Source organism: Longibacter salinarum (genome assembly GCF_002554795.1).
Lineage (GTDB): Bacteria > Bacteroidota > Rhodothermia > Rhodothermales > Salinibacteraceae > Longibacter > Longibacter salinarum.
The window spans coordinates 403,699-865,071 of record NZ_PDEQ01000001.1; the positions used below are offsets into that span (position 1 = coordinate 403,699).

The 461,373-nt window shown below is 58.4% G+C and carries 349 protein-coding genes, 8 tRNA genes and 1 pseudogene (2 of these 358 cut by a window edge); 153 read left to right on the top strand and 205 right to left on the bottom strand.

Going from position 1 to position 461,373, the window contains the following annotated elements:
* Positions 1-1,396, top strand: partial view of a hypothetical protein gene (locus CRI94_RS01690; RefSeq protein WP_245846027.1) — the final stretch only. Its footprint begins 2,315 nt before the window's first position; 1,396 of the gene's 3,711 nt are visible here — the last part of the coding sequence; its start codon lies off the left edge, out of view; it ends in the stop codon at positions 1,394-1,396.
* 74 nt (positions 1,397-1,470) lie between these two features.
* On the opposite strand, the gene murA is transcribed toward CRI94_RS01690, so the two are convergent.
* The gene (gene murA / locus CRI94_RS01695) at positions 1,471-2,778 is read right to left on the bottom strand and encodes a UDP-N-acetylglucosamine 1-carboxyvinyltransferase (RefSeq protein WP_098073922.1); all 1,308 of its coding nucleotides are present in this window, start codon (positions 2,776-2,778) and stop codon (positions 1,471-1,473) included.
* 177 nt (positions 2,779-2,955) lie between these two features.
* Between murA and CRI94_RS01700 the strand changes: the two genes are divergently transcribed.
* The 3 genes from CRI94_RS01700 (at position 2,956) to fbp (CRI94_RS01710) (ending at position 6,245) form a co-directional block, all read left to right on the top strand.
* On the top strand, positions 2,956-4,125 hold the full coding sequence (locus CRI94_RS01700) for a cysteine desulfurase family protein (protein ID WP_098073923.1): 1,170 nt from the start codon (positions 2,956-2,958) through the stop codon (positions 4,123-4,125).
* A gap of 53 nt (positions 4,126-4,178) precedes the next feature.
* Positions 4,179-4,961 carry a TIGR04282 family arsenosugar biosynthesis glycosyltransferase gene (locus CRI94_RS01705; protein WP_098073924.1) on the top strand — a complete coding sequence of 261 codons (783 nt, stop codon included), beginning with the start codon at positions 4,179-4,181 and terminating at the stop codon, positions 4,959-4,961.
* Between the two features lie 198 nt (positions 4,962-5,159).
* Positions 5,160-6,245, top strand: a complete 1,086-nt coding sequence (gene fbp / locus CRI94_RS01710) for a class 1 fructose-bisphosphatase (protein ID WP_098073925.1) — start codon at positions 5,160-5,162, stop codon at positions 6,243-6,245.
* 23 nt (positions 6,246-6,268) lie between these two features.
* On the opposite strand, the gene ptsP is transcribed toward fbp (CRI94_RS01710), so the two are convergent.
* The 7 genes from ptsP to glpK all read right to left on the bottom strand — a co-directional run bounded on the left by ptsP (position 6,269) and on the right by glpK (position 16,971).
* Positions 6,269-8,851, bottom strand: a complete 2,583-nt coding sequence (gene ptsP, locus CRI94_RS01715; RefSeq protein ID WP_098073926.1) for a phosphoenolpyruvate--protein phosphotransferase — start codon at positions 8,849-8,851, stop codon at positions 6,269-6,271.
* A 144-nt stretch (positions 8,852-8,995) separates the two neighbouring features.
* Positions 8,996-9,625: a dihydroxyacetone kinase subunit DhaL gene (dhaL, locus tag CRI94_RS01720; RefSeq protein WP_098073927.1), complete on the bottom strand. Its 630-nt coding sequence runs from the start codon at positions 9,623-9,625 to the stop codon at positions 8,996-8,998.
* A gap of 60 nt (positions 9,626-9,685) precedes the next feature.
* Positions 9,686-10,687, bottom strand: a complete 1,002-nt coding sequence (gene dhaK, locus CRI94_RS01725; RefSeq protein ID WP_098073928.1) for a dihydroxyacetone kinase subunit DhaK — start codon at positions 10,685-10,687, stop codon at positions 9,686-9,688.
* Positions 10,688-10,808: 121 nt separating this feature from the next.
* On the bottom strand, positions 10,809-11,840 hold the full coding sequence (locus CRI94_RS01730) for a DUF7973 family transport facilitator (RefSeq protein ID WP_098073929.1): 1,032 nt from the start codon (positions 11,838-11,840) through the stop codon (positions 10,809-10,811).
* Between the two features lie 139 nt (positions 11,841-11,979).
* Entirely contained in the window at positions 11,980-13,188 is a 1,209-nt protein-coding gene (locus tag CRI94_RS01735) for a hypothetical protein (protein ID WP_098073930.1), read from the bottom strand.
* 546 nt (positions 13,189-13,734) lie between these two features.
* Positions 13,735-15,333: a glycerol-3-phosphate dehydrogenase/oxidase gene (locus tag CRI94_RS01740; protein WP_098073931.1), complete on the bottom strand. Its 1,599-nt coding sequence runs from the start codon at positions 15,331-15,333 to the stop codon at positions 13,735-13,737.
* A gap of 96 nt (positions 15,334-15,429) precedes the next feature.
* A complete protein-coding gene (glpK, locus tag CRI94_RS01745) occupies positions 15,430-16,971 on the bottom strand; it encodes a glycerol kinase GlpK (protein WP_098073932.1) in 1,542 nt (513 codons plus the stop codon).
* A gap of 569 nt (positions 16,972-17,540) precedes the next feature.
* Between glpK and fbp (CRI94_RS01755) the strand changes: the two genes are divergently transcribed.
* Positions 17,541-18,599, top strand: coding sequence for a class 1 fructose-bisphosphatase (gene fbp / locus CRI94_RS01755; RefSeq protein ID WP_098073934.1), 1,059 nt, complete (start codon positions 17,541-17,543; stop codon positions 18,597-18,599).
* Between the two features lie 137 nt (positions 18,600-18,736).
* A complete protein-coding gene (locus tag CRI94_RS01760) occupies positions 18,737-19,501 on the top strand; it encodes a hypothetical protein (protein WP_143815266.1) in 765 nt (254 codons plus the stop codon).
* Between the two features lie 40 nt (positions 19,502-19,541).
* On the opposite strand, the gene CRI94_RS01765 is transcribed toward CRI94_RS01760, so the two are convergent.
* Positions 19,542-21,467, bottom strand: coding sequence for a PKD domain-containing protein (locus CRI94_RS01765; RefSeq protein WP_098073936.1), 1,926 nt, complete (start codon positions 21,465-21,467; stop codon positions 19,542-19,544).
* Between the two features lie 368 nt (positions 21,468-21,835).
* Here CRI94_RS01765 and CRI94_RS01770 point away from each other — a divergent pair, with 368 nt between their 5' ends.
* The 10 genes from CRI94_RS01770 (at position 21,836) to CRI94_RS01815 (ending at position 36,850) form a co-directional block, all read left to right on the top strand.
* Positions 21,836-22,618: an enoyl-CoA hydratase/isomerase family protein gene (locus CRI94_RS01770; protein ID WP_098073937.1), complete on the top strand. Its 783-nt coding sequence runs from the start codon at positions 21,836-21,838 to the stop codon at positions 22,616-22,618.
* Between the two features lie 357 nt (positions 22,619-22,975).
* Entirely contained in the window at positions 22,976-24,937 is a 1,962-nt protein-coding gene (locus CRI94_RS01775; RefSeq protein WP_098073938.1) for an aconitate hydratase, read from the top strand.
* 379 nt (positions 24,938-25,316) lie between these two features.
* Positions 25,317-26,150: a squalene/phytoene synthase family protein gene (locus CRI94_RS01780; protein WP_098073939.1), complete on the top strand. Its 834-nt coding sequence runs from the start codon at positions 25,317-25,319 to the stop codon at positions 26,148-26,150.
* Between the two features lie 182 nt (positions 26,151-26,332).
* Positions 26,333-27,349: a phosphoribosylformylglycinamidine cyclo-ligase gene (purM, locus tag CRI94_RS01785; RefSeq protein WP_098073940.1), complete on the top strand. Its 1,017-nt coding sequence runs from the start codon at positions 26,333-26,335 to the stop codon at positions 27,347-27,349.
* A gap of 193 nt (positions 27,350-27,542) precedes the next feature.
* Entirely contained in the window at positions 27,543-28,226 is a 684-nt protein-coding gene (gene plsY, locus CRI94_RS01790; protein WP_098073941.1) for a glycerol-3-phosphate 1-O-acyltransferase PlsY, read from the top strand.
* Positions 28,227-28,381: 155 nt separating this feature from the next.
* A complete protein-coding gene (locus CRI94_RS01795) occupies positions 28,382-29,416 on the top strand; it encodes an NAD(P)H-dependent glycerol-3-phosphate dehydrogenase (protein ID WP_098073942.1) in 1,035 nt (344 codons plus the stop codon).
* A gap of 113 nt (positions 29,417-29,529) precedes the next feature.
* On the top strand, positions 29,530-30,177 hold the full coding sequence (locus CRI94_RS01800; RefSeq protein WP_098073943.1) for an AlbA family DNA-binding domain-containing protein: 648 nt from the start codon (positions 29,530-29,532) through the stop codon (positions 30,175-30,177).
* 369 nt (positions 30,178-30,546) lie between these two features.
* The gene (locus CRI94_RS01805) at positions 30,547-32,916 is read left to right on the top strand and encodes a DNA gyrase/topoisomerase IV subunit A (RefSeq protein WP_098073944.1); all 2,370 of its coding nucleotides are present in this window, start codon (positions 30,547-30,549) and stop codon (positions 32,914-32,916) included.
* A 61-nt stretch (positions 32,917-32,977) separates the two neighbouring features.
* Positions 32,978-34,912: a DNA gyrase/topoisomerase IV subunit B gene (locus CRI94_RS01810; RefSeq protein ID WP_098073945.1), complete on the top strand. Its 1,935-nt coding sequence runs from the start codon at positions 32,978-32,980 to the stop codon at positions 34,910-34,912.
* A gap of 159 nt (positions 34,913-35,071) precedes the next feature.
* The gene (locus CRI94_RS01815) at positions 35,072-36,850 is read left to right on the top strand and encodes a dynamin family protein (RefSeq protein ID WP_098073946.1); all 1,779 of its coding nucleotides are present in this window, start codon (positions 35,072-35,074) and stop codon (positions 36,848-36,850) included.
* Between the two features lie 55 nt (positions 36,851-36,905).
* Here CRI94_RS01815 and CRI94_RS01820 read toward each other — a convergent pair whose 3' ends face one another.
* Entirely contained in the window at positions 36,906-37,784 is an 879-nt protein-coding gene (locus CRI94_RS01820) for a DMT family transporter (RefSeq protein ID WP_098073947.1), read from the bottom strand.
* A 153-nt stretch (positions 37,785-37,937) separates the two neighbouring features.
* Positions 37,938-40,670, bottom strand: coding sequence for a cation-translocating P-type ATPase (locus CRI94_RS01825; protein WP_179862112.1), 2,733 nt, complete (start codon positions 40,668-40,670; stop codon positions 37,938-37,940).
* A gap of 493 nt (positions 40,671-41,163) precedes the next feature.
* On the opposite strand from CRI94_RS01825, the gene CRI94_RS01830 reads away from it, so the two are divergent.
* The 4 genes from CRI94_RS01830 to CRI94_RS01845 all read left to right on the top strand — a co-directional run bounded on the left by CRI94_RS01830 (position 41,164) and on the right by CRI94_RS01845 (position 48,156).
* A tRNA-Pro gene (locus CRI94_RS01830) sits at positions 41,164-41,238 on the top strand.
* Between the two features lie 206 nt (positions 41,239-41,444).
* Positions 41,445-43,013 (top strand): helix-turn-helix domain-containing protein, encoded by a 1,569-nt coding sequence (locus tag CRI94_RS01835; RefSeq protein ID WP_098073949.1) that lies wholly within the window; start codon positions 41,445-41,447, stop codon positions 43,011-43,013.
* A 69-nt stretch (positions 43,014-43,082) separates the two neighbouring features.
* On the top strand, positions 43,083-45,212 hold the full coding sequence (gene ligA / locus CRI94_RS01840) for an NAD-dependent DNA ligase LigA (protein WP_098073950.1): 2,130 nt from the start codon (positions 43,083-43,085) through the stop codon (positions 45,210-45,212).
* A gap of 175 nt (positions 45,213-45,387) precedes the next feature.
* Positions 45,388-48,156, top strand: coding sequence for an HD family phosphohydrolase (locus CRI94_RS01845; protein WP_098073951.1), 2,769 nt, complete (start codon positions 45,388-45,390; stop codon positions 48,154-48,156).
* Between the two features lie 19 nt (positions 48,157-48,175).
* Here CRI94_RS01845 and CRI94_RS01850 read toward each other — a convergent pair whose 3' ends face one another.
* The 4 genes from CRI94_RS01850 to pruA all read right to left on the bottom strand — a co-directional run bounded on the left by CRI94_RS01850 (position 48,176) and on the right by pruA (position 52,867).
* Positions 48,176-49,102, bottom strand: coding sequence for a GntR family transcriptional regulator (locus CRI94_RS01850; RefSeq protein WP_098073952.1), 927 nt, complete (start codon positions 49,100-49,102; stop codon positions 48,176-48,178).
* A 331-nt stretch (positions 49,103-49,433) separates the two neighbouring features.
* Positions 49,434-49,943: a hypothetical protein gene (locus CRI94_RS01855; protein ID WP_098073953.1), complete on the bottom strand. Its 510-nt coding sequence runs from the start codon at positions 49,941-49,943 to the stop codon at positions 49,434-49,436.
* Positions 49,944-50,001: 58 nt separating this feature from the next.
* Positions 50,002-50,967: a SirB1 family protein gene (locus CRI94_RS01860; RefSeq protein WP_098073954.1), complete on the bottom strand. Its 966-nt coding sequence runs from the start codon at positions 50,965-50,967 to the stop codon at positions 50,002-50,004.
* Between the two features lie 208 nt (positions 50,968-51,175).
* Entirely contained in the window at positions 51,176-52,867 is a 1,692-nt protein-coding gene (pruA, locus tag CRI94_RS01865; protein ID WP_098074289.1) for an L-glutamate gamma-semialdehyde dehydrogenase, read from the bottom strand.
* A 266-nt stretch (positions 52,868-53,133) separates the two neighbouring features.
* Here pruA and CRI94_RS01870 point away from each other — a divergent pair, with 266 nt between their 5' ends.
* The 3 genes from CRI94_RS01870 to CRI94_RS01880 all read left to right on the top strand — a co-directional run bounded on the left by CRI94_RS01870 (position 53,134) and on the right by CRI94_RS01880 (position 56,273).
* A complete protein-coding gene (locus CRI94_RS01870) occupies positions 53,134-54,372 on the top strand; it encodes an ABC transporter permease (RefSeq protein ID WP_245846029.1) in 1,239 nt (412 codons plus the stop codon).
* Positions 54,373-54,564: 192 nt separating this feature from the next.
* Complete coding sequence (locus tag CRI94_RS01875) at positions 54,565-55,062, top strand: redoxin domain-containing protein (RefSeq protein WP_098073956.1); 498 nt, start codon at positions 54,565-54,567, stop codon at positions 55,060-55,062.
* 401 nt (positions 55,063-55,463) lie between these two features.
* Positions 55,464-56,273, top strand: coding sequence for a nitrilase-related carbon-nitrogen hydrolase (locus CRI94_RS01880; protein WP_098074290.1), 810 nt, complete (start codon positions 55,464-55,466; stop codon positions 56,271-56,273).
* Between the two features lie 36 nt (positions 56,274-56,309).
* On the opposite strand, the gene rraA is transcribed toward CRI94_RS01880, so the two are convergent.
* The 4 genes from rraA to CRI94_RS01900 form a co-directional block, all read right to left on the bottom strand.
* Positions 56,310-56,789 carry a ribonuclease E activity regulator RraA gene (gene rraA, locus CRI94_RS01885; RefSeq protein ID WP_098073957.1) on the bottom strand — a complete coding sequence of 160 codons (480 nt, stop codon included), beginning with the start codon at positions 56,787-56,789 and terminating at the stop codon, positions 56,310-56,312.
* Positions 56,790-56,845: 56 nt separating this feature from the next.
* The gene (locus CRI94_RS01890; protein WP_098073958.1) at positions 56,846-57,802 is read right to left on the bottom strand and encodes a phosphoribosylaminoimidazolesuccinocarboxamide synthase; all 957 of its coding nucleotides are present in this window, start codon (positions 57,800-57,802) and stop codon (positions 56,846-56,848) included.
* Positions 57,803-58,090: 288 nt separating this feature from the next.
* Positions 58,091-59,146, bottom strand: coding sequence for a LacI family DNA-binding transcriptional regulator (locus CRI94_RS01895; protein WP_098073959.1), 1,056 nt, complete (start codon positions 59,144-59,146; stop codon positions 58,091-58,093).
* Between the two features lie 119 nt (positions 59,147-59,265).
* Entirely contained in the window at positions 59,266-60,135 is an 870-nt protein-coding gene (locus CRI94_RS01900; protein WP_179862113.1) for a bifunctional hydroxymethylpyrimidine kinase/phosphomethylpyrimidine kinase, read from the bottom strand.
* A 487-nt stretch (positions 60,136-60,622) separates the two neighbouring features.
* Here CRI94_RS01900 and ribA point away from each other — a divergent pair, with 487 nt between their 5' ends.
* From ribA to CRI94_RS01930, 6 genes are all read left to right on the top strand, one after another.
* The gene (ribA, locus tag CRI94_RS17975) at positions 60,623-62,011 is read left to right on the top strand and encodes a GTP cyclohydrolase II (protein WP_098073961.1); all 1,389 of its coding nucleotides are present in this window, start codon (positions 60,623-60,625) and stop codon (positions 62,009-62,011) included.
* Between the two features lie 37 nt (positions 62,012-62,048).
* Positions 62,049-63,122 carry a zinc-dependent alcohol dehydrogenase gene (locus tag CRI94_RS01910; protein WP_098073962.1) on the top strand — a complete coding sequence of 358 codons (1,074 nt, stop codon included), beginning with the start codon at positions 62,049-62,051 and terminating at the stop codon, positions 63,120-63,122.
* 12 nt (positions 63,123-63,134) lie between these two features.
* Positions 63,135-63,512 (top strand): 6-pyruvoyl trahydropterin synthase family protein, encoded by a 378-nt coding sequence (locus CRI94_RS01915; RefSeq protein ID WP_098073963.1) that lies wholly within the window; start codon positions 63,135-63,137, stop codon positions 63,510-63,512.
* A 42-nt stretch (positions 63,513-63,554) separates the two neighbouring features.
* Positions 63,555-64,532: a class I SAM-dependent methyltransferase gene (locus CRI94_RS01920; RefSeq protein WP_098073964.1), complete on the top strand. Its 978-nt coding sequence runs from the start codon at positions 63,555-63,557 to the stop codon at positions 64,530-64,532.
* A gap of 11 nt (positions 64,533-64,543) precedes the next feature.
* Complete coding sequence (locus CRI94_RS18125; protein WP_179862114.1) at positions 64,544-65,032, top strand: NUMOD4 domain-containing protein; 489 nt, start codon at positions 64,544-64,546, stop codon at positions 65,030-65,032.
* A 244-nt stretch (positions 65,033-65,276) separates the two neighbouring features.
* Complete coding sequence (locus tag CRI94_RS01930) at positions 65,277-66,371, top strand: tyrosine-type recombinase/integrase (RefSeq protein ID WP_098073966.1); 1,095 nt, start codon at positions 65,277-65,279, stop codon at positions 66,369-66,371.
* Between the two features lie 65 nt (positions 66,372-66,436).
* Here CRI94_RS01930 and CRI94_RS01935 read toward each other — a convergent pair whose 3' ends face one another.
* From CRI94_RS01935 to CRI94_RS01945, 3 genes are all read right to left on the bottom strand, one after another.
* Positions 66,437-67,417 (bottom strand): tyrosine-type recombinase/integrase, encoded by a 981-nt coding sequence (locus CRI94_RS01935; protein ID WP_098073967.1) that lies wholly within the window; start codon positions 67,415-67,417, stop codon positions 66,437-66,439.
* Positions 67,418-67,626: 209 nt separating this feature from the next.
* Positions 67,627-68,835 carry a baeRF7 domain-containing protein gene (locus tag CRI94_RS01940; protein ID WP_098073968.1) on the bottom strand — a complete coding sequence of 403 codons (1,209 nt, stop codon included), beginning with the start codon at positions 68,833-68,835 and terminating at the stop codon, positions 67,627-67,629.
* A 269-nt stretch (positions 68,836-69,104) separates the two neighbouring features.
* The gene (locus CRI94_RS01945) at positions 69,105-69,740 is read right to left on the bottom strand and encodes a cyclase family protein (RefSeq protein ID WP_098073969.1); all 636 of its coding nucleotides are present in this window, start codon (positions 69,738-69,740) and stop codon (positions 69,105-69,107) included.
* Positions 69,741-70,549: 809 nt separating this feature from the next.
* Between CRI94_RS01945 and CRI94_RS01955 the strand changes: the two genes are divergently transcribed.
* The 4 genes from CRI94_RS01955 (at position 70,550) to CRI94_RS01970 (ending at position 74,825) form a co-directional block, all read left to right on the top strand.
* On the top strand, positions 70,550-72,091 hold the full coding sequence (locus CRI94_RS01955) for a phytoene desaturase family protein (RefSeq protein WP_098073971.1): 1,542 nt from the start codon (positions 70,550-70,552) through the stop codon (positions 72,089-72,091).
* A 195-nt stretch (positions 72,092-72,286) separates the two neighbouring features.
* Complete coding sequence (locus tag CRI94_RS01960) at positions 72,287-73,051, top strand: lycopene cyclase domain-containing protein (protein WP_245846033.1); 765 nt, start codon at positions 72,287-72,289, stop codon at positions 73,049-73,051.
* 65 nt (positions 73,052-73,116) lie between these two features.
* Complete coding sequence (locus CRI94_RS01965; protein ID WP_098073973.1) at positions 73,117-73,374, top strand: hypothetical protein; 258 nt, start codon at positions 73,117-73,119, stop codon at positions 73,372-73,374.
* 617 nt (positions 73,375-73,991) lie between these two features.
* On the top strand, positions 73,992-74,825 hold the full coding sequence (locus CRI94_RS01970; protein ID WP_245846034.1) for a bacteriorhodopsin: 834 nt from the start codon (positions 73,992-73,994) through the stop codon (positions 74,823-74,825).
* 335 nt (positions 74,826-75,160) lie between these two features.
* Here the strand turns inward: CRI94_RS01970 and CRI94_RS01975 are convergent, their stop codons facing one another.
* A complete protein-coding gene (locus tag CRI94_RS01975; RefSeq protein ID WP_098073975.1) occupies positions 75,161-76,483 on the bottom strand; it encodes a Na/Pi symporter in 1,323 nt (440 codons plus the stop codon).
* Between the two features lie 143 nt (positions 76,484-76,626).
* Between CRI94_RS01975 and miaA the strand changes: the two genes are divergently transcribed.
* Positions 76,627-77,577: a tRNA (adenosine(37)-N6)-dimethylallyltransferase MiaA gene (gene miaA / locus CRI94_RS01980; protein ID WP_098073976.1), complete on the top strand. Its 951-nt coding sequence runs from the start codon at positions 76,627-76,629 to the stop codon at positions 77,575-77,577.
* 37 nt (positions 77,578-77,614) lie between these two features.
* Here the strand turns inward: miaA and CRI94_RS01985 are convergent, their stop codons facing one another.
* The 7 genes from CRI94_RS01985 to CRI94_RS02020 all read right to left on the bottom strand — a co-directional run bounded on the left by CRI94_RS01985 (position 77,615) and on the right by CRI94_RS02020 (position 92,251).
* Entirely contained in the window at positions 77,615-79,567 is a 1,953-nt protein-coding gene (locus tag CRI94_RS01985) for a methyltransferase domain-containing protein (RefSeq protein WP_098073977.1), read from the bottom strand.
* A gap of 109 nt (positions 79,568-79,676) precedes the next feature.
* Positions 79,677-83,993, bottom strand: a complete 4,317-nt coding sequence (locus CRI94_RS01990) for a S8 family serine peptidase (RefSeq protein WP_179862115.1) — start codon at positions 83,991-83,993, stop codon at positions 79,677-79,679.
* A gap of 129 nt (positions 83,994-84,122) precedes the next feature.
* Complete coding sequence (locus CRI94_RS01995; protein ID WP_245846035.1) at positions 84,123-85,184, bottom strand: M24 family metallopeptidase; 1,062 nt, start codon at positions 85,182-85,184, stop codon at positions 84,123-84,125.
* A gap of 108 nt (positions 85,185-85,292) precedes the next feature.
* Positions 85,293-86,843, bottom strand: coding sequence for an IMP dehydrogenase (gene guaB, locus CRI94_RS02000; RefSeq protein WP_098073980.1), 1,551 nt, complete (start codon positions 86,841-86,843; stop codon positions 85,293-85,295).
* Positions 86,844-86,852: 9 nt separating this feature from the next.
* Positions 86,853-87,611 (bottom strand): pseudouridine synthase, encoded by a 759-nt coding sequence (locus CRI94_RS02005; RefSeq protein ID WP_098073981.1) that lies wholly within the window; start codon positions 87,609-87,611, stop codon positions 86,853-86,855.
* Positions 87,612-87,768: 157 nt separating this feature from the next.
* Entirely contained in the window at positions 87,769-88,521 is a 753-nt protein-coding gene (locus tag CRI94_RS02010; RefSeq protein WP_098073982.1) for an ABC transporter ATP-binding protein, read from the bottom strand.
* A gap of 1,360 nt (positions 88,522-89,881) precedes the next feature.
* Positions 89,882-92,251 carry an ABC transporter permease gene (locus tag CRI94_RS02020; protein WP_098073984.1) on the bottom strand — a complete coding sequence of 790 codons (2,370 nt, stop codon included), beginning with the start codon at positions 92,249-92,251 and terminating at the stop codon, positions 89,882-89,884.
* Positions 92,252-92,928: 677 nt separating this feature from the next.
* On the opposite strand from CRI94_RS02020, the pseudogene CRI94_RS17865 reads away from it, so the two are divergent.
* From CRI94_RS17865 to CRI94_RS18130, 3 genes and pseudogenes are all read left to right on the top strand, one after another.
* A pseudogene (locus CRI94_RS17865) lies at positions 92,929-93,705 on the top strand (transposase).
* A 176-nt stretch (positions 93,706-93,881) separates the two neighbouring features.
* Positions 93,882-94,166, top strand: coding sequence for a transposase (locus CRI94_RS02035; RefSeq protein ID WP_098073987.1), 285 nt, complete (start codon positions 93,882-93,884; stop codon positions 94,164-94,166).
* Positions 94,167-94,325: 159 nt separating this feature from the next.
* Entirely contained in the window at positions 94,326-94,964 is a 639-nt protein-coding gene (locus tag CRI94_RS18130) for a BACON domain-containing protein (protein ID WP_425437363.1), read from the top strand.
* A gap of 863 nt (positions 94,965-95,827) precedes the next feature.
* Here the strand turns inward: CRI94_RS18130 and scpB are convergent.
* The 15 genes from scpB to CRI94_RS02120 form a co-directional block, all read right to left on the bottom strand.
* Positions 95,828-97,027, bottom strand: coding sequence for an SMC-Scp complex subunit ScpB (gene scpB, locus CRI94_RS02050; protein WP_245846037.1), 1,200 nt, complete (start codon positions 97,025-97,027; stop codon positions 95,828-95,830).
* 49 nt (positions 97,028-97,076) lie between these two features.
* Complete coding sequence (locus CRI94_RS02055) at positions 97,077-97,946, bottom strand: segregation and condensation protein A (RefSeq protein WP_098073990.1); 870 nt, start codon at positions 97,944-97,946, stop codon at positions 97,077-97,079.
* A gap of 70 nt (positions 97,947-98,016) precedes the next feature.
* Positions 98,017-99,018 carry a UDP-glucose 4-epimerase GalE gene (galE, locus tag CRI94_RS02060; RefSeq protein ID WP_098073991.1) on the bottom strand — a complete coding sequence of 334 codons (1,002 nt, stop codon included), beginning with the start codon at positions 99,016-99,018 and terminating at the stop codon, positions 98,017-98,019.
* 204 nt (positions 99,019-99,222) lie between these two features.
* Positions 99,223-101,364, bottom strand: coding sequence for a polyribonucleotide nucleotidyltransferase (gene pnp, locus CRI94_RS02065; RefSeq protein WP_098073992.1), 2,142 nt, complete (start codon positions 101,362-101,364; stop codon positions 99,223-99,225).
* 354 nt (positions 101,365-101,718) lie between these two features.
* Complete coding sequence (gene rpsO / locus CRI94_RS02070; protein WP_098073993.1) at positions 101,719-101,985, bottom strand: 30S ribosomal protein S15; 267 nt, start codon at positions 101,983-101,985, stop codon at positions 101,719-101,721.
* A gap of 130 nt (positions 101,986-102,115) precedes the next feature.
* Positions 102,116-103,069, bottom strand: coding sequence for a bifunctional riboflavin kinase/FAD synthetase (locus tag CRI94_RS02075; protein ID WP_098073994.1), 954 nt, complete (start codon positions 103,067-103,069; stop codon positions 102,116-102,118).
* A 94-nt stretch (positions 103,070-103,163) separates the two neighbouring features.
* Positions 103,164-103,895 (bottom strand): tRNA pseudouridine(55) synthase TruB, encoded by a 732-nt coding sequence (gene truB, locus CRI94_RS02080; protein WP_245846038.1) that lies wholly within the window; start codon positions 103,893-103,895, stop codon positions 103,164-103,166.
* 59 nt (positions 103,896-103,954) lie between these two features.
* Positions 103,955-104,371: a 30S ribosome-binding factor RbfA gene (gene rbfA / locus CRI94_RS02085; protein WP_098073995.1), complete on the bottom strand. Its 417-nt coding sequence runs from the start codon at positions 104,369-104,371 to the stop codon at positions 103,955-103,957.
* A 117-nt stretch (positions 104,372-104,488) separates the two neighbouring features.
* Complete coding sequence (infB, locus tag CRI94_RS02090; RefSeq protein ID WP_098073996.1) at positions 104,489-107,725, bottom strand: translation initiation factor IF-2; 3,237 nt, start codon at positions 107,723-107,725, stop codon at positions 104,489-104,491.
* Positions 107,726-107,796: 71 nt separating this feature from the next.
* Entirely contained in the window at positions 107,797-109,677 is a 1,881-nt protein-coding gene (gene nusA, locus CRI94_RS02095; protein WP_098073997.1) for a transcription termination factor NusA, read from the bottom strand.
* Between the two features lie 72 nt (positions 109,678-109,749).
* Positions 109,750-110,226 (bottom strand): ribosome maturation factor RimP, encoded by a 477-nt coding sequence (locus tag CRI94_RS02100; protein WP_098073998.1) that lies wholly within the window; start codon positions 110,224-110,226, stop codon positions 109,750-109,752.
* 384 nt (positions 110,227-110,610) lie between these two features.
* Positions 110,611-112,200 carry an L-aspartate oxidase gene (gene nadB, locus CRI94_RS02105; protein WP_098073999.1) on the bottom strand — a complete coding sequence of 530 codons (1,590 nt, stop codon included), beginning with the start codon at positions 112,198-112,200 and terminating at the stop codon, positions 110,611-110,613.
* 372 nt (positions 112,201-112,572) lie between these two features.
* Positions 112,573-113,709, bottom strand: a complete 1,137-nt coding sequence (gene prfB / locus CRI94_RS02110) for a peptide chain release factor 2 (protein ID WP_098074000.1) — start codon at positions 113,707-113,709, stop codon at positions 112,573-112,575.
* Between the two features lie 61 nt (positions 113,710-113,770).
* Complete coding sequence (locus CRI94_RS02115) at positions 113,771-114,157, bottom strand: hypothetical protein (RefSeq protein ID WP_098074001.1); 387 nt, start codon at positions 114,155-114,157, stop codon at positions 113,771-113,773.
* A gap of 72 nt (positions 114,158-114,229) precedes the next feature.
* Positions 114,230-115,423, bottom strand: a complete 1,194-nt coding sequence (locus CRI94_RS02120; protein WP_098074002.1) for a pyridoxal phosphate-dependent aminotransferase — start codon at positions 115,421-115,423, stop codon at positions 114,230-114,232.
* 278 nt (positions 115,424-115,701) lie between these two features.
* Here CRI94_RS02120 and CRI94_RS02125 point away from each other — a divergent pair, with 278 nt between their 5' ends.
* From CRI94_RS02125 to CRI94_RS02145, 5 genes are all read left to right on the top strand, one after another.
* The gene (locus CRI94_RS02125; protein WP_143815267.1) at positions 115,702-116,502 is read left to right on the top strand and encodes a hypothetical protein; all 801 of its coding nucleotides are present in this window, start codon (positions 115,702-115,704) and stop codon (positions 116,500-116,502) included.
* 532 nt (positions 116,503-117,034) lie between these two features.
* Positions 117,035-118,522: an aldehyde dehydrogenase family protein gene (locus CRI94_RS02130; RefSeq protein ID WP_098074004.1), complete on the top strand. Its 1,488-nt coding sequence runs from the start codon at positions 117,035-117,037 to the stop codon at positions 118,520-118,522.
* A 272-nt stretch (positions 118,523-118,794) separates the two neighbouring features.
* The gene (locus CRI94_RS02135; RefSeq protein WP_098074005.1) at positions 118,795-119,787 is read left to right on the top strand and encodes a hypothetical protein; all 993 of its coding nucleotides are present in this window, start codon (positions 118,795-118,797) and stop codon (positions 119,785-119,787) included.
* 624 nt (positions 119,788-120,411) lie between these two features.
* Positions 120,412-120,843: a hypothetical protein gene (locus CRI94_RS02140; protein WP_098074006.1), complete on the top strand. Its 432-nt coding sequence runs from the start codon at positions 120,412-120,414 to the stop codon at positions 120,841-120,843.
* 382 nt (positions 120,844-121,225) lie between these two features.
* Positions 121,226-122,506: an acetyl-CoA hydrolase/transferase family protein gene (locus tag CRI94_RS02145; RefSeq protein WP_098074007.1), complete on the top strand. Its 1,281-nt coding sequence runs from the start codon at positions 121,226-121,228 to the stop codon at positions 122,504-122,506.
* A 160-nt stretch (positions 122,507-122,666) separates the two neighbouring features.
* On the opposite strand, the gene CRI94_RS02150 is transcribed toward CRI94_RS02145, so the two are convergent.
* From CRI94_RS02150 to CRI94_RS02165, 4 genes are all read right to left on the bottom strand, one after another.
* Positions 122,667-124,100, bottom strand: a complete 1,434-nt coding sequence (locus CRI94_RS02150; RefSeq protein WP_098074008.1) for an NAD-dependent malic enzyme — start codon at positions 124,098-124,100, stop codon at positions 122,667-122,669.
* 375 nt (positions 124,101-124,475) lie between these two features.
* Positions 124,476-127,067 carry a 30S ribosomal protein S1 gene (rpsA, locus tag CRI94_RS02155; protein WP_098074009.1) on the bottom strand — a complete coding sequence of 864 codons (2,592 nt, stop codon included), beginning with the start codon at positions 127,065-127,067 and terminating at the stop codon, positions 124,476-124,478.
* Between the two features lie 641 nt (positions 127,068-127,708).
* Positions 127,709-128,392 (bottom strand): (d)CMP kinase, encoded by a 684-nt coding sequence (gene cmk / locus CRI94_RS02160; RefSeq protein WP_098074010.1) that lies wholly within the window; start codon positions 128,390-128,392, stop codon positions 127,709-127,711.
* Positions 128,393-128,497: 105 nt separating this feature from the next.
* The gene (locus CRI94_RS02165) at positions 128,498-129,124 is read right to left on the bottom strand and encodes a hypothetical protein (RefSeq protein WP_098074011.1); all 627 of its coding nucleotides are present in this window, start codon (positions 129,122-129,124) and stop codon (positions 128,498-128,500) included.
* A gap of 219 nt (positions 129,125-129,343) precedes the next feature.
* Here CRI94_RS02165 and CRI94_RS02170 point away from each other — a divergent pair, with 219 nt between their 5' ends.
* The 7 genes from CRI94_RS02170 (at position 129,344) to CRI94_RS02200 (ending at position 140,385) form a co-directional block, all read left to right on the top strand.
* The gene (locus CRI94_RS02170) at positions 129,344-129,931 is read left to right on the top strand and encodes a TrmH family RNA methyltransferase (protein WP_098074012.1); all 588 of its coding nucleotides are present in this window, start codon (positions 129,344-129,346) and stop codon (positions 129,929-129,931) included.
* 186 nt (positions 129,932-130,117) lie between these two features.
* Positions 130,118-132,271 carry a methylmalonyl-CoA mutase family protein gene (locus CRI94_RS02175; RefSeq protein WP_098074013.1) on the top strand — a complete coding sequence of 718 codons (2,154 nt, stop codon included), beginning with the start codon at positions 130,118-130,120 and terminating at the stop codon, positions 132,269-132,271.
* 46 nt (positions 132,272-132,317) lie between these two features.
* On the top strand, positions 132,318-134,480 hold the full coding sequence (gene scpA, locus CRI94_RS02180; protein WP_098074014.1) for a methylmalonyl-CoA mutase: 2,163 nt from the start codon (positions 132,318-132,320) through the stop codon (positions 134,478-134,480).
* Between the two features lie 169 nt (positions 134,481-134,649).
* Positions 134,650-135,996: a hypothetical protein gene (locus CRI94_RS02185; RefSeq protein ID WP_098074015.1), complete on the top strand. Its 1,347-nt coding sequence runs from the start codon at positions 134,650-134,652 to the stop codon at positions 135,994-135,996.
* A 121-nt stretch (positions 135,997-136,117) separates the two neighbouring features.
* Complete coding sequence (gene meaB, locus CRI94_RS02190; protein ID WP_098074016.1) at positions 136,118-137,152, top strand: methylmalonyl Co-A mutase-associated GTPase MeaB; 1,035 nt, start codon at positions 136,118-136,120, stop codon at positions 137,150-137,152.
* A gap of 207 nt (positions 137,153-137,359) precedes the next feature.
* Positions 137,360-137,860: a hypothetical protein gene (locus CRI94_RS02195; protein WP_098074017.1), complete on the top strand. Its 501-nt coding sequence runs from the start codon at positions 137,360-137,362 to the stop codon at positions 137,858-137,860.
* Between the two features lie 140 nt (positions 137,861-138,000).
* A complete protein-coding gene (locus CRI94_RS02200; protein WP_098074018.1) occupies positions 138,001-140,385 on the top strand; it encodes a glutamine--tRNA ligase/YqeY domain fusion protein in 2,385 nt (794 codons plus the stop codon).
* A gap of 96 nt (positions 140,386-140,481) precedes the next feature.
* On the opposite strand, the gene gltX is transcribed toward CRI94_RS02200, so the two are convergent.
* Entirely contained in the window at positions 140,482-141,975 is a 1,494-nt protein-coding gene (gene gltX / locus CRI94_RS02205) for a glutamate--tRNA ligase (protein ID WP_098074019.1), read from the bottom strand.
* A 312-nt stretch (positions 141,976-142,287) separates the two neighbouring features.
* On the opposite strand from gltX, the gene CRI94_RS02210 reads away from it, so the two are divergent.
* The 7 genes from CRI94_RS02210 (at position 142,288) to CRI94_RS02240 (ending at position 150,785) form a co-directional block, all read left to right on the top strand.
* Positions 142,288-144,354 carry a peptidylprolyl isomerase gene (locus tag CRI94_RS02210; RefSeq protein WP_098074020.1) on the top strand — a complete coding sequence of 689 codons (2,067 nt, stop codon included), beginning with the start codon at positions 142,288-142,290 and terminating at the stop codon, positions 144,352-144,354.
* A gap of 54 nt (positions 144,355-144,408) precedes the next feature.
* On the top strand, positions 144,409-145,428 hold the full coding sequence (locus CRI94_RS02215; RefSeq protein ID WP_098074021.1) for a peptidyl-prolyl cis-trans isomerase: 1,020 nt from the start codon (positions 144,409-144,411) through the stop codon (positions 145,426-145,428).
* Between the two features lie 131 nt (positions 145,429-145,559).
* Positions 145,560-146,960 (top strand): peptidylprolyl isomerase, encoded by a 1,401-nt coding sequence (locus CRI94_RS02220; protein WP_098074022.1) that lies wholly within the window; start codon positions 145,560-145,562, stop codon positions 146,958-146,960.
* A 95-nt stretch (positions 146,961-147,055) separates the two neighbouring features.
* On the top strand, positions 147,056-148,030 hold the full coding sequence (locus tag CRI94_RS02225) for an AAA family ATPase (RefSeq protein WP_098074023.1): 975 nt from the start codon (positions 147,056-147,058) through the stop codon (positions 148,028-148,030).
* 38 nt (positions 148,031-148,068) lie between these two features.
* Complete coding sequence (locus tag CRI94_RS02230; RefSeq protein WP_098074024.1) at positions 148,069-149,271, top strand: NAD(P)/FAD-dependent oxidoreductase; 1,203 nt, start codon at positions 148,069-148,071, stop codon at positions 149,269-149,271.
* A 93-nt stretch (positions 149,272-149,364) separates the two neighbouring features.
* Complete coding sequence (locus CRI94_RS02235) at positions 149,365-150,000, top strand: CAP domain-containing protein (RefSeq protein WP_098074025.1); 636 nt, start codon at positions 149,365-149,367, stop codon at positions 149,998-150,000.
* Positions 150,001-150,017: 17 nt separating this feature from the next.
* Positions 150,018-150,785 (top strand): ferredoxin--NADP reductase, encoded by a 768-nt coding sequence (locus CRI94_RS02240; RefSeq protein ID WP_098074026.1) that lies wholly within the window; start codon positions 150,018-150,020, stop codon positions 150,783-150,785.
* Position 150,786: 1 nt separating this feature from the next.
* On the opposite strand, the gene CRI94_RS02245 is transcribed toward CRI94_RS02240, so the two are convergent.
* Positions 150,787-151,845, bottom strand: coding sequence for an NAD(P)/FAD-dependent oxidoreductase (locus CRI94_RS02245; RefSeq protein ID WP_098074027.1), 1,059 nt, complete (start codon positions 151,843-151,845; stop codon positions 150,787-150,789).
* A gap of 312 nt (positions 151,846-152,157) precedes the next feature.
* Here CRI94_RS02245 and CRI94_RS02250 point away from each other — a divergent pair, with 312 nt between their 5' ends.
* Positions 152,158-152,769 carry an FxsA family protein gene (locus CRI94_RS02250; RefSeq protein WP_098074028.1) on the top strand — a complete coding sequence of 204 codons (612 nt, stop codon included), beginning with the start codon at positions 152,158-152,160 and terminating at the stop codon, positions 152,767-152,769.
* On the opposite strand, the gene CRI94_RS02255 is transcribed toward CRI94_RS02250, so the two are convergent.
* The 3 genes from CRI94_RS02255 to CRI94_RS02265 form a co-directional block, all read right to left on the bottom strand.
* The gene (locus CRI94_RS02255; RefSeq protein WP_245846039.1) at positions 152,677-153,381 is read right to left on the bottom strand and encodes a DUF6992 family protein; all 705 of its coding nucleotides are present in this window, start codon (positions 153,379-153,381) and stop codon (positions 152,677-152,679) included. The two genes, CRI94_RS02250 and CRI94_RS02255, sit on opposite strands and share 93 nt — an antisense overlap.
* A 619-nt stretch (positions 153,382-154,000) precedes the next feature.
* On the bottom strand, positions 154,001-154,810 hold the full coding sequence (locus CRI94_RS02260) for a tellurite resistance TerB family protein (protein WP_245846040.1): 810 nt from the start codon (positions 154,808-154,810) through the stop codon (positions 154,001-154,003).
* 396 nt (positions 154,811-155,206) lie between these two features.
* Positions 155,207-155,815: a thioredoxin family protein gene (locus CRI94_RS02265; RefSeq protein ID WP_098074294.1), complete on the bottom strand. Its 609-nt coding sequence runs from the start codon at positions 155,813-155,815 to the stop codon at positions 155,207-155,209.
* Between the two features lie 256 nt (positions 155,816-156,071).
* Here CRI94_RS02265 and CRI94_RS02270 point away from each other — a divergent pair, with 256 nt between their 5' ends.
* Positions 156,072-157,475 carry an aminopeptidase P family protein gene (locus tag CRI94_RS02270; RefSeq protein WP_098074295.1) on the top strand — a complete coding sequence of 468 codons (1,404 nt, stop codon included), beginning with the start codon at positions 156,072-156,074 and terminating at the stop codon, positions 157,473-157,475.
* Between the two features lie 128 nt (positions 157,476-157,603).
* Here the strand turns inward: CRI94_RS02270 and CRI94_RS02275 are convergent, their stop codons facing one another.
* Both CRI94_RS02275 and CRI94_RS02280 read right to left on the bottom strand, forming a co-directional pair.
* The gene (locus tag CRI94_RS02275; protein WP_245846041.1) at positions 157,604-158,248 is read right to left on the bottom strand and encodes a response regulator transcription factor; all 645 of its coding nucleotides are present in this window, start codon (positions 158,246-158,248) and stop codon (positions 157,604-157,606) included.
* 75 nt (positions 158,249-158,323) lie between these two features.
* A complete protein-coding gene (locus tag CRI94_RS02280) occupies positions 158,324-159,808 on the bottom strand; it encodes a PAS domain-containing sensor histidine kinase (RefSeq protein ID WP_098074030.1) in 1,485 nt (494 codons plus the stop codon).
* Between the two features lie 606 nt (positions 159,809-160,414).
* Between CRI94_RS02280 and CRI94_RS02285 the strand changes: the two genes are divergently transcribed.
* Positions 160,415-161,518: a hypothetical protein gene (locus tag CRI94_RS02285; RefSeq protein ID WP_098074031.1), complete on the top strand. Its 1,104-nt coding sequence runs from the start codon at positions 160,415-160,417 to the stop codon at positions 161,516-161,518.
* Between the two features lie 471 nt (positions 161,519-161,989).
* Here the strand turns inward: CRI94_RS02285 and CRI94_RS02290 are convergent, their stop codons facing one another.
* Positions 161,990-162,916: a Rossmann-fold NAD(P)-binding domain-containing protein gene (locus CRI94_RS02290; protein WP_098074032.1), complete on the bottom strand. Its 927-nt coding sequence runs from the start codon at positions 162,914-162,916 to the stop codon at positions 161,990-161,992.
* A gap of 298 nt (positions 162,917-163,214) precedes the next feature.
* Here CRI94_RS02290 and CRI94_RS02295 point away from each other — a divergent pair, with 298 nt between their 5' ends.
* Together CRI94_RS02295 and CRI94_RS02300 are read left to right on the top strand one after the other, a co-directional pair.
* Positions 163,215-165,260 (top strand): NAD(+) synthase, encoded by a 2,046-nt coding sequence (locus tag CRI94_RS02295; protein WP_098074033.1) that lies wholly within the window; start codon positions 163,215-163,217, stop codon positions 165,258-165,260.
* 268 nt (positions 165,261-165,528) lie between these two features.
* Positions 165,529-165,604 (top strand) — tRNA-Lys (locus CRI94_RS02300).
* 366 nt (positions 165,605-165,970) lie between these two features.
* Here CRI94_RS02300 and CRI94_RS02305 read toward each other — a convergent pair.
* From CRI94_RS02305 to CRI94_RS02325, 5 genes are all read right to left on the bottom strand, one after another.
* The gene (locus CRI94_RS02305) at positions 165,971-167,602 is read right to left on the bottom strand and encodes a restriction endonuclease (RefSeq protein ID WP_098074034.1); all 1,632 of its coding nucleotides are present in this window, start codon (positions 167,600-167,602) and stop codon (positions 165,971-165,973) included.
* A 133-nt stretch (positions 167,603-167,735) separates the two neighbouring features.
* Entirely contained in the window at positions 167,736-169,727 is a 1,992-nt protein-coding gene (locus tag CRI94_RS02310) for a hypothetical protein (RefSeq protein ID WP_098074035.1), read from the bottom strand.
* A gap of 456 nt (positions 169,728-170,183) precedes the next feature.
* The gene (locus CRI94_RS17595) at positions 170,184-170,468 is read right to left on the bottom strand and encodes a hypothetical protein (RefSeq protein ID WP_098074036.1); all 285 of its coding nucleotides are present in this window, start codon (positions 170,466-170,468) and stop codon (positions 170,184-170,186) included.
* Between the two features lie 381 nt (positions 170,469-170,849).
* A complete protein-coding gene (locus CRI94_RS02320; protein WP_098074037.1) occupies positions 170,850-171,956 on the bottom strand; it encodes a tyrosine-type recombinase/integrase in 1,107 nt (368 codons plus the stop codon).
* Positions 171,957-172,468: 512 nt separating this feature from the next.
* Positions 172,469-173,434, bottom strand: a complete 966-nt coding sequence (locus tag CRI94_RS02325; RefSeq protein ID WP_179862117.1) for a helix-turn-helix domain-containing protein — start codon at positions 173,432-173,434, stop codon at positions 172,469-172,471.
* Between the two features lie 204 nt (positions 173,435-173,638).
* On the opposite strand from CRI94_RS02325, the gene CRI94_RS02330 reads away from it, so the two are divergent.
* The gene (locus tag CRI94_RS02330) at positions 173,639-173,944 is read left to right on the top strand and encodes a DUF4242 domain-containing protein (protein ID WP_098074039.1); all 306 of its coding nucleotides are present in this window, start codon (positions 173,639-173,641) and stop codon (positions 173,942-173,944) included.
* A 67-nt stretch (positions 173,945-174,011) separates the two neighbouring features.
* Here CRI94_RS02330 and CRI94_RS17980 read toward each other — a convergent pair whose 3' ends face one another.
* Together CRI94_RS17980 and CRI94_RS02335 are read right to left on the bottom strand one after the other, a co-directional pair.
* Positions 174,012-174,140, bottom strand: a complete 129-nt coding sequence (locus CRI94_RS17980) for a hypothetical protein (protein WP_281253278.1) — start codon at positions 174,138-174,140, stop codon at positions 174,012-174,014.
* A 24-nt stretch (positions 174,141-174,164) separates the two neighbouring features.
* On the bottom strand, positions 174,165-176,489 hold the full coding sequence (locus CRI94_RS02335) for an amino acid permease (protein ID WP_218919341.1): 2,325 nt from the start codon (positions 176,487-176,489) through the stop codon (positions 174,165-174,167).
* 1,203 nt (positions 176,490-177,692) lie between these two features.
* Between CRI94_RS02335 and CRI94_RS02340 the strand changes: the two genes are divergently transcribed.
* The 10 genes from CRI94_RS02340 to CRI94_RS02385 all read left to right on the top strand — a co-directional run bounded on the left by CRI94_RS02340 (position 177,693) and on the right by CRI94_RS02385 (position 184,677).
* The gene (locus tag CRI94_RS02340; RefSeq protein ID WP_098074040.1) at positions 177,693-178,034 is read left to right on the top strand and encodes a DUF6883 domain-containing protein; all 342 of its coding nucleotides are present in this window, start codon (positions 177,693-177,695) and stop codon (positions 178,032-178,034) included.
* Positions 178,035-178,091: 57 nt separating this feature from the next.
* Positions 178,092-178,331 carry a DUF4926 domain-containing protein gene (locus CRI94_RS02345; RefSeq protein ID WP_098074298.1) on the top strand — a complete coding sequence of 80 codons (240 nt, stop codon included), beginning with the start codon at positions 178,092-178,094 and terminating at the stop codon, positions 178,329-178,331.
* Between the two features lie 223 nt (positions 178,332-178,554).
* A complete protein-coding gene (locus CRI94_RS02350; protein WP_098074041.1) occupies positions 178,555-178,776 on the top strand; it encodes a DUF433 domain-containing protein in 222 nt (73 codons plus the stop codon).
* Positions 178,773-179,117 carry a DUF5615 family PIN-like protein gene (locus CRI94_RS02355; RefSeq protein ID WP_098074042.1) on the top strand — a complete coding sequence of 115 codons (345 nt, stop codon included), beginning with the start codon at positions 178,773-178,775 and terminating at the stop codon, positions 179,115-179,117. The genes CRI94_RS02350 and CRI94_RS02355 overlap by 4 nt, the downstream gene beginning before the upstream one ends.
* Before the next feature lie 139 nt (positions 179,118-179,256).
* On the top strand, positions 179,257-179,703 hold the full coding sequence (locus CRI94_RS02360) for a hypothetical protein (protein ID WP_098074043.1): 447 nt from the start codon (positions 179,257-179,259) through the stop codon (positions 179,701-179,703).
* Positions 179,704-180,088: 385 nt separating this feature from the next.
* Positions 180,089-180,292: a hypothetical protein gene (locus CRI94_RS02365; RefSeq protein WP_098074044.1), complete on the top strand. Its 204-nt coding sequence runs from the start codon at positions 180,089-180,091 to the stop codon at positions 180,290-180,292.
* A 223-nt stretch (positions 180,293-180,515) separates the two neighbouring features.
* The gene (locus tag CRI94_RS02370) at positions 180,516-180,731 is read left to right on the top strand and encodes a heavy-metal-associated domain-containing protein (protein ID WP_218919342.1); all 216 of its coding nucleotides are present in this window, start codon (positions 180,516-180,518) and stop codon (positions 180,729-180,731) included.
* Between the two features lie 38 nt (positions 180,732-180,769).
* On the top strand, positions 180,770-181,051 hold the full coding sequence (locus CRI94_RS02375; RefSeq protein WP_098074045.1) for a metal-sensitive transcriptional regulator: 282 nt from the start codon (positions 180,770-180,772) through the stop codon (positions 181,049-181,051).
* Positions 181,052-181,145: 94 nt separating this feature from the next.
* A complete protein-coding gene (locus tag CRI94_RS02380; RefSeq protein ID WP_098074046.1) occupies positions 181,146-183,710 on the top strand; it encodes a heavy metal translocating P-type ATPase in 2,565 nt (854 codons plus the stop codon).
* A 565-nt stretch (positions 183,711-184,275) separates the two neighbouring features.
* The gene (locus tag CRI94_RS02385) at positions 184,276-184,677 is read left to right on the top strand and encodes a hypothetical protein (RefSeq protein WP_143815269.1); all 402 of its coding nucleotides are present in this window, start codon (positions 184,276-184,278) and stop codon (positions 184,675-184,677) included.
* Here CRI94_RS02385 and CRI94_RS02390 read toward each other — a convergent pair.
* Positions 184,674-185,135, bottom strand: coding sequence for a MerR family transcriptional regulator (locus CRI94_RS02390; protein WP_245846043.1), 462 nt, complete (start codon positions 185,133-185,135; stop codon positions 184,674-184,676). The two genes, CRI94_RS02385 and CRI94_RS02390, sit on opposite strands and share 4 nt — an antisense overlap.
* A gap of 147 nt (positions 185,136-185,282) precedes the next feature.
* On the opposite strand from CRI94_RS02390, the gene CRI94_RS02395 reads away from it, so the two are divergent.
* Entirely contained in the window at positions 185,283-186,200 is a 918-nt protein-coding gene (locus tag CRI94_RS02395; RefSeq protein WP_179862118.1) for a DMT family transporter, read from the top strand.
* 135 nt (positions 186,201-186,335) lie between these two features.
* Here the strand turns inward: CRI94_RS02395 and CRI94_RS02400 are convergent, their stop codons facing one another.
* Positions 186,336-189,395: an AAA family ATPase gene (locus tag CRI94_RS02400; protein WP_098074049.1), complete on the bottom strand. Its 3,060-nt coding sequence runs from the start codon at positions 189,393-189,395 to the stop codon at positions 186,336-186,338.
* Between the two features lie 340 nt (positions 189,396-189,735).
* Here CRI94_RS02400 and CRI94_RS02405 point away from each other — a divergent pair, with 340 nt between their 5' ends.
* The gene (locus CRI94_RS02405; protein ID WP_098074050.1) at positions 189,736-190,701 is read left to right on the top strand and encodes a R2-like ligand-binding oxidase; all 966 of its coding nucleotides are present in this window, start codon (positions 189,736-189,738) and stop codon (positions 190,699-190,701) included.
* Positions 190,702-190,755: 54 nt separating this feature from the next.
* Here CRI94_RS02405 and CRI94_RS02410 read toward each other — a convergent pair whose 3' ends face one another.
* The 7 genes from CRI94_RS02410 to CRI94_RS02440 form a co-directional block, all read right to left on the bottom strand.
* On the bottom strand, positions 190,756-191,391 hold the full coding sequence (locus CRI94_RS02410; protein WP_098074051.1) for a CvpA family protein: 636 nt from the start codon (positions 191,389-191,391) through the stop codon (positions 190,756-190,758).
* Positions 191,392-191,579: 188 nt separating this feature from the next.
* Positions 191,580-192,044 carry a GatB/YqeY domain-containing protein gene (locus tag CRI94_RS02415; protein WP_098074052.1) on the bottom strand — a complete coding sequence of 155 codons (465 nt, stop codon included), beginning with the start codon at positions 192,042-192,044 and terminating at the stop codon, positions 191,580-191,582.
* Positions 192,045-192,418: 374 nt separating this feature from the next.
* Positions 192,419-192,688 carry an HPr family phosphocarrier protein gene (locus CRI94_RS02420; RefSeq protein WP_098074053.1) on the bottom strand — a complete coding sequence of 90 codons (270 nt, stop codon included), beginning with the start codon at positions 192,686-192,688 and terminating at the stop codon, positions 192,419-192,421.
* A 29-nt stretch (positions 192,689-192,717) separates the two neighbouring features.
* Positions 192,718-193,707, bottom strand: coding sequence for a polyprenyl synthetase family protein (locus tag CRI94_RS02425; protein WP_098074054.1), 990 nt, complete (start codon positions 193,705-193,707; stop codon positions 192,718-192,720).
* A 47-nt stretch (positions 193,708-193,754) separates the two neighbouring features.
* Positions 193,755-194,390, bottom strand: a complete 636-nt coding sequence (locus tag CRI94_RS02430) for an adenylate kinase (RefSeq protein ID WP_098074055.1) — start codon at positions 194,388-194,390, stop codon at positions 193,755-193,757.
* A gap of 120 nt (positions 194,391-194,510) precedes the next feature.
* The gene (locus CRI94_RS02435) at positions 194,511-195,026 is read right to left on the bottom strand and encodes a hypothetical protein (protein WP_098074056.1); all 516 of its coding nucleotides are present in this window, start codon (positions 195,024-195,026) and stop codon (positions 194,511-194,513) included.
* Positions 195,027-195,098: 72 nt separating this feature from the next.
* Complete coding sequence (locus tag CRI94_RS02440) at positions 195,099-195,620, bottom strand: phage holin family protein (protein ID WP_098074057.1); 522 nt, start codon at positions 195,618-195,620, stop codon at positions 195,099-195,101.
* A gap of 314 nt (positions 195,621-195,934) precedes the next feature.
* Between CRI94_RS02440 and CRI94_RS02445 the strand changes: the two genes are divergently transcribed.
* Complete coding sequence (locus tag CRI94_RS02445; protein WP_098074058.1) at positions 195,935-196,222, top strand: NifU N-terminal domain-containing protein; 288 nt, start codon at positions 195,935-195,937, stop codon at positions 196,220-196,222.
* A 69-nt stretch (positions 196,223-196,291) separates the two neighbouring features.
* Here CRI94_RS02445 and CRI94_RS02450 read toward each other — a convergent pair whose 3' ends face one another.
* From CRI94_RS02450 to CRI94_RS02470, 5 genes are all read right to left on the bottom strand, one after another.
* Positions 196,292-197,515, bottom strand: coding sequence for a hypothetical protein (locus CRI94_RS02450; protein WP_098074059.1), 1,224 nt, complete (start codon positions 197,513-197,515; stop codon positions 196,292-196,294).
* Between the two features lie 183 nt (positions 197,516-197,698).
* Positions 197,699-198,352: a thioredoxin family protein gene (locus tag CRI94_RS02455; RefSeq protein ID WP_098074060.1), complete on the bottom strand. Its 654-nt coding sequence runs from the start codon at positions 198,350-198,352 to the stop codon at positions 197,699-197,701.
* Between the two features lie 700 nt (positions 198,353-199,052).
* A complete protein-coding gene (locus CRI94_RS02460; RefSeq protein ID WP_098074061.1) occupies positions 199,053-200,558 on the bottom strand; it encodes a sodium-dependent transporter in 1,506 nt (501 codons plus the stop codon).
* A gap of 132 nt (positions 200,559-200,690) precedes the next feature.
* Positions 200,691-203,210 carry a penicillin acylase family protein gene (locus CRI94_RS02465; RefSeq protein ID WP_098074062.1) on the bottom strand — a complete coding sequence of 840 codons (2,520 nt, stop codon included), beginning with the start codon at positions 203,208-203,210 and terminating at the stop codon, positions 200,691-200,693.
* A 259-nt stretch (positions 203,211-203,469) separates the two neighbouring features.
* Positions 203,470-204,309, bottom strand: coding sequence for a ParA family protein (locus CRI94_RS02470; RefSeq protein WP_098074063.1), 840 nt, complete (start codon positions 204,307-204,309; stop codon positions 203,470-203,472).
* Between the two features lie 775 nt (positions 204,310-205,084).
* Here CRI94_RS02470 and lnt point away from each other — a divergent pair.
* The 3 genes from lnt (at position 205,085) to CRI94_RS02485 (ending at position 208,155) form a co-directional block, all read left to right on the top strand.
* Positions 205,085-206,620: an apolipoprotein N-acyltransferase gene (gene lnt / locus CRI94_RS02475; protein ID WP_098074064.1), complete on the top strand. Its 1,536-nt coding sequence runs from the start codon at positions 205,085-205,087 to the stop codon at positions 206,618-206,620.
* 94 nt (positions 206,621-206,714) lie between these two features.
* Complete coding sequence (locus tag CRI94_RS02480; protein WP_098074065.1) at positions 206,715-207,308, top strand: Maf family protein; 594 nt, start codon at positions 206,715-206,717, stop codon at positions 207,306-207,308.
* A gap of 61 nt (positions 207,309-207,369) precedes the next feature.
* A complete protein-coding gene (locus CRI94_RS02485; RefSeq protein WP_098074066.1) occupies positions 207,370-208,155 on the top strand; it encodes a type 1 glutamine amidotransferase in 786 nt (261 codons plus the stop codon).
* 45 nt (positions 208,156-208,200) lie between these two features.
* Here the strand turns inward: CRI94_RS02485 and folB are convergent, their stop codons facing one another.
* From folB to CRI94_RS02505, 4 genes are all read right to left on the bottom strand, one after another.
* Positions 208,201-208,644 carry a dihydroneopterin aldolase gene (folB, locus tag CRI94_RS02490; protein WP_098074067.1) on the bottom strand — a complete coding sequence of 148 codons (444 nt, stop codon included), beginning with the start codon at positions 208,642-208,644 and terminating at the stop codon, positions 208,201-208,203.
* Between the two features lie 117 nt (positions 208,645-208,761).
* Entirely contained in the window at positions 208,762-209,694 is a 933-nt protein-coding gene (locus CRI94_RS02495; protein WP_098074068.1) for a PfkB family carbohydrate kinase, read from the bottom strand.
* 127 nt (positions 209,695-209,821) lie between these two features.
* On the bottom strand, positions 209,822-210,649 hold the full coding sequence (locus tag CRI94_RS02500) for a hypothetical protein (RefSeq protein ID WP_098074069.1): 828 nt from the start codon (positions 210,647-210,649) through the stop codon (positions 209,822-209,824).
* Positions 210,650-210,701: 52 nt separating this feature from the next.
* Entirely contained in the window at positions 210,702-211,319 is a 618-nt protein-coding gene (locus CRI94_RS02505) for a hypothetical protein (RefSeq protein WP_179862119.1), read from the bottom strand.
* A 339-nt stretch (positions 211,320-211,658) separates the two neighbouring features.
* Here CRI94_RS02505 and CRI94_RS02510 point away from each other — a divergent pair, with 339 nt between their 5' ends.
* The 6 genes from CRI94_RS02510 to CRI94_RS02535 all read left to right on the top strand — a co-directional run bounded on the left by CRI94_RS02510 (position 211,659) and on the right by CRI94_RS02535 (position 219,999).
* Positions 211,659-214,715, top strand: a complete 3,057-nt coding sequence (locus CRI94_RS02510) for a tetratricopeptide repeat protein (RefSeq protein WP_098074071.1) — start codon at positions 211,659-211,661, stop codon at positions 214,713-214,715.
* Between the two features lie 59 nt (positions 214,716-214,774).
* On the top strand, positions 214,775-216,547 hold the full coding sequence (locus CRI94_RS02515; RefSeq protein WP_098074072.1) for a TonB-dependent receptor: 1,773 nt from the start codon (positions 214,775-214,777) through the stop codon (positions 216,545-216,547).
* Between the two features lie 223 nt (positions 216,548-216,770).
* Positions 216,771-216,986: an HU family DNA-binding protein gene (locus CRI94_RS02520; RefSeq protein ID WP_098074073.1), complete on the top strand. Its 216-nt coding sequence runs from the start codon at positions 216,771-216,773 to the stop codon at positions 216,984-216,986.
* A gap of 56 nt (positions 216,987-217,042) precedes the next feature.
* Entirely contained in the window at positions 217,043-218,713 is a 1,671-nt protein-coding gene (locus CRI94_RS02525; RefSeq protein WP_098074074.1) for an SPOR domain-containing protein, read from the top strand.
* A 128-nt stretch (positions 218,714-218,841) separates the two neighbouring features.
* Positions 218,842-219,534, top strand: coding sequence for a MotA/TolQ/ExbB proton channel family protein (locus CRI94_RS02530; RefSeq protein ID WP_098074075.1), 693 nt, complete (start codon positions 218,842-218,844; stop codon positions 219,532-219,534).
* 63 nt (positions 219,535-219,597) lie between these two features.
* A complete protein-coding gene (locus tag CRI94_RS02535; protein WP_098074076.1) occupies positions 219,598-219,999 on the top strand; it encodes an ExbD/TolR family protein in 402 nt (133 codons plus the stop codon).
* Between the two features lie 888 nt (positions 220,000-220,887).
* On the opposite strand, the gene CRI94_RS02540 is transcribed toward CRI94_RS02535, so the two are convergent.
* The 7 genes from CRI94_RS02540 to CRI94_RS02570 form a co-directional block, all read right to left on the bottom strand.
* A complete protein-coding gene (locus tag CRI94_RS02540) occupies positions 220,888-221,553 on the bottom strand; it encodes a hypothetical protein (protein WP_098074077.1) in 666 nt (221 codons plus the stop codon).
* Between the two features lie 46 nt (positions 221,554-221,599).
* Positions 221,600-222,625 (bottom strand): GldM family protein, encoded by a 1,026-nt coding sequence (locus CRI94_RS02545; protein ID WP_098074078.1) that lies wholly within the window; start codon positions 222,623-222,625, stop codon positions 221,600-221,602.
* Positions 222,626-222,628: 3 nt separating this feature from the next.
* Positions 222,629-223,282, bottom strand: a complete 654-nt coding sequence (locus CRI94_RS02550) for a hypothetical protein (protein ID WP_098074079.1) — start codon at positions 223,280-223,282, stop codon at positions 222,629-222,631.
* A 131-nt stretch (positions 223,283-223,413) separates the two neighbouring features.
* Positions 223,414-225,234 carry a formylglycine-generating enzyme family protein gene (locus CRI94_RS02555; RefSeq protein WP_098074080.1) on the bottom strand — a complete coding sequence of 607 codons (1,821 nt, stop codon included), beginning with the start codon at positions 225,232-225,234 and terminating at the stop codon, positions 223,414-223,416.
* Positions 225,235-225,327: 93 nt separating this feature from the next.
* On the bottom strand, positions 225,328-226,065 hold the full coding sequence (locus tag CRI94_RS02560) for a hypothetical protein (RefSeq protein ID WP_098074081.1): 738 nt from the start codon (positions 226,063-226,065) through the stop codon (positions 225,328-225,330).
* 682 nt (positions 226,066-226,747) lie between these two features.
* Positions 226,748-228,295 carry a YifB family Mg chelatase-like AAA ATPase gene (locus tag CRI94_RS02565; RefSeq protein WP_098074082.1) on the bottom strand — a complete coding sequence of 516 codons (1,548 nt, stop codon included), beginning with the start codon at positions 228,293-228,295 and terminating at the stop codon, positions 226,748-226,750.
* Positions 228,296-228,599: 304 nt separating this feature from the next.
* Positions 228,600-229,829 (bottom strand): patatin-like phospholipase family protein, encoded by a 1,230-nt coding sequence (locus CRI94_RS02570; RefSeq protein WP_218919343.1) that lies wholly within the window; start codon positions 229,827-229,829, stop codon positions 228,600-228,602.
* Between the two features lie 423 nt (positions 229,830-230,252).
* Here CRI94_RS02570 and CRI94_RS02575 point away from each other — a divergent pair, with 423 nt between their 5' ends.
* The gene (locus tag CRI94_RS02575; RefSeq protein WP_098074083.1) at positions 230,253-231,179 is read left to right on the top strand and encodes an alkaline phosphatase family protein; all 927 of its coding nucleotides are present in this window, start codon (positions 230,253-230,255) and stop codon (positions 231,177-231,179) included.
* A 44-nt stretch (positions 231,180-231,223) separates the two neighbouring features.
* On the opposite strand, the gene CRI94_RS02580 is transcribed toward CRI94_RS02575, so the two are convergent.
* The 4 genes from CRI94_RS02580 to CRI94_RS02595 all read right to left on the bottom strand — a co-directional run bounded on the left by CRI94_RS02580 (position 231,224) and on the right by CRI94_RS02595 (position 237,569).
* Positions 231,224-232,429, bottom strand: a complete 1,206-nt coding sequence (locus CRI94_RS02580) for a lactate 2-monooxygenase (RefSeq protein ID WP_098074084.1) — start codon at positions 232,427-232,429, stop codon at positions 231,224-231,226.
* 247 nt (positions 232,430-232,676) lie between these two features.
* Positions 232,677-233,009 carry an SCP2 sterol-binding domain-containing protein gene (locus CRI94_RS02585; RefSeq protein ID WP_098074085.1) on the bottom strand — a complete coding sequence of 111 codons (333 nt, stop codon included), beginning with the start codon at positions 233,007-233,009 and terminating at the stop codon, positions 232,677-232,679.
* A 51-nt stretch (positions 233,010-233,060) separates the two neighbouring features.
* The gene (locus CRI94_RS02590) at positions 233,061-235,286 is read right to left on the bottom strand and encodes a S46 family peptidase (RefSeq protein ID WP_098074086.1); all 2,226 of its coding nucleotides are present in this window, start codon (positions 235,284-235,286) and stop codon (positions 233,061-233,063) included.
* 87 nt (positions 235,287-235,373) lie between these two features.
* Positions 235,374-237,569, bottom strand: coding sequence for a S46 family peptidase (locus tag CRI94_RS02595; protein ID WP_098074087.1), 2,196 nt, complete (start codon positions 237,567-237,569; stop codon positions 235,374-235,376).
* A 293-nt stretch (positions 237,570-237,862) separates the two neighbouring features.
* Here CRI94_RS02595 and CRI94_RS02600 point away from each other — a divergent pair.
* Positions 237,863-237,949: transfer RNA gene (locus CRI94_RS02600), tRNA-Leu, on the top strand.
* 195 nt (positions 237,950-238,144) lie between these two features.
* Here CRI94_RS02600 and CRI94_RS02605 read toward each other — a convergent pair.
* Both CRI94_RS02605 and porD read right to left on the bottom strand, forming a co-directional pair.
* Positions 238,145-238,357, bottom strand: coding sequence for a type II toxin-antitoxin system Phd/YefM family antitoxin (locus CRI94_RS02605; protein ID WP_098074088.1), 213 nt, complete (start codon positions 238,355-238,357; stop codon positions 238,145-238,147).
* Between the two features lie 432 nt (positions 238,358-238,789).
* Positions 238,790-239,674 carry a type IX secretion system protein PorD gene (gene porD, locus CRI94_RS02610; RefSeq protein WP_098074302.1) on the bottom strand — a complete coding sequence of 295 codons (885 nt, stop codon included), beginning with the start codon at positions 239,672-239,674 and terminating at the stop codon, positions 238,790-238,792.
* Between the two features lie 692 nt (positions 239,675-240,366).
* Between porD and CRI94_RS02615 the strand changes: the two genes are divergently transcribed.
* The 3 genes from CRI94_RS02615 to CRI94_RS02625 all read left to right on the top strand — a co-directional run bounded on the left by CRI94_RS02615 (position 240,367) and on the right by CRI94_RS02625 (position 243,688).
* Positions 240,367-240,813 (top strand): hypothetical protein, encoded by a 447-nt coding sequence (locus CRI94_RS02615; RefSeq protein ID WP_098074089.1) that lies wholly within the window; start codon positions 240,367-240,369, stop codon positions 240,811-240,813.
* A gap of 48 nt (positions 240,814-240,861) precedes the next feature.
* Complete coding sequence (locus CRI94_RS02620) at positions 240,862-242,979, top strand: ComEA family DNA-binding protein (protein ID WP_098074090.1); 2,118 nt, start codon at positions 240,862-240,864, stop codon at positions 242,977-242,979.
* Positions 242,980-243,286: 307 nt separating this feature from the next.
* Positions 243,287-243,688, top strand: coding sequence for a response regulator (locus CRI94_RS02625; RefSeq protein WP_098074091.1), 402 nt, complete (start codon positions 243,287-243,289; stop codon positions 243,686-243,688).
* 157 nt (positions 243,689-243,845) lie between these two features.
* On the opposite strand, the gene CRI94_RS02630 is transcribed toward CRI94_RS02625, so the two are convergent.
* Together CRI94_RS02630 and CRI94_RS02635 are read right to left on the bottom strand one after the other, a co-directional pair.
* On the bottom strand, positions 243,846-244,223 hold the full coding sequence (locus tag CRI94_RS02630) for a hypothetical protein (RefSeq protein ID WP_098074092.1): 378 nt from the start codon (positions 244,221-244,223) through the stop codon (positions 243,846-243,848).
* A 174-nt stretch (positions 244,224-244,397) separates the two neighbouring features.
* Positions 244,398-247,322: a PD40 domain-containing protein gene (locus tag CRI94_RS02635; RefSeq protein ID WP_179862120.1), complete on the bottom strand. Its 2,925-nt coding sequence runs from the start codon at positions 247,320-247,322 to the stop codon at positions 244,398-244,400.
* 278 nt (positions 247,323-247,600) lie between these two features.
* Here CRI94_RS02635 and CRI94_RS02640 point away from each other — a divergent pair, with 278 nt between their 5' ends.
* From CRI94_RS02640 to CRI94_RS02650, 3 genes are all read left to right on the top strand, one after another.
* Complete coding sequence (locus tag CRI94_RS02640; RefSeq protein WP_098074094.1) at positions 247,601-248,596, top strand: cation diffusion facilitator family transporter; 996 nt, start codon at positions 247,601-247,603, stop codon at positions 248,594-248,596.
* Between the two features lie 423 nt (positions 248,597-249,019).
* Positions 249,020-251,146 carry a polyphosphate kinase 1 gene (ppk1, locus tag CRI94_RS02645; protein ID WP_098074303.1) on the top strand — a complete coding sequence of 709 codons (2,127 nt, stop codon included), beginning with the start codon at positions 249,020-249,022 and terminating at the stop codon, positions 251,144-251,146.
* Between the two features lie 388 nt (positions 251,147-251,534).
* Positions 251,535-251,623 (top strand) — tRNA-Ser (locus tag CRI94_RS02650).
* A 154-nt stretch (positions 251,624-251,777) separates the two neighbouring features.
* Here the strand turns inward: CRI94_RS02650 and CRI94_RS02655 are convergent.
* The 4 genes from CRI94_RS02655 to CRI94_RS02670 form a co-directional block, all read right to left on the bottom strand.
* Positions 251,778-252,209 carry a HEPN domain-containing protein gene (locus CRI94_RS02655; protein WP_098074095.1) on the bottom strand — a complete coding sequence of 144 codons (432 nt, stop codon included), beginning with the start codon at positions 252,207-252,209 and terminating at the stop codon, positions 251,778-251,780.
* Positions 252,206-252,535 (bottom strand): nucleotidyltransferase domain-containing protein, encoded by a 330-nt coding sequence (locus tag CRI94_RS02660; protein ID WP_245846045.1) that lies wholly within the window; start codon positions 252,533-252,535, stop codon positions 252,206-252,208. Before CRI94_RS02660 ends, CRI94_RS02655 begins: the two co-directional genes overlap by 4 nt.
* A 417-nt stretch (positions 252,536-252,952) precedes the next feature.
* Positions 252,953-255,823, bottom strand: coding sequence for an alanine--tRNA ligase (gene alaS / locus CRI94_RS02665; RefSeq protein WP_098074097.1), 2,871 nt, complete (start codon positions 255,821-255,823; stop codon positions 252,953-252,955).
* Positions 255,824-256,048: 225 nt separating this feature from the next.
* The gene (locus CRI94_RS02670) at positions 256,049-256,681 is read right to left on the bottom strand and encodes a DNA-3-methyladenine glycosylase (RefSeq protein ID WP_098074098.1); all 633 of its coding nucleotides are present in this window, start codon (positions 256,679-256,681) and stop codon (positions 256,049-256,051) included.
* A gap of 52 nt (positions 256,682-256,733) precedes the next feature.
* Between CRI94_RS02670 and CRI94_RS02675 the strand changes: the two genes are divergently transcribed.
* A complete protein-coding gene (locus CRI94_RS02675) occupies positions 256,734-257,723 on the top strand; it encodes a DUF4097 family beta strand repeat-containing protein (RefSeq protein WP_143815271.1) in 990 nt (329 codons plus the stop codon).
* Positions 257,724-257,826: 103 nt separating this feature from the next.
* On the opposite strand, the gene CRI94_RS02680 is transcribed toward CRI94_RS02675, so the two are convergent.
* The 5 genes from CRI94_RS02680 to CRI94_RS02700 all read right to left on the bottom strand — a co-directional run bounded on the left by CRI94_RS02680 (position 257,827) and on the right by CRI94_RS02700 (position 267,306).
* Complete coding sequence (locus tag CRI94_RS02680; RefSeq protein WP_098074100.1) at positions 257,827-259,014, bottom strand: thiolase family protein; 1,188 nt, start codon at positions 259,012-259,014, stop codon at positions 257,827-257,829.
* Between the two features lie 212 nt (positions 259,015-259,226).
* The gene (locus CRI94_RS02685) at positions 259,227-261,305 is read right to left on the bottom strand and encodes a thioredoxin domain-containing protein (RefSeq protein WP_098074101.1); all 2,079 of its coding nucleotides are present in this window, start codon (positions 261,303-261,305) and stop codon (positions 259,227-259,229) included.
* A gap of 194 nt (positions 261,306-261,499) precedes the next feature.
* Positions 261,500-262,897, bottom strand: a complete 1,398-nt coding sequence (locus CRI94_RS02690; protein ID WP_098074102.1) for a hypothetical protein — start codon at positions 262,895-262,897, stop codon at positions 261,500-261,502.
* Between the two features lie 238 nt (positions 262,898-263,135).
* On the bottom strand, positions 263,136-265,748 hold the full coding sequence (locus tag CRI94_RS02695; protein ID WP_245846046.1) for a M14 family metallopeptidase: 2,613 nt from the start codon (positions 265,746-265,748) through the stop codon (positions 263,136-263,138).
* A 208-nt stretch (positions 265,749-265,956) separates the two neighbouring features.
* Positions 265,957-267,306 (bottom strand): glycerate kinase type-2 family protein, encoded by a 1,350-nt coding sequence (locus tag CRI94_RS02700; RefSeq protein WP_098074104.1) that lies wholly within the window; start codon positions 267,304-267,306, stop codon positions 265,957-265,959.
* A 192-nt stretch (positions 267,307-267,498) separates the two neighbouring features.
* Between CRI94_RS02700 and thiE the strand changes: the two genes are divergently transcribed.
* Positions 267,499-268,245 carry a thiamine phosphate synthase gene (gene thiE, locus CRI94_RS02705; RefSeq protein WP_245846047.1) on the top strand — a complete coding sequence of 249 codons (747 nt, stop codon included), beginning with the start codon at positions 267,499-267,501 and terminating at the stop codon, positions 268,243-268,245.
* Here the strand turns inward: thiE and CRI94_RS02710 are convergent.
* The 3 genes from CRI94_RS02710 to hemA all read right to left on the bottom strand — a co-directional run bounded on the left by CRI94_RS02710 (position 268,242) and on the right by hemA (position 271,681).
* A complete protein-coding gene (locus CRI94_RS02710) occupies positions 268,242-268,973 on the bottom strand; it encodes a uroporphyrinogen-III synthase (protein ID WP_098074106.1) in 732 nt (243 codons plus the stop codon). The genes thiE and CRI94_RS02710 overlap by 4 nt on opposite strands.
* A gap of 59 nt (positions 268,974-269,032) precedes the next feature.
* Positions 269,033-269,998 (bottom strand): hydroxymethylbilane synthase, encoded by a 966-nt coding sequence (gene hemC, locus CRI94_RS02715; protein ID WP_098074107.1) that lies wholly within the window; start codon positions 269,996-269,998, stop codon positions 269,033-269,035.
* A 249-nt stretch (positions 269,999-270,247) separates the two neighbouring features.
* Positions 270,248-271,681 carry a glutamyl-tRNA reductase gene (hemA, locus tag CRI94_RS02720; protein WP_098074108.1) on the bottom strand — a complete coding sequence of 478 codons (1,434 nt, stop codon included), beginning with the start codon at positions 271,679-271,681 and terminating at the stop codon, positions 270,248-270,250.
* A 484-nt stretch (positions 271,682-272,165) separates the two neighbouring features.
* Here hemA and CRI94_RS02730 point away from each other — a divergent pair, with 484 nt between their 5' ends.
* The 4 genes from CRI94_RS02730 to CRI94_RS02745 all read left to right on the top strand — a co-directional run bounded on the left by CRI94_RS02730 (position 272,166) and on the right by CRI94_RS02745 (position 279,553).
* On the top strand, positions 272,166-273,380 hold the full coding sequence (locus CRI94_RS02730; protein WP_245846048.1) for a DUF819 family protein: 1,215 nt from the start codon (positions 272,166-272,168) through the stop codon (positions 273,378-273,380).
* A gap of 267 nt (positions 273,381-273,647) precedes the next feature.
* On the top strand, positions 273,648-277,523 hold the full coding sequence (locus tag CRI94_RS02735) for a PAS domain S-box protein (RefSeq protein ID WP_179862121.1): 3,876 nt from the start codon (positions 273,648-273,650) through the stop codon (positions 277,521-277,523).
* A gap of 861 nt (positions 277,524-278,384) precedes the next feature.
* Positions 278,385-278,762, top strand: a complete 378-nt coding sequence (locus tag CRI94_RS02740; protein WP_098074112.1) for a hypothetical protein — start codon at positions 278,385-278,387, stop codon at positions 278,760-278,762.
* Between the two features lie 131 nt (positions 278,763-278,893).
* Positions 278,894-279,553: a hypothetical protein gene (locus tag CRI94_RS02745; RefSeq protein ID WP_098074113.1), complete on the top strand. Its 660-nt coding sequence runs from the start codon at positions 278,894-278,896 to the stop codon at positions 279,551-279,553.
* Positions 279,554-279,656: 103 nt separating this feature from the next.
* Here CRI94_RS02745 and CRI94_RS02750 read toward each other — a convergent pair whose 3' ends face one another.
* The 9 genes from CRI94_RS02750 to CRI94_RS02790 all read right to left on the bottom strand — a co-directional run bounded on the left by CRI94_RS02750 (position 279,657) and on the right by CRI94_RS02790 (position 291,372).
* Entirely contained in the window at positions 279,657-280,595 is a 939-nt protein-coding gene (locus tag CRI94_RS02750; RefSeq protein ID WP_098074114.1) for a universal stress protein, read from the bottom strand.
* A gap of 39 nt (positions 280,596-280,634) precedes the next feature.
* Complete coding sequence (locus tag CRI94_RS02755; RefSeq protein WP_098074115.1) at positions 280,635-281,552, bottom strand: universal stress protein; 918 nt, start codon at positions 281,550-281,552, stop codon at positions 280,635-280,637.
* Between the two features lie 66 nt (positions 281,553-281,618).
* Positions 281,619-282,686, bottom strand: coding sequence for an Acg family FMN-binding oxidoreductase (locus CRI94_RS02760; RefSeq protein ID WP_179862122.1), 1,068 nt, complete (start codon positions 282,684-282,686; stop codon positions 281,619-281,621).
* Between the two features lie 201 nt (positions 282,687-282,887).
* Complete coding sequence (locus CRI94_RS02765; RefSeq protein WP_179862123.1) at positions 282,888-284,780, bottom strand: serine hydrolase domain-containing protein; 1,893 nt, start codon at positions 284,778-284,780, stop codon at positions 282,888-282,890.
* A gap of 731 nt (positions 284,781-285,511) precedes the next feature.
* Positions 285,512-286,480 (bottom strand): universal stress protein, encoded by a 969-nt coding sequence (locus tag CRI94_RS02770; protein ID WP_098074118.1) that lies wholly within the window; start codon positions 286,478-286,480, stop codon positions 285,512-285,514.
* 80 nt (positions 286,481-286,560) lie between these two features.
* Positions 286,561-287,535, bottom strand: a complete 975-nt coding sequence (locus tag CRI94_RS02775) for a universal stress protein (protein WP_098074119.1) — start codon at positions 287,533-287,535, stop codon at positions 286,561-286,563.
* Positions 287,536-287,580: 45 nt separating this feature from the next.
* On the bottom strand, positions 287,581-288,573 hold the full coding sequence (locus tag CRI94_RS02780; RefSeq protein ID WP_098074120.1) for a universal stress protein: 993 nt from the start codon (positions 288,571-288,573) through the stop codon (positions 287,581-287,583).
* 291 nt (positions 288,574-288,864) lie between these two features.
* Entirely contained in the window at positions 288,865-289,497 is a 633-nt protein-coding gene (locus CRI94_RS02785; RefSeq protein ID WP_098074121.1) for a class I SAM-dependent methyltransferase, read from the bottom strand.
* Positions 289,498-289,584: 87 nt separating this feature from the next.
* Positions 289,585-291,372 (bottom strand): M3 family oligoendopeptidase, encoded by a 1,788-nt coding sequence (locus CRI94_RS02790; RefSeq protein ID WP_098074304.1) that lies wholly within the window; start codon positions 291,370-291,372, stop codon positions 289,585-289,587.
* Positions 291,373-291,710: 338 nt separating this feature from the next.
* On the opposite strand from CRI94_RS02790, the gene hisB reads away from it, so the two are divergent.
* The 6 genes from hisB to CRI94_RS02820 all read left to right on the top strand — a co-directional run bounded on the left by hisB (position 291,711) and on the right by CRI94_RS02820 (position 296,152).
* Entirely contained in the window at positions 291,711-292,310 is a 600-nt protein-coding gene (gene hisB, locus CRI94_RS02795; RefSeq protein WP_098074122.1) for an imidazoleglycerol-phosphate dehydratase HisB, read from the top strand.
* An 84-nt stretch (positions 292,311-292,394) separates the two neighbouring features.
* The gene (proC, locus tag CRI94_RS02800; protein WP_098074123.1) at positions 292,395-293,213 is read left to right on the top strand and encodes a pyrroline-5-carboxylate reductase; all 819 of its coding nucleotides are present in this window, start codon (positions 292,395-292,397) and stop codon (positions 293,211-293,213) included.
* A 97-nt stretch (positions 293,214-293,310) separates the two neighbouring features.
* On the top strand, positions 293,311-293,937 hold the full coding sequence (gene hisH, locus CRI94_RS02805; RefSeq protein WP_098074124.1) for an imidazole glycerol phosphate synthase subunit HisH: 627 nt from the start codon (positions 293,311-293,313) through the stop codon (positions 293,935-293,937).
* A gap of 88 nt (positions 293,938-294,025) precedes the next feature.
* Positions 294,026-294,838, top strand: a complete 813-nt coding sequence (gene hisA, locus CRI94_RS02810) for a 1-(5-phosphoribosyl)-5-[(5-phosphoribosylamino)methylideneamino]imidazole-4-carboxamide isomerase (RefSeq protein WP_098074125.1) — start codon at positions 294,026-294,028, stop codon at positions 294,836-294,838.
* Positions 294,839-294,978: 140 nt separating this feature from the next.
* Complete coding sequence (hisF, locus tag CRI94_RS02815) at positions 294,979-295,788, top strand: imidazole glycerol phosphate synthase subunit HisF (RefSeq protein WP_098074126.1); 810 nt, start codon at positions 294,979-294,981, stop codon at positions 295,786-295,788.
* 31 nt (positions 295,789-295,819) lie between these two features.
* On the top strand, positions 295,820-296,152 hold the full coding sequence (locus CRI94_RS02820) for a hypothetical protein (protein WP_245846050.1): 333 nt from the start codon (positions 295,820-295,822) through the stop codon (positions 296,150-296,152).
* Between the two features lie 37 nt (positions 296,153-296,189).
* On the opposite strand, the gene CRI94_RS02825 is transcribed toward CRI94_RS02820, so the two are convergent.
* A complete protein-coding gene (locus CRI94_RS02825; protein ID WP_098074127.1) occupies positions 296,190-296,663 on the bottom strand; it encodes a putative molybdenum carrier protein in 474 nt (157 codons plus the stop codon).
* Between the two features lie 203 nt (positions 296,664-296,866).
* On the opposite strand from CRI94_RS02825, the gene thpR reads away from it, so the two are divergent.
* The 3 genes from thpR (at position 296,867) to CRI94_RS02840 (ending at position 299,431) form a co-directional block, all read left to right on the top strand.
* The gene (gene thpR / locus CRI94_RS02830) at positions 296,867-297,430 is read left to right on the top strand and encodes an RNA 2',3'-cyclic phosphodiesterase (protein ID WP_098074128.1); all 564 of its coding nucleotides are present in this window, start codon (positions 296,867-296,869) and stop codon (positions 297,428-297,430) included.
* Between the two features lie 106 nt (positions 297,431-297,536).
* A complete protein-coding gene (gene lolA1 / locus CRI94_RS02835; RefSeq protein WP_143815272.1) occupies positions 297,537-298,181 on the top strand; it encodes an outer membrane lipoprotein periplasmic chaperone LolA1 in 645 nt (214 codons plus the stop codon).
* A 50-nt stretch (positions 298,182-298,231) separates the two neighbouring features.
* On the top strand, positions 298,232-299,431 hold the full coding sequence (locus CRI94_RS02840) for a lysylphosphatidylglycerol synthase transmembrane domain-containing protein (RefSeq protein WP_098074130.1): 1,200 nt from the start codon (positions 298,232-298,234) through the stop codon (positions 299,429-299,431).
* Here the strand turns inward: CRI94_RS02840 and rlmB are convergent.
* Entirely contained in the window at positions 299,403-300,167 is a 765-nt protein-coding gene (gene rlmB / locus CRI94_RS02845; RefSeq protein WP_098074131.1) for a 23S rRNA (guanosine(2251)-2'-O)-methyltransferase RlmB, read from the bottom strand. The two genes, CRI94_RS02840 and rlmB, sit on opposite strands and share 29 nt — an antisense overlap.
* A 349-nt stretch (positions 300,168-300,516) precedes the next feature.
* Between rlmB and CRI94_RS02850 the strand changes: the two genes are divergently transcribed.
* The 5 genes from CRI94_RS02850 (at position 300,517) to CRI94_RS02870 (ending at position 306,138) form a co-directional block, all read left to right on the top strand.
* Entirely contained in the window at positions 300,517-301,830 is a 1,314-nt protein-coding gene (locus CRI94_RS02850) for an acetyl-CoA C-acyltransferase (RefSeq protein WP_245846051.1), read from the top strand.
* 49 nt (positions 301,831-301,879) lie between these two features.
* Positions 301,880-304,060: a 3-hydroxyacyl-CoA dehydrogenase NAD-binding domain-containing protein gene (locus CRI94_RS02855; protein WP_098074132.1), complete on the top strand. Its 2,181-nt coding sequence runs from the start codon at positions 301,880-301,882 to the stop codon at positions 304,058-304,060.
* A gap of 196 nt (positions 304,061-304,256) precedes the next feature.
* Positions 304,257-304,607 (top strand): bacillithiol system redox-active protein YtxJ, encoded by a 351-nt coding sequence (gene ytxJ, locus CRI94_RS02860; protein ID WP_098074133.1) that lies wholly within the window; start codon positions 304,257-304,259, stop codon positions 304,605-304,607.
* A 48-nt stretch (positions 304,608-304,655) separates the two neighbouring features.
* Entirely contained in the window at positions 304,656-305,282 is a 627-nt protein-coding gene (locus CRI94_RS02865) for a TlpA family protein disulfide reductase (protein ID WP_098074134.1), read from the top strand.
* A gap of 112 nt (positions 305,283-305,394) precedes the next feature.
* Positions 305,395-306,138, top strand: a complete 744-nt coding sequence (locus CRI94_RS02870; RefSeq protein WP_179862124.1) for a head GIN domain-containing protein — start codon at positions 305,395-305,397, stop codon at positions 306,136-306,138.
* A 311-nt stretch (positions 306,139-306,449) separates the two neighbouring features.
* Here the strand turns inward: CRI94_RS02870 and CRI94_RS02875 are convergent, their stop codons facing one another.
* Positions 306,450-306,860, bottom strand: a complete 411-nt coding sequence (locus CRI94_RS02875) for a hypothetical protein (protein WP_143815273.1) — start codon at positions 306,858-306,860, stop codon at positions 306,450-306,452.
* 225 nt (positions 306,861-307,085) lie between these two features.
* On the opposite strand from CRI94_RS02875, the gene CRI94_RS02880 reads away from it, so the two are divergent.
* Positions 307,086-307,742, top strand: a complete 657-nt coding sequence (locus tag CRI94_RS02880; protein ID WP_098074137.1) for a hypothetical protein — start codon at positions 307,086-307,088, stop codon at positions 307,740-307,742.
* A gap of 52 nt (positions 307,743-307,794) precedes the next feature.
* Here CRI94_RS02880 and CRI94_RS02885 read toward each other — a convergent pair whose 3' ends face one another.
* A complete protein-coding gene (locus CRI94_RS02885) occupies positions 307,795-308,331 on the bottom strand; it encodes a hypothetical protein (RefSeq protein WP_179862125.1) in 537 nt (178 codons plus the stop codon).
* A 166-nt stretch (positions 308,332-308,497) separates the two neighbouring features.
* On the opposite strand from CRI94_RS02885, the gene CRI94_RS02890 reads away from it, so the two are divergent.
* The 3 genes from CRI94_RS02890 (at position 308,498) to CRI94_RS02900 (ending at position 311,075) form a co-directional block, all read left to right on the top strand.
* Positions 308,498-309,550, top strand: coding sequence for a metal-dependent hydrolase (locus tag CRI94_RS02890; protein WP_179862126.1), 1,053 nt, complete (start codon positions 308,498-308,500; stop codon positions 309,548-309,550).
* Between the two features lie 109 nt (positions 309,551-309,659).
* Entirely contained in the window at positions 309,660-310,496 is an 837-nt protein-coding gene (locus CRI94_RS02895) for a mechanosensitive ion channel family protein (RefSeq protein ID WP_098074140.1), read from the top strand.
* Between the two features lie 150 nt (positions 310,497-310,646).
* Entirely contained in the window at positions 310,647-311,075 is a 429-nt protein-coding gene (locus CRI94_RS02900) for an OsmC family protein (protein WP_098074141.1), read from the top strand.
* Between the two features lie 318 nt (positions 311,076-311,393).
* Here CRI94_RS02900 and CRI94_RS02905 read toward each other — a convergent pair whose 3' ends face one another.
* The 4 genes from CRI94_RS02905 to mnmM form a co-directional block, all read right to left on the bottom strand.
* The gene (locus tag CRI94_RS02905) at positions 311,394-312,377 is read right to left on the bottom strand and encodes an NAD(P)H-quinone oxidoreductase (protein ID WP_098074142.1); all 984 of its coding nucleotides are present in this window, start codon (positions 312,375-312,377) and stop codon (positions 311,394-311,396) included.
* 73 nt (positions 312,378-312,450) lie between these two features.
* The gene (locus tag CRI94_RS02910) at positions 312,451-313,695 is read right to left on the bottom strand and encodes a bifunctional alpha/beta hydrolase/OsmC family protein (RefSeq protein WP_098074143.1); all 1,245 of its coding nucleotides are present in this window, start codon (positions 313,693-313,695) and stop codon (positions 312,451-312,453) included.
* Between the two features lie 111 nt (positions 313,696-313,806).
* The gene (locus CRI94_RS02915; protein WP_098074144.1) at positions 313,807-314,613 is read right to left on the bottom strand and encodes an NRDE family protein; all 807 of its coding nucleotides are present in this window, start codon (positions 314,611-314,613) and stop codon (positions 313,807-313,809) included.
* A 71-nt stretch (positions 314,614-314,684) separates the two neighbouring features.
* Positions 314,685-315,257 carry a tRNA 5-(aminomethyl)-2-thiouridylate-methyltransferase MnmM gene (gene mnmM, locus CRI94_RS02920; protein WP_098074145.1) on the bottom strand — a complete coding sequence of 191 codons (573 nt, stop codon included), beginning with the start codon at positions 315,255-315,257 and terminating at the stop codon, positions 314,685-314,687.
* A gap of 143 nt (positions 315,258-315,400) precedes the next feature.
* Between mnmM and aroB the strand changes: the two genes are divergently transcribed.
* From aroB to rnr, 3 genes are all read left to right on the top strand, one after another.
* Positions 315,401-316,501 (top strand): 3-dehydroquinate synthase, encoded by a 1,101-nt coding sequence (gene aroB, locus CRI94_RS02925; RefSeq protein WP_098074146.1) that lies wholly within the window; start codon positions 315,401-315,403, stop codon positions 316,499-316,501.
* A gap of 217 nt (positions 316,502-316,718) precedes the next feature.
* Positions 316,719-321,542 carry a translocation/assembly module TamB domain-containing protein gene (locus CRI94_RS02930; RefSeq protein ID WP_143815275.1) on the top strand — a complete coding sequence of 1,608 codons (4,824 nt, stop codon included), beginning with the start codon at positions 316,719-316,721 and terminating at the stop codon, positions 321,540-321,542.
* A 228-nt stretch (positions 321,543-321,770) separates the two neighbouring features.
* Entirely contained in the window at positions 321,771-323,954 is a 2,184-nt protein-coding gene (gene rnr, locus CRI94_RS02935) for a ribonuclease R (protein ID WP_098074148.1), read from the top strand.
* Between the two features lie 286 nt (positions 323,955-324,240).
* Here rnr and CRI94_RS02940 read toward each other — a convergent pair whose 3' ends face one another.
* A complete protein-coding gene (locus CRI94_RS02940) occupies positions 324,241-324,669 on the bottom strand; it encodes a universal stress protein (RefSeq protein ID WP_098074149.1) in 429 nt (142 codons plus the stop codon).
* Positions 324,670-324,815: 146 nt separating this feature from the next.
* On the bottom strand, positions 324,816-327,134 hold the full coding sequence (locus CRI94_RS02945; RefSeq protein WP_098074150.1) for an FAD-dependent oxidoreductase: 2,319 nt from the start codon (positions 327,132-327,134) through the stop codon (positions 324,816-324,818).
* A gap of 298 nt (positions 327,135-327,432) precedes the next feature.
* Between CRI94_RS02945 and CRI94_RS02950 the strand changes: the two genes are divergently transcribed.
* From CRI94_RS02950 to CRI94_RS02960, 3 genes are all read left to right on the top strand, one after another.
* On the top strand, positions 327,433-328,326 hold the full coding sequence (locus tag CRI94_RS02950) for an NAD(+)/NADH kinase (protein ID WP_098074151.1): 894 nt from the start codon (positions 327,433-327,435) through the stop codon (positions 328,324-328,326).
* A gap of 204 nt (positions 328,327-328,530) precedes the next feature.
* Positions 328,531-328,603 (top strand) — tRNA-Phe (locus CRI94_RS02955).
* 222 nt (positions 328,604-328,825) lie between these two features.
* Positions 328,826-328,898: transfer RNA gene (locus CRI94_RS02960), tRNA-Phe, on the top strand.
* Between the two features lie 98 nt (positions 328,899-328,996).
* Here CRI94_RS02960 and CRI94_RS17600 read toward each other — a convergent pair.
* Complete coding sequence (locus CRI94_RS17600; protein ID WP_179862127.1) at positions 328,997-329,155, bottom strand: hypothetical protein; 159 nt, start codon at positions 329,153-329,155, stop codon at positions 328,997-328,999.
* Positions 329,156-329,256: 101 nt separating this feature from the next.
* Here CRI94_RS17600 and CRI94_RS02965 point away from each other — a divergent pair, with 101 nt between their 5' ends.
* A complete protein-coding gene (locus tag CRI94_RS02965; RefSeq protein ID WP_098074152.1) occupies positions 329,257-330,192 on the top strand; it encodes a hypothetical protein in 936 nt (311 codons plus the stop codon).
* Positions 330,193-330,292: 100 nt separating this feature from the next.
* Here the strand turns inward: CRI94_RS02965 and CRI94_RS02970 are convergent, their stop codons facing one another.
* Complete coding sequence (locus CRI94_RS02970) at positions 330,293-330,853, bottom strand: ClpP family protease (RefSeq protein ID WP_098074153.1); 561 nt, start codon at positions 330,851-330,853, stop codon at positions 330,293-330,295.
* 167 nt (positions 330,854-331,020) lie between these two features.
* On the bottom strand, positions 331,021-332,898 hold the full coding sequence (gene acs, locus CRI94_RS02975; RefSeq protein WP_098074154.1) for an acetate--CoA ligase: 1,878 nt from the start codon (positions 332,896-332,898) through the stop codon (positions 331,021-331,023).
* 373 nt (positions 332,899-333,271) lie between these two features.
* Between acs and CRI94_RS02980 the strand changes: the two genes are divergently transcribed.
* The 4 genes from CRI94_RS02980 (at position 333,272) to CRI94_RS02995 (ending at position 339,303) form a co-directional block, all read left to right on the top strand.
* Positions 333,272-335,584 (top strand): carboxypeptidase regulatory-like domain-containing protein, encoded by a 2,313-nt coding sequence (locus tag CRI94_RS02980; RefSeq protein WP_098074155.1) that lies wholly within the window; start codon positions 333,272-333,274, stop codon positions 335,582-335,584.
* 522 nt (positions 335,585-336,106) lie between these two features.
* Positions 336,107-337,975, top strand: coding sequence for a putative nucleotidyltransferase substrate binding domain-containing protein (locus CRI94_RS02985; RefSeq protein ID WP_098074156.1), 1,869 nt, complete (start codon positions 336,107-336,109; stop codon positions 337,973-337,975).
* A gap of 68 nt (positions 337,976-338,043) precedes the next feature.
* Positions 338,044-338,709, top strand: coding sequence for a 3'-5' exonuclease (locus CRI94_RS02990; protein WP_098074157.1), 666 nt, complete (start codon positions 338,044-338,046; stop codon positions 338,707-338,709).
* Positions 338,710-338,766: 57 nt separating this feature from the next.
* On the top strand, positions 338,767-339,303 hold the full coding sequence (locus CRI94_RS02995) for a hypothetical protein (protein ID WP_143815276.1): 537 nt from the start codon (positions 338,767-338,769) through the stop codon (positions 339,301-339,303).
* Between the two features lie 87 nt (positions 339,304-339,390).
* On the opposite strand, the gene tyrS is transcribed toward CRI94_RS02995, so the two are convergent.
* From tyrS to CRI94_RS03040, 9 genes are all read right to left on the bottom strand, one after another.
* Positions 339,391-340,614 (bottom strand): tyrosine--tRNA ligase, encoded by a 1,224-nt coding sequence (gene tyrS, locus CRI94_RS03000; protein ID WP_098074159.1) that lies wholly within the window; start codon positions 340,612-340,614, stop codon positions 339,391-339,393.
* Positions 340,615-340,712: 98 nt separating this feature from the next.
* A complete protein-coding gene (gene smpB, locus CRI94_RS03005; protein WP_098074160.1) occupies positions 340,713-341,177 on the bottom strand; it encodes an SsrA-binding protein SmpB in 465 nt (154 codons plus the stop codon).
* A 46-nt stretch (positions 341,178-341,223) separates the two neighbouring features.
* Complete coding sequence (locus CRI94_RS03010; protein ID WP_098074161.1) at positions 341,224-342,138, bottom strand: MqnA/MqnD/SBP family protein; 915 nt, start codon at positions 342,136-342,138, stop codon at positions 341,224-341,226.
* Positions 342,139-342,300: 162 nt separating this feature from the next.
* Positions 342,301-342,660, bottom strand: a complete 360-nt coding sequence (gene rplS, locus CRI94_RS03015; protein WP_098074162.1) for a 50S ribosomal protein L19 — start codon at positions 342,658-342,660, stop codon at positions 342,301-342,303.
* Positions 342,661-342,762: 102 nt separating this feature from the next.
* A complete protein-coding gene (gene trmD, locus CRI94_RS03020; protein WP_098074163.1) occupies positions 342,763-343,461 on the bottom strand; it encodes a tRNA (guanosine(37)-N1)-methyltransferase TrmD in 699 nt (232 codons plus the stop codon).
* A 43-nt stretch (positions 343,462-343,504) separates the two neighbouring features.
* On the bottom strand, positions 343,505-344,143 hold the full coding sequence (rimM, locus tag CRI94_RS03025) for a ribosome maturation factor RimM (protein ID WP_098074164.1): 639 nt from the start codon (positions 344,141-344,143) through the stop codon (positions 343,505-343,507).
* Between the two features lie 48 nt (positions 344,144-344,191).
* Positions 344,192-344,815, bottom strand: a complete 624-nt coding sequence (gene rpsP / locus CRI94_RS17985) for a 30S ribosomal protein S16 (protein WP_098074165.1) — start codon at positions 344,813-344,815, stop codon at positions 344,192-344,194.
* Positions 344,816-345,178: 363 nt separating this feature from the next.
* Positions 345,179-346,561, bottom strand: a complete 1,383-nt coding sequence (gene ffh, locus CRI94_RS03035) for a signal recognition particle protein (RefSeq protein ID WP_098074166.1) — start codon at positions 346,559-346,561, stop codon at positions 345,179-345,181.
* A gap of 270 nt (positions 346,562-346,831) precedes the next feature.
* Positions 346,832-347,212, bottom strand: coding sequence for a carboxymuconolactone decarboxylase family protein (locus CRI94_RS03040; RefSeq protein ID WP_098074167.1), 381 nt, complete (start codon positions 347,210-347,212; stop codon positions 346,832-346,834).
* A gap of 321 nt (positions 347,213-347,533) precedes the next feature.
* Here CRI94_RS03040 and CRI94_RS03045 point away from each other — a divergent pair, with 321 nt between their 5' ends.
* Both CRI94_RS03045 and CRI94_RS17805 read left to right on the top strand, forming a co-directional pair.
* Complete coding sequence (locus CRI94_RS03045) at positions 347,534-348,160, top strand: 5-formyltetrahydrofolate cyclo-ligase (protein WP_098074168.1); 627 nt, start codon at positions 347,534-347,536, stop codon at positions 348,158-348,160.
* Positions 348,129-349,079 (top strand): PspC domain-containing protein, encoded by a 951-nt coding sequence (locus CRI94_RS17805; protein WP_218919344.1) that lies wholly within the window; start codon positions 348,129-348,131, stop codon positions 349,077-349,079. Before CRI94_RS03045 ends, CRI94_RS17805 begins: the two co-directional genes overlap by 32 nt.
* 108 nt (positions 349,080-349,187) lie before the next feature.
* Here CRI94_RS17805 and CRI94_RS03055 read toward each other — a convergent pair whose 3' ends face one another.
* The 3 genes from CRI94_RS03055 to polA form a co-directional block, all read right to left on the bottom strand.
* Positions 349,188-350,474 (bottom strand): M16 family metallopeptidase, encoded by a 1,287-nt coding sequence (locus tag CRI94_RS03055; RefSeq protein WP_098074169.1) that lies wholly within the window; start codon positions 350,472-350,474, stop codon positions 349,188-349,190.
* 59 nt (positions 350,475-350,533) lie between these two features.
* Complete coding sequence (locus tag CRI94_RS03060; protein ID WP_098074170.1) at positions 350,534-351,904, bottom strand: M16 family metallopeptidase; 1,371 nt, start codon at positions 351,902-351,904, stop codon at positions 350,534-350,536.
* A gap of 218 nt (positions 351,905-352,122) precedes the next feature.
* Positions 352,123-354,903, bottom strand: a complete 2,781-nt coding sequence (gene polA, locus CRI94_RS03065) for a DNA polymerase I (RefSeq protein WP_098074171.1) — start codon at positions 354,901-354,903, stop codon at positions 352,123-352,125.
* Between the two features lie 308 nt (positions 354,904-355,211).
* On the opposite strand from polA, the gene CRI94_RS03070 reads away from it, so the two are divergent.
* Positions 355,212-355,604, top strand: a complete 393-nt coding sequence (locus CRI94_RS03070; RefSeq protein WP_098074172.1) for a response regulator — start codon at positions 355,212-355,214, stop codon at positions 355,602-355,604.
* 45 nt (positions 355,605-355,649) lie between these two features.
* On the opposite strand, the gene CRI94_RS03075 is transcribed toward CRI94_RS03070, so the two are convergent.
* Positions 355,650-356,597, bottom strand: coding sequence for a calcium/sodium antiporter (locus CRI94_RS03075; protein ID WP_098074173.1), 948 nt, complete (start codon positions 356,595-356,597; stop codon positions 355,650-355,652).
* Between the two features lie 317 nt (positions 356,598-356,914).
* Entirely contained in the window at positions 356,915-357,493 is a 579-nt protein-coding gene (locus CRI94_RS03080) for a hotdog family protein (protein WP_098074174.1), read from the bottom strand.
* Between the two features lie 407 nt (positions 357,494-357,900).
* On the opposite strand from CRI94_RS03080, the gene CRI94_RS03085 reads away from it, so the two are divergent.
* The 7 genes from CRI94_RS03085 to CRI94_RS03115 all read left to right on the top strand — a co-directional run bounded on the left by CRI94_RS03085 (position 357,901) and on the right by CRI94_RS03115 (position 365,289).
* Positions 357,901-358,128, top strand: coding sequence for a hypothetical protein (locus CRI94_RS03085; RefSeq protein ID WP_143815277.1), 228 nt, complete (start codon positions 357,901-357,903; stop codon positions 358,126-358,128).
* 227 nt (positions 358,129-358,355) lie between these two features.
* Complete coding sequence (locus CRI94_RS03090) at positions 358,356-358,913, top strand: YeeE/YedE family protein (protein WP_098074176.1); 558 nt, start codon at positions 358,356-358,358, stop codon at positions 358,911-358,913.
* 49 nt (positions 358,914-358,962) lie between these two features.
* Positions 358,963-359,430: a DUF6691 family protein gene (locus CRI94_RS03095; protein ID WP_179862129.1), complete on the top strand. Its 468-nt coding sequence runs from the start codon at positions 358,963-358,965 to the stop codon at positions 359,428-359,430.
* Positions 359,431-359,792: 362 nt separating this feature from the next.
* On the top strand, positions 359,793-361,244 hold the full coding sequence (locus CRI94_RS03100) for an MBL fold metallo-hydrolase (RefSeq protein ID WP_098074178.1): 1,452 nt from the start codon (positions 359,793-359,795) through the stop codon (positions 361,242-361,244).
* A gap of 236 nt (positions 361,245-361,480) precedes the next feature.
* Complete coding sequence (locus CRI94_RS03105; protein ID WP_098074179.1) at positions 361,481-362,248, top strand: sulfite exporter TauE/SafE family protein; 768 nt, start codon at positions 361,481-361,483, stop codon at positions 362,246-362,248.
* A gap of 46 nt (positions 362,249-362,294) precedes the next feature.
* The gene (locus tag CRI94_RS03110; RefSeq protein WP_098074180.1) at positions 362,295-364,022 is read left to right on the top strand and encodes a SulP family inorganic anion transporter; all 1,728 of its coding nucleotides are present in this window, start codon (positions 362,295-362,297) and stop codon (positions 364,020-364,022) included.
* A 202-nt stretch (positions 364,023-364,224) separates the two neighbouring features.
* The gene (locus CRI94_RS03115; RefSeq protein ID WP_098074181.1) at positions 364,225-365,289 is read left to right on the top strand and encodes a porin; all 1,065 of its coding nucleotides are present in this window, start codon (positions 364,225-364,227) and stop codon (positions 365,287-365,289) included.
* A 54-nt stretch (positions 365,290-365,343) separates the two neighbouring features.
* Here the strand turns inward: CRI94_RS03115 and CRI94_RS03120 are convergent, their stop codons facing one another.
* The 4 genes from CRI94_RS03120 to CRI94_RS03135 all read right to left on the bottom strand — a co-directional run bounded on the left by CRI94_RS03120 (position 365,344) and on the right by CRI94_RS03135 (position 368,685).
* A complete protein-coding gene (locus CRI94_RS03120) occupies positions 365,344-366,081 on the bottom strand; it encodes a ZIP family metal transporter (RefSeq protein WP_098074182.1) in 738 nt (245 codons plus the stop codon).
* 56 nt (positions 366,082-366,137) lie between these two features.
* A complete protein-coding gene (locus CRI94_RS03125) occupies positions 366,138-366,665 on the bottom strand; it encodes a rhodanese-like domain-containing protein (RefSeq protein ID WP_098074183.1) in 528 nt (175 codons plus the stop codon).
* Positions 366,666-366,702: 37 nt separating this feature from the next.
* Positions 366,703-367,527, bottom strand: coding sequence for a GntR family transcriptional regulator (locus CRI94_RS03130; protein WP_098074184.1), 825 nt, complete (start codon positions 367,525-367,527; stop codon positions 366,703-366,705).
* A gap of 813 nt (positions 367,528-368,340) precedes the next feature.
* A complete protein-coding gene (locus CRI94_RS03135; RefSeq protein ID WP_098074185.1) occupies positions 368,341-368,685 on the bottom strand; it encodes a hypothetical protein in 345 nt (114 codons plus the stop codon).
* A gap of 941 nt (positions 368,686-369,626) precedes the next feature.
* Here CRI94_RS03135 and CRI94_RS03140 point away from each other — a divergent pair.
* Positions 369,627-370,859, top strand: a complete 1,233-nt coding sequence (locus CRI94_RS03140; RefSeq protein ID WP_179862130.1) for a damage-control phosphatase ARMT1 family protein — start codon at positions 369,627-369,629, stop codon at positions 370,857-370,859.
* Between the two features lie 61 nt (positions 370,860-370,920).
* Here the strand turns inward: CRI94_RS03140 and glgX are convergent, their stop codons facing one another.
* From glgX to CRI94_RS03155, 3 genes are all read right to left on the bottom strand, one after another.
* Positions 370,921-373,125, bottom strand: a complete 2,205-nt coding sequence (gene glgX / locus CRI94_RS03145) for a glycogen debranching protein GlgX (protein ID WP_098074187.1) — start codon at positions 373,123-373,125, stop codon at positions 370,921-370,923.
* 259 nt (positions 373,126-373,384) lie between these two features.
* Positions 373,385-375,763, bottom strand: coding sequence for a TIM-barrel domain-containing protein (locus CRI94_RS03150; protein WP_098074188.1), 2,379 nt, complete (start codon positions 375,761-375,763; stop codon positions 373,385-373,387).
* A 93-nt stretch (positions 375,764-375,856) separates the two neighbouring features.
* Positions 375,857-376,234, bottom strand: a complete 378-nt coding sequence (locus tag CRI94_RS03155; RefSeq protein WP_098074189.1) for a hypothetical protein — start codon at positions 376,232-376,234, stop codon at positions 375,857-375,859.
* 343 nt (positions 376,235-376,577) lie between these two features.
* Here CRI94_RS03155 and CRI94_RS03160 point away from each other — a divergent pair, with 343 nt between their 5' ends.
* Both CRI94_RS03160 and glpX read left to right on the top strand, forming a co-directional pair.
* Entirely contained in the window at positions 376,578-378,740 is a 2,163-nt protein-coding gene (locus tag CRI94_RS03160) for a SulP family inorganic anion transporter (protein WP_098074190.1), read from the top strand.
* Between the two features lie 5 nt (positions 378,741-378,745).
* Positions 378,746-379,744, top strand: a complete 999-nt coding sequence (gene glpX / locus CRI94_RS03165; RefSeq protein ID WP_098074191.1) for a class II fructose-bisphosphatase — start codon at positions 378,746-378,748, stop codon at positions 379,742-379,744.
* Positions 379,745-380,734: 990 nt separating this feature from the next.
* Here the strand turns inward: glpX and CRI94_RS03170 are convergent.
* From CRI94_RS03170 to lptC, 7 genes are all read right to left on the bottom strand, one after another.
* Complete coding sequence (locus tag CRI94_RS03170; RefSeq protein ID WP_098074192.1) at positions 380,735-380,989, bottom strand: hypothetical protein; 255 nt, start codon at positions 380,987-380,989, stop codon at positions 380,735-380,737.
* A gap of 113 nt (positions 380,990-381,102) precedes the next feature.
* Positions 381,103-383,892: an ATP-dependent helicase gene (locus CRI94_RS03175; RefSeq protein WP_179862131.1), complete on the bottom strand. Its 2,790-nt coding sequence runs from the start codon at positions 383,890-383,892 to the stop codon at positions 381,103-381,105.
* Positions 383,893-384,138: 246 nt separating this feature from the next.
* Positions 384,139-386,175 (bottom strand): serine hydrolase domain-containing protein, encoded by a 2,037-nt coding sequence (locus tag CRI94_RS03180; protein WP_098074194.1) that lies wholly within the window; start codon positions 386,173-386,175, stop codon positions 384,139-384,141.
* A gap of 221 nt (positions 386,176-386,396) precedes the next feature.
* Complete coding sequence (gene glmS / locus CRI94_RS03185) at positions 386,397-388,229, bottom strand: glutamine--fructose-6-phosphate transaminase (isomerizing) (protein WP_098074195.1); 1,833 nt, start codon at positions 388,227-388,229, stop codon at positions 386,397-386,399.
* A 285-nt stretch (positions 388,230-388,514) separates the two neighbouring features.
* Positions 388,515-389,243, bottom strand: coding sequence for an LPS export ABC transporter ATP-binding protein (gene lptB / locus CRI94_RS03190; protein ID WP_342751886.1), 729 nt, complete (start codon positions 389,241-389,243; stop codon positions 388,515-388,517).
* 88 nt (positions 389,244-389,331) lie between these two features.
* Positions 389,332-391,224: an OstA-like protein gene (locus CRI94_RS03195; RefSeq protein ID WP_098074197.1), complete on the bottom strand. Its 1,893-nt coding sequence runs from the start codon at positions 391,222-391,224 to the stop codon at positions 389,332-389,334.
* Positions 391,225-391,413: 189 nt separating this feature from the next.
* Positions 391,414-392,127, bottom strand: a complete 714-nt coding sequence (lptC, locus tag CRI94_RS03200) for an LPS export ABC transporter periplasmic protein LptC (protein WP_245846052.1) — start codon at positions 392,125-392,127, stop codon at positions 391,414-391,416.
* Between the two features lie 541 nt (positions 392,128-392,668).
* On the opposite strand from lptC, the gene CRI94_RS03205 reads away from it, so the two are divergent.
* From CRI94_RS03205 to CRI94_RS03220, 4 genes are all read left to right on the top strand, one after another.
* A complete protein-coding gene (locus tag CRI94_RS03205) occupies positions 392,669-393,007 on the top strand; it encodes an STAS domain-containing protein (protein ID WP_098074198.1) in 339 nt (112 codons plus the stop codon).
* A gap of 54 nt (positions 393,008-393,061) precedes the next feature.
* Positions 393,062-393,682, top strand: a complete 621-nt coding sequence (locus CRI94_RS03210) for an ATP-binding protein (protein ID WP_098074309.1) — start codon at positions 393,062-393,064, stop codon at positions 393,680-393,682.
* On the top strand, positions 393,661-394,773 hold the full coding sequence (locus CRI94_RS03215) for a PP2C family protein-serine/threonine phosphatase (protein WP_098074199.1): 1,113 nt from the start codon (positions 393,661-393,663) through the stop codon (positions 394,771-394,773). Before CRI94_RS03210 ends, CRI94_RS03215 begins: the two co-directional genes overlap by 22 nt.
* 159 nt (positions 394,774-394,932) lie before the next feature.
* Complete coding sequence (locus CRI94_RS03220) at positions 394,933-395,880, top strand: fasciclin domain-containing protein (protein WP_098074200.1); 948 nt, start codon at positions 394,933-394,935, stop codon at positions 395,878-395,880.
* Between the two features lie 148 nt (positions 395,881-396,028).
* Here the strand turns inward: CRI94_RS03220 and CRI94_RS03225 are convergent, their stop codons facing one another.
* From CRI94_RS03225 to menH, 5 genes are all read right to left on the bottom strand, one after another.
* A complete protein-coding gene (locus CRI94_RS03225) occupies positions 396,029-396,625 on the bottom strand; it encodes a GNAT family N-acetyltransferase (RefSeq protein WP_098074201.1) in 597 nt (198 codons plus the stop codon).
* A 306-nt stretch (positions 396,626-396,931) separates the two neighbouring features.
* Entirely contained in the window at positions 396,932-398,407 is a 1,476-nt protein-coding gene (menE, locus tag CRI94_RS03230; protein WP_179862132.1) for an o-succinylbenzoate--CoA ligase, read from the bottom strand.
* 122 nt (positions 398,408-398,529) lie between these two features.
* Positions 398,530-399,603 (bottom strand): o-succinylbenzoate synthase, encoded by a 1,074-nt coding sequence (gene menC / locus CRI94_RS03235; RefSeq protein ID WP_098074203.1) that lies wholly within the window; start codon positions 399,601-399,603, stop codon positions 398,530-398,532.
* A gap of 48 nt (positions 399,604-399,651) precedes the next feature.
* The gene (locus CRI94_RS03240; RefSeq protein ID WP_098074204.1) at positions 399,652-400,542 is read right to left on the bottom strand and encodes a 1,4-dihydroxy-2-naphthoate polyprenyltransferase; all 891 of its coding nucleotides are present in this window, start codon (positions 400,540-400,542) and stop codon (positions 399,652-399,654) included.
* Between the two features lie 11 nt (positions 400,543-400,553).
* Positions 400,554-401,333, bottom strand: coding sequence for a 2-succinyl-6-hydroxy-2,4-cyclohexadiene-1-carboxylate synthase (menH, locus tag CRI94_RS03245; protein ID WP_098074205.1), 780 nt, complete (start codon positions 401,331-401,333; stop codon positions 400,554-400,556).
* Between the two features lie 449 nt (positions 401,334-401,782).
* Between menH and CRI94_RS03250 the strand changes: the two genes are divergently transcribed.
* Positions 401,783-402,547, top strand: coding sequence for an MBL fold metallo-hydrolase (locus tag CRI94_RS03250; protein WP_179862134.1), 765 nt, complete (start codon positions 401,783-401,785; stop codon positions 402,545-402,547).
* 41 nt (positions 402,548-402,588) lie between these two features.
* On the opposite strand, the gene menD is transcribed toward CRI94_RS03250, so the two are convergent.
* From menD to CRI94_RS03270, 4 genes are all read right to left on the bottom strand, one after another.
* Positions 402,589-404,388, bottom strand: a complete 1,800-nt coding sequence (gene menD, locus CRI94_RS03255) for a 2-succinyl-5-enolpyruvyl-6-hydroxy-3-cyclohexene-1-carboxylic-acid synthase (protein WP_098074207.1) — start codon at positions 404,386-404,388, stop codon at positions 402,589-402,591.
* Positions 404,389-404,454: 66 nt separating this feature from the next.
* Positions 404,455-405,870, bottom strand: coding sequence for an isochorismate synthase (locus tag CRI94_RS03260; RefSeq protein ID WP_098074208.1), 1,416 nt, complete (start codon positions 405,868-405,870; stop codon positions 404,455-404,457).
* Between the two features lie 44 nt (positions 405,871-405,914).
* Positions 405,915-406,574: a histidine phosphatase family protein gene (locus CRI94_RS03265; RefSeq protein WP_245846053.1), complete on the bottom strand. Its 660-nt coding sequence runs from the start codon at positions 406,572-406,574 to the stop codon at positions 405,915-405,917.
* Positions 406,575-406,635: 61 nt separating this feature from the next.
* Positions 406,636-407,307 (bottom strand): hypothetical protein, encoded by a 672-nt coding sequence (locus CRI94_RS03270; RefSeq protein WP_098074209.1) that lies wholly within the window; start codon positions 407,305-407,307, stop codon positions 406,636-406,638.
* A gap of 291 nt (positions 407,308-407,598) precedes the next feature.
* On the opposite strand from CRI94_RS03270, the gene CRI94_RS03275 reads away from it, so the two are divergent.
* Positions 407,599-408,060, top strand: a complete 462-nt coding sequence (locus CRI94_RS03275; RefSeq protein ID WP_098074210.1) for a CBS domain-containing protein — start codon at positions 407,599-407,601, stop codon at positions 408,058-408,060.
* Between the two features lie 11 nt (positions 408,061-408,071).
* On the opposite strand, the gene CRI94_RS03280 is transcribed toward CRI94_RS03275, so the two are convergent.
* The 3 genes from CRI94_RS03280 to CRI94_RS03290 all read right to left on the bottom strand — a co-directional run bounded on the left by CRI94_RS03280 (position 408,072) and on the right by CRI94_RS03290 (position 410,969).
* Entirely contained in the window at positions 408,072-408,815 is a 744-nt protein-coding gene (locus CRI94_RS03280; protein WP_098074211.1) for a DUF4230 domain-containing protein, read from the bottom strand.
* Positions 408,816-408,864: 49 nt separating this feature from the next.
* Complete coding sequence (locus CRI94_RS03285) at positions 408,865-409,935, bottom strand: EamA family transporter (protein ID WP_098074212.1); 1,071 nt, start codon at positions 409,933-409,935, stop codon at positions 408,865-408,867.
* Positions 409,936-410,018: 83 nt separating this feature from the next.
* The gene (locus tag CRI94_RS03290) at positions 410,019-410,969 is read right to left on the bottom strand and encodes a CdaR family protein (RefSeq protein WP_143815278.1); all 951 of its coding nucleotides are present in this window, start codon (positions 410,967-410,969) and stop codon (positions 410,019-410,021) included.
* A 275-nt stretch (positions 410,970-411,244) separates the two neighbouring features.
* Between CRI94_RS03290 and CRI94_RS03295 the strand changes: the two genes are divergently transcribed.
* Positions 411,245-412,813, top strand: a complete 1,569-nt coding sequence (locus tag CRI94_RS03295; RefSeq protein WP_143815279.1) for a flippase — start codon at positions 411,245-411,247, stop codon at positions 412,811-412,813.
* Positions 412,814-412,872: 59 nt separating this feature from the next.
* On the opposite strand, the gene CRI94_RS03300 is transcribed toward CRI94_RS03295, so the two are convergent.
* The 9 genes from CRI94_RS03300 to CRI94_RS18135 all read right to left on the bottom strand — a co-directional run bounded on the left by CRI94_RS03300 (position 412,873) and on the right by CRI94_RS18135 (position 427,883).
* On the bottom strand, positions 412,873-413,787 hold the full coding sequence (locus tag CRI94_RS03300) for a sulfotransferase family protein (protein ID WP_098074215.1): 915 nt from the start codon (positions 413,785-413,787) through the stop codon (positions 412,873-412,875).
* 59 nt (positions 413,788-413,846) lie between these two features.
* Complete coding sequence (locus CRI94_RS03305; RefSeq protein ID WP_098074216.1) at positions 413,847-414,899, bottom strand: glycosyltransferase; 1,053 nt, start codon at positions 414,897-414,899, stop codon at positions 413,847-413,849.
* Positions 414,900-414,950: 51 nt separating this feature from the next.
* Positions 414,951-416,324, bottom strand: coding sequence for a glycosyltransferase (locus CRI94_RS03310; protein WP_179862135.1), 1,374 nt, complete (start codon positions 416,322-416,324; stop codon positions 414,951-414,953).
* Between the two features lie 52 nt (positions 416,325-416,376).
* Positions 416,377-418,959, bottom strand: a complete 2,583-nt coding sequence (locus CRI94_RS03315) for a YfhO family protein (RefSeq protein ID WP_098074218.1) — start codon at positions 418,957-418,959, stop codon at positions 416,377-416,379.
* A gap of 70 nt (positions 418,960-419,029) precedes the next feature.
* Positions 419,030-420,013 (bottom strand): hypothetical protein, encoded by a 984-nt coding sequence (locus CRI94_RS03320; RefSeq protein WP_098074219.1) that lies wholly within the window; start codon positions 420,011-420,013, stop codon positions 419,030-419,032.
* 41 nt (positions 420,014-420,054) lie between these two features.
* Positions 420,055-420,342 (bottom strand): Asp-tRNA(Asn)/Glu-tRNA(Gln) amidotransferase subunit GatC, encoded by a 288-nt coding sequence (gene gatC / locus CRI94_RS03325; protein WP_098074220.1) that lies wholly within the window; start codon positions 420,340-420,342, stop codon positions 420,055-420,057.
* Between the two features lie 237 nt (positions 420,343-420,579).
* Positions 420,580-421,407, bottom strand: coding sequence for a sugar phosphate isomerase/epimerase family protein (locus CRI94_RS03330; protein ID WP_245846054.1), 828 nt, complete (start codon positions 421,405-421,407; stop codon positions 420,580-420,582).
* Positions 421,408-421,677: 270 nt separating this feature from the next.
* Positions 421,678-427,353 (bottom strand): Calx-beta domain-containing protein, encoded by a 5,676-nt coding sequence (locus CRI94_RS03335; RefSeq protein ID WP_098074221.1) that lies wholly within the window; start codon positions 427,351-427,353, stop codon positions 421,678-421,680.
* 176 nt (positions 427,354-427,529) lie between these two features.
* Positions 427,530-427,883 carry a PID-CTERM protein-sorting domain-containing protein gene (locus CRI94_RS18135; protein ID WP_425437367.1) on the bottom strand — a complete coding sequence of 118 codons (354 nt, stop codon included), beginning with the start codon at positions 427,881-427,883 and terminating at the stop codon, positions 427,530-427,532.
* Positions 427,884-428,630: 747 nt separating this feature from the next.
* On the opposite strand from CRI94_RS18135, the gene CRI94_RS03340 reads away from it, so the two are divergent.
* Together CRI94_RS03340 and CRI94_RS03345 are read left to right on the top strand one after the other, a co-directional pair.
* Positions 428,631-429,626 (top strand): threo-3-hydroxy-L-aspartate ammonia-lyase, encoded by a 996-nt coding sequence (locus CRI94_RS03340; protein WP_098074222.1) that lies wholly within the window; start codon positions 428,631-428,633, stop codon positions 429,624-429,626.
* Between the two features lie 49 nt (positions 429,627-429,675).
* Positions 429,676-430,524, top strand: coding sequence for a TIGR02757 family protein (locus tag CRI94_RS03345; protein ID WP_098074223.1), 849 nt, complete (start codon positions 429,676-429,678; stop codon positions 430,522-430,524).
* Here CRI94_RS03345 and CRI94_RS03350 read toward each other — a convergent pair.
* From CRI94_RS03350 to CRI94_RS17605, 6 genes are all read right to left on the bottom strand, one after another.
* Positions 430,449-430,994: a flavin reductase family protein gene (locus CRI94_RS03350; RefSeq protein WP_098074224.1), complete on the bottom strand. Its 546-nt coding sequence runs from the start codon at positions 430,992-430,994 to the stop codon at positions 430,449-430,451. The genes CRI94_RS03345 and CRI94_RS03350 overlap by 76 nt on opposite strands.
* A gap of 157 nt (positions 430,995-431,151) precedes the next feature.
* Complete coding sequence (gene dnaJ / locus CRI94_RS03355; protein WP_098074225.1) at positions 431,152-432,291, bottom strand: molecular chaperone DnaJ; 1,140 nt, start codon at positions 432,289-432,291, stop codon at positions 431,152-431,154.
* 187 nt (positions 432,292-432,478) lie between these two features.
* The gene (locus tag CRI94_RS03360; protein ID WP_098074226.1) at positions 432,479-433,111 is read right to left on the bottom strand and encodes a nucleotide exchange factor GrpE; all 633 of its coding nucleotides are present in this window, start codon (positions 433,109-433,111) and stop codon (positions 432,479-432,481) included.
* Positions 433,112-433,356: 245 nt separating this feature from the next.
* Positions 433,357-434,532, bottom strand: coding sequence for a heat-inducible transcriptional repressor HrcA (gene hrcA, locus CRI94_RS03365; RefSeq protein ID WP_245846055.1), 1,176 nt, complete (start codon positions 434,530-434,532; stop codon positions 433,357-433,359).
* A gap of 267 nt (positions 434,533-434,799) precedes the next feature.
* The gene (locus CRI94_RS03370; protein WP_098074228.1) at positions 434,800-435,039 is read right to left on the bottom strand and encodes a hypothetical protein; all 240 of its coding nucleotides are present in this window, start codon (positions 435,037-435,039) and stop codon (positions 434,800-434,802) included.
* Between the two features lie 506 nt (positions 435,040-435,545).
* Entirely contained in the window at positions 435,546-435,692 is a 147-nt protein-coding gene (locus tag CRI94_RS17605; protein WP_179862136.1) for a hypothetical protein, read from the bottom strand.
* Positions 435,693-436,553: 861 nt separating this feature from the next.
* Here CRI94_RS17605 and sppA point away from each other — a divergent pair.
* Complete coding sequence (sppA, locus tag CRI94_RS03385; RefSeq protein WP_098074231.1) at positions 436,554-438,356, top strand: signal peptide peptidase SppA; 1,803 nt, start codon at positions 436,554-436,556, stop codon at positions 438,354-438,356.
* A gap of 470 nt (positions 438,357-438,826) precedes the next feature.
* Here the strand turns inward: sppA and CRI94_RS03390 are convergent, their stop codons facing one another.
* The 3 genes from CRI94_RS03390 to nth all read right to left on the bottom strand — a co-directional run bounded on the left by CRI94_RS03390 (position 438,827) and on the right by nth (position 443,706).
* Positions 438,827-441,166 (bottom strand): DUF2339 domain-containing protein, encoded by a 2,340-nt coding sequence (locus CRI94_RS03390; RefSeq protein WP_098074232.1) that lies wholly within the window; start codon positions 441,164-441,166, stop codon positions 438,827-438,829.
* A gap of 47 nt (positions 441,167-441,213) precedes the next feature.
* Positions 441,214-442,746, bottom strand: a complete 1,533-nt coding sequence (gene gpmI / locus CRI94_RS03395) for a 2,3-bisphosphoglycerate-independent phosphoglycerate mutase (protein ID WP_098074233.1) — start codon at positions 442,744-442,746, stop codon at positions 441,214-441,216.
* Positions 442,747-442,857: 111 nt separating this feature from the next.
* Positions 442,858-443,706, bottom strand: coding sequence for an endonuclease III (gene nth, locus CRI94_RS03400; protein ID WP_098074234.1), 849 nt, complete (start codon positions 443,704-443,706; stop codon positions 442,858-442,860).
* Between the two features lie 226 nt (positions 443,707-443,932).
* Between nth and CRI94_RS03405 the strand changes: the two genes are divergently transcribed.
* Complete coding sequence (locus CRI94_RS03405; RefSeq protein WP_245846056.1) at positions 443,933-445,240, top strand: Lnb N-terminal periplasmic domain-containing protein; 1,308 nt, start codon at positions 443,933-443,935, stop codon at positions 445,238-445,240.
* Between the two features lie 112 nt (positions 445,241-445,352).
* Here CRI94_RS03405 and CRI94_RS03410 read toward each other — a convergent pair whose 3' ends face one another.
* The 5 genes from CRI94_RS03410 to CRI94_RS03435 all read right to left on the bottom strand — a co-directional run bounded on the left by CRI94_RS03410 (position 445,353) and on the right by CRI94_RS03435 (position 450,082).
* Positions 445,353-447,638 carry a TonB family protein gene (locus tag CRI94_RS03410; protein ID WP_098074235.1) on the bottom strand — a complete coding sequence of 762 codons (2,286 nt, stop codon included), beginning with the start codon at positions 447,636-447,638 and terminating at the stop codon, positions 445,353-445,355.
* Between the two features lie 331 nt (positions 447,639-447,969).
* Positions 447,970-448,044 (bottom strand) — tRNA-Glu (locus CRI94_RS03415).
* 34 nt (positions 448,045-448,078) lie between these two features.
* Positions 448,079-448,152: transfer RNA gene (locus CRI94_RS03420), tRNA-His, on the bottom strand.
* Between the two features lie 486 nt (positions 448,153-448,638).
* Complete coding sequence (gene ribH / locus CRI94_RS03430) at positions 448,639-449,103, bottom strand: 6,7-dimethyl-8-ribityllumazine synthase (RefSeq protein WP_098074237.1); 465 nt, start codon at positions 449,101-449,103, stop codon at positions 448,639-448,641.
* 139 nt (positions 449,104-449,242) lie between these two features.
* Positions 449,243-450,082, bottom strand: coding sequence for a PHP domain-containing protein (locus tag CRI94_RS03435; protein WP_098074238.1), 840 nt, complete (start codon positions 450,080-450,082; stop codon positions 449,243-449,245).
* A gap of 173 nt (positions 450,083-450,255) precedes the next feature.
* Between CRI94_RS03435 and CRI94_RS03440 the strand changes: the two genes are divergently transcribed.
* Together CRI94_RS03440 and CRI94_RS03445 are read left to right on the top strand one after the other, a co-directional pair.
* Positions 450,256-450,777 (top strand): HIT family protein, encoded by a 522-nt coding sequence (locus CRI94_RS03440; protein WP_098074239.1) that lies wholly within the window; start codon positions 450,256-450,258, stop codon positions 450,775-450,777.
* Between the two features lie 55 nt (positions 450,778-450,832).
* Positions 450,833-451,909 (top strand): DUF72 domain-containing protein, encoded by a 1,077-nt coding sequence (locus tag CRI94_RS03445; protein WP_098074240.1) that lies wholly within the window; start codon positions 450,833-450,835, stop codon positions 451,907-451,909.
* A gap of 250 nt (positions 451,910-452,159) precedes the next feature.
* Here the strand turns inward: CRI94_RS03445 and ruvX are convergent, their stop codons facing one another.
* From ruvX to secY, 11 genes are all read right to left on the bottom strand, one after another.
* The gene (gene ruvX, locus CRI94_RS03450) at positions 452,160-452,588 is read right to left on the bottom strand and encodes a Holliday junction resolvase RuvX (RefSeq protein WP_098074241.1); all 429 of its coding nucleotides are present in this window, start codon (positions 452,586-452,588) and stop codon (positions 452,160-452,162) included.
* A 12-nt stretch (positions 452,589-452,600) separates the two neighbouring features.
* Positions 452,601-452,987, bottom strand: a complete 387-nt coding sequence (locus CRI94_RS03455; protein WP_098074242.1) for an HU family DNA-binding protein — start codon at positions 452,985-452,987, stop codon at positions 452,601-452,603.
* Between the two features lie 180 nt (positions 452,988-453,167).
* Positions 453,168-455,429: a RelA/SpoT family protein gene (locus CRI94_RS03460; protein ID WP_098074243.1), complete on the bottom strand. Its 2,262-nt coding sequence runs from the start codon at positions 455,427-455,429 to the stop codon at positions 453,168-453,170.
* A gap of 297 nt (positions 455,430-455,726) precedes the next feature.
* Positions 455,727-456,197, bottom strand: a complete 471-nt coding sequence (rplQ, locus tag CRI94_RS03465; RefSeq protein WP_098074244.1) for a 50S ribosomal protein L17 — start codon at positions 456,195-456,197, stop codon at positions 455,727-455,729.
* 194 nt (positions 456,198-456,391) lie between these two features.
* Positions 456,392-457,378 (bottom strand): DNA-directed RNA polymerase subunit alpha, encoded by a 987-nt coding sequence (locus CRI94_RS03470; protein WP_098074245.1) that lies wholly within the window; start codon positions 457,376-457,378, stop codon positions 456,392-456,394.
* Between the two features lie 187 nt (positions 457,379-457,565).
* Complete coding sequence (gene rpsD / locus CRI94_RS03475; RefSeq protein ID WP_098074246.1) at positions 457,566-458,168, bottom strand: 30S ribosomal protein S4; 603 nt, start codon at positions 458,166-458,168, stop codon at positions 457,566-457,568.
* Positions 458,169-458,260: 92 nt separating this feature from the next.
* On the bottom strand, positions 458,261-458,665 hold the full coding sequence (gene rpsK, locus CRI94_RS03480; RefSeq protein ID WP_098074247.1) for a 30S ribosomal protein S11: 405 nt from the start codon (positions 458,663-458,665) through the stop codon (positions 458,261-458,263).
* A 183-nt stretch (positions 458,666-458,848) separates the two neighbouring features.
* On the bottom strand, positions 458,849-459,229 hold the full coding sequence (gene rpsM, locus CRI94_RS03485; RefSeq protein ID WP_098074248.1) for a 30S ribosomal protein S13: 381 nt from the start codon (positions 459,227-459,229) through the stop codon (positions 458,849-458,851).
* A gap of 489 nt (positions 459,230-459,718) precedes the next feature.
* On the bottom strand, positions 459,719-459,937 hold the full coding sequence (gene infA / locus CRI94_RS03490) for a translation initiation factor IF-1 (RefSeq protein WP_098074249.1): 219 nt from the start codon (positions 459,935-459,937) through the stop codon (positions 459,719-459,721).
* A complete protein-coding gene (gene map, locus CRI94_RS03495; protein ID WP_098074313.1) occupies positions 459,930-460,763 on the bottom strand; it encodes a type I methionyl aminopeptidase in 834 nt (277 codons plus the stop codon). Before map ends, infA begins: the two co-directional genes overlap by 8 nt.
* Before the next feature lie 103 nt (positions 460,764-460,866).
* A protein-coding gene (gene secY / locus CRI94_RS03500; RefSeq protein ID WP_098074250.1) for a preprotein translocase subunit SecY crosses the window boundary here: on the bottom strand, positions 460,867-461,373 show its 3' end. Its footprint extends 813 nt past the window's final position; only the last 507 of its 1,320 coding nucleotides appear in the window; its start codon lies off the right edge, out of view; the stop codon is at positions 460,867-460,869.

The window sequence follows — 461,373 nt, forward strand, 5'->3', positions numbered from 1 at the left end:
TCAGCAATTCACGGCGTCCGGAAGGCCGACGGATGGCGCCTTCGCGTACACCGAGTGGGAGCCCGGCCTCACCGTGGATGCGGGGAAACTCACATTCGCAGGTCGTATTGCGTACCGATTGGAAGACGAAACGCTGTTGTTGAAAACGATCCGTGCGGCCCGGGCGACGACAGGCACGGCCTCGGCACAATGGACTCCGGACGCCCCCTACGATCTCGCTGTTCAGGGTGGGTATCGAGTGCGGCGATTTACCGAGCCGTTCGAGCGAGTGGGGGAGCGCGACACGGAGTCGCTTCTCATGAAAGTTGATATCGGAACGCAACCGTGGCGCCGTGCTGTGGATGCCCGGCTGTTCTATGATGCGAAAACCGAGCGTGAGCCGACGCTTCAAGAGGTGTATGTTCGGACGGGAGTGGATCTCGGGCAATTCGTCTGGCAGGACGCGAATGGCGACGGACTGCAGCAGGTGGACGAGTTTGTGCCGGAGACGACGCCGAACGAAGGAGCGTATGTTCAAAGCTTTGTCCCATCTGACTCGCTGGCGTCGGTTGTGAGCATCGACTCCCGGCTCCGTTTACGGCTCGAGCCGAGGCAGATCTGGAAAAGCTCCGACGAGCGATGGAAGCGCTGGCTGACCCGCGTCGAGAGTCGGTCGCTCGTCGAACTCCAGGAGACGAGCCGGTCGAACCGACTGGTTGACCTCTACGTCTTGAATCCGGATGTTCTGCGCAGGCCGGGAAGTACGATTGACGGAACGCTCCGGCTGCAACAAGAGCTCGACTTATTTCCGCAGAGTCAGACGGCCGGGTTGGATCTGGCGTGGACGCAGGCGCGAGGGCTCACGGAACGAGCCGCGGGACAAGAGCGATCTTTTTTGAACGCCTGGGAAGCAGCAACACGCTGGCGGATCGCCTCTTCGTGGACCGCGCGCCTCTCGAGTTCGGTCCAGACGGACCGGTCCCTCAGCGAAGCGTTTACGTCGTCGCGTAGCTACGACATTGATGCCTGGCAGCTCCGGCCGGAGGTCTCGTTTCGTCCGACGGAGACTTGGCAGGTGACGAGTGCTGCGGCCGTCGGGCAGAAGGAGGACGCGGTCAAAAACCGGTCCGCCCGCGTAGTCCGCTTTCCTGTGGAGGTTGCCTGGGCTCGCGCAGGACGCTTTCGGGTCAAGGTCAACGGCGAGCTCTCGGATATTCGGCTTGATGGAGACGCCGTGGGGCTCGCTCAGTTCGAGCTCACCGATGGTCGCGGGGCGGGGCGATCGTACCTCTGGGGCGCCCGCGGGCAGTACCAGGTCAGCGGCAATATCGAGGCGTCGTTTGCATACGACGGGCGGGCGCCGGCCGATGCTGAGACGATCCACACGTTCCGTGTCAACCTCACGGCTCAGTTTTAAACATGAGCACGGGAAACGCTACGAGCGACGTTCAAATCGCAAAACGATCTCGCTAGCCGCGCACCGGTAACGGCTTACTTCTGGATGCTCGGCTCGGCAAACTCATCGTACTGTTCTCGCTTGATCGTTGCACCGGCAGCGCGAAGTTTCTCTGCCAGGTTCTCGTATCCCCGATCGAGATGATAAATTCGGAGAACATCGGTTCGGCCCTCTGCAACAATTCCCGCCATGACGAGCGAGACGCTGGCACGCAGATCCGTACTCATGACCTGCGCTCCTTTGATTTTTGCGCCGCCACGTACAGTGGCAGCATTACCGTTTACGGAGACATCAATACCGAGTCGCTGGAGCTCGGGGATATGCTTAAAACGGTCGTCGTAAATCGTATCGGTCACGGTCGCTTCCCCGTCGGCCGTCGCGAGCATGACCGTCCACTGGGCCTGCAGGTCCGTGGGAAAGCCAGGATAGGTTTCCGTGCGGATCGAAACCGGCGTGAGCGACTCGGGCGGCGTGACGATGGCGCCGTCGTTGGTGTACTCGACGTTTACCCCGGTGCCGCGGAAGTAGTCCTTGAACGCCTGCCCGAGATGCTCGTGATTCCCGTTCGTGATTCTGAACGGCTTGCCGGATTCGCCGGCCATGGCCGCGAGGATCATGAACGTTCCCATCTCGATCCGGTCGGGCGTATTGCGTACGCGAATCGGGTCGAGGCCGTCAACCCCCTGAATCTCGATCGTCCGTGTCCCGAGGCCGTCGATCTGCGCCCCCATCTCTTTCAGCGCTTCGCCAAACGCGACGACATCCGGCTCCATGGCTGCATTCTCGATGCGAGATCCGCCGCGCGCTGTCACTGCACCGAGGAGAAGGTTGACGGTGGCGCCGACGCTCGACGGCTCCATGCGAAACGTGCCGCCCTCCAGCCGCCCGCCTCGGGCCTTTGCGACCACGTAGCCTTCGTCCAGCTCGATCTCGGCTCCGAACTGCTTCATTCCCTCGATGTGAAGGTCCACCGGGCGAGGTCCCCATGCGCATCCGCCGGGAAGTGAAACTCGGGCCTGACCGCAACGGCCAATGAGTGCGCCGAGCATGTAGAACGACGCCCGCATCTTCTTGACGAGCTCGTAAGGGGCCACGGGCTGGTCGACCGTCGACGCATCGATTGTGACCGTGTGATCGTCCGGTGCGACCGTAACGTCCGGTCCGGTTACGCGAATCACTTTCGAGAGCGTATGCACGTCACGCAGGTCTGGGACGTTCGTCACCGTGGTTTCACCCTCGGCCAGAATCGCGGCTGCCATCAGAGGCAGTGCGGTGTTCTTCGAGCCGCCAACTTCGAGCGAGCCTGAAAGAGTACTGGGGCCTTCGATGACGAATTTGTCCATGGATGGGGCGTGGGATGAAAGTAGGCGTCCATTCGAGCGTAACGACCGTTCATAAGCACGCTACGCGCCTTTGTTCACCGGTCGGAGGCATCAGCACTGGCATGTACAAAAAACGAACGGTTTCCCATCGCGGTCGTACAGCAAAACGAGTCGATCGATGACCAAGCCAGCTTCTGAATGGACCGCATTTACCTGGATCACGCTGCCACCACGCCCCTTGCACCGGAGGTGCTCGATGCAATGCTTCCGCACCTTCGTGAACAATACGGAAATGCCTCATCCGTGCATCAGATGGGGCGACAGGCGCGGTTTGCTGTGGAAGAGAGTAGAGAACGTGTTGCCCACTGCCTCGGTGCGGAACCCGGTGAAATTGTTTTCACGAGTGGCGGCACGGAGTCCGACAATTTTGCGATTAAAGGGGCTCTCGCGTCTCGGTCGACGGACGGGCGGACCCACCTCGTCACGTCCGCTGCGGAGCACGAGGCGGTCCTTCGTCCGGCCGAACGTCTTGAAGCGGACGGTTACGATGTCACGATTCTGACGCCGGAAGAACGTGGAGCCGTCCGGCCTCAGCACGTGGAGGAGGCGATCACGGCTGAAACCGCGCTGGTATCGCTGATGCACGCAAACAATGAGATTGGGACGCTGACGTCGATCCGCGAGATTGCGGACATCTGTCACGAACAGGACGTCTGGCTCCACTGTGATGCGGTCCAGACCGCCGGATTGCTTGGCGTCGACGTACAGGATCTCGGCATCGATCTAATGTCCGTGTCCGGCCACAAATTTTACGGACCGAAAGGCACCGGATGTCTCTACGTCCGGGGCGGCATCGACCTGGGTCCGCTGGTCGAAGGCGGGTCGCAGGAGCGTGACCGGCGAGGTGGCACGGAAAACGTGCCTGGGGTCGTAGGGTTTGCGGAAGCGCTGGAGCACGCGGTGAACGCCAGCGAAGAGCGCGTTGATCGGATCGCTACGCTGCGAGACCGATTGGTCGACGGCATCCGTGAGAAGGTGGACCCGCCGTTTGTTTTCAACACGCCGGTCGATCAGCCGGACGCGATCGCTCCGCATATCGTCAACGTCTCGTTTCCACCCGTGGATGACCGGCCACTAGATGGGGAAATGCTGATCCTGAACCTCGATATGCAGGGTTTGATGGTCTCGGCCGGGTCGGCGTGCACATCGGGCGCGATGGAGCCAAGTCACGTCCTCAGCGCGATCGGCCGCGACCGAGCGACCGCATCGGCTGCCGTGCGCTTTTCGCTGGGTCGCTCCAATACCGAAGATGAGATCGATGCCGCCGTCGATGCGCTCGCATCTACCGTAACACGCATGCGCCGGTAGGGCGGACCGTCGTACACGGCACGTTCGTTTCCAACGATCAGATTCAGCCCTAAATGTCATCCTCGCGAAGTGACAGTGCCCTTCTTGTTTTTGCAAAAGCTCCCGAACCTGGGCGGGTAAAAACCCGGCTTGCGGCTGGAGGCTCAGACCTTACGGAATCGGAGACAGCGCAGCTGTACACGGCATTTCTAAAAGACGCGCTCTATCAGTACATCCACATGGCGAAGGAGTCGGAGCCCCCCCTGGATGTTCAGCTTCACTGGGCCGGTGATATTGCGGCGGCGTCTCCGTTCGTTGATTCGCACGTATCGAGCCGAAAGAGGGCGATAGGTCACGTCGACGTGAGGGAGCAGGAGGGAGAAGGGCTGGGCGAACGGATGAAAACGGCATTCGCCCATGCGTTCGACAACGGATACGAACGGGCCGTCGTTATCGGCACGGACCATCCGACGCTACCGTCGGCGTTCATCGACGAAGCCTTTGGCGCCATACGGGAGAAGAAATCCATCTGTTTGGGGCCGAGTGCGGACGGAGGATACTATCTGCTGGGCATGAACGGCTTTTACCCGAGCGTTTTCGAGGATATGACGTACAGCCACGCTCACGTTTTCAAAAACACGCTTCGGCGGGCAGCCGAAACCGAGGCGGAAACGACCATTCTACCGGAATTCTACGACGTCGATACGTCCAACTCGCTTCGGCATATGCTGGTCGATCTGCGTGATACAAGCGTCTCGGCACCGAATACCCGGGCGGCGACCGACGAATTACAGCTCTACGACCGGTTTGACGTGAATAGGCAGAAGCAGGAGGCGTCCGCAGAAAATCATGTCTAATGCGGCTGTGCTCCTATTGTCTGGGTTGGGGACCGTCGGTCGTCATCGTCCGCGAGGTCGATACGTGTGGATGGTTTGCGAAGAGGCAGAAGTAGTGGGGGGATCGCGCCTGTAAGATTCGGTTGGCACCTTTACAGTCACTGAATCATTTCCGATTATGATGACAGCACCCGCTACTTCGGCCCAATTTGAAGTCACATGGCAAACTCCGACAGCGTCTCTAATGGAACCGCTTCCACTCGCCCGGATCTCGGCGACATCAAAACCCTGGAGCAGTTCATCTTAGAGCAACAGGACCGCTTTCCGCATTCGACGGGTGCCTTCTCGCGTCTTCTTCGAGACATCAGTCTCGCAGCGAAGATCGTGAACCGTGACATGCGAAAGGCTGGTCTGATTGATATTTACGGCTCCACCGGCGAAACGAACGTACAGGGAGAGGTGCAACAAAAGATGGACGCCCTCGCCCACAGAGAATTTGTGCTCGCGCTCCGGCGTGGCGGCGAATGCTGTCTCATCGGATCGGAAGAGCACGCCGAGGCCATCCCGCTGGACACGTCGTCGGAAGGCGATGGCAAGTACATCGTGTTGCTCGATCCGCTCGACGGCTCATCGAACATTGACGTGTGCGTTTCCGTCGGCACCATTTTCAGCATTTACCGGCTTCCCGACGAGTACGACGAGGACGAACCGGATCTTGATGCTGCCCTTCAACCGGGCACGGAGCAGATCGCGGCTGGGTATGTCGTCTATGGCTCCTCGACGATGATGGTCTACACGACTGGTAATGGGGTCAACGGCTTCACGCTCGACACCTCCATCGGGGAGTTCCTTCTTTCTCATCCCGACCTCACGACGCCGAAGACCGGACGCATCTTTTCAATCAACGCTGGCTACTACCATAGCTTCGAAGATGGACTGTGCGATTACCTCGACTGGCTGCAGGAGTATGACGAAAACGACCCGAACCGTCCTGCGAAGACGCGATACATCGGTTCGTTCGTGTCGGACTTCCACCGCAATCTGCTGAAAGGCGGAATCTACATGTATCCGGCGACGCAGAGCAGTCCAGAAGGAAAGCTTCGGCTGATGTACGAGGCCAATCCTATGGCGTGGATTGCGGAACAGGCGGGCGGACGGGCGACGGACGGACACACGCGTATCATGGAAAAATCGCCAACCAAACTCCACCAGCGGACGCCGTTGTTCATCGGCTCGGAAGACATGGTGCGACGCGCTGAAGCCTTCCTGCAGGGCGATCCAGACCGGGTCGCTGCCGGCGAGTAGTCGTCGTCAGCCTGTTGCTACGCTCATCTCGCTCGGTCTGACAGCAGGTCGTTCGCACGCGACCGGACATCTTCCGCAGAATTGCTCGTGAGGGCCTCGTCCGCGAGGCGGCGGCACGCTTCGTCGTCTAGGGAGCGGACGAGCGCCTTGACGTCCGGGATTTGATTCGGTGAGACCGAAAGCGTGGTGATCCCCAGACCGAGCAGAACAGGCACAGCGGCGCGATCCGCGGCCAGTTCGCCACAGACGCTCGTTGGAATCTCGGCGTTCGTTCCGGCGGCGACGGTACGCTGAATCAAGTGCAGCACGGCTGGATGCAGCGCGTCCGACAGCCCGTGGAGCTCGCTGTGCTCACGGTCTACAGCCATCGTGTACTGCGTGAGATCGTTGGTACCGATGGAGAAGAAGTCGACCTCTCGCGCGAGAGCATCTGCTCGGAGGGCACTCGCCGGCGTCTCGATCATCGTCCCAAGAGGGAGGGAAGCGTCTGCATACATGCCACGTTCTCGGAGGTCCGCACGGGCCTCGTCGAGAATCTCCCGCGTCTGTTGTACCTCATCAACAGTTGCTACCATCGGTAGCATCAACCGAACCCGGTGATCTTTGGCGAGCCGCAGCACAGCACGAAGCTGCGTACGAAAAAGATCAGGGGAGCGGAGAAGCACGCGGATGCCCCGTAGTCCCAGAAACGGGTTGGTTTCGTGCGGGAGTGGGAGGTAGCTAAGGGGTTTGTCACCACCGACGTCAAGCGCGCGAACCGTGACCAATTTCCCTGGAAGCGAATTGCAGATTGATCGCAGGGTTCGGACCTGTTCGTCCTCACTCGGTGCTTCGTCTGTATCGGTGAACAAAAACTCCGTTCGGAGAAGCCCGACGCCGTCGGCCCCACCGTCAGCAGCGCGTGCGGCATCTTCGCTCCGGCTCACATTTGCAGCAACCTCGATTCTCGTCCCCGATTGTGTCTTGGCAGGTTGGTGCGCAGCCGCTTGAGCCTTGCGTTGTTGCGAGGCCTGGTGTGCACGCTCGCGACGGACGGTCTCTTTTGTCGACGCGTCCGGTTCGATCCAGACGAGCCCCGCCTTCCCGTCGACGGCCACCTCGGTCCCGTTGCGTAGCGAGAGAACGTCCACTCCCGCGTCGAAAACGGCCGGGATTCCGCGACCTCGGATGAGGATGGCGCTGTGCGAAGTCGCATTTCCCTCCGCGCAAACGACCGCGCGAACCGTGTCGGCGTCTAGTTGTGGAATGTCCGACGGGCGAAATCGCCGGGTGACGAGAATGTGTGGATCGTCCGGTCCGCCAATCGGCTTCGGGGGGACATCGACGAGCACATGCAGGACACGGATGGCGACATCACGGACATCATCCGCACGCTGGGACAAGTACTCATCATCTGCACTTGCGTAGGCGTCAATCACCGTCTCCACCGCCTCCATCCACGCGAGGGGAGCGGCCTGGCCCTTCTCGAATATATTCTCGTGGGCTCGGTCGCGGAGCGCGGGATCATTGAGAAGCAACTGCTGTGCGCCGATAATATCCGCAGCATCAGTGTGTCCCTTGTCCAGAAGGCGCGACCGCTCGTATTCCATTCGTGTGCTGACGCGATCGAGAACCGTCGAAATCTCCTCCCACGTTCCCTCTGGATCATCGGTAAACTCTTCCGGCACCTCCGGCACCTCGGGTTCGTGCACGAAGACAGGTCCAACGGCAGCTCCAGCCTGAACAGCGATTCCCTTCAAGGCGGTCTCGACTTGTCTTTCGCTGTAGGGTAGGAAGGAGACGGCCTTTCCAGTTGGGCTTGTGTCTGCGAGATCTGTCTTCGATGCGGAGCCCTCATCCGGTTCCGTCGTGTCGATCTCATCGAAGCCGGACGCGACGAGTTGGGCGAGCCGTTCAACAATTGCTTGAGCTTTTTCGCCTGTCGCCTCAATCTGGAGTCGATGGCCTCGTACGGCGCCGAGTGTAGTTACAGTGGACTGGCTCGTAGCATCAACCGGTCCCTTCCCGTTCGTGAGATCGCGTACCTGTACAGATCCGTTCTGTGCCGAACCGGCATACTGAAGTGCGAGACGAACAAATTGGGCCGCCGGACGAGCATGAAGCCCGTGCTCATTCACAACATCCACCGTCGCGGATGCCTCCCACACTTTGCCGGGGGACACCTGAGATTGACCATCATCGGAACCGTCAGATTCGTCTCCCGGAATCGCGTCTGTTTTTTGTTTTAGCGCAGAGCGTGCGTCTCGGATGACGTGATCAAGACTCCCGCCGCCAGAGGCGGTTACGCTGGCGGAAATGGCTCCTTCGATGAACGGAGCATCGATCAGGCGTGTACGCTCCTTCACGTCCGGATCGACGAAGTCCAGCGCCATTTCTGCGCTGATCACGGCGCTTCCGACATCCATCAGCACGACCACGCCATCTCCGTCATCGGCGGACTCGATGGCGCGAGCAATGGCTGTTGCATCGGTACCGAATTGATCGTTGTCGTCCCCCGCGCCCGCTGCGATCTCGATTCGGACCGAAGCGCCACTCATTTCGCGAAGAAGTGGAACGAGGGACTGAGCCAGCGACTGGCTGTGCGAAACCAGGACGATTCCAACCACGAGAGGAAGAGCCGTTGCGAGGACGAGAGGAAGAGCACGGAAGAAAATCTGCGTTACCGTACACGGAAAACCAGCGGATCCGTTCGCCCGCGACAGAACTTTACAGAAAAAGGCGAGGCGCGTAGAGTCGAGGTCTACTACGTGCTATTCTGCGGACGTTTCATTGGCATCAACGGCAGCCGCAAATAGATAAAACGATGATGTCGCGCCAGGATCCTGGTGTCCCGCACTTCGATCGCCAAGGTAGCTCGCTCGCCCTTTCGTTGCTATCATTGGGGTGGTGCTCTCCATCCCGTCTTTTGCCGCAGCGGCTGCATCGCTGAGAGCGTCACTCCAGGATGCATCTTGCTCAACGGCCGATTCCAATGCTTCAACGGCTGGAGTAAGAGCATCGACCATCGTTTTTTCTCCCGTCTCTGCTTTTCCGCGGCGCTGAACGCCGTCGAGTCCTGCGCGCATCATCGCCGCCCAGTCCGAAAGTGCAATCGGTCCGTCCGGTGCTGTTTTGCCTGCTTCCATGAACAGCGTGCCATACAGCGGGCCACTTGCTCCACCGGTCTTTGAAATGATCGACATGGCGACATTTCGAAGGGTTTCGCGAGTATCGCTGTCATTCAGGCTTTGGACCGCGGCACGAAGACCGCGTACCATGTTCTGGCCGTGATCTCCATCGCCGATTGCGCTGTCCAATTTTGTCAGGTACTTCTGGTTCTCCTCAACCCGATCAAAAAAGGCCTCGATCCAGGAACGGACAAATGTAGAATCGCGGGACATGCCGGCTGCAGATGAATCCGAGAGGAGGGAAAAGACGATGGTGAAACGGGCGTCACGCGGCTACTGTCCCCAGCGCAGACCGGGCGTTTGCACGGGCGCGTCCCACAGCGCAACGAGGTCATCCGTCATTCGCATCATCGTGATCGACAATCCTGCCATCTCCAGGCTGGTGATGTAGGGTCCGACGAGGTTTCTCACCACGTTGAGGCCGTGATCTTCGGCCATCGCCGCGGCCTTCCGATAGCACAGGTACAGCTCCATCATCGGTGTTGCGCCCATTCCGTTGACGAAGAGGAGAACGTCGTCTCCGGAGTGAAAGGGCAGGTCGGACAGAATCGGCCCCATAAGGCGTTCGACAACAGCGTCGGCCGATTCGAGACTCATTCGATCGCGTCCCGGCTCGCCGTGAATGCCGATCCCGATTTCCATTTCATCATCGGCGAGTTGGAAGGTAGGCTCGCCTGCGGAGGGCACCGTGCACGAAGTCAGAGCCATCCCCATGCTGCGAACTTCACTGTTGCACCGACGGGCTAAATCGGTGATCTCCTCGAGCGAGCGGCCGTCATCCGCCGCAGCCCCGCACATTTTCTCGATAAGAACCGTTCCGCCGACGCCACGACGTCCTGCTGTGTACGTGCTATCTTCCACGGCGACATCGTCGTCGATCACGACGGATCGAACCTCGATGCCCTCATCCGCACCCATTTCTTCGGCCATCTCAAAATTCATCACGTCGCCCGTATAGTTCTTGACGAGATGAAGAACGCCGGCGCCCGCACTCACGGCTTCGGTGGCAGCGAGCATCTGATCGGGGGTCGGGCTCGTGAAGACCTCGCCCGGGCAGGCCGCATCGAGCATTCCTCGACCGACGAAGCCGTTATGCATCGGCTCGTGACCGGATCCGCCTCCCGATAAGATGCCGACCCGTCCGTCCGGTACACCATCGGAGCGGACCACGAAGGTGGGATTGAAATGAACCGAAACTAGGTCCGGATGAGCGGCAGCAAACCCTTCTAACGACTCGCGAACGACATGATCTGGATCGTTGATTAGCTTTTTCATGGTCGCCTGATCTGATTGAAACTCATCGTAACGTCCCGGACGTCGCCAACGCTATGACGTCCGGGAAGGTAGTGCGCTGCAAGCGAAACCGTCGTTCGTCAACGGCTGGGTCCAGGTGCGATCACACCGTACCCGGAACCCAGACGCCTGTACCGAGGATACCGACGAAGTACAGCAGGGCGATGACGAACGTCCCGAACACAATCGCAGCGGCGGGCGGGTCCCAGTGCGTGTCGCCGTGAGCGTAGAACACACGTTGGAAAAGCTCGCCGAAGAGCGCACAGATCAGACCGAAAGCACCGCCGATAATGAGTGCACTTTCGTTGCCGAGCCCACTCAATACGCCGCCCTCGGTCGCTGTGACGGCGAGGGCAATGGTGCTGGATGTCAGCGTCATATGGTGCGTCACGGGAATTTTCTCGACGCCGAGGTTGAGGAAAAGCAGACTCGCCGCACTGATGCCAAAAGCGAGGAACGGGCTCCCGGTCTGAAGAGCAATGAATGCTCCGAGAACACCCGTTATGGCGCCGAGGAAGGCCACGTCGCCCCATTTGTATTGGTGCGGAAGCCAGGGCTCAACCGAAAGTCGATCCGTGGCAGATTTTACCTGGTCTGAAACGGTCCCTTTTGCAGATGATCTCTTTTCCTCACGCTCGAACGGACTCATGTCGAGGATACCCGAGCCGGACACGACGCCGATCAGACTATAGCCGAACGCGAGACGATGAATCAGCGCCGACAGGACAACAGCTATAGCAATGGGGTCCCACGGAAGACTCAGGTTGGCAGAAAACTGGGTAATTACGAGGCCGAGAATGCCGAACAGGCCGCCGACAACAAGGACATCTCCTTGAGGCCCGAGGGCATACCCGATGTTTTTCGATTCGTGAAAGTCGAACCCGCTGGTCATGTAGCCCTTCTTGGCAGCATACGCAGCTGCGGCCGCACCACCGGCGAATGAGATATGCGGACCGAAGACCGGTCCGAAGGCAACGTCTCCCGTGACGCCTTGGAGGCCGCCGGCTTCACCAGCAATAACCATGATGCCGGTGAAGATAAACGCTGGGAGGGCCCCCACCGCGGCCCCAAAAGCCCCTCCAGCGAAGGCAGCGATGATCAAGAAAATCCAATCCAGCTCAAAAATAGCTTCCATGATACTGACGTAGGTTGGGTGATGGAAATTCGAGCAATCGGAACAGCAGAATCGTTCGTAGGCATGGGCGGGCCCATTCGAGCAGCCTGCGGTCCAGACCTGCTGGGCCACAGGCGCTCGATTTGGCGTATGGGCCGGGTTACAATGTCACCGACAACTCCGTCGACACCCCGTACCAGTTTTCACCGACCTGACCGGGAGAGGCAACGCCCTCATCCTGCGATACAAACTCGAATTTGAGCATCGCTTTTTCCCAGAATGAAACGCCGACGCCTCCCTGGATACGCAGGAGGGCAGTTTCGTCGTCGGGGGCCCAGTCGGAGGTGTTGTTCGCGTACGAGACGCGGCCGGCCAGAAAGAACGATGGCGTTGCGTTGATCTTGAGGGTGCCTCCAAGAAATAGCATTTTGCTATCCTCCTCGACGAGTCCCGATGCGCCTCGCGCGACGGTTGGATTGCCACCGGTGTCTGCGAAGCTGTATTTCTCTTGGGTGATGCCTCCCCAGAAGTCAGCATCCGCGATATCTGATTTGAACATCGCGTCGGCGTGCAGGACGAGCGGCTGGAATCCTGGATTGATGAGGGCGTGCGTGTAGCGATTGGGTTGGCCCGACGCCCCCGTGCCGCCCGCACCCGGAACGGAATAATTTTCACCGTCACCGACAATCCAGCTTGTGGCAACCCCGCTGCGCGGTTGGCTTGTCGCCTTCATCACTGCTGCGCCAATGCCGAACGTCTCGGTCGCAAACTTCGCCTTTCCGATCAGGGAAACACCTGTGCCCGGCGTATAGGCTTCAAAAAACGTCGGCGTGGTTGCGGTAACGTCGAACCCGAACCCGCCTTCCGTTGAGCCGAGTAGCTGGACGCCTGTCTGCGCGGTGACGAAATCGATCGGGGAGTTGCCGATGAGCGGGTTGCCCTGCGTTGCGGCTCCGTCGGAGTACCCGCGAAAGTTAAACGGGCCGGTAACGGGCGTGCCGAATCGGAGTGTGATCTCCTCGCTCAGGAGAAAATCCAAAGCCACATAGTCGACGGCGGGAGAGAAGCTGTTGCCGCCAGATCCGAAGTCATTCGGCTCGTGTCCGAAGTCGACAAAGAAGGAGATCCGCTCGTGGATGTCTGCCGAAACCTCGAAGTTGACGCGGACGCGCTGGAAACCGAACTCTGCTTCACCGGGGAGTGTATCGTCCGCATCGACGCGCACGAACTGCGCTCCTTGCATAGCTTTGACCCCGAAACTGAGCCGGTCCATTAAATCATCGCCGTCCTGGGCAACCGAGGGGCTTGCGGCCAGGAAAACGAAAAGTGCAGCGGTAAAAAACGCGGTGACTCGTTGCAACTTATTCATAGCAGGTACCGAGTTTTCGAGAGTTGAAGGAGTAACATCGCTTCAGAACCTGTTCGGTGGAAAACGTCGCAGTCGACGCGACGCCGCAGTCCGCCAAACACGTTTACATTGCACCTTCTGCACGGTGCACATTAGGACCTCATCTTTCGTCGAAGGGGAAAGAATGACCGCGGCGTGCAGGAACCACTGTCTGAGCCCGACAGCAGGAAAAGAACCTCGGTCGGTGTGCCGGCACATCCATGAGCGTCGGGGTCAGGAGTACACAGTGGCGGCTACCCACAAGGCGACTATGCACGGACTTGCATGGCAGGCCGTCTGCGTACGCCGAAACGCTTGATGCGGCCGCGGACGGGAAGGGGCAACGCGACGGGGGCTGCCTGACAACCCAAGAAAAACGAGGCGACTCGCTCAGGTCGTCAGACAGAACTCCTCAGGCTACGGAAGAGACGGTTCGCATGGAGAAAGAACAGATACCTCAGGACTCAGCCGCACACAGGCCGACTTCCTGTCGGTCAGACAGGAGAAACCTCCCCGTGTGCTGGCGCATCACGTCGTCGATTTCACCTGCGTTGTTTCAGACGTGAGAATGTAGCTCTGAGCCAGCTCGGTGAAGGCGTTGACTTGTTCATCCACCCAGTCTTGACTGTGGTCAAGCTCCTCGGCCATTAGCTGGGCAACCTCGGGTGCAATGTCGACGGCGGCTTTTGCGTTGAGGAGGAGGGAGCGGGTTCGGCGTGCAAGGATATCTTCGACCTGTCGTGCCATCTCGTGACGCGTGCCCCAGACCACCATGGCCTTCCGGATCGGGAGTCGCTTGTCGAGTTTTTCCGAAAGCTCCGGTCGGTCGCGCATCAACCCTTTCAGGCCGGGGGCATCGGAGCCATACTGCGACAGATCGCCGAACTGCTCCGGGTGCTCATGCCAGCCATGAATGTGGAGGTTCTTCGTGACAGACGGGCGTTCGTCGACGTCGGCGAGGGTCGCGGCCTGGTCGATCGTGTCTTCGGCCATCTTCCGGTAGGTTGTCCACTTGCCGCCCGAGATGGTCACAAGCCCGTTGTTAGAAATGTGGAGCACATGCTCGCGCGAGATGTCCGACGTGTCACCGGCTGGTGCATCTGGCCGGGTGACCAGAGGACGAATTCCGGCGAAGGCGCTGAGAACGTCGTCGGGGGTCGGGTCCTTCACGAGATAGCGTCCCGCGTGCTCGATCAGGAAATCCAGTTCCTCTTGCATGGGCACCGGTTCCATGGTCGGACCATCCACCTCGGTGTCGGTCGTTCCAACGACGATTCGGTTCAGCCATGGAATGGCGAAGAGCACGCGGCCATCGTCCGTCTTGGGGACCATGATCGCACTGTCGCCCGGGAGGAATGACTTATCGAGAACGATGTGCACGCCCTGACTCGGACGGAGCGTGTCCCTGACATTCGGGTCGTCCATCTTCCGGATCGAGTCCGTAAAGATTCCGGTAGCGTTGATGACAGCTTTGGCGTGCAGTCGGTACTCTTTGTCGTTCTCCTGGTCCACCGCGACGACTCCGTTTACGACACCCTCATCGCTTTTAATGAGGTCGGTCACCTTCACGTAGTTGAGTGCGATGCCTCCCTGCTCGACCACGGTTTGCGCCATGTTCACGGCGAGGCGCGCATCATCGAACTGGCCGTCGTAGTAGATCACGCCGCCACGAAGGCCCTTGGGTTCGATTGTAGGAAGGTGCTTGAGCGTTTCCTCACGCGAGAGATGCTTCGAGCGGCCGAAGTTCTGCCGGCCGGCCAGCATGTCGTATACCTTCATGCCGATCCCATAAAATGGGCCTTCCCACCAATCGTAGTTCGGAACGACGAAGGCGAGATTGTGCACGAGATGCGGCGCATTTTCCTGGAGGAGTCCACGCTCTTTGAGAGCCTCCAACACCAGGGAAATGTTACCCTGCTGCAGGTAGCGGACGCCACCGTGGACCAGTTTGGTAGAGCGACTGGACGTTGCCTTCGCAAAGTCATGCATCTCAAGCAAAAGCGTGTCGTAGCCGCGTGAGGCGGCTTCAATCGCGACGCCTAAACCGGTCGCGCCACCCCCGACGACGATAAAGTCAAATGCCCCTTCATGGTCTTCAAGGGCTCGAATACCCGTATCGCGTTGCATGTAATTGTTGGATGAAGCGAAAAAGGATGCGTGGAGCCACACGGTCACGCCCCCGCCCGACACGGGGCCAGGCGGGAGCACGAACCGGTAGATAGCTTATTCGGCGGGTACGGCGTCTTCTTGCTGCTGCTCTCGCTGGTCACCACCCAGTGGTTCTTCCCAGGCTTTGGAACGCTCAAGCGCTTTGTCCCAACCAGCTCTCAGTTCGTCGACCATCGCGTCATCCATCTTCGGTGTGAATCGACGGTCGACTTCCCATTGAGACTTGATGCTCTCAAGGTCATCCCAGTAGCCTACGGCAAGCCCGGCGAGGTACGCGGCTCCGAGCGCTGTCGTCTCAAGGGTCTGCGGCCGCACGACCGGCACACCGAGAATGTCGGACTGGAACTGGAGTAGGAGATTGTTCGCGGCAGCCCCACCGTCGACGCGGAGTTCCGGCGTTTCAATGCCGGAGTCTGCCTCCATTGCCTCCACGACATCCGCAACCTGGTAGGCAATGCTCTCGATTGCAGCGCGACAGAGATGCTCCCGGGAAACGCCGCGTGTGATGCCGGCGATGACGCCGCGAGCGTACTGATCCCAGTGGGGGGCACCAAGACCTGCGAAGGCGGGGACAACGTAGCAGCCGCCGTTATCGTCAACCTTTCTAGCCAGTTCCTCCACTTCGGACGAGTTGCGGATAATCTTTAAGCCGTCTCGCAGCCATTGGACGACCGCCCCCGCGATGAATATTGATCCTTCCAGCGCGTACGTGGTCTCACCGTCGAGCTGGTAGCCTATGGTCGTAAGGAGATTGTTTTCTGACTTGACCGCCTCAGTGCCTGTATTCTGCACCATGAAGGCGCCGGTACCATAGGTGTTTTTCCCCATGCCGGGTTCGGTACACATCTGACCGAACAGCGCAGCCTGCTGGTCACCGGCGATTCCTGCAATGGGAAGTTCGGCGGCAAAGATGTCGCCGGCTGTGGTTCCATAGACCTCACTGCACGACCGGACGTCCGGTAGCATGCTCTTCGGGATGTCGAGTATATCAAGAAGCTCGTCATCCCACTCGTTCTCATGGATGTTGTATACGAGCGTGCGAGATGCATTTGTGGCATCCGTGATATGCTTCTGTCCCCGCGTCATTCGCCAGACGAGCCACGAGTCCACCGTGCCGAAGCAGAGGTCTCCGGCCTCGGCCTTCTCACGAGCGCCATCCACATTGTCGAGAATCCATTTGATTTTGGTTCCACTAAAGTACGCATCGATAATAAGACCGGACTTTTCCTGAAATGTATCGACGTATCCTTGCTGGCGCAGGTCGTCGCAGATACCAGACGTTCGCCGATCCTGCCAGACGATGGCATTGTGGATCGGCTGGCCGGTCTTCCGATCCCAGACAATCGTAGTCTCTCGCTGGTTTGTAATTCCAATTGCGGCAACGTCGGAGGCGTCGATACCTGCACGACTGACGGCCTCCGCCGCCGTGCCGATTTGGGAGGACCATATTTCGTTGGGGTCGTGCTCGACGTGCCCTGGCTGCGGAAAGATTTGCTCGAACTCCTTCTGGGCCGTGGCCTTGATCTGACCATGGTGGTCGAACACGATGGCTCGAGAACTCGTGGTGCCTTGGTCGAGAGCGAGTATGTATTGCATGAGAGCCTTAATGGTAACGTGAGGAGAACAAGAGAGCGCCGCCGTCGGAGTCGCTGTTTTTTTCGGTTCAGTTCTAACGTTTTCCGAGATCAGGCGCGCGAAGTCGGCACGTAAGCAAGGGGAACGCTACCTATGGGGAGAGGCATCACCCGGATGAAAGACGGGAAGGAGCATTCGAAGCGCTTCCAGTCGAGTCCGCGCGTTTTCTCTATGTCCCACGTACCGGGGACCGAAGTCGCCGTCATGCCTCGTTCGGCTAATTGGCACGGCGGCCTGAAATATGTAGTATTCGTTAAGTAATGTTCGTTTCTATCATGAGAAGGTCAAGTGGTTTTGACAACATCTAGAAACAAATTACCGGTCTGATCCAGAAATCCGTCCCCCGATGAAGCAAATACGAGGGCCGTCTCTTGCCCTTCACGCGATAAAATGTGTATTTTGAATTTAGAAAATATGAAGTGGGGAAGATAGGCCCGCACCGTTTTGTTGTCGGCACCGCACCCGGTCATTGGAGATCGAATCTCCATTGCACGTCTTCCATCTGCATTCCATATCGACATCGGAAAGTTATGAGCGCATCATCCCACGAAATCCCTTCTGTGTCTGGAACGCTCGAGTCCTTTATGACGCTTGAGCAGTTTATTATCGATCATCAGGAGGAGTCGCAGCACTCGACGGGCGCGTTCTCTCGACTCATTCGAGATATCAGCGTTGCAGCAAAGATCATCAATCGGAATATTCGTCGCGCGGGATTGCTCGATGTGTTCGGGGCCAGTGGTGAGATCAACGTACAGGGCGAAGTACAGAAGAAGCTAGACGTGATTGCGGATGAGGAGATCGTACGGGCTCTCCGGAAGGGTGGCGAGTGTCGTCTAATTGGCTCTGAAGAGCAGTCCGAGACGATGTCGATCGGAGATGATCAAGCCTCCGTCGGACGGTACGCTGTCTACTTCGATCCGCTCGACGGCTCGTCCAATACCGACGTAAACGCGTCTGTCGGGTCTATATTCAGCATTTATCACCTCGGCGCACGGAACGAACGCTCGTCGACGCTTGAGGAGGTTTTGCAGCCTGGGTCGAAGCAGGTAGCGGCTGGTTACGTGGCGTATGGCTCATCGACAATGTTCGTCTACACGACGGGGGACGGGGTTAATGGCTTCACGCTCGATCCTGAAATCGGAGAATTTGTGCTATCGCATCCCGATATCCGTATTCCAGACCAGGCGAAAATGTATTCCATTAACGAGGCGGATTTCGATGACTTTAGCGCCGGGGTTCGTCGGTATCTGCGGTGGCTAAAACGTCCAGATGAGCACGGGTATCGACCCATTCGGCACCGGTACATCGGCGCTTTCGTTTCTGACTTTCATCGCAACCTCATCACTGGCGGGATATACATGTACCCGAAAACGGCGACAAGTCCGGAAGGAAAACTTCGGTTGATGTATGAAGCAAATCCACTCGCTTTCATTGTGGAGCAGGCTGGTGGGGCCGCTTCGGATGGGAAGCGTCGCATTTTGGATATCGTCCCGGATGACTTGCATCAGCGCACTCCCGTTTTTATCGGTAACACAGACCTCGTGCAAGAACTCGAGCGTCAACTCGAGGCGTCTGTTGAAGCAGCCTAATTGAACTCGCTCGGATACCGTGCAGTAGGGTTGTGACGATCCGGATACAGATTCTCTTGCCGGGTCCATTCGTCTTTTTTCGCGTTGCTCGAAGCGTCACGACCTCGCTGATAATCCGAATTTGACGTCACTTCAGCATGCAGCCGGAGTCTTTTCTAGATGGGCAACCGTCCCCACGCGCAGCCCCGACGGTTCGAGTCGATCAGATGCAACGTCCCGATACGTGGACGTTTGAGTTTCGGGGATTTGGATCAGCTGCTTTTCGAATTCTCGACCGTCTTCGTGAGACGCCACACATCGATCAGTACCAAGATGAAAAGCCGGGTGTCACGGATGATCTCAAAGACCCCTTTCGCCGGTACCGTGACGACCTCGTTGTACAATGGGTCCTGCCGAATCGCCTCGATTTTGAGACCGAGCGGCATGTGTTTAGCCGTCTGTTGAAGAATGACTTCGGGGCTGGCGGGTGCCACGACAACCTTTGGATGGCCTTCTATCGGCCTGAGACGAAGCGACTAAAGGACGTACAAATCTCTCATCGCATTTCGCCAGACGGCTTCGACATCGGCATTTACGTCGGGTCGCATGCGAAAGACCTTCTCCAACAGGCGCGCTCTCGAATTGACGATGCGCCGGAGACGTACCTCGATCTGATCAACCCGCTTATCGGTCGCGACAATTGGCGGTTTTCGCTCCATGGTGGGTCAGGAGATCGTGCGTGGACGAACGTTTGGACGGCCCCCCTTGACGAGATGCCCGACGACCTGGCGCGCTGCAAGGGGATCTGGGTTCGGCGCAGAATCGGTCGAGAACGCGTATTGGATCTGGGCCCAGAACTCGTGAAAGAAGGCGTAAATACGGTCATGGACGTCTGGCCCATCTACCGATTCTATCTGGCATAGACGGTCCCATTCTCTAGAGAGGCTCGGTCGCATGCGCTCGTCAGTGACCGGCAACCATCTCTGTATCGAGCGGATGGTTGAGTTTGTAGACCCAGGCGTCTGCCGGAATGGCTTCACTCAAAGCACGTTTGATTGCCCGTGCCTCCACAACGTCAGGCATCGGGCCGAGGACGACACGGTATCCGTTTTCATCGGTGTTCGCGGGTACGACATGGACCGTGGGGGCGTCAGTCTGGCTCAACCGCTTCCGGATCGACCTTGCATCGTCGAATGCCGACTGCTTCTTCGCATGCCAGCCGACGGATATTACCCACTGGCCGCGCTCTCCTTTTGCCGGCACCGCATGAGCGGGTTGTGGCACGGCGGTCGCTTCCACTTCAGCCTCGGCTCGTGCCAGTGGGACCTCATCCATCACAACGATCGACTCCACGCGCCGGAGGGCACCGCAGCCGGGGTCATTGACCTGATCGCGCGATCGATCCGGGCAGGGAGGGGCAAGTTCACCGTAGCCTCGCATCACGATCCGGTCGGATGATACGCCTGCGGCTTCGTAGACGTCTTGGACTGCTGAAGCCCGTCGGTCCGACAAGTCATAATTGTAGTCCGTCGGGCCAACCCAGTCCGCGAACCCGTCGAGCCGAACGAGTTGATTTGGGCATTCGGCGACACGTTTTGCAGTCTCACGCAGCGTCCTCCGGCTTTCGGCTGTAATTTCTGCCCGGTCGAACGCAAAGTAAACGGTATCCGTGGGAGTTGGGTCGTAGCATGGATCGGTGGAGACCGATGCAAGCACGCGTCGGGTCGACGGTTTGATCTCAACCGTGATCTCCTCTTGATCGGAGCCGAACCGGTTCTCCGCGCTCAACGCGACGGTGTACGTCCCCGGCTGCTCGTACACGTATCCCTGACGAATGTCGTTGGATATATGGCCGATGTATGCATCTCGGTCGTAGCTGTGTGCTCCGCGCTCGACAACCGGGGGACTATCATCCCCGAATTGCCAGATCGCATCCAGCGGCGCCGATCCGTCGAGTTCGGCGGAAAATCGGATGAGCTGGTGCGTGTATGCCGTCAATGTGTCGGCCGAGAAGGCGTGAATCCGAGCCGGCTTTTCCGGCTCTTCCACCGTCACGTTCAGTGTTGCCGTGTCTTTCCCGCCAAGGTTGGATGCGGTCACGCTCACAGGATACGTGCCCTCGAGACGGTACGTATGTTCGACGACGAGTCCTCGCCGCTGGGTACCGTCGCCCATATTCCATCGATACTCGATCGGCGGACTGGCGTCTTGGTTTGTTCGAACCGTGTATCGCACCGTCTCGCCGCGCTGCACCGCGGTCGGACCCTCGATCGGACGGAGTTTCACAGGCGTCGGAGCGGCGGCGAGGGTGGAGCGGACTCCAGCTCCCCAGAAGCCGAGTCCGTCGAACGTAGCTCGACCATCATCCCGACTATCGATGGCATCGTCTGGGAAGGTAGCATATGCGGTCGCGTCCAGGAAGACGGAGGCGCGACGTGTCAGCATATAGTCGACGCCAAGGCCAAAGATCACGCCCCCAGCCGGGTTGTCACCACCGAGTGTAAGCTGTGGACCCACGTTGAAGTACGGCGTCGCACGCTCCTGCGGGAAAAGTGTCCATCGCCCGATGGCCTGAAGCGTCGTCATTCTTGTATTGGTGTCGGACGCTTCCGGATAGTCTGCGTACGTGAGCCCTAATCCGAAACCGATACTGCGCGTCATCTGGTATCCGACCTCGCCGTTGACGCTGAACGGTTCGACGGCATACGTTGCACGGTCCGTTTCGCTGACGCTCGGGCCGGCCCCAAGGCGTCCGTAGAGAGTGTTACTTGCGCGTATGATCTGAGCGTTAGCGATCGTAGGGAGCCAGAGAAGAACGACGAGGCCGAAGACGAGCGCAAGCGACAGGGAGTGAAAAGAGGGGCGAAGGGGAGAGAGAGGAAGATTCATAGCCTTCTACTTTCTGCGATCATTCGCGGAGCAGTGGGTCCACCCTGAAGGGTCTTCGTGGTGGATCAGTGACGATCTCAACGTAGACTGATTCTCTGACGGTCGGATGCTCCGACACCTGAAGACATGGAATCCGACGATCGATGTGCTTCTGCGCCTTGACGCGATTACAGGTCCAATGTTTGGCTAACATGGATCAACGTTCTGGTGCAAGCGGAACGTCGCATGGACCGATGCCCGGGAATGATTGCACTCGATGGAAAGACGAGGTACCGTGCTCATATCACATCGTGCCAAACGTGGAACCCTGGCTCTGACTGTCGGTGCCGACACCATCCATATCTCTTACCATCAGTCATTCGCATCACATGCCAGAACGTATTCAGATCCATCAAGAACAGGGCGTCCTTACCGTCACGCTGAATCGCCCGGACAAGCGGAATGCGATTGACAGCGTGATGGTCAGTGAGTTGAAGGATGCACTCGCAGACGACGCCCGTCACGAAGACGTACGGGTCGTGGTGCTCACGGGGGGCGGAAGCGTGTTTTCTGCGGGAGCGGATCTGGCCGCGATGAAAGAGCTACGAGATGCATCGCTGATGGAAAACCGAGACGACTCCGCTCATCTGGCGGGCCTGTTTGAAGCCATCTACACGCATGAAAAGCCCGTCATCGGGAAGGTAAATGGCCATGCTATTGCCGGAGGGTGCGGGCTCGCGGCAGTCTGCGATCTTTCATTCGTGGCGAAAGGATCGAAGCTTGGGTTCACGGAAACGCGCATCGGGTTTGTGCCCGCGATTGTGATGGTCTATGTTCGCCGAAAGCTCGGGGAGGCTGCGCTCCGTGATCTCTTGCTCCGCGGCCGGTTGATCGAGGCGCATGACGCTGCGACGATGGGTCTCGTGAACGAGGTTGTTTCGCCCGATAACCTTGATGATGTCGTAGCCGACGTTGCCGAAGAGATCGCAACGGAGACGAGCCGCTCCGGTGTGGCGTTGACGAAAGAGATGCTTGCACAGGTACCAGGCATGGGGCGTGCTGAAGCCCTCGATTACGCGATCCAGATGAACGCGTTTGCTCGCGGTACGGACGATTGTAAGGCAGGCATTCAGGCCTTTCTCGACAAGGAGCCGCCCCCCTGGAAGAAGTAGGATGAACGAATTCTCGTAGCAGGGATCCCGGTGGAAATGGGTCTCGGACGGACTGTGCCGGTGCAACCAACACGTTGACCGATATCGTCGGAACGATTGACGCGTTCTCTCATGGACACTTCCCGAATCGTTACGGCTCTGTTCAAACTGTCGCGGCGTCGGGCAGTGCGATTTGGAGCAGATGGCGGGCATTGTGTACGGCGCAGCGCGAATCCATGGTTTCGCCCGATGACCTATCTGCAAACGAACGAATTAGATTTTTCCGTCCAGGTGCAACGTCGCATGTCTTTAGTTTAAGCATCGGGACGGAGCGCCACGACGACCTCATTTTATTCATTGATTGCACCGCACGCACTCATGGGCATGAATGTCGCACAGAAACTCATCGACAGCCACCTCGAGGCGGGCACGATGAGTCAGGGAGAGGAGATTAAGCTGAAGATGGATCAGACCCTGACGCAGGACGCGACGGGGACAATGGTGATGCTCGAGTTTGAAGCGATGGGTATCCCTCGTGTGCAGACGGAATTATCTGCACAATACGTCGACCATAACCTGATTCAGTCCGACTACAAGAATCCGGACGACCATCTATTTCTCCGCAGCGCATGCAAGAAATTCGGCGTGCACTACAGTCGGCCGGGGAATGGTGTGAGCCATCCGGTTCACCAGGAGCGCTTTGGAAAACCGGGTAAAACGCTGATCGGCTCAGATAGTCACACGCCGGCGGCTGGCGCGATCGGTATGCTCGCGATTGGCGCGGGCGGACTAGACGTCGCTATGGCGATGGCGGGCAAGCCGTACACGATTCGGATGCCAGAGGTCTGGGGCGTGAAGCTAACCGGGGAATTGCCGGACTGGGTGAGCGCGAAGGACGTCATCCTTACGATGCTGCAGCGCCACGATGTTGACGGGGGCGTCGGGCGGATCATCGAATACTACGGTCCAGGGCTCGACAGCCTGAGCTGCATGGATCGCCACGTGATCGCGAACATGGGAACCGAGCTGGGCGCAACCAGCACGGTCTTTCCGTCCGACGAGGAGGTCAAGCGCTTCCTCCGGTCGCAGGGACGCGAAGACGATTGGCAAGAGCTGAAGGCGGATCCGGACGCCGAGTACGATGTCCACGAGGAGATCGATCTCTCTGAGCTCGTCCCGATGATCGCCAAACCAAGCAGCCCGGGCAATGTGGTTCCGGTGCGCGAAGTTGAAGGACAAGAGATCTACCAGAGCTACGTCGGCTCGTCCGCCAACCCGGGTTTCCGTGACTTCGCTTCGGCGGCGGAGATTGTGGATGGCCGACAGGTTCACGACCGGGTCAGCTTCGATGTCAATCCGACGTCGCGGCAGATTCTGGAGAACCTGATGAACTCGGGCCACCTGCAAATGCTGACACGAGCGGGCGCACGGATTCACCAGGCAGGATGCAATGGGTGCATCGGCATGGGACAGGCGCCGGCAACGGGACAGATTTCTCTGCGGACGGTCCCGCGCAACTTCCCGGGTCGTTCCGGTACGAAGGAAGACGCCGTGTACCTCGTCAGTCCGGAAACCGCCGCGGCATCGGCGCTCACGGGCAAGATTACGGATCCCCGCGACTTGGAGGACATCTACGGCATGTCCTATCCGAATGCCAAAGAGCCCGAAAACATCACAATCAACACGGACCAGCTGGTTGAGCCGGTTTCTGAAGAGGAAGCTCAGGGACTGGAGCTCGAGAAAGGGCCCAACGTCGTTTCGCTGCCCGAGTTTGGCTCGCTGCCGGACAAGCTTGAAGTGCCGGTTCTGCTTAAGATGGGCGACGACATCTCGACGGATGAAATCATGCCAGCCGGTTCGCGAATTCTACCGTATCGGTCGAATATTCCGAAGATCTCGGAGTTTGTCTTCGAGCAGGTTGACGAGACGTTCTTCGAGCGCAGTCAGGATGTCCGCGAATCCGGGCACGCCATTGTCGCTGGTACAAACTACGGGCAGGGCTCGAGCCGCGAGCACGCCGCGCTGGCTCCACGCTGGCTCGGTACGCGCGTCAAGCTTGTGAAGTCGTTCGCCCGCATCCACCGCCAGAACCTGGCGAACTTCGGCATTCTCCCGCTGATGTTTAAGGATGATAGTGACTACGAGAGCATCGATCAGGGCGATACCCTCGTTCTGGATAACCTCCGCGACACCATCCAAGATGGAACGGACGTAGAGGTGTACAACCAGGACAAGGATGAAACCTATGTGCTGGAGCACGACCTTTCAGAGCGTGAGCTACAGATGGTTCTGGAAGGCAGCCAGATCGGAGTGGTGAAGAAGGAGTTCGCCACGGCGTGATCTCTAGCGTGTTCGCGCACATACAAGGCTGAACACCGGACGGCGGGTCTCAATTGATGGGGCCCGCCGTTTCCTTATGTGGTGAGACAAACCGACGCCACTACACTAATTCCGTTATTGCAAAAAAAGGTCTCAATATATAGAGGCCCAGCTCAATCCCTCCGACGAATGGAGGATGGGGAAAATATTTGCAGAACGAGATTCAGCCTGGAAGATGAACGTGTAGCAATCAAAGAGGGCGATCAACGTTGAAAAAGGCGTCGTGATCTACCGACGGGATCACAGAACGGTGGATGAACGATATACTATTCCTGCGTGGTCTGTGCTTCGCATACCCCATGGTCATCATCTAATCCATTGACGCCCTCCGGCGAGCCGGATGCCCAACTCGATTTCGACCGCCGATTTGCCCCGCCCATTTTATTCGGAGTGGCCGCGTTCAAAATCCGCAGCCGCCGAAGCTCTATGGCAGTGGCACTCTGCGCTGGCACATCCGCTCCCGGTAGGAGGAGATGGGACTGCGTCATCCGTAGAGGCATATTTTGACGACGAGACGGAGCGTGCGCGGAATACTGAACCACTTCGAACCGTTAGAGAAGGAGTGTGGCGGGCAGCATACGAGGCCGCCGACGTGCATGACCTGAATGTGGATCTTCTCGCCAGTCAGGTCAGCGCCGCGCGTCAGCTGCAGGGGTCGGTCCGTTTCCCAACCGCGTCGGATCTCGAGAATTTTGCACGCGAGTGGGCAGTCCCGCATGCCCGGCTTCTCGCGTCGCTCGCAGAGATTGAATACAGCTGGCTGATGAAGCGCATCGACGAACTTGCGCGCGGATTCTTCTTCCTCGCTCGGTTTGCCACGCTACCACACGATTTGGACAACGGTCAACTGTTTATTCCGGTATCCGACTTGAAGCAGAACGATGTCCAACTCTCCGAGCTACGATCGGGGGCCGTAACGGATGGCGTGCGTCGGGTGCTCTGGAAGCATAGCATCCGTATTCGCGATGCTTTTGGTCAGGGACAGCCGATTCTTAAAGACCTTGGTCTGCGACATCGGTTGACGCTCAAACGCTGGTGGTACGGTGGACTTGAGCTGTTGAATGAGATCGAACGTCGAGACTTTGACGTCTGGAGCGAACCGATCGAGCTGTCCGCCTACCGAAAACTGCAGGTTTACCTGCTCACGGTGTTCGGACGGTCCACCTCCGCATAAGCGTCTGACGACCGTCGATGAGGAGCTCCTCGCAGCGTTATTTCCGTTTTCGTGCGAAATCATCTCAGATGTCCCAGCGCGGGTTGCGGCTCCGATGCGCAGCGATCATCTTTTCACCATCGCTTTCGGTCTTAAACCGGATTATCGTCTCTTTCGCTTATCCCTAACCTTGTCCCCGCTACATGACCACGTACAAAGAGTCCGGTGTTGATGTCGATGCCGGTGACGACGCCGTCGACCGTATCAAACCGATCGTCCAGGAGACGTTCACCCCGGGTGTACTGGCCGGCATTGGAAGCTTCGGCTCTTACGTCGAGCTGGATGCGGACGCCTATGATCAACCGGTGCTCGTGTCGTCGATCGACGGTGTGGGTACGAAGGTCAAGGTAGCCGTCCGCGCCGGACGCTTCGACACGGTCGGTCAGGACCTCGTCAACCATTGCGTGAATGATGTCGCCGTTTGCGGTGCGCGTCCGCTGTATTTTCTCGACTATTACGGCGTCGGTCGGCTTGATCCAGCTACTGCGGAGGATGTCGTTCGTGGATTCTCGACTGCATGCAAGCAAACCGGAACGGCACTGGTCGGTGGAGAGATCGCCGAGATGCCGGACGTGTATGGAGGCGAAAACTTCGATCTGGTTGGATGCATCGTTGCAGTGGTCGAGAAACGGCAAATCTTGAACGGTTCGACGACGGAAGCTGGCGATGTCTTAGTTGGTCTGCCCTCGACCGGCCTCCACACGAATGGCTACACGCTGGCGCGCAAGGTCCTATTCGACGCGTTCGACGTGGATGACACCCCGGCGGAACTGGACGGCGAATCCGTCGGAGAAGCGCTTCTCCGCGTGCATCGATCGTACCTCGGCGCGATTCAGGCGATCGTCGAAGCGCAGCATTCCGTCCGTGGATTCGCGCATATCACCGGCGGCGGGCTCCCCGGGAATCTCCGTCGCATCATGCCCGATGGTTGCCAGGCCGTGGTAGACTACGACGCGTGGGACCGTCCGCCCCTGTTCGAACTTATTCAGTCGCGCGGTAACGTACCGGAGTCGGACATGAGACGTACGTTTAATTGCGGGATTGGCCTGGTCGGCGTATTCCCGGAGAGTGAGGTGGATGCGGCTCTCGAGACGCTGAAAGGCGAAGGAGAACATCCTGTCGTGATGGGTAAAGTCGAATCGGTAGCGTCCAGAACCTAGGTTCTCCGGCTCTAAAAGCGTGTCCCGGCGTCCGGTAGAAACGGAACAAGCGCCCGCGGGCCCGGGTGTACGTGCTGCATCAACCTGACCGTCAAAACGGTTGTCGTACTCTCTTTCGGCGGCCGTCTGCAGCCGCTGAAGCGGGGCTGTGTCAGGGTTTTCTTCATTCTCTAAAGAACCTGCAGGTGCTGCTATGCTATCGCTGGTCGTCGTGCTCCTGCTCAGTTATGTCGTGGGCTCCATCCCTGGCAGCCTGTGGTCCAGCAAACTGCTGTACGGCATTGACGTCCGCGAACATGGAAGCGGAAATGCTGGGGCCACCAATACCTTTCGAGTTGTTGGCTGGCAGGCCGGTGTGGTTGCAACAATTGTCGACATGGGCAAGGGGGCATTCGCAGCAGGCGTCCTGCCGTTGTGGACGCCGTTCGGCCCACACCCGACGTTTGGAATGGCAACGGAGTCACACGTCATTGTCGCGCTACTCTGTGGACTGGCAGCTGTGGTGGGACACATGTTTCCCATCTTCGCCAAATTCCGAGGTGGAAAAGGGGTTAACACCGCCGCCGGCATATTGCTGGCACTGACGCCGATTTCGACGCTCCTGACGATGCTTGTTTTTGTCATCGTCCTCGGCACGACGCGATACGTTTCCCTGGGGTCGATCCTCGCCGCTGCTGCGTTTCCAACGATCGTCGCCATTCGGAAATATGCTTTCGGTGCGGATCTGACGATGAGTTTGCTCATCTTCGGCATTATTGTCGCTCTTGCCATCATCGTCGCGCATCAGTCGAACATTCGCCGCCTTCTTGCCGGTAATGAGAACCGGGTTTCGTCTTTCAAACCCGCGAAGGGGATGCGCGGGCGCGGTGAAATCTAGCTCCGTGTGTACGACCGAAGCGTACGCGGGACATGCAACCCCGAGGCGTTGCGGGGTCGTCGCGACTGAACACGTTACTTACCGCGCGAGGCTGACGTGTCTGAACGTCGAGCCGACGCTTGCTGCGCAGTTTCATTACTCATCGACAACTCTTGATGTCTGCATCAATTACGATCTATGGCGCGGGAAGCTGGGGTACGGCACTTGCCGTTCACCTGGCGCAATCCGGTCGCTCCGTCACCCTATGGGCGCGTCGTAGCGACCAGGCCCGGGCCATTAGAGAAAATCGATATAATGACGAGTATCTACCTGGCATCGAGATACCGGCGGACGTTCGCGTGACGTCGGATCTCAAGGAGGCAGCACAGGCATCCAACCTCTGGGCCCTTGCCGTGCCTTCCCAGCAATTGAGGTCGTTCGTCATGTCGCTGAAGCCGTTGATTCGGCCGGATATCGTGGTCGTTTCACTGGCGAAGGGAATCGAGAACGATTCGCTTATGACGATGTCGCAGGTTCTGGAGGACGTGCTCGTCCCCCAGCTAGATCGGAGTCGGATCGGTGTTCTTTACGGTCCGAGTCACGCGGAAGAGGTTGCCGAAGGCCGTCCGACGACCGTCGTTGCTGCGGCTCACTCGCCAGCCGTAGCGGAGGAAATCCAAGAGGCGTTCATGACGGATCGCCTTCGCGTCTATGCGAATACCGACGTCATTGGCGTTGAAATCGGTGGATCCGCAAAGAACGTACTCGCCATCGCTGCAGGAATCAGCGACGGCGTGGGGTACGGTGACAACGCGAAAGCCGCTCTCGTTACCCGAGGCATTGCTGAAATCAAACGACTCGGGCTCGCTCTGGGGGCCAAATCGATGACCTTCGCGGGCCTTGCGGGCATTGGTGATCTCGTCGTCACGTGTATGAGTCAGCATAGTCGCAACCGTGGCCTGGGCGAGCAAATCGGCGCCGGAAAAAAACTCGAAGAGGCGCTCGCTGATATGCATATGGTGGCCGAGGGAGTGAAGACGACGCAGTCTATTCACGATCTCGCGCAGCGGCATCACATCGAGATGCCCATTACGGAAGCGGTGTACGAGGTCCTCTTCAACGACCGGCGACCGCACGAAATGATGGAGAAGCTCATGACCCGAAGCGCCAAACGGGAGAACTGGCTTCCGGAGGTGTTGCAAGAGCGATAGAAGCGTGAAGGTTGGGACGCCGGTCCGCCAGCGCTCATCCGCGGATGACGGCCGTGGGAAGGCACCCAGGAGGGAGGAGGTAACCGCGATCGTTCGTCAATGCCACAGATCTCATGACGCTAGGAGAATTGAAGCAGATCGTTTCCCTTGGGGAAGGGATCAGCCTGGAGTTTAAGCGCCGCGTGCCGCGAGATGAGCGTATCGCCAAGGAGGTAATCGCCCTAGCAAACACGCAGGGAGGACGAATCTTGGTCGGTGTCGACGACGACGGCACGATCACGGGATTGGATGACGCGTCCGAACAAGAGTTTGTGTTGCGCCGTGCCGTTCGCCGACGGACGTTTCCGGAAGTGGATATCCGTACGGAGAGGGTTGTTGTTGCACCGCGCCGCGATGTTATTCTGGTTACGGTGCCGGAGAGTGATCAGAAGCCGCATCATCTGGTCGATGAAGGGATGGGGCCGGGCGATGGCACCGCATACGTTCGTGTTGAAGACATGAGCGTCGAAGCGAGCGGGGAGTCGGTCGAGATGATGGAATCAGCCAATTCCATGACGGGCGTCACATTCGAGTTTGGCGAGGCCGAGTCGCTATTGATGCGGTATCTGGATGACTACGGTCGCATTACCGTCGGCGAGTTCGCCAAATTGGCGGACATCTCCGCGGAGGAAGCATCGGCTACGCTCGTTCGTTTGTCGAAAGCGAATTTGCTTCGTCTCCACGCCGATCGGAAGGAGGATTATTTTACGCTCGCGTACTAATGTCGCTCTCTTTGACGGGGGATCAGGCTCTACCTCCGTTATTGCAATAAAACCTGTTTGCTTACATGTCACGTCCACGTACGTGCCAACAGCTCGATGTCATTTTTGCGGCTTGGGAGTTAGATAAAGATGCGCCATTTGCAGCGCTGGAGCCCTCTCCGATTCTGACATCGCTTTACCACGAACCTGGCACCGGATTTATATCTCGAGAAACACGTCACTGGTGCCTTTTTGACCAATCGAACATCCACTGAAAGTGTCTCGGCGCGACGTGCTGAGACTGGCGATATGTGTGGCTGACTTGTATCTTTTGCCACACGTATGTAAAATATGTGTGCCTGTAGCATCATCCGTTATTGAAACACCCACATGGCAATCGAAAACGACACGGCAACCGGCAACGAGCGGGTCAAGAGCATCCCGCTTCACGAGACAGCAGAGAAGCGATATCTGAACTATGCGCTCTCGGTGATCACGAGCCGGGCTCTGCCAGATATTCGCGATGGACTGAAGCCCGTCCAACGGCGGATTCTGTACGGGATGTACCAAAATCTGCGTCTATATCCCGATAAGCGGCACCGAAAAAGCGCTACGGTCGTCGGGGAGGTGATGGGTAAGTACCATCCTCACGGAGACAGCGCCATCTACGATGCGATGGTCCGTATGGCGCAGGACTTTTCACTTCGGGCGCCACTCGTCGACGGGCACGGAAACTTTGGCTCCCTCGACGGCGACAATCCGGCCGCGATGCGGTACACAGAGGCCAAACTCCGGCCTCTCGCAATGGAGATGCTGGATGAGATCCGAAAAAAGACGGTTGATTTCCGTCCAACCTTCGACGGCACGCTCTTCGAACCGGTCGTTTTGCCGTCGAAGGTACCAAACCTGCTGGTGAATGGTGCCAGCGGAATTGCTGTGGGGATGGCGACGAATATCCCACCGCACAATTTGGGAGAGGTGATTGATGCGTGCCTGTACATGATCAAGTCGCCCAACGCCCGGATTTCGACCCTCGTCGAAAACTATATCTCCGGACCTGACTTCCCGACCGGGGGCCGCATCCTCAATACCGAGGAAGAGCTGCTCGAGATCTACGAGACCGGCCGGGGCACGATCGAGATGCGAGGCGCTTATGAGATGAAAGGCAAAACGCGCGCGATCATTACGTCGGTGCCATATGGCGTGGACAAGAGCAAGATCGTCGAGGAAATTGCCGACCACATCGCGGACGAAAACGTCCCTCAGCTATCGAACATTCGCGATGAGTCCACCGACGACGTCCGCATCGTCCTTGAATTGAAGCGAGGATCGGATGCCGAGGCGGCGATGGCGTACCTGTTCAAGCACACGAAGCTGCAGCACCGCTTCCACGTCAACCTGACGTGCCTCGTGCCGACGGATAACGCGGAGGTTGGCGCGCCGAAGCAAGTTAATCTCTACGACATTCTCCGCCACTTTCTCGACTTCCGTATGGAGGTCGTGACGCGGCGGTTGGAGTACAACCTCGAACAGCTCGAGAAAAGGATTCACCTGCTCGAGGGATTCGAGATTATCTTCGATGCACTGGGTGAGGCGATCAAGATCATCCGCTCGTCGAAGAACAAGAAGGACGCTGCGCAACGGCTCATGCACCGTTTTGATATCGACGAGGATCAGACCGACGCGATCCTGGAGACGAAGCTGTACAAGCTGTCGCAGATGGAAATCGATGCGATCCGCGAAGAACTGGACGAGAAGCGCGCGGAAGCGAAGAAGATCAGAGGGTTGCTTGACGACGAACATGCGCGGTGGGGACTGATCCGTGACGAACTCCGCGAGGTGAAGGACAATTTCGCCGACGCCCGCCGGTCCGAGATTGCCGGTCCGGATGCTGCGATCGCGTACACGGAGGAGGACTACATCATCGACGAGGATGTCTTTGTCATGGTGACGCGGGACGGATGGGTAAAGCGTCAGGGTTCGTACACTGACATCGACAGCATCCGCGTTCGCGACGGGGATGAGGTCGGATGGGTGCTACCCGCTTCGACCCGTGCAACGGTCGGGTTCTTTACCAACTTTGGGACCTGCTACACTACGCGCGTCGACGAAATACCAAGTACGACCGGGTACGGCGACCCTGTTCAAAAACTCTTCTCGTTCGATGACAAGGAGCGCGTCGTCGGCGTCGTCTCGTTTGACGATCGGATCCTGCCCGGCGCCGTTCCTCCCGACGTCGAGACCCAGGCGGACATGTTCACGAACGGGACGGCCAACGAGGAGGATTATGACGGCGACCCGTACGTTGTGGCCATCACGAAAATGGGCCAGGCCGTTCGGTTTACTATCGACGGGTATACGGATCCCTCTACACGGACGGGGCGAATGTACGCTCGACTCGAGGATGGCGACCAGGTGGTTCGAGCCATGATAGCTCGCGGTCACGAGAACGTGTGTCTGGCCTCGCATCAGGGACGTGCCCTCGTTTTTCCGGTTCACCAGATCAGCGTCTACAAAGGCGCTGCGAAAGGTGTGATTGCCATTCGACTGGATGATGGCGACCGGGTCCTTAACTTCACACTGAGCGATATGGCGCGTGAAGGGCTTCGTGTCGAGACGAACAATGGGCGCGAAGAGATCGTGCGAACGACGAAGTTTAGCGTTACGAGCCGCGGATCGAAAGGCACCCTGGTCATCAAGCGTGGCTACTTCGCCGATGTGTTTATCGAGCCCATCGAAAAATCGCTGCCGGAGTCTTAACTTCGGCGGTGACTCCGCGCATTTGCACCCCCACAGGCATCAGTTTTTGTAGCACGAACGAATGGCAGATACGACCACCTACACCGGTAAAGACATCCAGGTCCTTGAGGGCCTCGAACCGGTTCGGAAGCGACCGGGCATGTACATTGGTGGAACCGGGAAGCCGGGATTACACCACCTGCTCTGGGAAATCGTCGATAACGCGGTCGACGAGGCCACGAACGGGTACGCGTCTCAAATCGACGTACGCCTTCACGCCGACGGACAGAGCATTACCGTTACGGACGACGGACGAGGCATCCCTGTCGATATGCATCCGGATAAGGGCATTCCGGCGCTGCAGGTAATTCTCACCACACTCCACGCGGGCGGCAAGTTTGACGGCTCGAATTACATCACCTCCGGCGGGCTCCACGGGGTTGGTGCATCGGTCGTGAATGCTCTCTCTGAAGAGATGATCGCGACTGTCAAGCGAGACCAGAAGGAATACGAGCAGCGTTTTCAGCGCGGTACCCCGGTCACGGACCTGCAGATTACAAAAGAAAGCACGCGCGGCACCGGCACGACGATTTTCTTTCGTCCGGATTCAGAGATTTTCGAAACCGTCGACTTTGACGCCCTGCAGATTCGCGAGACGCTTGAGGTCAAAACGTACCTCAATCGCGGCCTAAAAATCGTCTTCCATGACGATCAGGAGGGCGAATCCTATGAGTTCATCCATGAAGGCGGGGTCGCGGAATACCTCGAGCATATCGTCGAAAGCTTGCAGGTGCACCCGATTCATGAGGACATCTTCACGCTGGAAGACGACGATCTCGAAGGGGAAGGGCGACTCGAGATTTCGCTGCAGTGGACGGATGCCCCGAAAGAGCAGATTCGGACGTTCGTAAACGGCATTCCCACGCAGGACGGTGGGACGCACGAACAAGGCCTTCGCAGTGCGATCCGAAGCGTGACCCGTTCGTACATGGACACGCACGATCTTGTCCCGCACCGTCTAGACGTCACGGCCGACGATACGCGCGAGGGGCTCGTGGCGATCGTCAACCTGTTCCACGTCGACCCACAGTTCCAGGGACAGACGAAGGATAAACTGAATAACCCAAGCGTCCGATCTCTCGTATCAGGTGCTCTTCGTCGGGAACTCGAACAGTACCTCAACGCGCACCCATCAACGGGAGAGGCCATCGCTACGCGTATCATCCAGGCCGCGAAGGCGCGGCGAGCGAGCCGGTCGGCAGCCAGCCGCGCGCGGGGCACGAGCAAGAAACGTCGGCTGAACCTGCCTGGAAAGCTTGCGGACTGCTCGTCATCGACGCCGCAAGAGTCTGAGCTCTTTATCGTGGAGGGCGACTCCGCCGGCGGTTCGGCAAAGCAGGGACGCGACCGAGCAACGCAGGCCGTGCTACCTCTGCGCGGGAAGGTGTTGAACGCACATCAGGCCAACGCCAAGCGCGTCAGCAACAACAAGGAGCTGTCGAACATCGTCCAGGCCCTCGGATGTGGCCTCGGCGATGGGTTCGATCTTTCAGCGCTCCGCTATCACAAGATCATTCTCCTGATGGATGCCGATTCCGACGGGCATCACATCGCGACTCTGCTATTGACGTTCTTCTACAATTACATGCCGGCGCTCATCAACGGCGGCTACGTGTACATCGCCCAGCCGCCGCTGTATCGCATCGACGCGGGAAGCGACACATACTGGGCTCTCGATGATCCTGACAAAGAGCGAATCATTAACGATGTTCAGGAGGATGGTCGTAATCTCAAGGTCGACATCCAGCGGTTTAAGGGTCTTGGCGAGATGATGCCGAAGACGCTGAAGAAGACGACGCTCGACCCGACGAAACGCCGGCTGCTTCAGGTGTCGATTCCGGACGACAAGCGGCATGTTACGCAGAAGACGATGGATGACCTCATGGGGCGCGACACATCGGCGCGCTTCGAGTTCATCATGAAGCACGCAGCGGACGCCGATGATCTCGACGTGTAGCCCGGGAGATCATCCGGTCTACGGTGGATTATCCTGTCACGTTGCCTTCAACTGGGAATGACCCGCTCTATGAACGCTTTCGTTTCCAAGCAACCTGGAGTACACTACGGAAACGGCGCAGCGCGTGCCACAATCGACCGCTAAACGGATCTCAGTTCAATGCCCATGCAGCTTCTCGGTGAGCAAGCCCGTACGCTGTTAGAAGAGGAGAGGGATCTGCTCCAGCGGCTTCTCGACCTGTTGCGCCGGCTCGGGGGAGACGAAGAGGTCGTGGGGCCGCTCTCAGAGATGGTCGAACAGCTCGATGAGCTCTTCCTGCTCGTCATTGTCGGTGAGTTCAACGCGGGGAAGTCGACGGTCGTTAACGCACTCTTTCGAGACACCGTGATGGAGCAGGGACCCGTCCCGACGACGGCCAAGATCACACTGATTCGTCACGGCACGTCGCCGCTAAATCAACAGATCTCCGAGTTTCTCGAAGAGAAGCGGATTGATAATCCGTTATTGCAAAATCTCACAATCGTTGATACGCCAGGAACAAATTCGATCGTCCAGCAACACCAGCGGATCACCGAAGATTTTATTCCTCGAAGCGATCTCGTCCTCTTCGTCACCTCATTCGACCGCCCGCTCACAGAGTCTGAGCGCCAATTTCTTTCCTACATCCGCGAGGACTGGGGACGCCGCCTGGTCGTTGTGCTTAATAAGGCAGATCTCGCGGACTCTGAAAGCGATCTCGAGACGGTCGAAACGTACCTCAAGACGAATCTATCTGAGCTTCTTGGCACAGAACCCACCATTTTCCCGGTTAGTGCCAAGAAAGCATTTGACGCACGGCGGGACGGACGCGAGCAAGAGGAGTTGTGGCATGAAAGTCGGTTTCAGGCACTTGAATCATTTCTTACTGAGACGCTCTCCGGGCCCGAGCGACTTGCTCTTAAGCTTGCAGCCCCCCTTGAGACCGCCCGAACGCGCATCCGCAGACTGGAAGACCATCTTGAGGAGCGTCGGGAACTCCTGACGAAGGATGAACGCACACTGCAAGAGCTGCGGGATCAGGTCGATGCCTCACAGGATCGGCTGATCCAAAGTTATCAGCGTCCGATTCAGCGAATTGACGAACGCCTTGTCCGGATGAAGGCGCGCGGCATCCGCTTCCTCGAGGATACGATTCGCGCGTCGGTTTCAAAAATCCAGCTCATGCGCGATCGTGAGCGTCTGAAAGCCACATTCCGCGACCGGGTTATTGCCGACCTAGAGCGCGACATCCAGGACGCCGTCGACGATGCGGTAGATGCACTGATGGCGCAGACGACGAACCTCAGGGCCGGGCTTGTTCAGACGTTCAGCCAGCGCGTTCATGAAGTGCAAGAGTCGGGACGTCCAGAGCTCGACCGATCGTTCGATTACGACCGATCAGATGTAGTCCGTGCGACGCTGCGAGAAGCCGAGGCGTCACTGGAAGAGCATGATCTTCAGGCGGAAACCGGGCGAATGATGGAAAACGCTCATGATGCAGTCCAGACGTTCCTCGGAACGGGCGCCGGTGCGGCGGGCATCGGACTCATCGGTGGTTTGCTGCTTGTGCTCGCGCCCGTGCTCGATGTCTTGGGTGGATTTGGGCTTGCTACCGGTGCGGTGTTAGCCATTCTGGGTGCATCTGTGCTTCCGCGTCAGCGCAAGAAAGCGATCCGGGAGTTTTCTGAGCACGTGGATGGGCTTCGTGAAGGCGTGCGTGCGTCACTCGAATCAGCGTTGGAATCCGACGTTGATGACACCCTGGAGCGCGTCTGGGCTACCGTCGAGCCCTACGAAACGTTTATTTCGAACGAACGAGCGACAGTGAATGCCGCATCAGAGGAGGTAAACGACCTGCGCGAAGCCGTTACCCGTCTGGAGCAGCGCATCGAAGAGACCGTCGGATCCCCCGGTGTGTAATTCTAGGTGACACCTCAGCAGAGCGTGAACGCGTCGCTACGTGTCGACAGAGAGCTTACGATCGGTTCGCGGCGAACGTACCGGATACCACCAGGAGCCCCCCGGCCACGCTCCAGAGGTCTATCGTCTCACCAAAGAAAAGTAGCCCCCACACTGCGGCGAAGACGATCTGCAGGTAGGTCACGGTCATGGCGCGACCGGCTTTTACCGCATGCAGTCCCTTCGTGATGAACACCTGAGCAATCTGCGCACATCCGGCCACGCCGACGATAAGGAGAATCCATTCCCAGGTGGACGGCCACTGCAACTCAGTGAACGCAGCGGTCGGCGTCGATCCGAGTGAGGCTACGAGAGGAAAATAGAATACGATCACGAGCGGGTGTTCGCTCTCTCGCAGCTTTCGGACGAGGACGTAAGCTGTCGCTGCGCAAATCGCTCCGAGCAAGGCGACACCCACGTATAGCGGATTGAGGGCCGGGGCCGACGTGCCGAAGACAAACGACGGCTTGGAGATGAAAACGACGCCGAGTAGACTCGCACCCGCTCCCAGGATCTCCCAGCGCGTGAGTGACTCTTTCAACACCACCGCTGCGATGATAGCGACAAAAACCGGATTTGTGTAGTGGATGACGGTGGCATCCGCTAACGGCAGCTTCGTGAGTGCGAAGAAAAAACATGTCAGGGCGGCGAACCCAAAAAGCCCCCGGAGGAGGAGAAGCTTCTTGTTATGGCCGAACAGGGTATCGAGCCCGGCCATGCGGATCATGATGTAGCTGTAAACGAGTGTGACCGTAGCGCGAGCCCATACGATTTGCTGGCTTGGCAGTCGCTCGCCGGCAAGCTTTACGCAGACCGACATGAGGCTCCAGAAGAAGGCGGCTCCGACGAGGAACGCAATGCCAGAGAGGGGAGAACGGTCTGTGGTGACAGGCATGCGAGACGAAGTCGTCTGTGGTGAGGGGCGACTTCAAACTGCCTGTTGCAGGAGGGTTCGATGAGAACCGCTCCGCCGGCTAAAAATCATCACCTCCTCACCTGAGTGACGAATTAGCATACCACCTTTGAAAGGCCGTTATTGCAAAAAAAACTACTTTACCAAAAGAGAATAAAACCAACGAGCGAGAGGAGGAACGAACGGACTTAAACTGCCCATTGCGACAACCAACCATCCCTCCAATGTAGGCGTCTGGAGCGACAAAACGCTGGCAATCGGCGGAATGAATAGGGCACCAGCAAGGATTCCCAGACAGAGGACAATTGCCCCCCACACGTGTGGATTCCGGGTCACGGCGTTGTGAAAGAATGTACTTCCAGGTGAGTGCATGTTGAACACGTGCAAAAGCTGCGATATGGCAAGTGTTAGAAAGCTGACCGTTACAGCTTCCGACGCCGTGTAATCAAGTATGTGCAGGCTCACGAGGAGCGAACTGATCACCGCAATGCTGATCACGGCACTGTAGGAGACAATTTCAAGCCAGTGTCGACGAGCAATGATCGGCTCCTCCGGCGGACGTGGAGGATGAGAAAGAGTGTCTTCCTCGGCGTCGTTCATGCCAAGTGCGAGGGCCGGGAAAACATCGGTCACGAGATTCAGGAAGAGAATCTGTAATGGGAGAATCGGTAGCGGGAGACCTGTGAATGATGCACCTCCCACGACCATGACTTCAGCGACATTGCAGGACAAGAGATAGCGGACGAACGCCCTGATATTTCCGAAGATCGTCCGACCTTCCTCTATAGCCACAAGAATCGTAGCCAACGCGTCGTCTTGAAGAATGACGTCCGCAGCATCCTGCGCGACCTGCGTTCCTCGCTGCCCCATCGCAACACCGATGTCGGCCCGCTGCAGCGCAGGCGCATCGTTTACGCCGTCACCGGTCATCGCGACAACGTCTCCACGGTCGTGAAATGCGTCGATAAGTTCTAGCTTCTGCCGGGGCGACACCCGCGCATAGATGGCGATGTCGTCGTCCGCGCGTGCCTCAAAGTCTCGTCCATCGATCACGGGAGCATCGTGATCATCGACGAGTCCCACGGCTACCGCGACCGAACGTGCTGTAGCAGCTTGATCCCCCGTGACCATTACCACGCGAATCCCTGCGCGCCGGCACGATTCTACCACCGATCGCACATCTTCTCGTGGCGGATCGAGCAAGCCGATCAGACCAAGAAGCGTCAGGTCGTGAAATGGGGCTTCCTCGGTCTCACCGCGATTGCGGGGGCGTGTAGCGAGGGCTAAAACACGTAAGCCTTCCGCACCAAACGCCTCATTCGCCGATAACCAGGCCTCTCGGACCGACCGGGTGAGACCCGCGGGTTCGTTCGTCTTTGACATCCGAGCATCAGTTTGACCGTCCGCCCCTGATGCAATGAGCGGAGTGGCCTCCGACATGCCAGCCTGTTCGGCCCCCTCGATCACGGCTTCCGGTGCTCCTTTGACAATCACGAGTTCCTGCGAACCCACCTCGTGTATTGTAGCCATCTGACGTGTCTCCCTGCTAAAGGCGACACGGTCGACCTCAGGGTTCGATTGCCGCACCGCATCGAGATTAACTCCTGCCTTTTCTGCAAGGCGAAGGATCGCAATCTCCATTGGATCGCCCGTACTCTTACCCTCTGACAGAGTCGCAGACGTACATAGCGCGGCGAGTGCCATGGGCTGAGCAACCTGTTCCGGTGCCTCGCGTGGGTCGATGGGCTCTCCCGGATGTCCATCGTGCGTCGCCGGAAGCCACCGAACCACACGCATCTCATTTTCGGTCAACGTCCCCGTCTTGTCTGTACAGATCACGCCCGTTGCACCAAGCGTCTCGACGGAGGAGAGCCGTCGGACCAGGGCGTTCCGTCGTGCCATGCGCCTCAGACCGCGCGCCAAAGCAATCGTTGCCACGACAGGGAGCCCTTCCGGAATGGCAGCAACAGCCAGTGCGATGGCTGTTTCGAGCATTAAATGCGTCTCTTTTCCCGAAACAACGCCGGCGAGGCCCACAGCCACGGTTATGAAGAGAACCACGCGCAGGAGACTTCGACCGAGAAGATCGAGTCTCTCTTCGAGCGGCGTGCGTTCACTCTCGTCGGTGGCAACCATGCTGGAGATCTCGCCCACCTCCGTCTCGGTGCCGATCGATGTCACGACGCCGGTCGCTGACCCGGTCGCTACGGCCGTGCCCTTGTACGACATATTCTGGCGCTCCGCAAGCACCGTCTCAGGGTCGATCGCCTCTGTGTCCTTCATGACCGGTGCGGACTCTCCGGTCAACGCGGACTCGTTGACTTGAAGCTGGGCCACGGAGATGAGTCGCATGTCCGCCGGGACGAGATCACCTTCTTCCAGGCGCACGATGTCACCAGGAACGAGATGAACGGCCGATATTCGCTCGACATCGTCACCTCGAACGACGACACAGTAGATCTCGTCCATCGCGCGCAGGGCTTCCATCGACCGAACCGCACGCCATTCCATCGCCGCACCAATTGCGGTGTTTAAAATCAGCACAATCCCGATCGCGGCCGCCTCCACAGCATCTCCCATGAACAGAGCGACCAGAGCGGCCGCCGCGAGGAGGAGAACGACGAGACTTCGAAGCTGCCGCACGATGATCTGGATCAACCCAACCGTCTCGGGCTCCCGCATCCGGTTCCACCCGAAAACGTCCCGTCGCTCTCGAACGGCGTCTGCACTCAATCCCGACTCCGACGTCTTTAACGCAGCTAAAACGTCACTCGACGATGTCGCCCAAGGAGTCTGGAGCCTATCATCGAGCTTGATGGTCGAGTCATCAGGAACCGGGGTCACTTCAGCTGTTCCGGGGGTGGACATGGGCATACGCAAGGTGAGGACAGGAAGGCACCACAAATCTGCAGAAACTGGATCGAAGGAATCGAACGTGCACCGATGATTGAGTGCCCGGATAATCACGCAGGCGAATGACGGGAGATTCACCACACGACGATGTTCGTCCGCCAATGGAGAACCGGCTGTTGATCTTCCCGCGGCGTGTGCGTACTCTAGATCTGGTTGTTCTTTCCGGACTTGAGATGCGGGGCCTCCTTCCTTCGATTGTCCCGCACTGACAACGACGTGGCCATGACCGGTGGGATAGGTACGACAGCCCCACAGAGGGCGACGCTGGTTTGCTGTCATCATCCCAATATCGCCTGCCTCGGCTCATGCAGTGTGTTTTCGGTGAACGGCTTGCGGAAACCTCCGTTGTGCCCGTTACTATAATTCCTGCAACGGTTGGAGCCCCGCGACGCCCCGGTCGCGGACGGCATCCGGCACCGAATGTCGGCAACTGCCCGCAGGTGATTTTCGGGACATGGCGCAGCCCGGTTAGCGCGCCGCTCTGGGGGAGCGGAGGTCCCCGGTTCAAATCCGGGTGTCCCGACACTTAACAGCGGTCCTACGCTGCACACGAGATCACACCGTCCAACGTAGCGCGTTGGATTCTCGACTGCCACGCCGTTTCTGGCCACTCTGCCGGGGACGGCGTTTTCTGGTTCCCCCGGTTGCATCCCACGTCTCGCATCCGAGTCTTCCCGAACACCGCCAATGCAGTCTCCGGACATCTCTGACCACGATTGATCAACGTTTATGCCCGCTGAATCTGCTGCTGGCGAACGGTTTGCGCGCGACATGCGTCGCATCCGGGAGTCCCGTGACGTGACGCTCGAAAACATTCACTTGGAGACCCGTATCGCCGGCACGCTTATTTCAGCGTTCGAAGAGGACGGTCTGTTCGAGCATCCGGCGTTCAACCGGGTCTATCTTCGCTCGTTTGTTCGAGCGTACGCTCGGTGCATCGATGTGAATCCGGATCTGGCGATTCAACATCTTGAGCGAGCCCTCGAAGGCGAGTACCAGAACGAATTGGCGACTCAGGTACTCGGCGACGCTCCCCAGACCCCGATAGCTGAAGATGCCGGCGCGGAGCACGAAACGGACGAAGCTGACGTCTCCAGTCCACCGAGTGTCCAGGAGCAAGAACCACAAACGTTCTCCCCGCGCCCGGTCGGGTCCTCGCCGTTAGACGAAAAGCCCGACCGGGACGTATCGGGTTCAGATGCAGATCCACGCCCGTCCGACCCTTCTGAGACGCCCACCGATACCGAACAAGATAAATCGGATTCAGACAGCACGTCAGACGAACCACGGCACACTGAGCAGGATACCGAGGAAGACGATACACCTCAGCATATTGCAGACTCAAACGTAGGCGTCTCCGAAGAGGCTCGTCTCAACACAGGAGACGTGTTTAACAAGCGTCCCGTCTCCGACGCCGACGAGGAACCTGACGAATCCGATCCCGATGAGCTACATGAACAAATGTGGCCGAGCGAAGAGACAGAGGGAAACGAAGACACAGAGGAAGAAGATAAGGAACCGGAGGCAAAGCCGAAGAAAGAACGTCAGGGGTTCTCATCCAGCGATCGGTTTCGGACCGTAAGCGAAGGGGGCGACGACAGCCCACCGCCTCCCGCTCATGGAGAAATGGTAGGACAGCCTCGACCCGTCGGTTCGTCATCCGAACCCGAGCACACCGAAGCGAAGACCACGTCATCCGTCGATCCAGGGACGAAGCGTGAGCGTGAGGACCGCGCTTCGCGCGACGCGACCGGCACGAGTGCTACAAGCTTCGCTGATAACCGCCTATTGATGATCGGCGCAGGCGTTGTTGGAATCATTGTCATCGCCGGCATCATGTGGTTCATGCTCGGAGGCGAATCCGGTACGGTTGAAGATACACCGGTCGCGGACACACCTGAAGATACGACGACGCAGGTCGAGGAACCCGTCCAAACCGAACGCCCGCCGCTCGCTAATATCACTCTCGGGGATACGATGTACCTCGTCCTTCGGGCAGAGCAGGACGTCACCCCGATCCGGGTCCAGCGAGACAACGATTTGAGGCGTCCCTACTGGATCAGCGAGGGTGAATCTGCCGTCTTTCCTTTCACCGAACGGATCATCGTCTGGGATAATCTTGAGAATGTAGACGTTCTGCTCGAAGATTTTCAATACCCGGAAGACACGGACGCCCGTGGTCGCCTCGTCGTAACCCGCGACTCGGCTGAGAGGTTTGCTGACACCGTCCGTGGAAGCGCAACCGAGTATGAAGTCGCGCCTGACACCTTCCGACTGAGCCCACAGGGCCTTCAGTAGGAACACCGTCGATGCGAGATCGACCCCGCCGACAGCGATAGTGCCACTCTTTTTCTTTGCCCGCCGTACATGGATCTGATCGAGCGCACGACCGAGATGCTTTCGGACTTCCCGGAGCCAAACGAGCTTTCGGAAACCGAGGCCGAAGCTGTCGTCGAGAATCTGCGGTCGTTGGTCCGCCAGCACGATCACAGGTATTACGTCGAGGACGACCCCGTTGTCACGGATGCCGAATACGACCGCCTTTATCGCGCGCTGGAGGATCTCGAACGGGCGTTCCCGAACGTGCGAAGCGAGGACTCTCCAACCCAACGCGTTGGAGGAGAGCCGATCAGTGCATTCGAGAAGCACGAGCATCCCGAGCCGATGCTGTCGCTTTCCAATGCATTCGACGCGCAAGAACTCCGAGACTGGTATGACCGGTGCAGACGCGGACTCGAAGACGTCTACGGAGATGTGGCTCCCGTTGTCGTAGCCGAACTGAAAATCGATGGGCTGGCAGTCGCCCTGACGTATCAGGACGGACATCTCGATGTTGCCGCGACACGGGGCAACGGACGCGTAGGAGAGAACATCACGCATAACGTCCGCACGATCCATCGAATTCCGATGGTTGTGCCCGTGAGCGGAGACCAGGAGCCTCCGGACCGAATGGAGGTTCGCGGCGAGGTGTTCATGCGCAAAAGCGAATTCGAGGCGCTAAATGAGCGTCTCCGCGACGAAGACGAACAGGCCTTTGCCAATCCACGCAATGCGGCCGCTGGAACGCTCCGACAGCTCGATCCGTCGGTCACGGCGCAGCGACCACTGAGCTTTTTTGCGTATGCCATCGGCCCCACAACGGGGGGCACGCCCGACTCGCATCACGCCACGCTTGAGATGCTGGGCGAATTTGGCCTTCCGATCGAGAGCCACACTCAACAGTTCGACGATATCGACGACGTCGTCGAGTTCTGCGAGAGCTGGATCGACCGACGGGATGACCTGGATTACGAAATCGACGGTGTCGTTGTCAAAATCGATGATCTCCCGTATCAGGAAGAGCTCGGAGCGATATCCAACGCACCCCGCTGGGCCGTTGCGTTTAAATTTCCGGCTCGCGAGGCGACAACCACGCTGGAGAAGATCATCGTCAACGTCGGTCGTACCGGCGCCATCAAGCCCGAAGCGGTGCTAGCACCGGTTCAAATCGGCGGCGTCACCGTATCGCAGGCCACGCTACATAATGAAGACTACATTACCGACCGCGACATTCGCGAAGGCGATACCGTCGTTGTGAAGCGGGCTGGAGATGTCATTCCGCAGGTCGTTCAACCCGTTCTAGACGCGCGGACCGGAAATGAAGAGCCGTGGGAGTTCCCAACGCACTGTCCGGAATGCGGTACCGAGCTGGTCCGACTGGACGACGAAGCTGACTGGTATTGCATGAACACGGAGTGCCCGGCCCAATTCAGGCGACTTGTGGAGCACTTCGTATCGCGGAACGCCATGGACGTTGAAGGTCTGGGAGAACGCGTGGCCCACACGCTCGTCGACGAGGGTCTGATTCACACACTGGCTGACCTCTTTCGACTTCAGGTCGACGATCTGACCCCATTGGAGGGTTTCGGCCAAAAGAGCGCACAGAATCTCGTTGACGCAATCGATGCTGCGCGTGACCGCACGCTGGCCCGCCTGCTCTTCGCGCTTGGGATCCGCCATGTCGGACGAACCGTTGCCGAAACGATCGTCGAGCATTTCGCTTCGATCGACGATATCGACGCCGCACGCCAGGAAGACCTGGTCGCTATCGATGGTGTCGGACCCGTCATTGCAGAAAGCCTCGTCGACTGGTTCGACGTCGACCGGAACCAGGAGCTCATCGAGCATCTCAAGGAGGTCGGCGTCAACACGAAACGCAAGCCTCAAGAAGCCCCTCAGGACGAAGTTGACACCGACGAGCTCCCACTCGCGGGCAAGACCCTCGTCATTACCGGAAGTTTGGATTCGCTCACGCGCAAAGATGCCAAGCAACTCATCGAGTCCGCTGGAGGCAAGGTGACGTCAAGTGTCAGCGGCAACACCGACTTCCTCGTCAAGGGAGAAAACCCGGGGTCGAAATACGACGACGCGCAGAGTCGTGGCATCCCGATTGTAGACGGTGAGGATGCCCTACGAGATCTCGTCGATGGAAATGAAGTGCCCGCATCGAGCTCTTGATCGCACGTACACGATATGGTCGCACCACGCTCGAGTTGAATCTTTCAAGCCGTCCGGGCATTAGCACGCCGTAGCTTCGGATCGGACCCGATGTCTCTTTCCAAGCCGATTCTCCCTCGCCTTCGGGGCGTTCAGGGACGAAATCGGCATCTCCTCACGATGTCGCTGCGACTGCATGGGCATTTTAGAATCGATTGGCCTCTCAAAACGGAAGGCGCGTCCTGTTGGACAGGAATTAGAAAGCGGGCGCACCGATAAGGAGAGCGAAGCCCGACGCCATTGGCTCGTACGAGGGGGAATGTTCCTCGCCTTAATCGTCGTTACCGTTCTCGCATTTCCGCGCGGCGAGGTCTACGAGTATACCGTCGAGGTAGGCGATACCTGGCGCCAACCAACCCTGGTCGCATCGTTCAACTTTCCAATTCGGAAAGACGCCAGTCGAGTCGATCGGGAACGCCAAGAAGCGCGCCGGGAAACGCCACCGTACTTCCAGGAACTCCCGAACGCCCAGTCTAAGATGGCGGCCAATCGGGATACGCTCCGACAGCAACTGGATCGGATCCTCGAAGCGTACGCCGATTACCGATTTCATTCTACCCGAAACCGGCCCGACGCCGCCCAAGCCGACTCGCTTCGATACGTCGAGCTCCGTCGCAATGCCCTCGTCACGCTGACGCCCGGTCAATGGCGCATCCTGACCGATTCGTACGTCCGCCAGATTCCAGAGCTTTCCGACACGGCACGGCAGCCGGCGACAGAGGAGCGGCTTGACTTGCAGCTTCTGGAAGATGCTTTCCGACTGGGCACACAGCTCCTCCGCGTCGGTGTGATGAACCAGTCGCGCGACTCGATATACACCGACAACATCATCATTCGGAATGAGGAAGAAAGCGTTCAGCGCTCCGTTTCAAAGGACAATGTTTACGGCCTAAACGAGGCATACGACTACGCGCGGAAGCAATTCGACCAGGCCTATCCGAACGACGAGACGCGCGCGAGCCTCACATACGCATTTTTCCGCGACATATTTCAAACGTCCCTGCGCTACATGCGCGCAGAGACCATACGGGAGCGCGACCGCCGGGCCTCAGAGGTGACGGCATACGTGGGCGGCGTGCGCGAAGGGGAGGTGATCGTTCAAAAAGGAGAACGAATCACCGATGAGATTAAGCGAAAGCTGACGTCCCTTGAGCGGGAAAAAAATGAGCGGACCGCCGGACAGCTACCCTGGTGGCAACTTCTCGGCGAGACGATCTTTGCGCTGCTCACCTTCCTGTTTTTCTTCTACTACCTCTACCAGATTCGTCGTGAGGTCTGGGACGATCAGCGAGACATGCTGCTCATCTCGATTACGCTCCTTGCCATCATTGCCCTGTTTGGCGTTGCCGTACGCATCCCGTGGGCCCATCTCTACGCGGTACCGATCGCGCTGGCTGCGGTCATGCTGACGATCATCTTCAACTCTACGATCGGTCTCTTCTCAACGCTGGTGCTCGCGCTCGTTGGAGGTCAGATGGTCGGTCTCGACCTTGAGTTTACCTTTGCCTCGTTCATCGCCGGAGCACTCGGCGTCTTCAGCGTACGCGACATCAAGAACCGGGGCCAGTTCGTGCTGAGTGCCGGGCTCGTGTTCCTCGGGTATGTCCTTGTTATCGTCGGTACGTATCTGTATCTCGGCACACCGACAGAACGGCTGGGCCGCGAGCTGTCGTACGCAGCCGTCGGATCGTCCTTTACGATCACAGCCTATCTGGTGCTGTGGATTCTTGAGCGGACGTTCGACGTCACAACCGACCTAACGCTGCTCGAACTCTCGGATACGAATCGCCCGCTTCTGAAGGATCTGAGTTTGAAAGCACCTGGATCCTTCAATCACTCCCTTCAGGTAGCAAACCTCGCGGAGGCGGCGGCGGATCGGATTGGGGCCAATGCGCTACTGACACGTGTTGGAGCGCTCTATCACGATATTGGTAAGATGAAGAAACCGGAGTACTTCGTGGAGAATCAGCGTGCCGGTGCAAACCCGCACGATAAGCTGAAACCGCGAATGAGTGCTCTCATTATCGCAAGCCACGTCAAAGAAGGGCTGGACCTCGCGAAAAAGTCCAACCTGCCGGAGCGGGTCAAGAACTTTATTCCAACCCACCACGGTACGGCCCGGATCGAATACTTTTACCGAAAGGCGGTCGAGCAAACGGGACCAGAAGATTCGCCGGTATTGGAATCGGAGTTTCGTTATCCGGGACCGCGACCCAACTCGAAGGAAACCGGAATCCTCATGCTGTCCGACAGCGTGGAGGCGGCAAGTCGAAGCCTCGATGACCCGACGCACAACCGTCTGAAGTCGCTCATCGACCTCATCTTTAAGGAGCGGATCGAAGACGGACAGCTCGACGACACGGGCCTGACGTTCCGGGACCTACGACAAATCAAGGATACGTTCCTGCAGATGCTGCTGGGCATCTACCACGTCCGTGTCAAGTACCCGGATCAGGAAGAGGAAATGGAGGATGACTCGCGCCCGGTCGTCAGTGCACCGGAGGAGATCGACGAGGAGACGTACAAGTCGGTCTCAATCCTCTGGGACAAGGACGTTATCGGCCCACCGGAGCAGAGTGTCAGTTCCGATCGCCTTCGCGGGCTTCCGGGCGTTCGGGAGACGCGTGCACCCCGCCCCGATCTGGCCGAGGCCTCCCCACATCATCGCTCTACGCGCCCGCGCCCGGATCGACCGCTCTCGAATGGAGACCGGTTGACCGATTCCAAGGACGAATCCAACGATGGTGCCGCGGGCGGATCGAGCGAGGAGACCAACAGAACCGCCTCCGGAGATGGCGCTACCCCGAACGCACCGACGGAGGCGAGTACCGATGCGAACGAAACAGCCGCACCGGCCGCAGATCACGAGGAGGGGAGCGACGACGCAAATACGCCGTCCGCCTGACCGCTCCGAACGGGCGAAACTACGCGGGAACAGCTTCTGCGATCGAGTCGAGGGAGTCTTGACTCACAAGCACATCTAGCTTCACTCTCGGCGGTTCGTCTCCGAGAAGAGGAAGGAGACGTCGTCGGCTCGATGGCGTATACAGCAACAAGTCTGTCTGATCGATGAAGCTGTCGAGATGCTCGGTCCCCTCTTCGATCGACGCCGCAATCACCTGGCCGCGAAATGCCGAGTGCTGGCGCAGGGTGTTCGAAAGCGGCGGAATTGTGTCGCGGTAGCGCGTGACCAGCCCGAGCGTATCATGCTCTCGAAGCCGTGCGACCTTTTCCAGAACCGACGCCGGCAAATGGGTGACATAACCGATGGTATCGGCGCGGGGAACCGTGCGCATCACGCGATCGAGATGCTCGAATGTCGTAAAAACAAAATCGGCGTCTTCGTGTCGGTCGAGCGATGAAATGGGGACCGCTCGTACAGTTCGCTGCAGGACGGCGCTGATCTGCGCGGCCGCCATGTCGCTCATCTCCGCGTGCGGTCCTACGAGAATAAGCTTCCGGTCCATGCTCGCGTGATCGAGAAGGCTCGTCTGCTCCTGAAAGAGATACTCGACCTCAGCGTCGTTCAGGCCCAGTCCGATCAAACGCTGGAGAGCTTCGCCCACAATCTGGGCCCCCTGTTCCATACGCTCACTCTTATCGAGCGGCGTCCGCTCTTTCACCGTATACCCGCTGCCGACCTGCGCATCGAGCAAGCCTTCTTCTTCCAGCGCCTGATAGGCCTTACGTACCGTGTGGAACGAAACCCCCAGACGATCTCCCAGCTTCCGCGTGGAGGGAAGTGTGTCGTTCACCTTGTAGTGACCGCTCGCAATGAGGTAGCGCAACTGTTCAATCAGCTGCGTACTGACGGGAGTCTTTGACTCGCGATCGAGTGAGAGGAGGGACATGAAGCGATGATGTTACGAGTGACGTAGAATGGGCCTAAACTGAACCGCACATGGCAACGGGAATCTTTCCGTGATACCACTTCCGTGGTACCACACATGCATGCGCGCAACAGGCCGGTTGCTGGATTACTGTACAACGTGCTATTACTGGTCGAAATCGCTGCAGCTCATAAAATAATGGCATTTCGAGCAGCGGTACTTGCATCCCTGGTTGTATAGCCGGGATCCGCAGTTCGGACAGTAATCCCAATAATCGCCGCTGACCGAGGTCTTTGTCAGGTCATCGCTACCATCCTCGGACTCGGCGGCTGGTAGTGCGCTGGCATCGGATTTACGCGATTCGGTCATGTGACGTGGGAGGCTCAAGGTGAGAGGCATGAGCGGGAGGCGGCTGATCCGTTCGGTCGTAGCGGGCGGAGCGGAGCGCACCGAGCAGCACGTCGTGCCCTGGCCAGTCACGGTCGAGCAGCGTGTGCGTCTCATGACCCAACGTGACGTGGATCTTGTCCGGGGCCTCCCGTACGTCAAATACCGGTCGCCAGTCGAGGTCCACGTCACGCACAACCTCGTCGACGCTACGCAGGGCCGCCATCCCTGGATACGTATGCAACTCTGCCAGCCGAGAGGCAAGACGGAAACGCGTCCACCCAACCGCAACCACGATTGCAATAGGCGCAGCAACCACCACATACGGAAACGGGTCGATGCCTTCCAGAACCTGCACCGTCGCCATAATCATGAGCGGAAGCATACAGGCTCCGAGGGGCGCGACCAGTGCTTCGCCGTACACGCGGACCGCAGACGCCTTGCCAGGATGGTGTACGCTCTTGAACGCCGACACGAGTAACGGTGGATCAGGCAGGTAAAAAGATCGAAGTCAACGCGCGAGTCGGTAAGGCTCAGCCCTCATCATCGATCGAGTCATCGTACGGCTCCGCGAGCACCGTCAGTTCCTCGTACATCTGTTCGTTGCCCGTCGTCCGTGCGATGTGACGAAGATTGCGCACCATCCGAAGGAGAATGGACGTCGGCGTAGCAGCCTCGAAGTACTCCGGCTTGGGCTGGATGCCGGCCCGTAGCAGGAAGCGTACGCACTCTTCCCTCGACACAGGCTGACCGTCGTTGAACACGTCAAAATAGACCTCCCCGCGAGCATCGCTGTATTTGACCAGAAAATGGGCCGGCATCCCCACACCGTACAAGGGGACCGCCAGGCGATCGGCCAGAGATAGGGCAATCACCGCGAGGCTAATCGGTATACCCACGCGACGGTCGATCACACGATTGAGATAGCTGTTGTTGGGGTCATCGTAATCGTCCCGATTCCCCATCAAACCGATTTCGTCCGCCAGAAACTCCATTAGCACGCGAGCCCGGTCGACGCCAACGCTTTGCATGACCCGATCTTCAACTTGATCTGCCCAGTCGTCGAGAATGTCCTGATATCCCTCGACATCTAGATTCGGGAATCGATAGAGGGCTAGGATGAACGCGCCACGCTCCAGGTTCGGCTGGTCCGCGTCAAGGATCGCATGCCACGCGGTCTGAATATCGTTCCAGTGCAGACGACGTACGACAGCGTCAATTTGCTTGCGTACGTCGCCATGACTGGCGTCATACGCGCGGCGAAGAGCAGGCATCGCTTCACGCCCCAAATCCGTGAGTCGCTTGTGGACTTGCTCCTGCACATCCCCATCGGGATCGTCGAGAAGTCGAACGAGCGCATTCACCTCCCGCTGGACATCCTCGTCCACCAGAACGTCTGAGACGCGCTCGGCGAGGAGGTCATCCGACACCGTACCGACCGCATCGACATCCGTCTGCGGACGATCAGAACCAGAAGAACCCGGAGGGGAGAGAGGCATGATGTGGCGGTGGTTCGTGAACACAAGGCGGACATCAGAGCACAAGATCCCCCGGCGCAGTGAAACCTTGCACCGGTAGGCAAAAGCACGCCCGCACCCTTTGAAGGCTCCAGGCGTGCTTTCCTATATTGCTTGTACGTTCGTCTCGGGGCTCGTCGTTCCTGCAACGGTAATGCAGGAACCGAGGAGCAAGAGGTCACCAGGTGAACTACGACGCAACGGACCCGTCGCCACCGGCAGCGTGCCCGACGAGTGCTTCGTCGTCTTCGTCCGGCTGGTGGAACTTGTAGGCAAAGTGCTCCGGTGCATCGAACGTTTCCTTGACGGAGCGGGGAGAAACCCAGCGGAGCAGGTTGAGCGGCGAGCCTGCCTTGTCGTTCGTTCCCGACTTCCGCGCGCCGCCGAACGGCTGCTGCCCGACAATCGAGCCCGTTGGTTTGTCGTTGATGTAGAAGTTGCCGGCGGACTGCTCGAGTCGATCGAGCGCCTTCTTCACAACACTGCGGTCCTTCGCGAAAATCGACCCGGTAAGGGCATACGGCGACGTTTCGTCAACAAGCTCGAGCACGTCCTCGAAGTCTTCGTCCGCGTACACGTACACTGTGGTGACCGGGCCGAAGATCTCTTCTTGCATCGTGCGCTGCTTCGGATCCGTAACCTTAATGACGGTCGGATCGATGAAGTAGCCTTCCGACTTGTCGTACGTTCCACCGTAGATAATCTCCGCCGACTCGTCTTCCCGTGCATCTTCGATGTATCCGGTGATCTCGTCGAACGCACGCTCATCAATGACGGCGTTCACGAAGTTGGTGAAGTCCTCCGGCGGACCCACCGTGATTTCGTCGAGCTGGCTCGTCATCGCCTCTTCAATCTCAGGCCAGAGCGACTCCGGAAGGTAGAGTCGGGATGCGGCAGAGCATTTCTGACCCTGATACTCGAAGCTGCCGCGTACAATCGCTGTCGCGATCTGCTTCGGGTTGGCCGTCTCATGGGCAACGATGAAGTCTTTTCCGCCCGTCTCGCCGACGATCGTCGGATAGGTCTTGTACGTCTTGAGGTTCTCGCCGATCGTCTGCCACAGGTGATCAAACGTCTGCATCGAACCGGTGAAGTGGAGACCAGCGAAGTGCTCCGACTCTAGCGCCGGCGTACCGACCTTCGCACCATCATCTGCCGGCAGCATATTGATCACGCCCGGTGGAAGCCCCGCCTCCTCAAAGATCTCGTTCAAGAAATAGGCCGAATAAATCGAACGTGTCGCAGGCTTCCAGAGGACCGTGTTACCGAGGATTGCTGGCGCCGTCGGAAGGTTGCCCTGAATGGCTGTAAAGTTGAAAGGCGTCACAGCGAATACGAACCCTTCGAGCGGACGATACTGCATCTGGTTCCACATACCGGCCGCATTGTTCGGCTGGTCGCGATAGATCTGCTCCGCGTAGTGGACGTTGAAGCGGAGGAAGTCAATCAGCTCGCAGGCAGCATCGATTTCGGCCTGATAGGCGTTTTTGCTCTGTCCAAGCATCGTGGCCGCATTCAGCGTGTCGCGGTATCGTCCCGCGATCAGGTCGGCCATGCGAAGGAAGATGGCCGCACGGTCGGAGAAGTCCATCGCCGCCCACTCCTTCTTCGCGCTCATGGCCGCGTCAATGGCCTGCTCGACTTCCTGTGCACCCGACTGGTGCACGTGACCGAGCGTATGCTGATGATCGTGAGGAGGAGCCACACGCGTCGTCGTTCCGGTCTTCACGGCTTGGCCGTTGATGTACGCCGGAATCTCGATTTCTTGCTGCCGGAGTTCCCGAAGCTTCTGCTGGATCGAACGACGCTCCGGCGAACCGGGCGCATACTCGAGGGTCGGCTCGTTGGAAGGGGGCGGCGTCGTCGTGTAGGCGTTATTCATCACGAACGGAAGAGTGAGTGAGAGCGGCTTGAAGGTGTCAATCCGGCGGGCACCGGTATCGCTTTCAAATACACACACTGGATTCGCTTGTTCGACGATTTTCGGAAGGAGAGAACCGCTTACCGCACTCAGATTCACGTTCTCGCCGCGATCCTAGCGATCGCGTATCGTGCGGCACGTAAGAGAACGAATCGGCCGAACCTCCCGGTGTCCAGCGGGTACGCGACACCGCCAATGCGTCCTTCTCTGATTCTCACCACACGTCTGTGTCTTCCCGGTTTGAAACCCTGATGGCCCTCCGCTACCTGAAGGGCGCGCAAGGTCGCGCTGAAGGTCGGAGTTTTCTACGTTTTATTACTTACGTCGCCATTGGCGGCGTGGCAATCGGTGTAGCCGCACTGCTGCTTTCATTTGCGATCGTTCGAGGCTTCAGCCAGGAAATCGAGAACAAGCTGATCGGCTTTGGTTCTCACCTCCAGGTAAGCAGTCACCTCCCGGATGCCCCCTTAGAGAACGCGGTCGCTCTAGAGGAGGGGATTGCGGCAATGGACTCGGTGACGCACGTCTCCCCGGTCGTTCAAACATTCGTCCTGCTTCGGGAGTCGCAGCAATCGATCGATGGGGTTGCTCTCGTGGGTACACGTACGCCGCCGTCGTACATGGCCGGACGAATCACGACCGGCACCTTTGATCTTGGCAGTGGTGCACAACCGGGCGTCGTCGTCGGACAATTGCTCGCCGATCGGCTCGGGCTCTCGGTCGGACAAAAAGTGGCTGCCTTTGCTATGCAGCAGGGCGGAGAAGGCCTACAGGTCGAGCGCCCCCGGGTGAAGTCGCTCACCGTTCGTGGGATCTACGAGACGTCACTTCTTGACGTGGACGACACCTATGTATTCACGAATCTTGCCACAGCTCGCGATCTTGCAGAGTATCCGGAAACGCAGGTATCGCGGTTTGACATCACGCTCACCGACGTAGCTCACGCAGACAGCGTCGCCCAACGCCTCGAGGACCGGTTCGGATGGCCGGTTCGTGCTCAGACGATCAAGCAGCAGTTTGCTGGATTGTTTGCGTGGGTCAACCTGCAGGAGGGCATCATTCCGCTGGTGATCGGCGTGATCGTTCTCGTTTCTGCATTCAACATCATCGGTGCACTGTTGATGCTCATTCTTGAGAAGACCCGGGAGATCGGCGTTCTTCAAAGCCTCGGCGCGTCCGGCACCACGCTCAAGCGCCTCTTTCTGTTGCTCGGTCTCCTGATCGGGACGACCGGTACGATCATCGGCGAAGGCCTCGCTCTCGGCCTCGCGCTTTTACAGAAGCGCTACGACCTCATTCCGCTCCCTGCGGAGGCGTACTACATGACATCCGCGCCAATCGAACTCAACCCCCTCGACTTTCTGATCGTCGCCGGCGTGACGTTGACGTTGTGTGGTCTCGCCGCCTACGTCCCAGCGCGTGTTGCAGCCCGCATCGAACCCGTTCGCGCGATCCGGTTCCAGTAGTCGCACACACCAACGTGCATCCATGCGGCAACTATTTTGATTTTGGAGGAACGCCGTGCAACAAATCCGCGACGCGTGCATCATGAGGTCCGTGGGTATATATAACGGTTCGCGTCACCTAGAGAAGCTTCCAAGCCTCCGGTGACGCCCACTCGCTTGAACCGATTCTCCGATTCAAATCTTCCCCCTCGCATGCCCGAAACGCAAGTGCAAGCCCCCCGCGTCGACGTGAGTGATCAGGCGCCGGACTTTACTCTCTTCACCCACGACATGGAGCCGTGGAAATTATCCGATAAGCAAGGACAACCGGTCGTGCTTCTGTTCTTCCCCGGTGCCTTCACCAGCGTCTGCACCACAGAACTCAATACGGTCAACAACGAACGCGAGGACTTCGGAGCCCCGGACGTTGAAATTGCCGGTATCTCGACCGACTCCCCGTTCGTGTTGGACGAATTTCGAAAAGTGAACGATCTACAGTTTGCTTTGTTAAGCGACCATGATGCGGAGGTCGCCGAAGCGTATGGTGTCAAGTACAGCAATGACTTTACACCCATGGGCCTCGACCGCATTGCCAAACGTGCAGCGTTCGTTATTGACGCGGATGGCGTGATTCAGTACGCGGAGGTGACGGAAAACGCCGGCGTACAGCCTGACTTCGATGTGATCAAAGAGGTCCTGGCCAATCTCTAGCCAACGATCATCTTCTCACTCCTGAAGATGACTCTGTTTTTAGCCTGTCTCCTTGAATTCGTCGTTTAAGAAACCGTAAAATACATATGTTGGGCGAGTTGAATCGTTGCTCGCGACTCATAACGCCCAATTAGATCGACGCTCGAGCGGGACATTACGTAGTCCGTGGATGGCTGGAGGGCCTGCGGTTGCGCGTTCCGCTCGAGCGTCGCTACGTTCAGACGCCATTCCGCCTAGCACCTCGCCGCAGCGTCTGCTTGTGCATAGGAGATCGATGAAACGGAGACCCATCGGCCCGAAGGGGGAAGAGACGATTCAGTTATTACACGCCAAGAAATAATCCACCCGTGGAATCTACAACAACGGACGAACACGCGAATTCGGCCAGGGGAGTCGATCCCATTCGAATTGCCTGTGTTCAGTGTGAACCTGAATATCTCGAGCCCGAAGCCAATCGCTCGAAGACGGATGCCCTGCTCGACGATCTGGATGCAGATCTCGTCGTTTTACCGGAATTGCTTCCATCAGGTTATTTTTTCCGGTCAGAGGCGGATGTGGCGTCGGTCGTAGAGGACGAGCGCGGTCCGACCACGGCGTGGCTGCACGACTGGGCGCAGCAACTGGACGCAGTTCTGGTTGCCGGCTATCCCGAGAAGGACGGAGATGCATTGTACAATAGCGCTGCTATCGTCGGCCCATCGGGGCTCATCGATACGTATCGCAAGGTCCACCTCTTCAACGAGGAGAAGCGGTGGTTCGAGCCGGGAGACAACGGGTTTCCGGTGCACACGATTACGACATCCAGCGGCACCACCTACCGGCTCGGGGTCATGATTTGCTTCGACTGGTACTTTCCTGAGGCTGCAAGGACGCTCGCGCTCCAAGGAGCAGATGTCATCGCACATCCGTCGAATCTCGTCTTGCCGCACTGTCCCAACTCGATGCCGATCCGAGCCCGGGAAAATCACGTCTTCACGATTACAGCGAATCGATACGGAAGCGAGACGAGCGGAGACGAGACGCTCGACTTTATCGGCCAGAGCTCGGTGTGCGACCCGAATGGAGACGTGCTGTACCGCGGCAAAGATGAGGGCGACGAGGTGTTCACCACGACTATCCGCCCGCATGAGGCACGGAATCGCAGGATCAACAAGTACAACGACATCTTCGCTGACCGGCGGCCGGACATGTACAACCTGACAAGCGACTGACGTGATGGGGGCAGTCCCTTGAATAAGGCACTGGTATTAGCTGAGCAAGTCGTGATCTGAGACGATGATTCCATCTTCGTCGGCGTAAAGGAAGTCGCCGGGTTCAATGAGGCAACCGGCCATGGTCACCGGAACGTCCACGGCGCCGACGCCATTCTTTCGGCTTTTCCGCGGACTCGTCGCGAGAGCCATGACGCCAACGTCCAGCTTGGCGAGCTCTTTCGAATCTCGCACGCATCCATTGATGATCACGCCGCTCCATCCGTGATCGATCGCTCGTTGAGCCATCCGATCGCCCAGCAGCGCACACCACGTGGATCCCCCACCGTCGACGACCAAGACGCGGCCATTTCCAGATGTGGCCAGCTTGTCTCGCATCAAGACGTTGTCCTCATACAGGTGGACGGTCGCCACCTCACCACCGAAAGCGGTCTTCCGGCCGAAATGCTTGAGGACAGGTTCGGCCACCTGAACGTCCCGATTTTCATCGTAGAGGTCTGCTGTCGATATCGCCATCGTGTCCGCGTTAAGAGGGGAGAAGTAGAGTGGCTCTAGGGAGTGGCTCTAGGGAGCTATGCGATGCTGAGAGCTTCACGGATTCGCTCTACCGGATCCGTATGCAGATCTGGCTCGAATGTCGTTGCCGTAAGCTGCTCGTACAGCTCGACGTAGCGCTCGGTGACCCGTACGCGAAGTTCGTCCGGTAGATCGGGCATCGTCTGTCCCGGCTGTCCCGTGAACCCGTTGTCTCGAAGCCAGTCGCGAACAAACTCTTTGGACAGCTGCCGCTGCGGCTCATTCGCCTCGAGTCGCTCCTCGTAGCCGTCAGCGTAGAAGTAACGCGAACAATCCGGCGTGTGCACTTCATCGATGAGAACGATCGACCCATCGGATGTCCGACCGAACTCGTATTTCGTATCCACGAGGATGAGATCGCGCTCGGCTGCCATCTCCGCACCACGATCGTACAGCGTGCGTGCATATTCGGCGCACGTGTCGAAGGTCTCTGCGTCGATGAGACCGCGCTCGATGGCCTCGTCCCGACTAATGTTCTCGTCGTGACCTTCCTCGGCTTTCGTTGCGGGCGTAAGGACCGGCTCCGGCAGCCGACTATTCTGTCGAAGACCATCCGGAAACGGCTGCCCGGAGATTTCACGGTTGCCGGCGTCATACAGGCGCCATGCCTGACCGGCCAGATAACCGCGCATGACGAACTCGATCGGGAGCGGATCGCAGGCCGTCGCAACCGTCACGTTGGGGTCCGGCACCTGCTTGACATGATTCGGAACGAGGTCCTTCGTTGCCTCAAAGAAGAAGGCAGCCGTCTGATTCAGGATCTGCCCCTTGAACGGAATGGTCTGCTTCAGGATGTGGTCGAACGAGGAGATCCGGTCGGTCGTGATCAACACCAGGTCCTCACCCTGGCGGTACGTATCGCGAACCTTGCCTTCGTAACGGGTGCCGAGCGAGTCGAAGTGGGTGCGCTCGAGTGTATGATCCAGAAATGCGTGAATGCGTTCAGCGTCCATGGACGGGAGATGAGAGCGACGAACAGGCGAGATCGAGTTAGAATGATGCGCCGACGGACCGACGGGCGCATCGCCACGAGCAACATCAACGCTGTATGCATTAGATGCAAGACACTCGCGTGCAGATTTGATCTACGCTACGGGAGCTCAACCGAAATCCGGGATTGACGATTCAGTGCCGGATTGAATATCTCACGCCCAATCCCCGTCCGGTCCAAAAACTATGGGTTGACCCGCATGCATGCGGACGGTATGGCACACGTAGCACCTGCGAATGCGGGCGCCGTGTTATCTGAGATCTGGCTTCTCGTCTTTGCCTCCGGACGACTTGCGAATTTTCAACGTCGGACGGATGAGCTTCGACATCGTCTGTCCGGTATTCGAGCGTCGGAGGCGCTGGAGAAGGACATTTGTTGCCTCTTCTCCGACATCGTGCATGTTCTGGGCAACACTCGACAAGCCGATAAAGCGGCTGATTTTGATGTCGTCGTATCCGATCAAAGCGATATCCTCGGGGACGCTCTTGCCGGCGTGACGAATTGCCTGCCAGGCGCCAATTGCCTGGACATCGCTGCTCGCGAAGACAGCCGTGACGTCGGGATGCTGCTCCAGGATCACCTCCATCGCTTCATAGCCCGACTCCTCACTGAAGCCGTCGTGTTTCTTCGTCCGCCCCTGCGCGATGCGTTCGGGATTGAACTCGAGACCGGCTGCTTCGAGAGCGGCCTTATATCCATTCACTCGGGCATTTCGGAGGCGATTATCGTCGTGCGGGGTCGTGATCATCGCGATATCGGTATGCCCCTGCTCGATGAGGTGCTCCACGGCCTGCTGAGACCCCGGCTCCTCATCCCAGTAAAACGAGTCCATGTCATCCCACTGCGTGCCGATCAAAACGACCGGCGCGCCCAGCGTCTTAAGTTCGTCCGCAATCTCTTCGTCTACGGGCAGCCCCGCGACCAAAAGCCCATCCATCGCTCCTCTTGCCAAAAACTTCTGGAGCGTCATTTTCGGCGCTTCCCATGCGAGATCGCATAGAAGCAGGTCGAGGTCATTGCCATCGAGTTCGCTACGAACGCCTTTCAGTAGCTCGTTGTGGAATGGCGTCGTAAATGTCGGGACCGCAACGGCAATCGTACGCGTCGCCCGTTGCGCCAGCGATTTCGCGGTCCGATTCGGACGAAACTGAAGTTTCTGGATCGCTTTCAGAACCGTTTCGCGGGTCGAATCGGATACATCGCGCGACTCGTTAAGAACGCGCGACACCGTCGAGATCGCAACACCTGCGTGCTCAGCGACATCGTAGATGGTCGTTTTGGAATCGTCCCGTGTTTCCTGGGCCATGGTTGGATTTCAGGCAATGAATGAGGCCCCGGCGACGCTCTCTACTTCAATCGTACGGGCACGTACGAGAGTTTCGTCCCGGGTTCGGGGCCAGCGTTCAGACGTGAGAGATAAGTCGTTTATTCTGTAACGTCTGAGAGAATCCGATGATGCAGAGCGCCAAAGTAGACGCTCGAAGGGGAAGGCTGATCGGTCTGCGATGCCTCATGAATGGCATCCGTAACCACAGCTTTTGAGGCACGCAGGGCGTCCACCAGCGAGCGCCCGCTCCAGAGGCTATGCAAAACAGACATCATCAGTCCACTCGCGCGCCCGGACAGTTTGTCGACTCCTTCGATGAACGGCGCTTCGAACACCGCGAGGTCTTCGCCATCATAAAATAGGTCGACGGAATAGTTCGGCGGTTCACTTTCGGTGTCGAAATGGTGAGTCGCGAGTCTACCGCAGCGTAACAGGACATTCGATGCGCCGAGCTGACCAACCCGCTGGGCCGCCACCTGTGCGTCATCCAGACTCGGAATTTCCATACCGGCAAGGAGCGTCGCATCCGTCAGGCTCGCGCTCACGAGCTCGGCCGACGACATGTGCTCGCTGACGATCTCGACTGTTTCTGGCTCCGCAATGTCTTCACCGCTCGGGCCACTGAGGGTCAGGTCGAGGACGAGGGGTCCGTCGAGATAGGCGTCGAGGATCTTGAATATCGCTTCCGCTGAGGCCGCGCTTCCAACCACGCCCACCTTGGCTGCAGTTGGCTGTCTCGTTTCAAAAATATGCTCCAGTTGAGCACTGACTGTATCGGCCGGGACCTCGAGTACGTCAGTCACCACGCCATTGCCGGCGACGACGTGCGATGTGCAGACCGTGTAGGGCGTCGTTCCGAACCCTTGGGCAGCAAGTGTGTCGGCAGTCAGACCGCGTTCGAGTGCGGGATATTGTGCACCGATCACAAGAGGGCGAAAGGTCGAAGCAGAAGTGGAAGTATCAGGCACGCGTCGGGATGTACGTAGAGATCGAAAAAAAGGTGATACCCCGAGAAAAGGGTCGTCGGCGTCGCGGACTACTCGTCCACACATACAAACATAGCGGAACGTTGAGCCGGGCACAAGCACATGCTCAGCGAAAAACTCGCCCGTCGTTCGCCATATTCTGTTTACATTACGCCACGGGCGAAAGTTCGCTACCGGGGGCTGCCCCAAGCAAATATGTGGATGTGCGATATCTGAGAACTCCGCGGCATCGATGGGGCGTGCATTTAACCAAAACACACAGCACCCGTAAATACTATCAACGAAGAGAAACCTAGACACCTCTGACACATTGCTTCCCGAGCGATCAACGTCTATTTGTAAGCAGTACTGATTTCACGAGGTGCCACGGGCACGGCGTACCTCGTATTGCCTTGACAACGGTGCCATATTATCTGGCCCGGAGCCCCTTTCTTGTCGCACGTTCACCCTTCGATACGTATTCCTGGCGATGGAGCCTCTTTCAGTTGACCGTCTCACCTCGACCCGCATTCCTACGGTCCACGGTGAGTTTACGCTGTCCCTGTATGAAAATAGCCAGGACGACAAGGATCATCTTGCGCTGATTCACGGCGACGTGGAAGGAGAGGAGGACGTTCTCGTGCGCGTTCATTCGGAATGCTTTACGGGTGATGTGATCGGTTCGCTACGCTGCGACTGCGGTGAGCAACTCGAGTCATCGCTTCGCCACATTGCCGAACAGGGCCGGGGCGTGCTCCTGTATCTTCGTCAGGAAGGGCGTGGGATTGGCTTACTAAACAAGCTCCGCGCGTACGATCTCCAGGATGAAGGATACGACACGGTCGAAGCAAACCTCATGCTCGGGCACGGGGCCGATGAACGAGACTACAGCATCGCGGCCCGGATGCTCGACGATCTGGGTGTCCAATCCGTCCGGCTGCTAACGAACAATCCGGAGAAGATCGAAAGCCTGGAAGAGCTCGGCCTTCCTGTAAGTGAACGTGTGCCGCTTCAACCTCACCTCAACCGGCACAACTCGGAGTATCTGCAGACGAAAGCCGACCGAATGCGGCACCTGCTCGAACTCGGCTCGCTCAAAAACGGCTCGCGAGCGAATCCTCACGCGGGAGACGTCCAGGCACTATCGGATCGAGCACAGGCCTTTGCGGAGACCGCAGGCCGACCGTTCGTCACCCTCACGTATGCCCAGAGTCTGGATGGCTCAATTGCCGCGAATCCGCAGGAGCCGCTCCGTATCAGCGGACCGGAGACGCTGGAGTTGACCCACGCCCTCCGTGCTGCGCATGAAGGCATTCTTGTTGGGATCAACACGGTGCTGTCAGACGACCCACAGCTGACGGTCCGCCACGCCGATGGCGCCCACCCGACCCCGATCGTCCTGGACACAACGCTACGGTGTCCATCGACCGTTCGCCTCCTGACCGAGCCGGGTCCAACGCCCATCATAGCTACTAGCGAGGATGCAGACCGGGAGAAACAGAGCGAACTTGAAGCGGCCGGCGCGAAGGTCCTGCGTCTCAATTGTGATGCCACCGGTGGCATCTGCCTGGAGGCCCTGCTCGACGCCCTTCAGGACGTTGGCATTCGGAGCCTCATGGTGGAAGGCGGAGGTGAGGTCATCACGAGTTTTATCCGAAAGCGACTGGTCGACTACCTGATTATCACGATCGCCCCGATGCTGGTTGGGGGCGTCCACGCGCTTCGCCCGTTTGGCACTGCGGGGACAGACGCCCCATCTGGCGATGGTCAGCCGTCTCAACAGATCCAGGGCTTCCCAAAGATTGAGAATATCCAGTATCGTTGGATCGGAAAGGACCTCGTTCTCGAAGGCCGGCCCGTCTGGCCCGAATCGCAGTAATACGGCATCGAACACCTCGTAACAACGCCCTCACGCGATGCCTCCCGTCTCTTCGCGCGACATCCTTGTTTTCGGTGGTGACGAGTCGGTGTCCATTCGATCCGAGAAACTCGAGGCTCCCGGTCACAACGAGGTTCAGGTGACCACACACGTTTCGGCCATAAGTGCCGGCACGGAGCGTCTCGTCTACGAAGGCTCGCTCCCCGCCGAACTCGCCTCCGATGCGACAATCGATGCGCTGGAAAACAAATCCAGCGATCTTTATCCGACAACTTACGGATACGCTTCCGCCGGGCGCGTGACCGCTCTCGGAAACGGCGTTTCTGACGCCTGGCTTGGGAGGAAGGTATTTGCATTCCATCCGCACGCGACGCACTTCAACGCAGCCGTATCGAGCCTCATCCCACTTCCGGATGACCTCCCGCTCGAAAATGCCGTGCTGTATCCAAATATGGAAACCGCCATCGGTCTCGTGATGGACGGCCGTCCGGTGCTCGGGGAGCGCGTCTCTGTATTCGGGCTCGGACTCGTTGGTTTGCTCGTCACCTGGCTCTTGTCCGATTTCCCGCTGCAAACGCTTCTGGCCATCGACCCCGTTGCACAACGTCGGTCTCTCGCAGCCGACCTGGGGGCATCCACCACTGCAGATCCACAAAACACGCAGAAGCTTTTTCGCGAAATGAAGCGGTCTCAGCATGCCGATCCTACGGTCAACCCGGAGGGAGGCGCCGATCTCGTGTACGAGCTGAGTGGACGACCAGAAACGATCGATGACGGGATCTCCATCTGCGGCTACGCGGGACGGATTCTCGTCGGCTCCTGGTACGGCACAAAAACCGCCCCGGTCGATCTTGGGCGACGATACCACCGGTCGCACATCACGATCCGCGCAAGCCAGGTCAGTACGATCGGACCAGAGCACCGTCCACGCTGGTCCAAATCACGCAGAGGGGATGTCGTAATGCGTAGACTTGCGAATCTTCCAACGGAGATTCTGAACACGGTCGACCGCCCGTTTCACGACGCTGCGGAGACATACCAAATGTTGAGCGAGCCCGACTCATCGGTCGTTCAGATTCTTCACAAATACGCCGACGCAAAACAGGTTTAAACGCTTAGTTGAATGTATAAATTGATGGTTCGCCGGGATTTTATTGCTCAGCATTTTCTGACTGTGCCAAACGCCGGTCCGGAAAACGAATGGCACTCTCATCATTTCACGGTCGAGGTAGAACTTACGGGAGACACCCTAAATGAGTACGGCTATCTCGTCGACATTGATGATGTAAAAGCCGGGCTGGATGAGATCGAACATCGATACTCGGACGCCACACTTAATGAGCTCGACGAATTTGCGGGCCTGAATCCGAGCGTCGAACACTTTGCCCGATTCTGCTGCCAGCGCATCGCCGATCACGTAACGGCGAAGAACGTCGACCGCATCGACCTCCGCATCTGGGAGGACGACGACGCCTGGGCCTCGTACACGATGGCGCTCTGATTCGAGCAAATAGATTCCTCTTTCACCAGGCACCGATCAGGTTTGGCATTTTCCTATCCACGGTATCTTGCTGCAAAAAAGACCGTTGATGAGCGCGCGCGACATCCTCGGGTCTGGAATTCATTCTTAGATGCGGCTCGAAGCCTCAGCGAGCGTCGCATTGCGCGTCCGCTGCGCATCCTTGAGGTTGGAGGCGGAGTCGGTGATCTAGCGATCGAAATCCTGACGGCACTGGACGGCGTCTCGATTCACTATACACTCCTCGACGCTGAGACAGAAAATCTCGCGTCCGCTCGCGATCGAATATCATCTCACCTCGACAGTACCTCAGTCGCATCTACAGATGGACCCAGCACACTATTCACGTCGGGATCCGGAGCTGAACATCGCGTAGAATTTGAATGCCGGACGATTGAGTCCATCCCAAAATGGTTCGACGAGGAGGGAGGCGGCAATCCGTTTGACGTACTTGTCGGGCAGGCGATCATGGATATTGTCCCGACATCCATATCACTGCATATTGCGTCGTCTATTCTGACGAGAGACGGCGTAGCCTATCTTCCAATTCATTTCGATGGACTGACATCATTCGAGCCAGTCATCGACCCTAGTATCGACTCGATGATTACGGACTTATATCATCGTTCGATGCATAGAGAGTATAGAAGTAATGACATCCAGGGTGTGCGACTTGCGTCCGACGAGGACACGATTACGTCAGACGGTGCCCGGTGCGGACGCGATCTTATCATCGAAGCGGGAGACGCAGGGTTCGACGTGGCCGACGCCGGCAGTTCGGACTGGATCGTGATGCCAAATGTTGGGTCGGACGTTTATCCCGGTGAGGAAGCCTATTTTCTTGAATGCATGCTTCATTTCATTGAGAACGAACTGAGCGGACATCCTGACCTCGCTGATGAGGAGTTTGAACAGTGGCTCGAAACGCGCCGCCAGCAAATCGATCAGCGGGATCTGACTTTGATGGTCCACAACATCGATGTACTTCTTCAATGTCGTTAATCTATCACGTCATGAGTACCTCAGAGTCAAACACCGAATTAGATGACATAGTGTGGCGTCCCGTCCCTGGATATGAGGGACGATATGAGGTCAGCAAAACAGGGAAGGTGCGCTCCCTCGATCGTTACACGAAGACTGACTATTACGATCGTCACGGCAATCACGTGGCGAGGAAGTTTTCCAGAGGGCGTTCACTATCCGGAATGGCTGTCGGTCCGTCAGGCCATGAACAAGTGGAGTTGTACTGCAAGAATGGAGAACCGAAGCGGTTTCTAATCCACAGGTTAGTGATGGCGGCATTCGGTTCAGAGCCAGCGAATGCTACGGACATCATCAACCACGTTGACAACGACGCTACAAACAATCATATCGATAATCTAGAATGGGTGCAGCCATTTGAAAACCAACTACACGGGTTGCTACACCGGATGCTAGAAGAACATGGAGAAAACCGGGTACGTAGGCGTCTGGATACGTGGATCGATGCACTAACATCGTAATCGCTTGTCAGTATTAGAGAACGCAATCTAAGGCATATTTGGTTGCGTTTTGATTTACAGCCATTTATACTCCGTGTGCACCGAGTCGTGGCACCGCTCGGGTTTCCGGCAACTTTGATCTACCCGCTGCCCTGTCACTGCGATCCTGTGCCTGGCTGCACAAGAACAATATCGTCGCTGGTCGGCCTCGCCTGACTTTGTCGTGATTTCAGATCGATTTATTTTCTCATACTAGGCTCCCTTGATGTCCGACGACTCCAGACACGTATCTGAATCCACTGAGCTTCAGATTTCCACCGGATCACCTCGCACCTCGGATCTGAGTCGGTCGATCGACGAGTTGCCGTTCAATGGTCCGACTGATGATAGGCATTGCTCCATCGAATCGGATCATCTCCTTGTCCGTCGCTGGTTAGCCGAAAAAAGCCCGCGTACGCAAGACGAGTATCTCAGTGACATTGAGCAGTTCGTGGACTTTGTCGACCTGCCATTTCAGTACGTGACGCTGGGCCATCTGCAAGAATATCGTGCGCATTTGGCGAACGATCACGATTACGCCCGGTCGACGCAGGCCCGCAAAATATCGGCGGTCAAAAGTCTCTACACGTTCGGTGCGCGGATCCAGTACTTTGCCCATAACGTTGGAGCGGCCTTAAAGACGCCCAAGGTCCGTAATAAACGGGCTGAGCGTATTCTGTCTGAAGCCGAACTATGGGCTATTCTGCGCGACGAAACCGACCTTCGGAATCACTGCATTCTTCGGCTCTTCTACGCATCAGGCGGCCGCGTGTCAGACTTGGAAGAACTTGCCTGGCGAGACCTTAAAGAACGCCCAGATCTGAAAGGCCGTGACGGCCTTCCAGGTGGTCAGGTCACCTTTTTTGGAAAGGGCGAAAAGACGCGGGCAGTTAGCTTGTACAGCAAGGTGTGGATGCTAATCCAAGAGCTCCGCACTCGCGAAAAGGCCGAAGATCGTGGAGGTGCAAACGATCCTGTCTTTCGGTCTCAAAAGGGCGGATTTCTGACGCGTACAGCATTATGGCGCGTCGTCAAGAAGGCAGCGACACGTGCTGACGTCCAATTGAAACCCAAGACCGACTCTTCTGGACGACAGATACTAGACGAAGACGGCGACCCTGTAATGACCTCAGCGGTCTCTCCACACTGGTTCCGTCATGCACACGCCTCTCACGCGCTACAGAAAGGCGCAGACCTCGAACTGGTGCGCCAGACGCTCGGTCACGAAAGCATAGAGACGACAAAAATGTACCTTCATGTGCAACCGGACAAATCCTCATCCTATTATGTCGATGAAGCACCCGACTTTCGAGGCGACTAAGATTTGATTGTCTAACGCGTCAGGAAACGTAGATATTCGACGCGCAAAACCGTAGATGGGCTTTGCTACGCGCCGCTGATGGAAAGATTTTCCCCAACCTCGACGTAGTCCGCAGCGCTGTCGCGAAGCCGCTCTTCATGTCGCGCGGAATACGGTGCCGATGCCGCATATCGACCGTGGGCACGCACCTGGTCGCCCGTCGCCCCAGATTCCAGCGCCAGTTGAAGACCGGTCTGGCGTAGACGGTCCGGCGTTAATGCGTCGATGTCAATCGCTTGACCTGCATCTCGAACGACACGGTACACCGAATCGCCGGTAATCCGTGCTCCACGGTTTCGGTTGCTGTACGACCGAAACAGTGCACCGACCCGCACATCCACGTCCATTCTCACGGCTTGTACGTGTCTATATACGTGTTCGGGGACTTTTGCACGGCCTGAGAGGGTCTCGATTTTGTCCTGGTGGCCGCTCTTTGTCTGATCAGACCCAGAAATCGATGTCGAACCTGATTCTGAGTCTCGAATCTCCAGGATCCGGTATCGGCCAACAAGCCGGAAGTCATCGACATTCACACGCACGAGTTCACCCCGGCGAAGCGCGCAATGCAGCACCAGCATCACCAGAGCCCGATTTCGCCGCCCGACAGCCGTGGATCCATCAATCGACGCAACGAGCTTTTCTGCTTGATCGCGAGACAGCGGTCCCGATGACTTTTCTTGCCCACTCGTCGACGCCGGCCGCGCCATCGGCGTGCGGATTCGCCCATGACGAGCTGGATTGCTCGTGACCACTCCTTCGGCCGTCAGCCAGTCGAAAAACTGCCGAAGTGCAGACCTCCGCCGGCGCAAGGTTGATTCGGCCAGGCCGCTGGATTCACCTCGCGCAAGAAACGCATCAATGTCGTCGTGGTCGACACCGCACACGAGGTCCTTCGTGACCTCGGTTTGACCGAAGAAGGCGCGAAGGTCTCGTCGATATGCCCGCCTCGTGTGAGGAGACTCCTTCTGGTGAACAAAACTCTCAACGAGAGAAACCGGTCCGCCCACGTGATTTCCAGCCTTCTATTCGTGATAACATTTATTATCGCGTATAAACTGGTCCAGGTTATGTTTCGCTCAAGTCTCGTGCAACGATGCCTCATCGACACCCTGCGTCATCACTGACAATGCCGGGCCCTCGGAAGAGCCCGGCATTGCATGGGAGTGTTGATGTCCGGATACGCGATCTAGGCGATCCGAAATTGCTGACGACGACGTTAACCCGCTTCTGTCGCCTGTACGTCCGCTTCGAATCGGAATGTAGCCGCAATGGCTCGTCCCCCAGGCATGTTCTCGGGCCGCAAGGCATAGACCGTCGCCCCATTCAGGTACGCGTGGACGGCCGCGTAATCCAGAAGGTCCTCATCACCAGCTTCTCGCTCATCTTTGAGCTGGACGGTATTGGTTTCAGGATCAAAGTGACCCCAGCGGTACTGGCCGATGGGAACGAATAGCGTGTCTACACGGCTGAACGCACATCCTGGGATAATCTCATGGAAGGCGTCGGAGGCGAGGCCCCCATCCTGATAGAACAACTGATCGAACTGCTCCAGTGCCTCCTGCTGATCCTCAAGAAATACCGGCTCGACAATCTCCCAGGCGCGCTCGTGAAGCTCCGCACCATTCAGCGGCTCGGGATTTCCACGAACGATATCGTGTTCAATGAGATGCGGATAGCTGTTAACGTCCGCGTATAGCGGTAAGTATTCGTTCACGCCAGCGAGAAGGAGCGGCGTATTCTCGTCAGCCAGCCGATCCATGACCCCGTCATCAATCTTATGGAAGAACCGTTTCAGCTCATCCGCAGGTTCACGCGCGTTGTCATCGGCATCTCCCCCCTGGCCATGGTAGGTCAGGTTGGTGCCTCCCGTCCCGTTCTGGGCGGAACTGGTGTGGTACTGTAACGCCTGCTCCGGATCCTCATACTGCTGGATGGCTTCGACAATATCGGACGGAATGGTGTCGCTGGACACCTCGCTAATGCCTTGGTGCGTGCCCTGATAGAGCCGAACGTCATTCTGGCTCAACGTCAGAAGGTAAAACCGGTTGTTCGTGGCTATGATTGGGAACAGCGGCTTGAGGTGGAAGCGTGTTCCTACAATAGCGACTTCATCGAATGCGAGGGGCAGACGATAAAATTCGGTGGACTCCGGCGTGATAAACGCCGCCAGTCCGTCGGAAAGGTTTCTCCAGAAGGCAGTATCGTCGAACCGCCGCTTCACGCTGGCAAGAATGGTTTCGATCTCATCGTCAGAATGCCCTCCGTCACGAAGCTGGTCGCGGGCATCCCGGACCAGGTTCTTCAGACGCGTTGGGTTCTGTGCCCATCCTGACTCGTGCTTGAGCGTGGGCATGTAGATGGAGATGCAAACGTCGTTCTGTTGCTGGGCCAGCTGGCGCAGCTGTTCGCGATTGAAGAGATCCATATCAGCAGCTGTATTGTGTTCAGTGCGGGCGAGAACCGCGCGTCGCGGCTCACCCTGCGAACGAGAGTGTACCAGACGCGCCGCTTTAGGGGAGCGCGTCGTCGTACATCATCAGCGGAGGTACGAGGAAGTCTATCGGCTATTAGGAGAGATGTGATGAGGGTAAAAGACGACTGGACTCATGCATCGGAATGACGGGCAAATATCACGCGAAGCGTTGCCGGAGAACGGGAATTCAACGTACCGCTGGGAATCAGCAAAACCGTGCGTTATTCCCTCCCGCCTGGTTCAACGGAAACCGGTTGTAAAACCGCGCGGACCGGAGCCGCGTCGGCTCTTTCGATCTTCAAAGGAAGCGCCGTGAGATGGTATCGGCCGGGAGAAACGCCCGCCAACTGTAATCCTTCCAGGTTGACCATCCCTGTTTCTGCTAGCGCGTGATGAGCTTCGAGATGTTTGCTGTCGAGCGGATCGATCGATGGCGCATCCGTCCCGATAAGAACAACGCCGCGTTCGCCAAGCATACGAATTGTATCTGGATGGACGGCGGTTACGGCGTTCGGCCACTGCGTGCGATCGACCGACGAAGCGCACGTTTTAAATAAAACACGGGGAGCGGATACGGCCTGGACGTGCTCGGGCGAAATCACATCGTCATCGACATGAACAACCTCTGCAGGGCCGAGGAATGGCCGCAACGGCACCTCATCAATCGCCTTTCCAGAATCATCAAAATGCAACGGCGCATCCGCATGGGTTGCTGCGTGAACACTCGTCGTGATCGCTCCCAGATTCACCGTGCTTCCCTCCTCGCGTCGGGCCGTCCACGTCCATTCGACCCGTTGATCACCTGGCCACACAGCCGTGGACTCAGACAGTGAACGCGTGATGTCGATATACCTCATATAGAAAGCGACCGTTCGAAAAGCTGAAGCGATAATCTCGAGCCGGCAACGACAGACACACCGACCTCTAGACTTACGTACGCTCTCTCTGCGGTAGAGCCGGAGATGGCGACGGGACGTCGTGAACGGGAGATCGATCTCCGCTAAACGATGGAGGCGGAGGTTGTGGCTCCCAGTTCGGACCGCCGGGTGGCCCTCCTGATGAGCCGGAATCGTTGCTCCAGATCAAATGCCACAGAAGAGTGCATAAGATCACAGGGCCGAACGCCACAAAAAAACTGAGGACCTGATAAATCCAGTTCATAATCGTATCCTGAGTGATGCGTCAACAGGTCTGGGACGCGGTCATAAATTCCGGCAGCGCTTCCTTCATGATCCATTAACAAACGCCCGGGGGATCGGTTTCGGTCGTTAGCTGATTCGGATCGCACCGTCATCCGTCCCGGAGTGTCGCCACGGAACGAAGGTTAAACCAACGACAAACTGTCGAGTCCCAAGCTCGCGGTGCTTGCAACAGGCTGTCATCCCGCAACGCGCCTTCTTCCACTCCATTGCAATCTCGAAGGTTGGCGCAGTGCGTTTCCAACCGGCGCTATATCGGTCCGTTCATCTGTTGCGTATGTAACCGAAAGGTTGCCATCTTGGACGCCGTTCTCAAGCGTGATGCATAGAGATCGTTCCATCGCGGATGTAACTTGGCCGTTCGTGTGTCACATTCGAATCTCCGAGTCATGGATACGAGCGCTCCGTGGCGTTCTGACAATGCTTTGGACGATCAGCGCCTTTTCCTTATCCTTTGAAAGCAACTAGTGCCTGTGGACTACGATGTTATTACCGTCGGAGCCGGACACAATAGCCTCATTACCAGCGCCTATCTGGCTCAGGCCGGCTATCGTGTCGGTGTCTTTGAGCGACGCGACATCGTCGGCGGGGCGGTCTCGACCAAGGAAATCATTCCCGGTTATCAATTCGATCTCGGTGGGAGTGCACACATTCTGATACGTCTTACGCCGATCGTCGATGAATTGGAATTGGGACGCTTTGGGCTGGAGTATATCGATCTAGATCCCCTCTTCTTTGCCCCGTTTCCGGATGGAGATGCGGTCTTCATGTACAGAGATGTCGACCGAACGGCGAACCATCTCGAAGAGAAATTTCCCGGTCAGGGCGAGGCGTATCGTCGCTTCATTGATGATTGGTCTGGCTTTGCGCGCACGATGCGGGAGATGTTTCTTACCACCCCGAACCCGCTAAACCTCGGCAAGAAGATGGTCATGGGGGCTTCGACTCGCCTCAAATGGTCCACGGAGCTTCGGCATATCTTACGGCCGTATGGACATGTCGTCGGAGAATACTTTGAGGAGGAGAAAATCCGTGCGATGCTGTCATGGATGGCTGCCCAATCGGGTCCTCCGCCTTCTGAGCCCCTCACGGGTCCATTCGTTCTGTGGCACCCGCTGTATCACGAAGGTGGCGTAGCACGCCCACGAGGCGGATCCGGCATGCTAACTCAGGCTCTCCGAAAACATATCGAAGCACACGGTGGCGAGGTGCACACGGAGGCTGAGGTTAGCGAGATACTCGTCGAGGACGGCAAAGCACGGGGCATTCGCGTCAATGACCAGGTGTACACCGGCCGCGCCGTCGTGTCGGGCACCCACATCCTCGAAGTTCTCGACCGCTTGCTCCCTCCAGCATATCGCCCCGAGTCTGCCGATGGAATGCGTGTCGGAAACGGGTTCGGCATCATGCTTCGTCTCGCCCTGGATGAGCCGGTTGAATACGCAGCCCATCCTGGGAAGGATGCGCGAATGGGTCTACAACTGCTGTGTAGAGACACCGATCAGATTTTCAACGCGTACGGCGAGTATTTGGGCGGACACCCGGCAACGGATCCCCCCATTGTTGCGATGACCTTCAGCGCCGCAGACGACACACTGGCGCCACCTGGAGGTGAAGTGCTATGGCTGTGGGGACAGTACTTCCCGTACGAGTTGTCTGACGGCTCCTCATGGGATGAGATTCAGGACAGAATCGCAGATCGGCTGATCGACACGTTTGAAACGTACGCGCCGCGTACGCGAGATAAGATCGTCGGGCAACTATTTCAGCACCCGGAGTGGCTGGAGTCGAAGCTCGGCCTACGCCGGGGAAACGTGATGCATCTCGAGATGAGCCTCGATCAGATGTTTGCCGCTCGACCGGCCCTGGGAATGTCCGAATACCGGAGCCACCTCGACGGTCTGTACCTGACAGGTGCAAGCACGCACCCCGGCGGAGGCATCATGGGCGCATCAGGGCGGAATGCAGCGCGTACATTGCTCGGCGACCTGGACCGGCGACGCGTCTAGCGTCTGTCAGGTCGGCTTTTTTCGAACGTGAGTTAAGCATGCATGCTGATCTGACCGGAGGTTCGCCGTCTTCGTCACAACATTGTATGCTCCCATAGAGCGACTCGGGGAATGAAATGATGCGCCCCGAGTACACGGCGTACAACGACGATTCCGATTCCATCAACCCTCGGCTCCGTTTGCATGACGTATTTGATGTTCCATTTTGTTTTTACGTTGCCGGTCATCATCGGGTTGGCGGCGACGCTTCCACGCCCTCTTGGTGGGGTTGGTGGTAGACGTGGGCGCTGGGCGATCCCTCTCCTGTGCGTGATCGCTTTCTCCTATACGACGCCCTGGGACAATTATCTCGTGGCAAACGACGTGTGGTGGTACGGAGCCGATCGCGTCATCGCGACGATTGGGTACGTGCCAGTTGAGGAATACATGTTTTTCCTCCTCCAGCCCGTGTTAACCGGACTTTTCCTGTATCACGTGCTCGGACGACTGGGATATGCTGACCGTCGAAGCGGCCTGCTCCCTCACGTTCTCGGCGCAGCATTTTGGCTACTCGTATCAGGCATTTCTTTCTACCACTTACGCTCCGGACCGGACGACGCATTCTATCTCAGTCTCATCCTGGCGTGGTCTGGTCCGGTGCTCGCTGGTATGTGGCTATACGACGGGAAGACGTTGTGGGCGAAGCGGAAGACCATGCTCGTCGCGGTCGGAGTGCCAACTCTCTATCTCTGGTTCGCGGATGCAATCGCCATCTACGCCGGGATCTGGACGATTTCTACCGACTACACTCTCGGTTTGAAAGTCTGGACACTGCCTGTTGAAGAAGCGACCTTTTTCCTCGTAACGAATCTTCTTGTGGTAAAAGGCATCCTTCTTTTTCTATATGGAAGCCACGAGTCGATCCAATCTGCAACGAGCAAACCATCCCGGGCAGATACTCCGGAAATGGCGCAAGGATAAGAATAACGCGCACGGGGAAAAGCGGGCTACGTACGACCCACTAGAGGGGATTTTCCGAAACGCCGATGTATATCGACTACATCATCCTCGGCATTCTAAGCATCGCGGTTGTCCTATGGGCCTACTCGCGTCTCCCCGAGGAGAATGACGACGACTCCGATGGCGGACAATCTGTACCGGTTCAACCATCGGATGATGATCCAGCTCCCACGCCGGGGTCGCCCCCGACGCAATCCGTTCCGTCGACTGGGGACGGAGCGCATCGCGACGTCGATCCACAACCGAGCCCCCCTCGGCGCCGCGTGAAAGAGCAACCGGCGTAGATACATCATGAGTATTTGCCGGGCACGCGGACACATACGTTTCCTCTCGACCGTCACGATGTATCAAGAAGAGTCGACGCCGGCTTGACTCTGGTGGATACGCGTTCCGCTCCTATTTCGCGTGCAAATCCAGCCAGAGTGAAACGGTGTTGTATGAAGCATAACAATCATGTCTTCCGCGGATCTCAAGACGGTTTTCTAAGATTGCAGCGGTTGATGTTCTTGCGGCGACAAGACGATGGCAACGGTTGTAATCTTCTGATTACATGATTCCTTCACACGGGCGCCGGTAAAGCTTTTCCAGAGGCAGGTGCCCATATTGGAAGCGTTACCAAGAGGCTAAGACGTTTTGAACGTGCTTGGTCGCGATGCTTCATCGCACATGCCGCAACGAACGACTCTTTCTCTTCTCTCAGGTCCACACCCATGGATCTGATACATCAGATGGAGGCCCGGTCGTATAGGTTACGTCTCTAACCAGTGCACAACGTGTTAGACGTGAACCGAAGGTCCATATACATGCTACGACCGGTTTCTGATCGTGCGAGAAGATCGAAGGCACCTACCTTCGAGAAAGAGACCCCTTCTGCTAATCACCCAACAGCATACAGTTTATTATGTCTCTCGCAATGACGCTCGAACTGCCGGATCTTACGCCGGGTCAGTTCAATCTGGTCTACAACATGTTCTCTTTCACGATCGCGACGATGTTTGCCGCGTTCGTGTACTTTGTACTTGCACAGAAGAATCTCGCGCCGAAGTACCGCGTCTCGATGATGGTGTCGGCGCTTGTCGTGCTGATCGCTGGCTATCACTACTTCCGCATCTTCGGCAGCTGGGACGCGGCCTATGCGCTGGAGGGCGGCCAGTACGTGTTCCAGGATGACCAGCCATTTAACGATGCGTATCGGTACGTGGACTGGCTGCTGACGGTCCCCCTGCTTGTCGTTGAGCTTGTGCTCGTGCTCGGCCTTCCGAAGGGCGAAAGTGGGTCGCTCATGGCGCGTCTCGGCTTTGCTGCGGCGCTGATGATCATTCTGGGCTACCCCGGTGAGGTAAGCGGCGACGCGTCCCTCATGGGAGAGCGCGGTCTCTGGGGCTTCATCAGCACGATTCCGTTCGTTTACATCCTGTACGTGCTGTTCACTGAGCTCTCGAGCACGATCCAGCGGCAATCCGGTCGTGTTGCCAAACTTCTCTCGAATGCTCGCCTTCTCCTACTGGCAACGTGGGGCTTCTACCCGATCGCCTACATGATCCCGATGTTCTCAGCGGGTTACCCGACGGAGACGCCGGGCGCGGTTGTTGCCCTGCAAGTCGGCTACACGATCTGTGACGTGCTGGCGAAAGCCGGGTATGGCGTACTGATCTATGCCATCGCTAAAGCCAAGTCCGAAGAGGAAGGCTTTGTCGTGGATGAAATGGTCAAACCAGCGAGTGCCGAGGCCTAATCCCGGTCGCATGTACGTCTTTCCTATGGGAAAGTACAAACCCTGTCGCCTTTCCGAGGCGGCAGGGTTTTTTGTATGCGCCGTCACAGACAGTTGATGACCAGTAGACGCCTGAGCGAGACACCTCTGACGGACCGTGATTGATGATGACGTCTCAACACTCAATATGGACGCCCTCTCGATTCCAGATACGCTGCAGACATGCCGTAATCAGAAAGCATCTCTGGTCGGAATCGCGATTGGACATCGCGCTGGTCTGATGCGAAACGAAACAAGCCGCCGGCTTCAAAGACCGGCGGCACGTTACCACCTCTGCAATTGGAACCTTCGCTCGATCAGGAAGACGGGATATTAACCGCTTCCGTGAACGGAACCGCGCTATCGGCGGCGTGGCTACTTGGCGACGACGAGTCGGTTTCTGCAGACCGATCCGTCGAGGTTCCAGGGTCCCTAGACGTCGATCCCTGCTCGAGTCGATCTGGTTTCGGCGGATCGTAAGAGAACTCGAGATTGCGAGTGCCCAGAATCGTGATCAGAGGAATCGCGAAGAAGACCGTTGCAAGGTATCCGAGGGCATACGCACGGTTCTTCACCGCAAGGTCGCCAAGACGTTCGGAAAGGCGAATCGGAATGTTACGAAGCCGCTTGATCGGTAGGAAAAGGGCAATTCCGTACAGGTTGAAGAACAGGTGGGCGAGAGCCACCTTCACCGCCGCCACCCCGCGAAGGGCCTCCGCGCTGCCAGGCTCCCCGGCGGAAGCGAGCACGAGCGCAGCGACGATCGCCGTCATCGTCGTTCCAACGTTCGCGCCTAAAACGAATGGGTAGATCTGCGTGACCGTCAAAATCCCGGCGCCAACAAGCGGCACTGTGAGCGAGGTCGTAATCGACGAACTCTGGACCAGAAAGGTGAGCCCGACGCCAAAGAGCAGCGAAATGGCCGGTTGCCCGAAGATATATTTGTGCAGGAACTGTTCGGAGCGTCCGAGAACCAGGCTCTTCAACAGCGTCACGAGGAAGCGAAGCGAGAGAAAGAGCAGCGCGAGCCCAACGATGAGAACAATAATGCCGTTCTCAGCGGAAAGGCTGATGACGAACTTCGCAATGGGCTCGGTGATTTCCTTGACCGGGCTGAGAAGCTGCGTCCCCCCCACAGTTGCAATCGAATCGGTCAGATACGCCGCTGGCGTCGAAACGAACTTGAACATCAGTTCGAGAGGAAAGAGCGTCGCGACAGCGAGGAAGTTAAAGAAGTCGTGGACCGTCGCACCTGCCATAGCGCGGCGAAACTCCTCCTTACGCGTAACCGAACCCAGCGAAACGATCGTATTCGTGACGCTCGTCCCGATGTTCGCTCCCATGATAATGGGAATGGCCCCCGCGATGTCGAGACCGCCGGCAGCAACGAGCGAAACCGTTAGCGTCGTGGTTGTCGACGACGACTGCACGAGCGATGTCGCCAGGATACCGATGAACAGCCCGACGAACGGGTTGGACGTCATACGGAGCAGACTCTCCGCCACGCCACTACCCATGAGCTTAAACGAGTCTCCCATCAGCTCGAGACTCGTAAAGAACATGATCAGGACGCCCAGGAGGAAAAGAACCTGGAGCGTTGTGCTCTTTGGAGCAACCGTAGATTCCTGCGATGTCGTCATAAAGGGGGTTCCAGCAGACTGAGGGAACGACGAAGCTTCAGCGAGTATAGAGTGATCGCTGGACCTGTCTACGCCGCATCAGCGGTGTAGTCTTGTTATGCAAACGTAATGCAGAAGGTCGCCCCCTGGATCACCTTAGTGTTATGAAAACATGCGTTCCGGATGAGGAGATTGATCCTCCAATTCTCACACTCGTCGGCCCGACCGCGGTCGGCAAAACCTCACTCAGCCTTGCCCTTGCCCAACAGCTAAATGCGGAGATTATTTCGGCCGATAGCCGGCAGGTGTACGAGGAGCTAACGATCGGGACTGCTAAACCCTCGCCGTCCGAACTCGCGCAAGCGCCTCATCACTTCATCGGCGAACGATCTGTCGAAGGACCTCCATTTTCCGCCGGTGCATTTGCCGATGCGGCAAACGCCCGGATTCGAGAGATTCGCGATCGCGGGAAACAGGCTATTGTCGTCGGAGGATCGACATTATACGTTCATGCGCTCCAGGAAGGGCTGGCCGACATCCCTGACGTCCCCACCTCCGTCCGTGAAGAACTGTCGGCTCGACTGGAGAACGAGGGGCCGGAGGCGTTGTACGCCGAGCTTCAAGAGGTGGACCCGACACAGGCAGAGAAGAATGATCCGACGAAGACCCAGCGTGTGATCCGGGCGCTAGAGGTCTACCACCACACTGGAAAACCGCTTACGCACTTTTACGAGAATCAACCGGAGCCTCCGTTCTCGTACCGAACGGTCGTGTTGAATCGAGACCGCCAAAAATTATACGATAGAATCAACCGGCGCGTGGATCAGATGCTGGACGCGGGCCTCCTCGACGAAGTCCGCGAGGTGATGGAGTTGGATGTCAACCTGGACGAAGCCCCGCTGAGCACCATCGGATATCGAGAGCCCATCCAGCATCTCCGTGGGGACATCAACCGCGACGAGATGATCCGCCTCGTGAAACGCAACTCGCGGCGGTACGCCAAACGGCAGCTCACCTGGTTTCGGCGTTACGACGATTACGTTTGGCTCGAAGCAGACGGAGCCGCACCCGAGGATGTCTTCGATGCCGTTGCGTTTGAACCGTCGGTCCGATAACACAGACAAGTCGACGGTATACACGGCGAAAGATGCCTCACGCGACAGGCAGACCTTCCTCCATCGGTTCGAGCACAAGCAAGGCCTGTGGGTGCACGATTCCTGTCGAGGTCTCGCAATGTTCGACGGATGCCCCGCATCGGCGCGCGACGTTTTTCCACTCGTCCGTCGAACGAAACGAAAGATGCTCCTCCTGCAGCGTCATTTCCCCGTTCGATCGCAGCCGGTTCACGAAACGATCCGCCGCCTCAAGAAAACGATGCTGAACCGGATTCGTCACCACGCTTTCGACGACAATAACGCGTCCACTCGTGACACGGAGCGCTTCGCGTAGAACCGCCTCGGCATGTTCGCAGTGGTGGAGCACGAAATAGAGAATCGTCGCATCGAAGGCGTTCTCCTCATACGGTAATCGTACGCCATCGTACGTGTCGTGGGGCAACTCCGTCCGATTCAGGTCGATCACGTCACATAACTGCACGTCCCATGGGATTCCTGATTCGCCACTGCGGATCATGTCTCCCCGTTGCAGTATGCGGCCGACATAGCCTTCTCCTGCCCCCAGATCGAGCAGTTTCCACCGTCCCCCGTGATGCGATCCATCCCCAGCGGAAAGCCACGGGCGGACACGGTTCGCCTTTGCGGCGGCTCGTCGGATCTGGAGACTCTGAAGCAGGTGGTCGAAGATGCTTGAGATATCTGCTTTTGCCTGCCAGATCCACAATCCTGCGGCTCCACTCCAGCCGGCAACGACCCAGACCCAGTACGGACCGCCCACGTAAAATGTGTACGTACCCAGAGCGGCTGCACTGAGCCAGATCCAGCCCCATACGGGCATTACACCTCTCTGTGCACCGGTCCGGTCGAAAACAACCAGCGGAAGGACCGCAAGCAGGTACCACGGATGAACGGTCGTGCTGAAGACGAGAAACCCGCCGAGAATCCAGAGCGCCGCCGTTCGAAAGTCGAGGTGACGACGCGCATCGACAGCGTAAATGACCGGCAGCGTAGCAAGAAAGAGCGTGCTAAAGATCGGGCCGAGCGTCTTGCTGTAATCGATTCCCGTCAGGTTCAAAAGAATCTGCTTCGCGCCAAGATACGGGCCGGCAAAGAACTCGAATAGCTGGACATACAGATCGAGCGAGCTCATGACGTTCGGTAGCACGTACCAGGCGACGTATGGCGCGCACAGAACGCTGCCCACGGCAACGCCCGGGACCAGGCGTTTCCAACCGAACCGCCGGAGTAGAAGCGGAAACAGAAAGACGGGATACAGCTTGACGAGCGTCGCGCCGACGACGGCACACGACGCGATCGCAGGTCGCGACGTGCGCACGGCCCACACTGCTGCAACGAGGAAGAAAACCAGTGCGGCTTCTGTATGCCCCTGCCCCGCTGTTTCGAGCACGACGAGCGGACTCCAGGCGTACAGAATCAGGCGGCGCGCGGTGACAAGGCGCGACAGCAGTAACAACGCCCCCACCTCGAGGGTCGCGAAAAGGATTTTGATTGTGTAGAAACTCTGTTTCCACGACCCTGGCCCGCCAAAAATCGAGTCCACCCATGCGCCTGCGGCAAACACCATCTGCGAGATGGGCGGGTATACGCTGTAGAACGACGGAGAATTCAGACGCTCGACCAAGTCGTTCTGCGCGAGCCAGCCTCCGACGTCAGCCGACTTAACCGCATCGGACGGGACAAATCGATATGGGTTGATGCCTTCGAGTTGTAACCATCCATCCCAGATGTACCGAAACGTATCGTCTGTCAGACCTGGGGTGAGTGGGAGAAACGCGATTCTCGCCACAATGGCCCCGACTAGGACATGCGAGGTCGTGAGTTGATTCCGCTTCCAGAGCCAGACCGTTCCCGCCGTCGTGGCGATCGCAATAGCCACAAAGAGTCCGCGCGCTTCCGGAATCGGTGCACAAACAGCGACCCCAATCAGACCGAGCCACACCGGCACCGCCACGGGATCGATTGTGCGCAAAGAAGACCGTACCGGAGATGCCACGATTCGCGTGATCGACGATTTGAGAAAATGACGAGCCGTCGTTCAGTGTCCCAACGGCTCGTTTCGTTACGCAGTCTCGTGAACCTCAGCGAATGACCGCAGCACGCCGGACGACGGGCTCATCGGAAGGAGATTCGACGCGGAAGATGTAGATCCCTGCTGGCACCTTCTCTCCCCGCGAATCCCGCAGGTCCCACTCGCGTCCACCGGTTAGCGAGCGTTCCTTTGACAGCACACGCACGAGCCGTCCGTCCGTGGAATAGACGCGAATCGTGCTCTGTGATGGCAGCCCGGCTATCGTAAGCGCATTACCATGCTGCGACGCACGGTATGGATTAGGATAAACGAAGACGTCGTCCAGATTATCCGCCGGCTCCGAAAGCCGAATCCCACGGCTCTTCTCCGCCAGAGTCTCCCCGGAGGTCGACGTGAGATCACCGAGCCGAAGCTGCGTTCTCTGCCCGTTCGCCCCGATCACCGTCCCATCGACCGTGACGACGACGCGGTTTGGGGTCGAGTCGTCGAACGCGACGCTAGCGACCGTCCCCGGATCGGGCTGTACGGTGTATTTGGCGAGATCTCGTGCGTCGTCCGGTTGCACGGGTTGCGAAAAGAGAATTTCGACGCGCCGCTGATCGAGGACGGTCCAGTCGGTGACGATGAACCCCGCCTCCGCCTGCTTTGGGAACGTAACGGTCGCGCTGGTCTGGGACACGGCCAAGCCCGACCGGTCGACAACGCCGTCCCACTGAAGTGTACCGGATGCCGTGCTCGGCCGAGCCGCAAAGCGAAGGACGACCGCCGCTTCGTTTCGACCAAACGTGAGACCGACCGGATGCTCGCCTTCGAAGTCAAACTGTTCAGCGCGAGTCGACGTGGCGAGCGGTTCGGTGAACACGAGTTCGATCGTCGTCGGACTCACAGGATCGATGCTGGCCACCGTCGCGGGATCATGAGGTCGAATCGTACGCCGATTTGAAAGCGGCGACGTGGATCCGTTGTACCAGGCCTGCAGCGCCACCTCCCGCGGATTCGACCGGGCAAGCGTAACTGTGGAGTCGGTCGTGCTCAACGCACGCGAAAGCGAGGTGCCCTCCGGTCCATCAAAAACGGTCACGGAGTCTGCGCCCGGTGCCTTCCACCGTAGAAGGATCGACGAGGCATCATCCGGCCGAGCCGTAATCCAGGATGGCGGCGGGTATTGCGCGGAGGCCGCGTCGAATTCGAACCGCTGCATCACAGGCCGACTCGTTGAGACAAGCAGTTCCGGTGACCCGTTACCGTTGAAATCACCCGAGACCATGCTCGCGCTCAAGATCTTGCCAGCGGCGGAGGTCCCGTCATTGTGATACACCACCCTCCAGCCGCCGTTGATGTCGAAGTCTGCGATGAAAAGCTCTGGCGGATGGCTAATGGCGATCTCGTCGCGGCCATCGCCGTCGTAGTCAAAGCTCTCAATTCCACCGTCAGGCGCGACCTCGCCGGCAATGGGAATCTCGCCTCTCACCGCGTACTCATCGTCGCCTGCGGCACTCCAGAACTGGTAGAGCCCAATACTCGGCTCGACCTCGCCGTTCGGAAGGGTCAGCGGATAGTTTTGCCGAAAGGTAGCGAAATCCGTCTGTCCATCGCCATCAAAGTCGCCCGTCGCCATTCGGTCGCCGGCGTCGACGTAATCGGTTTCGTCCATCCAGGCGACGCGCATCGAGTCGTCTGCTACAGCTTCGTACACGATCAAATCCCCGTCCCGATCGCCGACAAGGAAGTCCGTGCGGCCGTCCCCGTCGAAGTCACCGTCCGCTGCGATGGCCGGGCCGAAGCGGTTGGCGAGAGCCGCCGAGTCGACGGACGCTGCACTTGTCGGATTGTCAAGGCGAAAGGTCTCGATATAGTCTCCCCCTGACGCCTCCAGAAATCGCCATTGCTGACCGTTATGCCCCACAATTTCGCCCTTTCCATCCCGGTCGATGTCCGTCAGGAGCGTGCCGATGAGATCGTTCTTCGTCTCGGAGTCTCCATCGAGGCCCGTCGTATCGATAAAAGCAAGTTGCGACGGCACCGACGTCTGGTCTGGCTGCTCGAGCATCAACGTCACCGCAACCACCTGCGTCAGCAGATCCTGCAAGCCGTCGGCATCGGGATCCCCGAGATCGCGGGGAATGACGGAAGCAACGAGCGTATCCGCAGGAAGGAAATCCGATCCCGCCCACTCGAAGAATCGAAGGGTGTCTGAAATGCCGCCTTGCTTCCGCTGGTTGACAACAACCTCGAGCAGCCCGTCTTCATCGAAGTCGGTTGCCTGAGGCAAAACTCGCCCCGCGGAAACGGATGTCGAGGACACGTTGAAGAGACTGGAGTTGAACCTGCGTGGCGGCACGTCAACCTCCACGGTATCTGCCGTGACGAGTCCAGCCGTATTCGTTGCAGAAATGATTACCTCTGCACGACCGCCCTGTCCGGTCGGATCGATTGCGCGCAGACTGTGACGCCGAACCTCGTATTCGCTTTCCGCGGTTGTCGACTGACCATTCAGCACGACGCGCATGTCAATCTGCGTCACGTCGTCGGTCTCTACATCCGCGAGAACGCCGTATTCCCCGGAAATGAGGCCGCCCATGGCGGAACGGACGTTTATATTCGGCGGTGTTCGGTCGATGTAGATGCGGCGGCGGTCTTCTACCGTCGAGCCGTCTCGCTTCTGCACAACCAGCCGCAGGGTGTACTCGCCGTCAGGGTACTGTGAAGGCGAAAGCGCTGCGACATCCCACACGGCAAGCGTGTCGTTGATAACGGGTGTCTCGATCGGCGTCTCCGTGATGGGCTCCCATGGATCGAAGCGATCGTCAAAGGCCGATGTACCCTCCGCAATGTACAGGCTATAGGACGAAAACCCCGGATTAACCGCGGATCCGGTGATTGCAACAGGGGTTGCGCCAGACACGCCACCATTGAACTCCGGCGATGTGATCTCTACAGCGGCAGGAATCGCTTCTTGAAGCGCGCGGAGCACGTCAAGTCGGCCCGCAGCCGTGACGTGATTCCAGCCGGGCTCCTGCAGATCGGTCGCCGTGTCCGTGATGATCGACCGGACGGATGCTGGATCCAAAGTGGGATCGAGCGATCGAAGTAGCGCAACCGCGCCCGCGACCTGCGGGGCGGCAAACGACGAACCGCTCACTGGGCCGTACAGGTCATCCGCTTCGAGCGTATCGCGATCCACGTCCATTCCCGGGTATCGCGTCGTGAACACATTCGAGCCCGGCGCTCCAATGTCCACTCCGATCCCGTACTGGCTCTGACTGAACCGGTCCGGCAGCCCCGTTCCGTCCTCTGCCAGCCACATCACCGAGATCGCGTCCGGGTAATCAGACGGATAGTGGGCGTCGTCCGTCGCCTGGTTTCCCGCAGAGGCAACGACGACAACGCCTCGATCGGCGGCATAGCGGACGGCTTCCTCGATCAGGGGAGCCGGTCGATCACGTCCGAATGACAGGTTGACGACTTCGAACCGCTGATTCGCGGCATACACGATGGCCGCGGCGATATCATCGGTCTGCCCCCGTCCATCCGCTCCGAACGCACGAAGCGAAACAAACCGAGCTCCCGGTGCGACACCGAGCACGCCCCCTTGCTGTGCGTTGGCCGGCACGCCGGACGTGATGCCCGCGACGAACGTGCCGTGCCCAGAAATGCCCGCTGTCGTATCCGGTCGCGGATCCGGATCTCGATCCTCGTATTCCCCAACCAGGTCAAGTCCAGGTCGATCGACAAAGTCGTATCCCACCACGTCATCGACAAAACCGTTTCCGTCGTCATCTACCCCGTTCAGGTCTCCCGAATCGAATCGACCGTTTCCGTTGATGTCCTCAGCAGCGTTGATGTACGCTTGTCCCTCTAAGTCCGGGTGGTCCAGGTCGACCCCGGTATCTATAATGCCGATGCGAACGTCCGCGTTGCCCCGGGTTATGTCTTGAGCCTCTCGCGCTCGAATGACGTCCAGGTGGTCAAGGCTGTCAGCGAACGCGTTGTCGGAGTCACTGAAACGCCTGTAGCGTTCAGAGCTGGTTTCGATCGAGAACGACACGTTCTCTTGAACATATCGAACGTCAGACCGCGAGGCCCACGCTGATCTCAACGTACGCAAACGCGACGAGTCCGCCACGGCAAGAACGTACGCCGGGATCGCACCACCCCGAGCCTTTCTGGCGGACTGAGCGAAAACCGGTTTGGCCGCAGATACGCCATCGAAAAGGTCGGGGGCTTCAGACTGCCCCGACTTTGCGCCCTCCAGGGCCTGCTGCAGCGATGCTGCTCCAGGCTCAAGGCGAACGATCAGTTCCGCGGGCTGGGCAACCGCCGTACATGGGATAAAGATAAGCAGGAAAAGAAGAGTGCGCTTCATGCAATAACGGCACTTACTGATCAGTGATGTGCTACAAGGTAACCGCCGTCGAGGCACGGGCGCAACCGACGCCGTCTCTGCCATTTGGTGCGTGCGGTCGTCCTGACGGTACCTGCGGCTTTCGGCTTTCTACTCGATCTGCTTCAGGTCCTTCGGCGAGGTGGTAAGATTTCGACATCCCTCCTCTTCAATCACGACGATATCCTCAATGCGAATGCCGAACCTCCCCGGTATGTAAACACCGGGCTCGATGGTGATGACCACTCCCTCAGAAAGCTCCGAATCGCTGTTGCGGGAAACGCGTGGCCATTCGTGAATCTGAAGTCCAAGTCCGTGACCCAGACTGTGGGTAAACGCATCTGCAAGATCGTGCGAGGCGAGAACATCCCGTGCAACGGCGTCGAGTTCGCTCGCCTGCATACCCGATCGCGCCACTTGAAGCGCCGCCTCTTGAGCCTCAAGTACCGCTGCATACGCTTGCTTCATCTCCTCGTCCGGAGCGCCGATCGCGATTGTCCGCGTCATGTCGGATGCATACCCGTTGAGGAAGCAGCCCATGTCGATCACGACGAGTTCCCCCTTCTGCAGAACGCGATCCGTCGGGCGGGCGTGGGGCAATGCACCATTCGGCCCCGAGGCGACGATTGGATCGAACGACATTTTCTCCGCCCCGCCCTTCATATGGCGATAGACGATTTCCGCTGCCACCTCTTTCTCCGTCATCCCGGGTTGGATCAGGTGCAGGAGATCCTTAAAGACGCCATCGGTCAGGCGCTGCGCAGCAGCAATCGCCTCGACCTCATCCTCCGACTTTACACCGGCCTGGTTGGTAAGCATCTGGTCGACCGGTACGAATTCGACGCCGTCGAAACGTTCATCCCAGTCCGATCGCCGACTCACCGTAACGTGATCGGCCTGAAAAGCCACACGTCGGCAGCCCGCAAGCAGGTCGCTCTCCGCCAGATAGGCATCGAGCCCATTCGACGAGATGTGAACCATGACGTCATCCGGGACCTCGTTCTCTGCCTGGTCCCGATAGCGACCATCCGTGATGAGGTGTGCGGCGTCCGTTGTGACGACGAGAAGCCCGTTTGACCCGGTAAAACCACTGCTCCACCGAACGTCTGGCGCAAAGTTGACGAGAACGGCGTCTACCTCAAGGTCGTGGAGTCGCCTTTTTACTTTGGGCAAATGCCTCATTGCAATAACGGAGTATCCTTTTCAACGAATGCCGCTCTATAGAAAATGCCGGGACCACCTTCGCAGTCCCGGCATCCACATGGGCCTCGCCCAACTCGATTAGCTAGACTTCGAGGAGCGGCCTGAGTAGTAATTCGGCGACTCCTTCGTGATCTGAATGTCGTGGGGATGGCTTTCGCGGACGCCCGCGGCTGTCGTCCGGACGAACGAAGCGTGATCGTATAGATCGTCTACCGTTTCGCAACCACAGTAGCCCATCGCTGCGCGGAGACCACCCGACATCTGGTGAATCACTTCACTGAGCGTTCCGCTGTACGGTACACGCCCCTCGATACCTTCCGGAACGAGTTTCTTCAGGTCGTCCTCAACGTCCTGGAAGTAGCGATCCTTGCTTCCGGCTTCCATCGCGCTCACGGAGCCCATGCCGCGATAGCTCTTGTATTTCCGCCCCTCGTAAATGATCGTCTCCCCGGGGCTCTCTTCCACGCTGGCGAACAGGCCACCGATCATAACGCAATTGGCACCTGCGGCGAGCGCCTTTGGAATATCGCCAGTCTGCTTGATGCCACCGTCCGCAATAATCGGTACGTTGTGTTCACGCGCTGCGGAGGCGCACTCCATGATGGCCGATAACTGCGGCACGCCAACGCCCGCAACGACTCGTGTCGTGCAGATCGAGCCGGGGCCAATGCCGACCTTCACGGCGTCAACACCCGCTTCGATGAGGTCGAGCGTTCCAGATGCCGTCGCGACATTGCCGGCGACAATTCCGACTTCTTCCTCGAATCGATCGGCAATCTTGGCAACCGTTTCCAGGACGCCCTCCGAGTGGCCGTGAGCGGTGTCGATCGTGATGAAGTCGACCCCGACCTCGACGAGAGCCGCGACGCGCTCGATGACGTCTTCCGTAACGCCGACGGCAGCACCAACCCGGAGGCGGCCATGTTCGTCTTTGCAGGCATTCGGATGCTTGCGGCGCTTCCGAATGTCTTTGAACGTAATCAGGCCTTTCAGATATCCTTCCTCATCGACGACTGGCAGCTTCTCAATCTTATGCCGCTGAAGGATCTGCACGGCTTCGTCGAGCGTGGTGCCGACCGGCGCGGTGATAAGATCGTCCGACGTCATCATCCGATGGATTGGCGTCTCATTCTGCAGCTCGAACCGGACGTCCCGGTTCGTCACGATGCCGACGAGTTTCTTCTGCTCGTCCACGACCGGAATGCCGCCAATGGAATAGTGCGACATCATCCGACGCGCGTCGCCGACCGTATCATGCGGCGAAATCGTAATCGGGTCGAGGATCATCCCGCTCTCCGACCGCTTCACGCGCCGCACCTCGGCGGCCTGGTGCTCGATCGACATGTTTTTGTGCAGAACGCCGCAGCCGCCCTCGCGTGCCATGGCGATCGCCAGGTCCGCCTCCGTCACTGTATCCATTGCGGCCGACAGAATCGGCACGTTCAGCTCGATGTTCTTCGTCAGTTGGCTGGACGTAGATACCTCGCGCGGCATCACGGACGAGCGGCGCGGGACGAGCAGGACGTCGTCGTACGTCAGCCCTTCCCCCTTGATCTTACGATCGAACGCCGCGCTGAGGGCATCGGCATCAGACGAGGTCTCCGGGGGCGAAGTATGATTGATCTCCATGGGGTTCGATTACTTGAGGTTAACGCGTTTGCGGAGCGAGCGTACTTCGTGGGGACGCAACCGACGCCACCGCCCCCGATCCAGTTTGCCAGCGGTGAGACCCGCGTACTTCGGGCGATCGAGCTGTACGATGTCATGACCGAGTTTCTCGAACATGCGCCGCACCTGCCGATTTCGACCTTCGTGGATCTCCAGGGCCACGTCGGTTTTGTTCAACCGCTGATCGATGTAGGTGACCCGATCGGCAGCGGCCAGTCCATCCTCGAGCTCAACACCCGACTGAAGCTCGTCGAGTTCGTGGGGTTTAACCGGCTCGCGGGTGCGAACGAAATAGATCTTCGCGATCTCGTAGCTGGGATGCATCAAACGATGCGCCAGGTCGCCATCATTCGTCAGCAGCAACACACCGGTCGTGTTGCGGTCAAGCCGACCGACGGGAAACATGCCCTTCGGGTTGTCCGACGAAATGCCGGCGGCTTCGAGCACGGTCTTCCGCCCCTTCGGGTCGTCCGTCGTGCTGATCGTATCCTTCGGCTTGTTCAGAAGGATGTAGTCGAAGTCCTTGAGTGAAATCCGGTCGCCATCCACCTCGACGGTCTGGCCCGGGTAGACGCGGGTCCCGTGCTCGGTTACGACCTCCCCGTTCAACCGAACCCGACCCTGTTCGACCAGCTTGTCCGCATCTCGGCGTGAGCAGACGCCCGCATGCGAGATGTACTTATTGATGCGCATGCCGTCCTTTTCGGACGATGTGTGCGGGTTTCCCATCAGCGAACCGTGGTTCGGGTGTTCAGTGGCGTCGGCTTGTTATTAGTTCTTGTACGCCCACGGGCTAACTTGTGCCGCACGTTTCGTGAGTTCACAGGGTTTTGTCGCCGGCCTTGTTCATTCGCATAGAGGTTCTCCTATAAGTCTGTTTCTATACTCATCCGGTGACCTTCACTTCTCGGAACTGATGTGAGGCCATCGTTCGATATAATCCATCTTTAACGACTAATTCTGCATGGGTGCCCTCCTGAACCAGACGTCCAGCCTGAATCACGAGGATGCGGTCGACATCTCGAATCGTTGCCAGGCGATGACTGATGATGAAGGTAGTACAACTGTTCGATAGCTGGTCGAACGAATCTTGAATCCACGCCTCGGACTGTGAGTCGAGAGACGCCGTAGCCTCGTCTAGCAAAAGGATGTGCGCATTTTTGAGTAATGCGCGGGCGACCGCAATGCGCTGTCGCTGTCCTCCACTAAGCCGCACACCCGCTTCACCCGCAGGAGTGTCGTACCCCTCTTCGAATTCAGAAATGAATCCATGAGCGTTTGCAGCACGAGCGGCATTTCGAACTTCTTCGTCGGACGCGTTGAGGCGACCATATCGAATGTTCTCTCCGATCGACGTGGCATGGAGACGCGCTTCCTGTGACACGACACTGATCTGCTTACGAAGGGAGTTCTTCCGCACGTCTCGTATATCATATCCCCCGACCAGAACCCGCCCCGACGTAGGGTCGAAGAACCGTGGAATGAGATTCATCAACGTTGTCTTTCCGGAGCCGCTCGGCCCCACAAGAGCGACTGTCTCCCCCGGACGGACCTCAAAATCAATCTCTTTGAGAACCAGCTGCCCCTGCTCGTACTCGAAGTTAACCCGCTCGAATCGAATAGTCAGACTGGAGTCCAGATCCTATAATTCAGCGGAAGTGCCAAGCGCCTGCAGACACGCCTCAAACGCAGCCTTTTGTCGTTTGGGCCTAGTGAGCAGGTCCTGCATCCAGTCAATCTCCCATCGAAAGAAGCTCCGCCTCCGGCGTCCAGGGGCCTTTTTAGGCTGCGCTTTCGGCGTTTAGGCCCGTTTCTCACCGACCAGATGACTCCACCCAAAGGCCATCACTAATAGCCCAATCAGTCGCCGGTTGCGATCCGGGTTGGTAAAAGCGGTCGCCTCCAGGTCAAGTCCGCGGGACTTCAATGCAGCGAACAGGGTCTCCACCTCCTAGTGACGCCGATCGATTGCCGGGCTGCACGTAGACGCCAACAGGAGAAAGCGGACCTTGAGAGGCTTAATGTCGGTGCTCGCTTGACGCACCATGATCTGGTCCGGAACCGACGCATCGTCGGTTCCGTCGAGCCCTCGAGCGTACATCTTCGCTCAAAGCCCGAGGCCCTCCTCGTCAAGACGCAGACGGCGATTGGCGCACAGACGAATCAGCAACGGGATCGACGCAGTCTGAAGTCGGCGCAGCCACGGCACAGGGACAAACTCGCGGCCGGACGTCACGGACTCCACGTCAGTGGATGCAATGGCGCTGAGCGCCGTCTTCAGGACCTCGATTTGTTTTTCGGACCCAGAGCTAGCTTCCCCTCTTCGCCAGCGTTGGCCATGCCACAAGAAATGCGATACCTCGAAAAGCAATGCCAATCATGAGCACCTTGCCCGAAGCACCACTCGATTCGGTCCAAGACCATTATGTAGGGCGGCTCCTGGGGCACTAGACGGACGAGCAGCGTCGATGGCGCGGGTAGACGACCATCCTAGTCGGCGAGGAAACGGCGAATCCGGTGGTGGGTGGAGGCCAGCCTCCTGGACCCCGGTCTTTCGCGACACGGCGATCCGGCGTAGATTCGTCATCAGTTGGAGCGATGCCAGGTCGAAGCGCTCCATGAAAGTCACCCGCGTCCGGTGCCAGCACAGCGTCCAGTGGAGAATGGTTGTGAGGGAGGTGATGTCTGGCATCTCTGAGCGTGTTGGTTGTGTACGGAGATCGCGAGTGATTTCACGATCTGTATCATCGCGCATCCAGCACTTTCACTGTCGTCGCGTACGGTGGTCGAGCTCACTAAATTTACTTTTCTACGCCAGCTTTTAGACAACTGCATGTTTAAACCCATGTAGTCAAACGTCCTCGGAAGAACGTTCAGCCTTATGCCGGCACCCACGACCAAGAGTAGGAGAGTTACTAAGATAATAGCCGTCTCCTACCGATCAGCGATGCATTTGACGAGGTAGAAATGAGCCTCATCAAGATCGGTCGGGAAACTGTCTATTTATCCTGAAGCGCGTCCCTAGGAGACGACCGAGCAGCATCGAATGCCTGCCAACTCACTGTTGTCAGTGCCACGAGAAGGGCGAGGATACCCACAGCGATGAAAACGAGCGGGCCCGGCTCCGTCCGGTATGCAAAACTGTCGAGCCATCGGTCCATCCCGTACCAAGCCACCGGGACGGCAATAGCGAAGCCTAGAATAACCAGTGCAATGAAATCTTTCGATAGCAATGCAACAATCGACTGTACCGACGCACCTAGCGCCTTTCGTATTCCGATTTCCTTCTTCCGGCGTTCGGCCGTGAACGCCGCCAGCCCCAGCAGCCCGAGGCACGCAACGACTATAGCGAGAAAAGCTGCCGCAGCGAAGATCTTGGCTACGCGCGCCTCCGCATGGTACTGTGCAGCTAGACTACTCGCGAGGAAGTCGTACTCAAAAGAAAGCCCGGAGAACTCTTCCCACAAATCGCGCACGGACGCGATTGTCGACGGCACTTCGGTCCCGGACAGGCGAACTGCAACACGTTTCTGCGCACGGGTTGGCGGCCTTAAGACGAGCGGATATATTTTTTCATGAAGCGACTCGTAGTGGTAATTTTCCGTTACGCCAATGATTGTGGCTCCCCCCGATATGGCGAGACTTTTCCCAACCGCCTGTTCGGGTGTCCAGCCAAAACTGTGGGCCGCGGCGCGGTTAATGAGTATCGCTGAGGAATCCGTTCGCTCCGGCGAGAACGAGCGACCCTCTACCATCGAGATACCGAGAGCATCGGTATAATTCCAGCCCACTGATGTATAGTTTACATTCTGGCTGTCCATGTCAGGGTCAGATGCCTCCACGATGCCATTCCAAAAGAAATCACCGGGCATCGCGTAACTCGACGCAGCCTCTCCTGTCACCCCGGGAAGCCGCTCTAATTCCTGCATAAAGGCGCTGATCTGATCACCCAGCATATCGGTATTCTCAACAACCAGAACGTTCTCTTCCTCAAACCCAAGCCCTGCACCTCGCATGAAGTCTAATTGCTGATGGATAACCGCGGCGCCCGCAAGAACCGCGATCGTTACCGCAAATTGAAATATTACCAGTCCTTGCCGAAATCGACGGCCGCTCTGGCCCTTGGTATAAGTCCCCTGTAGCACATCTGTGGTTTCGAACCGGCTCAACACACAGGCTGGTAGGACGCCCGCAGCAAATCCGACGATCACTGCAAGGACCGGCAGGGCAAAGACCCATCCGGCTCCGAGGACCGACCACAGCGACACGTCTTTTCCGCTGATAGCATTTAAGAATGGCATTCCGGCCCATGCTATAAGCACCGCTAGTATCGTAGCGGCTCCACTCATCACAAACGCCTCACCAAGAAACTGCCCCGCGAGCTGTTCGCGACGTGCACCCAGGGCCTTTCTGACTCCGACCTCATTAGCTCGCTCGCTCGACCTAGCCGTGGCAAGATTTGTAAAGTTGATGCAGGCGAGAATAAGAACAAATACAGCAAGGCCTCCAAATAGCCAGACATACAGAATGTCGCTTTGAGATCCCCCGGGCATTGACATGACCGTTACCGGAACTCCCTGACCAAGATGGATCCCGGTAAGCGGCTGTAGGTGCGGGATGAACGCGCTCCCTTTCGCCTCTTCCGGACGAGGAAAAGCGTTCGACACCACATCAATTACTCGCTGTTCTACCTCTTGCTTGGACACACCGTCTTGCAGTTGGACGTATGTGATGTAATCATTGGCAAACCAGGTTGCGTCGTTATTGATGGTTTTCAGAGATACGAGGAAGTCGAATGACAAGCTCGAATTTGAGGGGACATCGCTAAGAACACCAGTCACTTCTAGCGACCGTTCGTCAATCATCAACATTTCCCCGATAGCTGTCTGATTTGGAAAGTACTTTTCCGCCATCGACTCTGTCAGCAAAACCGTTCCAGGTCGTTCGAGCATACTCTCGCCCCTCTTCAGTGGAAAAGTAAACACATCCAAGAACCCCTCGCCGGCGTAAAACACACCCTTTTCTATAAACTTGGCGCTTTCATGATAAACCACCGCTTGCGCGTCCGCAGCGCCAACAGTCGAAACGACCTGCTCGATTCCTCGCACACTTCCTTCAATAGCCGGCGCAAGCGCCGACGGGGTGGCTGGTATTGTAGCCTCAATCTCTGGAAGGTCAAACTGGCGCAATACGCGATATGTCCGGTCGCTGCTCTCGTGAAACGAGTCATACGAGAGCTCATCTTGTATCCACAGCCCGATAAGAATAACGGACGCAAGGCCTACGGCAAATCCTCCGACGTTTATCGCGGCATAGCTTTTCCGACGACAAAGAGTACGCAGTGCAATCTTGAAATAGTTACGGAGCATGTGGTGGCGGTTTTAGATTGAGGAAGAACGCTATTAAATCCTTATAACCCAAGGCGAAGTCAAGAACTTGGCGCCCGTACACTATCGTTCTGCGGACAACTGGGCGACTTCTTCGGTCAACAGACATAGGCCTATCAGTAGTTATCACTACTAACATCTTAAGGTTAATATTGTAATTTGTACAAATTGATAAGCATAATTTATATATGAAATTCATCTATTACATCAATTTTTAGATACACCTTAGACACACTATGCATGAGATATGCCTAGGCATATCTTTATTTATATGGGTGCGGACGTCCTTTTAGGCCCACCTTTACCTTCTCTCACAACGAAAAACACATGGCCATCGTGCCACGCCTAGTAGTGTGATGTAGACCCAGTTTTGTGAACGAAGCAGTCTCCGTGCAGCGCTTCACAAAGTATCGACCGACATTGTTGCTTCTCTCCGAGTGCATTCAACATCAGCAAGGTATACTCCTCACCTGCACCGTAGCATAGATATGCTATAATACTTAACACTTTGTCCAGCTTTTTATACATTGAATGTTCGGATTACATACAGCTATCGGTTGAGTCCTTAATATTGTGTCATCCGGGTGGCGACTAGAAAAAGCCATCGCGTTCTGCCAGGTTGGAAGAGAGACCAATCCACCCCAACCGACATGATTGCGATGGCCACCTTTGAGATTACAATCGACAACAACACGATCCAAGACCTTCTCCAAAGCGATCAGGGCCTGTCGGCGCTGCTCGGGCCAATCCTGAACCAGGTCCTGGACGCGGAAATGAGTGAGCACCTGCGCGCCGCGTGTACGAGCAGACCAAACTCCGCACCGGCTACCGGAACGGCTCGTACACGCAGCAACTCACCGCACGCCTCGGGATGCTCGACTTGGAGGTGGCTCGCGACTAAGAGAGGGACGTTCAAGACATCGTATCAGCGATGCGAGAAAGCGCTGGTCCTTGCGCTGATGCAGATGGTGAACCTAGATCTCATGAGATGTACTCAGGCCGTCTCCACTCGCCGCGTCAAGAAGATCACCACCGAGCTCTGCGACTGCAAGTTTACACAGTCGACGGTATCGCGCCTCTTTGATGGGCTAGATGAGCAGGTCGACGCCTGGGCGCAGCGCCCGCTCGACGGGTAGCCGTACCCGTTCGTGCTTTTCGATGCACTGCAGATCGAGGTCCGTCACGAAGACGCGGTGCGAGCCACCACCGTCGTGATTGGCGTCGACATCGGGACGGATCGACAGCGAGAACTCCTCAGGCTGCATCTGTCCTACAGCAAGACCGAAGGCGGCTGGCACCGGTTCATCGAGAGGCTCAAGGCGCGAGGGCTCTCCGGCGTTCGCGTGGCCACCAGTGACGCCCATGACGGCCTCCGCCTGGCGGTAAATGCATCGTTCCCCGGTCTGATCGCCAGGTGCACTTCCGGCGCAACGTGATCGTGCAGACGCCGCCTCCACTCACCGACCGGATGCACAACCAGCTGGCCCCCATTCTTACCGCCTCGGCGCCAGCGCCTGCCCGTTAGACCCTGCACGCAACGATCGAGACGCTCGAAGGCGAAGGCGATACCGCAACGGACGTACTGAAAACGGGCTTCGATGACGCCACCGCGATGCTAGCGCTTCCGCCCAAGCACCGCTGCCGCCTTCGGACCACAAACATGTTCGATCGTTTGATCGAGGAGATTCGACGTCGAGAACGCATGGTCCGCATCTCCCCGACGATGGATGCAGCGCGTCGTCTGATCGGGTCTCGCTGCGCGGAGCAGAACGAGGAGTGGTCCACCAGGTGCCGCCATCTCACCATGGATGACTTCTTCGCCTGGGAGCGTGCACAGGCCGTGCAAGCCGAGGCCGAGCCTGACCCGACCGCAACGCCGCTCCTTCACACCGCATAATCCGACGATCTTATCAGAACGCAATGCACAACATGCGAGACTTTATATTTTTTGCGTAGTTGATTACGAATATACAGTCTAATAGGATATAGATCGTGTGTACATAATAATATGAAGTTTTATAGTACTCTATTTGACGACTACTGTATAGAAAGTACTATGAATCCGTTGCGTGGGCGAGAAATATCTTCGACTCTTGTACTCTTATCAGCTCTTTTGCTATTCGGTGGATGTGATATCGTAGGATCGGAAACAAAGTCCGGACCTGATCCCTCTCTTGAGCTAAGCTCATCAACGGTGACGTTCGACGAATACACTACCGAAGCAAGACTAACTCTTGTTCTCTACAACTCCGACTCCCTTTCTTGGAGTGTCGCAGAACGACCCAACTGGTTGCATGTTGCCCCAGACAACGGAGTCGTGAGAGGCAGAGACCAACTATCTCTGCGCGTTGATACGACCCAAATAGTGGGAGGAACTGTCGCTTCCGAACCATTGATTCTAACTTCGGGCGAGAAGAAGGACACCGTCAGGGTGACAAAAGAGGTTCCACGCCCCCTCCTCCACCTCAGCACCACATCCTTTCACTTGGACGAACTGAGACGGTCGGATAGTTTAACGATCGAATCCGAGTATGGCCACGAGATTCCATGGACGATTCAACACAAGCCCAAGTGGATAACCGTGCACCAATCGGATTCCACCTCAGTCACCGCGTCGATGTCGATGTCATTTACAGTGGACGAATCACTGTTACCATACGGCTCTGATAATAGCAACCAGATTGACATTCGATGAGGAGGACAGATTTCGTCCATTGCTGTGACGAAGACTGTCTCTCACTACAGATATGTTCTAAAAGAGACGCTTGGAGGATCCTGAAACCTCACTCACCTATTCCTCCCGGGTCGAGACGAACCGCTGATGTTTTCTGACGAAGCGAATTCGTCGGTCTCGGTAGGTCCGAGTCCATGGGTATACTTCACGTCGACTGACCGCTACAACGGACCCGACTGGGAGTTTGCACCTACAAAAGCGAGCCACTTGATCAAGGGTCCAGATGCAAACCAAGTCACGTTTTACGACCCTTAGACCGCTGAGTCTGCACCCGCTGGCGTGAGGGCATGGCTCTCATCCGCAATCGCACTCGGCATCGACGAAGTTCTCTTCGTCCGACCGACTGCTGATCCGACATCCATATTCGCTGTCAAGATTATGGACATCCTAGAAGTCTCCGATGGCAAAGACGAGATCACCGTCAAGGTGGCCGAGTTCATGCGATAGTTCGTCCTGCGTATCGCATCCATGTTTATTGCATAAAAACGAGTCTATATCCGTTTCGTGACCCAGCCCATAGAGCCATAATCCATACCCGGGGGTGAGGGAGATGATAACACAAAGCAATACTTAAGCATTTAGACATGTCCCGACGACAAACACATTAGCCTGCCGAATCTGAATTGGATAGATCCGTGTCGTGACAGCTCTCGATATTATCCGGAATAGCCGGAATGTCATTCTCCACAGGCTCTTGGTAGTCCGAAGCTTCAAGGTTCACATTGCCGCTCAGGTCGTCTCTTTCTTCGGACGCAATCTCCCCCTTGAAGCTAACAGATAGTATGATCTTGAACTCCTCGTGCGAGTCGGGCGCTTTCACACCGCTACGCCGATTCTCGGTCGCCCGATTCTACATCCGACGGGACACCATCAGCAGTTACATTTCCATCCGCACGGTCGCCCGCATCCTCTGGTGTCTCGTTCTCCGCCTCAACTCCTTCTTCGGACGAGCTGACCTCGTCGGACGCTTCTTCGTTGTCGATGAAGTCGTCTGCGTCCAGCTCGCCTTTCTGGACCATCTCACGAGCCTCGGAAAGCACCTCTTTGGCCGTCTCCCGGTCGGTGATCTCTTTCTCGGTATCGAGTTGCAGGAGCTGTGACCGCTCTTCGTCGAAGTTCGGATCGTCGAGAAGATCTTCGATTTCCCGAAGCGTCGGCAGGTCCTCGAGCGTGTTGAGCCCGAACTGCTCCAGAAACCGATCCGTGGTTCCGTAAAGCAGCGGCCGGCCGAGCGACTCGCTCCGCCCCTTGACGTCGGCCAGCCCGAGGTCCAGCAGCTTGCGAATCGCGTAGTCGGAGTTTACGCCGCGGACGAAGTCGACCTCCGGACGCGTGACGGGCTGCCGGTACGCCAGAACCGCAAGCGTCTCCAGCAGCGATCGAGACAGCGACGTCTCCTGCTCGCCCACGACCAGCGCCTTGACGAACGGCGACATTTCGGGGCGAGTCGTAATGCGGTAGCCACCGGACCACTCATGGATCACGAGCGGACGACCGGTCGACTGGTATTCCTGATTCAGGGCGCGGACGTGCGCTTCGACCGTGGCAATGTCTGGCTGCATACGACCGGTCACCTCGGCAAAGATCTCGCCGATACGGTGCGGAGGAACCGGCTCATCAGCAGCGAAAATCATGGATTCCGCCGCCTTCATCAGGCGAGGATCGATGTCGATCTCCTCCAGGGCCTCGGGGTCGAGTCGGGCGCCGGGCACGGTGTGATCGCGATCGTCTTCCGGTGGGCCGTCGCTGTCAGACTCTTCCTCTGATTCCGGATCGGAGACCGTCTCTCCATCCTCGGCCCCGTTTTCTTCCGAATCCGCAGATTCCGGTGCTGGGGACTGTGCTTCCGGTTTATCCGTGGTCTCCCGGCCAGGGTTGTCGACGCTTTCTTCCTCTCCTGTCACGGGTTCGTCGATAGCACTGGCTTCAGGCCCCGGCGACATTACAGGACTGGACTCAGATTCAGGTGCGTCGTTTGCGTTGTCTGTGTTTTCGGCGCTTCCGTTTGTAATGGGATTGGTCACTTTTTCTTTGCAATAACGGTAATACCAGTTCGTGCGTCTGTGCTTCGGGTCAGCCGGTCATGGCGCCATCGCCGCCAATGGCAGTGTCGCCCGGCGCCTTCGATCTCTCGGATTCATCTGACGTCGACGATGCGTCGTCGTCCGCAACCTGCACCCCGTCCGGGATCTCAACACCGGGGTCGTCTTCGATCAACGGCTGCTCGTCGCGCTCGACAAGGGTGAAGTCAATCGCGTCTTCCGTATGAATCTCAACGTACAGATACTGCTGACGGGCAAGCTCAAGCGTCGCAAGAAATGTGGCGATGATGAACGGCTTCGAGCGCCCCTCACACAGCTCACTGAACGGCACGCGGGGCTCGGACATCAACCGTTCGAGCACGTACTCCTGCTGCCCCTCGATCGAATACCGGAGCGGCTCGACCTCGTGCACCACCTCTTCCTCTTCCTCGGCCTGCTGTAGCATCTGACCGAGAGCTTTCACGAGGTCGTACACCGAGTTGTCGACATCGACGTCGTGCGAGTCCTGGATTTCGTCTCGGTCGCTCGCCGCCTCCCCGCGCGGATACATGTCGCTGACCGTTTCACGTCGCTCGGCTAGCTGGTCCGAGGCTTCTTTGAAGCGAACGTATTCAAGCAGCCGCTCCACGAGTTCTCGCCGGGGATCAACGACCTCGCCGTCCTCGTCCGTCGTCTCCGTCGGAAGCAGCATCCGCGCCTTGATGTTGATCAAGAGCGCAGCCATGTAGATGAAGTCCGCGACCCCGTCCAGGTCGATTTCTTCGAGCAGACGCACGTACGCGAGGTACTCGTCCGCGATCTGGGCGATCGGGATGTCGTAAATGTCGAGCTCATCCCGTCGGATGAAGAACAGCAGCAGGTCCATCGGACCTTCGAACTGCTGCAGGGAAACGCGATACATGGGCAGCTACCGTCACTTCAGGGAGCGTTGCGATACGTGCGCCGGATCCTCGGGCGCACGTGAGGAGGTGTCAGGACGGGCGCTCGCTCACGGAGGCGTAGCCGTCCGGGTGCTTCACGTGCCAATCCCATGCCGTAGAAATGATGTCCGACAACGTCGGAAACTGCGGGTCCCAGCCCAGCTCGTCGCGAATCCGCTGTGCATCGGCAATGAGTGTCGCGGGGTCCCCCGGGCGGCGGTCTCCCACCCGCGCCGGAATCTCTCGACCGGTCACCTCGCGCGCGGTTTCGATCACCTCACGCACGCTGTATCCATTTCCATTGCCGAGATTGTACACGCGGCTCTTGCCGTCCTTCAGAGCTCGGAGAGCGAGAATGTGAGCCTGCGCCAGGTCCCGAACGTGGATGTAATCACGGACGCACGTACCGTCGGGCGTGTCGTAGTCATCGCCAAAAATGACGATTTCATCGCGCTGACCGAGGGCGACCTCGAGCACGATCGGGATCAGATGCGTCTCCGGATCGTGATCCTCCCCATGATCCGGTCCTGCCGCGCCGGCCGCATTGAAGTAGCGGAGGGCGGCGAAGGTCATCCCCCGCGTCCGGTCGAGCCAGTGCAGGTAGCGCTCGAGGATACGCTTCGACTCTCCGTACGGACTGCCCGGGTCGATCGATGTCTCTTCTGTTATCGGCATCTCATCCGGCAAACCGAACAGGTTCGCCGTAGACGAGAGAATGAACCGATCGGCGTCGTGCTCGACGGCCGCACGCATGAGGTTAAGTCCGCACCGGATGTTGGTATCCAGATACAGGAACGGCTCCTCCATCGACTCCCCGACGAGCGTATGCGAGGCGAAGTGCATGATCGCATCGATGTCGTACGTTCGGAAGACGGAGTCCACCGCACCGGCGTCTGCAAGGTCGCCCACGACCAATGTCGCGTCTTGATGCACGGCCTTGCGGTGGCCCTGGGACAAGTTATCGAAGACGACAACGTCTTCGCCCTGCCGGATCAACTCACGAACGACGGTACTCCCGATATATCCGGCTCCACCGGTAACAAGGGTGCTCATACGAGAACTGAGTTGGGAATGGTCATAAAAAGCCTTTTCCGAACGAACGTTACAACGTGCACGATGCGTGGAGAAGGGTCAATGCCGACGGCCGAATTCACTTGAATGGCACAGCGAACATAAAAAAGCGGCGAGACACCGGCCCGAAGGCTGCGTCTCGCCGCAGTACTGCATCTTACGATCCAGCACGTGCCGGAGGCAAGGTTACTCCTGGTCTTTGCCGTTGTCCTTCGACAGGAACGGTTTCCGTGTCAGGCGGAGCTTGCCGTCGTCGCGAACCTCCAGAAGGTGCACTTTCACCTTGTCGCCCACCTTGAGGTGGTCTTCGACGTTCTCCACGTACTCATGCGAGATTTCCGAGACGTGCAGCAGTCCCGTCTTCTCGGGCATGATTTCGATGAAGGCGCCGAAGTCACGGATGGTCTTCACCGTGCCAACGTAGTCTTCGCCCTCTTCGGGTACAGCGACGATCTGCTTGATCCGCTCGATTGCGGCTTCCGCATCTTCCTGGTTCGTCGCGGCAATCGTCACGAGACCCACGCCGTCTTCTTCGTCGACGGTGACGTCTGTGTTGGTCTCTTTCTGAATGCTCTTCACGACCTTACCACCCGGCCCGATCACGGCGCCGATGTGTTCAGGATCGATCGTGAGCTTGGTCAGGCGCGGAGCGTACGGCGAGAGGTCCGTGCGGGCCTCGTCGAGCGTCGACTCCATGTGCTCCAGGATGTGCGCGTGTGCCTGGCGTGCTTTCTTCAGCGCCGTCAGCATCACGTCGCGGTCGAGACCAGCGATCTTGATGTCCATCTGGCAGGCGGTGATTCCGTCCCGCGTACCGGTGATCTTGAAGTCCATATCACCGAGATGGTCCTCCTGGCCGAGGATGTCGGTCAGGATAGCGGTCTTGTCGCCGCGCTTCACGAGGCCCATGGCGATACCGGCCACCGGCTTCTTGAGCGGCACACCGGCATCCATCAGCGCAAGGCTACCCGCGCAAACGCTCGCCATCGACGAGGAACCGTTCGACTCCGTGACCTCCGCATTCACGCGGATGGTGTACGGGAAGTCGTTCTGGTCCGGTATGACCGGGCTGAGCGCGCGCTCGGCCAGCATACCGTGTCCGATCTCGCGGCGTTTGGGTCCGCGGAGGAACCCGGCTTCACCAACGGAGAACGGCGGGAAGCGATAGTGCAGGAAGAAGCTCTTGTCGACGTCGGTGAAGACCTCATCGACCGGCTGGACGTCTTTCGACGTACCGAGCGTTACGGAGCCGAGCACCTGCGTCTCGCCACGCGTGAAGAGGGCCGAACCGTGAACCCGCGGAAGCAGGCCGGCTTCGGTGTTGAGCTCGCGGATATCGTCGTATCCACGACCGTCGATCCGGCGCTGATCGTCGAGGATCATCGTCCGCATCTCCTTCTTCTGGACCTTGCCGACGGCGTCACGAATGTCGCCGCGGGTGTAGCCTTCGGCCGTCTCCTTCTCGTCACCGAGCATGCTTTCGACGGCTTCGTCTTTGATCACATCCAGCCCACCGTAGAACGACTTCTTGTCGTACGGCTTGCGGATATGGTCGGCCACACGCTGTCCGAACTGCTCGCCGACTTTGTCGACCAACTCCTGCGGGACGACGTCTGGCTGCCATTCAAACGACTCCGGCTGGCCAAAGTCCTGCACGAGGGCGTTCTGGCCTTCGACGAGCTTCTTGATGGACGCGTGCGCGGTGTCGAGCGCGTCGATCATCGTCTCCTCGCTGATCTCGTGGGCTTCGCCCTCGACCATGACGAGCGAGTCCATCTTCCCTGCGACGAGCAGGTTGAGATCGGACGCTTTCGTTTCTTCGAGCGTCGGGTTGACGATCAACTCGCCATCGACGCGTCCGACGCGAACCTCCGCGATCGGTCCCTGAAACGGGGCCCCGGAAAGGGCGAGTGCCGCCGAGGATCCGACGCCGGCGAGAATGTCGGCATCGTATTCCTTGCCGGCAGAGATCACAAAGTTCACCAGGTGAACGTCGTGGTAGAAGCCGTCCGGGAAAAGCGGGCGGATCGCGCGGTCAACGAGACGCGCGGTGAGGGTTTCCTTGTCGGTCGGACGTCCCTCACGCTTGATGAAACCGCCCGGCACCTTACCACCGGCGGCAAATTTCTCACGGTAGTCGACCGTGAGCGGGAAAAAGTTAGATCCCTCGCGGACGCTATCGCTCAGAGTAGCCGTCGACAGCACCATCGTATCGCCCATGCGGACGACGACGCTACCATTCGCCTGGCGGGCAATCTTGCCCGTCTCGAGGCTCATCGACTTGCCCGGCGCGAACTGAATCTCACGGGTCGTTGCTTCTAAAGGCATGTTCGTCTGTTCTCGTTCTCAACAAAATATCGATCGATCGCGATTCACCGGCCTCTACTTGAAGGCCTCTCGCGAAAGGCGTCCCCTCACGTGCGAGGACGCAACAACAAGGGCACAACCCCGCTCTCGAGCTTCTGTGCTGTGACATCCACATCGGGGTGGGGCCTGTACCCGGCCTCGGTGCACTCGTGAACTGCGAACCGTCTCTGGCTCAGCAGCGCGTGCGCGAGGCCGTGGGCGTTCGAACTCGATCAAGAAGCGAACCAGGTGAAACCGACCCGTCTTACCTCATCCAAACGCCTGAAACAGCAAGCGGCCCCTTCCCGAAGGAAGACGCCGCAGGCCGTACACTTCTTACTTCCGAAGACCAAGCTCGGAGATAATCGAGCGGTATCGCTCGATATCCTCGGCCTGGAGGTAATTCAGAAGACGACGACGCTTACCGACGAGCTTCAGAAGCCCGTGACGCGTCGAAAAGTCCTTGGGGTGGTTCTTCAGGTGGTCCGTCAGCCGCTCAATGCGCTTGCTGAAGATGGCAATCTGCACCTCGGGGGTTCCGGTGTCGTCCGGGTTATTCCCGAACTCATTGACCAACTGCTGCTTCTCTTCCTTCGTAATCATACGCTAGGTGTACCTCTTTAGATGTTATCATGCTAAAGAAGAATCCGCGGCACCCCTCTATGAGGTGACTTGCGCGGGCGAGATGGGGCGTTTCACACCGCCGTTCTCCACGTAATACTGGCTTGTGGAACTAAACAACCGGATCGGGGAAATTCCCTGTCTCAATGACTTGTCTGCAATGTTCTTCATCCCTCGAAAGTTGCGTGGCGAGCTCATCCGCAGATTCGAATTTTTGCTCATTACGAAGTCTTCGCAAGAATTCAACGCGGATCGTCTCTCCGTAAAGATCTGCCTCGAAATCAAAAATGTGCACTTCTGCGGTGACGTCCATTCCATCAAACGTCGGCCGACGCCCGATATTCATCATGCCCGCGTGCGTCTCGCCGGCAGACGGTCGGTGCACGCGGACCGCGTAAACGCCGATCTTCGGAACGAGCTTCCTGGCGTCCGACACGTCGATATTCGCTGTAGGATACCCGATGGTCCGACCGCGCTTTGCTCCCTCCTCGACGGTCCCCCGCATGTCGTACGGGCGGCCGAGTAGCTCCGCTGCACTGGATACCTCGCCGCCTCGCAGCAACGACCGCACCCGACTCGACGATACGACGTCTGAGCCGATCTGTTGCGCGGGAATAACATCGACCTCGAAGTCATGCGTTTTCCCTAACTCGCGGAGCAGGTCGACATCGCCCTCCCGATTCCGACCGAAGGCATGATCATAGCCGACGGTGATCTCACACAGGCCGATTCGTTGCACGAGAATCTCTTCCACGTACTCGACCGGCGGGAGATGCGCGAATGCCTTCGTAAACGGCACGACGACGAAGCGATCCACGCCGAAATGCTCCAGAAGGTCACCCCGCTCTTCCACCGTACTCAGCAAATCCACCTCTCGGCCATGGACGACGGACCGCGGATGCGGGTCGAACGAGACGACGGTTGCCGTCCCGCCGCGCTCTTCCGCCCGCTGCTTCAGATAACTAATGATCGCCTGATGACCGCGATGCACGCCATCGAACGTGCCGACGGTTAAAACGGATGAATCGTCTCGGGAGATGTTGTCCCAGCCAATTTCACGCTTCATGCGCGCAGGGAGGTAGCCGTATGGACGTGGAGTAGTAGGGTTCGCGCTCTTGAGAGCGATACATCAGTGCCATGTAACGCCGCACAATCGGATGCTACATGCCGAATGCGTCTCGAAGCTGATCAAGGCTCCAGGCATCCTCAACCCGGTAATCACCGATTGCTGTACGCCTGAGTGCCGTCAAATGCGCGCCGACGCCAAGTTCGGCGCCGACATCCCGCGCCAGGCTCCGAACGTACGTGCCCTTCGAACAGTCGATCTTAAAATCAACCTCCGAGCCTCGGATATCGGTAATGCACGCGTCGTAAATGGTTACCGGACGCGGGGGACGTTCGACCTGCTCACCCCGACGGGCTTTCTTGTAAAGCTTTTCTCCACCTATCTTGACCGCGGAATACATTGGCGGGACCTGCTCAATCTCGCCAACGAACGCCTCAAGTGCATCGCGAATCTCCGCTTCGCTCAGATGCGACGTGTCGACGGACTCCGTCACCGCCGTCTCCGAATCGTGAGACGGGGTCGTCTCACCAAGCCGCATCGTTCCCGTATACGTCTTCCGCAGATACATGAACGCATCTTGGAGCCGCGTGGCCGGCCTTGCCACAAGCACGATCAAGAGCCCTGTGGCCAGCGGATCCAGCGTACCTGCATGCCCTACCTTTTTGAGGTCGGCGAGGCTGCGGACCTCGCGCACGATATCAAACGACGTGCTGTTCGCGGGTTTATCGATCGGTAGTACAGCACCAGCGGCTATGTCCTCCGGCAGATTCGGTGGGACAAAAACCAGATCGGGATCGATGGAACGATGAGCAGATGCCGGCGGCACAGAGTCGTGGCGAGACGTGAATAGACGAAATCAGGTGGTATCGTGGAAACCGAGTGCCGTCAGGCATCGGCATCGTCTTCCGGCGCAGGCGCGTCGACAGGCTCATCTCGCGCCTCCCGCCGCTCGCGCTCCTCGCGGATTCGATCGAACAAGTTATCCATCTTCTTCGCCTTCTGCAGCGACTCGTCGAGGAAAAACTCGATCTCCGGCATCGTGCGAAGCTGATGCCGAATCCGAGACGCAAGTTTCTCGCGGATCTCCGGAGTCAGTGCCTTCAGTTGTTTGAATGCAGCCTCACGTTTGGCGCTAGTATCCCCGAGCACGCTGGCATAGAGATAGGCGGTCGACAGATCGCCCGTGACGCGAGCATTCGTGATGGTAACCATCGGCTGCAGCTGGTCGGCATAGTCCCGCTGCAGTATGCGCGCCACTTCCCGCTGAACGAGTTCAGCGACGCGTTCGGTGCGAATACTCATAGGTATCTTGGATTCGGTGAAAGAGATCGAGAGAAGGCAGTCGGCCGGATCAGGGAGTACGGAAACGGGCGCGCTGCCCCAGAGAGCAACGCGCCCGTGTATCCGTGTACAACTGATCTACACTTCCAGCGTGCGCTTCTCTTCGACCACGACGTAGCTTTCAAGCTCGTCGCCGACTTTGATGTCGTTGAAGTTCTCGACAGAGATCCCGCACTCGAAGCCGCTCTTCACTTCCTTGACGTCTTCCTTGAAGCGCTTGAGCGATCCGATACGTCCTTCGTAGGTGACCACACCTTCGCGAACGACGCGAATCCTGTGGTTGCGTGAGATCGTGCCGTCCGTAACATACGAACCGCCGACGGTTCCCACGTTCGGCACCTTGAAGATGTCTCGGACTTCGGCGTGCCCCTTGATCTCTTCGCGCTCTTCGGGCGAGAGGAGACCTTCGAGAGCCGCATGTACATCCTCGATCGCGTCGTAAATGATCGAGTATGTCCGGATATCGACCTCTTCCTGCTCGGCCGCCTGTCGGGCGCCGCGTGTCGGTCGAACCTGAAAGCCGAGAATAACGGCATCGGAGGCACGTGCAAGCATGACGTCGGACTCCGTAATGGCACCCACACCGCTGTGGATGATGCGGACAGCCACTTCGTCGGTCTTCAGCTTGAGGAGCGCGTCCGATAGGGCCTCTACCGAGCCACCCACGTCCGCTTTGACGATGAGGTTGAGTTCGTGGAACTCGCCCTCCGCCATGCGACGGGAGATCTGGTCGAGCGAAACCTGACTCTTGCGGCGCAGCTCCTGCTCCCGGTGAATGCGCTGACGCTCATTCGCGATCTCACGCGCTTCGGACTCGTCTTCGAGAGCCACAAACTGGTCACCCACTTCGGGGGACCCGTCACAACCGAGAACCAAGACCGGAGTTGAAGGTCCGGCTTCGCTAACACGGTTGTCGCGCTCATCGAACATGGCACGAACCGATCCGCTGTAGATACCCGCGACAAACGGGTCACCAACTTCAAGTGTACCGCGCTGAACCAGCACCGTGATCACGTTTCCTCGCCCTTTCTCCAGGCGACTTTCGATGATGACACCCGACGCATCGCGGTCCGGGTTCGCCGTCACCTCCATGATCTCCGACTGCAGGATAATCTTGTCCAGCAGGTCGTCAATGCCTTCGCCGGTTTCAGCGGAGACTTTCGCAACCTGAACCGTACCGCCGTACTCCTCAACAAGGACGTTGTGCTCAGCAAGCTCCGCCATGACCTTCTGCGGATCCGCTTCGCGCTTATCCATCTTGTTGATAGCGACCACGATGGGTACATCCGCGGCCTGGGCGTGGTTGATGGCCTCGATCGTCTGCGGCATCACCGAGTCGTCGGCAGCCACAACGAGAACCACAATGTCCGTGGCCTTCGCACCACGGGCACGCATGGCGGTAAACGCCTCGTGACCCGGGGTATCGAGGAAGGTAATCGCCTCGTCTTCGTGATCGGGCAGTCGCACGCGGTGAGCACCAATATGCTGCGTGATGCCACCTTCCTCGCCTGCAACGACGTTCGCGCTACGAATATAATCAAGAAGCGACGTCTTACCGTGATCGACGTGACCCATGACGGTCACGACCGGTGCACGTGGCTCGAGGTCTTCCGGATCATCATCCTCAATGGCGATGGCCTGGTCACCGAACTCATCGATGAACTCGACCTCCAGCTCGTACTCGGCCGCGACGAACTCAATCGTCTCACGGTCGAGACGCTGGTTGATTGACACCATCATACCGGCATCGAAAAGCGTCGAGATCACATCACCGACAGGCTCACCCATCAGGTTTGCGAGCTCACCCGTCGTTACAAACTCGGTCAGGCGCAGAATGCCTTCCTGCTCCTTCTTCCGGCGACGACGCTCTTCCCGCTCTTCTTCGTGACGCTGACGACGGCGGCGACGGCGGCGCTGGCGGGCACGGCTGGCGCCCTGCTCCAACTCCTGCAGCGTCTCCTGAATCGTCTGCTCGACGTCTTCCTCGTCGACACCACGATTGCGGCTGCGCTTCTTCCGCTTCTTCTTTTTCTTCTTCTGACGCTTCTTATTGCGGTCCTTCCGACTCTGCTGTTTCTTCTTCGAGTCGCTGTCGTCTTTGGACTTCTTCTTCCGCTTCCGCTTGCGCTTACGGCTCTGGATTTGCGTGAGGTCGACTTTGCCGACCACCTGCGTACCAGAGAGACGATAACGGTCCGCCTTTAGGGTTTCGGACTTGTTCTCCGCCCCCTCCTTCGCTTCGACGGATTCCACGTCTTCAGCATCGGCATCTGCTATTTCCGCACGAGCCTCCGCCGCCGTATCGGTCGTTGGAGCCGCGTTCGGGTCAATCTCATCTTCTTCAGAGGCCGTTGCATCCGCGTCATCGCTCTCTGCAGACGCTTCTGCTTCTTCGGCTTCGGCTTCAGCGGCTTCAGCGGAAACGTCCTCGCTGGCTTCGGCCTGTCCGTCAGTATCGTCAGTCGCTGCCTCCGCCTCGACTTCTACCTCAGCCTCAACTTCTGCCTCAGCCTCGGGGTCATCTACCGATTCGTCCGCCTCGGCCTCGGCCGTTGCCTCCGGCTCAGCGGCTTCGACATCTGCAGTGGCTTCCGCCTCTGCATCCGACTCATCGACAGCATCCACGTCCGCTTCCGCTTCGACCGGCTGCTCCTCCGGGGCTTCAGCTTCCGCGACCGGTTCGTCCTCAGCTTCCGCGACCGGCTCGGCTTTCGCCTCTTCTTGCGGTTCTTTCGTCGCCTCCGCTTCAGGTTCGGATGCCGCATCAGCCGCGGCCGGTTCCTCTTCGGGCTGCGCGTCCACGGCTTCGTCGGCCGTCTCGGCGAGCGCCTCAGATTCAACATCTTCCTCAGCAGCAGGTGCTTCGTCTACTTCCTCCGCCGCACTCGCCTCCGCCGTCGTATCGGCCTCAGCTTCCGCTTCGGGCTCAGAAGACGCCTCGGACTCAGCAGCCGCCTCGGCAACTACTTCCTCTTCGGCCTCCTCGGACGCCTCAGCAACATCCGTTGCTTCGTCCGATTCGTCGCCATCGAGCGTAGCCACCTCGTCGCGCGCCACCTCGTCTTCGTCCGACGCTTTGTCCTCTCGGAGCTCACGCACACGTTCGGCGGCCTCGGCGTCATCGGCATATTCCTGCCTCAGCACAAGGTACGCCTCTTCGTCGACGATAGACGCATTGAACCCATTCCCCGACAGCGCGTCGCTGAACCCCTCTTCCTCGAGGAACTCGACCACGCGATCGGTCGAGACGTTCAGCTCTCGCGCTACCTTGAATAGCTTCTTCTTCTTAAACTTTTTCTGTTCAGTCGTCGCCATGTAGTCGTTTTCTGTTGCTCAACAAGCCTGCGGGACGCAATGGGAGCGATCCCAGGTCGGTCGGCGCGGGCTTACTCCTTTGCTTCAGGCTCTTCTTCGACAGCACCCGCAACGGTTTCGTCCGGGGTGTCAGTCAAAGAATCCTCCTCCGCATCCATCTTCGGTGCGGCTCCCGCTTCTTCTGCTTCGTCGTCGGATACTTCGTCGTCGGCTAGATCGGGGGATTGGGGGTCTTTTGAGTCAGTAGGGTCGATCTCGTCTGTTGGTGGTACCGATTCGTCGCTGAGGGTTTCCGGATCGGGGCCTGGCGCAGTGGCCGTAGGCTCCGGCTCATCCGTTTCCTCTGCAATCGCTTCCTCCGAGACGGCGTCCGCCTCGGGGGACTCGGCACTCATTTCTGTTCGTTCTTCTGGGACGGCGGCGTCCTCCGCTGCTTCGGGCCCGTCCGGGCCGAAGTCAGCAACGGGGCCACCGACGTCTTCTGCCGGGGCATCCTCCTCCGTCGGCATGTCTGCTGCAAGTTCTTCTGCTGCGAAGTCCTCTGGGGGGCGATCGGCTGGGCCACCGGACGACTCTTCTGCCGCGGACTCCGGTGCGTCAACCAGGTCTTCCTCGCTGCGCGGCTCTCGCTCGTCCGATCCGATATCCTCGTCCTCGAGGCTCTCGATCGTGAAATCGCCACGCTCGATCGTCTCGACAATGCCCGGCCCTTTCTCGAACTCGGCGCTAATGATGTCGAGAACGCGCTGGGCCGTATCACGGTCCAGATCCGCACGGCGCCCGAGGGCATCAGCGGAAAGCTCAAGCACCGCTTTTCCGGTGTCGCAGCCAATATGTTTAAGCTTCTCGATCGTCTCTTGTTCGAGCTCGTCGCCGAACTCTTCGATGTCGATGTCCTCCTCATCGGAGGGGATTTCGCGGTAGACATCGATTTCGTAACCGGTGAGCTGAGACGCCAGCTTGATGTTCACTCCGCGACGTCCAATGGCCTGGCTGACCTCGTCAGCCGCGACCTCAACTCGAGCACGAGGAGGATCAGCATCGTCGTTCAGCTTCACGCTGACCGGATTCGCCGGCGAGAGCGCCCGTGCCACCATCTGGCTCGGATTCTCCGACCACTCCATGACGTCGATATTCTCGTTGGACAGCTCCCGCACCACAGCGTGGATCCGGACGCCCTTGACGCCAACGCAGGCACCGACGGGGTCTACACGCTCATCGTGGCTTACGACAGCCACTTTGGCGCGGTCGCCAGGGATGCGAGCAATCTTTTTAATCTCGACAATACCGTCGTAAACTTCTGGCACCTCGATCTCGAAGAGGCGCTCCATGAACACCGGTGAGGTTCGGCTTACGACAACCTGCGGGTCGGAGCCCGCGTCACGACGCACCTCTTTCACGACCGTACGAAGCATATTCCCCTTGCGATAGTGATCGCCGGGGATCTGCTCGTTGCGCGGAAGAACGACTTCCACACCGTCGTGCATGAGGAGCGCCTCGTGGCGGCGAACCTGGTAAATCTCGCCGACGATAATTTCGCCGATGAGATCGGAGTACTCGTCGTAAATCTTCTCCTTCTCAATGTCGCGAATGCGCTGCCGGAACGTCTGCCGGGCCGTTAGCACGGCGCGACGCCCGAAATCACTAATATCAAGCTCGCTTGCAACCTCGTCGCCCTCCTCAAAGTCCTCATCAAGTTGCTTCGCATGCCGCTCCTCGATTTGCGTAACGGGATCGACGAGGTTATAGTCCTCCACGATTTCCTGGATGTGGAGGATCTGGATGTCGCCCTGATTCGGGTTAAAGATGATCTCAAACGCCTCATCGGACCCATACCGCTTATCAATCATCGCACGAATCACGTCTTCGACGATGATCTGGAGGGTTTCGCGGTCGATGTCCTTCGCACGGGCAATTTCCCCGAACGAAGAAACGAGGTCTGCACTTCGCATAATGGGTGTCGTCGATTCGAGTGTTGGTGTCGGACGCGCGGCAGCGCCCGTCGGTACAGGATGGGATCGGCCTTACCAGGGTAGCTCGATCCGAGCCTGATTGATCGCGTCATACGGTACGCGTCGCCGTTCGCCGTCGGGCATCTCCAACTCAATGCCGTCATCATCAGCTTCTGCAAGGTCAGCGACGACGTTCTGTTCGTCGTTCTCCTCTTCCAATTGATATCGTACGCGCAACGTGCGACCAACGTTCTTTACAAATTGCTGCGGCATCGTGATCGGTCGCTTGATACCGGGGGTGGACACCTCCAGCTTGTAGCTCCCGTCCACCACATCTTCTACATCCAGCAAAAAACCGAGTTCGCGGCTCACGACGGCAAGATCATCCAGCCCGAGGTCGGTGGTGGCGTCCACATACACCTCGACAACGCGTGTGCCCTTGTGACCACGCACCTCAACGTCAACGAGGAAGTAACCGGTTCCGGCAATGACTTCCTCCGCGAGCTGTCGAATCTGCTCGGTCAGACTAAGTTTTTCGGTTGCTGGCATGGAGAAAACCGTTGTATTCTGCAAAAAACGCTCGACCCCAACACGTGGGGCGAGCGTCTCACGATATCATCGCGAACGGCCGCAATCATTCCTGGGTGGCGACCGTCGCGCGGATGATCAGCAGGTATCTGACCCGTGGCCAGCGTCCTGCTTGCCCGTTTGGAATGTCGAAACGCACCCCCTGGGTGGATGTTTCTCTAACGGCCGTCCCTAACGGTTCTCGTGTACGAAGATTGGACGGAGGGAAAGGCTCTTCGATCGCCCGGTGTACCCGAACAGTCGTTTATCCCAGACGAGCGGGGCGCTACCCCCTTCTCGCGGTTCGTGTGAATAAAAGATCACCCTCGGACAGCTACATCTCTGCCCACCTTTTGATCGCGAAATCTACACAAATGTGGGGCGACGTTCTGCGTCCGAGGGCTCCGGATAATCGAGAATATAGTGCAGGCCACGACTCTCCCGCCGCTGCTTCGCGCACTCGATGATGAGGTAGCTCACGGTAATCATGTTGCGTAGTTCACAGAGCGGACGCGACACGCGCGACTCCTGATAGAATTGCTCCGTCTCCTCGTGTAAAAGGCGCGTCCGCCGATGCGCGCGGTCAAGCCGAAGCTCGCTTCTCACGATGCCAACGTAGTTGCTCATCACGCGCTGGAGCTCATCCCGGTTGTGGGTAATGAGAACATGTTCGTCCGGTGGACGCGTACCGCTGGCATCCCACTCCGGCACGCCATCCGCTGGCTGGTGATCATTAGCGTACTCCACCGACGGAGCAACGGCCCGTTCACTGAACACGAGCCCCTCCAGCAGCGAATTGCTAGCCAGACGGTTGGCCCCGTGAAGTCCCGTGCATGCCACCTCGCCGCTCGCAAAAAGACCGTTGATGCTGGTGCGCCCCACGTGATCGGTCTGAACGCCGCCACACTGATAATGTGCAGCCGGGACAACCGGGATCGGATCGGACGTCATGTCGATACCGAACGACGCACACGTCTTATAGATGTGCGGAAAGTGCTCCTGAATCTCAGATGCCGGTCGATGCGAAATATCCAGAAGCACGTATTCATCGCCGCGCTGCTTCATTTGATCGTCGATGGCCCGAGCGACGATGTCCCGGGGCGCCAGTTCGGCTCGTTCGTCGTACTCAAGCATGAACCGTTGGCCCGCCTGATTGAAGAGACGGCCTCCCTCGCCGCGTACCGCTTCGGAAATCAGAAAACTATCGGCGTCCGGATGGTACAGTGAGGTGGGATGGAACTGTACGAACTCCATGTTCGACACCCTCGCCTTCGCACGGGACGCCATCGCCACGCCGTCCCCGGTTGCGACGTCCGGATTGGTGGTATGGCGGTAGACCTGACCGGAGCCGCCCGCCGCCAGCATCGTGACGTTGGCGAGAATGGTTTTCACCGTATCAGCCGCCTCGTCGTAAACGTAGGCACCAAAGCAATGCACATCGGGACGGAGCCGCGTGACGTGCTGCCCGAGGTGGTGCTCCGTGATCAGATCGACGGCGAAATGATGCTCCATCACGTCGATGTTGCGATGGCTCATGACGTGATCGAGTAGTGCATGCTCGACCTCATACCCCGTCGTGTCGGCCGCGTGAACGATACGGTTCGCGGAGTGGCCTCCCTCCCTCCCGAGATGCAATTCCCCGTTTCCGTTGGCCGTCGTGAACGAGGCGCCGAGTTCGATCAACGCTCGCACACGTTCCGGACCCTCCGTCACGACAAACTCGACCACGTCTGGATCGCACAGCCCCGCGCCCGCAATGAGCGTATCCTCGATATGACTCTCCGGGGTGTCCTCCTCGTCCATCACGGCGGCAATCCCGCCCTGTGCGTACGTGGTGTTCGCTTCGTGCACCACGTCTTTCGTCACGAGCGCCACCGAGCCGTGCTCTGCAACGCGACGGGCATAACTCAGACCGGCGACGCCGGTGCCAATGACAAGAAAGTCGTAGACGTCCATGTTCTAAACGCGAAGTGCGGAAATCGAAATTCGAAGTGATTGACTCGCTGTGTGTTAAAGCGTTGTACGTTGACACGTTGCCGTGCAGGCCGCATTGACGCAGGTAGTCACCACCTCGGAATGCTTCCCACATCCACACTTCAACACATTCACAACCTGTTTGGCGGATGAATCTCGAAACGCAAGGACAGTTGCCCATGCCGATGATAAGGCCTGACGGTGACCTTCTCGCGATTACACAGTAGACACGGTGCGTGAGATCAACCGACCCCAGTAATGCGTGCATAGCGAGGACCGACCAGCGGGAGGTCCGTACCCTTGGATCGCCGAAGGCTGTCCGCCAAACAGGTTCTCACACCTTCACAATGCCGTTTACACCGGTGATGTATCACGGTCTTTCTTTCCGGCTGTGAGATAAGCCTGGATGAACGGCTCAAGGTCTCCGTCGAGCACGCCCTCCGCATCGGTGATCTTTGTCTCCGTTCGGTGGTCGTTGACCATCGTGTACGGGTGCAGGACGTACGAGCGAATCTGGCTTCCCCACTCGATGCTTTTCTTCTGGCTCTCCATCTTCTCCTTCTCGCGCTCCTGAATCTCCCGCTCCTTCTGGTAGATCCGGCTTTTCAGCATCGTCTCCGCGCGGTTACGGTTCTGAAGCTGACTCCGCTCCTCGGTACACTCGGCCGTGACGGTGACTTCCTCCCCGTTCGAAAGCTCTCCATCCCAGATCAGACGGACACCCGTTGCCACCTTGTTAACGTTCTGGCCTCCTTTTCCGCCCGACCGAAACGTCTGAAACTCCATCTCACCACTGCTTAGATCGACCTCGATCGTATCGTCGATCTCCGGATAAGCGAATACGCTGGCAAATGACGTGTGACGACGGCTCTCTGAATCGAACGGCGAGATTCGAACGAGGCGGTGAACACCGGATTCGCCCTTGAGGTAGCCGTAGGCGTAATCGCCTTCGATGGAGAGCGACGCGCTTTTGATGCCCGCCCCTTCGCCCTGCTGGTACTCGAGCATCGTGACCTTGTAGCCCTCTTTTTCCGCCCAGCGCATGTACATACGCAGGAGCATCTCGGCCCAATCCTGACTCTCCGTTCCGCCGGCGCCCGGGTTGACCGTGAGGATCGCGTCCCGCACGTCATCTGGGTCGTCGAGCAGGCTCTTCATCTCCATCTGCTCAAGAGTCGCTTCCAGGGACTCCGCCTCAGCGATGATTTCGTCGCTGAGGTTCTCTCCTTCCTCCGAGGCGAGCAGTTGCAGCGTTTCGATGTCTTCCGCCTGCTCCTTCAGGTCTTCCCACGCTTGAACCCAGCGCTTCTCCCGTGCAATACGTTTTTCGACCTCCTGGGCGTGTTCGGGGTTGTCCCAGAAGCCCGGCTCGACGCGCTCGTGGTTGAGCTCTTCGATCGTATCGCGGCGCCCATCAATGTCCAGGTAGCCGCGCAGATCGTCCACGCGCTGGAGGAGTTGCTCGATGTCGGAATCAGAATACTTCTTCATTCGGTTGCCGCGTCGCGGCGTGGTTCTGCGAAAAGAGACGCATACAGGGAACGGGGTGGACTCAGGCGCTGGCGGGGTGCCGTCGCTCAGGCGCTGATTCAATCCCAAACAACCCCCGCAACTGGCCTCCGACAGCGCCTCCCGCAAACCCGAGTAGCGCACCAAATAGGAGCGTAAGCGCAACGACGGCTGCACCGGGGGTGTTTCCGCCAATCAACCCACCGAGAACGTCCAGTAGAATGGGTGTAGATCCGGGTGCGACGCTGTACGACCACGCCAGAATGCCAGCCCAGGGCAACAGGACGGTCAGGAGTCCAGCCAGCCAGCCCCGACCTGCCGACAACACGCCGACGAGAACCGCCGGCACCAGCGTCCACTCCCACCCAAGGGCGAGATGAAGAACTGCGCTCAAAGCCGCGGCGAGGGCAACGTTTCGAGTTAGCTGCATGAGGCGCAGGGTCGTGTCGGTTCGGAATGCGAGAAACGGTACGGCCACCGAGCGAGGCCAGCCTCGGATGCGTTAGAGCGACTTGACGAAGCGCTCCATGCGTTCCAGAGCTTCCTCGATTTGCTCGAGCGAGGTCGCGTAGGAGCAGCGGACATATCCTGCACCGCTGGGGCCAAAGGCGTCCCCCGGGACACAGGCAACGCCCTGCTCATGCAGGAGGTTTTCCGCAAACTCCTCCGAAGACAGGCCAGTCGACGTGATGTCGGGGAAGGCGTAGAACGCGCCTTTCGGCTCAAACGTCGGTAGACCGATCGTATTCAATCCATCAACGATCGTGCGGCGACGCTCATCATAGGACTGACGCATCATCTCCACGTCGTCCTGGCACTCTTTCATGGCGGCGACGGCTCCCACCTGCCCGACGGTCGGGGCGCTCATCACCATGTACTGGTGCGCTTTGTACATGCCGCGGAGAATGGGCTCCGGCGCGCACGCATATCCAATGCGCCATCCCGTCATAGCGAAGTTCTTCGAGAAGCCGCCGAGGAGGATCGTGCGATCGCGCAGTCCCTGGATGGACGGGACAGAGACATGGCCTTTCTCCTTGATGTCGCCATAGATCAGCCGATCGTAAATCTCGTCGCTGATGACGATCAGATCGTGCTCGATCACGAACTCAGCGATTTCCTCAAGCATGTCGCGCTCGAGAACGGCCCCCGTCGGGTTGTTCGGGTACCCGAGGAAAACGGCCTTCGTGTTCTCCGTCACCCTCTTCTCCAGATCCGCGGCCGTCACCTGAAAGTTCGTCTCGACGCGCGTCGGCACGTCCACGACCTTGCCCCCGGCGAAGCGAGCGGTTGGGCCATAGGACACGAAGCAGGGCTCCGGAATCAGGATCTCATCGCCTGGATCGAGAATTGCCAGCATCGCGAGTTGCATGGCCTCGCTGCACCCGACCGTGACGAGCACTTCGGAGTCAACGTCATACTGCAGGCCGTAGAGACGATTGAGATCACCAACGATCAGTTCGCGGAGCTCCTTGAGGCCGGCGTTTGACGTGTAGCTCGTCTGCCCCTCCTCCAGCGAACGAATGCCGGCATCGATGACCGGCTTCGGGGACACGAAGTCCGGCTCGCCGATCCCGAGCGAGATCACGTCGTCCATCGTCGCGGCAATCTCAAAGAACCGGCGGATGCCGCTCGGCGGGGTCGTACGCATCCGCTCGGACAGGTACGTCGAAAGATCGGCGGTCGTGGAAGGTGACATATCAGTCGCAACGGCGTGAGAACAGGTGATGGAAGGCAATGCAGCGAGGCGTCTACTGAGTCGGTATAATGTGCACGCGAGAAGATTGAATGTCGACCGCACGCCACGCGATCCACTAGTTTCGCGGGAAATTGGGATTCGTGACGCACGATACTTTCTTCGAACTATGGAACCATGATTGCCGCAACCACTGAAAGCGGCCTAATATTATTTGCTATTACTACCACAACACGATGATGGAAAGAGTAAAGACAACTGTCATCACGATCTGCGCCATTATGATAACCCTTGTCTGCCTTCTTCTTCTATGGCGTTTGGGTACAGAATGGCTCGAAGACTTCCGGCGCGCCAACCAGCCAGAAATCGAGTCCAGGGAAGTGTTGGATCGTCGTCCAGATGGTGAACGACGCAGATTTGTTGTGAGCGAACAACTCCCCATTCTTGTCGACAGCAGTCGGAGCAAGTACATCGTTGAGATCGCTCCGAAGACCCTTCGTACGGCTGAGGGTGCATATTACAACGGTTCGAAACGACAGCGAACGTTTTCCAAGATGATTGTTTACCCTGATTATCCGGAGAGCGCTGCCGATATTATTCTATTCGAAAACGATGCGCCCATCGTGAATCTCGTGGCATTCGATGCCTCCACGCAGACGGCAACGCCAGTCTTTGAAGAACGCGTCTTCATTTCGAGATATATAGCTATGAAACGGCCGCCAGATGGCGTCGTGTTGTACGCCGCCGCGATTTTCGAGGACACCAACGAGTCCGGTACCCTCGGCCCTGAGGACCTCACAACGATTTACGAGATCGATCCGGTATCAGCGGAGAAAACCGTCTTAGCAGATTCTCTCGTCCGATTTTCTCGCTTTCACGTGACGCGCGACACATCAAATATTTTTCTTGCGACGATCGCACGACCAGACGTCGACATTATCGATGGCGTTCAGCGAAGACTTCGCGTGCTGGACCGGTCGACGCGAGAGGTTTATCCCGTACTTTCTTCCGATAAAACGAAAGATCTTCAGAATCTCCTGGATGCGATCGACAGCAACGGTGAATTAGATCTAGACGAATAGCGGGAGAAGGCTCCCTACGCTATCGAAACCGATTCATCGATTGCTCCGAAGTTTTGGAAAGGTCCTACGATTGGCGGATAGAGAATTCAGGATTGTGGATCGGACCGCTAACAAGACATCTCGGTCTCACTCCAAGATGCCCTGCGCTCGAAATGCAGCGTTCGACTTGTCGCTACTGGCGTGAACTATAAACGGAAACAGTGGACCGGTCTCCGTCACGACAACATGCCCATCCTGAATCCCCAATCCATAATCCGTAATCCTAACCCCCAATCCCAGGAACCCAATCCGATTCACAACCCACAACCCACCATCGACGAACGTTCGTTCTTCCCACGAATCACGTCAAACCCGCACGGTTCGGCGTTGAAACTCCGGCGCGCTTCCTCGTAGGTTGGATTTGATGTAACGAACCAGGCTTCCGTGACGGGTGCCTGGCGCTTGTGTCGGGTGGGCTGCTATGCCGAGGTGCCCATCCACCGCAAGCCGCTATCTCCGCCGTTTCTTTTCGATTGGAACCGCTTTTCTCCTTATGGCAGACACGTTTCATAATATCATCGCCGGCGAGGCCACCGACGCCGCCTCCGGTAAGACGTTCGACGACCTCAACCCCGCCGACCGTAACGACGTCATCGGCGCGTTCCCATCCTCCGGACCGGCCGACGTCGACAACGCCGTTGAGGCGGCGAGCGAAGCCTTTTCGTCCTGGAGCACCACACCCGCCCCGGAGCGCGGCAACATTCTCCGCCAGATTGGCGATGCGCTGACCGAGCGCAAGACGGAGCTCGCGCAGATCATGACGCGCGAGATGGGCAAGCCGGTCTTTGAAACGAAGGGCGACGTGCAGGAAGCGATCGACACCGCGTATTACGCAGCGAGTGAGACGCGCCGCCTGTTCGGTCACACGGTGCCCAGCGAGCTGCCGAACAAGTTCAACATGAGCATCCGGCGCCCGATCGGCGTCTGCGGCATCATCACCGCCTGGAATTTCCCGGTGGCGGTCCCGACCTGGAAGATCTTCCCTGCGATCGCGAGCGGCAACACGGTCGTCTTCAAGCCGAGCGAAGAAGCGCCGCACAGCGCGACGGTGCTCTGCGAGATCATGTCCGATGCAGGCGTCCCTGACGGCGTGGTGAACCTGGTGCACGGTGCGGGCGAAGCCGGAAAAGCGCTGGTCGAGCACCCCAACGTGGATGCAATCGGCTTCACCGGCTCGAGCGAGACCGGAAAGGCCATCGGCGCCACGTGCGGCCGGCTGAACAAGAAGTACTCGGCCGAAATGGGCGGCAAAAACCCGATGATCGTGATGGAGGACGCCGACCTGGAGCTTGCCATCGAAGGTGTCATCTGGGGCGCGTACGGTACGACGGGTCAGCGCTGCACGGCCACGAGCCGGCTCATCATCCATGAAGACGTGGAGGCTGAGTTCATCGAGATGATCAAAGAACAGGCTGCCGACCTTACGCTAGGATCCGGTCTCAAGGATGACACCGATGTTGGCCCGGTCATCAACGAAGCCGCACTGGAGAAAATCTCCGGCTACATCAAGGAGGGCGTCGATGCAGGCGCCGAGCTCGTGTTCGGCGGGGAGCAAGCCACCGACGGCGCACTGGCCGATGGCTGCTTCTTCCAGCCGACGCTCTTCCGCGGCGTGGAGCGCGACATGAGCATCTTCCAGGAGGAAATCTTCGGTCCGGTGCTGTCGGTCCACACGATTTCGTCGTACGAGGAAGCGGTCGCGGCGGCGAATGATACCGTGTACGGCCTCTCCTCCTCCATCTACACCAACAAGGTCGCCCGCGCTTTCCGCGCGATGCACGACCTGGAGGCCGGCATCACGTACGTCAACGGCCCGACGATCGGGGCAGAAGCACACATGCCGTTCGGCGGCGTGAAGGACACCGGCAACGGCCACCGCGACGGCGGCTGGGAAGTCTTTGAGTTCTACACGGAGACGAAAACCGTCTATGTTGACTATAGCGGAAAACTCCAAAAAGCGCAGATTGATAACGTGGAGTAAACCCCGCCCTGTTGCCTCTAAACGGGCATTTGAAGCATAAACGAGACGCCTCCTGAATGCGAGTTTGGGAGGCGTCTCTTGTGTTAAGACTAAATTAAGTGGCAAGATAGGGATAGGAGGGATAGAGAACGGGGTTTGTCGCCTGTATGGGGATATTGAAAGGTTATTTTGAGGTCAACGGCAGACAAATGAGCGGCTGATGATCTTTTTGCGGTGTTTGATCATTACACACTCGTCTTCGGCATATCTCTGAATCTAAATTATAGACTGTTTTGTCGGACACGAAGAGCACAGAACAAAAAAGTGGTGGGACTCAAAAGACGTTGGATGTGACATTAGCTATTTTTGCCGCAGCTCTATTAAGCGTTGTAGGTATTTCATTCGGGGTTATAATTTTCAGGTATTGGCTTAATAGTCAGGTAGATGATTTTCAAGGCTTAGATCAAGTATCTGAAGTTGGTGATCTTATCGGAGGCGTCACCGGTCCGGTCTTCGCATTCGTTGGTGCTCTACTGGTCTACGTAGCCTTTCGTCAAGGCCAAAGAGAGTTATCATTAATGGCTCAAGAGATTCAAACAAATCAGGACCAAGTAAAAGAACAGGCTGACAGCTTGGCGCGACAGAACTATGAGAACGGATTATTTTCGCTTCTTGATGTTTATAATCGTAGATCAAAGCAGTTGGCCGTCTCGCTAACTAAACTGTATGACAACCTACAAAAATCCTTTTACATTAGAGCGATAGCATCATGCAACGACGGTTTTTTCAGCCACCAGGTAGAGATTGTACGGATTACAAATAAGAAAGTATACTACAACATCCATGAAACGATACAAGGGGACGACAGGGAGTACCACAGAACAAGTGGTGAATACACAGTGGACCGTTTAGAGCTTTTATCTCATGTCAACACTAGCATTGAACATCCCCGGTTGTTAGACCATGCCTTTCAAAATGCCAAGGGTTATAACGCTCAGTCCGAACTTGCACTCAGCTGTCTTTTAGAGATTAACAGATATGAGAATAGGCAACATGTTGACGGTGGTGTTAGAGTCTATAATTTTGTGACTAATGCAAAAGAGAAGACACTCTTATATTACTTTGCCCTCTTGCGTGCTCATATAATTAAGCCGAACAATGTTGAAAGTATAACAGAGAGGATTGGCGTTTCACCCTATCTAATCCTGAATGAAACGCATACAAGATCAGGCTTTGTAGAACGCGTTCGCATCTACCTAAGTCAATATGAACGCAATCTCTCTTAAACTACCGGTCTCCTTAAGCGCTTCATTTTGCAATCCCAGACTGTACGGAGTGCGTGTAGGCACGTCGCCGCAAGGAGAACAGCCGACATGGAATAGCCGACGTGTAAAGTTCATCTTTGATGTGAATCAGGATGAACAGACGTGTATTCGTTCTCCGGTGTTGGGCCAATCCGACGAAAGGCGTGATGGTCTGAAGGGTTCTACACAGAGACGAAGACCGTCTACGTCGACTACTCGGGTCAGCTGCAGAAGGCCCAGATCGACAACGTCGAAGACTGAGTCTTTTTGAAATCAAGAAGGGTGTTTGCGGAAGACACCCGGCTCCGGGCCGCGGCGATCATCGGATCGCTGCGGCCTTTTTTGTTGACCAGCTCGTTTTATCAATCAGTCGGACGCTACGTCCGCTCGCCTTCTCTGGCCAAAGACGCTGACTGTACTCCCGATTCAGGCCTGTTTGATGGACAACTCTCGGCCCCTCCTTCCCTCGTATCAGCCAACAACCTATCCGACAAACAGGTTTTCAAACCTTCATGCAGGCTGTCTTTGAACGAGTTGCTTTCTGACGCCACGTGCCTCATTATTACGATCGCCTAGTCGTTTAACCTCTGCACCTCCCTGATCATCATGAGTGTATCCGACCTTTCAAACGACCGCGCCCCGGAACGGGACTGGTTCCTCGCCCTCCTCGTCGATCATGTCAACGAGCACGGCGGATCAATCCCGCTGACGATAACCGTCGGGGGAAGCGTCGTCACGGGCACGCTGATCGGTGTCGGCGAATACTACGAGCGTACCGCCGACGACCTGTCGGACGTATTTCCCTCTCGGGCTGACACCATCACGGAGGCACTACAACAAGCTGGCACGGATTCAGTCAATGCCGTCAAGCGACACAAAGAGCAGGTCCGCAAGGGCGAGACGGAACTGGAGACGCCTCATTTTCTACATCTTCGCAACGTGCAATTCTTGAGCGCGGGCCCAACCACGGAAACGGCCCTATGGCGAGGACGCATTGACGACATATCTGGATTCTCACTGGGTGAGGCAACCGTTTGAGCGCGCCTTCGACGACAGGGCGACACAGACGTGCTCCCTCATGCTACCGAGCCCAAATACGACGGGTTGAAGTGGACGCCTTTGACCCCGCGACGCCTGCGCGTATGGAGGACGAGCCTCTTATTCATGGGGTCCCTGGACTACGTCGAACCGTCTGTTGTTCGAGCTGCGTGGGGGTACCACCTACACGTGTGTAGGTAATGCTTGCAATTCGCTCGCCGTCGGCAAAGGTTAGTTGAAGTCAATGGCGAAATGTCGACGGTGCTGACTGCGGGTCCTATGTTCGACGTGACTCATTGATTGCGCCGCTCTGAAACCGTATCCACGCCGAAGGTAGCGCGTCGGTGATTTTGTTCGTAACCCCCAGTTCCCGATTTACGATATGAATCTCGTCTCCGCTTCTGACGCTGTATCGGTCGTCTCGTCCGGCAACCGCGTCTTCGTTCACACGGCCGCTGCCGCGCCGCAGAAACTCGTCGATGCGCTCACCGATCGGGCGAGCGAACTGTCAGACATTGAGATCGTCCATCTCCATACGGAAGGCAATGCACCGTACGCGGACCCCGAATTTGCCGACACGTTTCATACCAACGCTCTTTTCGTCGGTGGCAACGTTCGGACAGCCGTTGCAGAAGGTCGCGCCGACTACATTCCGGTATTTCTGAGCGAGGTCCCCGCGCTCTTCCGGGACGAGGTGCTCCCCCTCGACGTAGCACTGCTGCAGGTCTCCCCACCCGACAAACACGGCTACTGCTCCCTCGGCGTCTCCGTCGACGTGTCCCGGGCCGCCCTCGAGATGGCCGAACATGTATGCGTTCAGGTCAACCCCCAGATGCCTCGAACGCACGGCGACGGACTGATTCACGTTTCGCAGATCGACTTTGCCGTCGAAGGCGACATGCCGCTACCGGAAGCAGCGAACGCTACGCTTTCCGATGTCGAACTCGCGATCGGCAAGCACTGCGCAGAACTCGTCGACGACGGAGCCACGCTTCAGATGGGCATTGGCGCAATTCCAGATGCTGTGCTGAAGGCACTGTCCAGCCACAAGGATCTCGGCATCCACACGGAAATGTTCTCCGAGGGTGTTATTGATCTCGTGGAGTCAGGCGTTGTCACGGGCGCCAACAAAGCCATCCACCCAGGCAAAATCGTCAGTAGCTTCGCCATGGGCACGCGCCGCCTCTACGACTTCATGGACGATAATCCGCTCGTCCAGATGCTCGATGTCGCGTATGTAAACGACACCGCCGTCATCCGCCGCAACCCGCAGGTGACAGCGATCAACTCCGCCGTCGAGGTCGACCTGACCGGTCAGGTGTGTGCCGATTCGATCGGAACGTACCAGTACAGCGGCGTCGGTGGCCAGATGGACTTCATCCGTGGTGCGTCGCTCTCCGAGGGCGGAAAACCGATCATCGCCCTCCCCTCTACCACGCGTAAAGGCATTTCCCGCATCGTTCCGTTCTTAAAAGAAGGAGCAGGCGTTGTCACGACGCGCGCTCACGTGCACTACATCGTGACCGAGTACGGCGCGGCAAACCTGTACGGCAAGAACCTGCGCGAGCGAGCAGAAGCCCTCATCAACATCGCACACCCGGATCACCGAGAAGATCTCCGCGAAGCGGCCTTCGACCGATTCAACGTCCTGGCAGCCACCTGATCAACAGCAGATGCAGCGGTTCTCTCACCCGACTGACTGAGTTCAGTACTCTGGGTGGGCGTTGACGTCACGACGCAAAAGTAAAGCCAGCACTCCCACGCAGCGCGGAGTGCTGGCTGTTGTTATTAAGCCGTCGCCGGCCCAAACCGAAGCTGCCTTCCTACCGGGAATGCACCGGATCTCGGCCTGCAATGCCTTCTTCCCATGCGGCTTCCTTCACTGCCTCAGCGACGCGGTCCACGACGTGCTGGTCAAACACACTCGGAATCACGTAGTCCGATGTCAGGCTGTCCGATGAAATTGTATTCGCAATTGCGTGTGCAGCGGCAATCTTCATCCCATCGGTCACGTCTGTGGCGCGACAGTCCAGAACGCCTTTGAACAGGCCGGGAAAGCAGAGCACGTTGTTGATCTGGTTCGGATAATCGCTCCGCCCCGTCGCCATCACGGCCACATGCGGATACGCGACCTCTGGCATGATTTCCGGCCGCGGGTTGGCCATGGCAAAGACGATGGGATCACGGTTCATCTTCTTCAGATCGTCGATCCCGATCACGTCCGGGCCAGACAAGCCGATGAACACGTCTGCACCTTCCATAACTTCGGACAGCTCTCCGTCCTCCCCATTCGGATTGGTAACTTCCGCGTACGCTCGCTTCGCCGGATCTAGATCATCGCGATCGAGGTGAACCGCTCCCTGACGGTCGACACCGACGATGTTGTCCACACCCATCTCGTCGAGCATGTGCGTCACGGCGGTTCCAGCCGCACCGATCCCAACAATAACGACCTTAATGTCCTCGAGCGGCTTGTCGACGATCTTCAGCGAGTTGATGAGCGCCGCCACAGCGACGACGGCTGTGCCATGCTGATCGTCGTGAAAGACCGGAATATCGAGTCGCTCTTTCAGGCGCTGTTCGATTTCGAAGCACCGTGGAGCGGCGATATCCTCCAGATTAATCGCCCCGAACACCGGAGCGATACGCGCCACCGTATCGACGAAAGCGTCTACGTCCGTTTCATCAACACAGATCGGAAAACCGTTGACGCCGGCGAATTCGCGCAGGAGCTGTGCCTTGCCCTCCATCACGGGAATGGACGCCTCCGGCCCGATGTCGCCCAGTCCAAGCACAGCCGTCCCGTCGGATACAACCGCAACTGTGTTGCTCTTCATCGTGAGGCGGTGGGCGTCTTCCGGCGAATCCGCAATCGCCTCACAGACCCGAGCGACGCCCGGCGTGTACGCCATCGAGAGCTGATCACGATTTGTGAGCGGCGTTTTGCTCCGGACTTCGATCTTCCCTCCGAGATGCATCAGGAAGGTGCGATCCGATACGTTCTGCACGTCGACGCCGTCGATGGAGCGCACCTCCAGGACAATTTCGCGAGCGTGGTCAATACTTCGCGCATTGATGGTAATATCGCGCACCATGACATCTTCGTTGGCACGGACGATGTCAATCGCACCGATGTTGCCACCACGGGCTCCGATGACCGACGTGACTTCGGCGAGCATGCCGGGGCGATTTCGGATGTCGAGGCGAAGCGTGACCGAGTTGCTTGCACTCGGAAGATAGTCTGGAATGTCTTCCATAAGAAAAGGGAATCCGTGAGGGAGCGGGGATAGAAAGGGGCCGTGTCTACACCGAGACCGGGCGCGCCCGGCTGAATGGACAGGCTACATGTTCGGGCAGGGACACTCCGATGAGCCACACCGGGCGGAGTTCGCGAACACCGTATGAAAGCCGAGAAGTAAACCGAATCTTTCTACGACGTTGCATTAAGGCAGGAAAGCGAAGAGCATGCCGGACGATACGAGCCGGGCGGGCGCCACATGAACCTACCGTCAACAACGTACCGAGCGGCGGGCTAAGCGTACACCATTAAAAAGCGGGCGACCTCCGACGTGGAGATCGCCCGCTTGTGTTTCAGCAACGTAGGGACGTCTGGCGTCCCGTGCGAGGCCGACTTAGCTGTTCGACTGCTCGTCGAATTCAGCCAGTGCGTCCTCAATTTCCTCGGCGTAGGCGTCACCGATGCCGTTGATTTCCGTGAAGTCATCCGCATACTCGCGGAGATCGGAAATCGACATTACGCCTGCATTCTCAAGACGACCCACCTGGGGGAAGTCTTCCGGGAAACCGGATGTCTCGTCAAAGCCAGCCGATTCTTCGGCAGCTTCTTCGCCTGCCTCTTCGGCTTCGGCCACGTCGAGGGCATCCTCTTCCTCTGCGGCTGGCTCTTCCGTTTCTTCCTCTGCAGCTTCTTCGACATCTGCTGCTTCGGCTTCCACTTCAGGTGCCTCGGCTTCTTCAACGCCGCGACGCTCTGCTTCCTGCATCTGCGCTTTGAGGTCGGCAAGGCCGGAAAGCTCTCCGAGCGTCGTCGGTCCGGACGTAGATTCGTCTTCGCCCTTGTCCTGATACTGCTGGACGCTGCGGCGCTCTTCCTGCTTCTTCTTGCGCTCCTCGCGACGTTCGGCTTCGCGCTCCTGGTGCGCCTCCTGGCGCTCCTTGGCGGTCTCGCTGAGGACAATGTCCTTGCGCGACTTGTCGAAGCGAATCACTCGCAGTTCGAGCTCGTCGCCCTTCGCGTAGTGGCTCTGGAAGTTGCGCGGGCCGTTCTTTAGCTCGCTGCCCGGAACGAAGGCTTCCACGTCGAGCGGAAGCTCCACCACGAGTCCTTTGTCCTCCACACGGACGACTTCGGCCTCGGTGTCGTTGCCTTCGCTGTAGGCTTCGGCGAACTGATCCCACGGGTTCGTCTTGACCTGCTTGTGGCCAAGCGAGATCCGACGACGCTCCTCGTCAATGTTGAGGATGACGACATCGAGATCCTGCCCCTTGTTGATCATGTCACCAGGGTGACGGACCTTCTTCGTCCACGACAGATCCGAGATGTGGACGAGGCCATCGATTCCAGGCTCGATCTCAACGAAGACACCGAAGTTGGTGATGTTACGCACCGTTCCAGTGAGGACCGTGCCGGCCGGGTAGCGATCAGAGATGCCATCCCATGGATCCGGCTGGAGCTGCTTCATACCGAGGGAGATCTTCTTCTCCTCCTCGTCGATATTCAGGATCTTGACGTCCACGAGCTGTCCGAGCGAAACCATCTGGCTCGGGTGCTTGATGTGGCGCGTCCAGCTCATCTCACTGATGTGAACGAGGCCCTCGATCCCCTTCTCCAGCTCCACAAAGGCGCCGTAGTTGGTGATCGAGACAACCTTTCCTTCGACGGTTTCTCCTTCGTCGTACTTCTCGCCGATGTTGTCCCACGGGTGCGGCTGGAGCTGCTTGAGACCAAGCGAAATACGCTGGCGCTCTTCTTCGTAATCCAGGACCACAACCTCAATTTCGTCGTCGAGCTCGACGATCTCACTCGGGTGCGAGACGCGGCCCCACGAGAGGTCGGTGATGTGCAGGAGGCCGTCCACGCCGCCGAGGTCGATGAAGACACCGAAGTCGACGATGTTTTTGACGGTACCGCGAAGCACCTGCCCAACCTCGAGCTGCTCGAGAATCTGCTGGCGCTGCTCCTCCAGCTCTTCTTCGATGAGCTCGCGGTGCGAGACGACAATGTTTTCGTTCGACGGATTGAGCTTAACAATCTTAAACTCCATCCGCTTGTCCAGGTACGCGTCGAAGTCGCGGACCGGCCGCGCGTCGATCTGCGAACCCGGGAGGAACGCTTCGAGATCGTCGAAGAGTTCCACGATCATACCACCTTTGATGCGGCGGACGATCGTGCCCTCGATAATCTCTTCGTTCTCGTAAATCTCTTCGATCCGCTGCCAGCGGCGAACCTTGTCGGCCTTGGCCTTCGACAGCACAAGTTGACCGTCGCGATCTTCTTTGCGCTCGAGGTACACCTCAACGGTGTCGCCCGGCTTGAGCTCGCGCGAGAACTCATCGGCACTAATGATGCCGTCGCTCTTGTATCCGATGTCAATCAGAACATCGTCGTCGGACACTTTGAGCACGCGACCTTCAACAATGTCCTCTTCACGGACATCGATCGAGGTCTGGTCAATGAACTGACGGAACTGGCTATAGACCGGGTCCTCCTCCCGCTCCCGTTCTTCTGCCTCCAGTTCGTCGAGAGAAATGGTGCGGCCGAACATCTCGCCGGTGAAGCCCTGCGCTTCCTCTGTGCGCTCAAGGTCTTCCAGCGAAACGGTCTGACCCGGCTCTGCCGTGTCGACAAAGTCGATATCAGCATCGTCTCCCGAAGGAATTGCAAAGTCCTGTGCAGCGGCTTCCACTGCCTCCTCCAGGATACGATGGACGGGGCCGACGGGCTCGGGCTCCTCTTCCACAGCCTCTACCTCTTCGGCCTCTTCGGCGTCCGCGGCTTCGTCAGCCTCTGCAGCGGGGGCGCCGTCGCCTGCTTCTTCAGCAGCCGGAGCATCAGCGTCCGTTGCCTCGGCCTCCGCTTCAGCATCCGTTGCTTCGGCAGCAGCGGCATCCTGAGCATCCGTATCCACCTCTGCGGTGGCTTCGGTTGCCGGAGCGGCTTCCGTCTCTTCAGTTGTTGCGGTTTTCTCTTGGTTTTCTGCCATATAGGTTCGTGTGGAACCGTCGCGCGGGCTGAACTTCCCGGACCCATCTTCATGCGTCCAGCGCAGTCACCGAGCGGGCGATCCCTACAATTCTGGTGCGTTTGTACTCGTCGGCGCCTGGAATTCCAACAAGGACGTTCGTATCGAATGGTGTGAGTGTGTAGCCGAACCCGTCCAGCCTTCGTTCCAGGACTTTCCAATGCCCTCTCATGCACATCGGTGTGCTGTCGAGGAGAGGCGTCGAGCCTCCGTCGTCCCGGTGGAAGCATCCACCAGCAACGCCGCATGGATATCGGCGGCTATCTGGGTCGGAATCATGTTGTATTGCCCCGGGGAGGCGACGTTCCCCATTTTTCGCCGACTACGCGAAGCGCGCGTGAGTTTCCGGCGGACCCTTCACCCGGATTGGGAGATCGACTGAATCGATGATCAAGAATTGCCCGACGCCACCGAATATCGAGGTCGGGGACGGAATCCACGCCGGTCTCATCGGAGATGTCACGGTGCGAAGCACTGGACGTAGGGAACGAAATAAACCAGGAGCGCCCCGACCGATCATCGGAACATGGGCGATTCTCTCGTCGGCACGTCCCCGGGGTCCATCTGTGCACCCGTTTTCGCTCTTGCATGCTCCACCGACTTTACGCGCTCTGCGCGAGCTCGGCCTTCACGCAATTGACAACGAAACCGACCTGCTCGTCGATCGAGCGTGAGGTGGTGTCAAGTTCGACGGCGTCATCCGCCCGCTTGAGGGGAGCGATTTCCCGCGTGCGGTCCGCCTCGTCTCGTTCTTCAATCTCTCGGAGCACGCTTTCGAACGTCACGTCCTCGCCCTGCTTTTGATACTCTTCAAGACGCCGGCGGGCTCGCTCGCGCGCATCCGCGACCATGAATATTTTAACGTCGGCATCCGGGAAGACGACCGTACCGGTATCGCGACCGTCAAGGACAACGCCTCCATGCTTCTCCGCCTGCTCTCGCCCGACGCGCCGCTGCGTGTCGAGTAGCTTTTCACGCACGCTCTGCAACGCACTGATTTGACTCGCCATATTGCCGACCTCAGCAGTCCGGATCGTCCCGGACACGTCTTCCCCATCGAGCACTACCCGCATGTCGTTGTCGCGATAACGGATGTCGACACGCACATCGGGCAGGATCGCGCGTGCCTCGTCCGGCGTCCCCTCTGCATCCCGGCGGATGAAGGCGAGCGCGATCGCACGATACATCGCTCCGGTGTCCAGGTACACGAAACCGAGGCGATCAGCCGCGGCTCGTGCAGTCGTGCTTTTTCCGGACCCGGCCGGTCCGTCGATGGTGACGATCACGATGAAAAGAAGAGGTTGCAGGGAAAAAACGGGTTAGAGCTGTCGGCAGAACACGATCGAATCCGGCGACATCCATATGATCGACCGTGTGATCCGATGGGGTGGCTAGCGCGGAACGGTGTCCCCATCCACATCTTCGTTGACAATCAGGATCTCGTTCGGGTACCGAATCGGGCCGATGGCAGTCTGAACCGTCGGGCGAGCCCGCAATTTCACGTTCGTCGGCTCACCTTCCCCTCCGAGTGCCAATGCCAGATTAACGATCTCACGCAGGTTTCCATCGAAGAAGTCGACGAGATCCAGCTCCATCTCGATCGGAATGTCGGTCGGCTCTCCCGGTGGTATGACCACTTCACGATCAAATCTGCCAGCAATCGTTTCCTTATCCTGGAGAAAGAGCCGCCAGTCCATCTGCGTCAGTCGTGCATTTTGACTGTTCTCAGCCGGATTACTCGCGGCGACCTGAACCGTGAACTCAAGCGGCATCTTACCGTCTGCAATGGCCGCGCTCAGGCGGAGCATATCCGTCGCCCCGAAGTCATCATAACTGTCGACCCCTTGCAGGGAAACGCCCGCAAGCCGTGCATCTGTGACACGGTCGAGCCGGAAGTCAACTTTTCGAAGATTGCTGACCTCACGTAGCGTCTGGCAACCGGACATGAGTACCGCAATCGCGAGGCCGAGACCCGCGATCAGAACTGCAACGGGGATCCGCTGGCGAATATCTTTCATGAAGGGGAGAAATCTCGTATGATGAGAACGCGACGGAATGCGGCCATGCAACGCCATCTTCGATCCGTGCGCACCCGTAAACAGCGTCGGAGTTTCGACGCTTCATCGAATCCACGTGCTGTCAACGTAACGTCTACATGATTGCCAGTGAATTTCGCGGCACATGTTCATTCTGGACGTAGCGACCCTGATCGATTGTCTCTTCGAACACCTTAATGTATGCGCAAGCTTTCTCCCCAGGACATCCCACGCCTTACCCCGTCCGATGCCCGCTCAGCCGACCCTCATCCGATTTCCGTGATCGTACATAACGTGCGATCCATCTACAATGTCGGATCGATGTTTCGCACGGCCGATGCTGCGCGAGTCGAGCATCTTTATCTGACGGGGTACACGGGAACGCCCGACCACAAGAACCTCCACAAAACTGCGCTTGGTGCTCAGGACGTCGTCTCCTGGTCCGCTCACGACGACGTGACGCCGGTCATCAACGACCTTCGAGCTGAGGGATACTCAATCGGCGTGCTCGAAATCACAGACGAACCGCTCCATCCAGCCGAAGCGCCCGCAACTTCGTTTCCGCTCGCTATCATCGTGGGCAACGAAGTGACCGGCGTTGAGGACGACATTGTCTCTCTCGCAGATCTCGCATTCGAACTCCCACAGTACGGAATGAAGCACTCCCTCAACGTCAGTGTGGCGGCTGGAATGGCCTTGTCGCATCTGGTCCGTCGCTTTCGCCACCTCCACGACCTCCAGGACACGCCCGGGAACCGTGCGCTCGAGACGGAACTCCCCGACGTCTGACCCTGCTATGGCTGCCTTTTCGCCGGGACATTCCCCACACCGATCTCGGATAGAGGACGACGATTCAGCCGCCGTGGATTTTTTACTCTATCCGATGCAGACCATACACTTGCGGGAACTCCCCGGCGCGTCTGTCCGTGCCGCCGACTGAAGCGCTTCCACCTCACCCGTCCGCCCCTCGCTGCCATGAGTACATCTCTCGACGACCGGTCCGATGTGGGTACTGCCCAGGACCTTTCTTTTACGAAGGACTTCGCACCCATCCCCACACAGGAATGGGAAGAAAGAATCCGGTCGGACATGCGTGGAAAACCTCTCCACCGCTTGAACTGGGTGAGCGTAGATGGAATCACATTGCGCCCGTTCTACCGCCAAGACGACCTGCGTGACTTCGAGCATCTGGCCGACGATCCGGTCGCCCTCGTGCAACCTGCTGCAGACGAAGACGAGGCGTCGGCATCACACCCGTCTGCTGGAAACAAGTGGTCGATTCGTCAGGACATTACCGATGCGGACCCGTCGGACGCTGCTCAACGCATCGCAGCAGCCGTGCAGGGCGGCGCAGACGAGATCGGACTGCCCCTGTTCGCTCCGCCCCTGCTCGACTCGTCCGCGCACATGAACCGCGGCATTCATGTGGCTGGACGCGAGGATCTTTCGATGCTTCTCGACTCCATCGACCTTTCCCAAACAGGCGTTCACCTCGCCGGCGGTCCCGTCGCGGCCGTCCTGCTTCCCGAATTGATGGATCAGGCGACGTCGGATGGTCAACCCAGTGAGCTGCGCGGAAGCGTCGGATTTGATCCGGGTGGCAGCCTCGCGACCGGTTCCATCACGGACCCGACCGTAGCGTTCGGCCTCGCAGCCGAATCTGTCGAGACGGGCATCGAGATGCGGAACATGCGAACCATCATGGTGGACGCCCGGCCGTACCATAACGCCGGCGCATCGGCCGTACAGGAGCTTGCTTTTACCCTTGGAGCGCTCACCGAGACGCTCGATCAGCTCACGGAACGAGGCGTCTCCGCCGACACTGCGGTCGATCGGCTTCACTTCGCCCTCCCGATCGACACCTCATACTTCGTAGAAATCGGGAAACTACGGGCACTCCGCTTCCTCGCGACCCGAGTGGTGAATGCGTTTCTCGATCAAAGCGAATCCAACCGAACCGTCCAGGCAGCGGACCTATTCGTTCAGGCGCACACGTCCCGTCGCACGCAGACGGTGTATGGCGCGTACGTCAACATGCTGCGCGGGACCACCCAGGCTGCATCCGCCATCATCGGCGGGTGCGACGTGCTCACCGTTGCCCCCTTCGACGAGAGCCTGAACGGGCCAAACGATTTCGCAAGCCGTATTGCGAGAAACACCCAGCTCATTCTTCGACACGAGAGCCATCTGGACCAGGTCGCCGATCCGGGGGCCGGCTCGTATTACGTCGAAGCGGTGACAAACGCTATAATCGAGGAGGCCTGGCCGCTCTTTCAGGCTATCGAGAAAGCCGGCGGCATGCTTGAGGCCTTAGCCTCCGGAACGATTGCTGAACAGATCGCCGAGGTTCGAGAGAAGCGGCGTGAACGCGTCGATCAGCGTAAGCACGTTCTCGTGGGAACCACGCATTATCCCGATGTGGACGAGCAGCACCTGTCGGACGTAAACAAGGCGAACCACGCCATTCCGGATGGCCTGGCCTCCGCGCCTGATGAGGGCCATGGACCGGAAGAACACTCACCCAAGGCCGTTCCTGCCGTTTCCGGTGACGATATCCTTGAGCCGATCGTCGAAGCAATGAACAACGGGGCGTCACTCCGCGACGTATCCGCGGCCCTCGCGGCAACGCCTGTCGGTGGTGGTCCGGGCATTCGAGCGCTTCCCTCCATCCGTCTCAGCGAACCGTTCGAACAGCTTCGTCTCCGCGTCGAAGCATACGCCGAGCGAACGGGGCGCACCCCGACGGTCCTTCTGGCGCCCTACGGTCCGGCTGGTGCACGGAGTGCCCGAGCAAACTTTGCCCGTAACTACCTGGGCGTTGCTGGCTTTCGGATCGTTGAGCCCATCTCCTTCGACACTGCAGACGGCGCCGCCTCGGCAGCCATCGACGACGGCGCCGACATCGTCGTCGCCTGCAGTAGCGACGATGCCTATAGCGACTACGTGCCCGCCCTTCGCGAAGCTCTAGATGAGGGCGAGTCACGTTCACTGCTGATCGTTGCCGGTGCCCCGGATGGCGTTTCTGACAACGTGCGACCGGCTGCCGACCACTTCGTCCACCTGAAAGCTCCACTGCTCGACACCCTCCGTTCGATTCTCCGCGATCTGGGCATCGACGCCACCGTGTGACGTACGCATCTGCCCATCCGCTACCCTGTCGCTCTTCCTTACCGCCATGCGCCCTGACTTCACCACCACCGACGCCCCCGTCGCACCCTCTCCGTCGACGGAATCACACCAAAGCAATGGCAGCTCCTGGACGACGCCGGAGAACATCGACGTATCGCCCGCCTACGGCCCCGACGCGCTCGACGACCTCGACCACCTGAACTACGCGGCCGGACTCCCGCCATACCTCCGCGGGCCATACAGCACGATGTACAACTTCCGGCCATGGACCATCCGACAGTACGCCGGCTTCTCGACCGCGGAAGAGTCCAATGCCTTTTATAGAAGAGCGCTCGCGAGCGGCCAGAAAGGACTCTCCGTCGCGTTCGACCTGGCCACACACCGAGGGTACGATTCGGACCACGACCGCGTACGCGGGGATGTGGGTAAGGCGGGCGTCGCCGTCGACACCGTTGAAGACATGAAGACGCTCTTCGACGGCATCCCGCTGGATGAGATGTCCGTCTCCATGACCATGAATGGGGCCGTGCTTCCCGTGATGGCGTTTTACATCGTCGCCGCCGAAGAACAGGGCGTTTCCCACGAGCAGCTCAGCGGCACGATCCAAAACGACATCCTGAAGGAGTTCATGGTGCGGAATACGTACATCTATCCGCCCGAACCCTCGATGCGCATCATCGGCGACATATTCGGCTACTGCAGCCGTGAAATGCCGCGTTTCAACGCAATCAGCGTGAGCGGCTACCACATGCACGAGGCCGGCGCCCCAGCTGACATCGAACTCGCCTATACGCTGGCAGATGGACTCGAGTATCTGCGAACGGGCATCGACGCGGGTCTGGATGTGGACGATTTCGCGCCGCGTGTCTCGTTCTTCTGGGCGATCGGCATGAACCACTTCATGGAGATCGCGAAGATGCGGGCCGGGCGGATGCTGTGGGCGAAGCTCGTCAAGCAGTTTAACCCAGAGAACCCGAAGTCGATGGCTTTGCGCACGCACTGCCAGACATCAGGATACAGCCTCGCGGAGCAGGACCCATTCAACAACGTGGTGCGAACGACCATCGAGGCGTTGGCTGCCGGACTCGGGCACACGCAGTCCTTGCACACGAACGCACTGGACGAGGCGATTGCGCTCCCCAGCGAATTTGCCGCCCGCATCGCACGCAACACGCAGCTCTACCTGCAGGACGAAACAGACATCACACGCGCCATCGACCCCTGGGCCGGGTCGTACTATGTCGAGAAACTGACCGGCGACCTTGCCCGCCGCGCGTGGGCGCTCATCCAAGAGGTCGAAGACGAAGGCGGCATGACGCGCGCCATCGAGCAGGGACTACCAAAGCTCCGCATCGAAGAGGCCGCCGCACGCAAACAGGCCCGCATCGACACCGGTCGCGAGACCGTCGTCGGGGTCAATCGCTTCCAGACCGACGAAGACGAGCCGATCGACACGCTCGAGATCGACAATGAGGAGGTGCGCCGGCAACAGGTTCGCCAGCTGGAGCGCATTCGCGGGGAACGCGATGAGGCCGCCGTCCGCAACGCGCTCAACGCCATTACCGAAGCCGCGGAGACCGGCGACGGAAACCTCCTCGAACGGGCTGTGAACGCCGCCCGGCACCGCGCGACACTCGGAGAGATTTCAGATGCTATGGAAAACGTATTTGGTCGACATACGGCCCAGACGCAGACCGTATCGGGCGTTTACGCCGCAGAAGCAGGAGTAGACGATAGCTTCGAGGAGGCGCGCGACAAGGCCGATCGGTTCGCCGAGGTCGCCGGTCGTCGACCGAGAATCATGGTTGCGAAAATGGGTCAGGACGGACATGATCGCGGAGCGAAGGTGATCGCGACGTCCTTTGCTGACCTCGGCTTCGATGTGGATGTCGGACCACTCTTCCAGACGCCGAAGGAAGCGGCGCGCCAGGCAGTTGAAAATGACGTGCACATCCTGGGCATATCGAGTCTCGCCGGCGGACACAAGACACTCGTGCCCGAGGTGGTCGATGCTCTCCAAGCGTTTGGTCGCGACGACATCCTCGTGATCGTAGGCGGCGTCATCCCCCATCAGGATTACGATTTCCTGTACGATCGCGGCGTGACGGGCGTGTTTGGGCCTGGAACCGTCATCTCTGAGGCTGCCGCACAAATCCTGGACGTTATGATCGCGCGAGAACGCGACGAAACGGTGGCAAATCCACAGTAGCTGGGCGCTCATCGCTCTGCTCAACCGGCTGCCTGCTCTCAGATGCTCGGTTTCATGTGCAGATCCGTGCATGCACAAAGACGCAAACATTGATCGTCTGTCATTTGTCACTCGGCATGACGTAATTTAGGAAAAAGATACGGGCTCTTTTCCCTTATTCTGCTCTCCGATGGCTACCGGTTACAGCGCGTATGTCATTAATGAAACGCGCTACCCCGACCTTTCCGCGTGTCCCTGGGTCGAGCGCATCCTCGTCTCCGCTCTGCTTTTTGAATACGGCGTACCAGATGACGACGCACCACCCGAGGTGCTAGAGCTAACGTATGATTCGGACCTCCTCTTCCCGTCGCTCCGAACGATTGAGGTGCATTCCTCTGACATCGATGACCTGTTTACGAGCGAAGAACGCATCGCCATCTTCGAGGACGGGCGCCCTCTGCCCCCGTCCGTCTGTGACCGAGTGCTCGGACACCTAATTGTCGATTACGCGATCGACACCGAGAAAACCGACGCGTCGACACGCTTTCTGCTTCAAAGCACGCTCTCGTCCGCGGAAGATATCTTCTTCGACCGGCTTCAACAGGCCATTGAGGACGGAGAGGTACGACTCAAATCTGTTCGCGTCGACTCCTTCTACGGTACGCACGTTCTCATCAGTGATAACGCCTCAGAGACACCGTCAATTGACGTCCGTACGTATCCGATGGAGGATTTGCAGGGCCTGATACCCAACTCGCCCTCGACGTCGACAATCGATAAGGAACGAGGACGTACGAGTCGGACATCCGATGCCGTTGAAAGCTCAGAGAACGCGTCACCCGATGCCGTTCGAGAGCAGGCAGCGCGGGACATCGAACAGCTAGAGAAGACCGTCGACGACGATCATGACTTCGGGGCTGGGTACGATTTCCGCCCGGACCATCCCGACGATGACGGGATGGGAATCGACACGCCGGACGAATTCGAGGGCCGTCCGGATGCTGAACATGAGGCGGTCTCCATGACATCGTCGAGCGACTACGTCTTCGGTCCTCTTCGATCAATCGAGGAGGAAATCGGTAGCCCGACGACCTATGTCTTCGGGCCCACACGAAGTTTGGAAGAGGATCTGGGCGGCGGCGTCTCAAAATCGTGGGCGAAGACGCTGGAGGAGGTTGCTTTCAAGGAAGATACGTCGGCATCGTACGCCGATACGTACGACTTTAATACGCAAGATAAATACGACTTCACCCCTCCGGAGTACGATATCACCCCCGAAGACGGTGATGATTCAGACGAGATGGGTGAGGATGTGCCTGAAGACGAGCCCGACAGCTGGTCGACGCGCCCCGCGGTCGCAACAGACGCAGAAATAGATACCGAGGCCGTTGGTGCAGAGGTCGTCGGTGAGGTACGAACGCCCCGTGCCCATCGTCGTGCGACGACGAACGAGCCGCTGGGTCTCGCCACGCTGATACAACTTATTTTCGTCGCCACGATTCTGGCCGGCCTGCTTCTGCTCGTGCTTCTGTACTGACGGTGGCTCAAATCCCTCGCCCGGTCCGTCTATGTGGATCGGGAACGTCTGTCCTTCCCTCTCGGTGGATGATCTCCGCCTCCGCCATCGCATTCATTCCACGCTCTAAAGGGTTGCCCGCATGGCCCCGTCGAACCTGAACCCAAATCTGTCGGCCGATCCCACGTCATCTCAGGCTCTCGATGTCGACGCGTATGTCGAAGGTATTCGTGGCGGCGATCGTGTCGTGCTCAGCCGCGCCATCACGCTCATCGAAAGCACCCGGGAGCGAGACCGAGTCGCTGCGCGCGAGGTAATGGATCGCCTACTGCCGGACGCCGGACAATCGATTCGCGTCGGCGTGACCGGCGTCCCGGGCGTGGGCAAGTCTACCTTCATCGAGAAGCTCGGCATGTCTCTTGTCGACGACGGCCGGAAGCTGGCGGTTCTCGCGATTGACCCTAGCAGCGAGCGGACGCGCGGCAGCATTCTCGGGGACAAGACGCGTATGGGACGGCTCTCGCAGCATGAATCGGTGTACATTCGCCCGTCCCCCACCAGTGGTTCTCTTGGAGGCGTCGCCCGAAAGACCCGCGAAACGATCCTCCTCTGCGAAGCAGCCGGCTACGACACGATCTTTGTCGAAACCGTCGGTGTCGGCCAATCGGAGATCACGGTTCACTCCATGGTGGACGTGTTTCTCCTGCTCGGGATCGCGGGAGCGGGCGATGAGCTACAGGGCATCAAGCGCGGCGTCGTCGAGATGGCTGACATCATCGCGATCAACAAGGCGGATGGCGACAACGTCCGCCGCGCAGAACGGGCACAACGACAGTACGAGAACGCGCTCCAGCTCTTCCCTCCCACCGATTCCGGATGGGAACCCGCCGTGCTTACGTGTTCGGCAGAAACGGGCGATGGTATTGAGGATGTCTGGACAGCAGTGACTGAGTACGTCGACCACACGCAATCGACCGGCTTTTTTGGTGAACAACGTCGTCGGCAGGCACGCTACTGGATGCGCCAAACGATCGAACAGCGCCTCATGGACGACTTTTTCTCCAGCTCGGATGTGCAGTCGAAGCTCCGCGAAATCGAAGACAGCGTGCTTGATGGTACGATGAGTTCGTTTGCTGCTGCGGACGAACTGCTGGACGCCTATCGCGAGGGCCGATAACGAGCGACCGGTAGCACATGCCGAACTCTATCTGCATCGTCGCCACCCGCGTTTCTCAGTACCGGATGTGCTTCTCCATCGTCACCCACGAGAGGAATTCAGCGGCTGCGGAACGAGTCGTTAATATTAGCATAATATAAAGAAAATGAGGAGGCGGCCCTATGTGCACCTCCGTATCTGAAGTATGACGATCGTCAGGTGACGTCTATGTACCGATATTTTACGCCCTTCATCGCGCTCCTTGCTGCATTCGTTGTCTTCTCTGGCTGCGCGTCGACTCAATCCGCATCCGATCGGGGAAACACGAACGACGTATTGGGGACGTGGAAGTACCGCACCATGGCGGGATCTGATGTTCTTGACGAGGGCGTGATTCAGATTACGATGGTGCAGGGCCGTTTGGAAGGGACGCTACGGGATGCACGGGTCGGGACAATCCCGGTGGATGTGAGCTATCGTGGTGAGCGCCTGGAGCTCGATCTCGATGAGATCCGAATCTACGGTCGCGTGCAGAACGACGAGTTTACGGCATATTACGAACGTCCGATGTGGGACGTGTCGACATCGCAAGACGTCCGCCACCAGACCAACAATCGTTTGAGCGGATCGCTCTCTGCGCGACGCGTTCACAGCACAGGATACGAAGAGCCCGACATCGACCTTGGCTGTGACGCGTTGACCGTCGAGTCCAAGAGCGCGTGTTCGTAACACGCTGCAGTTTTCAAGACGGTCCAGCTTCCTCATTCACGCTTCGATCCGCCAGCCCTGCGCCGGCGGATCATTTTTTTGTGCACTCGTAGAACACGCTCACGACCGGTGGAGTACCTGCCCCACCGCACGATCTGACGATGTTCTCACACCCTTTCCCACCGACGGTGCCGCCCGCAGTGACCGACTCGAACGCTCCCTCTTCGGAGCACAGCAACTTCATTCGCGACATCATCGACGAAGACCTCAAAACCGGGCGCCATGGCGATCGCGTCGCTACGCGCTTCCCCCCGGAGCCGAATGGATATCTCCACATCGGCCACGCAAAGTCAATTGTCCTGAACTTCGGCATCAAGCAAGACTACGCCGACCGGGCGGACACCCAGTGCCATCTCCGCTTCGACGACACCAATCCGGAGACGGAGTCGATGGAGTACGTCGAGTCGATTAAGGATGCTGTTCGCTGGCTCGGGTACGACTGGGACGACCATCTCTATCACGCGTCCGACTACTTCGAACAGTTCTACGACTTCGCTGTCGTCCTTATCGAGAAAGGACTGGCATACGTCGATAGCCTCGATGAAACCGAGATTCGCAAGTACCGCGGGACGGTAAATAAACCGGGCAGACCCTCGCCGTATCGCGATCGCTCGGTTGAGGAAAACCTGGACCTCTTCCGTCGCATGCGAGACGGAGAGTTCGAGAACGGTGAGCACGTCCTGCGTGCGAAGATCGACATGGCATCGCCGCACATGATCATGCGGGATCCTCTTCTCTTCCGCATCAAGCATGCGCACCATTATCGGCGTGGCGACGAATGGTGCATCTACCCGATGTACGACTTCGCCCATCCGCTTGAGGACGCAATCGAGAACATCACGCATTCCCTCTGCACGCTGGAGTTCGACAACAACCGCCGCGTCTACGACTGGGTGCTCGAAAATTGCCTGGAGCCGGACAAGGTCGATGACCGGCCGCACCAGCACGAGTTTGCCCGGCTGAACATCACCTACACGGTGATGAGCAAGCGGAAGCTGCTCCAGCTCGTGGAAGAAGGTCGCGTCAATGGCTGGGATGATCCCCGCCTGCCGACCATCTTCGGCATGCGCCGGCGGGGAATCACGCCGGATGCCATCGTGTCGTTCTGCGAAGACGTCGGTGTGACGCGATCGGAGAGCCGGGTGGAAATCGCGCAGTTCGAGCACGCTATCCGCGATGACCTGAACGAGAAGGCCCCCCGCGTGATGGCCGTTCTTGACCCGCTCAAGGTCGTCATCACGAATGTGGACGACACCCTCGAGCCCCTGGAAGCGAATCATTGGCCCCGGGACATCGATCGAGATGAGATGCGCTCCGTCCCCTTCTCGAACGAGATATACATTGAGCGAGACGATTTCCGTGAAGACCCGCCGTCGGACTTCATCCGTCTGGCACCGGGCCGCGAAGTGCGCCTGCGCTCCGGCTACTTCTTCACCTGTGAAGACGTCATCCACAACGAAAACGGGGACATCACCGAAATCCGAGGGACGATCGATCCGGAAACCCGCGATGGGACAGCCCCCGACGGACGGTCGCCGCGCGGTACCATCCACTGGGTGTCGGCACGACACGCGGTTCCGTTCGAAGCGCGGTTGTACGACCGGCTCTTCGACGTTCCAGCGCCAGACGACGGGGAAGAAGACTTCCACGCCCATCTGAACGACGATTCGCTCATCGTTAAAAAAGGCTTCGTCGAACCGAGCGTTCGCGACTTTGATGCCGACCAGCGGTTCCAGTTCGAGCGAAACGGCTACTTCTGGCAGGATCCCGAAGATTCATCTGACGAGGCATTGGTCTTCAACCAGATCGTCCCGCTGCGCGACACGTGGACGGAGGATGAGGACACCGTGGACCTGGAGAAGAAGCGGCGCGAGAAGGAGGAACAGAAGCGGCGCAACCGCGAGCGCTCGATCGCCAACAAAAAGGATCCCGCTGAGACGCTGGACGACGACGCGCGCGCCCTCTTCCTCACGTACCGCGATGAGTACGGCGTGAGCCCGGAAGATGCCGCCATCATAGCGGGTCGAGACGATCTCGCCGCCCTCTTCACGGACGTCGTCAATCGTGGCTCGAAGCCTCAACTGGCGGCAAATTGGATCGTCAATGAGCTCCTGGGGTTGACGAAAGGTGCTGTCGTCACAGACCTTCCGTTTGATGCGTCCGACTTCGCCTCCCTCCTCGACCTGATCGCAAACGATCAGGTGTCGAGCTCCGGAGGACGCACAGTACTCGAAATTCTGGTCGACCGGGGCGGCGCTCCGGAAGCCATCGTCGATCGTGAGGGTCTCCGACAGATCGATGACACCGAAAAGCTCCGCTTGGTCGTGCAGTCGGTCGTTGATGATCACCCCGACGAAGCCGATCGGTATCGGAACGGCAAGAAGGGCCTCGTGGGCTTCTTCATGGGTCAGGTGATGCAGCGCACGAAGGGCAGTGCCAACCCGGAGAAGGCCCGTGAGCTCGTTCAGGAGGAGCTTGGAGATTAAACGGCCGAGGCCGTTTAGTTAGATTCAACTAGAAAAGGGATGCGTCGCCTCCGAGAGGCAGCGCATCCCTTTTTTATGCCGAAGCACAATCCAGCGCTATCCGAGCGTCTCGATCGCTTTCCGCATGCGACGGACGCAGGCGTCCTGCCCCACGGCGTGGAGTAGGGAGAACACCCCTGGACCGTACGTGCGCCCACTCACGGCGAGGCGAGACGGGTGGATGATGCGGCCGGCACCGGCATCATTTTCGTCGGCGATGGACCGGAGCGTGGAATTGAGATTGTCCGTCGTAAACTCGTCCATCTCCTCGATCGCATCCGCGTACTGCTCAAGCAAATCGGCGGAATCCTCCTTCCAGCGCTTCTCGACGCCTTTCTCGTCGTACGAGGTTGGATCCTCGAAGAAGTAGCGCGCTTCGGTCGCGAGATCGCGGACCTTTGTAATGCGGTCCTGCATCAGTTCGACGACTTCCTTGATCCGCTCGTCGGAAGCTTCGATGCCAGCTGCGTTGAGAAGCGGCTTCGCCTCGACGGCGAGTTCGTCGATACTCCGCTGGCGAATGTACTGCTCGTTGTACCAGTTTAGCTTGTCAAGATCGAACTGCGTGCCGCTAGAACCAACGCGTTTCAGAGAGAAGGCCTCGCAGAGCTCCTCAAGCGAAAAGACCTCTTGCTCCGTACCGGGATTCCATCCCAGGAACGCAAGGAAGTTGACCAGGGCGTCTGGCTCATATCCTTCCTCTTCGTACTGATTCACGAAGACCGGAATCCCGAGGTCGTCGGCGTCCCGTTTCGAGAGCTTGCCTCCTTCCGGACTCATGATTAGCGGCAGGTGCGCCATCTTGGGCGGCTCCCAGCCGAACATCTCGTACATGAGAATGTGCTTCGGCGTTGATGACAGCCACTCTTCGCCCCGGATTACGTGGCTGATCTCCATGAGATGGTCGTCAACCACGTTGGCGAGATGGTACGTCGGCAGCCCATCGGACTTGATGAGAACCTGGTCGTCCAGGCCCGACGACTCAAATGAGACGGTGCCCCGAATCTCGTCGTCGAAGCGAATCGATCGATCCGACGGCACTTTCAAGCGAATCACGTAGTCGGCGCCAGAATCCAGCAGCTCCTGCACGTCCTCGTCGGACAGCGAAATGGAGTTGCGCATCTTGTGCCGCGTGGACGCGTCGTATTTGGCGGCCGCGTGCTCCGTGCCGAACTCTTCCCGCATCGCCTCCAGCTCCTCCTCGGTATCGAAGGCGTAGTAGGCATCTCCCTGCTCGACCAGTTGATCCGCATATTCGCGGTACGTCCCGGCGCGTTCCGACTGACGGTACGGTTCGAACGGTCCGCCAGCATCCGGGCCCTCGTCCACATCGAGATTCGTCCACGCGAGGGCACGGCGGATGTCGTCTTCCGCACCTTCGACGTAGCGCGTCTGATCGGTATCCTCGATCCGGAGAACGAAGGTACCGTTATGCTTCCGGGCGAAGAGATAGTTGTAGAGCGCCGTGCGCAGTCCGCCGATGTGCAGCATCCCGGTTGGACTCGGCGCAAATCGGACTCGAACGGGCGTGTCGTCGTGATTCGATGCCATAAGCGTACAATATCTGTGTGGTCAATAGCGTTCATGCACCCCACCACGGTCCTCGACGTGCGGCGTACCGGCGTTTTTCTCGGACCCGGTTCAGCTTGGTGTCTACATCCATAACGTGGGTGGCACCCAAATCATAACCCGGGAGCGACCCACAGTTTCGTACAGATCTTGTACGAAGAGCGGATCTCGAATGAATCCCGCAGAGCCACATACGCATTGCTTGCAATCGTAACCCGGACCGCCCTAGCATAGAATTTGGACCGGACAGGACCGACCCCCGGCGTTCATTGATGGCTTACCTGACGTAACTCTATGGATTCTCTTCCCTTCCATCCGACACTCCCCCACTCACTGGGACGGTGGATGTCCGCCGTTGCCGTGATCATTCTGTCTGCACTCGGCACTGCGGGTCCTTCAGCAGCGCAAAACGCGGCGCCGGACTCCATCGTTGCGGTTATTGCGGGAGATACGCTGACCGATACGCAGTTCGCCGACTGGTATTCGCGTAGCGCTCGTGCCATGAACTCCGACGAGCCTGCAGTTGAACCTGGAAACGACGACATCACCGAATCACCGGATGGCCCGGAATCGCCAGAGGACTTTCTCGAACGATACATCGACTTTCGACTAAAGGTACGCGCCGCCCGGGACGCCGGTCTGGACACGCTTGCGTCACTGCAACAGGAGATCGCGTCGTATCGCCGACAGATCGCGCGCCCCACACTGATGGATGAGCAGATCATCGGGCCCATCGTCCGAGAAATGTATGAGCGGCGCCAGGAAGAGATTGATGTCAGCCACATCCTCATCGCCGTCGATGAGAACGCCGCTCCAGAGGATACGCTACGCGCCTACAAAAAGCTGGCGTCGATTGTAGATTCCCTGGAAGGGGGCGCCTCCTTCGCCTCGATGGCCCGTGCCCATTCCGATGATCCCTCCGCGTCGCGCCAGAACGGTCCAGGCGCAGGCGGACGCCTTGGCTACATGACCGCCGGTCGCCTCGTCAAACCCTTCGAGGATGAGATGTACGCCACAGCGGTGGGTGAACGCTCGAACGTCTTTCGCACGCAGTACGGCTATCACGTGCTGAACGTCCATGACCGCCGCGAGCGTCCCGCACCCATTCGCATCGCCCACATCCTGATTCGGTCACAGTCCCCAGAGGATTCTGCAGCGGCTCGCACAACCGCCGACTCGCTCCTGACGTTACTGCGTACGGGCGACGCGCGCTTCGACAGCCTTGCCGTCCAGTACTCTGACGATGAACGATCGGCACAGCGTGGGGGCGAACTGGGTGTACTTCAGCCCGGTCAGAATATCCCACCGAGCTTTCGCGACGCTGCCTTCGGGCTCGATGAAGTCGGCACCGTTTCCGACGTCGTGTCGACACGCTTTGGCTTTCACCTCATCAAACTCCTCGAACGGCGTGAGCGCCCCTCACTCGACGAGGCGTATGATCGATTAAAGCAGCAAGCGAGCCGGATGTCGCGCGTGCAAATGCGGGAAAAGGAGGTCGCAACCCGTGTGCTACAACGTCGTGGTGCATCCTTCGACACAGCAGCGGTAGCGGCGGCAGCCTACGGTTCCCCTCAGGCGGTCGACTCACTCGCACAGCCGCTGGTCGAGTTTCGGGAAAACGAAGAAACGGATACCAGCGCACAGATCGCTGTCATTGGCGACTCCACCTACACGCTCGACGATCTCTCCCGCTACGTTGCCTCGACGCCTCAGATCCGTCGGCAATCGATTCGGGAGGCTGCGCAAGGATTCATGACCGAACAGGCCCTCACGATCGCGGCGGCAGAACTTGAAGAGCGCGATCCGGACTTTCGCCGGCGGATGCAGGAATATCGCGACGGATTGCTCCTCTTCGAATACATGCAACGCTTCGTCTGGACTCCCGCCACGCAGGACACGTCTTCACTCCGTAAAATGTACCGGGAGCATACGGATCGATACCGGTTCCCAGATCGGGTGCGCGTTCTGCGCCTGCTCGCACCGGCTGACTCTCTGCTACCCGATCCCGGTGATTCCCCGTCGGACGCCTTTGCCGGCGAGATGATCGACCGGGCAGAAGCGTCCACCCTCGTCGAGGCGGATACCCTCTATCTGACGGATGATGCCCCCGAAAGCCAGCAGTCACTGCTCGCAGCTGAAGACGGCGCGATCGTCGGCCCGATAGAAAGTGGTGGTCAGCGAGCATTGCTGATGCGTCTGGGCGTCGACCCGGCCCGTCGGATGACCTTTCAGGAAGCGCGAAGCCGCGTCATTCGAGATTATCAGGACGCATACGAACAAGAGGTACTCTCTCGTTTACGCAAAGAGTACCGCGTCGAGACCTTTCCTTCGCACCTTCCTCAGATGGACGAGAGCCGGTAGTGCTTTCGCCGCTGCGACCTCGTTCCCCCGCCCCCGTTTTAATCGAAACGATCTATGGCCTCGTACTCGGCCTCTCGAATCCTCCACCTGAATCGCGTTCCCGCTCTCGTCTTCGGAGCGATTCTACTCGTCGCTCTCGTTCACCTCAGTTCGGGCTGTAGTGGCGATGCGGCACCGGAGGCGTACGTAGCTCGCATTGGTGATAGCTATCTGACCGAGTCGGAGGTGAGTTCGTCGCTGCGCGCGCTACCAGCTGGCGTCGATACCGTTGAGGCTCGTCAGCAAATTATCGAGCAGTGGATCACCCGAACGCTGCTTCTCCGTGAGGCCGAGCGTTTGAATCTCCGCGAGGAGCCCGACGTTCAGCGTCAGATCGAGCAACAGGAGCGGTCCATCCTCGTTACGGCGCTGACGGATCGGATGTACAACCAGGCGGATGTGGGTCCATCCGAAACGGAGATCCAGAATTACTTCCAGAGCAATCGCGACCAGCTTGCACTGCGCGAGCCATTCATTCGTGTTCGGCATCTTTCGATTGCCACACGTAACCGTGCGGAAGAAGCCCGGTCGGCCCTGCAGACGGCCGCTGCGGAAGGGGCGCCGCTAGACAGTACGTTTGAGACTCTCGTCAACGAGTACGCCGAACGCCCAAAACAGTCGCGCATGCTCTCGACGAGATTCGTCCCGGCGTCGCGACTCTTTGGCCATTACCCATACGTTCGGGATGAACTCTCGGAACTCGGCCCCGGCCAGATTTCTCCCGTTGTGGAGGATGATAGTCTGTACCACGTGATGCAACTTGTGGAGCGAATCCCAGAAGGTTCCGAACCGGAATTGAGATGGGTGAAAGACCAAATCCGGCGCCGGCTGACCATTCGCTCGCGGAAACAGATGTACGCTCGTGAGGTTCAACAACTTCGCAATCAGGCCGCGGCCCGGAACGAACTCGACATCCCCGACTACGGCAGCCCGCATGCAGAACCAACGGGCATGCCTGCTCAAGGGACGGATTCGACCGAGGCCGATACCAGCGACGCCGATCCGTCGTCCGCCCCTGACACGACGACCAACTGACCGCCGGCTGTCTTTACTCCGTCTGCAGAGCGCAGCCATACCGTTTTCTTCCGAATAAACCGCGCGTCCCTGTGACATCACGAACTGCGGGCCGTCGGTTTCTCTCCCTGTTGATTTCCATTTTCGACTGCATGCTTTCCTCTTCCCCGAGTTCATTCTCTTCCACCTTCTCCGGCGTCAGGCTGTTGGCGTTGCTCATGCTTGTCATGAGTGTTTTCAGCCATCCGGTCCAGGCTCAGGATTCGTCCCGGGCTGACGACAAGCAGATCGTCGACCGTATCGTCGCCATCGTCGGAGACGAGATTGTCCTCAAGAGTGACGTCGACCAGATGGTAGCCCAGATGCTGCAACAGCAGCGCGGCGCTCAGTACAGCACAGACCTCTGGATGCAGGCGCTGAATCGACGCGTTGATGAGCATGTTCTCATCGAACAGGCCCGTCGGGACACGAACATCACGGCGACGGACGAAATGGTGGAGCAGCAACTCAATTCGTGGATTGAGCAAAATGGTGGCGAGCAGGCCATCGAACAGGCGTTCGGAAAAGACATCCTCGAAGTGCGCGAGGAGATGACGCCCGATATTCGCGACCAGCTGCTCGCCCAGCAGCTTCAGCAGCAGAAGCTCAGCGATGTAGAGGTTACCCCGAGCGAGGTTCGACAGTGGTTCCAGGAGCAGCCGCAGGACTCCCTTCCCCGACAGCCTGAGTCGGTCCGCCTCTCGCATATCGTGCGGTACCCAGAAATCAGTGAGTCGGCGAAAAAAGAGGCTCGCAACATCCTGAAGACGATCCGGGACTCCATCGTTAACAAGGGTGCGAGCTTTGAAGAAATGGCCCGCCAGTTCTCCGATGACACCGGGTCGGCTCGGGACGGAGGCCAGATCGACGGGCTCCCCCTCGATGCCTTCGTTGCCGACTTCGCCGCTGTTGCTGCCCGCACCCCGATCGGTGAGGTCTCGCGGATCTTCTACAACCCTCAGCACAAAGGATATCACATCGTCCGCGTCAATGACCGTCGCGGAGACGTCGTCGATCTAAACCACATTCTGATTCGCGTTGACCAGTCGCAGGCAGAAAGCGGATCTGCGGTCGAATACCTCGAGGCGGTACGCGACACGCTGATTAACAACCCGGACGTTCCCTTCGAACTCATGGTCAAGCGCCACTCGCAGGAGGAACGGTCGCGAAGCAATGGCGGTCGCGTAACGGATCCACAGACTGGCATTCGCGATCTCGCCCTCCAACGTCTGGGCCCGAGCTGGCAGCGGACGATCAACTCGATCGATGTGGGTGACATCAGCGAACCGAGCGAGGTCAACCTGCTAAGCGGTGAGCGTGCCTACCACATCGTCTTGCTGCAGCGCCGTCTCCCGCCGCACCGGATCAACCTCGACCAGGACTACGAACTCGTACGTCAGGCCGCCCTTCGAGCAAAGCGACAGCGCGTGATGGACGACTGGCTGAGCGAACTGCGCAACGAAGTCTTCGTCGATATCCGCATTGACGAGAACGACCTGACCGCCACGCGCTAGCGGTCGTTTTGCCGGCGTTCTCGATTGAGGGCGCCGGCTTTTGTTTTGATACATTTCGTTTCTCCTGCCCTCCTCCCTCTCCGCCTGCCCTGTCTATGGCTGATCAGACCCCGGAAACGCTTCATGAACTCAGTGAGACGTACGACCAGCTGAGGCGCGAAATCGGTAAAGTCATTGTCGGCCAGGAGGAGATCGTGGAGATGGTCGTCGTGTGCCTGCTTGCCCGCGGACACACGCTTCTGATTGGTGTGCCGGGCCTCGCCAAAACGTTGCTCGTCCGCACGCTCGCGCGAGCGCTGGATCTTGACTTTAGCCGTATCCAGTTTACGCCGGACCTGATGCCGTCAGACATTACAGGCACGGAGATTATCCAGGAAACGGACGGGGGAGCACGCACCTTTGAGTTTGCACGCGGCCCCATTTTCGCCAACGTCGTCCTTGCAGACGAGATCAACCGTACGCCGCCCAAGACGCAGGCAGCGCTTCTCGAGGCGATGCAGGAGAATCACGTAACGGCCGCTGGCGAGACCTTCGAGCTCGAGCGCCCGTTCTTCGTGCTCGCCACGCAGAACCCGATCGAACAGGAAGGAACGTATCCGCTTCCGGAGGCCCAGCTTGACCGCTTCATGTTGAATCTGTGGCTCGACTATCCGTCCTTCGATCAGGAAGTTGAGGTCGTTCGATCCACGACGGCAGGGACCGAAGCATCCGTCCAGCCTGTCATGGACGCCGAACAGCTTCTGCGTTTCCAGCAGTTCGTTCGGGAGATCCCCGTCGCAGATAATGTCATCGAGTTCGCTGTGCGTCTCGTTTCGCAGACCCGGCCTCAGCGAGACGCGGCTCCGGACTTCGTGAATGAATACCTGAGCTACGGTGCCGGCCCGCGCGCCTCGCAGTATCTCGTTCTCGGCGCCAAGACGCTGGCAGCTCTGGATGGTCGAATGACACCGCTGGAAGCGGACGTCAAACGAATGGCCGTCCCCGTTCTTCGCCATCGCATTGTCACGAACTTCAACGCGGAAGCGGATGGCATCACGCCCGTCAAGGTGATCGACCGGCTCGTGGGATAGCTGCTTTCCGTCCCCCCTCCCAACTTCTTTTCCGCACCATGCTTCGCGTTGCACTCGTTGGTGGCGGCCACGCGATGCTTCCGACCATCCGGAACGCCGGCGCATGGATACGCGACGAAGTTGCTCACGTCACGCTGTTTGATGCGAGTCCGCAACTTTACTACTCCGGGATGATCCCGGAATATCTCGGCGGCGTTTATTCAGAACAGCAGGTCTCGATCGATCTCGGCTCCCTCTGTCGGCGTTCGTCGATCGAATTTCGCCCCCATGCTGTTACGCGAATCGATCCCACGACGCACACGATCACCGACGCAACGGGAGGATCGTTTCCCTTCGACGTTATTGCCGTGAACATCGGAGGACGCAACCCTGGCCTCCCCGCGGACGCGACGCCAACAAAGCCACTTCATCGCCTCCCTCAGCTCCACCGGCAGATCACCTCGGTCCTTGACCGGCCCGGGGATACCTTGTCTTTGCTGATCGCGGGTGGTGGCGCAGCAGGGGTAGAAATCGCCATGAACGTTACGGCGCGATTTCTGGCCGCTGGCCGCCAGGGCGACCTCACCTGTACGATCGTAGAAGGCGAATCCACTCTCCTCCCCGGTTTTGCGTCTGGGCTACAGCAACACGTTGACAGCGTCCTGTCTCATCGGGGGGTCGATATCCGCACCGATTCCCGCGTCGCCTCCGTCAAGGACTCCCGCACTCATCTGAGCGACGGCTCCTGCATGGAAGCAGATTGCGTCCTCTGGGCAACGGGCGTCACCGGCTCCGACGTGCTTCGCGATAGCAGCCTTCCCACCGATGAGCGAGGCTTCCTGAAGGTGAACCAAACGTTGTCTGTCGAACAACATCCTCGGATCTTCGCAGCGGGAGATTGCGCTGTCGTTGACGGGTTCCAAGAGCTTCCACGCGTGGGTGTTCACGCGGTCAAACAAGGCCCCGCCCTCTTCACGAACCTGGATCGCACGGTGCGAGCGCTCCACCGATCCCGTATCCCACCCCCAGACGGTCAATTGGCGTCATTTCGGCCGTACGGCGTTGCCCCGCTCATCCTCTCCACCGGCACACCGGAAGGACTCTGGGTATCCAATGGCCTATGGTGGAAAGGCCGCTCTGCTCTCCGGATGAAGCACTGGATCGACCGGCGCTGGATACATCCGTATAACGAGGCATTCGATACGTGGAGTCTGTCCCTTGCCCGCGCCGATGCGCCGCTGTCGCACACCAACGGTACCTGAACTCACGGGTACACCCACCGTTTTTACCACTGCAGAAAGAAGAAGTGTTGCGTACCTTTCCGGTGGGATCAGTCTACGCTTAGATCGTACATTATGGATACGCTCACGTCCCCAGCAGAACGACTCCTTCGCGGCATCCTTGCGTTTCCCGTCGTTTTTCTGCTAGCGGGACTATTCGCCGTCGCGTCGTCAGGGCAGACGCCCTCCGCACCGACATCAACCGAGTCCAGCCGTCCAGTCATTGATGTCGAGCGGGTTCAGAATATGGTGCACGCGCAGATCAACGACGTACGGGCGGAACGTGGCTTGTCGCCTCTGGAATACAACCGCTCCCTGGACCCCCTGGCCCGCGTGCACAGTGAAGACATGGCCCGCCGTGACTTCTTCGGGCATACGAACCCGGACGGCGACGGGGTGAACGAACGGGCGCGCCAACTCGGTCTCACCTGCACGCTACAGCTTGACGAGCAGCGGACCGCCCACGGCTTCGGCGAAAACCTTTACACTGGAACGCTCTACCGAGGATACCGCGACATCTTCGAGGGCGATACCATGGTCCGTCGAGAGTATGACTGGAAAGACGAGTCTTCGATCGCGCGCGGCATCGTGAATGGATGGATGAACTCACCGGGCCACCGAGCGAACATTTTGGATTCCCGATACGAGACAGAAGCGCTTTCTACCGCGATCGATGATGACACGTTTTACGTTACACAAATCTTCTGCTGACTAAACCCGCTGGCAGCATGAACCTCTCCGGTTACAGCGCGCTTACGCTTATCGAACGCATCGACTTCGCCGACGACCTGGCTTTGTTTCGGATGAAGCCGCCGACTTCTGTCGACTTCATCCCGGGCCAGTACGCGACCATCGGGCTCATGGACGACAACACCGGGCGCCCCCTACTCCGCCCGTATTCGCTGGCGTCGGCACCCAACGAGGACCCGCTTGAGTTCTTTATCGAACGTGTTGACGAAGGCAAACTCACGCCGCGACTCTGGGAGCTCGACACTGGAGCCGAGGTCTGGATGCGGGATAAGATCGTCGGCCGATTTGTTCTCGACGAGTCCCGCACGTTTCACGTTATGGCTGCGACGGTAACCGGCGTGGCGCCGTACGTGAGCATCGTCCGGGACCAGATTCGAGCGTTGAAGACGGGGGCCCTCGATGAACCGTTCCGCATGCTGATCCTCCACGGCGCGAGTCATTCGTGGGAACTCGGAACGTATGTGCCCGAGCTCGCAACACTCGCAGACGAGCACCCCTGGCTCGACTACGTGCCAACGGTGAGTCGTCCATGGGACGAATCGGAGTGGGACGGGGAGACGGGACGCGTAGAAGACGTGCTGCGCAAACACATGGACGCGTGGGCTCCTCCAGCCGATGACACGGCGGCCTACACCTGCGGTCACCCGAAAATGATCGACAAAGCGCAGGGCATTCTGACTCGCGCGGGGTTGGAGGAAGAATCACTCCACGAGGAGAAATATTTCGTCGAACGAGTGTCTGCCTGAATCACGATAGCGCCTGCCGGATCTGGTCCCCCGCATCGAGTCCAGTTTCGATCGCCGGCCCGATCCGACCGACGCCCGCGACGTAGTCGCCGGCAAAGAACAATCCGGCTTCTTTTCCTGGCTCCAGTGCCTCTACGTCGGCTCTACTGACGGGCATCGAGTATCGCCACCGCTGCGTGTCATACCATTCCGGGCGCTTCAGATCCGCATTTAGAACCTTTGATGCGAGATCCTTTACGTCGGACATGAACCGGTCCGGGTCGGCATTGACGCGCGACGCGGTCCACGCCGGCGACATTTGCACAACCACAACGTTCTCTCCGTCTGCCGCGCGCTCGGGCTTGTCGTGTTCGAAACCGATCCATGAAATGTCATGTGACTCGTCATCGTTGACAAGCCCGTAGTAATTGCCGTGACGCTTGATCCTGCGGTTATAACCGAAGATGTACGAAAACTGCGGAATGTAGTCGGCAGAGCCCACAGCCTCGGCCAGCCCCGTCAGAAGATCACGCGTGTTGTCATCGCGAGCCGTATCGGCCGACGTCTGTAAGATCGTGCTCGTTTGCGGCGCCGGTGGAGTTAAAAGCACGGCATCGAATGGGCCTTGACGTACGTTGTCCGTGTCCGTTAGAAGCCACGCACCGTCCGATCGAACGATGTGATCGATGCGCGTCTCCGTTTGTTTAACCGCAGGAATGCTTCGTGCGAGCACCTTCCCCAGCGTACTGATGCCTCTAGCATACGTCCATTTCTCCGATATATCCTGATCGTCGGGCTCGTACAGCGCACCGTCGCCATCGAACGCCCAGACTTCCCCATCAATCTGTACAAGGTCATCCGTGGGTAGATGGTCAAACAACAGCGTGCGAATCCGGTCGGATGATGGCGCGATGTAATTCGCACCGTGGTCGTAGCGGGCCCCATATTTTCCACGTGTCGCTGCGCGCCCCGAATAACCGCGGCTCTTCTCAAAGATCGTAACTTCAATCGGCTGAGTTCGAAGCCTCCAGGCGGCAGCAAGACCGGATAATCCAGCCCCGATGATAGCGAGTCGAGCCATAGGTTGCGCAAAGACGGAAGAATCTGAGTGACGGGACGAACTATCAGGCACGATACGATACGGCGCCGTTAATCTCTGCGATGGTGCCGTAACATTCCTCTCCGAGTCGTCTTGGTAAACACGATGCGATGCGGTTCTTCGATAGATGGTTGCATCCAATGATCATATGAACCGGGAGCCTCCTGACCGTTCGGTCGTATAGGCGAACGTCATCCGGGAGATCAGGCCCGGTGTGGCCGAATGCAGGAGCGATCTGCAAGAACTAGACGCTGCAGTTCGGCCCGCCTTTCCTCGTGCTGAACGACACACGCTATGCTTGCACGTCTCGTTGTCCTCTTCCTCGTCACCCCAGCTGTTGAACTCGCCCTGCTGCTGAAAGTCGGGCAGTTGATTGGTTTTTGGGAAACGGTGGGTATCATCGTCGCCACGGGCATCGCAGGGAGCTTTCTCGCGAAACGCGAAGGCGTTTCCGCGTGGCAGCGGCTGAACCGGAGTCTCGCCCGGGGTGGTCTCCCCGGAAAGGAGCTACTTGACGGCGTTATTATTCTGATCGCCGGCGCGCTTCTTATCACACCTGGCGTCCTAACCGATATCGTTGGTTTTATGGGGCTTCTCCCCCCCTCACGGGCGCTCATCCGCAAGCTCATCATGAAGCGGGTGCAGAAGAAGATGGAGGATGGCTCACTCAACATGCAGTTCGGCTTCTTCGGAGGCGTTCCGTCAGGCGGACGCGGAGGCACACCGGACGGCCCCTCGGGTCCCGCTGGCGGCCCAGGCGGAAACCCGGCTGGTGATAGCGGCCCGTCGCCACGCCCGAACGGACCCAAACCGTCAGAGCGAAAGCGTGAACGCGAACCCGGTTGGGAGGGCACGCCCCGACAACGACCCGGCCATATCGAGGAGTCCGGTGAGTCGAGTTCGTGATCCGAGAAAAGCAATTAGGTCGAGGACAAAGAGCCCGGCCCCCTGCATAATCAACGAGCTCCCGTGGCCCCTCAACGCGCGTGCGCTGTCGACCCCTCTGTAGGAAAGCAGAACCAGCGTCGTCCCAACAGATGAGTAGGCGACGTTTAGCCCAAGGTTAAAGAGCAGGATGTCGTGGTAAAAGCGTTCGGCTGAGACCGCAGCCTCGTAGCCTCTCGTGGGATCGTCGCCCGATACCAACCCGGCTGTAGCAATGCCGATGTTCACGACACCCCAAAGTCCGGACTGTGCTCCGAATCCCCACCACGCCGGGCGTTCAGGTCGACTTGCTCCGAGAATGAGAGCGAGGCCTCCAAGCGCATTCACGCTGCCCCAGGCCGCTACGCGCCACAGATGGGCGCGCTCTGCAGCCATTCTGTCTTCCACCAGAGTCTCGACGCGCTCATTCGAATGCGGATAGAGATTGGCAGTATCGTGCGCTACCGGGATCGGCACGGCAGCCACCGACGTCGCAGGTGATTCAAGCTGTTGAGCGAACGCCTGCGAATACGGCATGGACGAGGCAAGAAACGCCATGACGACGAGAAGACGTGTAATTGAGTGCTGGGACATCGTTTTTCCCATCATGGAGAGAAGACGGCGATTCGACTGAAAGGTATCCCATCGTGGTCCCTAAAACCGCAACGATGGTTTAAAAGCCTGCAGCTCGTCGCGATCGTCTTACACCGTTTCAACTTCAAAATATCGGTGTCTCCGACGGTCTCCGTTTAACGGATGCGCCAGCCCCCGACTGTCGTCGGGACAAGCCTCAGCACGAGAACCGTTGAGAACCGGTTTGGCGGACAGCCTTCGGCGATTCAAAGATCCGGACCTCTCCACGATCGGTCCTCGCGCCGCTTGCAATACACGGATTGGTTGCACTCGCGCACCGCGTCTAAGTCGTTATCGCGGAAGGAACGGCTCAGGTCTGCGAATAGACATGAACGGCCGTTCTTACGTTTTCACGACCCATCCGCCAAACAGGTTGTGAACCTATAACGTAGCAACGTTTTTCTGCCCAGATCAAGGCAGTTGAGTCGGCATGGCCAGGTCCCTCCGATATTGTCATACCGAAAACGTATTACGACCTGGATGGCGATTCACATCAATACAGAAACGTCCCGCTCTCTCGTTGAGACCGGGGCGTTCGTTTTCTCCCGCAACCATATGCATTTCCGGCGCTACGGTCGCGTCAGCGGTGCCGACCGTTGAGGCGGACGTTCACGTCCCAGGCGCGGGCGATGGACGTGATAAGCTTGCGCTCGCTGTCCGATAGATTGCCGTCCGCGCGGGCGACGCAGTGAAGGTCGTCGAGGACAGCCAAACGCTGAACGTCCGGAAGCGCCTTCTTCAGTGTTGTCATGGAATCTCGAATGAGCGCTTCCTGCTCCCCTTCGGCATACACTTGCAGCGACGACCGCACGATCTCGCGTGCCTCTTCGGGACCGAGGTCAGGCTGCCATTCCTGCAGTCGTTCGAGGATGACGGTGATTTCACCTTCGGCTAATTCGTTGTTGGCGACGTGGGCCACCACAAGAAACAGGAAGGCTAGTTCGTGAATCAGGCCCCAGTCCTCTCCCCGGGGCTGGACGGCCGCGTCCGATTCATCCATCAACTCGCGCTCCAGGCGACGGAGCGACCACGCATCAGCAACACGCGAGATCAGTCCCTGCTCTCGTTCGAGCAGAACGCCGTCGGCCTCCGCGATACGAATTACATCCGTGAGGGCCCGGCGGCGCTCATCTGGACCGAGAGATCCTCCAAGCGTGTCGATCGCACGCGTGAGCTCCGAATTGGCATCCCCTTCGATGAATGCGGTCGCTGCCTCCATAACGATTTCTTGGACGTGCGTGTCTTCCGACACAACCGCCCAGTCTTTGAGCGCGTCCGTAATTGCCGCAACCTCGCCGTCGGAGAGTTCGTGATCCGTTCCGTACGCGAGTGCGACGTACAGCAGCGCCAGATCGTGCGTTTTCGTCCAGCCGTCGTTCAAGTCAACCATGCGTGGCGATTTAAAATTCCTCAACGTTGCCCGTACTGTGAGGCAGGATACGGTGAACGATTCCCAAAACGCAATCTCCGGAAAACACTCACCTGCGAAGTTTGGATCTAAAGACTGCACACCCGTGAGACAATATTCCAGCGCTTTGGGCACCGATCAGGGGGTATGAAAACCGACGTATGATCGCAATGAGAAGAGCAGATCCCGCGCCACGGAACGACGGTTCCAAGGGCCCAACAAGCCGTGCTTCGATGAGCCAGAGCGAGCGAACCGGGCGGGATTAAGGCGCGCGAAGCTAGTGCCCCTGGTACGCAATGCGGAAACCGGTCGGTGCAGCGCCCCGGAGGAAATGTCCTTGGGGTGCCGCGCGCAGCTCGAATAAGGTATTGTTAGGGCTTAGGCCTCAGTTAAGTGTGATTCGACCTCGTCGGCGAGTTCCACGCCCACCGTTTCGTATCCGCCACCTTCGTACCAGGCAATGAGTTCCTGGATGATTTCCATTTTGTCACGGCCCTGCTCGCGCAGGTTGTTGAATAGGCGCTGTCCATTTTCCGGGCGCGGCCCCCACGTGAAGCGTTCGTTCCCCTCCGAATCGAATGCCACAAGCTTCGGGATGCTTCGGCTTCCTCCCGTTAGGTATTGATCCATGACGTCGAGATTGTCGTCCCGGTGCAAGATTCGTAGCGTGATATTATCATTCGTATCGGCTGCCGCCTTGATGACCGGGAGTGAGAACGCGGAGTCGCCACACCAAGGCTCCGTGATCACCATCCAAAGCTGGGGCTCGTTAATCGAGGATACGGCCGAAGAAAGCTCCTCGGATGGAGAAAACGCCTTCTCTACTTTTTGCGACCGTTCCCAGTTGTACCGGAGATAATGCAACATCTTTCGGTCCTCCCGATCGACCTCGCCGATCGGTCGATCTTTCTTCTCTTTCCATGCCTTCTTGTACTCCAGGTAGGTGAAGCCGTCATGCGGACGCTTCTGTTCAAAAAAGTCTTTCATCCGTGCAGTTTGGTATTTCGGAAAGAACACGCCTGATGCGTAATGGAACCCATCGTGTAGGTGCGACGGACCCGGGCACGATAGGTTCAATCAGCGTCGAAGGCGTTACGTGTCGTCGAGTCTAAAAGATGATGTATCCGGCCAGTCTTTCCCGGCTTCTCATCACATTTCCGATTCACTCAATGTACGTTATGAGGGCCGAGGGATGATTCTTTTTCCCGGCGTTTCGCGCTCACCGGAACCTGCTATTGTGCCTATGTTCTCTGCACCGACCTACGTCGCCCGTCGCCGCGAGCTGGCGAACCAGATGCCGCCTGGCCTCGTCCTCCTTCTCGGGAATGAGGAGGCGCCAATGAACTACGAAGCAAACCCCTATCCATTTCGGCAAGATAGCACGTTTCTGTACTACACGGGACTAGATCAACCGGGTCTTGCGCTTCTGATCGACACAGCAACCGGGAAATGCACCCTGTACGGCAAGGACGCGGGCCTGGATGAAGTAGTCTGGACCGGTCCCAAGCCGTCGGTTGCTGACCGGGCCGAAGTATCCGGCATCGGAAACACCGCCCGTCGCGCCGACCTGGAAGCCGACGTGCAGACCGCGATCCAGGCCGACCGTGACGTTCACGTCCTCCCGCCTTACCGCGACACCCATCGGATCCGCCTCGAACAGCTTCTGGGTGTGACCGCTGATCGTAGCAATGATTTCGCGTCGAAGCCCCTGATCCGGGCTGTCGTAGCTCAACGGTCAGTTAAATCGAACGAGGAGATTCGTCAGCTTACATCAGCCGTTGAGGTCACGAAGCGCATGCACGAAACGGCCATGTTAATGGCCCAACCGGGGCGCACCGAGCAGGAGATCGCAGCCAAGCTCAGCGGACTGGCACTGACCGGCGGAGGCGAGTTGTCCTTCCCGATCACCTGCAGCGTGCGCGGAGAGGTGCTTCACAATCATCACTACGCGAATCCACTTCTTGATGAGGACCTTCTCCTCGTCGATACCGGAGCCACCTCACCGATGCATTATGCGGCGGACGTCACGCGCGTCGCACCGGTCAGCGGCACCTTCAGCGATCGGCAGCGGGCCGTGTACCGCGCGGTGCTCGATGCCCAGGAAACGGCCATTGCCGCCTGCACACCGGGAACGACGTTTCGAGAGATTCACCTGACGGCGAGTCGAGTTCTGACCGAGCACCTCATCGATATCGGTCTCATGAACGGCCCGGTAGAGGATGCCGTCGAAGCCGGTGCCCATGCACTGTTCTTCCCCCACGGCCTTGGTCACATGCTCGGCCTGGACGTCCACGACATGGAAAACCTGGGCGAAGACTTCGTCGGCTACTCTGACGATGTCGAGCGGTCGGATCAGTTTGGGCTGAACGCCCTCCGACTCGGGCGCGAGCTCGAATCAGGGTTTGTCGTTACCGTCGAGCCCGGATGCTACTTCATCCCGCAGCTGATTGCGCGCTGGCGCGACAGCGAGAAGCACGCGGACTTCATCAACTATGATGTCGCTACAGACTTCATCGGCTTCGGCGGAATCCGCATCGAAGACGACGTACACGTTACTGCGGACGGCCCCGAGATCATCGGTCCGCCCATTGCCAAGTCAATCGATGAGGTGGAATCGCTCGCGAGCCAGCGTATCGAAATTGGATAATCTCGTCTACGAGGCGTCCTTGCATACCACTGCCCGGGCATAGCGGTTATTCGCGCTATGCTCGGGCAGATTATTTAGTACCTAGAACGCCGTATCACGACGTGTGACTACGCGGGGCGTCCCCCACCCTAATTCTGGTGCTGGACCCAGATTACGGCTCGTCTCGTGAGTTCGGTAATGTTGTCAATCGCGAGCTTTTGCTTGATACGGCTCCGATGGGATTGAACCGTTTTGACGCTCACGTGCAGCGATTCAGCGATATCCCGTGTGCTCCGCCCCCGGCCGATGAGTTCGAACACCTCCAGTTCACGATCACTCAGTTGCTCCAGCGTCGTTCCCTCCTGCGGGCCGCGTCCGGTATACTGAAGCAGGATCTTACGATTCAGGTGGTCGGTCAGATAAAAGCCTCCCTGCAAGACCTGCCGGATGGCTTCGATTATGACATCGTCCACCTCGCTTTTCATGACGTAACCGCGCGCCCCGGCGTGAAGCGCACGTTCGCCGTAGAGCGTTTCGTCGTGCATCGACACGACGAGAATGGGAAGGTCGGGATGCTGAGACTGTAGATGCTTGATGAGTTCGATGCCGCTCATCCCCTCAAGCGAAATATCGACGATGACCAGGTCGGGCTCGTCCTCCTGTATTTTCTCCAGAGCCTCTTCCGCCGTAGATGCTTCGCCCGACAGATTTAGATCTGACTCCCGCCCGATCAGAGCCGCATAACCTCTGCGCATGACCGGATGATCATCCACCACAAAGATGTCGTGCATCATGGTACGTAGCGTGGGGGTCCGTTATAGTAAGAGTGAGAGAACCAGCTTCGGGAAGAAGCGGCTGGATACGTGTACCTACGACCTCACGGTCGCTTGATTTTCCTGAGACGTGTTTTCTGTACGGTGATCCACGTCAGGAATCGCCTTCCAGATCGGAAGTCGACAGATAACATCGACACCACTTGAGACCGTGGCATCCGTATCAGTTTCGGTTTTGGCTCGGCGCAACGGCGTTGGTTCTCGGTTTCTGACGGTGAGGGTTGCTCCGATGACCTCTGCTCGATATCGCATGGTCTGCTGACCGAGGCCACTTCGGCTCTCCTCCGACAGACCTTTTCCGTCATCGCGGACGCGAATCAGCAGGTCGTCCTCCTCGATCCATACACCAACAGCAATCTGCGAACAATCAGCGTGACGTGTCGCGTTGTTCACGGCCTCCTGGGTAATCCAGTACAACTGCGTTGCGACGTCGGACTTCAAGCTCTGGATGTCATCGGGATCATCCAGATAGCAGGCCACACCGGTCATGGTTTTCATGTTTGACGCCATCTCTTCGATAGAAGCCACGAACCGATCCGGCTCCACGTGGATGGGGTTGAGCCCGCGCGACAGGGCGCGCGCCTGGGAGACCCCCTCTTTCGCAAGACGACTGATTTCTCGCACCTCTTCTGCCGACACGTCCTCTCCTCCCTCAATCGCATTAGCCAAGCCGCTACTCATCATGGCGATGCCCGACAGCAGCGAGCCGATCCCATCGTGTAGATCTCGTCCGATCCGCTCTCGCTCACAACGCGTAACCTCAAGAACCTGGCGCTCAAGATTTCGCTGCGTGCTCACGTCGCGAACGATGGCCAAGACACCGTCTCCCTGTACCGGCACAATCCGTGCCTCCATCGCCCGCATGCTGTTTTCGTCATCCTCCACGACCTCCTCACGGGAAGCGATGAGCGATGAACTCGCCGGAAGACGATAACTCATGACCCTGGTCTCCCCGCTGGATTGTACGCGGGTGATGGTATCGTGGAACCGTCGCGCTACGCCGCTCGGAAACACATCGTCAATGCTGCGCCCCAGGATCGACTTGGTGTCATCCGTGGGCCCCACACCGCCCCGCTCCGCTTCAACGATCACGCCCGCCCCCGAAATCATGTATAGGTCATCGGGAATCGCTTTAATGATCGCCTGATTGCGCGCCTCCAAACGCTCCGCGTCCTGCTCCGCCACCTTGCGTTTGGTGATGTCCTGAAAGACCACCGTAAGCCCGTGCTCGATCGGATACGCATATACCTGTACCCACAGATCCAGCGGCTCGTAGTAGCCCTCAAAGCGCACCGTCCTACCCTCTTCCATGGCCCGGTAGTACTCACGATAAAAGACGGTGTCGACCGCCTCTGGGAATTCAGACCAGATCGTTCGACCGATCAGTTCATCGACCGACCGCTTCAGTACATTTTCCGCATTTGGGTCCACGTACCGGAACCGCCAATCCTCATCTAGTACGACAATGGCAGCGGTAAAGCTCTCCGGTACACGTTCGTTTTTCCACGGGGACGTTTTCATAAATCCACCCTCAGGACCGGTCGTCGGATGTCACGAGAGCCCTCGTGATTCTGAACAACCTAGCGTAGCCTCCTCATAATTCAGAGAAAAGCTAGCGACCACGTTGCAACAAAACTATGGGGGAGAACCGGACAGTCGGGTCAGGAAAAGTTGTATACCTATGCCAATACACTCGATGCTTAGGTTACATGACCCCGGAGACATGGATCCATAATTTATGTTTTTCGGATCAAATAACGGTCAACCACACCCTCACGCCCATAGAAGGCCCAATGTGTCGACGATACCGTTCGCGCGTGCAGCCGATCAACGTCTGTTGATACGCCGACAGTTCGTGTACCGATTGGACATCAGCTGGCCAATTTGCCTAGCGACGGTCAGGATTTCCCCCACAGCGTCATCTCCCATTGAATGACAACCGCATGCAGAAAACCCGTTTCGAGACCGGCATCCGACTTGCTAGTTTCATTTGCAGATTCGCCACACCTCGTCATCGATCGCCGTGACGCGATCGGTCGAATCGGATCCCCCGCGATACCGCATCGCGCTGGCGACTGGGGTCAGCACTCTCTCCGCTAAAGGACGCCTCTAGCAGAAGGCTCTTCGATGAATACGCTATCACAACGCACGACAATCGCGTCAATCGACGATCTTCGTGAGCTTCTCCTATCGGCATCCAAGATCTGCGTGTCGTTTTACGCGTCCACCGCCCTTCTGCCAGAGGCACTCAACCTCATCGAATCACACCGGCCGACCATCGATGGATCCCGCACAAAAAGAGTAGAACGTCATATTGATCAGGCGATCGAGCGACTCCACGTAGATCTTCAGCCTCTGGCGGACGGCACCACGTTTTCTGAGGTCGAACACCAAGGCATCGGGATCTTCGCGCACCCCGAACGGTCCTGGTACCTTCCGCTTCCGATGCCGATCTCGACTCACGTCGCTGTCGGTGAGGGTGTTTGTCTCGGCCCGCTTCTTCACCTCTTCGACTCGACGTACATTGTCGCTCTTCGCCTCGAGCCGCACGGAGCCACGCTACTTCGCCGCTACGGTGACTGGACGTCCACGATGCCGCTGGAGGTGAACGTGGACCCGCCTGCGGTCTCGGCAAATGCGCCCACGATGGCGTCGATGCGTCCCCTCATTCAGTGGCTCACAGCTGTTGATCAGGCCCTCGGGGCGTTTCTTCCGCGCAGCCACCATCCGGTTGCCCTGATCGCTCCGCCGGAACTTCGAGATGCGTACATGTCGCTGAACCTGCACCGAACGCTGATGCCGTTGCCTCCTCCGAAGGGTGCTGAGAATGCGTCTCACGACAGCGCTCTGGACATGGCAACCGAGGCGGCAGTCCATCGCGCGGAGAAACAGTCCATCGATGACCTTCGTGTTCTCGAAACCACGCGGGCCCATGCGCCGGACCGCTACTCAGACGACCCGTACGTAATCGCAACAGAAGCAGCATCGAGGCGCGTTGAGACGCTGTTCGTTCGCACTACGTACGCAGAGCAACACGAGCACTGGGAGCCTCAGACCGGCAATGGGTCGCCGACGACAACCCCGCACGTCGGGACCATGACACGACCGAAATGCGGATCCCGAGTTGAGCAGACCATGGCTCAAACACTTCTGGCGGGGGGCACCGTCCACAACGTGCAGGACACTGGACTTCTCTCTGGCAAACCGATGGCCGCCGTCTTTCGCTACTAGGTCGTGTTGAAGGCGGAAGCTCTTGGTCGCTCCCGCGGTGGCCTTTCGACAAAGGTATATGCGCCGTGGATGCGCTCGGCAACCCGCTCACTCTAAGCCTTCGACCCGGCCAACGCGCTGACATCGTGGATGCGGACGTTCTACTTGAGCCGTATCTCGTGCCGCCGCAGTCTGCGCCTGGGTCAACCTCTGCACCTGGGTCAACGGCCACCCTCGCCAATTTCGATCGACTACCCTGGACGTCCTCTCATTTCCTTCGTCCAACTGTCCACTCGACGGCAACCTCAGCATCTGTTTGGCGGACAGACTTCGACCATCCGAAGGTACGGACCTCACGACATTCACAACCCTCCGGTCGTTTGATCTCGCGTCTCGTGTCCACGGCGTCATCGCGAAAGGATACCCGTCAGGTCTATGAACGGCATGAATAACTACGCTTCCGTTTTCGCCATGCATCCGCCGGACAGGTGGTCATGCAAATACAGAGCGCTTTTCTCGGACTGTGGCGGCAGCTGCGCGGAAAGCCTCGACTTCATCTGGAGCGAGATCCGGGAGAACGCGTCCATGGCAACCGTTCCGACCAACGATCGTCGGCAGAGCGAGACATACCCCCCGCACGTCGAACGGACCGTCGACACGAGCTGAAACCGGGAGCACGCGACGCTCGTCCCGGACCACCGAGCGAACACAATCGGCCACGCACTGCTCAAAGCCCCGGCGTGTACGCTTATCGTCGACGGGATGAGCAGCCCGGTCGCACCCGCGGTCGAATGCGTCCCACATCGCCTTTCGGTCAAACGGCTTGCCCACCACGTGCCCACGCACAATCGGATGCGCACCGATCAAAACGTGACTCCAGACCGGCACGGCCGCTCCTCCGTGATGCCCGATCACCATCGCGTAGACCGACGACTCGTCGACTTCGTAGTGTTTGGACACGCGTCGTCGCAGCTCCATCGTTTCCATGCACGTCCCGATGCCGAACACCCGTTCTCGTGGGCGTTCTGTTGCCTGGATAATAGCACACGTGCTTTCATCGACCGGTTTGCCGGCTACAATGATTACAGCGTCGGGCGCCACATTATCAAGCTTCGCCACCAGTTCTCGAAGGGACTCGATTTCCTGGGACGGGTCCTCTACAGGCTCCATTGCTATGACCACAACCCGAGCGTCACTCAAGTCCTCAACGATGCCTGAGTGAAGTGATGACGCTCCGACAGGCGTATGGGTTCGCATCAGACTTGTGAGAGAATGTGTTTCGCTTCCACCCGGCGGGGGTACAGAAACAAGATCTTTCGCAATTCCGATTCGAAGCAGAGCGTGAGCGACGGACGCAGCCGTTGGTCCAGAGCCGACAATGCCGATTCGTTGCGTCAGGGAGGCAGTACGATCTTCCATGCGAGCTCCTCGTGCAAAGTGGAAACGACAGATTACAGGCAGGCAGCACCGGAACGGGTCAACCTCCTCGTGTTCTCACAATACACCAACACGGACCAGAATGTCTGCTTCGTTTCTGCTATGCGAGCCTGCGTCATTCTGTGACTGCCGTGTAAGAGCGTTCCTCACATGCAAATCGCCTCCAGCATCAGCGACAAACGGATCCACGCGACCTGGACCGGGTACGCAACGCGGCACGACGCAGCTACAAATTTGTGCTACATCAGATACTGTCTGAGTTTACTCCTTATTTCCGCGCATGAATCGTCCTTTCTCGTCGCTGTATTCACATGACTTCGTACGAGTGGCCGTCGGTGTACCTCGGATGCGCGTCGCCGAACCATCGACCAACGCGGAGCGAACGATCGCCCTGGCCCGCCGCGCGGACGACCAACACGCAGGCCTCGTTCTGTTTCCAGAAATGGGTCTCACGTGCTACACGAACGACGACCTCTTTCACCAGGACGCGCTCCTCGAAGCGGCTCGGGATGCCCTCAAGCACGTGCGTGACGCTAGTCAGGAACTCCGGCCCCTGCTTCTGGTCGGTCTGCCGCTCCGTGTCGAAGGACAGTTGTTTAATGCTGCCGTTGCGGTCCATCGCGGTCGAATCCTGGGTGTATCACCGAAAACGTATCTGCCGAACTACCGGGAGTTCTACGAGAAGCGCCAGTTCACACCCGGCGGACAAGCTACATTCGACTCCGTCCAGCTCTTCGGGGAAACCGTCCCGTTCGGCAACAACCTGATGTACGATGCATCGACGCTTGACGGCTTCACCGTCTTTCCCGAGATCTGCGAGGACGTGTGGACGCCCATCCCGCCGAGCACGTATGCCGCGATGGGAGGCGCGACGATCTGTGCCAATCTGTCCGCGAGCAACATCACGATGGGCAAGGCGAGCTATCGACGCCAGCTCTGCGCCAACCAGTCTGGGCGGTGCCTGAGCGCATACCTCTACGCCGCATCCGGGCCGGGCGAGTCGACAACCGACATGGCATGGGATGGGCACGCGCTCATCTACGAGAACGCACGCCGCATGGCGGAGTCGGAGCGATTTGCGGAAAAGGAGCAGCTCATCACAGCCGACATTGATGTCGGACGGCTGCAGCAGGAACGCATGCGCATGACGAGCTTCAACGACAACGCTGCCGAGCACCGAGAGCGCATTCAGAGCCTCCGCCGTATTCCGTTCGACTTCGACGTCCCGGCCGAAGCCGTACCTCTGAAACGCACGCTGGAGCGGTACCCGTACGTACCCGCCAACCCCGCCCTTCGCGACGAACGCTGCCGTGAAGCATACAACATTCAGGTCCAGGGCCTCGCCCAGCGCCTCCGTGCAACTGGAATCGAGAAACTCGTCATCGGCATCAGCGGCGGACTCGATTCGACGCAGGCGCTTCTCGTCGCGGCCCGCACGATGGATCAGCTTGGACTGCCTCGCGAAAACATTCTCGGATACACCCTCCCGGGGTACGCGACCAGCGATCGGACGCGAGAAAATTCGCATCGGCTGATGGACGCGCTCGGCATCTCGTCGCGCGAGATCGACATCACACCGCTCACGGAAGCGATGTTCGATGCACTGGATCATCCCTTCCACCGCGGCGAGGATGTGTACGACATTACGTTCGAAAACGTGCAAGCCGGGGCTCGAACCTCTCTTCTTTTCCGCCTCGCCAATCACGAGGGCGGGATGGTCGTTGGAACGGGCGACCTGAGCGAACTGGCTCTCGGCTGGGCCACATACGGCGTGGGAGATCACATGTCGCATTATGCGGTCAACGCGTCCGTGCCCAAAACGCTGATCAGCCACCTGATCGAGTGGGTCTGCGAGACCGACCCCTTCGGTGATGAGGCGACCGACGTGCTTCGCTCGATCCTCAACACCGAGATCTCCCCCGAACTCGTTCCCGGCTCGGGGGACGGCGAGGAGCCGTCGCAGTCCTCGGAAGACATCGTGGGCCCGTACCCGCTGCAAGACTTCAACCTGTACTACATCAGCCGTTTCGGCTTCCGACCGAGCAAAGTGGCCTTCCTCTCCCATCACGCATTCGGGCCCGGCTCGACGGACCGCGTTCCTGGCGTCGAAAGCGAGGAGTACGATCTCGCGACGATCAAGTCGTGGTTGCGGTTTTTCATCGAACGCTTCTTCCAGTTCAGCCAGTTCAAGCGCTCAGCTATCCCGAATGCACCGAAGGTTGGATCGGGCGGCTCCCTGTCGCCCCGCGGGGACTGGCGTGCGCCGTCGGACGCGAGCGCGAAAGCTTGGCTCGATGAACTTGAGAACGTGCCGGATCAGGCGTGATCCGCTCTGCAGGCGGAAACCGTCTGCGGTTTGACGACGCCCCCGCCTCGACATCCTCTACGCCGGTACTTCCTCCATCGTCTACTTTTATTTGCAATAACGGAAGTACAGCATCCGTTCGTCTCGGCGTATGTTTGGCTTTCCCTATCAGACAAACGTTCTGCGGTCCACGGGTGAAGCCTGCATGAGACGCAGCAGAAGCGAAACCGCCCGGTGGTTATGATGTTTATTCTTCTCGGACAGGTCGACTCCCTGTTTTACTCAATCCAGGCCCGTAGCTCAACTGGTAGAGCAACGGACTCTTAATCCGTGGGTTGGGGGTTCGAGTCCCCCCGGGCCTACCACGATGTACTAACACGAGATGCGTCTCAATGGCTGCTACAGCCGTTGGGGCGCGTTTTTTATGTCCGATGCCGGCATCTCAGCCGGTATGCGGGAGAGCGAATGATTATCCGCTCTCCCTCTCCTCGTGCTGTATCCGCGGCGACTGTACACAAAATTGTACACAGTGCAGATGAGATAGCGGGTTGGTGTGGCTAAAGACACAACGCGGAGACTGAAAGTGTTTCCACTATTTGCGCCTCGGCGGATGGTCTAAATCATGACGGGGGTGGGGCGATAATACGCTGTCCCCACCGCTCTAATACAAAGCAATCCCTTCTCATTTTGTAGAGATCGACTCAAGGTCGGTGATGGGAAACTGAAAACAGCTAGTCTCTAACTTCTCTCGCTTCCTCCAAGTTGAGCCGTGCGTTGTAACCATGCTTGCCGAGCAGGCTCATGAGATTACCCCCGTTCAAAAGTTGGAGAGGCTTATCTTTGGCGAATTTGTATGCGTCGGGTCCATAGTCACTAGTGGTGACGAGGATGCCTTTATTCGCACCTTCGTTCATGACGGTCCCGTACAGATCGCGTACGGCAGAGACCCCTACTGTTCTCGTGTATCGCTTGGCCTGTATTACAACCTTCCCTCCACGGATTGGATCAGGATCGATGGCCACGGCGTCTATTCCACCGTCTCTGCTCGCTTGCGTAACATTGACCTCTCCTCCATTGGCTGAGAATTCCATCTCGAATAACTCTCTGATCAAGTGTTCAAAGTCTTCCCAATCCATAGAGGCGACATTTTCCCCATCATCCATGTTCTCACCGATACGTCTAGAATCTGCGAACCTTGAATCGGATGTATCAACTTGAGCAATTGGGGTAACCGGAGCAACATCTATTAACTTGGATGCAGCAACTCCTTTCAGACTCCGAAAACAGGCTTTGGCATCCACATGCTCCAAATTCAACGCGCTAACTTCTTCTCGTGATACCTGCAGAGAGAGTATACAAACGGTTTCCTCGTGACCGGTTGAGGCATTAATTTGATCTACTACCCCATTAAGAACGACGTTCTCGATGTTGTTGGGATAGTCTAGAGTGAATATCGCATCCACGGTCCTCAGTGCCAACTGATACGGCAACGGCTCGTAAAACCGCTCGAAGTTTCGCTTGCTGAAAGCCTTGCTTTTAAATACATCTCTCGACTTTACATAATTTATCTCTTCTCTGTTTATCAGATCATTTGGGCTTGGCATAAAATAGTCCAATATGAGCGTCTTAGAGCCACTGTCAAAGCTAGACGACCTAATCCCACCAAAAGCCTCGGGGATTATACTGTCAATTTTATATATCGGTGAACTCAGAACTGTATTAATCACCTCGGCTACAGCGTCGCCCTCACCGGTTTCGTATTGTTCACGTATAGACCTCAGACGTTCTTCAGACTGACGCTTTTTACGTTCAATCTGCTTCTTTTGCTCAAGCCAATCTGACAATTCTTCTTCGTACGTTTCTTTCGCCCACCTATTCTTAAATTCTATCTCTTCTTTCTCGGCCTTCCAATTGCCCACGGCAATCTGATACCGATCCTTCATTTCGCGCCACTTTCTTTCAGCACGAGACTTAAATAGTTTATCTAATAGTGTAATACGAGGTTCATATTCTGACTTCGAAGGCTTCTCCGGTATTTCCTCGTAGGATGGCTTCTCAGGTTTCGGCGGGAGCTTCCCTGTTTCGGCCTTAAAGCCGCTCCAATCTATCGATAGCTGCGTTCGAACCCCTCGTGAGAGCAAGTTCCGTATTCCATCGATATAGAAATTCTGCAGAACGCGGTTGGCATCCGTAGCTAAGTCATTACGAAGGTTCTTTTGGTCGCTCTTGTTAAGGTTACCAAACGCTCCACTATGCACACGATTATCAAAAAATCGTTCAGCGACTCCACTTAGTTCCTTATCTATATCATCAGCAAGAACATTTACATGAAACCGCTCAGCCTTGAGATATAACTGTGCCATATTAGTCACCTATCGTTCGCATTTTGAAGCATCTGCTCCAAACATAAATTAAACGCCGTACGAACACAACGCTGCAGCCACGTCATGCCCCCTATTTTCCTGAATGAAGGAGCATACGAACAAATTGACCGAATCAGACAGGAGTGTATTCGACATCCAAGCGGGTTTGAATGTCGTATTTATCGGCATGGTCCCTAACAAGGGAAGTTGCATGATTGGCGTACGTCTCGACCTGCTGCTCATACCGCACCCAAAGGATAACTTCATCGTACTTGTAGAGCATGACACGCCAACGATCCTCCCCGTCGCGCTGCCTCTCTTCGATTGCCGCCTCGAACACCGGCCACATCGTCTTCACCTCCACGCTCTGCACGATGTACGACAAAAGTGATCGTGCCGCCTTGTCCGTGATCTCTCCCCTTTTGGCCTTGCTGATTTCCGGCTGCTCACCGCTCAGTTCGCTATCATCCGCATCCACAAATGTATTTCGGTCGAGCACCCGCCCGAATGCATCGGTCGTGTAGTCCCCGTCTCGCTCGTGTTGCTTAATCTGTTCATATGCCTCCTCACGAGCGGTTAAGACCTCTTCTATCACAGGGTGGTCAAGTAGACCGTTGACTTTCTCCCGGTCCGGATAGTCGTACCGAGTCCGCTCAGCGATCTCCTTGCTCGCGTTGTGCATGATTGTATTCTCGGATGCGCCGTACACGGCAGAGTACGTTCCACGCTTGACGGCATATTCCTCGGCTTCGCCGGCCTGCATGTCAAGGGCCTCCCTCATCGACTCCCACATATCGAAGTCTTCGGAATCGTCGAGATGAGAGGCAAGGGCCTGCGACGTAGTTGACATATCTACGTCATACTCTCCCTCGGCCACTCGGGCAAACATAGCGAGTTGGGCCTTGGAAAGGTCAAGCGCGACGTGCCGATCTCCGAGCATCGGCGGAATTGCTTTCGAGTCCACGCCGACGAGATGATTCGCCCCTACCGGCGTCGGGCGAGGCGTGCGGTTGCCGGCCTGATACAGCATGAACGGCATGTCTTGAAAGCGCCGGAGGTTCGTGATCGACTGCCGAATGCCTTTATTGTAGACCTCTGAACCTCGCTCTGCGGCCTCCATGAGAGCATCCACGCCGTTCTGCACGTTGTGAGCGAGTTCGGTATATACATCCCGACCGGGAGACCGCGCATCCCGCGTGAGATTGTTGAGATACTTGATGATACGCTGACTCTCACCAGGAGGAGTCACTTCGGCGTCGTCGGCCCTTCTTCGCTTCCCGTCAAGTTTCTCGAAACAGTCTTGTCGGAAATCGACCTTGGTTGGTCTCGACACGTCCCCTTTCATGAATAGGACGCTCTTCTTTCCCTGCCTGTCAAGAAAGAACGACGTTGCTTCATCCATAATCTCCTCCGGAGTGCCGTGATTCGTGATACGCCGGCAATGTCCATCAGCGTAGTCGCTCCACTCCAACTTGCTATCAACTAACGCGCGGTATGTCCAAAGGAGCAAGAGGGCCTGCGTTTGGTCTCCGCTTTTCTGCGGCCTCAATCCAAACGCACCTCGAATTGAGTCCCTCGGTACGGGTATATAGTCCTTATCAGCGTTTTTCTCATCTCGCTTCCGGTGTATGATGAGTTGCGCCATTCCTCGAAGCCCGTCGTGTTCTGCGAGAATCGGCCGCCATTTCTCCACGAGGTCAACTTCGTGTGCACTCACCCGGATGAATCGAAAGTCCATCGCTCCTTCGGGTCGCGAGAATGACCGATTGATGACCTTTAGGATCGTGCTAGCAGTTGGACTGACCGCTTCTCCCGGATTGGCCGGATCTCCGGCTTCTATCTTTGTTAACTGCTGCCTGAGGTCCCAAACCACCGGATGAGGCTCCAAATCGGCCTTCTGCGGCTGCTTAGGCAGTTCATAGCCGTCGCTCCAATTCCACCCCCCGGAAGGAGGTACACACGTATGGGCGCCCGTTCCGTCTCCTCCCGGTGTCCCTGTCTCCCGTGTCCCGTCCCTGTCCGGCCTCTCGTCCCGGTCCGTGTCCGTTTCAATCCGGTCGAGGGTGTCCCGTTCGTCGTTCTGCTCGGCCTCCTCGTTTAAATCTGCGGGGTGGTTTCCGGACATCTGTCGTACTCAATCGGCTATCTCGAAAGCGCACGAAGTCGTCACTTTATAAAAACCGATTTCCCGGTCCGGTCGTTGGGTGTTTAACCTCCGTTTAACCCAATCCTAAATCAGCCGTTAAGCCGGCATATTCGGCGCCGCATGTTCGACCGGCTGAACACGAAGCGTTTCGTATTGCCGGTCGCTTCCTCGGGCTTAGGCAACATCGCAGACTTGCCGCACATGGACCGCACGCACACAGTTCGATCAGTGACGGTTTTATGCGTTCGTTTCTTTAAGCCGCCCCCCCGTGCCCTCGACCGGGCGAGTTGAATAACCGATGGATCGGCTACTAATCCAGGAGACGTGTAGGTGCCACCGACGCGTACGACAGCGGGACCGAAATTTGGCAACGCAGAGCGAAGGCACCGGCGACGTCCCAACCATCGCCGGCCCACCTGCGCCCGCGTGCTCGGATTATATCCTTGCCTGCTCAAAAAAGTATGCCTCGACTACAACCGTACCGTCATCCTCGACGCGAAATGCCATTTCGGCATTCTCAACTCGTGCGAGCCAAACCCTTGACCGGAGGTAGTACGGCGTATCCGCCGTCAAAGATTTTGCGTAGAATGAAGCACGCTCGTGCAGCTGAGCGACGACAGCGGCAGTTTGACTGTCTTCCATTGCTTCTTTGTAGCTGATTGCCGCATCACGTCGGATGCGAATGTTGCACTTGTCCCCTAAGTCGGGTATGCTATTCATGACGAGTCTGTGAAGGCTTGTTGTGCTGCAACGGCTTACCACGCCGGCAGCAGAAAATGTGAAGACACAGACGCCCGTAGCTTTCTCTTGGCGGAGACTGCGGGCGTCTTGTGTTTGGTATACCTATAATATTCCGCCCGAAAAGCCGTTATGCAAATCTGTTTATCCACAATCTCCTAACGTCAAGGGCTTCCGCGATCTGCATAACGGAAATACGTTTAGCGTCCGAAATTGGGGTATCGGCGAATATGGATGAGACGAAAGATCCGTTATTGTTCAAGCCCGTCAGTTTCGGCATTATCACTCACAACTTTGTCCACACACTCTTCCACATAGGCCTACAGAGCAGGGGTTTTATAGGGCAATAACAGCATACTATGCTTAACTCATCGCCTGCTCCATCTCGTCTCGCAGCCGATTGCGCGACACATTGACGTACTTTAGTGCCGTCGATAGATCCGCGTGGCGCATTGCTTCCTTAATCATGTGTGCGCTCATGCCGGCGTCAGCAAGCGCCGTAGCGAACCCTGCCCGGAGATCATGAAACGTGAGGTTACGTTCTATGCCGGCCTCACGTTGCGCTTTGCAGAACCGCTTAGACGCACGGTGACCGAACGACTTAGGGTTGCGATCATGGGTGGGTCCGTTTGGCGTCCTAAAGACATATGAACGGGGACCTTGCCCCTGCGGAGCGTTGTCGAGAACCGATTTCGCCTTTGAAATGAGGGGAATGGTCTGCTCCCGGTTATTCTTCTGCCTCGTAATCCGAATCAGTCCACGGTCGAGGTCAATGTCTCGCCACCTGAGCCGACCAATTTCCGTCGCACGCATTCCCGTGTAGAAGGCCCACCGGAATACAGGGATCGTCCAAATCAGCTGCCCCGGCCGGCATTGATCCCGTTTGCGCAATTCCCGGTATTCCCGCCCTACCTCCCCTACGATCAACTCCAAGTCGTCCGGCCGCACGGGAGTCGGCAGTTTATCGGATTTTCGTGGCGCATCAACGTCTTCGATCACGTCGCAGTCCGCCCATGCAAGGACCGCGCGGACGTGACGCCACCGTTTGTGTCGGGTGGCTTGTGATACCGTAGCGTCGTGGCAGTAGTCTTGGACTATCGCCGGCGAGAGATCCGTCAGATCAACGTCTGAGCCGATTCGCTCGACGAGGCGCCGCCATACCCCTTCGTATGTGTCGATTGTCCTCTCAGAGCAGCCTTGCGCCTCCTTCGCGTCAATGAACGCAGAAATGACTGTCTTCACTGAGTGAGTGCGTGGGCCGGCACTTTCATAGTTGAACGGGTCGGATTTGCTTCCTTCCGCCCACGGATCAAAGCCCCCTTGCTCATACGCGTCCTCCAACTCAACGAGTTTGCGGCGTGCGTTTCGCTTTTTCGAGGTCTTGAGCGATAGGCGCTTGCGTGACGGGGATTTGTTGCTGTCGTAGAACTGAGCGTAGTAGCGGCCGGAGCGTTCGTAGATCGAAGCCATAGTGCGGAATCGAGTCAGGTTGATTCCGCACTGCCACAAAATTGTACACAGTCTGTCAGCCCAACACCGTTTTGAGACGCTGAGAGCCGATTATTGAGCATGACCCAACGGACTCTTAATCCGTGGGTTGGGGGTTCGAGTCCCCCCGGGCCTACCACACTTTCAGCGAAGACAAAGCCCCTGAGCGCCGGAAACGGCAGACTCAGGGGCTTTACTGTTTTACCAGGCTCCGTCGCCTGAGGGCGAATGCAAGCATCACCGTGCAACCCTACCATAAGATGCGTAAACAACGGACGTTCTCGTGCAGAGGGCAGTGCGAACGTAAACGGAGAAATGGCACGTACGGGCACTGCGGTGAGCCACACGCATCGTCAGGCGTTGGTATTGCCCGGTGGTTTTAGCGCCGGTGGTGTGTTAGAACTCTACTGCGATTCCGAACACCCCCCTTCTATGACGATCGCTTCAGTAGCAATCTCCTCCACTGATCGTCGATCGTTTACCGGAAACTCAAATCACTGGTGTGGGGTGCGCCCTTCAATCGACACAGTTTCTGAAGAGGTCCTTGAAAAACGGTTCCGATACGTCTGAGGCGGCATGCCCGTGTAGCGCTTAAACAGCTTACGGAAGTGACCCACGTCCTCATAACCCACGGCCCAGCACACCTCCTGAATCGTCTTAAGATCATTCTCTAGAAGATGCCTTGCCGCATTAACCCGCACTCGTTGTAAGTATTGAATCGGCGTCTCACCCGTGGATGCTTTAAAACGACGCGAGAATGTACGCGAACTCATACCGACGGAGGCGGCCAGTGCCTTCACACTAATCGACTCAGAAAAGTCCTTAAATAACTTCTCTTGCGCCTCCCGGATCTGTGCATCCTCATGGGTAATTTCCGGTGCCTCGGCGGTGTAGCCTGCCTGCCAGATGCGAGGCGTCTGCAAGAGAAGTGCCCGGGCTGTCTCCGCTGCAACCCGATGGCCACAATGCTTCTCAACCAGATATAAGCTCAAGTCGACACCCGTGAACACACCGCCACTGCAAAGGATGTTGTCTGATTCGGTCACAGATCGCTCGGGTTGCCAATCTACTTCCGGATAGCGCTTCCGGCATGCATCGACGATGGCCCAGTGCGTCGTCGCCGGGCGACCATCTAAGAGACCCGCTTCGGCAAGTAGCGCTGCGCCTGCACAGACACCACCGATCGCCGTCCCATTCTCGTAGGCTCGATTCAACACAGGGAAAAGACGCGCATTTCGCTTACACTCAAGCTCCAGGTCGGCCCCACCCGCCGACACGATCATTAGATCCGGAGATCCTATTTCATCGATTGACAGTTGTGGCTCCAGGATCAATGGAGTGAGGGTTTGTACGCTGTTGCCGTCAAGCGAGGCCGTTCGAACATTGAACTTTCGTTCACCTTCTGAGCCTTGAAGCTTTCCGTATAGATATCCCGCGTTACTCAAAATCTCGACCGGCACAACGGCCGTTGACGGTGTTCCTCCTTCGACCAGTACCACAACCACGTCAATCATCGCTCCATTTTCCTTCTGGCAGAATCACCCTGTAAGTATGTCGATTCTGCCACTATTACACAAGGCTTCAGCACTTTATGATGAAGTATAGCTGTTTACAAAGCCGAGGAGCACACCGAACCTGGCCAACCCAACTGGAAGACATTAGTTATGCCAAAATATATTATTGAACGCGACGTGCCCGGCGTTGGATCACTCTCGCTGCGCGAGCAAAAAGCCGGTGCTTTAAAGTCACTTCGCGCGGTTAAGGAGCTTGGAATTCAATGGCAGCAGAGCTACATCTGTGGGAACAAGACGTTCTGCGTTTACATCGCGGACAATAAGGACATCGTCCGGAAACACGCCGAGCGAAGCGGCTTCCCAGCCACGAAGATCACCGAGGTAAAAACGATGCACGATCCGACGACCGCTGAGATGCCGATCAACGAATCGACACCGGATCCACCCATCGACTGATTCCGGTACAAGACTTGAGACACCGTCAATGAAATGCCAAGGTCGGGCATCCAGGTTCAGCAGGTGGTCATCCGACGTAATGCTGTCGATACAGATGCCGGTCGAACTCTACGACGACGGGCCACTCCGCCGGCTGTACGTTTTGGCGAGGCAAGCCCCCATCAGGGCCGGCCTCCGGCAGCAACCGCGAAGGCATGTGGAGAGCGCGGGTGGATACCTTCTACGCCAGCGCGCTCTCGGTTCCAGAGTCGCGCACGAAAAGACCGCTCGTCCGCGTACGGGTGACGATCTCGCGCATCCGGGCGAAGTTGGGCGGATCCATGAGGCCGAAGATGTTCACATCGCCGCGGGGTGCCTCCTCGAGATACGACTCAAAATCGCCCACATGTACCTCCGCTGTCGCTTCGGGCATACGGGCCAGGTCTGTCAGGGTATGTAGGAAGGCGCGGGCGTCGTCTGCCTGCTCTTCGCTACGCACGACCGTGAGCAGGCGCATCTCCGCATTCCAGTTCCGCTTCAGCTTGTAGGCCATTAGCACAGGCAGGTCCAGGTTGCCAATGTCCATCGACACCTTCCAGTCCGGACTCCGGTCGTTGATCCAGACGTTCACCGTTTCGCGCTGACCGAGTCCGGCCCGACGGTGCGGCGCGTAGATGCACGTGCCCATCTGCTGGTCGCTGGCCGTGTGAACCAGGTGGCCGTAGTCGCCCTCCAGCTCGTCATCATCGGGCAGCGGCAGGAACAGGATATTTGGTTTGAAAAACGCCCCTTGCATCGTCTGAATGCTGGCGGTCAGGCTCGGCGCAAAGCGGTCGGCCGAGACCACAGCCGACGAAGCAAACACCCCACGCTTCCGAAAGGCAGAGGTAATGTCTTCGATCTGACGGGCGAGGTCGTCGGAGGCGTCTTTGCTGTCCAGCCCGAGTAGATTGACGGCCCCCTTCGGTGCGGCCAGGTCCTGGACGAAGAGGAACGAGCCCCGGAGCGTGTCGGCATCGCGGATGGGCACCAGGATGTTGGGCTTCCAGGCGCGTTCCTGCCGCGAGCTCAAATCTTTCACCTTCTTCGCGGCCCACTCCGCAAGCGACACGAAGAGCCCACTGCGAACGTCGGCCATGGAGTGGTCGAGGGTGCGGCGCACCAGCACTCCGTAGAACACGACGACAATGGCCAGGGCGGCCAGTCCGAACGTTGGATTCACGATGAACATGGCGAGCAAACATCCCGCCGCCCCGGCAAAGGACACTGTACGCGGCAGCCGCAAAATCGGCCGAAAGCTGACCAGGCCGAGCGTCTGTTCAACGAAGACGACGACGTTGATCATCGTGTAGGTGATCAGGAAGAACATCGTGATCAGCGGCGCGATCGCGTTCAGGTCGCGCACCATGAGCGCGGCCAGCACGAGTCCTCCCGTGATCATCATGGCGTTGCGCGGTTCGCCCGCGTCGGTTCGCTGTGACATCCAGCTGCTTGCCGGAAGGATGTCGTGGTTGCCGAGCGCCTGAAGAATCCGCGGTGCGCCGACCGCCGACGCCAGCGCCGATGAGAACGTTGCCCCGAGCAAACCCGCAACGACCGGCGCCCCCCAGTAGGCCATGTCGATCATGACCGTGTAGTTTGTCAGCAGTTCCTCGGTCGGTGCGGAACGCAGCAGCCAGATCGCAATCAAGACGTAGATCACAAAGCTGAGTCCGATGGCTGACATCGTGCCCAGCGGGATGCTCGTGCGCGGGTTCTTGAGTTCGCCCGACATGTTCGCCCCGGCCATGATGCCGGTGGCAGCCGGGAAAAAGACGGCAAACACGACCCAGAACGACACCCCGGGGAAGTTGTCCTCCGGTGCCCCGGGAAAGTCTCCCCACAGCTGGATTTCTTCGAACGGCACAACCATGGAGCCCGTCGCGGCGGCCACTGCCACAGAGATCAGCGACGTCACGATGACAGCCAGAATGACGTACTGCACCCGAAAGGCGAGGCTCGCGCTGATATACGCGATGCCGAAGATGAGCACAAACGCGCTCAGGTCTACCAGCAGCGCGGTATGATCGGGGAAGACCCAGAGCCAGCCTTCCCGGAAGCCGAAGATGTACATCGTCACGGCCAGCGCCTGCGCCAGGTACAGCGGGATGCCCACTGCACCGCCCACCTCGAGGCCCAGCGACTGTGAGATAATCGAGTAGGCTCCGCCCGCCCCGATCCGGATGTTCGTCGTGATCGACGACATCGACAATCCAGTAGCGGTCACGATGCCGAACGCAAGCCCAATCACCAGCAACGACCCGATGAGTCCTGCGTTGCCGACGACCCAGCCGGTGCGCAGGTACATGATAACGCCCAGAATGGTCAACAGCGTCGGCACAAACACGCCGGCGAAGGTACCATACTTGGTTCCCTTCGGCATAATGGCGGTCTCAGCCGAGGGCTCCACGTCGTTTCCCAACACGCCGCTCCCGGGGGCCGTCTCTGCGGGCGGCTCGCCAGCAGATTCGGGTGCTGGTTCACCGGATCCGTTTGATGCACCTGCTACGTCTTCAAGATCTTCCATCGTGTGTAGATTCTGACATCGTTCGATGGTCGCGGCGAATGAGCGGCCGATCTTCGTCTCTCCGGATCCTTTCGCATCCTTTGGATGGTCGTTAGCGTCCGGAGGATGACGCACTACTGTATACTAAAGTATATTCCCGACGCGTGTGCTTCCAGTCACGCTCCGCCCTCTCTCTGCTACCAGCGTTCGTGCAGCGAAACAGGTAGCATGTAAAACGCCCTCGCCCGTGCACCACCTGTTACGGCGCCGGGACGGGATGGTGTCATAGCCACTGGGTTTGTTATCCGACATAGCGCTTTCGGCATGCGAATCCAGCCCATCGCATGTTCGCACCTGTCAGGTCGCGTTGGACCGAAACGCTCCACGTACGCAGCATGCATTCTCGTTGCCGCACGCCGTTCCGTTTCGCGAAACGCGACGACCCAGAAGGAGTGGCCGGCACACGGATTCTTGCGCTGAATCCGATCCTTCGCTTTACGTTGCCCAAAGTGTAATCATACGTTTTCCCAATGATATTGGCGGGATCGCTCAACCCCTGTCATCGCAGCGGCTCCGAGTTGGGAAGAGAAACGTTTCAACGGTATACGTGCGAACGTTCTACTGCTAAGGGGTGGCGCGCCCGGAGAGTCGAAGCCGTTGGAGACACCGACATTTCAGGATCGAAACGGGATAACGTCGTACGTGACGCTGCAGACGCAATGTTGCCCCGTGGTCCGGACTCCTTCATCAAGACACGCGCTTTCCGTATCTAATTCCGGTCCTGGAACTCGATCGACGCCGCAGTCGAAATCCGATACCGCCCACTCAACCCGTCCACGTGCGACCACAAGCTGCTGGTCTAGATGACATCTTCCGCGAGCGGTAGCTGACTGCGAAAGCGGCCGTTCTGTCAGAGCGGTCCATTATTGTCCTGGGCTGTCTTCCATGACGTCGCAACAGGGTTGGGGCAATGCGCAGCGCAAAGAGATACAGTCTCAACAATTTTGGCACAACCGATCAAGAGTAACTCTAGATTAGACTTTGTGCGGATCGTGTGCGTAATTTTGCAACTATTACGGATAGTATTCATTGCGAAAATATCGTACCAACGTCGCTGAGGCCCGATTTAATCCGGATCGTTTTTACTATCTCGAAGCCTTCGAGATAATTATAATATTATATGGCCTGGAGCGTTCTCCCTTCGTCTGACTCGCTCTGTGTTGCATGAAGCTTCCCGGTCGCGACCGCGCCTTCGTCCCCGAACGGAAACTGACTGCCTATCTGCTTTCGCTCTCGCATCCGGTCGGTCGAGCGAAGGCACGGTTCTTCCACCGATTTGGCTTCGACGCGTCCAACACCGACCTGCTGAGAGACGAGCTTCTCGCCCTCGCCCTCGCCCGCCACGCGGACGTTGCGCGTACCGAGCATACCGCCTACGGCACAAAGTACGTGGTCGACGGTTCGCTCTCTACGCCCAGCGGAGACGAGGTGGTCGTCCGAACGGTGTGGATGATCGAGAAGTCAGAGCCGGATGCGCGTCGCTTCGTTACGGCGTATCCGGCGTAGCGTCACCTTCAGATGCAAATCGGCTTTCTATTGCAACGAAACCTGCTCCCAAGACCCATGGCAATTGAGGAACTAGACACAGTCGTGCTACTGCGCGACGCAAAGGAACACGGACTGGAGTACGGTGATATCGGTGCAGTCGTGCACCGGTATGCGGGAGAGGGAGAGGGAGAGGCGTACGAGCTCGAGTTTGTAACAGGCGAGGGCGAGACGGTGGCGGTCCTCACGTTGAGCCGAGAAGAGATTCGGCCGATGGACCGGCGCGAGATCTTGCACGCAAGGGAGCTCGCGGCGTAGCATGCGTCCTTGGGTGTTGCCCCACGTAGGTCAAGCCATATAACAAGGCGCTGCTGCGGAACCTGAACTGCTGCCAAATTTGGGTCGAGGCGTCTCCGTCGACTGATTCATAGCTTGGCGCGTCCAGGTCTGCAGAGCTTCGACCGTTATATAGCCGAGGAAGCATTTCCTTCGGTCGGTCGTTTGTTTGTCATCCTCATGAACCACCAAACGGATACAGGTCATGAATTGGACCGAACGAATTACCGTTAATCCAGAGCAGTGTGGGGGTCGGCCCTGCATTCGGGGCATGCGCATTCGTGTCGTAGATGTGCTGGATCTGTTGGCTGCTGGCTTGTCGCGGGCGCAGATCTTAGACGAGTTGCCTGATCTAGAAGAAGGGGACATTGAAGCTGCGCTGCGGTACGCGAGTCGACGGGTAGATCATCCTATTCTTGCGGCATGATCGAGATCTGGATTGATGCACAACTCTCACCGGCGCTTGCTGCTTGGATCAACCGTACGTATGAAGACATGACCGCCCAATCGGTTCGTGCCGTTGGGTTGCGGGACGCGTCGGACCGCGAAATATTTGACGCGGCGCGAGATGAGGGTGTGATCATGATGAGCAAGGATAGCGATTTTCTGAACTTGCTCGACCAGTATGGACCACCTCCAAAAGTGATCTGGGTGACATGCGGGAATACCTCGAATAAACGCATGCGGAAGATTCTAAAGAAGACATTATCCACAGCGGTCCGCATGCTGAACGGCGATGATCGCGTCGTTGAGATCGGGGATCTTTAAGGCTAGATAACACGGGCTCGACCGGACGGTGCCGGTGTGCGCTTTGAGTCGAACGGCGCGTCTCGTTTGCTCACGGCGAGGCCTGGCGTATGCACCGCCGGTGAGCGCTATCCGTTACACGCATCTGACTGAATACCCAATGGCCGAAATTCAGGAGTGGATGCTTGTTGCGATCATCCTGCTTGGCGTGTTGCCAATCATCGTGGCCATCGTAGATCGTTGGCGCCGCGGGAAACCCATCGTCTATTCTGACCCGCCTTCCCCCCTGTTCAAGGAAACATTCGCTTCGGGAAACTCGCACCGTTCATTGTTTGCGCAGCTTGGGGGAGCGACCAGGGCCCTTGTTGTCGCTGTGACGAGCCAAGAGCTGGTCGTCCGTCCGTTCTCTCCAGCCACACTGGTTCCTCGGCTTCCTGAGATCACCGGGCTGGAGCACCGAATCCCAGCAGCCGAGATTCATGAGGTTCGCTCCACAGAAGAAGGAGTGGACATCGATTTTACGAATGACCGCGGTGCAAGAGAGCGGCTCACGCTGCGCCTCAAAGACGAGAGCGGATTTCTCAATGCGCTGTCGGCGTTGCGCTGAGCGTATAACCCCGCGCTCGCACTATGCAAAGCACATGTCGGAGGGGTGTTTTTTCTGGGTGTGCGGGTGTGAAATCGATGAGTCTGGGGAAGCGCGGGCACCGAACGAACGATCCTCCCTCGGATCGGGAGGCTTGTCTCTAGCGCATCCAAATGCGACGGGAAATGGCGCACTCGGATTGGATGATTCGGGATGGGAATTTGGCGCGACGTGTCGCTACGAGGCCTCTGTGACTGGCACTTCAGGCATACACATCATATCTTAACACCGTCTCGCACCACGGTCCGCTGCTCTGCCGGCGGCTTGCGACGTATCCCGCCGCCGGGACGGTTGGTCACGTGCGATTTCGCTCGCATGTCTGTCCCACCACTTTCCCGCTCTTCCTATGGTGCCACCGAAAGCCGCTGCTCCCGAGGATCAACTCTCCGACCGCGAACGAGCACTGCTGCGCGATGCCGAGCGCATCCGCGCCCTTCGCGAACAATACTGGGACGCCCTCACGAACGGTCCAGCCTACGAAGCAACTCGTCTCCAGGACGAACTCCGACTCGCGCAACATCGGTTCCGAGAACGCTCGAACCGGCACTAACTGCCTCCAACCGACCTGTCGCCCCGCCCCTCTCCATTCTGACGTGCTTTTATAGCCGCCGGTGTTCGCCCAATAGCGAAGGCCGGCGGCTCTTCTCTTGTACGGGCGAGACGCCAACGGTCCCCTCCCCTTTCCTATATCGAAATGGGAACAGACAAGAAGCTGGACGATCTAACTGAATGCAGATACCCTACCCCCCTACCCCTGATATCCCCTCAGCGTGATGATGACCGACAAGCGTGAGATTACTCTTTCGATCGATGGAATGAATTGCCAGCATTGCGTCGGTGCGGTACGCGAGGCCCTATCCTCTGTCGATTCAACGGACGTTGTTAAGGCCGATATCGGAACGGCAACGGTGCGCTTCGACGAGAGTATCGCAAGTCGTGAACGCCTTATCACGGCCGTAGAGGAAGCCGGTTATACGGTCTCTGCGTAGATTCACCGCTCAGTTTTTGGACTCAGCTCACGGCTTTCATGGACATCAATGATGCAAAACGGTCAGACATCGCCAATCGTCTCAAGCGGATTGAAGGGCAGGTCCGGGGCCTCCAGCGCATGGTCGATGACGACCGCTACTGTGGCGACATCCTGAACCAGATCGCGTCTGTCCAGCAGGCCCTGCGGTCGGTCGGAAAAATCGTAACGCGGAATCATCTTGAGACGTGCGTCACCGATGCGCTCCGCTCGGGCAACCGCGAAGCGGCCGAGGAAACCTACGATGAGGTGATGGACCTCCTTTTCGATCAAATCAAGTAGACCGCTATCATCCCGGCTTCGCGGTGCGCTCGTTGACCTTCAGAAACCGACGCTCACGGGCGACGCTGACTCCCTTCTGCAAATCTCCCCACTCATGGACGCCCCCACCGAAGAAACGCTTTCTGACGAGACCTGCGAGGTCCCAGCCCAAAAATCCCGACCGCAGGCTGATTCCACCCTCAGAACGAATGGGGCCGCACAAACGGTTACGCTTCCCGTCACCGGGATGCACTGTGCATCTTGCAGCTCCCGCGTAGAGAAGCGCCTAGCGGAAGACTCGAACGTGCGATCTGTGTCCGTCAACCTTGCAACCGAGACGGCAGCCATCGTTCTCAAGGACGAAAATACGGCGTCAAACTCTCTTCTTCCCCACCTCATCGATGTTGTAGAAGACGCGGGGTACGGCGTCGCGACGCGAACGCTGACCCTGGAGATCGAAGGGATGCACTGCGCGTCGTGCTCATCGAGCGTCGAACGCGCGCTCAAGGGAACCGACGGGGTCATCGATGCGGCCGTCAATCTCGCCACCGAAACCGCGACGATAACCGTTCTCGAACGCGGGCCGGACCGACGGACGCTCGCCTCGGTCGTCCGCGACGCCGGATATGACGTCAGTGACACCGACGGCGAGGAGTCAACGTCCCTTACGGAGAAAACGATAGAGAAGGTTGATCAGGCGCGACGCCGAATGTGGGTCGCCTGGGCATACACCGCCCCGATCATGCTGGGCATGATCCTTCATATGGGCTTCGGCGTGATGTGGCCGAGCGAACCTATTTTTCGTGGCATTATGATCGCGCTCGCGCTACCCGTTCTCGCCGGGGTCGGTCGTGAGACGTTCCGCAGCGGGATAAAAGCGTTGTTGAATGGCGGCGCGAATATGGACTCCCTCATCGTTCTCGGTACGTCCGCGGCGTTCATTACCGGACCACTCGCCTACTTCATGTCGGTGGCCAGCTATGCGGGCGTATCAGCGATGATCATGGCGTTCCACCTGACCGGTCGATACATCGAGGAGTCGGCAAAGGGCCGGGCGTCGGAGGCGATTCGCAAGCTCATGGAGCTGGAAGCCAAAACCGCCGTCGTGCTCCAGAACGGCGACGAGGTGGAGATCGACGTAGCAGACCTGCAGCCTGGAGACGTGATGGTCGTCCGCCCCGGTGAGAAGATTCCCACGGACGGCGAGGTTGTCGACGGATACAGCGCAGTCGACGAGTCAATGGCTACCGGAGAGTCGATGCCCGTGGAGAAGGGAGTCGGCGATGAAGTCATCGGCGCAACCGTAAACCAGGATGGTGTCCTGCAGGTGCGCGCCACTCGCGTCGGATCGGACACGTTCCTATCACAGGTTGTCCGACTCGTTGAAGAGGCGCAGGGCACCAAGGTCCCGATTCAGGCCGTAGCCGATCGGGTAACGGGATGGTTCGTTCCGGCCGTAATTGGCGTGGCGATAACCACCTTCCTGCTATGGTTCCTCTTCCCCTCGGGAATGCACGTCCTTGCTGAATGGGGCGCCTTCTTGCCGTGGGTCGAGCCGGGTTTGTCTACACTGACGCTGGCGATCTCCTCGATGGTCGCGGTCTTCGTCATCGCCTGTCCGTGCGCGCTCGGTCTCGCGACACCGACGGCCCTGATGGTCGGCAGCGGTCTCGGCGCCGAAAACGGGATCTTGATCCGCTCCGGTGAAGCCATTCAGACGCTGAAGGACGTGGACATGATCGTCTTTGACAAAACGGGTACGATCACTCGTGGCGAGCCGGAGGTGACCGACGTGGTTGTCATGGCATCCAATACCAGTCCCTCTGAAGACGACATCGTCAGACTCGCAGCGGCAGCCGAACGCGGGAGCGAGCACCCGCTTGGGCGATCCGTCGTGCAGTATGCCGAGGACAAGTACAAAGAGATTCCGTCCGCAACTGACTTCGAGGCCGTGCGCGGTAAAGGGATTCGCGCGACCGTTGAGGGGCGGCGCATCGTTATCGGGACGCGGCGACTGATGTCGGAGGAGAACCTTGACCCTGCTACTGCAGATGACTCGATGACTGCACTCGAGCAGGAGGCGAAAACCGCTGTCCTCGTTGCCATCGATAATGTGATCGTTGCCGTCATTGGCATCGCCGACACCCTGAAACCAGAATCAAAAGAGGCGCTCCAGCAACTGCACGCTGCGGGCATCCAGACTGGAATGCTCACTGGAGATAACGAGCAAACTGCCCGGGCGATCGCAGAAGCTGTTGGCATCGACCACGTCGTCGCCGAGGTGCTTCCCGACGGCAAGACCGACGAGATTCGGCGTCTTCAGGACGCGTACGGACGGATCGCATTCGTCGGAGACGGCATCAACGACGCTCCTGCACTCACGCAGGCAGATGTCGGGATCGCCATCGGGACCGGAACGGACATAGCCATCGAAGCGAGCGATGTGACACTCGTCCGCGGGGAACTAACTGGTGTTGCGGAAGCCCTGTCGCTGAGTCGTGCAACCTTCCGAACGATCCGACAGAATTTATTCTGGGCCTTCTTTTATAACGTCGTCATGATCCCGCTCGCGGTCATTGGCTGGATGCATCCGGTCCTGGCGGAGATCGCCATGGCGACAAGCTCCATCACGGTCGTCGGAAACGCGAATCGCCTCCGCGGCCACGACCTTGAGAACTGATATTCGACGCACGCGAAGAAACGGAAGATGCGGGGCACGGTGGAATCCGAAAAAACGGGTTTGACCGGCCCCGTCTTCGTTTGTCCCCATGTGCCCGTCATGACGATGTCGAGCGAGAAGCAACGTTGATCTGGAGCCGATCTACTCCCAGCACCTGCTTCGGACGAGCCGCACAAGCACCGGTTACATCGACATGCCTCCCAATTACCACTTAGTAACAACACGGGGGCGCCGTTCACCTCGAGCCCGACAACTGCTTTTCTTCTGGCTCAACGCCGTTTTTCCGCGCATTGACAGGGCAAATCTTGAGTCGTTGAGATGTTTTGCCCGAACCGGTGCGGTTGACAATTCCCTCATCGCGGCTAGGTTATACTACGGTCGATGCTGAGAAGTCAAATTCGGAGCCATCCGAAGGCATGAGAGGGCCCGTGTACTCGCAGGTTCGCTCGGTCCACGATGTGGCTGCCCGGACGTGCTCGCCCCCCTGCAGATTAGATTCATCGTCTCCTCTCCTTTAACGACCTCGTCCAGCATCGGTAGCATGGAAGATCGCGTCATCCCCATCATGTCCGACTCCGCCACGAACGATTCCACCGGCGGTCAGACCGGCGTCCGTCTCCGCCCACACGGCTATTTCTCGCTCCCGGATTGGCAGCCTGAAGCGATGGAAGCGTTGCGAGACGCGATCCACACCCGAAACACGGAGATCCGCCTTACCCACGGGGAATGGACGATCGGAGCCTACGGCTTGGAATCGACGACGAACGTGAATGCGATCGGCGAAGGTGATCTTCATCCACCCGACCGACTAAACGGCGCCGTTGCTTATTTCTGTAGCTACCAGAATGGTCTCGACAGCCCGATTGTTTACGCAGCGTCCACCTCGGTCGACGAGCTGGTCGAATGGGTCCGAAGCGCTCCACTGAAAGCCCGCCGCGAAGCTCGGGACGAAGGGCAACCGCTCTAAAGTTGCTGCTGCAACCGCACGAGAAAATCGCGCAGGTCCTGGAGTTGATCACGGAACGCTTTTCTTCCATGGACGCCTTCGCGGTCGAGAACGGCGCGAGCTCCAGCAATCGTATACATCTCTTCTTTCAGTAGATGCTGGATTCGCTGCACGATGTCGACGTCCGCCTCCGTGTAGATTCGACGCCCGGCTGCGTCCTTTCCAGGTGAGAGATGCTCGAACTCGCTCTCCCAGTACCGCAGTACGTGGGCTTCAAGATCGACGCGTTCGGCTACCTCTCCAATCGTGTACCTCTCCGGTCGCGGTCGATCTCCGGATTCTGTGTCTGTCACGTCGTCCTCTGCGTCTTCCGGCGACGCGGACGTTGGCCTGTCTTCCATATTGGACTCGGTGGACATTGCTTGAGAAAAGAGGTCCGCAGGTTGTGCGGAGTCAGGCACGGTTGAAGAGTCGGACATGTCGGTCGATCGTCGACAGAGCGTGGGAAGAAAGCTACTGTGATTTAACGGTCCAGAAGCCGTAAGTGCAACCCATCCGCATTGACCGGGCACGACGTCTGCTGCATCTTGCGAGCACCGCGTCCATCCCCTATCTGCGATCTGCCTGTGCCGACTGATTCCTGGAAATCCGACGCCTCTCTCCTCCTCGTCGTCCTGATCTGGGGCGCGAATTTCCCCATCCTTAAGGTGGCACTTGAGGCGATGCCGATTCACGTGCTGAACGTGTTTCGCTTCATCGTATCCGCGGGCGTCCTGGGAAGCATGTACCTCTGGAGCCGCAGAGGCCAGGATATGGCGACATTCTTTGCCCCATTCAAGCGCCATGCACGACGCCTCATCGTTCTGGCTCTTATCGGATACGTGTTCTACCAGGTGTGCTTCGTGGTCGGCGTCAATAATACGACGGCGGGAAGTGCGGCACTCATCATGACGAGCGCACCGATGTGGACAGCCGTCGTCGGGCAAATAGCCGGTACAGAATATCTTGGACGCTTCGCCTGGATCGGACTCGCGGTATCGATGCTCGGCACCGCGTTCGTCGTGGCCGCAGGATCCGAGACCGTGGCCGTGGGCGCCGGCTCCCTGTTCGGAAATGCTGTGATCCTGCTGGGCGCCATTCTGTGGGGAGCCTACACGGCGCTGAACAAACCCGTCGTGAGCGATATTTCCCCAGTCGCTGCCACCTTCTTCGGTATCATGATCGCGCTCCCCGTGCTCGCCGGCATTGGTGCTCCGTACGCGTCGGGCGTCGCCTGGGGCGAGGTCGACCTCTGGGTCTGGCTTGCCATTATTTTCAGTGGCGGCCTCTCCACGGGGATCGCCTTCGTGATATGGAACACCGCCGTGCGAAATGTGGGCGCCTCGAACACGGCGATCTACAACAACCTCGTGCCCCTGGTCGCGCTGGCGGGTGGCGTTCTCTTCCTCGACGAGACCGTAAATGCCTGGCAGATCGCAGGGGGCGTCCTCATCATTGCCGGCCTGGTGCTCGTGCGACGGTACCGTCTGCGTGAGGCGGCTTGAAGCAACAAGGAAAACGCTCCCAAGAGTAGCATCGCCCTGCATCCGTTCGTCAATACAGCCCCCCCTACATCCTCATCCGATGCTCAAGGATTGGAGCGATTTCACTCGCACTGGCTACGTTATCACGACCATGGCCTACACACCAATCACATCGAACGAGGAGCCTGTGACCGGATCCTTCTCGACTTCGATCCGAACGGGAAACGCCTGCTTCAACTCCTGCAGGTGCGTGATGACGAGAATCTTGGAGAAGTCCTCCCGAACCGCCTGAATCGCCTCGACCAGTCGCTCGATGCCCTCACGGTCCTGCGTGCCGAAGCCCTCATCGATCACGAGCGTCCGAACCCGCACGCCGCTCCGTTCCGCCAGCAGTTGGGCTAGGGCGAGACGTAGAGCAAAATTGACACGGAAGCTTTCCCCGCCTGAGAACGTCTCATACGGACGAGGAACGCCCTGCTCATCCGTAATGATGATCTCCAGGGTCTCCTTCGTACCGCCCGTCTTCTTATCCTTGAGCGTCTCCAGCCGCACGTTCATCTTGCCATCGGTCAATCGGTCGAGAAGCACATTTGCGCGCTCCTCAATCTCCGGCAGCGTTTCTTCGATGATGAGAGACGGAATGCCGTGCTTGCCGAAAGCGCGCCGCAGATGTTTATACAATTGCTGCTGACGCTTCGCTTCCTTTCGCGCCTTCCGAGCAGCGGTGATCGCCTTCCGGTCTTCCCGGGCCTGGTCGAGTCGTTCGTCGAGCATGCCGAGACGCTTCTGGAGCTCATTCAGACTCGTCTCCGCAGACTGCACTTCCTCTGCCTTTCTCTCTTGCTTGTTTTGAACCGCCGCCTTCCCCTGGATCTCTTCGTTTAGAGTCGCCAGGGACGACTGCAGTTCTTTTCGCTTCTCTTTTTCAGCTTCAATCTTTTCACGTACACGCTCGCGTTGCGTCTTCCAGTCATCCCGGTTGCGCTGCGCGTTGACGAGATCCTTCATCCGACCGGCCGCCTCCTTTAAATCGGCGAGCGTGTTCTTCACCTCACCGAACCGCTGGGGGTCAAAGTCGACGTTCGAAAGCTGTTGCTCCAGTTGTTCGATCTGTTTCGGCAACGGAGCGAATGCTTTCCCCGTGTCAAGGGACTCTCGCAGGTTTTCGATCTGCCGTTCCTGGTCCTCGATCTTGCGCTCCAGCTCATCCCGGCGACCTTCGAGATTATCAATTTCGCGAAGCTGCTCCTTGTACCGATCGACCTGCGCGGCCCGATTGGTGAGCGTCTCGAACGCCTCCGCATCGAAGGCAATCTCGGACATCTGCTTTCGGATCGCCTTCTTCTTCTCCCGCAGCTCGTGCCCGTACGCTTTCTCCTGTAGCTTCCGATGCAGCTCCGCCGCGGACTGCCGATCGCTCTGGAGACTCCGAACATTCTCGTCGCGAGCCCGCTTCTGCTCCAGCAACGTCGCCAGCTTCTCCGCGCTGCCGTCAAGCGGCTTCAACTCCGACTCAATCTCCCTGTACTTGGTCAGAAGGCGCTCGCGCTTCGTCTTCGACGACTCGATGTTTTGCTCGAGCTCCTTAATCCGTTCGTTCGTCGTGCGGAGCTTGGCCTGAAGCGTTTCCTCAACCTGTTCCGCGTGAGAGGCGGTAAGGTCCGTTCCACAGGTCGGACAGGCCCCTCCATCGCTCGTCCTAAGTCGCTCAAGAGTCGCTTCTGCCTCCTCCCGTTCCTCCTTTCGAGCCTCAACTTCTCCGCTGTACTCCTGCAACGTCTCGCGGATCTTCGTCCCGCGTTCTTTTACCTGCTCGAGCTTCGAATCGAGGGTTTCCTTCCGTTCAAGTTTTACTTTAACTGCCTCAACCTGCTCCGACAGCGCGTCCGTACGTGCCAGTTGCTTCTTCTCTCGCCGAATGCGTTCCTTCAGGGCATCTAGTTCCCCCTGTAGCTGCTGGCGCATTCCAACGAGACGCGTCTCGATCTGTGAAAGAGATTCTTTCATCGACTCTCGTTGATCGCGACGCTCGGCCATCTCCTTCGCCTTCGCTTTCGCGTTCCGGGCGGCCTCTAGCTTCTCTTTTAGGTCGCTCTTACGGGAAAGCTTCGGGCGTATCTCTTTCAGGTTCTTCTGGTTGTTCTTGCGCTCGACCTGGAGACGATTCAACTTTTTCTCGAGCTCGTTGCGGCGTCGCTCGAGCTCTGACGTCTTGGACTCGATCTGTTTCTCGATCCCGCGGTGAAGGTCTCGCTTCTCGTCGAGTCGTTCACGCTCTTCCTGAAGCTCCTCGTACCGCTCGTACTCTTGCTGGATTTTCTCGCTACGCGCTAAAAGATCGTCCGCCCCCTGAATCTTTTTCTGAAGCTCCTCCACCTCCTCGCGGTGAGAAGCCAGCCGTTCGTCAAGATCCTTCACTGTCGCCGTTACTGACTCGGCCTCTTGCGCCTTTGCACGAAGCGAGGCAAGCCGCTCCGTCAACGCTTTCTCTTCCTCTCGAAGGGATTCAAGTGCATCCGTTTTCTCCTTGATCTCCGACTGAACCGTACTCCGTTCCTCCTTCCACTCCGGCACATCTTCCAGTGCCTCATTCAGTCGGTCAATCTCTGTCGCCTGTCGCTCGGCCTCATCGCGTGCCACCTTCATCTTCTCTCGCGCACCCTGGGCGAGCTCCTCGTATCGCGTGAGATTGAGGATGTTGACGAGAATCTCCTTCCGCTGGCTCGGGCTCTTTTTCGTAAACTCGTCCGAGCGGCCCTGAAGCAGAAATGCCGAGTTGATAAAGGTGTCGTAGTCGAGCCCGACGGTGTCCTCGATGATCGCCTGCGTCTCCCGCTGGTGCGCGCCGGTCAGGGGCTGGTACGCCTCCTTGTCCGGCTCGTACAGCTGAAACTCAAGATCCGACGTAGTGGTCTTCCCTGTTGCCGACCGACTGAACGAGCGCTTGACACGATACCGAGCGCCTTCCACATCGAAAGTAAACGTCACCTCCATGTGCCGCGACCCGATACGAATCAGTTCGTCGTCGGGCTTGCGCTTGCCACTGGACTTACGAGCTTCGCCCCACACCGACCACGTGATCGCGTCCAGGAGAGCCGACTTCCCCTGGCCGTTTCGACCGGACAAGCACGCGACATCGAATGTGTCGAAGTCCAGAACCGGAGCGTCGGTCCCGTAGCTGAGGAAGTTTTGAAGCTCTAGACGAACAGGAACCACAGATTCGGACGGAGGGGAAATTCAGCGGATACGTCTGGATATCGCGCGGCGCGGTACCACCGTCAACCGGCTTTCAGCAAAACGGTACACGGAACGCTTTGATTCCGCATGAGCACGCAATCTTCGAAGCTGGTCGGACGCAGATAATAATTCGAGGCGGGAACCAACGGCCCTCCATCCCTAATCGTCCATGGGAAGAAAACGGACGTCGGCCTACGTCTTTTCAATCACAATAGAACGACATATCCGCCAGAAGGTATTTACGTTGCCCAACGCTTGACGTATCTTGAACGTACCTACGCCCAGGTCCACATCTCCCTTTGCCTAGCCCGACACCGTCATGGGTTCTGCCGCGACCGATCCGTATCGCTCTTCCTTTCGCACGTCCAGCCAGGGTCTTGACTATGACCTCGTCCCCATGCGTCTATGGCGAAAAGCCAAATCCCTGGGTACGTGGGATCCCGCAGAGATCGACTTTTCAAAGGACGCAAGCGACTGGCAGTCCCTGGCCGATGACGAACGCGACCTCCTCTTGCGTCTGACGTCGCAATTCGCGGGCGGGGAAGAGTCCGTCACGCTCGACCTCTTACCCATGCTGATGCTCGTCGGCCGAGAGGGACGCGTCGAGGAAGAGATGTTTCTCACCTCCTACCTGTGGGAGGAGGCCAAACACGTCGAAGGCTTCGACCGCTTCCTCCGTACTGTGGTAAATGCAACGGGCAGCCTCGAACACTACTTCACCGACGCCTATCGCACGATCTTTTACGAGGAGCTTCCTCGGAGCATGAACGCGCTCAAAACGGATTCTTCGCCCGAGACCGTGGCGCGGGCAGCCGTTACCTACCAGATGATCGTCGAGGGCACGCTCGCCGAGACGGGGTACCACGCCTACTACACTGTGCTGGAAGCACGAGACATTCTTCCGGGGATGCAGACCTTCATTCGAAACGTGCAGCGAGACGAGTCCCGTCACGTTGGCTACGGCGTGTACCTGCTGTCGCGGCTCGTCGCAGAGCACGGACCAGCGGTATGGGATGTGATTGACGAGCGGATGGGAGAACTGATTGCGCTCGCCATAAGCAACATTCAGGAGACACTCGGCGGATATGACCCGGTCCCCTTCGGCATCTCTCCCGATGACTTCGTGGAGTACGGAATGGGTCAGTTTCAGAAACGCTTCGCAAGAATCGAGAAGGCCCGGTCACAATCTCTCGACGAGGTGCTGTACGATGGGGCCAGCTCCTCTGCCGACGGGAATGGGGCACGCGGGAGTGCGAGCACAAGATCTGCTTCCCTTCCATCCTAAACCGGTCTGCGTGGAGCCGGAAGGAAGGCGAAGCGGTGGCCCGCCCGCCGGCTGTTAGAGGTCTGCCGAAAGCGAATCCGGGTCCGTCTCGCGCGCTGCGTCTGTGTCCGTCTCCGGTTCTGCGCTCGTGTCGTTAGACGTTTCGCTCTCGCCTCCATTCTGAAGTTGAGGACGAACACTACGACCGAACGCTTCGGAAGCCTGTTGCACAGCTGGAAGGTATGGTGCCACGCGATCCCATGTCCCGGGCAGCACCTCCGCAATCGGTGTGTACAGGGCAGACGCCTTCTGCGTCTTATCGTCCGGCAAGCCGGCCTGGGTGGTCACGAGAAATAATACGCTGAGCAGAAGCGCCGCCTTGAACGCTCCGAGCGCGCCACCGGCAGCACGATTCGCGAACGACAGGTTCAGCGATTCGACGGCTGCCTCAATCATTCGTGCGAGCGCGATTACAATCAGTTGCACACCGCCGAACACAACGACGAATCCGACAATCGGCGCGGTCGACTCTGATAGCCCGATCGTGTCGACCGTCATCGCACCGATAGGGCGCATGAGCTGGACGCCGAGAATAAAGGCGAGGATCAGGCCGAAGATACTTGCAACCTGCCGGATCGCCCCTGCCATGAGTCCGCGCACGAGCCCTCCTGCAAGGGCGATCAGGATGAACCAGTCGAGATATGTCATCATGCGGGTCGGGCAAAAGTCGGGTGGCACACGCCGAAATCCGGCGGAGGGGTCACGTTTACATAATAGGCGGCCGTTGTACGATGCACGCGCCGCACCGTTCGACGTTGGGTAAACATCTTCAGGCGGATTCCAGACACTCGTTTCCCGTTCGCTGAGTCTCCGGGTGCCGTATCAAAACGCGAACGTCCCTATCCGAGCTTTTCCTTCACGACTCGCTGCACGCGGGACCCGTCCACCTTTCCGCGAAGCTGGCCCATCGCTCGGCCCATCACGGCGCCCATGTCCGACATATCAGACGCGCCGACGTCCTCGATGATCGCATCGATGGTTTCCTCAAGCTTCTCGTCAGACATCGGCTCGGGCATGAACTCCTTCAGAACCTCGAGCTCTTCCTGTTCCTTCGCCACGAGATCGTCGCGTCCCGCCTCCTCGAATTGCTCGATCGAGTCCTTCCGCTGCTTAACCTGCTTGCGCACGACGGCGAGCTGCTCGGTATCGTCTAGTTGAGCGTCGCCGCCCTCACGCTTCTCGATCGTTTTGTTCATCAGCGCCGAGCGCAGTCCACGAAGCGTACGAAGCCGGACTTTATCGCGTGCTTTCATCGCGTCCGTAATCTCCTGCGTGACGCGGTCCATGATCGATTGCTCTGCCATAACTAAAGATCCGATAGATCGAGAGGTAACAAACGGAAATCGCGCGTGTCCACCGAGGCGCGATGCGTGGGTTCACGACGGAGCGGGTGTGTCGTTCCCGTGCCTCCACTCGCGCATGTTCGGGTTCGACCGAAATGCTCGCAGACCGCGAGAGATAATGACGACAAGCCGAATAAATCACGAACCGCTCACATTGGAGCCTAGCAATCTTACACCGTTTCAACTGTAAAATGTCGGTGTCTCCGACAGTCGTCGGGATGAGCCTCAGCATGAGAACGTTTCAACGGATAAGGTGGAAACGTTTTTCCTGCCCAGATCAAGGCAACTGAGTCGGCATGGCGAGGTCACTCCGACATTGTCATTCCTGAAACGTATTAGATCTCTTCGCCGAACCCATTGTGGAAGAGATCTTCCAGCGCATCCGCCGCGTCATGCTCGTCTTCGCCGTCCACGACCAGGGTGAGGGTCGCCCCCTGCTCGGCCGCCAGCGTCATAACGCCGATCACACTCTTCGCGTTGATCTCGTACCGATCCCGGCGCAGGAATACTTCGCTGGTGTATTTCGAAGCGGTCCGAACGATCATGGACGCCGGTCGCGTGTGGATACCGGCTTTATTTCGAACGGTCAACTCGCGTTCAATCATGCGTTCCAATCGATCGGATGGCGAACGAACTAGTGGGAGCGTGCTTGCAATGTCTCAAGAAGCCATTGTAAATGCGAACGTGCAGCACCTTCTGGCAGCACACTGAGTCGTTCGAACGCGTCTTCCGTGTAGGACTGAACCGCAGCGCGCGCCTCGTCGAAAACTCCGAGCCGCTCCATGCGTTGCCGCGCCTCGGGCACCTCGCTCGCCAGGATACCGCCATCGAGAAGTCGAGCAAACCAGACGCGATCATCCCCGTCCGCGATCTCTAGTGCTTTCAGCGTAACGTACGTGCGCTTGCCATTCTGCAAATCGCCGCCGACGGCTTTTCCCCAGCGCTCGCTGTCCGCCGTGACATCGAGCAGATCATCCTGAATCTGAAACGCCCGTCCAGCAGCACGTCCGGCTTTTGAAAGCGTGGAAACGTGATCCTTCGGCGCACCGCCCGCGATCGCGCCGAGCTCGAAGCAAGCCGACAACAGGGCGGCGGTTTTGCCGTCGATCATCTCGAGGTAGTCATCGACCGACACGTCATCTTGCGTTTCGAAGTGCGTATCGAGCCGCTGCCCGACGCAGAGCTGTTCGACCATCCGGTTGTAGACCGCTAGGAGCGGCCGTGCGGGAAGCGCCTCATTGGCTGTCAGCAATTCGTAGGATAGCGCCAGCATCAGATCGCCGGCCAGGATAGCGGTGCCTTCGTCCCATTTGATATGGACGGATGCCCTCCCCCTTCGCTCATCCGCATCGTCCATGATGTCGTCATGAACGAGCGTGAAGTTGTGAAACACCTCGACTGCAAGCGCGACATCGATCACGTCGTCGAGATCTGCACCGTAGCACTGCGCGACAAGCGTGAGCAAGACCGGACGGACGCGCTTCCCTCCTCCTCGGAGGACGTAGCGAATGGGATCGTACATCAGGTCCGGACCGCGATCTTTGAGCGCGTCGATTAACGCCTCGTCGATCCGGTTCCGAAGCGCGTCAACGCGATCCTTCGAATCAGGAGGAGACTCTATCATACAACCGGTGATGCGGAGAGAGAACCGAGGGGGCGGGATCAACGGATCTACGCGAGGTCGTCCAGCACGTTGTTGATGCGATGATGGACATCGTCGATCGAACCGGTACCGTCGATTTTGACAAGGAGTCCGCGACGATCGTAGTAGTCCTCCAGCGGCTCGGTTTCCTCTCGATACACGTTCAGCCGGTTCCGTACGGTCGCCGGTTTGTCGTCATCGCGCTGCACGACCATGTCCGAATCGACGTCCGCGGGCGGCGGGTCATGGTCGAGGTGGTACGTTTTCCCCGTTTCCTTGTGGACACGACGCTTGGAAAGACGATCCACGATCACGTCATCGGGGACCTGGAGGCTGATGCAGGCGTGGATCGGAGCGTCATTCGCCTCCTCAAATTCGGTCAGCCACTCCGCCTGCTGCGTCGTCCGCGGATATCCGTCGAGGATAAAGTCGTCGTAATCCCGATCAGCAATGGCGTTCTCCGCAAGCTTTCGCACCACTTTGTCCGGTACGAGGTCCCCCTTCTCGACGTACGACTTCGCCTCCAGCCCCACCGGCGTCTCATTTTTCATCGCCGAGCGGATGATATTTCCTGTCGCGATCTGTTCAAGACCCCGATTGCTTTCGAGAAGTCGAGCCTGCGTGCCTTTGCCCGCGCCGGGCGGGCCAAACAGAATGATACGCATAGATTTCAGAGCGGAGTGCGTCGTAGGTGAATGAAGTGGGTGAATCTGCAGCGGAGGCTGGCGAGGGCGCAAGCAAACGAATACGCCTCCCTTTCAGGAGAAAAAACCTGGTGCGCCTCGTCACGAAAAGAGGTTTTCGTCGATGGTCTCGTCTAGGTTCGCGTTCGCGACCACTTTCTCGATCACGTCCCGCGCAAGCATCGTGATCGCAGTACGAGCCACCATCTCAAACATCTCATACAGGAAGCTGCTTGACTCGCTATCGCGGGAACGGTCGTCGTAGACGACGAGCGGGACGCGTTCCTTCAGCACGCCGCGAACGGCGTCCTCTACATCCTCCCCTTCCCCGATGGCCTCGCGAACCTCGTCTCGCACGGCGTCGATATAGGCGGAGGTCAGCTTCCGGTGCTCGCTCTGAACCCGGCGACGCTTGCTTCCGCCAAACGCCCATCCGATGAGGAGACCGGCAGCAACGGCTCCACCGACACTTGCCAGCGGATGCTTCGCAAGCTTGTTCCGGACGAGATCCTGCGTCGATACGATCTCACCCTGTAGCGAGTCGAATCGCTCATTCATCGCGTCCGAAACGGACTGCAAGCGAGCTTCAAGTTCCGCTTTGCTTGGCTCTTTCGACATGGAGAGGAAGAACTGAAACGGGAGGAAATGATGCGGGAGGTGTCGTACTGCTCAGTATGATCGCGCCGACGGTCAGAGGTCGGCGGACGGTGTGGCTTGCGACGTCTTGGCCTGGGAGGTTGCCGACTCCGGGGATGGCGTGTCATCCGAGGCGCTATCGGTGGACTCGTCGTCGCTTTGGTAACGGTCGCCTCGAATCTTCTGAAAGAGAGGGGTCTCCACTACAATCGGATGACGTTTTGCTACAGTAGCGACGATGAAGGCAACCAGAGACAACAGACCGGAAACGATCAGGAATCCCCAGAATGGGCGGCCGAGCCACCAACCCAGACCTAACGCGATGGTCGTCAACCCGAAGAGGCCGGTAAAGAAAGCCAGGATTGCGAGTACAACGCCGAGCGCCGCCTGGCTCGCCGCGTCGTCGACCTTATCATTAATCTCCCGAACGGCGAGATCCAATCGTAAATCGATCCACTCGCGAAGATCCGTCACAATGCCCTTCGTGTCGTCCGTCATCCGCTGAAGCTTTCCGCCTCGGCGCGACGGAGTCTGCGCGGGATGCTCTGTGCCCGGTCGATCGGGAAGCGAAGCCATAGTCACAGGGTTTGCTCAGCAGTATGAAATGACATCGACAATATAGGATGCGCAGCCGGGAGTGCAAGTGAATATGCCGTCAGCAACAGGTTCAATCGAAACGACTGGCATACGATTGGGGGTTTTCTCCACACCCTGACGAGCAGGTTCTCCAGTCGTTCAGCCCGAAGCCTTGCTCTCGTGTCACGCCGTCGGATCCAACCGATCGAATCCAAACGGTTGATTCCCATGGTTACGATTCCGATCCTTCTCCTCCCCCGTTCCAATTGGATGGGCCCGCAACAGGGATATCGCTCATCGACCACCTCCCGTACATGCCCGACTTTCAGACCGAGACGACCCCGAACCCCAACAGTCTTAAGATTACGACGGACGCGGGTCGTTTCATCGATGATGGTCTCGTATCGGCCTCCTCACCCGACGACGTGCCAGAAGACACACTCGCGCACAAACTCCTTTCCGTGAAGGGCGTCGCAGATATTCTCCTCCTGCCTGCCTTCCTCACGATCTCTCGAACGGATGGCGTCGCCTGGTCGACGTTGATGCCGAAAGTGGAGGATGTTCTGACGAGACACTTCGCCGAACGAGCGAAACGGACGTAAGCCGTGGAGCCACAACACTGCAGGCGCATCAGGCTAGCGCACGTACAACGCGGCACGGTCGCCACGCGGTTACGCTAATACGTCTAGTAGACACTGAACCTCATGCGTCACCAGTGGGCGCCGGTGCACGTGCCCCGGATCTATCACGGCGATTCCCTTCTCACGTAGAGTTTCAGCGTGTAGCGCCTCGGGAAGCCTGGATTGAAGACTGGGTCGTGCGATCACCGACACAATATCCTTGGCGTTCTCACGGATCCACGTAGCCACGTCGTCAAAATCCTCGTACTCGCTCCATCGCAGATGGGCCCCGCGTTGTGGCTCGGGAGCGCCCCGGCTCACGAGAAATTGCATGCCGGCAGCGTACGCATGCGAAGCATCCTGCGCCTCTAAAAAGGCGCGTTGCATCTCCAGCACGCCCGGGGTATCGTTGTGAGCGGGAAAGACGCCCCGGAAATCCGCCATGGCCTGCAGGATTGGGTCCGGCGTCAGATCCTCCGGCGCCCAGAGCACCTTGAGCGAGGCGGTTGCCTGTCCCTCGTGCAGAAGAGCGTCCTCGGCTAGATTGTGCCGCTCGTCTTCAGGCTCTGATCCGTCGACAATAGCTACGCTGTACGCCGCAGCTGCCCGAATCACGCGTGCTGCATCTCCTCCAGCGCTGATCCATTCCTTCTCTATTTCGTCCGAATCTTCCCCTCCCGAGAGAATCAGCACGTCATCGGAGGCTGGCGCTGGAAATTCCGAACGATTGACGACGTCGGCCTCCAGGCGACCGTTCGATGTGGTAAGATCGTTCAGAAATGCCGGCACGATGGCCGGGGACGCCCCCGACATAAAGCTACGGACCGGGTGACCAAGAGTCAGAGCGACGATGACCTCGCGAAGACCATCCACCGGCGTACGATCACCGTGCTCGATAAATACCGTCGGTCGCTGCTCACTCCGGTCGCCTTTCTCGCGTTCCTTCAAAACGATCGATGCCAACAGCGGCGCCGAGATCGTAGACGCGAACTGGTTGATCGCGAAGACGATCGCTTCTTCCGTAAAGAGATTTTCCGCGTGCAGCGTGGCGTGTTCGGCCTCCTTCCGCCGCTCCCCATCCGGATCGCTCCACTGATCTACGACCTCTGCGATGCATTCGACCCGTTCGCGAACGGATGATTCAAGTTCATCCAGAATGCTCGTGTCATGTTCTACGTGATCGGACGTGGCATCATGATCGTGCACGTGTTCGTCGTGCTCGTGCGCGTGCGACGGTTCAGGGGACGATTTCGCGGCTGACGAGTCCTTTGTCATATGGACGGGATTCGAGGAAAGACATTTCATTCGATAACGGGAAAACGGGACCTTCCCGCCGGTGCGCGAACGCGTTAGCGACGGTCCGCGGCCACAAAATAGAAGCGCGCACCGCCGGAAACGATCCAGGGTGCGCGCCGAGTCTTTGCTAAAATCAGTAAGAAGCCGTTGGGAGGCCTACGGTCAAAATTTAAGTGTACAGCCAAATGCTTTCGTGTCTGCGACCGGCACCTCCTCTCCCGCGACAACAGCATCGATAGCGTCCTTCAGGTACGGCTTCTGCACGTTATCGGCGGAGGCGGGACTATCGTCAATCGTTCCCGCATAAACGAGGGTACTATTATCATCAAAGACAAACGCATGGGGGGCACGAGAGGCCCCGAGTGCTTTAGCCAGCACTGCATTTTCGTCCCGTACGTACGTAACCGGGTAGTTTTTCGATGCCGCGCGCTGAGCGTTGCCCTCGGCTGACTCTTTTGGGTACGCGGCGGCATCATTCGAGTTGACCAGGACAAACGCAACGCCCTCAGACTCCGCTTGCTTGGCGAGCCCGAGAACACGGTCCTCGTAGCGATCCACCCATGGGCACTGGTTACTCCAGAACACGAAGACGGTCGCCTTCTGCCCCAGCAGGGATGAAAGTTGTACGGTGCCCCCGTCGACCGTAGTAAACGAAGCCGTCACCGACGGCATCGACGAACCAAGAGGAAGCTCCTGGGGCTGAGCAGCGACATCCCCTGGAAGCAAAAACCAGAGGGCCGCTGCGACGATCACCGAGACGAGTCGACGACGCGACGCATGAGCAGAAGAAACAGGGACTTCGCAGCAGGTATGCATACAGCAATCCAGCTAGTGAGCAAGACGGCGAAGATTTCGGTACAGTCGGTCGTTCACGACACGATTCGGCGTCGTTGTACAACGGGGCGAATTTCGTGCCTCCGTGTGTCCAGCAGACCCATGACGCAACGGCCCGTTGTTCTCGTGCCATTCCGACAAGTAAGCCGCGACGTACAGGGTCAGAGTATCAGATACGACCTGTGAAACCAAGAATCCAGCTCGTTTACGTTCGAATCAGGAACGCTGACCTATTTGGCCGATGGATCTCAAAACGTAAGGACACTCGTTCATGCCTATGATGCGTCTGACGGTGATCTTTTCGCGATGACGCCGTTGACACAATTCGCGAGATCAACCAGACCATGTGTTGCGAACATAGCGAGGACCGACCAGCGGGAGGTCCGTACCACCGAATCGCCGAAGGCTGTCCGCCAAACAGGTTCTGAAAGCGAAACACGAAACCGTCGGTCAAGAGCTGGGCGACGTTCGGAAGCATGTTGCGCCTTCCGCCACATTAAGGTACATGGGTCCGTCGATTCGTGTTTGCGCAAAAACGTCCCGACACCGGACAAACTGCATCTACCGCCAAATCGATCCGCGGGCAATACATTCGCAGGCCCTCATACCGCGCATCGCACAATCGTGAAAATGAACACCTCCAGATAATGCAGGGGCCGCGTCGCATGAGCGGTGAAACACGCTATTCGACTGGTGAGGTCTGACCCAGCGTTCGACGAGCCATAGTCTTGTTAAGCGCGAGAAAGACGACGATAGCGAGCCCCCATTGAACGAGGCATGTCATCACAGAGAACGGCTCCAGCGGGTTGAACCAGCTATCCGGCGCGTACACAGCTGCCGACTGCCACAACCACCATCCAAGGAGAATGACCGCCTGCACGGGGACCAGAACCCCGACAAGCACCTCCCACACGCGGCCTGGATCTCTGTCGCCTTGAACCGAAGCGATCGCGTCGACCCGGAAGTCTCCGACGCCGTACGATATAACCGCAGCGGCAACCAGTGCTCCCGAAATCAGCAAACCGATGCCCCACACGAAATCCTGATTGGCGAAGATGTCGAGATTTAGAGCAGACGGTACGCCGAAGAGAAAGCCGAAGCCGCAGACACCCAGAATAGCACTTTTGCGGTCGATCCCGAAGTCGACGAACGTGCGCGTGGCAAGCTCAATCATCGAAATGAGGGAGCTGAACGCGGCGAACGAGAGGCCGAGAAAGAAGAGCACAGCAAGCACCGACCCGAGCGGCATGTCCGCAAACAGCCGTGGCATCCAGATGAACGTGAGTCCGGTTCCAGCCGGCCCGCTCGTCTGCATCACGCCCAGGATGTCTCCTTTCGACATTTCCGCACCCAGCGTCGCAAAGACGGTCCCGAAGATAATCATACCGGCCATGAGCGAGACGATGTTGTTGCCAATCCCGGTGATGAAGGCATTCGTCACAACGCCATGTCGACTCTGCATGTAGGCGGCGTACGTGAGAATCAGCCCCCACCCGGCCCCGGTGTCCCAGGCATTTTGCGTGAGCGCCTCCAACCAGATCTCAGGCCGGGCGAGCTGCTCCCACTGCGGATTGAAAAGAAAAGCGATGCCGTCCCCGGCTCCGTCGAGCGACAGCGTCCACCCCAGAGCGAACAGGACGATGACCAGCAGCGTCGGGATGAGGACTTTGTTGACCGTCTCGATTCGGCGCACCCCCGTCCACACGGCAAAGGCCCCGAACGCCATGGCCGCCGCATGAAACCAGAGCGGCGTGTACCCAGCCTGGAAGGCGTCCCATACGCCCTGCGCAGATTCCTGAGTTAATGGCAGTGGGTTTGTGAGCATCTCGACGAAATAAAAGATGCACCACCCGGCCACCACGGCGTAGTAAAACATGATCGCGGATGCGACCATTCCGACGAACGCGCCCATCCACGCCGACCGCTCGCCCGCGATGCGAACGAACGTACCGACCACACCGCTTCGCCCTTTTCGACCGAGCGCGTACTCCGCGATAATGAGCGGAATGCTCCAGAGAAACAGAAATGTGATCCACGCGATGAGGAACGCACCGGCTCCCTCCTCTCCACCATTCGTCGCAGCGATTCGCGGGAACCGCCAGATATTCCCCGTCCCGACCGCGATGCCGAGAACGCTGAGAATCAATCCGAGACGAGACGAGAAACGCGGTTGGTCGCTTGAGGCCATGCGAGGGGCAAGTGAAATGAATGATCAGAGTACGGGAAGTCACCGCCCGTGTGAGGTCAGACGGATCGATACCGAAGAAAACGACCCGAGGGTAGAGAATCCACCGTTGGCCGAATCAAGATCGGCGTTCATTCAGCGAGTGGAGGGCTGCAGCGAGGACCGACCCGTTATAAGCGAGTCCGGTAGGTCTGACGGCGACGCAGGAAACCGAACGGGGAAGTACTCAAAGTTGACGTATTCGTCGAGTTGGTCGTCGTAAAATCGAGGATGAAGGGGGTTGCCGCTCTGCCCTCCCGGCACGACCGCAACGGCACGCGGCGGGTCGACGGAGAAGTCGATGACGAAGCGCTGGCTTGCACTATGCGTCGCCTCTCGACCCCGTGCGGGCGACACCGTTGCATCGAATCCCGGATACGGCATCGGGCCGCGCCACAGCGGCTTCAACTGCTCGGAACGCGTCAGATGACGAAAAATGACGGCGTGATGATCTCCCCAGCGCCAGTCCTGCGGCTCAGCACCGTGACGATCGTACAGGCTATCACTTGCGGTCACAAATGCACGACGAGCCACCTCCTGTGCGGTCTCCTCTTCCGCCGTCTCGGTCACATCGAACCACTGAGCGTTGGGATTTGCGTTGGCCAGATCAAGAAGCACGGCATCTTCCGGACGGTTTTCACCGGTGAAAACATCCTCGTCCCAGACCATACGCCGAAGTTCTGACAGAAAAACGTCGAGAATGAGAGGCTCCGGTCGGTCGAGCGCGGCCACGCCGTCCCATTGAGCGAGCATACGTCGGAGTGAGTCGGCCTCCGGAGGCAAATCGCTGATCGACTGGATGAGCGGCAGAAATGCGTCTCGCTGCTGCACGTCGACGTCAGCCTGGTAGGACTGCAGGTCGAGGAACGAATGGGTACGTTGAGCCGCGAGGAGCGAGTCAATGCGAAGCGACCGCCATCCATCCCGCCAGTCATGGTTCAGGTAGTGGGGATACGTGTCATCCGTCGGCTTTTGATTCGCTGAGAACAGGTAGCCCTGATTCGGATCGCGGCTGTACGGTAACTCCTGGAACGGAATCCGACTCGTCCACTCACCTGCGTTTGACGTTCCATCAAGCAGTCCGCGCCCATGCCCCTGCCGACGCACCGGCATGTGCCCCGTCGAGCGAATTGCGATGTGCCCGTCGCGACCGGCGTAGAGGACGTTCTGCATCGGCGTGTCCCAGTCGCGGAGCGCCGCCTCGAAGTCGCCGAGCGAGTCGGCGTGGACCATTCCCCAGAGCGCCTTCAGCGTCGTGCTCGGCTTATGGGCGACCCACTGCTCAGCAACAGCGGCAAGTCGGCCGTCTGCGAGTCCTCCTGCAGGTGCGTCCGACGTGTCAGCAAAGTGAACGGGACCCCAGTGGCTGTAGTAGAGCGTGTCGATCACCGGATCGCTGTCTTTCACGCGAATCGTGTCGATCTCGGTGCGGAGGGAACGCCATTCCCCTTCAAAACGATAAGCCGAGCGATCGTCGCGCACTTCCATGGAATAATGATCGATCTGATCGCTCCCCGTATTCGTGAACGCCCAGCCATGGTCGGGCGTGATGGCCTGTACGAGCGCAGGAGCACCCGGTACGGTCAGCCCATGGGCATTCATCGTCGGCGTCACCAGGTGCGCCTCGTACCAGATCGGTGGAAGCGATAGCCCGAGGTGCATATCGCCGGCCAAGATTGGCGCGCCGGTCGTCGCGCGCGTCCCACTCACCGCCCAGTTGTTTGAGCCCTTACTTGGAATGTAACCCTCCGCGAGCGTGCCGCGGAGGTTAGCCCGACGGCGGTGACGCTGTGCCAGAATCGACCCCGCAGCCGCATCCCGCTCAGCGGATATCGCGGTCACCGTACGACGATCCACTGATCCGCCGGCTTCCGCATCTGACGATGGAATGATCGGGACGTACAATCCTGCCGGGTCCTTCGGATAGAGCCGGTCGTACCACGTCGAGTCGAGCTTCGTCTGAAGTGCGGCGTATCGCCCGTCGTCACTCGAATACGTCAGGTCGTACGTCATGTACTGCAGGACGCGCATCGCCTGCAACCCATCGAATGGAGCAGGTTCATACCCGAGAAGTCGAAATTCCAGCGGCAGGTCCTCCGGCTCAAGGCGGTTCATGTGGGCCTGAACGCCGGCAGCATACCATGACACTAGACTGTCTTCGATGCCTCCCTCCTCTCGGATCCGCCGAAGGTTTCGACGTGCGCCCCAATCCATCCCGGTCGATCGCAGGAACTGATCGGTCTCTATCGACCCTTCCCCGAAGGCTTCCGATAGCTTGCCAGCAGCAACACGAGGCACGAAGTCCAACTGAAAGAGGCGGTCCGTTGCAACCAGATACCCGAGCGCGATGATAGCGTCCCGATCCGATTTTGCGTAGATGTGCGGCACGTATCGCTCGTCTCGAACGACCGTCACGGGCTGATCGAGCGCATCGATGGTGAGCGTTTGCTCATTCGCAGCAGGGTGTGCGTTGCGCGCCGTGCGATGAAGTCCGTCAGCCGGATCAAATAGGATCTCGAGAGGCGGGACGGCTCCAATCCCAACGTTTCCCATGTAAAGTAAAAGAGCAGCCAGAACGGCTGCGGAAAGCAGTTTTACCAGTCGGGATGTAGTCATTCGCACGTAGAAACGACAGATTATCGAGACATGAGACGTTGACGGAATCGTCCGTTGCCGATGGTGGTGTCACCGAAGACATATCGGCTTAACACGGACACATCTATTCAGCGCCCATCGTTGGCGCGCAGCTGAAGCGGCGACTAAAGACGTCTCGTGGGCACCCTCCTGGCTTCTCTGCTGCGGAGACGAAACCAACCGTGTCATGCAGGTGAGCCCAGTCCTCGTATCCGGATCTCGTTATGAGGGCCTGGATATGTTATGACGAAACCTTGAGTTCGCTCGGTTCCGGCACATCCGTCGCGTCACCTGACGTTTCGGGTGGTCCCGGAACATCAAAGCCTTTTTCGATGCGGCGTAGCAGTTCATCCGTGGCGTTGGCATAATCCCGCGCACCGCGTGTCGTCGGGTCGTGGTCGAAGACGGTCGTTCCGTTATCGTGCGCCTCCGCGAGCGACGTGCTCGTACGAACGACGCTCTCCATCGCGTAATTGCCATATTTCCGCCGGATATACTGCTGATACGTCTGGTGAATCCGTTTACGAGCATCCACCTGGGTGAAGAGCATCGACCGGGTCTGCAAGTTGGGGTTGAGCCGGTCGCGAACGAGACTTGTCGTCTGAAACGTCTGCTCGGCCCCAACAACTCCCTGATACTCGGGGAGAACGGGGATGACTACATGCTGGCTTGCGACGAGAGCGTTCAGACTGTACACCGTCACCGCCGCCGCGGTATCGAACATAATGGCGTCATAATTCGGCTTCAACGCCTCAATCGTTTCGCGAACCCAGAGCACGTCCGTCGGCTTGTTCAGGCTGCGCATAAACTTCGTCAGCCGACTCGTCGACGGGATGAGATCAAAACCGCTGAGTTCGCGCGCCTGGATGCGGCGCGGATCAAGATTCGGGTCAAAGAGAGCGAGCACCGATTCCTCTGGAGGCGGCTCATCGACGTCGAGCGTGCGAGAAAGGAATCCCTGTGGGTCCAGGTCGAGCACAAGCACGCGCCGCCCGGACAGCCCGAGTGCCGAAGCGATGTGAATGACAGAGGTGGTTTTGCCCGTCCCTCCCTTATGGTTGCAGACGCTGAGGACGATCATGAAGCACCGAATCCGCAGGGCGGGGACTTTTGAAGAGAGTTTGGGGGATGTATGCGTTCGACATTGCGCTACGTTCGCGGTGCCTCCTGCGCATGGCGGGAGGCTGGTTCGAACGACCGTTCACCCGACTCAAACGTAACACGCGATGGCCAAAATTGCCGAGTGAGAGATAAGCACATGGTCAGTGCGTGCAGTGAACGGCAAAAACGACACCGTGGTGACGAATAACGCATCATCGAAGCCGATATCGAATGGCGACGCAAACATACACCGTCATCAAACTAGGCGTTTGTCCCCCATGTGTCAAATGGACGGCCGATTTCATTCGAGGAATGTCTGTCGCGATCCATAACACACAAAAGCGGTGCGGCCTGGCTGGTTTCCAAAATGGCTCGGTAAGGTGAAATCTTGCCGCAATTCACGACGACCAACGATGCCGCCAAACTCTTTCAGAAAAGTACACCTGAACATAGATCTCATCCAGGTCGTCAAGGAAGATGCCCATATAAGACGTAGAGATCGCGATGGGTCATTTGCAACCCATCGCACTTCTTGAGAACTCAAAAGGATCACCAGACCTCCACGTGAATGTTTTTACCTTCGCACACCTGAACTCAGTGTGCTCGACCGAACTCGAACTGGGTGCCCTTGTTACGTTATTCTCCGGTCTGTACGTCCGGTTATCCGACCTATCCACACGTCGCCCGCTCTAGTGAATCATCAACTATTTAGCCGAGCATTAGTGACGGGCGTGTGTCTCGGTTTCTCATTCCCGTTGGTTGGATTTGACGTCGTTCCCCAGGGGTGGCTGGCACTTTTTGCGTTCATCCCGCTCCTCGGGGTGACACTCGTGCAGCGACGAATCCCTCCCGGGGAGGCCTTCGCCTACGCCCTCGTCGCCCATCTCATTGCGTACGGAGCGGCATTCCAATGGGTACATTTTCACCCGATGGCGAAAACAGTTCTCGCCTCGGTCGGCGGCATCCTCTTTCTCGCTCTGCTTGGGAGCCTTCCGTGGGTTGGGGCCGCATGGATCCATCAGCGTTCGAACCCGGCAACAGCACTCGCCTCATGGAGTGTCCTCGTTCTCGCGCTTGAACATGGGCTGAGTCACGGTCCGTGGGCCCTACCGTGGACGGTACTTTCGCTAACGCAGGCGAACCTGCCCTATTCAGGGCTTGCAGCAACACTGGGTGCACCGGGTCTATCAGCAATCGTTCTTGCAACAAACAGTACGATCGCCTACGCAGTCCACCGGCCAACGAGTCGCGCTGACGCACTCGATCGTCGCAACACCGAAGTCGTTCGCTTTCCGCTGCTCGCACTCGGCACCCTTGCTACACTGATTGTCATTGGCTTGGGCCTGTTCGATCCACCTTCACGAGGAAATCCCGTTGCGGAATCCTACCTGCGCCTCTTTCAGCCTGGGATCTCGGCGACTGAATGGGCCAAAACAGGTTCGCTCACAAAGGCAGAACGCCTCCTCGCGATGACGCGGGATTCAACAAACGCACCGGAACCGCGGGCGTCATCTCATGGCCAGCGCGATCGGAAACTCGCAGCACGGGTCTGGCCGGAATCCGCCCTCCCCCCTGCTTTTTTCCGCAAACCAGATAGCAGTCACGTGCACCGGGCCATTCACTCCATGCGCGTGCCCCTCCTTACCGGGGCCGTTCGGCCCTACCATGATTCCACGCTTCCAGCGTATCGGCGCTACACGAACGACGTACTCGTTTTTCAATCCGGAGACATTGTGGCGGAGTACTCGAAACGCCATCTCGTCCCGTTTGCCGAACACGTCCCTCTCGTTGACGACGTGCCCTTCCTTCGCTTTTTGACCGTCCCGGCGGGCGGGGTGGCAGGGTACGTCCGCGGCTCCGCCTCGACCATCGTTGAGGTGCCCTCGGCAGGCGGCATCCGGATTGCACCGCTCATCTGCTTCGAAACGATCCTCCGTCCATACACCCGACGCATGGCGGCAAAGCAACCACATGTAATGCTCGCCGTTTCTCAAATCGGATGGTGGGGAAAATCATCCGTCCTTGCTCAGTATCGCGCCCTCACCAGCCTTCGCGCTATCGAGACCGGTCTCCCCATCATCGTCGCTACCGTTAGCGGCCCGACGTTTACAGCGTTTCCGAACGGAGGAATCCAGACGCATATCCGGTGGATGCAGGCCGGGACGGCCGATGTTGCCATACCAGACTCAACGTGGACCGTGTATCGATCCCTGGGGATTTGGATGGACGCAGCTGTTATGGTCGCCCTCTTCCTTTTCGTCTACGTAGCAACAAGCGCCCGAGAGCGCTAAATCCACTGCGAGTCCATCCGCACCTCTCGACTTTTGCGGACAGGGCCTATACATTTATTGCCTTAATCGCGTCGCTGCCTCCCCCCCTCCTACCATGCAACTATCGACAAAGCTGATTCTCGCGTCTCAGTCCCCTCGACGCCGCGAACTTCTCGAACAGCTCCAGCTCACGTTCACCGTTCGCGTTAGCCCGGCAGAAGAGGTAATCCCAGAAGGCGAACCTCCAGCCGTCGTCGCACAGACGATCGCAACGCAGAAAGCGATTCCCGTAGCGGCAGAGCATCCAACAGCTCTAACGCTTGCAGCCGACACGATCGTCGTGCATGACGACGAGATCTTGGGGAAGCCGACATCGAAGCGACATGCCGTTCAGATGCTCGATCGATTGCAGGGCACGACGCACGACGTGTACACGGGCGTCTGCCTCGTTCACCCGACCTCGAACCGGGAAGTAACTTGTTACGAACGGACCCGTGTGACCTTTGCTGCCATTGAATCGGACGAGATCGAAGCCTACGTCGCTTCTGGATCCCCCATGGACAAAGCGGGCGGTTATGGTATACAGGATCGCATGGGACCGTTGTACATCGAAGGCATCGCGGGCGACTACTACAACGTGATGGGACTCCCCTTGAGGCGCCTGTACGTCACGCTGAAATCGGATTTCAGTGATCTCCTGCTCTTCTAGCGAAGGTCTCCCCGCCTCGTAAAGACCTTCTTCCCCTTACGCTTCTTACTTGAGCCTGTACATGTCCGACTCCCCATTCGACCAGATCCGCGTGCTTCTCATTCAGGCTCGCAATACGGCCGACATGGAACGGCAGGAGCAAGGCTGCTTCGCAGACCGAACGAAGCTTCGAAAGGAGCAATTTAAAAGCGTGAACGTCGTCCGCGAACCACTGCGCGTCGAATGGCTCGACGCTGTTGACGCTGTAATGATCGGTGGCGCTGGCGAATATTCCGCTATGGACAACCCGGCGTGGATGCCTGCGCTACTACGAATGGTTCGCATCTGTCGGGAGAAGCGAATTCCGACCTTCGGCTCATGTTGGGGCCATCAGGTCATCGCACGCGCTCTGGGCGGCACCGTGATCCACGACAAGAAACGCGCAGAGCTAGGCTGCGGAAAGGTGCACCTCACGGAGGCCGGACAGGACGATATCCTCTTTTCCTCGTTTCCCTCTACCTTTAATGCGAATATGGGCCACCACGATCGGGTGATCGAGCTTCCCTCCGGGGCCATCGAGCTCGCCAAAAATGGTCAGCCCAATCAAGCCTTCCGCCTCCCGGACGCGCCCATGTACGGAACACAATTTCACTCCGAACTTGATGCGGACAGTGAACGCGAGCGTCTGATCGCCTACCGCGACTATTACCGCGACGACCTACCCGATGAAGCGGAGTTTCAGGCCGTCCTGGACGGACTTGCCGAAACGACGGAAGTGGACCACCTGCTCCGAGACTTTCTCGACGTCTTCGTCTTGAAGCGAAGTGAAACCTCGACTGCGAAGCGCAGCGATGAGGCCGCTACGTAATCTCAAACCGTAGGGAGCCAGGTCGGTCGTGCCGTCCCCATTCTTCTACTCCCCTTGCGACGGCGTCATGCGGTACACGGCCTCTGCCCGGTCGCACGGTCCACCGACCGGCGGATTCGGCTTCCGTACCGTCACTTCGACGGACTCGATGTTCGGGTAGAACTCCGCGACCTTGTTCGCAATGCGATATGCCAGCTTCTCGATCAGGTAAAAGTTATTCTCGGTCACCAGCTCGCGGACGAAGGTGTAAACCTTCTCGTAGTTCACCGTTTCGTCCAGATCATCATGCACCGCGGCAGACTCAAAGTCGAGATCGACCGACACATCGACCTCGTAGCGCCCCCCGATCCGATGCTCTTCCTGCATCACGCCGTGATGACCATAGAAGACGGCATTGATAAGCCGCACCGTTCCGATCGTCGATCCTGTGCGACCGGATGAGTTGGACAGGGCGCGACCCGAAGAGTCAGGTGAGGACAAGGCAGACATGAAGTGATACGCGGTCAGAAAAAACTGTTGGTGAAACCACGATGTGTCGACACACGCGAGAAGCCCCCTGACGGGACGTGCAGGAGGCCTCCGAAGGAATGTGCGAATCTCTTGGTACTACGCAGCCGTCACCGGCATGAGCTTCGGGATGGCAGCAAGCTCCTTGAATGCACGGGCCCGTTCGGTGATCGAGGTCGCGGTGAGGTTCGTGAGACGATCCGGTCCAAACGCTTCTACAGCGAAAGAGGCCAGCGTGGACCCGAAAATGATACTGCGACGAAGTGCGTCTTCGTCAAACGTCCCCTCGCGCGTCAGATGACCGGCCAGGCCTCCGGCGAACGCATCTCCAGCACCTGTCGGATCCTGGATGTCCTCCAGCGGAAAGGCCGGTGCGCTAAAGACCCGTTCTCCGTGAAACAGCAGAGCGCCATGCTCTCCTTTCTTGATGATCAGGGTTTTCGGGCCCATGTCTCGAATGATTGAGGCAGCACGAACGAGGTTGGGTTCACCCGCGAGTTCGCGCGCTTCCGCGTCGTTAATGACGAGGCAATCGACCCGTCGGAGCGTCTCGCGCAGACTGTCCGGCGTATTCTCGATCCAGAAGTTCATCGTATCGCAGATGACGTAGTCCGGATCGTCAATCTGTGCAAGAACGTCGCGCTGAATCTTCGGGTCCAGGTTACCGAGGCACACGATCTCGCTATCCTGATAGGACGGCGGGATCTTCGCCTCAAAATCCTGCAAAACGTTCAATTGCGTATCGAGCGTGTCGCGCTCGTTCAGGTCGTAGTGATACCGGCCGTGCCAGAAGAACGTCTTCTCATCTTCTCGGACGACCAGACCCTCCAGGTCCACTCCGCCGTCCGCGAGCACCTGGCGGTACGAGTCGGGAAAGTCTCCCCCGACGACGCCAACAAGACGAACGTCCGGGCAGAAATAGCGAGCCGCGAGAGTAAGGTATGAGGCACTGCCTCCGAGAACGCGTTTGGCCTGGCCGAACGGCGTCTCAATGGAGTCAAAAGCGACGGTTCCTACAGCAAGGATGCTCACGGAATGCAAGTGTGGGGTGAGAAAGATGCGTTGAGCACAGTCAACGTACGGACAACAGTGCCCGATCGCACGGGCTCTCGTGCGAAATCCACGCCAAGGATCCCTCTCCGCACCTACCCGGAGCCATCTATCGCTTTCGAACCGAGTCAACCACCTTCTTCGTGATATATGCGATCAACATTGACGACCCGATTTTTCCTGCAGAACGAGCAAGTTTCCGCATCAGAACAAGCCCAACGGATGTCGCCGCAAGACCGGCGGCCTTGGCCTTAACGTCTGCAGGTACGATCCCATCGTCCGACGAATACGAACGAACCGCGTCCGCTGCCGAGGTATGCGTGGCGGATTGAGCGCGCTCGCGCATTGCTTCGCCCGCTTCCTGGGCTTTGGTCATGACCTGCTCGAGCATGTCGCTCGCTGCCGACTTATACTTTTCCCCGTCAATGCTCGGTGATGCTACCGCCCCATTACCGAGCGATGCACGCTTCTTCGCAGCAGGAAGCGACTCTTCGACCATCTTATTCGACCGGTCACGTAGCGTCCTCGCCTGATTCCCGATCTCGACCTGAACCTCAGACGCAACGTCTCGGGCTTGCTCGGCGAGCTTTCGTAGCTGCTTCCGGGTCCGCTCCGAAAACGTATCTTTCGGCCGTCCATACTGAGCACCGACGTAGCCTGCGGCGGCGCCGAGCGTTGTCGTTGCGATAATAGCTGCGACCGGGTGCTGCTGAAGCCACGACCCTTTCTCAGCCGCTGCCTGCCGAGCACGCAGGCGCGTCACCTCGGCGCGAAGTCGTTCGAGCTCTTCAACCAGTTCCTCGTACTCCATATCTCGCGCACGGACATCTTCCGGCGCGTCGTTCGAGGATTGGGATTCGACAGATGTCGGCGTCTCAGCCTCGCCGCTGTGCTCGGTTTGGTGCTCGTCCGCGTGCTTTGCGCTGTGTTCACTCATGGCGATTGGGGTCGGTTTGTGCTAAAGAGAAGTGGAAAACGAGAACACCGTGCTACTTGCGGCTGACTGCGCCAACGAATACGCCGAGTGCAAACGCGCCGATCATCGTCGCTGTCTGATTCTCACGAACCCAGGACTTGACGAGGCCCAGTGGAATCTGGCCGCTACTCGCGAGCGCCAGCAGATCCTGCAGGGAACCCGCTCCGGACGACCCGAAGGCTTCCTCCTGAAATGGATCCCCGGTCGTCTTGCTTCCAAACGGCTGCCTTGATCGGTCCGATTCCGCACCTGGGCCCCGGAATCGTTCACCGGCGTCGGACGGTCGATCGAACGGGTGAGGATCGTCGCTCCCGGGAGGCGGAACGGAACGTCCTTCATCGAATGGCGACCGTTCAGTCGATTCCGAAGCGCCGGTCTCCGACGATGATGACTGATTTGCAGTTTCGCGGTCCTCCGTCATAATTTTTGCCGTATCTCGCAGGTATTGGGTTAAAGACGATCGGGCTCGAATACCCGACATATGGCCGTCGCACCAGGAAGGTAGAAACAGGCGGCCATCTGACACCGATCCAACGGCTACACCGACCGCAGGCGTTCCCGCTTTGTCGAGTATCTCCCAATCACCCATTTCTCGCGCGACACGCCGTCCCGGCACACCTGCAAACGCCATGTCTCGGTTGACGGCTACAGTTTGTACAATGAGAACCTGTTTGGCGGACAGCCTTCGGCTATCCAAAAGTACGGACCTCCCGACGGTCGGTCCTCGCGACGCTCGCAAGACTAGATTTGCTTGATCTCGCGCACCGTGTCTACGGCGTCATTGCGAAAGGATAACCGGCAGACCGATGACGAGGCATCAACAGCTGCGCTTACTTTTTCGCGATGTATCCGCCAAACAGGTTATGATGTCGCAACCCAAACCGTATATTCCTGTACCGTCTCCTGGTCCGGTCCGTTAGCCCAAGGGCTCCGGCTTCTCGTTTTCGTCTATTGGTCCCCGACGTTCCACATGGTCCCCTCCCCTCGGTCTGTCCCTCGAGCACGCGCCCTGTACCGCTCGCTTATCGTCTCGCTCGCGCTAGTGCTTCTCGTCGCGGCTCTGCCGGAACGCACTGCAGCGCAGCCGGCCACGACGAAACCCGAGGCGGAGTTTGCCTCCGCCGTACAGTTGTTCGAGCAGCGCCTCTACCGAAAGTCAAGTGCGGCCTTTGCGCGGTTTCGAGACGAGCATCCCGAACACCCCAGCGTTCCGCAGGCCATCTATCTTCAGGCGCGCTCTGCACTAGCTCTCGACCGGGAGGACGACGCCATACGCCTGTTCGATACGCTACAGTCTGAATACCCGTCCCACCCTCGCGCAGAGGAGGCACAGATTAGTCTGGGACAGTATTTTATCGACGCAGGCGAGACGTCTCGGGGACGACGGATCATGGAGCAGATCGCACAGGACGATCCGGATAGCCCCAATGCCCCTCGCGCGATCTATCTCCTCGGCGCGGCTGAACGCGAGGACAGCAACCTTGAGGCTGCTGTCCGATACTTTGAACGCGTCCTTCGCGACCATCCAGATAGCAAGGTTGCGCCCGCCGCTGCATATGACCTCGCCTCAACGCAGGTGCGGCTTGAGCAGTACGAAGCGGCTGCGTCTTCTTTCGAGAGGCTCGCACAGCGGTACCCTGACTCGCCGTACGCGCAGAACCTCGGGACGGCCGTCGCCGAGGTGTATTACGAACTCGGACAGTACGATCGTGTCATCGAAGAACTGCATCCGCAGTTGGAGTCGCTCCCGCCGGATGAACAGCCGCGCGCCCTGTTTTTCCTCGCCGAGGCATACAACCAGCGGGGAGATACGGAGAATGCGATTGTTTACTACCGTCGGATTATCGACAACGGTCAGAGCTCGCCGTACTTGCGCCCAGCCTACTACGGGCTCGCCTGGAACTACCTTCGCGCTGGAAATCCACAACAGGCAGCCGAAAGCTTCGCGCAGGTACGAGCCGTCGCCACCGCTGGCGAGTCTCGCGACGACCTGTCGATGAAGGCGATGTACTACGAAGGCGTCGCTCGCACACGTACCAACGCACCGGCCCGGGCTCAACAACTCTTTCGGTCGGTGGTCGACCAGTGGCCACAGGGGCGCCTTGCCTCAGCGGCAGAGTACGAACTCGGCATCCTGCAGTATCGCCAGGACCAGTACGACGCAGCTGCTGCCTCCTTTCGGTCAGTGGTCCGCCGAGCGCCCGAGGAGCCGCTCCTTGGAGATGCGTATTACATGCTCGGCAATGCGTACACGGCCCAACAGGACCTGGATCGAGCTCTAGACGCATACAACCAGGCCGTCCGACGCGACGCAGCACCGGACTCCCTGCGCCGAGAAGTTCAGTTCCAAAAGGCGTGGACGCTGTATGAGAATGAACGGTACGACGAGGCCGGTACAGCTTTTCTTGCTCTTGCTCGAGACGGCAGCAGCCAGCGCTCCCGAGATGCGCTTTTCTGGGGAGGCGACTGCCTGTACCAGCAAGGCGATTATTCAGGAGCGCAGGCACGATTCCAGCAATATTTGCAGCAGTATCCGAACGGACGACACGCGGCCGCTGCGAGTTATGCCCTCGGATGGACGCATTTCCGCCAGCGCGATTACGGACCGGCGGCGTCGGCCTTTCGCCAGTTCCTCGACTCCTACAGCGAACCTGACGGTGAAATACCGTATCGCCAGGACGCTCGCCTTCGCCTGGCCGACAGCTATTATGCCATGAAGCGGTATGACGACGCTATTGCAGAATACCGTCGCGTGGATGGGCAGGGGGTCGACTATGCCCTGTACCAGACAGGCGAAGCACTTTCTCGGGCAGACCGCAACGACGAGGCAATTCGATCGCTGCAACGTCTCGTCCGGGAATACCCCAACAGTCCATGGCGAGGTGAGGCCCAGTTCCGGATCGGATTCATCCACTTCCAGAACCAGGACTACGCCGCAGCGAGGGAAGCGTATCGCACGCTGATCCAGCGAAACCCGAATGAACGACTGGCCGCACGGGCTCAGTACGGCATCGGAGATACATACTACAACGCCGGTGAAATGGAACAGGCCGTCGACGCCTACCTCCAGGTCCTCCAATCTCATCCCGATAGCGAGTACGCCCCCGAGGCCGCGTCCAGTCTCCAGTACGCTCTATTAGCGACCGGGGATGCATCTCGGGCAGACCAGATCATCGACCAGTTCGAGCGAGAGAATCCGGGAAGCCCGATGGTCGATGAGCTTCGATTTCGCCGGGCGGAGGCCACGTATCAGAGCGGTGGCGTGGACCGCGCATTGCAACTCTTCCAGCGCTTTATCCGGACCTCGAATAACGACGCCCTGCTTCCAGAAGCATACTTCTACGTCGGGGAAATCTACGCGGACCGCGACCAGCAGAGCGAAGCGCGAACCTACCTGCAGCAGCTCGTCGACAACTACCCATCGAGTAACCGACGCCCCGAAGCGGCACTCCGTCTCGGCGACTTGTCGCTTGAGCAGGGCAATGCGCAGGCTGCCCTCGAGGCCTACACAGTCGTCGCGGAGGACGAAAACGTAAATCCGGAACTGCGCGCACAGGCTGTTTACGGTCAGAGTGTCGCTCTGCAGGATCTCGGTCGACGAAACGAAGCCGAACAGTTGCTGCAGCGCCTGATCGACTCGAACCGAGGCGGTCCGCTTCTCGCATCCGCCCGTCTCGGTCTCGCGCGCCTTTACGCTTCGGACGGCCGAACAGCACAGGCCGAGGATCTCTACCGTCAAGTGGCGGAAAGCAGCGACAGTGAAACCGGTGCAGAGGCGCTCGTCCGCCTCGGTATGCTTCTCCGCAACCAGGGACAGCCACGACAGGCGATCCGCGAATTGGATCGGGTATCTTCCCTCTTTGCGGGTTATCCGGAATGGGTCGCACGATCCATGCTACAGCAAGCTCGAGCCTACCAACAGCTCGGGGAATCTGGCGAAGCGTCTCGGATCTACGATCAGGTGATTTCTGAATATGGCGGAACGCCGTTCGCAGAGGACGCACGGAGTGAGAAAGAGCAACTCTGATATCCTCCTCTGACGTGACCGACATCGTTCCTCTGCCCCCGCATTTTTGCCACAGCACGATGCTGATGATCAAATCGATGGCTACTATCGCGCGCTTCCGTTCAACCGCTGTCGTTGTACTCGTCACCCTGGTGGCGAGCATGACAGCGCCTGCGTTCGCGCAGGACAACCCGCAACGGCAACGCGACCCGACGCTTCCGGAGATTGCACCACGCGAGATCGAGATTCGCGGGCAATTTCAGGTGGGCTTCCCTTCCCTTCAGCGACAGCCGCTGCGCGGGTTTGCCTCTCCCCCGACGGTCCCCGTGATACCACCAGACCGGTTGCCGTACACGGAAACGTACAAGCAAGAACGTAGCGACCTCCCGGAGCAGCTCCCATCGCCGCCAAGCGTGGGATCACGACTCGCTACGTCTCCTCCCCCCGCAAACGGCTACGTCGAGGCAGGAGCCGGTCGGTACCTTTCGCGTTTTGCCGAAGGCCACGTGACCCTTCCCGTCACCCCGATGGAGTCATTCGAAATTGATGCAGCCTACGACGGGTCGGCAGGATTTGAACCCAGCACAACCAGCGATGGATCAACGCAACATGATGATGTGGAGGGGTCGCTTCGATTCGTCTCAGAACGCGAAGCGGTTAGCATCGACGCAGGCCTTCGAGGGCTGACGTCGACGTACGATCAGTACGCTGCCGTCCCGAACTCATCCGGCACGATCGGAGCCTCGTCTCCCGACCGAACCGTACAATCTGGAGGGCTCTTCGCCCGGATTCGAACGCATGGCCGGATTCCAACCTCGTTCGGCCTCTCATTTGACCAGACCAGTGCATCGGCAAACACAGAGGTAGGTACGGACAATCGCGACTACGAACAGCAGCGCTTCGCCATCAATGCTCGAGGAGCGATACCGTTCGGCACGCGCGAAATCGAGGCCGATATTGCCGCAAGCACATCGGGACTTGGAAGCAGCGCATTCGAAGGGGACGTACAGACGTTGAACCTCGGCGGATCGGCGATCGCATACCGATCGGGCCCTACGGTCATTCGTGCCGGAGCCCGCCTGCTGACGTTCCAATCCGGCAGCTCGTCGGATTCTCCCCCGACGCCCGAAGCCTCTGCGACGTACTTCGTCCCCACCGGGGAACTCACAATCGCCATGACACCGCGATTTACCATCTTTGCGGTGAATCAACCGGGCCTCGAACACAATACGTTGCTCTCGCGAATGAGTGATACGCCGTGGCTCGCTCCCCAGCGATATGTGCGCCCGACGCTCTACGCTACGCGTGCTGACGCTGGCGTACGAGTATCCGTCGGCCCGTTGCGCATCACCTCCCATGCGGGGTACCGCTATGCACCATCCTATCGCTTCGTCGAACCCGGCCCCGTCGTTGGATATGAGAACGGGTTCTTCCGTTCGAACTACGAGAGTGCCCGGATCGCCGAAGCCGGTGCAAGCTTGGCCCTCCAGGGATTTGATCAGGTGCAGGCGATCCTGCGTGCCACCATTCGCGACGGACAATTGACGGACTCCGATACGAGCATCCCGTACTTTTCCCCTCTCGTCGTTGAATCCGCCCTCACCTACAGCTTCCTGGACGGAAAAGCACTTGCCGGTATGGAACTGGGTGTCGAAAGCCCGCGCTACGTCGACCGGTCCGAGACCGAGCAAACCGATACCATCGTCGACCTTGACCTCAACGGAAGCTATCACGTCACGCCCATCATCGACATTGTGGCTCGGCTGGACAATATGGGTGCTTCCTTCGAACGCTATGCAGGCTACGAGCGCCCGCCTACAACCGTAACAGCTGGTATTCGCATACACTGGTAGTTGGACCAGATCGACTCAATCCGATCCGCACCTTCTTACGGCCACACAAAGGCGTTTAATTTCAATAGAGTGTGATGTATGTTGGAGGACCGACTGGTAACCAACTTGACACGGTCTGCTTCTTGCATCTGTTTTGTTAAACCGGTACGCCCAACCGTTGCGCAGTAGTCCCCGGGCGTCCCCGGACCCCCACGAAATTAGCACACTTCCAATCTCCGTACTCATGGCCGGTCCTTCTGCAGAAGACATTATCCACGCGTTTGCCCGTGCCGTCCGAGACTCTCTCGAGAAAGGTGAATCCGTTCGGGTACCGGGCCTCGGCCGCTTCGACATTGAGCACAGGCAAAGCCAGATGGTAGAGACCGACGAGGGCGAAGCGACGATGGCCCCGCCTCGCGATGTGATATCATTCACGCCCGATTCCGGCACGACCTCATAAGCATATCGCGCTCTCCCTCCCCCCTCACCTCGTTCGCGCATTCGGCTCGCCTCACCATGCCTGCAAATATTTTCGAACGCATCGCCGATATCCTCGGCCTCCCGACGGATCGGTCTGAGAAATTAGTCCGCGCAATGATTCGCGAGATTCGGAAGCGAGCGCGGAAAGGACGTGGCGTTAAAATCCCCAATCTCGGATCCTTCGCCGTCGAAGACGGCCAACTTACGTTCACGCCTGCGAAATCCTTGGCCCGAGCCGTAAACCAGCGTTTCGAGGGCCTTGGTGATGAACAGGTCGCTCTCCCGGAGCTCGACGAACAATCCGGTACGGGTGAAGGACCGACGACAATCACTCGCGGCTTTGACATGGGAGCGTGGGATCCGTTGGATACCGGTGGTGAATCCACGGCATCGGGTACAAGCTCCACGTCGACCTCTGGTGGCGCGGATACAGACGAGTTTCAGATCGCTCAAGAGGCGCCAGACACGGACGAGTTCGAGATTCCGGGAGGGAGTGACCAGGACTCAAACCGCGACGCACCGCGCGACGAGGCTCCACGCCAGGAGGTCGATGCGTCTACCAAGGAACCCGAGTCTGATCCGCAGTGGGATGTCGGGCCCGCTAGATCGGTCGAGGAAGATGATTCATCAGCCGAAGACGCGTTCCCCAGTCCTGACCGATTGCGAGGGGAGGAATCAGCGCGTGACCAGGGATCGGACATCGATCCTTCCGCCCCATTGAGCGTGGATGACCATCGTGCCGAAAACGTGGACGATGACTCCTACGATGATTCCGGGTTCTCTTTCTCGAATGATCCTGATGAACGCGCGGCGTCAGTGGACGATGCAGACGCAGATGAACCAAATCCCTGGGCTGCTGAGTCAGCATGGGACTTGTCAACGGTAACCTCGTCGGATGTCGACGATTCCGATGACGTCGGTGATGATCCTGCCACTGACCCGGAAGACCCGAGCGACTATCCGTCCTATCGACCACCGGACGCTGACGAGCAGGAGGCTGAAAATCAGCCGTCAAGGTCCATCTTCGACTTTGACGAGGAAGAGGAAGAACCCGACTCACCAAAACGGGACGCCCCGAAAACGACGAAGATTGACGTCGCCTCGCTCGAAGATGAAGCCGAGGAGCAAGAAACGAGTTCATCGAGCGCAGCAACCGTAATTTCCGTTGTCGTGATCCTCTTTCTTGCTCTCGCGGGTGGATGGATCGTCCTTGGCCAGCAGGGAATCGTCCCGGCTCCAGACCGTGTTCTCGGTCTGGAGAAGGGCCTCACGACCTCATCGTCCCCATCCGCATCGAACGATGCTGAGGAGGCTCCATCTACTGTCTCCTCCTCCCAAAACGACGCTTCTGCGACCGAAACGGGATCGCCCCAAGGTCAAGCAGATGAGACGACGGCCCCCGAAGAAACGACCGAAGCTGGAAACAATACGCAACGCGGATTCGATTCACAGCAGGGCGGCTTCACCATTGCCGTGGCCTCTCGCTCCACGCGTTCGGGTGCTCAGGCAATGGTTGAGCAATTCCGACGGAATCTGGCAGATACCAACTTGCCTGTAGATATCGTTACTGCTACAACGAACGGAACGACCCGATACCGCGTCGGCGTTGGCCAGTTTTCGACACGTGCCGCCGCGAACGAGACGCGCCGCGAACTGCAGACGCGTCTCCCCGACGGAGCATGGCCTGTCCCAATCGATGGTGAGTAAGCTCTGACTGAGAGGGCTTTCCGAGCAAAGATCGTTTCTGCATTCTTTTTCCGCCGTCTGTATCGGCGCATCCGCCCCCCGCGGATACCTTTCACTCCCACTCCCCCGACTACCCTCCCCCACAGCCTATGGCGCCGCTGCCGCAAGTCGACACGACCGCTGCCGATACAACGCAAGCTGCCGGAGCGGGCGCACAGTCCCTCCTTGACATCTTATTTCAAGGCGGATGGGTGATGATTCCCATTCTCCTGCTCTCGCTCGTAGCAATTTATCTGCTCATTGAGCGCCTGATCACGATCCGTAATGCGCAATCGGACCCAGAGGTCGTTACCGACCGGATACGTCAATACGTCCGCTCAGGCGATGTCGACGGAGCGATATCTTACTGCATGCAGAAGGACGTCCCCATCACGCGCATTCTGAAGCAGGGGCTTGAGCGCCTCGGGCGCCCCATTTCGGAGATCCAGGATGCCGTTCAGGCTGCAGGAAAGTACGAAACGTTTGAGCTGGAGAAAAAGACGAACATGCTCGCAAGCATCGCGGGAGTCGCTCCTATGCTTGGATTCTTCGGAACGGTCCTCGGTATGATTCGCGCGTTTCAGGAGATTCAGAACCTGCAGGGCAATGTTAATCCCAGCGTTCTCGCCGGCGGGATCTGGGAGGCTCTCGTTACAACAGCGACCGGGCTCCTCGTCGGTATTCTCGCTTTACTTGCGTACAACTTCCTCCTTACACGGATTCGCAGGCTGACAAACGACATGGAGCGCTCGGCGACCGACTTTATCGACCTGCTTCAAGAGCCCGTACCTCCACAGTCGTAGGTACGCCGTCTGTCGTTGCCGCATGATATCCGCGCCCCTGTCTTCGCTTTGCCCCTCCTGCCCATGCCACTCGACTTCTCCCCGTCGCGTGAGCCGCTGTCGACGTTCAGCCTTGCCGGCATGACCGACATCGTGCTTCTGCTCCTGATCTTTTTTCTTTTGACCTCGAACTTTATCCCACAAATGGGAATCCGGGTCACACTTCCCCAGGTGGAGTCATCAGCTCCGGTAGAGCGTGATTACGTGACCGTGGTTCTCACCGATGAAGGGACGTATTACGTTAACGGTCAACGCGTCTCAGAGAGCCGGCTTGTTGCTTCCATCCGATCTGCGAAGACGACGCAATCCGCTCTCGTGCTTCGTGCGGATCAGGGTGCTACAATCGGACAGTTCGCCACGGTTGCTTCCGCAGCTCAGGCGCTAAATCTGCGCGTGTTGATGGCAACAGAGCGTAACCGCCGCTGACGTCCTGCCTGCTCTACTGTACAACTGGTTACCAAGCTGGACACCACTCGCCTCGTTGCGGGTGGTGTTTTTTCGTTTGATACATGCCGGAAGCGTACATCAAGTAGATCCGTGCCTTTCAGAGGCATCAAGATCCGATGACGTGAGGGTGCCTAACAGAGACCGCGGCGTGCGCGGCGGTCCAGAGTACGGTTCACGGGCTGTTATTCGTTTTCCGAATGATACGGTCGGGATCCCCCATACCGTGTCCTCGCAGGAGCTCCGAGTTGGGAAGAGAAACGAGTCAACGGTATCCGTTCAAAACCTGTTTGCCGGACAGCCTTCGGCGATCCGATGGTACGGACCTCCCGATAGTCGGTCCTCGCTATGTTGGCAATACTGGGTCGGTTTGATCTCGCGCTGTGTCCACTCCGTCATCGCGAAAAGATCACTGTCAAACGTATGATGGGCATGAACACCCGTCGTTACGTTTCGAGACCCATCCGCCAAACAGGTTGTCAAACGCTCTTCTGCAAGGAGCGGCCGCGTCCGCCGAATCGAAGCCGCTGGAGACACCGACATTTTAACGTCGAAACGGTAGTATTCCGTCGGCCCGAGTCGTACAAGCACATGTGTGACGAGCTCGACCAGACGCCTTCCCCCCGACATCTAACTGTGGATCACCGTGGAGGCACCGACACGGAGGTGAATACGATCGACACATTCTGTCTCTGAGTAGCCACAGACAGGTGTTCAAGCAAACCACACGAGTAGACGGCTACGCCCAGACGCCCTTTGAACGTCACACGTCTGGACGCCAAACTGCCAGAGCACACAAATATAGAAGCGGCTCATGCCTGGAAGGCACGAGCCGCTTCTCTTCTACTTAATTCGCTCTGTAGTCCTCGCTTAGCGCGAGGAATACGAGAGGCGAGTAATCTTATCGACCAGGTTTCGCTTCTTGGCCTCAAAGCCCTCTCGGACGGTCCGATCGCCGATCTCGACGATACGCGCATCGCGTTCACGAACGATCTTCGCGAATGCGATCTGATCACCAAATGGCTTGAGCGCAGCCTCATTGGTCACGAGCGTTGTGCCCTTGTTGCGGAGCACGTCGTCGACCCAAGAGTCTTTGGCGTTGAGGTACATAATCGGAATATCTTCCTCACCGGTGCCCGGCGGGCGATAGATAAAGAAGAGTTCCGTGATACGCTCCTCGAAGCCGTCGCGGTTCACCTCGAAGCGGTAGTCAATAAAGACATAGTTCGCACTCGAGAGACCAATACCCTCCTGGTTAAGAAGCTGATCTTCGAGCTGGCTAACCAGGGTACGGTTCGGGTCGTCAGGGGCACGTTTAATTTGAAGGCTGTCGCTGCGGTCGATCACATTAATCAGTGTGTCGAGCAGGGCCCGAGTTGGCGTCTCGGTCTGCACCGGAGCGATGACCTGCGTCGTCTGGAGCCAGCGCTGGGCGTTAGCTTCGCGCGGGCCGATGAAAAGAAGGAACGCGAGGGCGAGAGTGGCAATCCCGCCGACACGTTTTAATGCGTGGAGTGGATGGATGGTACGCATCATAACGTTATGAGAACGGCGATGGGATGAATCGAGGGGGAGGTCCGTACTACGAGAGCACGAAACTGAAGGAACGGCTGGCCTCGCTTAGCTGAACAGGGATGGCCTGTCCGGCGTGGTTGATACGAACGACACCCTGCAATTGGACCAGAATTTGGTCCTTCGGGCGTGCGTCGCGCAACTCACGCACGAGTCGCAGTTCGCTGCCGTTCGAGAGATTGAACGTGCCAACCTCTTGGCTCGCAGCAAGTCCCTTCCTGATAGAGACGCGGGCACGACGGATTTGGTAACGGGCATCCTGCGGGTAGCTGGACGCATACTCACGGTCGGGCTCGATTTCAAAGTCGAGCACGGGACGTGCCTTCGAAAAGGCGTCGCCGCTGGTGAGTTGTTTGCCCGTGGCATCGAGAACCTTGATCTCCGGTCGAGGCGGATCGATAACAGCAAACTCTTTCGATCCCAAGAAGACATCATCTTCTTCTTCGCTGGCCAAGAAGGCCCGGACAGACACAGACTGCCCAGACGGGCTCAGGCGTAGCTGACGCCCTTCCTGCATGTTTCCGTTGGCCTCCAGCTTCAGCGGCTGGTTCTCAAGACCCGGAACGTCGATCCGGATCTGGTTCAGCGTCTGCCGATAGAGCGATTGCGTCGCCACACTCGTGGCAACGAGCTCGGGTCGGCGCACGGTGAAGGAACCACGGACCTCTGTTTCGGCCGTCTCCTTGTTCACCTGCTGATATTCCATCACCGCGGTGTAATTGATCTTCTTTACGTCCTCATCTTCCGCCAGGAGGCTACCTGTCGGCATTTGAAGAGACGTGTCGCCCATGACGGTCATCCGCCCATCGGGCGCCTTCAATGTCACTTTGCTTGCAGCGGTAAGGTATGCTCGAGCTGTGTAGGGCTGTCCGAGAACGATGTTCTCATCCCCTACGACGACCGGCTTCACTTCCTTGACCGCGAAGGTCGTCTCATCCAGATCAAACGTACTGAAAGAGTACAGGAGGATCGGCAGGTACAGCGCCAGCATCACCTGGTACCGCAGCTGTTTAATATCCGAATTTTCTCCAGCCATAGGTTACTTCACCGTTTGCTTATTTTCGGAGACGCCGTTTGCGGCTTGCGGATTATTGAACTGGCGGAAGCGGCTCAGCATGGTGTCCAGATCATTGCGCATCTCCTGAACAGCAGATCCCGCATTCTCCATTTCACCGCCAAGGGCGTTCATCCCGCGACCGAGGCGCTCTGCGTCCTCTGCGAGATCACCACTGGCCACCTCGCTCAACTTCGAGCGCATGTCTTGCACGGCGACGCGTGCACGCTTCATCTCCCCGACCATGTCGTGGATTTCACCGCCGAACTGCTTGATCTCTTTTCCAAGCGCGCCCATCATGACGTTCAGGTCGTCATTGACCTTCTTCTCAATCATCTTCCGGGCCGAGGCGGTGACGGGCGTACCGGGATCCGATGAACCAGCAGCTGCCATTTGTTGTGCTTCTTCATCGGAGGACGGCGTGTCCATGATGAAGGCTTGTCCCAGTTCGAGGCAGCCCATGACAACGAAGGCAGCGGCCTCACCAATGAAGCCGAGCTGCATAAACAGCTCCCAGTTCGGATATTTTAGAATTTTAAAGAACACCCCGAGGATGGCGAGGGCACCAAAGATTCCGATAAAGAATCCGAGGACCTTCGTAATCCTCGCAAGGATGGCTTCTGATCGTTTTGTGGCCATAGCGATTTAACGTGCTATAACAATTAAGGCGAGAACGGAGGAGTTAAAGTGGGGAACGAATGGCACGCACTACGCAAGGCGAACGCACACCGCTGTTCCCGAGTCAATGTTAGGCGTAAGGCGCGGTGCCGCTAGAACAACCCGCCACCTTGCTGTGGCTGTTGCTGTGGAGGTTGCTGCGGCTGCTGGGCCGGCGGTTGCTGCTGACCCTGCGGAGGCTGACCTTGCTGCGGAGGCTGACCCTGAGCCGGCGGTTGCTGGCCCTGTGGTGGCTGCCCCTGCTGCGGTACACCCTGTTGACTGTTGGGAGAAGGAATGCGTTGCGCGCCACCGTTGGATTGGTCGCGGCTCACACCTTCGATCTGGCTGATATCTGCTGCACATCGTACGCCAATTCGAGGGGAGGCATCTGCCTTATCCTGGAAATCACGGAAGCCAACACCGATCCGAAATGCGTTGGAACTCCATGATCCGCCTCGAATGACGTGGCGTGTTTCAGTCTCGTCGCGGTGAACTGGATCGAGGTCAGAAAGCTGACTGTATGTAGGCGTGTATGCGTCCTCAACCCACTCTGCTACGTTTCCTGACATGTCGTGGAGCCCCCAACGACTCGGCGGATAGGATCCAACGGGGGCCGTAAAGGCATAACCGTCGGCGGCCTGACCCTGTCGACCCGGGTTGAAGTTCGCGAGCCAACGGCCGAACCCATCCTGGGGTGAGAAACCAGCCCACGGGTAAATTCCACCCACGCGACCACTCCGAGCGGCGTATTCCCACTCGGCCTCGGTCGGCAAACGTTTACCGGCGTACTGACAGTATTCGCTAGCTTCCTCCCATGTGATGGCTACGACCGGGTAGTCGTCGTACGTCGAGCCGTAGAAGTAGGTCGACCAGTCGGCCCGGCTTGCGCTCTCACGCCAGGCGGACGAGTCGGGGAGTAGGTCGTCGCGACGATTAGACTGATTGAGGAATTCGCGGTACTCCGCGTTCGTAACCTCGAATCGGTCCATGTAAAAGGAACTCACGGTGATGCGACGACGACCCGCGTTTTGTATGTCAAATGGATCTTCGTCGGTAAGTCCCATAATGAAGGTTCCGTCGGGAAGACGCACCATGTCACCGTCCTCGGAAACAACGACCTCTCCGGAGATCGGTGGTACGCCGGGATCGTCGAACGCAGCGTCGTTCGGGCCCGAAATCATCAACGGCTCATTGGTCTTGATGGAATCCCGGTCCGGACGCTCGAAAGCGGAGGGCGGACCTCCCTGCGTAAGTTGCGTCGGATCCTGGAACGGACTCTGAACGGCCCCACCCCGCTCACCGAAGTTCTGCTGACGTGCGAAGCCTTCCGACTCACCCGGTTCGCGCGGCTCTCGCGGCTCTCGCTCTCTACGATCTTTCTGATCTACCGGCGTTGCCCCGGGCTCGGCGCGGGCGATCCGTTCGAGTTTATAGACAAGGCCGAGCGACGGCATTAGACCGGCAACGATCTCCGGGGTGTCCGTTTGCGAAATATCCTCACGCTCGACGTATCCCCAACGACCAGACACCTCGAGGGAGATTGCGATATTGCGCTGGACACCATATTCCAATCCCACACCAACGGGAATCATCCCTTTCTCATCGTTAACGCCACGAGAGAAATATCGTCCGTATCCGGCAAAAAGATACGGGTTAATGTTGGCGTCAACCCCGAGTGGATGCAATTGAAGAATCGCTTCGAGGGACAAAAGGTCTTGGTACGTGAGTCCAGCGCGGAGACGCCCGTAGTTGGCGTAGTCAAACTGGACACCACCACCGACTGCCGGAGTAGTACCACTAATGGAGCTCAGCTCCGTGTCTTCCGCAACCAGCGCTCCCCCCTGTAGGAAAAGGCGCTGCGCATTGGCTTCCGACACGCTGCCCACGAGAATGAACAGCAGGGTAGCGGCGATGAATCGTTTCATCGACATAAGTATGGTCTCGCGTGGGGTAAGTGAAGAAGTGCGTGCAGCGGGGATATTGTGCAGCGGGGATATTGTGCAGCGGGGATATTGTGCAGCGGATTAGTACTCGTTGAGGTTAAACCGATAACCGACGGTAATAAAGCCGAGCAGATCCACTGGACCCGCCCCCGTGATGCCAGAGTGACCATCGAGGAAGTCCGTCGTTGAAACCCGGGCACCGATCCGGACCTTGTCCGAGACCAGGACGCCACCAACGATCGACCCTACAACACGCGTTCCAAGTTCTTTGAACTCGGAGTCGGGACTCGGGTCTTGTGCAGGAAAACCGGTGTACGTCGGGCTGATCACAAACATGGGTCCCCCGCCGAGAAAAACACGGAGCAGGTCCTGCTTGATGTACGGCAGTTCGTAGCTACCGGTAAACTCGAGCGAGATCAGATTATTGGTAAACTCCAAGTTTCGAATATTCTGCCCGGAGATTCGATCATATGACACCTGTGCTCCGATACCGAACTGTTCGTACTCGCCAAACCGCTTGTCAACCCCAACAACCACGTCCAGTTGTGCACCACCAAGATGCTTCAGGATATTGTCGTTCGGATTAGAGTCAAGATCACCTTGATACGTATTGATCCCGACCCCAACGTAGACGCCACTAATAAACGGCTGGTTGACAGGCTGAGGCGGTGCCTCTTGTTCCTGACTGTTCTGCCCGTAGGCAGGACGGCCGCGATTCCCTCTCGGATTAACTTGTGCATACACCTCCGAGAGAAGACTCGTCCCTAGCAAAAATACCAGGCACAGGGTCCCTACGCGAGTCAGCGTGGAGTCAAACATGAATGTCGTCGGTAATGGGTGACTAACGGGTGCGCGACCGGCGCCCGACTCATCTATCATCGGGAACGCGCCGGGGTGAACCGAACGGTAAACTAAACTACGTCGCAGGTCAGCAAGTGACAAATGTGGATCTCATGCGTTTGATTAATTTACCCTCCCTACCACGAAATTGCGACCTTCTTGCACATCGGAGGGCAACTACAGCGGCACTATAAATAATCTCTTGGCTGAGCGCGGTCGACGGTACAGGAGCAACGTCGGCGTTTGAACAAAGAATCTCAAGCAGAAGATTAAAATGGAGGACACGCACGACGAAGATGAACACAACAATCGTGCAAAAAGGTTACACCCAAAAAAGATGCCGCGTAACCATCTCCCACACAATCCGTCCCCTCTATTCACATAAGACCTTCTTATGGACGTGAGCAACCGCTGCTCATTTGTGTGACGGCAGCGAATATTGGCCTGCAAATGTACTAAACCGTCTCATAGCAGTCACGTCATTGTTTACCTTTCATACGATTCGCAAAATGTATCAAGTTCCATCTCCATATAGCTGCTAGCGCACGTGCGCGCCGGAATGCATTGGATGTCGCTGATGACGATGTTCTTTCTGGACCAGCCATCCATGTCTTTTCCTCATTCAACGTGGGCAGACGTGCAGTCCACACTGACCCATCGGCTATCCGTGCCACCAATCTCGATCCAATGCCCGATATTGAACCGCTTCGGACACGTGGCGGGCGTCGATCTCGGTAGCTTCTTCTAAATCTGCAATGGTCCGTGCAACTTTCAGGATGCGCGTATACGCCCGAGCACTTAGGCCGAGACGTTCGATAGCGGATTTCAGCAATGTGCGTCCCGAATCATCGACAAAACAGTGCTCCTCCACGAGACGGCTCCCGATTTGCGCATTGCAATGAACGAGATCATCTGAGTACCGGACGTCTTGAATCGTCCGCGCGCGCTCCACCCGGTCCCGAACCGTAGAAGAAGAGTCACCGTCCCGTGGTCCATCCATTTCGTCAAATGAGACCGGAGCGACCTCTACGTGTAGATCAATGCGATCCATGAGAGGCCCACTCAATTTCGATAGGTACCGTTGGACCTGAGCGGGTGCACATACGCATTCTCTCTGAGGGTCCGTCAGATGCCCACAAGGGCATGGATTCATGCTTGCGATCAGCATAAAGCGAGCCGGGTATGTTACGGTCGACCGAGCTCGGCTAATCGTGATTTCTCCTTCTTCAATTGGCTGCCGCATCACCTCCAGCACGCGGCGCTTAAACTCGGGCAACTCGTCCAGAAACAAAACACCGTTGTGCGCGAGCGAGATTTCCCCTGGCTTTGGGTGCGCCCCTCCCCCACAGAGACCTGCATCGGAAATTGTATGATGCGGAGAGCGGAACGGCCGCGTGCCCACGATTCCGTTCCCTGCATCTAAGCGGCCGGCCACGGAGTGGATCTTCGTCGTCTCAAGAGCCTCGGCCCGGGACAACTGTGGCAGGATCGTCGGCATTCGGCGAGCGAGCATGGTCTTACCAGACCCCGGCGGCCCCACGAGCAGAGCATTGTGTCCTCCAGCAGCAGCGACTTCCAGGGCACGTTTCGCATTCTCCTGCCCTCTCACATCTCGAAAATCGAGGATTCCGACCGATTCGTGACGCTCATCCTTACGACCCGAACCGTCATATGGCGCTGGCGCTTCGATTGATGATTCTGACGACAGGACATTCACGGCATCGCGCAGGCGACGGATGGGATACACGACGATATTCTCAACCACCGCCGCCTCTGGTGCATTCGCTGCCGGGACCAAAACGCCATCGCATCCATGGTCGCGCGCTTCGATCGTCATGGGCAATACCCCGCGAACGGGACGCACGCTCCCATCGAGTGACAACTCCCCCATGATCCAGTTTCTTGCTACAGCCTCCTCCGGAACCCGGTCTGTCGCTGCCGCAATCAGGCTGATCGCCAGCGGCAGGTCGAAAGCCGCACTATCCTTCGGGACATCCGCGGGGGCAAGGTTAATCGTGATACGCCCACGTGGCGCCTCAAGATTTTCGTTTTTCAGCGCAGCCCAGATGCGGTCGAGGCTTTCGCGTACGGCCCCCTTCGGAAGACCGACGACGGTGTACTCGTGAATACCGGACGCTACATTTGTCTCAACCTCGATAGGCAAAGCATCAACACCGTGTGTCGCGCTACTCCAGACGCGGATAAACATGTCAGTTCAGCGTGTGTCATAAAGAGACGATACCGTGTGTCTCTTAAGACACATCTAATATGACTTCCATAACGCCGTCCCCGACACGGTGGCTATGCAACCAAAAGATTCTTGCCCACGACTCGCATACTTACTCCGACGAACCGATACGCAGACGTGCAATAACAGACAAAGGGTCGGTCAAAACTTCCATTCAGTGCAAATCTTACTCGTTCCTGGTGCGAATCGACCCGAACATCCGATCGCGGATTCGCACGAAAGCAGTCGCAAGATTTACAGTAGGGTATGCCCCCCTGATGCCTGGTTACCTATCTTCGCCTATTTCTTCGAGCACAGGAATCTCCTCCTCATCGTCGTCCTGTGTCGAGTCTTGCGAGAGTGTAGATGTCGGAATCCCAGAAAAAAAGTGCTCAAGCTCGTCGTGCTGGGCCTTTGCGTCGTGATAACCGATATCCATCAGTCGGTCGATGTAGTCGGGCAGAAAGAGCAGTACGCTCATCCAGTCTGGACTCCGCGTTTCGCTCGCACCAAGGCCACTCGTCAGAAAGCGGACAGACGCGGGCAACTGATCTTTGTACTCATACGCAAGCTGTGCGAGATCGACAGACGGGCGCAAGCGCAAGAGCTGAATTTCACGCATGCCCATCCGTCGGTGTCGGGGCAGTTCATTCACCAGCCGATTGACCCGCTCTAACGTGTAGGCATCTTGGTCAAGCGTATCGGCAAAGATCGCGTTCATAAGGAGACCGATAATCTGTGCCGTCGGTGGATACCCGATCACTGAGGGCGCATCCGCCTCGGCTCGGCTTCGCGGGTAGTGGTTCGAAATCGCCAGAATTCGATCGGCCCCAAGGTGCACGGCCGGCGCAAGCGGCGCTGAAAGCCGAATTCCTCCATCCCCGTACCAGGAGTCTCCGATTTGGACGGCCGGAAAAACAAGCGGCAGTGAGGTGGATGCCATCACGTGATCGACCGTCAGCTCCGCATGGATGCTGATTCGATTCGGGCGCTCCCACACATCGAAGTCTTGCCCCTGCACCCACGTGACGGTCTGCCCCGTCGTATAGTTTGTCGTGATAACAGCGGCTGCTCGTAGTCTCCCCTGGCGCAAATTTTCGCTCACACCATCGAGAATCCCTTCATTCGCTCCCAGCTTCTCGCTCAGGAAATGCCACAGCGGCGTCGTGTCCAGGAGCCCGTGCTGACGCCGGATCGCTTCTGGACTGACGCTGGCGCTTTCGGGCTTGTCTCGCTGATTCCACAGCAGGCTCCACAATATGCTGAGGCCGGACTCCACCTCGAACACGTCCTCCACATCCAGGTCTCGCCAGGAATCTTCTAACCGCTCAGCCGCTTCATCGAGCGGGCCCACGTGGTTCGCAATCTGTGCGGTGTTGATGGCGCCTGCGGAGATGCCGGTTAGAACCGGAAAGTTTACACCAGGAAATGCCTCAGAGATGTACCGAAGAACACCCGCCTGAAATGCAGATCGCGCTCCGCCCCCGCTCAACATCAGAGCCAACGTAGGCGTCACAGGTGGCGGATAGAAAAAGTCTTTGATCTGGCGGAAAAGAGGATTCACGTTGTGTGCTCAATAACGGAGTTCGTAAAACAGGTCGGTCGCATCGTTTCTCGATAACCGCTTCAGAACCTGTTTGGCGGACAGCCTTCAACTTCCCAAAGGGTCAGACCTCCCAACGGTCGGTCCTCGCTATACTCGCAACAAGCTTTACTCGTAACAATAGGCGTGATTGAATTCACGTACTGTATCTTCTGCGTCCGTGCCAAACGATCACCGTCGCGTCTGCGAACAGACTTGAACGTTCGCACTTATTTTTCGGCGATCCATTCGCCTCACAGGTTGTCAAAGTGTAACGGTCAAGACGGAGGAACGCGAACGGTCAATCCTACGTGATCTGATGTACCAAATGCATCCGCTGACGTGCCACGACTCTACATGAACGTTCTTTTCATTTTTCTGGATGGTGTTGGCATCGGGCCACCAACGCTGAACAATCCCCTAGCGGCGCATACATGGCCCGCACTCGAACGATTGGCCAGCGACCAATCGTGGACGGCTCCTCTGCGCTCCGTTCACACGAAGCAGCACGTCGTAAAACCGATCGATGCAACACTGGGCGTAGAGGGCTTGCCCCAAAGCGGTACGGGACAGGCAACTCTGTTTACGGGCGTAAACTGTGCCGAACGTGTTGGACGCCACTTCGGCCCCTTCCCCCACTCTGCTACACACGATGTGTTGAGGAAGCTGAATATTTTCCAGCGAATGGAGTCTGAGGTTGACCCAATAGACAATCAGTCAAGCGCTTCGACCTTTGCTAACGCGTACCCGGAGCGGTTCTTTGAATGGGTAAACGGGCGTGGTCGCTGGACCGTGACGACCTTTTCGGCGATAGAAACCGGTCTAGATCTTCGAGGGACGAACGAACTCCAAACCGGTGATGCGGTCGCAGCAAACATTTCCGGATCTGGGTGGCCCGACCCCACAGCCAATATCGCTCCGATCACAGCTACGCAGGCTGCAGACAACCTGGTACGCCTTCACCGAAAGCATCGCCTAACCTTGTTCGAGTACTATTTGACAGACAAAGCTGGTCATGGGCGACTGGACGAGTCGGCTGAAAGCATTCTTGCCAACGTTAATGACTTTTTGTGGCGGGTACTCGACCGGCTCGACCCCGCAAAGGAATGCCTCGTCATCACGAGTGATCACGGCAATATCGAGGATCTGAGTCAAAAGCAGCACACGCGTTATCCCGTACCATTCATCGCACTGGGGCGTGGTGCACATGCATTTGAGAACGTCCAGTCCCTCACGGATGTGACCCCCGCCATCCTCCGACTTTTCGCAACGGAGACGGCGTAATCTCGTGCTCCGCATCGCCCTTACATCCGGCGATTCTACGAAGGTCAGATCTCGACGCCGCCCTCAGCATCCGCACGAAGTAGCAGATCTCGGGTGACATCGTCAATGGAGCTGCAACCGGTGAGGCCCAGCGTCAGATCGAGATCCGACAACAGGTTGAGCATCATCTCGCTAGCGCCATCTGCCCCCGCGATAGCAAGCCCGTGGCAGTAAGGACGTCCGACGAGGACGGCGCGAGCACCGAGTGCCAGAGCTTTCAGGATATCGCTTCCTCGACGAATCCCGCTATCGAAAAAGACCTCGATCTGGTCGCCCACGGCATCGGCAACCACGGGCAATGCATCGAGCGCGGCAATAGCTCCGTCCACCTGTCGCCCGCCATGGTTGGACACGATGATTCCGTCCACCCTGGCTTCCGCCGCTCGTTTGGCATCCTGCGGATCCAGAATGCCCTTGAGTACAATCGGCAGATCGGTGAGGTCGCGCAGCCACTGGAGGTCGTCCCAGGTCAGTGCCGGATTGGAGAACATGCTGGCGAAATACAGGATGGCCTGCGTGGGATTTTCCTCGGGCGGCTCGTCGAGCGCACGCCGAAAGGCTGGATCGCTGAAATAATTTCCGAGTCCCTCCCCTTCCAAAAATGGCAAATAGCCATTCTCAAGATCACGGTCACGCCATGAGAGAACCGTCGTATCCAGCGTAACCACGATGGCGCTGTACCCACTCGCTTCGGCTCGCTCGACCATGCTGGCCGTCACGTCGTCATTCTTGCCCCAGTATAACTGAAACCACCGTGCGCCATCCCCCTGCGCGTCCGCCACCTCTTCCATCGAGCGAGACGCGGCCGTGCTGAGGACCAGCGGTAGGTTCAGTGTCGATGCAGCTTCGGCGACGGCCACCTCAGCGGCCGGATGGATGATCGATAAGACACCGATCGGTGCGAACATCATTGGTGCACGGATCGTGGACCCCAACACCTGGACGTGCAGATCGCGATCCTCGACTCCTTGCAACATGCGAGGCCGTAACCTCCATCGCCTGAACGCGGCCCGGTTCGCAGACATCGTGTCTCCAGAGCCCGCCCCACCATCCAGGTACCCCCAGGCGCGGTCGTCGAGAACCTCACGCGCAGCGATGCGCAATCGATCGGGATCGACGGGGAGGTCGGGCGCCTTCCCCTGTAGCCCATTCATGTAGATCTCAATCTGCCGCTCCATTCCAACGGAGCTACTACTGACCCGGTCACTCATGGCGCTACTGTCGACTCGTCGAAGAGATGTTTCAGTGCGTGTCTCATCGTACCGCTGCGATGAGACTACGAACGTGTTCGGTGAAGTGTCTAAGAGCGTACTCCCCACGGCTTTTCGTACTACATGGCTCGAATGCGCACTGCACGTGGAGGCTCATACACGGTGTCTTCCCAGAGGATAATCTCCGCGCCCTCGTTTCCCGCCGGGACACATTCACCGGAGATGCGGTCAACGCGCACGGGTCGTCTCACGCGTACGTTTCGAACATCGACCGGAATTTTAGCGCCATCGGCAACGACCCGCTGAACTTCAGCTTCCCTTGCATCAGTAGCGTCATGGGAGAAACTTCACCATTGTTTACACGAAGCCAGTCCTCTGCGGCGACTGTCGCCGTCAGCGTCGGGACTTCCTGCTCTCCTTCAAGGATATCGAGATTCCCGTCCTGAATGACGAGCTGATACGTACCTCCTCCTTCTCCGGTAATGTCGAGTTGCACAACAGCATCCGTACCCTTTGCTTCCTCTGGCTTAAACCGTTCCGGATACGATGCGATGACTTCTGGGATGGATTCGAACGACATAAGAAGCGATGAGATGAACGACGGACGTAGTGAACGACATTCAGGCGAACGTTAGTTCGCGGCCTGGGAATTGGGCGTATCAAGCCGCCCCTCGACGAGTTCAGTTACAATCCGATCGGCCTCGTAGATATCGCGAAGGGCCTCAAGTATGCCCCGCGCGTCGACCGAAATAGCTCGTGCTTTTTCTGTCGTGTATAGAAACTCGTTCGGCAGAGCCTCGATGTTGCTGTCGAAGACCAGGCCGACAACCTCGAGATCCTTGTTCAATAGCGGGGATCCGGAGTTTCCGCCCGTGATGTCGTTGGTCGAGACGAGGTTGAGTGGCGTCTCCAAATCCAGGTCTTCCGGTCGATTCACCCAACGCTCAGGCAAACTCCAGTTGCGATCCCCATACGAGTAATAATGGTCATAGAGCCCGTAGAAGTTGGTGTAGGCGTGCGCACGCGTACCGTTATACTCGTAACTCGCCACGCGCCCATCCGCGATTCGCAGAGTAAATGTCGCATCTGGGGGAATGTCTCGCCCCACGACAGCGAAGCGCGCTCGCGCGAGACGACCGTTCAGCGTCTCCTCGCTTGCATTGAAGTCCGACATCTGCTGATTGATCGTAAAGAATAGCGGGGCGATCGCATCGATCAACTCAACCGCAGGATCATCGCTCGATAGAAAGGACTTGTCGAGGATCTGGACATATTTCGCCGAATCCATCAGCGCGCTGTTCTGAACCAGCGATTCAGCAATGTCTTCCGGGGTACGATCCGCCATGATTTTTCGGACGGTCGGATCATTCGCCCCAAACGCTGAGCGAATTTCCCGCAGCCGGGCTTCGATAAAGGGTTGCTCGACCTCCACCGGCCAGTCCTGAATCTCAAGTGCATCCTCGCGAATGCCCTCCAGGCGATCTGCCGCCGCCCCTCTCCGTTTGAGCGTATCGTAGAAGTATCCGTATACGGCGCGCGTGAGGATCCTGGAGCCGATCGAGGTGGCGCTAAACGCTGCGAAAGCGTTGTTCTTCTCTGCAGCCACTCGCTTGGAGCGCTGTAGCTGCTCAATCTCTTCCAGGACATCGCCATACTTCGTCTGAAGGGAGTCGACCGCCATAATCGAATCCTGCAGAGCCTTTTCCGCCTTCGCCCGTCGTGCGATGAGATACGGATCCCGCAGCCCCCGAAGCTGGCCTCGGTAGTTTTTGACCGAGTTATCAATCGAAAAGTACGTATTTCTCAAGCCGTACTCGTCTGCCTTTTCCGGATTCGCTTCAATGTAGGGCTCCAGAATCTTCGCGCGCGTCGCAAGCACGTCAAGCTGACCTGGAAGAGAGTGATCCCGGGTGAACTTCAGCTGCGAAACGGTCGAGAGCCGGCTTGTCGATCCCGGATTTCCAACGACGAAAACAGGATCGCCTTCGTTGCTGCCATCCACATCCCAGGAGAAATGCTGCTTCGGCGTTAGGGGCTCGCCGTTGTCGTTGTATACGCGGAAAAAGGTGACGTCGAGCGTATAGCGTGGATACGTAAAGTTGTCCGGTGCCCCCCCGAAGAAGCCGAGACTCAGCTCCGGCGCCATCACGAGGCGTACATCCTCGAATCGTTCGTAGGTATAGGCCGAATAGCGTGCTCCGCTGTAAAGCGACACAATCTCAACCGATAGATCCTCGTTGCGACGCTTGGCCGCCTGCGTCATCTCTTCCTGCATCTGCTGGATCTGCTGGTCTCGATTTCGCCCCCTCGTATCGTTGTCGGCCTGAAGTCGGCGATTCACCTTCTCGGTCACGTCCTCAATCTCGACCAACTGCTCGACGTAAAAGTCAGGCACCTTCCGCTCATCCGAAAGCGACGATGCGTAAAACCCATCGTCGAGCAACCCCTCCCCTTCCTTGCTGACCTGCGACACACTCTCGCGCCCGCAGTGATGGTTCGTCATCACCAATCCATGAGCAGAGACAAACGACGCCGAGCACCCTGGAATCCGTAGTGCTCCCAGCCGGGCTTTTCGAAACCACGCCTCGTCGGGGCGAAAATCGTACTCATTCTCGAAATAGTCGACAGGCGCGCTTTCGAACGTCCACATCTTACCGCGATCGAATCGCTGCGCCTTGACCGTATCGAACCCAGTCGGAATGACCGTCACGGGCTCGGGCTCCGGCGGTGGTGTTTCCGTCGACGGGGCCTCTTCGGTGACAGTCGCAACCGTCGCCGTTTCCCGAGAGGGACTACATCCAACAATCAGCGTCGCGGCCAGGAGAAGCGCGATACCGGAAAAGAAAAAACGTCGCATGGTGGGCATTGAACTGGAGAGCACAGAGTAAATACGTAGCAGCGGGTTTGGATCTACGGCATCGTGACCGGGCTGAAAGGCTAGAAATTACGGACCTTCGGGTGCGGCCGCCTCCGTTTTCACAAAGCCGCGACCGGTGACCTCGTGAACCAGACGGTCGGCATCGTAGATTTCATCGAGCGCCTCAAGCATCCCGCGGACATCCACGGAAACGGTGCGTGTGCCGCGCTCCGGCAGGAAGATAAAGTCTCCAGACAGGCTTTCGATGTTACCATCGAATGCAAGCCCAACGACCTTGAGCTGCTTGTTGAGAACGGGTGAGCCGGAATTTCCACCCGTAATGTCATTGGTCGACACCATGTTCATGGGTGTTGTCATGTCGAATGTGGCCGGCGGAGACTGCCAGCGTTCCGGTAGATCCCATTCGCTATCCGTCCCATGGGCGTGAAAGTGCTCAAACAGCCCGAAGAACGTGGTGTAGGCAGGTGCGCGGGTACCGTTGTACTCGTAATCGCGAACCACGCCATCCGCGAGACGGAGCGAAAAGGTAGCGTCCGGGGGCACGTCATGTCCGTATACTGCGAAGCGCGCCCGACCGAGTTGCTTTGCCAGGTCGGCTTGGCGGGATGACAGGCCGGCCCAGGCGCTCTGGAAATCGCGATACCGATCATACACTGCGCCCATGGCCGCCACCGCAGGGTCGTCTGCCGCGAGGGAACCAGACTGGATTGCCTGTGCTGCGGAGGTACTGTCAGACAGTACAGATTCAGACAAAATCTCGCGCGCTGCCTGCTCGGCAGATCGACCGCGAAGAATCTGTTCGACAGCAGGATCATCCGCACCGAAGTACCGCTGGAAGTCAGCAAGTCGTGCGGTCAGAAAGAGACGGTTCAGCGATGACGGCTGACTCGACCCGACGACCTGCTGGCGAAGCGACTCAAGTTGCTCGCCGCTCCCCCCGGCCGCCGAGCGATCGAGATACTGTTGGGCGGCAATGGCGCGACGGATCGTCGCAGACGAATACGATGGATTGGTTGCCAACCGGAACGCCTGATACGTCGGAGCCAGCTCACGCTTCTGCTCTTGGACACGAGCCATGCTGTCGAGGAGTCCACCGTACTGAGCCTGCAGCGAGGAGTCTGCCGCGAGGGCATCCGCAAAGTTTTGCTCTCCCTGATGGATTCGCGCCATGATGTAGCCGTCTCGTAGCGCCTCTACACGCCCTCGATACAACTTGGATGCGTTCTGCAAACCGAAAATGGAGTTTTTAACGGCTGAGGGCGCATCCGGCGTCTCCTCCACGTACTGCTGCAGCGCGGCAACACGCGTTTGCAAAAAGTGAAGCAGGGATGCATCTGTCACGTCGCGGCGAAACCTCAACTGGCTGAACGTTTCGAGCCTCAGCGTGCTCCCGGGATTCCCGACTACAAAGACTGCTTCGCCTGGGCGACTCCCCTCTGTGCTCCATTCGAAATGGACCTCCGGCTGGACGGGCTCCCCATCCTCATAAACCCGAAATATCGCCATGTCGAGCGCATACCGCGGATAGGTAAAGTTGTCGGTGTCTCCGCCGAAGTAGCCCAATTGGAGTTCTGGAACGAAAGCGAGCCGGACATCTTCGTAGCGGCGAAACGTGTACGCCGAATGGAGCGCCCCATCGTACAGCGGGATGATTTGGGTACGGTAGCCGGCCTCCCCTTGACTGACTTCTGCCGTGACCTCGTCTGCGATTTCAGAAAACACCTCCTCCCGCGCCGACTCACGCTCGGCATCAGTTTCGGCTGCATCGAGAGCACGATCGACTCGATCGCTGACATCGCGGATGTTGATGAGCTGTTCGGCGTAGAAGTTTGGCGCCTTGCGCTCCTGATCGACGGACTCCGCGTAGAAGCCGTCGGTAAGCAAATCCTCCCCTGCTCGCTCGACATCCACTGCATGGCTGCGCGCGCAGTGATGATTCGTCATGATCAACCCATTTTCCGAGACAAACGAGGCCGTGCACCCTGGAATGCGCAGAGCACCGAGGCGAGCCCGACGCAACCACTGTTGGTCGGGGCGAAACCCATACCGTTCTTCGAAATCATCGAGTGGCGGATGGTCAAACGTCCACATCCGACCGTCATCAAACCGTCCAGCCTCAACGGTATCCCGCTCGACCTCAGCACGAATCCGCTGGTCGAATACGTCGACGGATTGTGCTGTAGCCGTTAGTCCGGGCGCGACCAAGACAAAAAGGAGTGCCAGCAGAAGTCCGTTCCGGTAGGCGCGAAGCGATGAAACCATATCAGACGAGGCGTGGATGATGAATTTGAGCAAAGTGATGACCGCATCTTCGGGAAGACACTGCGCACCGAAACGCTAGAGTCGGTCCGGTGTTGCGCGATCGTAGCATTCAACATCGATTGGTGTGCCTATCTGCAGCCATCCTCTGAATTGACCACCTCGTTTATTACTGCGTTTCGTGGTGAAATGATCAACTCTGCACCGCGTCGGTCCGTGACCGGAACCCGAAGGATAGTGAAACGATATTGAGTGCTGCGCTGCCGGGACGGTCGTCTCTGTGGCACTCCCGCGACGCGAAAGTGGCGGAATTGGCAGACGCGCTAGATTTAGGATCTAGTGGGGTTAAACCCGTGGGGGTTCGAGTCCCCCCTTTCGCACCATGACGTATATATCAACGCCTCAAGCAGCCGGGATCGGATCTGCCTGAGGCGTTTTTTCTTTTCCTCTCTCTTTCTTGCGCACGTCCCGGCTCTCTTGCCTCGTCGGACACATCCATAAAAAAGGAAGCCTCTTGCGGTAGAGGCTTCCTTTTTAAGTCGACTGAGAGTCGGCACCGAAATGTAGGACAATTCTGGCTACGCGGTCACCTCGCTGCTAAGAGAGGTCAGATCGACACGATCCTTCACTTTCTTATACACTTCCCAGTCCATAAGAACCGCGTACGGCTCGTTATTTTTCTGGATCAGGATGCCGTTCTTGGTTTTCCGAACATGGTCGATCAGTTCGGAAGTCTCTGCCCGAAGTTCAGTGATGGTCGCAATCGCGTCTACGCCTTCTGTGTGATACATGGGAGTCCCATTGTGTTTGTGTGCGTTCAGTGATCGGTTGCGTCCCGCACCGGTCGACAAACCCTGTGGGAAAGACTGCCGGCGTAGTAAGCGGAACCATGTTCGATTCCACGGTACAGGTTCGCGTAAATACCGTCATGTTGTAGACGCCATTCAGCACGCCTTGTTACGCAAAAGAATGGGCCGTTGAAATATTTTCATATGATTTGGGTCGATTTCATTAATGCACGCATTATCCCGATCTGGCGCACGTTAATGACTTTATATTCTGTAACAAGACGTTAAACCGCTCTTCAACGCGCCTCAACGGCTCTCAAGATTGACGGGCAAAGCGACACGAACATATTACTACTGCCGTATACAAGAATACATAATCCCCGACGCACTCTCCCTCGCCCAGGCCACTTGTGGGTGCGTGTGAAGGACCGATCGTCAGTTAACGAGCTCGTTGTATGTCGATGAATGAGACGGGTCGATCGATGTGAGAATGGAATAGGCCTCGCTGCTCATTCGAGAATCACGAAAGACAGCAGCAAACTCTTCAAACTTCGTCGCAAAGAAGACATCGAGAGCGTACGACCGCGACACGTCCTGTGTTAGTGATTGAAGCACTTCGAGTTGTGACATGATCGTTGTTCGCGCCTCTTCTGTGCTTTCGACGAAGCGATCGAGCCCGTCTAGATGATATGCGTAGCTCACCTCTCGGAGGCGGCGCAGGCGCGGCCGAAGCAACTCCGAGATGAGAGCGGTCCTTGTTTGGTCATTGCCGAGGGATTGCCACCCGGTAGCATTCGAGGTATTTGCCAGGTCTGCAATGCGGCGCGCCTCCCGGAAGTACGTCGTCCCTCCGAGCGGAGAAAAGGTGTCGTAATCGTACCCCAGAATGATGTAAGCATAGAAATCTAGAACGGACGTCAACGGATCAAATGTATTCGGTTCAAAGAGCAGAGATTGCCCGCGTGAAAACTCGAACGTCCACTGATCTTTAACGCGAAATGTTGGCGTCGTTTGGGCTGTATCATAAATGGGACGACGGGAAGCGACGACAAGTTGAGCGGTAAATTCCTGTATGCCCACCGTTCGCTCGACGAAGATCTGAAAGGTGCAGTCGATCCTCTCGTACGCGCGATATCGATCGTCCGTCCAGCGACGCTCGTTCAGATATTCGCGTATGCGCCCCTCAAGATCGCGCAGATAGTCATAGTCCGACCCAGACAGCTGTGAGATGTCGAGGTTCACAGAGCAGTTCAGTTCCTGAGCCCGGGCTTCGCGCGGAAGACATAAAGCAATCAAGATGAGCGCAAGTCCTAGCAGCACACGTCGACCGGCACGCCTGGTCTTGTCACGAGCGGATCTCCGCGCTCCGTATAGATCCACATTCAGAATCGACTTCGAAAGAAATGACACGTTGCTATAGCACTTCGGAGAAATAAGACGCTTCGTCGGCTCAAACCGTACCGGTAGATACGGGTTTCGCCCTCGCTCGTGATCAACCTCCTGAACATCAAACGACAACGTGCGAGGTCACCGTCCTCTACCGTACATCTAAACGAGTAGCGGAGGAATTTATTGTGTTACACTTTATTTATTATTATACTTATGTATGTATGAAATGATATTTATAGACCAATGTGATCGTTGTGGCTCGTACCCTTCTGCTCCTCCTCGTCGTATCAATTCCGTGTACCTCTCATGCTCAGACCGGGATGAGCCGGTTTGGCAGTGCGCGGTCTTCAGCCTTATCGCTCGCCACAACCGCAGATCGATTCGACACAGGAGCTCACATTAATCCTGCGGTCGCCGCGGAACGGACAGAGAGCGTTGTGACAGCTTTCGGTCGCCAACCGTTCGGTCTGGCTGAACTCAGACATGGGTCGCTCAGCGTACGCGTCCCTTTGCCTGTAGCTGTAATACATGCTGGCGCGGGTACATACGGCTTCGAAGCGTATCGAGAAACCTTCTTTTCCCTCGCCGCAGCTCGACGAGTATCTGTTGGCACATCTCGCTCCATGTCCGTCGGAATGGGGATGCGGTACCATCACGTGCACGTCGAAGAATATGAATCTGCACACGCTGTTGCGGTCCAGGCCGGTCTCGTGGTCCCCCTCCTGGCAACACTCACGATGGGTGCAACCGCCCGGAATCTGACCGGCGCGGATATCGCCGGTGGACCGCTGCCGCGATCACTCGCCGTCGGAGTGCACTACCGTCCCACGTCGTCAGTCAACGTTTACAGCGACGTGTACAAAGACGTTGCTTTCCCCTGGTCCCTTCGCGGCGGGATTGAGGTGTGGCCCGTGTCGATGTTTGCAGTCCGGGTCGGTGCAGCTCGCCACCCATCCCGGTTCTCGGTCGGCGTCGGCCTCGAGACGGGCCCTGTTTCTGTCGATATGTCTGCCGAGAGACATCCGGAACTGGGTTGGTCACCGGCCGCCGGGCTATCGGCCCGCTGGTAGCCACTGTCACGTCGCTCACACTCATGAACCGGTCCGCATTTGCTCACCATGCGATCATTCTACCTTAGCCTGGTGCTCGCCGTGTTTGCTATAGGACCCGCAGGCGCTCAGGTTACAGACTCTACAACTAGATACATTGATAGATGGGTTGATGAAGCCGATATCTCCGAAGGAGGCGGAGAACGCACAACGGAGCACATCGAGAATCTGCGGGCCCGACCGCTAGACATCAATACGGCCACCCGCTCGGACGTTGCCAGTCTACCGGAAGTCACGCTACTTCTAGCCGGCCGAATCGTGCGGTACCGCCGAACACATGGTGCATTCTCGTCCCCACTCGACATTACTCAGGTCGAAGGGGTTGACACCGGACTGTACCGGCGAGTCCGACCGTTCATCACCTGCTCGGTGGCGTCTCCGACGGCTGAATCGCACACGCCGGACAAAACGCAGCCGTGGTCGCAGGCGCTTAAACACCTCGAACTACGCGCCTCGTACCGCTGGAAACGCCGGCTCGACCTGGGCCGCGGATACCAGACTGATACAACGCGAACCACCTTCGTTGGCGGTCCTGTCCGGCATGTGACACGACTCGATGTCCGGCTCGGCGATCGCCTCCGAGCCGCATCCGCGCTCGACAAAGACTCAGGGGAGGCATGGAGGTGGAGTCCAAATACAGGGGCACCCGGTTTTGACCATATATCCGGCACTCTTGCACTTGATCATCTTGGTCCGCTGGATGCCCTTATCGTCGGCGATTACACCGTCTCCGCGGGACACGGCGTAGCCGTATGGAGAGGAATGTCATTCGGTAAGGGTAGAGATCCCTTTGGAGGCGTCCTTCGGTCCGGGCGGGGTATCGCCCCGTTTGCTTCGACAGAAGAGAATCGATTCTTCCGAGGCATCGCACTTCAAGTGGCCACGGCTCATCGGGAAAACCGTACCGGTTCGTGGCGCCCAGACGTATCATTTTCGCCATTCGTCTCCCGTCGTCGCCTCGACGCCAGTCGCGCTCTCTCCCCAGAGGGTGATCCTGGCTGGTCGACGCTCACGGCCGGCGGTCTCCACCGGACACGCTCTGAAATTGCCACCCGCGATGCCGTCCGAGAGACAGTCGGTGGAGCGATGATAGAAATCTCACGAGGGCGATGGATGATCGGTGGGGTGGCATTGACGTCGGAACTGGACGAGAGCCCGCTACCACCGGACCGGCCGGACGAAGCATTCGACGCAACCCATCGGCGCACAGCGGTAGGATCAGTGTACGCCACGATCGACGCGGGACCATCCGTTCTCACTGGCGAAGTTGCGCGTGGTCCCTCCGGCAGCACAGCTGCCGTGGCTGGATGGGCCTACGATGACGGCAAACGAGTTGAAGTTCTCGCACATGGCAGATATTACGACCGAGGATACGACAACCGCTACGCATCAGCGTTTTCAGAGACGTCTACACGAAATGAAATCGGACTCTACAGCGCTGTCCGGCTTCACGTACAGAAGTCATGGACCGTAGCGGGATACATTGATCAGTACCGCTTTCCCTGGCTCCGATACAACATACCGCGGCCCACGGATGGCCGAGACGTGCGCCTCGTCGTCGAACATGAACCGCGAGACTGGCTTTCGCACTACGTTGAGTTCCGCTCGGAGACCAAGGAACAGCGAGCGCAACCGAGCCTCGGCCGATCTCCTCTCGCTACGGAGACCGTCGCTCCAGAACTTCGGCAGAGCGTACGTTGGGACGCGACCTACAAGTGGTCGGAGAAATTGGAGTTCGGCACACGTATCGAAACCGTCCGCATGCGAACGGACCCGACACAGGACTGGCACCACGGCGTTTTACTTTTTCAGGAGGCGACGTGGCAGCCCGTATCTAGGCTCCAGCTGACCGGCAGGCTTACGTTGTTCGATACCGACGGATTCCAGGCGCGCGTATTTGCGTACGAGAGTGGACCCCGGTACGCATTTAGCGTGCCTGCCTTATTCGGCCGAGGCGAACGGTCTTATGTTCTCTTGCGAGTTGACCTCTTTGGCGGCGCATCTTTAGAGGCAAAGTATGGCGTCACGAGGTATGACGACCGACGACGCGTTGGATCTGGATTGGCTGAGGTTTCCAAAAATCGAGTCCGTGCGCTCGACGTGCAGCTTCACTGGACACTTCATTAACCCTGGAGACCCCTGTACGGGAACCAACCCAAGCAGCGGCTTTTACGGGCTTCATCGACCAGAATGAAGACAGAATATCGGAACTCTTCCACGTTCGTATCGTGATTTCGCCCGTTCGATTTCCGGGAAATGTTCATTGATACGGTGCGCGCTGTCGGTGAACGGAACCACGACAAGAAATTGTTTTGTTTGTATTGTAGATTGCAACGACGGGTTGACGCTTCCCTCACACTGGCGGCATACCGCGTCCGAACGGCCCAGTGATATCGCCCGACACGCTCGACTAGACTGCCCTCCGACCTGTACCATGAGTTCTACGCGTGCCCACATCCTTGCTGTAGAGGACAATTCCGAGACCCAGCTACTGCTGAAGCATCTGCTGAAAGGTTCGTTTGACGTATTTGTGGTGTCGGGCGTCGATGATGCTCTCCAAGCGGCAGATGAACGTGAATTCGACATCTTTCTTCTCGACATCAACCTGAGCGGTCAGCGTACAGGAACGGATCTTCTCCACCTGCTCCGGCAGAAGGATGCGGCGCAACGCGTTCCAGCCATTGCGCTGACGGCTTATGCAATGCCCGGCGATCGCGAAGATTTCCTGGATGCAGGTTTCGACCAGTACGTCAGCAAACCGTTCACGCGTGCCGACCTCACGGCTGCGATCGAATCCAGTCTTGAGCGAGCAGAGAACGCCGCATCGACCGGATGACCCACCGGGCTCTCGTCCGCTCTGCGCCGATTAGACAAAAAAAAGAACCGCTGACCTGATATCTTCAGATCAGCGGTTCCTTCTATTTTGACCCGTTACTACCGAAGTAATGGGCACACGAGAGGGTTGGTTGCCGGCGGGACCCGTAGCGCAGGCGTCAGTTTACGCACGTCGATTTGAGCGTGTCGCGACGACTAGACAGAAGGTCCCTCCACTCCTGTTCTTCCACGGGCTCTTCGCCCTTGAAGTATTCCCATTCGTCGACGTTGTCGTCGTCGACAATAACCTGGTTTGACATATGAGCAACGCGCTTCAAGACGGGCGAGGTGCCCATTTGATGCACATACGTGATCGTGCATTTACCATCCGGCGTCGTCTCTTTCACTGACAACCAGTTATCGCCGCAAACCTGGCAACTGTAAAATCGAGAGTCTTGCCCGTCTCCCAGAATGTCCGGTGCATCTTCCTCATCGAAGACGACCTGCATGGGTCGAAGGCTGTCGCAACCGCATGTCTTGCACTTCAGCTTATCCATAATAGAGGGTCGCTGTGTGCTGATTCGTGTTGAAGTGGTAGTACAACGAGGCGACGCCGAAAGTTCGTACATTCGCCGGCCGGGAACGTCTCCAGCGGGCGCTCAACGGGGCAAACTGCAAAGTTCATGACAGCTTTGTCCCCTCGATCGTGAAATCGTCGCACGCCACGCGCGCTACCGAAATACCGCAACCGCCTTCTCCTCTTCGATTTGGTAGGCAAGTCCGACGCGAAGATCAAGATCCGCCGTCGAGAACAACCGGATTCGGACGCCTAAACCACCCCCTACCGAGCTGACTCGTTGACGTCGAGCCGTGATATCTCGGACTCGGGTGAGGGTCGACGCAAATCCATACGAGTACACCGCCTTCACATACACAGGGAGGAGCAGCATCCCGTCGTCAACGAATAGTAGTGGATGCAGAACTTCGCTCTTGAACCGAATGAACGTACCGGACGGTAGCGTAAACTCCTCGTTTCCTCGCGGCAAGAATGCGCCAAGCCCGTACTCTGTCCCCTGGCGCTGCGATACAACGCCAACACTGAGCTGGACGCCCGTATTCCAACGCGATAGCACCGGTACAAAGCCCGACAGAATGCCGATTGCCCCCCGCTCGGCTGTGCGGTCCGTCCAGACGTCGTGTGTACTCGTCCCAAATAAAAGCATTCCGCTATTCGGAATCAGGTCGCGACGGTTCTGCTGCAGGCGATAACCCAGCGTCATTGTGGGCTCGACCGTCCACCTCCGCACTGACGGGCCGCCCGCAACACCGTCTTGCACGAGTTTCGTCCGCCGCCACTCGGTATCGAGGCCAAACGCCCCCACAGACTGGTAGACATTCGAAGCGAGAGAGACTGGTAAGTTGAGGCCGAGGCTAACGCCGGTTTCCTCAACGCGCGCATTTGAGGAGAGAATGGTCGGACGATGAAAGGCTGTGAGCGAGGGTCGAGGTAAGAAGCCGGCATACTGGATCGAGGCCTCCGTCCATACTGAGGCATCCTGGACCCATGCCTCGGCGCCATACGACCAGACCTGCAGCGGATCCGTCCCCTGAACACCAATCCCATACCCAACGGGCGACGCATCGGCGGCACTCAGCTCTTCTACCTGATCGATCTCTTCCACATCTTTGATGACAGGGTACACGACGCGCGGAGCCAGGTGCCGCGTTGGGCGATACGGGCGCGACTCCCCCCACGGAATGCCAGCGATGGGACGGGATTCGGTTCGAAGTGGCGGTCCCGACCACTCGTCAGCACTCAACTCCACTTTAGAGGTCGGGAGGTGATTCAGGTTCGCATCGAAATCTGCGGTGACCAGGTCGTAGCGTTCGTGTCGGTAGCGAATGTAGGCAAGCGTAGTCCCATCCGGTGATAGAGCCGGCTCCAGTGCGCCGTAAAGAGCATCCGTCTGCCGCGTCACATGACCCGTCTTCGTATCGAGGACGTACACGTTTGGCGTGTGCGTCGTGCTTACGCTCGCGGAAAGCTGGGTCGTCTGTCGAAACGGTGTCGCCGCGGAGACCAGCAGGTGCCGCCCATCCGGCCCCCAACTCACGTCGTACATGCGTTTCCCGGGAAGGGCAAAGAATGGCTGCAGATGAAGTAGCGAATCTGCCGGGGACGAACGTTCAAGCCGATAGATCCTGTGCGAACCGCTAACATTCGCAAGAACCGCGACCTCTCCGCTCTGCGGCGCCACCGCCATGTGGAGCACCCGAACGTTCTCATACTTCGTCCGACGAGCAAACGAGCCGTCTGGCCGCTGTTCGACGATGTGGGTGATTTGCCCGTCATTCCGGACGGCGAGAATGCGTCCATCCAGCGTCTCGACCGGGTCGCGCACACGGCGACGATGGGTGCGGGGTCCACGATCACCATCCTCCAGTGTCACGGGCTGAATTTCTGCCCGCTGCTGAATCTGCGAAAATGCGTCGGGGACGAACCGTGCCGTCCATACACGGGCCGTGTCCGGAGAAAGGGTGTAGTCGGTATCATCAATTACTGCCTGCGTCGCAATTCGGGATCGCTCCCCGGTTTCAGTGTTGATGCGGTATAGCCCCCGACGAAGGTTGTACCCAGTAACCATCGCAACAACGTCGGAATCGCTGATCCAGTAGGGTCTTCGGTGATTCAACCCGTTATCCGACGCAACAGTGTGCGGCTCGGGACGGTCCCGCGAAATAGCAGCGGCTTTCCTGTCCCCTTCCCCACGCAGGCGGTCTCGAATGTTGCCGGGACGCTCTCCCGTTCCGCTCCACAGCGCTACGCCGAAGCCGAGGAACGGAACGCGATTGTAGAACCCGACCGTAGGAGCGAACATTTCAGCCTCTCTCGTTCCGTCCTGGCGAGCGAGGTGGCTAAATGCGTGTGCTCCCCCCACGTAGTGTCGATTGAACGGTTGCGTATAGGCCGGCGCTTCGAGCATCTGGGTCAACGACCACGGATCATCCGATTCCATGGCGGCTCGATAATGCATCCGAAAGAGCGGCGCATTCAGCCGACCAGCCTCCGGATGAATGTTGCTTTCTCGATATACGGCGACACCTTCGACCCACCCGGACGGCGCCGACAGATTCAGCACTCTCTCAAGATCATTCCCCATCCATCCCAGAACGCGTCCGACTCCAAATCCCGCGCGGATGTCGCCATGCACGGCATGAACAAGTTCATGCGGCCCCACGACGCTCGTCCACGTATCAAAGCCGCCAATCAGGGCCGGTCTCTGAAGCGACGGCAGCTCGATTTCCGTCTTGAACGGAAAGGGTGTGACGAACCCATTCGAGAGATCGCTAAATGCGTTCAGCACAACCGGTAGCCGGAACCGTTGACGCTTAACAGGACCGGATGCGAGCGAGTCAGTCGGCGCGAGGGCATCGCGCAGCTCGGCCGCCACTCGCTTCGCCACCGGGTCGTAGCCCCGCTGATAAATCAACGTGAAGGGTCCAGAACGCCGGGATACGTACTCAACGGATGGTGGACGGTACGTCGTCGCATACTCGCGGGTCTGACCATGAACCTCCGTTGAGCCCCATGTCAACGTCCAGCAGACCACAATCATGCAAGAGGCAACGATTCGCCACGAAAAAGTCGTATTCATCTTGCGTTTTGTGCAGACATGCGAGCAGGGACGGCTCATTGAGGAGGACGATACGATTGGGGGCGCCGGGCTGTCATGGAAGCATGCGCTCGAACCGCTGTTCCGAGCTGCCTCCGGATCTCCCAAACCCTGCCGAACCCGTCTGGCGACTTGCAACGAAAAGACGCAACGTCTTCCAACGCTCAATTCGACGGTGCTCCCTCCACCGGGATGATGAACGCCGTATCGTAGTAACCTGTTGACCGTATTGCAACCTTCCATGAACACCCACTGGTCGGATGAAAACGGCAATGCATCAGGACAAACATCCTAACGAATCGGGCCATAATCACGACGATCATCGGCATGCAGAGGACACCGACACGACACGTCTCATTCTGGCCGTGGTGTTTAACGGGTTGATTACTGCGGCGGAGTTCGTCGCCGGAATCGTCGCGGGAAGCCTAACCCTGCTGGCCGATGCCGCACACAACCTGAGCGACACCGCATCCATGGGAACGTCGCTGATTGCACGGAAGATATCGTCCAGAGAAGCAGACGCACGGAGAACGTTTGGGTACGAACGAGCAGAACTGATCGGAGCGTTCATCAACCTGCTCACGCTCATTCTGATCGCCCTGTACCTGATATTCGAGGCTGTGAAACGCTACTTCAACCCGACGACGATCGATGGTACCTTGATGATTTGGGTGGGACTGGCCACGCTGCTCGGAAATGTTGCAACAGCTTTCGTTCTGCACAAGCCGTCGCAGGATAGCCTCAATATCCGAAGCGCATTCGTACACATTGTCGCGGACGCGCTCGGGTCCGTCGCGGTGGTCGTTGGAGGTGTTCTGATCCTCTGGTACGATTGGACACTTATCGATCCCATACTGACCGTACTGATCGCGTGCTACATCCTCATTCACAGCTACAAGATGCTACGGGAAACGATTTCCATTCTGATGGAAAGCGCGCCCAGAGACTTTGACATCGAAGCAATGGCGGCCGAGATTGAAAAGATGGTTGGGGTATTGAACATTCACCACATCCACGTATGGCGACTGGACGAGTCTCGCGTCGCGCTGGAGGCTCACGTCGCGATTCAAGGAGTTAGCGACCTGGACGCCCTGGAACAGCTCAAAATGAGGATCAAAGACCGCCTTCGATCGGGCTATGGCGTGGATCACGCGACCCTGGAGTTCGAATTCGGTGCATGCACGGACGAGGGCGCATTCAATAGAGAACACCCGGCCGACGAGGCGTCTGCCCCGGCGCATCCGCAACATGAGTGAACACGCTTGTTTCAGCCGAAATCGTTGGTGTGCCTTGTGGCACCCCACGAACGACTCCGCGTCACGGAACCGGGAATGCTAGACTTGTTTTGAGTTCCACCCGTCGGCTCGTACACACACTGCCTCACTGTCGTGGCTCCTCCCTCCACTTCGGCTTCGGACGACTCCGATGCCCCCCTGCAGAATCAGGACAACGATCCGAGCATCTCGCCGATTTCCGAGCGGTCACTCTCGTCGGATGATCTCGGGAACGCGTCTCCGTCTTCGCCGGCGGATTTCGATGGAGAAAATGACGGATCGAATAGCTCAACCGTCGTGACGACCCTCACGAGTCAAGAGCAGATCCAGACGCTCGGTGCAATCCACACGAACCCCGAGCAGCCGGAGGGACAAACCTTTCCTCCGTCAGCTAGCGTTCGCGATGTGGAAGCCGGCGCCTCGCGGAAGGACCCACGGCTTTTTTTCAACCGGGAGTTATCGACGCTCGACTTCAACTGGCGCGTCCTCTGCCAGGCGCTCGATGATCGCACCCCGTTGATGGAGCGCGTCTTTTTCACGGCCATCACGGACAGCAACGTCGACGAGTTCTTCCGGAAACGCGTCGGTGGACTCAAGCGACAGCAGGCCGCGGGCGTTTCCGCAACCTCGCCGGACGGGCGAACACCCGATGAGCAGATCGAGGCCGTGCGGGCTCCGGCGGATCGTCTGTATCGTCGCATGACCGGGTTCTGGAAAGACGAACTGGTCCCACTTCTGGCGAAGGAGGCCGATATCCACATTCTCGATTATGACGATCTCTCGGAGGGACAGAGGCAGAAAGCCGACGAGCATTTTCAAAATAACATTTTCCCAATCCTGACCCCGCTCGCGGTCGGTCCAGGGCACCCGTTCCCGTTCCTCTCGAACCTGAGCCTATCGCTTGCGGTCACGCTGCGCAATCCGACCCGCAACTCGGACCACTTTGCCCGCGTCAAGGTGCCGTCGAACCGCGACCGGTGGGTGGATCTTGGAGACGACCGTTACGTGCCGCTTGAGCAGGTGATCGCCAATAACCTCGGCGACCTCTTCCGCGGCATGGAAATCAAAACGGTCCATGCGTTTCGCGTCACTCGCAACGCCGACATTCGGCGAGATGAGGAAGAGGCGGATGACCTCCTTGAGATGATCTCGGAAGAACTTCGCGAGCGCCGATTCGCGCGGGTTGTGCGCCTTGAGGTCGACGACGATATGCCGGATGACGTCCGCGATCTCTTGACCGACGAACTGTCGATCGAACCGGGCGATGTGTATGTGAGCCAAAGCCTCCTTGGCCTTGGTGACGCGATGAACCTGATGGGTATCGACCGCCCGGACTTGAAATTCGAGCCGTGGGAGCCGGTCACGCCACCGCGCCTGCTCCGCGAAGGCAACCCGACCGACCTCGTTCGGCAGGGAAAAACCGCCGACTATCCGAACATCTTCGCGGCCATCCGAGAGGATGACCTGCTTGTCCACCATCCGTACGAATCGTTTCAACACAGCGCGCAACGGTTTGTGGAGGAGGCAGCAGATGACCCCGATGTTCTCGCGATCAAGCAGACGCTCTACCGCACGTCTGACAACAGCCCGATCGTCGCCGCCCTGGTCAACGCCGCGGAGAAAGGAAAACAGGTCGCGGTGCTCGTCGAGGTGAAGGCGAGGTTCGACGAGGCGAATAATATCGAGTGGGGGCGCATGCTCGAAGAATCGGGCGTGCACGTCGCCTACGGCCTCGTCGGGTTGAAAACCCACGCAAAGACCACACTGGTCATCCGACAAGAAGAAGACGGACCGAGGACCTATTGCCACATCGGCACCGGCAATTACAACTCCACCACTGCGCGCCTCTACACCGATCTCGGCCTGCTCACGTGCGACCGCGACATCGGATACGACGTGACGCACCTCTTCCACTACCTGACGGGCTACGCCCCGCACCAGGAGTACCGTGAACTGCTCGTCGCACCGACAAATATGCGCCGCCGATTCGAGGAGCTGATCCAGCGCGAAATTGACATTCAACGCGACGGAGGAACCGGGCGCATCGTCGCAAAAATGAACGCGTTGAACGATACCGGCATCATCCGGGAACTGTATCGTGCCTCGCAGGCCGGGGTCCAGATCGACCTGATCGTTCGTGGCCATTGCCGCATGCGACCGGGCCTTGAGCACTTTAGCGAGAATGTGCGGGTGATCAGTATTCTGGGCCGTTTCCTCGAGCACACGCGTGTCTACTACTTCGGCAATGGCGGCGACCCGGAGGTTTTCATGGGGAGCGCCGACTGGATGAGCCGAAATCTGAACAGCCGAGTTGAGGCGATCGTCCCGGTGCGCCACTCGCTTTTGAAAGCCCGTATTGTCGAGATTCTCGACCTCGCGCTCTCCGATCATCGCTCCGCATGGGAGCTGCATCCGGATGGGCGATACGTCCAACGAACGCCTCAAACCCCGGAGCACGAAGGTTCGAGCCTGCAGGACCAGCTGATCGAGCGGGCGCGAACGCGCATCGAAACGGCGTATAACCCGTCGTGACAGTTCGCGATTCCGGTCCGATCTCCACCCGGGCTTACAACTGTATCGACCACGCACGCTCTGCCGATTCGCGCAGGAGCGTCGTGCTTGCGAAGGACTTCGGGCAATGCAGCGACGCACGGCCGTGCGTCGCTGTCTTGTGCACGCCGAATTTCCCGTCCAGGGAGGATTACCCCGTTGGCGATCAACATTGCACCGGTTGATGAACGCAACCGAGGACAGGATGAGGTCATGCGAGAAGTTGCGAGAGTAATACGTGCAAAACGACGCTGTGAGAAAAAAGCGAAGATACATTCGGTCCGGAACGTGGTACCCCCGGTCGTGTTGGTGCTAATCGACATAGCGAAAACGACGCCTACGGGGCGTCAGGTTCGCAGCAGACTGATTCGGTGGGGTGGCGGAGCCTGGCTGAACGCACCGGTCTCGAAAACCGGAGTGCCCTTTTGGGTACCGGGGGTTCGAATCCCTCCCCCACCGCCGACGATTTTTGCAGAATGCCTTCTCTGGCTTGCGCCGGGGAAGGCATTTCTGTTTCAGAAAACCCATTCTCGCCAAGCGTCTACCGCCTAAAATGACCTTGCGAGATAAGACCAGGGCATCGAAAAACAAAACGAAAGCATCCCTCGCTGAATCACTCTTCGAGGATGGACCGAATAGCGGAGACAAACGCTGCAACATCATTTAAAAGATCTGTAGTCGGCGCCACATCAAATACAGAAAAGGCGTCATAGTCCGCCCGATTTCGCATCGCCTCTGCTTCTGCAAAAGTTCGTGCGTGCGGTCGTGAGATAAGACCTGTGCGCACGAAATGGTACCCAAACCGAGTCTTCACCCCGGCATGGGACGACGGCGCTTCACCGTGGATGAGTACAGCAGCGCGAGCCGCATCAAAAGCTGCATAGTACATTCGGTTGACCGCCGCCTCGGTTCGATCATTCTCTAAAAGCAGCCGGGCATCGGACAACGCCTGATCGGCTTTATTCATCAGAGCGACCTGTTCGCTCGTCTTGCCCAAGTCATTCCCTTTGTCCTTTGGCCCGGGTGGATTCGATGAGGCACTCATAGTTCTACCCCATCTCGTCGAGCGTTCCGGACGAACGATCGTGTCGTATCCATCCAGTCGGACGCGCTAAGATGCGTCAGGGACAGTGCGACGCCTTGTTCAACCGCTGCATCGACAACCACGCCACTCGTGCGACGGGCCTCCTCGTACGGATCTACCGAACCTTCTAAGACAACCAGGAGGTCGACATCGCTATCTGCATGCGCGTCACCTCGAGCATGCGAGCCAAAGAGAATGAGCCGAATGAGCCGGTCTCCATAGATATCCTCCAATGTAGAACGTGCGCTTTCCAGGGCCGATTCTGTGCGCTCGGAGTTAGCTGGCAACCGGGTAAAGGTCGATAATCGACGAGTGGCGTCTGACTCTGGCACGTCCCTAATCCGCATTGAATACCTGCCTCTCAAGAAATGGGAGTGTCTTTAAATCATCGGGCGCCGGACGAAAGACGTTCATACTACAGTTGAATCCGTAACAGGATAAGATCAACCGTCGCGCCAAAATGAGCACGTGAGTAATGAACACCGCTACTCTGCATACAGTTCGCTCTGGAAGAAGATCACGGCGACGATCCTTCGGTACAGCCAAGACATATCGGATGGACGACGTGTCGGGATCCACCACCGCGCGGACCGAGCCCAGGTGATCCTTGATGTAGGACCGTCTGACCCACCAGAAAACCGCCCTCGTCCTCCAGTTCGGGACGAGGGCGGCACTTGGTTACGTATCAGATGTCGCGGAGACGTCTAGCCCGCGAGGCGTTCACGGACGAGATCAGGTACTTCGCCGAGAACATCGTCGAGCTTCCCGGTGTCGCGGCCCCCGGCGGACGCGAGCTGCGGGCGGCCTCCGCCGCCTCCGCCGAGCTTCCGGCCGAGTTCGCCGACCAGGTCGCCGGCCTGCAGTCCCTGTCCGACCAGGTCGTCGCTGACCGTTACGACGACGTAGACCTTTTCGCCGTTCGCGTCCACGCTGCCGAGGACACCCACGCTCTGTTCGCCCATCCGATCGCGGAGTTGCTGGGCGAGTGCCTGCAGGTCGTCCATGCTGGCTTCTCCGATGCGGCCCGTGGCGCAGCGCACACCCTCCACGTCCGTCGCTGACGACATAAACTCGTCGAGCTTCGACGCCATGGCATTGCGGCGCGTCTCCTCCAGTTCATCCGCGAGGCGATCGCGTTCATCCTGAAGTCGGGCGATCTCTTCATGGAGCGGTCCCTGCAGCGACTTGAAGCGCTGGCGCGCAGCTTTCAGCTCATCAAGTTGGGCCTCAACGTACTCAGCTGCCGGCTCGCCGGCCACCGCCTCGACCCGGCGCACGCCCGCCGCGACGGATCCTTCCGAGAGAAACCGGAAAAGCCCCAATTCGCCCGTGGCATCGACGTGCGTTCCACCACACAGCTCGATGCTGTAATCCGGATCGAAGGTGATGACGCGGACCTCGTCGCCGTACTTCTCGCCGAAGAGAGCCATTGCGCCCCGCTCCAGTGCGGTGTCGATCGGGACGTTTCTGTCTTCGCCCTTCGAAATGTTCTGCCGGATCCGCGCGTTGACGATGTGCTCGATCGTTTCCAGCTCCTCCTCCGTCACGCCCTGCATGTGACTGAAGTCGAACCGGAGCGAGTCGGGGCCCACGCGCGATCCCTTCTGCTGCACGTGGTCGCCGAGCGTGTCGCGCAAGGCCGCGTGCAGGAGGTGCGTCGCCGAATGGTGTGCCTCAATGCGGCGACGGCGCTCCGCATCTACCGTCGCCACGACATCCCCCGACGGATCCTGCGGAAGGCGATCGACGGTATGAACGAGACGACCGCCCTGCTGCTGTGTGTCGAGCACGTTTATCGTTTCGCCACCGACGGTAAGCGTTCCTGTATCACCGACCTGGCCCCCGCTTTCCGCATAAAACGGTGTGCGGTCGAGTTCGATTTCGTATCGCGTCTCCTCGTCCGTTTCCACTTTCCGGACGGCACGGATGGCCGCATCGTCGACGATGATGGCATCGTAGCCGACAAACACGGACGATTCCCCGTCAGAAATTTCCTGCCAGGCGTGAACTTCGCTCTGATCGACGTCGAAGTGCGACGCCGAGCGTGCACGGTCCTTCTGACGCTGCATGAGATCGTCGTAGGCATCCATGTCGACACCGAGCCCCGCCTCTCGCGCCATCAACTGCGTGAGGTCAATCGGAAAACCGTAGGTGTCGTGCAGCAGGAAGGCAATCTGCCCAGGCACATCGCCCTGCGACGCGGCCGCCGCGAAATCGTCGATCATCTCGTCGCGGTCACTGGCGTCGACGAACGCTTTCTGCAGCAGGTCCATCATTTTGCCATCGTCTCGCATCTCGTCGAGTACGGCACCCGACTGATTGGACGCCTGTTCGACGTATGGCGTGACGCGATCGAAGATCTCGATACCCGTGCCAAGCGTCTTGAGAAAGCTTTCCTCTTCGGACCGGATCATGCGCTCGACGTAATCCTGCTGACCGGCGAGATCCTCGAACTGGCCCCCCATCTTTTCCACGAGAGGATCGACCAGTGTATGCAGGAAAGGCTCGCGGAGTCCGAGCGTCTGGTACCCGTACCGGACCGCGCGCCGCAGAATGCGTCGAATGACATATCCACGACCCGCGTTACCGGGCATTACGCCATCAGAAATGGCGAACGCGATCGTTCGAATGTGGTCGGCGATCACGCGCATAGCGATACGGACGCGCTCCCGCTCTCCTGCCTCGTCCGTATCGACATCGTCGTAGCCGCGGACGTAGTCATGCGGGCAGAGATCAGCCGTCGCCTGAAGAATCGGCGCGAACAGATCGGTGTCGTACGTCGACGATTTACCCTGCAGCACCGCACAGATGCGCTCGAAGCCCATGCCGGTGTCGACGTGCTGATCGGCAAGCGTCTCCAGCGAACCGTCCGGTTGCGCGTTGTACTGAATGAAGACCAGATTCCAGATCTCCATCACCTGCGGATGGTCTTTGTTGACCAGCTCGCGGCCCGGGATTTCCTCTCGCTCCGCGTCCGTCCGGAGGTCGACGTGGATTTCCGAACACGGCCCGCACGGACCGGTGTCGCCCATCATCCAAAAGTTTTCCTTCGACGGCTCGTACAGGATGTGGTCCGGATTCAGCGGCGTTTCGCTTTTCCACAATTCGGCCGCCTCGTCGTCGGCGTCCAGTCCGAGGTCCTCATCACCTTCGTGGACCGTCGCATACAGACGTTCCGGATCCAGGCCCCACTGTTCGACGAGCAGTTCCCACGCCCAGCGAATGGCCTCCCGCTTGAAGTAATCGCCGAAGCTCCAGTTGCCCAGCATCTCGAAGAACGTGTGGTGGTAGGTGTCGTGACCTACCTCCTCGAGATCATTGTGCTTCCCCGACACGCGAAGGCACTTCTGCGTATCGACGGCTCGCGTGTAGGGTCGCTGACCGCTGCCAAGGAAGACATCCTTGAACTGATTCATACCTGCGTTCGTGAACAGCAGCGTGGCGTCGCCCTCCGGAACCAGGGATGCGCTGGGGACGATCTCGTGGCCTTTCTCCTCAAAAAACCGAAGAAACTCGTCGCGAATCTCTTCGGAGGTTCGCTGCACGTCGGCAGAAGCTTGTAGATGTCGATCCATGTTGAGCGAAGCAGTGGGCGGTCAGTACAGAGGACGTGGACGGACGCGCGCCCGTGGCAGGGACTCGCGCTTCAGTTGATTTGTTACGCATAACACGCCAAAGGATTCCTCCACGACGTGCGAGAGGATCGATGCGAACGCCAATTTGTCAGATATTCCGGTTGCCCCGCCTCTCGACCCGGGCGTGGCCACACAAGAGTACACCTCCGTATTGCAGACGCTCTATCAGTCCGAGTATTTCTCATCGGACGGCGTCCCGGACGACACGAACCGGTTGCCGCGTACCAGGAAGCGCCATGACCGATCGACGCCTTTTGAAATGCCGATCCGTGAGGTGGTCTCGACTTGCTCGTCGGATACAGGGTGCCCCCGCGTGAAAAAGATCGGCGGCTCCGTGAGATCGCGCGTATGGTCGTCGCCGTCGATTCCGAAGGCCTGCGTCAACTTCCCGGGCCCGTTGGTCAGGTCGCGGTCCCGCGACACGGATCGGTCGGCGCGCATGCGATCGATGCCCTCGATGGGCTCCACCGCGCGGATCAACACGGCACCACCGATGCCTTCCCGCTCCGTCACCACGTTCAGGAGCCAGTGGATGCCATAAATGAGGTACACGTATGCCGTTCCCGGCGGCTTGAACAGATCGGCCGCCCGCCCCTGATGGCGCAATTTTCCGGTTTCTGGATCGAGAAGGCCCCATCCATGAAAGGCGGGATCATCTTGCGTGTATGCCTCCGTTTCAACGATCCGTCCGATCCGAGCCGAACCATCCGGATGGCGTCGCACGAGATGTGTACCCAGCATGTCGCGAGCGACGATGAGCGTGTCTCGTGCAAAGAATGTCGTGGGAAGCGGATTCATCAACGGATCTGCTTGTTGTGGGGACACTCCGCGCTTATATTGCCGACGCCGGATGGATCCGGATCTAATCACGCCGATCAACGCCCGATTCCCTCACGCTATGCAGGAGCGAACCGTTCCGTCCGATGCTGTTCTCGTGATGAACCAGGAGTTTCGCGTCAACCGGCGCTGTCGCCTCAACGTGCAGGTACCTGGCGCCACGGTTCGTCTTCGGCACGGCGACGATCATGACCGTGTGGTGGTCAGTGTGTCGGTTGGAGGCGTTGCGGAGGACGAGGCGAACGACGTTCTCGACCGGGTGCGCCTCTCGACCCGTCAAGTGCAGGATCAGGTCTACGTCCAGACCGAAGAACCTGTCCGCGATGCCGCGTACTGGCGCTGGATGCGGAATAACGAAGCGACATTGCACATCGATCTCGCCCTTCCCCCGAACACAGATGCCGAGATTTCGGCACCGTCGGGCGAAATTCACGCGTCCGGTCTTCGTGGCGATATCGACATCATCGCGGCCGCGTGTCCCGTCCACGTGTCGGATATCGGCGGAAGCCTGCGCATCACCGCGAACGGCGACCCCGTGACGGTTGAGCAATTCTCCGGCGAGGAGCTTAAGGTCCACAGCACAGCCGCAGATGTGTCGGTGTCGCGAGTAGAGGCGAATGCCATCGGCCTCCGCGCCACGGGCGGAAAGCTAACCCTCAACGACGTGCGGGGAGCGGTCGACGTCGAGGCAAACGCATCAGAAGTCAAGCTGATCGACGTTGACGGCTCGATCCGCGGAGACCTCCAGGCGAGCCCCGTCTCCCTTCGTGGTTCGCGAGCGTCGGCAACAGATCTCCGGGCTACCGGCGGACCGATCACGGTCAGCATGGGCTCTTCGGTCTCCGCAGATATCTTGCTGGAAGGCCGACCGGTCGAACTCGATACCGCGATCCCCTTCCGGGGCGACCTTGAGGAGAAGCGCGTCGAGGGCACGATCAACGGAGGCGGCCCTCCGATGACGCTCCGTGCGGTGCCCGGAACGGTACGCTGCATGCAGTCCTAGGCCAGCCACTTGCCCGATCTGATCGTGCGGCAAAGAAAAACGCAGGCCCCCTCCAGGGAGAGCCTGCGTTTCCTGTTTCTAGCTTCGGTGTGCTGACGCGACGTTACACGATGTCGACGCCGAGCGCGACACCGCCGCCTGTACCGTGGCAGATTGCGGCGATGCCCGTCTCCTGGTCCCGCTGAAGCAGGGCGTGAAGCAGCGTAACAACGATCCGCGTTCCGGATGCGCCGATCGGGTGACCCAGAGCAATCGCGCCACCGTTGACGTTGAGCTTCTCGTATGGCACGTCGAGCGCACGGTGGAACAGGATGCTGTTAATCGCGAACGCCTCGTTGTTCTCGTAGAGGTCGATGTCCGACGCGCTGCGGCCGGTTTTTTCCAGAATGGATTCCACGGCCGGGATCGGCGCTTCGGGAAAACGCCAGGATTCGCCGGCGGACCAGGAGCTCTTCGTCACCTTCGCGAGCGGAGTCAGTCCGTGGGCTTCCACGGCGTCGGCACTGGCGAGAACGACCGCGGCGGCCCCGTCGGAAATCTGGCTCGAGTTGCCGGCCGTGAGCACGCCTTCGGACTTAAACGCGGGACGCAGGTTACCCAACCCTTCTGCCGTCGTCCCGGCGCGAATGCCCTCGTCCGACGCGAAGGTTTCCGTACCTTTCCGCGTCTTGATGTCCATCGGAGCGATTTCTGCGTCGAACCGACCCGCTTCAGCGGCCGCGTGTGCCCGTTGCTGAGAGGTGGCTGCAATCTCGTCGAGCTGCTCACGCGTGATGCCGTGCTCTTCCGCCAGGCGCTCGGTCTGATCGCCCATCGCATCTCCACTGAACGGGTCCGACAGACCGTCACGGAACATCAGATCCTGCAGATTCCCGCCCTGCGGCGCATACGTGTACCCCCAGCGTGCCTTTGCATCGAGGTAAAATCCGGCCTGCGACATCGACTCGGTGCCTCCGGCAAGCACGAGATTTGCCTCGCCTGCCTTAATCATTGTCGCTCCGTTCAGGATCGACATCATGCTGGAGGCGCAGACCATGTCCACCGCATATCCGTCGATCGACTTCGGTATCCCCGCCTCGAACGCCGCCTGACGTGGCACGAGCTGGCCGTGCCCACCGCGGAGGACGTTGCCGAACACAAAAATATCGAGTGCGCCGCCGTCCACATCCGCGCGCTCAAGCGCCGACTTCATGGCGTGGGCGCCGAGATCCACCGGAGAGTGCTTCTTGAGCGTCCCCCCAAGGCGTCCGATGGGCGTTCGCACGGCAGAACAGAGAAAGACATCACGCATGGCAGATCAGGTTGAATCGGGAAAAGATCGGACGGTCATTGTCGACACGGGGCCGCAATCACGCACGAATAGATTCTGGAACCGCTTTCACGATGGCAAACGAATTTTTGCCAAGGGAAAACGATGCGGACCGCACGGAAAGAGGCAGGGGCACACCTCACACGAGCCCCTTGTGCCTATTAAGATGGATCGGTGCTGGATCCGCCCAGCTGCTACTCGCGGAGCTGAGCGGCCAGTTCTTCGGCGGAGTGCACTGGTGCCTGACAGGCAAAGGCTTGGCAGACGTACGCGGCCGCTCCCTTGTCAGCAGCGGTTTGCGACTCCGTGAATGGCGCCACATCGACGATGGGCGGTCGGGCCCCATTCGGTCGATGAAGCACGACCGTGCCCGGTAGATATCGCTCACGCACCACCTCGATCATTGCACGAGTGCCCGGTTCGTCGAGATCTCCTGCAATCACGATCTCGCGCGAAGGTGAGAGGGCTTCGTGGAGCCCGATGAGGAATCCTGTGAAACCGGCGGGCTGGGATTCGACTTGTTCTGCGGCCGCCGTCCGGAGTTGTTCGGCTGCCTCGTCGTACCGCGTGTCCCCCGTCATGCGGCTGAGTCGGATCAGCACATCGAGAGCCGCAGAATTGCCGCTCGGCATCGCACCATCGTAGAACTCCTTCTGCCGGACGATCAGCGCCTCGGCGTCGTCCGCTGTGAAGAAGAACCCGCCGTTCTCCTCGTCCTCGAACCGATCGATCATCGTATTGACGACATCCTTCGCGAGAGCAAGCCAACTGGCCTCGAACGTCGTTTCGTAGAGATCCAGCAGTCCCCAGGCGAGGAACACATAGTCGTCGAGGTGGCCCCGAATGGCGGTGTCGCCGTTCCGATGTCGGTGCCACAGCCGGACCGTGCCGTCCTCATCGCGATGGACCATTTCATCCCGGAGGAACGATGCCGCCTCAACCGCTGAGGCTGCAAATCGGTGACCGTCCTCCATGACGCGCGCGGCGCGCGACAGCGCTGCGACGAGCAATCCATTCCAATCGGTCAAGATTTTGTCGTCGAGGCCAGGGCGTGGTCGTTCATCTCGCGCCTCCAGTAGTGTTCGCCGTATCGGCTCCCATCGCTCACGCGCAACATCTTCGAGCGATTGCTTGAGGTGCAGGATGTTGGCGCCCGTCCTCTGTCCCGTGGACTCGTCCGCGTAATTGCCTTTCTCCCGTGCATTGAACACGTCGATGACCCACGCGGCATTCTCCTCGCCAAGTAGATCTTCCAGCTCCTTGGTCGTCCACACGTAGAACGCTCCCTCCTCGCGTTCTCCGTCCGCGTTGAGGCTGTCTGCATCTTCAGCAGAGAAAAAGCCGCCGCCCGTCGACTGCATGTCGCGAGTGAGGTACGCGTGGATATCCGAGACCGTCTCAGCATATCGCGTGTAGCCCGTGATCTGGTACGCCTCGGTGTACGCCAGTATCATCATCGCCTGGTCGTACAGCATTTTCTCGAAGTGCGGCAGCAGCCAGTGCCGGTCGGTCGAGTAGCGGTGGAATCCCATGCCGACGTGATCGAAGATGCCACCAAGCCGCATGTTGTCGAGGGTGGTGACGACCATTTCCAGCGCCCGATCATCGTCCGTACGATGGTAGTGTCGCAGGAGGAAAAGAAGGTTGTGCGGGGATGGAAATTTCGGCTGCGAGCCAAAACCACCTTTTACGTCGTCAAACCGGTCCGACAGGGTGTCAAACGCCTGCTGAAGTGCCTCTTCGCCTGGCATCGTGCCCTGCGACGGACGCCCGCTTGCCTCCTGGAGGGCGTCGGTCATTTTTTTCGCGTCGCTCAGAAGCTTTTCCCGGTCTTCTCGCCATAGTTCGCCCACCCGCTCGGCCAGTTCCATGACACCCATCCGCTGCATGCGACCGTGCTTCGGCAGGTACGTAGTCGCGTAGAACGGTTGGCGGTCCGGCGTCAGGAGGACATTCAAGGGCCATCCGCCGCGGCCCGTCATCATCTGACATACGCTCATGTAAATGTTATCCACGTCCGGACGCTCCTCGCGATCGACCTTGATGGGGATAAACGTATCATTGAGCCGCTCGGCCACCTCGTCGTCCTCGAAGGACTCCTCCTCCATCACGTGGCACCAGTGACACGTGGAGTAGCCGATCGAGAGGAAAATGGGCTTGTCCTCCTCCCGCGCTTTCTTAAACGCCTCCTCTCCCCACGGATACCAGTCGACGGGGTTGTCCTTATGCTGCAGGAGATACGGACTCTGCTCGTCAGCCAGGCGATTCGCCATTCGATCACGACGGTCTTATTGAACGGACGCTATGCCAGGGTTGGCTACAATTTGTCAACCCTGACCACTCGCTTGTAATGTACCCGTCCCGTGTCCTCTCGTTCATGCGCGCCCGGACAAGCACCGGTCTGTTGCAGTCAAACGAGCAACGGCGGAACGGCCCTCAGGTGTCCTTCAAACGAGCGATATGCAAATTAGAATCGAGCCGTGAGGCTGACCTTCGGCTGAACGGAGTCGCTGAGCCGGATGCGCCGTCCATTTGGGCCTGGGAGAGATGGGATCGTCGGCGTAATGCGCAGGTTGAGCCCCACGGTTGAACCACGCTGGCGCGCCTGCCGGGCAGCATCTCCAGCGAACACGCCGTACGTAAAGGCCGATCCCGCCAATGAGCCGAGCGCTTGGAGCATCACAGCAGTGTCCTCGGTGGCCTCCGTTGCGACCGCAATTCCGCCACCGAAAAGAGAACCAGCAACTCCGCCGAGCACAACCAGATTTCCCTGTGCCGACGTGAAGTCTCGATTCCTGACCAGGTACCGACCGAGGACGAGTCCACCCGTACCGGCCAGCGTAACAGCGAGGGACGGACCGTACTCTCCATCGACGTCTGCTGCGGCGAGAGTCGAGCCCGAAAGGTTTGCCGCCAGAAGACCGGTTTGAAGATAAATGCGGGCATCGCCTTCTGTGTACCTGTCGCTTCGCCCGAGTTGGTGTCCGATGACGGCCCCGGTGAGGGATCCGGCAATAGATAGTCCACTCAGGAGGCGGACCGATCCACCGTCTCCGACAAAGCCGCGGGCAAGTCCGTAGCCGATCAGGTTTCCGGAAAGACCGGTGAACGAGGTCATCTCAGCATGCCCGCCGCTCCAGTCGTTCCGGCGCGCAATGGTGTAGCCGAGGAGGCTTTCGCCCGCGATCGAAAGTGCAGTTACACCTGTGGCCAGGCGCTCGTCGTCGACGTCCTCGTCGCCACTCGCGAGCAGATACAGTTGTAGGCCGTGCGCTGCTCCCTGCAGGCCGCCGTAAAACGTCATGTCGGCCTCTGCTTCCGTCGCATTGGCATTCTGGGTCAGAACGAGTGGAACGAAGAACCCGGTCGCGCCCCCGATGAGCGTAACGGAGCCTGCCGCCTCCCCATCGAGACCGAGTGCAGCACTCACGAGTCCTCCCTCCGCGAGGCCAATTAACGTCGTCGATGCAAGCAAGCCATATCGCCCGTCTTGATCCAGTCGAGGTCTGGCCTTTATCCGCTGCAGCCCACTCGTCACCTTGGCGCGAAGCGATTGAACATCGCTCGTTGAGAGGGTGCGCCGCTCGCGGACCGTGCTTTGTCCCGTGCGATAGTGTATGACAAGCTCAAACTGTCCGTCGGATAGCTCGTAGAGCGCAGCGCTTTGGAATCCGGTTATGTCAGGAAAGAGGCCAAGCTCATGTCGAAGCTCGGCGTCGATTGTATACACGGTTCCGTTCTGGTCAACCGGGACCTGCGCCTCCTGCCCCGCTGCGTTCGGTACCGTCACGACGGCCAGGACAAGCAGGAGTACCGCGATACCGGGTGCAGTGCGAGTCGCAACATTCTCGATGGATAGGCTCATAAACCCTGCGTCAGATGATCAGGACGACGTTCGAGTTCGCACGGCTGAAGTCGTTTGCGCGGGAAATGACTCTACACCGTTGGCGTGGCAGTTTGAACTAGAATACATACGAACAAAAAACGACCTTTCCCCGAGCCGTTTAAGCCCAGAGAAAGGTCGTGTTTCACAGCAGTTGCACCGCTCGAATCGCCGCCCACACATTGCGGCGCCGGCTCGGGCGGATTTGATTGCGCGTACGTTAGAGGAGTTCGCTGAAGAAGATGGCATTCAGAAACAGTCCGTTCGTGCCGTACCAGAAGGCACGGAAGTTCGGGTTGTCCATGAACATAACCACGTTTCCGCGCACCACGTCGTGAGCCTCAATCGACGCCGCGCCGTTGGCCGCTTCCGCCTGCTCTTCGCTGATGTATCCACTGATTCGGGCCGGGGTGGCGTATGTACCTACGTTGACGCCAGGTTTCTTCGATGGCTCATAGAATCCCGTTCCAACGCGGAAGACGGCTTCGGTATCGCTATATCCGTAGGCGACGGGATGCGTGGAATCGAGCTCAACTTCGAAGATGGATCCGCCGATGCCCTGCGCACCATAAGCATTCTGGAGATCGGCATAGGACGTCCCGCGAACCAGCGAGTCTACGTCCACCTCGCGCTTCTCCATCGTCACGAGTTCGGCTTCGATCGGCCACTCCGCGGCATCCTGCAGCGTGATGAGCGTTCCGCCGTCTTGGACCCATGTCGACATTGCTTCCTTCGGCAGGCCGCTGTAGTCGCCGCCGGCAAGCACGACCGTGGTGTACTCATCCATGTCGACATTCTCCACGCTCCCGACATCGATCATCGAGACGGGGACGTGCATTCGCTCGCTCAGGAGGTGCCACACCTCTCCGGCGTCGTACGCGCTCGCTCCACTGTAGCGGGACGATCCACCCGTGCCGGTGATGAGCGCAACCTTGGGTTTCGGCAAGATTTCGGAGCCGCGGCTCCCGAGATCGGGTCCACTCGGGGTCATCCCACCCGCGACGGCGACGATGTCGACGTGATCCGTCTCGGCAATGTCCGCGACGGCCCGGTGTACGGAGTCCGGCGAAACGCCGCGCTGCTGCACCTGGATGACGATAGCACCCCGGTCGAAGGAGCGCGTCCCACCACCAGCAACTTGCACGCTGAATGGATCCGTCATGACGCGCGGACGAATGCCGGCATCCTGTAGACGGTAGACGGCTCGCGGCGCGTAGTAGCGTCCCCACGGCATCACGTAGGCGTAGCTGGACTGACCGCCAACAACCTCGCCACCATCGAGTGACACAGCGTCGAGTTCGCTTCCGAGATCCGGTGTACGATCAAGCGGAGCATAGTCCACGCCGAACGCGAGTGGGAGCGTCCAGGTCGAGACATCGTAAAACAGCGAATCTGGGTATTCGGAGGTCCGCTCCATGACGGCTTTCACAAACCGTCCCTGCTCCTGATCGAGCGGAACGACGTACGCGTCGCCCGGCCGGTACGTGCGCCCGTCCTGCGTCACGGATTCGCCGAGGTCATACAGCTTGACTCGATGGCGCTGAAGTGTCTCTGCAAGGGACTGTGCACGGGAGCGGCGATCCGTAAGATCGATCACGTACGCCCGTTCTTCGGCATCGGCAAGCACGTCGTCCCGGTTCGCATAGAAATCCCGCTGGTGCGCGAGAAGATCCTTTTTCATCTCCGTCACCGCCTCCATCGTCGAGAGGGATGCGAGAAACTGATTACGCACCGTAAATGCGTAGGTCATCACGCCCTTCGACGTTTCCGTTTTCAGCGAGCGCGACGACGCCTGCTCGAAGAGAATCCCAATCGAGCCGTTTATGTCCGGGTACGTGGACCCTTTCCCGTAATAGAAGTCATCAAAGGACTCGCGCGTATAGAAAAGCGACCCGATCCGCTTTAAGTAGTCGGCGTGGTAGGTGGCAATTTCGCCCGTGAGACGCTGATTCCGTTCCGGCGTATTGGGGTTCGTACGGCTCGGAATGCCTGGCTGGAAGAAGTACGTGGCTTCCGGCCCCATTTCGTGATAATCGGTCAGCACCTGCGGACGCCAATCATGGAAAACGTTCAGTCGACCCTGCGAGGCGGGATGCTGTCCTGGCAGCCAGTCCCGATTCAGGTCGAACCAGTAATGATTCGTCCGCCCGCCCGGCCACGGCTGGTTGTGCTCCCGATCCTGGGGATCTGTCGTCGCTACCTCGCCCCGGTTTCCGTTGACCCAGTCGACGAAACGGTCCCGGCCGTCCGGGTTGAACATCGGGTCGATGATCGTGACGGCGTCGTTCAGCACCCCGTCAACGGCCGACCCGTTTCCGGCAGCAAGATGATACAGCAGCAAAATCGAAGCCTCGGTGCCACTTGCTTCATCGCCGTGGATCGAGTACCCCATCATCACAACCGCGGGCATCGACTCCAGATCACTGTCGGAGACCGACGCGGGGCTTGAGGATAGTTGTTGATTCGCCGACTTGATTTCGTCGAGGCGCCCTTGATTCTCTGGCGAGGTCACGATGGCGTGGATCAGGCGGCGTCCTTCGTAGGTGCGGCCGTGGGACTCAAGGCTCACACGGTCGCTCGCGTCGGCAACTGCCTGGAAGTAGTCCACGACCTGTGCAGGACGGGTGTGCCGTTCCCCAATCCGATGACCAATCACGTCTTGTGGCGTCGGGATGGCGTCGTCGTACTCGGTGACGCCGGGCACGGGCGTGTCAATCGACAGCGGAACCTGTGGCTGAGCGCGAAGGCTTTGAGGCGAAGAGAGAACGAGGGCAACGAGGAGGAAAGCGAGGGCTGCAGCCGGATATCGGCCACGAAAATGCAGTGCGTGCATACAGGTCGGGTGAGGCTCGCGAAAGGAAGAGAGTGCTTGGGTGCAGGACGTAGATCGGTGCGCTCTATACGCAGGCGTAGATCTACGGAAAGACATTAAAGTATACGATAGACCGAATACCTTTGCATTACCGCTCACAACCTGCCGTCAGCCGTTTGCGAAATGGGCATGGTCAGCACGACGGGATCCAGGATGCAAAGAAGCCCACTTACGACCGTAGACCAATGACGATGTCCATCACGTTGGTGTGCGTCGGTCCGGTCGTGAGTCGAGTCCCTGAAGCCCCATGCGCTGCGTAGCTATCGTTGTTTTCGAGCGCATTGTCTGGATCCACGCCGGCGTCCCGCATGTTCTGCGCCGTCTCTGGCGTAGCCCATGCTCCCGCTGCATCTGTTGGTCCGTCGATACCGTCGGTTCCGCCGCTCAGGAGCAGAACATCCTCGACGTGATCTTCCATCTCCAGCGCCGCCGAAAGCGCGAGCTCCTGGTTTCGTCCTCCCGTACCATCGCCGGACACCGTCACCGTCGTTTCGCCTCCCCACAGCCAAAGGCGCCGACCATTGCTCTCAGAGGTCAGGATCTCCTCGGCAAGCACGCGCCCCGTCGCCCGGGCCTCCCCGCTTAAGGAGCCATCCGACTGGGCCGTTTCGTAGCCCAGCTGTATTGCTGTCTCCGCAGCCGCTTCGAGTGCGTCGGCATTCCGGCCAATAATCTCCGTTTGTACTCTCCCCAGCGCCTCCTCACTCTTCGGCGTTTCCTGTCGGCGTCCCCTCGCCCCGGCAGCAAGATGATTCCGAACCGATTCCGGCAACTCGTGCCAGATGTCATGCTGATATGCGACCCGCATCGCATCCTCGTACGTCGACGGATCCGGTACGGTCGGACCGCTGGCGATGACAGACAGTGGATCACCCGGGACATCTGAGACGACGAGCGCCGCGATGTCCGCTCCACAGTTCGTGGCAAGCTGCCCTCCTCCCACCCGCGTCAGATGCTTCCGCACAGCATTCACGTCATGAATAGACGCGCCGCATCGAAGTAACAGACGATAGGTTGCGCGGAGGTCCCATGCGTCCACGTCTTCGACCGGTGTGGAAACGAGCGCGGTTCCTCCTCCGGAAACGAGAACCAGAACCAGTTCATCGACCGAGGCACGGGCGGCTTCGTCGAGGACGCGTTGACCCGCTTCCGCACTTTTCTGCGCTGCGACCGGGTGATTTCCCGTAATCACTTCGACGACCTGAGGGGCACGCTCGCTCTCTGGAAGTGAGTTCGGGTAGCCCGGCGGCACCACGGCAACCCCACCGAGAACCCGCACGTCCTGCTCCTCGCACATCGTTTCCGCCGCTCCGGCCATCGCCATTGCAGCCTTGCCGAAGGCGATTACTCGCACGCCGTCATATGTCTCAAGACTGCGCGGCGCAACCGGGCTTAAATCCAATTCGCGAAACAACGTCGAGGCCGAAACTCGATCGACAGCAGAATGAAAGATCGACAACGCGTCCTTGAGCCGTTCCCTGTCGCCGGATGCGTGTCCGGCCGTTTTTCGATCCATCATGACGGAGTTTTCTTATCAATCAACGAATGAAATGTGCGATTTTCCGGTGCGGGTCAGCACGCGCAATGAATCGCTAGCGTCGTATTCGCATGGCCCCTACCGGGGGACCGGAAACCGCATCGTTCAGCAGTCATAGACGGACCGAACGTTTCTTAACCTGTCTTCTCTTATTTTCTGCCCGACGCAACCGTTATGGCCACATCTAGCGATGGCGACGCCTCTTCCAACCACGACGAGCCTGTAGACGCCCCAGACGAGGCGTCCGACAGCGCCCCCGAGGAGTCGACTGCCGCTGGGATGCCCGTTCGTATCGGCCGGCTCCATGTGCTCACCGACTTCAAGCTGCAGCAGGAGAAGTCACATGCTGAACTCGCTCGACTCGCACTCCGTGGCGGAGCGGACACGATTCAGTTCAGGCAAAAGCACGGTGGAATTCGCAATATTCTTTCGCAGGCTCGGGTCACGCAAGATGTCTGTCGCGATGCGTCGATGCCCATGATTGTCGATGACCGCGTCGATGTTGCCCAGGCTGTTGGCGCAGCGGGAGTGCATCTCGGACAGGAGGATTTCCCGATCAAGGACGCGCGCCGTCTGCTTGGTGAAGACGCTATTATCGGTGCCACGGCAAACAAGGTATCCGAAGCCGTCACGGCGTACAAGGAAGGCGCAACATACATCGGCTTCGGCCCTGTCTTCGAGACGCAGAGCAAGCGAAACCCGGGGTCAACCGTCGGACTCGAGCTCCTTCAGGACGCGTGCGAGGCCGTTCCTATTCCCGTCATCGCGATCGGTGGAATCACGCATGATCGCGTCCGCCCCACACTCGATGCTGGAGCCTACGGGATTGCGGTTCTTTCGTCCATTGCCACGTCGAAGAATCCCGAGCGCGCCGCTGCCCGCTTCCGTGCGGCGATCGACGGGGCACTACGAACATCCTAAGCCTCACTCGTCTCGTCGGCGTGGACGATGGCTCGGGCGAGATCGTCCGGCGTCGGCGCGTCGGCGACCGCGGCCGGTTCGAGGCCAACATCTCGTATTTTTTGGGCAGTTGTCGGCCCAATCGCGGCGAGACGATAGTTATGGAGCATCACGCGAGACGCCTCAAGCGCCTCAAGACCGGACGGGCTGAAGAAAGAGAGCCATCGCACGCCATCCGGTAGTTCAATGTCACGCCGGGTGGACGTCTGATACACTTCCTGCTCTGCGAGTGGAATTCCCGCCGCTGCGAGTCCCGTCGGTATGGTGTCACGACGACGGTTGCCGCTCAGAAACAGAAGGGGCCGGCGCAACCTCTTCTCGACCCACACATCAGCGATTCGGTCGACGAGCGACGCTGCGTTTCCTGCATCCTGTCCGAGCGGTGTGAGACCGGCAGATTCGACCGCAGCTGCCGTTTTCGGTCCGACGACGAAAACCGGGCGGTCCGTCCAGTTGTCTCGCATGTCCGGATGCGTGTCGAACGAGCGGTTGAGCGCGTGTGCTGCTCGCGGGCTCGTCAGAATTAGACCACTGTACTTCCCATCTGCGTTAAGCTGCTGTTCTAGCTGCTCCGGGTTGGGAAAGTCGAACTGTAGCACCGGGCAACATGACGCCGTTAACCCGAGCTCCTCGAATGCGTGCACGTATGGATCCGGGGAATCGCATGACCGAAGCAGAACGACGTCCATGGGATCGTGGCCTTTTTGTCAGGGATAAAGAAGACCTGCAATTCAAACGGTTTCGTTGCTCACGACCGAAAAGACGCGCGGCTCGTCCGGTCGCCAATAATCTCGTCCAGGACCTCCGCCCCACCCGCGTCCAGGAGCGTCTGCGCAAGATCCCGAGCCTCATCACTCGCCTGCTCCGGAGTACAGACCCGACGCTCGCGGTACATTTCTTCCCCGTCCAGTCCGGCGATGCAGCCATCAATCACGACATCCTCTTCGTCATTAAATCGTGCGAAGGCACCGGTCGGCACCTGACATCCGCCGCCCACGGTCTGCATAAATGAGCGCTCTGCGGTTACAGCGATGGCGGTCGCCTCGTGGTGAAGCATCGATTGGAGCGCATCCGCCGTGTCGTGTTCATCGCTCGCACAGGCGATGCCAAGCGCCCCCTGCCCGACAGCCGGGACCATCACGTCCTTGGGAAATGCTTCTCCGATCCGTGCACTCAATCCCATGCGCAGGAGGCCAGCCATGGCGAGAACCATCCCGTGCCAGTCACTGTCGTCAAGCTTTTCGAGACGACTGTCGACATTTCCGCGAACGGGGACGACCTCAATATCCGGCCGCCACGCTTTAATCTGAGCCCGACGTCGAAGCGATGCAGTCGCCAGCACGGCCCCTTCTGGAAGCTCATCCAGGCTCTCGTCTACCCCTGGGTGCGGGACAAAGGCATCCCCTGGATCTTCGCGCTCACCGATGGCTGCCAGGGTAATCCCGGACGGCAACCTGGACGGCAAATCTTTGAGCGAGTGCACGGCGACGTGGATATCGCCAGCAAGTAGAGCGCGATCGAGCTCTTTCGTGAAAACAGCCTCGTCCCCGATTTCGGAGATAGGAACGTCGAGCACTTGATCCCCCCGTGTCACGATCACCTCAATGTCGACACGATGGCCATGGGCCTCCAGCTGCGACTTGACGAAATTGGCCTGCCAGAGCGCAAGTTCGCTCCCGCGCGTACCGATAACGAGTGGATCCGGGATGGGCATAAAATGCTGGGTTCGTGGAAAAAAGCGACTGAAGCGAACGACCGTTCTGCTGCACGCCGCGGAATACACATCTGCACCCACAACCCGGATCGCTACCGGAATGTTCACCTTCGACCAACGGATTCGACGTGCGCTCATCCGTGTTTCACATCCGCACATAGAAAATGCCGCACCGTGTCCAAACGAGACAACGGATGCGGCGAAAGTCGATGCGGTAAAATGTGCTGGCTTCGTACGTCGGATCGAGCGTTACGCGTCCTCGGATGCCGACTCCTCTTCTGAGGTCAACATCACAGCGCGTCGAAGTAGCTCATCGACGTCATCAGTACCGCTCGTGCTGTGCGTATCGAATGGGCAGGCGCCGGCGGAATCTGACAAGGACGGCGTCTCGTAGTCACGGTTCTTCTCCCGCGCCTTCTGAGCCGACTCATCCTCGCAGGACGGACGCGAGAACAGGGCGTGTAGCAGCTTGATTCCACGAACGAAGTCGATGCTATCCGGGTCGACGTTCTTGAGCTTGACGATCGGTACCGCCAGCAGCTTTTGCATGATCGAATTCGTCAGCCGGTCAACCTCCTCCCGGTTCATCCCGGTGCGATGGGCGTGACGGTCAACTTCCTGCTCACGAATGGCATCGAACGTGTTGCGGATTGCCTGAATCGCGGGCTGAAGCGCCTGCTGATGGAAAACCCACGTGACAAAATCCGACATAAGGTCCGCGCAAATCTCTCGGGCGCGTGGGATCTCTGCTCCCCGGCGCGCCTCCGTTTCCTCCACGTAGGCCTGCAGGTCATCCAGGTCGAAGACGGTATAGCCGTCGAGCTGACTTACGCCCGGATCAATGTTGCGTGGCATTGAAATATCGACGAGCAGGGTAGACGTCCCTCCGTTCTGCATCGCGAGATCTGTGGACGTGATGACCGGCTCCGGGGCCCCGGTTGCCACGATGACGAAATCGGCTGACTTCACCAGTTCGTGTCGGCGTTCCCAGGCGCCGGTCTGCGCGCCGTGCTCGACGGCAACCCGCTCGGCCCGTTCCGGAGAACGGTTCGTAACGGTCACAGATGAAGGCTTCGAGGTATCAAGCGCTCCGAGGGCGAGGCGGCCCATTTTACCCGCACCGACGAGAAGGATGTTCAGGTCGGAGAAGTCACTCTGCCCGCTGCCGAAATAACCGCGCGCCATCGCCACAGAGGCTGTAGAAACCGATGCGGCTCCGCTCGAAAGGTCTGTCTCCGTAGCAACACGTTTTGCTGCCCGGAAGGCGGTGTGCATGAGACGGTGCAGAAGCGAATCGACAGCGTCCCCGTCCACCGCAAGACGATACGCATCTTTTATCTGCGAGAGGATTTGACCGTCGCCGGGCACCATGGAACGGATACCACTCGCGACCTCCAGAACGTGGAGAATCGCTTCTTCGTCCTCAAACCAGAAGGCGTCCGCATCAGGAAATGGGCGACCGGCCTTCTCGCTTAATGCGGAGCGGATCTCCGCAACATCTTGCTGATTTCCGTAGAGATAAACCTCGGTGCGATTGCACGTCGAGAGGAAGATCACCTCCGCGTCGTCGGATAGGTCGAGCGTGGCGTACAGCTCACGTTGATCCACCTCGTCGAGCGAGAACGCCTCGGTCACGTGGACCGGCGCCTGCTCGTAATTAAGTCCGAATGCGTAGAAGGCCATGCGGCGCGATACCCTTTGCGTAGACGAATGCAACGATACGTACAACAAACACAATACCGAGTTCAAGCGGCGTGGTGAAAACCAAATGAACCGAATCTGTTTTTCGAATTCATTCGGCGCGGCTGATGTCGTCGTCCCCGACGCGTCCTACCACGCGTTTCGGTACGATCACAGTCTGAAAGGTGGTGCCGAACGTGACGTTTGTCTGTAGGGGGATCCCCCACCAAGCATGCGGGGCGCTTTCCGGGAGGCAGTCTCTGCGCTAGTGTGAGAAACGTGCCCCGTCTCAACCTGAGTGACTGCTAGATTTCTTATCGGTACCTTGGGTCCCCCGGCACCGGATGAACAGACACAGACCATCCGTCACCTGCTCAGCACGCGCAACCGGTATGAACGTGACCATCGGTTGCACCTGTGTTCGCCCACCGCCATCTTACGGCGATACGTGCCCTCGACTCACGCCTCTTCAATCGACTGCTCCGCCGTGGACCCCGTTCTCGCCTCCCCCGCCCCCCTGTTTACCGACCCGATGACCGTGATCGCCGTCCTGGCGTCGGTGCTTGCGGGCGTTTTTGCCATTTCGAGCATCGAGAAGCTCGAACCGCTGTTCAAATACGTGCCTCCCGTCATCTGGGCGTACTTTATCCCGATGATGCTCACCACCCTGGGCATCACGCCGGCAAGTTCTCCGGTCTACGACTGGATGTCGACCTACCTTCTGCCGTTCTCTCTCTTCCTCCTCATGATCACGGTGGATGTCCGAGCCATCCTTCGCCTCGGTCCGCGCGCGCTGTTCATGATGCTCGTCGGTACGCTCGGGATCGTGCTCGGCGCCCCGATTGCGTTCCTCATCTTCGGCGGCTTTTTCAGCGACCCGGTGGCGTGGAAGGGATTTGCCGCGCTGTCCGGCAGTTGGATTGGCGGCACGGCCAACATGCTGTTCGTGAAAGAAGCCGTTTCGACCCCAGACTCGACGCTGGCGCCGCTTCTCGTCGTGGATGTGGTCGCCGGATACGGGTGGATGGGCATTCTGATTTTCCTCAGCGCCTATCAGACCAAGTTCGATAACTGGGTGGGAGCGAGCCGCGAGGTCATCGACAAGCTTCAGGGACAGCTCGAAGAAATTGAGACCGACCGTGTCCCGATCACCCTCGGGAAGTTTATCATCATCCTTGGACTCGGACTCGGTGCGACTCTTGCCGCGCAGGGGCTCGGAGCGGAGCTCCCAGAACTGGGCGACCCCACGGTCATTAGCCAGGGAACGTGGGCCATCCTGATTGTCGTGACCGTCGGACTCGCTCTTTCGTTCACGCCCGCCCGCTCGTTAGAAACGGACGGTGCCTCCCGCATTGGCTACGCAGCGCTGTACCTGCTCCTCACCTCGATCGGAGCCAGCGCCGACCTCAAAGCTGTCCTGGATGCTCCACTTTACCTCGTTGCCGGTGCAGCATGGCTTTCCGTTCACGTTGCACTGCTCTTCGGCGCCGCGATCATATCAAAGTCCCCGCTCTTTTTTGTTGCCACAGGTTCGATGGCTAACGTTGGTGGCGCCGCGAGCGCCCCGATTGTGGCCGGCGTGTATGTGCCTAGTCTCGCGCCCGTCGGGCTTCTCATGGGGGTTGCTGGATATATTTTGGGCGTCTACGTCGCACTCTTCTGCGCAGAGTTGCTTCGATACGTGCACCTCTTCTTGATATGACACAGTACTGTTTCAGCAGCACGCCGATGGAATCCGCGAATAGCGCCGCCGCAGGCAGCATAAAATCATTACCTTACACGCGATGAATGCCAGAGGACTGCGGGGACACCCATCAACTTCAAACCAACGTTATACGCATAATTCCTAGATAGTTAGAGTACCACATTGCACACTTAATCTTATTGCCTCCCGGGAGGTGGAGTGATTATGTGCTTCTCTTTTATCTAACGGAAAATGGTAGCCGTACAGCGTGACACTCTGATCGACATGGACGTAGCTAAACTCATCGAACACAACGCGCAGAACTCGGCCAGACGTTCGTCTGCGGTCAAGTTGAAGGGTGCCCTCGAACGCATCGTCCGAATGGCGGTCCGAGCATCCGGCATGTCGTGGGGCGTCATCCTTTTTCCATCGACACAGAATGATGACAGCCGTGCAGAGACGTGGCACCCGTCGATCTCACATGGAGAATCGTCGTTGCGTCCGGCGTCCATCGATCCGGAGGCTCTCTCGATATTGTCCGAGCACGTCTGGGCCTCCGAGGGACCATATGTCCACGTAAGCGCGGAGAACGTGACTCGTGATCGTGGGATGATCGAACACGATCGATGTGCAGATGCAGGTACGGTGGAATCGTCCGCGACCCCGTCTGCGTCCATCGCGGGAATCGCTCTAACTGCGCCGTCTGACCCCGAAGTTCTGGATGCACCTGCCGGGAACGCAGAATGCCATCGCTCTACCTCAGACGGCACCTGGGGTATATTACTTCTCGTGTCGGATCATGCTCTCTCCTGGCTCGAAAAGACCGAAACGGATACAGGTCGCGAGTCAGGCGAGGAACCGTCTGTTGACAGAGGGCCGATTGAGCACCGGCCCGATCCAAACGCAGCGATATCCGAAGTCCTCACCGACGCGGCCGAACTGGCGTCATCCTCCGTTCAGGGATATGCGGATGCTACAGGCCACCTCCGATACCGCCGTTTCATCTCCGAAAGCGACCAGGGAATCTACCGCATGGAGGTAGACCCTCCCGTACCGACCGATCTGGACGTGGATGAGCAGGTGGATCGATTCCTGGTAGCCTCCCGGGTTGCAGAGTGCAACGAAGCGTATGCACAAATGTACGGGGTCGACTCTCCGGAAGAGATCATCGGATTACGGCTTAGCGATCTGTACGGTGGCGAGGCGGAGGCAAACCGGTCTGTCCAGCGGACTTTCATCAAGAAAGGCTACCGCGTGAGCAACGTCATCACGCAGGAAGAAGACCAGGCAGGAAATCGGCTCTACTTCTCCAATACAGCATTTAGCATCATCATTGATGGGGCCGTCCACCGCGTCTGGGGAATCCAGCAGGATGTCACGCCCATCAAGGAAGCAGAAGCTGCGCTAAACCATAGCGAGCGCCTGCTCGCCTCGACAATCGACACCTATCCATTCGCAACGGCGATCTTCGATGCCGACCTGCGCTATCTGTATGCAAATGATCTTGCAGCAGCTTCGAGTGATGTCGACGCTGAAGGCATGATCGGGAAACGTCCGGAGAAGCTTTATCCCACGGGCATTTGGGAGCCGCTTCTTCCAATCCTTCAGCGATGCCGCGAAGAGGAGTCCTTTACACAGAGGGTTGTCCCCATTCAACGGGACGACGGCACGGAGCGGGTCATCATCGCCACCTTCGTCCCCCTTCTCGGTGAACAAGGAGCCCTGGAGGCGATCATCGCGAGTACGAGGGATATCACGGAAGAGCGACGAGCGAAGCGAGAGCTTCGGCAATCCGAGCAGCGTCTATCCTTGCACGTCGAGCACTCGCCTTTGGCGTTCGTAGAGTGGGATGTTGACGGTCGGATCGTAAAATGGAATCCGGCAGCCGAGCAGATCTTTGGCTACACGGCCCGCGAGGCCCGCGGTCTTCACGTCGCTGACCTCTCGCCCTACGCCGATCGCGAGGAAACGCAGGACATGTGGCGGGACATCATTTCGAATCAACGACCGATTCGCCAACAGCGTCGCAGAAACCTCACGAAGGCCGGGCGGCTCATCCTCTGCGAGTGGTCAATGACGCCGCTGGTCAACCATTCTGGTACCGTGATCGGGGTGGCTGCCACGGCACAAGACGTGACGCAGGAGATTGAAGCTCGCGAGTCGCTGCGACAGGAGCGAGATCTTCTACGAGGTGTGGCTGAAACGAGCGCCGCTGGAATCATCGTGGCTGATAGACGAGGCCGCGTATCGTTTGTAAATACCCGTGCAGAGACCCTTCTTCGATCACGCCGCGCGGTGCTTTCGGAGAACTTCCTCGACGCAACATTCTGGTCGGCCCACGACATTGATGGTCATCCCTTCACGTCCGATCAACTGCCGTTTCAGCGGGTGCTAGACTCAGAGCGGCCGGTATTTGACGTGGAAATGGTGCTCGATCGACCGGGCGCAGACGTCATTCTTTCGATCAATGCGGCGCCGCTACACGATAACCAAGGCAATATATCACAGGTTGTCTTGGTAATGGAAGACGTGACCGAGCGGATGGAACGACAGATCCGCATCCGCGAGCATAACGACATCCTGTCCGGGCTAGCGAAGATGCTCGTGGAGAAGCGCGATAATGTCGACGAGATCCTGCGCTATGCTGCTCAAACCGCTAAAGATGCGTTTGGAACCGATCGGCTCAGCATCTGGAAACGGGATGATCAGACGGACGACTTCATTTGCATTGAGGTCGTCGGTCCGGGAGACCAGGATGATCTTGGAATGCGGATTGGAAAGTCGTCGTATCAACAGTATCTAAAAGCCATTCGGGGCCACCGTGCCGTCTGTAGCGAGGATGTTCACGCGGATGAGCGGCTAGCCAAGCTAAAGGCCTACAACGATGAGCGTGACATCCGATCGACGCTCGATGCTCCGGTGCGAATTGGTGGCCAACTCGTCGGCCTGGTGTCTGCTGAGCATATCGGCGAGCGTCGCAGCTGGTCAGCGGATCTCATTAATTTCGCCGGCGCCATCGCGGATGTCGTTGCACAAACGTTCATCGTGTCGAAGCAAAAACGCACCCGCGCTGCCCTGCGACGGAGCGAACAGAGATGGAAAGCTCTGGTCGAGCACCATCCGGAAGGCGTAATGATTTCGATCGACGGCCAGGTCGCTTACGCAAATGAAGCGGCGCTAGCAATTCTGGGAGCGGATTCGTTGTCCGATCTGGAGAAGGAAACCTTGCGGCATATGGTTCACGACTCACATCTCGGAACGCTTAAAGATCGAATGCGCCGCGTAATCGACGGTCGAGAGAAGACCGAACCATGGGAGCATACCATTACCGGTCTCGATGGGAGCTCCCGAACGATCGTCTCTCAGTCCGTCCCGATTACGTATCGTGAGCAGCCGGCCGCGCAAACGGTGATGCGAGACGTAACGGACCGGCGAGCACGTGAGGAGGAGTTGCGCCGAGCCAAGGAGGAGGCCCAGCAGATGAGTCGGCTGAAGTCCACATTCCTCGCGAACATGAGTCATGAGATCCGCACGCCGCTCACATCGATCATCGGTTTTGCGGAGGTGTTGGAGGGTCGTGAATCTACGACCGAGAACGACATCGCTACGATTATTGGCCGCAGTAGCCAGCGGTTGCTGCGAACGCTGAACTCCGTCTTGGACCTATCCAAACTCGAGGCGGGAGCGATGAAGTGCTGCCCGGAGTGGGTCGATGTCAAGAAGCGAACACAGGAATCCGTTCGGCTTTTCCAACCGAAGACCGCGGAAGCCAACGTGACGATGCGGACGGAGGTTCCCGCCTCTCCCCTGCGCTCACACCTCGATGTATCGGCTCTGGACCGGATCCTTGACAACCTGATCGGGAATGCGATCAAGTTCACACCGGAGGGAGGTCACGTTACGGTTCGCGCCAGCGGCACGGATGATGTCGTCACACTCGAGGTGGAGGATACAGGAATCGGTGTGCCGGACGATTTCCGCCAGCATCTTTTCGAACCGTTTCTGCAGGCTCCTTCTGGCCCGGACAACGACCACCAGGGTACGGGTCTAGGACTCGCGATCACACGGCAACTCATCCGGCTGATGGGCGGAGAGATCTCGGTCAGCAGCACCGAAGGCGTAGGAACGTGTTTTACCGTTACGCTTCCGCGGGAGCTTTAGTGGCCCTCACAATACCTCAATCGAGCTGCGTGCGGCACCCCAAGGGCACACCGGGTTCACCTGCTTCACGCGCCTGGATCCCGCCCGGTTCGCTCGCTCTCTATCATCGAAGCACGTTGTGTTCGGACCTTTTACCGCCACGAACCGCCAGATATGTCACAGATGTTCGCATGCCACATCTACCGAAGATGAAATGAGGCATCGATAATTAATCGTATTCCTGAGATCGGACGAGCACCAAATGTAACGATCAGGCGACGCAAGCTACGAGTGAGCAGGATCGCCCATGGGGTCGATGAAAAATGAAGCGGGTCGGTACCAAAATCTATGGGCCTGAATTGCCGGACCAATGGAGATGCCTCCTCTCCCATTCATCTAGCCTGAGCAACCGTTCGTACGTCACTCATACCGTCCGTGAGGCGTTTATGGGCGCTACACACGTGATCTTAACTGCATCCACGGACAACGACCACATCCTCCAACCCTTAGCCAGCGGTCGTAGCCACACCCACAACCGCAAATTCACGTAGGCCAACTTTCGCACTGATTCGTGGGCATCTTGCCCCACTCATGAACCTGAGTATTTTCTACCTTGACGGGTGAAAGGTACCGGAACAAGTCTACCTTCCACACATTCTATTCATGTTCGGAAGAAGGCTACGCACAAAAAAGTCCATTCTTCTGGAATATAGTTTTCGACATACAGTCGCGTCATTCCGTCTATGGTGGTTGCATCGACGCTAGATGACGCGCCCCCGATGTACCCCTTTCGGTTGCGAGCAACTGCCCACGGCAGTGTTGTACCTGGGAAGCCTCCAACCGATGTTCCCACGGCTACCCTTACTCCGACCTCTTCTTACCATGAAGCGGCTACTTACCACTCTCGCCTCTATTTTGGGCCTCTGGATTCTGGTGAGCTTTACCGGCGTTCTCGCCGATGGTGCTCGTCCTGAATTCTGGACAACGAGCCTAATGTGGAGCTTACTCGCGGGCCTCGTGATCGCTCCGTTCTACGCCTTCGTCAATTCGCAGATGTTTGCGACGCCTCCCGCGCCCCGACCTGCCTCAGACGAGCGCAACGGTGAATCTATTCCCGAAGAGAACGAGGTTCCGTCGTTCGACACAGGATCGCGGGACGCTCCGCCGACGCGGGCACTCGACGTTGAGCAGATCAACCGGATGGCCAACGGAAGGAAGCTGTGGCCTGAGGAGAATGAACAAGAGACCGTGAGCGCGTAGGTGACTGCGCAAAAATACGTGGCTTGGTAAGTCGCCGGGATGTGCTGTGGTTCATAGCACATCCCGGCGTAGCTGCATGGCAACGCGGAGTGAGGGTGATTATTACCTCATCGCCAACCCGCTCCAATGCCATGAAGTGGCTCTTGTATGTCATCGCCGCAATTGTCTTTGCCGGCGTGTTCGTCAGCATTATCGGAATCGTCGCCGATGCTGACCATCTTGCGTTCTGGACGCAGACGCTCATGTTGAGTCTGCTAGGAACGGTCATCGTTGCACCAGCACTCGTCTATGTCGCGGCACGGTCTAAGGCGGAGACCAATGAACCGATTGCAACCCCATCGGTCCCTGCTGAGACCACAGGAAGGTCTGCAACGAACGGTGCACCCCGACCGAAGCGATCAGCATTCCGTATCGGAGCCTATGTCTTCTCCGGCTTCGTCGTCGTATGGGCGGCAGTGAGTTTGATCAGCTTATTCGTCGACCAGGCTCGGCTCTCGTTCTGGACGCAAAGTGTCATGTGGTCGCTCCTGGTGTTGTTGATCTGGGCGCCTGTCATGGCCTTCTTCATCAACCCGTTCAACGACCCGGCGATACAGGACACGACGTCGGGGAGATCGCATGGCGACGAGACTACCGGTGACTTTGTCCCGGAAGGATCGACCACGTTTGCGACAGGGCCCAACGTCACTGAAGAGCGGGAAACCCCGTCAGGCGACGCTCCCTCGTCCCGCGCCACCGGTCACCCCGAGCGCGAAGCCGCACAGAACCACCCAGAAGAAGCAAGCCGATAGAATATATTTCTTCTACATATCTAGCAAAAAAGGGGACCTCCCGCATCGCACGTGCGAGAGGTCCCTTCATTTCGCCACAGTGTGTGAGAGGCAAGCCGCACGCTCAGGCTTTGGCTTCCTCTGTCTTCTCCGTGAGCATCGTTAGAACCGGGCACTGCGCCACGCGGACGATGCGCTCCGTATTCGACCCGAGCAGAAAACGTTCGACCCCGCTGAGACCGCGCGTCGCCATGACGATGAGCTGCGTTCCTTCCGTTTCAGCATAGTCGATGACGCTCTCTGCGACTCGTCCGTGTTTGACGGCGGTGGTTATCGGTACATCAGGTCCGCCGACGGAGTCTGAAAGCTGACGTAACGCTTTATCTGCGTTGGCTACAATTTCTTCGTCCATCTCTACTACACCGACGCCCGGCAGTCCGGTATCGCTGAACGTAGGCACGGTCCGTTTCTCTGCCACGAACAGAAGGTGCAGCGTCGCTCCATATACGTCAGCGAACTCTTTCGCTACGCGAACCGCCTGTTTAGAGTGCTCAGAAAAGTCCACCGGAGCAAGTACTTCCTCGACGATTCTCCCCTTCTCTCCTTCAATCCACGGCACTTCCTCGTTCACCGTAATCACCGGGCAGCGGGCATGCCGGACCAGTTTGTCCGCGACATTGCCCAGCATCAGCCGCTCGATATTTCTGTGACCGTGTGTGCCCATCACGACCAGATCGATCCCATTTTCCTCGATATAATCGTGGATCGTGGCTGCGACGTCGAAGCTGAGATGGACGGAGACGGCCGTGTCAATCTCAATCGATTCACCGTCCGGGACCATGTGATTCAGGCGATCCTGCGCTTCCTCTCGAATGCGAGCCCGGATCTGCGTCGCCTTCTTCTGTGCGTCGTCGATGCCATAAAACTCGGGGTCGAGTTCATCAACCACGTGCAACACGTGAAGGGTCGCGTCGAATCGTTCCGCCAGATCTACCGCCTTGGTCAGTGCGTGCTGAGCACAGGCGGAGAAGTCGGTCGGTACGAGAATCTTCTGAATGTCCATAGAAAGAGAGCTTAGGTACGGAAAGGGAACGTCAGGGGGTCATGCATGGGCCGGTGCGGACGCTGACGGAGTTCGAACCAGCGACTTTGCATTCGGCTTTACAACAAAAACCGGCTGTTCGGCACGTCGAACCACATTTTCAGTCACACTACCCATCAACAGCCGGTCCAGTCCGGATCGACCGTGTGTGGCGATCACAATGAGGTCGATTTCGTTCTCCTGAGCATAGTCGCGAATGCTCGCAGGGGCATACCCGATGCGTGCCTCCACAACCGCGTGCTCAATGCCGATTTTTTCGCGGGCGAGTTCTGCAAGTGCGTTTTCAACATTCTCAACAACCTCGCCCGTTGGCAGCTCGATTGGTTCGATGCCATATGTTGATGGGTATACAACTTCCTCTACTACGTGCAAAAGATCCAGTCGCGCACCATACGTTAGCGCCAACTCACGAGCGTGAGCGACTGCAAGGGTCGAGCCATCGGAAAAATCGACGGGAACCAGGATGCGGGACAGGCGAGTGGGCGGGTTTTCCGAGACATCTCCTCGGACGGTCAATACCGGACAGTGGGCGGACCGAACGACGTCCTCGGCAACGCTACCCATGAGAAGCCGATTGACGCCTGTGCGTCCATGCGTGCCCATCACGATCAGATCCGTGTCCCGCTCATCGGCGACCTCCACAATCCTCTCGTGAACGATCGCCCCCTCGATCTGCATTTGATCGATGTTGAGATCTGTAGACGTAAATGGAAGCGATCCCATCATGGAATCGATGGTCTCAGCAGACATCGGATGGGCATCCACCATATCGCGATACCCATACAGGTGCCGGCCGGCAACACTCAGGATGCAGAGCTCTGCATCATGCGCGTGAGCAAGGAAGGCGGCCTGTGGGAAGGCCCTGGCCGCGCCATCCGAGAAATCAGTCGGAAATAAAATGCGTTTGATCGAAAGCATAGCCGTTCGGGGTTATGGATGATAAGGAAACGAACAGCGGCAACAGGTGTCAACCGTTCGAACATGTCAGTCAGACCGAACGGGCACCGGCTGGCGACCACTTCGAGGCTCTTGTGTCGTCACAACGCCCATGCGAAGGATGATCTGCGGCACTCCGTCGTGTGTTAACAGCTCGTGGAGTTGATTCCGAAGTCGATCCACCTTAACGGGTTGATTCAAGAAGCTTGCGGCGAGTCCAAAGGACGTGGCCCGAAGTAGGACGCGATCGAGCGCCTGTCCACCCGTGAGCCAGTCCGGTACATGATCATTCGCAGTGGCTAAGATCCCCAGAACGGGAGCGCTGCGAATCATGGCCGTCTCTTGCCGCCACGGATCAGGGTGCCCACCGGGAAGAGCATGAAGCCACCGGGCCGTAGCGGTCTGCCATCGGCTCCAGCCTCGGGATTTCCCGACGACACCGGTCTTGTCGCTGACGCGGGAGGTCCATTCGGCCAGCTCACGACGCACGTCAGGATCCGCGAGCATGATTTCGTTGCCCTGAATCACAAGATCCAGAAGCCGTTGCCGACGATCTGCCCCCGTCACAATCTCCAGTGTTGCTCCTTCCTGCTCTGCGGCTTCCTGCAGTGCCTCAATATCGGCATCGGCAACGTTCGCATCGGCAAACGCTTCACGATGCGTCCGCCGCCTATGGATCGCAGAAAATAGCCTTTCCTCCAAAAGCGATGGCTGTCTGTGCTCCCCCATGCGGATTCGTGCGAGCGCTTTTTGCCCTGCTCCACTGGACGCAAAGGAAGCATCATCGGTCGCCGCGTTCGCTGCTCCACCATCCGGAAACAACTCTACGAGGGGGTCGAACCCTGCATGAATCATAGCAATCCGGAGATGAAACAGCGCTGCCCCGCAACTCATGATTCGCTCTCGTCCACCAGGGTCGAGCGCGGGCAGCGTCAGCGCAGGGTCCGCATACAACCAAATCGCATCATCCCGGATTGAAAACTGCCACGGTTGTGTGTTATGGCCGGACGGAGCCATGACTGCATACTGAAGCAAGAACGCAAGCTGCTCATTGACCGGCGCATCGCGCGGAAATGAGGGGTCGTTTGAGATTGGCGTGGTCGAGGGGCGATCCATCGTAGTTGCGTCGCTAGAGACAATCGAACGTGCCAAATACGCGAAGTACGGTCGTCGGCCTTCCGGTGTGCACAAGTAAAAGTAAGACCGCGCATCCATATCGCCCCACCTCCCCATCCCCTGCATGGACGCAAGAAAGATCGGCTCTATCGTGTGGGGGAAACTCCTACTTTACCGAACACGCTTTTTGACCGTGTTGCCCTACGCAACCGGAATACCGATCAGGTTCCAGTACCACAGCCACGGAATATACGCTATGAGACCCGCGGTAACGATCGAGAAGTGAACTCGAGTGCTTTGTGACCACGACGATGTCGTCCATGCGCGTACGACGAAGATCACAAGGGCAAGCGACAGGACCGATGCCATGATCGGAAATGCCAGCAACGGCTGGATGGATGCGGGGTCGGTGTGGGTAGGACCGAGCGGACCGCCTGTCAGCAAGCGAAATCCTAGAGCAAATAGAAACCCGATGTGTAATGCGGCGGCAAATGTAGCTAGAGGACGTGCGTACTGCATACCTTCAGCGGCATTGTCATCGTCCATCGAACCCGGTCGAAAGAACTCACGGACTGGAAGAACGAAGACCGACGAGTACGCTAGCAGGCAAACGATGAGCCAGGCAAGACCTAGAGCTCTTTCGGCCAGGAACGGAATTCGTTCGAATGTCGCAGCTCCAACCTGAATTCGCGGGACAGGGCCAGCGCCAGAGACCACCGCCGCGCTTTCCCGCACGGACCCATCAGAAGCCGCAAATCGAAGATCCCCCTTGTGAAGTAGCGTAAGCGCTCCATCGGCGAGTCCAACAGTGATCGCCGTATCGCCGCGGGCCTCGACCTCGACATCGGGATAGGGGACACCGAGGAGCGCGAACGCGGCCTCAAATGAGGTATGCGGCCGGCGGGCAATTCGGTACGTTCCATCCAACGTTGCCAGATCACCCGAAATGGTTTCAGGCGCGTCGACGGTCGGAGCATCTACATCTTGGAGCACGAGCTCCGTCACGGCTTTTGCCATTTCGACGGCTGTGGACGCATTTCCGGCGACAAAGACGCCAAGATCCAATCCTGGAAATACAACAAGCTGGCTTCCCGCTCCGGGATACGTCCCGTCATGCACAAACGCACGATGACCGGAAACCGTGCGCTGAAACCAACCAAGATGACCGCGACGCCCGGCAAAAGCATCTCTCATGTCTCCCCGTTCGAAGGAGACGGCCTCTCGCGGAAGCACCCGCTCCTCCTCCAGCCACCCATCCGAAAGCACCGCCGAGAGGAAACGAGCCATGTCTCGTCCGGTCGTCCATGCTCCGCCAGCAGGGGCCATCGTGACGTAATCGTGCGGAAGCGGGTCGAAGCCTTTCTCACTACTGGCGTAACCGGTCACGCGAGCGTCTGCGTAGGCACCGGCTCCCGGCGCAAACGTTGAGCGAGTCATCCGGAGAGGCTCGAACAGGAGCGAGTCTGCCAACTCTGCGAACGTCTGACCCACGCGATGCTCGGCCTCGGCGGCGGCCCACGTGTATCCTTCATTCGAATATCGTGACACCGCCCCTGCCGGATCGATCTGCGGTGGAAGCCGTCGTCGCACGACCGATCTGAGCGATGCCGGAGGACGCGACGACCCCGCTCCGAGAAGGCGGCCGTCAAGGCCGGACGTGTGCGCCAGCAGATGGGCGATCGTGACTGAATCAGCCGCATCACGATCTACAACGCCCCTCCCGACGGGTTCATCCAGAACGATGAGTCCGTGCGCATCCAACGTCCGCAGAAGGGTAGCCGTCAGCGTTTTCGACACCGACGCCACGCGAAAGACGGACCGTTCCGGGGAGACCACCACCCCGGAAGTAAGGTTCGTACGCCCCGTCCCTTTCAATGCAACGATTCGATTCCCCTCCATCACCGTGACCACGGCGCCAGGCACCCTGTAGCGATCGAGCAATCCGGGCAGGAGACTGTCCAAACGCACGTTCACGGTCGCCGAGTCGAGCAGAGAACCATAAGATTCGCCGGTAGACGTCGTCTGCGCGACGACCTGTGCGGTGCTACCTGCTATGGTCGCCAGTATCAGCGCGAGGAGAAGTATCGGGGCCACACAAAATTTGGCGATCCGCTGACGAAAACGCCGCGGACCGCCAGTCGAACAAAGAGAGGCGATCATAAATCGGAAGGGTGCAAACAGACGGGTACAGAGTGGAAGGCAGCCGGCTGGGAAGAGTGGACTCGATTATTCTCGGCCACGCGCCCCGGCGACGACACGCTGCATGATGCGATAATACCGAATCCAAATGATCCTGTTAGTATGCCGTGACTCGGATGTGGAGTCGATTCGATCGACAAAAAGGTAAGAGACGCAGGACTCAATGTTTTCTGGTCCCTTCATAACCGGTTTCGCGGATGAAGGGCGACAAAGAAAAGGCTGAAGGTAAACGTTTACCACGGAGGCATTAGGCTCCGTGAGCGAGATCCACGACATCTCAATCGTGCGCTCGCCGCGCAGACTGACGGTCGGGAGGTCCGTGTCCTGGGGTGGCTGATGGTACGGACCTCCCGATGGTTGGTCCTCACTATGTTTGCAATACTGCGTTGGTTGATCTCCCGCTGTGTCTACTGCGTCATCCCGAAAAGAGCACTGTCAGACGTGTGATAGGCATGAACACCTGTCGCTACGATCCGCCAAACAGGTTGTCAACCGTTCTTCTGCTAGGGTGTGGCGCGTCCGCTGAATCGAAGCCGTTGGAGACACCGACCGTTTAAAGTCGAAACCGTATAACAAGCTTGTTCCGTCTCCACAATGCGCCGTCAAAAACAATCATGTTGCTTTGATCAGGACGCCTTCGATGTCTTCCGGTCGCTGCCGGAAGACGTCGACTCAGACGGTTCCTCGATCTCCTCTGGTTGGACCTTAAGCACGCAAACGGGACAGGTGGCTTGCCGGACGACGCGCGCTGTCACAGATCCGAGCATGATCCGCTCAAGACCTGTACGACCATGTGAAGCCATCAAGATGAGATCAGAATCAAGTTCACCCGCCGTGTCGATGATCATCATGGCAGCATGTCCCTCTTTGACGTGTGTCTCGATAGACACTGGCAGTCCCTCCGTCGTTTGGACCAAGCGATCCAATTGCTTGCGAGACTGCTCGATCGGATCGGGCATCAAATCGTGAAGCGTTACCGCACCAACGAGCGGAACCGGAAACGGAAGCGGCTCCACCACCGTCAAAACATCCATTGATGCATTGAATGTTGCCGTCACCTCCCGTGCCGCACGCAGGAGAGGACGACTGAATTCTGATAGATCAACCGGTGTGAGTACGCGCTTCACGTCGGATGGAATGTTTGCATCCTCCTGAACGGTAAGGACCGCGCAGGGCGCTTTTCGCACGACCTCAGCGGTAACGGAACCCAGGAGCAGTCTCGACACACCGCGCCGCCCCTCTGTGCCCATCACGACGATGTCCATGCCTTCGTGCTCCGCGTATTCAGAAATCACGTCGGCCGGCGCAATTCCGCGCGAGTGAATCCTGTGAACGGGCACGTCGCTCTGTTCGACCGTGTCGATGAGCGATTGCATCTTCTGGTCTACCTCATCGCGGATGGTACGATAAAACTCCTCTTCGTCGAGACTTGCGTCGAACGCACCACGGACAGGGTCATCCCCCAGGGACGGAGCAACGTGAAGCAGGTGAAGCTCTGCTCCCCACTGTTCAGCCAAATCGTATGCATACTCGAACGCGTGATGAGACTCTTCGCTAAAGTCTGTGGGATGTAGAATCGCGTCGATTTTAAACATCGTTGGCACCGAATCAAGGGTAATAGGACAGAAAGAGGGCTGCAGATATCACGTCTGCGTCACCGATCTCAGGCAATACGTCATTCGTCGCTGAGCACAGACGACGTGGTCGTTCGAAGACGGGATTCTTCTCCCCCTTCATGGTCGGTGCGGATCGTTAAGACCGGAGACTCTGCATGGCGGATAACCTGCTCCGCGACACTGCCGAGTATAGCTCGCTTGATGCCCCGGAATCCATGCGTACCGATCACGACGAGCCCGGGCCGATCGCTTTCGACGCGCTCGAGAATGCTCGTTGCAGCATGGCCTGACTGAACGTTTACACGCACCGAAATTCCGCTATTCTCGAGCGCAGACGCTTGTTCTTCCAGGAATTTGTGTGCCCGTCGCTCGATGGCTTCCGTGTCCAGTGCGGGTGCACCGACGCCATATGCTGGAGGAAGCGATACGCGCTCGATAATGTGAAACAACTCGACACTCGCGTTGAAAATCTTGGCGGCACGGGCTGCACGCTCGATCACTTCCTCGGTCGCAGACGACAGATCCACGGGAACGAGGATGGTAGCAACCTCCGGACGAATCGGATGCGTCGGATCGATGTCGCCGGCCCGCGGACAGGCCGTCAGGACCGGGCACGACGCAGTTCGCACAACTTCCTCAGCAACACTTCCCATCACAGCGCGCTCGAACCCGCTCCGGCCATGCGTGCCCATGATGATAATGTCAATGTCATTCTCATTTGCATACGTCACGATGCCCTCAGCGGCGGACCGGCAAATGATCGTGCGCTGAATCGTCTGCTCGGGAAAGTCATCTAGGTCCAATTCCTCGTCGTCCTCGAATTCATCGTGTCGAGGCAAGAGGTCTGCATGCAGGTCGTCCAGGATGTCGCTCTCGCGAATCGCGATCACCTCCGAAAGCTTTGGTTCCCGCTCGTCGACGTTGACGATATGGATTCGCGCTCCTGTGCGTTCTGCCAGAACAGCAGCATATCCGAGCGCTCGAACCGAGGTCGGGGATCCGTCGGTGGGGACTAAAATCTCTTGAGTGGTCATGAACCGCAGAGGTTTAATTACAGAAAAACGGCTCGAGTCCCGATACTAGTTTCTGGTATTCGGCTCGACTAGACTCTTTCCCGTCGACTTGACGGTGAGCACCGGGCAGGACGATAGACGGACAATTTTCTCAGCGACACTGCCAAGAAGCACACGGTCCAGCCCCGTTTGCCCTTTCGTGGACATCGCCACCAGATCCACGTCGTTCTCATCGATGAATGCCGGCACCTCCGTGTCAACCGTTCCCACAATCACATGGGGCGTAATGGACGACCTCACTGGAACCGAAGCCGCTTCCGCATCTGGCCCTCCTGGGACCGGAGCCCCGAGCTGCACGGTTTCGTCGATGAACTTCTGCAGGCGCTCTTTCACTTTCTTCTCGATATTCGGATCGATGTCCCGAATGTCGGTCACACCTCCGACGTAAAATGCAGGGTGCAATTTCTGCTCGATCACATGCAGAACCTCCACCGATGCGTCATATAGAGCGCCCAGAGCCAGGCCATAGCGTAGCGCTTCTCGAGATGGATCGGAAAAGTCAATGGGGACGAGTATTTTTTTTGCTGGGTGGAAATCTTCCGTCCTCGCTTCGTCCTCCTCCCCACGCACCGTGAGCACCGGACGATCCGCACGGCGGACAACCTCTTCTGCCACGCTTCCGAGAAGGAAGCGCCGCAGGCCCCGCCGACCATGAGTCCCGAGCCCGATCATGTCGATATCGTGTTCACTCGCATAATTCAGGATGGCAGGAGCAGCCGCGACGTCACGAACAACCGCTTCCTTGATCTCGACATCGAACACCGATCGATCGACTTTTTTGCCATCGGCATGCAGCGACAGGTGTCGTCGGATCTCGTTGATGTCGCCGGCGGGTTTGAGTTCCTCGCCTGGCTGCGTCGGGTCCTCGTGCAGAACCTGGGCGTACAGCACGTGAAGGGTCGCACCGGTACGCTGTGCGAAATCAAGGGTGTAGCGAAACGCCTGATTCGATACGGGTGAGAAGTCACGCGCGAGAAGAATCGAGTTGACGTTCAGCATGAGTTTTTGGTACGGGTGAGGGAATCTGTTGGGGCTCCGCCGTGGAAGAATGCACTCCGGAGCGAACCGCTTTCACTAAGAGCAACGTGCGGGCAATGTCGTTGCTCGATGGTATGATAACTCGGCGACGCGAGAAAAGAGAACGTCCGGCCGCCGCTTCAACACAGTATGCGTTCGACCGGCCGAGAGTCGAAGGGCGAGAATGGGAAACGGGCACAGAAGGTCTTGCACATTTCTGTAGGGGACTTCCCCACACACGGTGGGCACGGCGGCACTGATGCATCGTCGATATCATGACGGATGTCGCGCAATGAGGTGCGCGGTGGCGGCGAAGCCATGGAGGCGTCCCTCGTCAAGGTGGACGTCCGCTGCCGAGACATCGAGCGGATCGAACGCCGAAAACGCACGTCGAAGCTCGCCGACCGCCACCATGCGGTCCAACCGATTCGGTCCGACACGATCGTAGTTACCATTCAAATGCTCTGGACGAAACCACTGACCGAAGACCCAGCCACCCCGCCGGAGGACTGTGCGCACCAGCGCGAATAGAGCCCTTCGCTCCTCTGGCAGGAGTTGCAGAAAGGACACGATCACGATGTCCCACGATCGATCCGGCGTCCAGTCTCGGACATCGAGGACGTCGAACGACACGTCCAGGTCGGCTTTCGTCGCCCGGCGGCGTGCAGTCGCGATCGCCTCCTTTGAGAAGTCCACACCCGTACCGCGAATCTCCCGTTCCTGGGCGAGTGCGAGCAGGGTTCGCCCTTCTCCCGCACCGAGTTCGAGAACCTCTGCACCCGTCGGGATTTGCCCGGCATGCTGCATCACAAATGCGCTCGGCTCCCGCCCGAAGAGAGCATCCTCACGGTCGTATCGGAGATCCCAGAACGGCGGCTGACTACTTTCCCGATCGGCGGTTTTCACCGTGTGTGTGTCTCTTTTTCAGAGGGAAACAAGAATGCGGCCCCGGTATGAACGATTGCCCGGCACCGAGGCCGCATACAGATCACATTACGCCGTCTCCGTCGCCTCTGCGAGCGTTTCAGCCCGGTCAATCAGCGACTCGATCTCATCGAGACCGTGGTGCCAGAAGTCCAGATCCGTGAGGTCTACACCGAGCGGTTCGACCAGGCGGTGCGGCCAATCCGACCCACCGGCACTGAGAAGATCGATATATCGCTCGGCAAAGCCATCGCCAGACTCCTGATAGCGGCTGTAGAGCGCCAGCACCAGCAGTTCGCCGAACGCGTAGGCGTACACATATCCGGGCGTGTGGAGGAAATGCGGAATGTAGCTCCACCAGTGACGGTAGTGATCGCCGAGGGCGACGCTGCCTTCGAACATCGCCTCCTGCGTTTCCATCCAGAGCTCGTTGAAACGAGCCGCCGGAATTTCGCCCTTCTCTCGCCGCTCCGTATGGATCCGATCTTCAAAGCGATTCATGGCGATCTGTCGAAAGACCGTGGCGATGGTATCATCGATCTTGCTGATGAGCATCGCGAGCTGGTTTTTCGGATCGTCTTCCCGACTCATCAGACGCTGAAACACAAGCATTTCGCCAAAAACCGACGCGGTCTCTGCCGTCGTCAGCGGCGTACCGTGGTGAAAAATCGTCTGCTCGCGAGAGAGGAACTGGTGGATTCCGTGTCCTAGTTCGTGCGCGAGGGTCTGGACGTCCCGCGACCGCCCCGTGTAATTCATCAGGACGTACGGGTGAGCGGACGGAACCGTCCCGTGACTGAATGCACCGCTACGCTTCCCCTGCTTCACCGCAGCATCAATCCAGTCTTCTTCGAAGAACCGCGTTGCGGTCTCGCTCATGACCGGATGGAAGTCACCGTAGGCGTCGAGAACGATCCCGCGCGCCTGGTCCCAATCGTACCGCGTATCCGCTTCGCCGATCGGCGCGTACCGATCGTAGTCGTGCAATTCATCCAGTCCGAGGAGACGTTTCTTCAGCTTGTAGAAACGAGCGACCAGGTCATATCTCGACGTCACAGCATGGATCAATGCTTCCACCGTTTCGTCCTCAACCTCATTGGACACGTTTCGGCTCTGCATCCAGTGGTCGTAGCCGCGCAGGCGGTCGTTCGACGCCTTCTCCGCAAGAAGCGTGTTGAAAATGTACGTCAGCGTCCGCTTCTCCTCCGTTAGCCCCTCTGTGAACGAGAGCGCGGCATTTTTCCGGAGATCGCGATCGGGCTCGTAGAGCTTCGAAAGAATCTCCTGCTGCGTAATCGTCTCTCCATTCAACTCGTAGCGCGCCGCTCCCATCGTTTCATCGAAATAGCGGGTCCACGCCCCCTGGCCGGTAACCTGTTTCTCGGACAGAACTTTCTCTTCCGGCTCGGTCAGGACATGCTTCTTATTCTCCTGCTCGACTTCTAGATAATGCCGGTACGGTTCGAGGGCCTCTTCCTCTAGAAGCTCGGCAGCCCGTTCGTCCTCAACATTCGCCCACTCCACCTCGATGAAAAGCAAATTCTGACGAGCGTAGTTATATGCTTCTTTCACCTTCTGAAGCTGTGCTCCGTGCTTCTCGTCCGAGGTGTTTGTCGACCAGGCGAGATAGGCATATGCGTAGGCTCGACCCAGGTCGTCCTGAATTTCCTCGAGTTCGACGAGAGCTTCCGCCAACTCATCTGCTTCGAGCTCTTCTATGCGCCCACGGTACGTCTCGGCGAACTGCTGTGACCGCTGTTGGGCATCGCTCAGGCTCGCCTCAAGGCTGGCGCTGTCATCATGAAGGTCGGTGAGGCTCCAGTTGACGCTCTCGGCGCCGGTCTGCGTTGCTTCCATCTGGCTATCGGTCGAGTGATCAGAGATTCGTATGGGGACGTTGAGGTCGATCCCATAGGGACAAAAGTACGTCTCCACGGCCCCTTTGTTGTCCACATTTTCGACGCGATGCGAATGCTTGTTCGCTCCCATGACGTATCGCTCTCGAATCCTTGTGCAACACCATACGCAGAGTGACCGAACCGAACCGTAAACGCCCTGAATGAGCGGAATTCACACGTGCTTCCGGCGAAAATAGCGTACGCACGAAAGCCGATGCTTATGTTTTCTAGGTCAAGAGATGTTGAGCCGCCCCACGCCGCGCATCGCCCTCTCGGTCCAATCGATTTCTGTTCGTGATGCCCACTCCTTCGCCTCGCACCGCTTCCGTCCACCGAACGACCAACGAGACTGATGTCCAGGTTGAGATCGGGCTCGACGGCACTGGATCGTACTCGAACGACACCGGCGTCGGTTTTCTGGACCACATGCTCGACCTGTTCGCCAAACACGGCGGCTTCGACCTGGAGGTCTCGTGTGACGGGGATCTGCACATCGACGAGCACCACACCGTTGAGGATGTCGGCATCACGCTCGGCATGGCCATCCGGGAGGCCCTTGGCGACAAGAAGCGCATCACCCGCTACGGACACGCCTACGTCCCCATGGACGAAACGCTGTCGCGTGCGGTGATCGACCTCTCCGGACGGTTTTACCTCCACGTCGACGCCGACTTTTCGCGATCGATGGTTGGGGACCTTTCGACCGAAATGGTCTCGCACTTCTGGTACTCCGTTGCAGAGCATGTTCGCTGCAACCTGCACGTGACCGTATTGTACGGAACGAACGACCACCATAAGATCGAAGCGATGTTCAAAAGCGTTGCTCGCGCGCTCCGAACGGCCGTACAGCGAAGCGATGAGAATCCCGAAGTCGCTTCAACAAAGGGGACGATCTGACGCCACCGATGCGACCGGATACCGCTCCCCCCACGGTGCAATTGCACGCAACACCGAACCTCGTTTGACCAAACCAACAGACCTATGCTATCGGACGAGACAGTGGCTGTCATTGGAGCTGGCAACATCGGTCGAGCCGTGATCGGAGGCATGATCCGGAGCCAACGGATTGAATCAGACCAGGTGATCGCCACCCGACGTACCCAGGCGGCACTCGATGCAATGGCCGATGAGTTTCCTGGCCTGCTGACCACCACGAACAACGTCGACGCCGTCCGGAACGCGAGCATTATTTTGCTCACCATCAAGCCGCAGAGTCGGTCGGAGGTAATCACGGAGATCCGCGAACACGTGTCGCGCTCAGCACTCGTGGTCAGCGTCCTCGCTGGCGTGACCACCGAGCGCCTCCAGATGGCGTTCGGATCCGAGCAGCCGGTGGTTCGCGTAATGCCGAACACACCGGCACTCGTCGATGAAGGCGCGACAGCTATCACGGGCGGGGCCTTCACGACCGATGAGCACGTCGATACGGTGCGCCACATGTTCGAGGCTGTCGGCCAGGTGGTGGAGACGCGGGAATCTCTCCTGGATGCCGTCACGGGCCTCTCCGGCAGTGGACCGGCGTATGTGTACATGTTCATCGAAGCGCTGACCGACGCCGGCGTGCAACAGGGGCTTTCCCGCGACATCGCAGCCCGCCTCGCCGCGCAGACGGTGTACGGAGCAGCCAAACTCGTGCTCGAAACCGGCAAGCATCCCGCGATCTTGCGTGATGAGGTGACAACCCCCGGCGGAACGGCCATCGCAGCGGTCTCCGAGCTCGAATCACGTGGCCTCCGAACCACCATCATCAACGCCGTGAACACCGCTACCGAGCGCTCGAAGGCGCTCAACGAGGAATAGAAGTATCTCTGCGGATGTAGAGCTGGAATACCGCGCGGGCACGCTACGCTGGCGGCGAGAACAGTAAAACACTCATTTTTAGAACCTCTCGGATTGCATGGTCACCATCGTTGATTACGGAATTGGAAATCTACGCTCCGTCGAAAAGGCGTTCCATGCCGTGGGTGCCGAGGTTCTACGTACCGATGATCCCGACACGATCGGTCAGGCCGAGCGTCTCGTCCTCCCGGGCGTTGGCGCGTTCGGCGCGTGCATCAACGAAATCCGGTCGCGAGAGGTGGAGGAAGCCATTCACCATGCGATCGACGGCGGCGTGCCGTTCCTCGGCGTTTGCGTCGGGATGCAGTTGTTGTTTCAGGAAGGACTGGAGCACGGCACGCACAGAGGTCTCGGCCTTCTTCCCGGTCAGGTGGTCCACTTCCATAAGGCGGAAAATGGCGCTGCCGCGAACCTAAAGGTGCCGCACATGGGCTGGAATGTGCTCACCCCAACTCGATCCTCCCGGCTTCTCGACGGGCTGGACGAGGGTGGCGAACCGTATGTCTACTTCGTGCACTCGTATCACGCCGTCGCGGACGACGAAGCAGACGTCCTTGCCACGTCCACGTACGGCCACACCTTTCCGGCCGTGGTTCAACGCGACAACGTGTTCGGCGTGCAATTTCACCCGGAGAAGAGTCAGTATCACGGCCTACGCATCCTGGAAAACTTCACGCAGTTGTAGCGAGACCTCTGCGGTTTTTCCTGAAACGCTCGCTTTCGTCAGCAGTGCAACCTGGGCCTATACTCTTACCGCCTGCTCCCCTTCTGCCATGGCTTTGATCATTCCCGCCATCGACCTTCGTGGTGGCCGTTGCGTGCGCCTGCACCAGGGCTCATATGACGACGAGACGGTGTATTTTGACGACCCCGTCGACATGGCGAAGCTCTGGCGGGTTCAGAATGCCCGCACCCTCCATGTTGTGGATCTTGACGCTGCACGCGGAGGAAGTGAGGACCGCGAGGACAATCGCGAGGTGATTCGCCGAATTGCGGACGCCCTCGACATTCCGATCCAGCTTGGCGGCGGTATTCGCTCCATCGAAGACATCGAGCAAGCTCTCGACTGGGGTGTCTACCGCGTCATTCTCGGGACGGCAGCCGTACGCAACCCGGACCTCGTCGAAGAGGCCATCGACCGGTTCTCGTGTCGCCGGGTCGTCGTCGGCATTGACGCAAGAGACGGCGAGGCCCGTGTCCAGGGCTGGACGGAAGGATCCGGCGTCGACGCAGTGGAACTGGCTCTCGACATGGAACGCCGCGGCGTCCGCCGGATCATCTACACCGACATCAGCCGGGATGGAACCATGACGGGCCCGAACGTGCAGGCCTATCGCAATCTTGGAAAGGCACTGTCCAAAGCAAAAATCACGGCGTCTGGTGGCGTTGGCGAGCACAAGGACCTCGTCAAGATCCAGACGCTCAGCCCGTACAACGTCGACTCCGTCATCGTCGGGCGGGCTCTTTACGAAAATCGCTTTCCGTGCCAGCAGTTCTGGTGCTGGAACGATAAGGAGAAGGTTGATCTGGACACCTACTCCACGGCCCGTTTGCGAGACCAGCCCTCGATCGACGCCGATTGCTGACGTTGGTATCGACCCGTTTCGAGCCGTCGCGTGTGGATGCTAGCCTCCGAAAGAGGCTGCAGCCTGCGCTGCCAGGAAACCGGGCCGTCCGCTGTTCCAAAACGCTTCTACCGTCCTTTCCACCGCGGTTGCTTCCGTCTATGCTTGCCAAACGCATCATTCCTTGCCTCGATGTCGACCAGGGTCGGGTCGTCAAGGGCATTAACTTCGTCGATATCCGTGATGCCGGCGACCCAGTCGAACAGGCCCGCACGTACGACGCCGCTGGAGCTGACGAGCTCGTGTTTCTCGACATTACGGCCACACACGAGGGTCGCGACATCATGCATGACGTGGTCCGACGTACGGCCGACCAGATCTTCATCCCGCTAACGGTCGGAGGTGGACTTCGAACCGTCGACGACATGCGCGCGATGCTCCACGCCGGGGCCGACAAGGTCGCGATCAACTCCGCCGCAGTGAAAGATCCTGACGTGATCACGCGCGGCGCTGAGGCCTTCGGTGCTCAATGCATCGTCGTGGCCATCGACGCGAAACGTACGGGGCCGGAAAAATGGGAAGTCTTCGTGCACGGGGGACGCAAAAATACAGGCATGGACGCCATCGAGTGGGCCGTCGAGGCGGAGAAACGTGGCGCCGGTGAGCTTCTCATCACGTCGATGGACCGGGACGGCACGAAGGACGGCTACGATAACGAACTGCTTACACGCATTACCGATCGGGTTCGGATTCCAGTGATTGCGTCCGGCGGGGCGGGCACGCTGGAGCACCTTCGCGACGGTCTGGAAGTCGGCGGCGCCAGCGCCGTCCTCGCGGCAAGCATCTTCCACTTTCGCGAGTACTCGGTTGGCGAGGCGAAGCAGTTCCTCCGCGATGCCGGCATTCCGGTCCGCCCCAGCGTCGATGCGTACGCCCGCCGGTACGTCTCGGCCCCCGATGATGCATCTTGATCTCTGACTTTACGAACGACTTCCTGCTGCCGTGGAATCCTCGTCCCAGAACTCGCTTTACGTCCGCCTCCTCCGAGGAGGAGCCGCAACGTTCCTCCTTCTGGGCATCGGGCTGGTCGTGTGGCTCGTTGATCAATGGATGAAGCATCCGGAGATGCAGGCCAGCCAGTTCGGAAACAACGCTCCCTACTGGCCCGCCGTTATCGTTTTCATTGTGGTCAGCGTAGCCGCCGGTGCCACGCTGCTCTGGCGGGCGGCTTCACGACTCGAGAACGGCGAAAACCTGTTCGAAGAGCGGCACCGCAAGTCACTGAAGGACTTTGAGGACGACGAGGGCGTCGCGGACCGCGAATCCAGTTCGTAGCGCGATTCCTTCATTTTGTCTAGCTCGTGGAGCGCGCTCATCTACGGACGCACCGGCGAAAGAGTGACTCCAGAAAGGTTCTAGCGTGCTCGTACAATCCCGGGGCATTGCTTTCCCGCGGGCCGGCCACATTCAGAACCTGGATCGACTCATTCTTAAGCCATGAGGCCGCGCGTTCGACATCACCCGACGCCGCGGGAAGCGTGACAGTCAACGTCGGGCGGTTGTATTGGTCTGCCTGCTCCACCGTGTATTGCGTTCCTTGATCCTGCTCACCGAGTACGAGAATGAGCGTCCCGTCACTGTCACGCACATTCCACTCGGTGCGCTGCTCGACCGCCTCCTCCGGCGTTTCGCGCAGGGGATAGCGCGGCGGTATGTCGCCATCCTCCGCCCGGCGTCCCTTCGGACACCAGCCGCCGGACGGGATGCCGACCGACATCACCGCGTCAAGGGCAGCCCGGTCAGCACCGGTCTGGCCCCCACTGATGACTTTCTCAAGATGGGTCATTTCCTTCGAGATGTTGTCGCGGTAGTGAAAGCCGTTTGACAGAGCGTTTCAGTGACAATCCGAGCGGCTCGTTCGACACGCCCCGCCCCTTCTTCTCGGTAATCGGGAATCTGCCACCTCTGAGCTACGTTCCCCGATGTGCGTCGCGAGATGCAGCGCACCACAGCCGAACCCTTCTACCCATTCGATTTACATTTCGCTTTATGCGACTCTTTGTTGCCCTGGATCTTCCCGATGTTCTCCGCAAGGCCTGTTCAGAACAGGCAGACGCCCTTCGCTCGCCATTCGAAGAGCGCGAGATCGATGTTCGTTGGACCGATCCGGCAACCTATCACCTGACCCTGCGCTTCATCGGGGACTGCGACCAGGAACAAGCACGTGGCTATCGGGAGGCGCTCAATTCGGTTGACGCACCGGCTGCGGACGTCCGTCCGTTCGGTCTTCGTGTTCTCCCCTCCCGGTTGTCGCCCCGTGTGGTGATGATCGGCGCAGAGCAGACCCCGTCGATTGCCGACGTTTATACGACGGTGTCCGAACAATTAGAGGCCGCCGGACTTGATGAAGCCGACAAAACGTTTCGGCCCCACATCACGATTGGGCGCCTTCAGGACGCTGAGCCGGAAGCCGTCCACCATGCTCTCCGCGCTGCCAATAATGTCGACCTGCCGTCCGTTAGCATCTCCAAGGTCACGCTCTTCCAGAGCCACCTGGAGTCAGACGGCGCACGCCATGAAGTTGTAGATACGTTCGCGCTCAACGGCGCCTAACGTGAAAACAGCCCAATCGTCGGGTGCTGACGTGTTACACGTTCCGTCTGCTCGGCGGCTTCCGTCTGTCCAGGACGCTCCTCTTCTCCCATCTACGGTTTTCTCGATGGTTACCTACTTCCGTTCCCTGTTGTCCGGATTGCTCGTATTGTTCGTCGCGGTCTTGCCCGTCCAAGCGCAAACGGACTCGACACTACTTCAAGAGGTTCAAACCCGATACGAGTCCATTGACGGGATCAAGGCACAGTTCGTGCAGACGATCGAGTCCGAGTTTTCGTCAACTCGTCGTACCGAGGGTACGCTTTACCTCGCTGGCTCCAAATACCGTGTCGAAACGCCTCAGCAAACCTTTGTCACCGACGGCGGGACGACGTGGATTTACTCCCCGAGCCAGAAGCAGGTCGTGGTGAATACGCCGTCGGGCGATGGTTCGGATCTTACCCCAGAAACGTTCTTCACGAACTACGCCGCGCGCTACAGCGTCGAAACCTCACGTGACACATCGGCGAACGGTATCTCGTACAAGGTCCTTGACCTGAAACCTACCGACCCCGCCGCATCGTTTGACGACGTGATTCTGTGGGTTAACCCATCGAATCTCGTGATCGAACGCCTTCGGGTTCGTGATGCGAACAAAAATGTGATTACGATTCGCCTGGACGATATCGAGGTGAATCCGGGGCTCTCGGAAACCACCTTCCAGTTTGATCCTCCCGAAGACGTGGAGGTCGTGGATCTCCGCTCCTCGTAGCCCCTCCCGATCGTCCGTCCGCCTCTTTCTCGCCCAGTCTCTCTCGATCCGTGACGCGTCGTTTTCGTCGCCGCCTGCTTCAGGTTGGCAGTTTTGTTCTTGCCGCCGGTCTCCTCTATCTCGCGTTTCGAGGCATTGACGTCGACACCATCACGCGGGCGTTCCGGCAAGCCAACTACCGGTGGGTACCGGTTCTCGTCGTGCTTGTGATCGTAGCCAACTGGATGCGCGCCTGGCGCTGGCAGGTACTGCTGGAGGCGCTCCCGAGTGAAACCGCCCGTTCCGACACGGAGCGTCCGCCCGAACCGAAATTGTCGGATTCGTTCGCGTCCGTCATGATCGGGTACATGGTCAACTACGCGGCGCCGCGCATGGGTGAATTTGCTCGAACGGCAAATATGTCCACGCAGTCAAGGCTTCGCTTCAGCTCCGTCTTCGGCACCGTCGTGGTCGAACGCGTGTTCGACACCGCGGTGCTTGGATTTGCCATTCTTAGCTCGGGCATTCTCCTCATCGACCGTATGCCCGTCGTGCGCCAGACGTTCGTCGACCCCGTCCTCGCCCGCCTGGAGGCGTTACCGGCCCTTTCACTTGCACTCTGGATTCTCGCCGGCATTGCCGTCGTCGCAGGTATCGCCGGCCTCCTCTGGCGCCTATTCCAAAACGAGCAGTCGGCGTTGCGTCAGATGTGGACCAGTACGCTGCAGCCTGCACTGGTGTCCTTCAAGGACGGCTTCATGACGCTTCGCCGCTCCCCTCGTAGGTGGACGATCGTCTGGACGACAATCGGGATGTGGGGAGGTTATCTACTGATGGCGTACATCCCCTTTCGCATGCTTGGCCTCGCGGGTCCATACGACATCAGCCTGGTCGACGCCTGGATTTTGATGGCCATTGGGTCGCTCGGCCTTCTCGTGCCGTCCCCCGGGGGCATCGGCTCGTACCACTATGTGACGATCCAGGCGCTCGTTCTGCTGTACAGCATGCCCGAGGGCTCATCCGCCTCGTACGCGGTCCTGACGCACGCGGCGCAGCTCGTATTCTACACCATCGCCGGACTGCTCGCTCTCGTGCACCAGGGTGGCAGCTTCACCCGGCTATTTCAACAGAGGCCCTCAGATGTAGACGCATCGGCATCCGAAGAAGAAACGTCACCGATAAACGGCGAACGCGACTGCGTTTCTGGAGCCGGCAATACCTCTCAACTCTCGGCCGCATCCGTTACGAAAGGCGCGGACGAGCGGCTGTGAGCAGGAAGATGCCCGCGGCCACGGACACGTTGAGGCTCTCCGCCGGGCCCCGCATCGGAATCGACGCCAGCTCGTCGCATGCCGCAGCGACATCGGAAGCCAACCCTTCTCCCTCGCTTCCGAGCACAACGGCCATTGCGCGGTCGAAGTCCACATCCCACACGGTCGTCTCGGACGTACCCTCCGCACCGCAGACCCAGTAGCCTCGCTCCTTGAGTTGCTGCAGGACCGTCGGGAGGTTCGCCGCCCGAGCGATCGGAATCCGCGTGGCCGTACCCGCGCTGGCCTTGATCGCAGCAGCGTTGAGCGGGGCCATCGAAGACTGAGGAACGATGACGCCGTCCACGCCCGCGGCAACGGCACTGCGCAAGATCGCGCCGAAGTTTCGTGTGTCGGTGACGCGATCAATCACCAGAAGGAGGGGCTTCCGATCCTGAACGTCCGCCCACGTCGGCGCAACCTCCGTCAGCAAGTCATGAACAGAGGAGTACGTGATGGGGCTCGCGATCGCGACAACGCCCTGGTGCACCGCTCCCTGTGACTCATGGTTGAGACGTGCCTCCGGTACGTACTGCACGGGCACGCCACGCTCCTTCGCCGCGCTCCGAATGGCTCCGATCGCTTCGCCGGACGCGCCCTGCGCCAGCATGACTTTTTCGATTCCCTGATCGGCTCGCTCCAGCGCTTCCCGAACGGGATTGCGCCCAATGATGGTAGAGGTGTCGGCGTCGGCCATGGAGCGTCGGATCAAGTGAATAGCAGGTACAAGGACGAGAGTTGCATTGACGGAGACACGGTCTAGTTTCCCGTCGGGACGGAATTGTAAGTGAAGTGAACACCACGCCTCGCACCAACGTCCGTTATAAATCGATTCATATCAGCATTGGTACCCGGGAAAACCTGGCATATGCGACTCATCGGTTGAACTTAACACCGTTAAGCACTACCATAACGCGTCCAGACCGGTGGGTTCTCATCGACCTTTACCATCGACGCCTGGTCTACTGATCCAATCGCGGTAGCGCTTTCAAGGGCACCGCGTCGACCTTCTCTCGTCTGCGTCCTTCCCAAACTCCCCTGCGGCCATGAGCCGATCCATGAATGGCGTTTCCGGCGCCGGCTCCCGTACTCCCGTACTGATTGACGGATGCCGTATCCCCTTCCAGCGGGCCGGCACAGCATATACCGACCTGATGGCCTACGACATGGGCCGAATGGCACTCAAAGGACTGTTGATGCGGACCGGCGTCGACAAGGATGTCGTCGACCGCATCGTGATGGGCTGCGTCATTCAGGATGTGGAAACGAGCAACGTGGCTCGCGAAGCCGCCCTCGGCGCCGGCTTTCCGAAGCATATTCCCGCGTTCACCGTGACGATGGCCTGTATCTCAAGCAATCAGGCCGTGACCAGCGGCGTCGACCTGATCCGCGGCGGACTCGCCGATACGATCATTGCCGGGGGCACAGAAACCATGTCGGACCCGCCGATCCGCGTCAAGCGAAGCGTCCGGAAGCGGCTGTTCGAAGCCCGCAAGGCGAAAGGACCCGGCGACTACCTCGACCTGGTGAAAGGGCTCGGACCGTCGGACCTCGTCCCAGAGGCGCCGTCTATTGCAGAGTTCTCAACCGGCGAGGTGATGGGAGAGAGTGCCGATAAGCTTGCGGCCATGTTCGGCGTCAGTCGGGAAGATCAGGACGAATACGCTCTCCTCTCCCACCATCGAGCGGCCGCCGCTCAGGAGGACGGTCGACTCGCCAAAGAGCTGGTCCCGGCCACAGTCCCTCCGGATTTCGACGTGGTCGCCCACGACAACGTCGTGCGGCCCAATACGACGCTCGAAAAGCTGGAGAACCTATCGCCGGCGTTCATTAAGCCGTACGGTACCGTTACAGCCGGCAACTCGTCGGCGCTTACGGACGGCGCCTCCGCCGCGCTCATTATGAGCCAGGCGCGGGCTGACGCTGATGGACATGAGCCCATCGCGACTCTTCGCGACTACGCTTTCGTCGCGCAGGATCCGGGCGCCGAATTGCTTCTCGGCCCAGCGTACGCCATCCCAATGGTGCTGGACGAAGCAGGCTTAACGCTCGACGATATCGACGTCATCGAGCTCCACGAAGCATTTGCCGGACAGGTGCTCGCCGTGCTCGAAGCCCTGCGCTCCGACACGTTTGCAGAAGAGAAACTCAACCGGACGTCCGCGGTCGGCGACGTGGATATGGATAAACTCAACACACGGGGCGGCTCCCTCTCGCTCGGCCACCCGTTCGGTGCGACCGGCGTGCGGCTCGTCACCACCGCTGCGAACCGACTCCATGAAGAGGATGGCCGGTGGGCACTCGTCGCCGCGTGCGCCGCAGGTGGACAGGGCCACGCTATGCTGATCGAACGCGTTTAGCCCCCACCTCCTCGCGCCGCTCCCTCCTTGCTTCCACCCCTTATCTCCTATGCAAACGACAACTGCTGCCACTCGGTCGATCGACCTTGAGACCGACCTGCTCACGCTCACGATAGATGACGACGGCATCGCGACCGTAATGATCGACGATCCCGATGCGTCGGTCAACAAGATTTCGGAGGACATGCTCGCAGCCTTCGAAGAAGTCATCGGGATCGCAGAGAAGAACTCGGAGATTCGCGGAGCCGTCTTTATCAGCGGCAAGGACGACACGTTTATAGCGGGCGCGGACATCGACATGCTGTCGGCCTTCGAGATGCCCGCGGACGTTCGTGCGCTCAGCCGCCGAGCCCATCGCCTACTCGCTCGCATGCAGAACCTGCGGATGCCAACCGTCGCAGCGATCAACGGCGCAGCCATGGGTGGTGGACTCGAGATGACCCTCGGCGCCACGTACCGCATCTGCAGCACGCACGACAAGACCAAAATGGCGCTCCCCGAAGTCCAGCTCGGGCTGCTCCCGGGCGGCGGAGGGACGCAATACCTGCCTCGCCTTGTCGGCGTCCAGCAGGCGCTCACGATGATGCTTACGGGGAAAAACATCTATCCTCGCAAGGCGAAGCGCATCGGACTTGTAGATGCGACCATCCATCCTCCGGGACTTCATCGGGCCGCCGTAGAAGCGGCCAAAGCCCTTGCCAACGGCTCGCTGACGGTCGAGCGGGACACCATGTCCTTTGCGGATAAGCTGCTCGAGAGCAACACAGTTAGCCGCCGCGTCATCTACCAGAAGGCCGGCGAAAAAGCACAGAAGCAAGCGCGCGGAAACTACCCGGCCCCACCCAAAATCATCGAGTGCGTCAAGACGGGCATGGAGCAGGGCCTTGAAGAAGGTCTGGACACGGAAGCTCGTAACTTCGGTGAGCTGGTCTTTACTCCGGAATCGCGCGCGCTGGTAAGCCTGTTTTTTGCCAAGCAGAAAGGCGATAAGAACCCGGACGCCGACAAAGCCCGTCCCATCAACACGCTCGGCGTCTTGGGCGCCGGCCTGATGGGGGCCGGCATCGCTGAAGTGAGTGCGGAGAACGGTGCGGATGTCGTCCTGAAAGATCAAAACATCGAGCTGGCCGCGGGCGGGAAGAAGCACATCTACAAGGCGATGAACAAGAAGAGCGATCGCCGAATCATCTCGGAGTTCGAACGCGATCAGATCGTCGAACGCGTCACACCGACCGGCGACTACAACGCATTCCGCCACGCCGACGTCGTTATCGAGGCCGTTCCGGAAGACCTTGACCTTAAACGGTCGATCCTCTCGGACACGGAAGCGGTGATTTCGGACGAGTGCGTGTATGCGACGAATACGTCGTCCATTCCGATTTCTGAAATTGCGGAGGCCGCGGACCGCCCGGAGCGCGTACTCGGCATGCACTACTTCTCCCCGGTGGGCAAGATGCCGTTGCTGGAGATCGTCGTCACAGAGGATACATCGGAGGAGGCGATCGCCACAGCCTTCGACGCCGGCTTGCTACAGGGAAAAACAGTTATTGTCGTGAACGACGGACCCGGTTTTTACACGACGCGCATCCTGGCCATCTATATGAACGAGGCGCTCCTTCTGCTTGAGGAGGGCGGCGACGTTGAGGAGATCGACAAGATCATGAAGGACTTCGGATTCCCGATGGGGCCGTTCGAACTGTTCGACCTCGTGGGAATCGATGTGGCCGCGAAGATCACGGAGGTCATGCGCAAGCATCTCGACGATGACCAGACGAAGATCAGCGATTCAGCCGCGACGCTTGTTGAGGCCGGCCTGAAGGGCCAGAAGACCGAGCAGGGCTTTTACTTCTACGAGCCGCAGCCCGGCAAACCCGAGAAGAAACGGACGAAGTTCAACGATGCCGTGTACCGTCACTTCGGCGGCAAGAATCGCACGTCGATCCCGGCAGATGAGGTTGAGGAGCGCCTCGGTCTGATGATGGTAAACGAAGCGATTCGCTGTCTCGAAGAAGGCATTCTGAAGGATCCCGTCGACGGGGATCTCGGCGCGGTCTTCGGACTCGGCTTCCCGCCGTTCCGCGGTGGCCCATTTCGGTACGTCGACCAGGAGCGGCCGGGCGCCGTGCGGACGCGGCTCGAGCGTCTGGAACGCGACCACGGATCGCGCTTCAAACCGTCGAGTCTACTGGTCCAACACGCCGAGAAGGACACCACCTTCCATAACGACTAGGTTCTCATACGCCCCACACCTCAACACAAAGACGACCCACCGCTCTTCGACGGAGCCCGGTGGGTCGTTTTTGTTCTGAGACGCCTGTGGGTGATGCACGTTTTACGAAACCGTCACGACACCAGCGTATCACCGAAGCGGGTGTAGGGTACGGACACACACCTGTCGCTTCCTCAACCTCATTACAAATCATTTCATGAACACCAATTCGTTTCGAGCGCTTACATCAGCTGCCGACTGGAGTGAAGCCGTTGATGCCTCGGCGTCCCATCCCGTCGTCATCTTCAAGCATAGCTCCATGTGCCCGACCAGTGCGCGGGCCAACGGGGAAATGGAAACTCTCGCGGAGGAAGCCAATGTCCCGGTCTACCGAGTCGTCGTGCAAGAGGCACGCGAGATATCCGACGAGATCGCGAACGATTTAAACTTGAAACACGAAACGCCGCAGGTTATGGTTTTGTCCAACGGCGAGGCGGTCTTCGACACGTCTCACTTTCGCGTGAAGGCCGACGCTGTTCGGGACGCTCTCGAGAACGCTCCCGCGTAATCCCGTCGGCAGCACTCCACTTTCTTTCTTCTCCCTCCCTGACGGTCCATGTCTTTGCTGTTTGCCCGGGTCGGTCACCGATTTCCCCTCCTTCTGCTTGTCGGCCTCTTCGTCCTTGCAGGTACCATCACAGGATGCACGGAAGAGGAACGGAATCCTGCGGATGCGCCGCGTTCGACAGCTGACATTCGCCCCGATACCGTCGGAAAGACGGCTCCGCTCGATGAACCGTTCGAGGTCCCGTCGGGCGTGTCGTTCGAGACGATCGATGGAAAGACCGTTGAGATCGGCGCACGGCAAGGTCGCGTTCAAATCATCAACTTCTGGGCAACGTGGTGTGCTCCCTGTCTCGAGGAAATTCCGGATCTAAATGACCTGCAGAAGGAGCTTGGACCGCACGGCCTGGAGATCATCGGCATCGCAAACAACCAGGGCCTCGAGGAAGTCGAGCCATTCGTCGAGAAGCACAGTATTCAGTACCCGATCGTAGCCGATTCGACCGGCGCGGCCGACGCAGATCTCGGTCCGGTATACGTCCTGCCAACCTCTCTCGTCGTCACGCCAGATGGCATCGTCCGGTACAAGATCCCCGGCATCTTCCCGACCGACGCGCTAAAGGACGACTTGCGCAAGATGCTTGGTGTATCAGCAGACGACAATAAAGTCGCCTCTTGATCGCCACAGCACAGCACGTTCATGTAACCCTTTTCCGGGGTGCGTACGTCCTATGATTGAAGCCGGTCAGGAAACCGGTCGACCATCATCTCTTCATGGGACCCTATCTGTAATGAACACTCTTCGGTACATCGTCGCCTGTCTGCTCATTCTTGGGATTAGCGGCTACGCCCTTCCCTCGGCCTCCGCACAGCAAGTGACCGAAACGCGAGAGGTCGATCCGTTCACCGAGCTGCACATAAAGATTCCTGGCGATGTCGAGTTGTCGCAGGGATCGGAGCAAAGCGTAGAAATCGTTGCTCGGTCTCAGGAGGTCATGGATGCTCTCGACGTTCGGGTACGCAGCAATCGCCTTGTCATCGATGGTGATTTCGATGACTCTGGGCTGCTCGACCGCCTGTTCGGAGGAGGCATGGATTCGGACGATCTCATCTTCCGCATCACCATGACGGACATCAGCGCCCTGCAGATCGATGGAACGGGCGATATCATCGGTCGAACGCCGATCTCGACCGACGACCTCGAAATCACGGTTAACGGGACCGGTGACGTGGAGCTAAACGTCAGCGCGACCACGATTGAAACCCGCGTATCGGGAACAGGAGATGTCGAACTGAGCGGTGAGGCGGACGAACATGATGTCTCGATCAGTGGAACGGGCGATGTGGAGGCGCAAGACTTGAAGACGAAGCGCACGTCCGCGAGCATCAGCGGCACGGGCGACTGTGTGGTGCATGCGACGGAACGACTCGACGCTCGTGTGAGCGGTCTGGGAGACGTGCAGTATATCGGTTCGCCCGCCGAAATTGAGACGTCGACGAGTGGCCTCGGCTCCGTTGAACCGTACAACGATTAACCGAACGCGAGCGGACATTGGCTCATACTGTAACGTGCCGTCACCTGTATGGATGACGGCACGTTGTTTATGAGATCGTGCGAGTTCGTCATCTCCGTCGCACGTGCGCTCCCCTACTCCTCGCGATGCATGACAGGGCTGATGTCCGTCTCACCGTCGACACCGATCGTCTTGTCACTCGCCTGGGTGGCGACTCGTCTGTTGCGCTACGGGACCGACGCAAACAGAAAAAGCATCCTCCCGGTAGGAGAATGCTTATCTGATTGCAGTACTACACGTTCAGAAGCGGGTACCTCTGTCCATGAAGCAACTTATTCGTCGTCTTCTTCGTCTCGCTCTCGGGCCATCAAGTAGTCCTCGATGCTTCCGACAACGATCCGGGTTTCCTCGTCCACTTCAACATCTTTGACGTCTCCCGCCCGGATAAGCTTCTTGATTTTCTTTCGATCGATCTGCTTGAGAATGCGGCGCGCTTCGGTACGGCTCACCACATCTTCCCGGTACTCCGCTGCAAATGATTCGACGAAATCCATCGTCTGCGGCGAGATCTCGATCATCCGGACCTCCTCATTATCGTCTGAGAGGGCCCAGTGAAGCTCCGCATCGATCAGATGTCGATCGACCCAGCGAACGATCGTCTGCTTTGAGAGTTTGAGCCGGTCAGAGAGTTCATCCAAGGGCATGGTCTTGATCTCTCCGGACGTCATCGAACGTTCAGCCACTGTCAAAGTCCTCGTGAGTAGGTAGTCGGTGATAGCTATAGGCTAACCGTAAATAGATCCTTTTGTTCCTACACGGTTCCCTCTGAGGAGACCTCAGACTCCCTAATTTCAGTGGATGGCTCGAGGATGTTAACGACTCTTTTTTCTGGCTGAGATCGTTACGCATCGCCATACCGCTCCCCTCTCACGTCCGCGATTCCCCCCTCCCGCTCTCCGTGTTTCGTCATGGCTGCTAAAACGGACGCCGCACTTACGGTATCAGACTGGAAGGATCGCATTCGCCCCCACCTGAATGCGTCTATGCAGGATGTTAGTGATGCAATCACGAACGCTGCCCCCATCCAGTCCTGGCTACACAAGGCATCGTTCGAGGCAGCAGAAGGACTCGCTCAAATGCATGCCATGCAGGCGGAAGCGATGGGGCACATGCGGATGCTAAACGACCTTGAGGATTCGTTTCCCGCGCTTTGCGAAGCGGTCGATGAGCTCACGCACGGATTCGGATCATTAGATATTCACTGGCGTCCCCTGACTCCGAATTTCAGTCGTATCCGGATCACGTTCGATCGCGACTACTCGGTCGGATCATTTCTTACGCTCGAAGAACCGCGCCCGCAAGCTGCGCAATCACTTTTGGAGACGCTCCGCTCGACTCTTCCAAAAGGCGATCCGTTCCCAAACCGCCCTCACAAGGTGACTGGCCTCGTCGTTTATGAGGAGGTCCCCCTCGGCGTCCGATTGCATGACCGACTTGCGGACGAGGGGCGCACCGTGACTGTGACCCTGTTCCCCGACGGCGCGAAAGCCGTCGAGGATCTGCCGTTCATGGTCGCTCCCCGGGCCATCGCGGACTACTTCACGGCAGAAACAAGTTCATCGTGACGCGCCAACGATTATCGCTCCCACCTCGGCGGATCGAAATCACACTGATCGTTCAGTCTACTTTTTCCACATCTCCAATGCCGATGACGGACCACGTGCCGCCGTCTGGGATTTCGTCCGACTCTTCCACCGCTGCAAGTGAGATGGTTGCGCCCGGTTCGACGAACTCGCTCACGATTCGAACGAACACTTCCGGGCTGTCCATCCGAAGAGAATTGGAGATCGACTCCAGCCGGCCGTCACGGATGCGGAGATAGCCGATCTCGAACGGCATCGGACCGCGCGTCTTGGTGCTAAGCTCCCGGTAAACTTCGCTCGCTCGCCGCAACGCCTGCACCAGCTCGACGGTCAGCCACATCTGCCCACTGGGCCCGGCCGACACTCGATTATGGTGTCGTCGCGCAAACATCTTCTGGATCAGCGCTTCGAGGCGTTCACGACTCTCCTCGCGTACGGCGGCGTCGGAAAACGTGCAGGTATATTCAGCCATCAACAAAATCTGCTGCTCAATTATCGGGCATTCGCGAACGCCAGGTCGATGGCTGAGGTTCAGCGTGACCGATTGCCCCAGATCAGATAGCCGATGCATACGCGGCTCGCCCCGTCCACCTCGTCGCGCATCCACGCACATTCCGCGTTCTCCGAACGTGACGTGGCGGTGAACCTTTACATTGCCACTCCCTCTCCCGGATCACGCTGTCAGCACCAGGGTTCGGAGCGGTGGTGAACATCCTCTTTCAGCTGTCGAACAGTCCGTGGATTCCCTTACCCAGATTACGCTCGGTGCAGCGGTCGGCGAAGCAACGCTGGGCCGTCGTGTAGGAAACAAAGCCCCGCTCTGGGGAGCGTTTTTCGGAACGCTTCCGGATCTCGACGTGGTCATCAATCCATTCGTATCGGAGATCACGTCCCTCGCTTTCCACCGCGGCCTGTCTCATTCATTTCTCGTCGTCGTTGTAGCCGCGCCCCTTCTTGCGTGGATGGTGTCGCGTATTCACGCATCTGATGGAGCGGACTGGCGAGCCTGGACGCCGCTGGTGTTGCTCACGCTTGTGACGCACATCATCCTGGACACTCTGACGTCGTATGGCACCCAGGTTTTCGCTCCACTGTCGGACACCCGGGCCGCGATTCCGTCTATCTTCATTATCGACCCGGTATATACGATCCCACTCGCGCTGGGTCTACTGATTGCTCTCAAGTGGCGCCCCACCGCGACGGCGCGCCGCCGATCCAACTATATCGGCCTGGCCGTAAGCACCGTCTACCTGTGCCTCACGCTCGGGATAAAATCGCATGTCGAATCGGTGTTTGCGTCCTCGCTGGAAGCGCAGGGAAAACCACACACGGAAGTGTTCACACAACCCACTCCGTTCAACACCATATTGTGGAACGGGATGGTCCAAGATGAAGGCGGGACGTGGACGGGACAGTATTCCCTATTCGACTCGAGTGGCCAGATCGAATTCGAGTACGTCCCAAAAAATGACCACCTTCTTCAGGGCCACATGTCTGATCCCGCGATCGATGTGTTGCGATGGTTCTCGAAGGGCTATTACACGGTCTCGCAGGAAAATGGGACCACTCGACTCCACGATCTTCGCTTCGGTCGTACCGACCTCGGACTACGTTCGGAGGGGCGATATCTGTTCACATTTGTCCTAAAACAGGGACCTGACGGGGCCTTCGTAAACTTTGCGCATACGCGTCCGCCCTTCCGTCCGGACGACCAGTTACTCAGACGGTTTGTAAACCGAATCGCTGGAGAAGAAAGATCATCCTCTCAGGCAGTCTTGCAGATTGATTAAGGTATAGTTCAGGTTCGTAATCATCCTCTCATAGATTCGCCCGACGGCGCGCTAACACCTACGTTAAATTTGAGCCTGATTTACCGTTTGCCCTCTCTCTTACCTCTACATGGTCATGGATTTCCAGCAGTACGTAAATGCCGAAACGCTCACACTCATTGGAAGCTATCTGCTCTCCGGCGTAGGCTTCTTGGTGGTGCTGTTTATCGGCCGGTACATCGCTGCGAAACTTCGGTCTACAATACGTACCAAGCTTGATCGTCCCACGGTCGACCAGACCCTGGTCAAGTTTGGCTCGAACCTCACATACTACGCCATCTTCATCCTGACGGCGTTCGCCGCACTGGAGATGGTCGGTGTCGAAACCGCTAGCTTCATCGCTGTTCTCGCGGCGGCCGGTTTCGCAGTGGGTCTCGCGCTCCAAGGCACGCTGGCGAACTTCGCTGCCGGCGTCATGCTCCTTCTCTTCCGCCCATTCAATGTGGGTGACTACGTTGAGATTGGAGGGGAAAAAGGATTTGTGCGTGACCTGCAGCTCTTTTACACCAAACTCGACACGCGTGATAATCAACTGTTGGTCGTGCCCAACAGCGATATTTTTGGCAACACGATCCGAAATATATTCAACTACGACCACATTCGGGTCGATTGCGCCGTCGGTACGGATTATCCAGCAGACATTGACTCGACGCGCGAGGTACTCCTCCAGGCTGCACAAAAAATCGATGATCGTTTGGAAGAACACGGCGAGCAAGCGGCGCTCCTGAGCCTCGGAGACTCGGCGATCATCTGGGAAGTGCGGATCTGGGCACGACCCGACGACTATTTCCGACTGAAGCAGGAACTCACGCGCGTCGTCAAATATGAGCTCGACAATGCTGACATCGGCATTCCGTACCCACAAATGGATGTCCATGTGGACTCTCTAGAGGAGCAGGCTGCATGACCAGTCGCAGTCCCTCCCCTGGGAAATCCGTGGAAAGCCGCTTGTTCGTTTCACCTGCGTAACGCTCGCCCCGAATCCAGGGGAACGCTTCTCTGTAGCGCTTCTTTTCCTTCATGCACGCTCCTTTTCTCAAACTCAGCTTGATCCCGTATGCCAACACGTAAAGCAGATGCGAAGTGGGAGGGCGACCTCCAGAACGGTAAGGGACATATGTCCGTCGAGAGCGGCGCCTTCTCGAGTGCGTTCTCGTTTCATTCCCGGTTCGAGGATGGCGAAGCCACCAACCCGGAAGAACTAATCGGAGCGGCTCTTGCCGGCTGCTTCTCGATGGCCTTGAGCAACATTCTCGCTGAGGCAGGACATACGCCCGACCGCGTGGAGACCACGGCGGATGTCACGCTTGAGATTCTTGACGACGGAGGTCCGACGATCACCACGATCCACCTCACCACCGTAGGCTCCGTACCCGGCCTTGACGCAGACGCTTTCCAAGAGTTCGCCGCAAAAGCAAAGGCGGGCTGCCCGGCTTCAAAAGCTCTCGCAGGGCCGAATGTTACGCTGGATGCGACGCTGAAATAAACGACGCCTCAACGTAATGCTGTAACGAGAGCATGCAGAAACGCCTCCACGGCCCGACGGGCTGAGGAGGCGTTTTCGTTTTCGAACGCTCCATGCGGTTTACCTTATTGGCCAATCAGAACCTGTTTGGCAGACAGCCTTCGGCCATCCAAAGGTACGGACCTTCCAATGGTCGGTCCTCGAGACGCTTGTGCAACCAGGCCTTGTTCTTTTCGCGCACCGTGTCTACGGCACACATGCCATAGGATCACGATCAGACCTGCGAATAGAGGTAAACGACTGAGCTTGCTTGTGGAGACCCGTCCGAGGAACAGGTTGTCAGTCGATAATCCGGAGGACGATCTTACCCGCGTTCTCGTTGTTCTCCATGCGCTCGTGGGCAAGGGTGACGTCGCTCCAATCCATCACGGAGTCAATGACTGGCTTCAGCTCGCCGTCGATGAATTTGGGCAACGCGTAGGCTGCAAATTCTTCGGTCAGCCGCGTTTTATATGCGTGCGATCGCGACCGCAGGGTCGACGCTTTCAGGTGAACGCGCTTGGCCATCAGGTCTCGGAGGCTCATCTCTTCCACCGTTGCTCCTCCCAGCGTGGCCAGCTGGACGACGATGCCGTCCATCGCGAGCGCCTCGATGTTTTTGTGAAAGTAGGGCGCTCCGATAAAGTCGATGATGAGATCAACCCCGCCTCCATCGGTCCAGTCCTCCACCGCTTCGACGAAATTCTCCGACCGGTAGTCCACGACACGGTCCGCTCCGTGCGTCCGGCACACGTCGTGTTTCGGTGCGGAGGCGGTTGCGATCGCGCTTGCTCCTGCAGAGCGGATCAACTGGAGCGCAGCCGTTCCGACCCCGCTCGCCCCGGCATGCACCAGAACCCGGCTGGTAGAGTCGAGATCGCCCAACCAGTGAAGCGCCTGATACGCTGTCAGGAACACCTCAGGAATAGCGGCCGCGTCGGTCATGGAGAGACCCGGCGGAATGGCCATCAGAAGGTCTTTGTGGACGACGACCTCTTCCGCGTATCCACCGCCGCCGAGCAGCGCAAAGACGCGGTCTCCCTGCTTCCAATCGACCACGCCGCTTGCGACGTCATCAACCACGCCGGCCATTTCGAGCCCTAGGATCTCGCTCTCACCTTCCGGCGGCGGATAGTATCCGCGCCGCTGAAACGTATCGGCCCGGTTCAGCGCGGTCGCATGCACGTTGACGCGGACCTCATCTACTCCGAGCTCCGGCGAGGGCACCTCACCGATCGTCATGTTCGACGGTTCGCCCGGCTCTGTCACGATAACGGCTTGCATAGGGTCGCTTTGTCTTTGGAAAAGAGTTAACGCTAGATAATCGCCCCCCCTGACTTGCCCGTCGCTCCCGGTCTTATTCTACGGCCATGCTTGTTCTGACCGTGATCTCGTTGTGAAGCGTGCGATGCACAGGGCATTTGTTTGCAATTTCTATCAGTCGTTCGCGCTGCTCATCCGTGAGATCTCCTGTCATGTGTATCTCGCGACGGATCCGGTCAACCTTACCACTGTCGCTTTCGCAATCCTCGCAGTCCTCGGCATGGATTCGGTCGTGCTGCAGGCGGACGGTGGTCGTCTCAAGGGGCCAGTCCTTTCGGTCCGCGTACATGCGGAGCGTGATGCCGGTACAGGCGCCGAGTGCTGACAACAGCAAATCGTAGGGCGTCGGCCCCAGATCCCGGCCGCCAACCGACTCCGGCTCGTCGGCCGTCCAGGTATGGCGTCCGGCTCGGAGGGTGGTTTCGTAGGGAACGGTTCCTGTGACGGTCTCGGTGCCTTCCACAGTATCGTCGGTGGCGCGACCATCTTCGTGGACATCGGGCAGTGGGTCGACCGTCACGTCAAGGTACTTTGTCGCCCAAGCGGCCACAACCGTTCCGACGTACCGAGAGTCCGACTCATCCGTCAGAAGGTGATCGGCATCATCAAGCGATACGAAGCTCTTCGGATGCTTTGCGTCCTCGAAAATCCGAGCCGCGTTATCGATCCCGACAACATTATCGAGCGGAGCATGAAAAATCATCAGCGCGCGATCAAGCGAGCGGATCCGACGGGACATTTCTGCTTCCGTCAGGTCGTCAAGAAATTGCTTCTTGACCGTGAACGTTCGACCGGCGATCGTCACATGAGCAATGCCCGACTCTCGAATTTCCTCCAGAGAGTCTTCGAGGAGATGCGTCAGGTGCTCCGGATCGTGCGGTGCACCGATCGTCGCGACCGCTCGCACCGAATCCAGGTCCCCTGCAGCGCGAAGTACTGCGGCGCCACCGAGCGAATGCCCGATCAGGATCGACGGGGCCTGTCGCCGCTCTTCAAGAGCATTCGCGGCTGCAATCAAATCGTCGACGTTGGAGGAAAAGTTGGTGTCCGCGAAGTCCCCTTCACTCTCTCCGAGCCCGGTAAAGTCGAATCGCAACACCCCGAACCCCTGCTTCGTCAGCGACCGACTGATGTGCCCGACGGCCGACAGGTTCTTTGAACACGTAAAACAATGAGCGAACAGGACATAGGCCAGTGGCGACTCATCCTCCGGGAGATCGAGACGGGCAGCGAGACTGTCGCCCTGGGCATTTGCAAACGTCAACTTCTCTGATGGCATCGTCTTCGTGCTCTGCTAATGAGGAAAATAAACAGGAGAAGGCCGCAATGAGTGTTGAGTCGTGCGAAGAGTGTTACGCACGGTTGCAGGCTTCAATCTAAACCGGAATGCTTAGGATGACTCCTGCGTCTCCGACCGGCTCCGGGAGACACGATCGAAGGTAAATCGGCGCGTGCGGGACGGGGTACCGCGATTAAACGTGCGTTCGACGAACGTTACGGTCCCATCTTTTGCAATCAGGAGCACGGTGGAGGCACGTGTGCCGTACGACTCGCTTTCGATAAAAATCGGAGACAGTATCGACTCTACCTCGGGCCCGACACCCGTTTCGGGTAGATCATCATCCGGAAACCGGCGACGTTCGTCAAGCAATTGCAGTAGGTCGTTCGGATCAAGCCGGCCAGATACGCTGGAAGGGTCCGTGATCTGTCGTATTTGTGCTCGTGCCCGATCCGTCTTGGGCCACGATGTGTTCAGCACCGCATTGCTAATCCCATGGACGCCGGGAGCGATCTGCTCCGGACCGTCGCGATAGTTCGAGAGGTACGCACACGTGCCGCCCTCCCCCACCAGAAGATTGAATCCGTTGTAGCCATCGGCGTCCGGTGCAAGGTCACGAACGTATTCAAATGGCTCGTAAAGACCCGTCAGAAAATCGGAGACCAGGTGGCCTCGGCTTGGAGCGTTCGCTTTCACGTTCGACGGGTCGCGGACGTTCGTAATCACACCCCAGCGTCCCGTTCGAGTCACACCCATCCACGTTCCGCCGGCTCGAAGGTCCCGACCGCCCAGCACGTGCGGATGATCCTCCCAGAAGTTTGCAGGCGCTGTCGGTCGATCGTAGTGCTCATCTCGATTTCCAGCAAACACGAGATCGTAGACCGGATGGTCGTTGAGCCGAAATGCGAGTAGGCACATAAGCGGAGCACGGAAAGTCGCAGAGGGTACACTAAGCGTTCAGATGGCCCGGTATTGCCGAAGAACCGGTGTTATCGTTTTTCTACGGCGAGAAGTCGTGGCGGATTATTCTCGCGATTCGTAAAGCGATACGAGAGAACCCGGTATTCGTGCTGCGGAAGTGCGCGAGCCCAACCATGAACCGCATCGGCCTCTTCTGGTCCACCGTCATGCCCTGTATACAGGACGATGGTGATGACCCCGCCCAGCTGCAGAAGGTCCAGCGCGGCGTCGAGCGCAGGGAGCGTTGTCTCTGGGGTCGTAATCAGGTCATGATCTCCGCGGGGCAGATACCCCAGATTAAACATGACCGCACCGACTTGTCCGATGTCCTCCTTCTCGATGTGCTCCAGAAGGGCCGCATGGTCGCCGTGGATGAGACGTACATCCACGTCTGGAACGCGTGTATCGATCTTGTGACGCGTCGCTTTGACCGCCTGCTCCTGTACATCGATGGAATAGACCCGCCCATCCTCCCCCACAGTCGAGGCTAGATGAACCGTATCGTGCCCATTTCCGGCTGTTGCGTCCACAGCAACCGAGCCCGGGCGCAGAGCGCGCCGGGTGAGTTCGTGTGCAAAGGGAAGAACATTCAGAATAGCCATGACCGGCGTAGCAGGGCAGCAAACAGTGTGAGAGGAACGAACGATTCGTGAAAGCCGAAGCGTTCATTTCTCGCTCGAAACGGAAATTCAGGGCGCGGGTTCGAGCCTCGATCCCAATTGCTAGGTGAGGCAGAAGTAATTTTATGATTGACACGCCGTCTTCGGTATCCGTTCCGCTCAAACGCGGTCGCGATTATGCGATCCGTTACACGTCGCTACGCGACCTCCCTGGTATCTTGCACGACGTCGGACTGCGGACCGGAAAGTGTGTTGTCGTGACGGATGAAAACGTTGGGGCGCAATATCGGTCGCCGGTACGGACGGCCCTCTCGTCTGCCGGATGGATTCCGCACGTTATCACAGTGCCGCCGGGTGAGAAAAGCAAATCAGCCGATCAATTGCAGGTCCTGTACGACGATATCCTCGAGTGGGGAATCGACCGAGATACGCCTGTTATCGCGCTCGGAGGGGGTGTCGTCGGCGACCTCGCAGGCTATGCAGCGGCAACTCTCCTGCGCGGCGTCCCGGTCGTGCAGTGTCCAACCTCGCTGATTGCGCACGTGGATAGCGCCCTTGGCGGGAAGACCGGCATCAACCACGCCACCGGCAAAAATTTAATTGGCGCCTTTCACCAGCCCAACGTCGTCGTAGCGGACTTGGACACGCTCGGTACGCTGCCGCAACGCGAATGGACGAGCGGAATGGCGGAAGTGATCAAACACGCTGTCATCGCCGACGCCGACCTGTTTTCGTTCATTGAGGAGCATCTTGTGGACGTGATGACGGGGCGTCGACGCGACCTCATTCACAAGATGATTCCTCGAGCGGCAAAGGTCAAAGCTGAAATTGTCGCCGAAGATGAAAAGGAATCAGGGCGACGTGCAATCTTGAACTTCGGTCACACCTTCGCACATGCCATCGAGTCGGTGGCCGGTTACGGCACGTTCACACACGGTGAAGCCGTTGCAATCGGCATGCGAGCTGCCCTCTTCCTCTCTGCTCAACGCAATACGCAGGCAATTCCCCGCGAGAACATCGATTACGTCCTGCGGGCCATCCCGCAACAGCACGACCCTTCCGAACTCGATTGGCAGGATGTTCGCCGCGCCATGCAGTCCGATAAGAAGAACAAAGGCGATGTCGTTCGATTCGTTCTTTTGGACCGTCTCGGGCAAGCATATGTGACCGGTGACATCTCGGATGCAGCCTTACGACAGGCGTGGGACTTTGCAACCCGTCCATAACCACTGCCTGCAGTGCCTGTCGGGATCGCGGCGAGTGATCGTCGGAATCAGACCGGTCCATCATCCGACCGTATCGCGATACGCTTGACCGATGCGGGACAGAACTCCGGCCTCCACGCCACCGTCCAACAACTGCAGCATTTACATCCTTCTGATTTCCACCCGACGTTCGTCACGAAACGTCGGACCATCCCCCTGCTGACTGCAGCTCTACGCGTTGTCTTCCTCCAGCACCATATCTAAGTACTTCTCGCGGACCCTGCAGGGAATTCTATACCTATGCCTGCTGGCTGCAATCGTCTTTTTCGCGCTGACGCGAACGGACGTGGGTCGCGACAGACTGCGCGATCAAATCGAGGTCCAGTTCAATCGGCAATTCGCCGGATCGCTGGAGATTGAGCGACTCCGAGGCAACCTTGTCAATGACCTCTATGCCTCCGACGTACGGGTCCTCGATCCGACTGGGAACGACGTTATTTCCATCGATTCGGTCACCGTCCGTCCCCGTTGGTTGCAGCTCCTGACCCGTGAACTCTCGATTCGCTCGATCACGCTCCACAGACCGTCAATCACCGCCCACCGAGACGCGTCTGGGCGCTGGTCGCTTCAGAAAGCACTGCACAGGGTCCGCCCGTCGACCGCAGAGACCCGGATCGGCATAACGGCGGCTGACATTCGCATCGAAAACGGCCGGTTCACGACGACACGGGACGGCTCCCCTCCCGATGCCGTTCGATCCGACTGGCTTTTCGACTACACTCGTGCTGGAATCGAAGATTTCAATGCACAGGGAACGGTCGACTGGTCCGGCCGCGAAAAGCTGATTGAAGTGTACGATGTCACGTTCGATGTCCCCGACGCGGACCTCTCTTTTTCCGCCGTCCAGGGGCAAATCGTCCGAGAGAACGACACGTGGACCGTCCGGCAGACACGCGTCTCGACCGGCGCCACGGACCTCAGGATGAGCGGGTCGATCACCATGACGGAGCACGGCGAACCCAATGTCGATGTCACGCTGGCAGAGAGCCGTATCGACTTCAACGAGGTTTCCCGGGTCGTACCCCGAGTCCCACTTCGAGATCTGGTGACGGTTAATGGCCGAATCATCGGTCCGCCGTCTGGCTTCCTGCTTGATACCTTCCAGATCCGACACGGATCGTCCCGTCTGTCGATACAGGGTACGGCGCTTGGTCTTCCGGATTCTCTCGATTACGACATCCGTGTGCAGGATGCACGACTGCGTCGTTCGGATGTCGAAACCGTTCTCAACCAACCGCTACCCGATCGGGTGGCGGCCCTGAACAATGTCGAGATGTCGTTTTTCTCCCGCGGCGTGATCGACCTTACGGGCGACCCCAGCGCCCCATTCGACGTGAGCGCGTCCCTTACCGCCTCGACAGACATCGGTGATGCGCAGGGCGACCTCGCCGTACAGAGAAAGCGAAATGCCGCGATCCAGTACTCCGCAGAACTAGATGTTGACCGTCTCGATCTCGCCCCACTTACAAAACGAGACGCCCTCGGTGGTCGCATCAATGGACGACTCACAGGCACGGGCCGCGGGGCGACGGTCGACAGCCTCGATACCGATGTCACCCTCGAGTTATCGGAGTCACGCATAGGAGATCAACAGCTTGACAGCGCGCGCGTGAATGTCATCGTGACCGGCCGGGCGGGTCGCGGAACCGTCATGATCGAACAGGCAGGTGGAGGCCGGTTGGATCTCGACGCGCGCTTTGATGCCACCGGCGAACGATCCGAATACGGCTTAACGATTGCGACCACGGCCTTCGACCTCGAACCGCTCCCTGGCTCGCTCCCATCGTCCTCCCTCTTCGCTCAGGTGCAGAGCGAGGGACATTTCCAGGGGTATGCAGATGCATCGGGGTCGCTAACCCTTGACGTCGATTCATCGCAGATTGCCCCCCACGACAGCCTTCGTCTCCTGCGCCCGCACCGTCTGACGGTGGATCTAACGCGCCCTGACGCGGACAATCAGCAGCGGCTGCAGGTGGACGGCTCGGTGCTAAACCTTACGGCTAGAGGGACTCTGAACGCCCGTGTTCTTCCGGCGCTCGCGCGACACTGGGGAAGCCAGCTTGCAACGGGAGCTCGTGAGGCGGCTGACAAACCGATGCCCCAAACTCTCGCTGTAACCGGTTCAGACCTGCCTCCATCTGCACGACCGAAGACTGCTTCGACGCCGGCGGACGGGCTTCTGTCCTCATCGGAGGACGTTCCTCTCCCCTCGCGTCGAGCGCGACGCGACTCCGTTCGCGAACTGATGGCAGAAGCCGGAATCGATGGCCAGGCGGAACTCGGCGTAACCGCGACCATCCGCGATGCCTCCATTCTGCAGCTCTGGCTCCCGGCGCTCCCTCCCCTCTCCGATGGACTGAGCTCTTCGATGCACGCGCAAGCCGACGCGGACACGATTAACGTTCAGGGGACGCTGCAGGCAGACAGATACACCTTCAACCAGACCCGCATCGATTCCCTCAGCGCTGGCCTCACCCTAAATGCATCAATGGATCGCCCGCTCGTCGAATCCACGGCGACGCGACTCGAAGTGGTTGCCCACTCGGCGGCTGTAGGAAGCCTGTCCGTGGCCACTCCCCGCCTTTCGTTTCAGTACAAAGAAAGAGAGGGCGATTTCCGGGTGACGACAGATCGAAAAGGCCGTGCAGGACCGTTCGTTCTTGCTACCGGTATCCGGATTCTTCCGTCCCGCAACGTGATCAACGTTCGGGATCTTTCGGCTGCCATCGGCGACATTTCATGGAGCCATCCGGGCACGTCCACGATCGACGTGTATTCCGACGGCGTCATTGTTGAGCCCCTCGTCGTAGAGAGTCTTCGTCCACAGGAAGGTGGCCTGCAAAAGATCAGCGTTTCCGGCCGGCTCACGCCGCGGGATCAGGACCGTCTTGTGGCTCGGGCCGAAAACGTGCTCCTCTACCCGGTGTCGGATCTACTCAAACTGAAGCGGCCTGTGGCCGGACGGCTCGACGGGGAAATCGAGATGAGCGGGAAGTGGACCGAGCCCGTCGTCCGCACGAACCTGAACATCGGACGGTTCTCCGTGGACCGACGTCTGCTCGGCGCCATCGGGCTGAGCGCAACATACGACACGAGGTCGCCTGACGTCGCCATGCAGCTCACCGTGCGGCCGGACACCGCCACCTCCGGACCAACGCTCGTGCCCGGAGGGATTCGAACCGTCGAAGATAACACGCTGTCGCTAAACGGCCGTGTTCGCCTTCCCATCAGCGGTGCCGACACGCTTGCCGGCGACCCGCTCGATCTTAAACTGTCCGTCCAACGGGCCGACCTGTTCTTCTTCGAGTACATTTTTCAGGACACGATCACGAAAGTGAGCGGCTACACGGCGGGCCAGGCGCACATCGGCGGCTCGTTCACCGACCCACTCTTCGACGCCGACATGCGGGTCGCGGATGGTGATTTCACCCTTCCACGATTCAACCTCGATTATGACATCGCTGGGGATGTCATGGTCGACGAGGCCGGCATTCACCTCGCGGGCGTCCGGGTCGAGGATTCAGACGACGGCGTTGCCGATATTGACGGAAGCATTCTTTTCAACGAATACAGGTTTTTCTCCTTCGACCTCGCGGCACAGCTCCGCGAAATGATGGTGATCGACGTGGAGGACTCAGACGATCTGCCGTTCTACGGTACAATCCGCGCCTCCGGCCCGGCCTCGCTGACCGGCCCGCTGTCTGATGCCACGCTCCGCTCACCCGGTGCCCGGACGACACCGGACAGCGAGCTCTTCATTCCGGTCCTCGAGGAAGATGTCTCCGAGGAATCGGGGTATATCATCTTCGCCGACAGCACCGGTCAACTGCCCGACCTCAGAGACCTTACGCGTCGCGACAACCTTCTTTCTGACCGACCCGTAGGCGAACCGTCGTTCCTCGACGGGCTCGAGCTAGATCTCAATATCCTCGCGCCAGAAGGCTCCACCGTCCACCTCGTCTTCGATCCGCTTGTCGGCGACGTCGTGACTGCGATTGGGTCCGGTCGCGTCCAGCTCCAGCGACAGGAAGGAGAGTTTTTCGTGTACGGCACCTACGAGGTCGAGGGCGGAGACTACCTGTTCACTGCAGGTGAGGTGTTCGTCCGACGATTCAGCATCGACGGTGGAACGCTAACGTGGGACGGCGACCCCGTAAATGCGTCTATGAATCTCTCCGCAGCCTACCGAACCCGTGCGTCGCCTGCAGGCCTTCCGAATGAAGAGCAGTATGCCGGTCGCATCCCGGTCATTGTCGAGCTGGACATTACCGGACGCGTCGAAACGCCCCGCGTGGATCTGAGCCTTTCTGTGGCCCGTGACCAGCGGTCGGGCCTTGTTGGCGACCAGACGCTCGACGCCATCCTGAACCAGGACGACCTCGCAACCGAGTACGCGACGAGCGTGCTGCTGACGAATACGTTCCTCCTCACGACGTCGACGCTCACCACAGGAGGTGCGTCTTCGGAGCAGCAAAGCCGCATCGCCGAAGCCGGTAACCAACTTGCGTTCAACAGCGTGTCCCAGCTTGTTGCCAGCCAGCTGAATCGGTACCTGTCCGAGGCGCTTCCGAACGTGGACGTCAACCTCGGTGTGTCCGGCGAAGACCCCGAGGACCTAGACATCATTTACGGTGTCGCGCTCCGCCTTCTCAACGAACGATTGATCATCCGGGGCGAAGGCGTGTACACCGGAAATGAACCCGACCAGCCCGAAGCCAGTGGACCGCAGGGAGAGTTTGTCGTGGAGGTCCGTCTCAGCCGCACCGTTTCGGTCGAGGTCTTCTATCGCCGGGCAGGAGACGACGTCACCCGCCAGACGCTCACGAATACGACCGGCGCCGGACTCTCGTACCAGACCGAGTTTCCCACGTGGAAGCATCTCTTCTACCAGCTATTCGGATGGCTTCTTCCAGGCGACGGGCCCCAACCGGACACGGATGATGCTCCGTCTCCCGACGACCAGGATCCATCCGAAGCCGTTGCCGGGCGTGAGGACGAGTAACGCCGGGGATTGCCCTCCCACGCCCCTTTCGGGCTGTATTTAGTGCGCTTCGTGTCAAGTCTTCACAGGCCTGGGCCTATCATGTGCTCAAATCGGCGAACGACATTGCACGACGTTACGTTTGAGGATTGATCTTTCTAGCGCGGCAACGCACGTCGGGTTACGGTCCCCTACTGGCCGTTCCGGACAGGCGCCGTCGCATCTCTTTTAGTTGATGACTTACCATACGTGAACGCACGTCCAGAAACGGCTTCCGCGGACAAGAAGAAGCTCCGCAAACAAACACTCGACTTTCTCCGCAACCACTCCGATAAGTGGTATCGCGCAAATGAGATCTCGAGTGCCCTTCATATCAAAGACCACGATCGGTACCTCACGTTCTGCGACGTGATCGCCGATCTGGCATCGCAGAAGCTGGTCCGCCGAAAGAAGCGAAAGTACCAGCACAAACCCGTCGGCAACCGCCGCGTTGGAATCCTCCACGTCACGCCCCATGGCTACGGGTTTGTCGAGGACACGGAAGAAGACGAGGAGTACTTTATCCGTGAGTATAACATGGGCGAGGCGCTCGACAGCGACCTCGTTCGTGTCGGAATTGCTGCCAAGTCGGGCGGAAAGGACAAGAAACGCGAGTGCGAAGTCCTGGAAGTTATTGAACGTCGCCGGACCAAGGTCGTCGGAACGTTCAAACACATGGGCCACTTCGCGTTCGTCGACCCGGACGATCAGCGAATTCCACAGGACGTGTTCGTCCCCCAGGAAGCCTTTAATGGCGCAGAGGACGGACAGAAAGTCGTCGTGTCCATCGACCGCTTCGAAGACCGGAAAGCCTCTCCCGAGGGCCGCATCCTGCGCGTCATCGGCGACGCAGCGGACCCGAATGTGCGCGTCCTTTCGCTCGCCATGAGCATGGACGTCAAGGCCGACTTTCCGGAGGAGGTTGAAGCGGCCGCGGAAGCGATCGACGAAGAGATTCCCGCATCCGAAGTTGAACGCCGTGTTGACCTGCGTGATGAGTTTATCTTCACGATCGACCCGGACGATGCGAAGGATTTCGATGATGCGATCCACATCAACGAGCTCGACAACGGACACTTCGAAGTTGGTGTCCATATCGCCGACGTAAGCCACTACGTCGAGCCCAACTCTCCGCTCGACGACGAAGCACTGGAGCGCGCCACGAGCACCTACCTCGTGGACCGTACGATCCCGATGCTGCCGGAGAAACTGTCGAACAAGGTATGCTCGCTCCGACCGAAGGAGGACAAGTGCGCCTTCTCCGTCATGCTGGAGATCAACCGGCACGGAGACGTGGTCGACTATGACATCCACGAGTCCGTCATTCACTCGAAGAAGCGCCTCACGTACGATCAGGCACAGACGTACATCGATGGCGGGCACCCGCGGCACGACATTGCGCCGAAGATCGTTCAAGCCAACCGGCTCGCCAAGACGCTGACGAAGAAGCGCATGCGCGAGGGCGCAATCGACTTTGGTAGCGATGAGGTGAAAGTCATCCTCGACGAGAAGGGCAACCCGGAAAACATCGTGCGCAAGCAGCGCATGGAAGCCAACCGTCTGATTGAGGAGTTCATGCTTCTCGCGAACAAAACGGTGGCGCGTCACATCGGTGGCAAAGATGCCAACAAGCGTGTCGCAGACGGCGCATACAAGAACCGAAGCGAGCCTCTTCCCTTCGTGTACCGCATCCACGACAATCCGGACGGCGAGCGGATTCGCCAGTTGGCGGAATACGTGAAGGTATTCGGATACGACCTGCCAATCACCGACGGCAACGTGACGTCGCAGGACCTCGGCGATTTGATCGACGAAGTGCGCGGATCGGCAGAGGAAACCGTCATCACCCGGGCCGCTCTTCGGGCGATGTCCAAGGCCGAGTACAACGTGAAGAACATCGGCCACTTCGGGCTCGGGTTCGACTTCTACTCGCACTTCACGAGTCCCATTCGTCGGTATCCAGACCTCGTCGTCCACCGTCTCCTGAAGCGATACGCAACCTCCGGCAAGCCGCCGCAGAAGAGTACGCTACAGGAAATCTGCGAGCATTGCTCCGAACAGGAGCGGAACGCGGAGCAGGCGGAGCGCGAATCTGTGAAGCTGAAACAGGTGGAATACACGCAGCAGCACGTCGGTGACAGCTTCAAGGGCGTCGTAAGCGGCGTCACAAAGTTCGGCGTGTTTGTCGAGCTCACTGATCTCCTTGTCGAGGGTCTCGTCCACGTTCGCGAGATGGACGACGACTACTACATGTACGATGAAACCACGTACACGATGGAGGGCGAACACACCGGCAAATCGTATCGACCGGGCGACGAGTGCACCGTACAGGTGACGAACGTGGACGTTGAGAAACGTCAGATCGATCTGCTCTTCGCCAACGACGAAGACTAACCAGATCCCCGGTCCGGTTTTAACCGTTCCTCTTCCCCCGATTGCCGTGATGGCAATCGGGGGATTTTATTTGGCTCGTCCAGCCAGCTTGGGCACGCCACCGCAAGCATGGAAAATAGCGATGCCCGTCTCCGAGCACCGCCTTTCCGTGATGATACAGTTCCCGTCGTGAATCAATCCGCGAACGAGGCAGGCTGCCCCAATTCAGCGTTCGGTGTCTCCTCCTCGTCCTATGCGACAAGCGTACACACCTCTCCCTCCTCTTCCGCTCGCGTCGGCTAACCGGCTAGCTACGAACGAGTAGGACGCTGCATGGGGCAAAGAGCGCGACCTGATGGCTAACCGTACCGACCTGCTCCCGGGACTCGTCCGGGTCCACAACGTGGGAGCGCATGACGATCAGGTCTGCCGGAAGCTCCCGCGCGGTCGCGACGATCTCCTGGCCCTGTCCACTTTCTCCGTATTTGACTTCCGCAGTAACGTCGAATCCGGCTTCCGTGAGTTTCTCCGCCCAATCCGTGATCTTCTTTTCGGCGTTCTCCCGCAGCTCCTCGTAGAATTCCGGGTCATCATCCAGCGTGATGTCGTCGAGCATCTCGATCACATGGAGCAGCGTGACCTCCGTTTCGCCCGCCCGGGCCAGGCTTTTCGCTTTCTCAAGAACAAGATCGTTGGTTGCGGACAGGTCGACGGGAATCAGGACGGCGTCGTACATAAACGAAAAGGGTTGGCTGATCCGAAACGGCGGCGAGGAATATCGTGTCGATATGCTAATGACACTTGGGGCGGATACGCAAGCCTTTTCTTCTTTTCCACTAAGCGCTATTGGCCCAACCTGGCCTGGCGTGTTTCCTGGAGCACTCACGCCCCCTCTCGGATGCGAGCGGCGGAGGCTTCAAGTGAATCCCGAGAGATGAACGCGCCGGTCGATGGATCCACCTGACCGAAGCTCAGCACCCCTGTCGGGCAACTCTGCACACAGGCCGAGCACCGCACGCACTCCGGATCGTCCATTGGCTCCCCCTTCTGCGCAAAAGCCATGACGTCGATGCCCTGATGGCACACGCTCGTGCACACGTTGCAGGAGATGCATTTCTCCTTATCAGCGAGGATCCGGAACCGGCTGAACCGCGCGTAAATGTGCATCAGCGCGGCGAGCGGACACAGGAAACGGCACCAGAAGCGACCGGAGAGCCAGAAGTAGACGCCGTAGCCAATCATGCCGGCGAGGACGACGTCCACGACCCAGGCGTAGTTGAGCTGCAAGCCGAACAGGCTTCCGAACATGACCTGGTTGAATGCCTGCTCCATCCAACCTCCAGGAAACACCCACCCGCCGATTCGGAGAAACAGGAGCACAAAGGCGAGCACCATGATGACCTGGCCCGCGAGGTTAAATTTATTCCACCCCTCTCCATGGGGCATCTTGTCCCGGTGCTGATCCCCAAGCGTTTCGGCAAGCGCGCCACATGAGCAGATCCAGCCACAGTACGCGCCCTTGCCCCAGAAGTAAATCATTCCGGGGATCAGGACGAACGTTTGAACGAAGCAGATGCCGATCCACCACCACAGCGGCTCCGCGGTAAAGACGTTGTAGACAAGAAGCGGCCAGGCGAGAATAAAGCCGTAGGCCCGCCAGTACTCCCGCCCATGGACGGCCCATTCGCTTGTTGGAAACAGTGCGTCGAGAAATCCAGCCGGAAGAAGTCCGTTCGCACCGAAATAGGGCAGGACAATCTCTGGCAAAATGAACAGGGGAAGGACCTGAACCGCCATCAGTGTGAGCGTCTGCACGCGGATGTACGGCGTCTGCCTTCGCCGTATTCGCCGAAATCCGAAGATGACGACGATAGCAGAATACGCCAACGTGTAATAGAACGAGGGTTTCGTGGCCGACGTGGTGATGATTGACCACAGGCCGGTGGCATTCGGGTCACCAGAGAGACTGAAGGGGAAAAGGTTCACGCTCTTTGCCCACTCCTGAACGATGCCTCCATCCTTCCAGCTGTATACGGCGCACATGAAGAGGAAGAATGCGGCAAACGCTCCCACGCGGCGCCAAAGTACATTGGACAGCCAGTCTACGCTCGAGACGGCGTCTTTGAGCGTGTTTGGCAGATCGCCGAAGTCGTTGCGAAGGCGAATGCCGGATCGGCGGAAGAAGTCGAGTGGGGCCTCGCGTCCGATCATCGCGTAGACTGCCTCCGTGTCAATCGTTTCCTGCTCATCGGTCCCGGAGAGGACGACCTGCTCATCACCAATCGCTTCAACATCCGTCGCCATTTTCAGGCGCAATGATCCCTCTCCTCCGTGGTACGTGGCAAGCGCGTACGCGCGATCGATGTTATCCGGCTTCGGCCGCACAAACTCTTCGCGCCGATACGAGAGCGTGACCTGTGCTCCCGCTTCTGTCAGCGCGATCGCCGCTTCCAGTGCCGAGTCCCCGCCGCCGATGACGAGCACGTTGCGGCCCTTCCATTTCGTAGGGTCGTGGAGGCGGTGATGCACGAAATCGCGGTCCTCCCCCGGAACGCCAAGGCTTCGGAAGTTGCCGCTCCGTCCAATCGCAACGATGACGCGTTCCGCAAAGACCTTCTCTCCGCTCTCGCTCTCCACCACAAGCAATTCGCCGCGCCGAGCGATGCGGTCCGCATCGAAGGTCCGAACGGGGAGATCCTGAGTCTGGGCCTCCAGCTCTTCGACGAGCGCTTCTTTCACGTCCGCAGAAACCGTCAGGTCTCCCTCCGGCGTCATGCTCTGAGGGTACGTGTAGATCGGCTTCCCTTTCTGGAAATCCTTGATCGTCGCGAAGCGCCGATTGGCTTCTAGAACGATCGTGTCGATGCCGAGAGACTGTGCTTCCCGTGCGGCGGCCATCCCTGCGGCCCCCGCACCAAGAACAGCGATCGGAACCGGATCGTCCTCCGTTCCCTCGGGTGGATCGGATGGCGCGCCGTCCCCTCGCCCGGCAAGGTTCAAATCATTCGCTGCATGCCGAACGGCTTTTACACCGCTGTCAATCGAGAACTTCAGCAGCGGGATGCCAGCAAGATCACCGACGACGTATACGCCCTCGACATTCGTTCGATAGTCATCGTCCACGCGGGGAAGTTTTTCAACCTCTCCAGCGGGCCACTGTAGATGAAGCCAGTCCGCGTAGCGTTGGAGCGCGTGCAGCATGTGAGAGCAGATGCTAAAACAGAGGGGGAGACCGACGAGAAATGAGTCCTCGACACGTATCGTTCGTTACGCACGGAAGAGAAATGCGCTCCCCTGATGGTGTACGTCGTCTGTAAACATTCACTAGCGCCCGTACGTGCCGGCTCGGACCGGACGGTCACCGGCAAAAACCTGTGCGACATCGTTTCCGTTACCGTCTGCAACTTACGAGGTCGTTCCCTACCTTGCACCGTTCCCGGACGGATGGCGATGCCCATCCGATGCATTTCCGCTGCTTTCTAGCTCATCTTACTCGCGCATGATCTACGGCCTGACCGGAAACCCGACGAAGTCGCAAATATGGCCTCCGATGCACCGTCTCATCGAATGGCTATCGGAAAAAGAGATGCCATTCTGTCTCCATCAGCCGATCGCCGATGGACTTCGCGAACGGGATCTCATTGACGGCACAATCTGCGATGAGCTCGATGCGGAACGCCTTGCCAAAGAAAGCGACATCGTGCTTTCGTTTGGCGGTGATGGGACGCTTCTCCGCACGACGCATGAAACCGGTCCAAACGCAACCCCCGTGCTGGGCGTCAACATCGGACGCCTCGGATTTCTGGCTGACATCGAGGTCGAAGATCTGTTTGAAGCAATCTATGCGATTGAAGCCGGCGACTATTCGATTGAGGAGCGGATGGTTCTTGAGGCGACCACTCCGGAGAGCGACATTTTGGATGTCGCCTGGGCACTCAATGAATTCGTGCTGGACCGCAGCGGCGAAGCCGGTCTCATCGAAATTGACGTTCGTGTCGACGGAGAGGAGTTAAATACATACTGGGCCGATGGCCTCATCATGTCGACGCCGACGGGATCGACGGCATACTCGCTCTCCACCGGAGGCCCGATCCTTACGCCGGGCGTAGATGGTATTATTCTGACTCCAATTGCGCCTCACACATTGACCGTCCGCCCCATCGTCCTGCCGGGATCGGTCGAAATCAACGCGCGCGTTCTCGGAAACGACCAGCCGTACGTGTTTGCTGCAGACGGCCGAAGCACGGTCCTCGACACGCACGACCTTCAGTTTACGGTGCAGAGAGCCGAACACACGGTGAACCTCGTCAAGCTCGGCGGCCAACACTTCTTCAAAACCCTCCGGAAGAAGCTAATGTGGGGCGTCAGTCGCTCCACGAAAGAGGAACGATAAGTCGACCGAAACCCGACTAAACATTCCCCACCTTCGTTACCAAACACGATCCCTCGCGCTCCCCTGTACGGTCCCACCATCTCTTTGCAGAATCCCTGTGAACAAGCCGATCTGCTTCGATTCGAGCGAACCTTTCTTGAGAGAGAAGGTTGAGGGAGATCCGGCGCCGGAAACTGCTGCGAAGTGCCTTCCCGTGCCTGCGATGGTCAGGTAGCTCAGTTGGTAGAGCAACGGCCTGAAAAGCCGTGTGTCGGCGGTTCGAATCCGCCCCTGACCACTCCAAAACGTCTCCCGGCCCGCTCCGGAGGGGCGTTTTCTGTTTTCCTCTCGGCACGCGGCCGTCGTAGCATCCTTTGGAGATCGCACCGCCATCAAGTGGTTCGTCTTCGACGAGATTCTGAACTCGCAGTGAATCAAAAGCGGCGGGATTGACACGGGCGTGAGCGGAGCCTACCTTCGCATTGTATCGGCGGTAGCGACCGCCCGGTGCCTCACATTCGGTCAGGTAGCTCAGTTGGTAGAGCAACGGCCTGAAAAGCCGTGTGTCGGCGGTTCGAATCCGCCCCTGACCACACCTTTCTATTTTGCACGAAGCACCTCACGCTCGACGGCGTGAGGTGCTTTTTCTTTGCCCCAATTCTTTTTTCGGGCAACCGATCAGCACGCTCTCCTATGGGCCCCATCCCGCAGTTTCGTCCTCGTTCGAGGTGTCTGGCACGGGGCACTCGTCTCCGACAAGGTAGACGTTCTCCGCCTTGTGATTGCGATTTTCCCGCACACGCAGATCCTGTCCGTTCGGTCGCACCGATCCAGAGTCTTTTCGTATCATAATTAGACGTGCACGTGATGGACACCAGGCCCTCCAGGGTGAATGTGCATTCGTCCGGTACGATAGAGATTTTGAACTACAGACATCGACCAGATTGCCCGATGAAGATCTTTGAGGAGGCACCGATCGACATTCCTCACGTGCAGGTTACAACCCTTGACGAGGACGACACCGGGAATGAATTACTGGATCGACTGCAGCGTCTTCAGAAGCAAAAGGAGGATGCAGAAGGACGTGCTCAGGCCGCGAGCCGTCCACTCCCTTCCCTACTCGCAGACGCCGACGATCTTGTCGCCCGGGTGATGGCCGGTCTGCTCCCCCAGGACGCCGCGGAAACCGCCGAGGAAGAACTTCAAAAGGCACAGGCGAACGTCAATGCGGCCAACCGGGAAGCCCGGCAATCTCGAAAAGCGATCACGATGGTCGAAGCTCGGCTGGAAGAGCGCGCCCAGACATTGTACGAAGCCAATGCCAGCCATGTCCGAGAGGTCCATCGAACACTCGTCGCGGCGACATACGAAGCCGAGGTCCGGGCCGCAACCCTCCTACGGATCTTGCGCGAATTTGAAATGCGATACGCTCGATACACCGAGAATCACGCTCCAGAGCCTCACCCGCAGTACCTCCGGGAAGCCGAGCGAAGCCAGCCTCCACGAACACTGATGGGGCCCGCAAAGTCGCCCAATGGCCATCTTTACGCTACATCCGACGCGACGACCTGGATGCAACGTGCCGCGGCGCTGCTCGAAATGGATGGTCCGCCGGTCGTCGATGTCGACTCTCTGGACTTCGAGTCCCCTTCTGCGACATACGTGCCGGAACCGGAGCACTCTCTTGAGCGGGAACTTGATTCCGCATCACCTGATGCACCTTTCCCCCACCATTCGCCTCATCCCCCGACGAAGATGGCCGAAGACGAGACGCCCGAAGACGTAGAGGCCGAATCTGACTCCGATAAGGCAAAAAAGGATGTCGAAACGAAAGAAGCGGTTGCCTCGGGAGCGAAGCCCCAGAAGAAGGGGGCAAAGCCGGAGTAGAAGCACGGACGAAGAGGCGGAAACCGATGCATGGACAGATGCACGGACGCTTTCTGCCGCGCCGCACGTATCGAACACGTCGGCCTGCCCCTCAAGTCATTTACGACCGGTCCGATCGCATGATAATGCGGTGAACGAGGCCGTACATTACCGCTTCCTCGGCGGTGAGCGACGTATGCGAGGCCAGGTCCTCCCGGACGCGCGCTCCGGACTGCCCCGTCGCTTCTGTAAGCAGACGCACCACACGCCGCTCCAAATCTGCTTTTCTGTCCGCCACGTCCTCCACCGACTCGCCGGCGGCCGCGGAGATTTCAGGCGGCTCGAAGCGAAAACGTACGTTTTCCAACGCGATGCGGTGTTGCTCGTCCGTGCCGGTCAGCAAAAGAAGACCGGCGCCCTGGACACCACCACCCGCAATTACAGTTACCGGTGCATCCATATCGCGCATCACGTCGACCAGACTGCACGCCGCCTCCGCATCGCCTCCCGGGGCATTTGTCAGCATCAACCGGACGGGGTCGTTCCCTTCTCGATCCAGCAACATCAGGTGCTGCGAGAGCTGGGATGCGACATCCGCATCAATCGGACGACTCAGAACAAGCGTGCGATCGCTTCGGGAGACACCGGGGAGTTCGGAACGGATAAACTCGGGAAGGCTCATCAGGCAAAACGATGGTGGCTGCGGACAGGAGAATGACGTGCCGTCTCAAGAGACGACTGCATCCGTTTGCACCTGTATCGGCTCATCGTGATCCCTTTTGCCCGTGTCGAGATGATAAAACGCGGCGCCCAAGAGCACAGAGGCACACGCCCGCAGCCTCCGCGCGTTTAGTCCTCGAGCGTCGAGAGGTCACCCGGGTCATCACCGACCTCTTCAGCCTTCAGCAGTCGTCGAACGATCTTGCCAGATCGCGTCTTCGGAAGTTTCTCCCGAAACTCGATCTCACTCGGTGTTGCGATCGGCCCAAGCTCCGTTCGGACATGCTGCACGAGGCTCTTCGTGGTCGCCTCGGTGGCCTCGTATCCATCCATCAGCACGACGAAAGCCTTGATCGCCTCTCCCTTCACCTCATGTGGAATTCCGATGACCGCCGACTCCGCGACGGCATCATGGACGATCAAAGCACTCTCGACATCTGCCGTGCCAATTCGGTGGCCGGCAACGTTCAGGACATCGTCGCTTCGACCAAGAATGCTGATGTACCCGTCTTCGTCCATGCTCGCGACGTCACCGGCGGAGTACACGTCGCCAGGCACCTCATCAAAATACTGTTTGTAGCGAGCGTCGTTGTCCCAGATCGTTCGCATCATGTGCGGAAACGGTCGATTAAGGACAAGCAGACCGCCTTTCCCTCTCGGAACGTGCATTCCGTCCGCGTCCACGACGGACGCCTCGACCCCGGGAAGGGGCACCCCCGCGGCCCCGGGCTTCGCCGACATCGTAATCGGCGTTCCGATCGTGGGCCCGCCAAGCTCCGTTTGCCACCAGTTGTCGACGACGTATCCGTTTTCCTCCAGGATATTCGTAAACGCCCATCGCCAGGCTTCCGGATTGAGCGGTTCGCCGGCCACGGCGATCAGGCGAAGCGAACTCAGGTCATGGGACTGCGGATACTCCTCGCCGTGCTTCATGAACATGCGGATGGCCGTGGGAGCAGTAAACATGACGTTGACTTCATGCTCAGCCGAGACCTTCCAGATCGAGCCTGGATCAGGATGATCTGGCGCACCTTCCCGGAAGACCGTCGTCACGCCCTCCACAAGAGGAGCGTAGACGATGTATGAGTGCCCGACGATCCAGCCGATGTCCGACGTCGCCCAGTAGACGTCATCATCCTTCACATCGAAAAAGCTCCGGAGATGGTAACTCGTTCCCACCATGTAGCCGCCGTGTACGTGAACGACGCCCTTGGGCTTACCGGTAGATCCAGAGGTGTAAAGCACAAAAAGCGGGTGCTCCGCGTCTACGGGCACCGGATCGCAATCCGGTTCATGGTCCCGAATCAGGTCATGAAACTGGATCTCCCCCTTCGATTGCGGCTGCGTCTCACGACGGAACCAGATCACGTGATCGACGGGCTCCTCCTCCAGTGCACCATACACGTTCCCCGTCAAGTCCACGGGTTTCCCGCGACGCATGGAAACGTCGCCTGCGATCACCGCCTTCGCGTCAATATCTTCGATTCGGTTGGCGAGGGCGCCGACGCCCATGCCCGCGTACACAACCGAGTGGATCGCCCCGATGCGGGCGCATGCGAGCATCGCGATGATACCCTCAATCGTCAACGGCATGTAAATGATCACCGTATCGCCGACGCCAATTCCGAGTGACTGGAGGCCACTGGCAAAGCGCGAGACGAGGTTGCGCAGCTCGGCGTACGTGTAGCGGGTACTCGAATTGTCCTCGTTCACCGCGACAATAGCCGTCTTGTCCGCTCGCGGACCATCGGCATGGCGATCCAGAGCGTTGGCGGTAATATTGGTCTTCGCACCAACAAACCAGCGGTGATGCGGAAATTGAGCATCGAACACCGAACTCCACGGTGTCGTCCACTCGAATCTCTGGGCCCAGTCCGACCAGAAGCCCGCCGGGTCATCGATGCTCCGCTGATATTCAGCATCGAAGTCGGTTACGTTCGCCTGATCCACCAGATCATCAAGGGGCGGATAGACGACATCCTGTTCAAGCACGCGATCAATCGCCATGGCAACACCGGCGTCAGAGTGAAGATACTGTTCAGGGGTTCAACATAGACATGACACCCTTTGCATGCTACTCTCGCTGTGTGGGGAGATCCCCGATTTTTATGTGTGTCATCAGCACATCAACCTTCCGCCACAGGAATACACGAAATCTGGTCGATGGAAGCACGAATGCTTTGGATCCAGAGTTATACAGAAGCTTGTAAAGACCAGCGCAATCTGGACCCGTTTTTGTTGTAGACCGGTACGCTGCCGCACCTGGTTTTCCCCGACCAGTAATACCCAGGTATTGTGCGCATGAAATTGAGCATGGTGGTTACCCGTGTTGCGGCCCGCCCCACTCCCACGCCCTTCATTTCGACCGTTTCCCACGCGAATGTCCTTTCGATCGGCGACAGGTTTACTCCTCCTCGCACTCCTCTCCTCCCTTGCTCTTACGGCCTGTCAGACGACAGAGACACAACGAATCATTGACGTCGGTCCCGATGATACGCGCTCGACCATCACGGGCACCATTGTCGACAGCCTGACCGGTGAACCGCTCGACAGCGTGACGGTGTCGTATCGCGGTGCCGGCCAAACCCTGAAGACGAACATAAGGGGGGAATTTGTTCTACCCGACGTGCCTCCCGGCGTCTACGTATTCGACCTATCCAAATACGGATACCACGACCGGCGCAACGTCGCTGCTGTTGTGAATCCGGATGATCGTACGGTCGAGATTACGACCACCATGCTCAGCCAGTCACTGGACATGCAGTGCAATGATGTCAATGCCGACTACCACTCCGACGTAAACAACTTCCTCGAGGACGACTCGACCGGGGTGCGTCTCCGGACGCTCGATTTTGTTGCAGAGGATGGTGGAGTCTACGTTCAACCGGTTGTCTCGAATAATGTGAATGCCCCGATCTTCATGCCCGAGAATCTCGGAGCATACGGGCATTATGAACTGTCGCTCGTCCGTGAAAACGGCGACCCCGTTTCGTTCAGCTATCCCGGTGCTCCGCCGCAGGGGGATGGAATGGGAGACAAGCGGGTCTACGAGCGCGGAGATGTACGCGTGATTGTTCCACGAGAATCGCAGCGCCTCGACCCGACCGAAGTCCAGATCGACGAGTCGGTCGCGAATGGCACCCCCATCTACGCGAAGATGCGGTACAACTTCTCGCTCGACCAGACCCTCCGCCCGACGCCAACCTCCACCTTCCCCGCGGTTAACCTTGATTCACTGCGCGCGCCGTACTTCGATACGCTTCGTGTCAGTGATCGTCTCATTGTACCGGACAGCCTGATTATCGGAGTCGACACGACGCTTGTTCGCGTGCTCGGCACAGACACTACAATCACACGCGACGACCAAGTTCTCTACTCATCGGACGAGAACGACACGCTCGACGTGAATACGGCGCTCTCGCTACTTCGGCTTCGCCCCCCGGAGGAGCCGCTCGGTCCGGTGACGCTCCCTCCGATCGACACAACGCGCCCTCCGCTCTACATTGTCGATCGATTTGAGGATAGAAAGCTCGACACCCTGATTGCCGACCCGGCGCGCCTGGATGGGTTCCTGGAGGCCTCCTGGACCGAAGATTCCACAGAAACTCGAGCGCTGCGCACGCGACGCCGTCCCCTATGGCGCCATGAGCCACCGACCGCGTCCAATCCAACGGCGCTCGACTCACTGCTCGCACAGGTCTTCGTGCCCGACTCGGTTCGTATCGACTCGCTACTCTCCGACTCGACGCTCCTCTCGGGCTTGCTTCCGCCGCCCGATACGACGCAGAATGTCTCGTCCATCGACACCATGGCGACGGACAGTATCGCGGCTGATAGTACACGCCTCGATACGTCACACGTCATGCCTACAGCATCCGATTCGGTCGATGCCGACTCGATGCTCGTCGATACGACAGGGACCGACATTACCGTAGCTGATTCGATCCGAACGGAGCCCGCTACGGATTCGACGCAGACACCTCCCATGGCCGGTGCTGATTCCGTCGCGGTTGACACCGTGCATGTGGATTCCGCTGCGGTGGACACGACGGTATCGGACTCGACCGCCATCACGGCTGCCCCTCCAGAGCCACGGATTACAATCGACTCTCTGCGGAAGACCGTCGATGTGGACTCACTCCGCGATGCGCGCCGGACGGAAATCCTCCGGTCGGCTCTCGAGCGAGATACGTCACGCACGATGCCGCTGGAAATGATCCGGTCGGCGGTGCTCGTTGACTCCCTGGAGCGATCCATTCGCGGCGACTCGCTCCGGTCGGGCCTCCCTCCGACCGAGGAGCTCGTCGGCCTCGCGGCAACACTGGACTCGCTGTCAACGCTCCCGCCCATTCCAGAAGGCGACGTTGCGCTCTCGGTACCTCAGGCGTGGACCCGCGACTCGACGCGCGTGCTACTGCTGTCACCGATGTTCTTGCGCCAGCCGATGACGCCGTTGCTCGATACGATGATGGTTGACGACGTCACTTCCCTGACGCCACAGCGTCTTCTGTTGCGTCCGAAGCGTCTCAGTCAGGTAATCGTGCAGCAGATCATCCTTGCACCGATCAGCGTGTACCGAGACGACTACCTCGATACCTGGGCAGAGGTGCAACGCGTGAATCTCCGCGATCCATACTGCGACATTCTCCGGATTCCGCTCGAGACCGAGTGGCGGTCGACGACCGTTCAGTAGGTTTCTGCGTCGCAGTTAACAACACCAAGCCGCCACGGTGCCTCGTGCCGTGGCGGCTTTTGTATGGGAGGAGCCAGCGGTACGTAACCCGAGTCGAGTACGACCCCATCCTCCCTCGTCGTGCTTCCACTTGATGGCCACTCACTACCTGTGATACGGAATCCGACTTATACGGTCGGTCCTCGGGGCGTCTGCGCAACCCCGCTTCGTTCGGTTCGCGCACAGTGTCTATAGTTCACGTGTCATCGGATCAGCATCAGGCCTGGGAATAGATAGGAACGACCAAGCGTACGTTTTTGAAACCCATCCGCCAAACAGTTCCTCAACGGGATACGCTTAATCGTTCTTCTGCTGGGAGCGCGTCCGCCAAGTCGAAGACGTTGGAGACGGCGACATTTTCAGGTCGAAACGATATCAGAGCAAGGATCCGATGCGCTCTGAATCTTCCGGATTTCTCTCCTATATTTGTACATGAATGCCGCAAGGCGCTGACACCCCGTCTTATTCCCATCGCGGACGACCATGTCTTCTAGAGAGACGGAACCCATCGAGATCATCGAAATCGCCGATTTTCTGTCGTCAACGCCTCCCTTTACGGAGCTCAATGACGACGGAATCCGGACGGCTGCCCGATCCATCGATATTACGTACGCACCGTCGGGGAGCGTCGTCCTCGACATTGGCGATGCACCCGAAGCCCTTTTCTTGATCCGGTCCGGAGCCGTCGAGCTCCACAATGACGCCGACGTGCTTGTCGCTCGGCTCGGCGAACATGAGTTCTTCGGATACCCCTCCCTCCTGACCGGCGCTCCCGCGAGCCGCCGAGTCACGACGATCGAGGATACGCTGCTGTATCACATCCCGGAAGCTCTCTTCGATCGATGCCGGTCTGAGAGCGACGCGTTCGACCGGTTCTTCGCACGTGCACACGCCGAGCGCGTCCACGATGCAGTGCATGAAGGGAAGAAGAACGTCCCACTGACGACACCACTACGACGCCTGTTGTCCCGATCTCCGGTTACGGCGTCACCGGACACCTCGATTCGCCGCGCGGCCGAGACAATGCGCGACCAACGTGTTTCATCCCTCTTGCTAACCGACGATAGTACCCTCGTCGGTCTCATCACGGATCGCGACCTACGCAATCGAGTCCTCGCCGCCGGTGTGAGCCCAGATGATCCGGTTTCGACGGTGATGACGAATGATCCAAATACGATCGGGCCGGATGCGCTCGCATTTGAAGCCATGCTCTCGATGAGCCGGCATAACGTCCACCACTTGCCCGTGGTCGATGGCGAGGGACTCCATGGGATGGTGACGACGACCGACCTGATCCGTCAGCAGGTCGACAGTCCGGTCTACCTCGTCGGTGAGGTCTGGAAATGCGACAGCGTGGAACGTCTCGCCACGGTGAGTCGCCAGATCCCGTCGATGCTGCGGCAGATGGTCGCCGCTGGCGCTCGCGCGGATGACGCCGGACGCATGGTCACCGCCGTCACAGATGCCCTCACTGAGCGCCTGATTGAGCTGGCCATCGACGAACTTGGGGAGCCTCCGACCAAATTTGCATGGCTCGCGCTCGGGTCTCAGGCGCGCCACGAACAAACCGCCCATTCCGACCAAGACAATGCACTCGTTCTCGCTAACGATGCGACCGAGGAAAACGACGCCTATTTCTTCGAGCTCGCCACGTTCGTCTGCGATGGGCTGAACGCCTGCGGGTACGAGTACTGCCCCGGCGAAGTCATGGCCACCACGGATCGCTGGCGTCAGCCGACCAGAGACTGGAAACATACGTTCCGCAACTGGATCGAGGAGCCGCACCCGAAGGCGCTCATGCACTCCACGATCTTTTTCGATCTACGACACATCTACGGCGATGACAGCCTGACGCGAGAATTACAGGCGTTTGTTTTGGATCGCACAGCAAAAAACACGATTTTCCTTGCCTCCCTCGCTGCCACTGCACTGGACAACAAGCCTCCGCTCGGTTTCTTTCGCCAGTTCGTTCTCGAGGAGCACGGCAACCAAAAGGACACCCTCGACCTCAAACTCAATGGTGTGGTCCCAATCGTTGACCTGGCCCGGATCAACGCGCTCGGGAATGGCGTGTCCGCCGTCAACACCCTCGAGCGCTTCACTCAGTTGGCGGATCGCGGTGCGATGAACGCCGATGATGCCGCGGACCTGCGGGATGCCTACGAGTTCATCGCCACGGTTCGGCTTCAGCATCAGGTCGACCAGATTCGACAGGGCATCGAACCGGACAATTACGTGTCTCCAAACTCCCTCTCGGATTTCGATCGGCGACACCTCAAGGATGCATTCCGGATCGTTTCGCGCATGCAGTCCGCGCTGTCGCAGCGCTACCAGACCAGCTTTATCTCCTAGCGTGCCTCCGGGTCCCCAGACGCTGTGAACGACCTCCGTGATCTACGCTCCGATTCGCCGGTTCAGCCATGATTAGAACGTTGCGTCGGAAATGGTATCGCGCCCAGGCAAACGGAGCGATGGCCAAATACTTGAGCGTTCCCCTTCCTTCAAAACGTGAAGATGTAAGGGCGTTGGAGTTTTTGGCTCTAGACCTGGAAACGACAGGTCTGGATTCTGCCACAGATCGCATCGTTAGTATTGGCTCCGTCCGGATTGCAGGAGACCGCATTCTGGGAAATAGTGCGCGACACACGCTGATCCAGATCGACGGGTCCGTGCAGCAAAGCGCCACAATTCATCAGATCACGGATACCGATCTGGACACAGCGGTTCCTGAGCGAAGCGCTCTCGATGCGACACTGGACGAACTATCCGGCCGGGTCCTCCTCGTACATCACGCCGCGATGGACTACGGTTTTCTGAACGCGGCCTGTCATCGGCACTATAACATGCCACTTATTACACGGACCGTCGATACCCTTAAACTCGCCCGACATCTCCGCGAACGGGGGAACCAACAGATCAAAGAGGGCGAACTTCGGTTGCACGCCCTGCGCACAGCGTACGGTCTTCCGCGATACGCCGCACACAACGCACTCTCCGACGCCGTCGCGACCGCTGAACTGTACCTGGCTCTGCTTCCGCGCTGGGCCGGACGCGACGCTCTTCCCCTCCGGACGATTCTCGCATAATCACGCCGGAGCCCTTCACCTTCCTGACTCAAGACCTAATCGTTCTCGTACATGTTCATGTCTCGCTCTCTCTCGCTCGCTGCCGGCTTCATCGCTGCGCTCGTTCTTGTTCTCTCTGGTTGTGGCAAAGAAGGCCCGAAAACGACGGAGCGCGTTGTTGAAGTATACCCAGACAGCACGCCGCGAACCGTGGAGGTGTTGCAAGGTGACTCGGTGATCGAGACACGGCATTTCCGTACAACCGGATCGCTGATGCGCATCGAGCGGGGCGACTCGGTTGCTACCTACCTCGACATCCATTCTCTCGACTCCGCCTACGTGCTACAGGATTTCCTGCAGGGCCGCTGGCGGAGCATCGGCATCGATACAACCGACTCGGCCGCCAGTGAAACCTACGTGTTCGACAAAAACTCCCTCACGTTCATTAACCCGTTCGGGGAGCAACATGAATCGATTGGCATCCAGTACGACTCCCTGCGCACCCTATACACGGAGTCGGGTACGCCGGTCACGGCTGAGATCGTCGATGTCGACACGGTACAGGTAACCGGGTACACGCTGGTCCGAGAGGAACCGTTATCCACCGACGGATAGAACCTGCAGGGAGCAAACACAAAACGGCTCACCCGGGCGTGATTGCCCCGGTGAGCCGTTTCTCATGTTGATTCGAAATGGAACGGCCTATCCGTTCCAGAGAACGCGAGCGTAGCGGCGTTTCCCAACCTGCAGGACGAACGGGGCCCGATCCGACACGTCGACGTACAGGCCGGTATCCGTGACCGTCTCACCATCGATGGAAACGGCGCCTTGCTTGATCATGCGGCGCCCCTCGCTATTTGACTGCGTGAGGCCTGCACCACGCATCAGGTTCAGAAGCCCAACCTCCTCTCCTTCGTCCGCCTCGGAAACATATTCATCAATGTCTTCCGGCACACCACCCTGTACGACGGTCTTTTCAAAGTGCTCGCGTGCCTCTTCCGCGGCGTCCTCTCCGTGATACATCGTCACGATGCGCGCGGCGAGCTGGTGCTTGGCGTCCCGTGGATTCTCCTCTGCGAACGCCTTCACCTTGTCGAGCGCCTCCGTCGGGATGTCCGTGATGAGCTCCGTATAGCGATAGATCTGCTCGTCCGGAATCGACATCGTCTTCCCGTACATTTCCGCGGGCGACTCGCTGATCCCGATGGCGTTGTCGAGCGACTTCGACATCTTCTCCTGCCCGTCTGTGCCGACCAGAAGCGGAAGCATCATACATACCTGTGGCTCCTGACCGTCAACCTCCTGTACGTGGCGACCCACGAGGAGGTTGAACCGCTGATCGGTTCCACCGAGCTCGACATCCGCCTCGATGTGTTTCGAGTCCTGGGCCTGCGCGAGCGGGTACAGAAACTCGTGAATACTGATCGGCTGGCCCGCCTGGTAGCGCGTCTTGAAGTCTTCGCGCTCAAGCATCTGCGCCACCGTGTACGTGCCGGCAAGCTCGATGACGTCGCTAAACGTCATTTCATCGAGCCACTCGGAGTTGTAGACGATGTCCGTCTTGTCCTCGTCGAGAATCCGGGTCGCCTGCTCGTAGTACGTGCGACCATTCTCGCGCGTCTCCTCCAGGGTCAGCGCTGGACGGGTCTTCGATCGCCCCGTCGGGTCACCGATCATTCCGGTGAAGTCGCCAACGATGAGCACCGCGCGGTGCCCGAGATCCTGAAACTGGCGGAGCTTTCGGAGGACGACGGTGTGCCCGAGGTGCAGATCCGGCCGGCTCGGGTCGCAGCCGAGCTTTATGGTGAGAGGCGTGTCATTGTCGCGCGAGCGTTTCAGCTTCTTCTTGAGGTCATCTTCCGGCACGACCTCCTCGACGCCACGCATCAGAACCTTGAGCTGTTCGTCGACAGGTGGGAACGGCATTCGTTGCAGGATGAAATTGATTGGACAAAATGAACAGCCCGGCTACGTCGACCGGGCCGTGAACGGTGCGGTGATCTGTGAGGGAAGCCCCTCCACCGCTAGATGTTGTACGACTTCTTCACTTCATCAAGTCGGCGCTGAGACTCTCGATCTTTGATCGACTGCCGCTTGTCGTGCTGCTTCTTCCCCTTGCCGAGGCCGATCTTCAGCTTTGCCCAGCCGTCGCGAAAGTACAACTCGAGCGGAACGATCGTGTAGCCCTCTTGCTCGGCTTTGTCGCCCCACTTCTCGATTTGACTCGACTTCAGCAGAAGCTTTCGATTCCGGCGCGGCTCGTGGTTGAAGTGGCTCGCCTGCTCGTACGGCTTGATGTATGCATCGTGCAGCAGCATTTCGCCGTAGCGATCCACGCTGCAGTACGACCCGTCGAGACTCACCTTGCCTTCGCGTACGGACTTCACCTCGGAGCCTTTCAGCACAAGACCTGCCTCCAGGGTTTCCTCGATGTTGTAGTTGAAGCGTGCCTTTTTATTACGCTCAACTGTTTTGATTCCGTCTCCCATAACTCACCTTTTCCACGTCTTGTCAATCGTATCGCCGGGCCTCGCGCTAGTCGTCGCCACCCGGGTTGAGGTCCGGCAGATCCCCTTTCGGAAAGTTCGGGGGCGAGCCAGGGGGCTGATCTCCACTGGACGGTGGGGCTTCCGGGGGCGGGCCTTCGTCATCGTCATCTTCCTTGCCCTGTCCGAGGAAAACGAACGGTAGGTCCGGCACCTCATCGGTCAGGTCATAGTAAAACATGTACTGCCGGAGCTCTGTCAGGCTCGCAATCGCGAGCCGGTCGAGCGCCGAACGCAGATCTTCGCGATAAAACTCGCCGAGCCGCTGTGACGTCTCCTGCGCCATGACCCAGACGTCGCGGTTTTCTTCCGCAGCCTTGCGTCCGTCGACGAGCGCTTCCGTCAGATCATCCGTCGCCTGGTCGCGCCGCGTGACGAAGAGGCCCCAGACCATCGGGTAGTTTGTCAGCTCGTACCATTCGCGTCCAAGGTCCATGGAGAAGGTATCGACCTCCATGGCCGGCACGTCGTTTCCAACGAGAAGGGCAGCGTCTTCCTCCGTGTCCATGAGCTGGCGCGGGGACAGGCCGTCGTACGGGACGAAGGCGGGCTCCTCACCGTAGTGCTCTTGAAGCACCACGCGAGCAATAAACCGCTCCTGTGAGACACGGCGATCGTACGCCACCGTCTTCGGGTAATCGTGCAGTCCCCCGCTCCAGGCGAGACGCGCGTACGGATACTTCCACGAGACCAGTCCCACACTGGGAATGACATCGATCGAGTCCGCAGCCTGCAATGCGAGCGTCGTCGGGAGAAGCGCAACGTCGACTTCCCCCTGAACGAGGCGCCGCGCACACTCCTCCGGACGGAATCGCAGGATGTCAAACGGGTTGGACACCGCTCCGGACGTAAATCCGGACACGAGAAACTCTGCCGGCGGTAAATCCCAGATGGCGAGCTTCATTCAGACAGGCGATTCTTTTCCGAGAGACGCGAAATCAATGGCCCATAGGCGTGAAACAGCACGCGTCCGAGCCTTCAGACTCAGACGCGTGCAGAGCCGTTGGATACTGTGCGCCTAATCGGCAATAGCCGACGCAGCCACGCATCCGCCGAAAAAACCGGCTTACGCATCACGCATGCGCTCCTTGATCCGTGCGGCTTTGCCTGCACGATCGCGGAGGTAGAACAGCTTCGAACGGCGAACGCGACCACGGCGAACGACGTCAATTTTGGCGATACGCGGCGAGTGCAGCGGAAAAATACGCTCGACGCCGATTCCGCTGGAAATCTTGCGGACCGTGAAGGTCTGACTGGATCCGCTGCCGCGGCGCTGAAGCACAACGCCTTCGTACTGCTGGATCCGCTCCTTGTCACCCTCGACCACGCGGAGGTGCACGTTCACCGTGTCGCCCGGTTCAAACTCCGGCCGGTCGTCTTTGAGTTGCGTGGTTTCTATGAGGGAAATGAGGTCGGTGGTAGCCATAACGGGTACCTCGTAAATTTTTGGGGTTGGTGGCAGTCAACTGATCTGCCGGGAATGTCGAATAGGCTGCAGGGGAGCAGCGCGAAGGTCAAAAGCGACCCGTCAGCCGGTCTCGGCAGCAGGGTCTTCGAGTAAGTCCGGTCGGCGGCGCCTCGTTTTCTCAATCCGTACGGTATCTCTCCACTCGGTGATCGCGGCGTGATTCCCCGAACGAAGCACGGGAGGAACCCTGAGGCCGCGATACTCTGCCGGTCGCGTGTAGACCGGCGCATCGAGAAGCCCATCCTGAAACGAGTCGGTGAGTGCGGACGACGCATCACCCAGCACGCCGGGTTGGAGTCGCGCGACAGCATCAATCAGGACCAGCGCCGGCAATTCACCGCCGCTGAGCACGTAATCTCCGATGGACACTTCGAGCGTCACGAGCTCATCTCGAACCCGCTGATCGACGCCCTTGTAGTGGCCCGCGAGGAGAACCAGGTGCTCGGCCATCGACAGGCGATTCGCCATCGGCTGGTCGAACGGCTCTCCATCCGGCGTGAGGAAAATCACCTCATCCGGTTCGCCGTGCGCATCTTTGATTGCATCGATACTAGCGAATATCGGTTCCGGCTTGAGCACCATTCCGGCGCCTCCACCAAACGGATAGTCATCGATTTGCCGATGCTTGCCTTCGGCGAACTCACGAAGGTCATGCACTTCGATCTCAACCGCCCCTTTGTCCTGAGCCCGACCGACGATGCTATGTTGGATCGGGCCACGAACGATGTCGGGCAACGCCGCTATAACGTCAATTCGCATGGTACCACGTGCAGTCATCAATACGCGAGCGTTCCATGCAGGGCTACTCGTCCATGCCCTCGATGAGCTCAACGATCATTACGCCGCCTTCCACATCCACATCGTGAACGAAGTCGGCGACGAACGGAATCATCAGCTCCCTTCCATCGCCGCGATTGACGATGAGGGTCAGATGGGCGGGATGCTCCAGCACATTGCCAACGGAACCGAGGGTCGCCCCGTCATCCGTCCGCACCTCCAGGCCAATCAGATCGTTGATCAGCAGTTCGTCATCGTCGATGACAAGATCTTCTTCATCGACGAAAATGGACTGCTTCGTGATCTGCTCGGCGGCCGTCCGCGACTCCACCTCGTCGAGGCGGAGAATCACGGTCGTGCCTCGCTTCGTCTGCTGATAGCGGACGGAAGCAACGGTGTAGGGCTCGGCAGAATACGGGTCCGGCCCGACCAGGACGCGCTCGAAGGACTCGAACTGCTCCGGGTCGGACGTTTCCGGGTTCACCTTGAGCTCGCCATGCACGCCATGCGGGCGGAATACGAAGCCGATACGCACACGTGCGTCGGCCTCGTCCGTCGGTCCGGAATCAGATGAACCGTCGGTCGCGTCATCGGCCGAAGCCGACGTGCCACCGGTGTCATCCGGTCGGGTAAAGCATGGAGTATGGAAGCCCAGGTTCGGCATTGGCGTCAGGAACGCAGGAGTGAGGCGCAGAGAGCGCCGGACGATATGTTACTTGTCGTCGTCGCTGTCCTCGTCGTCGGATGCGTCATCGCCCGATTCGTCGGAAGCTTCTGCAGCCTCGTCCTCCTCGGCGGCCGGCTCTTCGTCCTCCTCGTCGGCGTCGGCAGCTTCTTCAGCTTCCTTGGCCGCCGCTTCTTCTTTGGCCTTACGCTCGGCTTCTTCTTTCGCCTTGCGCTCTTCTTCAGCTTTGCGGCGAGCTTCCTCTTCGAGCTCCTTGGCACGCTGGCGCTCGGCTTCGAGGGCTTCTTTACGGCGCATTTCCGCCGTCTTCTTCAGCTCGTCGCCCGCTTCAGCCATGCGTTCGAGGTGATCGGCCACAGCGGCCTCGATCTCCTCCTCACTTTTGCCTTTGAGCTCCATGGTCCGGCGCAGTAGCACGCCACGCTTGTGGAGAAGCGAGCGGACCGTATTGCTGGGCTGTGCGCCCTGGTTGAGCCAGTAAATTGCCCGTTCCTCGTCCAACTGGACTTCGGCGGGCTGTTCTAGCGGATAGTAGCGACCGAGGTCTTCAATGTATCGTCCGTCACGTGCGTTGCGTGAATCGGTGGCGACGATGGAGAAAACCGGGATCTTCTTGCGCCCCATACGGCGCATGCGAAGTTTAACAGACACGTTCGTTAGCTACGGGGTTCTGTTCAAAGTAAGTTCGGCAGATCGTGACGGTCGCGATCCGGCGGGCGCTTAGGTTCGCCTTGCCGGTGCGGCGAAGAAAATCGGTACGTCTCCGTGTGGGCGATGAGGTGGATGCTCGGGTAGATAAGCCGAGCGGTCATCGCGGCCCCGGCAGGACCGGGGGCAGCCGCGGCGAGCGCGAGCAGCCGGAGAGGTCCGCTCGCGTGCCGATGTCGTTGGCGCCAAAGGAAGGCGCCGGATTGGGTACGTCTACAAAGGGTGGTAGGTGCGAGCGATACCACGTGCGTCGGACACGAACGAATCATGCCCGGACGCGATTCTCGGGTTCGCCCGCTAGTGAGCTTACATTCCCGGGAACGGCGAGTTGCCGCCACCGAACTTGCTCATGAGCTTCTTGAGGTTCATCGAGCGACCCTGGCCGGTCAGCTTCGACATGGTCTTCATCATCTTCTTCATCTCGCGGAACTGCTTGATCAACTGGTTGACGTCCCGCACTTCGACGCCACTTCCACGTGCGATCCGGCGGCGGCGCGTCCCGTTCAGAATCTCGGGGTGCGAGCGCTCCTTCGGCGTCATCGACTGAATCATCGCCTCAATATGCTTGAAGGCGTCGTCGTCGACATCCAGATCCTTGATCTGACGCCCGACGCCAGGAATCATGCCGAGAAGGTCTTTCACCGAACCCATCTTCTGGATCCGCTGAAGCTGATCGTAGAAGTCCTGCAGGTCGAAGTCCTCCGAGCGGATCTTCTCCTGCAGTTTCTCGGCCTGCTTCTCGTCGTACTGTTCTTGCGCCCGCTCAACGAACGAAACGACGTCGCCCATCCCGAGGATGCGCTGCGCCATGCGGTCGGGGTAGAACTCGGTGAGTGCGTCGAGCTTCTCTCCCGTCGAGGCAAACTTGATCGGCTTTTGCACGACCGACCGGATCGAGAGTGCTGCCCCACCGCGCGTGTCGCCATCGAGCTTGGTCAGCACGACGCCGTCGTAATCCAACTGCTCGTTGAATTCTTTCGCCGTGTTTACCGCATCCTGCCCCGTCATGGAGTCCACGACGAACAGGATCTCATTCGGATCGACCGCCGACTTGATGGTGGATACCTCCTCCATCATGGCCTCGTCAATGTGCATGCGGCCCGCCGTATCAATGATGACGACGTCGCGGGCGGTGTTACGCGCCTCTTCAACGGCTTCCTCTGCAACCCGCACAGCATCCTGCACCGGCTTCCCGTCGTCATCGCTGACGGTGTACACCGGGACGTTGATGCCGGACGCGAGCTTTTGCAGCTGATCGACAGCCGCCGGGCGATACACGTCCGCGGCAGCCAGAAGCGGCGCACGGCCCTTGCTCCGAAGATGCTTGGCGAGCTTGGAGCAGAAGGTCGTCTTGCCGGAGCCCTGAAGCCCGGCCACGAGAATAACCGTCGGCGGATCCTCAGCGTACTCAATCTCCACATGTTCACCGCCGAGCACACGCGTCAGCTCGTCGTAAACAATCTTGGTGAGCTGTTGCCCCGGTGTCACGGACGTGAGGACGTCCTCACCGAGCGCTTTCTCCTTGACGTTGTTCGTAAACTCCTTCGCGACCTGATAATTCACGTCCGCATTGAGCAGAGCGCGGCGGATCTCGCGCATCGTCTCCGCTACATTCAGCTCATTAATCCGCCCCTGTCCGGTTACGGACTGCAGGGCACCTTCCAGCTTTTCAGAGAGGCTCTCAAACATGGGACGGAGCGCCAGATAGGGAGATTATCGAGATCGTCGTTCGCTCCCGGTGGACCGATGCCCAGGCCGGGTATTCCGTGAAATCGGCTGCCATGCACAGGCACGACAGCCGTCGCTTGCCCGAGCGCTATACTGCCACGCACTGCGGGCACCACACAGACCAATTAATGTAGCCACCATAGGACGAAACTACAACGGATGGACGAGCGGAAGAGCAGACTTCGCACGGTTGTCACGTGGCCCTTTCTTTTCAACAGGCCGAAGGCAATGCTACTCGGACGCTTTCTCTTTCTCTTCCCGAAGCAGATCAATCGTTTCAACCGCGTGTCGCAAGTGCGGGATCACGATCGAACCGCCGACGACCAAAGCCACGTTCATGGCGTCCTCCAACTCTTCGTCGGAAAACCCTTGCTCGATGCATTGCTGCAAGTGGTAGTCGATGCAGTCGTTGCAGCGCAGCACCATGGAGGCAACAAGCCCCAACAGCTCTTTTGTACCGCCGTCGAGCGCACCATCACGGTACGCCGCAGAATCCAGATTGAAAAAGCGCTTGATCCCCAGATGGTCTTTCTCCTCGAGGATCCGCTCGTTCATCCGGTCCCTATACGCCCGAAATGCCTCCAAACGATCCGCTCCGTCAGATGTGTTCATTATTAATTCGCCAGAGAGTTCGATTTTTAGTGTGATAGCGATCCATTCGCCAGAGTAATCCCCGGCGAAACGACCCGATCCGGCTATGTCCGCATCAATAACAAGCCTGGATCCGGTACGCGGAGTAACAAACGACTGATCGTAATCGTTTGCATAATTGACTCCACGGTCCAACGCCTAGCGGGATGGAATCCGCTGCTGACACACAGACTTGAAACCGGGTCGCCACGGAGGTCGGCTTCAACGTAAGCAACCCCGGATGTTTCGACTCGGTATAACCTTCACGGACGATCTCGAGAGCCTCTCGCCGCCGCTCGGACGATGCCTTCTTCTGCTACAAAATCTGAACTCCGGCAACACTTCGATGCCACGCGTAAGGCGATGGATCGCGGTGCCATTACAGATCGCAGCAAACGAATTGCCCGGCACGTGCTGAACCTGCCCGCAATTCGAGGGGCGAGCTGCGTACATGCTTACTGGCCGATTCCTGAGCAGAATGAAGTCGATACACGCTATATTATCGATGCCCTCGTGGAGCGCGACGTAGATGTAGCTTTGCCGGTTGTCACTAGCTTCGAAGCCGGCACGCCTGAGATGGCTCACCGACGGTTCACCGGACGTTCCGACCTGCAACGCAACGAATGGAATATCGCGGAGCCGATCGATGGCCCGGAGGTTCTACTGTCTAACATCGATGCCGTGATCGTACCCGCTCTCGGGGCCGGACTGAATGGTCACCGGATCGGCCACGGCTGGGGGTACTACGATGCGTTCCTCAAAGACCTGGACCCCTCTATTCCGCGCATCCTCCTGGCATTTGACGACTGTGTTCGCCCTCACGTGCCGTGCGACGCACACGACATCCCTGTTCACATCATTGTGACGGAGTCTGGATTGCACAAAGTCGCTTCCCCGGATGACGCGCCTGACGCAGCAGGACAACCCTGATTCGTTCGGCCTCGCATCGCTTCTTGCTTCTGCACCCGCTCTGCCTGCACCGACGACGGAATTAAATATGACACCCTCCGGTTCTTCCAAGACTCGCTCTTCCTCCCCATCCACCCGTGATCAGTCGCGGTCATCGGACACGACCAATGTGGACCTCTCGACGATGCGTCAGAATATGGACGCCGCCCAACGACGGTCATCTGGACCTACACCGCAGGAAGCCTTCGAGACGGGACGTACAACGCTCAGTCTAGATCACATCAGTGACGAGGAGCTCGATGCCTTCTTCTTCGAAGAGGAAGCCGAGCAAGAAAGCTGGTTCAATGCACCCACGCTGACGGGCATTGCGCTCATCGTTATTGGTTTCGTTTACCTGATGGCCGAGATGGGCATCCTGTCGGGAATCGCACTCCCGGCCATGGTGTCACTTCTTCCATGGCTCGCCGGCGTCTTCGTCGTCGTGCTTGGGTTTGGACTCCTGTCTCGCGGTCGCACGGAGACCCGACGGGAACGGGAAGCCGTCAACCGGTCGCGCGCGTCGAAGGCGAGCACGTCCGCGGCGTCACGTTCAAAACCAAACGAGGCGACCTCGACTTCCGAATCGAAAAAAACGGAGTCGTCTAACTCGTCGACGTTTAGCATGCCCGACATGTCCGGCTCAGACCAATCCTGGAATCCGTTTCGGAAGAAGCGCTTTCCTCTCCGGCGCTCCATGTCGGATAAGCGGATCATGGGCGTATGCTCGGGCATCGCACACTATTTCAATCTCGACCCGACCCTCGTACGAATTGCGTTCGTTATTGGCGTAATCGTGACGGGGGGCCCGTTCATCCTCGCCTACATCGGACTCGGCTGGGCCATGCCGAAGGACACCGAGCTCACACACGAGGAACGGATGCGCATCATCCGCGACAGTTAGATCCAGAATCGCGTTATCGCGCATCGAGCCGGCAGAGCAAAAGCAAACGCCGCCTTTGCCCAAAAGGGCAAGGCGGCGTTTTTGTTTACGACCGTTTGCCAGGCGACCTCATTCCGCTCGGACAGGTTCCGGGAGCGTTCCAGCAGCTCCCACATGAAGACGATCGGGATGCAGATGGCGCTGCGTGACCTCGGTTACTTCCTCTAGTGTTACTCCCTCGATCAGCTCCGGAAAGCGATCGATGTATTCGACATCAAAGCCCCGTTCAGCGTTTGTGAGCAGGGTCTGTGCAAGGTTTCCGGTCGTCGCAAGCCCAACGACGAACGATCCCGTGATTGTCTCCTTGACCGTCGCAAGCTCTTCCGCGGTCGGGCCGTGCTCAACAAAATCTCGGATTACGTCAATCGTTGCCTCAATGCCCCGTTCAAGAGATTCCGAGCTGAGGGTCACGACGGTCCGCCAGGCTCCCTGGTGCGAAACCGTCACGCCGCTCATGCTGGAACCGATGTGGTACGTGAGTCCCTGCTCGTCGCGGACCTGGTTCATCAAACGCGCCGAGAAATTGCCTCCCAGGATGTAATTCGCAACGTAAAACGCCTCGTAATCGTCGGAGTCCCGGTAGAAATCGAGCGGGTGACCGATTCGAACGTCGACGTTCGAACGATCCGCCATCGGGACGAGGCTGCGACCAGGCTCCTGCGGAGATGCTTCGCGGGCATGAACCGCCTCACTTTCGTGCGGCTCCCAGTCCGAGAAGGCAGCCAGAACGGACTCCTCCACGGACTTGTGATCAAGATCACCAACAACAGCCATCCGGAAGTCTGTGGCACCAACGTGGCGATTGTAGTAATCGCGGACCTCATCCAACGTAAGCGCCTGAGCCTGCTCGATCAGCTCTTCCGTCGGCGGTGTGTAATTCGGGTGATCCTCCGGGAAAAGTCGGCGAGACAGGGCTCCCGCAGCCTGACTGGACGTTTGCTCAAGCTGCCGCTGCAGATCGGCAATCGTAGAGGCTCGTGCTTTTTCGAACTCCTTCGGATCGAACAAGGGCTCTTGCAACATTTCCGAAAGCACGTCGAGAACGACAGCAAAGTCGTCCGTCAGCGCCTTGCCACTGATGTCAATATAGAGCCCATCCGACGATATGCTGATTTTTGCTCCGCGATCTTCGAGGACCCGCGCAATTTCGAACCGATCACGAGAGGCGGTTCCTTTATCGAGCAGCGCGACCGCCAGGTCCTGCCGAATGTCGTCCCCGGCGGCGAAATCGGGGTTCGTTACGAACGAAGCTTTGAACGAGACGAAGTTTTCCACCGGCGTCGGCAGCGTAAGAAGCTGACACGGACCGACGTGTCGATCTTGAACGCGGTTGGCAAAAGAGGGAGAAGAACTCATAGACGACAACGGTAAGTCGAAAGTTGGAAATCAGAAGGGATCAAGCAGGTCCGGTGGCACTACGTCACGGGCCCCGCGGCTGCCTGGGCAACCTGGGCTCCGTTGGTCGCCTCTGGCGGGGCCGTCGGCACGTATCGACCCACGGTCAGGCGGTCGTCGAGCAGGTACGTTCGCGCGACACGTTGCACATCCTCCGGCGTCACCGCATCGATACGGTCCGGGTATTCGACGTACAGGCGCCAGTCTCCCGTCGCGATGGCCTCATTAAGCTGGGAGGCCACCTTCATCGGCCCGTCCCGATCGAACGCTTCGCTTGCCCGAATCTGCGTTTGGGCGCGACGCACTTCCTCCTCCGTCACGCCATTCTCCTGCACCTCCTGCACCACTTCCTCGACAGCTTCCTCCACAACATCGTGCGTCTTGTCGGGTGCGAGGAACGTCAGAATGCAGAACAGACCCGGATCGCGAAGGCGGAAATTGATCGCGTAGGCGTCCGTGGTCAGGCCACGATCAGTGCAGCGCCGGAACAGACGGCTGCCCTTTCCGGATGCGAGAATTCGCCCGAGAACATCGAGTGCCTCAGCGTCGTCGTCTCGACCATCGGGCGTCTTATACGCCTGAAGTACGGCTCCCAACTGTCCCTCCTGCCGCACCTCCAGCCGCCTCGGCCCGCTCTGCTCGGGTTCGCGGACGGACGGGCTCGTGATTTCGTGCTCCGAACGCGGGATGTCGCCGAAGTGCTGGTCGACAAGGGTGAGCGCCTCCGCAGGGTCTACGTCCCCGATGATGGAGACGGTTGCGTTGTTCGGCCAGTAGTACTGGTCGTAGAAGTGCCGTAGACCGCTATCATCCACACCCTCAATATCGCTTCGCCAGCCGATGGTCGGGTGACGGTACGGATGGGCGAGAAAAGCCGTGGCCCATACCTCGTCGAAAAGACGAGAGGTCGACTCGTTACGGCCGCGGTCATACTCGTTTAGGATGACCGTTCGCTCCGACTCCACATCCTCCGGGTCGAGCAGTGCGCCGCGCATCCGATCGGCCTCGATTTCAACGGCCAGAGGCAGATGCTCGCGTGGCAGCATCTCGTAGTAGTTCGTTCGGTCGACCCACGTGCTCGCATTCACCTTCGCTCCGACGCTCTGAAGCACGTTGAAGATGGACGTTCCCTTTGACTTATGAAAACGCTCTGTTCCCTTGAACATCAGATGCTCGAGGAAATGCGTTGCGCCCGTGAGGCCCATCGGTTCGTGCCGGCTTCCAACCCGATACGTGACCATGAATGTGGCCACTGGAGCTGCCGACTCTGGCAAGATGAGAACTTCGAGCCCGTTCGTCGTGTGGCGATAAGACTGGATACCACCCAGCGTTTCTACGTGCTCGAACGATTCTGGAATGCCGGACGGGGAAGAGACTTCGGTAGACGCCATACAATCAAGGTTCAAACTCAGGTGCAGAAAATGAAATCGGGAGGGGTTCTGAACGCGTTCGGCCACATGCAAAACGACGCTGCATGCAGGCTAGGCTCGTTCTTACACCGGCTGAAGCAAAAAGAACCGATCCATCAGCAACGGTTTCGTACAAATTGTCCGAACATGCAGTCGCGCATGACGACGGCGCGCATGCTCGGTGGATGGTGGACTACAGATCAGTGCGCATCAAGCCAGTTGTCTCCGGCGTCGATATCAACCACGACGGGCACGCCGTCAAGCGGAAGGGCATCTCTCATTTCTTCTTCTACCAGGGTCCGAAGAGCGGCCTCCTCCGCCGGCGGCATTTCAAACACCAGCTCATCGTGCACCTGGAGGAGCATGCGCGCCTCAAGCGCTTCGGACGCCAGTCGTTCGTGGACGCGGTTCATGGCGATCTTGATCATGTCCGCCTGCGTGCCCTGTATCGGCATATTCACGGCAACGCGCTCAGCCCAGGAGCGGCGGTTCGAGTTCGAGCTATCGATCTCCGGAATGTAGCGGCGACGGCCGAGCATCGTTTCTGCATAGCCATTCTGCCGTGCCTTCTCGACCAGCTGATTCAGCAGGGTCGAGACGCCGGGATATGACTTCTGGTACTGGGTAATGAGGTCTTGTGCTTCCCCGACCGGGACGCGAAGGCGCTGAGCGAGGCCCCACGGCGATACGCCATATGGAATGCCGTAATTGACCTCCTTCGCCTTCCGGCGCTGATCGCGCGTGACGTCCGCCGGGTCGATGCCGTACACGCGAGCTGCCGCATCCGTGTGGATGTCGCCACCTGTGCGAAACGTTTCCTGCATCGCCTCATCGCCACTCATGGACGCAAGAATTCGCAATTCGATCTGCGCGTAGTCTGCGGCGAGAAGCTGCCAATCGTCCTGCGGCACGAACGCCTCCCGGATCTCACGCCCGACGGCGGTCCGAACGGGGATGTTCTGAAGGTTCGGGTCGCTCGACGAGAGCCGACCGGTAGCTGTTCGCGTCTGATTGAAGCTGGTGTGGATGCGTCCCGTCTCCGGATGAACCAGTTCGCCGAGGCTGTCGAGGTACGTACTCTTCAGCTTGTACGTCTTTCGCCAGTCGAGGACGAGGCCGGGAATTTCATGATCCGTCGAGAGCTCTTGCAGCACGCTCTCCTTCGTGGACGGATTGCCCGTGGACGTCTTGGAGATCACCGGCATATCCAGCTTCTCAAACAGAATCTCCCCGAGTTGCTGGGGGGAGTTGATGTTAAACTCCTCCCCTGCCAGCTCATAGATGCGCCCCTCCAGCTCATCAAGCTCGCCAGCAAGCCGCTCGGAGATCCGATCCAGCACGTCGGTATCGACGCGGATGCCAACGAATTCCATGTCGGCGAGCACACGAACGAGCGGATACTCGATGTCGTCCGCCACCTCGTTTAGATCCACCTCCTGAAGCTTCTCTTCCAGCTTCTCGGCAACCTGAAGGGTGATATCGGCATCCTCACACGCGTACCGGGCCGCCTCTTTGACCTCAACATCCCGCATTGAGACCTGACTCGCCCCCTCGCCGATCAATTCGGTGATCGGCACCATCTTATAGTTCAGAACCGAGCGCGCGACATCATTGAGGTTATGATTCTCTTCGGGGGCAAAGAGATAGTGACCAACCATCGTGTCGAGCACCGGCCCACCGAGCTCGACGCCATGCCGACGCATCACCAGCATGTCGTACTTCATGTTGTGCGCAATTTTGGTCGTCTCGCGCTCCAGAATCGGCCCGATAAGATCGAGCACATCATCCGTCGACGTCCCGTCCGGCATCGGCGTCGGCACGTAGACAGCCACTCCATCCTCCCATGCGAACGACATTCCGACCAGCGATGCGTAGTGAGGGTCGGTGCTTGTCGTTTCCGTGTCGAAGGCGTAGCGCTCCTGCTCCGTGAGCGTCTCTACGAACTGCTCAAGCTCGTGCCGATTTTTCAGGAACGAATAATCGACCGCGTCCGCGTCGATCGTTTTAACCTCCTCGTACGGCCCGAAATCAAACTCAAGGTTTTCCCCTTCCTCCACCTCATCGGCTTCTTCGACCTCGACGTCAAAGCGATCGAGAAGCGACTCGAACTCCAGCTCAGAGAACAGGACCTTCAGCTTCTCCATTTTCGGCTGGGCCGCAAGGAGAGTATGCCAGTCCAGCGCCACGTCGAGATCCGTCTTGATCCGAACGAGCTCTTTGGACATCCGAGCATCGTCGGCGAATTCGACGAGGTTCTGGCCGCGTTTGCCGCCGATCTCGTCCGCATTGTCGATGCATCCTTCGACGTCGTGGTACTTCTTGAGATACTTCATCGACGTCTTCTCCCCAATGTTGGGAACGCCGGGGACGTTGTCCGAACTATCGCCCCATAGCGCCAGCATGTCGACAAACTGGGTGGGATCGAGACCGTACTCCTCCCGGAAATCGTCGTCTGTGATGATCTCGAAGTCCTGGTCACCTCGGGCCGGCTTGTAAATCCGAACGCGCTCCGACAGGAGCTGCTTAAAGTCCTTGTCCGGCGACACGATGACGACTTCCGCGCCGTCCTCCTCCGCATTTCGCGCCAGCGTCCCAATCACGTCGTCGGCCTCGACACCCTCCATCTCCACGACCGGGATGTCCATCGCTTGGACAATCTCCTTGATGAAAGGCAGGTTTTCTAGCAGTTCCTCTGGCGGCGGATCCCGGTGGGCTTTATAGTCCTCGTATATATCTTCCCGAAAGGTGCCACCTGCTCCTACGGCGTCGAAGACGACCGCGATATGGTCGATCTCCTGATCGTTGATTAGCTTCAGCAGCGAGTTGGTGAAGCCGTATGACGCTGACGTATTTTGCCCCTTCGAGTTGATGAGGGGACGACTGATAAAGATATAATGCGCCCGGTAGGCGAGCGCCATTGCATCGATCAGGTACAGCGTGTTGCCGTCCCCATTGGACGACTCGTGGACGAGGTTCTCCATGCAGGCAGTGCAGGCGGCGGTGAGAAATTGTTGGACCGTGCTATCGTATGCCGGCCAGACGGTAGGGTTCGGGGCCAAGACGAACGAGCTACGAAGATAAACAGGCCTCCGTTTGGAAGCGTTGGCCTTGGCTCATCGGAGAAAAAGATTACCGCCTCCACGCCCACCGAACATGCAGACGACTCCACTACGGCGTGCTTGACGGGCGAAAAAGATGTATCGGTTTGATGCCGCCCCTATTTTTGTCCAACGATTGGCGAAGAGGCAATCAGACGTATCCACCCTGCCTGAATTTTCGTTAGCGGAAAATGATAACCAAGGTATTTTTCGTAGAAGACCATGCGGCGATGCGTCTTCTTGTCAAACAGGTTTTGTCGTCGTGTGACGACATCAACGTCCCCTGGGTTGCCGAGAGTGGCCGTTCCGCCATGCAAATGCTCCCCGATGCCGACCCGGACGTGATTGTTCTCGACGCCTCGCTGCCGGACGTGGGACGAAAACAGCTCCTTCGGCACTTTCGAAGCGAACGGCCAGACGTGCCTGTACTCATCTGTTCAGGTCACACGGACCAGCGCATTGTCGATGAAATGATTGAGGCAGGCGCCGCAGGGTACGTCGTCAAAGGTACGACGAAGGAGATTCGAGATGCGGTTCGGGCTGTCGCAAACGGTTCATCATACGTCTCGCCCATGCTGTCGTAACGCAACTGAGCGCGCGTTCTCGTGCGCACTACATGCTCGTGCGCACTACATGACGGCCACGGAAACGAGATATACCACATAGACCGTCACGAGCGCGGCCCCTTCGCGTCGACTCAGAGAAAATCCGCTTCGCAAGAGTGGCAGCAGGGCGATCGCAAATCCCGCCATGACCAGCCCGTCGAGAGCCCGGAAGCCCGATGTATCGAGGGGATGAACAAGCACCGTGAGCCCGAGGATTCCGAGTAGATTGAAGATGCTCGAACCGACGGCATTACCGATCGCAATATCGCCCTCTCCGCGATAGGCCGCTGTAACCGACGTCGCAAGCTCTGGAAGGCTGGTGCCAATCGCCACAACGGTCAAACCGACGACAGAGTCAGACACGCCTAGCGTTCCGGCGATCTCAATCGCCCCTTCGACGAGGCGGTCGGCCCCGAACAGAAGTGCAGCAAGGCCACCTCCCAGGTAAAGAAGATCAAGCCACAGTGCGTGCTGCTTCGCAAGTCCGCCTTCGAACTCTTTCTGCAAAAGGTCGGCCCGCGGTTCCTCTCGAGACTTTCGGATGCTGTAGACGATGTACGTCACAAGACCGATCACGAGGAGGGCGCCATCGAACCGAGATAACGTACCATCGGCGCCGATCGCCAACATCAAAGCCGAGCAACCGACCAAGATCGGCCCGTCGATTCGGATGATCTGAGCCTGCACGCCGATCGGGCCGAGGAGCGCCGCGCCCCCCAGGATTAAGCCGATGTTCGCGATATTTGAGCCCACCACGTTTCCCAGGGCAACGCCCGGACTTCCGCGAAACGCCGCATCCAGACTCACAAGCAGCTCCGGTAGACTTGTCGCCATCGCGACCACCGTCAGGCCAATCACGAGAGGCGTGATCCCGACACGACGCGCAACTGAAGTTGCACCACGAACAAGTACGTCCGCACCGCCGGCGAGAAACACGAGGCCCGCGCCGACAGACAAAAGCGGAAAGAGCATAGGCGATCTGCAGATCCGGGAGAAGGGAAAAACGTTTGACTGGTCGTGACGTCGCGGGATACGTGGCCACGCGATCGGTTGTTACGCGAGCAACGGCCAATGTAAGAAACCGACTCGATTTCTCACACTCCATCGGTGGAGCTTCATCAACCGCAGCACGCGGGGCGGAAACGCCCTGCCGCCCCTACGCATCCGCCAACCGACCGGTCGACGCCGATATCGTTAGGTTCGTGTCGAAACAGAAATGCCACCTGCCCGAAATGTGCAGGTGGCATTCGTATCGACCGCAGATGGCCCCTACGTGGAGTGGATACCAACTAGTTGAGGCAAAGCATCCCAACAGGTGTCGGGAAGACCGGCATAAACGTCGCGGGCTGCGGCTCCGGAGTGGATCGCTCAGCCGTCGGAGCACCAGTTTCGGCATGCGTATTCGCTCTGCCAGGCATAGCGACCTCGCCCGATTCCTTAAGGTCCGGGTTCGGGTCCGGCGGCAGTTTTTGATCCGTCGGCTCGTATACACCTTGTGCTTCCGCAATCACTTCGCCTTCTGGTGTGAGGAGAGCGGCTTGCACGACGAACTTCGGCGGCTGAGCCATCACGACACGTGCTGTGGCCACCACTTCGCCGGCGTATTCGGGAAGATGCACATTCATATCGAATGATTCCGCTGAAACCGTCCGCTCTTTTTCAAGGGACCCGGCAGCAAGCGCCGCTGCATCACTCATAAGCTTCTGATGCGGCAGGTCTTTTCCACCGACCGTGCTCTCACGACGATCTGCGAGGTCTGCGTTGAGGAGCGCTCGGCCGAAGTTTACGGATACGTGGCCCGCATCCGAGCCAGGCAGTTCAGATGCGTAAATGTGCTCAAGGCGCCGGAAGTGTTCGTTCTTAATCATATTTCGTCGTTGTAATGCCGGGTGACCCGAAGATGATACGTCGGACTCCATATTGGACCGGTGTCTCTGCTCGGCCCGCCGTTGGAGGGCGCGCAGAAAGATGTGACCGTGTCGTCAACAGCGCCCGCGCATGCATCCATGTGTACACTATCCATGTATCGAAATCGGTGCCAGGCCAATTTCCGTGGAGCACTGAGCTGTAATGCCTGCACATATGGCACGCATACTGACAAATGTGATACTTCGAATGTAACGCACACGAACACGTGCGACATCACGCTCACGTTCATGATATTTCGTCGCGATGTAGACGTGCTCGTTCGCACGGACCGCTAGCTCGAATGGCGCAACCATACTTCATCATTGACGATTCTAGTTCACCCTCTCCTGCCCTTCACCCGAAAAAGATGCTCACAACCGAACAACAGAACCTCATCGCCAAGCACCTGAACACCCGCGCCCAACGACCGAAGTGCCCGGTCTGTGGCACAACGACATTGCGGGTGCAGCCACAGGTGGTCGAACTTCCAACCGCCGAGTCTGACTCCACCATTCGCCGAGTCGTTATCACGTGCACCTACTGTGGTCACGACATGTACTTCTCACCTGAGGTCATGGGGCTCACGATCTCCTGACGTTTATCACCGCGTCTAAACCCGCCCGGTCATGCTACCATTCTGCCGAAAACAAACCGAAGCCGGGATATCACGCTCCGGAGTGCTTCGAGGAACGGCGCTTGCGACCGGAGAAACCCTTTATCGTGAAAAGACGATTAGAGGAGGAAACCTCTTTCCAATACTAGAATATAGGGCATCAGTCGATCTTGTTATGACAGGATGCATCAACTAACCAAGGTACACTCATGGATCTCTTTGCGACCGCCTGGCCGTGGTATGTGGCTGGCCCTATCATCGGGTTAATGGTACCCACGCTACTCCTGCTGACCGGGAAAGCGTTTGGGATTTCGTCGAGCCTCAAGCATACGTGTGCTGCGACGCTCCCGACGAAAGCCGAGTATTTTCAGTATGACTGGCGCGCCAGCGGCCTATGGAATCTCGTCTTCGTCGCGGGAATCCTGGTTGGCGGCGTAATCGCCGTGCAGGTTCTTGGAGGCGGAGGCCCGACGGGCATTTCAGACGCGACGCAGACGGATTTGCGCGCGCTCGGACTGGTCGATTTCTCAGGACTCGTCCCGCCAGAGCTGTTTAGCTGGAGTTCGCTGACGACCCCCGCAGGGTTCGTTGCTATCGTCATCGGCGGATTTCTCGTCGGATTTGGGGCCCGGTATGCCGGTGGATGTACATCTGGGCATGCCATTATGGGACTGGCTTCCCTCCAGTTGCCCTCGCTCATCGCCGTCATCGGCTTCTTTATTGGTGGACTGACGACGACGTACTTCCTGCTCCCGCTAATTCTGTAGCAGCGGCTCCCGCCCCCATCATCGCCCTACCTCCACTGCTTTTCCGACCATGTCTACTTCTACACAGACGCAGTCGACCCAGGCCCCGTCCCTCCGAACGGGCGACGTAGCGATCTACTTCGCTATGGGTATCGTTTTTGGCATCGTGCTCATCTTTAGCGAGGTCGTCTCCTGGTTCCGGATCCAGGAAATGTTTCGGTTCCAGTCCTTCCACATGTACGGCATCATTGGTAGCGCTGTGGCCGTGGCAGCCGTGAGCATTCAGGTCCTCAAACGGACAAACGCTCGCACGATCCGAGGCGAGACAATCACAATCAGCGATAAGCCCTGGAATAAGGGGACAAACCAGTTGCTCGGTGGAATCGTGTTCGGCCTCGGCTGGGGGCTCCTTGGCGCCTGCCCCGGACCGATCTACGCTCTCATCGGTGCGGGTATCACTCCGCTCATCGTCGGGCTGTTCGCTGCTCTGCTCGGTGCGCTGACGTACGGCCACCTGAAACCGAAGCTGCCTCACTAGCCCGCAGCATTATCCGAACGATCCGGATGTGTGCGTTGGCGGAACAACCCTCACGTTGTTCTCCCGGCGCGCACGTCAGGGATCGCCCCGCAGATTGTTAGCGACAAATCCTTTAGTGTACCATGGCGACCTGTCATAACATGATGCGACATAGGCAACAGAAGCTGCCTGCTACCGCGATGGACGGATCCAATGCCGCCCGGTGTCTGCGCAACCATTGACGAGGCGAGATGAGAAAACTGCATCGTATATCGCCGGTTCAGACTCGGTGGTCGACGAATTAAGTTTCATCTTGTGAACGACCTTACGGCTCTCGCCCCTTTCCACTGCTCGCGTTTTCCACAACCAAACGAAATCCTATCATGCTATTCCGCCAGATTTTCGACGAGAAACTCGCCCAGTACGCCTACCTGATCGGGTGTCAGCAGACGGGAGAAGCCATCATCATCGACCCGGAGCGAGACATCGATCAGTACCTCGACCTCGCGGAAGAGGAAGGTGTTGAGATTGTTGCTGTCACGGAAACGCACATCCACGCCGACTTCCTGTCCGGAGCACGCGAATTCGCGGAGCGGCTCAATACAAAGCTGTATCTCTCGGATGAGGGTGACGAAAACTGGAAGTACGAGTGGGTCAAGCAAGACCGCGAAGCCGGCGGCTCGTATGACTACGAGCTTCTGTACGACGGTGACGTCATTACCATCGGCAATATCGAAATCCAGGCCGTCCACACGCCCGGCCACACGCCGGAGCACATGTCCTTCCTGGTAACGGACAAAGGTGGGGGCGCAACGCAATCCATGGGAATCGTCACCGGAGACTTCGTCTTCGTTGGTGATCTCGGGCGTCCGGACCTGCTCGAGTCCGCTGCGAAAGTTGAGGGCGCGATGGACCCGTCGGCTCGAACCCTGTACGACTCCGTGCAACGCTTCATGGAGCTGCCGGACTTTCTTCAAGTCTGGCCCGCGCACGGTGCCGGCTCGGCCTGCGGTAAAGCCCTCGGGGCCGTGCCACAGTCGACCATCGGATATGAGAAGCAGTTCAACCCGATGATCGATGCCGCGAAGCGAGATAAGGACACGTTCGTCGACGCGATTCTCGAAGGCCAGCCGGAGCCGCAGATTTACTTCGCCCGGATGAAGCGCGACAACAAGATGGGCGCACCGGTTCTCGGCAAGCTTCCGTCGCCGAAGCACATTACGGCGCGCGAGCTCAAGGAGGTCGCCGAAGATGACGACGCACTCATCATCGACACGCGCCTCGATCGCTCGGCCTTCATGAAGCGTCACATCCCGGGAGCGCTCTATGCGCCGATGAACAAAACGTTCAACACGGTCGTCGGCTCGTTGGTGGAAGACGAAACCCAGCCGATCACGCTGATCGTGGACGAGGAAGACGTAGAGGAGGCCGTTCGAGACCTCGTCCGCATTGGCTACGACAACGTCGTTAACTTTGCCAGCACGGAAACACTGGAGCGCTACTTCGACGAAGACGGGCCGGTCGCTACGATCGATGAGATCGACTTCGACGCGGTCGACGAACTCCGCAAGCAGGACGACGTGGCGGTTCTGGACGTGCGCTATCGTTCAGAATTCGACTCCGCCCACGTGGACGGTGCGCTGAATGCGTCATACACGCGGATGCCGGAGTACGTGACGGACCTTCCGGAAGACAAGACGTTCCTCGTGCACTGTGCCAGCGGCGCGCGAGCGGCTGCAGCAAGTGCGTTCCTGCAGTCTGCCGGGCGCAACGTTAAGTACGTGAACGACGTGTTCGCAGACTACAATGCCCGGAAGCAGGCTGTCACGGCCTAACGTCCGGTAGATCTTCCGCTTGGTCTGGTGTGGGACCCGTTGTGGTTCCAACCGCGCCATCAGACGTGAGCGGACTGGGGGTGGCGAGATCCACATCGGGTCTGTCGCCCTCGCCCCGGGGCTCGGCTCCGGGGCGACAGGTCTCTTCGATGCCTCGGTGGCTCTGAGACCTGTCGCTTCGGAGCCCGCCCACAGTCGCAACCCATTTTTCTACGCTCTAAGACCATCACCCGATCGTGTACGCAGCCTGGTTCGGCGCTCTTCTCGTCGGTCTCGTACTGGGACTCCTCGGCTCCGGCGGATCCATTCTCACCGTCCCGGTGCTTGTTTACCTCGTCGGTGTCCCCGACAAGCTTGCTATTGCCGAATCGTTGGGGATCGTCACGCTGATTAGCCTCGTCGGTGCGATTCCGTTTGCCTACCGGAAAAAGGTGAGCTGGCGTAACGTTGGCCTATTCGGTGTGCCCGGCATGGTGGGCGCATACGGCGGCGCGTACCTCTCCAAATTCATTCCCGGTTCCGTTCAGCTTGCCATTTTCGCACTCGTCATGCTTCTGGCCGCGGTGATGATGTTTCGGCGCCCGGGCGTCGGGTCGCGTGACGATAGTTCTCCCCGGCTCTACTGGAAGATTATGCTCGACGGCCTCGTGGTCGGCGTCTTGACCGGACTTGTCGGTGTCGGCGGTGGGTTTCTCATCGTCCCTGCCCTTGTGCTGCTAGGCGGTCTGCCTATGCATCTCGCCATCGGCACCAGTCTCATGATCATCGCGCTGAAAAGCATCAGCGGATTCGTAAAGTACATTGATGTCATGCATGAGGCCGGCTTCTCGATACATTGGGACCTTGTCCTGATCTTCGGTGCGATCGGCATCGTCGGAAGCTTCATCGGAGGGAAGATCGGCTCATACGTGCCGCAGGCTCGACTCAAGCGTGGTTTCGCAATCTTCCTCGTCCTGATCGGGGTCGTCATCCTCTGGCAGAATGCAGCCAAGCTGTTCGGCTGAGACCTGAAGGGGCTCGAGCGGATTTATTCACCAGCCAATCCCTGCTATGCCTCGCCTCGCCTCCCTCTTCCCCATCGCTGACCAGCTCAGCTCGTACAGCCGTGACGCGCTACGTGGCGATCTCTCGGCGGGCCTCACTGTTGGCGTCATGCTGATTCCGCAGGGAATGGCCTACGCCTTGATCGCGGGGATGCCTCCGATCTACGGCCTGTACGCATCGCTTGTCCCGCTCGTCGTCTACGCGCTGTTCGGCACGTCTCGCCAGCTTGCGGTCGGCCCGGTCGCGATGGTGTCGCTGCTCGTTGCTGCCGCCGTGGGCCCGCTCGCGAATGGAGACGTGAATGCATACATCGGATTCGCCCTCCTCCTCTCCCTGATGGTCGGCGTCCTTCAATTTGGGCTCGGGATTACGCGCTTCGGGTTTCTCGTCAACTTTCTTTCGCACCCCGTCCTCAGCGGGTTTACCTCCGCGGCTGCGCTGATCATCGGACTCAGCCAGCTGAAGCACCTGCTCGGCGTCGATATCGAGCGATCGCACTACATCCACGAGATTTTGATTGCGGCCGGCCAACAGATCGGCGACGTGCACGTGATCACGCTCGTGATTGGCGTCGGAAGCATCCTTCTGCTTGTCGCACTCCGACGATGGCTACCGATGATTCCGGGTGCCCTGGCGGCCGTTGCTCTCTCGACCGGGGCAGTCTGGGCGTTCGGCCTCGCCGATGCCGGAGTAAACATCGTGGCGTCGGTCCCAAGCGGTCTGCCGTCCCCATCCCTCCCGCCCCTCGACTTCGCAGCGGCCGAATCCCTGATCCCGTCCGCCCTTGCCATCGGACTTGTCGGCTTCATGGAGTCGATCGCGGTCGCGAAAGTCTACGCATCACGCCACCGATACGAGGTCGACGCAAACCGCGAACTGGTCGGGCTCGGGCTCGCGAACATAGCCGGTGCGTTCTTCAGCGCGTACCCCACGACGGGAGGCTTTTCGCGAACCGCCGTCAACGACCAGGCGGGCGCGAAGACGAATCTCGCCGCCATTGTCAGCGCGGCCATTATCGCACTCACGCTCCTGTTTCTGACGCCACTATTTTACTACCTCCCCAAAGCGGTGCTTGCGGCGATCGTGATGGTCGCCGTCTTTGGGCTCATTGACTGGGAAGAAGCCGCATTTCTCTGGCGCGTGGACCGAAAGGACTTCGCGCTCATGATTCTGACATTCTTTGCCACGCTGTCCCTGGGGATCGAGGCGGGAATCCTCGCGGGCGTCATCGTCTCTCTGATTGTCGTGATCTACCAGAGCTCGAAGCCGCATACAGCGATGATGGGACGCCTTCCCGGCACGGAGACCTATCGCAACCTGAAGCGGAACCCGAACGCACTCACAGACTCCTCCGTCGTGATCGTCCGTATGGATGCCGGACTCTACTTCGCGAATGTGAACGCGTTCAAAGATCTCGTGGCGAAAATCGGTGTGGAGGATGAGGCGCTAGAAGCACTCGTGATCGACATGTATCCCGTCAACACGCTGGACTCGACCGGCGTCCACACGTTGGGTGAAGTCGTGGGAATGCTCCGACGGCAAGACGTAGACGTTTATTTCTCCGGCGTGAAAGGGCCCGTCATGGACGTACTGAAACGAGCGGGACTTGCCAATACCATCGGACACGAATACTTCTTCCACGAAGTCCACCAGGCCGTCGAGGCTGCGGAGGAGAAATCATCGACCTCGTTCGGTGAACTCAACACGTCGTCCCGTGAACCGGCAGAGGCCTAACGTTAACCATGCAGTCGCGTCAAACACCGTTTGCCCCGAGTGTTGGATGTGTCATCCGCCTCGTATGCGATGACAGCTAGCACTCGGTGAAACGGGGCTGACGGTTAACTCAGTAAAGATCGGACGAACGAGTAGACAAGCGGAGCGGCGATCTGCAGATTAAGGGAGTGTTACCACCCATTTCCTGCAGAACATCGTTCGTATGCTGATGCTACTGCCCGCATCCGTGCTCCGCCGCTGTCTCTTGATCGGTCTTCTCGTTCTGCTCTCACCCATCATAAGCCAGGCACAGTCCGACGCGAAGGAGCCGGATTCCTCCGCGGCCGTGCCGCGAGGGCCCGTCTTTGCTGTAGAGGGAGCGACGATTCGGCTTGGAGCTCTGTATCAGGTGGACGCCACAGCACAGGACACCGACAACCCATCGGGCTTCGACATCCGGGCCGCGCGGTTACGGATGGCGGCAAAAAGCCACGGCGTCGAGGCGTTCTTGCAAACGGATTTTACAAAAACAACGCCGCTGTACGACGTTCGTGTCCGGTACACGCCCATCAAGCAAATCCGTCTAACCGCTGGGCTTTTCAAGTCTCCATTCTCTCGGTCTCATCTATGGTCTCGCTCCGGCATCCCCCTGGTTGAGCGTCCGGTCGCTGTCGATGCGATTGCACCTCGCAGGCAGGTCGGCTTCGAGTTGCAGGCTCGCGATGCCTCCGAACGCGTGTCTCTCCGTGCCGGCATATTCAACGGGACGGGCCGTACCCCGCGGAGCAATGACGACAACAATTTTCTTTACGTCGGTCGCCTAAAGCTGAAGCAGGACGTGGCCCGCGCCACCTTCTCTCTTGGGGCGAATGCAGCTTACAGCATTGACAGTGACGTGAATCTTGGAGCATTGAGCTCCTCCTTCTCCGGCACACGTGCTGTCTTCGGTGCCGATGCGTCGATCACGAGCGGACTCTGGCTCTTCGCCATCGAAGGCCTCGCAGCAAACGTGTCGCCGGATGGTGGCCTCGACCGAAGGGCAACGGGTGGCTACGTCGTTGCGGGAGCCCCACTCTTTTCTTCCTCGCTACAGATCGTCGCACGCTATCAGCGATTCTATGCAGATATCGCTGGAGAATCTGACCAGGAATGGATCGAAGCGGGCCTCAATTACCGGCCGGCTGCTGCCGTACGATTCCAACTCACGGGAGGCGTACCGTACGACAAATCTCCCAGCCCCGATGATGGACCGCGCGCTACACTGAGATTTCAGTTTGCGCTAAATTAGCCGTGCGGATCTGCATCCGTGTTTGCCATGAAAACCGGACGATACGCGGACTGCTTACCCGATGAACACCTGGAATGCCATCATCGCGGCAATAGCAAGCGTGACGGTGACGGCGATATAATTCGGACTGGCCTCTTCGAGTGCCTCGGGCACGAGCTCCGAGAAGACCATCCAGATCATCGCTCCGGCCGCAATCCCAAGCCCCACAGGAAGCACCGGGCGAAACCATGCGACAAAGAGAAAGGCCGGGACAGCCATCAGCGGCTGAGGGAGACTCGAGAAGATACTCCACAGGCCCGCTCGCCAGATCGGTTCGCCGCGGGGTACCAAGACGAGCGAAATCGCTACGCCCTCCGGGATGTTGTGAACGGCAATCGCGAGACTGATGAACGCACCGAATTCAGACGTTTGGCCAAAAGAGACCCCTACTCCGATCCCTTCCGCAAAGGAATGGACTGTCATGATGCCGACGATAAGAATCGCCTTCAGGGCTCCAGCACCCGCGAGCTCGCCAACATGCGAAGTCTCTTTTTCCGGAAAAAACCGGCGGCTAACAACGATCCCAATCAATCCGGTTACCACACCGAGCATCGTGCGTGGCATACCATAACTCACACCTTCGAAAATCAAATTGAAGCTCGCGGCCAACATTAAACCCGCGGCAGCGGCGTTCCCGAGCCCTACCCAGCGAGTCGGGACATCTCGAAGAAAATATAGCGGCAAGGCACCGAGCCCCGTCGCTACGGCCGTGATCGAAGCATAAAGCAGGACCGTCCAGACGGTCGCATCCATAGAGGTTAAAATGATGCGATGAGGGTGAGATCGGGGTACGAAACAGAAGGCGACGGCTACTTTTTGATGGACGCCCCCGGCTCGTACGCGTGCAGCGACGGATTTAGAAGGTCTCCCCACGTATCGTCGTACGGATGAACCTCTCGCACCGTTGAATCGCCGCGTACCACACGCCTCCCTTCATTCACCCACCGAAAGATCGAGCCACGCACGTTGCTGACATTCCGAAATCCAGCATCTTGAAGGCGGTCAGCCACGCGCGCGGATCGGTAGCCAACGGAGCAGTACACGACGATGGGAGCATCACGGCCCATCGAATCAAACTCAGAAAAATCGGTCGTCGACGGATCGATGCGGCGGGCTCCGGGGATATGACTGACTTCGTACTCTTCTAGTGTTCGGGCATCAAGGAGCACGATAGAGTCGGAGGCAGCGAGGCGCTCAGCGAGAGAGTCGGTCGTAATCTCGGACACGTCGCTAAATCGAGTCTCGATCAGCCGGTCGACAGCGCTCCACTTCGTCTCTTCACTGCAGCCGGTGTAGAGAAGCGTCAGGGACAGAACGGACAGAAGCCAAGCGCGCATGTGAGCCACCGTTTGTGATCCGTAACGACGGGAAGAGTCAGTTACTGGATGATTCATCGGATGGATCGTCCTGGACGCTGGCGTCAAAAACAGGTTCGAAGTCCCGCAGCGGCATGCCGGCGTGGGCGGTATCGTCCTCGGCACGCTCAAGCTCCAGTTCGTAGGCTACGCGGTCGCTGCGATAGTAACGGCGCTGAAAGTACACATACTTGCCGCCTCGAGAGCAGGAGGTGCGCTCAATAACGAGAACCGCGGTTCCGGGAGACACGTCGAGGTGAGACGCGACATCGTCCGGTGCGTTGGCAGCGGTAATGCGATAATGCCCCCGCGTGATTGGGATGTCGTAGTCCTGCTCCAGGATCCCGTAGATGGTTTCATGCTCGAGGTCATGTCCATCGAGAAGCGACGCGTAAAACGCCGGCATCCACGTACGGTCGAATGCGATGGGCGCTCCGTCGCCGAGACGAAGGCGGTCGAGTCGAACCAGTCGTGCGTCCAGATCCTGGTCTAGCCGTGATGCAACATACCCTGGCACCTTCTCCGGCTCGAAGTGCGTGACGCGAGACGACGCCTCCAGCCCCGCCTGCGCCATGTCCTGCGCAAAATCTGTCAGGCGAACGAGCCCCTGCGTCTCGTGACGTTCTTCGACGAAGGATCCGAGCCCCTGCCTCCGGTAGATATATCCCTCGTGCTCCAGCGTCTGCAGGGCTCGACGAACCGTCACGCGGCTGACATCGAAGGTGGTGCCCAGTTGCTTTTCGGAGGGTAACTTCTCGTCGACCTCGTACACCCCGGTTTCGATTTGCTCGCGAAGGTAATCGCTGATTTGTTCATGGCGAGGACGTCCGGATTCAAGTTCCATGGGGGGACCCGTTTGGGCAGAAAGAAAACGGTCTAAGAGACGACCAGCCGGAGGCACCCGACTTTGGTGGCGATACACGTAATAACAGGTCGAAACTACTGGAAGGTTCCACACGCTCAGAACATTCTTCGTCCAGAAGCTCATCCGTCGAGATGCCGTACCTGACACGTTCACTCGAGCGTGGGTCATTTCAGCACTCCCCGGCGCAGCTGCTCCGAAATGTACGGGAGGATGTGGGTATGAGAGTGTGAGGGTGCGTCATGGTCGACGATCATGCTGAATCCAAATGATCGTCTCCGGATGCCGTGCCTCGGATGTGGGGCCGACTCGATCGAAAAAAGGAAAGAGACGCAGGAATCAACGTTTTCTGCCACCTTCACAACCTGTTTGGCGGATGGATCGCGAGATCAACCAAGCCTTGTATTGCGAACGGAGCGAGGACCGACCGGCGGGAGGTCCGTACCGTTGGATCGCCGAAGGCTGTCCGCCAAACAGGTTCTCACGCCTGCGAAACGCTTACACAGACGCTCGTGACCCCGACATTGTCATTTGGATTTGGTATAACGCCTCATTTCCGAGACGCATGAGATCCGTTTTTCGATGACATATGGAGACATTCCGGTTTGATATCAAAACGGTCCGGTAGCTAGCCGTCGAGAATGAACATTGAGCCCAACTATATATCGCCATAGAGAAAGCCGAGACGTACCATCAAAGGCGTGTGCCCACGATGGCGTCTCGGCTTACGATTGAACGACCGTCGGTTGGAGACGGCATTCGAGATGTACGATAGATCTATCTTGCGGAATCCGCTCAGGTCACCGTCGAAGAAATTCGGTTCACCCATGAATCGCGATCCTCCCCACCCGGCCTCCCGTCCAGACTCTGTTCAGATCCGTTGGTTGAGTTTCGCATCGATCGAAGTCGGCTTTTCAACTCAGCCCAATCATTTTCCAGCTTCTCAATTAAGCGGCTGCGCGTCGCGTCCGAAAGCGTCTCGTAGGCACTCCCTCGGAGTGCACGCAGTGCTCGCGCGTGATGACGCAATGCGCGTCGAACGTCGTCTTCTCGCCATGAATCCACCGACTGCGAGGAGCCGGAGGACCGAGAGAGCGAGAACGGCAACGATGTTCCTGAGGGCGTCGTGGAAGCGCTCATTCGTCGAGGGGATTTGATGAGAAAAGGTCAATCGACTGCTTCAGGCTACGGCAAAATTACCGGTACGTGACATTAGTCCATATATGAAGTGGAAGCGGTTCCAGAAGGGTCATGTTGATCATTGCAATCCCTGGCGCCTCGACAGCCCCAGGCCATGTTGCTGTTGCTTATGCTACGGAAGCCGTGTGTGTTGTGCTTCAGGCAATCATCAAGCCATCGCAATGAAATGGCTAATCATGTATGCGGGGAATCCCCCACACGGGCGTCGGTCTCCGGTGCATGTCGTCAATCAGACCGTCGGGGCGCTGCGACCTCTCCTCCGCAGCCACATGAAAATGCCCCCAGGTTAAACCGGATGCATCGTTCGCTCCGCGCCGTCATCCGTTCTCGCATGGCTGGCTCGCGGTTGCACAATGCACGGACCGATCGTCTCAAAAACGATACACGCTTTCTTCGCGACAAACCATGGAGCGTGACGATGGCGGTACGTACGCTACGTTCCGTGGCCTAAGCCATCACGGGCGACTCAGCATCCCTCCGTCGATATCGATTACGCCCGCAGATCATGAGACGAATCACAGGTCCAACGTGTCCAGTTGTCCGTTCGCCGTGCATCAATGGCTGCTCTCTCGAACGAACGCACACGCCCCCCATTCGAATGTATTGATTTCCTTCGTCCCCACAAAGCGAATGGCAGTGCCGAAGATCGGGGACGGTCTCCCTTCTGCCCACAATCGTTCTGTGCGATGATGCGGTATCACGAAGGGCGTTCTCGTTTTCCGCAAACGAGACACGCAGCGCGCAGTCTGTCGTTCAGCACTCCATGAGGACGTTACGTGTGTGCAGACTTCGCATTGCACATGGATCACGCGCGGATCTCGCGGGTCGTTCTTTCCCGCCGAAGCCAGACTATTCAAAACCCTCTTCGCTTTCCCTTGCCTGTGTCCGCTGACGGTCGCTCCTCTATTGCGCCTCCCGCCCCGCTCCGTGGAATTGACAACTCCTCCTTTGCCCACTTCAGCATCGTAAAGCGTCTCCCCGAGATTCTGCGGCGGGTCCTGCATGACAATACGTTTCCTCCGGGTGTGGAAGAATCGCTGATGCGCTTGCACGCCGAGATTCCCGGCACTCCGCTCCATCCAATCGACGAGAAGGGCGCCCCGGATCTCGACGCGTGGGCAGCGCACATCGACAACCTAGACGGCGAAAACTGGCTCGAGGTACCATGGTTCTTTGCGGAAACGTACTTTTATCGCCGGATCGTAGCGGCAACCGGTTACCTTACGAAGCCGCTCCACCATGTCGACCCGTTTAGCTATCAAAAATCGGCCGGCCTGCGAACGAACAGGGCGTCTATTCGACGATTTGCGCGAGTCGTGGAAGACGCTCTACGGGAGCGGCCTCTGACTCAAGAAGCGATGGGTGCCCTCCTTGCTCAAAGCCTCTGGGGAAACCGTGCGGACCTCAGCCTATGGGCGGCCGACGACGATGATCGAGGCCCTCTGGATCAATCCGACGACCACCTCTTCGTTGACGATCGAGATCGCACGGCACGCCTTCTCCGGAACCACGCTCCAGATGCCCGTCTCCTGTTCGTTGCGGATAACGCAGGGCTCGAACTCGTGGGAGATCTCTGCCTCATCGACGGCCTGCTCACGGGCGGCATCGCTTCACAGGTGAGAATCCATGTGAAGTCGCACCCAACGTTCGTTTCGGACGCGGTTCACGCAGATGTAGGCGCCACGATCACGTTTCTGCGCGACTCGATCAATCGCCACGCGCAAAAGCTCGGTGGACGCCTTCAAGAGCACGTAGACGCGGGACGCATCGCGGTTGAGGACGACTTCTACTGGACCTCTCCTCTTCCACTCTGGGAGATGCCCGCCCGTATCAGTGAGATGATGCGAGAGCACGATCTGACAATTCTGAAGGGAGACGCAAATTATCGCCGTATGCTCGGCGATCGACACTGGCCGTACACGACCCCGACCGAGGTCGCGACAAGCTATCTTCCAGCCCCAACCCTGGCGCTTCGAACCATGAAGGCAGAAGTCGCCGTCGGTTTATCTCAGAACGATATGAATCGCGCCGCCCTTTCCGGCCAAAACTGGGCGACGAGCGGCGAATGGGGATTTGTCCAGCTGTCATCGCGCGGCGGTTCATCCTCGGCGTGAGTGTTCAAACTGCAAGACGAAATCCACGCAGAGGGGATCACCGCGTACGGCCGTGCGACGCCTACGTCTCGGGTTGGGACACGAGAACGAGTGTACTTCGTCCGGCCATGGGGTAGCGACTTACCTCTTCCAGGCGAGGCGCATCCCCGATCGCGTACAGGTCGGAGGGGCTGGGCCGGGCCGTATCCGCTACTCGGTGCCAGCATGCACCCGTCGGTGGGTGGGGCAGCAACACATTCGCCGATTCGGGCCCGGCGTGAAATACGGCGACGAGATCCGGACCTTGGGGATCGCGGATATGCATTCCAAGCGTCCGGGCGTTTGGATCGTGCCAATTTACCGTCCGCCCGCGAGCATCAAACCACTCGACGTCTTGAGAGCTGTAGGATCGTCCGGCGCGAAGCATGGGCAGTTGCTTGCGAAGACGAATCGCTTTCCGCGTGAACTGGACGAGATCGTCGTACGCCTCGCGCCGTTGCCAATCGAACCAGCTAGTCTCGTTATCCTGGCAATATGCGTTGTTGTTTCCGCGCTGCGTCCGGCGAAATTCATCTCCCCCAAGAAGCATTGGTACCCCTCGCGAGAGTAGCAGCGTGAGAAGCATGTTGCGAACCTGCCGATTCCTCGTACGCTCGATCAGAGGGTCGTCGGAGGGGCCTTCTACACCGTAATTATTGCTGTAGTTGGCATCCGTGCCATCCCGATTGTTCTCGCCATTCGCCTCGTTGTGCTTGTGGTTGTAGCTCACGAGGTCGTTCAGCGTAAATCCGTCGTGGCTGGCGATGTAGTTGACGCTCGAATGGGGACCTCGGCCGGACGATGCATACAGGTCGGCACTACCGCCCAATCGACTTGCAAGATCGCTCACAAGGCCTGCGTCACCTCGCCAAAAGCGCCGCACGGTATCGCGATACGGCCCGTTCCACTCCGCCCACCGGTCGCGCGAGAACGAGCCGACCTGGTACGCCCCAGCCGCATCCCAGGCTTCCGCGATGATCTTCACATCGCGCAAAATGGGGTCCTCGGCGATGCGCTCCGTCAGCGGGGGATCCGCGAGGAGGCTTCCATCCTGGTCCCGGCCGAGAACGGAGGCGAGGTCAAATCGGAAGCCATCCACATGCATCTCCATGACCCAGTATCGTAGCGAATCAAGGATGAGATCACGCACGACGGGATGATCGGCTTTGACCGTGTTGCCGGTCCCCGTAAAGTCACGGTACCATTGTCGGTCCTCCTCAAGCAGATAGTAAATCGAGTTTTCCAGCCCACGCCACGAGAACGTCGGACCGAGGTGATTCCCTTCCCCGGTATGATTAAACACGACATCCAGAATCACCTCGATACCGGCAGCGTGCAGGGCATGAACCATCTGCTTAAACTCCAGCACCTGCTCGCCGCTCGTACCCGCACTGGAGTAGCGGCCTTCCGGCGCCATAAACGCAGCTGGATTGTATCCCCAGTAATTGGTGAGCGGCTCTCCGGTCACCGGATTCGCCCGAGTCAACTCCCGGGGGTTGAACGCCTGTACTGGAAGGAACTCGACCGCTGTAACGCCGAGCGACTGCAGATATGGAATCTTTTCAATGATACCGCGATAGGTGCCCGGATTGGCGACCCCACTCGACGCGTGTTGCGTAAAACCACGCACGTGGATCTCATAGATGATCGTGTCCGACCACGGGTGACGAAGTAGCGTATCACCTTGCCAGTCAAAGTGCTCTCCTGTGATGACGCACTTCGGGGTTTCGGCGGCGTTATCGTGCTCGTCTGCGTCCCATCCCCCGCCTTCGTCGGATCGGTGGAATCCGCGCGCCTTCTGAAAGTCCCAGTTTTCCGTGCCAGCGATCGCCCGCGCATATGGGTCGATGAGAAGCTTGTGCGGGTTGAACCGGTGTCCACGCCCGGGGGCCTGAGGCCCGTCCACGCGATACCCGTACAACGTTCCCGGAGCCAGCCCCTCGACCCAGACGTGCCAGATATCACCGGTCCGGTTGGCCGTTGGATCGAGCCCGATGACCTGTGACGGCTCTCCATGCAAGGGCTTCTCATAAATCTCCAGCCAGACCTGCGTAGCATGACGGCTGAAGAGAGCGAAATTGACGCCTCCATCTCGGATTTCGGTACCCAGTGGAAGTGGCACGCCGACGCGAACGCTACCGGTTTCGAGAAGTCCCTCCGCAAATGCCCGGTAGCCGTGCCCTCGCTCTTTGCGGGCACGTTCAACGGCAGCAACGAATTCAGCTGAATCGTTCGATTCGGTAGACATGATAGGTAAGCTATTTCCCCGTTCGCGACAACGACCACAAACAGCGGCGGCGCCCTCCGAACGACCCAGGCCCGAAAGCCAGGATCGCCACGTAGAAGGACGCCGCAATATACGCTATGTACGGGAGAAATGTGCGTTACGCCTCTCTCCAGTTACGCAACGCACGTCACCCCACGAAGGAGCGTAGACGCTGTAGCCCGCCAGGAACGGCCGGCATAGGGAGAATCAAAGTTATTCATTCGGCACACTTGGATGTCTATCATGCTTCGATGATGCTGATAATCAGACGCGTTGTCCGATCAATTTCGACGATGCGTTCAACCAGTGTTTCTGCTGCTACGGGTGCAATCAATCCTTGCCGTTTGCGATAAATGATGTCCAGTCGGGCCTCCTCAAGATCCACGAGGAAACTGCGAAGGACTTCGGCTTTTGCTGTGGCCGTCGGCGCATTTTTCAAAACATCCGGGAGTGATCCTGCCGTTACCGAGTCTGTAACCGAAGCTTGACTGTCCAGCGGGGCGGACACGGAAGTGCTGCTTGACGTTGTGCTGGTTGTGTCCGGCTCCGCCTCCCCGGTGCTGTCCACCGAATCCGGTGCCTGTGACTGGATCACATCGGCAGACAACGGCGGCGCAGGTTCCGTAAGGGAGAGACGCTCAAGGTAAGATGCCAGCCCCTTCCGTTGACGCTTGTACAGCGGACGAAGCAGGCTTGACAGGGCATCTCGGTCCCGGCGAACGAACACCGGAATCTCATCGAGTGGTGCTTTCACGTCCAACTCCATGTCGCCGGGATACACGTCCTGGCTCCACAGGTGCATCCACTCTCCCGGGGGGAGATAAACGCGTCGCGCCGTCGTACTATCCGTAATCGGTGCCACAAGTACATCGGGCCCCAGAAAATACTGATCTTCCCGATCCGTACGGTTCGCTGAACGCGGGACTTCCAGCATCAGCGGTCGCATGACGGGAGTGCCCGTTTCTTTCGCCGTCTTGTACTGATGCCAGAGATATGTGCTCAGGGACGAATGCAGTCGCGAGTAGCGGCGAATGATCGACGCCATTTCGGGGTCGGCCAACCAGGACTCGACGCCATACGAAGCGTCGAGATGCATGGACGGCGTGAACGCCTGAAATTGAATCCATCGGGCGAGCGCGGATCGATGGACCGTCGTCGAATCCGTCGTCGGCGTGGCGGTCCACAGGGGAACGCCAGCAAAGCCAGCGCTCTGAGCACTGATCACAGCAGCCGGTAGTCCGGTCGTCGAGTCAAAATCTGCTGTCCATCCCTTCGACTGCACTAAGCTCAACGCTCTGGATGCGCCGGCATCAACGGCACGACCGGCGATGACAGGATGCTTCATTCCGGCGTCCTTAAATGCTTTTCTCGTACCATGGACATAGCGTTGGCGCCACGTTCGCCAGAGGCTCGACTCGGCTTCTCCGCCGTGATACAGTCCGCTGTCCGGCAATGCCACCTCGTTGAGAATCACACCATTCACGTCTGCGCGGGCAAGTTGGGCGACGTGATTCGTCCACCAGGACTCGGACTCGGGATGCGTGAAGTCGACGAGAGCAACACGGGCCGAGTCGCGATCGATGGTAGACGAGTCGTCACGCTGTGGTCGAGACGGCGATGGCATCATCAGGGGTGCCCCGGTGCTATCCGCCACCAGGAGTTGGCGGGCGGCCGCTTCTTCGAACGCGGACGTCCCGGATCGAACGAGCGGCCACACATCGGCCATCACGTTGAAACCCGCATCACGGAGCTCCGCTACGGCCATAGCCGTCGAGGCACCTGTGTCCCGCGTCGACGTGAGCTGAGCGGAAGACGTCGCCCATGCTTCATCGACAACATACGCAGACGAAGCGACGTCATACGCGCGGAGAAGCCGAGTGTCACGCTCAATTTTGTCCAGAGCGTCGAGGTTGTGGCGATGCTTCCAGACGCCGTACTGAGCCGTCGGCGGCAGCCCCATCCGTCCGGTGGACTCCGTAAATCGAGCAATGATTTCTGCCGGCTCGGGCGCGGTGTAAAAGTGGAATGTCACCGTCGCGCCCTCCGCCCAGAAGGTGAACAGGTCGGTCGATGTGCCGAAGTCGAGGCGGAAGTCTCCTTCGGTTGGGAGATAGACACCGTAGCCTCGACTACTGAGCGCAAACGGGACCACACTCGAATCCCGACGGCTGTCGAGCGCCGTACCTCGTCGGTCGAGCCTCGCGGATCCTGTAGCATGGCTGTAAAACCGCTCGTCGTCCGACGGGACGAAACCGTATCCGATTCGCTCGATGTCGGGCGGTCCTTCAATCGTAACCTTGCTCACCGTCTGGCCCGTCTCCACGCTGATGCGCAGAGGCGTGCCCCGCTCCGTCAGCGCAGCATAGACACCGGGCTTGCCATCTACAGCGTCCGCGCTTACGACGCGTTCCCAGACTCCACTGAAGTAGAGGCCAAATGAGGCAGACTTGTTTGCCCGCGGCGGGGCTCCGATAACAGACCGCGTATTGTCATCGAGCTTCAGGTTGATGCGAAATGGCTCCGGGTCGATAGAGACTGGTTGTGCAGTAACCGGCAGCATCGCCAGAGCGAGAACGGCTGCAGCAGAAATACCAGACCGAATGAAGGCGCGAAGCATCATCCAAGGCAACAGGCACAGGAAAGGGGAAGAGTCATTCCCCCGGCGGATAATCTCACGATCACCGATCAGATCCTGCAAGCATAGGACGGCAGATCACAGAACCTCTATGCGTTTGGGGGAATGTGTTGATGTATTTTGCAAGCCCGGTGCCAACACTCTCCGCACCTCGAATCCGTCGTCTCTATCAGCTTCAATCGGTCGCAATTGAGCAGAGAATGACGACTGCGAGCCGTCTAGATTTGAAACCCAGATATCCCGGGACAGCGGCGCCGCCGAGGCATCATTCTCGACATTCAGCGAGACATATGTCCAGCCGATCACCCCAGCGATGTAGGCCGTCGCTACGAGGACAATACCGGCGTACTGAAGCCATAAACGCAGTTTCCCCGACCCAAATGCCTCCCCCGTATATCTCTTTTCCTCCGCCTTCGGTTCTCCGTTGGCATGATCAGATACACTGCGATTGGACATGGAAGATGAACCCATCGGACGGCCCGTTTCGGATTGCGTTTATTAACATTTGGCCAACGCGATGTTGATGTCCAGGTTGCCGCCTCTCCTCGACTCTTCCCTACTTTGAACGACACTGTTGCATAATCGATATTCCGCGAGTCGTGATCATATGTATCACACGCCGTCTCAACGTGTATCACGCGACACAACCAGCTACATCATCATCGCACAATTAATGACACAGGAGTTTTTATTCTCGTTGGACTGCGGGCTCTACCGACTGTATCTTGATGAATAGAGCGAGGTGAACGCTCTTATCCTGAGCCGGTTAGCGCGTTCGTCCATTCGGCGCACGTACCCTATGGCCTCACTTACCTCGACGCTAACAGCCTACGCGACCGCTCCATGGCGACGGATGCGGTCGGTCGATCGCGGAATCGTGGCGCGAGATGCGGTGTCCGGTCTCACACTGGCCGTGGTGCTCCTTCCACAGGCCATTGCGTTCGCAATCCTTGCCGGACTTCCGGCCGAGACGGGCCTGGTCACGGCGGTGATCGGAGCGATCGTGGGCGCTCTCTGGGGATCCTCTGTGCTCGTGCATACGGGTCCAACATCTGCCGTCTCGCTGCTCGTTATGTCGTCAGTCGCGGCTACCGCCCCGGCAGATCCCTCGGCCATGGTCGTCGTCGCCGGACTTCTTGCCGTGATGGCCGGCACCGTACAGGTCATCCTTGGCGTCGCGAGGCTCGGTGTGCTCGTGACATTCGTCTCGGATGCCGTTATCGTTGGCTTCGCCGCCGGCGCGGGAATCCAGATTGCTGTGAGTGAGTTGCGACATGTCCTCCGCGTGGACGTCGCCGCCCGGGCGCTCTGGCCACGACTGGAGGCGATTCTGCAGCAACTACCTGACGTTCACCTTCCATCACTGGTCATCGGAACGGCGACAATAGCTCTTCTTGTCGGCATTCGTATGATTCGGCGATCATGGCCCGCCACGCTTCTCGCCCTGCTCGCCACGTCGGCCCTAGCCGCCCTCCTCGGCCCCTCACAGCTTGGACTCAACGTCATCGGCGCCCTCCCGACGGATCTGCCCCGACCTCAGTCCCTTCCCATCTTTGACGGGGCTCTCATCTCTTCCCTCGCCACCGGGGCACTCGCAATCGCTTCCATCGGCCTGATTCAAACGATGGCGGTCGCCCGCTCCTTACCGAATCCCGGCGGTGAACGACTCGACGCCAACCAAGAGTTCGTGGGACAGGGGCTCGCCAATATCGTCGCCGGCTGGTTCTCCGGCTTCTCGGTTTCGGGCTCCTTCTCTCGGTCGGCCGTTGCAGCGGAGACTGGCGCCCGCACTCCCCTCGCTGCCGTCATCTCCGGTGCATTCGTGCTGGCGTTCATGCTGCTATTCGGCCCACTCGGTGCTTACCTGCCACGGGCCGCCCTTGCAGGCATCCTCATCGTCGTCGCGATCAAAATGATCGACCTCGATCGGATCCGCCAGGTCGTCCGCAGCAGCCGGGGAGAGTCCGTGGTGATGAGCGTCACGTTTCTCGGAACGCTCTTCCTTCCCATCGACGTCGCTGTGCTTGCAGGCATTCTCACGGCACTCGGCCACTACGTCTTGCGAACGAGTGCTCCCGATGTCGTACCCGTCCGGCCGGATGAATGCTTTCGCCACTTCGTTCGACACTCGCCGCAGGATCCATGCACCCAGCTCGCGATCTTCGACATTCGCGGGGACCTGTATTTTGGCGCAACCTCACACGTAGAAGATACGCTCCTCTCGCACTGCGACGACCACCCAGACCAGCGATTTCTGCTTCTTCGAATGCAGGGGGTCAATCGAATCGACGTAAGTGGCGTGCGGATGCTGGAGCGACTGGCCGAGGATCGGCGTCGTCACGTCGGCGATCTCTACCTCACCCGTATCCAGCGCCCGGTTCTCCGCTTCATGATCAGCACGCGATTCCACGAGACGCTCGGTCGCGACCACTTCCTGAACGTAGATACAGCCGTCGACACGTTATTTCACCACGTGCTCGACCCAGCAGTCTGCGTGTACGAATGTCGCATGCGCGCCTTTCGAGAGTGTCAGACGATTCCTCGCCCGGACATCCCGCTCCATCTGCGCCCCGCTGCACACGTGCCCACCGACGATGAAGTCACCGTCGAGACCATCGACGCGGTCGATCTATGGCAGGAGTTGCATGGACATGGGATCGAGCCCCGCATCATTGATGTCCGCGAGCCGCGCGAATTTGCTCGTGGCCACATTCCTGGTTCGGAAAACATTCCGTATCTCAACCTTATTGCCGATCCCTCATGCGCAATGGACGGCACGGATCGCCCCATCGTTATCGTCTGCCGCGGTGGCCGTCGCAGTCGTAGCGCGGGCGTGCATATCGCACCGATCCACGACCGGCAGGTCCGTGTGCTGAAAGGAGGACTTCTTTCCTGGGAATCGGCGGATCTACTTACGGCCATGGGCACCCCATCACATTCAAAAACAATTGTACCGGGTTGACACGGATGGATACCCGTAATCTTGGACTGGACCTCGTGCGCATCACCGAAGCGGCTGCTATCGCCGCCGGACGGCACATGGGCTTTGGGGATGCCATTCGGCCCGACGGTGACGCGACCACCGCAATGCGGCGTGAGTTGAATACGCTGCCCGTAGACGGGCGGATTGTTCTTGGAGAACATCGAGAACTCAAGTCGGATCGTATGCTCCGGCATGGCGATGCCGTCGGAACGGGTCACGGCGATGCCGTGGATCTGGTCGTCGATCCGGTGGATGGCCGCAATTTGCTTGCACGCGGACTGCCGGGGGCTATTTCCGTGATCGCAGCCGCTCCTCGCGGTTCGATGTGGGCACCGGAACGCGCCGTCTATATGGAAAAGTTGGTCGTCGATCGGCACGCTGCATCGGCCATCGTTCCGGAATGCCTGGACGCGCCGGCGGCGTGGACGCTATCCCTCCTCGCGCGGGTCAAAGAAAAAGCCGTCCGCGACCTGGTCATTTTCGTTCTCGACCGACCGCGACACGCCGACCTCATCGACGAAATTCGTGCAGCCGGTGCGCGTGTGATGCTTCAGGCGGAAGGCGATGTCGCGGGCGCTCTCCTTGCCGCGTCGCCACGTCACCCAGGCGTTGACGCGCTCATGGACATCGGCGGGATCCCGGAAGGCGTCATCGCCGCATGTGCGGTACGGGCGCTCGGTGGAGCGATGCTCGGCCGCCTCGCCCCTCAGTCGCAGAAGGAACGGAGCGACCTGCGAACGTCCGGTCTCGATGAGTCAGCTATCCTGACCGCCTCCGACCTCGTCTCCGGTACGGACCTTTACTTCAGCGCGACCGGCGTGACGGACGGCCCCGTACTCCGCGGCGTGCACTACCACGGGCAACGTGCAGAAACGCACTCGCTCGTTCTACGGGCAGAAACCCGAACGCGGCGCACAATTCAGGCAGAACACCTGCTGGACGAGAATGCAGACCCAACGTGGCTCGGTCACGATACGAATTGACTGACCACGTCCGAAAGGCTGCACCAGAGTACAGTTGTCAACCCCCGGCTGCTACCTACCGGACACGTTCATTAGAGCGTATTTCCCGGCGCTGCCGCTCCGAAATGTGCGGGAGTATGTGGGTATGGAAGTGTGAGGGTGCGTCATGTTCGACGATCATACTGAATCCAAATGATCGTGTCCGGATGCCGTGCCTCGGCTGTGGGGTCGACTCGACCGGAAAAGGGGGAAGACACGCAGGAATCAACGTTTTCTGGCACCTTCGCAACCTGTTTGGCGGATGGATCGCGAAAACGTGAGCGCCGTCTTTTATGGTGATTCGCAAGCTTGAATCGGGGAGCCTTTCACAATGACGTCGTCGACCCGGCTCGCGAGATCAACCAAGCCTTGTATTGCGAACGGAGCGAGGACTGACCGGCGGGAGGTCCGTACCGTTGGATCGCCGAAGGCTGTCCGCCAAACAGGTTCTCACGCCTACGAAACGCTTCCACAGACGATCGTGACCCCGACATTGTCATTTGGATTTATTATAACGCCCCGTTACTAAGACACATGAGACGCACGAGGTCCGTTTGTCAATGACATACGGAGACATTCCGGTTTGAAATCAAGACGGTCTGATAGCTAAACCCGGCTGCTTGCGTTTTCCGAATGATACTGTCAGGATCGTCCAAGCCGTATCATCGCAGCGGCTCCCAGTTGGGAAGAGAAACGTTTCAACGGTATACGTTCAAACGTTTTCTGTTTTCGGGATGGCGCATCCACCGAGTCAAAGCCGTTGTAGACACCAACATTTTAAAGTCAAAAGATCCTGTTTGCCGCGTCAATGCGAGCGGATCACCGTCGGCTCTATGATCGTCATGAATGGCCGTGCTGAGGTTTTTGCAACTCATCCGCGAAGCAGGTTGGAAATGGTATTAGACATAGAAAAGCCCGTGTCCCGATGGGTCGGACACGGACTAACAGGTCAACCACATGCGAACGCTTGGATCAGGCGTCCTCGTGTCGGTCGATGTTTTCGTTCAGGTTCTCGTGCTCCCCTTCAATGATTCCGGTGACGAAGAGCCCGGTTTTGTTCTCGAGTTCAGCAATCGTGTGCGTGTCCGGTGCACGCCGATACTCTCGCTTGATAAACTCATCCTGAATCGCTTTTGACGCCGCCTCTTGCTCGTCGTCGGCCTGCGTGACATTCGTAAATCGGTCGAAACCGTCTTTCGTAAAGCCGATGACAGTGTATGTGGCCATAATCGGTGTTGGTCGGTCGAGGATTAGCGGAAAGAGTCATACGGGCTAAGGGGCTATAAGTGTTCGGAGATCAGTTCCGACCGGGACCGTGACATCCCTCGTCTTTTCGAGCGCTACACTTCCTCCGTCACCGAGGCGTCAAGCCGCCGGGCGACGTCATCAATCAGAGCCGATACGCGCTGCAAACCAGAAGCACACGCCTCCGACGCCAGCAGACGCGTCTCCTCGTCGGGCGCAGGCGGCGGATCGAGTTCGCGCATGATGCGTCGGCGCTCCGCCTCCAGGCGACGACGCGTCGCTCCTACGTCGATGGAAACGTACAGCGTCTCCCCCGACCGAGAGGCCCGTGTCACATCGCCACGCAGAGCGTCCAGACTCAACGGTCCGACCGCCTCTTCGGCGACACCATCCGAGTCCCGACCGAAGTCCACGCGTCCAACCGTAACGGAACCTGCTACAACAACCATGTCGCCGTCGTCCGAGTCGAACCGAACCGGCTTATCAACCCAGTGCTCTGCGCTTTCTCCGTTGTAAGCAACCGGCACCTCGACGGCTGGAAGAACGAACTTTTTCTCTCGAAGGTGGGCGAGGTCCTCATTGATTGGATCGAGTTTCTCCGTCTTTGTCGCCTCGTACGCTTCGTTCGCCCGCTCGTACGTATCGACCTCCTCTCGGGCCGAATCGATCGCGTCTTCGATCCCCTGGAGGCGCAGATGAAACCCATCGAGCCATTCTGGCGCTGGGCTCCACCGCTCCTTCAGGTACCGATCGATTTTTAGCCGAACCACAGCCGTACAAAACCGAGCAACGGACGGCGTGTCGAGACCAGCGTCTCCTTCGTGCAAGACACGCCGGCAGTGCTCACACGCATCCAGAACGTCGTTGGCCTCCGCGTCGGTGAGAAATGGAGAAATTGGCTCCCCTTCGTCCCGAAACAGGTACAATTCGTTTTTCGCCCGGGTCAGCGCAACGTAAAAGAGGCGCCGCTCCCCTTCCATCAGGGTCTGCGGAGGAGCATCCGAACCGTCGTCTTCGTCCGTCTCCATCTCGACGCCCGTCAGGTTTGGAATCGTTCCATCGTTGCAGTCCGGGACGAAGACCACGGGCCACTCGCCTCCCTTTGCCCGGTGAATCGACCGTATTTCGAGGCTTTCCTCCCCGGGCCCCTGCTCCATCCGGTTGAATGAGATCTGCTTGACCCGCTCAAGCAACGCCTGCGTGGAACGTAGTCCTTTCGCAAAATGAACCAGCGACCGCGCGGTGCGGATGCGGTCATCGGCCGTTTCTTTGAAGGCGCTATGCCGCCGGATGTATCCCTCGTACCCCATGGAATCGATGAGCCACTCGACGGTCTCGCCGGCAGGTTCATCAAGGCGCCCGCGCAGGCCATCCATGACATCGAGAAAATCATCAACACCCTTTGCCGTCCGCGCATGCATGTCGTCGCGGAAGGAGTGCAACACATCCAGCACGGACGTCCGTTCCCGTCGCGCTCGGAGCTTGATGTTGTGGAGGACGGTGCCGGACACATATCGATTCGGCTCCAGCATCACCTTCTCGAACCGATCCAGATACTGTCGGACGCGTCGACTGTCTTGAAACCACCCCTCCTCACGAACCCGTCGATCGAGAACGGCGAAAAACAAGTGTCGCAGGAGCGCTTGAACCTGGGTGCGCAGATAGAACGGCGGGTTGCCTACGATTCGATACGGGATCTGCTCGCGGATCAGCTCCTGCTCGATGAATGGCGTCTGTGCGTACTGGCGCACCAGCAGAACGAGATCCCTGTGCGTCGCGCCGTCGCGAAGATGTTGTTGCACTTCCCGGACGAGCTCTCGCGCCTGCCCAACCCGTCCACGGCAGGCCCGCACATGCGTGTGGCCCTCGAACGTACGCGTCGGGTGAAGGCGCTTTGGGTGACGACGCTCGTTCTGGACAATGACAGCGTTTGCGAGACTTGTCTGCTGACCGGTCGAGCGGAAGTTGTCCGAAATCACGTATTCGTCCGCGTCGTACCGCTCCCCGAAATTGAGAATGAAGGACGGATCGGCACCCCGCCATTCGTAGATGCACTGATCGTCGTCGCCGATCACCATGTAATTTCGGTGCGGCTCCGTGAGCACATCGAGGAGCAGGGACTGCACGAGGCTCACGTCCTGAAACTCATCCACAAGAACGTAATCGAACTGGCCTTGCGCCTGCGTGCGCACGTCCTCATGGCACATAAGAACCTCCCACCCTTCCCGCAGCATATCGTCGAACGTGACCCAGCCCCGCTGCTCCCGGAGACGTTCGGCGTACCGATAGAGGGTCAGGAAGTCTTCATTATCATGCTCAGCCTGTGAGGCACGGTCGCGTGCATCCTCCGGAAGGTCGGTCTGATGCAGGTCGGCGTACGCGAGGCCTGTTTTCCACGCCGAGATCTGGTCCTCGAGGTCGGACTGCGGAATGCCGAGAGCGGATGTGTCCATGCTCCGCTCCATCGCGAGTTGCGTGCGCGCCTTCGCAGCCAGAATCCGTGCCATCGATGCCGGGTCGACCTCGCCGTTATTCAGGCGTCGAGGTCGGTGACCGAGACGCTCCGCCTGGGCAATAAACGTGCGTCCGAGCGAATGAAGCGTGCGGCACTGCACGCCCCTGATGCCAAGAGCTGTGAGACCCGATTCAAGATCTGACACCGTCGACCGGCTGAACGAACTTGCCAGAATCCGATTGGCCGCTGCGCCATCTTCGACGAGACGCCGAATCCGGTGGACCATCGATGTGGTTTTGCCCGCGCCCGCGACGGCAAAAACGAGGGCAGGACCATCGTCGTGGCGAACAATGGCCTGCTGTTCCGGCGTCAGTTTCCGAGTATCAAGGGCAAGTCCCGGCGTCCGGCCGGCGGAAACGGAATTAGACATTCGGCGGGCAGGCAAAGCATCAGGAGGAGTTGGGCGCATCGTTTCACGAGGCGTCGATGCGCTTCGTTCGCCCTACACAATGATTCCACGATCGGGCATCATAGGGTGTCGTGACAGCGGCCTTTACATAGACAATCCCGTTCTCAAATCATGATGCCTCCGTCGACCGACAAGACATGCGAAACCGGCCCCGATCGAGGTGACCGGGACCGGCTGGGAGACGGACAACGGTAATAGCACGAACGGTTATTCCATCCGCTCAAAGTGAACACCCTCCGTCCGACCGTTGCCGGCATCAAACCCGACGATGGACCCGTTGTCTCCTCGAACAAACTCAATGTTCGTCACGGGAAACGTGCCGGAGAAGCGATCTTCCTTTGTTGGGCGCAATTCGATGTCATCCAGGCGCGCATGAGTCAGAACAAGCACGCCGTCCTCGACGACCATCGTGTAGGTGGTCTGTAGTTCGTCGCTGTAATAGTTGCCCGCGTACGCAGCAAGAGAGTCGGCGGCCGGCTCCCACGGCTTCGCTTCAATCCGGGATGCCGGCTGCTCGCCGTTCTGATACAGGGTCAACGCCTGAGCTTTCCCGTCCGCCACGTCGCGGAATTCAACGCGCGCTTCCACAGCGATAAGATCAAACTCTTTCGGGCCGACGGGAACGATTTCGAGTTTCGGCTGACCGGTTGCCTGCACGTAGAACGTCCCCTCCTCCTGGGTAAACGTGAGGACGAACCCGGACACATTGTCCAGTTCGTATCGCCCCGCAAACGTTTCGAATCGTTGGGGCGTCATCTCGGCTGGGTCGAACGTGCTGGAATCGCTCGTAGCCTCATCAGCCGGTGCGGTGTCCGACTCCAACTCCATGGCATCCCCGAAGAAGACCTCCGCGACATCCTGAGGTAGCGAGCCCGGTACCATTGCATTATTCGACATCAGAATAAAACCGGCATCGAGATCGGGAAAGTACGTGAGTTGAGCGCGATGCGCGAGATCGGAGCCCCCGTGCTGGATGACGTTGAGGCCGTGCCTCTTCTGGACGAAGAGGCCGAGCCCATACTCCGTCGTGTCACCGCTCGCGAGCACGTACGGGGTCGTCATCTTCTCGTAAGCCTCCGATCCCCCGAGTTCATGCGTGTCGAAATTGTCGATCCATTTTGCGAGATCCCCAAGCGTGGTGTACATACCTCCGGCCCCCATCGACGCCGGCAGGTCGAATCCTTCGCGATACTCCCCATCCTCCATCACGTAGCCCTGGGCCGCATGTGGCACGATCTCCGAGCGGGGCGCCCGCACGAGCGTGTTCGTCATACCCAGAGGCTGAAATACATTCTCATTCATGTAGGTGGGGAAAGACATGCCGGACACCTTCGCGACAATCCTGGCCAGAAGCTGGTATCCCGTGTTGTTATAATTCCATCGCGCACCCGGCGAATTTTGGAGCTCGGGCTGACGCTGTATCACCTCGTACGTCATATCGTCGTCGATGAAGTCTCCTTTTTCGATTCGGATACCCGACATGACGGCGGTGTTCATGATCTCACGATACCCGCTGGTGTGCGTGAGCAGATGCCGAATTCGAACCGTGTCTTCGAAGGCCTTGACCTCCGGCAAGTGCTTCGTCACAGGATCGTCCAGCGAGAGCTTTCCCTCATGCTCCAAAAGGAGGACAGCCATCGCGGTGAACTGCTTGGAGACGGAGCCGATGTTGGAGGGTGTATCGACGGTAAAAGGCGCCTCCGCTGTTAGATCGGCCATCCCGAACGCCCCGCTGTACGTGAGTTCGCCATTCCGTACAACACCGACAAGCAGCCCGGGCGCATCGCCGGTCAGCCGGTAGGCCAACTGCTCAACGCGGGCTTCAGGCGTCTCCGCAATCGGCTCGATGCCATCCAGACGCAACGTGTAACGGCCCGTGTCCTTCTCGAACGGCGTCACCACCAGCTCATACACGCCTTTCGCCTCAGACTCGAAATTGAAAGGCTCCGGCCCCTCGCCGGACATGTCGATCTGCACCACCGTGGAACTGTCTGGAGCGATCACTTCGATAACGACATCTACCGATTCCTGATTGGCCGTACCAAAAACGAATTGACCGGCGTCGAGAGAGACCGAATAGCGATGCATGTCATCCTCGCCAAGCGAATCGGCCACGCTCTCCGACACAGACAGAGTGCGACCCGCCGTCTGGGCGGTAGCCTGCGGTATTCCGATCACGGAGGCAGCAAGAACGACGACGAGCAGGCAAATGATAGCCGCTCGATCATTCAATTGACGAAACATCAGACACGGAAGGATTCGATTCACGGAAAAGCGAGGCTGTCGACCGATTATACATCTAAAGCACGACGATTTCTACTAAATGGTTACACGATTGACGACTGTTTTTCGGGCGATCCGTCCGTTGAAGGTCTGCTCACGTGTCGACCGGGGCTGAATACAAAAGCGCCTCTCTCCCACATCGGGACAGAGGCGCTTTTCTACTTCAATTGGACGCAGGTGGCCTACTCTACCGTGACGCTCTTTGCGAGGTTGCGGGGCTGATCAACGTGGCATCCGCGCATGACAGCGATATGGTAACTCAGAAGCTGTAGCGGGACGACCGTCAACAGTGGTGAAAGGAACTCTTCCGTCTTCGGAATACGCAGCACGTACTCGCAGAGTTTGTCGAGTTCGCCATTTCCCTCGTCCGTAATCGCGATGACTGACCCGTCGCGCGCGACAACCTCCTCGATGTTCGATACCACTTTGTCGTACGTCGAGTCCTTCATCGCAATAAAGACGACCGGCATAAAGCGGTCAATGAGAGCGATCGGACCGTGCTTCATCTCCGCAGCGGGGTATCCCTCGGCGTGGATGTAGCTAATCTCTTTGAGCTTCAACGCTCCCTCGAGTGCAACCGGGAAGTTATAGCCTCGACCGAGGTACAGGAAGTTCGACGCGTATCGGTAGACGCTCGCCATCTCCCGAATCTCGTCGTTCATGTCGAGCACCTCATCGACCTTATCCGGAATGGATGCCAGCGCGTGGAGGTTGTGCGCCATTTCTCCCGTTGACAGCGTGCGATTTTCCGCAAGCTTGAGGGCGATCATGGCGAGGACCGTGACCTGCGCGGTGAATGCCTTGGTCGATGCAACGCCGATCTCGGGACCGGCATGCAGGTAGACGCCGGCATCCGTCTCGCGTGCAATGGTGGAGCCAACGACGTTGCAGATGCCGAGGCACAGTACGCCTTTTTTGCGCGCCTCTCGAACGGCCGCCAGCGTATCGGCCGTTTCACCACTCTGGGAGATGACGACGACCACGTCGCCGTCGCGGAGAATGGGATTCCGATACCGAAACTCACTGGCGTACTCGACCTCGACCGGGATTCGCGCAAACGACTCGATGAGATATTCGCCGACGAGGGCGGAGTGCCAGGACGTGCCACAGGCCGCGATAATGATGCGATCCGCATCCACAAGCTGATCCCACACGGTGTGCAGACCGCCTAGAACCACTCGCGGGTCCTCGGGAAGCAGACGTCCACGCATCGAGTCCGACAGCGAGGTCGGCTGCTCCATGATTTCCTTCAACATGAAGTGGTCGTAGCCGCTCTTCTCGATCTCACCGAGATCCCACTCCAGCTCATGCACCTCTTTTTCCAGCGGGACGTTCTCGACCGTCTTCACCTCGTACCCGGAGCGGCTCACCGTCACGATTTCGCCGTCGCTCAGGTAGACAACCTGGCGCGTGTGCTCGACCAACGGCGCCGCATCGGAGCCGATAAAGTACTCACCATCTCCAATGCCGAGGATGAGCGGGCTCCCCTTGCGAGCAGCAATCAGCTTGTCGTTGACACTTGAGACGACAGCAATTCCGTACGTCCCGACGACCTGTGTCAAAGCCTGACGGATGGCTTCTTCCAGCGAAAGATCGGTCTCCGCGCGGATGTCATCGATCAGGTGAACGAGAACTTCGGTGTCGGTATCGCTCTCGAACGTGTATCCCTTCTCCGATAACCGTTGACGGATGACTCCGTGATTCTCGATGATCCCGTTGTGAACCAGGGCGAACTCCCCCGTCACGCTTGTATGAGGGTGCGCGTTTTCGTCCGTGGGCGGTCCGTGGGTCGCCCAGCGCGTGTGTCCGACGCCAAGCGTTCCTCTGAGCGGTTGACCGTTGACGGCGGATCGAAGCTCATCCACCTTTCCCTTTCGCTTCTCGACGACCAAGCCGTCATCTCCTACGATGGCAAGACCGGCCGAGTCGTATCCTCGGTATTCGAGTCTTTTGAGACCGGTCAATAAAATCGATTCGGCTTGTTGATCACCGATGTATCCAACAATTCCACACATGTAAGGCCAGTCGAAACGTGATCAGGACGTACTGCTCAGAGAGGTGCTCTCTCCCGATGCTGCATGACACATTTGCACGAGAACCGTGCCACGGACAGCAGAGAGAATTGCGGGAGAACGAACGATGAGAAAAGAAACGACGAGAAAGCTAAGACTGCAACCTTTGAGGATGCTTATGTCGTTAAGAAGGTGACCGTCACGATTCGTGTCCCGTTTTCCCCGAAGCCGCAATGAACTTCCCCTACCGGCTTGTTGTTCGCCGCTCGTCGTATGACACTCAGCGTGCTAGTACCGGTCCAGCGTAAATTTCTCACCGAGATACCGCTTTCTGACTTCTGGATCGGCTGCAAGCTCTTCGGCGGTGCCGGCCTTTAGGATATCTCCTTCATACAACAGATACGCACGATCGGTAATTGCCAGCGTCTCGTGGACGTTGTGGTCGGTGATGAGCACGCCAATTCCTCGCTCTTTGAGTCCGGCGACGATGGACTGAATGTCTTCCACGGCAATCGGGTCGACGCCCGCGAACGGCTCATCCAAGAGAAAAAATTGGGGACGCGTCGCCAGCGCACGGGCAATCTCGGTACGGCGCCGCTCTCCGCCAGACAATGCGTAGCCTTTCGACTCCCGAACGCGGTCCAACCCAAACTCACGAATCAGAGCTTCGACGCGAGCTTTTCGCTCCTGCGCACTGATTGGCTGAAACTCGAGCACAGCATGCAGATTGTCCTCAACGGACAACTCACGAAAGACGCTGGTCTCCTGCGCAAGGTATCCCACACCGCGGCGTGCGCGCTTGTACATGGGTAGCCGCGTCACGTCATCGCCGCCGAGAACGATGCGACCCTCATTCGGCCGAATCATGCCGACGATCATGTGGAAGGTGGTCGTCTTCCCCGCACCGTTCGGTCCCAAAAGCCCGACAATCTCACCCTGTTGCACGCGCAGGCTCACGTCTTTGACCACAGCACGTTTCTTGTAGCGCTTGGTCAGGTGCTCGGCAGACAACACGATCGGGTCGTCCGGAATCGACCGCTGGGCGACGGTCGGCTCCGATTCGGGAGCTACCTTCGGACTCGTCTCGGTATTCGAGGGGGCGGAGTCACTCATGCGGAACGTACACGGTCGTACTATCAGAAGGGGAAGACGGGGACCGCTGTATGTCCTCAACGTCGCGGGACGTGCGGCGTGAGGTCGTGTCCCTGGGAGCGGTTGAATCCTGCTCGGACGTCCTGGATCCGTCCCGCCCCGACGGGGATGTCGCGGGCGCTGCGTTCTCTGCAGCAACGCGTGCCGAATCTGACTCCGGGTTCGTCTCCGGGCGAAGTCGACGACGTACTCGTTCATCCGTAACGTAGTCTTTCTTTTCTGGTCGCCGGTCAGGCGTCCAGACGAACCCATCCAACTGAAAAGGGTCCGGCACGATTTCCTGCTTGTAATATGTGGTTTCCGTGCCCCCCAACACGCTAACACGTTCGACATCACCTTTCGCAAAACGCAGGACGATGCGATCGGCACTCGTCTTCGCTGCCCCGTTCGCCTCCCCGTCACTTCCGGTCAAGAACCGAATCGCTAGGGCGTTGGGCTGGGCGACAATCTGCCGGATGGAGTCCCGCCGAAAGACCGCCGTGATCAATCGCCCTTTGAGCTGCTGCACCTTTCCGCTCACGCTGTCTTCCTGGGAGGCGAACGCATTTGAGCGGACAAAGACCGTATCGACCGACCGGTTCTTCGCCACAACGCGGATCGTATCTCCTGATACTTGCGAGCCATCGAACCAGGCCATTGGTCCGCGATACAGCCGCGTCTCTTCCCGCGACGGCGCATCATTTTCTGCGTCATCGTCTCCGCTTGCAGAAAAGCGATCGTAGACGACCGAATCGGCTGTGGCGGAGAGGTCCTGCTGCCAGATACGAACGGAATCAATCGCGACCATTCGGTTCAGCGTATCCGTCCGTAGCGCATTGAGTCGATGCGACCGAACGAGCAGCGTGTCAGTGGGCTCTCCGAGACTATCTACTCGAACCTGTAGGAGGATCGCTCGACCGGTAACACGACTGGTTTTCTCCTGCTCGTCGTTCACAGCCTGATCGCCCCAGAGCAGCGTTTGCTCCCCTGCGTCGGCGGGCTCCTCTGCCTCCGTTTCATCAGGAGAAGCGTCCGGACGATCCGACGCGGCCCGCGCTTCTAGCGAATCGTACCCGGCGCTTCGCTCTGCAAGTGCCTGCGACGTCGGGTTGCGGTCGATAAAGACGTCGCCCCGTGCCTCCGTTCGCTCCTCGTCCCGGTAGTAGACCACAGTGTCCGCCTCCATGTACGTATCCGGGTCGCGGACTTCCACCTCACCAAAAAAGTCGGCCCGCTCTTGCTCCGAGTAGTAGACGCCGGACTCGGCGCGGAGTGTCCGGTCGTCATCCACGAGCAGAACGGAGTCTGGGAAGACGGATCGCTTCTCGTCGGAATAATAAATTGCACGTGTCGAGTACACATCGACATCACCGTCGGAGAGGTGAACACGGCCGAAAGCGCGCCCCACTTTCGAGCGTCGGTCATACCGGACGGTGGTCGACCGAAGCGTGTCTCCTCGTTCAAAAATCACCACGTCGCCGCGGAACAGAAACTCATCCTTCGACAGGTACCGGACGGCTTCGCGGGACCGGAGAATCGTGCTGTCCTGCCGGACGAAAACATTTCCGAAGAGCTCCTGGAGGCGCTCCCCTTCTTCACCATCACGAGCGGACAACGAATCCGCACGAACGCGAACCCTCTGATCACTTCCCGCGGCCGTTTCCCCGGAGGGGATGGTGTCTTGCGGTGTCAGACGCCGAAGCGAGTCGTTGGAGGGCTCGGTCCGACGTGTCGTGTCAATTTGAATTCGGTCGTCGCGGACGGTATCTAACGCTGCAGCCGGAAGCGAGTCCGTATCCATGATCGAATCGGCACCCGCTGCCAGAGAGTCCGCATCGAGCGTGTCGACGGACACTGAGTCTGCCATTTGATCTGAAGCATCCGAGGACGACTGAAACGCAGCACAGCCCGTGAGCACGCTCCCCCAGCAAAGGATGGCCAATCCCGCCACCACGAGTCGGTATTGGGCTTCCGATATCAGAAAAGGGCGATAAACGGGTGTCACGAATCGTAAATCGTTAATGGGTGAAAAGACAAGCAGGTGCGGACAAGGGAGTTATCGTTCCCTCCCGCCACCCGAAACGGAATCGGGATCTGGAGACTCTTCTACATCCACATCCGCCGTGAAGCGCCCGATCTGGTAGGTGTCAAGATCCTCGTCGGCCACGAGGCCATTGCCCTGCACATCCTCGGTCGGCGTGATGATTCGAACGAACCGTCGAGTTCGGATCTTACGTGAGTTTTGATTCCACGTCAAGTGTTCGCTCGAAAGGCGTTTGTTGTCCACCGTGTGCACCATCACGTCACCAAACGCCTCGAAGCGGCTCTCATCGGCGAAATACAGCATCCGTTCTGCAGTGATGACGGCTGACGAATCCCCCTCTTCGAAGACGTAGGCAATAACGCGGTCGTGAGGAATCGGCCCTCCCTGAATTCCCGTGAGCGAATCTCGTCGTCCTCTCGAAGCCGTGACGGAATCCCCGAGCGCGGAAGGGCGGTCGAGGGAATCCGACGCCGACCGTTCTGCCGTCGACGAATCGGCTATCATCGAGAGCTCGATGTACGTACTGTCGTCAGTCTCGTAGTGCGCCATGCGATCGGCAACAAAGTGAGCGCGACGCAGCCCTTCTTCCTGTAGGCCGAAATGGACAGACCAACTGACCTGCGTCGGGGCATTCTCCGTGGAGTCCGCCGCCATGGCTGCCGATACGTCGCGCTCGCGTCGTTCACAGCCCAGCAGGCAAATCCCGACCAGAAGAGCAACAGCCACGAACCCGTACCGTCTGCCTCTTTGCCTACACGCCCCCCCCGATTTCCAGATGCGCCGGGTCAGCGGACGGAACGCAACGATGGTCGATATACCACGCATAACAAGAGGGATCTTCGAATCAATACAATCGGGACCAGGCCCGACGACGGACGCCATCACCGGACGTGCGTTTTCAATACCCGATGGATTGACAACCAAAACCCTGGCGGGTGAACACACATCGCCCGGGCACGTTTGCCGAATCTACGAACAATTTTGGCTACAATCGGATCAACGTCCACCTACCACGGTCGCAGGCGTTGCGTTCGCGCTTATTCTTTGCGACGTTGTACGTAAACGTGAGACGTATCAATGGTATTGCGTCATTGTGGTGGAACCGGGATGGCTCACGCCACTCCCTGCGAATGAGTATGTTTGATGACCACAGCGGCTGTGTGGACCCGTGACGTGCGTTCGGAAATGCACCAATCGGCCCAATCGGTGGCATTTATGCGGCTGGTTCCCTCCTTATCACGCGTCGACCTCTATATAATCGACTCATATGAGTTTTACGGTAGAATCTTTATCTCCACAGACGGTCGTCATCCGTATGGGTGAAGCCCTCGACTTCCGGAACGCCGACGAATTCAAGTCGACGTTTCAGTCCGAAATCGACGACGGCTCCGTGAATTTCATTCTGGACTTTTCTGACACGGCTGTGCTCGACAGCACCGGTCTAGGGTCGATCTTTTCGCTGTACCGGCAGATTTCGCCGGATGACGGTCAAGTCGCATTCGCGGATGTGTCGAGGCCCGTCCAAGTCGTCGTGCAGCTCACCCGCACGTACAAAGTATTTCGCCAGTTTCCAACGGTCGACGCCGCGCATGACGCGTTGGCCTAGCTATTCGTAGCACGAATCTGTTCACACGGCGGGACGCAACCGCCGGGCTGGCGTATGGGCATGCACTCAATCTCACAACATTACGACGACCTCAATCGCGCGATCGATGACGTGCGAGGTCTGCTCGACGAGTGGCTCGCTGAGTTCGGCGAGGACCCGATGTCCACGTGGGCAGCCAATACGTCGTCCGAACGACCGGATGGTACGTCGTTTCGCAAGCACGCGAAGGATACAGGGCCCGACTCTGCGTCGTCAGAGTCCTCCTCTTCCCGTCCTATTCCTTCAGAATCATCGAACGGCACGTCACTGCCAGACGAAGATCAAGGACGACCATCGGTTGTTCGGTATGTCCAGGTCGTTCTTCACGAGTGGCTCGCGAACCTGATTCAGCATGCCGACTTCGGATCCGAGTCCCCTACCGTTGAGATTCGCATCTACGCCCACGAGCGGTATATTTCTTGCGCTGTAGATGATAATTCGCATGGATTCGATTTGCAGGAACAGCTCGTTAAGCAGCGTCAGGAGGCCCGCGTTCTACCCGAGCGAGGCATGGGACTGCGCATCATTAACGCGTGTACTGATAGGTGCACGTATCACTCGACCGACGCCGGGTGCCACCGTTTCGAATTTTCCATTCCCGTCGATCACGACCCATGGCTGAGCATGCTATTCTGATCGTTGAGGACGACAGCACCGTACGTGAGTTGCTGAAGTACCGCCTCAACAAAAAGTATGACGTGGCCACAGCAGCTAACGGTGAAGAAGCCCTCGAACAGATCGAACGGAAAACGCCGCACCTGATCATCTCGGATATTATGATGCCGAAGATGGACGGGTTTGCCCTGCAGTCCAAGCTGCAGGATGACAAAAACACGCGCGTTATCCCGTTCATTTTCCTTACTGCCCGGGCCGACGAACCAACGCGGCGGCAGGGCGCGCGCACGGGCGTAGACGATTACATTACGAAGCCGTTCGACATGGAGCAGCTGCTCACGCGTATCGAGCGGCTCCTGGAACGCATGCAGGTCTTCCAGACGCAGCTGGACGCAGAAATCGGACGCGACTTTTCCAATCGTCTATTGCCGAAAAGCCTACCGGAGGTGGACGGATATGAGATCTTCTTCCACTCGGAAGCCCGTGAGCAGGGTGGCGGCGACCTCTTTGACTGGACAAAGGCAGACGACGGAAGCTACTTCATCACAATCGGTGATGTGATGGGGAAAGGCATCCGGGCGAAGTTTTACGCCTTCAGCTTTCTGAGCTACGTTCGAGCGACCCTTCACACGTTGCTGCAAGAATCAACCTCGCCCGCCGGCATCCTGGCGCGAATCAATGAGATGTTGCTGACCGACGAGGTGCTTGAGGAGACGTTCGCCTCGTTCCTCCTCTTCAACTGGGATCCGTCGACACACACGGTCACGTACGCCAACGCGGGTCACTGTCGCCCTGTGATTATCACACCCGACGGAGCGTCTGTAGCCGAACACAGCGATCTGATTCTCGGTCTCGAGGGAAATGCGTCCTTCAAGGATGAAACGATCCATCTCGATCCCGGCACCGCGCTCATGGCCTATACCGACGGACTTCTAGAGCACCCCGTAAATGGACACGACGTGCTCGGCGAAGCAGGCATTCTCGACATCGCTGCACAAACGCTGGATGCAGACAAACCCATCGATGCCTTGCTGAATGAGGCGCTCTCCCGTGGAAACGACGATTCATTTCACGACGATGTGCTCGTGTACTGGATGCAACGCAACACATAGGTTAGCGCAAGCCCGATTCCCGATTAGGCACCCGACGGCGGATGCGTGTTGCACTGACGGCACGTTATCCGCCGTTTCCCTGTCCGCGCCGTCAGCTAACGGTCCGGCCGTGCATCCTGATGATCATTTACGCCTTCTCTTCTCCGCTCCATCCGATCCATGAGTCATCACTCCCGACGCTGGGGATCTGTTTTCGCGGCCCTTATCCTGACTCTATTACTTGGGGCATGCGACACGTCGGATGTCTCCTCCATTCCGAACGAGTCGGTCCGATCGCTGATGCGTTCGCTGCAGGAAATGTCGACCTTCTCTGCGATCGTCGAAGCGGATTCCAGTCTCGCAAATCGGCTGGACGAAGACGGCTCATTCACGGTTCTCCTCCCCCGCGATGCGGCATTTGAGGGAATACAACGGGATACGGTCGTCGGCGATATTGGCATCCGTGACCTGGTCTCTCAACATCACATCATCGAAGGAATGGCGCTTTATGCCGGTGACATCACGGATGGACTCACGGTCACAACGATGGACGGTGCATCGATCGCGTTTTCCACGTCCGACGGACTCACCGTAGACGGTGCTCGCATCGTGACATCAGATATCACCGCGTCGAACGGGGTCATCCACGTCCTTGACGAAGCCATGCTCGGCCGCCTGAACGCGATGCAACGCGTCGTTATCCAAGAGGACCTGCTCGTTCTCGAAAACGCGGTGGACCTCGCAGGTCCTGAGATCGTGGGCCCGCTTCAAGGCTCTGGTGGATCAATCACGCTCTTTGCACCAACGAATGATGCGTTCGTCGCTAACGTTGACAGCAGTGACGATGGATCAATCAGTGAAGATGAACTGGGACTTCTCGACCTGAATCGCGTTCTCGCCACCCATATTGTCTCCGGGACCTATCCAACGTCACAGATCCCTACCTCGCCCACCGAGCTTCAGACCCTCTCTGGCGACGCGATCGAAGCCGTGCGCGATCCTGACACGGGTGAAGTCACGATCACGCTCTCGGACGGGACGATAGCCTCCATAGAACGCGCCGATATCACCGTTCAAAACGGAGTCGTTCATACGGTCGATAGCCTCCTCGTCCCTCGCTCCCGTTGATGTATCTCGATTACATCACACATCACACGTTGTCTGTCAAATAGAAACGGACCGGCACAACCTGCGAATTTGTGGCAGGTCGATCCGGTCCGTTTGCGTTCGTTCGTAGCACGAACGCGCCCTCGCTGAAGAGATGGCCGTCGTCGTCTCAGGCCGCTTCTTCGAGGGCATTGGCGTATTCCATTTCGCTGTGCTCTCCTTCGAGCATTGCAAAACTCACCTTGTCGTAGTACTCCCCCTCGCGGTATAGGTAATCACGGGCAACTCCCTCCCGTTGAAAACCCATTCCCTGTACGAGGTCGCGCCAGGCAGTGTTGTACTCGAACGTCTCCGCACTCACACGATGGAGTCCGAGGTGCTGAAAGCAGAATTCGAGGAGCAAGGCCATCGACTCGCGTCCATATCCCTCGCCCCAGTATTCGCGGTCACCGATCGTGATGCCGATCAAACCGTGCTTGTTATGCTCGCTAATTCGAGCGACATACGCGATACCGATTAACGTGCCGTTCGCATGGATCTCAAAGTCTCGATGCGAGGCGGAAGGGTTCTCACACATCTTTTCGAACCGCTTCTTGAACTGCCCGAACGTCTCCTTCTCGTACGGGATCTCACTATCGAGACGATTGAGCTCTGGATCATTATTCCAGCGGAAGTGCGTGTAAATGTTCTCCATCTGGAGAGGCGTAAAGCGAACCCGGCCGCGTTCGAGGGGGGCGGCGTCACGGGCTGTTACAGGTGTGCTCATAGACTTGGAAGCGCTTCCGATCATAGGAGTGTCGGGAATGGGGAAGCTCTCGCTTCAACTGGCAAAAACAGAGTCGCCAGCACGGATGGAGAGATCCGCGCGTAAGAAAGCTACCCACCGTGTTCATCAGACGGGTGAGGCTTTCCACAGTTCGGCGGGTCGCTTACGTTCGCGTCGGTTACGGAAGGTTAGGCGCAGAGATTTCGCCGAGAAGGGGTCTCAACAACTTCTGTTTTCTCCAACCCTAATGTCGGGAATTCTCTGAATGCAATGCGAACACGTGAGCTTCGTCTTGTTAACTCAGTGTTACCGCAACTTACGTGCCGCCGCTTCCAGAACCTCGTAGTCGACTTTCATGCGCTGTGCTACAGCAGAATCGGGCATGACGTGAATGGCATCCGGTATTTTGTATCCGGGGAGAACCCCGCGTAACTCAGGTACAAGGTCCCTGCGATCAGCGCCTGAGTCCCACCGAACGAACGCAACGGGACGACGACCAAATTCCTCGTCCGGTACCCCAACGACCGCAGCTCGACGAACGCCCTCCAACCGTTCGAGCTCCTTTTCGATTTCCTCCGGTTGAATGTTTTCTCCTCCGGAAATGATGAGTCGATCGGCTCGACCGGTAACACATAAACGCCCGTTGTCATCAAGGTACCCGAGATCCCCCGTTGCAAACCAGCCACCCGTCGTGCGTGCGTCGTCAAGCTCCCCCGTGGCCCCGGCATTAGTTGCATACCCCGCAAAGAGCGTCCGACCGCGAACGTATATCGCTCCCTCCCGAATTTCTAGCTCTCGATGTGGGAGAAGAAAGCCCGACGTTGCCAACGTCTTCCGATCCGCAGCAGGAGGCGTGGTCGTGATCTGCGAACTCATCTCCGTGCTCCCGTAACTCGTGTGGACCGGCCATCCATAGGACACGGCACGATCAAGGAATTCAGCCGGGATAGCACTTCCACCGATAAGGGCAGCCGAGACCGAACCCATCACATTACTTTCTGTCGGAGCATCCAGGAGACGACGAAGCTGGGTCGCTACCATCGATACGTGTGTAGGGCGAAAATCGATTACTGCCTGGGAAAAAGACGCTTCCGGGTTTGGCATCGCAATGGCCGCGCCGGCAAGGGCCGTCCGAAACAGAATCGCGAGTCCCCCGACGTGGTACAGCGGGAGTGACGCCAGCCATGTGTCACCTAGACCAAGCGGTATGTTCTCTGCCGAACCTCGTGCACTATAAACGTGATTCCCGAGCGTGTGAACAGCAATCTTGGGTCGACCGGTACTTCCCGAGGTAAATACGCCTGTAGCGCGCGCATCCAGCGGAAGGTGCGTCGGACGCATCTCGGAGGCCTCCCCGAGCGCCGGGGTCTCCCCCGGCTCCGCACTGAGAGAATCCAGAGCGACGGCGCGCATGCTCTCGTTCAATGCTTGTGTTACCACGTTCTCACTGTGCGCCACCAGTAGATCAGCTCCTACACGTCTAGACTGAGTGAGAAGCCGTTCAGCCGGATGCCGCGTATTCAGCGGACACGCAATGCCGCCAATGCGCCAAACGGCCCAGAGTAGCGCAACGGTGTTAACCGTCTTCGGTGCTTCGATGGCGATGACTGTTTCCGGTGCACACCCGATGCCGAGAAGGCGATGTTCGATACTCGTGATCCAGCCATCAAGCTGCCGATAGGTCCACGTCCGTTCGCCGGTAATCACAGCGGGGCGTTCCGGTGACGTCTGGGCATACCTAGCGATGGGATCATGGAGGTGAGGCACGGTTCGGTCGGTCACTCCGTCAGAGAATGATTGGAACGTCAGATTTGATCAACTCGGATGTTTCTCTTCCCCCAGCATCCATGGTCATCGAGAACACACGACGTATCGCCCCAAACATCGACACGACAAAGGCCCTGTCAGATCTGTGTTGGAAGGGCCTGCCAGAGTTCGTCAACGTCGATGGTAGGACCTTGAATGGGAAGCAATTCCTCGGTAACATCTGCGGCGAGACGGCGGTATGTGTCCAGGCCAGCCGGAATGTCCCTGTCCCCAAGAACTGCAGCGAGCATAGCCAGTCCGGCGAGTCCAACCCCAGACTCGTACGAGGAGCTAATCACAACCTCTACACCGGCATCGCGAATCGCCCGCTCCAGCCGAATTGTGCCGAGGAGACCGATCAATGAGGGCTTAACAACAAACGCCGCGGCAAAACGATCTTTCGTGAGTTCATCGACTGACTTTTCGCGCGTAGACTCGTCCAGCGCCACCGGCACGCCGGTGGCCATCGACCACCTCCGTAGATGCTTCGGCGATGAAAGCGGCTCTTCGAGATAGGAGATCGGCGTGTCTTCGAGTGCTTCCGCGAACGAAGTTGCCTCCTCGACGGTCCAGGCACGATTCGCATCCAGTCGAAGTTCAACGGTCTCTTCCCACATCGCGTATAGCCTGCGGATCGCGGCGGCTTCCGCATGGAGGTCGTGGCGCCCGACCTTAACCTTCACGGCTCGATAGCCGCCCGGCCCGGTTTCGAGATTCGATGCCGACTCGACGATCTCATCGGGCGTCCCCATCAACAGGGCGTTGAGGGACACCTTCGACCGTGCGGTTGGCCGAATCCACTCGATGAGACGTTTAGACTGGCTTTTCGCGACGGCGGATGCGAGCGCCTGCTCGAGGCCGAACCGAACGGATGGGATCGACGACGAGGGAAGCGTCTTCAGGTGCCCGAGACGTGAGTCACGAGGTAGTTCTCTTCCCTCCCAGCTCGGTATAATCGAGTGGAGAGCAGATATCGCCTCCTCGACCGTTTCTCGGCTGAATCCTGGAAGAGGTGCGACATCGCCGACGCCAAACACTGTAACGTCCCCGGCGCGAAATACCGCCTGAACGAGGCATCCGTGTCGCTGGTCAATCTCCATGCCTCCGAGGTCAATCGGCGCCGCAAGCGGGAGCGCATACGGACGCACCTCGATTCGTTCAATCATCGGCATGCCAGACGGAGTCGAGGTCGTAGATGCGATGGGAAATCACGTTGTAAGCTAGATATTCCAGCCGATCGAGAAAAGAAGCGCCCAGAGCACGAGGAGTCGCCCAGTGGCTCCCAGGAGCGGGTTGAGCTTGCGTGGATCCGTCGTTGCTTGGAGGATACGGACCGGCTGAATCGCCAGCGGTAACGCAACCATAGCTACCATGGCCCACGGATGCGCGCCGGTGACCGCGTACAGGATGGCCGGAATGCCGAACGCGAGGAGAAGGCAGATCGCGTAAAAGTAGACCCCCACACGTCGACCGAGCCGAACCACGAGCGTTCGCTTACGAGCGTTACGGTCGCCTTCCACGTCGCGGATGTTGTTGACGAGCAAAATGGCGACGGCAAGGAGCCCCGGTCCGGCTCCAGCAAAAAGCACCTCCCAGCTTACGGACAACGCCTGAACGTAATACGTGCCTCCGACGGCCACAGGCCCGAAAAACACGAATACGAATAGATCGGCTGCGCCCATATACGCCAGTGAGTAGCGCCCCCCGGTATACCATAGCGCCGAGAGGATCGAGGCGATGCCGATTGCTAGAATGGGCCAACCGCCTCGCCAGATCAAGTAAAGCCCCGCAAGAACCGCGACGGCAAAAACAGCTATTGTCGCGAACCGCATCGTTTCTGGATCGACGAGTCCCGCCTGCGTGACGCGTTCTGGACCCACCCGCTCCTCCGTGTCCGTTCCCTTCAGGTAATCGTGATAGTCGTTATGAAAGTTGACTCCAACCTGAATGAGAATGGCACTAATCAGCGCGCATGTAGCGGAAAGGAGGTGTAGACTTCCGGCCTCGAGAGCCATGGCCGTACCGACCAGAACCGGGGCGATTGCCGCACCAAGCGTTTTCGGGCGGGCTGCCTGTATCCATACGGTGGGCCGGGCGCGGCTCGTCTGCATGTAGATCGGCGTCAGTTGCGGGACAAAAAGTATACGAGATGCGAGAGGAAAGCCTGCGGGCGCTCGGCGTGCACGTTGTGCCCGGCGTCCGGGACAATGACGGTTTCCATGCGGCGAGAGCCGACGGCCATATACCGCGTGGTTTTGACGTATTTATCGTCGAGTGCACCCGTGCAGGCTAGCGTTGGAATATCCATCTCCTTCAGGCGTTCCCAGAGCGACGGCTGCCCTCCTACACTCATTCCGATCAACGCACGCGCGAGGTCATCCGGGTCGTTCTTTGCCCGCTTCGTAATCATCGACTCGACCAAATCATAGCGAGCCAGTGATTTGAACAGCGGCATGCGGTACCATTCCTTCAAAAAGCCGGACAGATCGTTCTGGATCCGCGCGCTTCGCTCTTTGTCCACCGCGAGACGCGCGTCCCGATCTGCGGACGAGGTGAGACCCGGTGACGCGGACTCCAGAACCAGCGACCGAACGCGCTCGGGGTGATTCATTGCAAAATAGAGTGCCACGCGCCCGCCCATCGAGTATCCAACCAAATGGCAATCTTGGATCCCCGCATCATCGAGAACGTCGGCTAAGCTTTGCGTCGCTCCTTCCATCGAGTAGACGTACGAAGGCAACCCCGTAGATTGGCCGTGTCCGGGTAAATCGACACGTATGCAGTGTGCATCGTCAGAAAGGGCATCCGTGATCTCATCCCAGTCAGATGAGTCACCCATAAATCCGTGTAGAAAGCAGACAACTGGTTTTTCCGTACAACCGGTAGTGGTGTAGTTCAGCATGAACGATAAGCAATTCACAAAAGGGAGATTCGGAGACCTCGTTATCAAGCCTCCGGGACCACGACGGAACTATGTCGAATCCGCGCGGGGCCGCATCATGGCGGTAATCCGGCAATCTGGTAGCGTCCCCTCTCAACCGAATTATACGACCCTGCGTGACCGGTGTGCGGGGACACCACAGCAAGGCACATCGTAACACGTCCGTTTCTGCCGACTTTGGTTATCAATAACGGAAGGTCATACGTTTACACCTATCTCGTCTGTTCTGCTCCCAACCTGCTCAAAAGATGCTTTCTCGCCGAAGATTTATTACAATCAGTGGTGCTTTACTTGCTGCATCCGCGGTCAAATGTCCAACTTTTGCCCGCAGCAAAACATTTGTTGACAAAATAACGGAGTTGAGACGCGGTGTCGGTACCTACGTCGCTAACGGAGGCACCATCGGCTGGATGCTCCGAGAAGACCAACTCGTTATTGTCGACACCCAGTACGATCGTACCGCTGAATCAACAATAACAACGTTCGAGGACCACAGAGGTAACGCGGCCGACCCTCTCTTCAACCTCCTCATTAACACGCATCATCATGGAGATCATACGGGCGGAAACGCGGCCATGATGCCTCACGCAGGTCGGTCCGTCGCTCACGAAGCGTGCGTCCGCCTTCAAAACGCGTCATCTGACGCCGACGACGCTGCTATCGCCGAAACGACGTTCGCTGACGAATGGTCGACGGACGTGGCCGACGAAACGGTCTCCCTCCACCACGACGGTCCGGCCCACACCGGAGGCGATGCGACGATCTTTTTCGAACGGGCAAACATCGTCCATACCGGCGATCTCGTGTTTAACCGTGTCGTTCCCTTCATTGACGTGGACGGCGGAGCCCACGTAGAAAACTGGATCTCGACGCTCGAAACCCTTCACGACCGCTACGATGACGATACACAGTTCATCTTCGGACACGGCCATCCGGATCACGGCATCATCGGCTCACGCGCCGGACTGTTGCAGATGCGCGACTACTTGACGGCTCTGAGCGAGTTCGTCCAGGCAAAACGGGCCGAAGGCGTCGACCTCGGAACGCTCAAGAAGGAAACGAATCTGCCGGGATTCGAGGAGTACTCTTCGGACGACTGGCCGCTGCCACTCGCACAAAACCTGGAAGCGGTGTATCGCGAGCAGATGGGCAATACGCCCGCAACATCTTCCTAATCCGATTTCGTTAACCGTAACCGGGCGCTCATTGCACCCTGTTACTGCTTTGCGAGCACCTTCGCGACCGCCTCGGCGCACTGCGTGTCGAGGCGGTCGTGTATGTGGCGATTGTCGTTTCGGTCCGTCTGGACCTCGATGATTGTCGACGTACCCTCGGTTGCAGCACGCCCGCATGCCTCATCGTAGACAGACGCAAGGTCATTCAGCGTCTGCGCCTGAGCCCAGTGCAGACCGAACGCCTCCACGGCACGCGAAAAGTCAACCGACTGCGGAGTGGCGAAATATGACTCGAAGACTGTGTCGTGATCGGAGATAGGCAGAAAGTGAAAGATGCCCCCTCCCTCGTTATTGATGAGCACGACGACGACCGGATGCTTCTGCAGAAGAGCGAGCGACGACATATCGTGAAGCGCAGCCAGATCTCCGATGACGAGTGTCGCTGGGTCTTCCGTCCCAACGGTACAGCCCGCCGCCGTCGCGATCGTCCCGTCGATCCCGCTCGCCCCCCGGTTGGCCAGCACGGACACCCTCGCTCCGTCCGTATGAGCGTAGCGGTTTGCATCCCGCACAGGCATGCTACTCGCCAGCACGAGAGCATGGGATGCAGGAATCCGTCGCGTGATCAACCGCGCAACGCCGGGCTCAGACAGTCTCGGGGTGTCATCTGCAGCCATTAGCCCATTCTGAAGGGTCTCAGCAACCGTCGTGTCCGCCTGGAGCCACCGCTGGGTCCATTTGCTCGCCCCCTGTCGCTCGCTTCGCTCAACGAGGCCTGCGCACACAGGAGCAACACGAGCCTCAATGTGGTCGGTTACGCGATGATCAGGGTCGAAGCGCGACGGGTCCGGGCGCACGACCGCATACACGGAGGGAGCGGCATCCCGTAGAAGGAGGCGGAGCCGCTTCGAAACAGCACGACCGCCAAAATGCAACACGACCTCCGGTGCCCATGCGTCACCGGCGTCGCTGTCAGCGAGAATGCTGTCTGCATGGGCGACCCGCGGGGCTGTCCCAGCCGACCCGAGCCGCAATCCGGACGTAATGTCTGGGATAAGCGGCCACTGCACGTGCTCGGCGAACGACCGGACCGCTTCCATTTCTTCCTTGCCATCCAGGCGTCCCGCCACGATCAATCCGCGTTCGACGCCCCGTACGTGTTGAGCAAGCACATCCATCACCGCTGCTGTCACAGACGGCTGTGCGGTCGGGCGCCGCATCAACGGCTCTCTGGATCCAGCCCACCGCCGCAAGCGCTTCGAGAGCGTCGGGAGTGGGCCATTAGAGACCGGCTCCAACGGCTTTCGAAACCCCGCATTGAGATGAACCGGTCCCGGAGGAACGCGCATCGCGTGTGAAACGGCCTCATCTACGGTGGAGAGGACGGCTTCAAGCGGTATGTTGCCCGACGGCGGCGGAAGATCGACAAAGTGCCGCGGATACGACCCGAAAATGTCCACCTGGTCAATCGTCTGGTTCGCGCCAGATCCCCGCAGTTCCGGTGGCCGGTCGGCCGTCAGGCAGAGTAACGGGACGCCATCGACGGAGGCTTCGACGACGGCGGGCAGACCGTTCGCCACAGCCGTTCCGCTCGTCGTGATCCACCCGGCCGGTCGCCCCGTCGCGCGACCGTATCCGAGGGCAGCGAAGGCCGTCCCCCGTTCATCGACGTGCACGACCACCTGCGTATCCGGATGCTCGGCAACGGAGACGGTCAACGGTGTCGAACGCGAGCCCGGAGCGACGAAAAACGTATCTATGCCGCAGCGGACGAGCTCTTCGACGATGCTTCGAGCCCAGAGGTACGTCGTATTCTCGGCGTCGAGCGGGGAACGAGTCAAGACGGAAGCGGACGGTAGACTGATGGCTGAATAGACGGGCGCGGCGGCGAGACTCGTCGCCTAGCGTTAATCGACAAGGCTAAGAAAGTTACCGATCTTCTGCTCGATCTCGTCCCATTCCTCTTGCGGATCCGACCCTCGCACGATCCCGGCGCCGGAGTACAGCGCCATTTGCGCTCCCCGGATGCGAGCCGACCGGATCGCTACCGCAAATTCGGCTTCATCCTTCCCGATCCACCCCACCGGTCCGGCATACCAGCCTCGGTCAAATCCTTCCCGTTCACGAATCGTCTCCAGCGCGCGCTCCGACGGCACGCCGCCTACTGCCGGCGTCGGATGCAGTGCAGCGAGAAGTGCCACCGGCGAGACATCGTCGTTTAGCGTCCCCTCGATCCGTGTCCAGATGTGACGCCCCCCGGACAATTTCATTTCGGTCCGCTGATTCGGGCTGTCGAGCGTCGTGCAGAGCGGCGCCAACATTTCTCGGATCGCATCCTCCACAAAAGCATGCTCCCGCCGATCTTTATCGCTCGTCATGAGGTCATCTCGCAGCGCTCGATCTTCCCGTGTCGTCTGCGCACGTGAGCGCGTTCCCGCAACCGCTTCGCTGTAAACGGTGCAATTCGTTTGGCGAAATAACCGCTCTGGAGAGGCACCGACGAAGGTGCTATCGCCGCCGAAGTCGAACGAGAAATGAAAACAATTCGGCGTCGCCGGTGCAAGTTGTTGAAGCACCGCGTACGGATCGACGTCTACGTCGTGCGAAAGCGTAGCACTACGCGCCATGACCACCTTTTCCACGGCCCCTGCCGAAATACTCTCGAGCACGCCCTGAATGATCGACATCCAGTTTTCCCGAGCGGGCACATCCGTCCGACCCGTAGGCGAAGGGAAACCTGGCGACCTCTGTCGTTTAGCGGGTAAAAGCAGTCGGTTCACATCGGCAACTACTTCATCAATGTGCTTCACATCTGAAGGGCCGACGATGTTGCAGACGATGTGTTGCTCGGAGCCCGACTGAATAAGTTCAAAGCGCGGCAACACAAAGCGATACGTGCCGAAGGACTCCCAACCGCGATCCGGGTAATCGTTATTCGTCGCCTGAAACGCATCGAAGCGCATGCCGCCGTAGTAGCGGGCTCCGTCGGGAAGACTCTGTGCCCGGGCCACGATCGCATCCTCAAGTACATCTGTGTCCACGGCACCGCTTTTACCGCTCAAGACCTCTGCAGCCCCGACAGCTGCAACTGACCGATCTGTCCCACGCCCGGCCCAGTAAACGGACGTCTCGAATGCCTGCGACCGCAGGAAGTCTGCGGTATCGACTCGCTGCTCCACGTCAACGAGAACGCGACGTACGGTACGGTGACCGTTGACGCCCTGAATCGCCGCCCGCACCTGGCGGACCAGCGACGATCGAACGGCATCGGCAGCGTCGATCTGCCTCACACGGGAGACGGCAAGTGAATCAGAGGTATTCATGTTGCGAACTGAGCGATCGAAAAATACGCCGAGTGATGGCGTCGTTATGCGGCCGTAGCCAGGTGGGATGTACAGTTTAGAAGGTCTGCTCGAAACACACCGTCACGGTACACGACCCGGTTCACGCATGTATTGGAATGGCCGAGGGTCGACATGTGGGATAGGTCATAGTCCTCGCATATCGAAGCAAGAAGCACGCGAAGGAAGCGCCCGTGCGTCACGGCGAGAATATTTCGTCCGCCTTCGACCTCCACGATATGCTGGGCTGCTCGTACTGCGCGCTCCCGCACGTCAAGAATCGACTCGCCCCCATCCACCGCATGGCCGTATTTCCCGTTCGACCAGAAGGTCTTGATCTCCTCAAGAGAAGAATCTCTGGTGTCCGACGGCGGCTCTCCTTCGAGCACGCCCCATGACATCTCCCTCAGATCATCCAGCTGGCACCGTTCAACGGATTCGAGATGCTTCGTTACGATATCAGCGGTCTGTTTTGCTCGGACGAGCGTGCTAGAGTACACCACATCGATCGATTCTGCCGCAAACCGCCGTCCCAGACGTTGAGCCTGGCTCCGGCCGGTTTCGTTGAGAACGCTGTCGATGCCGCTACCCTGCACGATGCCTTTCCGATTGTACTCGGTTTCACCATGCCGGACGAAATACAACACCGTCGCCTCGGGCGGCGTGGGGTCAGTTGTTAGCATCATTCAGCGTGTACAGGTGTCTAGAGCGAAGTTGTACGACGGCCGTACTCGGGCCGCACGCGCATTAATTTCCCGGCTTGCGCGAATCTCCCCAGCGATCGAGCATCTCGGATGCCATTTCATCGAGTTGTGGGATCGGCAGTCGTCGGTTTAAAGCAACGCGGATCAGAAAGGCGCGGAGAACCTGGTCGGGCAGCGGGAGCGAGTACATTCGCCGGATGGCAGGTCGGAGAGCGAATTTCATCCCCTTGTCGACTAGTTGGAACCGTAGTGCGATAAACCCGCTCAGCCCCACGATCACGGCTACCTGTGCGCCCGAGGACGCGAGAGCGCTCAGAATGAGAACGTAGTAAAGTGCCTGAGCCAGCACGTTCTCAAGATACCCGAGCAGACGTGCGGCGAGCTCGCTAACGAGCGAAGGTCCAAAAAGCGTCCAGAGTCCGTGCACCCCGAGCATGGCACCAGCTGCCCATACTGGTGACAGCGTCCATAGGAAGATGGGCAGTAACCAGAGCGAGAGCGTACGAGGCGAACGCAGCCAGACGGACGCCCAGGCGACCAGGGTATCGATGCTCACTGCATCCAAGACGTCTGTAGCGTACGTCTCCAGCTCCTCCTCCCGCACGTGAAACCAGAGCCCCTGCTCAGTAAACAAGCCGTAAGGCGTGTCCACGAACGTGCGACCATCCGCGTCAGACGTTGGCTCAGTACCAGAACGTGGACCTGACTCGGTCATAAACAAAACTCGGAAAGTCAGCAGCTAGATGAAGTCCAGTGCACTATGCGAGTCAAGCGTACCCGAAAGCGAAGAGGCAGTTTCAGTATTTTTTGAAAGATCGAACCGTAAATGCAAGGCTTGGCGCCGCCTTGTCCCAGTGACCGCACCGATCGTGGTCGTAGTGGCGCATATCAGGTCGGTAATCAGACGTTCTCGTAATCGAACGATGAGCAGGAAGCATGTGGGAAACGCCGCTCTCTTGGCTCTGTCCTTCTCTTTCCATTGCTCTCCCAAAAATGACGGAGCATTATGTCTCTCGAACGACCGATTTCTGAATTGCTCGAACGAGCCGGCGTCGTGGTATACACGTCTCCCACGACCACGGTGCAGGAGGCCGTCGCGACCATGTCCGAGCACAATATCGGCTCCATTCTCATTCTAAAAGACAACGAGGATCTGGTCGGCATCTTTTCCGAACGCGACCTACTCACTCGGGTCATTGACGCGGGCCTGGATCCGGCGTCAACCCCGATCGAAGACGTCATGACGGGCGACGTGATTGTTGTGTCGGACGAGACGTCGCGCGGCGAAGCCCTCCAGATCATGCACGACAACCATATCCGGCATCTCCCGGTCGCTGACGAGTCGAACCTGTACGGAGTCGTTTCGCTTCGCGACCTGCTTCAGTTTGAGAAAGAAATGCAGGAGCAGGAAATCGCACAACTGCGGCGCCTCGTACTCGACAAGCCGTACCCGAGCTACCCTGGATGAGCGTATCTACATCACCGCCCGTCGCCTTCTCCCCTTGGTACCGACTCGGACTCCGGCGGGCCGGTCGGGGTCAGAACAAAATCGTCCCCCACCCGAAATTGAAAGCTTGGGTTCGCTACGCCCGCGGATTCGAGAGCCGGCGTCAACATGCTCCGCAGCGCGCGTGCGGTGTTTATTTTCGGCTGCGTCGATGACGCGAGCTGGGCGTTCGCCTGGCGGCGGAAGGTCGCTTCGACACGTGCAAGAGCATCTCGCTGTACCTCTTCTTGCATGTCCGTCGTGAACATTTTCATCCAACCACTTGATGATGTCCGGACCTCCAGCTGCCGAAGGTCCGGCTCCACGCTCTGAACGGACAACTCTGGCACCTGCACCGTGACCCTCCTATCCTCAACCGCGATCATCTCCGAGGTGAGGTCCTTCACGTTGAAACCGTATGACACGGTGCCAGGAATGCGAACGCGGACGGACGCGGTGCCAGTGGTGTAAGGTAGGAGTTCCGGCTGCGTGATCTGCAGCATTGATGTCATCCACGACGGCGTCATAAACGACGTCGAATCAATGTCGATCGTCGCGCTCATATGCAGCTTCCCGGTCACAAGCACAGAGGCCGGCGTCTCGCTCTGTACCGTTGTGACCACGGTCCGCCGGACCGTCGCTTCGGACGGACCACGGAGCCACCAGACAAATACCGCGGCGATCAGGGCACCGGCGACGATCCCTCCGAGAATGGCGCCACGCTGCGTAGATGTCACGGGTGGTCAAGGTTTTGTCATAGGAAATCGACGAGCGCAGCCGAAACGGTTACGCCGGGCCAATGCCGAACAACGATTGTACGCGGGTGAGTAGTTCGGCGTTTGATAGAAGGACGAGTCCGACAACGGCGAGAGCAAGCCCCCAGATGTTCGTCTTTGTCAGGCGCTCACGCCAGAACGCGACGCCAAGAAGGGCAGCCAGTACGACGATCGAGATGTTGTTAATCGGGAAAACAACCGTACCCGGTAATTGCTCGAGGGCACGGAGAAGAAATTCCAGGGAGCCGTAATTGATGATCCCGAGGCCGATTCCCCAGACCCATGTTTGCCGGTCCGGCCATACTCCCGTGCGAATGCCTTTCTGTACGACGTAGACGAGCCCGATTAGAAACGAGATGCCGAATGCGAGGAGGAGAAACATGAAACGGCTGTTATCGGCCCCAAAGCCCTCCTGGAACGTTTTCATGGTGATGTCGACCGCTCCGCCTGAAAGGAACAGGATAAACAGTGTCCCCAGAACTTTCGCGTTTGGTTCCGGCACGTCGAGTCCTCTTTCTTCCTCTACGAAGACGTCGCTCTCCTCGGGCGCCCCCTCACCTTCGGATGCTGCCGTTGTTACGTATGCGCCGGCCGTGGCCGGTACGCCCTCATGGACCGGTTCACTGTTCCGAATGGGTTCATCAATCGCATCAGCGCTCCCATCTGGAGTCTGGGCAATCAGAAAGAACGCCACAGCCGCACACCCCATTCCGATGAGTTGCATCACAGACGGTTCTTCGGCCCAGATAAGCCATGAGGCGAGAAACGGAAGCACAACGGACACGCGCATCACGCCGATGGAGAGCCCCATTCCCGCCACATCGGTAGCGACCATCAACATGAAAAACCCGAAGATGAGAAGCGCTCCCGTTCCGATCCCGAGCAGGAGAAGTGGACCGGAGAGCGTCAGTCCATCGGAGGCTCCCCGTCCGCCGATCGCGATCAGAACCCCGGCCACACCAACGGCAGCCGCGTAGTTGATTGTCAGGAGTGCGGTCCGATCAAGCTGACGCTGCCCCGCCACCTTGAAAATCATCCCAATGGAAACGCTACAGAGAACCGCGAGAGATAGATACAGCATGCAGAAAGAGAGGAAAACGCAGAATGAGGAGGGGCGTCTCGTGACGTTAACCACGAGACGTCGTGCAATGAGTGACCGTTCGTCTACTCGCCTGTGACGAACGTATAGTAGCGCAGACGCTGCGGGAACGGCTTCGGATCGCGAATCTGAAGATCCGAGGGCACCGTAATTTCCGGCTCCACGAAGCCCGACGTGTCGGAGCGAATTTCTTCGTACGACACCGTCGCAAAGAAGCCAGGGGCCGTTTTCGCTTCGAACGTGTGCTCAAACAACACCCGATACTTCACGGTGATCACGGAGGGCTCCAATGCAACGAGGTTTTGGTCGGACGGCACGCCGCTTACTTCGACATCGACGCGAAGGGAGTCTTCGGTGAAGCGACCTGCCTGAGCCACCGCTGCTACGGACGAGATGCTCCTCTCAAGGAGCTGGTCAAGCGTGTCGGAGAGTGGCACCTGTACGCGCACAGAGTCCCGCACATCGTCCAGGGTAATCGCTTTCGTTGGCCAGGAGGCGAACGACTCGACAATCGACCGCGCCCCGGAAATGGTCACCGAATCCGGCCGTAGACGCAAGGGCCCGAGCATTTCGTAGGATCGCGGCATGTCAACGGTCACCTTCGACCGGATCGGAAGTCGACGCTCCGTGCGAGTTTCCGTGGGTACGTCGATCTGCTGTGGCGAAACACTCACAACCTGAATGTTCTGGGTTTCAGGAACTGCGAGAGCACTGCGGACATCGACGGGCGAGTTGGACACGTCGACCGCTACCTCCGGGGGATTGAGCCGGAGTAAGATGAGTTGTAGTCCCTGTCCCTTCAGTTCCACACGAACGGCCTCCGGTGGAAGGCTCGTGAGAGCACGATCCGGCGGCAGGTTGACGACCTGCGTGGGGATATCGATCACAACGGTCCGCTGCTCATCAAGTGTAAGCGTAAGCCACAACGTCGCCGAAATTAAAACGCAGACGGCAATGACAAGAGTACGATTCGGGTCTTCCGGCTCATGTTGGCTGTTGCCGGACGTCTGAAACACCTTGCGAAGGCGTTCCCAGAAAATAGGACCTTGTGAACCGGTATCCGTCGAGGGCACGTCGGGGACAGCAAGTTAGAGGGTCAGCGGTCGAGAATGGGCGGTGAGTCGCGCCGGAATCATGCCTTGCACGCGGGCTCTCGCGTCTGGTTCGCTTCCGGATATGGGATCCGTGTGCGTGGATGCGGAACACCCTATGAAGCCGGTGTCGCAAATCGCCGTACCGTTGATCTTGCCGGGCAAGCATTCGTACCATTGGCCGTACCCTCAGGCATCACGTGCCCATCTCTTCCCTCTTTGCCAGCACACGCTCCGTCGTGGATATCGGAAATCTAACCCGTCGAGTTGCAAAGGGAAGTGGGATTGTATTCGCCGGGCAAATGGCGGGGAAGCTGATCGGCATGTGCCTGCAGATCGTGCTGAGTCGAGGGCTCGGGGCCGCTCTATATGGCACGTACACGCTGGCTATAAGCGTCATGCAGATCATGCGGGAGATCGGCACGCTCGGCCTGCACGGAGGCGTGGTCCGATTTAGTTCGGAGGCTCGCGCGAAGGACGAATTGGCTCGCGTCAAGGGAACGCTCATAGCCAGTCTGGGCCTTGGCCTCGCCGCGGCAACGGGCCTCGCCGGCATCCTGTACATCTCAAGCACTTGGCTGGCCGTCCAGGTCTTTTCGGATGCTGCACTCGCGTCCGTGCTTCGCAGTTTTGCCTTCGCGCTCCCGTTCTACGTTTTCACCTTTCTCTCCTCCCGGGCCGCTCGCGGACTGCAGGTGATGACCGCGGACGTCACCGTCGGTACAGTTGCTCAGCCGCTGATGAATCTTCTTTTCGTCGGCACGGCATTCGTCTTTGGTTGGGCGCTGGACGGAGCGGTGATGGCATTCGTCGCGTCGTCGGTCGTCAGTGCCGGACTCGGTCTCTACGTCGTCATACGGATCGCCCCCGTCCTGCGAGATGGTGACGTCAAATCCGCGTTCGATGTTGGCGGCTTGCTCGGCTACTCCCTCCCCGTCATGGGCGTTACCCTGACGGCCCTGTTCGTAGATCAGGCAGATCGGATCATGATCGGTCTGCTGGCCACCTCCGCAGACGTTGGCCTTTACAATGTTGCCGCCCTCCTCGCGACTCAGGTTCGCTTCATGCTCACATCCGTGAGCGCAACCTTTACACCGCTGATTTCCGACCTGTACCACACCGGGCGCCGCAGTGAACTGAGAAGCCTTTTTCAGGTCACCACGCGATGGATCGTAACCTTGTCGATTCCGCTCGGACTTGCGCTCGTTCTTTTTCCCGAACCACTCCTCTGGCTATTCGGTGCTGAGTTCCTCCCGGCCGCCCCGGTCGTCATGGTCCTCGCTGTCGGCTCCTTTCTGAACGGCGCCATCGGGACGATCGGATTGATGCTGCAGATGAGCGATCACGAGCGGCTCGTTCTCGTGGACAACATCGCCCTCGCTGTGATCAATGTCGGTCTCAACCTGTGGCTGATTCCGATCTACGGCCCGGTTGGAGCCGCCGTAGCAACGGCTGTCTCCGTCACGATGGTCAACGTGATTCAGTACCTCCAGGTAAAGTACCTGCTCGACGTCACCCCCTTCAGTGCGGCCTACCTCCGTCCCATCGGAGCCGGCATTGTCTCCGGCATCGCCGGCTGGGGCGCGAGTGCGGCACTCGACCCCTGGTTCCTCCACGAGGTTGTCGGCATGCTTACGACAGGCGCGACGTATCTCGGCGTGCTCTTCTTTATCGGGCTCCCAGAGGAAGACTGGGATGTCGTCGCTCCCGTTCTGAAGCGGACCGGACTCGACCGATTCATTTCATCGACGGCGTCGGACCGGGACTAACGTCAGACTAGAAGGGCGCGGATGGTCGACAACGTCTGTCCGGTCCACCTCCCCCTTGCTCAACGCCAGCCGTGCTTTCGAGCCCGACGGCGGATAACGATGCGTAGCGACTCGGCAATGAGAGCAATCGCGTCCGACCAGAAGTCCGTATCAAAAGCCACGGGCGGCGTCGGATACCCGTAGTCGTGCATTTGCTCCCGCGCAACGCGTTGTATCACCCATCGGCGAGCGGGAGGCAGACGGTCCTTCCACTTCTGGGTGTTTGACGGATCCACGGGTCGCCTCGTGTTCTTCTTCCATGGCTCCGCACTGAGAGCGTCCTCCGCGTTCTCGTGAAACGACAACATCCCGGGATCGAAGGGGAGGCGCAAAAACGAGCACACCTTTCGTAGTTCGTCCTCGGGGTGACGCAAGAGGTCCTCGTACCGGAGATCATGGAAATGGCCACCGAGCGCGGATCGATAGGTGTCAATCTGCTCGGCGTAGCGCCTCCAGGTCCAGGCGGTTTCAATGATGGTGTCCCGGTTCCATGGCATCGGTTGCTGCGACAGGTAAACATCCCGCGGATCGCGCGTGATGGCGATAAATACAGCCTGCGGAAAGTGCGTCCTGATCGTGTCGATGTGAGCGAGGTGATCCGGCGTTTTCTCTCCCCAGACGCGAGCCGCTTTGCGTGCGGCATACGTCTGAAGCAGTACCCGAAGGATGTCTGCAGGAGCATCACCGGCCGCGTCACGAATCTGCTGCCATTCCTCCGCAGAGAGATGCATGTCTTGCACGCCCGACTCGGCTTGGAGAAAACGGATGGCTTCGGCTTTCGCTTCCGCCGACGGAGAGCGATTTGCGACGTCGCATTTCGTAAAAAAATGCGTCTCTGGTGCGATGGAAATGTCCGCGTGCGCGTCGAGCATCGCGCTGAACAGCGTCGTGCCGGACCGCGGCATTCCGACCACGAAGACGGGACTGGCAGGCATGTCGGAGCGTGAGATAGGCGTTTCGTCGTCTGGGTTGAAGCGCGAGCTGGATCCCGAATCTAGCGTGCCAGCACCTCCCGGTACAGATCGATCGTCTGGCGCGCGAGAACGGGCCACTCCAACTTGTCGAGAGGCGCCCTCTCGGGCCGTTCGGTCCGGAGGACCCAGTCGAGAGCTTCGCGAAGCCGTTTCGGCGTCAGGGTTCCATCGTACGTGTGAACCCACTCCGGTCCGACGTTGTCGCGCAATTCGCCCATCGCGCCCCGGTTGGGAACGAGTACGGGACGGTTGAAACTGAGGGCAAGGAGGGCGCTCCCAGAATGCAGGATGTGATCGTACGGGAGCACAACAAGATCCGACGCAGCGAGGTATCTCGGCATGAGATCCTCCGGGACGTATCGGAGATCGAGACGAATGCGTGAGTCTCGTTGAGCTGCCATCTGAATAGACTCGCGCAGGGTGTCAGTGCTCGGCTCTCCGACGACCAGCAGGCGTGCGTCGCCCTCACACCACTGGCGAAAGATTCGTACGAGGTGCGGGACGTTCTTGTACGGGCGAATACGTCCGACGTAGAGGAGGACCGGCGCATCCCGATGCAGTCCGAGATTTGCCCGCGCGTCGTCTCGGTCATGGGGGTCCGGATACGCGTCTCTATAGTGGCCATGCGGAACGATGGCGGACGGGACATCTGAGAGCGCACCGATTTCACGCCGGGCCATCTCCAACCCGTCCTGGCTCAGCGAGATGAAGCCATCTACGAGGCTCGGAAAAACGGACCAGAACATGTTTTCAAGGCCGGCGTGATGCGACTCGTGAGGACCGAGATCATGTCCGGTCCAGACGACCCGAGTGCCTCGCATCCGGGCCAGCGCCAGGGTGGCAATCTCACCCATAACATAGCTGGCTGATCGCCACCAGTCGTCGAGGCTAAGAAAATCGTCAGGCCAGTGAACGTGGATGATGTCGTACGCCCCACTCACCGCGCGCTTCGGCGTGAACTCGTCGACCGTAACGCCTTCCTCCCCTTCCATCGCGGAGTACAACAGGCGATTGTATGGATTCCCGGTCTTGTTATCGAACGCTGGCCAGGCAAGAATGCGGAGAGAAGACACAATCGATCGGAGAAAAGAGACGTTGAGCGAAGAGAGGACAACACGATCAGACTATCTAGTCAGAGCGGACGGCCGATGCTGCCTGCAGGCCTCGTCGAGAAATCCAGCCATTCGGCGCGCCTGTTGCTGCCGGTTGTGCTCCTGGATCTGATTCCACGCCGCTCCCGGACGAGGATTCCCTTCCTTCCAGGCGGTGTAATGTGCGAGAATCATCTCTTGCGCCGATCGCGCATCGTTCCAGTCGACGATCTGACCGGCTTCGTGGGCGTCCAAAAGCGAGGCCGCATCACCATCGGGCGGACCGACACCGATGACCGGGCGCCCGCTCGCGAGGTATTCGTAGAGCTTGCTCGTGATCATTCCCCGCGCCTGAGCAAATGGTTCGATGACGAGGAGAAGAAGCGTCGACGCTGCCATCTCACGAATCGCGTCCGCGTGTGGAATAAACGGAACGCGCTCGACCCGGTCCATCAGGTTTCTTTCTTCAATGGCATCTACCACGGCCGGGTCCACCGTGCCGATCAACCGTACTTTGAGGTCCGGAATGTCGCTGTTGTCCTGTAGAGCCGCAAGCGCATCCCACACGGCCGTCGGATTACGACTCGCGTATAGCTTCCCGACGTGAGAAAGCACGAACGAGCGATCGCCCGAATCCTCCTTGCTATGCGCCGCCGCCAGGGATGACCCCTCGGACACCGTCGGCCCGTCGGGATGGACGACGGAGAAGGCGCGGGCGTCAAAGCCATTTTCGACCACTCCGTACGTTCCCTCTTGCTTGGACCGAAAGAGCTCAGCCCATGACGGACTCACCGTCGTGACGAGGCTGGCATCACGAAGCACGCTTTTCTCAAGCCGTTCGTCGAGACGGCGAGCCCATCCGGTATGGGGAAAGTCGTCGTAGTAGCTGATGTCGGTCCACGGATCGTGGAGATCAGCGATCCACGGCAAGCCACTGGCGCGGGCGAGACTCCGGCCGACAAGATGGACCGAGTGGGGCGCTCCCGTCGACAGAACGGCGTCGAAGCGCCCGCTGTCCAGCAATTCCTTCCCTCGAACATGTGCGAAGGGCCACCATCCGACGCGGGCATCCGGGATGAACACGTTCGCCCGGATCCAGCGTGCTGCTTTTTCCAGAAAAGAGCGATCCTCTCCAAGTGATCCGGCCGGCAGCCCTTCGTCCCCTTTCACCTTCTTGTACAAAGCCAGCGGATCGAACGCTCCGGTCCGGTGAACCTGCACCGAATCCGGCACGGCGCTGAGCAGGGATGGATCACGGTTCGGATAGGCGCCCTCCTTAACCGTCAGTACTTCAGGCTGCCAGCCGGCGTCCTCGAGGTACTCCAGGAACTGTAAGATACGTTGCACGGCCGGGCCGCCAGCCGGCGGCACGTAGTAGGCAACAATCAGGACACGTCGAGCAGCCACAGAGTGTGTGGTGTTATGAACGTAAGGCGGATCGAGCGGGCGATTATGTTCCTCAGGCTCCGTTGCCTCGGTCATCATCGCCATCGGCTCCGGTTTGTTTCCCTTCTTCGGCCGCACGTCCTTCCTCCTTCCGACGCCGATAATACGGAAGAGCAAGCATGAACGCGACACCTCCGTACACAATCGCCGTCGTCACACCCGATATCAACGTACCGTAGCGGTCGGACGCCGGCGTGAACGTCATGGTGAGGGTGTGGGACCCGGCTGGCACGTGCACTCCACGCAGCAGGTAGTTCACACGATGAATCTGCACCTCCTCCCCATTGATCGAAGCCTCCCACCCCGCTGGATAATAGACCTCGCTTGCCACGAAAAGACGCGGCGAATCGGTCTCGACGGACCAGGTAATTTCGCGAGGCGAATACTCTTCCAGCGTCACGGACGCGGTCGATGTGGAATCGATCGGGCTGATCGGTCCGTCCAGCGGCTCCGGAAGAACCGCCATTTCGCGCGGGTTGAAGTCTCCACTCCGTAGGAAAGACCACGTCTCCTCCGCGGACTCGATCACACGGGTGGATCCGACGAGATAGCCACGCGGCACCGCATTGGCATTTTCCAACACAAGAACGCCGCTTTGCTCGTCCTGAAAGACCACGTCGGTTCCCGGCAACTGCTGCGTCGAGAGGATGTAGCGGGCATTCATCATATCGACCGCGTTGTCGCTGATGCCTCCGTTCGGGCCACGGAGGATGTGGTCGAGGTAGTCCTGATACCGCTGAAGCTTGGCGCCGTGGTAACCACTAAGGGACTGGTGCAAGTAGGGTGTGTAACCATCGCCGCTGAGGCCGGAGGCTCCCGGTCGACGAAGCGGAAGCACTCGGAAATGGCCTGCGCCGCCGAGTTCATCCTCGCGTTCCTCGAGCCATTGATCGAAGGCGAACGTTTGAATTTGCTGCTCCGCATCGGGAGTCGGCGAAAAACTTTGATCGTTCAGGTACCGTCCATCCACGGTCCATAGGTCGATAAGAACCACCAGCACGACGCCGGCGGCCGCGACTGAGGCCGGTGCGGTTTCGCGCCGATACAACATCAAAAGTCCGCCGGCGACCAGGAGAGCCAAGAGGGAGCGCAGCGCATCATCCGAAAACGACTCTTCGCGAGCGTCCCTTCGCTTCTGAATCTCCTGCTGCGCGGCCTGACGCACCCGTTGCTGTCCAACATTCGGATACTGCTGGCGAATCATCTGGACCAGGCGCGCTTCCTCGTTGGGCTTCTCGAAATCCAGCAACGCGTCGCCGCCGAGATAGAGGAGCCCGACGAGAGCTACCATCGCGCCGAACGCGTACATCGTGGCTTTCGTCTTTTTCTCCTCAACAGCCTTCTTCTTCGTGCGACGGAGCACGTCATTGAGCCCAATTCCCGCAAGCACAGCAATAGCGAGGACCGAGATACTCAGCCACGTCTCCGGCGCCCTGAAGGCGTCGAAGTACGGAAAGAACTCAAACATCGGCCGGTTTACAATAGCGAGATGCCGCCCGAAGGCAAAGAGAATGGTTACCAGTGCACCGGCCGCGAGTCCCTGCACGACGCGGGTACGAACACGGTAGACAGCGAGTCCGGCGAGGGACAGCGCGACCGCGCCGACGTAGTGCGGCCCCGCGGTGAAGGGCTTCGGGCCCCAGTACGTCCCCCCCGAGCCGCCGAATGCATCAGCGACCGCAAGCGTGATGATCTCGCCGATGCCCTGACTCCAGCGCATGGCGTTCTCCCATCCCATATTTCCTCCCTCGCCCGTCCCAGACGCCGCGCCTCGGACGCTAAACTGCTTGTACTCCCACGTCGGCCAGTACGGCTGAAGCACCATCAGCAGCGCGAGAATGGTACCAAGCGCGAGCCACCCGGTGGCTTTCGCGATCGGCTTCCACGTTCCATCACGCACCGCACCGATCATCTCCACCAGCCACCAGACGAAGGCCAGCATCAGGACGTAGTAGGTGATCTGCGGATGTTGCGCCCGCAACTCGACGGCGAGCACGATCGCGAAACAAAAGCCTCCGAGTGGACCCGGATTTCGTAATGTGTACGCAAACGCTAGAAGAATGAATGGGGCAAACGCGAGCGCGACGAATTTTGTCTGATGCCCTGCCGCGAGAATGATCGGCATGTACGTTGTGAAGCCGTACGCGATGCCGGCAAGCAGGCTCGAGAAAAAGTTGCCTGTCAGGTAAAACGTCAGTAGATACGCTCCCGCGAGCATCAGAAACAGATGCGTACTCGGCCATGCGTACGGTCGAAGCGTATTAATGACGGTGTCGACCTGGGGAATCTCCGACCCGTAGTTAATGAGGTAGCCAGGCATACCACCGAATGCATTCGGCGCCCACAGCGCGTCGTCCCCGGTCTCCTCCTCGTACTGAATCATCGCTTCCGCCATCCCACGCCACTTCACGATGTCGGTCCCATGGAGGCCCTTTCCGTCGAAGTGAATCGGTGCGAAGAAGCTGACCGACAGCACAATGAACAGGAGCATGGAGACGCCGTGACGAGCCAGCGGCGACAGGCTGCTTAGAAACCCGTCCTGAGCGTGTGGCGGACGACCGCGACGCGACGAGCTCCGGGCAGAAGACGATGACATGTGAGCGTAGAAATGGCTTCGAAGGGAGGAGAAAGCTGAGAAACAGCCCGCAGCAGGCAGGAAACGGGGGCTATGATGCAGGCGGTGCCGTTTGAGTGCTTTGAATCAGGTGGGACGCGCATTCCCGGGCCAGATTAGCAAGAGCGCGACGGGGACCGGAATCGGAGCGGGCATACGCGTCCAACCACGGCCCATCAAAGAGAGCAGCGCGATCCAGTTCGTGCCGCCCCTTCAGATAATGGAAAATCGCAGGTGCCTCGGCATCGTCGGGCGACGTAGCAAGCTCCCAGTTGTACGTGTGGTCCAGGAGGTCGTACTCTACCTCATTAGATAGCAGCGCGAAGGCAACCGCCAGTTGCTCCGCGACCCAGTATGCGTACGTCGTTTTCTGGCGCGATGGAAAAAAGCGAGCGTACAGGCGGTGAGCCGTCTCGCGAAAGAGACCGGGAAGCGACTCCACGGCCGACGACGCACGACGCGACACGAGTTCGTAGGCGATGCGAGGAGCATGGTAGCGGACGATCTCCACCGCCGGCTTCGTCATCACCATGACCCCACAATTGAACAGCGGGATGTCTCGAGGGAAACGCGCGTCCTGTACATCGGCAGCGGACGCTCCATCGGGGACGGCAAACTCGCGAATCAGTGCGTCCAGCGGTCCCGCCTCCTGCGAACCGATCTCCCCCATCATGCGGCCACGGAACTGCGCTCGGCCGGGGTCGAGACCGTCCACCATGGGACCGAGATCTGCGAATGAGCACGTGTCGGCGTCCAGGTAAAGCAAAACGTCGTAGGATGTGTCCGCCGGGAACAGTGCGTTGAATTTATTCGCGAAGAGCCAGCCATAGTGGCGGGGCATTACGCGAACGTTTACGTCCCCCATCGACTCAAGCTGTTGCCGATCGGTGGCGGGCATGTCACGCCCATTCACCGAAAGGGTAATGGGAGCGTCGGATAGCGCACCGGCACGAGACCGGATGCTGTAAACGAGCAGCTTCATCATGTTGATGAACGCCGACTCGGGCTCCCCCACGATGGAGATGCGAACGCGCATACGTGGAACCGTTAATGACTGCTGTAACGACAGGCGTTTCCCTATTCGATGACTTTAGGGACGCGGAAATGTTTGCCGTCGGTGTCGGGCGCGTTGCTGAGCGCCTCGTCCCGCGAGATTCGAGACGTACTGGAATCCTCGCGGGTACGATTTGCAAGTTCTAGGACGTGTGTCATCGGCTCCACACCGGAGGTGTCAACACGGTCAAGGTCCTTCACATACTCCAGAATGCGGTTGAGATCTTCGGCAAGATCGCTCTCCTCTTCTTCAGAGAAGCTCAGTCGAGCAAGAGCAGCGATGGATCGAACATCGTCGCGAGACACAGACATAGCGCGATTTAGCACTAAAAAGTATGGTTACGAACACACATCGTCTCGCCCGAATCCAGAGAGGCATGAACCCCGACATCCGGGTCGAACGAGAGCAACGAGAATCACAGCCAGGGGTTTCTTCTCGCAGCCCAATCACGACCGTTTCTGGGTCATCCGGCCGGAGCGACACCCGACATTCGTCGTGCTCCCGCGTTGCTTTCTCCTTCCGGGTGAACGCCCCGGAAGGTGACATCGCTATACCGCTTCACGCTGAACGTCTCTGATCATATGAATGAGCGTCGTAGCCGCCCGGAGACCGTACTTCGGGCGCGGCTCGACGTAGACTTCGAGGCTTAGCGACCCGACGTAGCCAACGCTATACAGGCCGCGCAACTGGTGGAACCAATCGATGTCTCCCTCCCCAAAGGCCGTATCTTCCCAGTAGCCGTCCGTAATGCGGCCATCCGCGCATCGAACATGGGCGATCCGCTCGCCAAGAGCCTCCAATCCTTCCGCCGGACGCTCGCCGGCACGTAGCGACGCCACTGGATCCCAGGTTGCGCGGACATTCGGATGGTCCACCATAGCAAGAAGACTGGCGAGTTCCACACCGGTACGACAACCGGTTTCCGTTCCGTGATGGACGCACACGAGCACGTCATGCGCCTCCGCACGGGCTCCCGCACGGCGCAGGGCGTCCGCCATTCGGTCGAACGAGACATCTTCCTCGGCTGCGAACGGCGGGATGACGACGCGGGGACACCGAAGGCGGTCGCAGAAGTTGAGCGTCTCGTCGAACGTGACGAGGTCATTCATCCACGCAGCCGTGTCACTGACCGGCCCCTCGAACATGCTCGGCACGATGGCCGACAGAAACTTGCCGGAGCTCTCCAGCGCATTGCTGATTTTGGATTCGTTGACGCGGGGCACGCGGTCCTCCGCGCCGCCGACGGTGCGAAGCTCGACGCCTTCCAACCCCCACAACTCCGTGTAGTGGAGCGCGCGGCCGAGGTCGTTCGTAACAGTGTCAGTGAGCCAGACGGGTAACATGTGGTGGATGGATTCCGGCAGTAAGACGATCACCGTCTGTACGGCAAAGCCACGCGTTAGGTGCACTTCCGATCGTCAATCTCCGCAATTTCGCTGGATCTCACGATCGCTTCGCGCTCTGTAGGCCGATGAAGGATGCTGTTCGCGCCGTTCGGTCGCCGAATCGGGTTGACGCAGTCGCACGAGTTACGACCTGGCTAACGAGTAAAAAAGCCCGGCCTCCGGGCGAACCGGAAGCCGGGCTTCGAATGGTTGTGCCATCACCTGCGCATGGCCGCAGGGTGCGTCCCGTCCGAGTCGAGGTTAACGGACCACCGTCATCCGTCGGGTCTCACTGAAGCTGTCACCCGTGACGCGGATGAAGTAGACGCCACTCGACAGCTGGGATGCGTCGATGGTCATCGACTTCGTGCGATTGGGCTCCAGCGGTCCGTCGTGGACCGTCGCGACGCGGCGGCCGAGAAGGTCGAACATCGTAATCCGGACGTTTTGCTTCGACCGGACGGTCAAATCCATCGTCGCTCTGGCTGTGACCGGGTTCGGAGCCGTCTTCGACAGCTTGTACGCCCGATCCAACGTTTTCTCGACCGGAATGGTCTTCGAGTACGATGTGGATCCGTCGACATTCACCTGGCGAAGACGGAAGGAGTGCTCACCATAGGCGAGTTCTTCTTCGACCGTAAAGGCGTATGCCGAGCCCTCGGACTTGGCAGTTTGTCCATTCACAAACCCGACGGAGCGGAAGGAGGAGGCACCATCGGGCTTCACCTGGACCTCAAAGCCCGTGTCCTTCACCTCAGACTTCGTGCTCCATTCGAGAACGATGTTTTCCTCGGTCTGATGCCCCGTGAACGACGCAATCTCGACCGGAGCCGGCGCATCCTTCGGCGTGATACGGAGGCGGTAAGCGGGGACGCGTGATGTATCCAGCGATGCCTTAGATGCCACAGGCGATGTATCTACCGTTTCACTCAGCGGGACGATCTCTGGAGTTGATTGCCGGTCATTATTGGACAGGCGAAGGTGAAGCGCCTCCACGGATGCGCCAGTCGTCGAAGATAGCGACTTGTCTGTCGAGAACGTGAGTTCGGGTGACGTTGCGGCTTCGTTCATCTTCCACCTCGCATCGGGTCGATCAAGTCGCTTAACGCCATCGTCGGACGTATCGGCCGTACCTTTCGTATCGATCAATTCGATAATCCACGAGTCCGGTATGTTCTGCGTCGCTGCAACGTGAATATCGAGACGAGCACTTACGCCTTGCGAAAGGACCTGTAGATCGACCGTAACAGGGTCATCCGGGATCGGAAGACTTTCGACAGCCTTTGGCCCAACGGATCCATCATGCAACCTACCCAGCGGGGCAAGTGTCACGTACCGGCTAGCCAACGGTGTATACTTAGCCGCATCAAACACGTCCCAATCAGTCGAGGATCGGTCCGTAAATCGGATCCAAGCCGCCTTATCGTAGGCAACCACGTTTCCATCGGTCTCCTGCGCGATAAGCCTCAACTCGATACGTTTTGGCGGTGAAGATGCAGAATGCTTTGACGCACCTAAAATCGGTTTCGTGTCGCCGAAGACGCGACCTGAAAGTGGAAACGTAACCGATTGATCAACACCCGAGCCATTTCGGTCAACGAAAAAGCCCTGCCATGCTCCGATTACAGTGCTGGTTGTGGTCGAGAGCAATGTATACGAGCCAGTGTTTCCGTTGGCATCTGTTCCACTACTGTAGGGATCCCAGGCTTGAACATCCGCCTGGAACGAGTTCGTGAAGGCATTGCCCCCTGCAGTCATTGTGCTGATATCGAAGTTGTAGGGATACGGATTGGCTAAAAAATGTGTTGTACCCACGGGCCCCGTTGGTAGAGGGTCATCGATTCCAACCGTGACCTCACTTTGACCTGTTGGTTCACCCTTCGTGGGCTGAATGACGAGAGATGGATCAATCGGATCCGCATCATCCGTACCGAGATCATCGAACAAGTACAGCATCGCACCTCGACCGTTCACCAGTGGGGTAGCGGGAGAGCCGGTGCTGAAAGACTGAGACGACTCATCCCATGTGTAAAACATGGCAGACGGCAGGTTGAACTCGATCAATGCAGGATCCGAGTCACTCTTGAGATCACCTGCAGTTATTGATCCCCCAGACTCCGTTTCAAGCGGCGCGCCAATCATGCGCCACCCGGCGTCCCCTCCTTTCGTACCTGTTACTGCATTACCTTCATTACCAACCGAACCTTCGATCACCAGAGAAAGCGTCAAGAGCGGGCTGACCGCACGGTCCGACGAGCCGATCGTATAGAACCTTCCGTCTTGCAGTTTAACGTCCGCAAACGTGATGGCATCACCTTCAACGCCAGCAGCAGTCGCTTCTTCAATCCAGTTCGTACTGCACCCATTATTGTCGTTCGGGTCGTCACTGCAAGAAATCAATACGTAATTGGAGGGAAGCCCGATGTCCTGGGCCGGATCGGATCCAAGACCAGCATCACTCAGATTGAAGGTTACATCTACCGTGATTGCCGAACCGCCGTCGTCGTTCCGATCGATATACCATGCCCTCTGCATGCGGCTGACGAGGGTTAAGCTGCCATATGTCTCCAAATCGGACGTAGCAACGAAATTTTCCGTATCCGGGGTTCCGTGACCTGCGAAGAGGAAGTCACCGCTCGTGTCGAGGCCACCAATATCATCTAAGCGAATACCGCCCAGTTCTGCACCGGCATGCACCTCTTCCGGGTCGGGACCATCGTTGTTTGCGTCGACGAAGCCAACACCCAGGACATCGCCACCGTAGCCATAGTCCGTGTCGCCGGTGTACTCGTCGACGTTGCCTAAAGCATACTTGGCAGTAAGATAGTTTGAGACAATGGTACGCTGAGCCTCGTTCAATGAGGCACGGTACGCAATCAAGTCACCCAGCTCACCATCTAAAAACTGGGTCCTTGTGAGGTCGACGGTATTCGGGTTGCCGCTTTTGCGGTTTCCGTTGCCATTTCCATTCCCGTTCCCGCCTCCACCGCCTGTAGCCTCCTCGATTCGGGCACCGATAATGGCATTCGTTCCAGATATTGGACCAGAAGAAGTATTGTCAATCCCTCCGACGTTGACGCGGAAGTCGACAAGCCCCCCAGAAAATTTAGAATCGAATATCTGTAGATCCCCGGTGGACTCACCGCCGATCTGGACCTCATTTCCGGCTTGCGTCGAAAACACCGATACGCCACCACCTTGGTCGTCATACCCCACTTCACGTACCTGAATCTGGTTACCTGGATCTCCATCCGTAAATAGCACCGACAGAATGGTCTGATCGGCATCTGCTGTTGTCGATGCAGCAGCGAAAAGAGTGTTCTCGCTGGCCGCTATGTTCGTCAGCGATGGTACAGCCAAGTATTGCGCTCCGCGAAACGAAACAGACGGGCGGGTATCGAAGACAGATGTCGAGGCGGTGAATGTAGGTGATGCGCCTTCTCCGACCGCATCGTTCGAGTTGCCAGACCGATCCGACCAGGTGTCGACCGGATCACCGTTTGCAAGATTCAGACTGGATGCATCAAGCCAAACCGCAAGATTGTCACGGTCTCCCACACCACCAGGCCCGTGAGGACCGATGCGGTCATTATCAATCAGCCGCAAGTCCGCCCTCGATTGCGCCCCAACCGTTGCCCCGGATGGATTGGAGAGCGTTAGGGTAACGGTCTCATTGAATTCCACGGTCGCATCGTCGTTTACAGCAATCAGGATCGACGCGGTCGTCTGGCCCGCGGGAATCGTTACCGGAGACGTTGTAATCGGAGAGAAATCGTTGCCGGGGTCGGGTGGTAGATCAAATTCGACAGACACGTTCGTGCCAACCACATCGCTCAACTGGACTGTAACCGTTGCATTCTCCCCCTCCGTCCCGATAAATGAGCTTGCGGCAAACTCAACCGTCGGAGCCGTCTCGTCATCAGTGATGCTTACAAATGCAGACGGAAGCGTACCACCACTACCGTAAAGTGTCGCACCGTTTTCAGCCGCCACAAGAGTGATAACGACCTCTTCGGTACCTTCGTAAAGAGCATCATCAAGAGCGGTGATATTGATCGTCTTGTCATTTTCGCCCGATGAAAAAGTCACACTTCCATCAGGGCTCGACGGATCAAAATCCTCTCCCGGTGTGGCTTCGCCAGAAAACTCGTAATAGATCGTTTCCCCTCCTGCAGCTGCTTCACTCAGTGAAACAGTTGCCGAAGCTGCACCGCCATTTTCAATAATAGACGACGCTCCCATAGAGACGGTCGCCCTCGGTAGGGTGCCGTCATCGTCAATGATGCCGTAGTTGAAACTTGAGACGTCTCCTGCTCGCAGAAAATCGCCAGAGGTCGAGAGATTCAAGAGATCCACCGTTACGAACTCCGTGTTATTCTCTTCTGTCGCGTCACCAACAACAGCGACAGGCTCTGGAGCGCTAGGAGCCACACTCGGGTCATTTAAATTAAACGTCGTCACGCCTCCGGGAACGGTAAGCGGGGATGTACTCGCACAGCAGGTTTCGTAGTCGGCCCCCTGGATAGGCCCGTTTGCCCCACTTGTTACCCGCACATCCACGGTCAGGGGCGTGCGGTTCGGATAATTTAGTTTGAGGGGAATGGTTGGCGCTGTACTACCTGAATCGCCTTCGAAACCGCTGTTATCCGACTCCGCGAATGAAATCGTACGCTGAATTCTAGCGAGCGCTATGTAATCGCCATCATTGATCGTAATGGGATCACTTTCATATAACCCGGTTGTGGTGTTCTCATCAAGATCGTAAAACGCTGCTCCGTTGCTGAAATCACCATCCCGGTCGATGAAAACCGCAAAGTCGTCGTAGCTTCCCAGTGAGCCAGACAGATCACCCGAAATCGTGAGAGATGCCGTCGACGTGTTTGTAAGGTCGACTCGCCACTCGCGCAACGTCTTTTGAACGCTACCATCCCCATTCGGACGTTCTTGATTGGAAAACGCTGGCGTTTTGCCATCGTGACCAATGAATGCAAATCGGCCGCTACCGAACGATGATGAGCTGACACGAAGGTCGGAAGACTGTGCAGCTAAGTGGTCGCCGAGGGCAGCCACGCCAATGACGTCACCTGCAGCCCCAATCCCCGCGAGATCAAATCGATACGTCGCATCTGTGAATAGGTCCGTATCAATCGTGATACTGTACTTTTCAGCGAGATATGTGTAAACCGATCGGAGCTCCGCCGCATTGAGACTTCGATTAAACACGATCACCTCTGCAACGTCGCCGATCAGTCCATTTCCAATCGAAGCGCCGGTCACACCGACAGATCCTCCTCCACCGGTGTTGACGGACCCGTTGATGACGAGATCTACTTCACCGGAACCGGTGTCAACCATCGACGAGATGACGTTAAACGACGTTGCTCCGGACGCACTCGATGTCGCCCGGGTCGTACCATTTGGACCTCCCTGTCCCCTACTCCCACTGGCAGAGAGAAAATTGAAGTAGTTTGGCCCGGCCTTGACCTCGTAGCCCAAGACTCGTTCGCCCTGATTCCATAGAAATTGCTCCTGCCCTTCGATGGCACCCGTACGGCGCGATACAGTGATTATTGTATTATCACTATTGGACAGCCCGTCAAGCCCTGATACCATGTTTAGGACGTCATCGCCGTCGAATTCAACGACGGGGAGCCCGTTGAGAACCCCTTCCCGATAGGTAGGGTCTCCGTTGATCGACGTGGGAGCGTTTGCATTCCCAGATTGATCTGCCCAGTCAGTGAGCGTCGTACCATCGGCATCTGCAATCCCCCGGTCGGCCCGAAGCCACAGAACATTGTCTCCACTATTTCCAACGCCTCCCGGCCCCGTCTGTGCAACCGCAGGCGTGGATGGCAATGCAACGAGCAAAATCACGGCAATCAAAATCGGTAACTGCTGATATACCGACCGGCCGGTTAGAGAATTGATGTTGTACATTGGCACGAAGGGGGAAATGTCAATCAGTACGTATAAATTCGACCGCCAACTTCAACCCAGGAAAGAGCACACGGCTACTGGATGAATGGCTTTTCCATTTCGGCGGCGATGACCTAACATCGGATGGTCAGGGAAACCTCAGGTCTCAATGTCCCAGAAGCAGCGAAAGCGACGATTTATTCGCTTTGAACATCATCTGACTTACGTAGCCGAGCCAGAGCATATACACCACCAGCGACTACGAGAAACCCGAGTCCACCATCGACCGGGACGGTCCGCTCACCTGGCGGCTCTAAAACAGGTGCGTTTGGGTCGTTCACTCTTTCCATTCCAGACGTAGCGTGCCGCTGGGACTTAGGCGCTGCCGGCTCCGCCCAGGGCGGTAGGTTCGTCGCTCCACCCGATGGCCTTTGTTGCGCAGGTTCGTACTGCGGCGCATATCCACCGTCGGCTGTCTGCCCCGCCGTGGGCGCCGAAGCCACGCCCGCAAGCGCGAGGATACAGAGAAAGGCAGAAATAAGGTTTCTCATATGTCAAGCCGGTGAGCATCAGTGGTTCGTCGGAGCTGGATTGCGCGACCCCGTTAGGCTCCATCCACGACTGAAGCCACAATCGAAACGCTTTGTAAGAAAACCCCCAGTAAGGTCGTACGGAAGCAGTGACGTTTCCGAAGGTAAATTCGACAAGAGACATGCCCATTACTCATCCAAAAACGTGGGCATGCTTATCGATTAGGAGCTGAGCCGCTCGAAAACAGTCCGAAACAGCCCGATTAACGGCAAGCTGCCGGAAGAATCTTCACGTCGTGCGCAAAGTGAATGATCAATACGTAACAATACGCAGTTCCAAAACACCGCCCAAGACGCCTCAATCGGCACTTTAACGACGAAAGTGTGAATATTAAGATTGTGTGGTTCATCCATAAAATTGACGATTATCATGATTCTAGCTAACTCGTAGACGAATACACTACGCCGAGCACAAATTATTTACTAACGTTAATTTAAGGTGCGACAAAGCGTGTCTGGGCCGGTGATTATGTAACACAGTGGGTAATTTCCTCCAATCTATATGCACCATCGATCAGGATCGGTCAACAAATATTACCCTTGCCTTAAATAGTAACTCCTCGAACCTAGCTGAAACGAGGAGACAGATTGACCGGAAAATAGAGGCACATGCCGGTAACCTGACCATATACTAGGTACATTCGTGGGCGCAAGCTGCGTCCTCAATTCGCCCCGCTTCGTCCCCTCCGAACCTTCTCCCCGATTCTCATGACTCCGTCGCCTCCCCCTTCAACATTGCCTGTTACGTATGACGATGTCTTGGCAGCGGCCGATCGGCTGAGAGGGGTGGCGCACCAAACACCTGTCGCGACGTCTCGCACGATCGATCGTAGAACGGACGCTCAGGTATTCTTCAAGTGCGAAAACCTGCAGCGCATCGGAGCCTTCAAATTTCGCGGCGCCTATAACGCCCTCTCCCAGCTGCCAGCTGACCTGAAGAAGCGTGGCGTTATCACGTACTCGTCCGGTAATCACGCACAGGCGGTCGCTCTGTCGGGACAGCTTCTCGGCATCGAGACGGTGATCGTCATGCCGGATAACGCTCCACGCGTAAAGCTGGAGGCGACACAAGGCTACGGAGCGGAAATCGTGACATACGACCCCGAGGAAACTGTTCGTGAGAGCCTCGGGCGGGAGATCGCCGACGAGCGAGGATTAACGCTCATTCCTCCCTACGACCACAAAGATGTGGTGGCCGGACAGGGAACGGTCGCAGATGAACTCTTCCAGCAGGTGGGCTCGCTGGATGCTCTCCTGGTCTGCGTCGGAGGCGGTGGCCTTCTCTCCGGCTGCGCAATCGCCGCAAAACATCATGACCCCGATTGCCAGGTGATCGGCGTCGAACCTGAAGCTGCGGATGATGCGGCTCGCTCCTTCCACTCCGGCACGCTCCACACGGTGCATAACCCGGACACCGTCGCTGACGGAGCACGCACCCCGCACCTGGGCGACGTCACCTTTCCTCTCGTCCGGGCTCATGCGGACGATATCGTCACCGTCCCCGATGCGGACATTGTCCGCGCCATGCACTTTGTATGGGAGCGGATGAAGCTGATTATCGAACCCACGGGCGCACTCGCCGCCTCCGCACTGCTTAATGGCACCGTCCCCGGTGACCAGCGACGGATCGGCGTCATCCTCAGCGGAGGAAACGTCGACCTTCAGCGGGCGACAGAGCTTTTCAACGCCTACGACGTCATCTAGACCTGCGCCCACACCCCCACCTCTCCTCCCCTGCAGTCCCTACTCTTTCATGGCCGCTGTGCCTTCCCAGCTCGCTGATCTGAAGTCTTACCTCGACTCGCTGGTCGACCGATACGAACGGCCCGAATTCATCCCAGACGATCCGATCTCCGTCCCGCATGCATTCGACGACCCTCGAGATCAGGAGGTGATTGGGCTCTACGCGGCGCTTCTCGCGTGGGGACGTCGAGAGACGGTTCTTAACAAGATGGAGGATCTCTGCGAACGGATGGACTTTCGCCCCTACGCCTTCGTCCGCGACTTCGATGCAGTACGAGACCGCGCCGCCCTCGATGGATTCGTCCATAGGACGTTTCAACCAATCGACGCCTTCTGGTTTACCAAAAACCTCAGTGCAGCCCTCGCTAGACATGAAACGGTCGAAGGCATTTTCGCGGACCACCTTGCTCCCTCGGCTGACCACGCCGGCCCCGCAATTCAGGGGTTCAGCACGACGATCATGAGCATGAATGACCGCACGCCGCAGCGCCTCCAGAAGCACCTGGCGCGACCAAACGCGGGAAGCGCATGCAAGCGCCTAAACATGTACCTCCGATGGATGGTGCGCCCCGGGCCAGTGGACCTGGGCATCTGGTCCCGAATTCAGCCTGAGCAACTTCTCTTGCCCCTCGACGTGCACGCCGGGCGGCAGGCCCGCGCCCTCGGGTTCGTCGAGCGGAAATCTAATGACTGGAAGGCCGTGCGCCGACTGACCTCGGCATGTCGCCTCCTCACTCCCGATGACCCGGCGCGCTACGACTTCGCTTTCTTCGGCGTCGGTGCTCACGACGATCCGCTCGCAGACGAGTTTACGGGGGGCAACAAACTGGACGTAAGCTCGCTACCAACGGATCGGTAGCTCGATTGGTAGTACAGCACGGCGCCATTATCCACGCCGTCGTGCAGGCCAACGACGTGACCGAGAAACAGGCTGTGGTCCGCTGCCGGCAAGACGGAATGTCGAGTACAGTTCAGGACGCTCGTCACGTCCTCAATGATCGGCGTCCCAAACTCGTTAATCTTGTGCGGTACGTTCTCAAATTGCTCCGCGCCAGTCAAATGAGGCTTTGCGAAATGATTCGCAAGGTGCACCTGTCCTTCCCCGATGATGTGGACGGCAAAATGGTCTGCCTCCGTCAGCAGTCGGTGCGATTCCGCCGTCTTCGTCACGTTGAATGAAATCAACGCCGGATCAAGCGATACGCTCGTGAACGAGCCAATGGTGATACCTCGTATTTCTTCACCATGGCTCACAGTCACGACGACAACAGGAGAAGGAAGCCGCCGCATCGTCAAACGAAAGGCCGTTGCATCGACCGGGTCAGTCATACTGGAGAGGGGAAACAGAAAGGATAGACCGCCGACGTGTCGAGCGCCAGCGCAAACAATTTGTATCAACGACACGAAGCCGACGCATCAGCATGGACGACAGATCCATTGACGTCGGCTTCGTTACGCTCCGGAAAGGACACGAGCGATCCGTGCGTCAGGAGAAAACGTCGCGGACGCGGCTGAAGAACGACTTCTCGGGCGGCCCGGGCTCCGGATCCGGCTGAAAGTTTTCGTGATCCGCAAGCTCTTCAAGCATTCTAAGTTCTTCTTCGTTGAGCTGTTGCGGGGTCCAGACGTGAACGCGAATCATCTGGTCACCGCGCTTATTACTGTTGAGATCCGGAATTCCGCGTTCTCGCATCCGAAGAATGCGTCCCGCTTGCGTTCCGGGATCCACTTGCAGGCGCGCTCTACCCTTCAGCGTCGGCACCTCGACCTCCGTCCCGAGCGCGGCCTCCGAAAACGAGAGGTATACATCTGTGTAAATGTCGAGGCCGTCCCGAACGAAGTCCTGATGCTCTTTCTCCTTGATCTCGATCCGGAGGTCACCGGTCAAGCCACCGCGAAGTCCCGCATTTCCGGCGTCGGACAGGGTGAGGAAGTTGCCCTCCATAACCCCCGGAGGCACGTTAATCGAAATCGTCTCCTCCCCTTCGACCCGGCCTTCACCACCACAATCGTCGCAGGGATTCTCAATAATGCGCCCTTCCCCGTTACACTCAGGGCAAGACTGCACATTCACAAACTGTCCGAAGACAGACTGCGAGACCTGACGGATCTCTCCCGTGCCGTCGCATTTCGGGCACATGATGTAGTTCTCTCCGTCCATCCCCCCTTCGGCACCCGTTCCATCACAGGTCTCACAGCCGATGAATTTGCGGACCTTAATATTCTTCTCGACGCCCTCGGCAATTTCTTCCAGCGTCAGCGGAAGCGTAATTCGAAGGTCGCTCCCCGGACGCCCTCGCGTCCGACGAGACCGCTGACCAAACCCGCCGCGGCCACCGAAGATGTCGTTGAACGCGCTGAAGATGTCGCTGATATCCTGGAATCCGCTGGCACCGCCGTTCTGGCCGAGCCCCGCGTGTCCGTAGCGGTCATACCGCTGACGCTTTTGCTGGTCGGAGAGAACGTCGTACGCTTCCGCAGCCTGTTTGAACTTCTTTTCTGCCTCGGGGTCATCCGGATTTCGATCCGGATGATATTGCATGGCCTTTTTGCGGTACGCCTTTTTGATCTCTTTCTCGGAGGCATCTTGTGCAACTCCGAGAATGTCGTAATAATCTTCCGGCATGAGGACGTGTGAAGTTCGGAGAACAGACCGGTGCCTCGGAATGAGGCCCCCGGCATCAGCGAAAGGGTGTTGAAGGGTACGCAATCAAAGCGTGTCGGGAGCGTGGCGCCGCCTTGTCCACGCCAAAGATCCTGCCAGACCGGCTTCAAACCGTGGTGGTCGGCGGCCGCTCAACACGAGGAGAAGGTTACGAAGCGACAATAACGCGGCTGTGGCGAATGACGCGGTCGCCCATCCGATAGCCCGGCTGCACCTCAGTCAGCACCGTACCCGGCTCGACGCCTTCAGGGGCCGGCTGCTGCATCATGGCTTCGTGCAGGGACTCATCAAACGGCTCCCCTTCGGCATCGATGCGTTCGACGCCAAGACTCTGGAGCTCGTCGACAAACTTGCGGTGGACCATCTCGACACCGTTGCGGAGCGAATCATAGGCGGCTTCTGCATCCTGCTTCTCCGCCAGTTCCTCGGACGCATCCATCGATCGTCCCATATCGTCGAGAACGCCCAGCATGGCCTTCACGACATCAACCTGCCCCGCACTGTAGCGGCGCGTGGTCTCCCGGTCCATGCGGCGACGAAAATTCTCGAACTCGGCGGCTTTCCGCAAATACTTCTCGTTGACCTCGTCCAGTTCGTTCTGCACGGAGGAAAGCTCCTGCTGGAGCTCTTCGATCCGCTCTGTGGCCTCTACGCTCAGGTCACCAGCTTCACCGGAGGCTTCCGGCTGCTCGCTCGACGCCTCCTCGGAAGGCGTTTGTGCCGCGTCGGCGGATTCGTTTTCCGCCGATTCATTTATTTCTGTCGATTCAGGTGTACTCACAGGAACGTTCGACGGACTGGTTAACAAAACATGATCGGAGCCGAGAGGCGACTCGGCGGGGTGGTATCCACCCGGAAGATTCCGTGCCGTAACTACACTCGCTTTCCGACGGTTCTCCCGGTTAAAGGTTCGCGGTGGAGAACCAGCAGACGCCGGCTACGACGAGCTGGGACTGCACTTCACACAATTCTTCTATACGAACACCCCGTGAGGGTGACTGCTCACCACGACCTATCCGCGACGCGCTATTCGTCCCCCGACGTGTCTGGAAGGCTTCCAGACTGGTCCATGATGGACTCAACATCCGTTATTTCTGCGCCAAGCGGCACATCAGATTCATCCCCCGAGGGCCGATTCACAACCGCCGCCATGCTCTCCACAAGAGCGACAACTCTCCAGTACTCCATGCGCGTCGGGCCGATTACGCCAAGCACACCGACCGTCCCGCCGAAACTGTAGGGCGACGTCACAATCGAGTAGGAATCCATATCCTCCAGTCCCTCGCTTCCGATCTTAATCGCCGCCTGTCCGATCGCATCGCTCTCGACGTCGAACACGGTCTCGAGCCACTCAACGACACGATCCTCGTCTTCGATTACTTCAATGAACCTGCGGACATCGTCGGGCTCCTGAAACTCGGGCTGCGTCAATATATTCTGCGTTCCACCAAGCCGCAGGCGAGCTTCGTTCGGTTCACTAAAGATCGGGTTCGAGCGATCCATAATAAACTGAACGACTCCCGTCGGATCGTCGATATCGCGGACACGCTCCTCGTGCGTTTCCCGGATTTCTTTCAGCGTCAATCCGGCCAGTCGCTCGTTCAGGATTGACACAACGCGGCTCAGCTCTGAACGGCGAAGATCCGACTCAAAGCCTAAAACGATCGTCTTCACGAGACCGCCGCTCACGCTGAGCACGAACATCAATCGACCGCCAGTGAGCGGCACGATGTCAAGTTGCTCGAGCGTGCCACTGGACATATTCGGCGTAAGCGCAACACCGAGCAGATTTGTAAGCTGGCTCAGAAGTCTCGTACTCTCCCTTAACAGCTCGTCGGTATCAGCCACCAAAGAGGCAAGCTGAATTGTGAGAGCGCGGCGCTCAGCAGGCGTCAGCTCTGGCGTGTCCATCAGGCTATCGACGAACGTTCGATAGCCAAGCTTGGTCGGCACACGACCGGCAGACGTATACGGATGTCCGAGATATCCCATGTCCTCCAGATCCGACATGGTATTGCGGATCGAGGCGGGACTCAGTCCGATGTCGAACTGCTTTGAAAGCGAACGCGACCCAACGGGACCCGCCGTGTCAACAAATTGCTTGACGACCAGGCCCAGGATGTCTTGCTCTCGCTCGCTAAGCTCCGGTCGGTCTTCGAATGATGTTGACGATGTATCGCGAGGGGAATTCGGATTACTCACGATCGCTCACAGGTTATGACTGGCTCTGCGAACTACGATCGAGGGCCGATCGCGGACACATTGGTCCATCAATCGACCCTCGTGATGCTATGTACTTGATAATTTTTGTCGGGTTTCGCCGCAACACAGCCATTTCCCTGCTTCAGACACGGCCTTCAAATCTCGCATGGTCAAATACGGGTAAACAGCGAAGATACAGGAATATAGCACGGTTGGACCGCGTGCGGAGAGACCACCTGGACGGTTCACCGTTCCTATGCGAAAAAACTACCGATCACGCCCCGTCCGACGATCCGCGCCGGCGTCTTGATCGGACCGCTCTCGCGCTGCAGAGCGCCCATCATCCAACCGCCGAAGTTCGGTCTCACGGTTAACCTCGATCGTCCGATCCTCCGTCTTGATGGTATCCGTACGCGTTCTTCGAACAGAGTGACCAACGGCTTCATCCTTCCTCTCGCGTCCGTTCTCGTTCCGGCCGGACGTCCGGGCACGGGACCGGACAGACATGTTATTGTCGTTAGCATCGGAGGTCTTCTGTTCGAATGTCTCATCTTTCGTTCGACCACGACGTTCACCTCCATGTTCGATCGCTCGCTCGGATCGGCGATTCCTGGCAGACAAGTCACGTCGATCTTGTCGTCTCCTTCTCACGTCAGGCCGCCGTCGATCGCGGTCTGGACGACGATTATGTTCCACGCGATGGTGAACGCCATATTTGTACCTCGACCCCGGCCTATGTGAGGATCTAGCGGACGTCGACCCGTGAAACGGGCTTCGGTAATCGAATGACCGGAACGCAGCATGACGATCATCAAAGATGCCGATGTCATCAGGCAGGAGCGGGATCGGTGCCAACCGCTGGTGTCGATGTGCGCGAATGAGGCGACTTCGGCGAATGGGCACGGCCTCTCCTCGCCGAAGACGAACAACGGCTGCACGGAGGACACGGGGTCGGTAATGCCCCCTCGACGGTTCGAGAGCGAGAATCTCATAGCCTCGTCGGGGCTTTCCGATCAAAGCAACGTCTCGATCCAGCGCAACTCGTCCGCCCCTCCAGATTCGGGCCCGCGTCCGACGAATACCTCGCGGGAGTCGATCGACTGTGCCCAGGTAGCGGCCACGACGATAGACATCAATGCCTTCGATGACGATGTCAACATGAGCTCGGCGCCAGGACGCACGTCTGGTCACATAGCGATAGCGCGTGTGGCCCTCGAACCTGCGTGCCCGCCGGTGTTGCCCTACGCGAATGACCTGCCGATATTCAAATCGTGGCTCGATCCGCGCACGATGCCACCGTCGCCACGGCCAGTCGCCAGCATTTTGCAACCTGTGTTTGGCGTCGGAGTCTGCCTGCACATATGCAGCATCTGATGCCACGGCTGATCCCGACCCGAATACCCAAAGCAGGGAAACCGTGCAAAAGAGAACCGTAACCAGAACGCGGCTCGGTACGTTCTCAAAACGGTTCGCGGAAGAAGCGGCCTTCGTCGTCAGTCTCAGCATAACGACCTGCAGGTTTTGGAGAGAGGCTGGGTCATCGAAATAGACGTCGTTCGTAATGCGCGGAACGACGACGCGCCCCATAGAAGCCCCGAAATCATGCCGTCCCCTTGCTAGTCCGCCGTCCATCGACCCGAACCCGCGTTCTGAGCCGATGAAGCCGTGTTCTTCTTACCAGAAGATCAGTCCGGTCTTGTTCAGCGTATTCTTTACTACACAGTCGAGTGTCTTCCAGGGTGGACACCATGGCACCTTGCGAGGCGATGAATGCCCGAAATGCTTGCACGAACTCACCGGGTTCGGAGAGTGGAGCTTTGCGTTGCGTTTGCTTCCAGGGCATCGGTGCGACGATTCTGTAGCAGATCGAACAGACACCAAAATCCACTGCGCCCCCGGAAACGTGTCGCCACGCATTGTGTGTAACCGTCGCGTCTTCTGGCCCGTGTTCTATGTAGGCTTCATCGCGTCACCCTGCGCAAGGGCTCTCTCTTCCCCGTTCACCCACTGACCGGTTTAACATGCGGTTTTTATCCACCTTAGCGGCGAGTGTCCTCGGCACTCTCATCGCCGTTGGGGCCCTCCTACTCTTCGTCTTCTTTTTCATCTTTGCTATCAGTCTGTCGGCGGATACAACGCCGCAGGTACAGCGCAGCACGATCCTCACTCTCGACATCCAGGGTCCCATCCCAGAACGGGTCTCGAAGGATCCGTTCACACGTGCGATTGCCGATCAGCCGAAGTACGACGTGAGTGATGTCCTCTCCGCACTTTCGAAAGCTGAGAAAGACGATCGGATCTCCGGCCTATGGATTCGCCTGAAGGGCACGCAGGCCTCATGGGCAACGCTGGAACAGATCCGAAATGCGATCACAGCATTCCGTGATAGCGGAAAACCAGTCATCGCTTCGAGCGGGGACTTCGGCATGATCGAGAAGGATTATTTCCTCGCGAGCGCAGCGGACAGCATATATGCGGGCCCGGTCACGGCATTCGAGTTCAACGGATTTTATCTCCCGCAGACGTTCTTCAAGGGGACGCTTGACAAACTGGGAATCGAACCCAAGGTCGTCCGCGCCGGACAATACAAGAGCGCCATTGAGACCTTCACGCGAAATGATCTGTCGGAGGAGAATGAGGAGCAGCTGCAGGCAATCATCGATACGCAGTACGACGTTTTCTTAAATGCTATCGCCGATTCCCGCTCGATCGACGAGCAACGGCTACGTGACATCGCGAGCACCGATGCTCCGATGGATGTTCGTCCAGCGAAAGACCTCGGGATGATTGACGATGTCCGATACACCGACGAGGTCGTGGATGTCCTGCGTGGAATCGTCGGCGTCTCCCCGTCGGACGATGTCCGGATGATGGGTATAGATGACTACGCGAGAGTGCCGAGCAGCGATGTCGGGCTGGAGACGACCGGTGACGGACGCGTCGCCGTCATCTACGGAACTGGACAGATCGTCCCGGGCGACGACGACGGAGGTGCCTTTGGCAGCTCCGGTATGATGGCGTCCGATCCGATCATCGAAGCTTTCGAAAATGCCCGCGAGAACGAGTCGATCAAGGCGATTGTCTTTCGCGTGGACTCACCCGGCGGCTCTGCGGCTGCCAGCGAAGCCATCTGGCGTGCCGTCAAGCGAACGAAGGAAGTAAAGCCCGTCATCGTATCTATGGGCAATCTGGCGGCATCAGGTGGTTATTATGTTGCCGCGCCGGCGGACACCATCGTCGCGAGCCCAAGCACGATCACGGGCTCGATCGGCGTATTCGGTCTCCTGTTTAACGTAGAGGGGCTCTTGACGGATAAGCTCGGCGTCGGCCTCGACAACGTCAGCACCAGCGATCTGGCGGATATGTACTCCCCGTTCTCGGACTTTTCGGAGCAGGAACGGACCCTCCTTGCCAGCTCCATCGACCGAACCTACCAGACGTTCCTCCAGCGTGTTGCAGAAGGACGCAAGATGTCGGTTGAAGCAGTGGATTCGGTCGCGCAGGGACGCGTCTGGACCGGACGTGATGCGCAGGAAGCGGGTCTCGTTGATGTCCTCGGCGGACTATCTGAAGCCGTTCGCATCGCGGGCGAAAAAGGCGGTCTCGGTGAGGGCCCGTACGCGGTGCAAACCCTTCCGCGACAGAAGACCTTCTTCGAGAAACTGAACGAAGATCTATCGAGTCAGGCAGCGCGCGTCTACTTCGATCAGACAGCGTCCGACCTCGAACGTCAGATGCAGGCAAAGCGTGACCGGATTCGATACTATCTCAGTCAGTCCGGGACGGTGCAGGCGGTACTGCCCTACGAGATTGACATCCAGTAATCGGATCCCGCCATCTGCATGACCTAGGACACGGGCCGCTCTCGCCGGAGCGGCCCGTTTTTTATTCTGCACATTCGCGGTGGACGTTATACCTTTTCGACTTTCAAAGGTCGGTGTCTCCAACGGCTTCGATTCGGCGGACGCACCACACCCTAGCAGAAGATCGTCTAAACGGATCCCGTTGAAAACTTGCTTGGCGGATGGATCTCAAAAACGCACGCTCGGTCGTTCCTGTCTAGTCGCAGGCCGGGCGGTGATCCGATGACACGTGTGCTATAGACACGGTGCGCGAAACAAACGAGGCGTGGTTGCGCAGGCGTCCCAAGGACCGACCGTCGGGTCGAGAGGTCCGTCCTTTGGATGGTCGAAGGCGGTCCGCCAAACAGGTTCTTAACCGGTTCTCTTCCCAACGCGCAGCCGCTGCGAGGACACGGCTTGGGCGACCCCGACGATATCATTCGGAAAACGTATTAGTTCTCCTCGTCGACTCGCACTCGATCCTCTTCCCCACTCGGCAACAGACCCGGTAGCAGGTATCCAGCAAGCAGCAGCACGATACCGAACCCAAGGAAGATGAAGATGCGAGCAGCCGGGGACAGAGCGGAGAGATCCAGGAGAAACAGTTTCGCTACGACGAGCAAGAGCGTCGCGAACCCGGCATACTGCACCTCTGAGCGATTGGACACCGTTCCGAAAATGATGCCGACCATCGCGGTCGCCCCCCATATCGACGATACGATTCCGGCCCCGCCTCCGAAGCCGTCAACCACGTGAGCGGTCCACACGAGCCACAGAACCAGTGTCCCAAGCCGGTAGACTGCCGCTACGACCTCGGGGCGACTCCATACCGCTACGCTGACGAACAGACCCACCACAGCGAACTGAACGATGGCCGTCTCGAGTGTCATCGTGCCCATACCCGATGCCCAGATCTCCGTCGCGAACGACATCGAGACGAGTAGAAAGAGCCCGTGGCTGACCCAACCGACCGTTCGTCGTACCGGAGACAGCACGGTTCCATTCACAAGCTTTGGAACGCGGGCGATCGCAAACAGCGTTGTCGCGTGCAGCGCCCAGATGAAGCGCGTCCAGGTCAGTGCGTGGCTTGGCTCGCCGATCATGTGCCACGTCCATGCTGCAAGAAGTGAATTGGCCCCAACGAAATAAACGCGTCGGACCGAACGAGACCGCACAAGAAATGCGCTACCGAACATCAGCACAGCGACAATTAAGCGACCCGTCATTGTCGAAAGGTCACTCTCTATGCGCGGGAGATCCACTTGAAACGACTCGACAGCGACGAGGAGGAAAAGGATGTGGCCAACCGTACGGAGCGCCCGAGGGGCCCCTCGGCGAGCGATCGCGAAATGTCCTGCCGCCTGAACAGCCAGGAGAACGGTGATGTATGGTCCGTCTACCGCTGTTCCAATAGACGCTGTCACAAGTAGAGACGCAAGCACGGCATAAACGGTACGTTCTAATTCGAGCGCCATTCGGCTCGCCCACTCGCTCCCCAGTGCGTACATGACTGCGAGGACAAGCATGAGGAAAGCAGCGGCCCCTTCGCCTAGATCCCAGTTCGCGACCGTTATAACCACAAACAGCGTCGGCGTGACCGTGGATGCAAAAATGATCCCGGTCTTCGTCCAGAGACTACGTGTCGTCTCCTCGGCTCCCTCCTCCGTGGTACGATTCTCAACCTGGGACTGGACCCACGCGGGCAATCGAGACATCCACCGTTCTCGTAGCGCACCAGCGCGTACAATTTGGTACGCGAGAGGAATCACGGCCGATGCTAGCCAGGCGGCAACCGCACTCACCTGAATTGACACCCGGTCCACGTCCGTGGCATCGCCGGTGCCGACGAACGAGAGCGTAGAGACCCACGCGACCAGCGTGACGAGCCACATGCCTCCGATGGAGGTGTACAGCATCGTAATCCAGCCGCGTAACCAAAAGAGCGACGTGGTCAAGACAAGCACGACGAGAGCGTACCCGACGAGACCCGGCACCGAACCGGCATCCGTGTAGAGCACGAAGGGCGTCGCGTAGGCGCCCAACGAGCCGATGACCGCCATGATCGGCTCCTCCTGCCGCACGGCCACCCCGAACGTCCCAAGGGTCACAATGACCATCAGGGCGAACGCCGCCGGGTAGCCAGCCAGGCCGTAGAGCTGATAGGCGCTGAAGATGGAAACGTAAAGCGTAGCAGAGCTCCCGCCCAGAAGGACTTGGCCGAACCGCGGGCGCTCGTCATACAGCCGAAGCCCAGCATACAGCAAGCTCACACCGAGTCCGCCGCCGAAGGCGATACGAATAATCGGGCCGAGCCAGTTCTGCTCCACCGCGTAGCGAAAAAGAAAGGCAAGGCCGAAAAGCAGTAGCGCGATTCCGATGCGGCTGAGCCAATCCTCTGTTGTCGCTCCGAGCACGGTCTTCAGCCACCCACCCGCACGGCCGGGGAGAGCGGTCCCCATCCGGCGGGACGACGTTGCCTCTCGCGAGCCGCCCTTGCCAAACCGATCGCTATCCGCACGTTCCGCCTCGGCTTCGCCCTCTACCGTCCGTGACGACCCACCGGTGGCGGATTCACTTGACTTGAGCTCGGCTGGAGACGTGGAGGCACGTCCCGCCTGTTCTTCCGATAGCACATCGTTCTCCGGTTCAGACGATGACGTGCGCGAGCCAATCTCACGTTCGATGCGGAGGACCGCGTCGAATAATTTGTCGACGCGTTGCTCCAACCGATCAACTCGGTCGCCGAGGTCCGGATTATCGTTCTTGCGCGGTGAGGTCTCGTCCGGTGGCACACTTTTATGCTTCGATTGCGGGTCACGTGCGATCGGGCGGCACCAGGCTAGAGGTCAACCAACACGTCGCCATCCATAGCCTCCGGCGCTTCGACACCGAGCATTGCCAGAATCGTCGGCGCGACATCTCCGAGCTTCCCGTCCCGTACCGGCCCCTGTACGTCGTCATGAATCACGATGTGCGGGACAAGTGACGTGGTATGCGCTGTGTGCGGGGACCCGTCCGGATTGCGCAGCTTGTCTGCGTTTCCATGGTCCGCGATGATGCTGACGGAGTATCCCTCCTCGCGGGCCGTATCGACGACCTCTCGTGCCGCCTCATCCACGGCCTCACACGCCTGCACCGCCGCTTCGAAATCACCCGTGTGGCCCACCATGTCCGGGTTCGCAAAGTTGAGAACGACGAGATTGTATGCCTCATCCCCAATCGCTGCGCACGTGCGTGCAGCGACTTCGGGCGCACTCATCTCGGGCTGCAGGTCATACGTCGCAACCTGTGGTGACGGAATCAGAAGCCGATCTTCTCCTAGAAAGGGCTCTTCTCGTCCCCCACTGAAGAAGTAGGTCACGTGTGCATACTTCTCCGTCTCAGCAACGCGCAGTTGCCGGCCTCCATTTCGGCTGATGACCTCCCCGAGGGTATCCTCAAGGTTCAGTTTATCGAATGCGACGGGTACATCGAAGTCATCGTCATACGGTGTCATCGTGGCGTAGTACAGATCGTCGATCGGCTCACGCTCGAAGCCGTCGAAGTCTGTCTCCGTGAAGGCACGCGTTAGCTGTCGCGCACGGTCTGCACGGAAGTTGAAGAAGATGATCGCGTCCCCGTCCTGTACGCGTCCACCTCCGTCAACATTCATCTTGACGGGCTCGACGAACTCGTCTGTGACGTCATCATCGTAGCTCGCCTGCAGGGCATCGACGGGATCATCAAATGCTTCTCCTTTGCCGTCGACCAGCAGGCGATACGCTTTCTCCGTTCGCTCCCACCGATTATCCCGATCCATTGCATAGTACCGTCCCACAATGGAGGCGATACGTCCAATACCGATCTCCTCAGCCTTCTCCTGAAACTCGCGCACGTAGCCGACGCCGCCGGTTGGGCTCGTATCACGCCCATCGGTAAAGGCATGAACATTCACGTCGTCGGAATCCACTCCCTGGTTCTGGGCGAGTTGAAGGAGGCCGTACACGTGCTCGAGCGTCGCATGCACGCCTCCATCGGAGAAGCATCCCATGAAGTGGAGGGCTCCACCGGTTTCCTTGACGTGATCCGTCGCGTCAACGAGCGCCTCGTTCTCGAAAAAGGATCCATCCTCGATCGCTTTCGAGATGCGTAGGATTTCCTGGTAGACGATACGACCAGCGCCGAGATTTGTATGCCCTACCTCCGAGTTACCCATTTGCCCTTCTGGAAGCCCGACGTCCGGACCGGACGCGCGGAGGATGCCGTTGGGAAAGCGCTCCATCGCGTCATCCATGAACGGCGTGTCCGCCGCATGAATTGCACTAACAGATGGGTCTTCGGCAAGACCCCATCCATCCAGAATAATCAGAATGTGCTTTTGGGTCCCGTCCATAAAATCAGAGTCGAATCGTGGTAAAAGGTGTATGCGTATTGACGCCACGTACCGCCATCACGGCGGCATTTGGCTACTGCGACATGTGCCCGGTCGGATCAGTACGGCACATCATCCATCTACTCGGTAATCCTTCGCCGTTTTGGTCGTTTCACCGGTTTGCGTCTTGAACACATTCATGGAGCCACAGCGTGGACATGCAACTTGCTCGACGTTATTCCGGTCGACGTGGACGGCCGGGTCGTCAAAATAGTGATCGCGCGTTTTGCAGTAGTACGTTCCTTTGTTCTTATCTAGCCCGTCGATCGGGTCTGGTAAGCGCTGCAGACGTTTGTTGTACTTGCAGACCTCAATCACCGGACAGGCACCGCACTCTGGGCTTCGCGCGGTACACGTATAGCGGCCATGTAGAATTAGGAGGTGATGTGCGACGCCCCAGTCCTCCTTCGGAATGACTCGCTTGAGCTGCCTCTCAACCTTCGCCGGCGTGTCTGCACCCTCTTTGACAAGACCGATCCGGTTCGACACGCGGAATACGTGCGTATCCACCGGAAGCGCGTCTACATCATACGCAACGTTGGCGACAACCTGAGCGGTTTTTCGTCCCACGCCGGTCAGCGTCTGCAGCTTGGAGACAGACTGCGGAATCTCACCCCCAAAATTCTCGACGACCTGCCGCCCCATCTTGGCGAGATACTTCGCCTTATTATTTGGAAAGGTAACCGATGCGATATACGGATGAATCTCCTCCGGATCGGCCTCTGCAAGATCGTGAACGGTCGGAAAGGCTTCGAAGAGATCCGGCGTCACCTTGTTGACGCGGGCATCCGTGCATTGCGCCGACAGGATGACGGCCACGAGCAGTTCGTACGGATTTCCGTGATCGAGTTCGGTTTCAGGTGTGTCAATCGTCGACTTCAGTTGATCCAGCGTAAACTTCGCGCGCTGTCTGCGTCCCATGCGGTGAGATCGTGGCAAGCGGATGAAAGAAACGGGGGCAAAACGGAGATGGCGCCGTCCGGGCGTTTTCAACTGAACCTCTGCGCGTGATTGCTCGTCTACACACGACACGGAGAGCGGAGGCACACGCGCTCGGTGAGACCGAGTCGGACCAAGCTCCAATTGCGTTTCTGTGTATGCGCCCCCTCGCCCACGGTTCGTCCCTTTTCTGAAAACAACACTGCTCGTGCGCTCGATTCGCTCTGCGCTTCTTTCTCGTTTCACCCTGCGCTACGCATTCCTTGTCGCCTGTTCTCTCACCTTCCTGTTTCCAAAACCGGGCAACGCACAGGAGATCCCTAAACTCTCCCCCGATGCGAAAGCATGGATGGTGACGATTTTGCCGGGCGATGCCGTGTACACCGAGTTCGGCCACAGCGCGATTCGCATCGCAGACCCCGTGCACCAACTCGACCGTCTGTACAATTACGGCACGTTCAACTTCAACGAGCCGTTCTTCGTGCTGAAGTTCACTTACGGGCAGTTGAACTACATGCTCACGACGGAGCCCTACGGCCCTGCACTTCCCTTTTACAAGCGAGTTGAGCGACCGATTATCGAGCAACGTCTGAACCTGACCGCCGGGCAGGTGCAAGATCTGTATGCGTTCCTCGAAGTGAACGCGCGTCCAGAGAATCGCACGTATCGCTACGACTTTCTTTTCGACAACTGCTCAACGCGTGTCCGAGATGCGCTTGAGAGTGCGGTTGGTCCACTCGTGCAATTTTCGGGAGAGCCCAATCCAGGCAAGAGTTTCCGACGCCTCCTCGACCCATATGTGGCCGATCGGCGTCTTTTAGACGTCGGCTTCGATCTTGGACTGGGGAAACCGGCGGACCAGATCGCGTCTCCACGCGAAGCGATGTTCTTGCCCGATTACCTCTTCGAGGCCTTCGAGAATGCCAAAATCATGACGCCGGATGGCCCCGAACCGCTCGTGACAAAGACGGATACGCTGTTCTGGGTTGACGGCTACGAGGCGACGGAGGCAACCTTCCCCTGGCCTCTCGTCCTCACGTGGGGGCTTCTCGGCGTCGGCGCAGTATGGACGGTCCGGCAGGCACGCGTATTCGCTCGAGGTCCACGCGACACAGACGTGGGGGCCTGGGGGGACGCTACGCTGTTTGGCATCAGTGGACTTGCCGGACTTATCATCTGCTTTCTCTGGTTCATCAGCGAGCATCAGGTCACAGACCAAAACTGGAATCTGTTCTGGGCCTGGCCTACGCATCTCGCACTCACTGTGGCGATAGTCCGCAATGTCCGCCCCCAGTGGATACAGGGGTATACTGCAGTTGCCGCGATCAGCACCGGCCTGCTCGCAGCCGGCTGGTTCTTATGGCCCCAGGATCTCCACAACGCCATTTTCCCCATTGCGCTGCTTCTTACTCTGCGGCTGGGATGGTTCGCCTACCGTCTGAGCCCAGAACAATCAACCATTGAACAACCTCCGGAGAGGTCGGAAACCGTGGAAGCATCCGCTCCGACTCCATAACTGCCCCCCTGAATCGAACCGAGGGGGGACAAATAAAAAAACGAGGACCTACCGCGGAGGTAGGTCCTCGTTTCATTGTTTGATCCCGGACCGCTGGTCCAGGCACGATGGCTTAGTCCTGGAGACGGAACTGAATCCAGACGGCTGTTCGCGACGGTACGGGTTTACCGTCGACCTTCGCCGGGATGAAGGTTGCGTCTTCCACAACGCGCAGTGCCTCATCATCAATGGCACTGCTCACTCCACGCGTGACCTTAGCCTCACGGACGGTACCATCCGCATTCACGACGGCCTGCATGTAGACACGGCCTTCGACGCCCCGCCGTGCAGCCGAGGAAGGATAACGCACTTCTTTGTGAAGGGCCTCAAGTCCTCCCTTCACCGTTGCTTCCTCATCGACCACCGTGTAGATGTCGCCTTCCTTCATATTTTCGCGGCGTTGCTGCTCTTTTTGCCGCTTGGCCTGAGCGAGTTGGATCGCTTCGAGTTCGCTCTTGGCCTTCTCCAGCTGTTCCTGGGCATACGTATCGCCTTCTTTCGCTTCCAGTGCGCGCCGGTAGAGGGCGACAGCATCTTCGTAGCTGCCTTCCTGAAACGCGACATCGCCCTGGGCGCGATAGCGCTCGTACGCCGACTGATTCTCACGCTGTGTCTGGAGCAGACTGTCGGCCTGAGCAATCAAGTCCATCACTTCATCGGTCGTCTGCGCGTCCGACGCCTGCTCAAATGCCGACTTCGCCTGCGCATACTCTTCGCGGCTCATGTAATCGCGACCGCGCTGCATGGCTCGACGATAGATCGTCTGAGCACGCGCCTGCTGGGCCTGCTGCTGCTGGCGGACGATCGCATCGAGGTCCTCATCGCTTCCGCCGCCCGAGCGGAGTTCGGCGATGACCTGATCCTGCCGCTGCTCTGCGCGGTTGATCCGGCGCTGAACAGACTCCTGGTCCCGGATGTCCATAGCCGAGTAGTAACTCGACGTGGCTTGCGAATACATCTGGAGCGCATCACGCATGTCTCCCGAGGCGTACGCCGCATCGGCTTCAGCCATCAGCGAATCGCCTTCGGTGACGCGAGTCGTGAAAGCCTGCTGCCCCCCGGATCCCATCATCTGGTCAATTTGCCGCAGTCGCTGTTGCGCGAACGCGTCGTCCGTCCGGACGTCAAGCGCCTGACTGTACGCCTGGCGGGCGGCATCGTAGTTTTCAGCTTCATACAGCGAGTCGGCCCGCGTACGAAATTCCTCGTACGAGCCGTCGCTTCCTCCGGCAAAAACGAAGTACCCGACGCCGCCGAGCAAGAGGAGAACAATAGGGAGCCCAACGAGGAGCGCGGTGTTCGAGGATTCTTTCTTCTTCCGGCTTGATCGACTGCTGCGGGAACGGGTCCGCGCGGGACGCTCACGACCTCCGGTTGACAGAACTTCAACCTCACCGGTTGCAGGACCTGACGACTTCGATTCGGCCTCTTCCTGTTCGAGTTCAGACGGAATAATCGAGTAGCCACTCTCTGTCCCGTCGTAGCGCGTCGAGGACTCCTTCAACGCTTTCGACAGCGCCTCTGCCGACTGCAGACGCTTCGACGGATCCACTTCGAGGGCATCGATGAGGGCTTCACGTACGCCAGGGGCACTGAACGCATCAGCATCCTGAATCAGGTCGGCCAGGGGGTCATCTCCTTCGAGGCGATCGCTCGCGTCCGGAAGTTCGCGACCCGTCACCATGTAGCAAATGGTCGCCGCGGCTGCATACACATCCGTCCACGGTCCCTGGTTGCCACGCGGCGTATACTGTTCGATTGCCGACGTCCCCTGCTGGACGAGAGCCGACAACTCGCCACCCTGACGGGCCAGCTGAATGTAGGCGCCACGGAAACCCGTTAGCAGAACGGCTCCGTCCTGACATAGCCGTACCGTTTCCGGGGATACGCCGCCGTGATAAAGTCCGTTATCGTGGGCAACCTGGAGCGCCTCCAGGATTGGCACCATGATCGTCAGTGCCGCCTTCTCCGACAACGTCCCCTTACTTTCGAGACCTTTTCGGAGAGACATGCTCTGCTTGTGCGGGCGAGCTCGGTACACTGTACCGTTTGCCTCGAACACCTTGTAGCCCGAGGGGAGGGCATCGTGATCGAGTTGGCTAAGGACGCTCGACTCCTTCTGGAAGTACTCCATTCCCGACTGAAAGAGCTGCGACTCCTTGTCGCCCCCCTTGATGTCGATCGAGGTTTTCCCCGACTCGCGTTCCACGAGATGGACGGGAAAGAATTCGCGGATGACGGTCGCCGTTTCCGAGTCGACCGTCTCTCCCAGATACTTGATGTCGAACGGCCCGGGATCGCCCAGTGTACGCTTAATGGTGTACTGCTTATTCAGTACCGTTAGCGGGGCCAGTTCCATGGATAAACGCTCTGAACGTGATTGAGTGGAAAGTCAGGTCCGGCTGCCGCCACGTGGGTGTGGCGACGTCCGAGATAAGAATTTTAAATACGCTACCGGATGCAGGCAGCGGATGTGATCGTGGGTAGCGGAAGAGTCCGCATACACGATTCAAGAGGCGGCGCTGCTCGTGCCGGGCGTGAGTGTACGCCAAAAGACGAGCCCACTTTGCGCCAATACTGCGCAGGAGGTGAGGAACATCTTTGTACCAATGTAACATCCGTGACGAAAAGGACAAAGAAAAGGCCCCGATAGCGGCGCCATCGGGGCCTTCCAAGAAATTTAAAACTTGTACCGCGTACGGGATTCGAACCCGTGTTACCGCCGTGAAAGGGCGGCGTCCTAGACCAGACTAGACGAACGCGGCAGGTAAAAACTGCTCCTCTATGTACTTTCTTCGGGGTGACCGGAGGGATTCGAACCCTCGGCCTCCAGGACCACAACCTGGCGCTCTAACCGACTGAGCTACGATCACCATGTATGCCCTGTCCTGGAGTGAAACGACCCATTTTCGGCCGTTCCCGATTGCAGGATTCAAAGGGTACAAGCGAATCCATCCGATGTCAAGGCGCGACTGTGGTGCCTCTGTGAAATCATTTTCGCGATTTCAACGGCATCTTAAGCGCGGTGCGAGTCGTTTTCGAGACCCGTCGTCGCTCGATGTTGCTCTGCGCGCTGCGGTATTCATTGACGATATCGACCCGGCTGAGTTCCGCCATTTTCAGGCTCTACCGTTTCTCCATCGAATGCCCTCATGATCTACACGCAACCGCCGTTTCCTCATCCACTCCGCTGACCATTCGCAGGGTTCGTAGCGCCCTGGAAAGACAGCACCCCAGAACATTTACAAGATTCCGAGCCCACCGAGGTCGCCCTCTTCTATCCACATACAAAAGCAGGCCGCATCGAGTCGGCAGATGCGGGCCTGGCTGTCTGCCTCGGATGTGCGCTAAGACCATGACTACAGCTTCTCCATCAGGTTCGCCATTTCGATAGCTGCCGCAGCTGCCTCCGCGCCCTTGTTGCCGGCTTTCGTGCCCGCACGTTCGATCGCCTGCTCGATGGTCTCGGTCGTGATAACGCCAAAGATCACCGGAACGCCCGTTTCCAGAGACGTGCTCATCGTACCGCTCGTTGTGCCGGAGCACACGTAGTCGTAATGCGACGTGGCGCCTCGAATGACGGCGCCGATGCAAATCACGGCATCATACGACCCCGATTCCGCCATTTTCTTGGCCGCTACCGGAATCTCCAAGGAGCCGGGCACGCGCGCAACAACGACCTCGTCCGGGTCGCCGCCATGTCTCTTGATCGTGCGGAGGGCTCCGTCCAGCATTTCTTCCGTGATGAAGTCGTTGAACCGGCTGACGACGATGCCAAAACGGTGATCACGGACAACGAGGTCTCCTTCGAGGTACTCAGGCATAGGTATAAGCGCGTACGAACTGAGGAATAATCAGAGAGGGCGGACGATGGTCTTCGCCCTGTGGCGCGACGATACTACGCCCGCGCAGCATCCTTTCGTTCCCGCCAAGGCGTGGACATCGGATGCAACCAGGAGTGAGTCATCTGCCATCGCCCCTCCACCGTCGAGCAATAGGCCTCCATTCTCGCTCTGAAAGGCCCAGACGCCCCAGCCGTTCATCGCGGCGCTCACTCCCACCATGATAGTCAGATCCGCCTGTCATGAGCAGCCCGGAAGATTGCACCTTCGTCTTGTAGTAGTCGACCAGGTAATCCGGATGAGATGGTGAGATACATTCGATCGCGTCTACACCGGCTCGTTGCAGGTTGCGCATGACGTGACCCGACATCCACTGGCCCGGATGGGCAATCGAGACGAATCCGCCGGCCTCGTGGATGACGTCAACGGCCTCCCTGGCCGGTCGACCAGGCGCAGCCACGTAAGCGGGAGCATCGTTTCCAATGTAGCAGTCGAACGCCTCCTGCATACCCTCCGCATGTCCCTTGCGGCACAGAATCCGTGCTAGATGCGGCCGGCCGAGGGCAGCTGTTGGCCCCGCTTCATCCTCGACCTCATCCAGTGTCACCGTCACTCCCTGATCTTGAAGACGATCGATCATCGCTTGCATTCGACCGCGCCGGCCGTCGCTGAACGCATCCAAATATGTTCGTAGGCGGTCGTTCGATGGGTCGAACGCGTACCCCAAAAGGTGCACAACATTGTCCGAGATGGTGACGGTGAGCTCGACCCCGGGCAGTAATTCAAGTCCGTGCTTTTCTGCCGCAACTCTCCCTTCCTCTAGGCCTGCAATCGTATCGTGATCGGTAATTGCGACCACCTTCAGTCCCCGCTCCGCCGCCTTCTCGATAAGTGCCGTTGGTGACAGGACGCCATCCGATCGATGGGTGTGCGTGTGCAGGTCTGCAAAAATGCGGCGCATGCCGGAGGAATAACGATATTGAAAGGCACGGTTTACGGTTCGGTCCGTTCAGACTCCATCTCTTCTATCCATGAGTTCGCACGCTGACGTGCTCGTCTCAGTTGCACGTTGCACCTTAACTTGACGGCTTCTCCCTACACGTGTCCTGTCTCAACTAGAACCAGCCGCCTTTTATGGATCGATTGTGGAGCCCCTGGCGCTCGACGTACGTTTCAGATGCAAATGATGATACCGACCACAACGACGACGCCTCCGTCTTTACGGCGCTGCAGCAGGACGGAAAGGAAAAGGGAACGGACGCCGAACATCTGATTCTCTGGCGTGGAGAGCACGTGTTTGTCATCATGAACCTGTATCCCTACAACAACGGGCATCTTCTCATCGTGCCGTATCGCGAGATCCCGTCGTACATCGACCTTTCGACGGACGAGCACCACGCGATTGCGGATGCGATCGACCGGTGCATGATGTGGCTTAACGCCGCCCTCGAGCCAGAGGGCTTCAATGTCGGAATGAACGTCGGGCGGGCGGCCGGTGCCGGCATTCCCGAGCATCTCCATGTTCACGTCGTGCCGCGATGGGGCGGCGACACGAACTTTATGCCCACAACGAACGAGACAAAGGTCCTCCCTGAATCGCTCCGACAGACCTACGATAAGCTCTCCGCCGTGATCGCAAAAACCGACGGATCGTGATGTCACCCTCGGCGTAGGGTTTCTCTCCGCCCCGCTCCCCAGTTCTGCGTTATCAATGTCTGACGCTGAAAGCGACGCCACCACCCATCGCACCCCGGATCAATCGATCGAAGACATCCGACGTGAGGTCGATGATTATCGCTTCGATCACGTCCACCCGAACGCTCGGTTCGGCACCGCAAGCGACCGGTACGGAGGCTGGGTCGGGCAGATTTATCCCGAGAGTGCGTACGCGACGAAAATTTCCGAGCGCAAGCGACGGTTGGGTGGTGAGCAGTTCACCGAGCGGCGGGTGCCCGTGAGCAGCGTACGGGACTACTTCGACCACTTCGGCTGCCTGGAGATTGACTTCACCTTCTACCGCCCTCTCCTCGAGAGTGACGGGTCTCCCTCGAACAACTACGGCGTCCTGCAGAATTACCTCGATCATGCCCCTGAGGATGCCTCTTTTTTGCTGAAAGCACCTCAGCAGTTTTTCGCGCGCACGCTTCGGCGCGGCGGCAATTACGTTGACAACGAGGATTTTCTTGACCTCGACGTGTACCGCCGAACATTTCACGAGCCGGCGCTCGACCTCGTCGGCGATCGGCTAGCGGGCATCATCTTCCAGCAGGAGTATCAGCGCGTGCGCGATAGCCCAAGCCCGGAAGCCAATGTCGAGGCCCTCGACGACTTCTTCGGCCCACTGGGTCGCGACGCACAGATCCACATCGAGCTTCGATCTGAGCACTTCCTCGAACCGGTGTACTTTGACTGGCTGGAGGAGCGCGGATTGGGGCATGTTTTCAGCCACTGGACGTGGCTTCCGCAAATTCGAAAGCAGTGGACCATGTCCGGGGAACGCCTCACGGCCGCGAATGGAGAGGTCGTCACGCGCCTTCTGACGCCCCGCAACGTGAAATACGCCGATGCCTACGCACAGGCGTACCCGTTCGACAAACCGGTGCCTGAGATCTGTGATACAGAGGGCGCCCGCGACATGGTGCTGGACGTGACCGCCCTGGTTTACCGCGCTGAGGCGCAGAATGCGCTGGTGAACATCGTCGCAAACAACCGGGCCTGGGGCAATGCGCCGGACCTGGCACGGGCCATCTCGCACCGCATCCTCGACGAGGAGGAGAAACGAAGCTGACGGTCAGACATCGACCAGGGGATGGCGGTGCAGCACGTCGATCGTCAACACGCCCGATTCCACCATGCCATCATATATACGTTTTCCGAATGGTATCGTCGGGATCGCCCAAACCGTGTCCTCGCAGCAGCTCCGAGTTGGGAAGAGACCCGTTTCAACAATACACGTTCAAGCGTTCTTCTGCTAAGGTGTGGCGCGTCTGCCGAATCGAAGCCGTTGGAGACACCGACACCTTAACGTCGAAACGGTATTATCGGGCATCTAGGTAATCCTGGAGAATGACAGCAGCCGCGGCCGCATCGACTCGGCCCTTGTCATACCGCCCAGGTTGGCGGACGCCTGCTTCTCGAAGTGCGCCTTTCGCAATTTCCGAACTGAAGCGCTCGTCCTGTCTGACCACGTCGACGCCGGAAATGACCTCCCGAAGCTCCTCGACGAACTCGTCCACAAAAGCCGTCGAGTCATTCTCCTCGCCGTCTAGAGACAGCGGCCATCCAACGACGAGAATTCGGATTCCCTCCTCTTCGTGAATCCGCTTCAATTCCTCCACGGCTGCCTCTGGCGCAAATGTGCCGTGAACCTGAGAGAAGACCTGCAAGGGATCTGAGCGGGCAATCCCAACCCGCTTTGTGCCGATATCCACGCCGACTGCTCGTGGAGTTGATTCGAGTAAACTCACAAACGCGATCGCTCAGGATGAGTGGTTGGTCGAGCTGCCGTCTGGCGCATCCGCGCTACCCTCAGGAATATCGTAATCGAGCTCGCGGAGCGGCGTCTTCAAAACCTCCTGGATTCGCTTCCCGGGGCGAAAGTGCGTTTTCCGTCGGCTCGGAATGAATACCGGTTCGTTTGTCTTCGGATTGCGAGCTTTGGGTTTCGCCTTTGTCTTCTTCACCTCGAAGACGCCAAAGTCTCGAAGTTCGACTCGCCGCTCAGGATCTGCCTCGATGAGCAAATCGCCCAGCGCGGTGAGCACGGCACTCACCCAGGGTTCACTCTTGTAAATGGGCTCATCCATGAGCTGCGCAACCTTTCGCGCAACATCTTTTTTTGTCAGCGTCTCGGGACGATCGGACATTGTGCCTGAAGCAACCATGAGCGTGCAGCGAGGCGCGCTCCCCGAAAAGAGAGGCGCGATGAGTTACGAACGAGTACAACATATTCCGGATCACCCGGATCTTCAACCACTACCCGGCGGATTTTCCGGGCCCAACAATCGGTTTTCGTTTCCGATTAGAGATCTCTCGGCGCGTCTCTTTTACTCCTCAAAACGATACACTCCGTAGAGGCCGTCAATGCGCTTGAGACGTTCCTTGAGGCGTTCCAGATGCTTCAGATCCGCCACGTGAAGCGTTACACGCCCCTCGAACACACCGTCTTCGGAATCGATTGTCAGCGAACGAATGTAGGTGTTCAAGTTTTTCGAAATAACCGTCGTGATGTCATTTAGCATATTGGCTCGGTCCTCCCCCATGAGCCGCAGCGCCGCGACGAAGTGCACGTCCTTCTGGTGACTCCAGTCAACGTCCTGAATCCGATGCGGATGGTTGTTGAGCAGATCCGTCGCATTCGGACAGTTCGTCCGGTGAATGTTAATTGAGCCGGTCTTGCTGACAAAGCCGAAGACGTCATCCCCGGGAATCGGGTTGCAGCACGAGGAGTAGTTGACCTTGATGTCGCGCTGCATCTCCCCGTCAATGACCAGAGCTTGCCTGCCGCTGGTCTGTGCCGTCTCGAGGAAGTTCTCGTACTGCTCGCGCAGCGACTCCTCGTCATGCTGCTCCTCCTCTTCTGAGGCGAGCGTTCCGTCCTTGATGTAGGCAATCAGGTCCTGCGGATCGTAGATCCCAGCACCGATCTCATAGAAGAGCTGCCGTAGATCCGGGAACTTGATGTCGTGCGCGTACTGCTGAAGATCATGGTCGCTGACCTCCAGGTGGGCCTTCTCGGCCGCTTTCTCCCACACCTCACGGCCATGCTCCGCCGTTTTCCGCCGCTTCTCGTTCTTCCAGTGCCGGATGCGGCTTTTGGCCTTGTGCGTCTGGACGAAGTTCTCCCAGTCCGGATTCGGATGCTGCTTCTTGGAGGTGATGATCTCGACCTGGTCGCCGCTCTGCAGTTCGCGTGACAGCGGGACCATCTTGCCATTCACTTTCGCCCCGATGCACTGCATGCCCACCTCGGTGTGGACCTTAAATGCGAAATCGACCGGCGTCGCCCCTTTTGGAAGCGTCATCAGATCGCCCATCGGCGTGAAGACGTAGATCTCCTCGTCGTAGAGGTTCAGACGAAACTCCTCGACGAACTCGGTCGCTTCCTCCGGTTTCGGGCTATCCAGCAAGTCCCGGACCCATTCGAGGAACTGCTCCATCTCCTCGTCGACGTTCTTCCGTCCTTCCTTGTAGCGCCAGTGTGCGGCCACCCCTTTTTCCGCCACTTCGTGCATCCGGTCAGTACGAATCTGCACCTCCACCCGACGGCCACCGGGGCCGAGCACGGTCGTGTGCAGGCTCTGGTAGCCGTTGCCTTTCGGGTTCGAGATGAAGTCGCGGAAACGCGTCGGGAGCGGTTTATACACATCCGTGACGACGGAGTACACGCGCCAGCAATCTTCCTTCCCCTTCTTCTCGCGCGTATCAGCGTCGAGTTCGTTGTCCGTATTCAGCACAATCCGAATCGCAAAGATGTCGTAGATCTCATCGATCGGCTTGTCCTGCCGCTTCATCTTGCGATGAATCGAATAGACGTTCTTGACGCGGCTATAGATTTGAAACTGATACCCTTCTTCGTCCAGCCGCTCCTCCATGGGCTCGATGAAGGCCGCGATAAACTTGTCGCGCTTCTCGGCCATGTCGCTGATCGTCTCGACAATGTGCTCATACGCCGACGGGTCGAGAATCTTCAGCGAGAGGTCTTCGAGCTCACTCTTGATGGAGTGCAGTCCAAACCGATGCGCGAGCGGAGCGAAGAGGTCTAGCGTTTCGCCCGCCTTCTTAAGTTGCTTCTTCTTCGGCAGGGCATCAATCGTCCGCATATTGTGCAGACGGTCTGCAAACTTCACCAGGATGACGCGCAGATCCGTGGCCATCGAAAGCATCAGCTTCCGGACATTCTCAGCCTGGCCCAGCTCACGGCTCTCGAAGACGCCGCTGATCTTCGTCAGACCGTCGATGACGGTTGCGAGCGTCTCGCCGAACTCCGACTCGATGAAGTCAAGAGAGAGCTCCGTGTCCTCGACCACGTCGTGGAGCAGGGCTGCGGCGACGCTCAGGTCGTCCAACCCGATGTCTCGGGCCACAATCGTTGCGACCTCGAGAGGATGGCTGATGTATCGCTCCCCAGAAGCACGCCAGTCGTCTCGATGTGCCCAGTAGCTAAGCCTGAAGGCCCGACGGAGAAGATCCTCGTCGACTGAGGGGAGGTGCGTCCGGCAATGCGCCAACAGGTTTTCGAGACCTTCGACGTATTGCGGCTCCATGTCGAGGTCGTCTTTGCGCAGGACGGCCGAAGCTTGAATCATGTACTCAGAGGGCGGGAAGTGCGAAGTGCCGGGTAGTATGGTACCTTTGGAAACTCGCAAGGTTCACCCCACCTTCTCCCCTCGTCCGGGATCCGATTCTCCTGTAGGTGGAATAAAACAACGCGCGTGCGTCTCTCTGCATGCAGCTTCATGCCAGGCGGTATTGACGCTCGACGTTTACTATTATTTTGCCCTGCATGCCCATCGATTACGAGCAGCGGCGTGAGCCGGACAAAAAAAGCACCGCCCCTGAGCAGAGGCGGTGCTTCGGCAAACGTCTATCCTTCAGAAGGCTGATCACGCAGCGCCTGCTGCGGCTTCTTCTGTCTCTTCGTTTTCATCGCGATGGCCTTTACCGCTTCCACGACGTGTGCGGCTCTTACCGCTACTTGCAGTAGACGGCTGCACGTCGTTGTAATCGACGAGTTCGACCAGCGCCTCCTCCGTACCGTCTCCACTACGCTTGCCCAGCTTCACGACGCGGAGGTAGCCTCCAGGACGATCGCCGACCTTGACGCCGACCTCGTTGAAGAGCTCCTTGACGGCCTCCTTGTTCTGCAGGCGACGGAAGACCTGACGACGGTTATGCTCCGTGTCGTCCTTGGCTCGGGTAATGAGCGGCTCGATGAAGGGACGGAGCGCCTTCGCCTTGGCAACGGTGGTCCGGATCTTCTTGTGCTCAATCAGCGCGCTGGAAAGCGACTGCAGTGTCGCCTTCCGGTGCGAGCTGGTGCGTCCGAGTTTCTTTCCTTTCTTGCGGTGTCTCATATCTTAATCTTATGCGTCTTGCGTTGTGCAGTACCGTTGGCGCTTGGCGCGCTGCGGTCCCCGTCAGCCGGGGGGCAGCCACGCGCGACGCCACACGCAGAACAGAAGTCCGTTCCGTAAACGTAGGGCCTTGATCGACCTGCACGGAAAAGGGCCTCCCGGTAGAAGGCCCTCGTCCGAACCGTCGAGATGAATCAGGTGCTGGCCTGTTCTTCGAGGTATTCTTCGACGTTCATTCCGAACTCAAGGCCACGGTCGTCAAGAACTTCAACGAGCTCTTGAAGCGACTTCCGACCGAAGTTACGGAACTTGAGCATCTCGTTTTCTTCGCGGCGCACGAGGTCGCCAATCGTCTTGATGCTCGCTGCCTTGAGGCAGTTGTGCGAACGGACCGAGAGGTCGAGCTCGTCCACAGGCTGCGCAAGCAGCTCGCGGATCCGCTTGACTTCCTCGTCCACTTCCTGCTCTTCCACGACCGGCTCCGGTTCTTCATCGAGGCTGATGAAGAAGTTAACATGATCGCGGAGGATGCTCGCAGCCTGCGTAAGCGCCTCTTCCGGCGTGACCGAGCCGTCGGTATCGACGTCAATAGCGAGCTTCTCATAGTCAATGCGCTGACCGACACGCGTCGGCTTGACCGAGTACTTCACGTTGCGGATCGGCGTGAAGATGGAGTCGATCGCGATCACACCGATCGGATCATCTTCGCGCTTGTTTTCCTCGGACGGCACATACCCACGTCCGTTGCCGATGCGGAGGTCGACGTTCACAACCGCGTCCTCAGCAAGCGTCGCGATGTGGAGGTCCGGATTCAGCACCTCAAATTCGGCTGTTGCGTCGGCAATATCTGCCGCCGTCCAGTTACCCGGCCCTTCGAGGCTGAGGTGAAGGTGTCCTTCCTGAGCTTCTTCGCTTTTAAAGCGAACCTCTTTCAAGTTAAGGATCACGTCCGAGACGTCTTCGGTGACGCCCGGAATCGTGGAGAACTCATGCTGGACCCCATCGATTTTAATAGCGGTGATGGCGAGGCCGCGGAGGGACGACAGCAGCACCCGGCGAAGGGCGTTGCCGATTGTCACGCCAAAACCGCGTTCGAGCGGTTCGACGATAAAACGCCCCGAGGTGTCCGAGGCTTCGTCAACCTGGACGCCTTCCGGCATCTGAATCCCGTAGTTATTCATACGCTCGGTTCGGTAGAGATTTTCAACAAACGCGTGGAAAGCAGTCGTTCGGTCACGTTATTTCGTGCCGCACGCTTCCCGTATAAGCAGGTGGCCGCGAAGCCGGTCGAGGTCGACTTGCGTGGACACCACGCCGCTGCAACTGCAGTGGTCGTCGTGTCGGCACGCAGAGTCGCCGTCGGGCCGATTACTTCGAGTAGAGCTCGACAATCAGCTGCTCATTTATGTTTTCTGGAATGTCTTGCCGGTCCGGGTAGTCCAGAAATTTACCCTTCATCGCGTCCCGGTCGAAGTCGAGCCAGGAGAAGTTCCGGCGCTGACGCTGAACATTGTCCTTGACAACCTCGAGGTTGCGGCTCTTAGGACGAACCGACACGACGTCGTTCGGGCGAAGTGCGTACGACGGGACATTCACAATCCGGTCGTTCACCATAATGTGGCGGTGCGACACGAACTGGCGAGCCTGTCGGCGCGTGCGCCCAATTCCGAGACGGAAGACCGTGTTGTCGAGACGCGACTCCAGAAGAAGCAGCAGGTTCTCACCGGTCACCCCTTCCTGGCGCGATGCCTTATCGAAGAGGTTCTTAAACTGCTTCTCGAGCAGACCGTATGTGTATTTTGCTTTCTGCTTCTCTTTGAGCTGAACCGCGTATTCGCTCTCGCGACGGCGACGGCGACGGCCGTGCTGTCCCGGGGGGTACGGCTTCCGCTCCAGCGCTTTCGACGGGCCGAAGATCGGCTCCTTGAAGCGACGTGCGATTTTTTGCTTGGGGCCTCGGTAACGAGCCATGTGTGAGGGAGACGAGTTTCGTATTTCGAGAAATATGGGGTGGAAGCACCGTCCGAGCCCGTGGCCCGAACCGCCTTCCTAGAATCGAAAAATCAAACGCGGCGGCGCTTCGGAGGACGGCAGCCGTTGTGCGGGAGAGGCGTGACGTCGCGAATCGTCGCAACTTCAATGCCCACCTCCGACATGGCGCGGATCGCGCCCTCACGACCGGAACCAGGCCCCTTCACGAAGACGTCTACGCGGCGGAGGCCGAGATCGTAGGCTTCCTGTGCAGCAGCTTCGCCCGCCTTCTGTGCGGCGTATGGCGTATTCTTGCGGCTACCTTTGAAACCCATCTTACCGGCGCTCGCCCACGAGATGGTGTTACCGTACTGATCGGTAATCGTCACGATGACGTTGTTGAAGGTCGCCTTCACGTAGGCACGACCATTCGACTCAACAACGACATTTTTCTTACGTGCGGAGCGCTTGCCCCGCTTCTTTCCTCCTTTGGCCATAGTGGTCAGTCGATTCGATACAATGTGTTACGTCTCTGCACCCGGAAGAGCCCGCGGCGCAGACGATCGGAGATCTACAGGAACCCATACGAACGCCGTACATCGCTATCGCGAAGCGCTCGCACAAATGCCTGGCACGACACGAGCCATGTTATCGCTCGGCACGCCGCGCCAAAGCTGAGCTTACTTGCGCGGTGCAGCTTTCTTGCCGGCAACCGTCTTGCGACGCCCCTTACGAGTACGCGCGTTCGTACGTGTGCGCTGCCCGTTCACGGGGAGACCTTTACGATGACGCAGCCCGCGGTAACAGCCGATGTCCATGAGGCGCTTGATGTTCATCTGCACCTCCGTACGAAGCTGTCCCTCAACGGTGAACTCGTCCTCGATGATACGGCGCACCTGGCGCGTCTGGTCTTCCGTCCACTCACGAGGGGACTTCTCGAGGTCGATACCGACACGTTCGATAATATCCTGGGCTCGGGATCGCCCGATACCGTAGATATCCGTCAACGCGATCTCTCCGCGCTTGTGATCCGGTACGTCAACTCCTGCAATACGTGGCATAAATGGGTTCGGTTATGCGTGCTCTCAAATGGTTAGCGGCACTCCGCCTCTCAGGATCGAGAGACTGTAGCCTCCGTCATCCAGGTCATGACTGCGAAACAGACGCGCCAGACCGAGATGCGGCCGGGATCCCCCTGCGACTCGCTCTCATTTTTTGAGCGGTCGTGACCGTGCCCGACGTTCCCACTTCTACGTAGGACGGCGATGCACGTACGGGTCGGGCGAACCGGCTGTAATCGTTTGGTGGAATGACCCGTTGAGAAGAATCAGTTGATGCCTTCTCGCTAGCGGTGACACCTCTGCCGCACCACCGGTTTCTCGGCGGTGCCACTCCAGACACGTTCATACCCCATCGCATCCGGAAAGGTTCAGGCTCGGCACCAGTACCTCCATGAAGACTGTGCCTGATTTTGACACGCGCCTCCATCGGCCGCTCACAGGTGTTCGTCGGGACGACTACGCCCCAGAAAACTGTGAGTGAGCTCGGTCTTACTTATAGCGATACACAATCCGGCCCTTCGACAGGTCATAAGGGGAAAGCTCCACCTTGACCCGATCGCCTGGGAGGATCTTAATGTAGTTCATCCGCATCTTGCCCGAGAGGAGGCCGAGAATCTCGTGCCCATTCTCTAGCTTGACGCGAAACTGCGCATTCGGGAGAGCCTCGATGACTTCTCCATCCTGTTCGATGGCTTCTTCCTTAGCCATTAGCTGTGGTGTTGTGTGTGACAGATGTTTTCGTCTCGTAGGGCGGGTCGACCACATCCTCGATGTAATCGAACGTGGTGAGGATCTGCGGCTCATCCTCGTCCACCGCAATCATATGTTCGTAGTGTGCAGAAGGCTTCCCGTCCGCGGCTCGGATCGTCCAGCCATCAGCGTCGACATCTACAGATGCCGTGCCCTGGTTAACCATGGGCTCGATGCAGACGGTGAGTCCGCGCTTAAGCTTCCGGCCCGATCCAGGCTTTCCGAAGTTCGGGATCTGCGGTTTCTCGTGCAGCTCTTTTCCGATACCGTGTCCGACCAGATCGCGTACGACGCCGTATCCACGTTCCGAACAGTAGGCGTCGACAGCGTGCCCGATGTCTCCGATCCGGTTACCAACAATGGCCTGTTCGATACCCAGATGCAAGGCCCGGTACGTCGTCTGACATAGGGCCTGTGCTGCGTCATCGATCTCCCCTACCGCGAAGGTGTAAGCGCTGTCGCCGTAGTAGCCGTTCAGCTTCACTCCGCAGTCCACGGAAAGCAGATCGCCTTCCTGAAGCGTGTAATCGTTTGGGATGCCGTGCACCACCACGTCATTCACGGACGTGCAGAGCGTACCCGGAAAAACGTTATCCCCAACTTGATAGCCCTTGAATGCGGGCTCGGCATCGTGTGTTCGAATAAAGTCTTCCGCGATGGCGTCGAGCTCTTCGAGCGTCGCACCCGGCTGGATGTACTCAGCAACTTTACCGAGCGTACGCCCCACGAGATCGGCGCTCTCGCGCATCAGGTCGATCTCGCGCTGGCTCTTCAGTTGGATCATGAAAGCACCTTTTATTCGTTGGACGAACCGCTGGAACAGGTTCATAGGCATCACCGAAACCTGGGGCCGTCACCCATTCGGACACGGACTCGTTCTACGGCGATCACACGCGACGGCCGCGCATCTTACCGCTCTTCATGAAGCCGTCGTAGTGGCGCATGAGCAGATGACTTTCAATCTGCTGCAGCGTGTCAAGCGTCACCTGGACAAGAATCAGAAGGCTCGTTCCTCCGAAGAACATCGCGAAGCCCTGCGTCACGCCAAATGCCATAGCGAACGACGGCAGGATCGCCACGAATCCGAGGAAGACCGATCCCGGCAGCGTGATCCGCGTCAGGATCGTATCAATGAACTCGCTCGTCTGCTTACCCGGTCGAATGCCAGGGATAAATCCACCCTGACGCTTCATGGTGTCCGCCATTTGCTGTGGGTTCACCGTGATCGCCGTATAGAAGTAGGTAAAGAAGACAACGATCACGAAGAAGAGCACAGAATAGCCAACGCTGTCGATCTGGCCGAACCAGGCGCCGATCTGCTGTGCCGTTTCGTTATCCGGCATGAACGACGCGAAGGTGCTCGGAATGAACATGATCGACTGGGCGAAAATGAT

Excerpts from the sequence above, each read along its gene's own strand:
- CRI94_RS02265 (WP_098074294.1), bottom strand. The coding sequence starts at position 155,815 with ATGAAAGACTTTTTTGAACAGAAGCGTCCGCATGACGGCTTCACCTAC.
- menH (WP_098074205.1), bottom strand. The coding sequence starts at position 401,333 with ATGCTGAACTACACCACTACCGGTTGTACGGAAAAACCAGTTGTCTGC.
- CRI94_RS01975 (WP_098073975.1), bottom strand. The coding sequence starts at position 76,483 with ATGACGACATCGCAGGAATCTACGGTTGCTCCAAAGAGCACAACGCTC.
- sppA (WP_098074231.1), top strand. The coding sequence starts at position 436,554 with ATGCGGTTTTTATCCACCTTAGCGGCGAGTGTCCTCGGCACTCTCATC.
- CRI94_RS01940 (WP_098073968.1), bottom strand. The coding sequence starts at position 68,835 with ATGGATCTCTTCAATCGCGAACAGCTGCGCCAGCTGGCCCAGCAACAG.
- CRI94_RS02630 (WP_098074092.1), bottom strand. The coding sequence starts at position 244,223 with ATGGATAAGCTGAAGTGCAAGACATGCGGTTGCGACAGCCTTCGACCC.
- CRI94_RS02385 (WP_143815269.1), top strand. The coding sequence starts at position 184,276 with ATGTCCGACTCCGCCACGAACGATTCCACCGGCGGTCAGACCGGCGTC.
- CRI94_RS02435 (WP_098074056.1), bottom strand. The coding sequence starts at position 195,026 with ATGTCGAAAGAGCCAAGCAAAGCGGAACTTGAAGCTCGCTTGCAGTCC.
- CRI94_RS18130 (WP_425437363.1), top strand. The coding sequence starts at position 94,326 with ATGAATCCGTTGCGTGGGCGAGAAATATCTTCGACTCTTGTACTCTTA.
- CRI94_RS03175 (WP_179862131.1), bottom strand. The coding sequence starts at position 383,892 with ATGTCTAATTCCGTTTCCGCCGGCCGGACGCCGGGACTTGCCCTTGAT.
- CRI94_RS18135 (WP_425437367.1), bottom strand. The coding sequence starts at position 427,883 with ATGAGAAACCTTATTTCTGCCTTTCTCTGTATCCTCGCGCTTGCGGGC.
- CRI94_RS02605 (WP_098074088.1), bottom strand. The coding sequence starts at position 238,357 with ATGTATCACACAGAAGGCGTAGACGCGATTGCGACCATCACTGAACTT.
- CRI94_RS02055 (WP_098073990.1), bottom strand. The coding sequence starts at position 97,946 with ATGTATCGCGTTTCCCTGCAGCAGTTCGAAGGTCCGATGGACCTGCTG.
- CRI94_RS02655 (WP_098074095.1), bottom strand. The coding sequence starts at position 252,209 with ATGAGTGCCTCATCGAATCCACCCGGGCCAAAGGACAAAGGGAATGAC.
- CRI94_RS02380 (WP_098074046.1), top strand. The coding sequence starts at position 181,146 with ATGGACGCCCCCACCGAAGAAACGCTTTCTGACGAGACCTGCGAGGTC.
- CRI94_RS03470 (WP_098074245.1), bottom strand. The coding sequence starts at position 457,378 with ATGAATAACTACGGGATTCAGATGCCGGAAGGCGTCCAGGTTGACGAA.
- hisF (WP_098074126.1), top strand. The coding sequence starts at position 294,979 with ATGCTTGCCAAACGCATCATTCCTTGCCTCGATGTCGACCAGGGTCGG.
- CRI94_RS01965 (WP_098073973.1), top strand. The coding sequence starts at position 73,117 with ATGTATATCGACTACATCATCCTCGGCATTCTAAGCATCGCGGTTGTC.
- CRI94_RS02020 (WP_098073984.1), bottom strand. The coding sequence starts at position 92,251 with ATGCTCCGTAACTATTTCAAGATTGCACTGCGTACTCTTTGTCGTCGG.
- CRI94_RS02350 (WP_098074041.1), top strand. The coding sequence starts at position 178,555 with ATGAATTGGACCGAACGAATTACCGTTAATCCAGAGCAGTGTGGGGGT.
- CRI94_RS17595 (WP_098074036.1), bottom strand. The coding sequence starts at position 170,468 with ATGAATAGCATACCCGACTTAGGGGACAAGTGCAACATTCGCATCCGA.
- CRI94_RS01910 (WP_098073962.1), top strand. The coding sequence starts at position 62,049 with ATGCCTCCCGTCTCTTCGCGCGACATCCTTGTTTTCGGTGGTGACGAG.
- fbp (WP_098073934.1), top strand. The coding sequence starts at position 17,541 with ATGAGCGCATCATCCCACGAAATCCCTTCTGTGTCTGGAACGCTCGAG.
- CRI94_RS03120 (WP_098074182.1), bottom strand. The coding sequence starts at position 366,081 with ATGGATGCGACCGTCTGGACGGTCCTGCTTTATGCTTCGATCACGGCC.
- CRI94_RS18125 (WP_179862114.1), top strand. The coding sequence starts at position 64,544 with ATGAGTACCTCAGAGTCAAACACCGAATTAGATGACATAGTGTGGCGT.
- CRI94_RS03195 (WP_098074197.1), bottom strand. The coding sequence starts at position 391,224 with ATGGCAGACTCAGTGTCCGTCGACACGCTCGATGCGGACTCTCTGGCA.
- CRI94_RS02500 (WP_098074069.1), bottom strand. The coding sequence starts at position 210,649 with ATGAGTGAACACAGCGCAAAGCACGCGGACGAGCACCAAACCGAGCAC.
- CRI94_RS02235 (WP_098074025.1), top strand. The coding sequence starts at position 149,365 with ATGGATACGCTCACGTCCCCAGCAGAACGACTCCTTCGCGGCATCCTT.
- ribA (WP_098073961.1), top strand. The coding sequence starts at position 60,623 with ATGGAGCCTCTTTCAGTTGACCGTCTCACCTCGACCCGCATTCCTACG.
- CRI94_RS02250 (WP_098074028.1), top strand. The coding sequence starts at position 152,158 with ATGCTTGCACGTCTCGTTGTCCTCTTCCTCGTCACCCCAGCTGTTGAA.
- CRI94_RS02440 (WP_098074057.1), bottom strand. The coding sequence starts at position 195,620 with ATGGCTTCGCTTCCCGATCGACCGGGCACAGAGCATCCCGCGCAGACT.
- CRI94_RS02530 (WP_098074075.1), top strand. The coding sequence starts at position 218,842 with ATGGCGCCGCTGCCGCAAGTCGACACGACCGCTGCCGATACAACGCAA.
- CRI94_RS01850 (WP_098073952.1), bottom strand. The coding sequence starts at position 49,102 with ATGTCCCTCCTCTCACTCGATCGCGAGTCAAAGACTCCCGTCAGTACG.
- CRI94_RS02550 (WP_098074079.1), bottom strand. The coding sequence starts at position 223,282 with ATGGCCACAAAACGATCAGAAGCCATCCTTGCGAGGATTACGAAGGTC.
- glpX (WP_098074191.1), top strand. The coding sequence starts at position 378,746 with ATGGATACCCGTAATCTTGGACTGGACCTCGTGCGCATCACCGAAGCG.
- rpsO (WP_098073993.1), bottom strand. The coding sequence starts at position 101,985 with ATGATTACGAAGGAAGAGAAGCAGCAGTTGGTCAATGAGTTCGGGAAT.
- CRI94_RS01765 (WP_098073936.1), bottom strand. The coding sequence starts at position 21,467 with ATGAATCTTCCTCTCTCTCCCCTTCGCCCCTCTTTTCACTCCCTGTCG.
- rplS (WP_098074162.1), bottom strand. The coding sequence starts at position 342,660 with ATGGCTACCACCGACCTCATTTCCCTCATAGAAACCACGCAACTCAAA.
- CRI94_RS02995 (WP_143815276.1), top strand. The coding sequence starts at position 338,767 with ATGTCTCGCTCTCTCTCGCTCGCTGCCGGCTTCATCGCTGCGCTCGTT.
- pnp (WP_098073992.1), bottom strand. The coding sequence starts at position 101,364 with ATGCCTTTAGAAGCAACGACCCGTGAGATTCAGTTCGCGCCGGGCAAG.
- CRI94_RS02280 (WP_098074030.1), bottom strand. The coding sequence starts at position 159,808 with ATGAAAACGTCCCCGTGGAAAAACGAACGTGTACCGGAGAGCTTTACC.
- CRI94_RS02390 (WP_245846043.1), bottom strand. The coding sequence starts at position 185,135 with ATGTCCGACTCTTCAACCGTGCCTGACTCCGCACAACCTGCGGACCTC.
- CRI94_RS02375 (WP_098074045.1), top strand. The coding sequence starts at position 180,770 with ATGGACATCAATGATGCAAAACGGTCAGACATCGCCAATCGTCTCAAG.
- CRI94_RS02685 (WP_098074101.1), bottom strand. The coding sequence starts at position 261,305 with ATGGCGAATCGCCTGGCTGACGAGCAGAGTCCGTATCTCCTGCAGCAT.
- CRI94_RS02285 (WP_098074031.1), top strand. The coding sequence starts at position 160,415 with ATGAATACGCTATCACAACGCACGACAATCGCGTCAATCGACGATCTT.
- CRI94_RS02615 (WP_098074089.1), top strand. The coding sequence starts at position 240,367 with ATGTCCGTCGGAATGGGGATGCGGTACCATCACGTGCACGTCGAAGAA.
- CRI94_RS03340 (WP_098074222.1), top strand. The coding sequence starts at position 428,631 with ATGACTCCGTCGCCTCCCCCTTCAACATTGCCTGTTACGTATGACGAT.
- CRI94_RS02185 (WP_098074015.1), top strand. The coding sequence starts at position 134,650 with ATGGCTACCGGTTACAGCGCGTATGTCATTAATGAAACGCGCTACCCC.
- CRI94_RS03135 (WP_098074185.1), bottom strand. The coding sequence starts at position 368,685 with ATGAGCGCTTCCACGACGCCCTCAGGAACATCGTTGCCGTTCTCGCTC.
- hisH (WP_098074124.1), top strand. The coding sequence starts at position 293,311 with ATGGTCACCATCGTTGATTACGGAATTGGAAATCTACGCTCCGTCGAA.
- CRI94_RS01970 (WP_245846034.1), top strand. The coding sequence starts at position 73,992 with ATGTCTCTCGCAATGACGCTCGAACTGCCGGATCTTACGCCGGGTCAG.
- CRI94_RS02290 (WP_098074032.1), bottom strand. The coding sequence starts at position 162,916 with ATGGAAGATCGTACTGCCTCCCTGACGCAACGAATCGGCATTGTCGGC.
- CRI94_RS02950 (WP_098074151.1), top strand. The coding sequence starts at position 327,433 with ATGATCTACGGCCTGACCGGAAACCCGACGAAGTCGCAAATATGGCCT.
- CRI94_RS02370 (WP_218919342.1), top strand. The coding sequence starts at position 180,516 with ATGATGACCGACAAGCGTGAGATTACTCTTTCGATCGATGGAATGAAT.
- CRI94_RS02580 (WP_098074084.1), bottom strand. The coding sequence starts at position 232,429 with ATGAGTGACCGGGTCAGTAGTAGCTCCGTTGGAATGGAGCGGCAGATT.
- scpA (WP_098074014.1), top strand. The coding sequence starts at position 132,318 with ATGCGCCCTGACTTCACCACCACCGACGCCCCCGTCGCACCCTCTCCG.
- ribH (WP_098074237.1), bottom strand. The coding sequence starts at position 449,103 with ATGCCTGAGTACCTCGAAGGAGACCTCGTTGTCCGTGATCACCGTTTT.
- CRI94_RS03115 (WP_098074181.1), top strand. The coding sequence starts at position 364,225 with ATGCTGATGCTACTGCCCGCATCCGTGCTCCGCCGCTGTCTCTTGATC.
- CRI94_RS02775 (WP_098074119.1), bottom strand. The coding sequence starts at position 287,535 with ATGACCACTCAAGAGATTTTAGTCCCCACCGACGGATCCCCGACCTCG.
- CRI94_RS02900 (WP_098074141.1), top strand. The coding sequence starts at position 310,647 with ATGCCAACACGTAAAGCAGATGCGAAGTGGGAGGGCGACCTCCAGAAC.
- CRI94_RS02005 (WP_098073981.1), bottom strand. The coding sequence starts at position 87,611 with ATGGGAAACCCGCACACATCGTCCGAAAAGGACGGCATGCGCATCAAT.
- CRI94_RS02175 (WP_098074013.1), top strand. The coding sequence starts at position 130,118 with ATGAGTACATCTCTCGACGACCGGTCCGATGTGGGTACTGCCCAGGAC.
- CRI94_RS02470 (WP_098074063.1), bottom strand. The coding sequence starts at position 204,309 with ATGATCGTCCTCAGCGTCTGCAACCATAAGGGAGGGACGGGCAAAACC.
- CRI94_RS02770 (WP_098074118.1), bottom strand. The coding sequence starts at position 286,480 with ATGTTTAAAATCGACGCGATTCTACATCCCACAGACTTTAGCGAAGAG.
- CRI94_RS02855 (WP_098074132.1), top strand. The coding sequence starts at position 301,880 with ATGCAAACGACAACTGCTGCCACTCGGTCGATCGACCTTGAGACCGAC.
- CRI94_RS02260 (WP_245846040.1), bottom strand. The coding sequence starts at position 154,810 with ATGGTTGACTTGAACGACGGCTGGACGAAAACGCACGATCTGGCGCTG.
- CRI94_RS02430 (WP_098074055.1), bottom strand. The coding sequence starts at position 194,390 with ATGCGTATCATTCTGTTTGGCCCGCCCGGCGCGGGCAAAGGCACGCAG.
- CRI94_RS03435 (WP_098074238.1), bottom strand. The coding sequence starts at position 450,082 with ATGCGCCGCATTTTTGCAGACCTGCACACGCACACCCATCGATCGGAT.
- CRI94_RS02970 (WP_098074153.1), bottom strand. The coding sequence starts at position 330,853 with ATGAGCCTTCCCGAGTTTATCCGTTCCGAACTCCCCGGTGTCTCCCGA.
- CRI94_RS03240 (WP_098074204.1), bottom strand. The coding sequence starts at position 400,542 with ATGCAGACGAGCCGCGCCCGGCCCACCGTATGGATACAGGCAGCCCGC.
- rpsK (WP_098074247.1), bottom strand. The coding sequence starts at position 458,665 with ATGGCCAAAGGAGGAAAGAAGCGGGGCAAGCGCTCCGCACGTAAGAAA.
- thpR (WP_098074128.1), top strand. The coding sequence starts at position 296,867 with ATGCGACTCTTTGTTGCCCTGGATCTTCCCGATGTTCTCCGCAAGGCC.
- CRI94_RS02825 (WP_098074127.1), bottom strand. The coding sequence starts at position 296,663 with ATGACCCATCTTGAGAAAGTCATCAGTGGGGGCCAGACCGGTGCTGAC.
- CRI94_RS02980 (WP_098074155.1), top strand. The coding sequence starts at position 333,272 with ATGTCCTTTCGATCGGCGACAGGTTTACTCCTCCTCGCACTCCTCTCC.
- plsY (WP_098073941.1), top strand. The coding sequence starts at position 27,543 with ATGCTATCGCTGGTCGTCGTGCTCCTGCTCAGTTATGTCGTGGGCTCC.
- CRI94_RS02625 (WP_098074091.1), top strand. The coding sequence starts at position 243,287 with ATGAGTTCTACGCGTGCCCACATCCTTGCTGTAGAGGACAATTCCGAG.
- CRI94_RS03370 (WP_098074228.1), bottom strand. The coding sequence starts at position 435,039 with ATGTCTGTCCGGTCCCGTGCCCGGACGTCCGGCCGGAACGAGAACGGA.
- folB (WP_098074067.1), bottom strand. The coding sequence starts at position 208,644 with ATGTCTGCCTTGTCCTCACCTGACTCTTCGGGTCGCGCCCTGTCCAAC.
- CRI94_RS02360 (WP_098074043.1), top strand. The coding sequence starts at position 179,257 with ATGGCCGAAATTCAGGAGTGGATGCTTGTTGCGATCATCCTGCTTGGC.
- CRI94_RS02595 (WP_098074087.1), bottom strand. The coding sequence starts at position 237,569 with ATGGTTTCATCGCTTCGCGCCTACCGGAACGGACTTCTGCTGGCACTC.
- CRI94_RS02505 (WP_179862119.1), bottom strand. The coding sequence starts at position 211,319 with ATGGCGTTTGCAGGTGTGCCGGGACGGCGTGTCGCGCGAGAAATGGGT.
- dnaJ (WP_098074225.1), bottom strand. The coding sequence starts at position 432,291 with ATGCCGGAAGATTATTACGACATTCTCGGAGTTGCACAAGATGCCTCC.
- CRI94_RS01930 (WP_098073966.1), top strand. The coding sequence starts at position 65,277 with ATGTCCGACGACTCCAGACACGTATCTGAATCCACTGAGCTTCAGATT.
- CRI94_RS03350 (WP_098074224.1), bottom strand. The coding sequence starts at position 430,994 with ATGACTGACCCGGTCGATGCAACGGCCTTTCGTTTGACGATGCGGCGG.
- CRI94_RS02150 (WP_098074008.1), bottom strand. The coding sequence starts at position 124,100 with ATGGAAGACATTCCAGACTATCTTCCGAGTGCAAGCAACTCGGTCACG.
- CRI94_RS02195 (WP_098074017.1), top strand. The coding sequence starts at position 137,360 with ATGTACCGATATTTTACGCCCTTCATCGCGCTCCTTGCTGCATTCGTT.
- nusA (WP_098073997.1), bottom strand. The coding sequence starts at position 109,677 with ATGCGAAGTGCAGACCTCGTTTCTTCGTTCGGGGAAATTGCCCGTGCG.
- CRI94_RS03045 (WP_098074168.1), top strand. The coding sequence starts at position 347,534 with ATGCCTTCTTCTGCTACAAAATCTGAACTCCGGCAACACTTCGATGCC.
- murA (WP_098073922.1), bottom strand. The coding sequence starts at position 2,778 with ATGGACAAATTCGTCATCGAAGGCCCCAGTACTCTTTCAGGCTCGCTC.
- CRI94_RS02575 (WP_098074083.1), top strand. The coding sequence starts at position 230,253 with ATGAACGTTCTTTTCATTTTTCTGGATGGTGTTGGCATCGGGCCACCA.
- aroB (WP_098074146.1), top strand. The coding sequence starts at position 315,401 with ATGATTGACACGCCGTCTTCGGTATCCGTTCCGCTCAAACGCGGTCGC.
- miaA (WP_098073976.1), top strand. The coding sequence starts at position 76,627 with ATGAAAACATGCGTTCCGGATGAGGAGATTGATCCTCCAATTCTCACA.
- CRI94_RS02740 (WP_098074112.1), top strand. The coding sequence starts at position 278,385 with ATGAAGCGGCTACTTACCACTCTCGCCTCTATTTTGGGCCTCTGGATT.
- rimM (WP_098074164.1), bottom strand. The coding sequence starts at position 344,143 with ATGCCGAACCTGGGCTTCCATACTCCATGCTTTACCCGACCGGATGAC.
- CRI94_RS03075 (WP_098074173.1), bottom strand. The coding sequence starts at position 356,597 with ATGCTCTTTCCGCTTTTGTCTGTCGGCGCGGGCCTCGTGTTTCTCGCC.
- pruA (WP_098074289.1), bottom strand. The coding sequence starts at position 52,867 with ATGAATAACGCCTACACGACGACGCCGCCCCCTTCCAACGAGCCGACC.
- CRI94_RS02620 (WP_098074090.1), top strand. The coding sequence starts at position 240,862 with ATGCGATCATTCTACCTTAGCCTGGTGCTCGCCGTGTTTGCTATAGGA.
- CRI94_RS02455 (WP_098074060.1), bottom strand. The coding sequence starts at position 198,352 with ATGCATACCTGCTGCGAAGTCCCTGTTTCTTCTGCTCATGCGTCGCGT.
- CRI94_RS02075 (WP_098073994.1), bottom strand. The coding sequence starts at position 103,069 with ATGAAGCGTGAAATTGGCTGGGACAACATCTCCCGAGACGATTCATCC.
- CRI94_RS03130 (WP_098074184.1), bottom strand. The coding sequence starts at position 367,527 with ATGGAACTTGAATCCGGACGTCCTCGCCATGAACAAATCAGCGATTAC.
- CRI94_RS02485 (WP_098074066.1), top strand. The coding sequence starts at position 207,370 with ATGTCCGACTCCCCATTCGACCAGATCCGCGTGCTTCTCATTCAGGCT.
- ffh (WP_098074166.1), bottom strand. The coding sequence starts at position 346,561 with ATGTTTGAGAGCCTCTCTGAAAAGCTGGAAGGTGCCCTGCAGTCCGTA.
- CRI94_RS17605 (WP_179862136.1), bottom strand. The coding sequence starts at position 435,692 with ATGTTGACATCGTCATCGAAGGCATTGATGTCTATCGTCGTGGCCGCT.
- glpK (WP_098073932.1), bottom strand. The coding sequence starts at position 16,971 with ATGCAATACATACTCGCTCTCGACCAAGGCACCACGAGTTCTCGAGCC.
- CRI94_RS03265 (WP_245846053.1), bottom strand. The coding sequence starts at position 406,574 with ATGATGCTAACAACTGACCCCACGCCGCCCGAGGCGACGGTGTTGTAT.
- CRI94_RS17980 (WP_281253278.1), bottom strand. The coding sequence starts at position 174,140 with ATGCCTTCGCGGTTGCTGCCGGAGGCCGGCCCTGATGGGGGCTTGCCT.
- CRI94_RS03110 (WP_098074180.1), top strand. The coding sequence starts at position 362,295 with ATGCCTCGCCTCGCCTCCCTCTTCCCCATCGCTGACCAGCTCAGCTCG.
- CRI94_RS02140 (WP_098074006.1), top strand. The coding sequence starts at position 120,412 with ATGAGTGTATCCGACCTTTCAAACGACCGCGCCCCGGAACGGGACTGG.
- CRI94_RS03225 (WP_098074201.1), bottom strand. The coding sequence starts at position 396,625 with ATGAGCACACCTGTAACAGCCCGTGACGCCGCCCCCCTCGAACGCGGC.
- CRI94_RS02130 (WP_098074004.1), top strand. The coding sequence starts at position 117,035 with ATGGCAGACACGTTTCATAATATCATCGCCGGCGAGGCCACCGACGCC.
- CRI94_RS02710 (WP_098074106.1), bottom strand. The coding sequence starts at position 268,973 with ATGGACGTCGTTCTGCTTCGGTCATGCGATTCCCCGGATCCATACGTG.
- CRI94_RS02940 (WP_098074149.1), bottom strand. The coding sequence starts at position 324,669 with ATGTACGACGCCGTCCTGATTCCCGTCGACCTGTCCGCAACCAACGAT.
- CRI94_RS02755 (WP_098074115.1), bottom strand. The coding sequence starts at position 281,552 with ATGCTTTCGATCAAACGCATTTTATTTCCGACTGATTTCTCGGATGGC.
- CRI94_RS02255 (WP_245846039.1), bottom strand. The coding sequence starts at position 153,381 with ATGTCCCAGCACTCAATTACACGTCTTCTCGTCGTCATGGCGTTTCTT.
- CRI94_RS02120 (WP_098074002.1), bottom strand. The coding sequence starts at position 115,423 with ATGTCACCTTCCACGACCGCCGATCTTTCGACGTACCTGTCCGAGCGG.
- CRI94_RS01890 (WP_098073958.1), bottom strand. The coding sequence starts at position 57,802 with ATGGACGCTGAACGCATTCACGCATTTCTGGATCATACACTCGAGCGC.
- infB (WP_098073996.1), bottom strand. The coding sequence starts at position 107,725 with ATGGCGACGACTGAACAGAAAAAGTTTAAGAAGAAGAAGCTATTCAAG.
- CRI94_RS02240 (WP_098074026.1), top strand. The coding sequence starts at position 150,018 with ATGAACCTCTCCGGTTACAGCGCGCTTACGCTTATCGAACGCATCGAC.
- CRI94_RS01730 (WP_098073929.1), bottom strand. The coding sequence starts at position 11,840 with ATGGAAGCTATTTTTGAGCTGGATTGGATTTTCTTGATCATCGCTGCC.
- CRI94_RS01990 (WP_179862115.1), bottom strand. The coding sequence starts at position 83,993 with ATGAAGCGCACTCTTCTTTTCCTGCTTATCTTTATCCCATGTACGGCG.
- CRI94_RS02540 (WP_098074077.1), bottom strand. The coding sequence starts at position 221,553 with ATGATGCGTACCATCCATCCACTCCACGCATTAAAACGTGTCGGCGGG.
- CRI94_RS03100 (WP_098074178.1), top strand. The coding sequence starts at position 359,793 with ATGCTATTCCGCCAGATTTTCGACGAGAAACTCGCCCAGTACGCCTAC.
- hemC (WP_098074107.1), bottom strand. The coding sequence starts at position 269,998 with ATGCCCATCCCGGATCCACTCGTTATCGGTACGCGCGGGAGCGAACTT.
- CRI94_RS02355 (WP_098074042.1), top strand. The coding sequence starts at position 178,773 with ATGATCGAGATCTGGATTGATGCACAACTCTCACCGGCGCTTGCTGCT.
- CRI94_RS02245 (WP_098074027.1), bottom strand. The coding sequence starts at position 151,845 with ATGGCTCGACTCGCTATCATCGGGGCTGGATTATCCGGTCTTGCTGCC.
- acs (WP_098074154.1), bottom strand. The coding sequence starts at position 332,898 with ATGGCGATTGATCGCGTGCTTGAACAGGATGTCGTCTATCCGCCCCTT.
- CRI94_RS02750 (WP_098074114.1), bottom strand. The coding sequence starts at position 280,595 with ATGGACATTCAGAAGATTCTCGTACCGACCGACTTCTCCGCCTGTGCT.
- CRI94_RS02270 (WP_098074295.1), top strand. The coding sequence starts at position 156,072 with ATGTTCTCTGCACCGACCTACGTCGCCCGTCGCCGCGAGCTGGCGAAC.
- CRI94_RS02335 (WP_218919341.1), bottom strand. The coding sequence starts at position 176,489 with ATGGAAGATCTTGAAGACGTAGCAGGTGCATCAAACGGATCCGGTGAA.
- CRI94_RS03345 (WP_098074223.1), top strand. The coding sequence starts at position 429,676 with ATGGCCGCTGTGCCTTCCCAGCTCGCTGATCTGAAGTCTTACCTCGAC.
- CRI94_RS02535 (WP_098074076.1), top strand. The coding sequence starts at position 219,598 with ATGCCACTCGACTTCTCCCCGTCGCGTGAGCCGCTGTCGACGTTCAGC.
- CRI94_RS01780 (WP_098073939.1), top strand. The coding sequence starts at position 25,317 with ATGCCCAACTCGATTTCGACCGCCGATTTGCCCCGCCCATTTTATTCG.
- CRI94_RS02425 (WP_098074054.1), bottom strand. The coding sequence starts at position 193,707 with ATGATAGAGTCTCCTCCTGATTCGAAGGATCGCGTTGACGCGCTTCGG.
- CRI94_RS02215 (WP_098074021.1), top strand. The coding sequence starts at position 144,409 with ATGGCCTCGTACTCGGCCTCTCGAATCCTCCACCTGAATCGCGTTCCC.
- CRI94_RS03445 (WP_098074240.1), top strand. The coding sequence starts at position 450,833 with ATGTCTGACGCTGAAAGCGACGCCACCACCCATCGCACCCCGGATCAA.
- CRI94_RS01735 (WP_098073930.1), bottom strand. The coding sequence starts at position 13,188 with ATGAATAAGTTGCAACGAGTCACCGCGTTTTTTACCGCTGCACTTTTC.
- CRI94_RS02780 (WP_098074120.1), bottom strand. The coding sequence starts at position 288,573 with ATGCTGAACGTCAACTCGATTCTTCTCGCGCGTGACTTCTCACCCGTA.
- fbp (WP_098073925.1), top strand. The coding sequence starts at position 5,160 with ATGGCAAACTCCGACAGCGTCTCTAATGGAACCGCTTCCACTCGCCCG.
- CRI94_RS02165 (WP_098074011.1), bottom strand. The coding sequence starts at position 129,124 with ATGAAAGATATTCGCCAGCGGATCCCCGTTGCAGTTCTGATCGCGGGT.
- CRI94_RS02870 (WP_179862124.1), top strand. The coding sequence starts at position 305,395 with ATGAACACTCTTCGGTACATCGTCGCCTGTCTGCTCATTCTTGGGATT.
- nadB (WP_098073999.1), bottom strand. The coding sequence starts at position 112,200 with ATGGACGTCTACGACTTTCTTGTCATTGGCACCGGCGTCGCCGGTCTG.
- CRI94_RS02635 (WP_179862120.1), bottom strand. The coding sequence starts at position 247,322 with ATGAATACGACTTTTTCGTGGCGAATCGTTGCCTCTTGCATGATTGTG.
- CRI94_RS03085 (WP_143815277.1), top strand. The coding sequence starts at position 357,901 with ATGCTCACAACCGAACAACAGAACCTCATCGCCAAGCACCTGAACACC.
- CRI94_RS02415 (WP_098074052.1), bottom strand. The coding sequence starts at position 192,044 with ATGGCAGAGCAATCGATCATGGACCGCGTCACGCAGGAGATTACGGAC.
- trmD (WP_098074163.1), bottom strand. The coding sequence starts at position 343,461 with ATGCGAATTGACGTTATAGCGGCGTTGCCCGACATCGTTCGTGGCCCG.
- rpsM (WP_098074248.1), bottom strand. The coding sequence starts at position 459,229 with ATGCCACGTATTGCAGGAGTTGACGTACCGGATCACAAGCGCGGAGAG.
- CRI94_RS03320 (WP_098074219.1), bottom strand. The coding sequence starts at position 420,013 with ATGCGCGTTCGCATCTCCATCGTGGGGGAGCCCGAGTCGGCGTTCATC.
- CRI94_RS01845 (WP_098073951.1), top strand. The coding sequence starts at position 45,388 with ATGGGCATTTTAGAATCGATTGGCCTCTCAAAACGGAAGGCGCGTCCT.
- nth (WP_098074234.1), bottom strand. The coding sequence starts at position 443,706 with ATGGGACGCAGACAGCGCGCGAAGTTTACGCTGGATCAACTGAAGTCG.
- CRI94_RS02640 (WP_098074094.1), top strand. The coding sequence starts at position 247,601 with ATGAAAACGGCAATGCATCAGGACAAACATCCTAACGAATCGGGCCAT.
- ytxJ (WP_098074133.1), top strand. The coding sequence starts at position 304,257 with ATGAACACCAATTCGTTTCGAGCGCTTACATCAGCTGCCGACTGGAGT.
- CRI94_RS02225 (WP_098074023.1), top strand. The coding sequence starts at position 147,056 with ATGGCTGATCAGACCCCGGAAACGCTTCATGAACTCAGTGAGACGTAC.
- CRI94_RS01805 (WP_098073944.1), top strand. The coding sequence starts at position 30,547 with ATGGCAATCGAAAACGACACGGCAACCGGCAACGAGCGGGTCAAGAGC.
- purM (WP_098073940.1), top strand. The coding sequence starts at position 26,333 with ATGACCACGTACAAAGAGTCCGGTGTTGATGTCGATGCCGGTGACGAC.
- CRI94_RS02170 (WP_098074012.1), top strand. The coding sequence starts at position 129,344 with ATGCGCAAGCTTTCTCCCCAGGACATCCCACGCCTTACCCCGTCCGAT.
- CRI94_RS03180 (WP_098074194.1), bottom strand. The coding sequence starts at position 386,175 with ATGTTTCGTCAATTGAATGATCGAGCGGCTATCATTTGCCTGCTCGTC.
- CRI94_RS03300 (WP_098074215.1), bottom strand. The coding sequence starts at position 413,787 with ATGCCTGCCAGTCCCGTCTTCGTGGTCGGAATGCCGCGGTCCGGCACG.
- CRI94_RS02865 (WP_098074134.1), top strand. The coding sequence starts at position 304,656 with ATGTCTTTGCTGTTTGCCCGGGTCGGTCACCGATTTCCCCTCCTTCTG.
- CRI94_RS02555 (WP_098074080.1), bottom strand. The coding sequence starts at position 225,234 with ATGTCGATGAAACGATTCATCGCCGCTACCCTGCTGTTCATTCTCGTG.
- rplQ (WP_098074244.1), bottom strand. The coding sequence starts at position 456,197 with ATGAGACACCGCAAGAAAGGAAAGAAACTCGGACGCACCAGCTCGCAC.
- dhaL (WP_098073927.1), bottom strand. The coding sequence starts at position 9,625 with ATGTCCCGCGATTCTACATTTGTCCGTTCCTGGATCGAGGCCTTTTTT.
- CRI94_RS02590 (WP_098074086.1), bottom strand. The coding sequence starts at position 235,286 with ATGCGACGTTTTTTCTTTTCCGGTATCGCGCTTCTCCTGGCCGCGACG.
- CRI94_RS03095 (WP_179862129.1), top strand. The coding sequence starts at position 358,963 with ATGTCTACTTCTACACAGACGCAGTCGACCCAGGCCCCGTCCCTCCGA.
- CRI94_RS03125 (WP_098074183.1), bottom strand. The coding sequence starts at position 366,665 with ATGCGCGCTTGGCTTCTGTCCGTTCTGTCCCTGACGCTTCTCTACACC.
- CRI94_RS02405 (WP_098074050.1), top strand. The coding sequence starts at position 189,736 with ATGGGTTCTGCCGCGACCGATCCGTATCGCTCTTCCTTTCGCACGTCC.
- CRI94_RS03210 (WP_098074309.1), top strand. The coding sequence starts at position 393,062 with ATGGGCATGCACTCAATCTCACAACATTACGACGACCTCAATCGCGCG.
- meaB (WP_098074016.1), top strand. The coding sequence starts at position 136,118 with ATGGCCCCGTCGAACCTGAACCCAAATCTGTCGGCCGATCCCACGTCA.
- CRI94_RS03275 (WP_098074210.1), top strand. The coding sequence starts at position 407,599 with ATGTCTCTCGAACGACCGATTTCTGAATTGCTCGAACGAGCCGGCGTC.
- hisB (WP_098074122.1), top strand. The coding sequence starts at position 291,711 with ATGCCCACTCCTTCGCCTCGCACCGCTTCCGTCCACCGAACGACCAAC.
- CRI94_RS03070 (WP_098074172.1), top strand. The coding sequence starts at position 355,212 with ATGATAACCAAGGTATTTTTCGTAGAAGACCATGCGGCGATGCGTCTT.
- CRI94_RS02745 (WP_098074113.1), top strand. The coding sequence starts at position 278,894 with ATGAAGTGGCTCTTGTATGTCATCGCCGCAATTGTCTTTGCCGGCGTG.
- CRI94_RS03155 (WP_098074189.1), bottom strand. The coding sequence starts at position 376,234 with ATGTCCAATCGCAGTGTATCTGATCATGCCAACGGAGAACCGAAGGCG.
- CRI94_RS03205 (WP_098074198.1), top strand. The coding sequence starts at position 392,669 with ATGAGTTTTACGGTAGAATCTTTATCTCCACAGACGGTCGTCATCCGT.
- CRI94_RS03455 (WP_098074242.1), bottom strand. The coding sequence starts at position 452,987 with ATGTCCGATCGTCCCGAGACGCTGACAAAAAAAGATGTTGCGCGAAAG.
- CRI94_RS01825 (WP_179862112.1), bottom strand. The coding sequence starts at position 40,670 with ATGTCCACCCCCGGAACAGCTGAAGTGACCCCGGTTCCTGATGACTCG.
- CRI94_RS01795 (WP_098073942.1), top strand. The coding sequence starts at position 28,382 with ATGTCTGCATCAATTACGATCTATGGCGCGGGAAGCTGGGGTACGGCA.
- CRI94_RS03315 (WP_098074218.1), bottom strand. The coding sequence starts at position 418,959 with ATGTCATCGTCTTCTGCCCGGAGCTCGTCGCGTCGCGGTCGTCCGCCA.
- CRI94_RS01915 (WP_098073963.1), top strand. The coding sequence starts at position 63,135 with ATGTATAAATTGATGGTTCGCCGGGATTTTATTGCTCAGCATTTTCTG.
- CRI94_RS03270 (WP_098074209.1), bottom strand. The coding sequence starts at position 407,307 with ATGACCGAGTCAGGTCCACGTTCTGGTACTGAGCCAACGTCTGACGCG.
- alaS (WP_098074097.1), bottom strand. The coding sequence starts at position 255,823 with ATGGATCGACATCTACAAGCTTCTGCCGACGTGCAGCGAACCTCCGAA.
- CRI94_RS03440 (WP_098074239.1), top strand. The coding sequence starts at position 450,256 with ATGGATCGATTGTGGAGCCCCTGGCGCTCGACGTACGTTTCAGATGCA.
- CRI94_RS02895 (WP_098074140.1), top strand. The coding sequence starts at position 309,660 with ATGGTCATGGATTTCCAGCAGTACGTAAATGCCGAAACGCTCACACTC.
- polA (WP_098074171.1), bottom strand. The coding sequence starts at position 354,903 with ATGGAGAACCTCGTCCACGAGTCGTCCAATGGGGACGGCAACACGCTG.
- CRI94_RS03335 (WP_098074221.1), bottom strand. The coding sequence starts at position 427,353 with ATGTACAACATCAATTCTCTAACCGGCCGGTCGGTATATCAGCAGTTA.
- CRI94_RS01775 (WP_098073938.1), top strand. The coding sequence starts at position 22,976 with ATGGGCATGAATGTCGCACAGAAACTCATCGACAGCCACCTCGAGGCG.
- CRI94_RS02450 (WP_098074059.1), bottom strand. The coding sequence starts at position 197,515 with ATGACAAAGGACTCGTCAGCCGCGAAATCGTCCCCTGAACCGTCGCAC.
- CRI94_RS02310 (WP_098074035.1), bottom strand. The coding sequence starts at position 169,727 with ATGTCCGGAAACCACCCCGCAGATTTAAACGAGGAGGCCGAGCAGAAC.
- CRI94_RS02305 (WP_098074034.1), bottom strand. The coding sequence starts at position 167,602 with ATGGCACAGTTATATCTCAAGGCTGAGCGGTTTCATGTAAATGTTCTT.
- CRI94_RS01895 (WP_098073959.1), bottom strand. The coding sequence starts at position 59,146 with ATGGCCCAGGAAACACGGGACGATTCCAAAACGACCATCTACGATGTC.
- CRI94_RS02700 (WP_098074104.1), bottom strand. The coding sequence starts at position 267,306 with ATGATGGATCGAAAAACGGCCGGACACGCATCCGGCGACAGGGAACGG.
- CRI94_RS02850 (WP_245846051.1), top strand. The coding sequence starts at position 300,517 with ATGAGCCGATCCATGAATGGCGTTTCCGGCGCCGGCTCCCGTACTCCC.
- CRI94_RS02695 (WP_245846046.1), bottom strand. The coding sequence starts at position 265,748 with ATGCACGCACTGCATTTTCGTGGCCGATATCCGGCTGCAGCCCTCGCT.
- CRI94_RS02675 (WP_143815271.1), top strand. The coding sequence starts at position 256,734 with ATGGATCCGGATCTAATCACGCCGATCAACGCCCGATTCCCTCACGCT.
- CRI94_RS02965 (WP_098074152.1), top strand. The coding sequence starts at position 329,257 with ATGAAGATCTTTGAGGAGGCACCGATCGACATTCCTCACGTGCAGGTT.
- CRI94_RS03060 (WP_098074170.1), bottom strand. The coding sequence starts at position 351,904 with ATGGCGTCTACCGAAGTCTCTTCCCCGTCCGGCATTCCAGAATCGTTC.
- CRI94_RS01740 (WP_098073931.1), bottom strand. The coding sequence starts at position 15,333 with ATGCAACGCGATACGGGTATTCGAGCCCTTGAAGACCATGAAGGGGCA.
- CRI94_RS02210 (WP_098074020.1), top strand. The coding sequence starts at position 142,288 with ATGGATTCTCTTCCCTTCCATCCGACACTCCCCCACTCACTGGGACGG.
- CRI94_RS02905 (WP_098074142.1), bottom strand. The coding sequence starts at position 312,377 with ATGCAAGCCGTTATCGTGACAGAGCCGGGCGAACCGTCGAACATGACG.
- glgX (WP_098074187.1), bottom strand. The coding sequence starts at position 373,125 with ATGTCTACCGAATCGAACGATTCAGCTGAATTCGTTGCTGCCGTTGAA.
- CRI94_RS02320 (WP_098074037.1), bottom strand. The coding sequence starts at position 171,956 with ATGGCTTCGATCTACGAACGCTCCGGCCGCTACTACGCTCAGTTCTAC.
- hemA (WP_098074108.1), bottom strand. The coding sequence starts at position 271,681 with ATGGCCTTCTACGCATTCGGACTTAATTACGAGCAGGCGCCGGTCCAC.
- CRI94_RS02365 (WP_098074044.1), top strand. The coding sequence starts at position 180,089 with ATGGTGCCACCGAAAGCCGCTGCTCCCGAGGATCAACTCTCCGACCGC.
- CRI94_RS02880 (WP_098074137.1), top strand. The coding sequence starts at position 307,086 with ATGGCTGCTAAAACGGACGCCGCACTTACGGTATCAGACTGGAAGGAT.
- CRI94_RS02670 (WP_098074098.1), bottom strand. The coding sequence starts at position 256,681 with ATGAATCCGCTTCCCACGACATTCTTTGCACGAGACACGCTCATCGTC.
- CRI94_RS03160 (WP_098074190.1), top strand. The coding sequence starts at position 376,578 with ATGGCCTCACTTACCTCGACGCTAACAGCCTACGCGACCGCTCCATGG.
- infA (WP_098074249.1), bottom strand. The coding sequence starts at position 459,937 with ATGGCTAAGGAAGAAGCCATCGAACAGGATGGAGAAGTCATCGAGGCT.
- CRI94_RS02410 (WP_098074051.1), bottom strand. The coding sequence starts at position 191,391 with ATGATGACATATCTCGACTGGTTCATCCTGATCGCCCTTGCAGGAGGG.
- CRI94_RS03410 (WP_098074235.1), bottom strand. The coding sequence starts at position 447,638 with ATGGAACTGGCCCCGCTAACGGTACTGAATAAGCAGTACACCATTAAG.
- tyrS (WP_098074159.1), bottom strand. The coding sequence starts at position 340,614 with ATGCCGTTCCCACCTGTCGACGAACAGCTCAAGGTTCTGATGCGTGGC.
- CRI94_RS02460 (WP_098074061.1), bottom strand. The coding sequence starts at position 200,558 with ATGGCCTCAAGCGACCAACCGCGTTTCTCGTCTCGTCTCGGATTGATT.
- CRI94_RS03010 (WP_098074161.1), bottom strand. The coding sequence starts at position 342,138 with ATGAAGCTCGCCATCTGGGATTTACCGCCGGCAGAGTTTCTCGTGTCC.
- glmS (WP_098074195.1), bottom strand. The coding sequence starts at position 388,229 with ATGTGTGGAATTGTTGGATACATCGGTGATCAACAAGCCGAATCGATT.
- proC (WP_098074123.1), top strand. The coding sequence starts at position 292,395 with ATGCTATCGGACGAGACAGTGGCTGTCATTGGAGCTGGCAACATCGGT.
- gltX (WP_098074019.1), bottom strand. The coding sequence starts at position 141,975 with ATGGCATCGAATCACGACGACACGCCCGTTCGAGTCCGATTTGCGCCG.
- CRI94_RS03040 (WP_098074167.1), bottom strand. The coding sequence starts at position 347,212 with ATGAACACATCTGACGGAGCGGATCGTTTGGAGGCATTTCGGGCGTAT.
- CRI94_RS02035 (WP_098073987.1), top strand. The coding sequence starts at position 93,882 with ATGCTAGCGCTTCCGCCCAAGCACCGCTGCCGCCTTCGGACCACAAAC.
- CRI94_RS02295 (WP_098074033.1), top strand. The coding sequence starts at position 163,215 with ATGAATCGTCCTTTCTCGTCGCTGTATTCACATGACTTCGTACGAGTG.
- lolA1 (WP_143815272.1), top strand. The coding sequence starts at position 297,537 with ATGGTTACCTACTTCCGTTCCCTGTTGTCCGGATTGCTCGTATTGTTC.
- CRI94_RS01960 (WP_245846033.1), top strand. The coding sequence starts at position 72,287 with ATGTTCCATTTTGTTTTTACGTTGCCGGTCATCATCGGGTTGGCGGCG.
- CRI94_RS03080 (WP_098074174.1), bottom strand. The coding sequence starts at position 357,493 with ATGATTAAGAACGAACACTTCCGGCGCCTTGAGCACATTTACGCATCT.
- mnmM (WP_098074145.1), bottom strand. The coding sequence starts at position 315,257 with ATGGCTATTCTGAATGTTCTTCCCTTTGCACACGAACTCACCCGGCGC.
- rbfA (WP_098073995.1), bottom strand. The coding sequence starts at position 104,371 with ATGAGTATTCGCACCGAACGCGTCGCTGAACTCGTTCAGCGGGAAGTG.
- CRI94_RS17805 (WP_218919344.1), top strand. The coding sequence starts at position 348,129 with ATGACGCGCCTGACGCAGCAGGACAACCCTGATTCGTTCGGCCTCGCA.
- map (WP_098074313.1), bottom strand. The coding sequence starts at position 460,763 with ATGATCCAACTGAAGAGCCAGCGCGAGATCGACCTGATGCGCGAGAGC.
- CRI94_RS01810 (WP_098073945.1), top strand. The coding sequence starts at position 32,978 with ATGGCAGATACGACCACCTACACCGGTAAAGACATCCAGGTCCTTGAG.
- menC (WP_098074203.1), bottom strand. The coding sequence starts at position 399,603 with ATGCCGATGATTGAACGAATCGAGGTGCGTCCGTATGCGCTCCCGCTT.
- CRI94_RS02565 (WP_098074082.1), bottom strand. The coding sequence starts at position 228,295 with ATGTTTATCCGCGTCTGGAGTAGCGCGACACACGGTGTTGATGCTTTG.
- CRI94_RS02585 (WP_098074085.1), bottom strand. The coding sequence starts at position 233,009 with ATGTCGTTCGAATCCATCCCAGAAGTCATCGCATCGTATCCGGAACGG.
- CRI94_RS03090 (WP_098074176.1), top strand. The coding sequence starts at position 358,356 with ATGGATCTCTTTGCGACCGCCTGGCCGTGGTATGTGGCTGGCCCTATC.
- CRI94_RS03170 (WP_098074192.1), bottom strand. The coding sequence starts at position 380,989 with ATGGCCACATACACTGTCATCGGCTTTACGAAAGACGGTTTCGACCGA.
- rpsA (WP_098074009.1), bottom strand. The coding sequence starts at position 127,067 with ATGGCAGAAAACCAAGAGAAAACCGCAACAACTGAAGAGACGGAAGCC.
- CRI94_RS03250 (WP_179862134.1), top strand. The coding sequence starts at position 401,783 with ATGCTCCGAGAAGACCAACTCGTTATTGTCGACACCCAGTACGATCGT.
- CRI94_RS02760 (WP_179862122.1), bottom strand. The coding sequence starts at position 282,686 with ATGGATCGCCCCTCGACCACGCCAATCTCAAACGACCCCTCATTTCCG.
- CRI94_RS03285 (WP_098074212.1), bottom strand. The coding sequence starts at position 409,935 with ATGCTGTATCTATCTCTCGCGGTTCTCTGTAGCGTTTCCATTGGGATG.
- CRI94_RS01760 (WP_143815266.1), top strand. The coding sequence starts at position 18,737 with ATGCAGCCGGAGTCTTTTCTAGATGGGCAACCGTCCCCACGCGCAGCC.
- CRI94_RS02275 (WP_245846041.1), bottom strand. The coding sequence starts at position 158,248 with ATGATGCACGACATCTTTGTGGTGGATGATCATCCGGTCATGCGCAGA.
- ligA (WP_098073950.1), top strand. The coding sequence starts at position 43,083 with ATGGATCTGATCGAGCGCACGACCGAGATGCTTTCGGACTTCCCGGAG.
- CRI94_RS02790 (WP_098074304.1), bottom strand. The coding sequence starts at position 291,372 with ATGGAAGCAACGCAGACCGGCGCCGAGAGCGTCAACTGGAGCCTCACC.
- gatC (WP_098074220.1), bottom strand. The coding sequence starts at position 420,342 with ATGTCTGTGTCTCGCGACGATGTTCGATCCATCGCTGCTCTTGCTCGA.
- CRI94_RS02445 (WP_098074058.1), top strand. The coding sequence starts at position 195,935 with ATGCCCGACTTTCAGACCGAGACGACCCCGAACCCCAACAGTCTTAAG.
- CRI94_RS02525 (WP_098074074.1), top strand. The coding sequence starts at position 217,043 with ATGCCTGCAAATATTTTCGAACGCATCGCCGATATCCTCGGCCTCCCG.
- CRI94_RS01770 (WP_098073937.1), top strand. The coding sequence starts at position 21,836 with ATGCCAGAACGTATTCAGATCCATCAAGAACAGGGCGTCCTTACCGTC.
- CRI94_RS03220 (WP_098074200.1), top strand. The coding sequence starts at position 394,933 with ATGAGTCATCACTCCCGACGCTGGGGATCTGTTTTCGCGGCCCTTATC.
- CRI94_RS17600 (WP_179862127.1), bottom strand. The coding sequence starts at position 329,155 with ATGATACGAAAAGACTCTGGATCGGTGCGACCGAACGGACAGGATCTG.
- CRI94_RS03215 (WP_098074199.1), top strand. The coding sequence starts at position 393,661 with ATGGCTGAGCATGCTATTCTGATCGTTGAGGACGACAGCACCGTACGT.
- CRI94_RS02545 (WP_098074078.1), bottom strand. The coding sequence starts at position 222,625 with ATGGCTGGAGAAAATTCGGATATTAAACAGCTGCGGTACCAGGTGATG.
- CRI94_RS03150 (WP_098074188.1), bottom strand. The coding sequence starts at position 375,763 with ATGATGCTTCGCGCCTTCATTCGGTCTGGTATTTCTGCTGCAGCCGTT.
- CRI94_RS01835 (WP_098073949.1), top strand. The coding sequence starts at position 41,445 with ATGCCCGCTGAATCTGCTGCTGGCGAACGGTTTGCGCGCGACATGCGT.
- CRI94_RS02480 (WP_098074065.1), top strand. The coding sequence starts at position 206,715 with ATGCAACTATCGACAAAGCTGATTCTCGCGTCTCAGTCCCCTCGACGC.
- CRI94_RS01875 (WP_098073956.1), top strand. The coding sequence starts at position 54,565 with ATGCCCGAAACGCAAGTGCAAGCCCCCCGCGTCGACGTGAGTGATCAG.
- CRI94_RS02515 (WP_098074072.1), top strand. The coding sequence starts at position 214,775 with ATGCTGATGATCAAATCGATGGCTACTATCGCGCGCTTCCGTTCAACC.
- prfB (WP_098074000.1), bottom strand. The coding sequence starts at position 113,709 with ATGAAGAAGTATTCTGATTCCGACATCGAGCAACTCCTCCAGCGCGTG.
- CRI94_RS02200 (WP_098074018.1), top strand. The coding sequence starts at position 138,001 with ATGTTCTCACACCCTTTCCCACCGACGGTGCCGCCCGCAGTGACCGAC.
- CRI94_RS02680 (WP_098074100.1), bottom strand. The coding sequence starts at position 259,014 with ATGCGTGATGTCTTTCTCTGTTCTGCCGTGCGAACGCCCATCGGACGC.
- CRI94_RS02690 (WP_098074102.1), bottom strand. The coding sequence starts at position 262,897 with ATGAGCCTATCCATCGAGAATGTTGCGACTCGCACTGCACCCGGTATC.
- CRI94_RS01705 (WP_098073924.1), top strand. The coding sequence starts at position 4,179 with ATGTCATCCTCGCGAAGTGACAGTGCCCTTCTTGTTTTTGCAAAAGCT.
- CRI94_RS02510 (WP_098074071.1), top strand. The coding sequence starts at position 211,659 with ATGGTCCCCTCCCCTCGGTCTGTCCCTCGAGCACGCGCCCTGTACCGC.
- CRI94_RS01945 (WP_098073969.1), bottom strand. The coding sequence starts at position 69,740 with ATGAGGTATATCGACATCACGCGTTCACTGTCTGAGTCCACGGCTGTG.
- CRI94_RS01815 (WP_098073946.1), top strand. The coding sequence starts at position 35,072 with ATGCCCATGCAGCTTCTCGGTGAGCAAGCCCGTACGCTGTTAGAAGAG.
- CRI94_RS01700 (WP_098073923.1), top strand. The coding sequence starts at position 2,956 with ATGGACCGCATTTACCTGGATCACGCTGCCACCACGCCCCTTGCACCG.
- smpB (WP_098074160.1), bottom strand. The coding sequence starts at position 341,177 with ATGGGAGACGGAATCAAAACAGTTGAGCGTAATAAAAAGGCACGCTTC.
- thiE (WP_245846047.1), top strand. The coding sequence starts at position 267,499 with ATGGCCACATCTAGCGATGGCGACGCCTCTTCCAACCACGACGAGCCT.
- CRI94_RS02230 (WP_098074024.1), top strand. The coding sequence starts at position 148,069 with ATGCTTCGCGTTGCACTCGTTGGTGGCGGCCACGCGATGCTTCCGACC.
- CRI94_RS02345 (WP_098074298.1), top strand. The coding sequence starts at position 178,092 with ATGGCAATTGAGGAACTAGACACAGTCGTGCTACTGCGCGACGCAAAG.
- CRI94_RS01820 (WP_098073947.1), bottom strand. The coding sequence starts at position 37,784 with ATGCCTGTCACCACAGACCGTTCTCCCCTCTCTGGCATTGCGTTCCTC.
- rlmB (WP_098074131.1), bottom strand. The coding sequence starts at position 300,167 with ATGGCCGACGCCGACACCTCTACCATCATTGGGCGCAATCCCGTTCGG.
- CRI94_RS02885 (WP_179862125.1), bottom strand. The coding sequence starts at position 308,331 with ATGCATCGGCTATCTGATCTGGGGCAATCGGTCACGCTGAACCTCAGC.
- CRI94_RS02330 (WP_098074039.1), top strand. The coding sequence starts at position 173,639 with ATGCCAAAATATATTATTGAACGCGACGTGCCCGGCGTTGGATCACTC.
- dhaK (WP_098073928.1), bottom strand. The coding sequence starts at position 10,687 with ATGAAAAAGCTAATCAACGATCCAGATCATGTCGTTCGCGAGTCGTTA.
- CRI94_RS03055 (WP_098074169.1), bottom strand. The coding sequence starts at position 350,474 with ATGAGTTCTTCTCCCTCTTTTGCCAACCGCGTTCAAGATCGACACGTC.
- CRI94_RS03460 (WP_098074243.1), bottom strand. The coding sequence starts at position 455,429 with ATGATTCAAGCTTCGGCCGTCCTGCGCAAAGACGACCTCGACATGGAG.
- gpmI (WP_098074233.1), bottom strand. The coding sequence starts at position 442,746 with ATGGACGGGACCCAAAAGCACATTCTGATTATTCTGGATGGATGGGGT.
- CRI94_RS02560 (WP_098074081.1), bottom strand. The coding sequence starts at position 226,065 with ATGTTTGACTCCACGCTGACTCGCGTAGGGACCCTGTGCCTGGTATTT.
- CRI94_RS02100 (WP_098073998.1), bottom strand. The coding sequence starts at position 110,226 with ATGCCAGCAACCGAAAAACTTAGTCTGACCGAGCAGATTCGACAGCTC.
- rpsD (WP_098074246.1), bottom strand. The coding sequence starts at position 458,168 with ATGGCTCGTTACCGAGGCCCCAAGCAAAAAATCGCACGTCGCTTCAAG.
- CRI94_RS02990 (WP_098074157.1), top strand. The coding sequence starts at position 338,044 with ATGATTAGAACGTTGCGTCGGAAATGGTATCGCGCCCAGGCAAACGGA.
- CRI94_RS01800 (WP_098073943.1), top strand. The coding sequence starts at position 29,530 with ATGACGCTAGGAGAATTGAAGCAGATCGTTTCCCTTGGGGAAGGGATC.
- CRI94_RS02420 (WP_098074053.1), bottom strand. The coding sequence starts at position 192,688 with ATGATTGAACGCGAGTTGACCGTTCGAAATAAAGCCGGTATCCACACG.
- rraA (WP_098073957.1), bottom strand. The coding sequence starts at position 56,789 with ATGGCGATATCGACAGCAGACCTCTACGATGAAAATCGGGACGTTCAG.
- guaB (WP_098073980.1), bottom strand. The coding sequence starts at position 86,843 with ATGGAGATCAATCATACTTCGCCCCCGGAGACCTCGTCTGATGCCGAT.
- CRI94_RS02125 (WP_143815267.1), top strand. The coding sequence starts at position 115,702 with ATGATAACCCTTGTCTGCCTTCTTCTTCTATGGCGTTTGGGTACAGAA.
- galE (WP_098073991.1), bottom strand. The coding sequence starts at position 99,018 with ATGAGCACCCTTGTTACCGGTGGAGCCGGATATATCGGGAGTACCGTC.
- CRI94_RS02220 (WP_098074022.1), top strand. The coding sequence starts at position 145,560 with ATGCTTTCCTCTTCCCCGAGTTCATTCTCTTCCACCTTCTCCGGCGTC.
- CRI94_RS02915 (WP_098074144.1), bottom strand. The coding sequence starts at position 314,613 with ATGTGCCTACTCGCATTTCGGCTCAACGACCATCCGGTCTACGATCTC.
- CRI94_RS03260 (WP_098074208.1), bottom strand. The coding sequence starts at position 405,870 with ATGAATACCTCTGATTCACTTGCCGTCTCCCGTGTGAGGCAGATCGAC.
- hisA (WP_098074125.1), top strand. The coding sequence starts at position 294,026 with ATGGCTTTGATCATTCCCGCCATCGACCTTCGTGGTGGCCGTTGCGTG.
- CRI94_RS02520 (WP_098074073.1), top strand. The coding sequence starts at position 216,771 with ATGGCCGGTCCTTCTGCAGAAGACATTATCCACGCGTTTGCCCGTGCC.
- CRI94_RS02115 (WP_098074001.1), bottom strand. The coding sequence starts at position 114,157 with ATGCAGCTAACTCGAAACGTTGCCCTCGCCGCGGCTTTGAGCGCAGTT.
- CRI94_RS02910 (WP_098074143.1), bottom strand. The coding sequence starts at position 313,695 with ATGCCATCAGAGAAGTTGACGTTTGCAAATGCCCAGGGCGACAGTCTC.
- CRI94_RS02945 (WP_098074150.1), bottom strand. The coding sequence starts at position 327,134 with ATGCTGCACGCGCTCCAACGCTACGCGGACTGGCTTCATCTACAGTGG.
- CRI94_RS02145 (WP_098074007.1), top strand. The coding sequence starts at position 121,226 with ATGAATCTCGTCTCCGCTTCTGACGCTGTATCGGTCGTCTCGTCCGGC.
- CRI94_RS02735 (WP_179862121.1), top strand. The coding sequence starts at position 273,648 with ATGGACGTAGCTAAACTCATCGAACACAACGCGCAGAACTCGGCCAGA.
- CRI94_RS02340 (WP_098074040.1), top strand. The coding sequence starts at position 177,693 with ATGAAGCTTCCCGGTCGCGACCGCGCCTTCGTCCCCGAACGGAAACTG.
- CRI94_RS02985 (WP_098074156.1), top strand. The coding sequence starts at position 336,107 with ATGTCTTCTAGAGAGACGGAACCCATCGAGATCATCGAAATCGCCGAT.
- CRI94_RS02465 (WP_098074062.1), bottom strand. The coding sequence starts at position 203,210 with ATGACTACATCCCGACTGGTAAAACTGCTTTCCGCAGCCGTTCTGGCT.
- CRI94_RS01860 (WP_098073954.1), bottom strand. The coding sequence starts at position 50,967 with ATGCCTCTCTCCCCTCCGGGTTCTTCTGGTTCTGATCGTCCGCAGACG.